The sequence below is a fragment of the Tessaracoccus aquimaris genome (assembly GCF_001997345.1).
GTDB classification, from domain to species: Bacteria; Actinomycetota; Actinomycetes; order Propionibacteriales; family Propionibacteriaceae; genus Arachnia; species Arachnia aquimaris.
The window spans coordinates 3,422,800-3,881,439 of the sequence record NZ_CP019606.1 but is presented as its reverse complement, the minus strand read 5'-3'; the positions used below and the strand labels follow the sequence as shown (position 1 = coordinate 3,881,439).

Genomic DNA, 458,640 nt, shown 5'->3' with positions numbered 1-458,640 from the left:
GGTCGTGGGCGAGGGCCTTGGTGGGCGCGAGGTACAGCGCCGTGTGCCGGGGCGCAGTCAGTCGGGTACGCGCCGAGTCGACGGTGAAACCGATCCGTCCGTGCTGCGCCGCGAGGATCGGCAACAGGTAGCCAAGCGTCTTGCCCGAACCGGTCGGGGTGCTGACGATGGCGTGCCTGCCCCTGAACAGATGCTCGGCGAACTCGACCTGGTGAGCCCACGCCCGCTCGACACCCGAGGCGACGATGGCCTCCGCGGCCTGAGTGGGCAGCCAGTCCGGCCAGTCGGCGACCACGGCGACGCTTGGCTCCCGCGTCGCCGTCGCCGCCACCTCCCGGCCGGACAGCACCCACTCGTAGTTCACGCACCAACTCTGCCAGGCCGCTCAGACAGCCAGATCTCAGCCGAAGAAGCCGCGCAGCAGCCCGGCGATGATGGGGACGACGCCGACCAGGATGAAGGCTGGAAGGAAGCACAGCATCAGAGGCATCACGGAGCGGACCCCCACCGTGCGGGCCGCCTTCACGGCCGCATCGCGTGACTCGCGGCGGGCGTCGTCGGCGTGGACGCGCAGCAATGCCGCGACCGGTGTGCCTGAGCGCTCGGCCCGGGCGACGTCGACGGCCACGCTCCCCCACACCGGATCGTGGCGCAGTTCCTCCCAAGCGTCCGGCCCCGCCCTCCCCAGCGCGAGGTGCGCCCCGACCTGGCGCAGCAGTACTCGGCTAGGCTCCGGCGACGCCTCCGCGACCGCAGCGACGGCCTGGGACATGGGCCGCCCGACGTCGAGGCAGACGGCCAGGAACTCGAGGGTCTCTGCGACCTGAGCGGCCGGGGCAGGACGGCTCGCCCTGGCGGGGAGCCGCCCGAGTAGCACGAACGCGGCGCCCCCGAACAGGACCGCAAGAGGGACGGCTGCGACGCCGGGCACCAGCACCAGGACCAGACACGCCAGCGCGATCGCGATCAGCCGTCGCCGTGGCACCCCGAGCGGGTCGCGACCCGGTGGCGCGCCCGCCGGCCGGGCCGGCGTGCGTAACCGTCCAAGTGCCGCGCCGGGACTCGACAGCAGCAGAGCCATCCCTAGCGCGGCCGTCAGCGCGGCCAGCGGGACCGCCCCGGTCACCTCTTCCTCCGCGGACGGGCCAGCGCATCGATCCAGAGCACCCCGGCGGCGGTCATGGAGACGCCGACCACGAGCAGCACCCTGCCCAACGGGTCCCCGGTGAGGAACCGCAGCGAGTTGACGCCGACCGCGAACCCCAGCCCGACTGCCAGGAAGGGCAGCGCCGCCATGATGTGCCCGCTCGCCCTTGCTGCGGCAAGTTCGGCCTCGATCAGGGCATCGAGTTGCTGCCTGCGGCGCAGGTCGTCGGCGACCCTCGCGAGGATCGCCGCCATCGGGGCACCCGTCCGCTCCGCGAGACGCCAAGCCGCCCCGATGGAACGCAGCGGCTCAAGCCCACGGCGCCCGGAGGCACGGTCGAGTTCGCCCGCGACGTCGCCGCCGAGTCGGACGGCCTGCGCCGCTTGGCCGAGCACGGGGCAGTCCTCGGCGGCGTCGAGCAGCGCCGCGGTCGGGATCTTCCCGACCGCCATCAACGAGGCGAGCACCCGTGCAGCCCTGGCACACTCCTTGGCGAGCCGAAGCTCGGCTCTGCGGGCCCGGTGTCCGCGCACGAGGATCGCGCAGGTGCCACCCGAGATGGCGGCGGCGAGGATCCACCAGAGGGCCCCGGGCGCGAGGAGGGCCACGACACCCACCAGGAGCGCCGCGGCGGGGAGGACCCGCCACGGGAGAGGCCGCCTGGCGCCCCGGGTGCGGCGACGCGCCACGAGCCGCGCGTGAGGCGGGGCCCCGATCAGGAGCAGCGCCGCGACGGCCGCAAGCATCGCGGCCGTCATGGCAGCCACTGCCTCAGTGCCGCACCGGCGGCGGTGAAGGTGACGGCGTGCTGGGTCATGGTCGCGGCGGGCACCACCCGGACCTGCCCATCCTGGGCGCGCTCCAGCACGCCGATCCGTTCGACCCTGCGCCGACCATCCGGGAAGCGCGCGACGTGAATCACGACCCTCAGCGCGGAGGCGACCTGCGCGTGGCAGGCCTCCCGCGTCATCCCTCCGAGCGCCGCCAGCGCCTCGACCCGGGCGACGACGTCCTCGATGGAGTTGGCGTGCACCGTGGCGCATCCTCCCTCATGGCCCGTGTTGAGGGCAGTCAGCAGGTCGGCGACCTCCGGGCCGCGCACCTCGCCGAGCACGAGCCGGTCGGGCCGCATCCTCAGGGCCTGCCGCACCAGCGTCGTCAGCGTGATCGCCCCGGCACCCTCTGCGTTGGGCGGCCTGCCCTCGAGCCGGACGCAGTGCGGATGGGCGGGGACCAGTTCACGGGCATCCTCGACGAGGACGATGCGTTCCCTCGCCGGGACGAGCGCGAGCAGCGCCGCAAGAAGCGTGGTCTTGCCCGAGCCGGTGCCCCCGGTGATCAGGAACGGTTCCCTGCGCGCCACGAGTGCCTCCAGCAGCAGTGCCCCGTCGGGAGGCAGCGACCCCGCGGCGACGAGATCGGCAAGCGAGAAGCTCCGCCGGGCAGGCACCCGCAACGAGAGGCAGGTGCCCGGCTCGGCGACCGGTGCCAGCACCGCGTGCAGCCGCACCCCGTTCGGGAGGCGCCCGTCGACGAACGGCGAGGCGTCGTCGAGGCGTCGCCCGGCCGCTGCTGCGAGCCGGATGGCAAGCCGCCGGACCTCCTCGTCGTCTGCGAAGGTAAGCGGGGCGCGCTCGAGGCCCGCGCCACGGTCGACGAAGACGTCGGACGGCCCGTTGACGACGACATCGGAGACGCCGGGCTCTGCGAGCAGTCCGTCGAGCGCCCCCGCCCCGACGCTGCCGCGGCGCAGTTCGGCGATCGCCTCACGAAGCAGCGCGTCGGTGATGACAAGGCCCTGTTCCCGGAGGGCGACGGCGGCGTCCGCTGGCGCGAAGGGCCGCCCGAGCGACGCGAGCCGGGCGCGCAGGTGGTCGTAGTCGGTCTCAGGCATCGAGCAGCCACCTGAGCAGCGCGGCGACATCGCGGCGGAAGCGCCGGGCAGGGCCGGGCAACGGAGGCAGGCCCATCTCGGCGAGCCGCGGAAGGGCCTTGTCGTGACCGATCTCGCCCGCGCATTCCAGGCCGAGTGTCCGCGACATCACCGCTGCGGGCACCCTCCGGCCCGGCCCGCTCCGCGCGACAAAGGCGCTCGGGCGCAGCTCGGGGTCGAGCATCTGCGCCGCCGCGACCGAGCGCACGTCGGCTCCGACCACCAGCAGCGTCTGGTCGACCCCGCGCGGCGCGCCGGACCGGCCGGAGTCGAGGACCGTCAGGTCCGTTGACGCGGCCAGGGCCGAGACGACGGCGTCGACCGCGTCGCCCGAAGGCGGCGGGCCGACCCCGCGGGCCTGCGCCAGGAGGGCCACGTCGGCAACCTGCGGAAGCAGGGGGCGCAGGTCGCCCAACTCGCCGCGTGCCAGCGCCAGGTCGGGCCAGCGCACCCCCTCCACCGTCTCGGCACCGAGCAGCAGGTCGAGGCCGCCGCTCGCCGGTGCCAGGTCGACGACCCCCGCCGAGGTGCCTGAGCGCGCGGCGAGCAGCGCGAGCGAGGCGGCGAGCGTGCTGACGCCGAGGCCGCCAGAGGCCCCGACGAGAGCGAGCACCCGCCCCCCACGCGTCGGGCCACGGGCGGAGCCTGCCAGCACGGCAGCCAGCCGTCCCGACTCGTCGGGCAGGGGAAGCACCGGGAGGCTCAACTCCGCCGAGCAGCGCGTCAACTCTGCGGCAGGCCCGCCCACGACGTACGCCTCGCCGGGGCCGACGGCGCCCCACCTGGAGGCCGCGTCGACCCCGAGCAGCCGCACGACGGCCGCGGGCCACGCCGCCCGCAGTTCGGCCGCGTCTGCCACGACGCGCAGTTCGATCTGCTGCGTCGCGGCGCTCACCTCGACCGCCTCGACCACCGACGGGTCCCTGGTGCACAGCAACACATGTGGTTCCATGCCCCGATGTTTCGCCGCATCTCCAGGGACCTTTCACCTCCCGCCACAGGCTGTGGATATCCCCGGGTCGCTGGCGCCAAGTTCCGGGCGACCCGGTTACCCTGGTTCGGACCCGTCGACCGCCGAAAGGACACCATGAGCCGAACCGCCATCCCCACAGAGGCCGTCGACTGGCTGTCCGTGTGGCGAGGTGTCCGCGGCCTGGTGCTCGCCGGGGACGTGTCCTGGCCGAAGCGGCTCGACCGGGCAGGCCACGCGGTCTTCGCCCTGAGTGACGACCCACGTGTCGTCGGCTCCCTGAACGCGATGCCCCGGATCACGGCGCTGCTCGCCCGCCCCGAGGCCATCCCGACCGACCCGTTCCAGTTCGAGGTCGTCTTCACGCATCAGAGGCTGCACCGACTGGACCTTGCCGAGGCGCTCCCCCAGATCGCCCGGGTGCTCCGCCCCGGTGGCTGCCTCAGCGCCTCGTACCTGATCCGGGACGACTCGGTGCCGTGGGTGCGCAGGCTCGCCGCCCTGCTGAGGCGATTCGATCCGATGGCCATGAAGGGCAACTACGGTCACGAGAGCCTCGCCCGGCTGCGCGAGAGCAAGTACTTTCCCGAGGTCGAGGAGCGCGCGTTCAGGGTCTGGCAGGACGTCAGCCACGCGGACCTGCTCAACCTGGTGCGGGCGCAACCGCTGGCATCAAACCTGGCACCCGACCAACTGGCGGGGCTGTTGTCCCAGGTCAGCGAGCTGTTCGACGGTGCGGTGCGACCCGGTGAGAGCCTGCGGCTGCCGTTCCAGATGGTCTGCTGCAGGGCATGGGTCAACCACGAGGAACTGACCGGCCCGGTCGTGCTTCCCGAGAGCGCCCTCGCCATCCCCTGTGACCCCAACTAGCCCCCACGGGTAGTGGCCGGACGCAGACCGCACTAGGCTGACACCTGCGGAAGGAGCCCCATGCCAATCGAGCCACGCCACCCACTGGTGGAGATCAAGGACGCCGTCGCCGACTTCGTCTCCAAGGAGTCCGAGCTGGCAGCAGCGGAACTCAAGCCGACGGCGAAGGCCGCGGGCCTGGGCGCCGGGTTCTTCGCCGGGGCCGCAGTGTTCCTCTTCCACGCGCTGTGGATGTTGGTGATCGTCGTGGCGCTTGCCGTCGGTCTGCTGCTGCACTCGATCACGCCGATCGGCCCATGGGGATCCTTCACCCTCGGCTTCGTGATCTCGGTGCTGTTCTCGGTGCTCGTCGCAGGAGTGCTGTTCACGCTCGGCAGGGGCAAGTTCTCCCAGGTGAAGAAGCCCGAGGCCACCATCAGCGAGGCGAAGGCGACCCTTGACGCGGTCGTCGACGCGATCGCGTCGCGCGGGAAGGGATCCGAGGTGGCCATCAAGCCCTCGAACCTGCCCCGCTTCCGCGACGCGGAAGAGGGCGACCTCCCCTGACCTGGCCGCCCGAGGTCGACGCCTCGGGTGCACTGGTGGCGCGCCAGCCGACCTGGCAGGCTAGCCCCATGACCAAATGGGAATACTTCGTCGCGCCGATCCTCTCGCACGTGGCACAGCAGCTGCTCAACAACTTCGGTTCGGACGGCTGGGAGCTGATCCAGCTCGCGCCCGGCCCGAACCCCGACACGCTCGTCGGCTACTTCAAGCGCCCGATCGCCCAGTGATGGCGTTCTCCGAGGCCCTTGAGCGGCTGGGGATCGTCCTGCCGCCCGTCGCGGCCCCCGTCGCCGCCTACGTCCCCGCGACCCGCACCGGCGATCAGATCTGGACCTCCGGGCAGCTCCCGATGGTCGACGGCGCCCTGACGGCGACCGGCAAGGTCGGCAGGGACGTCTCCCCGATGACGCCGCTGCGGCAGCCCGGGTCGCAGCGCTCAACGCGATCGCGGCGGTCGCCGACCTGGCGGGCGGGATCGACCGGATCCGACGCGTCGTCAAGGTCGTGGTGTTCGTCGCGAGCGACCCGGAGTTCACGGGCCAGCCCGCCGTCGCCAATGGCGCCTCGCTGCTGCTCGGTGAGATCTTCGGCGAGCAGGGGGTCCACGTGCGCAGCGCGGTGGGGGTCTCCGTCCTGCCGCTCGACGCGGCGGTCGAACTGGAACTGGTCGTCGAGGCCTGATGGACCAGCCGGAGGCGATCAACCAGGCGCTCGCGGCCGAGTACCCAGAAGCACGGGCCGAGCTCGACTTCACCTCGGCCTACGAGTTGCTGATCGCCACCATCTTGTCGGCGCAGTCGACCGACCGGCGCGTCAACGCCGTGACGGTCGACCTCTTCCGGCGCTACCCCGACGCGCGCGCCCTCGCGGAGGCCGAGGCCTCCGACGTCGAGGAGATCATCCAACCGGTCGGATTCTTCCGGAACAAGACCACCGCCATCATCGCCGCCGCGCGCCGCATCGTCGACGACTTCGACGGCGAGGTTCCTGGCACGCTCGACGAACTCGTCACGCTCCCCGGCGTGGGGCGCAAGACGGCGAACGTGGTGCTCGGCAACGCCTTCGGGGTGCCGGGCATCACACCCGACACGCACCTGATCCGGCTCTCGAACCGGTTCGGCTGGGTGGCGAGCACCAAACCCGACGACGTCGAGCGCGCCGTCGGCGACCTGTTCCCGCCGTCCGAGTGGGTGATGGTGTGCCACCGGGTCATCTGGCACGGTCGTCGCTGCTGCCACGCCCGCAACCCGGCATGCGGAGCATGCGTCGTCAACGACCTGTGCCCGAGCCGCGACCTCGGCGAGCAGGATCCCGTGAAGGCCGCCGCGCTCATTCGGGAGCCGCGCGCCTGACAGGTACGCTCGGTGGCGATGAGGACCATGTCGCTACTGGTGGCCGCCGCGGCAACGCTGTGGCTGGTCGCCTGTGCCCCGACCGTCCCGACCGGGATGCCCGCCAGTCCCCCCGTCCCCCAGCAGCGGCTCGAGGAACTGCGCGTCGGGTACGGGCTGCCCGACTGCCCCACGACCGATCCGGCCGCCGAACAGATCGACGGCGGGCTTCCAAGGACCGCGCTGCTGTGCCTCGGAAGCGACACCGTGGTGAACCTGGCGGGCCTTCCCCGCGAACCCATGATCATCAACCTGTGGGCACAGTGGTGCGCTCCGTGCAGGGAGGAGTCGCCCTACCTGCGCGCGGCGCTCGCCGACCTTGAGGGCGTCACCTTCCTCGGCATCAACTACGACGACGACAAGCCTGACTGGGCGCTCGAGTTCGCCGACCTGGTCGGTTGGCGCTACCCGCATGTGATGGATCAGACGAAGTCGCTGCAGGGACCGCTGAGGGTGCCTGGGCTGCCAACGACGATCTTCGTGACGGCGGACGGCAAGATCGCGGGTGTGCACCCGGGGGTGCTGGAGTCTGAGGAACAGTTGAAGGACCTCGCCCACGAGTACCTGGGGGTGACGCCGTGACGGATCCCACCTTCCAGCGGTTGGAGCGCGCGCTGGTGACCCCACCTCCGGTGCGCTCGATCGGGATGGACAGGACGCCGAAGGGGGAACGATCCGCGGCTGTGCTGATGCTGCTGACCGACGCCCCGGACCCGAGCCTCACGTTCGTCACGCGGGCAGAGACGCTGCGCAGGCACGCCGGCCAGATCGCGCTGCCGGGCGGCCGGGTCGATCCGGGGGACGTCGACAGGGCAGACACCGCGCTGCGGGAGGCCAACGAGGAGATCGGCCTCGACCGGGGCCAGGTGCGACTGCTCGGGGAACTGCCAGCGCTCTGGGTGCCCGCCTCGCGCTACGACGTGACCACCGTCATCGCCACCTGGGACGGCGGTCAGCACCTCCACGCCGTCGACCCCGCCGAGACCGGCGCGGTGCACGACTACCGGATCTCGCAACTCGCCTCCGCGGAGGTGCGGGTCACCGGCAAACATCCGAGCGGCTTCTCCGGCCCCGCCTTCATCCTGGGCGAGCAGTTCATCTGGGGCCTGACGGCGCACCTGGTCGACTGGGTGCTCGAGTTGGCAGGGTGGGACCGGCCGTGGGACGTCGGACGCGAGGTCGCCATCCCGGAGCGCTACATGCGCGACTGAGCCGCCTTGGCGACTCAGCTCAGCCGATGGCTCGGGAAGATCCTGATCGTCGCGTCGGACGAATCGCCGTAGTTGACCAGGACGTCGTGCCACGACTCGATGTCGGGCCGGGAACGAAGCAAGGCCCGACGTTCACGTTCGGTCATGCCACCCCAGACGCCCCACTCGATCTGGTTGTCCAGGGCCTCTGCGAGGCACTCGGATCGCACCGGGCAACCCATGCATACCGATCTAGCCCGTTTCTGGTCCTTACCCTCCGGGAAAAGTGCGTCTGCCAAATCTCGACACTTGGCCTGCAGCGTCCATTCGCTAGCTTCCGCAAGAGACATGTGCTGCCCTCCTTCGCGCAGTCCGTGTGCCACAGACGCTAGCGCATCCACCGCGCAACGCAACAGTGCCATTTTTCTCAACTTCCCCTGTCAAGGCCGAAACCAGGGTCTTGGGGCTCGTCACGTAAGATAGGCGCCATGAAGTCTGCCTCCCTCAGCCAGAAGGCTTACTCATTCCTCATGTTCCTGGCGGTCAGCGTGCTTGCCGGTCTACTCGTCTCGGGCTTGGCGGTTCCGTTCACCGCCCTGCTGGGTAGCGGAGCAAAGATGGCAGTGAGCGCGCTCGACGACATCCCCGCCGACCTCGAAACGCCCCCGCAGCATCAGCGCTCCGAGGTGTTCATGGCCGACGGGAAACTGCTCGCGACGTTCTTCGACGAGAACCGCGTCTACGTCCCGCTCAGCGAGATCTCGCCGAACATGCAGGACGCCCAGTTGGCGATCGAGGACCACCGCTTCTACGAGCACGGCGCGATCGACTTCCAGGGCTTCGGGCGCGCGTTCCTCAAGACCGTCGCAGGCGACACCCAGGGCGCGTCGACGCTGACGCAGCAGTACGTCAAGATGGTCCGCATCGAGATGGCCGTTGCCGCCAACGACGAGGTCGCCCGCCGCAAGGCCGATGAGGTGAGCATCGAGCGCAAGATCATCGAGGCCCGCTATGCGATGGCACTCGAGGAGCGTCTCACGAAGGATCAGATCCTCGAGCGGTACCTGAACATCGCCTACTACGGCGACGGTGCCTACGGCGTGCAGGCCGCCGCGAAGCACTACTTCAACGTCGACGCGAAGAATCTGACGCTCGGCCAGTCGGCGATGCTGGCGGGCCTGGTGCAGAACCCGGTCGCGCTGAACCCGACCAAGAATCTCGACAAGGCGATGGATCGCCGCGACGTCGTCCTGAACCAGATGGTCAAGTGGGGCATGTCCACCAAGGAGGACGTCGACGCGGCCAAGGCCGAGGTCACGTTCGACCCCGCGAAGGTGCAGCGCACGGCCAAGGGCTGCGTGTCGTCGCCGTACCCGTTCCTCTGCGACTACGTGAAGCGCACCCTCCTCTCCGACAAGATGCCGAGCATGGGCAAGGACGAGCAGGAGCGCACCAACTACCTCAACCGCGGCGGCCTCCAGATCCACACCCTGATCGACCCGGCCGCGCAGGCCTCCGCCGAGGCCGCGGTCGCCTCGATGGTCGCCCCGACCGACCCGGTGCTCGCCAACACAGTGCTGATCCAGCCGAGCACCGGCCTGATCGTGGCAATGGCGCAGTCGCGGCCCGTGATGGGCGACGACAAGGGCAAGGGCGAGAGCTACTACAACTACAACGTCGAGAAGGGCATGGGCGGCATCGAGGGCTTCCAGGCAGGCTCGACGTTCAAGCCGTTCATCCTCGCCTCCGCGCTCAGCCAGGGCATGACCCCTGACAAGACCTACGACGCGCCGGGCACCATGCAGTTCAAGGGCTCCACGTTCAAGAACTGCACCGGCCCGTTCAAGTTCAACCAGGACTGGACGCCCCAGAACCAGTTCAAGAAGGGCTACGGCGTCATCGACATGATGGCCGCCTCCCGGAACTCGGTGAACACCTACTTCATCCAGTTGGAGCGCGACACCGGCATCTGCGCTGGCATCGACATGGCCAAGAACGCGGGCGTGAAGCTCGCCGACGGCAAGGACCTCCGCACGATGCAGGACATCCCCTCGTTCGTGCTCGGCGTCGCGGATGTCACCCCGCTGTCGATGGCCGAGGCCTACGCGACGTTCGCCAACCGTGGCGTGCACTGCGACCCCATCATCCTGAAGTCCGTCACCGCGCGTGACGGCAAGGAGGTCGCGGTCCCGTCCGCCAACTGCAAGCAGACGATCCCCAAGGAAGTCGCCGACGGCGTCAACCACATCCTCAAGTCGGTGGCCCTGCAGGGCACCGGACGCCCCGCCGCGCTGCGCGACGGCCGCGACGAGGCGGGCAAGACCGGTACCACCAACAGCGCGGCCGCCGTGTGGTACGCCGGCTACACCCCCGAGATGGCGGGCGTCGCGATGATCGCGATCGACAAGACCAACGACTACTACAAGACGCACCGCAAGAGCGTCGACGGTGTCCGGGTCAAGGGCGGACGCCTCAACGGCTCCGGTGGCGGCGACGCGGGCAAGATCTGGCGCCCCGCCATGAAGTCGGCGCTCGAGGGGAAGCCGAAGACGAAGTTCACGGCCCCGTCGAAGAAGATCCTCGAGGGCGAGAGGGTGGCAGTGCCCTCGACTCGGGGCATGGGCATGGAGGAGGCACGCCGCACGCTGGAGGCCGCTGGCTTCTCGACGGCCAAGCGCTACGTCTACTCCGACTCGCGCGAGGGCGCCTACCTGGGCGTCGACGCGGGCAAGACGGCGAAGAAGTTCTCGACGATCTACCTGCGGATCTCGAAGGGCCCCAAGCCACAGCCAAAGCCGACTGCTCCACCGTCGACCCCCGCGACTCAGGCACCACCGGCGGCCCCGGCGACGATCGCCCCACCCGCGAACCCGAACCGTTGATGACCCATCCCATCGCGAGGGCCGTCACGGCCCTCGCGGCCTTCGGGGGTGCCTGCTTCGGTTGGGGGCTCATCGAGGCCCACCTGTACACCGTCCGCCGCGTCGAGGTCGAGGCGCTCGAGCCGGGTAGCGACCCCGTCAGGGTGCTGCACATCTCCGACCTCCACCTCAGCGCGCATCAGACACGCAAGCTCGACTTCGTCCGCGCCCTCACCCGGCTCAAGCCGGACCTGGTGATCAACACCGGCGACAACATCAGCTCGGCCGCTGCCATCGCGCCGCTGCTTGAGGCCATGTCTCCGCTGCGTGGAGTCCCGGGGGTGTTCGTGTTCGGCTCGAACGACTACCACGCCCCCGTCTTCAAGAGCCCGCTGCGTTACCTGATCCACGGCCGCTCCCACTCCGGCCGACCCAAGCCCGCCGACCTGCCATGGGAGAGTCTGCGCGACGGCTTCGCGGCCCTCGGCTGGGTCGACCTGACCGAGAGGCGCGCCACGCTTAACGTCGCGGGCACGCGGATCGCGTTCCGCGGCACCGACGACGCCCACCACGGCCGCGACGACTACTCACAGGTCGCGGGCCCTGCCGATCCCGACGCGGGCCTGAACGTCGGCGTAACGCACGCGCCGTACCTGAAACTGCTCGACGCCATGACCGGCGACGGCATGGACCTGATCTTCGCGGGCCACACGCACGGCGGCCAGGTCTGCGTCCCCGGCTACGGGGCCCTGATCACCAACTGCGACATCGACCCCGCCCGGGTCAAGGGCCTCTCGACGCACGACTCCGGCGGGCGGCGGTCGCACCTCCACGTCTCGGGCGGCCTCGGCACCTCCCCGTTCGCGCCGTACCGGTTCGCGAACCGTCCCGAGGTCACGCTGCTGACGCTGTGGCCGCGTCCCGCCTGAGGCCGAGTTCGCGAATCGGGTCACCGTCGGCTAATATTTCCGGTGGCCCACGGGCCATCGGGGTGTGGCGCAGCTTGGTAGCGCGCGTCGTTCGGGACGACGAGGCCGCAGGTTCAAATCCTGTCACCCCGACCAGATTCCACGGCGTAGGCCCGGCTCAACACGAGCCGGGCCTTCGCCGTCTGACATGGCCGTTTCCCCACAGTCCGCCGATGAGCCGACACATACTGGTCGGATGAACGAGACCCTGCACCGCGTCGAACCAGGAACGGATCCCGGGATCAGCCGGATCACGACCAAGGGCGGGTTCGAGTACCGCGGCCCAGATGGAGGGAAGGTCTCGGCGGCCGAGCTCGCCCGCATCAACGCCCTTGCGCTGCCTCCGGCCTGGACGAAGGTGTGGATCTGCGCCGACCCCCTCGGACACATCCAGGCCGTCGGCCTCGACGCCGATGGCCGGGAGCAGTACCGCTACCACGAGCGGTGGAAGGAGGACAGGGCCGAGCACAAGTTCGACAAGATGCTCCACCTCGCCGCGGCCCTCCCCGCCGCCCGGGGCAGGGCGACGCACGACCTGTCGAAGCCCGCCGAGCCCTCGCACCGGGTGCTGGCCGTCGCCTTCCGGTTCCTCGACGACGCCTCACCGCGGGTCGGATCGATCGAGTACCTGGAGCGCTACGGCAGCAGGGGCCTGACGACGCTCCAGCAGCGCGACGTCACCGTCGCGGGCCATCACGTCACCCTGCACTTCCCCGCCAAGTCGCACCAGCACGACGTGATGCACATGGTCGACGTCGACTTGGCCGAGGCCGTCGCGACGCTGCTCGACGGCGACCCGGAGGATCGCCTGTTGCGCTACCGCGCCTCCGGAGACCTCCACCACCTCGACCCGGCGGAGGTCAACGCCTACCTGCATGAGATCACTGGTGGCCCCTACACCGCCAAGGACTTCCGCACCCTCCGGGGAACCATCGCGGCGGCCGAGTCGCTTGCCCGAACGGGTCTCGTCGACGGCGAGACGGCCGCCCACCGCGCTGAGGTTGCCGCCGCGAAGGCCGCGTCCGATGCACTGCAGAACACGCCCGCCGTCGCCCGGTCCAGCTACATCGACCCACGCGTGTTCGACGCCTACCGCGCCGGACGGTTGCTGGACCTGGGCCGCTCCCCCGATGCGGCGCTGCGCGACCTGATCGTCGCCGAGGAGAAGCACTGATCCGCGCCCTCAGTCTCCCGAGGCCCGCTCCCACGGCTCTGGGCCGCCGTCGACCGTCACGAAGAGAGGATGCGGGGTGGGCGAGGCGTCAAGGCGCGGCAACCACTCTGGGGAACGGACCCGCAGCTTCGCCGCCAGGTGATCGCGTTCCAGGCGCAGTTGCCCAGTCGTCACTCTGATCGGCGCGGACTCGAGGGGGCCGTCGATGCGCGTCCGGTCGAAGCGGTAGCCCCGCGCGGTCGCCTCGTCGGCCAACTCCATGAGGTAGGCCCCGATCGCCGCCATCGGATCCTGGGCCTCCCGGAACCGGGTCAGTTGCGGATGGTGCCGGTAGCCGGCGGTGCGCCCGGCCAGCACGGCCTGGGCGAGCAGCGCCTCTCGCCAGCAGGCGATCAGCCCCTGGCGGTCAAGCAGGCTCGGGTGGAGCGACCACATCCTCACGGGCGGTCCTCAGAAGTCCTTGGCGTCGCCGTTCTCGTCGAGGCACCTCAGCCCCGGCGCGCCCGGGGGCACCTCGTTGGTGACGAACTCGGTGCAGGGGATGGCGTCCTCGAACTGGTTGATGTAGTGCCAGGCGCCCTCGTCGATGCCCCAGACGACCTGGCCGCCGCCGCAGTCGCTCTCCTCAGAGCCGAAGGCGAAGCCGTCCGGATGGATGGCCCTGATGACGACCTCGGAGGTGGTGCAGCCCGCGTCGTCCTCGACGCCGACCCTGGAGGCCAGGAACGTGCGGAAGCTCTCCGGCAGCGCTTCGGCCGCCTTGACCTGCTCGGTGGTGGTGACGGTGACGTCCACGGGGGTCCACGGGCCGCCGACCTTGGTCGGCTGTGCGACCGGGGGAAGCGTCGGGGTCGGCGTCTCGGCCAGCGGTTCCAGCTCGGTGGGCTCCGCCGTCGGGCTCGCGACGGGCGCAGGGTCGGGCGACGCGGGCGTCGAGGCGGGGCTCGACGCCGCCGGCGAGCTCGGCTGCTTGGTCGGCGCCTGCTCCGCGGTGCAGCCGCTGAGGGCGGCCGCCACGGAGACGACAACGGCTAGTTTCAGGGCGATACGCACAGTCGCGAGACTACCAGCGCGCGACACGCCAGCGATGTGGAGCCCAACGGCGGCTTCGGTAGTGTGACGATGGAGAGAACCGCTCAAAGACGACGCCGGTTCGAACGAGGAGACCGATGCTCACCGAATCCAAGACTCGCCGCCGGGAGCTTCCCAGCACCGGCACAGCTCCTACCGATCCCCGCCTGCTCGCCTGGCTCGATGAGGTCGTCGAGTTGTGCAAGCCCGCCGCGATCCACTACTGCGACGGCTCCGCCGAGGAGGCCGAGCGGCTCGCCGACGCGCTCGTGGCGTCGGGCACCCTGGTGCGGCTCAACGACGAACTGCTGCCCAACTCTCTGTACGCCCGCACCGACCCCGACGACGTCGCCCGCGTCGAGGACCAGACGTTCATCTGCTCGAACGACGAGCGCAACGCCGGGCCGACGAACAACTGGATGGACCCCGTCCAGATGAAGCGCATCATGCATGACCTGTACGACGGCTGCATGGCCGGCCGGACGATGTACGTGATGCCGTTCTGCATGGGGCACCTGGACGCGGCCGACCCCAAGTTCGGCGTCGAGGTCTCCGACTCGGCCTACGTGGTGCTGTCGATGCGGATCATGACGCGGATGGGGGCCGACGTGCTCGCCGCGCTCGAGACGTCCGGGGCCGGGTTCGTGCCGTGCCTGCACTCGGTCGGGATGCCGCTGGCCGAGGGTCAGAACGACGTCCCGTGGCCGTGCAACGAGACCAAGTACATCGTCCACTTCCCCGACGAGAAGATGGTGTGGTCCTACGGCTCGGGCTACGGCGGCAACTCCCTGCTCGGCAAGAAGTGCTACGCGCTGCGGATCGCCTCGGTGATGGCCCGCGACGAGGGCTGGCTCGCCGAGCACATGCTGATCCTGAAGCTCACCTCCCCGAGGGCCGCGTGTTCAACATCGCGGCGGCCTTCCCGTCCGCCTGCGGCAAGACCAACCTCGCGATGCTTGAGCCGACCATCCCCGGCTGGAGGGTCGAGACCCTTGGCGACGACATCGCCTGGCTGCGCTTCGGCGACGACGGACGGCTGTACGCGACCAACCCGGAGACGGGCTTCTTCGGGGTCGCCCCCGGCACCAGTTACGAGACCAATCCCAACGCGATGCGCTCGATCGAGGCGGGCAACTCGGTGTTCACCAACGTCGGCCTGACGCCGGAGGGCGCCGTCTGGTGGGAGGGCATGACGCCCGAGAAGCCGGAACTGCTGCGCGACTGGAAGGACCGCCCGTGGCACGGCGGGACTGGGCCAGAGGGGGGCCGACCGGAGGAGAAGGCGGCGCACCCCAACAGCCGCTTCTGCACCCCGATCGAGCAGTGCCCGATCCTCGCCGACGAGTACCACGACCCGACGGGGTCCCCCTCGACGCGATCATCTTCGGCGGACGACGCGAGAACACCGTCCCGCTCGTCACCCAGTCCCGGAACTGGCGCCACGGCGTCTTCATGGGCGCGACCTGTTCCTCGGAGTCGACGGCGGCCGCGAAGGGCGCGGTCGGCGTGCTGCGCCGCGACCCGATGGCGATGCTCCCCTTCATCGGCTACCACGTGGCCGACTACGTGCAGCACTGGATCGACGTCGGCGCCAGGACCGACGCGGACAAGCTCCCCCAGATCTTCTACGTCAACTGGTTCCGGCGCGACACGGACGGCCGCTTCATGTGGCCCGGCTTCGGCGAGAACTCCAGGGTGCTCAAGTGGATCGCGCAGCGCATCGCCGGCGACGTGACGGCGGTCGAGACCCCGATCGGCTACCTGCCCGCCGACGGAGGCCTCGACGTCGAAGGCCTCGACATCTCGGAGGCCGACCTGCACGGCGTCGTCGGCTACCAGGAGCACGAGTGGCGCGACGAGGTGCCACGCATCGGGCGCTGGTTCGACTCGTTCGGCTGGAGGCTGCCCCGCGAGATGGTGGACGAGTTGCTGCAACTCGAGACGGCCCTCGGCAGGGACACCAGTTCGTTCGGGCACTGAGCCGCCCTTAGGCTGGCCCCATGGATCGCTGGATGTGGGTGACCTGGCCGGCCGTCGGCGTCATCGTCGGGGGCCTGGTCAGCGGATGGCGGTTCAGCATCTGGTGGGTGCTGATCTTCCTGTGCTGCTGCCTGGTGGCGTGGTGGGTCAGCCCGTGGTCCCGTGGGAGGTCGAAGACGATGTCGGACGTGATGGCGCTGCCCGACGGCGACCGCAGGGTCATCGTCTACTGGCGGCCCGGTTGCCCCTACTGCGAACGGCTGCGCGCCGCATTGGGGCGCAGGGGCGATGATGCGCAGTGGGTAAACATCTGGCAGGATTCTGAGGCCGCAGACTTTGTCGCGAGCGTCAACGGCGGCAACGAGACGGTGCCGACGGTCGTGATCGACGGCGAGCCGCACACCAATCCTGATCCGCGCGTGGTTCTCGAGGCCCTCGCGCCCTAGCCCGAGGGGGGCCTGATGGCACCCACCCGCGAGATCGTGCGAGCCCGCTGGGGCGTCACGATCATGTTCTGGCTCAACGGGGTCGGCTTCGCGTCCCTGCTGCCCCGCTATCCCGAGATCAAGGCCTCGCTCGGCCTCGGCGACCTCGGCTGGGGACTTGTCGTCGGCCTCGGCCCGCTCGGCGGGCTCATCGCCGGGCTGTTCACCGCCCGGCTGATCCGCAGGTACTCCTCCGCCAGCGTCAACCTGGTCACGGCCCTGCTCGGCCTCGCGATGCTGAGCGTCTACGGAAACGCGACGATCTGGCCGGTGTTCGCGCTCGGCATCCTCGCGATGCCGGCTTCGACGCGATCAGCGACATCTCCATGAACGCCCACGGGCTGCGCGTCCAGAAGCTCTACGGCTCCTCGATCCTCAACGGCCTGCACGGCTGGTGGTCGGTCGGCGCCGTCTGCGGCGGCTTCCTGGGCGCGATCGCCGCTCAGGCCCGACTGCCGATCTGGATCCAGGCCGCGGCCGCCTTCGTGCTGTTCGGCGCGATGGCCATCTATGCGAAGACGCTGCTGCTGAAGGGCGCCGACGCTGAGCCCGCCGCCTCCGAGGTCGAGGTCTCCCGCGGCATCCCTCGCCGCTGGGTGCCGAGGCTCATCGCGCTGGGCCTGTTGGGCGCCTCGGTCGGGCTGATCGAGGACTCCGGCGCCTCCTGGGGAGCCGTCTACATGGATTCCATGTTCGAGGTGACCCCCTTCGTGGTCGGCATGGCCTTCGTGGCGCTCCAGGGCGCCCAGGTGATCGGCCGGTTCACAGGCGACGCGCTCACCGACCGGATCGGGCCCCGCCTCGCCGTCACCCAGGGCGTCATCATCGCGGGCCTCGGCATGGCCGTCGCGGTGGCGTTCCCGTCCACCGTCTCCACCCTGATCGGCTTCGCGTGCGCAGGCTGGGGCATCGCGACGGCGATCCCGATGGCGATGCACGCCGCGGACGAACTACCGGGGATGGCGCACGGCAACGGCCTGACCTTCGTCACCTGGCTGATGCGCGTCGGCTTCTTCGCAGGCCCGCCGCTGATCGGTCTTGTCGCCGACTCGGTGGGCATCCGTTGGGCACTGATCACCATCCCGGCCGCCGCCGTCGTCGCCCTCCTGCTGACCCCGGCGCTCACCCCGCCCAGGGCCACCGCACAGCGATGAGCGCGCTGCTGATCCGCGGGGGTCGGCTCGTCGGGTCGGGACGCCCGGCCGACGTCCGCGTCGGCGACGGGCGGATCGTCGAGGTCGGCCCCGACCTCGACGCCAGCGACGCGACCGTGCTCGACGCCGGTGAGGGCTGGCTGATCCCCGGACTGTGGGATGCCCACGTGCACTTCGGCCAGTGGGTGCGCTCGCGCGCGTGGCTGGACGTGTCCTCCGCCGATGACGCCGACGGTGTGCGTCGGCTGATCGCGGCGGCACCGCCGTCCCCCGGCCGGCCCCTGATCGGCTTCGGGCACCGCAGCGCCGGCTGGCCCCGGCAGGGCACCGTCGCCGATCTCGACGCCGTCAGCGGCGACCGACCGGTGTTCCTGATCTCCGGGGACGCACACAACGGGTGGCTGAACTCGGCGGCGCTGCGACTGGCCGGCCTGGCTCCCCGTGGCGGGCCGCTGCAGGAGGCCGAGTGGTTCCCCGTGCTAGCGGGCCTCGGCGCGCTGCCCGGGGTCGCACCCAGCCTTGCCGAGGAGGCCGCAGGCGCGCGGTTGCTTGCCTCGCGGGGGCTGGTCGGGATCGTGGACCTGGAGTTCAGCGACGCGCACGTCGACTGGCCGCGGCGGATCGCGGGTGGGCTCGACCTGCTGCGGGTGCGGGCAGGCTTCTACGAGCACCAACTCGACGAGGTCATCTCGTCGGGGCTCCGGACCGGCGCGCCACTGGAGGGCACCGGCCTGGCCACGATGGGGCCGCTGAAGGTGATCAGCGACGGCTCTCTGTCGACCAGGACCGCTTGGTGCTGCGAGCCCTACGTCGACTCCGAGTCTTCAGGTGCACCCAACCTCAGCTCGAAGCACCTGCGCAACCTGCTGAGCCGGGCTGCGGGCGCCGGTCTGGAGGTCGCGGTGCACGCGATCGGCGACCGCGCCAACACCGTCGCGCTCGACGCCTTCGAGGCGACGGGCGCCCACGGTTCGATCGAGCACGCTCAACTGCTGCGGGTGGAGGACGTGGCGCGCTTCGCCGCGCTGGGCGTGACGGCGAGCATCCAGCCGGCGCACCTGCTTGACGACCGCGACCTCACCGAGGCCATCTGGGGCGAGCGAGGTGGACGCAGTTTCCTGGCGCGCTCACTGCTCGACGCGGGCACGCGACTTGCGCTGGGATCGGACGCGCCCGTCTCACCCCCGGACCCCTGGCTGGCGATGGCCGCTGCGGTGCACCGCAGCGGGGACGCGCGGCCGGGCTGGCACCAGGACCAGGCGCTGACCGCCGCCGAGGCCCTGGCCGGGTCCACCGACGGAGGACGGCTCGCGCCCGGCGCGCGGGGCGACGTCGTCGTGCTGGAGTCGGACCCGTTGGCCGCGGGTCCGGCCGACGAGGTCGCCTCGCGGCTGCGGTCGATGCGCGTCCGTGCGACCGTGTGCGCCGGCCGCGTCACCTGGGTCGGCTGAGCCGGGACGACCGAGACGGCAGGGGACTTCCGGGCGCGGCGCGGGCGGGTCGTTGAGCATGTTTGGTAACTCGTTTCGGATCTGATCGTTCAAACCCGGCGTGTCGCGCAACGAGCCACCAAACATGCTCAAGTGCTCACCCAACCCAGCGGGCGACGGCACTCGACTAACCGGCGGGCTGGGCCTCCAGGACGACCGAGGCGGCCCGGGACTTGCGGGCGCGGGGAACGAGCAGCGCGAGCGCGGCTCCCGAGGCCGCGGCGATCGCGCCTGCAAGGAAGCAGATCTGGAACGCCGTCAGGCTCGGCACCGCGGCGCCGTCGACCGTGACGCTCTGCCCTGCCAGCACCGCCGCCATCACAGCCCCCGCGACGGTGGTGCCCATGGACCGCATCAGCGCGTTGACGCCGACCGACGAGCCGGCCTCGTCCTCGGGGACGTTGTCCATGATCAGAGTCGGCATCGCGGCGTAACCGATCGCCACACCCGCAGACGAGACGCAGGTGGCCAGCGTCAACTGCCACGGTGCGCCCATCAGGAACACCGCGAGCACGTAGCCGCCCGACAGCACCAGGGCGCCGATCGCGAGGGTTGCCCGGGCCCCGATGCCGCTCAGAAGGCGACTGGAGACGGGGGCGAAGAACAGCATCATCAGGCCGGCGGGCGCCATCCAGAGGCCTGCCTGCAGGATCGTCTGGCCGAGTCCGTGGCCGGTGCTGCCCGGCATCTCGAGCAACTGCGGCACCACGATGGCCTGGGCCATCATGCCGAAGCCGATCAGCAGCGCGGCCAGGTTCGTCATCAGGACCGGACGCTTGGCGGTGGTGCGCAGATCAACGAGAGGCGCCTCGTGGCGCAGTTCGTACCAGCCCCACAGCAGCGCGACGACGACGCCAAAGGCGAGCAACCCGAGCGTCTTGGGATCGGCCCAGCCCCACTCGCTGCCCTTCGACACGGCCACGAGCACCGAGACGAGCGCGACGCCCAACCCCAGGGCGCCCACCAGGTCGAGGCGCGCCGGGTGCGCGTCGTCGGGGTTGGGAAGCAGCACGAGCGACAGCACCGCGACGGCGGCAGCGAGGCCACCCGAGACCCAGAACAGCATGTTCCAGGAGGCCTCCTCTGCGATCCAGGCCGCGAGCGGGAGCCCAAGAGCCCCGCCGACGCCCATGGTCGCCGACACCGCCGCGACGGCTGTGTTGACCTTCCGCTCCGGCGCGACCTCCCGGACCATCGAGATCGCCACCGGGATGTAGCCCATCGACATTCCCTGCAGCACCCGGCCGACCAGCACCGGCGCCAGCGTCCCCGACAGCGCGCAGACCAGCGAGCCGAGCACCAGCAGCAGCGACGATGCGATCAGCACCGGCTTCTTGCCGACGATGTCGGCGAGGCGACCGGCGATCGGCATGGTCACGGCCGAAGCGAGCAGCGTGGCGGTCACCACCCACGAGGCGTTCGACGCGGTGGTGTCGAGCAGGTGCGGCAGTTCCCGCTGGATGGGGATCACGAGTGACTGCATGAGCGCCGCGGAGAGGCTGCCGAAGCAGAGCACGCCGACGATGATGATCGCCGGGACGCGGCGGGTCGGCTTGGCGGAAGTGGTGGTGGAGGGGGTGTCGTTGCGCATAAGACCTATCTATGTATGTACCCTACATATACGGTTGTATGCTACCTACATGCCCAGCAGTTCCGCAAACCAGGACGGGCGCAGCGACGCGCCCCGTGCCCCGAGCGCAGGCTCGCGGGACTCCTCGTCCGCTTCGACACGCAGCGTCGGACCATCTCCCACCGACTCAGGATGAACCCCGCCGAGGCCCGCCTCCTGTGGCTGCTGTCGGTCGACTCCCCCCGCACGCTGCGCGACGTCGGCGAGGCCCTCGAACTGGAGCAGTCGACCGTCAACCGGCAGGTCAACGCGTCGATCCGCTCCGGGCTGATCCAGCGCCACCGTGGTCCGGACGGCCGGGCCTTCCTCGTCGAGCCGACCCCGGAGGGCGCGGCGGCCTTCGACGCGGACATGCGCGACCTCCTCGGCGGCTACGGCGCGGCGCTGCGCGAACTGGGCGACAGGGCCGACGAGTTCCTCGACCTGCTCGACCGGTTCACGGCGGCCTACAACCGCGACAAGGGCTGACGCCCGCCACCTGCGCGGACCCGCTGACGAGGACACGTCCGGCACGATGTAATGGGACCATGACGAACTCGCTTCCTGCTCCCCGCACCCCCGACCCGATGGCCGCTCCCCCGCTGCGTTGGGGCGTGATCGGCCCCGGCGGCATCGCGGGAGCCTTCGCGGAGGCGCTGCACGCCAACACCCGCGGCCGCGTGGTCGCCGTCGGATCGCGCAGCAGCGAACGGGCGGGCGCCTTCGCGCAGCGCTTCGGGGCCGACCGCAGCTACGGCAGCTATGCCGAACTGGCCGCGGACGACCGGGTCGACGCCATCTACGTGGCCACCCCGCACAGCGAGCACCTGCGCGGCGCGCTGCTCGCCATCGAGGCGGGCAAGCCGGTGCTCGTCGAGAAGGCATTCACCCGCAACGCGGCGGAGGCCCGTGAACTCCTCGACGCTGCCGGCGCCGCAGGGGTCGCGGCCATGGAGGCGATGTGGACCCGCTTCCTGCCCTCGACCGACATCGTGCGGCAGGTGCTGGAGTCGGGGATGCTCGGCGAACTCGAGGCGGTGTTCGCCGACCATGGCCAGTGGTTCGCCGACGACGCCACCTTCCGCCTGTTCGACCCGGAGCAGGCGGGCGGCGCGATGCTCGACCTTGGCGTCTACCCCGTATCGTTCAGCCACTTCGTGCTCGGCCGACCCGGGCGCATCCAGGCAGCAGGAACCAAGGCCTTCACCGGTGTGGACAGGCAGATCTCGGGGCTGCTGAGCGACTACGAGTCCGCCCCGAACGCGCACGCCATGGTCAACACGACGCTTGCCGCCAAGACTCCGACCGTGGCGCTGATCTCCGGCTCGGAGGCGAGGGTCGAGATCCCGGGCGCGTTCTACGCGCCGCAGCAGGTCGCCGTCATCGCGCGTGACGGGTCGGTCGCGGAGTCCGCACCGCCCGCGATCGCTGGACACCTGGGCCTCTGCCACGAGGCCGCGCACTTTGCCACGATGATCGCCGAGGGCCGCACCGAGTCGGAACTGCTGCCCTGGTCGGAGACGCTCGCCGTGATGGAGACCATGGACGAGTTGCGCCGCCAGGTCGGGGCGGAACTGCCGGGCGAGAGCCTCTGAGGCTCAGATGCTGTCGGTGCCGAGGAACTGGTTCTCCAGTTCGTCGGCGATCGACGTGATCCTGAACATCGTCTCGATGATGTCGGTGCGGTCGACGTTGGCGAGCGGCATGGCGCTGACGACCACGACGTAGCCCTCCTCGACGATGATGCCCCCGACGACCTTGCGGCTGAGCGCCTCGGCGGCCGTCCACAGGTCGATCTCGCTGAGCTGGCCGATGGCCGACTTGAACTTCACCCAGTCGGCCTCCTCGTTGGAGGCGTGTTCGACCACCACGGCCTGCGAGCGCAGGCTGGGCAACTCGAACACGAGCTGGAGGTTGTTGTCGTCGAGGTCGGTGGCGTTCCACTCGCGGTGCACGAACGCCTTGAGCTCATCCCAGCTGGCCATGGCCCCTCCTCCCGCCCGCCCGGGCGACCCCCGGGCACGATTCCATCGTCTCAGGTGGGTCCGACTTCGTCCACGGCCCTGTCAGGCGCGTCGCGCCGACGCCCTCCTGACCAGCTTGACGACCTCCTCGTAGCCGAGCACCACAAGGCCCGCGCCGACCGCGACCGCCCAGTGCAGCAGGTCGAGCGACGCCGTCCCGAACGCCTGCTGCAGGGCAGGAACCTCGACGACGAGCACCTGTCCGACGATGACCCCCGCGAACGACAGCCACAGCCACTTGTTGGTGAACAGATGGCTGAAGGCGCTGGTGACGTCGGCGCGGCTGTTGATGGCGTTGAACAACTGCATGAACACCAGCGCGGTGAACACCGTCGTCCGGGCGACCGCGAACTCCTGCCCTGCCGGGGCGAGGTGCTCGAGGCCGCCGATCAGCCCGCCGGGAAGCGAAAGGTCGTAGATGACGAGGTTGACGATGCCCATCACGAGCCCGATGCCGATGATGCGCGACCACATGTGAGAGTCGATGATGCGGTCGTTGAAGCCGCGCGGCTTGCGGGCCATCACGTCGTCGATCTCTGGATCGACGCCCATCGCGAGGGCGGGCCCGGAGTCGGTGACCAGGTTGATCCACAGGATCTGGGTGGCGAGCAGCGGCACGACGGTTGCGCCGGGGTTACCGGGGTCGGCCAGCCCGATCACACCACCGAGCACCACGCCGAGGAAGACGGTGGCGACCTCGCCCATGTTGGAGCTGAGCAGGTATCGGATGAACTTCTTGATGTTGTCGTAGATGACGCGACCCTGGCGCACCGCGGCGACGATGGTGGAGTAGTTGTCGTCGCCGAGGATCATCTCGGCGGCCTCCTTGGTGACCTCCGTGCCCGTGATGCCCATCGCGATGCCGATGTCGGCCGACTTGAGCGCAGGTGCGTCGTTGACGCCGTCACCTGTCATCGAGACGATCTGCCGCTGCTCCTGCAGCGCGTCGACGATCCGCAGTTTGTGCTCGGGCGAGACGCGGGCGTACACCGAGACGGTACGCACCGTCTCGCGCCACCCCTCGTCGTCGAGCGCGTCCAACTCGCGGCCGGTCACCGCTCGGGGGTGGTCGTCGCCCTCGACGATGCCGAGGTCGGAGGCGATCTTGGCGGCGGTGACGGGGTGGTCGCCCGTGATCATGACGGTGCGGATGCCCGCACGGTGCGCGTCCTTGATCGCTGCGGTCGCCTCCTCGCGCGGCGGGTCGATGATGCCGACGAACCCGGCCCAGACCAGGTCATGCTCGGACTCCTCGTCGAAGCCTCCCTCGGCGTCGAGGTCCTCCGCCTCGCGCCACGCGACGCCCAGCGTCCGGTAGCCCTCCTCGCTCAGGTCGACGATCTGGCCGGAGATCTCCGCGCGTCGCTGATCGGTCAGGGCGTGCGCCTCTCCCCCGACCTGCTCCTCGACGCACCGCTCGAGCAGCACGTCCGGGGCGCCCTTGGTGAAGACGTGCGACATGCCGAGCTCAGGGTTGTGGCCAAGCACCGACATCAGCTTGCGCTCCGAGTCGAACGGGGCCTCGCCCACGCGCTGGTACTGCGCAAGCAGATCCCCGACGCCCTCGATCTTCCGCTCGGCCACCAGGAAGGCCGCCTCGGTCGGATCGCCCTGGATCTGCCACTGGCCGCCGACGTGTTCCAGTTGGGCGTTGTTGGCGAGCACGCCCGCGCCGATCACCCGGTGCACCTCCGCCATCACCTCTTCGCCCCTGCCGACCAGGCGGACCTCTCCGGTCGGCTCGTACCCGATGCCGGAGAGCCTGACCCGCCCCGAGGCTGTGACGATCTCCCGCAGCGTCATCTCGTTCTTGGTGAGGGTGCCCGTCTTGTCGGAGCAGATCACGCTGACCGCGCCGAGGGTCTCGACCGAATGCAGGTCCTTCATGACGGCGTTTCGGCCTGCGAGCATCCGCACACCGATGGCGAGCACGAGAGACAGGATCGCCGGGAGCCCTTCCGGGACGGCCGCGACCGCGAGCGAGACACCCATCAGCAGGATGTCGACGGCGTCGCCGACCGAGCGGACCCCGTTGATCAGCGCGACCGCCGCCATCACGACGACCGCGATGACGATGACGAGCAGGCCGAGGACCTTGGAGATCTTGGCGATCTCGAGTTCGAGGGGGGACTTGTCGCCCTTCGTCTGGTCGAGAAGGGTCGCGATGTGGCCCATCTCGGTGTCCATGCCGGTGCCCGTGACGACGGCGCGGCCGACGCCTCGGGCCACTGCGGTGCCCTTGTAGACCATGTTGAGGCGGTCACCCAGTTGCACCTGTGAGGTCAGCGCGGCCACGTCCTTGGTGACGGCCTCGGACTCGCCGGTCAGCGACGCCTCCTGGACGCGCAGCGACGAGGCGGTCAGCAGCCGCGCGTCGGCCCCGACGGCGTCGCCCTCGGACAGCACCAGGATGTCGCCCGGCACGATGCCCGCCGACTCGAGGTCGACCAGTTTGCCGTCGCGCAGCACCGTGGAGTGGGCGGCCGTCATGTCGGCGAGCGCCGCGACGGCGTCCTCCGCCTTGTTCTCCTGCACGAAGCCGATCACCGCGTTGGCGATCACGATCAGGGCGATGACGATGGCGTCGACGGGAACGCCCGCCGCGCCCTCAGCGGCCCAGGCGATCAGCGAGATGGCGATCGCCGCGAGCAGCAGGTAGACCAGCGGATCGGCGAACTGCTTCAGCATCCGCTTCCAGGCGGGCTCGGTGGCCCCGGCCGTCAACTGGTTCGGCCCGTAGCGCTCCAATCTGGCGGCCGCCTCGGCGGCCGTGAGGCCGATCTCGGGATCGACCTGCGCCTCCAGCGCGACCTGTTCGGCCGGGATCAGCGTCGGGTCGGCTTGTGTGACGGCCAGCGAGGCTGACTCGGCCATGTTTCCTACCTTGTGGCGTCGTCAGCAGGTCCTGCGCAACGCCGGTTGTCGGATGCGGATATAGTTTGATTGTACCAACCACATGCGATGCTGCAGAGGGGCGTAACGGAATGGACCGCGACGTCATCGAGATGACTGACAGGCTACGCGTGGTGTTCGCCGACATCACCCGTTTGGCGTCGAGAGGCCACCTGCAACGGACGCTGCACGGCCACGACGCGCGCCTCACCCCCACCGACGGCTGGCTGCTGCGCCACCTTGCCGCGGAGGGTCCGAGCCGGGTCTCGCAACTGGCCCACTGGCAGGCGGTCGACCGGTCGACCATGACGTCGCAGGTCGCGCGCCTTGAGCGGGCCGGCCTGGTCTCGCGGGCCGCCGACCCGCAGGACGGTCGCGTCGCGATCATCAGCGTGACCAGGGACGGAGTCCACGCCCTCGAGTCCGGCCTCGACGCCGCCCGCGCGCTGTTCGGCGACGTGCTGAGCGACTGGTCCCCAGCCGAACGCCGCGTCCTCGTCGAGTCCCTGGAGCGGTTGACTCTCGCCCTGGAGGACCGCCTCGACGACGACGTCAGCGCAGGAACAGCGCCTTCAGCCGGCGGGTCGCCAGCGTGACGCCGAGCAGGATCATCACGGCGAAGTAGGCAAGGTGGCCCCAGATGGAGGGCTGGATCAGGCCGGTGGTGAGTTGCCGGATCATGTCGACGGCGTGCCACAGGGGCAGCGCCTTGATGATCCACTGCACCGTCTCCGGGTACACCTCGATGGGGAAGAAGGTGGCAGAGAGCAGGAACATCGGCAGCATCACGAAGAAGACCAGGTCGAGGTGCTGGAAGCCCTTCATGAAGCTCGTCGCCGTCAGCCCGACCGCCGCGAAACCGAACGCGACGATCAGGGCGGCCGGGATCGCGAGGATCGCCGTCCAGGACAGGTTCAGGCCGAGCAGAGTCGTGACGACCATGAACGCCGACGCGTACAGCAGCCCCCGGAACAGCGCCATGATGATCTCGCCGAGCGCCACGTCCATCGGGCCGAGCGACGTCGACAGCATCTGGTCGTAGATCTTGCCGTAGCGCATCCGGAAGAAGACGTTGCTCGTCGAGTCGTACAGCGCACCATTCATGGCGGAGACGGCCATCAGCGCCGGCGCGATGTAGGCGGCGTAGTTCACCTCATGCCCGTAGAACTGCACCCCACCGATCAGGGCGCCGAGCCCGAGGCCCATCGAGAGCAGGTAGAACACCGGCTCGAAGAAGCCCGTCAGCACCACGAGGTAGTTGTTGCGGGCGACCACCTTGAGCCCCCGAGCCACGACGGAACGGGTGTTGCCGGCGTAGATGCCTCTGAGCGCCTTGGGCACGCGGGGCGACGGCGCCTGGATCGTGTCACTCAATCGTCCAACCTCCTCCGGAAGGTGCCCACCGACAGCCAGCAGCCCACGCAGGCAAGCGCGGCGAGGAACCCGAGGTGCACCGCCGTCATTGCCGGCCCGATCGGCGCCCCGTAGAGCGCCCCGCGGCCCAACTCCGAGGCGTGCCAGAGCGGCGAGATCCAGCCGATCGGCTGCAGGTATCCGGGCAGCGTCTCGAGCGGGAAGTAGGTGCCTGAGAACAGCGTCAGGGGGACGATCACGAAGCGGTCGATGAACGAGAGTTGGCCGCGGTCGTCCTTCTGCGTCGACACCCACGCCATCACCGCGAACCCGGCGGCGAGCGACAGGAGGGCACCAATCGGAATCAGCGCCAGCGCCCCGAGGGGGTTGCCGATCCGGAAGATCCAGAGCATCACGATGTAGAACCCCATCACGGGGATCACCCGGGCGAGCACCGAGACCTGGAAGCCGAGCGCCATCTGGGCCGGGCTGATGGGGGTGAGCCGCATCGCGGTGAAGGAGTTGGACCACTTGAAGCCGCCGAACACCCCGAAGGTGTTCTCCTGCGCCGAGGCCTGCATGGCCGTCGCCATCACCAGCGCGGGGGCGACGAACGTCAGGTAGTCCACGCCCTCGATGCCCTTCCCGCCGTCGACGAGGACCCCGAGGCCCGCGCCGAGCCCGAGCAGGTACAGGATCGGCGACCCGACGGCGATCAGCAGGATCGACGGGAGGAAGGCGCGCAGGATGCAGAGTCGGTACTCGACGACTGCCCACCAGCCGAGCAGGCGGACCCGTCCGGCGTCGGCTGCCTTTCCCGAGTCGACGACGCGCGTGGCGCTCATTCGATCAGGCTCCTGCCGGTGAGCCGCAGGAACACGTCCTCCAGGGAGGACCTTCGCACGAGCGAGGTGATCGGCGTCAGGCCCCGGTCGAGGACGGCCTGCAGCGCGTGCTCCCCGTTGTCGTCGTAGATGAGGACCCGGTCGGCGAGCACATCGATGCGGCTGCCGACCCCCTGGAGGTCCGCGGCGGCGGCGTCGTTGCGACCCGACCCGAAGCGCACCTCCACCACCTCGCGCGTCGAGTACTGGCGGATCAGGCTGGACGGGGACCCTTCGGCCACGATCCTGCCGTGGTCGACGACGACGAGCCGGTCGCACAGTTGCTCGGCCTCGTCCATGAAGTGGGTCGTGACCACGAGCGTCGTGCCCTCTTCCTTGAGCCGGAAGAGCTGGTCCCAGAGGATGTGCCTTGCCTGCGGGTCGAGCCCCGTTGTGGGTTCGTCGAGCAGCATGATGCGCGGGTTGTTGATAAGCCCTCGGGCGATGGTGAGCCGCCGCTTCATGCCCCCGGAGAGCCCGTCGACGCGGGCCGTGCGCTTCTCGCGGAGTTGGGCGAAGTCCAGCAGTTGCTCGGCCCGCTCCTTCACGTACGCCCGAGGCAGGGCGAAGTAACGACCGTAGACGATCAGGTTGTCGATGACCCGCAACTCCTCGTCGAGCAGGTCGCCCTGCGGAACGATGCCGAGTTGCGCGCGGATCTCCGGGCCGTGGTGCGCGGTGTCCATCCCCAGCACCGTCAGGCTTCCCGCGGTGGGGGTCGAGGTCGCGGCGATCATCCGCATCGTGGTCGACTTCCCGGCGCCGTTCGGCCCGAGGAAACCGAACGACTCGCCCCGCGGGATCTCGAAGTCGATCCCGTCGACCGCGACGACGTCGCCGTAGCGCTTCGTCAGGCCGCGGGCGGTGATCACAGGTTCTGGCACCCGAGTGACCCTACCGCCCGTGCCCGACAGTCATGGGTTCACTGCTGGCCGAGTTGGTTGACGTGCCAGAGCACACCGAACTGGTCGCGCACCATGCCGTAGACGTCGCCCCACATCTGCTTCTCGAAGGGGACAACCGGCTGGCCACCCTCGGAGAGCTTGGCGAAGAAGCCTGCGAGCCGGTCGTCGTCGCCGGAGATGGACACGGCGACGGTGTCGCCCTGGGTCTGGGGCATGCCCTCCATGGTGTCGCTAGCGAAGATGACCATGCCGTCGTCGGTGGTCAGGCTGGAGTGCATCACGCGGTCGGAGCCGGGGAACTCGGCACCGCCCTGCGCCTCGCCGAAGGTCATCACGGACAGGTCGCCGCCGAGGACCGACTGGTAGAACTCCATGGCCTGGCGGCAGGTGCCGTCGAGGGCGAGGTAAGGGTTGAGCAGGATGGACATGGATGTCACCTTTCGTCTGGGGCCGAACCGGCCCGCGGACGAAACTCTAGGACTCGCCGCCGACAAGCGGAAGAGAGGAAACCCTGGGGACGGCTTGGCGTTGAGCAGCAATCCGCGTTCGATTCGACCTTGAACGTTCAACACGCCCTGAAGCGCCGTCGATCAGTGAATGCTGCTCAACGCCAGACCGGTCCCACCGCGGACCGTCGGGCGGGCGCCGTCAGACGAGGGGGTCGGTGAACGCCTTCGCGAGCGCGATCATCCGGCCGCGGAACTCGTCCGAGGCGGGGGCGAACTCGGCGGCGTCGACGGCGTTGAGGACGAGCCGGAACAGCGTCCAGGCACCGACGCGTTCCAGGTCGAGGCCCGCCGTGTCGGCCACGATCTCGGCCCGCAACCGGACGTGGGTGCGGAGGCTCGCGGCGCGGGCGGCGGCGTCGGGCCGGTTCCAGACGATCGGTGCGACCGCGTACGCCCACTCCCCCGCGACCGGTTTCGGATCGATCGCGAGCCAGGGCTGCCGGTCTGCGGCCAGCACGTTCGAGTCGTGCAGGTCCTCGTGCACGAGGCGGTCGCCGGGGGTGACAAGCAGGTCGTCGAGCCAGCCTGCCGCCTGCTCACGCAGGCGCCTCGGGACCAGGTCGCACGGGGCGGAGAGCTTGCCGCGCCAGCGCTCGGCCCGCGCCGCCAGGCTGTCGAACTGGGGGGTGGCGGGACGGTCCAGTTGCACCATCAGCCGGCCGATCTCCTCGCTCGCCTCAAGGATGGAGGTCGTCGTCAGCGACCGGTCGTGCAGTCGCTCCAGCAGCATCGCGAAGTGGTGCGGCGCTGCTGCGACGAGTCGGACGGCGCCGTCGCCGGCCCAGAGGCGCAGCGCCAGGTGCTCCTCCGCTGCCTCGACGTGTGGCCACGTGAGCTTCAGGGCGAGCGGAGTGCCGTCGCCGTCGATGACGGGCACCACGATCGCGCACTCGCCGTGCCACGCGGCGCCGTCGGGGGTGAGGTCCCAGCGCGTCAGAGATGCGTCGATCAACGTGGGGAGACGCTGGAGCCAGTAGTCGCCGGAGATGCCGTATCTGGGGTCGGGGGCGCGCCCGGCGACCGTCGCGACGAACGACGGCGGGATCTGCACCATGGCGCTCAGCCGGCGGGCTCGAACATGGCCCTGCGGCCCTCGAAGGCGCGACCGAGCGTCACCTGGTCGGCGTACTCGAGGTCGCCGCCGACCGGCAGTCCGCTCGCGGGGCGGGTGACGCGCACGCCGAAGTCGCGCAGCATCCGGCTCAGGTAGGCGGCGGTCGCCTCGCCCTGCGTGTCTGGGTCGGTGGCCAGGATGACCTCCTGGACCTCGCCGTCTGCGAGTCGCTGGAACAGTTCGCGCGTGTGCAGGTCTGCGGGGCCACGGCCGTCGATCGGCGAGATGGAGCCGCCGAGCACGTGGTAGAGGCCACGGAACTCGTTGGTCCGCTCGATGGCCACCACGTCCTTCGACTCCTCGACGACGCACAACTGGGTGCGGTCGCGGCGCGGGTCGCGGCAGACGCGGCAGCGTTCCTCCTGGGAGATGTTGAAGCACACCTCGCAGAAGCGCGACGCCTCCTTGACCCGGCGAAGCGTGTCCGCGAGCGCGAAGACGTCCTCGTCGGGTGCGTCGAGGAGATAGAACGCGATCCGCTGCGCGCCGCGCGGCCCGATGCCGGGCAGGCGGCTCAGCTCGTCGATCAGGTCCTGGATCGGCCCTTCATACACGGGTGGGCCTGCCTCACATTCCCGGAATCTGGGGCATCTCGGGCATCGCGGCCGCCATCGCGGCGTCGGCCTGGGCCTTGGCGGAGCGGAAGGCGGCGATGATCAGCGCCGAGAGCGTCTCGGTGTCATCGGGGTCGCACGCGTCGGGCGAGATCGCGACCTGCAGGAGCTCGCCCTTGCCGTTCATCGTGACGGTGACGAGGTCGCCGCCCGCCGAGGCGGTGAACTCCTTCTCCGACAGCTCGCTCTGGGCGCGCTCCATGTCGTCCTGCAGCTTCTGCGCCTGCTGCATCAGCGCGTTGAGATCAAAGTCACCAAACATCTGTTTCTCCTGTTTCGTCTTGGCCCAGCATATGAGCGGCTCAGCGCTCGTCGGCCTCACGCACCGAGATGAGCTCGGCGGCGAAGGTGCTGCTGAGCAGTTCCTCTGCATTGTTGGTCGGGTCGAGCACCTCGTCGTCGTTGGACACCTCCGGCTCGGTGGACCGCGACGCTGGCTCCGGTGTGGCGGCCTGCTGGCGCGGCTCGGGCGGGCTCGGCTGGGCGACCGGCGCACCGGAGGGGCGCTGCTGCTGCACGGCCTCGGCCGGGGCGTCGCCCGAGACGATCGGGTTGACGCGCAACTCGACCCCGATCACCTCGATCAACGAGTCGACGAGCACGTCGATGCTGCCGCCCGAGCCGAAGTTCTCCTTCGGGCCGGGGCCGGAGAAGCCGAGCGTCAGGGCGCCGTCGGCGACGTCGATCACCTGGGCGTGCTGCGCGAGCAGCATGTGGGTGAAGCGGCGACGACGCTTGACCTCGTCCAGCACGTTGGGCCACACGCGCCTCAACTCGGCGGCGGTGAGGTGCCCCGACGGCGCGGCGGCCGGTGCGGGCCGGGCCTGCTCGGGCTTCGGCTCGGCCGGAGCCTGCCCCGGGGCGGTGCCTGCGGGGCGCTGCTGCGGAGCCTGGCCCGCGGGGCGCTGCTGCGGGGCTTCGCCAGCGGAGCGCTGCTGGGGGGCCTCACCGGCAGGGCGCTGCCGGGGCGACTCTGTGGGCGGCTGCTCGGGTGCAGGGCGCTGCTGCGGGGCCGCGCCCGAGGGGCGCTGGGTCTCGGCAGCCTCGGATGGACGCTGAGTGGGGGGCTCCGGCGCCGCCTGTTCCGCGGGGCGACGCGAGGGCTCCGGCTCGGCCGCGGGGCTGGCCTCCGCCTGCCTCGGCCGCGCGGGGCGCTCGGGGACGTCGGCCCACTGTTCGACGGGCGCGGGCGCCCCGTCGCCCATCATCCCGACGCGCCGCTCGAGGCGGTCCATTCGGGCGTGCAGACCTCGCTCGTTGGTGTCGGCGCCCGGCAGCAGCACCCGTGAGCACATCAGTTCGAGGTGCAGGCGGGGCGCCGTGGTGCCACGCATCTCCGTCAGGCCCGTCGCGATCACCTCGGCGGCGCGGGTCAGTTCGCCCGACCCCATCCCGGCGACCTGGGTCTGCAGGCGTTGGGCCTGGTCCGCGGCGACGTCGAGGATGCCGTTGGTGGCGGCCTCTGGGACGGCCGCGAGGATCACGAGGTCGCGGAGCCTGCGCAGCAGGTCCTCGGCGAACCGGCGCGGGTCCTGGCCGACCTCGATCACCTTGTCGATCGTGCGGAACACTCCCGCAGCGTCGCCGGCGGCGAAGGCGTCCATGATCTCGTCGAGCAGCGCGTCGGGGGTGTAGCCGAGCAGAGCGGCGGCCTGCGTGTAGCTGACGCCCTCATCGCCGGCGCCGCCGAGCAACTGGTCGAGCACGGACAACGAGTCGCGCACCGACCCGGCACCGGCCCTGACGACCAGCGGGATGGACGCGTGATCGACGGCGACGCCCTCGGTCTCGCAGATCTGGGTGAGATAGTCCCCGAGCACCTTCGGCGGCACCAGCCGGAAGGGGTAGTGGTGCGTGCGGGACCGGATGGTGCCGATCACCTTCTCCGGCTCGGTCGTCGCGAAGATGAACTTCGTGTGCGGCGGAGGCTCCTCCACCAACTTCAGCAGGGCGTTGAAGCCCTGCGGGGTCACCATGTGGGCCTCGTCGATGATGTAGATCTTGTAGCGGCTGGCGACCGGGGCGAAGTAGGCGCGCTCGCGCAGGTCGCGCGCATCGTCGACACCGCCGTGCGACGCGGCGTCGATCTCGATGACGTCGATGGAGCCGGGGCCGCCACGGGCCAGGTCGACGCAGGAGTTGCACTGGCCGCAGGGCGTGGCCGTCGGGCCCTGCTCGCAGTTGAGGCAGCGCGCAAGGATGCGGGCGGAGGTGGTCTTGCCGCAGCCGCGCGGACCGGAGAACAGGTACGCGTGGTTGACGCGGTTGTTGGTCAGCGCCCGCTGCAGCGGGACAGTGACGTGCTCCTGCCCGATGACGTCGGCGAAGGTGTCGGGGCGGTAGCGCCGGTACAGCGCGAGTGGGGCGTCCGGGGTCGAGGCTGCGCGAGGGGCGCGCGCCTGGGGGGTCGGGGCGACCAGGGCCGGCTCCCGCACCTCGGCAGGCACGGCCTCGGGCTCGGGATCGCTCGACTCGTCGTCGGCGAACAGGCCGGGACCGGTCTGTTCATCCGGCTCGGGTTCGGGTGCCGGATCGTCGAAAAGACCGGGGCCCTCCATCGGTTCGAAACCGGGAAGGTCGGCCGATCCGGTGCCCTCCTCGATCGGGCCGTACTCGTCCTCGTCGTACTCGTCGTCCACGCGTTTCACCCTAATTCAGCTCGCCGACACTTCGCGAGGAAAGAAAAAGGGCCCCTCGCGCACCCGGAAGAGCTCACTTACCCTTGCTGCCTTCCGACCCTGGGGGAGTTGGGCGAGATACCGCCGCGCGAGGAACCTGCACACACTCTAGCCCATCGTCCAAGGCCCGCGTCCACCTCAGATGGGGCGGGCAGTAGTGTCGTGCGCATGGTCAACGTCGTGGAACCCGTGCTCGCCGAGGTCTGGCGGGGGGACTATCTGGAGTCACAGCACCGCGGCTCGCTCGTGGTGCTCGGCGCCGACGGGGCGGTGCGCCTCAGCGTCGGAGACGTGACGTCCGCGACGCTGCCGCGATCCGCCGTCAAGCCGCTGCAGGCGATCGGAATGCTGCGCATCGGGCTCGATGTGGTCGGCGCCGAACTGGCGCTGGTGGGCGCCTCCCACTCCGGCGAGGACTTCCACCGCGCCGCCGCGGCGGCGATCCTGGCGGACTGCGGGCTCACCGTCGACGACCTCCAGAACACCGCGAGCCTGCCTGGCGACGAGGGCGCGTTGATCGACTGGGTGCGCGGAGGGCACGGCAGGGAGCCGCTTGCCCACAACTGCTCCGGCAAGCACGCGGGCATGCTGCGCACCTGCGTGCGGGCCGGCTGGTCCACTGACGACTACCTCTCCCCCACCCATCCGCTGCAGGTCGCGGCGCGTGCGGCGCTCGCCGAGTTCACCGGCGAACCGGTCGGCGACCCGGTCGCCGACGGATGCGGCGCCCCCGCATTCGCGACCACGCTGACTGGCCTTGCCCGAGCCTTCGGGCGGCTCGCGTCGGCCTCCGACGGCGAGGCGAGGCAGATCGCCGACGCCTTCCGCGCCTTCCCCGAGTACGTCTCCGGCACTCAGCGCGACGAGGTGGTCTTCCACCGCGAGGTCCCCGGCCTGGTCTGCAAGCTCGGCGCGGAGGGCGCGTTCGCGGTGGGCCTGGCGGACGGCACCGGCATCGCCGTCAAGATCGCCGACGGCAACCACCGCGGCAACATCCCGGTGCTCGTCGCGGTGCTCGAGGCGCTCGGCCACGGCACAGACCGGCTGCGGGATCTCGACCCCTACCCGGTGCTCGGCCACGGGGTGCCCGTCGGCCGCGTCCGCCTCGCCGAGACCATCGCCCCGGTCATCGCCGCCCTCTGAAGGCGCCAAAGCGACCCAGATTTGGGGCGAGGTTCACGCCTCCGGTAAGGTTCCCGACGGAGGATTCGCCTAGAGGCCTATGGCGCTCGCTTGGAAAGCGGGTTGGGTTCACGCCCTCACGAGTTCGAATCTCGTATCCTCCGCCACCAGATGGCCGTCCCACCGGGGCGGCCATTCGACGTTGTCCGGGGTGATCGGCCGTCGGAGGCGACCCGCGGCCCGCCTAGCATGTCCGGATGAGCGAACTGGCAGCCACCCCCGGCGTCATCCCCTATGTGGACTACCACGACGGCCCGCGCCGCCTCGTCACGATCGTCTGCGAACAGGGCGGCCTGATCAGCGGCAACTCACGTCCGGTGATCAGCATCGACGGAAGGGCCTACCAGGTGATGTACGGCCCGGTCACGTTCGAGGTGCCCGCCGACCGGAACGTGCACATCGGCGTCCATGTCACCGGGTCACAGACCCAGACCGGCCTCGCCTCGACGCTGCTCGAACCAGGCGGCAACGACGAGTCGTTCGGGCACAGGGTGCGGTCCATGTCGGTGCTCGGCGAGCTGACCCGGATGCCGCCGTACGCCTACTGAGGGGTCACAGCGACGGGGCGCCCGAGTCGGCCAGGAACGCAAGGATCGCGCGCACCCTTCGATTCTCCTCGCCGGGCGCGAGGCCAAGCTTCATGAAGATGTTCGACACGTGCTTGGCGACCGCGGCGCCCGAGAGGAAGAGAGTCTCGGCGATCTGGGCGTTCGACAGCCCCCTCGCCATCAACTCGAGCACCTCCAACTCGCGCTGGCTCAGCTCCCCCAGGCCCGACCTGCTGCTGCGCATCATGGCCCGTGCGACCTCCGGGTCGATCACCACGCCTCCCGCGAGCACCAACCGCAGCGACGAGACGAACTCGGCCACGTCGGCGATCCGGTCCTTCAGCAGGTAGCCGGTGCCGCCGTCGGCGGGCAGCGCGAACAGTTCCTGCGCGTACATCGGGGCGACGTACTGGCTGAGCACGAGCACCGCGACGCCCGCGTGCCTGCCCTTGATGGTCAGCGCGGCGCGAAGGCCGTCGTTGCTCATCCCGGGCGGCATCCGCACGTCGGTGATGACGGCGTCCGGGAGCGCGCCTTCTGCCTCGAGCGTTGCGAGCCGGTCGAGCAGCGCGTCCGCCCTCGCCTCCTGCGCGACCACCTCGAAGCCCTGCCGCTCGAGCAGCCCCACGAGGCCCTCGCGCAGCAGCGTCGAGTCGTCGGCGACGACGAGCCGCGCCGTCACAGCGCCACGCCCGACTCGCCGCGGAACAGCAGCAGCGGGATCGTCGCGGCGACCTGGGTCGGGCCGCCGTCCGGGCTGGAGATCGTCAGGCGACCGCCGAAGGCCGCCAGCCGTTCCCGCAGGCCGGAGAGTCCGTGACCGGGGACGATTCGGGCGCCCCCTGGGCCGGTGTCGACGACGGAGACGCGCAGGTCGTCGTCGGCGGCGAGCAGCACCGTGACCGACGCGCCGGGCGCATGCTTGATGGCGTTGGCGATGGCCTCGGTAGCGAAGAAGTAGCTGGCGGCCAGCACCCCCTCGGGCAATTCCGGCAGCGGGTTCGGGGCGACGATGCGGACCTGCGCCCCCGAGGACGCCGCCACGTCGTCGAGCGCTGCGGCAAGTCCCCGCTCCGTCAGGATCGTGGGGTGGATGCCGCGCACCGTCTCGCGGAGGGACTCCAACCCGGCGGCGAGCGACGCGCGCGCCTCGGCGAGGAGTTCGCGCAGCATGGGGTCGTCCTGGATCGCCGGGGCGAGTTGCACCTCGCCGAGCTTCATGGCCGCGGCGACAAGGTACTGCTGGGTGCCGTCGTGCAGGTCGCGTTCGATGCGCCGTCGCTCGACCTCGTACGCGTCCACGATGATGCGCCGGGAACGGGCTAGCTCCTCGACCTCCCGGGCGCGCTGCTCGCCCATCGGGTCGCCTGATCGTCGCCTCCTGAACACCACGCCCCGAAACTACCGGGCTGGTGAGAGTAGTGCCAGCACTACCCCGATACCATCGCCTGCACTGTGGCCGGGCCGACCGCGACGCTGTGCAATGGAGGCATGAACATGACACCGCTCTCCCCGACGAGCCCCTCGGCGTCGCCGACGCCGCTGCTTGCCACCTCCGACATCACCTTGCACTTCGGCCAGGTACGCGCCCTCGCCGGCGTGAGCGTCGGGATCGCCGCAGGCGAGACGGTCGCCATCATGGGCCCGTCCGGGTCCGGCAAGTCGACCCTGCTGCACTGCCTCTCCGGCGTGCTCGTTCCCGACGGGGGCAGCGTCAGTTTCGACGGGGAGGACCTGACCCAGTTGAGCGACAAGGCCCGCTCGCAACTGCGGCTGCGCCGCTTCGGGTTCGTGTTCCAGGACAACCAGTTGATCCCGGAACTCGTGGCGAGGGAGAACGTGGCCCTTCCGCTGCTGCTGACCGGCACCGGTCGCGGAAAGGCCTTGAAGGAGGCCGACTCGATGCTCGAGCGGATCGGGATCGCGGAACTGCGCGACCGCCGTCCGGGCGACATGTCGGGGGGCCAGGCGCAGCGGGTCGCGATCGCGCGCGCCCTGGTCGGCCGGCCGTCGGTCGTGTTCGCAGACGAGCCGAGCGGCGCCCTCGACCAGGCAACCGGCCACGAGGTGATGCAACTCCTGACGACCACCGTCACGATGGCCGGGGCGAGCCTGGTGCTTGTGACGCACGACCCGAACGTCGCACGGTGGTGCGGGCGGCTCATCGAGATCCGCGACGGCCTCGTGCACTCGGACCGCGTCCTCGCCGCGCAAGGCGGCCTCCAGTGAGCGCCGGTGCGACCGGCCTGACGTCGCTCAGCCTGCAACTGACGAGGGCGCGCTTCGTGACGCGGCAGGGCGAGTCCCTGCTGTACCTCGCCTCAACCCTTGCCTACGCCGTCTGCTCGTCCCTGGCGCTGACGGTGGCGGGCGGCACCTGGATGTTCTGGAACCGCTACCGGCAGCCGACGGGGCTCCTCGCGGACGTGCTGGCGGTCGACCCGTCCTTCACCAACGTCCTGATGTTCTACGTGATGCTGGCAATCATCGCCTGCGCGCTGCTCGTCCCCTCACTCTTCGGCTTGGCCGCCTCTGCGGCCGTGCTCGGCGCGCGCGGCCGCGAGCGGCGACTCTCAGCGCTGCGCCTGCTCGGCGTCTCGGCAGGCGACGTCACCCGGATGTCGCTGATCGACACCGCGATCCAGGCGGGCATCGGTTGTGTGGTCGGCACGATCGCGTACCTTGCCACGGTGCCGCTGTGGTCGAACATGCAGATGCAGTCGGTCCCGATCGGGGTGCAGGAGATGACGCTTCCGTGGTGGTTGCTTCTGTCGGTGCTCGCGGCGACGCTGCTGATCGGCCTCGGCGCCAGTTGGTGGGGGCTGCGTCAGGTGCGGATCTCGCCGCTCGGCGTCGCGCGTCGCGCCAACCGGCCTGCGCTACGTGCCTGGCGGGTGGTGGTGTTTGTGGGCGTCGTGATCGCCGCCATGATCGGCACCCAGATGCTGCAACTCGGAGGGCAGATCATCTTCTGGATCATCCTCGGCGCGATCCTGCTGACGGTGGTCTGGGGCCTCAACCTGGTCGCACCGTGGTTCCTGCAGTTGATCAGCAAACTGCTCGCCAAGTCGCCCTCGCCGTCGATGATCTGGGCCGCGCGCCGGATCGAGTCGAACCCCAAGACGACGTGGCAGATGGGCTCCGGCATCGCCCTGATGTCCTTCATCGGCGGCTACATCTCGATGATGCCGCTCAACTTTGCGCAACCCGGCGACGCGGAGGTCGTGACGTCGTTCGTCGAGGGGGCGGCGTGGGACTTCACGAAGGGCGCGCTCATCACGTTGGCCGTCGGCCTCGTCCTGACCGCAACCTCAGTGCTGATCACGCAGGCCTCCGCGGTGCTTGAGCGCGCCGAACAGGCCCGCGCCTTGGACAAGATGGGCGCGCCGCGGTCGTTCCTGACCAGGGCCACATGGCTCGAGACGCTCGGCCCCCTCGTGCTCGCCATGGTGCTGGGCTCCGGGCTGGGCATCGCGATGGCGACACCGATGGCCGAGTTCGCGGGATCGGTCGGCGCCCGCGCGTCGACCGGCACGCTGATCCTCGGGTCGGTGCTGATTGCCGGCCTGGCGCTCGTGACCGCCGCGCTCCTCGCGACCCGACCGCTGCAGCGCCAGGTGCTCGCGGTGCACGAGCGCCCCAACGACTGACGCTTCGAGGCGCCGTCGAGCCTCCTTCCCCGGGGTTCGGCGGCCCGTCCGGCGCGCCCCTGCCGTCACCTCGGGCCTGTCCCATGAGCCTGACGACCCGAGCGGACGTCGCAGGCTGGCGAGCGCCGCAGGCGGGCCACTGGGCGCGGCGTCGGCCACCTGCGCGCGCTCGATCCCGTGACACGACACGGCGGAACATCTTTTCGATCGGTTAGGCTTACCTAAATCAATCAACAGGAGACCGCATGCCCTCGCGACCTCGCCCCCTTCGCACAGCCACCGTCACGGCGACCGAGCGGCTCTCGCCGCAACTGGTCCGGCTGAGCTTCGACTGCCCCGACCTCGCAGGCTCGGATCTTGCGTTCACCGACCACTACGTGAAATTCCTGTTCCCTCCCGCCGGCGCCGACTACGCCTGGCCCTTCGATCCCGAGGCCATCCGCGACGCGACGCCCGAGCAGTCCCCGGTCACGCGGACCTACACGCTCCGCAGCCATGACGCGGCGACCGGGGCCATCGACGTCGACTTCGTGATCCACGGCGACGAGGGGCTCGCCGGACCGTGGGCGGCCCGCGCCGTCCCCGGCGACGAACTCGGCTTCTTCGGCCCCGGCGGCGCCTGGGGACCGAGCGAGGGCTATGACCACTTCGTGCTGGTGGGCGACGAGTCTGCGGCACCGGCCATCGCCGCCGCCGTCGAGGCCCTCCCTCTGGCATCGGGGCGAGCGTCTTCCTTGAGATCGCCGACGACGCCGCCCGGTTCCCGTTCCCCGAGCGCGCGGGCGTCGACGTGGTGTGGGTGCAGCGCGACGGCGCCCCCTACGGCTCGGCGCTGGCCGCGCGCGTCCGTGCGACCGAGGCACCAACGGGTCGGGTCGGCTGGTTCGTGCACGGGGTCGCCGAGATGATCAAGGACCTGCGCCGCTACCTGTTCGTCGACCTGTCCCTCCCGAGGGCGGACGTCTCCATCTCCGGCTACTGGCGCTCCGGGATGACGGAGGACGGCTGGCAGTCCTCGAAGCACGCCTTCGTCGCGGCGATGGACACCGAGGAGGTCGCGGCGGGCGCCGAGCCCGCCCCCGTCAAGGAGCAACGCAAGGCGTGATCCTCGTCGCAAGCCAGGAGCGCGACTTCGTCGAGTGGCACGGAGGGTGCCCCACCGCGCTGGTGTGGGCGCTCGACCTGGGCGACCCCGCGCTTGTTGCCCAGGTCGTCGCGGCGCGCGCCAGGCTCGGCGACGTGCTGCTGCCCCGCTACGAGCGACAACCGCACGTCACGATCGCCTACGCGGGGCTCGGGCCGCACGAGGGCGCGACCCCGGAGGGGCACCTGTACCCGCCGGAGTCACTGGTGCGCGACCTCGACCTCCTGCGCGGCTCGGGCATCGGGCCGCTGCGCGTCGAGGTCTCGGGCTGGGACACGTTCGCGATGGCCCCCTACCTGGGCGCGGACGTGCCCGGGGCTGCGGACCTGCGGGCGCTGCTGCTGGGCGGCGCCGAGGGCTACGTGCCGCACGTCACGCTCGGCTTCTACGCCGCCGGGGCCGACGCGGCGACCCTGCACGAGCGGATGTCGGGCTGGGACGCGCCGAGCCTCGGATACGACGTCGACTCGCTGACACTGTTCAGTTACGCGACCTCCGACATCGCTGGCCCGCTGGCGGTGGTCGGCCGGTTGAGCCTAGCCGACGGCACCTGGTCGCCCGCCAACTGACCTCGGAACCCCGGCCCGACTCGGGCCATCTGGCCTCGGTGCGGGGTCTGGGCTTGAGCATGTTTGGTTGCTCGTTTCCGATTTGATCGTGCAAGTGGCGTGCGAGCGGCAACGAGTCACCAAACATGCTCAAACTCCCACCCAGCACCCGCGCACCACCCGGAGGGGTCCGTCTCGCTCCGTGGTCGGTCGCCGGAAGGGTGGTCGAGACCCCGAACACTTGGCCCCATGACGACGCGGTCCGAACCCAGGTACACCCACGGGCATCACGAGTCGGTGCTCCGCTCCCACCGCTGGCGCACCGCCGAGAACTCGGCCGCCTACCTCCTCCCCCATTTGACGAGCGACACGCTCCTGCTCGACGTCGGCGCGGGGCCGGGCACCATCACCGCCGACTTCGCGGCCACCGTCGCCCAGGTGACGGCGACCGAGGTCGACGAGGACGCCTTGGCGCACACCCGGGCGACCATCACCGAACGCTGGGTCGGCAACGTCGACCTCGCGGTCGCCGACGTGCACGACCTCCACTTCGCCGACGACTCCTTCGACGTCTCGCACGCGCACCAGGTGCTCCAGCACGTCGCCGACCCCGTCAAGGCGCTGCGAGAACTGGCCCGCGTGACGCGACCCGACGGCCTGGTCGCCGTGCGCGACAGCGACTACTCCGGCTTCACGTGGTGGCCGCGTCTCCCCGGCCTCGACGACTGGATGGCGCTCTACCAGCGCTGCGCCCGGGCCAACGGCGGCGAGCCCGACGCAGGTCGGCGGCTGCTCGGCTGGGCACACGAGGCGGGCCTGGACGACGTCCTGGCCACCTCGTCGACGTGGTGCTACGCCACGCCTGAGGACCGCGCCTGGTGGGGCGGCATGTGGGCCGACCGGATCTTCGACTCCGCGATGGCTACGCAGGCCCTGGATGAGGGCATGGCGACGCGGGCCGACCTTGAGCGGATCAGCGAGGCTTGGCGGGAGTGGGCAGCGGCCGAAGACGGCTGGCTCTCGATCCTGCACGGCGAGATCCTGGCAAGGGTGCACTGAGCGCCCGCCGCTCGGGTCGCGGCGGCCCTCGACGGCGGCACTGTTGCGGACCCTTCGACACGGGCGCAGGCGCCCTGCTCAGGGAACGAACACGGGCGCAGGCGCCCTGCTCAGGGAACGAACACGGGCGCAGGCGCCCTGCTCAGGGAACGAACACGGGCGCAGGCACCCTGCTCAGGGAACGAACACGGGCGCAAGCGCCCTGCTCGGGGCACGCGCACGGTCGCGGACCCTTCGACACGGGCGCAGGCGCCCTGCTCAGGGAACGGCCACGGGGCAGGCGCCTGCTCAGGGACCCGCTCGACGCGGCGACTCACATGGACGCGAGCAGCGGCTGAAGCGATGAAACCGACAGCGCGGCGGCGACCAGGAATGCGGCCTGGCTGACCTCGATCAGCGAGCCGAAGGTGTCGCCCGTCCAGCCGCCGAGCCTGCGGCGCAGGTGGCGTGCCCACAGCCAGGCGACCACGGCCGCGACCGCCCCGGCCAGGGGAAAGGCGATCGTGCTGGCCAGGCCACCCGTGAGCCAGCCGAGCAACGCCACGACCACCGCGACCGCCGCCACGTTCACCAGAGCCGCGCCACGGCCGGTCACCCCGACGAACAGCGCTCCGAAGCCCCGCTCGCGCGCGCCGATCGTCGACACGCTCGCCACCATGACGGCGGCCCTCGAGACCATCACCGCGCACGCAAGCACAGCGGCCCCGGTCCAGTCCCAGGGGATCGTCAGGAGCGCGGCGAAGTCGGCGAGCAGCACGAACACCAGCGTCACGACCCCCATCGGGCCGATGTCGGAGCGGCGCATGATCTCGAGCGCCTCGGCCGCCGGCTTGCGCGACCCCAGTCCGTCGGCCGTGTCCGCCACGCCGTCCAGGTGCAGCGCGCCCGTCACGCCTGCGAGCAGCGCGAGCGCAGCGACGACCCCGACCAGCGGGGAGCCGAGCGCCCCGGCGCCGACGAGCAGCAACCCGGCCGCCCCGCCGAGCAGAAGTCCGAGCCACGGGAACGCCGCCATCGCGCGACGCGCGGCGCTCCGGTCGACCTCGAACGGCCTGACCGGGATGACGGTGAACAGCCCGATCGCCGTCAGCAGCGACCTCACGACAGCCTCTGGGGGATCCCGGCGGTGCAGAGCCACACCTCGTCGACGGCGGCCGCGACCCGCGCGTTGAGCCGCCCGAGTTCGTCGCGGTAGAGCCGCCCCGAGGCCGTCGCGGGCACCACGCCGGAGCCGACCTCGTTGCTGACGAGGATCACGTCGCGCCTGGTAGAGCCGACGGCGTCGACAAGCCCGGCGACCGCCGTCTCGACGGCGTCGCGCCAGCCCGGCGCGTCGTCCCAGGCCCCTGCCGACATCAGGATCCGGTCGAGCCAGACGGCAAGGCAGTCGATCAGCACCGGCGCCGGATCGTCGGAGGCAAGCACCGCGGGCAGGTCGACGGTCTCGGTGGTGCGCCACGACGCCGGGCGTCGGGCTCTGTGCAGCGCGACCCGCTCGACCCACTCGGGGTCGTCGGCCCGGGACTCGGAGGTCGCGACGTACTCCACGTCGGCCGCGCCGTCGAACTGCCGCTCGGCCCACGACGACTTGCCGGATCGCGCGCCGCCAAGCACCAACGCCGTCCCCGGCCCGTGGCTCATGGTGGTGACCGAGCCCCGCTCGGCCAGGGCGAGCAGCAGCGACCGTGCCGCCTCGTCGGCCGCATCGATCCGGACCATGAACTCCAGGGGGTGCTCCACGGGCTCAAACCTACCGATCTCCGGGCATCTCCTAGGATCGGGGCCATGCGCGACGTTGTTGATGACCTGATCTGGGACGAGGCCCCCGACCATGCCGAGGCGGTGGCCATCCTCGATGCCCCCGCACTGGTGCCCGATGCCCTGACGCTGACACCCGATGTGCGGGTCTTCTGCGACGACTGGCGCGACGCGGCGCAGGTCGATCCCGACCTGCTCGTCGAGCATCCCTCGGACCTCGCGGGCGTTGACCTCGCGCTCGCCCGGCTCCCGAAGTCGCTCGCGGCACTGGACGAGCAGGCGGCGTCGGTGCAGGGCGCCCCAGACGTCACATTCGTCGGCGGCGCGCGGGTCAAGCACATGAACCTGACCATGAACGAGGTGCTCGGCAAACACTTCGCCGCCGTCTCGGCATCGCTCGGCCGCTCCAAGTCGCGCGTGCTGCGCGCGTGGGGGCCGGAGTCGATGGAGACGGACTGGCCGAAGGTCCGCTTCCACGACGACCTCGGCTTCGCCGTCGCCGCCCACGGGGCCACCTTCGGCGGGATAAAGATCGACCCCGGCACCCGACTCCTGCTGACGGCACTCGACGGCAAGGGCCGGACCCCCGGTCTGGAGGCAGACGACGCCCTCGACTGGGGCTGCGGCAACGGGACCATCTCGATGTGGCTGGCCAGGCGAGGCGTCCGGGTCCAGGCGCGCGACGTGAGTTGGTCGGCCATCGCGGGCACCGGGATCGCGGCCGAGGTCAACAAGGTGAGCGTCGACGCGACCTGGGGAGCCGGGCTCGACGGCTACGCCGACGCGAGCGTCGACGCGATCGTCACCAATCCCCCGTTCCACCAAGGGGTCGCTAAGGACACCTCGGACACCCTCGAGATGTTTGACGAGGCGGCAAGGGTCCTGCGCCCCGGCGGCCAGTTGTGGTGCGTCTTCAACTCCCATCTGCCCTACCGCAAGGAGCTCAACGCACGGCTCGGACGGACCCAGGTCGCGGCCCAGGACCCGCACTTCACGGTCACCGTGACGACGCTGCGAGAGGTCTAAGGAAAGCTTCAGCGGCCTCACAGGAACCTCATAGGTTCACCGGGTGTTCTGGTTTCAACGCAAACGAGGAGACCTGAGATGAACGAGCAGTACCCGCATCCGTGGAGCCGTGAGGGCACAGACCCCCGCCAGAGCGAGCCGCAGCAGGCCCAGCCCCAGGGTGCCGAGAGCCCGGCGGGGATGCCCGCCCAGAACGCCACGTCGGCAGGCCAGGGCGCGCCGTCCGCCCCCGCCTGGCCGCAGCCCGCCACCGGGCAGGCGGGAGCCCAGACGTATCCCGCTGGCCCGCAGCAGTCGGCGACACCGCAGCAGCCACGGCCGACGCAGCCTGGCCCCTTCACGACCTGGAACGCCGGCCCCGCGACCGCCTTCGGCACCCCGCAGGCCGCGCAGGCAACCACCGTCGCCCCCAAGGCCACCAAGGCGAAGGGCCGCTCCCGCGTCGCGGGCGTCCTCGCGGTCGCGCTGCTCGCGGCGGGCGTCGGCGGCGGCGCGGGCTTCGCCGCGGCACAACTCGGCGGCCAGCCGTCCGGCTCGGCCTCGGGCGCGACGACCTCGACCACCTCGGGCCAGGACGGGGTGCAGACCACCGTCGTGCAGGGCGATCCCACCAACCCCGACTGGGCGACCGTCGCCGCGGCCGCATCGCGCGCCGTCGTGGCGATCGACGTCACCACGTCCGCCGGCGAGGCTCAGGGCTCCGGTGTCGTGATCGACGCGGCAGGCCACATCGTGACGAACAACCACGTCGTCTCCGGCGCCTCCAACGGCTCCGTCACCGTGCTGCTCGGCAACATCTCCTACAAGGCGACGCTCGTCGGCACCGACCCGTCGACCGATCTGGCCGTCATCAAGCTGACCGACCCGCCCAAGGACCTCAACGTCATGCAGTTCGGCGACTCCACAGCGCTGAAGGTCGGCGACCCCGTGATGGCCATCGGCAACCCGCTCGGGTTGGCCGACACGGTCACCACCGGCATCGTCTCCGCCCTCAACCGCCCCGTCACCACCTCTGCGGTCACCGAGCAGCAGCAGGCCGGGCCCCAGTTGACGCGTCAGACCTCGTCCGACGTCGTCGTCACCGCGGCCATCCAGACCAACGCGGCCATCAACCCGGGCAACTCGGGCGGCGCGCTGGTCGACACCTCCGGCAAGCTGATCGGCATCACCTCTTCCATCGCGTCGCTGTCCAGCGGCCAGGACCAGGCGGGCAACATCGGCATCGGCTTCGCGATCGGTTCGGACCAGGTCAAGTACGTGGCCGAGCAGCTCATCGCCACCGGCACCGCCCAGCATCCCCAGCTCGGCATCACCGCGGGCGACGTCCGCGACACCGGCCAGATGGGCGCGGTCGTCGGCCAGGTCGGCGACGGGTCACCCGCCGCCAAGGCGGGCCTGCGAACCGGCGACCTGGTCACCGCCGTCAACGGCGATCCAGTCTCGGGCAGCGAGTCGCTGGTCGCCCTGGTGCGCGCCGGCCGAGTCGGCGAGCCCATGACGCTGACTGTGGTGCGCGACGGCTCTGAGGAGAGCATCGAGGTCACCCCGATCGCCGCGGGCGCCTGAGTCACACCCGGGTGCGGCCCGTCTGGGCGACCCACAGATCTCAGTGTCGGACTGATCCACCCCGGCATTGATCCGGCGACCCGCCGCCGTCCACTTCTCCCGGACGGCGGCGGGTCGGCGTCTGCGGGCAACTAGCCTGTCCGCATGGACATCCGTGTGAGCTTCGCAGCAGCAGGCCCCATCCCCGAGTCGCTCGTGGCGATGGTGCCACCCACCGCAGAGGTGAGCGCCGAGGAGACCAACTACGGCCAGCGGATCACCCTTTTCACCTCGCACCCCGACCCGGACCTGCTCCGCACCGCGCTGCGTGCGGTCGCCGGCGACGTCGCGGTCGGCGTCATCACCGGGCCGCTGGTGCGGGAGAACGCCCGCCTCGTGCTGATGGACGTCGACTCGACGCTCACCACCACCGAGGCCATCGACCTGCTCGCCGAGCACGCGGGCGTCGGGCCGGTGGTCGCCGAGATCACCGAACGCGCGATGCGCGGCGAACTCGACTTCGGCCAGTCCCTCACGGAACGCGTCGGCACGCTGAAGGGCCTGCCAGCAGGCATCTTCGACGCGGTGGGCGCGGCCATGACGCTCTCCCCCGGCGCCGTCGAACTGATCGCGGCCGCCAAGGCTACGGGCGCGCTGGTCGGGGTCACCTCCGGTGGCTTCATCCAGCTCGTCGAGCCGCTCGCCACGAAGCTCGGCCTCGATTTCTGCAACGCCAACGAGTTGGAGACCGAACTGGTCGACGACACGGTGCAGCTCACCGGCCGCGTCGTCGGGCAGGTCGTCGACCGGGATCAGAAGGCGCGCGACCTGCTGCGGTTCGCGCACGATCACGGCGTAGACCCGGCCCTGACCGTCGCGATCGGCGACGGCGCCAACGACCTCGGCATGTTCGACGCGGCGGGGCTGTCGGTCGCCTACCGGGCCAAGCCCGTGACGGCAGCGGCCGCCGATGTCGCCGTCAACTTCCCGCGCCTTGACGCGGCGACGGCCTTCGCGTTCGCCTGATCAGTCCCGACCGGCCTCAGCGGCCGGCCTTCGACTCGACGATGCCAAACGCCTCCGGGTTGATGGCGGCACGCGGCACCACGCTGACCGCGGATCCGGTGTAGCGCAGCAGCAGCGCCGCCTCGCCGAGCGAGACCTCGCGGACCCTGGCCCAGGCCAGCGACTGCGGGGGCGCGTCGCCCAACCTCAGCACGATCTCCGTCTCGTTGATCACCGTGCCGAAGATCGTGCCGGGCGGAAGTTGCGCCCGCAGCCCCTTGGTCGCGACCGATCGGGTCGATCGCCAGGTCATCAGCGGAGTCAGGACGCCCCAGATGAGCAGCCCGGCCAGGGGAGGGAACACCGGGTTAAGGGGCTCTTCCCAATTGAGGGTGTAGGTAGGGGTTCCGGCGTGGCGGCTGGATAGAGGGGTCGAGGCCTCCCGAAGATGGAAGTTCCTAAGCTGTCCATCTGGAAGACCTCGACGTGTTCAACGCTACCTTCACCGCGCCTGATCTGACGACCTTCTGCCGCCTCGACGAGCTCGGGTTGGAGGTGACTGGCCAACACGTGACCGCGCGCCGGGCGGTGCTGGAGTGCCGCGTCACGGATGCTGATGACTGGTGCCACAACTGTGGCGGGCGCGGTTTGGTGCGTGACACGGTAATCCGAGGCCTGGCTCACGAGCCCTTCGGTTGGAGACCCACTGTGCTGCGGGTGCGGCTGCGCAGGTACCGGTGTGTCGAATGCGGTCATGTGTGGCGCCAGAGCATGGACCGGGCCGCTGAACCGAGGGCTCGGCTGTCGCGGCGTGGGGTGCGGTGGGCGCTCGAAGCTATCGTGTGTCAGCACCTCACCGTGGCGAGGGTCGCCGAAGGGCTGGCGGTGGCGTGGGACACCGCCAACGATGCGATCATCGCCGAGGGTCGTCGGGTGTTGATCGATGATCCGTCCCGGTTCGACCAGGTCACCGTGCTCGGGGTCGATGAGCATTGCTGGCGTCACACCCGTGCCGGGGACAAGTTCGTCACCGTGATCATCGACCTGACCCCGGTAGCGGCTGGGACTGGCCCGGCACGGCTGCTCGACATGGTCGAGGGCCGCTCGAAACAGGTGTTCAAACGCTGGCTCGCTGCCCGTCCAGCCGCCTGGCGGGCCGGCGTGGAAGTCGTGGCGATGGACGGGTTCACCGGCTTCAAAACCGCCGCCGCCGAGGAACTCCCCGACGCAGCTGCGGTGATGGACCCGTTCCACGTCGTGCGCCTGGCCGGGGAGGCTGTCGACAAATGCCGCCAACGCGTCCAACAAGCCACCATGGGGCATCGAGGCCGCCGCGGGGACCCGCTCTATCAAGCCCGCCGCACCCTACTCACCGGCGCCGATCTACTCACCGACAAACAAGTCACACGGCTCGAAGACCTGTTCGGCGACCAGAACCACGTCGAGGTCGAAGCCACGTGGGGCATCTACCAGCGCCTCGTCCAGGCCTACCGCTGCAAAGACCGCACACTCGGCCGCCACCTCATGGCCAGCGTGATCGATGCGATCGCCACCGGCGTCCCCGCTGAGCTGACTGAACTGGTCCGCCTGGGTCACACCCTGAAACGCCGCGCGATCGATGTGTTGAACTTCTTCGACCGGCCCGGCACCAGCAATGGTCCCACAGAAGCCCTCAACGGCCGCCTCGAACACCTCCGCGGCTCCGCTCTCGGGTTCCGCAACCTGACCCACTACATCGCCCGCTGCCTCCTCGAAGCCGGCGGATTCAGACCCCGCCTACACCCTCAAATCGGATGAGCCGGTTAAGGAACGAGGCGCCAGCGACGAGCCAGTAGTTGAGCAGGCCGATGCCCGCGGCAAGGACGATCCCGTTGATGATCAGCCAGTTGCGGCGCAGCATCAGGAACCTGAAGGCCTCGCGCCCCATCGCCGTGAGCATCTCCTCGGTGACCACGGCCTCCCCTTCGAGCCCGACCGGCCCCCGCTTGTCCCATGTCCCCACGTCAGGCCTCCTCCGACGCCCATCATTGTGGCGGGAGGCGGGTTCACCGCCGCTTCACGAACCGGGCGGCGGCGTCGGCCTAGAGGTCTCCCACGTTCCAGGCGACCAGGGCGGGCGACTCCTTCTCGTAGCCGAGGACGCTGACCCGGCCGGTGTAGAGCGGGAAGTGGGCGGCCTGCCAGACGGGCAGACCCAGCCACACCATCGCGAGCGAGCGCAGCGCGTGGCCGTGCCCGAACGCGAGCACCTTCGCCACCCCGGAGGTCCTTGCCCGCTCCACGACGCGCGTCAGGCGCTCCTCCACCTCTTCGACGTCCTCGCCGGGCGCGAAGTCGCCCTGGCGGTCGAGCCTGGGCGCGCCGTGCGTCCAGATCCGCCAGTCCGGGATCATCTCGCGGATCTGGACCGACGTCAGCCCCTCGCCCTTGCCGTAGGACCATTCGACCAGGTCGTCGTCGATGACCGGGTCGGGGAAGCCCGCCAGGCGGGCCGTCTCGGTCGCACGGAGCCGCGGGCTGGAGAGCACAAGACCGAAGTCGTGGCCGCTGAGCAGTTCGCCGACCTGGCGCGCGCCACTCTCCCCTGCTGGCAGCAGCGGCAGGTCGGTGACGGAGGTGTGCCTGCCTGCCTCGGACCATTCGGTGGCGCCGTGCCTGACCAGCCAGAGTTGCGTGCGTTCGTCGATGGGCATGTGGTCAATCTACGGCCGATGAGGACCTCCATCGGCTGTTTCGGCTGACCCCCTTGTCACGGGAGCACATAGGCCGTCCGACTGAAAGCCAGGGGCCTGTTTTTGAGCGTGCGCTTCCCGGTAGGGTGTGGCACAGCACCGTAATTCTTCAAGGAGGACAGATGTCAGGTCGCATCCGTAGCGAGGCGTTCAAGAGCAAGGTGATGTCGGCGCACGACGCGGCCGAGCTGGTCAAGAATGGCTGGAACATCGGCTTCTCGGGCTTCACCGGCTCGGGCTACCCCAAGGCTTTCCCGGAGGCGCTGGCGGCCGTGATCGATGCCGCGCACCACCAGGGTGAAGAGTTCAAGATCGGCGTGTGGACGGGTGCCTCGACGGCGCCCGAGCTTGATGGTGCACTTGCTCGCACCGGCGGCATCTCGTACCGCGCGCCGTACCAGTCCGATCCGGAGATGCGCACGGCCATCAACAACGGCACGTCGTACTACCAGGACATCCACCTCTCGCACATGGGCCCACAGGTCTCGCAGGGCTTCCTGGGCAAGCTGAACCTGGCCGTCATCGAGGCCACGGCCATCAACGAGGACGGCGACATCATCCCCTCGTCTTCGGTGGGCATGAACCGCACCTACCTCGAGCACGCCGACGCCATCATCATCGAGGTCAACTCGTGGCAGTCCGAGGGGCTGTACGGGATGCACGACATCTACGCCCCCGCCGGCTTCCTCCCGCCGAACCGCGTCCCGCTGCCCATCCAGCACCCCGGCGACCGCATCGGCGAGAAGGTCATGAAGGTCGACGTCGACAAGGTGATCGCGATCATCGAGACCGACTCCCCCGACCGGAACACGCCGTTCAAGCTGCTCGACGACGACTCCCGCGCCATCGCGAACAACCTGCTCGACTTCCTCGGCAACGAGGTGAAGCAGGGTCGCCTGCCGAAGAATCTCCTTCCGCTGCAGTCGGGCGTCGGCAACATCGCCAACGCGGTGCTGGCGGGCCTGCTCGAGGGGCCGTTCGAGAAGCTGACGTCCTACACCGAGGTGATCCAGGACGGCATGGTCGACCTGCTCGACTCCGGCAAGCTGACCGTGGCCTCCGCGACGGCATTCTCCCTCAGCCCGAAGGCCGCTGAGCGGATGAACGACAACGCTGCGCACTACTCCAAGAAGATCGTGCTCCGCCCGCAGGACGTCTCGAACCACCCCGAGGCGATCCGCCGGATGGGCGTCATCGCATGCAACGGCATGATCGAGGCCGACATCTACGGCAACGTGAACTCCACGCACGTGATGGGTTCGCGGATGCAGAACGGCATCGGCGGCTCGGGTGACTTCACCCGCAACGGCTGGATCTCCTCGTTCGTGACCCCCTCGACCGCCAAGGGCGGCGCGATCTCCTGCATCGTCCCGATGGTCAACCACGTCGACCACACCGAGCACGACGTCCAGGTCATCATCACGGAGCAGGGCCTCGCGGACCTGCGCGGCATGGCGCCGCGTCAGCGGGCCAAGCTGATCATCGACAACTGCGCGCACCCGGACTTCAAGGAGCCGCTGCGCGAGTACGTGAAGCTGGCCGAGAAGAAGGCCAACGGCATGCACACGCCGCACGACCTCGCCACCGCGCTCGGCTGGCACGTCCGCTTCCTCGAGACGGGCACCATGGTCCAGTGAGCCACGGCTGACGAGACGGGGTCCGCGCTTCGGCGCGGGCCCCGTTTCGCGTGTCCAGCGCTTGCCCCTACCTCGGGCGTGACCCACGGACGGCGACGCAATAGAGTGGGACGGCCCGGTCACGGGCCAGACCCACGAGAGGGGGCACCACCAGATGACGGTGATGATTTCGGCCGCCATGACGTTCCTGCTTGTCATGGACCCGCTCGGAAACGTGCCGCTGTTCCTGACGAGCCTGCGCAACACCAAGGTGGAGCGCCGTCAGTGGGTCATCCTGCGCGAGTGCCTCATCGCGCTGGTCATCATGGTGTCGTTCCTGTTCATGGGCCGGGCGCTGTTGAACCTGCTGCACATCGAGGAGGCGGCGCTCAAGGCCGCGGGCGGGGTCATCCTGCTGCTCATCGCGATCCGGATGGTGTTCCCCACCCCGGAGAAGAACCTGTCCGAGCCCGTCACGCACGACGAGCCGTTCATCGTCCCCCTCGCGGTGCCATACGTCGCTGGCCCGTCCCTGCTTGCGGTCATCGTGGTGTTCGTCAGCCAGGATCAGGGCAACTGGCCCTGGTACCTGGGCGGCCTGGTCATCTCCTGGCTGATCACGACGGTGACGCTGTACTTCTCCGGCTTCCTGCAGCGGGTCGTCGGCACCCGCGCCCTCGTCGCCGTCGAGCGGCTGATGGGCATGATCCTCGTGCTCCTTGCGGTCCAGATGATGTTCGACGGCACCAAGGCCTTCTTCGTCGGCTAGCCTGCGTCGACCTGCGCGCAGATCGCCTCCGCGATCGGTCGCGCCGACGTTGCCGCGGGCGACGGCGCGTTGACGACGTGGACCTGGCGCGGGGTCGACCGGAACATGAAGTCCTCGACCATCGAGCCGTCCTCGAGAACCGCCTGCGCCCGGATTCCCGCCTCGTGCGGCAGCAGGTCGGCGAGCCTCAGTTCGGGGCAGTACCGCCGGATCCTCGCAAGGTAGCCCGGCTTCACCGCTGAGTTCCACAGCTCGCCCAGACCGGTGCGCAGCAGCCCGGGGACCATGCGTCGGAAGCCTCGGAAGCGGATCAGTTCGGCGACGTCCGACCTGTCGAGCGACCACTTGGGGTAGCCCTCGCGGGCAAGCCCTAGCACCGCGTTCGGTCCGACGGTGATCCCGCCGTCGATCGTGGGCGTCAGGTGCACCCCAAGAAACGGCATGCCAGGCTCGGGCACCGGGTAGATCAGCGATGACACGAGACCGGATCTCGCCTCGGGAAGCCGGTAGTACTCGCCCCGGAAGGGGACCATCGCGAATCCGTCGCCGACCCCTGCAAGGCGCGCGACCCGGTCCGCCTGGATGCCAGCGCACGCGACGAGGCGCCTCGCCCTGATCGGTGCCCCTGTCGCCACCTCGACCGTGACGCCCCGGTCGTCCTCGCCGATCCCGACGACCTCGGCGCCGAGCCTGATCTCCCCTCCGGCAGCCCGGAAGAGTCGGGCCATCGCGTCGACGACGGCCGGATAGCTGACGATGCCCGACTCGGCGACCAGAAGGGCGGCCAGCCCGCGCACGTGGGGCTCGCGACGGCGCAGTTCGGCGACGTCCAACCGCTCCGGTCGCAGCCCGTTCGTGACGGCGCGGCGCTCCAGTGCGGCGAGCCTGCCGAGTTCGGTTGGCCGGGTCGCGACGATCAGCTTTCCCGGCACCCGGAAGTCGATGCCCTGCTGGGCGGCGAACCGCTTCGTCCAGGCCGCTCCTGCCCGGCAGAGCCGCGCCTTGAGGCTGCCGGGCTGGTAGTAGACGCCCGCGTGGATGACCCCGCTGTTGTGGCCGCTCTGCTGCCCCGCGAGCGCGCCCTTCTCGACGAGCGTCACGCTGACGCCTGGGTTCCGCTCCAGGTAGGTCATGGCGGTGGCCACGCCGACGATCCCGCCGCCGACCACGACGACGTCGGCATCGATCATTGACGGCCGGTCAGGAGGTCGACCAGGCGCTCGTCTGCGTCCCTCGGCCGGAATCCCGTCGCCTCGAGTCGATCAAGGCTGAGGGCGGAGTTCCGCGGCCGGTCGGCGACGACCCGCCCTTCGGCCCACTCCTCGGACGTGATGCTCTGCACGTCCCCAGGATCGCGTCCCGACAGTTCGAAGACCCGACGGGCGATGTCGGCCCACGATCGGGTCGGCCCCGCGTTCGTCACGTTGTAGACACCAGAGCCGGCCCCGCCGCTCAGCAGGTGCACGATCGCTGCGGCAAGGTCGTCCGCGAAACTCAGCCGCCCGAACTGGTCGTCGACGACTCTCGGCGACGCACCGCGGTCGGCCAGCGCGGCCATCGTCGCGACGAAGCTGCGCCCCGTCCCCACCAGCCAGGTCGTCCGGACGATCAGGTGCTCCGGCAGCGTCGCGACCAGCGCGTCGGAGGCCGCCTTCGAGGCCCCGTACGTGCTGAGCGGGCTGGCCGCCTCGTACTCGTCATGGACCGGCGCCGTCCCGTCGAACACGTAGTCCGACGAGACCTGCACGAACCGGATCCGATGCCTGCGTGCCTGGTCAACCAGCCTGGCGACCGCGTTGACGTTGACCGACCAGCAGGCCTTCGCCCCCTCCTGGGTCTCCGCGCCGTCGACTTCGGTGAAGGCGGCCGCGTTGATGATTGTGCCGACCTGGGACCAGTCGTAGGCCGCCACCGACTCGGCCGACGTGAGGTCGAGGCGCGTGCGGTCGGGGGCGACCGCGTCCGGGAGCAGCGCGACGAGTTCGCGTCCGAGTTGGCCGCTGCCACCGAGGATGACTGTCGCGCGTGGTGCCATCGGCGTGACGTCAGCCAGCGCGGGGTGCGCGCGGTCCGCGTCGGAGATCTCGGCCTCGGCAAGCGGGATGGGCCAGTCGATCGCGAGGCTCGGGTCGGCCAGGTTCACGTAGGTGTACAAGGCGAGCGCCTCGGCGCTCCAGTGTTCGTTGACGAGGTAGCTGTAGAGGGTTCCCTCCTCCAACGCCTGGTACCCGTTGGCCACGCCCCGCGGCACGAACACGGCACCCTCGGGCCCCATCTCCCGGGTCGCGACGGTGCCGAACCCAGGGCCGGGTCTGAGGTCGACCCAGACACCGAAGATCCGTCCAGCCGCCAGCGAGACCAACTTGTCCCACGGCTCGGCGTGCATCCCGCGGGTGGTCCCGGCGGCGGCGTTGAACGCGATGTTGTGCTGCACGGGGCCGAAGTCCGGCAGCCCGAGGGCCGTCATCTTCGCGCGCTGCCAGTTCTCCTTGAACCACCCGCGGGCGTCCTCCCGCACGGGAAGGTCGAGGAAGAGCAACCCGGGAATCCCGCTCTCGCGGGAGACCAGTTCCGACATCACTGTCCCGTCTTCGCGTATCGATTCTCGGTCGCGGCCTTCATGGGGCGCCACCACGCCTCGTTGGCGACGTACCAGTCGATCGCGGCCGCGAGCCCGGACGGGAAGTCGGGGTAGCGGGGCGCCCACCCGAGTTCCTCCCGCAACCGGCTGGCGTCGATGGCGTAGCGGAGGTCGTGTCCCGGGCGATCGGAGACCAGGTCGTAGGCCGAGGGTTCCTGCCCCATCAGGGTCAGGATCTGCTCGACGACGGCCCGGTTGCTCTGCTCGCCGTCTGCACCGATCAGGTAGGTCTCCCCGATGGTTCCTCGGTCGATGATCGCAAGCACGGCCTCGTTGTGGTCCTCGACGTGGATCCAGTCGCGGACGTTCGCTCCGGTTCCGTACAGCCGCGGCCGGACACCGTCGATCACGTTCGTGATCTGTCTGGGGATGAACTTCTCGACGTGCTGGTACGGCCCGTAGTTGTTGGAGCAGTTGCTGATCGTCGCACGGACCCCGAAGCTGCGCACCCAGGCCCTGACCAGCAGGTCGGAGCCCGCCTTCGTCGCCGAGTACGGGCTCGACGGGTTGTAGGGCGTGCGCTCCGTGAACTTCGCGGGGTCGTCGAGTTCCAGGTCGCCGTAGACCTCGTCTGTCGAGATGTGGTGATAGCGGTGGTCGTGCCTGCGGACCGCCTCGAGCAGTGTGTAGGTGCCGACCAGGTTGGTCTGCACGAACGGCGACGGGTCGTTGAGCGAGTTGTCGTTGTGGCTCTCGGCGGCGAAGTGCACCGTGACGTCGTGGGCCGCGACGAGCGCGTCGACAAGGCCCGCGTCGCACACCGAACCTTCGACGACGGTGCAGCGCTCGGCAGGCAGCCCGTCGAGCGATCCCCGGTTACCGGCGTACGTGAACGCGTCGAGCACCGTGACGTGGTGGGCCGCATCCTTGAGTGCGGTCCGGACAAAGTTGCTGCCGATGAAGCCGGCGCCCCCCGTGACCAAGAGCCTCATGCGTGGATTCTATTTGGCGGCCTGCCCCGCGGGGCGGTCCGTGCGAGAATCAGGGATGCGAGGCATCATTCTGGCCGGGGGCGCTGGAACCCGGTTGCATCCCATCACGTTGGGCACCAGCAAGCAGTTGGTGCCCGTCTACGACAAGCCCATGATCTACTACCCATTGGCGACGCTGATCTTCGCGGGGATCTCCGAGGTGCTCGTCATCAACACCCCGCACGAACAGCCCGACTTCCGGCGCCTGCTCGGCGACGGGTCGCAGTTCGGCATCTCCATCAGTTACGCAGTCCAACCCGAGCCGAACGGCCTGGCGATGGCCTTCGTGATCGGCGCCGAGTTCCTGGCGGGCGGCCCGGCCTGCCTGGTGCTGGGCGACAACATCTTCCACGGACCCGGCCTCGGCACCCAGTTGCAGGAGCACCGCGACCCGGACGGCGCCGTCATCTTCGGGTATCAGGTCGCCGACCCGAAGGCATACGGCGTGGTCGAACTGGACGAGAAGCGGCGCCCCGTCTCGATCGAGGAGAAGCCGGCGCAGCCGCGCTCCGACCTTGCGGTGCCCGGACTCTACTTCTACGGCGCCGACGTGGTGGAGGTGGCGAGAGGTCTCGAGCCATCGGCCCGCGGCGAGTACGAGATCACCGACGTCAACAGGCACTACCTGGAGACGGGTCGGCTGAGTGTCTCCATCCTGCCGCGCGGCACCGCGTGGCTCGACACGGGGACGTTCGACTCACTGAACGACGCCAACAACTTCGTCCGCGCCGTCCAGGCTCGGCAAGGCCTCCTCGTGGGCTCGCCTGAAGAGGCGGCCTGGCGGCTCGGCTTCCTCTCGGACGATGCCCTCGCGGCCCGCGCCGCAGAACTGTCGAAGTCGGGATACGGCCGCTACCTCTCCGCGCTGCTGACCCAGTAGGGCCGCGCGTGAGTCGCGCGTGACAGGCGCGCCTGCCTCGGCGCCGACTCGCGCGGCCTTCCGGAGACCCGCCATCTCCGGGAAAGGCCAAATGCTACGCTTGCTTGGTCAGACCAAATCACAACGGCAGTGAATGGGGCACAGAACCAATGTCGGTCACCACCTCGCGGGCTCTCCTCGACACCTCGAACCAGGCAGGCGTGCAGGCGCTGCGGGCCGCCCTCGGCGCCGACGCCGTCAGCACGCGCGAACTCGACCGGGTCGCGCTTGCCATCGACGCATCGCACTACATCAACACCCCCGATGCGATCATGCGCGCCGGGAACGCCGCCGACGTCGCCACCGCGATGACCGTCGCCCGCCAGGTCGGCTGGCCGCTGACGTTCCGCGCGGGCGGTTCGAGCCTCTCCGGGCAGGCCCTGTCGATGGGGCTGACCGTCGACGTGCGCCGTCACTTCCGCGACATCGAGGTCCTCGACGGCGGCGAGCGGGTCCGCGTGCAGCCGGGTGCCACCATCCGCCAGGTCAACGGGGCGCTTGTCACCTACAAGCGCAAACTCGGGCCCGACCCGGCGTCCGAGATCGCCTGCACCATCGGCGGCATGGTCGCCAACAACTCCTCCGGCATGACCTGCGGCACCGAGAAGAACACCTACCGCACCATCGAGTCGATGACCGTCGTGCTCCCGTCCGGAACCGTGATCGACACGGGCGCCGTCGACGCGGACGACGAACTGCGCCGCCGCGAGCCTGCCCTTGTCGAGGTGCTGGAGCGGGTCCGAGACGAACTGCGTCGCCCCGACGTCGCGGCCGACCTGCAGCGCCGCTACGCGATCAAGAACACCATGGGCTACGGCCTCAACTCGTTCCTCGACCACGACCGCCCCGTCAAGATCCTCGAGCACCTGATGATCGGCTCCGAGGGGACGCTCGGCTTCGTCGCCGAGGCGGTCTTCCGCACCGTCAAGGTGCCCGCCCGCACGGCAACAGGGCTGCTGCTGTTCGAATCCCTCGACGCCGCGACCACCGCCCTGCCGCACCTGGTCTACTCCGGCGCCGACGTCGTCGAACTGATCGACGCCGCGTCCATCCGGGCGATGGGCGACGACGCCCGCGACGTGCTGCCCGCCGGCTTCCAGGCCACCAACCAGGCCTCGCTGCTCGTCGAGTACCAGGCAGACGACGACGAGGGGATCGCCGAGCGGATCGCCACCGGCAACGCCACCTTCGCCGACCTCGGCGGCCTCGAGTCCAGCCCCGAGATGACCCAGGACGCCAAGCGGCGCGACCAGATGTGGGTGATGCGCAAGGGCCTCTACACCAAGGTCGCACGGAACCGCCCCAAGGGCACCGCGGCGCTGCTGGAGGACGTGGCCGTCCCCATGGAGTCGCTCGGAGAGGTGTGTGCCGACCTGCAGGTGCTCTTCGACCGGCACGACTACGCCGACGCCGTCATCTTCGGCCACGCAAAGGACGGCAACATCCACTTCCTCGTCACCGAGGACTTCGCGGGCCCCGAGTCAATGAAGCGCTACGAGGACTTCACGGAGGACATGGTCCAACTCGTGCTCGACAAGCAGGGCACGCTGAAGGCCGAGCACGGCACCGGCCGGATCATGGCGCCGTTCGTGCGCCGCCAGTACGGCGACGACCTGTACCAGGCGATGTGGGACGTCAAGCTGGCCTGCGACCCTGAGCAGATCCTCAACCCGGGATCCGTCCTAACGGAGGACCCGGAACTGCACCTGAAGAACATCAAGTCGACCTCGCCGGTGCGCGAGGTGATCGACGACTGCGTCGAGTGCGGCTACTGCGAGCCCGTCTGCCCCAGCCAGCACCTGACGACGACGCCGCGTCAGCGCATCGTCATCCAACGCGCGATCCAGGAGGCGTCGGCGACGGGCAACCAGGCGCTGGCGGACACGCTGTTCAAGCAGGAGACCTACGACGTCGTGCAGACCTGTGCGGTCGACGGGATGTGCTCAACTGCCTGCCCGGTGCAGATCAACACCGGCGACCTGATCCGCGACCTGCGCAAAGAGCGCCAGTCGGGCGCGCTGGACGCAGGCTGGGACGTCGCGGCTAAACACTGGGCGGGCGTCCTGAGGGTCGCCTCGACTGGCATGACGGTGGTCGACCACGTGCCCACTCCGCTGGTGCGCGGCGCGCTCGGGGTGGCGCGCGCGGTCGCGGGCACCGACGTCGTGCCGACGCTCTCGAAGGAACTGCCCGGCGGCGGGCCGATCCGCGACGCGGTCGCGGCCCACGACCCCGAGGCGATCTTCATGCCCGCCTGCGTCGGGTCGATGTTCGGCTCCGACCACGCCTGCGGCACCGGGGTCGCCGGGGCGGTCCGCGCGCTCGCCGCGGCCGCCGGGTTGCGGCTTCGGACCCCCGACGGCATCCGCGAACTGTGCTGCGGCACCCCGTGGAAGTCGAAGGGCCTCGCCAAGGGCTACCAGACGATGAGCGGGAAGCTCGCCTCCTGGGTGGTCGACGCGACCGACAACGGCAGGCTGCCGCTGGTGTGCGACAACGTCTCGTGCACCGAGGGCGTCGTCGTGGCGCTGAAGAACCAGGGCATCACGAACATCCCAGTGGTGGACGCGACGCAGTGGGTCGCCGAGCAGGTCGCCCCGAGGCTGCCCGCCGTCGAGAAGGCGCACCGGGCGGTGCTGCACCCGACGTGCTCGTCGACGCTGATGGGCGTCAACGACCACCTGACATTCCTGGCCGGGTTGGTCGCCGACGAGGTCGTCGTCCCGCAGGGCTGGCGCTGCTGCGCCTTCGCGGGCGACCGGGGCCTGCTGCACGAAGAGTTGACGGCGACCGCCACGCAGGACGAGGCGCGCCACGCCAAGGAACTCGACGCGGACCTGTACCTGTCGCTGAACCGCACCTGCGAGTTGGGCATGACCCGGGCAACGGGCAAGACCTACACGCACGTCCTGGAGGAACTCGCGGCCCGCGTCGCCGCCACCATCTAGCTACGTCGACCTCCTGGTCCGCAGTTCAACGACTCACGACTACTGCTCAAGCCGCCGCCACGCCGAGCGCGCCGCCTTGAGCAGTAGTCGTCACTCGTTTCCCATCTGAACGTTCAAAGTCGACCTGACCTGCGACGAGTAGCGAATGCTGCTCAACGCCCACCCCGCCCCGCGCCCAGACGCCGGAAGGTGCCACTTGCGCAACTTACCTTCGATACTTATTCTTAGTGCAAGACGAAGGTGCGAGGATGTACCGAGTCGCACAGCTTCACAGGCCTCATCCGCCACCCGACGCCCCGGCACCGACGCCGCAGCGCGGGACCCCTTTCGAGAGGAACACCCATGAAACCCCCACGTTGGCTGGCGCTGAGCGCCATCGCCCTGGTCAGCGTCCAGCTCGCTGCCTGCTCGCCGTCAGCGACCTCGACCCCCACCGACAAGCCCTCGACCCCCGCCACCGACGGCGGCGGCAGCAGCGAGCCCGCGAAGCCGGGCGGCAACCTGACCGTCTGGGTGATGGGCGACAGCTCCGCGCACTTCGACCAACTCGTCGACGGATTCGAGAAGGAGACCGGGGCGACCGTCGAGACCGTCGCGATCCCGTGGGACGCGGTCGACCAGAAGTTCACCACCGCGGTCGCCTCCGGTGACGGCCCCGACCTGATCCAGATCGGCCTGTCGAAGCTGCGCACCTACGCCGACAGCGGCGCCCTCATGACCCTCGACGAGGCGACGGTCGCCGATTACCCGAACCTCGCGGCGAGCAACTTCATCGACGGCGTCGCGGGCGACGCGACCGCCGTCGAGGGCAAGGTCGTCTCGATGCCGTGGGTCTCCGACACCCGCGTGCTCTTCTACCGCACCGACATCCTGGAGGCCGCTGGCATCAAGGAACCGCCTGCCACCTGGGATCAGCTCCGCGCCGACGCGAAGACCCTCGCGGCCCGCGGCGACGGCCAATACGGCTACTACATCCCGCAGTGGGACAGCGCCCTCCCCGTCGCCATGACGTGGAGCCAGGGCGGCGACATCGTCGCTGACGACGGCACCATCAACTTCGACACCCCGGCCTTCGCGAAGGCCGTCGACGTCTACACCGGCCTCTACGCAGACAAGTCGGTGCCCACCAACGGCGACTTCGACCAGACGCAGGGTTTCATCTCCGGAGCGGCCCCGATGCTCGTCTCCGGCCCCTACCTGGCGGCCTCCATCAAGGACGCCGCCCCTGAGCTCGACGGCAAGTGGAACGTCACCACCATCCCGGCGGGCACCCAGGCGACCTCGCTGCTGGCCGGCTCCAACCTGGGCGTCTGGGGAGGCACCGACAACAAGGACGGCGCGCTCGCGCTGCTGAACTATCTGTCGGCCCCCGAGACGCAGGTGCAGTGGTTCGAGATCGACGGCCAACTTCCGACCGCCAAGGGCGCCCTCGAGGACGCCAAGCTGACGGCCGACCCGCTGGTGGCCGTGTACTCCAAGCAGTTGCAGGACGCCCGGTTGCTTCCCCTGGTGCCGAACTGGGACGGAGAGACGGGCAAGGCGATGCTCGACTCGCTCAACGCCATCGTGCTGACCGGCGCCGACCGCGACTCGACGTTGAAGGCCCTCTTCGACGCGACCGCCGGGACCCCGGCCCGCTGACGGAGCCGCCCGGGCGCGGTCCCCGCCGCGCCCGGGCACACCACCAACCATGAAGCCTCGCCTCGTCCCGTACCTGTTCATCGGACCCGCCCTACTGCTGCTGGTGACGTTCGGGGTCCTCCCCATCGCCGTCGCCCTGATCGTCAGTTTCACCGACATGAACCTGGCGGGCCTCGGCGACTGGTCCCGCATCCAGTTCATCGGCACCGACAACTACACCAAGCTCTTCGCCGACAGGGCGTTCTGGGGAGCCCTCAGCAACACCGGCCTGTTCGCGGCGATCGGCGTGCCGAGCGTCGTGATCGCGTCGCTGCTGATCGCCATCGGCCTGAACCGCTCGCAGGGCCGCTTCTTCCGCGCGCTGCGCTCGTTCTACTTCGTGCCTGCCATCACAGCGATCGTGGCGATCTCGCTGGTGTGGGGCTACCTGTTCAACGCGCAGTTCGGCCTGTTCAACTACCTGCTTTCCCTTGTCCATCTCCCGCCGGTGGCGTGGCTGTCCGACCCGCTGATCGTGAAGTTCTCGGTCGTCTGGGTGGCGGTGTGGCGCGGCCTCGGCCTCAACGTCATCATCTTCCTCGCCGCGCTGCAGGGGGTCCCGAAGGAGTACCTGGAGGCGGCCGCCATCGACGGCGCGTCCGAGTGGCGGCGCATCGTGTCCATCGAGATCCCGCTGCTGCGGTTCGCGATCTTCTTCGTCACCATCACCACCGTCATCGCATGGCTGCAGTTCTTCGACGAGCCATTCGTGCTGACCAAGGGCGGCCCGCTTGGCGCGTCGACGTCGATCTCGCTGTTCCTGTACCAGAAGGGCTTCTCGGCGAGCCAGTTCGGCTACGCGAGCGCCGGGTCGGTGGTCCTGTTCGTCATCATCGCCGCGATCACCTTGTTCCAACTGCGCCTGAGGAGGGCAGATGCCGACTACTGAGCCAGGGAGGCGCCGCCGCCCACGCGCCTCGACGGTCATCGTCGGCGCGCTGCTGACCGTCGGCGCGCTCGTGACGGCGTTCCCGTTCCTGTGGATGCTGTTCGCGTCGGTGAAGCCGCGCGGCGAGTCCGTCGCGTACCCGCCGCACCTGATCCCAAGCGAGCCGACGTTCGAGTTCTTCGCGCAACTGTTCAACGAGTTGGACTTCGGCCGCTATCTGGTCAACACCCTCGCGATCGTGGCGATCTGCATGCTCGGGCTGCTGCTGATGGCGGCGGCAGGCTACGGCTTCGCCAAGTTCACCTTCCCCGGCCGCGACGCGCTGTTCTTCCTGGTGCTCGCGACCATGATGATCCCCGGCCAGGTGACGATGATCCCCAGTTTCCTGATCATCAACGGGCTCAACCTGACCAACACCCTGATCGGCATCTCGCTTCCGATGCTGGTCTCCGGCTTCGCCGTGTTCCTGTTCCGCCAGTTCATGGCCACCATCCCCACCGAGGTGCTGGAGGCTGCCCGGATGGACGGGGCGGGCGAGTGGCGGATCTTCTTCTCGATCGTGCTGCCCATGTCGGGCCCGATCCTCGCGGTGCAGGTCGTCCTGACGTTCATCGCGGGCTGGAACAGCTTCCTGTGGCCGCTGATCATCGCCAACGACCAGAAGCTCTACACCCTCTCGGTCGGCGTCTCGCTGCTGAACCAGCAGATCGCCACCAACCCGTCCCTGCAGATGGCCGCCTCCACGCTGATGGTGGTGCCCATCCTGATCGTCTTCGTGGTGTTCCAGCGCTACGTCGTCCAGGGCTTTACCCTCTCCGGATTGAAGTGAGGAAACCCATGTCAACGCTCCACCGCACCGGCGTCGTCCGCGCCGAAGGGACCAGCCTTGTCGATGACGACGGCCCGCTGCTGCTGCGCGGCGTCGGGCTCGGGAACTGGCTGCTCCCCGAGGGGTACATGTGGCGCTTCGGCGACGAGCAGTCCTCGCCTCGCCAGATCGAGGCGCGCATCAGCGCCCTGGTCGGGCCTGAGCGGGCGGCCGAGTTCTGGCGGCGGTTCCGCACCGACTTCGTCGCCGAGGCCGACTTCGCCCTCATCGCGGCGATGGGCTTCGACCACGTCCGCCTCCCCATCAACAGCAGGGTCGTGATCGACGACGACGGCGCGCTCCTCCCCGAAGGCCTGGCCCTGATCGACCGCGCGGTCGACACGGCCGAGCGGCACGGGCTGCGCACCCTTCTCGACCTGCACGGGGCCCCCGGCGGGCAGACGGGCACCAACATCGACGACTCCCCCAACGGCCGCCCTGAGCTGTTCACCTCGCCCCACTACCGGGCGTTGACGGCGCGCCTCTGGCGGGAACTTGCGGCCAGGTACCGCGACCGCGACTCGGTGCTCGGCTACGACCTGCTGAACGAGCCGCTGCCCAACCAGTGGCAGCACGACCTGGCCGACGAACTAGTCGAGGTCTACCGGGAGCTGACGGCGGCCGTCCGCGAGGTCGACGACCGGCACCTCATCATGTACGAGGGCTCCCACTGGGCCACCAACGTCGCCCCGCTGCGGCGCCGCTTCGACGACAACCAGGCGTTGCAGTTCCACCGCTACTGGTGCGCCCCCGACGAGACGAGCATCGGCGACTTCCTGGCCCTGCGCGACGAGGTCGGCTCCCCGATCTACATGGGAGAGGGCGGAGAGAACACCCCCGGCTGGCTCTACGCCGCGACCCGGCTCTACGAGCGTCACGACATCGGCTGGAACCTGTGGCCCTGGAAGAAGCTCGACACCGTCACCTCGCCGCTCTCGGTGCCCCGGCCCGACGGCTGGGAACTGATCGCCGACCCGGTCGCGCACCCCTCCCCCGATCCCGACGCGGCGTGGGCAGTGCTCGGCGCCTTCCTGGACGCCGTCCCTGCCGACCGCTGCGAGCGGCGCGACGACGTCGTCAACGCCGTGTTCGCGAGGCCTGGGGTGCGGCTGCCGTCGTGGGCCGGCCTGGTCGACGAGGCCCCGGCGTCGGGGCTGATCGGCGCGCAGGACAGCCTGTGGCATCACGCGCACGGCGAGCCGTACGGCCCTGACGAACAGCCCGCGCTGATGCTGCCCGCCGGGAACGAACTGACCTTCGACCTGACAGAGGCCCCCGCGTCCTGGGACGTCGAGGCCGACCGCGGCGTCGGCGTCGGCTTCGACGGGACCCACCTCCGCATCACCGCCGAGAGCGATACCGGGGTGGGGTGGGTAGCCACCGCATGACTTCCAGGTACCGTCACACCATGAGCACCGTGGACCCGCGAGCCGCGCAGACCACCGCGTCGGTGCGGCAGCGCAACCGCACCGTCGCGCTGCAGTACATCCTGCGGGAGCGTGAGACGACACGGGCCGCCCTCTCCCGCGCGACGGGCCTCTCCAGCGCCGCCTCGGCGAGCATCGTCACGGAACTGATCAGCGACGGACTCGTCGCGGAGGTGGGCGCGATGGCGTCGCGCGGAGGGCGCCCGATCGCCGTCATCGGCCCCCGCGCAGAGGGCGGCTACGCGATCGGCGCCGACATCGGTGAGCGCGGCGTCGCCGTCGAACTGTTCGACCTGACGCTCACCATGGTCGACCGGGAGTTCCGCGGCGGAGGCAAGGAGGAGACCCCGGAGCGGATCTGGGCCGACCTCCGCGAGGCCATCGACGCGCTCCGCGAACGCAACGCGTCGATCTGGGACCGGCTCGTCGGGATCGGGCTCGGCCTTCCCGGGGTCGTCGAGGCAGACGAGAACGGCGTCCAGACGCTCTACGCCCAGTCCCTCGGCTGGGCCCCGCAGCCGATCCCCTCCGACTACGAGGTGCCCGTCTTCGCCGAGAACGGCGCGAAGATGCAGGCGCGGGCCGAACTGTGGTTCGGCGCGGCCCGCGGCATCGACCACGCCGTGGTCGCACTGATGGGACGCGGCGTCGGGCTCGGCGTGATCGCCGACGGCGAGATCTACCACGGGGGCTTCTCCAGCGCCACGGAGTGGGGGCACACGAAGGTCGCCTTCGGCGGTCGGCCGTGCCGGTGCGGCGACCGCGGCTGCGTCGAGGCCTATGTCGGGGCCGACGCGCTGCTCGAGTCGTGGCGGGCCGTCGGCGGCAGGTTCACGGGAAGCGGTTGGCAGGCGATCGGGGCGCTGCTCGACGACGCCGTCGCGGGCGGAACCGCGGCAGGGGTACTGGACGAGGCCATCGAGGCGCTCGGCGCCGCGCTCGGCAGCATCGTCAACCTCACCAACCCGCGGAGGGTGGTAGTCGGCGGCTGGGTCGGGTTGCGGCTGATGGAACGCCACGCCGGGCCGATCACCGCCGCGGTGCGCCGCAACTGCCTGCACCGCTCCGGGGAGCAGTTCGACCTGGTCCCGGCCACCTTCGGCGGCGACACCGTCGCGCTCGGTTCGGCCCTGGTGCCCATCGAGGTCCTGATCGGCCCGCCCCGCTGATCCGCATGCCCTTGCGGGGCCGCGCCCGATCGGTCATGGTGGGGCCATGCGCATCGCCGTGGCCCAGATCTCCGCAACGACCGATCCCCTCGCCAACCTCGACCTCGTCGAGGACAACGTCGTGAGGGCCGCGGCCGAGGGCGCCGATCTGGTGGTGTTTCCCGAGGCGACGATGTGCTCGTTCGCGCGTCCCGCCGCCGAGGTCGCGGAGCCGTTCGACGGGCCGTGGGCGGAGTCGGTGCGCGGCATCGCGGCGCGACACGGGGTGAGCGTCGCCGTCGGCATGTTCACGACGGCCGACTCGGGCCGGGTCCGCAACACGCTCCTGGTGGCAGGGCCGACGGAGGCCCGCTACGACAAGATCCATCTCTACGACGCGCTCGGGTACCGGGAGTCGCGCACGATCGCTCCCGGCGAGGAGTTGGCCACCGTCGAGATCGCGGGGGTCACCGTCGGGCTGGCGATCTGCTACGACATCCGCTTCCCTGCGCAGTTCCAGTCCCTGGCAAGGGAGGGCGCGAGCGTCATCCTCGTGTCGGCCGCCTGGGCGCCGGGGCCGCACAAGATCCACCAGTGGCGATCGCTGGCGACCGCCCGCGGGATGGACTCGACGGCCTTCGTCGTCGCGGTCGATCAGTCGGCCTCAGGCGACCCGGAGGTGCGGGCGCTGCCCACCGGCGTCGGGCACTCGATCGTGGTCGACCCGACCGGCAAGGTGCTGCTCGAACTCGGCACGGCTGACGAGTTGGCGGTGATCGACATCGACCCGGCGGAGGCGGAGGCGGCCCGCGAGTCGCTGCCGATCCTCATCCCCTGAGCCGGCGGACACCCTCGTCGAGGACCTCGTCACGTTTGCAGAACGCGAACCGGGCGACGTCGCGCCACGGCTCCTCGTGGTCGACGAAGGCCGTGACGGGGATCGCCGCGACCCCCTTGGCCGCGGGCAGGTCGCGGCACCAGCGCGCCGCGTCCTCGCCGTCGACCCGGGCGCACACGAAGTAGGTGCCCTCGCTGCGGAATGGCGCCAGCCCGGCCTCTGACAGCGCGGTGGTCAGCAGGTCGCGCTTGCGGCGCAGGTCGTCCTGGAGGTCGGCGACCCAGGCCCGCTCGTGACGCAGCGCGTGGGCGACGGCGGGTTGGAAGGGTCCGCCGCCGACGAAGGTGAGGAACTGCTTTGCCGCGAGGACGCCGTCGAGGAGTGGTTGGCTTGCGAGCGCCCACCCGATCTTCCAGCCGGTCACGTTGAAGGTCTTACCCGCGCTGGAGACGGTGACGGTGCGGCCCGCCATGCCGGGGAGGCCGGCGATGGGGAGATGCGGCGCGTCGAAGGTCAGGCGCTCGTAGACCTCGTCGGCGAGCACGATCAGGTCCCGCTCCACCGCCAGTTCGGCGATCGCGCCCAACTCGTCTGGGCCGAAGACGTGCCCTGTCGGGTTGTGGGGCGAATTGACGACGATCATGGCCGTCCGGTCCGTGACGGCGGCGCGGAGGGCGTCGACGTCGAGCACGAACCCGGCCGCGTCGCGCACCAGCGGCACGCTCACCCGTGTCGCACCGGCCAGCGCGACGGCGGCGGCATAGGAGTCGTAGTAGGGCTCGATCAGGATGACCTCGCTGCCCGGCTCGACCAGGCCGAGCATGGTGGCCGCGATCGCCTCGGTCGCACCGACGGTGACGAGGGTCTCGCTGAGGGGGCAGTACTCGAGGCCGTAGTTGGTGGCCCTGTCCTCGCAGATGGCGGCGCGCAGGTCGGCGAACCCTCGGGCAGGCGGGTACTGGTTGTTCCCCGTGGCGATCTGCTCCCGGGCGACCTCCAGCATCGCGGCGGGGCCGTCCCAGTCGGGAAAGCCTTGGCCGAGGTTGACGGCGTCATGGGACCGCGCCAACTCGGTGATCTCGGCGAAGATCGTCGCGCCGAAGGGCTGGAGCCGCGTCACCGCGGCCGTCGGGGCTGGCGTCATGGGTGCGAGTCTGGCACGACCCGCCCGACCACCCGGGGTACGTCCATGGCGCCGGCTGGGTGGACGTTGAGCATGTTTGGTAACTCGTTGCGGAGTTGAACGTTCAAGAGCGACGAAATCGGAAACGAGCAACCAAACATGCTCAAGGAACCGCCCGGCACGCGCACCGACGACGCTCGGCACCCGAGCGGTCGCCTCTCGGGATGGAGCCCGCGCTAGGGGTTCGTTTCGTCCCTCGGCGGGCGCCCGGGGCGACGGATCGGGGCCGCCTTCACCCCGCGGCCCGACTTCTTCAGCGCGTCCCGAAGCAGCATCTCGATGTGGGCGTTGACGCTGCGCAGGTCGTCGGCGGCCCACTTGGCGAGCGCCTCGTGCACGGCAGGGTCGAGCCGCAGCAGGACGGACTTGCGGTCCCTCCCCTGCCGCGGCGCGTCCCCAGGTGACGCGGCGTCGTCCACGTCGCTCATCAGCCGTAAAGGGTCCCGGTGTTGATGACGGGGGTCGAGCGGGAATCGGAACACAGCACGACAAGCAGGTTAGACACCATCGCGGCCTTCCGCTCGTCATCCAACTGAACGACGTCGTCCTCCTCGAGGCGGGCGAGCGCCTGCTCGACCATCCCGACGGCGCCCTCGACGATCTTGCTGCGGGCCGCGAGCACGGCGGAGGCCTGCTGGCGCTGCAGCATCGCGTGGGCGATCTCGGGGGCGTAGGCGAGCGAGGAGATGCGGGTCTCGACGACCTCGAGTCCTGCGATCGCTATCCTGGCCGCGACCTCCTCCGACAACTCCCGCGAGACGGTGTCGGTCGAGCCGCGCAGGCTCTCCTCCCCGGCGTCGGCGAAGTCGTAAGGGTGCGACGACGCGACGTGGCGCAGCGCCGACTCGGCCTGCACGGTCACGAAGTTCTCGTATGCCTCGACGGCGAACACGGACTTGGCCGTGTCTGCGACCTGCCACACCACGATCGCCGCGATGTTGACGGGGTTGCCGTCGGCGTCGTTGACCTTCAGTTCGTTGGTCTCGAAGTTGCGGACCTTGACCGAGACCTTCTTCTTGGTGGTCAGCGGGACGGTGAGCAGCAGGCCCTGCTTGCGGATGGTGCCGAGGTAGCGACCGAAGAACTGGGTGACCTTCGTGTCGCCGGGCGAGACCACCGTCAGGGAACTGAGCATCACGTTGGCAACCACGAAGGCGACGATCCCGCCCGTGAGCAGCCACCCGTTCGGTGCGCCGCCCGCCTCCGCCTCCATCGCGAACACGACGACGGCCCAGACGCTGAACACCACCAGCGCCAAGGTGATCAGCAGCGCGAGGCCGCCCGACATCGACCACGCCTTGCGCTCCTCGATGTTGACGCGCGTGCCTGCGTGACCCACCGGTCGCCCGGCGGCGTCACCCCCGACCGAAGACTCGTCGACGGGAACCGGATTCTGGGTCATCACACCCTCCTAATCTGATATCTAATTGATATCAGATTACCAGAAGGGCGGTCCGGGGCGTGCGAGGCCCCGTCCATCACCGGGCGGCGCCGCCGCGACCGTTGTCAGTCGGTGGCGAGCGAGCGGATCTCGTCGCGCAACTGCCCCATCTGAGCGTCGAGCGAGGACGCGGAGTCTGCGACGTCCTTCAACCTCTCGCGCAGGTGATCTGGCACATTGCCCTCGTACTTGTACTTGATCTGATGCTCGATGCTCGCCCAGAAGTCCATCGCGATCGTGCGGATCTGCACCTCGACCGGCACCTGGATCGCCCTGTCGGACAGGAACACGGGCACCTCGACGATGAGGTGGAGGCTCTGGTAGCCGTTCGGCTTGGGCGTGGCGATGTAGTCCTTCTTGGCGACCAGCGTGATGTCGGGTTGCCGCACGAGCATGTCGGCGACCCGGTAGGCGTCCTCGACGAAGGTGCAGACCACCCGGATGCCCGCGATGTCGCGGATCTGCTCGCGGACGGCGTCGAAGTCGCGCCTGCACCCGAGCCGGGTCGCCTTCTCCAGCAGCGACTCGATCGACTTCAGCCGGGTCTTGACGTGCTCGATGGGCTTGTACTGGTGCGTCTGGTCGAACTCCTGGCGCAGGATGTTGATCTTGGTGGCGACCTCGTCCATGCCGCACGCGTACTCGAGGCGGAACCTGGCCAGGTCGGCCTGCATCTGCCTCAGCGCCGCCTGCGCCTCTACCGGATCGATCGAGTCGACATACTTGCCAAGCAGGGTGGAGACGTGTGCGTCTGAGTCGGCCATTCCCCCATTGTGCCGACCCGCATCAACCCGAGCCGTAGTGCTCGAGAGCGCGGGCTGCGGCGTCAACCACCTCGGCCCGCAGGTGCGCCGGTTCGATCAGCGTCAGCGCTGGGGCCGCCATGACGGCCATCGCGCAGATGACGTCGGCCTGACGGATGGGGAGGCTCCATCGCAGCCGCCCGTCCGGGTCGGCCCGCTCCTCGATCGCGGCGCCGGTCGCCAGTTGCATCGAGAGCAGTCGGCGCATCCTGCCTGCCTCGGCCGGGTCGACGGTGACGACGATCGGCGTGGGCGCCGTGGCCGTCTCGAGGTTGGCCCGGAGCCGGTCCCAGACCTCCTGCACCGGGCCGACGCTGCGCGGCCGCGCCGGGTCGCGCAACTGCTCGACGGCGGTGACTCGCGAGACGCGGTAGGTCCGCGGCCTGCCGCGGTGCTCCGCGACGAGGTACCAGCGGCCCGCGTTGTCGACCAGTCCGATCGGGTCGAGCGTGCGCAGCCGCGACTCGGAGGCCTCGGCCGAGCGGTATCCGATCCTGACCCGCCGTCCGTCGGCAAGCGCGCGGCGGAGGGCGGGCAGCGCAGGTACCTCCTCGCGTGCCCCGTACCAACTGCGCCGGTCGGCAAGCACCTGGTCGGCCATCGCCTCAGCACTGGAGACGGCGACCTTGGGAGCCGTCGCCGCGATCTTCGCCAGCGCCCCCGTCAGCTCCGCGCCGAGACCGAGGTCGGCCGCCGCCTCACGCCCCGCCCAGGCGAACAGCGCCTGCGCCTCCCCCGTCGTCAGACCCGAAGCCTCCGTGGTGAAGGAGTCGAGCAGCACGCAGCCCCCACCACGGCCCTGCTCTGTGTAAACGGGCACCCCCGCAGACGACAGCGCCTCCATGTCGCGCAGCACGGTGCGCACGCTCACGTCGAGCCGCTCGGCCAGCCACGCCGAGGTCGCGCGGCGGTGTCTCTGGAGCAACGTCAGCAGTCTGAGGAGTCGGTCGGCGCGCATGATCCAAATGTGCCCGAAAAACATGACAGAAGATGACATGTTTGACCGATTGACTTGTCCCATGCCGCCCATCGGGGCGGCCAGACAGAGGAGACCTGATGACCGGATTCGACCCCCGCCCGCCGCTTGCCAAGGCCCTCGACCAGATGGGAGATCTGATCGCGACCACCGACCCCTCGGACGCGGATCGTCCGACCCCCTGCGCGGACTACACCGTCGGCCAACTGATCGACCACGTCCAAGCGGTGGTGCGGCGCATCGGCGCTGTGCTCGCGGGCGAGCCGTTCTGGTCCGTGCCGCAGTCGATCCCGAGCCGCGACTGGCCCGCCGATTGGGCGGAGGGACGGCGTCTGACCGACGCGATCCTCGCCGACGACTCGTCCATGACCCGCGAGGTCGAGCTCCCGTGGGGCAAGGCCGACGGAGCCTCGGCGGCCGCGTCGTACATCGGTGAGTTGACAGTGCACGCCTGGGACCTCGCCGTCGCCACCGGTCGCGCCGAGGACCTCGACCCGACCCTCGCCGTCGCGACCTTGCCGGGCTATCAGGCGATGGTGCCCGCGGAGCGGCGCGGCGAAGGCATCCCGTTCGACCAGGTCGTCGAGACGGGGCCCGACGCGGGCCCCTACGAGAGGCTGGTCGCCTGGACCGGACGCGACCCGGGTTTCGCCGCCTGAGCGTCCCGCTTCGCAAGGGTGGGCAGCGCAGGGAGACGCGCATGCGGTAGACAAGGACCATGACCATCGATCTCGTCGCCCTCCGCCGTGAACTCCACCAGATCCCCGAGGTCGGGCTGCAGCTCCCGCAGACCCAGGCCCGGGTGCTGGAGGCGCTCGAGGGGCTGCCGCTGGAGATCACGCTCGGCACCAGCGTGACGTCGGTGGTCGGGGTGCTGCGCGGCGGCAGGCCGACCGAGGGCAAGCGGCCAGTGGTGCTGCTGCGCGAGGACATGGACGCGCTGCCTGTCGAGGAACTCACGGGCCTCGACTACGCGTCGACCAACGGCAACATGCACGCGTGCGGCCACGACCTGCACATGTCGATGCTGGTCGGCGCCGCGCACGAACTCTGCGCCCGACGCGAGGACCTGGCTGGCGACGTGATCTTCATGTTCCAGCCCGGCGAGGAGGGCGTCGACGGGGCGAGGTACATGCTCGAGGAAGGGCTACTCGACGTGGCGGGCTCGCGGCCCGACTGGGTCTACGCGATCCACGTGTGGTCGGCGCTCGACGCCTGCGGCACCTTCTCCACCAAGCCGGGCACCGTGATGGCCAGTTCCGACGTGGCGAAGGTCCGCGTCGTCGGCCGGGGCGGGCACGGCTCGACGCCCCAGCGCGCCGCCGACCCGATCCCGGCCATCGCCGAGATCACCACCGCCCTGCAGACGATGGTGACGCGCCGCTTCGACGTGCAGGACCCCGTGGTGGTCACCGTCGGGCTGCTACAGGGGGGCACCATCAACAACGTGATCCCGGAGGACGCACGGCTGGAGGCAACGCTGCGGACGTTCTCGCACGCGGCGCGCAACAAGCTGATCGAGACGATCCCCCAGGTGGTCGAGGGCATCGCCGCGGCGCACGGCGTCACGGGCGAGTTCTCGTTGCTTGAGCAGTATCCGGTGACGATCAACGACGAGGTCGAGTCGGACGTCGTGGCCGACACGGTCGCCGACCTGTTCGGCGCGGAGCGTCACGAGCGCTGGAGGCACCCGCTCGCCGGCGCAGAGGACTTCTCCCGGCTGCTCGAGGTCGCACCCGGCTGCTTCATTGGCCTGTCGGCCTGCCCGCCCGACCTGGACCCCGACACGGCCCCGTTCAACCACTCGGCGTACGCACGCTTCGACGACTCGGTCCTCGACGACGGCGCGCGCCTGCTCGCCGAGTTGGCGCTGCGCAAGCTGTCCTGAGCCGCGACGATCTCGTCAGCCGACGTCGGGCTCCCAGTCCCGCGGCGTGATGTCTGGCCGGTTGGCCCACTCCTGGCCGAGCAGCGGCGAGGAGATCAGCAGGTCCGCCGTGGCCGTGTTGCACGCCATCGGGACGTTCCAGACCGCCCCGATCCGCAGCAGCGCCTTCACGTCGGGATCGTGGGGCTGCGGCTCGAGGGGGTCCCAGAAGAAGATCAGCGTGTCGATCCGGCCCTCGGCGATCATGGCGCCGATCTGTTGGTCGCCGCCGACCGGGCCGGAGAGCAGCCGGGTGACGGGCAGCCCGAGTTCGTACTCGAGCATCGTTCCCGTCGTCCCGGTGGCGAACAGCCGGTGGGCGCTGAGGGTGCCGCGGTTGAAGGCCGCCCAGCTCAACAGCTCGGCCTTCTTGTTGTCGTGGGCCACGAGGGCGATGTTGTGCGCGATGGACGCCATGAGGTGCCTCCCGTCGGGAATGAGGCAATCGTAGGCCGACGATTCGCCCGCCCGGCGGCGGCCTGGCAATGAGAAGTCACCTGTTCTCGTCGCCGAGGTTGACGCCGACGCTGGGCGCGGGACTCATCGAACCCCAACTACTGCTCAACGCCTTGTCAGCAACACGAAGCGAGCCCGGCCCACGAAGGGACCGGGCTCGTGGCGCTCGGGGGGTCAGCCCTTGAGGCCGGAGCTTGCCAGGCCCTCGATGACGCGCTTCTGCATCGAGAAGAACAGCACGAAGATCGGGGCCATGGCCATCACCGAGGCCGCCATCATGACGGCGTAGTCGCTGGAGTACTGGCCTGCGAGGGTCGCGATGCCGACACTGATCGGCATGTTCTCCTCGCGGGTGGTCACGATCAGCGGCCACAGCAGGTCGTTCCAACTCCACAGCACCGTGACGATCGCCACCGCGAACAGGCTGGGCTTTGCGAGCGGGAGCATCACCCTCCAGAACGTCTGCCACGGGTTGCAGCCGTCGAGACGGGCCGCCTCCTCCAGCTCCTTGGGCATCGACATGAACGCCTGGCGCATCAGGAACGTCCCGAAGGCCGAGAACAGGCCGGGCAGGACGACGCCCGCGGCGGTCTCGAGCAGGCCGAATGACTTGACGATCTGGTACTGCGGGATCAGGTAGGCCTGACCGGGGATCATCAGGATCGCGAGCAGCATCCCGAACAGCAGGTTGCGGCCACGGAACTGCATCCTGGCGAAGGCGTAGCCGGCCAGCGCGCAGAAGACCAGTTGGCCGAGCGTCCTGGCGACCGTGATCAGCAGCGAGGTCCCGAACTGCTGCAGGAACGGCAGCTTCTGGAACACCTCGACGTAGTTCTCCCACCGGAAGGTCCCGGGGATGAACTGCGGGGGCACCGACTGGATCTCCGCGTTCGTCGACAGCGACATCAGCACCTGCCAGACGAACGGGAACAGCATCACCATGCCGCCGAGGATCAGCAGGATGTGCACTGGCAGGTAGCGCAGCTGGCCGCGCAGCACGGACCTCTTGCGGTCACTCATAGTGCACCCACTTCTTCTGGCCCCAGAACTGGATGGCCGTGGCGATCCCGACAAGCAGCACGATGAACATCGCGATGGCCGCGCCGCCGCCCTTGTTCTGCTGCACGAACGCCTCGTTATAGAACAGGTACACCAGCGAGCGGGACTGGTTGATGGCCGGGTTGCCCGGGCCGAGCATCGCGTACAGGCCGTCGAACAACTGGAAGCCGCCGATGGCCGTCATGATGGTCAGGAAGAAGATCGACGGGGTCAGCAGCGGGACGGTGACGGTGCGGAACTGCCGCCAGGCGCTCGCGCCGTCGAGAGAGGCCGCCTCGTACAACTCCGGGGAGATGCCCTTCAGCCCTGCAGACAAGATGATGACGTTGAAGCCGATCGACGACCAGATGCCGAAGAAGGCCACCGCGAGCATCGCGAACCCTGGGGTCGAGAGCCAGTAGGGCGGCTCGGCGATCCCGATCGCCTTCAGCCCCTGGTTCAGGATGCCGAAGTTGCCGTTGAAGAAGATCCGCCACACCTGCGCGATCGCCACCGGCATCGCGAGGTAGGGCATGAAGAACAGCACGCGGTAGATCGTGCGGCCCTTGAGGCCGGGCAGCTCGATCATCGCGGCGATCACCACCGACAACGGGACGCCCAGCAGCACCACCGCCGTGTAGAACAGCGTGTTGACGAGCGCGGACGGCAGGTCGGGCCGGTTCAGGAGGTCGACATAGTTGTCGACGCCCACGAACTTGGGATCGCCACCGAAGGCGTTGGTCGCCGTGAACGACGTCCACAGGTTGCTGATGATCGGGTAGTAGTAGAAGACCAGGACGCCGAGCAGCAGCGGGCCGATGAACAGCAGGGGCCATGCCCCCACCGACATCGGGCTGCGGCGGCGTTTCCCGGTGGGCGCAGCGCGCCCCGTTGTGGTGGTGGTCATTGGGCTCACTCCTTGGCCAGGAGGGCGTCCATCTGCTCAGCGAGCTTCTTGGCTGCCTCGTCCATCGCGACCTTGCCCGCGAAGGCGTCGGGCAGGATCTGGAGCTGCAGGTCCTCCCAGGCGGCCGTGTTCTTGGAGACCGGGTAGGGCACCGAGTAGTCGGCGGCGCCATTGGTGAACACGTCGAGCTGCCAGTCTGGCACCGACTCGATCCAGGCCTGCTGCGTGCCGTTGAATGCGGGGATCGCGGTGCCGTTCTTGGCCTCGGTCTCCGCCGCCTCCTTGGTGGTCATGGCCTTGACGAGCGCCTTCGCCGCGGCGAGGTTCTTGGACTTGGCCGAGGCGACGTAGGAGAGGCCGTGGATGACGGTGGCCTGCACCTCGTCCTTCGGCAGCGGCACCACGGTGTACTGCGAGGGGTCCGCAAGGTCCTCCATGAGGGACTGCACCATCCAGGAGCCCGCCCAGTAGATGCCTGCCTTGCCTGCGGCGAAGAGCTTCGGCGGCGTGGTGTCGGTCATCACCTGCAGCGAGGGCATCGAGCCGTCCGCGATCAGGTCGGCCCAGAACTTGAGGCCCTTGATCGACTTGGGGTCTGCGAAGCCGGACAGGTTGTCCTTGATGACGTAGCCGCCGGCCTGGAACATCGTGTTGTAGTAGCTGCCCTGGCCGTCGGCTGCACCGACGGTCGTGACGACGCCGTACGCGCCGGTCGCGGCGATCTTCTTGGCCGCGTCGTTGTGCTCCTCCCACGTCCAACCGTCGGTCGGCAGCGGGACGCCCGCCTGCTCGAACAGCGTCTTGTTCACGTAGCACGCGATGGTGTCGTAGTCCTTGGGGATGCCGTAGTGCTTGCCGTCGACGGTGTACAGGTCGACGAGCGCCTTCGGGTAGGAGTCCCAGGGGACGTCCTTGATGTCGTCGATGGGGGCGAGCATCTCGTTGGAGGCGTACAACTGGATGTTGGGGCCGTTCATCCAGAACACGTCGGGCAACTGGTCGCCCTCCGCCTGGGTGCGCAGCTTGGACCAGTAGTCCTTGTACGCGGCGATCGAGGTGGAGACCTTGATGTTGGGGTACTCCTTGTTGAAGGCCGCGATGTTGGCCTCCACCGTCGGGGTCTGGACCTTGTCCCAGTAGAAGAAGGTCAGTTCGGCGGTGGTGTCCTTGGTGATGTCACCCTGGGCTCCGCCGTTGGTGGTGTTTCCGGAGCAGGCGCTCAGGCTGACGGCGGCACCGGCCAGGCCGGTGATCGCGAGGAAGCTTCGTCGCTTCATGGTGAGGGACTCCTTAATTGAGGTTGGTGTTCACTGCTTGGTCTGGTTGTTGGTGTAGTACTCGACGAGATCGGCGGGCAGGCCCGGGATGTCGCGAGGGGCCGAGTCGGCGCGCAGCGACTCGGTTGCCTGGATGGCCGCCGCGACGGAGTACCAGGCGCCGAGCGGGGACGTGTCGGTGGGGGCGTCGTCGCGCACGAACCGGACGAACTCGCTGATGGTCAGCACGTCGGCGTCGTCGTGGCCTGCGCCGTCTCCGACGATCGGGAACTGCGCGTCGCCCTGCGGGTCGTAATTGCCGCGCTTGTTCCACAGCTTGATGACGCCGCCGTCGCCGTCGCCGAAGTTCTCGATCCGGCCCGCCGTGCCGATCACGGTGTAGTTGCGCCAGTAGTCCGGGGTGTAGTGGCACTGCTCGTAGGAGGCGTACACGCCGGACTCCATCCGCATCAGCATCATCGAGAGGTCCTCGACGTCGATGACGGGGCTCAGCCCGGTCTGGCTGAGCGGCGGCCAGTTGGCGCCCGGGTTGAACCAGTCGCTCATCAGTTCGCCGCTGCGGTCGCGGCGGTCCTCGACGTCCCCGTAGACGGTGAGCCCGCCCATCGCGGTGACGCGGACGGTGTGCGAGTCGGCGAGCCAGTGCATCACGTCGAGGTCGTGGGCGGCCTTCTGCAGCAGCAGGCCGTTGCCGTGTTCCTGCGTGGCGTGCCAGTCCTTGAAGTAGAAGTCGCCGCCGTGGCCGACGAAGTGGCGGCACCAGATGGCCTTGACCTCGCCGATCAGGCCGTCGCGGATGATGCGACGCATGCCGCGCACGACGTCCATGTGGCGCATGTTGTGCCCGACGTACAGCTTGGTACCGGTGCGGAACCCGGCCTCGAGGATCCGGGTGGCGTCGTCGAGGTGGATCGCGAGCGGCTTCTCGAGGTAGACGGGGATGCCCGCCTCGAGCAGTTCACATGCCACGTCGGCGTGGGTGTCGTCCGGGGAGGTGACCAGGACGGCGTCGACGCCGGTGGCGACGAGGTCGGCGACACTGGTGGTGACGGTGATGTCGTCGCGGCCGAGGCGGGCGACAACCCGCTTGGCGGCGTCGGGGTGGGGCTCACAGGCTGCGGTGATGACGCCGCCGAGTTCGGGGCGTTCGAAGTGCTTTGCGAGGCTCGATCGGGCTCCGACGCCGACGACGCCGATGCGCAGCGGGGGTGCCGAGATGATGGTCTGGGTCACTGGGAGGTGCTTGCCTTTCGTGATTGCCTCCTGCACCAGGTTCAGTGCGGTGGGGGCGATGGTGGTCTTGGTCGGACGGTCGAGGAGCCGCTCCTGCGCGTCCTTCAGCGCGAGCGACACGCTGCCGACGACGGCACCGCCCTGCCGCAGACGGGCGCCCTCGAAGGTCAGGGGCGTCGAGCTAGCGGCGCGCGACTGACGCAGGTGCGCGTTGATCTCGCCGATGGCGTCGGGAAGCTTCGTCATGGGCACCGAGATGACGATGACGCTCGGATCGAGCACGGCCGCAGCGGAGCCGATGATGTCTGCGGCGCGTGACAGGTGGCCCTCTTCGGGTCCCCGCTCCTCTGCGACGATGACGCCGATCTCGCCCGCGTTGAAGCCGCGGCCGCGATGGATCTGGCCGCCCATCACGAGCCCCGTCAGGACGCTGCGCGACAGCGCGACCAACAGCAGGTCGTCGTTGTCCTCGAGCTGCCCCTCGGAGCAGCGCAGCACGAACTCGCCGTAGGCCGACGCGTTGATGTCGTTCTCGATGCGCACGGGCAGCCCGAAGTGGTCGCCCAACTTCCCCCGAGCGGGAACCCGGCCCAGGAAGGGATCGAGGTGGAGTCCATCACGGTGCCCTCGGCGTCGACGGTGCCGGTGGTGGAGATGGTGAGGGCCCGCAGCGGGCCAAGGGCGGGGCCGTTTGCGGTGCTCTGGCGCTCGATGATCGACGACAGGGCCGCGAGCCTGTCCCCTGATTCCAGGGGGATGTCGCCGACCAGTTCGGTCGCCACGATCTCCCCGTCGACCCGCGCGACGGCGACGAGTGCGGTCTCGACGAGCAGGTCGATGCCGATCACGAAGCCGGCGTCGGTGGCGATCGACCAGGTGCTCGCCGGCCTCCCGGGGGCGTTGGACTCCTGATCCTGCGAGCGGATCAGGCCGTCCTCCTCGAGTGCCGCGAGCAGTGCCATGACGGTGGGACGCGACAGGCCGGTCTCCGCCACGATCTCGCGTGCCGTCGCCGCTCCTGAGCGGAGCTGTTCGAAGACCCGTGCCAGGTGGGCCGGTCGCGTCGCTGCTGACATCTTCACTCCCAATTGGTAATTAAGCAACGTGCTTAACTATTTCGAGGGTAAGTCGGATCTTCCTCCGAGTCAATGGGAACGCGAAAATCTGCGCACGCACGATGCGCGCACTGCCAGGCGGCAGTTCTGCCCCATCGAGCGGTGTACCGGGCCGCCCCGACGAGGCACAATGGCCCACATGCGTCCGATGCTCGCGACTCCGACCCCCACACCAGGCGTGCCGCCCGCCGGCGATGGCTGGGTCCATGAGGTGAAGTGGGACGGGGTCCGCGCGATCGCCGAGACCCGCGACGGCAGGCTGCACCTCTACAACCGCACCGAGGGCGAGATCACCCCCGCCTATCCGGAGATCGTGGCGGGCGCCGTCGGCCTTCCGGACGGGCTGATCCTCGACGGGGAGATCATCGCGATCGACCCGATCGCGGGCGTCCCGACGCTGCAGGGGATCGCCCCGCGGATCCACGTCCGCGATGAGGATCGCGCGGCGCGGATGGCGGCAGAGCGACCCGCAACCTTCATGGTCTTCGACCTGATGCGGCTCGACGACCACGACCTGACCCGGCAGCCGCTCACCGAGCGTCGCCACCTGCTGGAGCAACTCGACCTGGACCGTCCCGCCTGGCAGTTGTCCCAGACCTACGACGACCCCGACGTCATCTCCGCCTTCACCCGCGAGGCCGGGCTCGAGGGCGTGATGAGCAAGCGGCTGACGTCGCCCTACCAGCCGGGCGCCCGGAGCGTCGACTGGGTCAAGACGCCGCACCGCACCGAACTGGTCGCGGTGATCGGCGGGTGGGTGCCCGAGACGGGCGACGACCGCAAACTCGGCTCGGTGTGGGTCGGCCACGCCACCGACGAGGCCACCTTCGACGAGGCGCCGGTGCTCTACCCGCTCGGCCGGGTCGGCTCAGGGCTCAGCCACTCGGAACGCGACATGCTGCTGGCCGTGCTGCGCGACATCGAGCGGGACAAGGCGCCGTTCGACCCGTTCCCGACGGGCTCCGAGTTGAGGCGGACCAGGTGGGTCGAGCCGATGATCTGCGTGCAGATCCGCTACCTGTCGATCTCGAACTCCGGCCTGATGCGGCAACCGGTGCTGCGGGCGCTGCGTCCCGATGTCGCCCCCGTCGACGCGGCGACCGCTCCCCTGCTCACCCAGGACCATTAGGCTCGGCCCATGACGGCACCGATCCCCCCAGCCACGCCAGAGCCCGACGCGAAGGACTGGACCTGGTCGACGAGCCGACCATGCGCCGACTGCGGGTTCGACCCTGGGGCCGAGACGCCGGTGGCCTTCCCGGCGCGGATCGAGGATCTCGCCTCGCGCGTGGTGGTGGCTCTGGATCGGCCGGATGCCGCGGACCGTCCGGAGTCGACGATCTGGTCACCCATCGAGTACGCGCACCACCTGGCGGATGTGTGCGAGGTGATGGCGCGGCGCCTCGACGCGATGCTCGAGACCGACGGCGTGGCGTTCGAGTCGTGGGACGGCGACGCGGCGGCCGTGGAGGGTGAGTACTGGCGGGCCTCGGCGCACGTGACGTCGATCCTGCTGCGGGAGCGCGCAGAGGGTGCCGCCAACTCGTTCGCGGCGGTCGAACCGGACCAGTGGTCGCGGAGGGGGATCCGCTCCGACGGCGTCGAGTTCACGGCGGAGTCGCTCGGGCTGTACCTGCTGCACGAGTTGCAGCACCACGCGCACGACGTCGGAGCCTGATGACCGCGCTGATTGAGCCAGCCTCGGCGACGGAGTCGCCCGGCTGCGTCGCGCTGATTGAGCCAGCCCCGGCGACGGAGTCGCCCGGCTGCGTCGAAATCCACCGCACCCGACAACCCAAGTCGACCACAGGACCCAGAACCGGGCGCAGGAGGTTTCGACACCCCTGCTCGCTCCGCTCACAGGCGGCTCAACCAGCGGAGGGGCTGGCTCAATCAACAGGCCCGCAGCCGTGGCTGCGGGCCCTCGTTGACTTGGGATCAGGGGCGAGGGGTCTCGGCGACCTGGTAGTCGAAGTTGAACGTTCCGTCGGTGTTGACCTCCGTGAACGTCATCGTGATGTCGTACACGTCGGTGTCGCCCTCGGTGGTCAGCGAGCAGAGGAGCGTTCCACCGACCGCGACGTCGACCTTCTCATCCCCGCAGTCGATGATGGGGCGCACGCCGACCTGCTGCTCGAGCGCGTCGGCAGCGGAGGTCTCGATGCCTGCCGGGTCCGCCTCGACCGTCTCGCCGGTCACGGCCGCCGACTCGCTGTCGGTGGCGACCGGATCGGGCGAGGCGGCGTCGGTCGCCTCGGGGGTCGGGGAGGCGACGTTCGATTCCTCGGTGGATGCCGCGGTGGTGGGCGACGGAGACGGTGACTTGCCGACCGAGAAGTTGAATGAGCAACCGCTCAGGGCAAGCGCGACGGCTGGGACGACGGCGATCGTGGCGATGCGGGACATCTTCATGTCGGATTCTCCTTGGCTTGGGGTGGCCTGCCGACCCAGACTATGCCCGGTAGGGGTCAGCGCTTCGGCGGCTGAGGGCCTTGTCCGGGGCCATTGCCGCCCATCGATTCACCCTGCCCCGGCTCCGTCGAGGTGTCGACGGGGACGCTCAACGTCACCGTCAGGCCACCTGCGAGATCGCCAGTGACGGCCCCGAGCTGGTGGGCCCCTTCGTCGTCGCCGAAGACATTGTCGCTTGCCAGCGTGATGCCGGCCAGGTTGTCGGTCGAGTTGGCGTAGCCGTCGGTGGCGTAGACGTCCTGGCAGATGGCCTGCGGCAGCGCGACCTGGCTCGTTGCGATCTTGTTGTTCGCGTCGGTGATGCTCGCCTCGTCCGGATAGACCTCGAAATGGATGTGCGGCCACCGTCCCGAGTAGCACCCGGGGAAGATGCTGGTGAAGCGGACCTTGCCGTCGGCGTCGGCGATCTGGACGCCGCGCAGGTAGTTCTCCTGCGTCAGGCCGTCGGTGTACATCGAGTAGCCGCCGTCGCGGGTGCAGTGCCACACGTAGACGGCGGTGCCAGCAAACGGGGCGCCGCCGTTTGCGAGGTCGAGGATGGTCAACTCCAGCGTCATGGGGATGCCCTCGGCGGTGGTGGTGCTGGTGCCGAACGAGGAGCGGATGTCGGAGCGCACCACGCCCGACTGCTCGAGCACGTCGGCCCCGTTGGAGCCGTCGCCCGGGTAGGGCCCCGCGGTCTCCTCGGGGATCTCGGTGAGGTCGCCGATGGACGCGGAGGCGGTGGTCGACGGGGCCGCGCTCGGCGATGAGGTCGCGGCGTCGGTGGTGGTCGGCGCCGCGGCGGCACACGCGGAGAGCGTGATGGTGCCGACCCCGACCCCGAACAGTTGCAGCAGTCCGCGGCGCTTCAGCAGGGTGCCGAGGTCGAACTGGAGCCCCTGATCGACCACGAGGTCGTCGGGGTCGGTGAAGGGTCGCCCCTCGTAGGTCGGTCGCTCGATCATGTGCTTGTCCTTTCGTCGGTGCACTCAGCCTCGCGCCCGACTCTGTGCGTTCGCTGTGGCCCGACTGTGCCGTGGCAACGACCCTTGCCGTGCCTGGCGGGTGCCGTAGGCTGGCCCGGTGACCGACCAGAAGCAGATTCAGACTCTGCCGCCGCTCGAGGAGTTGAAGCCGAGCACTCCGCTCAGCCCTCGCACCGGCGAGCCGACGCGTCCGGTCGTGGCGTGGATCGGCGCGGGCGCCGCTTACCTGGCGGTGGCGTGCGTGATGGGCGTCTACGCGCTGCACTGGTGGCAGGCCGCGCACCCGGACAGCTACGCAGGCTCCGCGCGACTCATCCAGTGGGTCGCCCCCGACCCGGGCAAGTGGCTGTCGCTGACCCTTGAGGGGGTGCTGGCCGCGGCATCGGTGCTGGCGGCTGGGGCGGTCGGCGTCGCCGGCTTCCAGGCGTGGAACGGGTGGAAGTGGTCGCGGTGGGCCGGGCTGATCGGCCTGGTGCTGATGGGTGGCTACGCGGCGGTCACGTCGAACTGGGCGTTCGTCGCCGTCGGGCTCGCCCTCGTGACGGCGGTCGTCGCCTTCCTGCCGCCCATGCGGCGGTACTTCGAGCGTTGGTCAAAGGTGCGCGCCGAGCGCCCGGCCGGCTACCGGCGGCCCGCCTGGATCTTCTATGGCCGCCTGCCCCGCTTCCGCTGACTAGACTCCGCCTCATGGCCGGATCCAACCCCTTCCTCGACGGCGCCCTGAGGGTGCTGCGACAGGTCGCGAACCGCGCGCTGGAGCGTGCCACGCGACCCGAACCGAAGCGTCCGACGCGCCGTCGCACCACCACCCCCAAGCCCAAGCAGCCGGCCCGGCCGACCACGCCGGCGGCGCGCGGTGGCTCGTCAGGCTATCCGGGCGACTTCACGGGCAAGCCGAACATCGTCTACCAACCCCACGAGGACAAACGGGCCGACCCGGGCGAGATCGTGTGGACGTGGGTGCCGTACGAGGAGGACCACAGCGAGGGCAAGGATCGCCCGGTGCTGCTGATCGCGCACGACTCGACGTGGCTGCTCGGCCTGCAGGTCACCTCGCAGGACCACGACCGGGACCGCGACCAGGAGGCTCGGGCCGGGCGCTACTGGGTCGACATCGGCACCGGAGAGTGGGACGCGCAGCGCCGCCCAAGCGAGGCGCGGGTGAACCGGATCATCAGGATCGACCCCGACGGAGTCCGCAGGATCGGGGCGATCCTCGACGAGGAGATATTCCGGGCAGTGGCCCGCGAGGTGCGCCGCTACTACTGACCCGCACCGCTGATCCGCGCTACCGACCAGGAGCCGGGCCGAGCGACTCGGCCTCGAGCAGCAGCCTCTGCAGCGTCCGCGTGTACGGGACGGGGTGCGTGAGGTTCACCATGTGGGTGCCGTAACCGAGCACGACGAGGCGACCCCGAGCCGCCTGGCCGGCGAAGCGGCGTTCCTGGCCGCGGAACTGGTCGAGGTGTCCGTTGAGGAACGCGACGGGTGCGTCGATCCGTGCCGTGTCGGCGAGCAGGTCGAAGGTGGCGACCGCGGCGACCGCCCGTTCGACCGTCGCGAGGTCGGCCCGTCCCTTCCGGAGGAAATGCCGAGCCGCCCCCTCCCCCATCACGCGGCGCACCGCCGCCTCGCCTCCCCACCGGTCGACGAGGCCGATCACCTTCCCATAGGCGCGGGCGCTGCCCGGCCCTGGTTGCGTGGAGCATCCGGCCGCCACCACGGACGCGAGCGGGTGGCCCGTGCCCGCGGCGGCGTGCAGCGCGAGCATGCCCCCGAGCGAGCAGCCGACCAGGTGCGCGGGGCCGTCCGCCTGCGCGAGCGCGTCCTCGATGGTCCGCAGCGCCGCCTCTGCGGTGAACCTCTCCCCCGCGCGGTCGCCGTGTCCCGGCAGGTCGGGCGCGATGCAGCGCCACCTCTTCCCGAGCAGGGCGATCTGCGGATCCCACATGCTCGACGACGTGCGGAGACCATGGATGAACACGACTGGGCGGGTCACAGCACAACGATAGGCGGTTTCGCGGTGCGCGAACGTCGCCCGGACACCCCTCCCACAATTCGGCCAACCCGGTGCCGCCTGATTGAATTGACCCCGGCAGAACAGGAGCCGCCATGATCACAGTGCGTGACCTCTCGAAGGTCTACCGCCAGGGCAACCGCGAGGTGCGCGCCCTGGACGGGGTGTCCCTGACGGTGCCGGAGGGCTCGATCCACGGCATCATCGGGCACTCGGGCGCGGGCAAGTCGACCCTGGTGCGCTGCCTCACGATGCTCGACAAGCCGAGTTCGGGACAGGTCGAGATCAACGGCGTCGACCTGACCGCCGCCCGCTCGGACGCGCTGCGCAAGGCGCGGCGCCGGATCGGCCTGGTGTTCCAGCAGGCGAACCTGTTCGACTCGCGCACGATCGCCGACAACGTCGCCTACCCGCTCGAGATCATCGGCGCCCCCAAGGCCCGCACCCGCGAGAAGGTCACGGAACTGCTCGGCCTCGTCGGCCTCGCCGACGCGGGCGCCGCCTACCCGGCGCAACTCTCCGGCGGCATGCGGCAGCGCGTCGGCATCGCCCGGGCGCTGGCGACCGACCCCGACGTGCTGCTCTTCGACGAGCCCACCTCGGCGCTCGATCCCAAGACCACCGACGAGATCTTGGACCTGATCCAGTCGCTGCACTACCACGCGAACCTCGCCGTGCTCGTCATCACGCACGAGATGCACGTCGTCAAGCGGATCTGCGACTCGGTCTCGCTGCTCGAGGGCGGCCGGATTGTCGAGTCGGGCAGGCTCGTCGACGTCGTCAACCGCCTGGACGGCCGGCTCAGCCAGGCGCTGCTCGGCATCCCTCCACACGTCGACCTGCACGGCGTCGGCACCCTCGTCGACGTGCTGTCCTCCGGCCCGAAGGCGCTGCAACCCGTGGTCGCACACGTGTCGAAGGCCGTCGGCGCCGAGATCGCGATCCTCGCTGGAAGCGTCGAGCACCTGGCGGGCACCACCTTCTCGCACCTGCGCCTTGAGGTACCGGACGGGGTCGACCCGCAGTCGGTCATCGACGAGTTGAAGGCGCTCGGCGCCGACGCAGCCCTGACGAGTTCGCTTCAGCACGTGGAGGAGGTCGCATGATTCCCCTCGACGGCACCTGGTTCGCCAACCCGGCCATCCAGAACGCGATGCTGCCCGCCATCGGCGAGACGCTGCTGATGGTCGGCATCTCCTCGCTCGCGACGCTGCTGATCGGCCTGCCGCTCGGCGTCCTGCTCTACGTCACCCGCCCGGGCGCGATGAGCGCCAACCGGCCGGTGAACTTCGTGCTCTCGGCCATCATCGTCAACATCACCCGGTCCTTCCCGTACGCGATCCTGATGGTCGCGCTGATGCCGTTCACCGCCTGGCTGGTTGGCACCAAGATCGGCCCGGTCGCGGCGTCGCTCTCGCTTGCCATCGCGGCGATCCCGTTCTTCGCCCGGCTCGTGGAGACGGCGCTGCGCGAGGTGCACTCGGGCAAGCTCGACGCGGCGCAGGCGATGGGCTCGACGAAGTGGCAGTCGATCACCAAGGTGCTGCTCCCCGAGGCGATGCCCTCCCTCGTTGCGTCGTTCACGACCACCGTCGTCACGATCGTCGGGTACTCGGCGATGGCGGGCCTCGTCGGAGGTGGCGGCCTCGGCCGGCTGGCCTACAACTACGGCTTCCAGCGTTACCAGATTGACGTGATGATCATGACGGTGGTCCTGCTGATCGTCCTGGTGCAGATCATCCAGTGGACCGGCGACGCGATCTCCAAGGCGATCGACCACCGCTGACCCCCCCCAGATTTCCCGCCGAGGCGGGACGGCCACCCCGGCCAAACAGGCGGCCAACTTGTTGTTGGCCCAAAGCAAGGAGGAACCCTCATGCGAAAGATACTGACCGCAGTCGCTGCCTCGTTGGCAGCCGCAATGGCCCTGACCGCGTGCGGTTCGGGCAACGCCACCCCCGAAGGCACCACCTCGGCGCCCGCCGCGGGCGGCACCACCAAGCTGGTCGTCGGTGCGAGCCCCGTGCCGCACGCCAAGATCCTCGAGTTCGTCCGCGACAACCTTGCGAAGGACGCGGGCCTCGAGATCCAGATCAAGGAGTTCGACGACTACGTGCTGCCGAACGAGGCCCTTGCCAGCAAGGACCTCGACGCGAACTACTTCCAGCACCTTCCATACCTCGAGAACCAGATCGAGGAGAAGGGCTTCGAGTTCTCCCACGGCGAGGGCATCCACATCGAGCCATTCGCGCTGTTCTCGAACCAGTACCAGGCCGCGTCGGAGGTCCCCGAGGGAGGCCTGATCGCCATCACCAACGACCCGTCGAACCAGTACCGCGGCCTGAAGCTGCTCGAGGAGAACGGCCTGCTGAAGGACGTCACCCCCGAGACGACCGTGCTGACGCTGAGCGATGCGCAGAATCCGAAGAAGCTGAAGTTCGAGGAGACCCAGCCCGAGGTCGTCGTGCAGTTGCTCGACGATCCGAAGGTCGCCGCCGCGCTGATTAACGGCAACTTCATCCTGACCGCCGGCCTGAAGGCCGAGGACGCCATCGCGATCGAGAAGGTGGAGGGCAACCCCTACGCCAACATCCTGGTGTGGCGCACCGCGGACGACGGCAACGCCGCGATCAAGAAGCTCGACGAGCTGCTGCACTCGCAGGAGGTCAAGGACTTCATCAAGAAGGAATGGCCCTCCGGCGACGTGATCCCCGGCTGAACCGACTGATCCGAGAGGGCCGCTGCGCGACACGCGCGGCGGCCCTCTTGTCGTGCATCCGAAAGGGCGAATCCACGCACGCCCCCGCGGCCCTACGATCGCATCATCCGCACCGGCAGGCCAGGGGGAACCACCATGAGACTCGCCAGATTCTGCATCTCGATCGGCGCGACACTCGCGCTGCTGCTCGCCATGAGCCCGACGCCGACCGCCTCGGCCGACTACTCCATCAGCCGCGGTCCGAACACCTCGAACCGCGTGATCCTGACCTTCGACGACTGCCCGAAGTCGCTCTCCTCGTTCAAGTCGACCCTGAAGGCGTTCAAGAACCTGGGCGTGCGCGTCGCGCTGTTCCCGACGGGCGACTGCATCAAGGCCAAGCGCTTCGACGTGGGCTACGCCCTGTCGATGGGGCACTACGTGTTCAACCACTCCGTCAGCCACCCACAGTTGACGCGGCTGAGCTACTCCTCCGTCGTCAAGCAGTTGAAGGCGCCCGGGGTCGTGACGACCTATGGTCGCCCGCCGTACGGGGCGTACAACTCGACGGTGCGCCGCGCCTACACCGCCGTCGGCATGAAGATGTGGACCTGGACGGTCGACACCAACGACTGGAGGGGCAAGTCAACCTCGCAACTGGTCAGCTACGTGGTGCGCAACGCGCGCAAGGGCGACACCGTCCTGATGCACATGCAGTGGCACGGCTTCAACGCCACGGCCGTCTCCGGCATCAAGAAGGGCCTCGCCGCCAAGGGCATCGGGCTGTGCCGCGACACGGGGGCCGTCCCGGCCAAACCGTCCGGGATCAGTTGCTGAGGCACGACCCGCTCACGAATCGCCGTACGACCGTGGTCCACGGGCGCTGGCCGGTGGGCCCGAACTTGCCGCCCGGCCTGGTGGGCCGGGCGGAGCGTGAACGATGATGGGGCCATGCGCTCCTGGATGACGGCGGCCTGCGCGGCCGCGACGACGCTGACGCTCCTGTCGGGGTGCACGGCGGGCCCGAACCCCTCGCCGTCCCCGACTGTGGTGGCAAGCGAACACGAAGAGCCGGAGCCGCCTGCAGTGCCGGTGGAGACGGAGCCTGAGTCGACGCCGTCGCCCGCGCCCCAGCAGGGCGCCATCGCGCAGCCGGACGAGAAGATCGTGGCGTCGTTGGAGTGCGAGGACGTGTCCAAGGCGACGCACCGCAGTTACGAGAAGCGGTGGGGTCGCCCGGGGCTGTCGGAGGCAACCCAGGTGTTCGTCGGAGAGGGCATCGACCCGGGATCGCGGTGGTGGGTCGTCGTCGACTTCTCGGACGCTCCGACCCCGGAGTCGCCGGCGAAGGGCGCGGCCTACCTGACCAATGCCGAGGACGTGGACGGCGAGGCGCAGTGGCTGGTCGCTGGCAGCGCCGAGTCGGTGGACCCCCCGGGCTACGGGAAGTACTTCCCGAACGTGAAGTGGGACCTCGAGGGTCAGAGGCGGTTGGTCTCCGCCGTGGCGAAGGGCTACCAGTGCCTCGGCAAGGAGTACCCCGAGCCGGTCGCCGCGAACTGATGGCTCGGTCGCTGAGCTTGTCGAAGCGTCCGCAACCACCGCTCGCTGAGCCTGTCGAAGCGTCCGAAACCACCGCTCGCTGAGCCTGTCGAAGCGTCCGAAACCACCGCTCAGCCTCGGACCCCTCGACAAGCTCGGGGAACGACACCACCGCCCACTGAGCCTGTCGAAGCGTCCCCAACCACCGCTCGCTGAGCCTGTCGAAGCGTCCCCAACCACCGCTCGCTGAGCCTGTCGAAGCGTCCGAAACCACGCGCTCAGCCCTCGGACCCCTCGACAAGCTCGGGGAACGACACCACCACTCGCTGAGGCTTCGAGGCGTCCGCAACCACACGCTCAGCCCTCGGACCCCTCGACAAGCTCGGGGAACGGGAACAAGCTCGGGGAACGGGGGACAAGCTCGAGGAACGAGGAACAGGCCCGCGTAACGGGGTCGGCTCGCCCACGTGGATGGCGACCTTGCCAGGGCACGATCGGCGCGCCGGGCATAGGGTGAGGGTGTGAGCATCCCAGCAGTCCTGTTCGACCTCGACGGCACCCTCGCCGACACCGTCCCCCTGATCGCCGAGCACATCGCGACGACCGTCACGGTCTTCGGCGTCCCGACCGAGCCGATGGCGGTGGTCCCCTACATCGACAGGCCCCTCGAACTGACACTCTCGGAGCTGAGCGGATTCAGGGCCGACGATCCCCGGATCGCTGAGATGGTCACCACGTACCACGAGAGCTGGTACGGCGCGATCAACGAGCAGGGCCACGAACTGCTGCTCCCCGGCGTGCACCAGATGCTGCTCAGGCTCCGCGACGCGGGCCTCGCGATCGGCGTCGTGACCGCGAAGACGACGCCCGAGGCCGACCACCTGCTGGAGATCATCGGGATCCGCGGCGACGTCGACGTGCTTGTCGGCACCGAGATGGTCGACCGCGGCAAGCCAGCGCCAGACTCCGCGTGGATGGCGCTCGAACTGATGGGCGCCCAGGCCGGCGGCACCTGGTACGTCGGCGACGCCACCTCGGACATGGAGATGGCGCTCGCCGCGGGGATGCGGGCCATGGGCATCACCACGGGAGCCTCCTCGCGCGAGTCGCTCCTCGAGGCGGGCGCGGAGGCCGTGGTCGAGCGCGCCGAGGAGGTCGCCGACCTCGTCCTGGCCAGCCGCTGACCCGTTGGTTGAGCCAGCGGCCGCGACGCAGTCGCGCGCGCTGCGTCGAAACCCCCGGCACCCGGTGCAGCGACTCTCACCAACCCCCTCCCCGGTCCATCCCGAGACCCGCTGCACGTGCAAGAGGTTTCGACCGATGAAGTCCGCTGACGCGTCCTTCATGGCTCAACCAGCGTGCCTCGTTGGTTGAGCCAGCGGCCGCGACGCAGTCGCGCGCGCTGCGTCGGAACCCCTGGCACCCGGTGCAGCGACTCTCACCAAGCCCCTCCCCGGTCCATCCCGAGACCCGCTGGACGTGCAAGAGGTTTCGACCGATGAAGTCCGCTGACGCGTCCTTCATGGCTCAACCAGCGGACCCACCGCACGCGCACGAAGGTTTCGACCGATGAAGTCCGGTCCTTCATGGCTCAACCCGCGGTTGTTCACCCGCGCGACACCTGGACAGGGTATGTATTGCCCATGACCCAGAACATGCCGCTGCGCGAGTACATCGATCACCTCAAGGAAGAGGGGTACCGCGTCGAGGGCGCAGAGGGCGTCGACCCGGAACTGATCGCGCCGGACGGGTCGGCCATCGACACCTGGCAGGACGGCTACCCCTACGACTCGCTGATGGACCGCACAGACTACGAGCACGAGAAGTACCTCCTCCAGGTCGAGTTGCTGAAGTTCCAGTACTGGTCCCAGGACACCGGCGCCAAGCACGTCCTCGTCTTCGAAGGGCGCGACGCGGCCGGCAAGGGAAGCACCATCAAGCGGTTCAACGAGCACCTCAACCCGCGCGCGGCCCGCGTCGTCGCCCTCTCGGCACCGTCGAACACCGAGCGGGGCCAGTGGTACTTCCAGCGCTACGTCCAGCACCTGCCGACCGCCGGCGAGATGGTGCTGTTCGACCGGTCCTGGTACAACCGGGCGGGCGTCGAGAAGGTGATGGGGTTCTGCACCGACGAGGAGTACGAGACGTTCATGCTGCAGGCGCCGCAGTTCGAGCGGATGCTTGTCGAGTCGGGCATCAGCCTCACCAAGTTCTGGTTCTCGGTGACCCAGGACGAGCAGCGCACCCGCTTCGCGCTGCGGCAGTTGGACCCGGTGCGGCAGTGGAAGCTCTCCCCCATGGACCTGGAAAGCCTGGACCGCTGGGACGCCTACACCGAGGCGAAGGAGCAGATGCTGCTGCGCACAGACAAGAAGTACGCGCCGTGGACGACGGTGAAGTCGAACGACAAGAAGCGCGCACGGATCAACGCGATGCGCTCGTTCCTGTACCAGTTCGACTACGAGGGCCGCGACGACTCCGTCGTGTACGCGCCTGACCCGCTGATCGTGCGCCGCGCCAAGCACACCTCCGGCGACTAGCCGCCGATCCGGAAGCTCGCGAGGTCCGACCCGTCCAGGGAGAGGTAGGCCTCGCCCTCGGGCGTCGGCTCGGGGATCTGGAAGGTCAACTCTGCGGAGGCGTCGGCCGCGACCTCACCGGTGTCGGCCGTGACGATCGGATGGTCCCGATCCGTCCTCGACAGAACGTCGATCCGCGCCGTCCCCCGGATGGGCTTGTTGGGGCCGCCGCCCGTGTCGCTGCAGCCGTCCCAGAGGTTCGACACGGTCACGGTGACCGACTCGCCCGGGGCCACGACGTCGGGCAGCCCCGTCACCGTTGGGGCGGCACAGGAGGACGCGCCCGACGAGCAGCCGACGAGCAGGGCCAGGACGGCGCCTGCCGCGAGCCGGCCGAGAGTGTGCGTCATGCACGAAACATAGTCCCGCGTGGCCGGGTTCGGGCGGGAAGCGTCGGAGGTTTCGACCGATGCGGACCGCTCCGCGCTCCGCATGGCTCAACCAGCGCGCCGGGCGACCAGGGTGAAGCTCGCGGGCAGGCGGTCGGGACGGTCGCGGAGCCGGAACTCGCCGACCTCGTCCATCTCCATCATTCCCGGCACCGCGTCCCACGGGACGCTGTCGTGTTCGGCGAGCAGTTCAAGCGTGAGGCCCGCGTCGAGGACGGCCATCACGATCTCGGAAATGGCGTGGTTCCACTCGATGCTCGTGGGAGAGGCCACCGCCTCGGTGCCCGCATAGCTGACGGCGTCCTCCCAGACCATCGGCTCGTCGCGCTCCCAATACGGCAACTCGAGCGATGGCGTCAGCGAACCGACACCGGTCAGCCACTCCTGCTGGTCCGAGTCGGGCTGCACCTGCCCGACGGTCACGGGGAGCACCGAGTTCAGCACGGGATGCCCGTCACGCACGAACAGCCGACCGCCGGGCCGCAGCAGGTCGGCCGCGGTCTGCGCCCAGCGGCGGATGTCGGGGATCCAGCAGAGTGCGCCGATCCCGGTGTACACGAGGTCGAAGCGTTGCCTTCCGAGCGCCTCGACGGCGCCGTACACGTCCGATTCGACGTAGTCGATGTCCAGGCCGACGCGTTCCGCGATCCGGCGCGCGTAGCGCAGCGAGTTCGGCGAGAGGTCGAGCCCCGTCATCCTCGCGCCGAGGCGGGCGAGGCTCAACGTGTCGGTGCCAAGGTGGCACTGCAGGTGCACGCCGTCGAGGCCGTCGATGTCTCCGAGGCGCGGCCGGTCGAACGCGACGACCTGCGAGATCCAGCCTGGGTCGTCGATCTCGCGCAGGTCGTAGCCGCCCTCGCCCATGTGGACGTCGGCCCGCGAGTCCCAGTTGGCCCGGTTGACGTCGAGGTAGTCGCTCATCTCACCAACCTAGCGGCAGCAGCGCCTGCCGGCCTCCAGGTAAGGGGCTCAGGCGAGCCAGGTGGCGTAGAAGATCGCGAGGCCGGCAAGCACGCACAGGCCGCACAGGATCCACAGCCGGATCACCATGGCCGCCTCGCCCCACTTGTCGTCGAAGTGGTGATGGATGGGTGCGATCGGGAAGATCCGCTTGCCGGTGCCCGTCAGTCGCCGCGTCGCCTTGAAGTAGTACCGCTGAATCAGCACCGTCATGGTGTCGAGGACGAAGAGGCCGCCGATCACGGCGAGCAGGAGTTCGGTGCGCGACATGATCGCGAGCCCCGCAAGCGCCCCGCCGAGCGCGAGCGACCCGACGTCGCCCATGAAGATCTTCGCGGGCTTGGCGTTCCACCAGAGGAACCCGATGCAGGCGGCGGCGACCGTCGCGGAGAACACCGCAAGGTCGAGGGGGTCGCGCACCGGGTAGCACTGCTCGGCGATGACCGTCGGCCGCGGGGAGTTGCAGCGCTGGTTGCTCTGCCACACGCTCAGCAACGCGTATGCGCCGAAGACCATCGCGGCGCTCCCCGCCAGCAGGCCGTCCGCGCCGTCGACGATGTTGGTGGCGTTGGAGGTGGCGGTCACCATGAACCAGATGATCAGCAGCACCACCACGAGCGGGAGTTTGATGCCCCAGTCGTGGGTCGTGGAGAGGTACATCGACGCGGGTCGCACGCCCTGCGCGTCGGCGAAGAACTGGGTGGCGAGGATACCGAACCCGAGCGCGACCACGGCCTGCCCGATGATCTTGCCCTTGGGGCTGAGGCCGCGGTTGTCCTGTGTGAACACCTTGATGTAGTCGTCCAGGAAGCCGATCGCGGCACAGCCGACGAAGAGGAGCAGCGCGAGCCATGCGCTGGCGCTCGGCAGGTTGCCGGTGACGAGGGTGCCGGTGAGGTAGGAGACCACGGTCGCGACGACGATGACGACGCCGCCCATGGTCGGGGTGCCGCGCTTGACGTGGTGGGCGGTCGGGCCGTCGATGCGGGTGGGCTGCCCGAACCCGATCCGGCGGAACAGGCCGATGGCGAACCACGTCCCGAGCAGGGAGACGACGATGGCCAGCCCGCTGCTCACCAGCAGTGCCCTCATGGAATCGACCCTTCGGACGGACGTCGGTGCGGGCGCGGAGGTGCCCCACCGCTCGCCATTGTGGCGCACGCGCGCGAGGTACCCGGGATCGCCACGCTCCCTCGCCGGGTATCCCCCGCGAGGCGCGCTAGGTGGAGTCGGGCTCGGCGTGCGTCGTGACGATGTCGTTGGCGGCCGCCCAGGCGCCGATGTCCTCGCGCTGGATCGCGGTGGCCATCAGGTCGGGGAACAGGTCGGGCGTGCAGGCGAAGGACGGGACGCCGACCGAGCCGAGCGCGTTCGCGTGCTGCGGGTCGTAGGACGGCCTGCCCGAATCGGACAGCGCAAGCAGCGCGACCATCGTCGCCCCCGAGCCGACGATCGAGTTGGCGCGGCGCAGCATCTCCTCGGCGATCCCGCCCTCGTACAGGTCGCTGATCAACACCAGCACCGTGTCCGTCGGCTGGGTGATCAGGCCCTGGCAGTAGGCAAGCGCCCCGTTGATGTCGGTGCCTCCGCCCAACTGCACGCCGAACAGCACGTCGACGGGGTCGTCGATCTCATCGGTGAGGTCGACGACGGAGGTGTCGAACACCACAAGATGCGTCTTGACCGAGCGGAGCGAGGCGAGCACCGCACCGAACACCGCGGAGTAGACGACCGACTCCGCCATCGAGCCCGACTGGTCGATGCAGAGGATGATCTCGCGCTCCACCTGCGACTGTCGCCGGGCATTCCCGACGAGCCGCTCCGGGACGACGGTCTTGTGGTCGGGAAGGTAGTTCTTCAGGTTGGCCGCAATGGTGCGGTTCCAGTCGACGTCGCGGAACTTGGGCCGGTTGGTGCGCGACGATCGATCGATGGCGCCAGTGACGGCTTGGACGGTGCGCGACCGGAGCCGCTCCTCCAACTCGTTGGTGACCTGTCGAACGACGGCGCGCGCGGTCTCCTTGGAGTGCTCGGGGATCACGCCGCTCAACCCGATCAGGGTGCTCACGAGGTTGATGTCGGGCTGCACCGCGCGCATCATCTCGGGTTCCAGCAGGAGTTCGCGAAGGCCGAGGCGTTCCATGGCGTCGCCCTGCATGACCTGGACCACCGAGCTCGGGAAGTAGCTGCGGATGTCGCCGAGCCACCGGGCGACCTTTGGGCTCGAACTGCCGAGCCCGCCGCGCCGGTCGGCGTCGTACAGGTCGGTCAGCACCTTGTCGCGGACGGCGTCGTCCTCGCCCAACTGGACGGGCGCCCCGTCGAAGGTGACGCCGTCGGCCTCGTCGGAGCCGAGGATCAGCCGCCAGCGGGTCAGCCGCTCGGGTGTCCGGCCGACGGTGGTGTCCTCGCTCATGCCGCCTCCCATCCGAGCATCCGGGCGACCGCGCCGATGCCGGGGGCGGCGGCGGCCAGGTCCCAGTCGCCGCGCACGTCGTCCTCCCGCGCGCCCGTCGAGACCTGCTCGCCGATCATCTTGCGTTCCGGCTTGGCGAACTGGGTGAAGGTGCGCCTGAGGAGGGGAAGGAGGTCCTCGAACGCCTCGGTCGCTACCCCCGCGACCCACCCGTCGACCAGGGCGAGCAGGCCGGGGTCGTGGATCAGGATGATGGCGGAACCCGCGAGGAAGCCGTCGAGCCAACCGGCCGAGTCGACTGGGTCGAGCACGGGAGACAGCCAGGTGCCCATCCGCCTGCCGACCTCGTCGCGGTCGACGCGTTCCGCGTCGAGCAGCATCCGGGTGGCGCGGCCCGCGAGGCGCCCCGGCACCTGATCGCGGGCGGCGACGACGCCGAGCGCCGAATACCACTGCCCGAGGAGTGCGTCGTCCTCGATCAGCGTGAGGCCCGCGTGCGCCGCGTCGACGGCCTTGACGAGCGCCGCGGCCGATTCCTCGTCGATGCCGACGCCCGCCATCGGGAGGCCGACGCAGCCGCGGGCGACGATGGCGCGCAGCACCGTGTTGACCTCGGTGGTGTCGACGCCACGGACGGTGCCGTAGCGGGTCACCTGAGCGAGCGGTTCGACCGCGCCCAGCAGCCCTGCGACGTCGGTGTTGACGGCGGAGCGGTCGGCGAGCGTCTGGACGACGTCGTGTACCGGTAGCTCCGCGGTGAGGCATCTCGAGATGAGCTCGGACAGGTCCCTCAGCGAGGTCGCCTCGCGCGCGAGTTCCGCGGCTTTGGCGGAGGCGGCCGACGCGACGGTGGTGCCGAACAGGCTCGCCTCGACGACGGCGACTGCCAACTCGGGCACCCACTCGAGCTGCCACGACTCCTTGAAGGTGCCGGTGGTGCGACCGGCGTAGGTCGGCGACCCCCACCCGATGCCGAGGAGGACGAGCCGGTGCAGCAGGATCGACCTGGCCAGCCCGCCCGGGGTGCGGAGGTCGAGCGTCACCGTCTGCACAGCTGCGGTGGGCTTGAGCCTGGTGGCCCGCTGCGCCGCTGCCAGGTCGGCCGCCAGGGGCACCAGCGGGGCGCGCTCAGGCACGGCCCCGAGTTCCCTTCCCACCACCAGGTCGTCGTGCACGAGCCTCAGTGGGATCGGGTTGCCGTCGGCCAGAATGCTGAGCGCCGAGTCGTCAAGCTCCGAGAGCCCGGCGCTCGGACGCCCGCGCAGCGACGCGAGGGTGCTCGCCAACCTCGTGGCCTCCACGACGGAGGCCGTTGACGCGTCGATGCCTTGCTGACGCAGCGCCCTCGCCACCCGGATCAGCCAGCTCATCGCCACGTCGTGGTCGAAGCCGGCTGCCCAATGGTCGAAGAGGTGCCGGTACCAGCCCGGGGATGAGACGCCCGCGCCGTACCCCGACTCGTAGCTCAGCCGCGACGCCGTCCACGGCACCCAGGCCGCGGCGGCCTTGACCTTCGGCAGCCCCTTGAGGAGGCGGTTGTCCTTGGCGACCGGCGGGAAGGTGGCGGGGTCGAGCGCGGGCGCGTGCCACGCCCCGCACACCACCACGATGCGCTGGTGGCCGTCCTTGATGGCCTGCCGCAGCACCTTGCGCATAGCGGCCTCGCGCACGGCCGTCATGGCCTCGCCGACGGGGTCGCTCAGCGCGTCGATGTGGAGGGCGCCGCCGTCGAGGATCGGAGAGTCGGGGTCGGTCTCGTCGGCGCGAAGCTCGGCGATCGACTCGCGGATGGCGGCGAACCGGTCGAGCACCGAGTCGGTTCTCTGCTCGACGGCGTCCTCCCACCACCGCTCCGGGTCGTCGTACCCGGCGGCCGCGGCGAGCGCCGTGATGGGATCCGACGGCGCGCGCCGGGCCCGCTCATCTGCCCCGGCCTCGGCGCCGTTGGCGGGCGCGTCGGCCGCCTCGTCGACCTCCTCAGGCTGGTCTGCCCCCGGTGCCGTCGCCTCGGCGAGTCGCCGCTCGCGTTCCTCGGCGATGCCTTGGGCAATGGCGAGGGCGTTGACCGCCGGCAGGTCGAGGAAGCGCTGCTGTGAGCCGTTGCGCGCGGCCCATCGCATCGCGACCCACTCCGGGGAGAAGCTGGCCACCGGGTAGAAGCTGGAGAGCCTCGGGGACTCGGAGGCGTAGACGAGCGCCGCCACGGGCGGCACCATGTCGGGGTCGCCCGCGAGGTCGGTCAGCTCGTCCAGCTCTGGCGCGCCCTCGATGAGGACCAGGTCGGGGCGCAGCTCGTCGAGCGCCTCGGCGACCGAGCGTGCGGAGCCGGGGCCGTGGTGCCGGATCCCGAGGACGTGGACCTCCGACATGTCAGTTGGCGGTCTCGAGGTCGCGGCAGGCGCGGTACAGGTCGGCCCATTCGGGACGGTTCCGCACCACCGTCTCGAGGTACTCCTGCCAGATGACGGTGTCCTGGATGGGGTCCTTGACGACAGCGCCGACGAGGCCGGCCGCGACCTCCTCAGCGCCCACCCTGCCCTCACCGAAGTGGGTGGCGAGGCTGAGCCCGCTCGTCATCACCGAGATCGCCTCGGCGGTCGACAGGGTGGAGCTGGGCGACTTGATGGTGGTGCGCCCGTCCGCCGTCTGCCCGGAGCGCAGCTCGCGCATGACCGTGACGACCCGTCTGATCTCGGACAGCTCGGCCAGGTCGGCGGGGAGCTCGAGCGAGGCGCCGAGGGAGGCGACGCGGGTCTGCACGATCTCGATCTCCTGGTCGAGCGAGTCGGGAAGCGGCAGCACCACGGTGGTGAACCGGCGGCGCAGCGCCGAGGACAGGTCGTTGACGCCCTTGTCGCGGTTGTTGGCGGTGGCGATCAGGTTGAATCCGCGTCTGGCCTGCACCTCGGTGTCGAGCTCCGGGATGGGGAGCGTCTTCTCGGACAGGATCGTGATGAGCGAGTCCTGCACATCGGCGGGGATGCGGGTCAGTTCCTCGACGCGGACCAGGCCACCGTCGGCCATCGCCCGCATCACGGGGCCGGGCACGAGCGCCGCCTCCGACGGCCCCTCGGCGAGCAGCCGTGCGTAGTTCCAGCCGTAGCGGATCGCCTCCTCTGGCGTGCCTGCCGTGCCCTGCACGACCAGCGTCGAGTTCCCGCTGATGGCGGCCGCGAGATGCTCGGAGACCCACGACTTCGCGGTGCCTGGCACGCCGAGCAGGAGCAGGGCACGGTCGGTGGCGAGCGAGGCGATGGCGATCTCGATGAGGCGCCGGTTGCCGAGGTACTTGGCGCTGATCGCGGTGCCGTCCTTCAGCGTGCCGCCGAGCAGATAGGTCGACACGGCCCATGGCGACAGCTTCCACTGCGGTGGGCGCGGGCGGTCGTCGACGGCGGCCAGCGCGGCGAGCTCGTCGGCGTAGGCCTGCTCCGCGTGGGCGCGGAGAACCTGGTCGGTGCTGGTCGTGGTGCTCACTGTGCCTCCTCGGCTGACGCGAATGCGTCGCGGATGGTCTGGTTGAAGGTCTGGAACTGCATGATCGTCAGCAACTTGGCGCGCGCCTGCGCGAGCTTGTCCGGGTCCTTGACGGGCCGGGCTAGCAGTTCCCTCGCCTGCGCAAGGCTCTGGGGGCCGAGCCCGGCGATCAGGTGGGCGTCGAACGCGTAGAGGAAGTAGTCGCCGTCCTCCGCGCCGCCCAACCGCCTCACGATCGCCTCGGAGACCTCACGGGACCAGGGCTGCGGGGTCGCCTTGATCGCGCTGACGAAAAGGTGGGGGCTCTCGGAGGTCTTGGCCGAGTGCTCGAGCAGCCAGCCCTCGCGCTTGGCGGGCGACATGACGGCGACGACGCGCGGATTGGTCGTGGTCGGGGCGATCGCGTCGGCCCACTCGGCGTCGCCCGAGTTCGCGATGGCCTCGGAGAAATGGTGCGCGTCGGAGCTGTTCGAGTCGAACGCTTCGACGATGTCGCGCGGCTTCAGCCCGGAGGCCTTGACCCACACGTCGAGCGGGGCGGCCTCGATCATGGCGCCGAGCCACGCCGTCGGCTGGTTGGCGTCGGACGGGTCGGGCGCCGGGAGCCCGTCACGGGTGCCGGCCTCGTCGACTCCCTGGGGTAGCGCGAGCCGGATCCGGGTCGGCCGGAGCAGCTTCTTCTCGACGGTGATCAAAGGGGCGAGGCGCTCCCCCATCCGTGCCCTGAATCGGGATCCGCCGAGACCCGCCAGCATCGCGACGGCGACCTCGCGGACGGACTTCGCGCGGTCTTCGAGCGCCGACTCGAGCAGGTCCTCGTCGCCGAGCGAGAGGGTTGCCGCGAGCGTCTCCAAGTGCTCGGCGCGGGCCTTGGCGGGCAGCTTCGACCAGTGTGCGCTCAGCAACTCGCGGCCCCGGTCCGGGTCGGTCGCGCGGAGGCGGCGAAGTTGGATCGCGGCGGCGGGCGTGTCGAGGGTTGGCCACTCGCGGACCAGGTCGTCGATCTGCCCTGGCGCGACGGTGTCGCCGAGCGCCTCGTCGCTGTCTACCGTCACCTTGAGGAGCTTCGGGTCGAAGTTCGCCGCGAACCAGCGGCCTCGCTCGCCCCAACAGTCACTCAGCAACTGGCGCGCCTTGACCTTTGGCCGGGCGAACTCGAAGAGCTCGGGAAGGGCCTCCGGTCGCACGACGAGGTTGTGAGCTCCGCAGACCCGCAGCCAGGTGAGGATCAGCTCGTCGCGCAGTTCGCCCTTGAGCGGCGGTTGGCGCAGGATCAGCGAGAGCACCCGGGATGCCTCAGCCGGTGGATACGCGCGTGTCTCGGGTGGTGCCTGCGTCGTTGCCACGCACGCGACCGGGCGCGCCCCGGCGCGACTCATGACGTCGAACAGCGCAGCCTGATCGAGGAATGTCTCGCCGTCCTCTGGAGGCGTCCCGAACCCGCTTGGGGCGCCCGCGGAAGCCCGCCGACCCGTGCCGACGAGCGCGGCCGTGCGCAGCGCGCTCGCCCAGGCCACCACCTCCGACGGGTTCAGGTCGGTCATGAGGCGACCACCGCCCCAGCCGATGCGATGGCGAGGATCCGCAGTCGGGCGTCCTCGAGTTCCCCGAAGACGTCGAACGGGTGCCCACCGGTGATCGCCATCAGCAGGTGAATGTCGACGTCGTCGCCCAGGAGGACGCCCGTGCCGTCGGCGTCGAGGGCCGCGGGCGGGTCGGCCTGCAGCCTGATGTCGGTCAGGCTGACGGGATGGCGCGTGCGCCACGGGGCCACTGCAAGCGCGGCGGCGGCGTCCCCGATCGCCTGCGCGATGCTGACGCCATTGCCGATGCTCTCGGCTGGCGCGCCTGCCTCGGGCTGGTCCACGAACAGGACCCGCTGCGGCGCGTTACCCGGGTAGAACGCGAGGGTCGCCGTGAGTCGGGCACCCGAGAGTTGCGGCACCCCGAGTGCCTGACCGGGGCCCGCCGTCTCGAGCAGCAGCCCCATCTCGCCGTCGTCGGCCCTGAGCCAGGTGCGCTGCTGTTGCAGGGTGCCGGTGTCGCTGCGGTGCGCCCCCATCACCTGCCATACGGCGGTGCGCTTGCGGCCGGCGCGGACCTGCTCGGTGGGGGTAGGCAGCCCGAGGGTGGCGCGCAGGTCGGCCTGGTCGGCCTCCGAGAGGTGGTCCCGACGCGTCCACGCCCGCGTCAGCAAACGAAGCCTGCCCACCTGACGAAGCATGTGGTCGGCCCAGTCGTTGCGGCTGAGGGCCTGCTCGCCGAGGCTGCGGACCCGATCGGCGAGGCCAGGCAACTGCGCGTCTACGAGTCGGGCAGCGGCGCGGTCCCAGTAGGAGTACGGCTGGCTTCTGGCTGCGGCGAACCCGCCGCGGGCGAGGTCGGCAAGCCAGAGGGTGAAGTCGTCCACGCCGGCGTCCATCTTGGCGAGGCGCTCGGCGAGCCGCTTGGCCTGCGCCTCCGGGTCGACGGGGGCCTCTGCCTTCTTGGCCTTCGCCTCGGCCTTCTCGGTGCGCTGTTCGGCCCACTCCTTCGCGAAGTCGGCCATCGCCGCATCGTCGCCGACCACTCCGCGGGCCCAGAGCAGCAGGAGCGCGATGGCGTGCTTGCACGGGAACTTCCGGCTCGGGCAGGAGCAGCGGTAGGCGGGTGCGACCAGGTCGACGCTGGTCTGGTAGGGCGTCTTCCCCGACCCCTGACACTTGCCCCAGACGAGGGTCTCGTTGGCTCCGGTCTCCGACCACGGGCCAGGCACCGCCAGCTTCTTGCCTGCGGCGATCGAGCTCGCATCGGGCGCGGTCGCCAGCACCTGCTCCTCGCTCCAACGGCTCATGCGGCGGCTCCGTCAGAGATGGTGGTCTGGGTCGTCACGGCCCCATTCTGCCCAGTCAGAGGTGCACCGCGAGCAGGATCGCGAGTCTTTCCCGGGGGCGCCTCAGACTCTCGCGCGCCCGCTTCCCGGGCCCGTCGGCCCGGATTCGGCGACCCGGCTTGAGGTGGTGAAGTTCAGTACCCCGGCCCAGCCGGGGGCCCCAGTCGAGACGAGCGCGGTCGGCCTGGCGCTCGGCGCGCCGGTGCCGGGCGTCGGTGACCAGGGTCCAAGCCAGCAGCGCGTAGACGGGCACGATCGAGACCGGCCCTGCCCATGCCATGCCCTCGGGGTCGGGAATGTAGAGGGCGAGGTTGAGCACCGCGCACCAACAGAGGGCCGCGATCCACAGCACGAGGCGCAGGGGCGAGAACAGGACGGCGAACCGCCTCTTGATCGAGTGGCGGTAACTGGGCTCACTCACGGACGCCTCCCGGGCCATGCTCTGTCGAGGTCGCACAGACCTGGGCGACAACGCCACCATAGCGACCGTCACCCCTTGCCAGAGGTCAATGCGGCAAAGCAATCGGCCGAGCCGCGCGAGTGCGCGGGGCGCGGCCGACCGCGGGTTGAGCCGCGCCAAGCGCGCAGCGCCGCAACGACCGCCGACCGTGGGTTGAGCCGCGCCAAGGCGCGAAGCGCCGCAACGCCCGCCGACCGTGGGTTGAGCCGCGCCAAGGCGCGAAGCGCCGCAACGCCCGCCGACCGTGGGTTGAGCCGCGCCAAGGCGCGAAGCGCCGCAACGCGCGTCGAAACCAACCCGCACCGACAAGCACACCCGACCACAATCGGACCCCTCGACAAGCTCGGGGAACGGGGTACCTGCCAACCTCACCAGGTTTCGACCGATGCCAGCCGCTCCGCGCCTGTCATGGCTCAACCAGCACCCGACCACAATCGGACCCCTCGACAAGCTCGGGGAACGGGGGACCTGCCAACCTCACGAGGTTTCGACCGATGCCAACCGCTCCGCGCCTGCCATGGCTCAACCAGCATTCGTCACGGGTCTTCACCAATGCCGACCTGTCCGCGCCCGACATGGCTCAGCCAGCGACGAGCCGCTTCTGCATCGCCGCCTCGATCAGGATCGGACGGAAGCCCAAGGCCTCGTTGACGCCGAGCATGAAGCGGTTCTCCTCCGCATTCCACGTCACGACCGCCTTCGCGCCAGGGTCCGCGTCGCGCACCTGGAGCAGGTTGGCGGCCTTGACGAGCATCCCGAGCCGGTGGCCCCGATGCTCGGGAAGCACGATCGTGTCCCACTGGTCCACCAGCGCGTCAGGGTTGATCCTGTCGCGGAACAGTTCGCTCAGCGCGACGATCTCCCCGCTGTGCCGGTGCCTCACGACGGTGCGCCAGATCCGGTTGCGCGGCAGAAAACGGTCCTCGATCTCCCGCAACCGGGCGACGTCCCAGGTCGACTCGATGACGTCCATTCCGCCGCTCGGCGGGTCCGTGTCCATCCGCTCCTTCAGGACGACGAGCCCACCGATGATGTCGTCGTCGGCGACCCCCTCCCAGGCGATCAGTTCGTACTGGTCACCGGCCGCGGCCTCCGCCTCGGCGAGGGCCTCCTCCGGGGCGACGAGCGGTGCGGCGAAGTCGTAGCGGCTGACCCGTTCGATCTGCTCCATGGCGAAGCCGTTGTTGAGCGAGAACCGGATGCCCGAGAAGTTCGCCGGCGCCCGACCGATTCCCGTGGTCGGCACCGCGACCGGTTCGTCGCCCGCGATGGGAGCCATCACCCAGGAGGTGAGTCGCTTGAGTCCCGCCTCGGCGGCGAAGTCGTCGAGGCGGGCGAGCAGCGCCGTGCCGACCCCGCGGCCGCGGAAGCCCTCATCGACGAAGACGAGCACGTTGCCCATGTCAGGCGAGTCGCGCTCGTTGACGTAGAGGTTGGCGAACCCGATCACCGTGTCGCCGTCGAAGGCGAGGATCCGTCGGACCCTGTCGGTGGTGTTCGACTTGGCGAGCGACAGCGACGACTCGTCGTCGACGTCCCACTCGGCGGTGCCGATGAGTTCGTGGTTGTAGGCCCGGACGAGGTCGCCGCGCGCGACCCACACGGGGTCGTCCGCGCGCTCGGGCAGCGAGATTTCAGAGATGGTGATGGGCATGATGAGTTCCTGGAGAGTTTCTGGGCGTGCTTGGACGACGGGGTCACCACGATTGGGCGACGCGCGCTGAGGTCACAGGCGGTTGATCATCATGGCGGAAATGTTTCCACAGCACGCCGGGCTTGGCAAGGCCCCCCAGAGGGGAGCCCCAGCAGCCGGCGCGCAGCGTCTCCCGACCTCGCGCCGGTCGACCTCGGTGCGGCGCGGCCGGTCGCGGACGCCGACGACCATTGGCGGAGGCGTCGCGCGGGTGTATCTTTGGCACGATTTCGTGAGCTTGGAGAAGGAGGTGAGCCCCATGCCAGCAGCCCGCGCACTGGGCGCTCCCCGCGGTTCACGATTCCGCGGCTGACCGGCCGCATCCGGAGCGCCGACCCCACTCGAAAGGCGACTCCCATGAACCACGACTCAGCAGTACCAACGACACCCGACGGCAACTGGCCGCTGCCCTCAACCATCCCGCCCGTGCCACCGGGCGCCCCCGCTCGCCGCGCCCTCGTCCTCGGCGGCGGAGGCGCCGCGGGCAACGCGTGGGAGATCGGCCTGGTCGCAGGCCTCTTCGCGGGAGGCGTCGACCTGAGGACCGCGGACCTGATCGTCGGCACCTCCGCCGGCGCGACGGCGGCCGCACAACTGACGGGCGGCCCATCCCCCGCCGACCTCCACGCCGCGATCCTCGACGAGCACTGGCCCGTCCCGACCGGGCCGACGCCCGTTCCCCACGCGGCGGCTCAGACCTACCTCGACTGGTCCGACGCCATCATTGCCGCCTCCGCCGACGCGTCGGACATGCGTCGACGGCTTGGCGAGGCCTCCATCTCCCTGTCCGACGGCGACGCGGACGACCAGCGACGCTGGCGTGAGATCGTGGCCAGGCGGCTGCCCGCCACATCGTGGCCCCGTCAACGGGTGCTGATCACCGCGATCGATGCCGACACCGGCGAGCCCGTCGCCTTCGACGAGGAGAGCGGCGTCGACCTGGTGGATGCAGTGGCCGCGAGCACAAGCACCGGCTTCGGGATGACGGGGCCATACGTGATCGGCGGACGCCGCTTCCTGGACGGCGGATACCGGCGCAGCGAGAACGCCGACCTCGCCTCCGGCCACGAGGCGGTGATCGTGCTCGCCCCGTTCGGCGGGCGCAGCAGGATGCCTGCGGCCTGGCGGATGGACCTGGGAACCCAGAAGGCCGAACTGCTCGCCGAGGGCAGCGCGGTGCTGACCCTCGTCCCGCCGCCGGAGGTGCGCGACATCTTCGACGCGAACGCCGCCGATCCCGCGAACCGGAGACGCGCCGCCGAGGCCGGGTACGCCTCGGGTCTCCGCGACGCCCGCTCCGTCGAGGACGTGTGGGAGGTGCCCCGGTGAGCCGCTGAGCACGGGATGCTCAGGTCGGAGGAACGGTCACGTAGGGTTGTCCCGACATCCGCGACCCGACCGAGACGAGCACCGCATGGCCGAGCCCACCCCTCAGCAGGACCTAGACGTCGAGACCGACGTGACGCGTCCCGACTCCGTCGGGAGTTGGTTCGCGCGCCTCCTGAAGGGCATCGCCGTCGGCGTCGGTGCGATCCTGCCCGGCCTGTCCGGCGGCGTGCTTGCGGTCATCTTCAAGCTGTACGACCCGCTCATCCGATTCCTGGCGAACCTGCGGCGCAACTTCGTCAAGAACGTGCTGTTCTTCATCCCGGTCGGGATCGGCGTCGGCGCTGGCATCGTGCTGTTCTCCGTGGTGGTCGAGGCCGCGTTCGGCAGGTACGCGGCGCAGTTCATCTGCCTGTTCATCGGCTTCGTGATCGGCACCTTCCCGTCGCTGTTCAGGCAGGCGGGTAAGCACGGCAGGAGGACGCTCGACTGGGTCATCATGGGCATCGCGGCCGTCGCGATCTTCGCGTTGATGTACCTGGGCGGCGAGAGCACCTGGCTGGCCGTCGAGCCGAGCATCCCGGTCTGGTTCGGTTCCGGCGCGCTGATCGGCCTCGGCCTGATCGTTCCCGGCCTCAGCCCGTCGAACTTCCTGATCTACTTCGGGCTGTACGACAAGATGGCGACCGGCATCAAGAACTTCGACATGGGCGTGGTCATCCCGCTCGCGCTCGGCCTGATCGTGTGCGTGCTGCTGCTCGCGAAGGTCGCAGAGTGGGCATTCCGCAAGTACCACTCGCAGATGTACCACCTGATCCTCGGCATGGTCATCGGGTCCTCCGTCGCGATCTTCCCGACCGTCGTCTTCCCTGCCTTCAGCGAGGCGGGGTTGGCTGCGTCGGGGCTCTCCCTTGGGGGTGCTGTCGGGTTCGCCGTCGCGCTGTTGGTCGTCGGCACCGTGGCGTCGTTCCTGTTCAGCAGGGTGGAGGACCGCGTCTCCGACCAGCGCGACGCCCTCGACGCCGCCGCGAAGGAGTCGAAGGGCTGAGCGGGCGCGTCAGGCCGCCAGTGCCCGCGCGGCGGCCTTGGCGCGTTCGGCCGCCTCGACCAGTTCCTGGCGGGCAACGCTCTTGCCCTCATACTCGGAGGCCAGCCTGAGCGCCGTGGAGTCGGCGGCGGATCGCAACTTCTCGACGTCCTTCTCACCGTCCTGCACGGCCCGCTTCCCCGTCGACATCTGCGAGTAGCCCCAGAATCCGATCCCCAGCGAGACGAACAGCAGCACCACGAAGCCGGGCGCGAAGAACATCAGGACGATGCTGAGCGCGGCGAGCGCCCCGCCCGCGATCAGCGCCGGGCGACCGTTCCTGGTCCGCTCCACCTCGGCCTCCGCCTCCCTGCCGATCCGCCTGAACTCGGCCCGCATGGCGGCATCGTCGGCCCCCTCCCGCGTCACGGCGACCCGACCGCCCGACAGCATCGCCTGAGGCTCCTCGATCAGGGTCGGGTCTGCCTGCTCCACGACCCACGGGTCGAGCACCCGGGCGACCGGGCGCAACACCTCGCGGCGGTCCCGCCTGCTGAGCGTCTCGTCGACGAGCGTGTCGCGCAGGCAGTCGACGGTGGGCCGATCCATCGGCGCCGCGGGCTCGTCGCTGGGCGCCTCCTCGCGTGAGATCTCCCTGCGCAGCGCCTCCGCCCGGTCGAGCAGGTCGCGCTCACCCTGGTCGCCGTCGGCGATGACGGCACGGGCAAGTTCCGCCAGCCCCGCCTCGACGGCCTGCCTCGCCATCGCCGGGTCGTCCGCGCTCGACACCGAGGTGCGCGCGAACCCCTCCTCGTCACCAGTGGCGACCGGTTCGAGGGTCACCTGCCAGGCGTCGTCGCGCCCGTCGCCCTGGTCGGCGACCGCCTCAAGTTCGGCGGCATAGCGGTCGAGGACGGCCACACCGGACCCCTTGCTCCCCGCCAGGGTGCGCAGCCAGGCGACCCAGTCGTCGACGCCCGCCTCCTCGACGACCTTCGCCAACCGCGCCATCACGCGTGGCAGGGCCGCGGGGCCGAAGGCACCAGCGAGGACCAGGCGCCACAGACCCTGCTGGCTCGGGGTCCACGACGGGCCGTCGAGCAGTACGGCGACCGCCTGGCTCTGGTCGGAGGTGTCGCCGAGCAGTCGTCGCGCGACCGTCAGGAACAGCGCGGCGTCGCCTCCGCGTCCGGTCGCACGGGCGGCGAGGTCCGGGTCGACGGCCCCTCCGGGGTGCAGCGCGGCGATGGCGGGTGGCAGCCAGTAGCCGTCGATGTCGGGGCGCTGCTCGGGTCGGGTGCCGTCCCGCAGCAGGGCGAGGTCGGTCAGCGCGAAGCGGCGGGCCTGCTCGTTCATGGGGAACGCGGCGAGTAGTTGCCGGATCGAGTCGAGTTCGACGAAGGAGTAGAAGGACCTCGTCAGCGAGTCGAGTCGCTGCTCGACGTTGCCAGACAGGTTCTGGAGTTGCTCGCGCATCTTCGCGGCGTCGGAGCCCATCTGGCGCAGCATCACTGCCTGGTCGTTGATGGCGCTGCGGACGATCTCGCGCTGCGTGTACTCCGACGTGAACCAGGGGGCAGGCACGGCCTCGTAGCGATCGGTCATGGTCCTAAGTCTGGGGCATCGGCGTGCCACCAGGCTCAGGCGAGGAAGCTCCTGCCCAGGTCGAGCCACGGCACCAGACCGAGCAGCGTGAAGGTGATCCCCGCCGCGGCCATCACGGCCCGGGTGCGCGCCCCGACATCGAGGTCGACGTAGGCGCCGGCGAGCAGGCTCAGGCCAGCGAGGCCGAGCATCAGCCAGAAGCCGGAGGAGCCCACGACCATCAGCACGATGGTGACCCCCGCGATGAGCAGGAACGCGACCGAGCCGACCCGCCGAAGAGCCCACGGTTTGACTGGCATCGAGCCTCCTACTCCCCCCACCTACATTGCTGGTCCCCAGGCAGCCTAGCCCGAAAGGAGGGGGTGTGGGCGGTCGGTTTCGGACTCGATTTCGACGCCGGGAATCGCCCGTTGTCAGCGGCCAGTGAGCGTCAAACCCGCCCTTGAGGGTCCCGATCACAAGGGTCCATACGAGCGAAACTCGAAACCTTTTCGAAGCCTCATCGGATGCGGATGCCTCGCGGAGGTGTTGGGGATCTCCCGCCATCGGCGGGAAGAGGAAGTGGAGCGGGCGACGGGAATCGAACCCGCGTATCGAGCTTGGGAAGCTAGCGCTCTGCCATTGAGCTACGCCCGCGTAGGACACACAGGGTAGCAGGGTTGTGCGACCGTCCGCCTCCCCGGTCCGGCGGGCGCCCGAGGCCTTCCGACGTGAGTAGGCTTTCGCCATGGGCAGCGCGGAGGTCTCGATCACGCGCGACGACCGCGCCATCACGCGGCTCGCCATGTCTCATGACGCGTCCCATTTCCTGCTGACGCCGACCGAGGTCGTCACGCCCTCCACCGTCGAGGACGTCGCCCAGTTGATGCGCGAGGCCGTCCAGGCCCGCAAACCCATGACGTTCCGCGCGGGAGGCACCAGCCTCTGCGGGCAGGCCGTCAGCGACTCGACGCTCGTCGACACGCGGCGCAACTTCCGCGACCTCGAGGTGCTCGACGACGGGATGCGGGTGCGGGTCGGCCCCGGCGTCACGCTGGCGCGGGTCAACGCTCACCTTGCGCGGTACGGGCGCAGGCTCGGGCCCGACCCGACGAGCGCGCTCGCCTGCACAATCGGCGGCATCCTCGCCAACAACTCGAGCGGCATGCTCGCGGGCCTGAAGCAGAGCGCGTATCACACGCTCGACTCGATGGTGTTCGTGCTGCCGAGCGGCCGCGTCATCGACACCGCGGACCCGAGCGCCGACATCACGCTGCGACTTGAGGAGACCGAACTCTGCGGCGGCCTCATGATGCTGCGCAAGAGGCTGCGCGACAACTCGGACGCCGTCGCCGAGATCCGCCGCCTGTTCGCCATGAAGAACACCATGGGCTACGGCATCAACGCGCTGATCGACTTCCACCGGCCCGTCGACATCGTCTCGCATCTCCTGATCGGCAGCGAGGGCACGCTCGGGTTCATCGCGGAGGCGACGCTGCGCACCGTGCCGCTCGCCAGGCATTCCGCCGCCGCGCTCGCGCTGTTCCCCGATCTCACGTCCGCGGCCGCCGCGGCGCCACTACTGGTCGCGGAGGGCTTCGAGGCCGTCGAACTGATGGACGTGGCGTCGCTGCGGGTCGTCAGGCGGCAGCCGGGCGCGCCCGCCATGCTGCGCAACCGCGACCTGACCACAGAGGCCGCGCTGCTGATCGAACTCCACGAGACCGACGAGGAAGCCCTGCAGCGCCGCCTCGTCGCGGCGACCGGGATCCTCGCCACCCTCGACGTGATCGACTCGGTCGCGATGACCAGCGACGCCAAGCAGCGCAACGCGCTCGTCGAACTGCGCCGCGGCCTCTACGCGCTGGTGGCGGGCACCAGGGCGTCGGGCACCACCACGCTGCTGGAGGACATCGCGGTGCCGGTCGACCGGTTCGAGGAGATGTGCGTCGCGCTCGACGAGTTGTTCCGCAAGCACGGCTACGGGGTCCTCAACGTGCCGCTGTTCGGGCACGCCCGCGACGGAAACATCCACTTCCTGCTGAGCGAACGCTTCGACGAACCGGAAGGGCTGCTGCGGTTCCGCAAGTTCACCCGCGACCTGGTTCGGCAGGTGCTGCGCCGCGGAGGCGTCCTGAAGGCCGAGCACGGCACCGGGCGCGCGATGGCGCCGTTCGTGCGGGACCAGTACGGCGACGACCTCTTCCAGGTGATGCGCGCCATCAAGTTCCTGTTCGACCCGCGAGGGGTGCTGAACCCGGGCGTCATCATCTCCAACGACCCCGACGAACACCTGCTCAACCTCAAGCTGATGCCGCGCATCGAGCAGGAGGTCGACAACTGCATCGAGTGCGGCTTCTGCGAGGGCGGCTGCCCGTCGAGGGACCTCACCCTGACGCCGAGGCAGCGCATCGTGCTGCGCCGCGAGATCGCCGCCCGCCGCGACGACCACGACCTGCTCAAGCAGATCGCCGAGAGCTACGAATACGAGGCCGTCGAGACGTGCGCGGTGGACGGCATGTGCGCCGTCGCCTGTCCGCTCGGCATCGACACCGGAACGCTCGTCAGGCGGCAGCGCACGGAGGACGTCAGCTCGCTTGAGCAGGTGGCGTGGACGCAGGCGGCGCGCACCTGGGGTCTCGTCACGCGGATGGGCTCTGCGGCGTTGACGCTTGCCAAGTCGGCCGCCCCGCTCGCCGATCGGGCCACCGACCTCGGCCGCCGCCGCTTCGGCGACGACACCGTGCCCAGTTACGACCGGCGGTTGCCCCGGGGGGCGGGGATCCGACGCAAGCCGAGGCGACGCGACCGGCGCGACCGCGGCGTGGCCGCCTACTTCCCGTCGTGCCTGCAGACGATGTTCGGCACCTCGGGCGAGGGCGTCTTCGCGGCCTTCCGTGAGCTGTGCCTGCGGGCCGAGGTCCGCGTCACGATGCTGGACGCCGAGGACCTGTGCTGCGGAGCCCCGTGGCGGGCCAAGGGCGTCCAGGAGGGCTACGAGCTGATGCGACGCAAGGTGCACGCCCAGATCGTGATGCCCGACCAACTGCCGATCGTGATGGACGCGAGCAGTTGCACGCAGTCGCTCGCAGAGCTCGCCCGGCACTGGAAGATCCCGGTCCTCGACGTCGTCGAGTTCGTCGCAGACGAACTGCTCCCCCACCTCGAGCTCACCGCGCCCATCGAATCGATCGCCCTGCACCCGACGTGCTCGTCCACCAAGATCGGCATCAACGAGGACCTCATGGACATCGCCCGGTTCCTGAGCGACGACGTCACGGTGCCCGCGTCGTGGTCCTGCTGCGGCTTCGCGGGCGACCGCGGCCTGCTGCATCCCGAGCTGACGGCAAGTGCCACCGCCGAGATGGCCCGCGAGATCAACGAGCGCGAGTATGCCGCCTACGCGTCGGTGAACCGCACCTGCGAGATCGGCATGTCACGGGCGACGGGCCACGGGTACCGCCACATCGTCGAACTGCTCGAGGAGGCCACCCGGCCGCGGTGATCAGCCGGCGATGATGTCGGCCACCAACTGGGTGGCCCTGAGGTCGTCGGCCTCGGGCGAGAAGCCCATCCGCACCACGATCAGGTTCTTGCTAGGCACCACGAACATGCGCTGCCCGTCGTGGCCGTTGGCCCAGAACGCGTCGGCTGGGAGGCTGGGCTCGACAAGGGTGCCGTCGGGAAGGGCGTTGGCCCACCACGACGCCGCCATGCCGCGGGAGTCGGACTCGGCGACGTCCTCGACGGTGGTCGAGCGCTCCATCCACCCCTCTGGCAGGAGCCGCTCACCGTCGACGACGCCGTCGTTCAGCGCGAACTGCCCGATCCTGGCCCAGTCGCGCGGGGTCGCCCACAGGTAACTGCCGCACACCGGAGTTCCGATGGCGTCAGGTTCAAGAACGGCCGACCCCAGCCCGAGCGGCTCGAACAGTTCCTCGCGCGGCAGGTTCGGGCCCTTTCCCGCCTTGGCGTTCAGGACCGAGCAGAGCAGTGTCGTGCTGCCCGAGGAGTACTGCTGGAACGTCCCGGGCGCGTGGGCCGCGCTCTTCGACGCGACGTAGCCCGCCATGTCCGGTTCGTCGTAGAGCATCTGGGTGATCGGGGTGGCGAGGTCGTAGGTCTCGTCCCATTCGAGGCCGCTGGTCATCCGAAGGAGGTCGTCCACGGTGATCTTGGCCCGCTCGTCGGTCCATTCGGGGCGAAGGCCCGCGTCGTCGAGGGCGACCTTGCCCTGCTGGACGAGCCGCCCAGTCAGCAGGTTCGTCACGGACTTCGTCATGGACCAGCCGAGTTGGCGCGTGTCGGCCGAGAATCCGTCGGCGTAGCGCTCCCCCACGACGACACCGTCACGGAGCACCACCACGGCCCGGGTGCCTAGCTGATCGCGGGCGGCGTCGTCCAGGTCGGCGCCGAACGCGCGGTCGATGGCCTGTTCGATGGCCGGGTCTGCCTCGGTGGTCGGGAAGTCCTCGGCGGGCGCCACGTCGGCGGCCTCGGGGAACGTGGGACGGTCCTGGGCTACGGTGCAGCCGAAGCCGGGCGCGTACCAGGCGTTCTGGCCCGCGAGCACGCCCACCACCGAGACCCGCGACTGGCCCTCCCTGTCGTTCCAGGGGGTCAGGTACGGCACGAGCGGGTTGGGGGCAGGTCGTCCTGGGCGTCGGAGCGGTCGGCGACCTCGGTCACGGCACACAGATTGTGTGCCGCGTATCCCGTGCCGGTGCGCAGCAACGGGCGCAGATACCAGTAGCCCGCGACGCTGGCGAGCACCAGCACCCCCACGACGATGCTGAGGACGATCGGCCAGATCCGACGCTTGCGCTGCATGGCTGCACGCTACTCGACGGGGCAGCGGGGGTGGGGCTTCGACATCCATCCGGCCGCAGAAGCACGGCAGCGCGCCGCGATTCGACAGGGCGGGGCCAGGGTTTACCGCCGCCGCCAGGACCGATGAGGCCGCCTGCGGCCCGCCCTGGTCAGTCGCCCAGGCCGGTGCCGACCCCGCGAGCCGCGGTGATCCACGGATCGTCCAGCGGGACCGTCTTCAGGTTCCCGGCGACGTCACCCAACGGCACCGGGACCGCCCGGCCCGCCTGCGAGGCGACCATCACGCCGAACTCGCCCTGCGCCACCAGGTCCGCGCCCGCCGAGCCGAGCAGGGTGCCGAGCAGTCGGTCGTTGGCGTCGGGGGTGCCGCCGCGCTGCACGTAGCCGAGGATCGTGACGCGGGACTCGAGGCCCGTCGCGCCCTCCAACGCCGAGGCCAGCTTGAACGGGTTGTCGCGGTGCCCTGCCTCGACCGCCTCCTTGTGCTTGTTCGCCGCGGCCTTCGCCTCGGGCGTCGAGGCGCCCTTCACCAGCGCCGTCGCGGCCGCCAGGTCTGCGGTGTCCTGCTCGTTGCGCGCCCCCTCCGCCAGCGCGATCACCGAGAAGTTGCGGCCGATGCGGGCCCGCTCCGCCACGGACTCCGCGATCGACTCGACCGAGTACGGGATCTCCGGGATGAGGATGATGTCCGCGCCGCCCGCGATGCCCGATCCGAGCGCCAGCCAGCCCGCCTTGTGGCCCATGATCTCCACCACGATCACCCGGTGGTGCGAGTGCGCCGTCGAGTGGAGGCGGTCGATGGCCTCGGTCGCGATACCGAGCGCCGTCGAGAAGCCGAAACTGGTGTCGGTGAGGGCGATGTCGTTGTCGATGGTCTTGGGGAGGTGGATGACGTTCAGTCCCGCCTCCATCAACCGGTTGGCGTTCTTCGCGGTGCCGCCCCCGCCGATGCAGACGATGGCGTCGAGCTTGTTCTTCTCGTAGTTCTCGACGATGGTCGGCACCATGTCGCGGACCTCTCCGTCGACGACCATCTTGTGCGGCTTGTCCCGCGAGGTGCCGAGGATGGTGCCGCCGATGGTCAGGATCCCCGCGAGCGCCGAGCCGTCGAGCGGCTGCCACCTGTCCTCGACGAGGCCGCGGAGGCCGTCGCGGAACCCGAGGAGTTCCATCCCGTGGTGGCCGATGGCGGCCTTACCGAAGCCACGGATCGCGGCGTTGAGGCCGGGCGAATCGCCCCCGGCAGTGAGAATTCCGACACGCTTTCCCATGGGTTCCTCCTCGTCGAGTCCCCCCACACTATTGCGCGCCGCCCGTGGTTGAGGCCGTGTCCGCGAACCTCGACAAGGGACAACCCTGAGTCTCCCCGGAGCACCCCCGGAAATGCCCTCGCGCGGGGGTGCCGCGGGTGCGCGCGCGGCTTAGACTCCTGACATGTCCCCCGAAGCTCATCGCATCACAGCCCTCCGTTGCGCAGATCAGGACCGCGAACTCGTCGCGCAGGTCCTCAACAACGCCTACGCCGAGGGCAGGCTGACGTTCGACGAGCACGCCGAGCGCATCGCGCACGCCTACGAGGCGAAGACCTTCGGCGACCTGGACGTCCTGACCACCGACCTCGTCGCGCAGCGCCGCCCCCTGCCCACCGCCGTGCCTGGCCCCTCGCCCCAGCCCGTCGTCGAGCGGACCGCCGCCCACGTGGCGGTGCCGGGGCAGTTCACCGGCGGCAACGCCGTGTTGTCGACGTTCAAGCCGGGGCGGATCGACGTGGTCGCGCCCGAGGTGACGCTCAACGCCTGGCTCGGCGAGGTCCGCCTCGATCTGGTCGATTCCACGTTCGCGGCGCGCGACACCGTCATCAACATCGGCGGCCTGATGTGCGACGTGCGGATCCGCGTCCCGGAGGGCGTCGACGTGAACGTGTCCGGCACCTCGATGGTGATGGGCGACACGAAGGTCGAGGGGACCAGGCCCCGCCCGGACGGCATCCGCATCAACCTTGTCGGTACTGTGTTCATGGGCGAGGTGAAGGTGCTCGGCCCCGATACCAAGGCGAACAAGTACGAGAAGTTTGTGAAGTGACCCAGGACGATCTTTTTGCCCCACCCACGACCCACTGGCAGCGGCTGTCGCCCAACTACCTGAAGCTCAAACTGCTGCTGATCCCCCTGAACTGGGGTGTGCTGTTCGCCGCGGCGGGCGTGGCGGTGTACTTCCTGGCACCGCGCTGGGCGCTGTGGGTGCTGATCGGGGTGGCGGTCGTATGGATCGGTTGGCGGATGTGGCGCGCCCCTCGCGCGTTCCGCCGGTGGGGCTTCGCCGAGCGCGACGAGGACGTCTATGTCACGCGGGGCCTGTGGCACCGCTCGCTGCAGTGCGTCCCCTACGGCCGGATGCAGTTGGTCGAGGTGCAGTCGGGGCCCATCGAGCAGCGGTTCGGCCTGGCGAGCGTGCAGATGATCACGTCGTCGACGGCGGGCACCGTCACCATTCCGGGTCTGACGGCCTCCGACGCGGCCGCCCTGCGGGACCGGCTGATCGCGAGGGGCGAGCAGCAGCAGGCCGGGATCTGATGGACGACGCTCCCCTGGCGGTGCAGACGGAGGCCAAGGTCGTCGAGCGCCCGAGCCCCCTGACCGGGCTTGCCCGCTCCGGGATCGCGCTCGCCGCCGCAGCGGTGTTCTTCGCCCGTGACTTCGCCGAGTCGTCCGGTTCGTTCAGCCGCGGCCCCCTCATCGCGGGGGTCGTCGCCGCCGCGATCGCCCTGATCGGCGGCGTGAGCGGCATCATCACGTGGCGCACCACGACGTTCATCGCAGACGACGACGAGTTCCGGATCGAGCGCAACTTCATCTCCAAGTCGTCCACGCGCGTCGACTACACCAAGGTCCAGTCGATCGACATCAGCCAACCGTTGATCGCCCGGCTGCTCGGGCTCGCGAAGGTGCACATCGACGTCGGCGGTGCTGGCGGCGTCGGGCTGTCGTTCCTGACGAAGGCCAGGGCGGAGACGCTGCGCGAGCATCTGCTGCGGCGGATGCAGGCGGCCAAGACCGGCTCGGGTGGCGGCTCAGGTGAGCTGACCTCCCTCGAGGAGCCGACCGAGGCGGAGGCTGAGGAACTGGTGGTCGCGGTGCCGCCGCGCAACCTGATGCTCGGCACGCTTGTCTCGCTCGGGGCGCTCGCGTCGCTTGTCCTCGCGGCGGTGTTCGTGCTGGTGTCGATCTTCGCGACCGCCCCCGTCACGCTGGTCGCGGGCGTGATCGCCGTGGTCGGCTGGGTGTGGAGCCAGACGGGCAAGAACTGGGGCTTCCGGATGACGCGCCAGGGCGACACGCTCCGGGTCAGGCGCGGGCTGCTCAGCACCGTCACGCAGGGGCTCCGCCCCAAGCGGGTCCAGGCGGTGGCGATCCGGCAGGACCTGCTGCAGCGGCTGACGGGGCTGTACCAGGTGAGCGTCACGGTGCTCGGATACGGGGATCCGGGCAGCGACGACGACGCCTCGACCAACGCGATCGTGTTGCCCTACGGCACCTGGGACGAGGTGATGGCGGTCCTGCACGCGATCTGGCCGGGCGTCGACCTCAACGCCATCGAGCCGCACCCCCAGCCCGCGCGGGCCAGGTGGCTGACGCCGTTCACGTTCCGCACGCACACCTGGGGCGTCGGCGAGGACGTGGTGGTCGCCCAGCACGGGCTGTTGACGCAGATCCGCTCGATCGTCCCGCATCGCAGGATGCAGTCGGCGAGCATCGAGCAGGGACCGCTGCAGCGTCGTCTGAGGCTGGCGTCGATCTCGGTCCACACGACCGACGGCCCGGTGTCGCTGCGGCTGTACCACCTGGACGCCGACGTGGCGCGTCGGGTGTTCGAGGACCAGTTGGCAAGGGCGCGGCAGGCAAGGGCCGCCGTCGAGCGCTGAGCGCCCGGGCGCGAGAGGTTTCGACACGCCTGCTCGCTCCGCTCGCAGGCGGCTCAACCAGCGGATCGGCGGCTCAACCAGCGGATCGGCGGCTCAACCAACGGGCCCGCGGCTCAACCGGCGGTCAGACCGCGTGCTCCACGAGCGGGTCGGGGTGCTCGACCGAGTCCTTAGCGAACAGGGCCGCGCCGACGATGCCCGCGCGGTTGCGCATGGTGGCGGGGACGATCGGGGTGTTGAGTTCCAGCAGCGGGCCGAACTTGTCCCAGTCCTTCGAGACGCCACCGCCGACCACGAACAGGTCGGGAGAGAACAGCATCTCGACGTGGCTGTAGTACGGCTGCAGCCGCTCGGTCGCCCACTTCTTGTAGGACAGGTCTTCCTTGTCCTTGATCGAGGACGCGGCGCGCGACTCGGCGTCGTGGCCGTCGAGTTCGAGGTGGCCGAGTTCGGCGTTGGGGATCAGGACGCCGCGGTGGATGATGGCCGAGCCGATGCCGGTGCCGAGCGTGGTGAGGATGACGAGGCCGTCGTTGCCCTTTGCGGCGCCGAAGTGCACCTCTGCCAGGCCAGCGGCGTCGGCGTCGTTGACGAGCGAGATCTTCCGCCCGAGCTTCTCCTCGAAGAACTTGTCCGCGTTGACGCCGGCCCACTTCTGGTCGAGGTTCGCGATGAAGGTGACCACTCCGTGCACGACGGGCGCGGGGATCGTCAGGCCGACCGGCGCGTCGCCGATGACAGGCTCGAACGCCTCGATGATCTCCTTGACGACGGCCGCCACGTTGGCAGGGGTCGACTTCGCAGGCGTGGGGATGCGCAGTCGCTCGCCGACCAGTTCGCCGGTCTCCAGGTCGACCGGCGCACCCTTGATGCCGGATCCACCCACGTCGATGCCAAGGAAAATGCTCATGCGGGAAAGCGTAGCGTCCCGGGCCCGCGGGCCGGCATCGGCCCACGACCCCGACGTCACAGCAGTTCGACCAGGCCCTCGGGGAACAGCGGGCGTTCACCACCGCGCAGCGCGTCGATGGGCACCCACTCGACGGGGCTGCCCTCGTCGAGGATCGCAAGCGTCGCACCCAACGGCACCGCGTCGAGGTAGGCCGACGACACCAGGAACACGTGCGCGATCTCGTGGCCCGGGCGGGCGTCGTAGGTGAAGATGTTCTGGGTGACCGTCAGCAACTCAACCGAGTCGAGGTCGCAGCCGAGTTCCTCGCGGAACTCGCGCCGGAGGGCCTCCTCGGCCGTCTCCCCGAACTCGATGCCGCCGCCGATGGCGCGGTAGAACTCGATCCCCCGGGCCGGGTCGGAGCCGCGGAGCGCGAGGACGTGTCCCTCGCGCACCGGCAGCCCGACGGCGATGTTGCGGATCCGGCTCACATGCGTTCCGGCGCGTCGATCCCGAGCAGGCCGAGACCCTCCGCGAGGACCTCCTTGGTCGCGGCGCACAGCGCGAGGCGCGACGAGCGGACCTCACCCTCGGACTTGAGCACCGGGCACACCTCGTAGAAGGAGGCGAGCGTGCCCGCCAGTTCGTACAGGTAGCCGCACAACTTGTGGGGCTGCAGGTGCTGGGCCACGTCGTCGACCACGTCGCCGAAGCCGCTGAGCGTCAGGGCGAGTTGTTGCTCGACCGGTTCATCGAGGACGGTGACGGCGCCGTAGTGGATGCCCTCGGCCTCGGCCTTGCGCAGGATCTGACTGACGCGGGCGTGGGCGTACTGCAGGTACGGGCCGGTGTTGCCGGTGGTCTGGACCATCCGCTCGACGTCGAAGGTGTAGTCCTTCTGCAGGCCGTTGCTGAGGTCGGCGTACTTGATGGCGGCGAGCGCGATGTTGGGCGCCGCCTCCTCCTCTGCCGCGTCGAGCAGCGAGTCGAGCGTTGCGGCCTTGCCGTCGCGCGTCTTGAACGGGCGACCGTCGGGCCCGAGCACCATGCCGTAGCCGACGTGCTGGGCGACCACGTCGTCGGGCAGGAAGCCCGCCATCCGCGCCGCCGCGAACACCTGCGCGAAGTGCCCCGCCTGCCGGGCGTCGGTGACGTAGATGATCCGGTCGGCGTGCAGGTCCCGCACGCGGCGTCGGATCGCGGCGAGGTCAGTGGTGGCGTAGCCGAAGCCGCCGTCGGACTTGCGCACGATCAGCGGGGCCTCGAAGCCCTCGACGAAGATGCAGAGCGCGCCCTGGTCGACGACGGCGACGCCGGAGTCCTCGAGTTCCTTCACCAGCACCGGCAGGTCGTCGTTGTAGGTGCTCTCGCCCGCGAGGTCGTCGTCGGTGAGCAGCACGTTGAGCCGCTCGTAGGCGTGGTTGAAGGCGGGCTTGGAGATGTCGACGAGTTGGTGCCAGATCTCCAGGGACTGCTCGTCGCCGCCCTGGAAGGTTGCGACGCGGGCGCGGGCGCGCGTCGCGAACTCCTCGTCGTCGCGGAACCTGGCGGCGGCGCGCTTGTAGAGGGCGTCGGCGTCATCGAGGGTGAGTCGGGTCACGTCGAGCGACTCGTCGAGCACCTCCTCGATCAGCATGCCGAACTGGGTTCCCCAGTCCCCGATGTGGTTCTGCGGGATGACGGTGTTGCCGATCGCAGACAGCACGCGGTTGAAGCAGTCGCCGATGATCGTGGTGCGCAGGTGGCCGACGTGCATCTGCTTGGCGACGTTGGGGGCCGAGTAGTCGATGACGACGCGCTGCGGGTGCCGGGTGACGTTGACGCCGCCGTCGGGATCCTCGAGCAGGCTCGTGACCGCGCCCGCGAGCACGTCGGAACGCATCCGGAAGTTGATGAACCCGGGGCCCGCGATGTCGGGGGTCTCGCACAGGTCGTCGACGTCGAGGCGCTCGATGATGTCGGCCGCCACCTCGCGCGGCGGTCGTCCTTCCTGCTTCGCCAGGCGGAGGGCGACGTTGGACTGGAAGTGACCGAACTGCGGCTTGGTGGCCGGGCGCATCTCGGGGTCGACGCCGGTGACTGCCCGGAGGCGTGCGTCGAGGAGCGCGGGGAGCGATTGCATGTCCGCCATTGTCTCACCAGGGGCGAGATCGGCTCAATCGCGGCTCACGCCTGAGGGCTCGGGTGAGGCCTGCGGGACGCCGGGCGGACCGTGACGGTGGCGAGCACGATCCCGAGCGCAGCGAGGATGGCGGCCACCGCGAAGAACGGCCACGGGCTGAACATCTCGATGCATTCGGTGCCCGTGCTGTTCGACGTGCAGACCTCTCCCGGGCCTTGCCTGTTCAACCAGCCGACCCAGGCGAGCGGAAGGGCGATGCCGAGCAGGAGGCCACCGACGCCCCTGCCGCGGGTCAGGAGGATCGCAGCCACGAGCACGACGACGGTCAGGATCGCGACCATCCAGCCGATCGTCAGCATCGTGAGCACGGTGAGGCAGCCGAGCGCCCCGACCGCCACCCACAGCGCCACCGCAACGATGGACTTCATGCCCCGAACCTAGCGGGGCTTGGCTTGGCCTTGAGCATGTTTGGTTGTTCGTTTCGCGACACGCCGGGCGTCGTCGGCGTGTCGCGCAACGAGACACCAAACATGCTCAAGCTCAGGCGCGACGCTCGCGCCGCACGTAGGCCGCGAAGACCAGGCCGACGAGCAGGACGGCGACCGAGGCGACCGCGGTCACGCTCAGGGCGGCGCGGTGCCCGGAAACGTCTGCGACGGCGCCGCCCAGCAGGTTGCCGACGGAGGTGCCGAGCGTCACGGACGCCGACAGCAGCGTCATCGCGAGGCCAAGCCGCGCGATCGGGGTGCGCTGGCCCGCGGCCGCGAAGACCGTGACCATGATGGGGCCGATGGGCGCGCCGATCGCGAGCATCCCGATCACCATCTGCCACAGGCTGGTCGGCAGCACGAGCAGGGCGCTGACCGGGACGGCTACCGCCGCGCACAGCAACCACCGGAAGGCCGCGCCCCAGCGGGCGGGCCAGCGCGAGACGCTCAGCGCCCCGAGGCCGGAGGTGATGCCCATCGCGCCGTAGAGCAGCCCACCCGTGCCGGGGTGTCCGGTCTCGTCGGCGAACACCGTCATGGTCGTGGCAAGCGAGCCGAACACGGCGCCGATCGCGAGCATCCCAGCGACCCCGATGGCCATGAACCCGGGCGACATCCGCGCCGCCCCGACGCCCGCGCCGGACGCCTCGTGCCTGACCGGCACACCCGACCGGGAACTGCGGTCGAAGGCGAAGGCGGGGACGGCGATCATCGCGAGGACGGCGGCGATCACCAACGGCAGCGGGGCGCCCGCGGCGGCGGCGACGATGCCGACGAGCGCGGGGCCGAAGACGTAACCCATCTCGTCGATCGTCGACTCGTAGCCGAGCGCGAGGTCGATGGTCGCCCGGTCGTGCGGGCCGGTGAGGCGGCGGATCCACCGCACGCGCGTCATCGGCCCGACCTGCGGGACGACCATGCCCGCCAGCAGCGCGAACCCGATCAGCGGCGCGTCGAGGGTGACGGGGCCTCCGCCGCGCGGCGACCCGGCCCACAGCAGGCCCGCGAGCGCGGCGACGTAGGCGACGGTCGAGGCGAGCAGCACCGGGCGCTGCCCCCACCGGTCGGACGCGCCGCCCATGATGGGCGCGCCGAGGCCGACGCCGACCCCCGCGATGGCGGCGACCGCGCCGGGGGTGGTGAAGTCGGCGGCACCCGCCGCGACGTAGGTGAGCGCCCCGATCGTCAGCATCGACTGCGGCAACCGCGCCAGCGCTGAGATGACGACGTAGGGCCAGCCGACCAGCGAGATAAGCCGGGCGAACCCGGTGGGTTCAGCCGACGGCGGCGGGGTGGCGTGCGAAATGGAGGCGTTGGGAGACGTCATGTCCGGGGTCCTTCACGGGGTCGCCGGTACGGCGACTCGTGCGCGACGTCCCAGCCTCCCGCCGCGCGCTAACCCTGAATGACGCCGCAAGTCTATCCCGCGGCCCCTGCCCGGGCCGCATCGTCTCGCCTCCCCACGCCGGATCCACCCCGTCGGGTGAGGGCGCGGTGCTGGTCTGGCGTTGAGCAGCATTCGACGTTCGTTGCCGGAAGTGCCGCGTTTGCACGATCCAACCGGCGACGAGCACCGGAAACTGCTCAACGCGAAGGTGCCAGCGAACCGCCCCGCGGCACGGGTCTGGGTGCGCGGCACGAGCAGCACCCGGCCGGGCGACTTCACCCGGCCGGCCGACCCGACTCAGATGGCCTCGACGGCGGCGCGCTCGATCGCGAGCCCGGCGCGGTAGCGCTCCATGTACGTGTTGAAGCCCTCGACGTCTGCCGGGTTCGGCTCGGCCGTCTCGATCTCGGCGTCCGCGAAGACCTCGCCCTGCAGCCAGTCGGTCAGCGACGCGTCTCCCGCGTCGAGGAAGGCCGCGAGCAGCGCCATGCCCCAAGCCCCTCCCTCGCCCGCGACCTCGCCGACCGACACCGGGGTGTCCATGGCGGCGGCGAGGAAGCCCTGCGCGACCCCCTTCGTCTTGAAGAGGCCGCCGTGGGCGAACATCGAGTCCAGCTCGACGCCCTCATCGCGCAGCAGCACATCCATGCCGACACGCAGCGACGCGAGCGACGCGAACAGGTGCGTCCGCATGAAGTTGGCGAGCGTGAAGTCGCTGGACGGCGTCCGCACGAACAGCGGCCGCCCGGCCTCGAGGCCGGTGACGTGCTCGCCTGCGAGGTAGTTGTAGGCGAGCATGCCGCCGCCGTCGGGGCGGCCTCGAGCGCGCTGCGGTACAGCGTCTCGAACAGCTTCGTGGTGTCGAACTCGGCGCCGAGCGCCGTGCCGACCTCGCCGAACAGGCCGACCCACGCGCTCAGGTCCATGGTGCCGTTGATGCAGTGGGCCATCGCGACGAGGTCGCCCGCGGGCGTCGTGACGAGGTCGATCTCCTCGTGCAGCCCCTTGAGCGGGCCCTCGAGGACGACCATCGCGAACACCGAGGTGCCGGCGGAGACGTTGGCGGTGCGGCGGGCGACCGAGTTGGTCGCGACCATGCCGGTGCCCGCGTCACCCTCAGCAGGCGCGACGGGGATGCCCGGCTTGAGCGTGCCGGAGGGGTCGAGCAGCTTGGCACCCTCGTCAGTCAGCGAGCCCGCAGCGGTGCCAGCGCCGACGACCTCGGGAAGGATGTCGAGGAGCTTCCAGCCGAAGCCGCGGTCGGCGACCAGGTCGTCGAACTGTGCGACCATCCCGGTGTCGTAGTCGCCGGTGGCCACGTCGATCGGGAACATCCCGCTCGCGTCGCCGATGCCGAGCTTGCGCTCACCGGTCAGGCGCCAGTGGACGTAGGCGGCCAGGGTCGCGAGGTAGTCGACGTCGGCGACGTGCGCCTCGCCGCCCAGGATCGCCTGGTACAGGTGCGCAATGCTCCACCGCTGCGGGATGTTGTGCTGGAACAACTGGGTCAGCTCGGCCGCGGCCTCGCCGGTCATCGTGTTCTGGTACGTGCGGAACGGGACCAGGAGGTCGCCGTCTGCGTCGAAGGCGAGATAGCCGTGCATCAGCGCGGAGATGCCCATCGCCCCGACCGTCTCGAGGCGCACGCCGTGGCGTCGCTCGACGTCGGCGGCGAGGTCGGCGTAAGCGGCTTGGAGGCCGGACCAGACGTCGGCCAGGTCATAGGTCCAGACGTCGTCGACGAACTTCGCCCGCCACTCGTGGCCCCCGGTGGCCAGCGGCTGATGGTCGGGGCCGATCAGCACTGCCTTGATCCTGGTCGAGCCGAACTCGATCCCCAGGGCGGTGTGACCGTTCACAATTGCGTCGACGGCGGTGGGGTTGTGATCCACGGTGACCTCCATATCGGTGATACCCCATCATGGCCTGCCCGGTCCCGGTTGTACACGTCGGGGGCGCAATGAACGCTTCGGCCCGTCCGCCACGTAGTGCCTTCCACTGCTGGCTAACCTTGGCACCATGCGAATTTCCGTCATCGGATGCGGGTACCTCGGAGCGGTGCACGCCGCGAGCATGGCCCAACTCGGCCACGACGTCATCGGGCTGGACGTCGACGAGGCGAAGGTCGCCAAACTGGCGGTCGGCGTCGCGCCGTTCCACGAGCCCGGCTTCGACGACCTGTTGCGGCGCGGCGTGGAATCGGGCCGCCTGCGGTTCAGCGCCGACCCCGCCGAGATCCGCGACGCGGAGATCCACTTCGTGGCGGTCGGCACCCCGCAGATGAGCGGCAGGCTCGGCGCCGACATGAGCTACGTCGACCAGGCCGTCACCACGATCATCGAGCACGCCGACCCCGCCGACGGCGCCCGCCCGGCCCTCGTCGCGGGCAAGTCGACCGTCCCCGTCGGGACCGCCGAGGCCATCGCGCAGCGCCTCGCCTCCTCCGGGAAGCGGCTGCTTCTCGCCTGGAACCCCGAGTTCCTGCGCGAGGGCTTCGCGATCCAGGACACGCTGCACCCGGACCGGATCGTCTACGGGCTGCCTGACGACCGGGCAGACGGCGAACTCGCCAAGTCGATCCTCGACGAGTGCTACGCGGTGCCCCTCGCCGAGGACACGCCCCTGGTGGTCGCGAACTACCCGACGGCGGAACTGGTGAAGGTCGCGGCCAACTCGTTCCTGGCGACCAAGATCTCCTTCATCAACGCGATGGCCGAACTGTGCGACGTGACGGGCGGCGACGTGACGCGCCTCGCCGAGGCGATCGGCCACGACGACCGGATCGGCCGGAAGTTCCTGCAGGCGGGCATCGGGTTCGGCGGCGGTTGCCTCCCCAAGGACATCCGGGCGTTCATGGCCCGCGCCGGCGAGTTGGGGGTCGATCAGGCGCTGACCTTCCTGCGCGAGGTCGACACGATCAACCTGCGAAGGCGCGACCACGCCGTCCACCTCGCCGAGGAGGCCGTCGGCGGCCTCGAGGGCAAGAAGATCGCGGTGCTCGGGATCACCTTCAAGCCCGACACCGACGACATGCGCGACTCCCCCGCCCTCGACATCGCCGGAAAGCTCTGGGCGGCGGGCGCCGAGTTGGCCATCGTCGACCCGGCGGCGGCCGACAAACTGCGCGACCGCCGTCCTGACCTCAACGTGCCGGACACGCTGGAGGAGGCGCTGGAGGGAGCGCACGCCGTTATGGTCCTGACGCCCTGGCGGGAGTTCGTCGAACTCGACCCCGCTGCGGTGCTTCCGCTGGTCGCCGCGCCGAACGTGATCGACGGCCGCAACGTGCTCGACCCGCAGCGGTGGAACGACGCAGGGTGGAACTACTTCGGCATGGGCCGCGGCGTCCCCACCTGGTGACCCGCCGACCGCCCGGCGTTGACGCGTCAGGCGTTGAGCAGTTTCGGTGACTCGTTGCGGTTGCGAGCGCTAACACCAGCATCTGGTCTCAACGAACACCGAATGCTGCTCAACGCCTCAGCCGACCAGCGCCCGGTGGACGGGGACGACCGAGGCGGCAGCCCAGGCCTGCGGGCGGCACGACGCCGGGTAGGCGACCGGACGCGAGACCTCGTCGAGCCCCTGGCCACCGAAGAGTTCGGGGACGCGGGAGTCGTAGGCGTCGGCGGTGCGCACCAACTGGCGCGCCAGGTCGCGGGCGTGGTCCGTCAGGCCCGCCCTGAGCATCCCCTCGATCGCGACGGCGGTGTCGTGCACCCACACGCTGCCGCAGTGGTACGACAGCGGCCAGTAGCCGGCCTCGTCGTCTGCCATCGTGCGCAGCCCGAAGCCCGAAGCGAACCGCGGGCCGACGAGGAGGTCGGCCATGGCGCGCTCCTCCTCCGCGCTCAGCAGCGTGGTGCCGATCAGTTGGCCGATGTTGGAGGTCTTTGAGTCGACCGGGCGACCCTCACCGTCGAGCGCGATCGCCGGGAACGAGACGCCGTCGCGCTCGACCCAGAACGCGGCCCGGAAGCGTCGACGCATGCCCTCGGCCCACTCACGCCACGGCTCGGGGTCCCCGCCGAACGCCTCCAGGAGGTCCGCGCCGTTCTCGGCCGCGAGGCAGGCCTGCGCCTGCACCTCGGACAGCGCGATCGGGCCGACCGCGACGCTGCCGTCGTGGAAGCGCACCGAGTCGCCGGAGTCCTTCCAGCCCTGGTTCGCGAGGCCGTGCCCGGTGCCGTCGATGTACTTCAGGAAGCCCGACTCATCGGGGCAGCCGTGGTCTCGCAGCCAGCCGAGCGCGGCGTCGAGCGCCGGGAGCAGGCCGCGGACGGCGTCGTCGGAGAGGCCGGCGCGCCAGGCATCGTGGAGCAGGATGATCCACAGCCCGGTCGCGTCGATCGTGCCGTAGTAGATCGGCGGCAGCGAGATCTGCTCGCCGGGCATCTCGAGTTGGCCCGCACGGAGTTCGTGCAGGATCTTGCCCGGCTGCTCGGCGGTCTCCGGGTCGATCTCGGTGCCCTGTCGCGCCGCGAGCGTCAACAGCGTGGTGTGCGCGAGGTCCAGCGACAGCGGGAGGAGGAAGCGGGCGGTGATCAGCGAGTCGCGGCCAAACAGCGTGAAGAACCACGGGGCGCCCGCGGCGGTGAACGCCCCCTCGCCCGCATCGAGCAGCAGGGCCCGGCAGTCGGCGATCGCCTGCCTCGCCCACCGGTCGAGCGAGGCGTCGGCCGACGGCGCCAGGTCGGAGATCGCGGCGACGCCCGTCGTCACGACCGCCTCCGGGTCGCGCAGGTCGATCGCGACGGAGAGTTCGGCGGAGGCGTGCGGGTCGATCTCGAAGGCCGCCTCCGCGACGACGCGTCGGCCGTCGAGTCGCAGCGCGGCCCCGGTCGCCGCGATCCGCACCGTGCGGAGGCCGTCTGTCGCCGTCACGGCGCCCGCCTCCTCGGCGAACCGGACGGCTACGGGGACGGGCTGACCGGCCTTGATCGTCTGCAGTTCCACGAACTCGACCTCGAGGGCCAGTTCGACAGGCGCCTCGACCGCCACGTCCAATCCGTTGACGATCCGCACCGTCTCCTCGACGCGCCCCCGGAGACGACCCGACGGCGCTCCACGAGCACGCGCGGGTCGGGGGTGTCGTCGTCGATCCCGCGCGCCAGGCCGGTCACGCTCCACGTGCTGTCGCCCGCCGCGCAGCCCGCGACCTCGAGGGGTTCGCCCCCGACCCGGAGCGTGCCGCCGGAGATGAGCCGCCAGTCGGCCTGGTAGATGCCGTCGATGGGCTCCGATCCGAAGTCACCATCGTTTCCCGACCACACCTGGGTCGGGGCGCACACCACCACCGTGCGTTGGTTGAGGAAGGGCTGCCGTCCGGGCTTCTCTACGCGCATGATCTCGATTCCATCACAGGGGTTCACAAACTCGTGTGGGATACGCTAGCGTGCAACTTAGATCGATCCAAGACCCAGTTTTCTGAGCAAAGCTGTCCAGGAGAGAGTTTTTGGATCGATCTAAGGCAATGGGGCCGTCAACGAAAGGAGAACCCATGGCAGTGACACTTGCGCAGGTCGCGGCGCACGCCGGAGTGTCTCCTCAGACGGTCAGCAACGCCATCAGCAACCCGTCGATCGTCAAGTCGTCGACGCTCAGGCGGGTCGAGGCCTCCATCGCGACCCTCGGCTACACCCCCAACCTCCGCGCCCGGATGCTGCGCCAGCAGCGCACCGGAAGCATCGGGCTGCGGATCCGCCCGGTCGACGACAACGTGGCCGCCGTCCTCACGGACCGACTGCTGCACGAACTGAGCGCCCAGGCCGCCGAGGACAGCAAGCACGTCCTCCTGTTCACCGCCACCAGCGACGCCCAGGAGGTCGAGACCATCTCCCGGCTGAGGGCACAGGGCCTCGTCGACGAGTTCGTGCTCACCGACACCCACCCCGACGACGCACGCATCCCCGCCCTGACCGAGCAGGACGCCAGCTTCGTGTCCTTCGGGCGCCCGTGGGACGACAGGGACGCGACCCACTCGTGGGTCGACGTCGACGGCCGCGCGGGCGTCGCGCAGGCAACCGGCGCGCTCCTGGACCTCGGCTACCGCCGGATCGCCTTCCTCGGCTGGCCTCGGGGCTCAGCCACCGGCGATGACCGCCGCGCCGGCTGGGAGACCACCCTCAAGGAGCGGCTCGGGCTCTCCGACGCCGACCTAGAGTCGTGGACGTTCACCTCCGAGGAGCAGATCTCCGAGGCGATCGACGCAGGGCCCGCGGTCGTCGCGGCCGGCGCCGACGCGGTCGTCTGCGTCTCGGACTCGCTCGCGGTCGGCATGGTCGCCGCCGTCCGCACCGCAGGACTGGCGATCCCGATCGTCGGATTCGACAACACTCCCCTGGCCGCCTCGCTCGGCTTCTCAAGCGTCGACCAGGACCTCGGCCGCATCGCGCACGAGCTCCTCCGGGCGCTCACCACAACGCACGAGCCGGTCACCGCGCTCGTCACACCTCGCCTGGTCATCAGGCACGACCCGCGCTGGGGCTTCCCCACCGCGCCAACGGGGCCAGGCCCCAAGAAAGGAAACCTCTCATGAAGTTGCGGAAGATCGCGACCCTGGCCTTCGCCAGCCTGGTCGCCCTCAGCCTCGCCGCCTGTAACGGCGGCGGCGGGCAGGCCACCGGGGGCTCGACCCCGCCGGCTCCGACGCCCCCAAGCCCGAGTCCATGACGATGCTGATCGGCTCCTCGGGCGACTCCGAGACCAAGGCCGTGCAGGCCGCCGTCGACAAGTGGACCGAGACCTCCAAGGTCGCCGTCAAGGTGGTCGCGGCCTCCGACCTGAACCAGGAGCTCGCGCAGGGCTTCGCCGGTGGGTCCGAGCCCGACATCTTCTACATGAGCTGGGACCAGTTCCAGACCTACGCAAGCGACGACTACCTCGAGGCCTACGCCAAGAACCTGTCCAACGCCGACGCGTTCTACCCGGCGCTGAAGGAGACCTTCACCTTCAACGACGAGTTCGTCTGCGCGCCGAAGGACTTCTCGACGCTCGGCCTGGTCATCAACACCGACCTGTGGGCAAAGGCCGGCCTGACCGACGCCGACATCCCCACCACCTGGGAGCAGCTCCACACCGTCGCGACCAAGCTGAGCGCCGACGGCGCTGCCGGCCTGTCGATGGGCGCCGAGTACGCCCGCGTCGGCACCTTCATGACGCAGGCAGGCGGCGGCCTGATGGCCGACGGCAAGGTCGCGGCCAACTCCGACGCCAACGTCAAGGCGCTTGAGTTCGTGCAGTCGATGCTCAAGGACGGCTCGCTCAAGTGGCCGGCCGACCTGGGCGCTGGCTGGGGCGGCGAGGCCTTCGGCAACGCGAAGGCCGCGATGGTCATCGAGGGTCCCTGGATCGCCGGTGCGCTGAAGAACGACTTCCCCGACGTCAAGTACAAGGTCGTCGAGCTGCCCGCCGGCCCCTCCGGCAAGGGCACCTTCTCCTTCTCGAACTGCTGGGGCATCCCGCAGGGCAAGGACACGGCCCCCACCGCGCAGGAGCTCGTCGAGTTCCTGACCTCCGACGAGCAGCAGCTCGCCTTCTCCGATGCGTTCGGCGTCATCCCGTCGACCCAGTCTGCGGCCAAGACCTACGCGGAGAAGTTCCCGGAGAACGCGGCCTTCGTGGCGGGCGCCGAGTACGCGATCTCTCCGGTCGCCTTCAAGGGCGCCTCCGACGTGATCGGCGAGTTCAACAACTCGATCACGACGCTCGCCACCGGTGACGCGAAGTCGATCCTCGACACCGTCCAGACCCAGCTCGACTCCGCCTACCAGGCGGCCCAGGGCTAGTGTCCAGCACGACGACGGCTCCCGCGACGCGCAGGCGTCGCGGGGGCCTCAACAAGGGAGAGACCGGCGCAGGCTGGCTCTTCGTCTCGCCTGCGATTGTCATCGTCGGCGTGTTCCTGGTCGCGCCGATCCTGTTGGCCCTCTGGGTGTCGTTCACCAACTGGAACGGCCGGTTCTCGCCCATCAACAACCCGCGCGTCGACTTCGTGGGGATGGAGAACTACGCCAAGATCACCACCGAAGACGGCCTGATCCAACAATTGTTCGGTCGCTCCATCCGCAACAACGTGTACTACGTGCTGCTGGTGGTGCCGCTGCAGACGGCGCTCGCGCTGTTCCTCGCGATCCAGGTCAACCGCCGCATGCTGAAGGCCAAGAGCTTCTTCCGCACGGCCTTCTACTTCCCCTCCGTCACCTCGTCGATCGCCATCACGGGCGTGTTCATGTTCCTGTTCCAGGCGAGCGGCGTCGTCAACGCCGTCCTCGGCTGGTTCTCGATCCACGGCCCGAACTGGTTCGCCGATCCGTCGGGCGTGCTGCACAAGATCCTCGGCTGGTTCGGGCTCAGCTCCGCCCCGGCCGGCTGGGAGAAGCCCGGCTTCCTGGGCGTCTCGACCTGGGACTGGCTCGGCGGACCCTCGGTCGCCCAGTGCGTCCTGATCATCATGGCGGTCTTCACCACGTCCGGGACGTTCATGCTGCTGTTCCTCGCGGGCCTGCAGAACATCGGCTCCGAGGTCGGCGAGGCCGCCGTCATGGACGGCGCCACCGGGTGGAAGACGTTCTGGCACGTCACGCTCCCGATGCTCAAGCCGACCCTGTTCACCGTGCTGACGCTCGGCCTGATCGGCACCTGGCAGGTCTTCGACCAGGTGTACCTGACGCGCGGCACCCCGGCGGCGGCGACGCTGACCAGCCCCGCGTACCTGGCCTACGACCAGGCGTTCAGCAGCAACCGCCCCGGAGTCGCGGCGGCCATCGCGTTCGTGCTGTTCCTGATCATCATCGTCATGACGCTGCTTCAGCGCTTCGTGCTCGCCGACCGCGACCCGTCAGGCTACGGGCGCGACCGCAAGGCGAAGAAGAAGGCAAAGGGGGCGACCTCATGAGACAGAAGGTGACGGCAGGCCTGATCGCGACGTACGCCGTGCTCGTGGCGCTCGCGCTCGTCTACATCTATCCGTTCCTGATCGCGGTGATCGGCTCGTTCAAGACCGACTCGCAGGCCACCAACGACCCGATGTCGTTGATCCCCTCGCCGTTCACGGCGGCGGCCTACGAGCGGCTGTTCTTCGACACCGACCTGCCGCTGTGGGCCATGAACTCGGTGTTCATCGCGGTGGTCGTGACGGTGGCGCGGGTGTTCTTCGACTCCCTGGCCGGCTACGCGCTCTCGCGCCTGCAGTTCGCGGGTCGCTCGGTCGTGTTCAGCCTGTTCATCGCCGTGATGGCGGTCCCCTCGGTCGTGCTGATGGTGCCGCGCTTCCTGGTGATCAAGCAGTTGGGCATGTTCGACACCTACTTCGGCATGATCCTTCCGCTGCTCGTCGACGCGGCGGGCATCTTCATCATGAAGCAGTTCTTCGACTCTATCCCCGTGTCGATCGAGGAGGCGGCCCGCCTGGACGGTGCTGGCGTGTTCCGCCGGTTCTGGTCGGTGACGCTTCCGATGGCGACCCCCGCGCTCATCACGCTCACGATCCTGTCGTTCCAGGGGTCGTGGAACGAGTTCGCGCACTTCATCATCTCGAGGCAGAGCCCCGAACTGCACACCCTGACCACCGGCGTCGGCGCGCTGGTGTCGGGCCAGTTGGGCTCGGGCAACCAGTTCCCGCTGAAACTGGCGGCCGCCGTGCTGATGACCATCCCGGTCGCCGTGCTGTTCTTCATCTTCCAGCGGCGCATCATGTCGACCTCGGAGGGCGCGGAGAAGGGCTGATCCTCCCCGTTCGAGGGCCCCGTCCGGTTCGCCGGGCGGGGCCTTCGTCATCCGACGGGGGGCGATCCGACCTCAACGCCTCATCGCGCCGCGCAGGTGTCGACCGGTGAGGCTGGCGGGATCGGCGGCGACCTCGTCGGGGCGGCCGACCGCGACGATCCGGCCGCCCTCGTCGCCCGCACCAGGCCCGACGTCGATCACCCAGTCCGCGACCGCGATGGTGCGCAGGTCGTGGTCGGCCATCACGACGGAGTTGTCCGCGTCGACCAGACCCTGCAGGCGGCCCACCAGCAGGTCGATGTCGGCGGGGTGCAGGCCGTTGGTTGGCTCGTCGAGCAGGTACAGGCTGTGGCCGACCGGGGCGCGGTGCAGTTCGCGCACCAGTTTGATCCGCTGCGCCTCGCCTCCCGACAGCGTCGTCGCGCTCTGGCCGAGCGACAGGTAGCCCAGCCCGATCCCCGACAGCAGGTCGAGGATCCTGGCCGCCGTCGGCAGGTCGCTGAGGAACTCGAGCGCCTCGTCGACGCTCATCGCCAGCAGGTCGGCGACGCTGCGGCCGCCGTAGCGCACCTCCAGGGTCTCCGGGTTGTAGCGCGCTCCCCCGCACACGGGGCACGCGACGGTCTCGGTCGGCATGAACAGGAGTTCGATGCTCACCTCGCCGTCGCCCAGGCAGTGCGGACAGCGTCCCTGCGGCTGGTTGAACGAGAACCGGCCCGCCGTGTAGCCGCGCTCCCTCGCGAGCGGCTGAGCGGCGAACAGGCGCCGGACGACGGCGAACAGGCCCGTGTAGGTGGCCAGGTTGGAGCGCGACGTCCGTCCGATCGGCGACTGGTCGACCACGACCAACCGGTCGACCGCCCCCAGCCCGGACGCGGCCGCGTAGCTCACGCTGCCCGCTTCCAGGTCCCACACCGGCACCGACTCGGCGGGCTCGTCTCCCTCGTCGGCGTCCTCCTGGTGCAGCCGGTCGCGGACGGCGTCGCCGAGGGCCTGGAGCAGCGTCGACTTCCCGGCCCCGGAGACGCCGGTGATCGCCGTGAGGCAGCCGAGCGGGACCCGCGCGTCGACGCCCGCCATGTTGTGCCCGACGATGCCGTCGACGCTCACCCACCCGCTCGGCTCGCGGGGAAGTTCGGGCCCGGGCGCGGGCGGAGGATGGTCGCCCAGGTAGCGCGCGGTCGCCGAGGCGCCCACCCCAGCAACCCCTCGGAGCGCCCGTTGTAGACGATCTCGCCGCCGTAGCGCCCCGCGCCGGGGCCGAGGTCGACGATCCAGTCGGCCGCGCCGATCACCAGCGGGTTGTGCTCGACGACGAAGACGCTGTTGCCCTCGTCCCGGAGCCGGTGCAGAGCCCCGAGCAGCACCTCCGCGTCGGAGGGGTGCAGCCCGGCAGACGGCTCGTCCAGCACGTACAGCACGCCGAACAGGCCGCTGCGCAGTTGCGTCGCCAGGTGAAGTCGCTGCAGTTCGCCGCCCGACAGGCTGGAGGTCGGGCGGGCGGTGGCGAGGTAGCCGAGCCCCAGGTCGATCAGCGTGCGGAGCAGGTCGGTCAGCACCTCGATCAGCGCGTGCGCCGCCTGGAGCCGCTCTGCGGGCAGGGTGACGACGTCCGGGTGCGTCAGCGCGGCGGTCAGGAAGTCGCGCAGCCCCGTCATGGGAAGGGCGGTGGCGTAGGCGATGTCGCGGCCCGCGATCGTCACGGCGAGGGCCTCCGGGTTGAGGCGCTTTCCGTGGCACGACGGGCAGAGCCGCTCCGTCATGAACTCGCCCGCCTTGGCGCGCATCCGGGCCGACTGCGAGTCGTGGAAGGTGTGCTCGACCCACCGCTTCGGGCTCAGGTAGGTGCCCTTGTAGTGAAACTCCTCGACGTCGACCGTCGGCTGCTCGTCGGTCAGCAGCACCCAGTTCCTGGTCTCTGCGGGGAGAGAGCGGATCGGGGCGTCGATGTCGACGCCGAGGATCGCCAGGATCCTTCGGTAGTTCTGGCCGCCGAACGCACCGGGCCAGGCGGCGATGGCGCCGTCGCGGATGCTGAGGTCCGGGTCGCCGACCAGGAGGTCGACGTCGACCTGCAGCAGCCTGCCGAGGCCCGAGCAGGTGCGACAGGCGCCGACGGCGGTGTTGGGCGAGAAGCTGTCGGAGTCCAGCGGGGCCGCGTCGCGCGGGAAACTGCCGGCAAGGTCGGCTGGGCGGAAGCCGGGGGATAGTCGCCCGCCCGCGAGTAGAGCATCCGCAGCACGTTGGAGACGCGGCTGACGGTGCCGACGGTGGATCGCGCCGACCCGGCCCCGTGCTGCTGCCGGAGCGCGACCGCTGGGGGCAGCCCGCCGATCTGGCGGACCCGCGGCGTCGAGCCTTGGTCGATCAGCCTGCGTGCGTAGGGCGAGACCGACTCCAGGTAGCGCTGCCGCGACTGCGCATAGATCGTGCCGAACGCGAGCGACGACTTGCCGGAGCCCGAGATGCCGGTGAATGCCACGACGGTGTCGCGCGGGATGTCGAGGTCAAGGTCGCGCAGGTTGTGCTCGGTGGCGCCGCGCACCGAGATGTGGCCCTCCGTCGGGGCGCCGTCTGGTTCCATGCCGCCTCCTCAACCGCGCTGACCTGCATGGTAGCCAGGTCGCGGGTTGTCAGCGGAGGCCAGCGGCCTCCAGAAGGCTCGGGTCGAACGGGTCCTGCTGCGGTTGGCGGCGTGTGAGGATGTCCCACTCGGCCTTCAGGTTCGCCGCCCATTCGCGGCTGACGCCCTTCACCCAGTACTGCGGGAAGCGGGTCCGCATGGTCGTGTCCCCGACGCCGACCGCGTCGATGCCGACCGCCTCGCAGATCGCGATCGCCCGGCCGACGTGGTAGTCCTGCGTCAGGATCGTCATCTCCGTGACGCCGAACACGTCGCGCGCCCGCACGCACGAGTCGTAGGTGTCGAACCCCGCAGGGTCCTCGACGATCCTGTCCGCGGGGATGCCGCGGGCCTCCAGGTAGTCGCGCATCACGCCCGGCTCGTCGTTGGAGCGGGGCAGCCCGTCGCCGGTCACGAGGATCGCACGGATCTTCCCGCGCTCGAACAGGTCGACGGCGAGGTTCAGCCGCGCGGCGAGGAAGGCAGACGGGCGGCCCGGGTCAGCCTTGGCGCCGAGCACCATCCCGACGGGCCGTTCGGGCACGTCGTCGACCTGATGGGTGCGACCGGCCGACAGCACCGCGAGGTGGATCGCCGACGCGATCACCGGGACCACGCCGATAAGCGCGACGATCCCGGTGATCCGCAGCCAGCGCGGAAGGCGGCGCTTCCGCCGGTCAGCCACGCGTCTCGAGGTACCAGCTCACGAGCGACTGGGTCGAAGGATCCTGCTTGGCGAGCGCCTCCGCGTCGCCGAACACGGCTGGTGCGATCTCGAGCGCAAGCTTCTTGCCGAGCTCGACACCCCACTGGTCGAACGAGTCGATGCCCCAGACGATGCCCTGCACGAAGGTGATGTGCTCGTAGAGCGCGATGAGCTGGCCGACCACCGACGGCGTGAGCGCCTGCGCCATGATCGACGTGGTGGGCCGGTTGCCCGGGAAGACGCGGGCCGTGACGATGGCCTCGTCGGTGCCCTCGGCGCGGACCTCCTCGATGGTCTTGCCGAACGCGAGCGCGGCGGTCTGGGCGAAGAAGTTCGCAAGGAACAGCCCGTGGACGTCGGTGTCGCCGTCCTTGACGGGGTGCGCCGGGTTCGCGACGGCGATGAAGTCGGCCGGGATCAGGCGGGTGCCCTGGTGGATCAACTGGTAGAAGGCGTGCTGGCCGTTGGTGCCAGGCTCGCCCCAGAAGATCTCGCCGGTGTCGGTGGTGACGGGGCTGCCGTCCCATCGCACCGACTTGCCGTTGGACTCCATGGTGAGTTGCTGCAGGTAGGCCGGGAAACGGTGCAGGTACTGCGCGTAGGGCAGCACCGCATGGCTGTGCGCGTGGAAGAAGTTCACGTACCAGATGTTGAGCAGGCCCATCAGCAGCGGGACGTTGCTCTCGGGGTCCTGCGTGCGGAAGTGCGTGTCGACGGCGTGGAAGCCGGCGAGGAAGTCACGGAAGCCGTCAGGGCCGATGGCGATGGCGACGGGCAGCCCGACCGCCGAGTCGACCGAGTAGCGGCCGCCGACCCAGTCCCAGAAGCCGAAGGCGTTGACGGGGTCGATGCCGAAGTCGGCGACCTTGTCGAGCGCGGTGGAGACGGCGACGAAGTGCTTCGCGATGGCGTCCTTGCGGGCCTCGTCGGTGTCCTCGATCGCCCCGGTCTCGACGAGCTTGGCGAGCAGCCACTCGCGGGCCATCCGGGCGTTGGTGAGCGTCTCGAGCGTCGTGAAGGTCTTGGACGCGACGATGAACAGCGTGGTGGTCGGGTCGAGGTCGGCGACCTTCTCCGTCACGTCGCTCGGGTCGATGTTGGAGACGAAGCGGCAGGTGAGACCGTCCTGCTTGTAGGGGATCAGCGCCTCGTAGACCATCACTGGGCCGAGGTCGGAGCCGCCGATGCCGATGTTAACGACGGTGGAGATCGGCTTTCCTGTGACGCCCTTCCACTCGCCGGAGCGGACCTTGTCCGCGAAGGCGAACATCTTGTCCTGCACGGCGTGCACGTCGGCGACCACGTCCTGGCCGTCGACCACGAGGGTCGCGTCTGCGGGGAGGCGCAGCGCGGTGTGCAGCACCGAGCGGTTCTCGGTGACGTTGATCCGCTCGCCGGAGAACATCGCCTCGCGGCGCTCAGCGAGCCCGACCTGGTCCGCGAGTCGGAGCAGCGCGGCGATGATGTCCTCGTTGATGAGGTTCTTCGACAGGTCGACGTGCAGGTCCGCGACGTCGAAGGTCAGTTCCTCTGCCCTGTGCGGGTCGGCCTCGAACCAGCCGCGCAGGTCGGGGACGAGCGCATTCTTGAGGGTCTGCAGGTCCGACCACGCTTCGGTGGTCGTGGGATCAACCGGTGTCTTCATGCCCCAAGACTAGGGCTCGAAGCGGCGGCGCGCCCATGCAGCCTCGGCATCCGAAAGGTGATCCCTCAAGGGTGAGGCCGAGGGGGCCGCGGATCAGCCGACGCTGAGGTGCACGTGGTCGTAGTGGTTGGCGGTCGCGCTGCCGCGATCCGACATCGACCGCCAGCCATCGCCGGAGCGCTGCGTCGTCCAGATCTTCTGCTGGTAGATGACCTCGATGACGCCAAGCTCGGACGCGTTGGCACGGGCCCACTTGGCGATCTGCCAGCCGTAGTCGCCGGAGACCATGATGTCGATGGCGCGGCCGGAGCCGTGGTAGGAGCCCGCACCGGGGCGGTAGCCGCCGTAGCTGCTGACGCCGTCGAACTTGGCGCACACGGCGCGCAGCACCTTGGCGGTGCGCGAGGTCAGGTGCGACTCGAGGCTGCCTGCCTTGGGGCACGAGGCGCCGGAGGAGACGCCGCCGTCGGAGCCGGAGTCTGATCCGCCGTCCGAGGAGGACGAGGACTTGGTCGCCGTGGGGGTCGGCGCGGGCTGCTTCGAGGTGAGGAAGCTCTCCTTGACCCAGCCCGACTTCTTTGAGACGACGACCTGGCGCCATCCGTCGACCTCACGCTCGGTGATGGTGACCTTGTCGCCCTCCGAGAGCGTGGTGCGCGAGTCGAAGTCCTTGCCGGGGCCGGTGCGGACGTTGACGCTGTCGGTGGCGTAACGGGAGCCTGCCGAGTCGCCGAGGGAGGTGTAGTCGACGCTCGGCGAGGGTGACTTGGCGGGCGCGGCCTTCGCGGTCGGCGAGGCGGTGGGCGTGGGGGTCGCTGACGCGGTCGGGCTCGCGGACGCCGTGGGGCTCGGGGTGACGGTCGCGCTCGGGACGCTCGACGGCGTCACCGTCGGCGTGGGCGTTGGGGTGGGCGACTGCGTCGGCGTCAGGGCGGGGCGGGCGAGGTCACGGGAGACGCCGAGCGGCGCGGTGGCCGCGGAACCGGGATCGGTCTCGTCTGCCGTGGTCGGCGGGACGAACATCAGGCCGGCGGCGAGGCCGACGACCGAGAGGATGGCCAGGGGTGCCATGGCGAACCGCACGGCCCTGCCGCGCGTGATGCCTGGACGGGAACCGACCCCGCGGCGGGCGGATGTGACGGTGCCCAACTCGGCGACGGACGCCTCCGCGTTCTCGTCGCCCTGAGCTGCGCGTCGCGCTCCAGCCATTGAATGCCTCCCTGAGAAAATCTAAGGTGTTCTCAGGGTACGTGACCAAAGCGTGATTGCCAAACACTGGGAACACGCTAAGTGCCACCCCCTTCGCAATTGGCTTGCCAAGGGGTTAATCTCTGCCATCAGTAACGAAAGGCCAATTGCTCCTACCATGCACAGTCGCCCGCTGCGCCTCCTTCTCCTGGCGCTCACCGCAGCCCTGCTCGGCCTGCTCGCAAGCCCGGCAGCGGCCGACGACGCTCGCGTGGAGGTCAATGTCGCCGTCTCGGGCTCGAAGGTGACGGTCTACGGAACACTCTCCGCGGGTGATCAGCCACTCAAGAGGCAGGACGTGGTCGCCTACGTCGACGGCGTCGAGATCGGGCGAGACCAGACCCGCGGTAACGGCCAGTTCGCCGTCGAGGCCGAGCTGAACCTGTCGGGCGGCCAGCACACCGCGACCGTGCGGTACGACGGCAAGGGCGGGGTCTCAGGGACCCAGGGGGCCGTCAACTTCGACGCCCAGGGCTCGACGCAACCCAACCCCGAGCAGCCGACGCAGCCAGAGCAGCCAGCGCCCCAGGAACCGGCTCCCCCGCCTGTGGAGATGGCGCTGACGGGAAGCGTCCCCGAGGCGGCCACCAACGGCGAGATGATCGCCATCAGCGGCGCGCTGAAGGCCAACGGCGCCCCCGTCTCCGGCGCAGGCATCTCCGTGTCGGACGCCTCCGGCGACGTGGCGGACTCGTTCACCGTCACCGGCGACGACGGCGGCTTCCAGACGATGTACCTCGTGCCGGAGGACCAGGCAGAGGGCGACCTGAAACTGACGCTGAGCTTCGCCGCCTCCGGTTCGTTCCCCGCTGCCTCACACAGCCTCGCGCTGCCCATCACCCACATCGACGTGGAGGCGGACCAACCGCCCGCCGAGGAGGGCTCGGAGGGAGCAGGCAACGAGAACGCCGCACCCACCAGCCCCCAACCGACCTCCCCCTCCCCGCAGAGCGCCCCGGCCCCGCAGACCACCCAGGGGTCGAACACTCCGGCGACCGAGGAGCCCGAGGCCTCGCCGATGACGTGGTTCGTGGTGTCGCTGCTCGGGATCGCAGCGCTGGCCGTGGTCGCGCTGATCGTGATGGTCGCCCGCGCTGGCTTCGGTCGGCGCCGCCGCCGCTCGAGCGAGGGCGCCATCGACTTCCTGAACGACGAACTCGACGGCGCGTACTCCCCCTTCGCGGACGACGAGGTGCCGACGCAGTTCCTGGACGCCTCCGAGATGGCGGCCGATGACGCGGCGGAGCAGCCCCCCGTCGATCCCGCCGAGTCGACCCTCATCCACACCGCTCCGATCCACACGGCGCCGATCCAGACTGCGCCTGCCCACACGGAGTCGGCCGTCGAGCAGACGGCGCCCCTCGCCCCTCCCCTGGCGCCGGATGCCGCCGCGACGGCCGTGGTGGCGCCGGTCGCCCACGCCGCGTTCCGGCCGTCCGAGACGGCCACGGACGACCCCGATCTCGGCGAGGTCGTGGACAACCCCGACTTCGACGAGGACGTCGAGCCGCAACCGGTGGCCCCCCGCCGCGGGCTGCCCGCCGACTGAGCCGCGGGAACCCTTCGGCTACCCGGCCGACTCGAACTTCTTCTGCACCGCGATGAACGAACCGGCGCGGTCGCGCAACTGGTTCAGCGATCCCCCGAGAAGGCGTCCCCGAGCAGCGTCGCCTCGATGCAGGCAGCAGGCGCCCCTGCGCCCATCCATTCGCCCGCAGCGTAGGCCCCGATCCCGCCGAGCGGGATGACCCGGTCAGCGAGGCCGACCTCCTTGAGCCGCTGCCCCAGTGCGTGCCCCACGACGTCTGCGGGGAACAACAGCGCCCCGGTCGCCCTCGTGGCGAGCACGGCGCGCACCTCGGTCGGCGTCATGGCGGCTGCGTAGCAGGCAACGCCCCGCTCGACGAGCGCGTCGATGGTCGCGCCCTCGGGCACGTCGACGAGGGCGAACCGTGCCCCCGCCTCCGCGACCGCGACGGCCTGCTCGAGCGTCGAGAGGCGGCAGGCGCCGAAGGTCGCGCGGGCCTGGAAGATGCCGAAGACCTCGCCGAGGCCCGCCACGGACGCCGGGAGGGCGAAGCTGTGGAACCCCTCCTGGATCAAGGTCTCGACGACGCCCACGTAGTCATCCACCTCGGCCTCGGGGAGACAGACGATGAGGCCGCTTGGTGCAAAGTCGGAGGTCATGGGGACAATCTTGCCGCAGTCGGGCGCGTCGTCGACATCGGCGTCATTGCTTGAATGTTCACCTAGAATGTGTCCATGTTTGATTCGGCCTTCGGGCTGCCCCTGCACCCGCTGCTTGTGCACCTACCCGTGGTGCTGCTCCCCTTGGCCGCTGTGCTGATCCTCGGCCTCGTGGTGCGGCCCTCCTGGCGTCCCCGCTATGGCATTGCCGCTCTGGGCGTGCTGGTGCTCGGCGCGGGCGGCGCCGTCCTCGCGAAACTCTCGGGTGACGCCCTCGCGGCGCGCGTCGGCATCCCGGCGACGCACGAGAACTGGGGCACGACCCTGATGATCGTCTCGCTCGTCTACCTGGCGCTCGGCGGAGGCTGGCTGCTGTGGACGCGGCGTGCGGAGGTCGCCACGGGCGCCCAGAACCTGGCTGGCGTCGTCGTGGCGGCGCTGTCGGTCGCCGTGGTCGTGCTGACCGTCCTGACCGGGCATTCGGGCGCGACCGCCGTCTGGGGCGGCTCGGCCACCCCCACGTCGTCGGCGTCATCGCCCGCGCCGACGTCGGGGGCGGGGTCGCCGTCAGCGTCGCCGACCGGATCGGGTTCACCGTCAGCTTCGGCGTCGGCTTCGGCGTCGCAGGCCGGCTACTCGCTGGCCCAGGTCGCCGAGCACGCCACGCCGGCCGACTGCTGGGCCGCGATCGAGGGCAACGTCTACGACCTCACCTCATGGATCGACCAACACCCGGGCGGCGCCGACCGGATCATCGCGCTGTGTGGCACCGACGCGACGACCGCGTTCGAGCGCCAGCACGCCGGGCAGCCGAAGCCGAGCGAGGAACTGGCCAAGCACCTGCTCGGGCCGCTGCTCGGCTGAGGCCGCGTCAGGAGGCCGACTCGACCGCCGTGGCGAACCATCCCGTGATGGTGCTCGGGTGCGTGATCGCGGTGCCGACGACCACGGCCCATGCGCCGCGCCGGATCGCCTCGGCCGCCTGCTCGGGGGCGTGCACGCGCCCCTCCACGAACACGGGTAGCGACGCGAGCGCGACCAACTGATCGACGACCTCCCAGTCGGGCCCCTCCGTCTTGGGCCGCTCACCGGAGTACCCGGCGAGCGTGGTGCCGAGGATGTCGGCGCCTGCAGCCACGGCGGCCTCCGCGTCGCCGACCGAGCCGCAGTCGGCCATCACCAGCACCGCCGGATACGCGGCCTTGAGGCCCGCGATGGTCTCGGCGAGCGTGCGAGAGTCGGGCCGCTCGCGGCGGGTGCCGTCAAGGGCCACGATCTGGCATCCGGTGGCGGCCACCTCCATGGCGTCCTCGAGGGTCGGGGTGATGTAGACCTCCGAGGCGCCGACCTTGACCAGCCCGATGACGGGCACGTCGACGGCGGCGTTGATCGCCTCCAGGTCCGCCAGGCCCTTCGCGCGGATGGCCGCCGCGCCGCCCTGGACGGCCGCCTGGGCGACCTGGGCCATGGTTCGGGGGTCGAGCATGGGCTCTCCCGGGTACGCCTGGCAGGAGACGATCAGGCGTCCCTTGACCGCTTCCAACAGTTCACTCATGTGCTGCCTCTCGGGTGTCGAAGATGGTGCGCGCTGCGCCGAGGACGGCCGCGTCCTGGCCGAGCGCCGCGGGAAGGATGTCGAGGTGGGCGAGGGCATCGATCAGTTCGGCGCGGCAGGTCTCCAGGAGCGGCCCCCACCACACGTCCCCCGCAAGGGCGACGCCGCCGCCGACCACGACGCAGCCGGGGTCGAGGACGGTCGCGAGGCCGCAGATCGCCCGCGCCAGCGCCGTCGCCGAGGCGCGGACGACGGTCAGGGCAGGCGGGTCGCCCGCCTCGGCCAGCGCCACGATCTCGCGTCCGGAGGCCCGCTCCCCCGCGAGGCGTTCGTAGGCCCGCTCGATGGCGGGGCCCGCCGCGACGGCCTCGAGGTGCCCAGGCCTGCCGCAGGCGCAGCGCAACCCCTCCGCGCCGGGGACGGGCATGTGGCCGATCTCGCCCGCGACGTGGTGGGCGCCGGTGCGGAGCCGGGAGTCGACGATGACGGCGCCGCCGACCCCGGTGCCGACGGCGACCATCAGCATGGAGTCGCGGCCGCGGCCCGCGCCGAGCCAGAACTCGCCGAGCGCGTGCGCGTCGACGTCGTTGCGGACCTCGACGGGGAAGGCTCCGTGCTCCGGCAGTCGGGCCCGTAGGCCCGCGACCAGGTCGGTGCCGACCCAGCCCGCGAAGGTGTCGGTCGCCGAGATGATCGACCCGCGCGTGGCGTCGACCACCCCGGCCGTGCCGATGCCGACGCCCGCGACGTCGCCCCGCCACAGCCCGCGCACCAGCGTCGCCACGGTGTCGAGCACCGCCTCGGGGCCGACGGCCGACGGCGTGGGCGCGGTCAGCCGGGCCTCGATGGTCCCGTCGTCCGAGACGAGGGCCGCGGCCGTCTTGGTGCCGCCGAGGTCGACGCCGATGGCTGAGGTCATCCCTTGAGTCCCACCCCTTCGAGGATCGCGTCGATCTGCTCGACGTCGGCTCCGGTCAGCCCCTCGAGCGGGGAAGGCATCGCCGCGGAATCGATGATGCCGAGGCTCGCCATGGCCGCCTTGAATGCGCCGATCCCGCCCGCGTCGCCGGAGCGGCCCGCGGGCACGAAGACGATCTCGAAAAGTTCCGCGAGGCGGTCCTGCTCGGCCCTGGCGGCGGCCCAGTCGCCTGCCTGCGCGGCGTCCCACAGCCTGCGGTAGCCGACCGGGTCGACGTTGGCGAGGCCAGGCACTGCACCGTCGGCGCCGAGCAGCAGCATCCCGTCGACCATCACCTCATGGCCGGTCAGCAACTGCAAGGGGTGCCCTGCCTGGGCGTTGGCGGCCACCAGTCGGCGGAACGCCACGTCGTCGCCCGAGGAGTCCTTGACGCCGCGCAGCACCCCCTCGCGGCCCAGGTTGATCAGCAGGTCCCTGCCGAGCTTGGTGTGCACCCGGACGGGGACGTCGTAGGCGAACACTGGGATGTCGACCGACTCGGCGACGATGCGCAGGTGTCGCGCGATCTCGGCCTCGTCATTCAGCGCGTAGACGGGGGCCGAGACCACGACTGCGTCCGCCCCGAGGTCCTGGGCGCGGCGGGCGCTGGTCGACATCCGGCGGGCGGTGAAGTCGGGGGTGCCGACCTGGACGGGGACCCGCCCGGCGACCCGCTCCACGACGCGGGTGACGACGGCGTCGCGCTCGGCGTCGGTCAGGTAGGCGACCTGTCCGCACGATCCCAGGATGAACAGGCCGTGCATCCCGCCGTCGATCAGGTGGTCGACGACGCGGTCAAGGCCCTCAAGGTCGAGCGACCCGTCCGGTCGCATGGGCGTGACGACGGGGGGCACGATGCCTCTGAATTCGGTCATTTCTCAAAGCTCCAATCGGAAAATCTACAGAAGGGATGGCACGGCGCTCAGCAGCGTGCGCGTGTAGTCGTGCTGGGGGGCGGTGAAGACCTTCTCCGCTGGGCCGGTCTCGACGATCTTTCCAGCGAGCATCACGGCCATCCGGTCGGAGATGAACCGGACGGTGTTGATGTCGTGGCTGATGAACACGAGCCCGAGGCCCAACTGCTCCTTGAGGTCCATCAGGAGGTTGAGCACCTGGGCGCGCACGGACACGTCGAGCGCGGAGGTCGGCTCGTCGGCGATGATCACGTCTGGGTTGAGCGTCAGGGCACGCGCGATCGCGACGCGTTGGCGCTGTCCCCCGGAGATCTGCCGCGGCAACACGTCGAGCGCGGAGCGGGGTAGCCCGACGAGGTCGAGCAGTTCCTCGACGCGCGCCTCACGCTCGTCGCGAGTGCCGATGCCGTGCACCGCGAACGGGTCGAGCAGGGTGTCACGCACCAGCATCCGCGGGTTGAGCGCGGTCGCCGGGTCCTGAAAGACCACGGAGACCGACCGTCCGAGGCGGCGACGTCCGGCGGCGTTGAGCTTTGTCTCGACGCCCTGGTGCAGCACCCGTCCGCTCGTCACCGGCTGGAGGCCGACCATGACGCGGGCGAGGGTCGACTTGCCGCAGCCCGACTCACCGACGAGGCCGAGCGTCTCGCCCTTGCCGACGGAGAGGCTGACGCCGTTGACGGCGTGCACGCGGTCGCGCCTGAACAGCGTTCCCGTGCGGGCCTTGTGGACGACGTGGACGTCGTCGAGTTCGATCACGGCGGTCCTGCTCATCGGTCGTTCTCCTTCGCGAGCGCTGCCACCAATTCGTCGGTGCGCGCGTAGACGTGGTCGACGCCGTCGACCGGCCGCAGGGTCGGCTTCTCGGTCCGGCCGATCCCGGGGTGCGAGGAGCGCGGCGCGAACCGGTCGCCCGGCACGAACTCGCGCGGGGAGGGCACCACACCGGGAACCTGGTGCAGTCGCCCCTTGCCCTCCTCGATGGACAGCACGGCGCCGAGCAGGCCCCGCGTGTACTCGTGGACGGGGTTGGTGAGCAGTTCGCTCGTGGTGGCCTGTTCGACCACCTGCCCCGCGTACATCACGGTGATCCGGTGGGCGACCTTCGCGACGAGCGCCAGGTCGTGCGACACGAACACCATCGAGAAGCCGAGCTTCTCGCGCAGGTCGTTGAGCAGGTCGACGACCTGGGCCTGCACCGTCACGTCGAGGGCCGTGGTCGGCTCGTCGGCGATCACGAGGCGCGGGTTGCGGGTCAGCGCCATGGCGATCAGCACGCGCTGCCGCTGCCCGCCGGAGAGTTCGTGCGGGTACGACTTCAGGGTGCGCGCCGGGTCGAGGCCGACGAGTTCGAGCAGTTCCTCAGCGGAGCGCTGGCCGCCGCGCTTGGTGAGTTGCCTCATCTGGGCGCGGACCAGCATTGACGGGTTGAGGGAGCTGAGCGCGTCCTGGTAGATCATGCTCATCTCGTGCCCCCGGAGGGCGTTGCGTTCCTTCTCGCCCATGCCGAGAAGCTCGCGGCCCGCGAACGTGATCGACCCCTCGAAGCGGGCGGTCGGGGGAAGCAGCCCCATGATCGCCATCGCGGTGATCGACTTGCCGCAGCCCGACTCGCCGACCAGCCCCATGGTCGCGCCGGGGCGCACCGAGAAGGACACGTTGTCGACGATCTTGACGGTGCCGTGCGCCTCCGGGAAGGAGATCGACAGGTTCTCGACCTTGAGGAGCGGCTCGGCGTCCGGGTGCGGGAGCACCAGGCGGTCCTCGCGGGCCAACTCGGCGACCTCAAGGGCGGTGAGGCGCGAGTTGAGGGAGGCGGTCTGCGTCTCGTAGGAGGCGGCGATGCCCGCCGCCGCGCCGGCCTCGGCCTCCTCGTCGGCCTGGACGTTGACGCGCGCCTTGATCTTCGGCGAGGCGAGCGAGTCCGTGAGCCCCTCCGAGAGGACGTTGAGGCTCAGCGTCGTGATGAGGATAAACAGGCCCGGGAAGAAGGTGGCCCACCAGTGCCCCGAGAGCAGCAGGGCCTTGCCCTCGCTCAGCATGTTGCCCCAGGTGGGGGTGTTCACCGACGTGATGCCCGTCCCGATGAAGGACAGCGACGCCTCGAACACGATCGCGTCGGCGACGAGCACCGTAGCGAACACCATGATCGGCGCGAGGCAGTTGCGGGCCACGTGCCGGATCAGGATCCACGGGGTGCTGGCCCCCATCACCTTCGACGCGGAGACGTAGTCCTCGCCGAACTGCGCGAGCACGTTGGCGCGCACCACGCGGGTCAACTGCGGCACATACAGGAAGGCGATGGAGATGATCACCACCGGCAGAATCGGGAGCCGCGACGACAGCGCCGTCACCATGACGGCGGCCAGCGCGATGCCGGGGAAGCTCATGATGACGTCGAGGACGCGCATCAGGACCTCGGAGACGACCTTGTTGGCGGTCGCCGCGATCGAGCCGAGGATCGCGGCGACCACGAGCGCGAGCGCCGTGGCGGCGAGGCCGACGATCAGCGAGACCCGCGCGCCGTAGATGACCCTGGAGAACGTGTCGCGGCCGGTGTCGTCGGTGCCGAACCAGAACATCGAGTTGGGGGCGATGGCGTTGTCGGGGAGCAGTTGGGTCCCGATGCCCTCGATGTTGACCTCCTGCTGCACGACCATGTCGGGCGGCACGAGGCCTGCCGCGTTGGGCGAGTAGGGGGCGACGAAGTCGGCGCAGATCGCCACGAGGGCCATCAGCACCAGCACCCCGACGGCGATCTTTGAACCGATCGGCAGGCTGCGGATGCCCTGGAACCGCAGCCCGGCCTGCGAGAGCTTCTTGCGGGATTCGGAGGACAACATCAGATGCTCCTGATTCGCGGGTTGACGAGCACGTACAGGAGGTCGACGACCATGTTGATGACGATGAAGGCGATGGCGACCGTGATGGTGACGCCCTGCACAATGTTGATGTCGTTGCGGGTGATGCCCTGGAAGATCAACTGGCCCATGCCCTGGATGTTGAAGATCATCTCGATCACGACGGCGCCGCCCATCATGTAGCCGATGCGCAGGCCGAGCACCGTCAGCGGCGTGATGAGCGCGTTGCGCAGCACGTTCCGTGCGACGACCTCCGTGCGCGGCACGCCGGCGCCGATCGCGGTGCGGACGTAGTCGCGGTCCAGTTCCTCGACCATCGAGGTCCGAACCACGCGGGTCAGCGAGCCGCTGAGTGGGATGGCGCAGGCGAACGCGGGGAGGAAGATCTGCGTCGCCCACGCTCCCGGGTCGGCGCTGAACTTGACCCATTCTGTGACGACCGCGGGAAAGGTGTAGGTGCCGCCCGGGACGTTGCCGAACGCCTGGATCAGCAGCAGCGCAAGCCAGAACGACGGCGTCGCGAGGCTCGCGATGGAGAAGATCCGGATGACCTGGTCGGGCCACTTGTCTCGGTAGAGCGCGGCGACGACGCCGAGCACGAGCGCGAGGGCGACGCCCATCAGCAGACCGACGAGCGTGATCTGGAGGGTGACGGGGAAGTTCTTGGCGACCAACTGAGAGATCGGCACCCCGGTGAAGGACTCGCCGAGGTCGCCCTGGACGAGGCCCGCGAGGTAACGGCCGTAGCGCACGAACATCGGGTCGGACAGGCCGTGCGCATCGCGGTAGGCCTGGAGGGCGTCGGCCGAGGCGCTCTCGCCGAGGGCGAGTCGGGCCGGGTCGGCACTGGAGAACGACATCACGACGAACACCAGCAGCGTGACACCCAGCACCATGATCGGCAACGCGATGAGGCGTCGTCCGAGGAGGCGGAGGAGGTTTGACACTGAGGGCTCCTAACCAGAGGAGGTGTGGGCGATCAGCCCGGAATGGGCGTGCGGAAGGGGTGGCGTGAGCGTCACGCCACCCCTTCCGACGTCATGGTGCTGGAAGCGTCGTGTGCTACTTGGACGAGGCCACGTCGACGAACGAGAGCCCGGTCACCGCGATCGGCTTGAAGCCCTGGAGTGTCTTCGAGTCGAACGCCGTCGGGGCCTTGCGGTGGAAGATCGGGTACATCGGCACGGCCTCGCTGACCACGTCGTAGATCTCGAACCAGGACTTCTTCTGCTCGTCGCCCGTCGACTTGGAGGCGGTGTCGAGCAGTCCCTGCACCTTGGTGTAGGACTCCTGGCCCTTCCAGTGCATGCGCGAGTCGGTCCAGGTGTCGCCGGTGTACCACCAGCGAAGCAGCAGGTCGGCGTCGTCGCCGAACACCGACGGGTCACCGGGGGCGATGACCACGTCGAAGGCGTTCGGGTCGGAGTCGATGGTCGCGTACACGTCCGAGGACTTCTTCTCCTGGTAGTCGACCGTCAGGCCGACGGCCTCGAGCGACTCCTTGATCATCGGGCGGACGCTGGCGAACCAGCCGTGGTCGGAGGCGAGCACGCGGATCTTCTTCAGACCCGTCTCGGCGAGCAGCGCCTTCGCCTTGTCCGCGCCGCCCGGGTACTGGACCTTCGCGGCGTTGTAGGATGGGTGCTCCTTCTGGACGAAGCTCGTCGCGGGGGTCGCGAGGTCGGACATGCCGACCTTGCAGATCTTCTCGTAGTCGAGGGCGTACATGACCGCCTGGCGGTTGCGCACGTCGTCCATCGGCGCGAGGCCGCAGTTGAACATGGCGAACAGCAGCCCGAAGCCCTGCTCAGCGGCGACCGACTTGGTCTGGGACAGGGTCGCCAGGTTGGCGGCGGGGACCGAGTCGATGGCCTGCACCGTGTCGGAGCTGAGCGCGTTGGTCCTGGTCGAGTCGTCGGGGATGATCTGCCAGGTCATCGACTTCGCCTTGGCCGGATGCGGGCCGTTGTAGGCGTCGTTGCGCTCGAAGACCACCTGCTGCGAGCTTGCGCCGTTGTCGGTCATCTTCCAGGGGCCGCTGCCGACGGGGTTCAGGTCGAAGGCCTTCGCGTCCTTCTCGACGGCGGCCTTCGGGACGATCTTGACAACGGAGAGGCGCTCGGCGACCAGCGAGAAGGCGTACTTCAGCTTGACGGTGACCGTCGTGTCGTCCTTCTTGGTGACCGATTCCAGGAACGGGATGAAGGAGGCGAACAGGCTCTTGTTGGCCGGGTCGAGGACCCGCGCGAACGAGAAGGCGACGTCATCGGTGGTGACGGGCGAGCCGTCGTGGAACACGGCCTTGTCGCGCAGCGTCACCTCGTAGGTAGTGTCGTCGACCTGCTTGGGGAGGTCGGCGGCGAGCGCGGCGTAGACCTCGCGCGAGGCGGGGTTCAGCTCGGTGAGGCCCTCGAGGGTGTGCCAGTTGACGGCCTGCGTGAGGGCGGCGGTCGTGGTCATCGGGTCGTAGCCGTTGGTGCCGAGCTCGTAGGAGATCGCGGCGGTGATGGTGCCGTCGGCGCCCCCTGGGGCTGCCGATGCGGCGGGGCTGCCTGAGCCGGCAGTGGCGGGCGGGGTGCTGATCGGCGCCTGCTTGCCGCAGGCCGAAAGGGTCGCGGTGAACGCGGCGGCGGCTCCGAAGGCGCCCGCGTACCTGAACAGATCCCGTCGGGGCACCGGGGTGGGATTCATCATTGAGTCTCCTTGACACGAAAATCTCGGGGGTTATCAGACATCTGATATCCGAATACTCTGCCACAATAGGGTCATCAGTCAACACCAGGGAGTGAAAATGGCGAGAATTCGTGAACCCCTACGGCTGCGCCAGAGCATCGACGCCGTGAAGGAGTTGATCATCTCCCGTGGCCTCAAGCCGGGCGATCCCCTGCCGACGGAGGCCCAACTCGCGGAACTCCTGGACGTCTCGCGGGCCAACCTCCGGGAGGCCATTCGCACGCTGGCTACGCTCGACATCATCGAGGTGCGGCACGGGACCGGCATGTTCGTCGGCGAGATGTCCCTGCGTCCGCTGGTGGAGGGACTGACCTTCAAGGGCGTCGTGCTCCCCGGCCGCGACTTCGAGACGCTCCGCCACGTCGTCGAGGTGCGGTTGGCCCTCGATCTGGCGATCGCGCCCCAAGTCGTTGCGCATTTGACCGGGCAGGAGGCCAGCGAACTCAGCACGGTATGCCGGGAAATGGCCATCAAGGGTGAGCGAAAGGAGAACTTCGCGTCGGAGGACCGCGAGTTCCACCTGCAGATCGCGAGCCTGATCGGCAACGAGTTGTACCGGCAACTCGTGGCCGCCTTCTGGGATGTCTACACCTTGGTCGGCCCGAGGCTGGGGGTCCCGACGCCGCGCGACATGGACGACACCGTCCGCGCCCACCAGGACATGCTCGACGCTGCGCGCGCCGGGAACCTGGAGGCCTATCGCGAGGCAGTCGAGGCGCACTACGCTCCACTCCTGAGAGTGCTCGACTCGACCGCCCCCAGCGGCACCGACGCCCACTGACGAGAGGAACTCCCCCGTGGCACGCACCGACATGACCCTGGATGAGCTGCGCAACTACCGGCCCCAGGTGCTTGAGCCCGACGACTTCGACCAGTTCTGGGGCGACACGCTCACCGAGGCGCGCTCGCTGCCGAGCGACGTCAAAGCCGAGCGCGTCGACTCCCCCCTGACCTCGTTCGACATCTTCGACGTCACCTTCGCTGGCTTCGCGGGCGACCCCGTCAAGGCGTGGCTGACGCTGCCGAAGGGCGCGGAGGGGCCGCTTCCCGCGGTCGTCGAGTACATCGGCTACGGCGGCGGGCGCGACCTGCCTGGCGCGCAGTTGCACTGGGCAGCCGCGGGCTTCGCACACCTGTTCATGGACACCCGCGGCCAGGGTTCCAACTGGGGAACCGGCGGCGCGACCGGCGATCCGCACGGTTCAGGCCCGCAGACGCCCGGCTTCATGACCCGGGGCATCGAGGACCCGCAGACGTACTACTACCGACGCCTGATGACAGACGCCGTCCGGGCGACCGACGCGGTGCGCGAGTTGCCCGGGGTCGACCCGGAGCGGGTCGCCGTCAACGGCGGCAGCCAGGGCGGCGGGCTGGCGCTCGCCGTGGCGGGGCTCGTCCCCGAACTGGTTGGCGCGATGCCTGACGTGCCGTTTCTGTGCCACTACCGCCGCGCGGTCGACATCTGCGACCGAGACCCCTACGCGGAGATCACCCGCTACCTGTCGATCCACCGTGGCGCGGTCGAGACCGTCTTCTCGACGCTGAGCTACTTCGACGGCGTGAACTTCGCCAAGCGCGCCGAGGCTCCCGCGTTCTTCTCCGCGGCCCTGATGGACCAGGTCTGCCCGCCGTCGACGATCTTCGCGGCCTACCACTCCTACGCCGCCGAGAAGTCGATCGCCACCTACGACTTCAACGACCACGAGGGCGGCGCCTTCCAGCAGCGGCTTCGTCAGATCAGCTGGCTGAAGGACGTGCTGGCCCGCTGATCCGCCGCGCGCCGGCCCTCTCGGGTCGGCGCGCGCTCAGGCGCGGATCTCGAGCCTCGCCAGGGCCTCTTCGACGGCGCCCGGGGCGTGGGCGTGCAACCCACGCACGAGCGAGCGACCCTCTGACGTCAGTGCGAGGTCGTCTCCGCGGGGCGGGACGACCAGGCCAGCGCCGATCAGCCTGCGCACCGCCTCGTCGAGTTCGTCTGCGCCCAGCTGGATGCCGATCGCGAAGGCGGCCGAGCGGCGCACCGCGGCGAGCGGAAGGCTCGGGCGCAGCAGTCGGCCCGTGCCAGCAAGCGCGAGCAGCAGCGCCGCGTGCGCCGACGACCAGCCGTCCAGCCTGCTCGGCTCCGGGGTCAGTTCAAGGCCTGCCCGCTCCTCGACGAGGCGCCTCAGACGAAGGTCGAGGTCTGCCTCGCCGAGCAGTCGCTCCAGGTCGGCGCGACGCTCCGGGTCGTCCTGATAGGGCTCTCGGACGTAGGGGCTGCGCAGCACCGCCGCCTGGCCGACGAGGTCGGCGCCAAGGTGACCGAGGTCGGGATCGGACGCCGCGAGTAGGCCTGCCCGGACGCGGTCCCAGCCGTCGCGGCTTGCAAGGGCCCTCGCAAGTCGACCGCGGGTGGCCGCGTCCGCGCGTGCCCACGCCGGGGCGAGGTCGTCGTAACTCCATCCACCGGAGCGGCGCAGGGTCGCCACGGAGGTCGGGCCGAGCATCGGGTCGCGCAGCAGCCCCGCGAGCAGGGTGAAGGTGTCGGGGTCGAGGCGGCGGGACTCGAGCCCCCGCACCGCGGTCGCCGAGGTTCCGGGCTCGCGTTCGGAGATCAGCCCAAGGAGCGCCTCGCGGTCGAGTTCCGCGCCGACCTCCACCAGCCCGGTGAGCGCGCGCGGCGATTGGGAGGAGTCCCACCAGCGCCGGTACCACGCCGCGACGTCCACCCCGGCCGACGTCAGCCGGTGCTGCGCCGCGGCGCGCACCAGCCTCGACCGGTCGCCGAGCAGCGCGTCGATCCCCGAGCCGACGGGATCGGCGGTCAGCCAGACGCCCGCGGCCCGCACCCTGGCGTTGCCCGAGGCGACGAGCGGCTCGGCGTCGGCGGCCTTCGCCCGCCAGATGACGTGGCCCACGTAGATCGCGGCGACCGACGGGTCGGGCTCGGTGTCGAGCCGCTGCAGCACCTCCCCGAGCGGACGGCGTCCCTCCATCCACGAGCGAACGGCCCAGCGTCGGGTCTGTCTGTCGTCGCTCAGCCAGGCGAGCGTCCAGGGCTCGGCGTCGAGTTCGGAGACGATCGCCTCGCAGTAGCCGCGCAGGGCCTCGGCACCCAGCACCCGGTCGCGCAGCGCGATCAGCACGGGAAGCGACGCGGACGCGCGGGCCCGGTCGAGCCGCGAGCGTGCGACCCGGTCCGCCCGTTCACGCACCTGTCGGACATGGTCGGAGAGCAGCAGCGCGAGGATCCGGTCGGTGAGCGGCGACGCATCGGCAGACATCCGCACGACGGCGGCCTCGCGGCAGCGCCCGTCGCGCGAGAGTCCGAGCAGCCAGGACGCACCCATGCCGACCCCGTCGATCGTCGAGATGCCGTGGTAGCCGTTCCGCGCGGTCCACTGGGCGGCGACCAGTTCCGAGGGGCTCCAGGCGAGCATCGCGCGCCGGACGTCGTCGTCGGCCCCCGCCTCGGCGAGCTCGACGAGGCGCGCGAGCTGCCCGTCCATGCTCTTACCCATGCCCGCGAGCCTAGCCCCGCCCCAACCGACGCCCCGGAACGGCAACAAGGCCCCAGGATGTTCCTGGGGCCTTGTGGGTTGTGCGCGCGAGAGGAGTTGAACCTCCACGCCCTTGCGGGCACTGGCACCTGAAGCCAGCGCGTCTGCCATTCCGCCACGCGCGCAGTGGGCCTTGCGACCCGACGCCAAACATTAGCACCTGCCCAGCGCCGGGCACAAGACCTCCGTGCTCAGTCGAGCTGCGGGAACCGGAGGCTGAGCGCCTGGTTGATCTCGGCGACAACCTCCTCCGGCTTGCCCGTATTCAGCACCTCGACGCCGTCCTCAACCTCGGAGAGCGGCTCGAGGGTGGCCAACTGGGAGTCGAGCATTCCCGACTTCATGTAGTGGCCCTTCCGGGCGGCGAGCCGGTCCGCGTTGACGTCCTCTGGGAGCACCAGGTGCACGAAGAACACGTCGCCGTCGGCCTCGCGCAGCACGTCGCGGTAGCCCTCGCGCAGCGCGGAGCAGGCGACCACGGTCGAGCGACCCTCGTCTGCATGGCCGGTCATCCAGTCCCGCAGCGACCCCAACCATGGCCAGCGGTCGTCGTCGGTCAGGGGGTGACCCTCGGCCATCTTCGCCTTGTTGGCCTCCGAGTGGAAGTCGTCGCCCTCGGCCATCTCGAGGCCGAACCGCTGGGCGACGCCATGCCCGATGGTCGTCTTGCCGGTCCCTGCGACCCCCATCACCACCACGTGCACGGGTCGCGACATCACAGCAGCCCCGCCAGGAGGAAGATGCCAGCCGAGATCGCGAAACCGATGACGGCGATCGCCGTCTCCATCACCGTCCAGGTCTTCAGGGTGGTCGGGACGTCCATGCCCATCAGTCGGCCGACCAGCCAGAAGCCGGAGTCGTTGACGTGCGAGATGGCGACGGAGCCTGCGCCGGTGGCCAGCACAATGGCGGCCAACTGGAAGTCGTTGAGCCCGGCGGCGGCGACGGCGGGCGCCATCAGGCCTGCGGTGGTGACCAGGGCGACGGTCGCCGAGCCCTGAGCGACGCGGAGGATCACGGCCACCAGGAACACCGCCAGGACAAGCGGGATGCCGAGGTCGCCCATCAGGTCGGCGAGCGCGTCGCCGATCCCGGAGGCGCGCAGCACGCCGCCGAACATGCCACCCGCGCCGGTGACGAGAATCACGGAGCAGACGGGGCCGAGCGCGCTGTCGAGGGTCTTCTCGATGGCGGTGCCGTTCTTGCCACGGCGGGTGCCGAGCACAACGGAGGCGACCAACACCGAGATCAGCAGCGCTACGGGGGTCTCTCCGAGCATCCGCAGCACCTCGACCCAGGTCGCCTTCGGGTCGACGGCGCCGAGGCTGCCGGCCATGTTGAGGCCGGTGTTGAGGAAGATCAGCGCGACGGGGAGCAGCATCAGCGCGACGATGGTGCCAGCGCTGGGCGGGTTGGTCGGCTGGTCGTCGTCCTGGCGACCGCCGGAGAGCAGGTCGGGGACGGGAAGCTTCCACTTGTTGCCCATCCACATGCCGAGCAGGTAGCCGGCGAGGTACCAGGTGGGCAGCGCGACGATCAGGCCCGCGATCAGGACGTAGCCGACGTTGGCGCTGTAGAGGCCGGACGCGGAGATCGGCCCGGGGTGCGGCGGCAGGAAGACGTGCATCACGGAGAACGCGCCAGCGGCGGGAAGGCCGTAGAGCAGCACCGGCGCCTTCATGCGACGCGCGACGGCGAAGATGATCGGCAGCATCACCACAAGGCCGGCGTCGAAGAAGATCGGGAAGCCGAAGATCAGCGACGCGAAGCCGAGCGCGAAGGGTGCCCGCTTCTCACCGAAGAACCGGATCAGCGCGTCCGCGAGGGACTGCGCACCGCCCGATGTCTCGACGAGTCGGCCGAGCATCGCTCCGAGGCCGACGAGCAGGGCGACCGATCCGAGCGTCCCGCCGAAGCCTGTGATCATCGTCGGCACGATCTGCGCGAACGGCAGGCCGGTGGCGAGCGCGGTCGCCAGCGACACGATGATCAACACGAGGAAGGCGTGCATCTTGAACTTGATGACCAGGAACAGGATGAGCGCGATGGCGGCGGCCGCGATGCCGAGCAGCGGCCCCGCCGTGAGTGTCTGAGTCCAATCTTCCATAGAAGTACTCCCTTGTACCGGAAGCCGTCGTCGGCTTCTTCAATAGTCATACCATTACACATTGGTGTTATCAATGCAAGGGGCTAGGGCTGATTCGTCACCGATGGCGCCGTGGGCAGGCGCGGTGGGCGGGTCTGGCGTTGAGCAGCATTGCGGGTTCGTTGCGACCGCGAACGTTCACATCGGCGTTCTGAGGCATCGAACACGGACTACTGCTCAACGCCTGACCCTCCCCCAACCGTGCGGGCGGGGCCGCTGGCCAGTCGGTACCCTGAGCACATGCCAACGCCACGGATCGCGCCGCTGGCCGAGTCGGTCCTCGACCGGATCGGCGCCGAGATCGTCGACGGCACCATCGCCCCCGAGATGACGTTCACCCTCCAGGAACTCAGCGACCGCTTCGAGGTCTCCCGGACGGTGGCGCGCGAGACGATGCGCTCGCTCGAGGACCTCAACCTCGTCGAGGCGCGCCCGCGCATCGGCATCCGGGTGCTGCCGCGCGCCAGGTGGAACGTCTTCTCGCCGAAGGTCATCGCCTGGCAACTGAGTTCGACGGGGCACGACGCGCAACTGCGCACGCTCACCGAACTGCGCGCCGCCGTCGAACCCGCCGCCGCACGCCATGCCGCGGACCGGGCGACCCCGGAGCAGCGCGAACACCTCCTCGAGTTGGCCGCGACCCTGCGTCGCTACGGCGAGGCGGGCGAGGGCAACCTCCCCGGCTTCCTCGACGCCGACATCGAGTTCCACGCGCTGCTGCTGCACGCCTCCGGCAACGAGATGTTCGCGGCGCTCAGCGACGCCATCGGCGAGGTGCTGGTCGGCCGGACCCGGCTCGGCTACCAGCCCGCCTTCCCCGAGCGGGAGGCGCTGCACCGTCACGACGAACTGGCCCGCGCGATCGCCTCGGGCGACCGGGAGGCCGCGGAACTGCACTCCCGCGCGCTGGTCGTCGAGGTGCGGGAGGCGCTGTCGGGGCTGTGAAGCGGGTAGCGTGACCGGCATGCGGGTCGCCTTCATCTCACTGCACACCTCCCCTGCCGAGCGGGCGGGCACCGCCGACGCGGGCGGGATGAACGTCCTGATCCGCGCGCTGGCCGTCGCGCTGCAGGCCTCCGGCGCCGACGTCGAGTTCTTCACGCGCCGCTCCGACCTCGACCAGCCCGCCACGGTCACGCTCGACGACGGCCTGATCGTCCACCACATCGATGCAGGCCCCGCTCGCCCGCTGCCCAAGAGCGAGATCGACGCGCACATCGAGGAATTCCGCGCCAACCTCGGCTCGCTTGAGGGCTTCGACGTGGCGCACTCGCACCACTGGATGTCCGGCGTCGCCGCGCTCCCGCTCGCCAGGGCCGCCGGCATCCCCCACGTGATGACGTTCCACTCCGTCGCGGCGCACCCCAACTCGTCGCTGCGCGAGGGCGAGCCCGCTGAGTCCCCCGCGCGGCTCGCGGGCGAGGTCGTCTGCGCGACCCAGTCCGACCTGATCGTCGCCGTCTCGCGCCACGAGGCCGCGGTGGTGATCGGACGCTGCCAGGCCGACCCCGAGCGGGTCGTGGTGATCCAACCCGGCGTCGACACCGTGCTCTTCCATCCCGCCGAGCCCGACGAGGCGTGGACGCCCGCGCCCGACGTCGACCCCGGCTACCTGATGTTCGGCGCCCGCCTCCAGCCACTGAAGGCCCCCGACGTCGCCATCGAGGCCGTCGCGCTGCTGCCCGAGGATCTGCGACCCGACCTGGTCGTCGTCGGGGAGGCCTCCCCGGACTTCGCCGACTACGAGGACGAACTGCACCGTCTCGTCGCCGAGCGTGGCCTGACGGGGAGCGTCACCTTCCTGCCCGGCCAGGACCGCGCCGACTTCGCCCGGACGATGCGCCACGCGGCGATCGTGCTGGTGCCATCGCACTCCGAGACGTTCGGGCTGGTCGCGCTCGAGGCCTCCGCCTCCGGCGTCCCGGTGGTGGCGGCCGCCGCGGGCGGGCTGACCGAGGCCATCTGCAACACGCACACCGGGCTGCTGGTGCCCAGCCACGACCCGCAGGCGTGGGCCGACGTGATCGCCTCGCTGCTGCGCGACCCGCAGCGCCGTGCCGACCTCGGCGCGACCGGCAGGCAACGGGCCGAGGAGATGTCCTGGGCACGGGTCGCGGAGCGCACCCTCGCCGCCTACCGGCGCGCCGTCTCCGCCTGCTGCGTCCACAGGGTCGCCTTCCTGCACGCGCACCCCGACGACGAGACGCTCGCCTCCGGCGCGCTGATCGCACACCTGATCGACGAGGGCCTCGACGTGTCAGTCCTGACCGCGACCCGCGGCGAGATGGGCGGCGTCGTCCCAGGCCCGCTCACCCGGCTGGAGGGTACCCCCGAACTGCAGGAGCGCCGCGAGGCCGAACTCGCGGGGGCTCTGGCTGAGCTCGGGGTCCGCACCCACGGCTACCTCGGCAACCCTCCCGCCAGGGCCGGCGCCGAGCCGCGCCGCTACCTCGACTCCGGCATGCGCTGGATCAGGGAGGGGCTGGCGGGCCCTGGCGACCAGGCGGGCGAGCGTTCACTGACCCTCTCCGACCTTGCGGAGGAGACGGCCGACGCGGTCGCCTTCCTGCGCCGCACCGGGGCCGACCTGGTCGTCAGCTACGACGACGACGGCGGCTACGGACACCCCGACCACGTGCGGATGTATGAGGTCGCCAAGGCCGCCGCGGCCGAACTCGGGCTCCCGTTCGCTCGCCTGACGCCCGACCGCGAGCGGGCCGACCGGTGGTTCCACCTGGGCGGCTATCTGCCGCGCGTCGCGGAGGCGCTGCGCCACCACCGCACGCAACTCACCGTCCACGACGACGGCGCCACCATCACGCACTCGGGCGGCCAGAGCGAGCGGATCCTCACCTCCGTCGGCCTGATCGGCGAGGTCCCGCGGCTGCCGTGACCGGCCAGGTTCGGCTGCGACTGCGACAGGTATCGTGAAGGCCATGCGTCTCCTTCTCATCCGTCACGGCCAGACCGAGGCCAACGTCAACCGTCAGCTCGACACCGCATACCCCGGCCTTCCCCTCAACGAGCGTGGGCTCGGCCAGGCCGACGCGCTCGTCGAGGCGCTCTCGCACGAACCCATCGACGCCATGTACGCGTCCATCCTGACCCGCGCACAGCAGACCGCGGCACCCCTGGCGGCCGCGCGCGGCCTCGAGCCGGTCGTGATCGACGGCATCCAGGAGATCTCCGCTGGGGTCGAGGAGATGAGCACCGACTGGCGCAAGTACCTCGAGGTCCTGATGTCGTGGGCCCCTGACAACATGGACGTCGGGCTGGAGGACGGCGAGACGGCGCGTGAGTTCCTCGCCCGCTTCGACGCCGCCATCGCGGAGGTCGAGGAGAAGGGCCACGACCGCGTGGCGGTGGTGAGCCACGGGGCGGCGCTTCGGGTGTGGGCCATCACGCAGGACCCCGACCTCGGCATGGACAATGCCGCCCCCTTGGACAACACCCAGTGGATCGTGCTGAACGGCAGCACCGCCGACGGCTGGAAGATCGAGCGTTGGGGCGGCTACGTCGCCCCCACCGACGCCTGAGACGACGACCCGAGGCACCCCGGCAGGCGCCCCGGCGCGCGAGGCGCCGGAGCGGGCTGGCCGGCTCAGCTCCAGGGGCGCACCGAACGGTAGCGCTCGACGACCTCGGGATCCCTGCCGTCGGAGGGTAGCTCCGTGACGCTCAACTCCCAGGTCGGCGCCTCGGCCTGACCCGACGTCGCCCAGGCGGCCTGGCGGGCTGCGCCAAGGGCCACGTACTCGCCCGCCGCCGGCATGGCGACGGCGACCGGGAACAGGCGGGGTGCGACCGACTGGACCGCGGGCGAGGCGGCGGCGCCGCCCGTCAGCAGCACGCGGCCGACCTCTGCGCCGGTGGCGACCAGGCAGTCGAGCGCGTCGACAAGCGAGCAGACGATGCCCTCCACCGCCGAGCGCGCGAGGTTCTCGCGGGTCATCGAGGTGAGCGTCAAGCCGTGCAGGCTGCCGGTCGCGTCGGGCAGGTTGGGGGTTCGCTCCCCCTCCATGTAGGGCACGAAGACGAGGCCGTCGGCGCCCGGTTGGGCCGAGAGCGCCAGGTCGCTGAGTTCGCCGTGGTCGGCGCCGAGCGTGCGGGCCGTCGCGTCGAGCACCCGCGCGCCGTTGAGCGTGCAGGCCAGCGGCAGGTAGCGGCCGGTGGCGTCGGCGAAGCCGGAGACCAGCCCCGTCGGGTCGTGCGCTGGCACGTCGGAGACGCCGCACACCACGCCCGAGGTACCGATCGACACGACCATGTCGCCGGGCACGAGGCCCATGCCGAGCGCCGAGCCCGCGTTGTCGCCCATGCCCGCGCCGAGGTCGAACGCGGCACCCGCGAGATGACCGCGGCCGACGACCGCGCCGGGATCTGCGACGCGCGGCAGCACGATCTGCTCGGCGGCGGCCGGGTCGATCCGCAGCGCCGCGGCGAGGATGTCGCGGCGGTACTGGTTGGAGACGGGGTCGAAGTAGCCGGTGCCCGACGCGTCGGAGCGGTCGGTGACCAGGTCCTCGAGGCGGCCGGTGCCGAGCAACTTCCAGGTCAGGTAGTCGTGCGGCAGCGCGACGGCGGCGATCCGCGCCACGTTGTCGGGTTCGTGGTCGGCGACCCAGCGAAGCTTGGTGACGGTGTACGACGCGACGGGCACGGATCCCACGGCCTCGGCCCACCACTGCGCCCCGGCCGCGGCGTCGCCCTTGCCGAACTCGGCGATCAGGTCCTTGGCGGCGTCCGCGGAGCGGGTGTCGTTCCACAGCAGCGCGTCGCGGACGACCTCACCGTCGGCGTCCAGGCAGACCATGCCGTGCTGCTGGCCCGCGACCGCTCCTGCGACGACGTCGCTCAGGTCGACCTGCGCGGCCGCCTCCTGCACCGCGTCCCACCAGGCCGACGGCGCGACCTCCGTCCCCTCCGGGTGCGACGCGCGCCCCGACTGCAGGATCGCGCCGGTGTCGGCGTCGACGACGATCACCTTGCACGACTGGGTGGACGAGTCGATTCCCATCACCTTTGGCATTTGTGCCTCCTCGCAACTAATACGGATCGATCATATGCCACCAGGGTAGATTCCGGGGTTCCACTCATGGGGTGGGGCCGCGTCAACGCTTAGACTTGGGCCCATGAGCAAGTTGGGCATCTTTGTGAAGACCGCTGGCGGCGTGATCGCCACCAGCGTGGCGCTGCTGACGGCGTTGCGCGAGAACCCACAGATCGGTGAGGGGATCGACTCGGCGATCGACAAGCTGAAGTCGGCCACCAACTCTGAGAACCCGAAGCTGCGCTTCGACGCCAAGATCGGCGCGATCGAGGCCGCCGCGACCGCGGTCGAGGAGACCTTCCCGGATGCCATCGAACCCGAGGGCTGGCGCCGCCAGGCGAAGGCGCTGCGGATGCGTGGCGAGTTGGCCTGGAACGCCAACCGCGGCAAGACGAGGCGCAAGGCGATGAAGGCCCTCAACACCGAGACCGGCGAGGTGCTGGCCGGGGTCAACAACCGCCTGATCGAACTGCAGTCCGAACTCCCGAAGCGGTCGATCGACGCCGACTGACAGGCGAACGCTGGTTGAGCCGGGCAAAGGCGCGCAGCGCCGCAGCCCCGCCGACCGCGGGTTGAGCCGCGCTGAGGTACGAAGCGCGCGTCGAAACCAAGCCCCGGCTGCGAGCAGGCGTCACCCAATCGGACCCCTCGACAAGCTCGGGGAACGAGGTCCCTGCGCATGTCACGAGGGTTTCGACCGATGCCAGCCGCTCCGCGCCTGCCATGGCTCAACCAGCGAACCTCACGAGGGTTTCGACGCAGCACGCGCGCGACTTCGTCGCGGCGGCTGGCTCAACCAGCAAGGCTCAACCGGCGGCGGGGCGGTGCTCGATCAACTGGATCAGATTCCCGCAGGTGTCGTCGAGGACCGCGAAGAGCGCCGTGCCGATGTCGGTGGGCGGCTGCGTGAAGCGCACACCCAAGCCCTCGAGCCGGGCGTGCTCGGCGGCCAGGTCGTCGACGGCGAACTGCGCCAGCGGGATCCCGTCGGCCCGCAGCGCGTCGCGGTACGGCTTCACCGCCGGGTGACCGGCCGGCTCCAACAGCAACTCGGTGCCCTCTGGGTCCTGCGGCGACACGACGGTGAGCCAGAAGTCGTCCCCGACGGGAACGTCGTGGCGGACCTGGAAGCCGAGCACGTCGGTATAGAAGGCCTTCGCGGCCGCCTGGTCGTCGACGAAGACGCTCGTCATGGCGATTCTCATTGGTTCTCCTCTGCTTAGCTCCCGGTTCGGGTCGGCCCCTGGCCGACCACCCGACGGACGGCCGCGCCGACCGGGCCAACCCGTCTACGCTTCCAGGCTAATGATCCGCGCCGACAACCGGGCCCTTCGACCTGGATGACAACGCCGCCAGGCGCCGCACGAACCGGGCCGCAGCTCGCAGCGGCCCGTATGGATAGTCCACGTCGGAGGTCATCGACACGGTCGCAGGGGTGGGCGGCCCCGCGAACGCACGGGTCCACGCCTCGGTGCCGATCCCATGCCTGGGAACTGCCTGGCAGACTCGACAACGTGACCCAGCCAGCCCCCGCTCCCCTGATCCTGCGAGGCCAGCGGTTCGACGCGGCCCGCCCCGCCGTGATGGGCATCGTGAACCGGACACCCGACTCCTTCTACGCCCCCGCCAGGCACGTCGACGTCGACAGCGCCGTGGCGCGCGCCGCCGCGATGGTCGAGGAGGGCGTCAACATCGTCGACGTCGGCGGGGTCCGAGCGGGCCAGGAGGGCGACTGGGTCGACGAGGCGACCGAGATCGACCGCGTCCGCCCCGTCCTGCTGGCGCTGCGCGAGGCGCTGCCCGGCCTGCTCACCTCCCTCGACACCTGGCGCGCCGAGGTCGCGGACGCCTGCTCCGGGCTCGTCGACCTCGTCAACGACACGTGGCAGGGCGCCGACCCCGACCTGCTCGGAGTCGCGGCCCGCCAAGGCGTCGGCTACGTCGTCTCCCACACCGGCGGCCTCCCGCCGAGGACCGACCCCGTCGGGATCGACTACGGTCCCGACGGCGCGGTCGTCGAGGACGTGCTGCGGGTGCTCGGCGGCGGTGCCGCCCGCGCCGAGGCGGCCGGCCTCCCACGCGAACGGATCCTGATCGACCCGACGCTCGACTTCGGCAAGACGACGCTGAACTCGCTTGCGCTGGTGGCGCAGACCGGCCGGGTCGTGGCGCTCGGCTACCCCGTCCTGCAGGCCATCAGCCGCAAGGACTTCGTCGGCGAGACTCTCGACCTGCCCGCCGACGAGCGCCTCGAGGGCTCGCTCGCGGCCACCGCCGTCGCGGCCTGGCAGGGCGCCACCGTCTTCAGGGCCCACGACGTCCGGGCGACCCGACGCGTGCTCGACATGGTCGCAAGCATCCGCGGCGACCGACCCCCGGCCCGCTCCGATCGGGGTCGTTGAAAACCTCCGCTCCCTCGTGACGGGTGCCTTAGCACCAATCGTTGGTCCGACCTATTGCGCCCCACCCACTTTCGCCCCACCCCTCTGGTCTAGGGTTAATCCTGGGTCTACAACCCACGAGAAAGACGGGAAGCGATGAGCGATCAAGCCACCAGTGCGGCCGACATCAGCCTGGCCGCGGACTTCACCACCCCCTCCCAGCAGGACTGGGAGACGGAGGTTCTGAAGGTCCTCAACCGGCGTCGTCCGGAAGGCAAGGAACTGAACATCGATCAGGCGTACAAGCGCCTGACAAGCACCACTGTCGACGGCCTCACCATCAAGCCGCTGTACACGATGGAGGATGGCGCCGAGGAGCTCGGCTACCCGGGCGTCGCCCCCTTCGTGCGGGGCACCACGGTGCGGACCGGCGAGATGGACGCATGGGAGGTCGCCCAGCTCCAGGAGAACCCAGACGTCACGGAGTCTCGGCGCGACATCCTCAACGACCTTGAGCGCGGAGAGACAGCGGTCTTCCTGCGCATCGATCCGGACGCGATCGCCGTCGACGACATCCCCGCCGTGCTGCAGGGCGTGCTGCTCGACCTCGCGCCGGTCTACCTGACCAGCCGCACCGAGCAGCTCGCCGCGGCGGCCAAGCTCGCCGAGTACCTGCGCGAATCGGGGGCCGAGGCCTCGACGATCCGCGGCAACCTCGGCGTCGACCCGATCGGCGCCGCCGCGCTGGCGGGCACCCCTGCCGACCTGAGCGTGGTCGCCAAGGCAAACGACCTGGCGGCCGGCTTCCCCGGCGTCAGCCCGCTGGTCGTCGACTCGACCATCTACAACAGCGCCGGCGCAGGCGACGTGCACGAGCTTGCCTACGCCGTCGCGACGGGCGTCGAGTACGTCCGCGCGCTGGTCGACGCCGGTGTCAGCATCGACGACGCCTTCGGCTCGCTGATCTTCCGCGTCTCCACCACCACCGACCAGTTCGCCACCATCGCCCGGCTCCGCGCGCTGCGCGGCCTCTGGTCGCGCGTCGGCGAGGTGCTCGGGGTCACCGAGGCCAGGCGCGGCGCCGTCCAGCACGCGATCACCTCGCTGCGCGACATCTCCCGCGACGACGCCTACGTCAACATCCTGCGCGGCACGATCGCGTGCTTCGCGGCGTCCGCAGGCGGTGCCGAGGTCCAGACGGTGCTGCCGTTCGACACCATCGCAGGTCTCCCGACGGATATGTCGCGTCGCGTGGCCCGCAACACCCAGATCGTGCTCGCCGAGGAGTCCAACGTCGGTCGCGTCAACGACCCGGCGGGAGGCTCCTGGTTCGTCGAGTCGCTCACCCGTCAGCTCTCGGAGAAGGCATGGGCCGTCTTCCAGCAGCTCGACGCGGAGGGCTTCGCCGCCGCGCTTGCAGACGGCACCGTCGGGGCCCAGCTCGACGAGCTGAACGCGGCGCGCGCCGCTCAGCTCGCCACCCGCAAGATCCCGATCACGGGTGTGTCGATGTTCCCGAACTACACGGAGGCCAAGCTGCAGCGCGCCGCGCGTCCCGCGGCCCCCGAGCTCGGTGGGCTGACGGTCGTGCGCGACTCGCAGGTCTTCGAGGATCTGCGCGACCGCTCGGACGCCGCCCGTGCGGCGGGCAACGAGCCAAAGGTGCTTCTCGCGGCGCTCGGCGCCCGGCGCGACTTCGGAGGGCGCGAGGGCTTCACCTCGAACCTGTTCCAGGTCGGCGGCATCAACACCGTGCTCGCGGAGGGCGCCACGCCCGAGGACTACGTGCGGCAGATGAAGGAGCAGGGCGCGAAGATCGTCGTCCTGGTCTCCAGCGCGAAGGTGTACGCCGATCAGGGCGTCGCCGTCGCCAAGGCCCTGCGTGAGGCCGGCGCCGAGCAGGTGCTGGTCGCGGGCCAGATCAAGGAGCTCGGCGAGGGCGGCGAGGATGCGGTCGACGGCAACGTCTTCGACGGCATGAACGTCGTCGAACTGCTCTCCACCACCCTGAACACGTTGGGAGCCTGAGATGACCACCATCCCCCGTTTCACAGATATTGAGCTGGGCACCGAGGCCGTCGCGGCCGACGGCGCCGCCGAGTACGAGGCGCTGAAGGACACCGCCGGCCACACCGCCGGATGGCAGACCCCGGAACACATCCTGGTCCCGCCGCTGTACGGCGACGCCGACCTCAAGGGCCTCGACTTCCTCAACACCGCCCCCGGCATCCCGCCGTTCCTGCGTGGCCCCTACGCCACCATGTACGTCAACCAGCCGTGGACCGTGCGCCAGTACGCGGGCTTCTCCACCGCCGAGGAGTCCAACGCCTTCTACCGACGCAACCTCGCGGCCGGCCAGAAGGGCCTGTCGATCGCGTTCGACCTTGCGACCCACCGCGGCTACGACTCGGATCACCCGCGCGTCTCCGGTGACGTCGGCATGGCGGGCGTCGCCGTCGACTCGATCCTCGACATGCGTCAACTCTTCGACGGCATCCCGCTCGACCAGATGTCGGTGTCGATGACGATGAACGGCGCGGTGCTCCCGGTGCTCGCGCTGTACGTGGTGGCCGCCGAGGAACAGGGCGTCAAGCCCGAGCAGTTGGCCGGAACCATTCAGAACGACATTCTGAAGGAGTTCATGGTCCGCAACACCTACATCTACCCGCCGCTGCCGTCGATGAAGATCATCGCCGACATCTTCGCCTACACGTCGGCGAACATGCCGCGGTTCAACTCGATCTCGATCTCCGGCTACCACATGCAGGAGGCGGGCGCGACGGCCGATATCGAGATGGCCTACACGCTCGCGGACGGCGTCGAGTACATCCGCGCAGGCGAGTCGGTCGGCCTGAACGTCGACCAGTTCGCCCCGCGACTGTCGTTCTTCTGGGCGATCGGCATGAACTTCTACATGGAGGTCGCCAAGATGCGCGCCGCGCGTCTGCTGTGGGCACGCCTCGTGCGACAGTTCGGCCCCAAGAACCCGAAGTCGATGTCGCTGCGCACGCACTCGCAGACCTCTGGCTGGTCGCTGACGGCGCAGGACGTCTACAACAACGTGATCCGCACCGCCGTCGAGGCGATGGGCGCGACCCAGGGCCACACCCAGTCGCTGCACACCAACGCGCTGGACGAGGCGATCGCGCTGCCGACCGACTTCTCGGCGCGCATCGCCCGCAACACCCAGCTCTTCCTGCAGCAGGAGTCGGGCACCACCCGCACCGTCGACCCGTGGGCGGGCTCCGCGTACGTGGAGAAGCTGACCGATCAGCTCGCCCGCAAGGCGTGGGAGCGGATCCAGGAGGTCGAGCAGGCGGGCGGCATGGCGAAGGCCATCGAGGCAGGCATCCCGAAGATGCGCATCGAGGAGGCCGCGGCCCGCACCCAGGCCCGCATCGACTCCGGTCGTCAGCCTGTGATCGGCGTCAACAAGTACCGCCTCGAGAACGAGGACGAGCTTGAGGTGCTGAAGGTCGACAACAAGTCGGTGCGCGCTGCTCAGATCGCCAAGCTCGAGCGCCTCCGCGCCGAGCGCGACGAGGCCGTCACCCAGGAGATGCTGGAGCGGGTCTCGTGGGCGGCCGCCAACCCCGACCCGACCGACCCCGACCGCAACCTGCTGAAGGTCGCCATCGACGCGGCCCGCGCGAAGGCGTCGGTGGGCGAGATCTCGGACGCACTGGAGAAGGTGTACGGCCGCTACACGGCCAACATCCGTACCATCTCTGGTGTGTACAACAAGGAATCGGGCTCGTCGGAGACGATCGAGCAGGCCCGCAAGCTGGTCGAGGACTTCGAGACCAAGGAGGGGCGCCGCCCCCGCATCCTGATCGCGAAGATGGGCCAGGACGGCCACGACCGCGGCCAGAAGGTCATCGCCACCGCCTATGCCGACCTCGGCATGGACGTCGACGTCGGCCCGCTGTTCCAGACCCCCGAGGAGGTCGCCCGCCAGGCCGTCGAGTCCGACGTCCACGTGGTCGGCGTCTCCTCGCTCGCGGCAGGTCACCTGACGCTGGTGCCCGCGCTGCGTGAGGAACTGGACAAGCTCGGCCGCGACGACCTGATGATCGTGGTCGGCGGCGTGATCCCGAGCCAGGACTTCGAAGAGCTCCGCCAGTCCGGCGCCGACGCGATCTACCCGCCCGGCACGATCATCCCCGAGGCCGCCGTCGATCTGCTGACGAAGCTGATCGCTCAGCTCGACGACTGATCCTCATCCGCGACGTGGGGTCGGCACTTCGGTGTCGGCCCCACGTCGCGTTTTTTGGCGTCCCCGACGTGACCCCTGCGCTCGCTACCGTGTTCCCGAATCACCCCACGACGACAGGGACCCACCATGCGCAAGCCCGCCATCATTGCCGTCCTGGCCGCAGCCGGCCTCACCCTCAGCGCCTGCGGCGCGGGGGAACCCAAGTACGAGGGCGCGCCGCCCGCCGACTTCGCGAAGGCGACCTGCTCGGGCTGGACGTCCTGGCAGCAGGCCGACCACGACCTGCTCAACCTCCCAATGACCCTCAGCGGCACCGGGGCCGAGCAGAAGGCCCAGGTCGTCGCGGCCGTTGACGAGTACAAGTCCCTGCTGACCGCTGCCCGCGACCAGGTCAAGGCGCCCGCCGTCGAGGAGGGTGCGACCTACGCGGCGATGTTCACCGACTTCTACGACTCGCGCATCAAGCTGATCGACGAGCGGATGGCCGAGTTCGAGTCCTTCCCCGACACGCTTGAGTTGAACAACGATCAGGTGCAACTCGAGGCTCTTGACGTCGCAACGGACATTGGACAGAACGGCACCACGCCGGGAGGGCCGCCGCCGTTCACGTCGATCAAGGATCAGGACATCCTGAAGGCGTTCGACGCCGAGCCGTCCTGCAAGGACTGGATCACCGTCATCGGCTGATCGACCGCCCAAAGCACGCAACCGCACCGCCGTTCCAAGTGGAGCGGCGGTGCGGCCGTATCGGGACCCCTGTCGGAGGTTTGGGCCGGTTAGCCCGACTTGCGGCGGAACTCGCGCTTCTGCGCGGCCTTGCCCTGCGAGTGGCCCTCGCCGCGCTCCGCGTCGATGCCGTGCGACGACGAGAAGTGCTCGCGCTGCTTCTTGCGTTCGAGCGCCTGCCGCATCGCTTCCTTGGGGTCGAGTCGTTCTTCCTGCGGCTTCTCGGATTCAGACATGGACCCAACGCTACCGGCGATCGCGGTCGGCCGCTCAGGATGCCGCAGGAACAGGCGCTCCGGCCGTTCGGATCACGCAGGGTCGCCCTCCACCGGACCCTCGCTGTTCGGCTTCCACCCGAGCGCGGGCGCGACATGCTTGGCGAAGGACTCGAGCACGTGCAGGTTGTAGGCGACGCCGAGTTGGTTCGGGACCGTCAGCATGACCGTGTCGGCGGCCTGGACGGCGGAGTCGGCCTTGAGTTGTTCGATCAGCGCGTCCGGCTCGGCGGCGTAGGTCTTCCCGAAGGTGGACTGGAAGCCGTCGATGATGCCGACCTGGTCGGAGCCCTCGTCGCGGCCGTCGCCGAAGTAGCGGGCGTCGAGTTCGTTGACGATCGGGAAGATGCTGCGGCTGACGCTGACCCTCGGTCGCCCGGTGTGGCCCGCCTCGCGGTACGCCAGCCGGAACGCCTCGATCTGCTCGGCCTGCAACTCGTGGAAGGGCTGCCCGGTGGCCTCCGTCAGGAGCGTTGAACTCATCAGGTTCAGGCCCATCCGGCCGGTCCATTCGGCGGTGCTGCGCGTGCCGCTGCCCCACCAGATGTGCTCAGGCAGCGTCGGCGAGAGCGGCTCGATGCTCAGCCTGCTTCCCGCGGGCGTCTGGCGCGGGTCGCCGTCGACGACCTTCTCGCCGTTGATCGCCGACCAGAACAGGTCGAACTTGTCGCGGGCGAGGTCGGCGCCGCGGGGGTCGCTCGACCCGGTGTAGCCGAACGCCTCGTAGCCGCGCAGCGCGGTCTCCGGGCTCCCACGGCTGACGCCGAGCGCGACCCGACCGTCTGAGAGCAGGTCGAGCGCGCCCGCCTCCTCTGCGAGGTAGAGCGGGTTCTCGTAGCGCATGTCGATGACGCCGGTGCCGACCTCGATCCGGCTGGTCCTTGCGGCCATCGCCGACAGCAGCGGCATCGGCGACGCCGCCTGCCGCGCGAAGTGGTGGACGCGCACATAGGCGCCGTTGACGCCCAACTCGTCGGCACCGACGGCCAGGTCGACCGTCTGCTTGAGCATGTCTGCGGCGCCGCGCGTCTGCGACCCGGGCAGTGGCGAGTAGTGCCCGAAGGACAGGAATCCGAAAGCTCTCATGCCTGGTTCAACGACGCGGACTCGGGGAAGATTCCCGAACTAGTGGAATGTTCAACTTTTCTGTTCTGTGGCCCGACGCGGCGCCTCGGGAACCCGGTCGACACCACCAGGGCCAGCCAGCCGACGCATGCCCCGCCCAGGATGACGCTCCACCACGGGAACCCGGGGATCTCTGGGCGCTCCCCCGCCCTCTGCAGGTCGATCGCCGGGGTCGGCAGGATGCGCTCCCCTGTGACCAGATAGCGGTGGGTGTTGATGCCGAGCGGGGTGCAGGTGACGAGGGTCACGAGGTCCTGCCCGAACTGCGGGACCAGCGCCTGCGTCTCGTCCGGCTCGATGGTCTGCGTCTCGCGGACGCGGTAGGTCAGGACCGTCCCGAACGTCTCGATCGTGAACGTGTCGCCGACCTTGAGGTTCTGCAGGTCGTTGAAGAGCGTCGCGGACGGCAACCCGCGGTGGGCGGTCAGGACCGAGTGTTGCGACCCTCCGCCGACGGGAAAGGAGGTCCCCTGCAGGTGGCCGACGCCCTTCTCGAGCACGGCGTCCGTCGTCCCGTGGTAGATGGGGAGGTCCACCTGGATGGCGGGAATGCGCAGCCGCCCGATCATGCCGGCGCCGGCGTCGAGGATGGAGCCGTAGGCGACGGCGTCGCCCGGCCCGTCACCCTGGGGAATGTTGCTCCCGGGCGAGACCAGCGCGCCCGAGATCAACTGGTCGTTGAACTCCACGGCGCGCTTGATCTCGGCCGCAAGCCGCTCAGGAGGGCCGTCGTCCACGACCCCGTCGAGGGCCTCGATGACGCGGGACTGGTTGTACTGGGCGAACCACGAGGCCACGCTCGGGTAGCCCATCACGAGCAGGCCGAGCAGGGCGAGCGCCCCGATCCCCGCGTTCAGCCACGGCATCCGCCATCCGGGCCGACCGGCGGCGCGGCGTGGGCCATTCGTCGACATCGTGTCTCCCTCTACACGGCTCGACGCGGGGCAGGCACCAGGCCTGCCCCGCGACGGGTGATCCTCAGTTGGTCGCTGCCCGGCGACGCGCGACGACGCCACCGATCACGATGGCCGCGACGACGAGCAACGCGCCGCCGCCGCCGAACACGGCGGTGCCGACCCCACCGGTGAGGGGAAGGTTCGGGCCGCCCTGCTTCGTGTTGGGCACGTCGACCACGACCGGCGTCACTCCGCCGTTGTCGACCGTGACCTCGCGCCACACGGCGTCACCGGTCGGCAGCACGTAGCCAGCCGGCGCCTTGGTCTCCTTGATCCAGTACGTCTCGCTGAGATCGTCGTCCTTGCCGACCCACAGGCCGGTGAAGGTGATGAGGCCGTCCTCACCGGTGGTCGCCTCGGTGATCTTGGTGCCGTTCTTGGCGTCGTACAACTCGAAGACCGCACCCTGGAGCGCCTGCGACGCGTCCTTCTGGTTGAACTTGTGGATCTGGATGGAGCCGAAGTTCACCTTGGGGATGTTGGTCTTGACGGTGGTGTCGTTGGTGTTGACGAACGCCTCGTTGGTGATGGCGCCGGGGGCGACCACCTCCGCGACGGTGGTGGGGAGCGTCACGACGACGTCGGTGTCTGGCTCGAGGCGGCTGAGCGCCCCGGTCAGGGAGACGACGACCTTTGCGCCCTTGACCGCCTGCCCACCGGCGGGGGTGACGGTGTAGTCGGTGCCCGCGACCAGCGTCGCGCCCTTGTAGGTGACGACGATCGTGTCGGTGTCGACCTGCAGTCGGGGGTCGAGCTGATCGGTGATCTCAAAGGTGCGGTAGGTGTCGCCGCTCGCGATCTGGGCGACCGGCGCGGTGATCTTCCACTCAACGGTCGAGCCAAGCACAAGGGCCTTGCCGGGGTCGGCAACTTCCTTGGTCGGCGTCGTCTCGTTCAGCTTGTTCTTGGGGTAGACGTGGACGTCGTAGATCCACTTGCTGCTCACGTCGTCGGGGAAGGGAACCGACACGAAGAAGTCTGGGACCTTCGAGACGATCGGGTGCGGGCCGGAGTCGGTCTCGCGCACCAGGAAGAACCCCTTTGCGATGCCGGGGAGCGTCACGGAGCCGTCGGCCTGCGTCACAACGGTCTGCGGCGCGCCGAGCCCGAAGGGGCTGGTGAGGGGCGTGGCGGGGTTGAGGCCCTGGATCAGGGCCCAGTCCTCTGGCTTCGTCAGGTCGATTGGCGCACCGTTGTGGGTGACGGGGGTCACCGTGAACGTGACGCCCGCCAGCGGTGAGCCTGGCGCGGGGGCGAGCGCGTTACCGTCGCCGGCCTGGCCTCCGGTGGCGGTCGGGTCGCCCTCGTGCTTGTGGATGGTGAGGCTCGTCGGCGCCGTCGGGTCGATGTTGCCGGGGCCTGGGGCGGCGGTCGCGGTGAGCACACCGGCCGTGGCGAGCACAGTCGCTCCGAACCCGACGAGCAGCCGTCGCCAGGTGGTCCTGCTAGCAGACATTGCGGTTTCCTTCTCCTTGTGGCCCGTGGGCCGATGCTTCGATGGATGTGTGGTTCAGGGGGTGGGGCGAAGCCGACGACGGCCGTACCTGGTGGCCTGCATGGCCCCAGCCAGCAGCACGACGGCCGCGCCGATCAGGACGAGGTGGTCGCGCCCGAGGCCGCCGGTGAAGGGGAGCCGCGGCCCCGCGTACGGCGAGTTGCGGAAGGTTCCCAGGTCGACGCTCAACGCGGTGGCCGAGACGGTGAAGGGATGGGCCGTCGGGTCGACGATGTAGCCGGGCGGGGCCTTCGACTCGACGAGGGTGAACGCCCCCCAGCGCAGTCCCTCGACCGCGAACGCTCCCCCGCGGGGGTCTCGGTCGGCTCCGGTGCACTGGGTCGCGTCGGGCGCGATGCAGTCGGTGACCTCCGTGCCCGCCTCGTGCCCGGGGCCGGTCAGTCGCCAACTGGACCCAGACAGTGCGACCGTCCCGTCGGGGCCGCTCTTGTGCCACGTCGCCTTCGCGGGCGTCGGCGTGTTCGCCTGAGCGCCCTTGTCGATGACCTGCATGGCGCTCGTCGCATCGACCGTGAAGCTGAAGCCTGCGGACCCGATGTAGCCGGTGGGTGCCCGGGTCTCCGTGACGGTGTACCCGCCTGCCGCCAGGTCCTTGAGCAGGAAGCGTCCCGCCACCGGGTCCTGGTCGGGCCCGGTGCACGCGGCGACCGAGGCGGCGACGCAGTCCTCGACGGCCGTGCCTGGCGAAGGGCTGCCTGGCCCGACGATCGCCCAGGCCGAGCCGCCGATCAGCACACCTGTGGACGCGTCCACCTTGCTCCAGGCGACGCTTCCGAGCTTCTTGGTGGTGTTGGTCACCGTCACCGTCGGAGGCTGCGTCGCGGTCGCCGCGACGGCTGGGGAGAAGAGCGGGGCCCCGTCCCACTGGTAGGAGTGGTCGGCGGCGACCGGGAACGTCGGACGGGTCTCCGTCAGTTCGCCGCAGGACGCGCCGAGGGGGATCTTGTGCGCGAGCGTCGACGTCCACGTCCCGCCGGCCGGAATCGGCCCCCAGGCCCCGGTCACGACCTCAGTGCCCAGGGTGCACTTCCAGGTGCCCGAGTAGGTCGCGGCGGGGTCCGCCGTGCTGCCCGCGGCGAGCCGCTTGGTGACGGCGAAGTTCCCGTAGACGCGCTCGACGTCGTTGGTCACCGTCGCGACGCCGACCATCCCTGCCGTCGTGATCCGCACGGCCGCTGCCGGCTCGGCCCAGTATGCGTTGAACTCCGCGAGCGACCCGACGCTCTCCTCGAGGGACGTGACGCCGTCGGCGGTGTCCCAACCCCAAGTGGACTTGTACACCACCTTGACGCACAGCGCCGACACCGGCGTCGCGAGCGTGATGCCCTGGTCCGCGGTGCGCAGGGCGTAGTCCCCCGAGAGGGTGCCGGAGGCGACCGGCGTCGCGCCGTAGGTCGCCGTCGCGCAATTGCCGTTGGCCGGGTTCGCCGTGAAGACGTCGTAGTCCTTCGGGCGGCCGGAGCCGCTGTCCTGCCGAGGGGTGAGCCGGATGCGGCCGAGATTGACCGGCGTCGCGCCCAGCTTCACGATGACGTGGTGCGGCGGTGGGAGCTTGGTCGGCGACCACTCCGTGTGCCAATAGGTGTTCGGATTGCCGTCCAGCACGAGCGCGCCCGGGCCGTTTGGCAGTTCCCTCGTGTCCTCTGCGCTGCTGACCGCAGCGACGGACATCTGGCTCTGGGGGATGGCGTTGAAGTACCACCCGGCTGGCGCGTAGGTGGGCGCCTTCCAGGCGTACGACGAGTTCGGCAACCCTGCGGTGGGCGCGTCCTCGAGGACCCGGCAGACCACACCCACCGGGGTCTGATCGTAGGCGGGCCCCGACGTCGAGACGATGGTTGCCTTACCTGCGCCTGTCCGCCTCCAGGTCCCGGCCGAGACCGTCAGTCCGTCCGGGCTGGTGCAGGCGTACTTTCCTGTGAAGACCGTGGTCGCGGCGCCCGCGGGGACCGCCGCCGTCAGCGCCTTCTCGATCGACAGCGTGCCCATCGGCTTTGCGGTGTTGGTGAAGGTGCATTCGACGACGGAGCTCGACGATGGGATCGTGACGGTCCCGTCGAGCGAGGCAGCGACCGTGGAGCCCGTCTTACGATCCACGCAGGCGAGGCTGCGCGTGTAGGCGTCGAGGGTTCCGGGCGATCCGGGGGTCATTGCCTCGGCGACCCGGTACTTCACCCCTCCGATCACGGGGAGCGGGCCCGCCTGGCCGCCCTGCACCCCGAGCGTCGTTCCGCTGGTGACGCCGGTGCTGGCCTCGGTGCCGTTGCGGAAGATGTTGAGCTCGAACTGGTCGTTGGGGTAGTTGCGGCTCTTGATGTCCTTCTTGACACTCAGGGTCGGCGGCACGTTGCAACTGGCGAGGGTCACCGCTGGAGGCGGGCGAAGCGCCTCCGACCGCCGCGTCGCCGCCGACCTTCTCCCACGTCGCAGGGTGGTACTGGCGCGCGATGGTCTGCGTGCCCAGGTAGATGCCGCCGGTCGAGTTGAACGCGATCCCGTTGACGCCGACGAAGCCGGTCAGCTTCTGGGTGAACGACTGCGACGTCGGCATCTGCCGGTCGCCGCCGTTGGTCACCGCCGCGAGGACGGCCGCCGTGACGGAGAAGAGGGTCGTCGTGCCGTCCGCGGTGCTGCTGCGCAGGATGAAGAGGTTGCCTGCTGCGTCGAAGGCGATGTCGCCGTTGAAGCTGCCCGACATTCCCAACTCGACCCATCCGACGCGGGACGTGACGCCCGTCTCGGGCACGAACTTGTCGATGTAGAAGCGGCTCCCGACGTAGCCACCGAAGTAGTAGGCCTGGTCGGACGGGTTGACGTCACCCGCGATGAAGTACGCGCCGGCCGATGAGGAGAAGGTGTTGGTGGTGGGGTGCCAGTTGAGTCCGTCGAAGTACCACATCGTGACCGAGGTCGAGTTCGCGCTCTGCTCGTAGGCGTAGACGCGCCCACCGCCCGCGCCGATCCCCAGCCCGTTGAACCGGGTAACACCCGGCGCCTTGTTTCCGACGTTCGTGACGCTGGTTCCGGAGACGACCTTCAACTGTCCGTCGTTTGTCAGGGCGTAGTACGTGTCCGGTGCGCACGTGAGCCCTGCCCTGTCCGGGCCGACGAACTCGTTCGCATAGAAGTCCCCCGCATCGACGTTGCCGTAGACGTCGCCACTCGCCCCCAACTCAGCACCTTCGGGTCTGTCGACTTCCAGGTCTGGGTTCGGCCATTCCAGGTCCAGGAGCTAGGCGCGGTGGGGGTGATCGTGACGCGTGAGAGGAACGAAGGGCGGCTGAATGCGTCGAACACCAGTTGGTACTCGCCAGGGTCGGGGTCCTTGTCCGCGGTGGCGGAACAGTCGCCGACGCAGTCGGCAACCTGCCGCGTGCCCTGCTGGTCGCTGAACGCGACGGTGTAGGTGCCGCCGCCTGTCAAGGCGTTGCTCGCGGAGTTCCGGGTCTCCCAGTACAGGTACGTGTTCGAGAGGGAGACGTTCTCTGGCCCCGTCCGGCCATACTCCACCGGCGTTGCCGCCGGGTGGGGGTACAGAGCGGTCGCGGCGCTCAAGCCGAGGAGGACGCAGAGCAGCCCGGCGACGACCGCGCGGACACCCCTTCCCGATACCTCGATCGACCTCGAATGTGCTCGACGCGACACGTAACCCTCCAGCCCCCAACACCCAGACGGGCGTTCTCCTACGGGGCGTAGTCAAACCCAGGAAGGGGAGCCTTCTCAAGTGCCGTGACCGACGGCGAAACACCTCGTCGGAGCCCCGTTCACCCGCTCTGGCTTGCGTCGACAGCCAGCAGGCCGGACCCACTGCTAGATACCCAAAAGTGCTAGCCACACCGGAGTGGAGGACGGAGGTGGACTACCCGGGCGTGTCGGAACTCGTCATCACACGCCCCGGCGCGGTCTCCCCGTTGGGCGCGGATCGGGACCGGAGTATTCACCCGCAACTTCACCCATCACTTCACCCGAGTCGCTCGCCACCCCATCGCCCCAGCCGGACGGGCTCGACCTCGACCCGCACCCCCGCCTCGTCGCGAGGGACCCCTGGGACATGCGAAGAGGCCGGCCCCCGAAGGGACCGGCCTCTTGTCTAGATCAGGCTGTGATCAATTCACTTGCCGAGCGAGGTGCCCGCCGAGCGGAGCTGCTGGCAGGCCTCGACGATGCGCGCGGCCATGCCGGCCTCGGCCGCCTTGCCCCATGCGCGGGGGTCGTAAGCCTTCTTGTTGCCCACTTCGCCGTCAATCTTCAGGACGCCGTCGTAGTTCTTGAACATGAAGTCCGCCACGGGACGCGTGAACGCGTACTGGGTGTCGGTGTCGATGTTCATCTTGATGACGCCGAAGTCGACCGCGTCCGAGATCTCCTGGGCGGTCGAGCCCGAGCCACCGTGGAACACGAGGTCGAACGGCGACTCCTTGCCGTACTTCTGGCCGACGGCCTCCTGGATCTCCTTGAGGACCTCGGGGCGCAGCTTGACGGCACCCGGCTTGTACACGCCGTGCACGTTGCCGAAGGTCAGGGCCGTGATGTAGCGACCCTTCTCGCCGAGGCCGAGAACCTCGATGGTGCGCAGGCCGTCCTCGACGGTGGTGTACAGCTTGTCGTTGATCTCGGCCTTGACGCCGTCCTCTTCGCCGCCGACGACGCCGACCTCGATCTCGAGGATGATGTTGGCCTTCGAGGTGCGCGCGAGCAGCTCGTCAGCGATCTGCAGGTTCTCCTCCATGGGAACGGCGGAGCCGTCCCACATGTGCGACTGGAACAGGGGCAGCTCGCCGCGGGCGACGCGCTCCTCCGAGATGGCAAGCAGCGGACGGACGAAGCTGTCCAGCTTGTCCTTGGGGCAGTGGTCGGTGTGCAGCGCGACGTTGATCGGGTAGTTCTTCGCGACCTCCTGAGCGAACGCGGCGAACGCTGCGGCGCCTGCAACCTTGTCCTTGACGGTGGGGCCGGAGAAGTACTCGGCGCCGCCGGTCGAGACCTGCAGGATGCCGTCCGAGCCAGCCTCGGTGAAGCCCTGGAGCGCGGCATTGAGGGTCTGCGAGGAGGAGACGTTGATGGCCGGGTAGGCGAACTTGCCTGCCTTGGCGCGATCGATCATCTCCGCATAGACCTCGGGAGTTGCGACTGGCATGAAAGCCCCTTTTCTCGATGAGTCGGTTCGCTCCTAGCCTATCGCGTCCGGTCCTCCCGCGACACGGCGGGGGGTGGCTCGCGGACACCGAACGAGGGCGTCAGAAGACATTGTCGAGGGCCTCGGTATCGAGGCGGACCCGGCCGAGGGAATACGCCTGCGCCGCCGAGTCGATGACTGCTGGGGTCGCGTCGAGGAAGCTCACCGGCACCCGGGCGATCTCCTCGCCGCGGGCCTCGACGCTGAGCACCGGCCCCGCGCCGAAGTTGCGGCCCGCGAGCCGGAAGCGGGTGATCTCTGCCCAGTCGACCTTGACGGGGGTCGCCGGGTTCGGGAAGACGAACTCGATCCCCTGCGGGTCGAGGTAGAAGGCATCGCCCTCGGGGATGAGGCCGAGGTCGCGCTTGGCGCGACGCAGCGCGTCGACCGTGACGAGGAACCAGAAGGCGGTCGACAGCACCCACAGCACCACGATGGTGACCGTCCATCCGGCCGACCAGGTCTTGCCGAACAGAAGGATGAAGACGATCAGGAGGACGAGCGAGATCACGGAGGTGATGAGGCGCATCCGCAGCGCGCCACGCTGTCGGGTGACGCGGGCGGCCGTCGGAAGCGGCGTGAGACCGGCGACGAATCGCGATGGCTGCATGCGCGTCACTCTAGCGGTCGGGAAGTGCGGGGCGCGGGTCTGCGTGCTGCAGGCTCCAGTGGTACATCGCGATCGCGGCGGCGGCGCCCGCGTTCATGGAGCGGGTCGAGCCCTTCTGGGTGATCGCGACGAGGCGCTCGCAGCCTGCGACCATCGCGTCCGTCAGGCCGGGGCCCTCCGAGCCGAAGATCAGACAGCAGTCGGCAGGTAGGGCGTTGTCCTCCAACGCGACCGAGCCCTCCAGGTTGTCGACGCCGACCGCTGCGATGCCGCGCTCCGCGAGGTAGCCGAGCAGCGAGGCCTCGTCCTCGTGGTGATGGACGTGCAGGTAGCGGTCGGTGACCATCGCGCCGCGCCTGTTCCACCTTCGCCTACCGACGATGTGCACGGCGGCGACGTTGAAGGCGTTGGCGGTGCGGACCATCGACCCGATGTTGAAGTCGTGCTCCCAGTTCTGGATCGCGACATGCAGCCGGGAGCGCGTGGTGTCGAGGTCCTCGACGATCGCCTCTAGGCGCCAGTAGCGGTAGCGGTCGACCACGTTGCGGCGGTCCCCGTCGCGCAGCAGGTCCGGGTCGAGACGGTCATCTTCCGGCCACGGCAGCGGATGCGGTCCGACGCCGACCGTCGGCGCGGTGGGGTCGATCGTCGCGTCGCTCATGTACCGAGCGTGCCCGACGTACCCAGGTCGCGCCAACTCGAAGCCCCGGACGCGAAACGACCCCGGCGCCAAGGCCGGGGTCGTCTGAGATGTCGCGGATCAGGCCTGCTGGATGGCCGAGATCTCGAGCTCGAGGGTGACCTTGTCCGAGACGAGGAAGCCGCCGGTCTCGAGCGCGGCGTTCCAGGTCAGCCCGAACTCGGAGCGCAGGATCTGCGTCGAGCCCTCGAAGCCGACGCGGATGTTGCCGAAGGGGTCCTTGGCGGAACCTTCGAACTCGAGCGGGAAGGTGACGGCCTTGGTGACGTCCTTGATGGTCAGGTCGCCGGTGACGTTGACGACGTTGCCCGCGATCGAGAAGGCGGTGCCGACGAAGGTCATGTGGGGGAACTGCTCGGCGTCGAAGAAGTCGGCCGAACGCAGGTGCGCGTCACGGTCGGCGCTGCGGGTGTCGACCGAGCCGGTGTTGATCGTGACCTCGAGCTTGGTGTTCTCGGGGTAGGCGCCGTCGACGACGGCCTGGCCCTCGAACTCCTGGAAGGAGCCGCGGACCTTGGTCACCATCGCGTGGCGGGTGACGAAGGAGAAGGTGGTGTGGGCCGGATCGAGGACGTAGGTGCCCTTGAGCTCATTGAGGTTCATTGGAGGTGCCTTTCAAACGCTGGTGACTCAACGGTAACAAATACTGATTGACATTTCAACTACTAGTTGACGAGGGGTCTAGATTTGCTCCGTGAACCTGCTTCAACTGGCCCCGCTCCTGCTGCCCGCCTGGCTCGATCCGGAGTTCCTGATCAACGCGATGGGCAACTGGGCGCTGTGGGGCTGCGCCTTCATCATCTTCGCCGAGTGCGGCCTCTTCTCGATCCTGCCGGGCGACTCGCTGCTCTTCACGATCGGTATGTTCTCCGCCATCGGCAGCGTGCACCTTGTTGAGTCACCGTTCGGCACGCTCGCCCTGGCCTGCCTCGTCCTGACGGTTGCCGCGATCGCGGGCAACGTCGCAGGCTACTGGCTCGGGCGAGTGATCGGCCCTCCCCTGTTCAAGCCCCGCGAAGGGCTGATGGGCAAGCTCTTCAACCAGAAGTACGTCGATCGCACCAGCGCCTTCTTCGACCACTACGGCTCGCGGGCCCTGATCCTCGCCCGTTTCGTGCCGATCGTGCGCACCTTCGTGACGCTTGTCGCCGGCGTCGCACACATGCGTTTCCGCACCTTCATCACGTACTCGGCCATCGGTGGGGTCCTCTGGGCGGTCGGGGTCTCGGTGCTCGGCTACTTCCTGGGCAGCGTCTCCCTGATCCGGGACAACATCGACCTCGCGCTTGTGCTGATCGTGCTGGTCTCGCTGATCCCGATGGGCGTCGAGTACCTGCTGCACAAGCGTCGCTCCAAGCGCGGCGGCGCCGCCGCCTGAGCCTCGGCTCCTGGCACGCAGAAGGCCCCCGGGACTCTGGTCGAGTCCCGGGGGCCTTGTGTTGCGGCTCAGTTCTGGAACGGTGGCCGATCCGCGTTCTGCTGCTCCGGCTGGTACTGCTGCTGCTGCGGCGCCTGCACCGGGTTGTTCACCTGCTGGGGCGCGATCTGCTGCTGGCCGGTGTCGGCCGGGCGCTGCGAGATCTCGCCGAAGTTGACGTCGGGCGCCTGGCGGGCGATCGGGTCGTTGAGCTCGAAGTAGGTGGCCTTCTCGAACTTGGCGAAGTTGGCGATGATGTTGCTCGGCACGGACTCGACCTTGGTGTTGTACTCGCGCACGTTGGCGTTGTAGAAGCGCCGCGCCGCCGCGATCCGGTCCTCGGTGTCGGTCAGCTCCCGCTGCAGTTCTACGAAGTTCGTGTTCGACTTCAGCTCGGGGTAGGCCTCGACGGTGACCAGCAGGTTGGTGACCGCCTGCGAGAGCTGGGCCTCGATCTCGGATCGCTGGTCGCTCGGCTGGCCGCCGCTCTGCCCGGCGAGCGCACGCGCCTGGTTGCGAAGCGAGGTGATCTGCTCGAGCGTGTTGCGCTCGTGCGCCGCGTAGCCGCGCACGGTCTCGACCAGGTTGGGGATCAGCTCGTAGCGGCGGTTCAGCTCGACGTCGATCTGGCGCCACGATTCCTGAATCGTGTTGCGGCTACGCACGAAGCCGTTGTAGGCGCTCACGCCCCACCCGACGACTGCGAGCGCGATCACGAGCAGGATGATGAGGATGATCACGACTGTGGTCACGTTGCTCTCCTAACGTTTGGCAATCACGGTAGCGGACCACCGGAGCGTTGTGCGGATTAGTGGATCAGAGTCCGAGATCGGAAAGGCCGACGGCGTAGCGGTACTCCAGGCCCTCGGCGCCGACGACCTCCGCGGCGCCCGTGCCACGGTCGACGACCACCGCCACCGCGACGACCTCACCGCCCGCCTCCCGCACAGCCTGGACGGCCGTCAGGGCCGATCCGCCGGTCGTGGAGGTGTCCTCGACGACGAGCACGCGACGCCCTGCGACCTCGGTTCCCTCGATCCGGCGCTGCATGCCGTGCGCCTTGGACTCCTTGCGCACCACGAACGCGTCGAGCCGTCCGCCGGCGGCCGCCTTGGCGTGCAGCATCGCGGTGGCGACGGGGTCGGCGCCGAGCGTGAGCCCGCCGACGGCGTCGAAGTCGAGGTCGGCGACCAGGTCGTTCATGACCCGCCCGACGATCGGCGAGGCGACGCCATCGAGGGTGACGCGCCGCATGTCGACGTAGTAGTCGGCCTCCTTGCCCGAGGCGAGGGTGACCTTGCCGTGCACGACGGCGAGGGTGGAGATCTGTTCGATCAGGTCGGTGCGGTCGCTCATCTGTTCTCCGTCTTGGTGAGGGTGCCGAAGCCGACGGCACGGTCGGGGGTGTCGATCACGTCCTCGGCCGTGGTCAACGTCAGGAAGGCCTGCGTGGCGACGACGTCGCTCTGTCCAGGCACGGGGTCGAGCACCCAACTGGCGTCCTCGGGGACCGTCAGGTCGCCCGGCGCCGAGGTGAGCGTGTAGGTGAAGATCGCGTGCTCGGTCTCGATGATGACCTCGTCGCCCTTTTCGAGTTCGAAGATCCGCTTGAACGGCTCGCCGTTGGTGACGCGGTAGCCGGCGAGCGCAAAGTTGCCGACCTGCCCGGGAAGGGCGGTCCCGGGGTACCAGCCGACGCCGCGACCGAGGTCCTGCGCCTCGACGCCGGCGATGATGGGCCGCTCGAGGCCGAGCTTGGGGATCCGCAGCAGCCAGGCGGCCTGATGCGCGGCAGGTTGGTCGATGACGATGGGTTCCCCCTCCGCGGGAGCCGGGGTCGGCGAGTCGGCCCACCGCTGGCGGAGTTCCGCGACGGCCTGCCCGGTCGCCCGGTCGGCGAGCACGTTGGTGCCCAGATACTGCCATCCGAGGAAGCCTGCGCCTGCGACGATCGCCACGAGCACGACGATCAGCAGCACGAGGAGCGGGGACCGTCCCGTCTTGGCTGGCATCGCCCGCTTGGCATTCACGGGGCCCATTGTTGCAGGTCGGCCCCAGCTCACCAGCCGCGACCGAGCGGGCCCGGCGAGGGTTCGGCGGCCTCGTCGCGCAGCGCAACGGCGCCGCCCGGCCAGTCGCGCGCCTCGCGTCCCGTGATCCAGCGGTACCCGATCGTCAGCTTGGCCGACTCCCGCTCGATGCCCGCGGAGTCGGGTCGCACGTCGCTGGCCACGAGCACCAGGTTGCCGAACCGCTTGCCCTTGGCGACCACGGGTTCCATCCCGATCAGGAGGTTGCGCCACCGCTCCGCGAGGCCCCCGGCGAGGTGCTTCGACCACGCGAAGGGCGACCGATCCGTGACGTTGAAGACGGCGACCGCCCCGCCCCTGCAGATTCGCCGCACCTCGTCGAGCGCCTCCTCCGTGGCGAGTTCGCCCGGCACCTGGGCACCGTCGAAGGCGTCGACGATCACGACGTCGGCCCACTGGTCCGGCATGGCGGATAGCCCCGTCCTGCCGTCGACGTCGCGCACCTTGATGCCCGAGCGCGGCGGCAGCGGGATCTTGCGGCGGACCTCCTCCGTCAGCAACGTGTCCGGCTCGCAGACGACCTGAGCGGTGCCGGGCCTGCGCCACGCGACCCAGCGCGGCAGCGACATGCCAGCTCCCCCGATGTGAACCACGCGCAATCGCTGCGCCGCGGGCGTGTTCAACACGGTGTGGTCGAGCACCATCGCGATGTGCTGGACGTACTCGAAGGCGAGGAAGTCCGGGCGATCCGGGTCGACCCAGGACTGGGACGTCGGCCCGAACCGCACCCAGAAGGCGCCGGGGTGGTCCCGGTCGGGGAACAGTCGCTCGCTCATCCGAACGAGCCTAGCGGCCCCGTCGGCGGGCCGGGCGGGCGAAGAGGTCGGCCGGGAGCGACGGCGGGCTAGGCTGACGCCGTCATGAGCCTCACCCGTCGCATCCTCTCCCTTGCCGTGCCCGCCTTCGCGGCGCTGCTCGCGCATCCGCTGATGCTGCTGGCCGACACCTGGATCGTCGGGCGACTCGGGACGGTGGAACTCGCGGGGCTGAGCATCGGCAGCGGCCTGCTGCTGACGGTGGTCGGACTGTCGATCTTCCTGGCATACGGATCGACGGCGGTCGTGGCCCGGTTCGTCGGGGCGGGCGACGCGCGCCGCGGCCTCGAGATGGGCGTCCAGGCGATGTGGGTCGCCGCGGCCCTTGGCGCGCTGCTGGCGATGGCCATGTGGCCGCTCGCGCCGTGGCTGTCGACCGCGCTGGGCGCCGGGCCAGACGTGCTGCCCTTCGCCGTCGACTACCTGCGCTGGTCGCTGCCTGGCCTGCCGGGCATGTTGGTGATGCTCGGCGCGACCGGAACCTTCCGGGGACTCTCCGACGCCACCACGCCGCTGGTGATGTCGATCGGCGTCGCCGCGCTCAACCTGCTGCTGAACCTGGTCTTCGTCTTCGGCCTCGGCATGGGCATCGCAGGCGCGGCACTCGGCACGGCGATCGCCGAGACGGTGCTCGGCGCGACGGCCGCGTCGATCGTCACCGTCAAGGCCCGACGCCGCGGCGCGCGCCTCGCGCCGGCGTGGGCAGACATGCTGCACAGCCTGAGCGTCGGCTTCCCGCTGTGGGTCCGCACCCTGCTGCTGCGGGCCGCGCTGCTGCTGACCACCTACGTGGCCGCGGCCCAGGGGGCGGCGGCGCTCGCCGCCCACCACATCACCATGAACGTGTGGAACCTGCTCGCCTACGCGCTCGACGCGCTCGCGATCGCCGGGCAGACCATCATCGCGACGGCCCTGGGAGCGGGCGACCGGGACGAGGCACGGGTCTTCACCACGAAGATGATCCGCTGGTCGATCGGCGCGGGCGTGCTGCTCGGGCTCGCGGCCATCGCGCTGCGCGGGCCGATCGCGGCGGCCTTCAGCACCGACGCCGACGTGCGCCGCATCGTCGGGTACCTGCTGCTGGTGGCGGGCGGGACGCTCGGCCTGGCTGGCTACGTCTACCTGCTCGACGGCGTCCTGATCGGCGCGGGGGACGGCCCCTATCTCGCGAAGGCGGGCGCGATCAACCTCGCTGTGTACGCGCCCCTTGCGCTGATCGGCCTGACGCTCCCCCATGGCCTGCCAGCGCTTCTGTGGCTCTGGGGCGCCTTCACGCTCGGCTTCATGGGAGCCAGGGCCGTGACGCTAGGCCTCCGCGCCCACGGGGACCGCTGGCTCTCCTGAGCCGACGCGCCGGGAGCGGGGCGCGTTGCCCGCAAGCGCCACCGCGCAGGCAAGCGCCGCGAGCACGACTCCACTGACGACGGTGCGCACCAGGTTCCAGACCTGCCATCTGCCCGAGTAGCTCGACCAGACCTCCGCAGGGTCGTCGACCTCGACGGTGGCGAGCCAGTCGTTGAGCGGCAGGTTGAACGAGTTGGTCAGCAGCACGACGCCCAGCACGTAGACGACCGCCGCCACGCCAGCGACGATGGCCGCGCGCCGCCGCCCCGACCACAGCAGCAGCGCCCCCCACACGAGCGCGACCACCGGGGTCAGGAAGAAGCCAGCGAAGAAGACGGGGTTGCGCACCGACTCGTTCATCGCGTTCATGGCGTCGATCGCCGCCTGCGGGGCCAACGTGTCCAACCCCCACAGCGTGGAGCACACCCACGCGTAGAAGAATCCGAAGGCCGCACCCGCGAAGACCACCGGGACGACCCCAATCGCTTGCCATCTGTTCATGACCACTCCTTAATTGAACGTCTTGGTTTAATTAAATAATCGTACCTTGGAGTACAGTTAGTCAAGTGATGGCACGAGGACGACCCAGGGCCGACGAGGTCGGCGCCCGCAGAGAGGCGATGCTCGACGCGGCGCTCGAACTGCTGATCGCCGACGGCCCAGATGAGCTGACCGTGTCGGGCGTCGCCGAGCGGGCCGGCGCGTCGAAGGCGACGGTCTACACCTGGTTCGGCGGCCTGGAAGGCCTCGTGTCCGCCGTCGTCGAACGGGAGGCGGATGCCTCCGCCGAGGCGGTCAAGGCCGCGCTGGGCGGGCGGTCCACGGTGCGCGACACCTTGGAGGCCTACTGCCGCGGGCTGCTCGGCCTGTTGACCGGCCCCCGGTCGGTCGCGATGAACAGGGCCGCGATGACGTCGGCAGAACTCGCCCGCGTGCTGCTCGCCGGCGGCAGGCACCGGGTCGGCCCACTGGTGGAGGACTACCTCGCCGGGGCGGCCGCCGACGGCGAACTGCGCATCGACGACATCGGCAACGCCTACCGCCTGCTGTACGGGCTCACCGTCCGGGACGCCCAGATCCGCGTGCTGCTCGGCGAGCCCGCTCCCGACGCCGACCAGATCCGGGCGACCGCCGCCGAGGCGGTAGACGTCTTTCTGGGTGTGTACGCGCTGCGCTGACCAGCGGGTAACGTCGTGGCATGAGAGCACGAACCGTCGTCGCCCTACTCGCCTCCACCGCCCTCGCCGCTGCCTGTTCCGGCCCCCAGGAGCAACCGAGCGCCCCGGCGACGACCACCACGCCCGAGGCCACGACCGCCGCCCCTTCCGGCGCAGCATCCCCGACACCCTCGTCGCCCGCTCCGAGCCCCACGCCGACGGGACACACCTTCGAGGTCGTGGAACACGAGGCCTTCGACGAACCCTGGGCGATGGTCGCGCTCCCCGGCACCGACCTGCTCGCCATCACGGAGAAGGGCGGCGCCCTGAAGTTGCGCGGCCCGGAGGGCGTCCGTGAGGTCAGCGGTGTGCCGGAGGTCACCGTCACCACACAGGGCGGCTTCGGCGACATCATCGCCGGCCCGACCTTCGAGAGCGACGGCGCGGTGTACCTCAGTTGGGTCGAGGGCTCTGGCGGCTCGAGCGGGGCTGTGGTCGCGAAGGCGCGCCTTGACGTCGACGCCGCCACCCTCAGCGACATCACGAAGATCTGGGAGCAGACTCCCAAGATCGACGGCGGCGGGCACTACTCGCACCGGCTCGCCATCCATGACGACCACCTCTACCTCAGCTCAGGCGATCGTCAGCAGTTCTCCCCGGCGCAGGAGTTCGACTCGAATCTCGGCAAGATCCTGCGCCTGACGCTCGACGGGCAGCCCGCGCCGGGCAACCCCTTCCAGGAGGACATCCCGGTCTCCCAGCAGTTCTGGACCATCGGCCACCGCAACCCGCTCGGCCTCGCCTTCGACGCCGACGGCCGGCTCTGGTCGAGCGAGATGGGCCCCAAGGGCGGCGACGAGGTCAACCTCATCAAGCCAGGCCTCAACTACGGCTGGCCCGAGGCCTCCAACGGCTCCAACTACGACGGCTCGGACATTCCCGACCACGCGCCAGGCGACGGCTTCGAGGCGCCGAAGGTGTCCTGGAACCCGAGCATCTCCCCCGGCTCCCTGATGATCTACCAGGGCGATGCGTTCCCCGCCTGGCGCGGCGACGCGTTCATCGGTGCGCTCTCCGGCGAGGCGCTGATCCGGATCGATCTCGACGGCGAGGCGGCGACGCTGGCCGACACGTGGCCGATGGGTGCGCGGATCCGAGAGGTGGAGCAGGGGCCCGACGGCGGCATCTGGCTGCTGCAGGATGGCGCGGGCGGGAAGTTGCTCGAACTGCGCGGCGCCTGACGTCGGCCGGGATGCCCCCCAAATCCATCCCGACCGACGCATGGGCCGGCCCAGGCCGACCCACGCGCCCCAGCCAGCCGGCCGGTGTACTCGAGCCTCGCTATGGATCAACCAGGTCTTAGTACACCCCCACGGTAGGCACCGACCGCCCCAACATCCAGCCGTACGGTGTACGAGTCCGTACGGGTAACGACCAATAGGTGACCGCGTGCCGTACGGAATCGGCATGGGTGGTTAGCTGCTTGCATGCAGTCACCTGGCTCACGCGAGGAATTGGTCGCGCTGCTAGCCAAGGCGCGGAAGGCACGCGGCATCTCCATCCGCCACGCGTCGACCCTTGTGGCGCTCCCGGCCTCGACCGTACAGGGATGGTTCGAGGGCAAGCATCTGCCGACGCACGCGCTCACGCCGAAGTTCCTGGAACTGCTCGGCCACCTGGGTCTGACAGCGGACGACGACGCCGAGGATCGCTGGCTCGGCACCATCGCGGCGCTGCGGACGATGCGCACGATCGCCGAGACGCCGTACGCCGGGCTTGGTCCGTACACCCCCGAGCAGGCGGGCCTGTATTTCGGTCGAGAGCAGTCGCTGCGCAAGCTCGTCGAGGCCTGCCTCCGGCCGACGCAGGACGACGCGGCGCGCGTCGTCTTCCTGCTCGGGGAGTCCGGGTCGGGCAAGACCTCGCTGCTCGCGGCAGGGCTGATCGGCCGCGAGACGGCGCCGGGCGGCGCCCTGCACCACCTCAAGCCGATGCGGATCGGCCCGGGCGACATCGCGACCATGAAGGTCCCGACGACCCCGACCCTCCTGGTGGTCGACCAGTTCGAGGACCTCGACCGGCTCGACACCGCGGGGCAGCGCGAGGCGGTGGCACGCCTCAGCACGCTGCCCCCCAGCGTGGTGTGCGTGATCGGGCTACGCGCAGACGCGATCGGCCTTGCGATGCGCGACGAGTGGCTCTCCCGCGACCTGAGCAGCCCCGTCGTGCTCGGCCCCGTCTCCCAGGAGTGCTACGTCCGGATCATCGAACAGCCGTCGCTCAGACATGGGCGAAGCGTCTCCCCCGAACTGACACAACTGCTGCTCCGCGACATCAAGGCGTACGGCGAGCCGGCCGCAGGGGTCGTGCTTCCGCTGCTGTCGAGCGTGCTTCGCCGCTGCTGGGAGACCTCCTCGGGCGGGTCGCTGACGCCAGCGGACTACTTCACGACCGGCGGCCTCTGGTCGGCGCTCAACCGCGAGGCCGACTCGATCTACGAGTCGTTCACGCCCGCACAGCAGGAGACGGCCCGACGCCTGCTCCTCTCGCTCCTCAACGTCGACGGCACGGCTGCGCTGCGTCGGCGGATCCCCGTCGCGGCGCTCACCCCCGAGATGGCCTCCGTCGCGGAGCCCTTCGTCGCCTCCCGCATCCTGCTGCGCATCGACGACCAACTGGAGGTGTCCCACGACGCGCTGCTGCTGCACTGGCGCCGCCTGGCGGAGTGGGTCGAGGGCGCGCAGGCGACCCTGCTGCTCGGGCGCCGCATCCACCTCGCCGCGCAACTCTGGGACGAGGGCGGCCGCACCAAGGACGCCCTGATGCCAGCGGAGGCACAACTGTGGCAGGCGTGGGCCGACTCCGACGAGGCGACGGTGCTCTCGCGCGCCGAGCACGACTTCATCGACGCCAGTTGCGCGGAGGGGGAGGCTGCCCTCGTCGAGCAGCGCCACACCATCTCGCGGATCCGCAGGCGCCAGAACATCGCCCTTGTCGCGGGAGGGTTGGCGGTGGCGATGGCGGTCGCCGCGATCTTCGCCTCCTTTCGCTCTGAGGACTACCGGCAGCAGGGCGAGGCGACCACCCGGGCCGCCCAGTCCCGCCAGATCGCCCTGATCAGCGACGAGGTGCGCTCGACGTCTGCGAACCTCGCGGGCCAGTTGAGCGTCGCGGCATACGCGCTCGACGACAACGTCCAGACCCGCTCGAGCGTGCTCACCTCTGCCGCCTCTGGCGTCCCGACCCGGGCGACCGGCCCGACCGGCAACACCATGGTCGCGGTCAGCGCGGACGCCCGGCTCATCGTGCGGGCCGACAGCGAGGGCGTGCTCAGCATCTGGCGCGACGGCACCCTGACCGCGCCCCCGGCCACCGTGCACAGCGACGGGGAGCAACTGTTCGCGCTCTCGCTACGCCAGAGCGGAGGAAGGGACCAGGTGATCCTCGGCGGGCAGCGGACCGCCTCGGTGTGGGACGTCACCGACAAGCCGCGCGAACTGGCCGAGTTCGGCGCCGACACCGTCGGCTACAGCGCCGCCTGGCAGGGCGACGTGGCGCTGGTCGGGACGCTGGACGGTTCCGTCCGCCGCGTCGACCTGTCGGCCCCGGAGTCGCCCAAGCGGCTCCCCGACCTCACCATCGGTGCGGAGACCGCCGTGACCGGCCTGGCGGCCAACGACCGCTTCGTCCTGGCTGGTGGTCGCCGCGACCGGATCGAGGTGTTCGACCGCTCGGGCGCCGCGCAGGAACCGCTGGCCTTCTCCGGAACCGTGCTCGGCATCTCCGCGTCGCCCGACGGCGAGCAGTTCCTGGCAGGCTCAACTGTGCGGGAGGCGACGCTCTGGGACGGCGCGACGTTGGGGCGACTGCTGAGCATCCCCACATCCTCGGTGGTGAACTCGGTCGCACACCTGGGCGACTCGCTGCTGGTGGCCGGGGCCTTCGGCACGGTCGAGGAGTACGACACGACGGGGCACCTGCTCGGCATCTTCCCCGGTCGAAGCACCGTCACGAGCGTCAGCGGCAGCGGCGCCAGCGTCGTGGCCGGTTCGAGCGAGGGGGAGACGAGCCAATGGAGCCGCCCCGACCTGGGCGCCATCCTCACCTCTCCCGAGGGCGTCATCCACTACGACGTCATCCGCAGCGACGCGGGGCTGCTCATCGGCACCGACCGCGGCGCCGTGATGATGACGGACACGCCGCGCGGCTGGGAGCCCCTGCCGATCGACCCGCCCCCGGCCGGCTCCGCCTACAACGCCTACTACGCCATCGACGCCGCTGGAGGCACCCTCGTCAACCAGACCGACGCGGGCGAACTCGTCACGCTGACGCTGCGCGACGGCGCCTACCGGGTGACCGGCACCCAGCCGCTGCCGACCGGCCTGGTCGACATCCAGCTCTCTCCCGACGGGAACCTGTTGGTGGTCGGGTACCGCGGCCAGGCGGGCTACCGGCTGTACCGGACAGGCGAGCATGGCTGGTCGGAGGTCGAGCGCCTTGACGGGTGGCCCAGTTCGTCCGCGTTCAACGCCGACAGCACCCTGTTCGCATGCATGACCCGCGACGGGAAGGGGTTCAACCTCTGGCAGGTCGACGGGGACACGCCGCGGCTTGTCTCCACGAGCGCCTCCGACCGCCACACCGTGCCGATCAGCTTCAACTTCGCCCCCGACGGCGACCTGGCGATCGGCGACGACGCAGGCATCGTGGCCATCTACGACCTGACAGATCCCGCGACCCCGCGCATGACGGCCCAACTGGGCGACGCCAGGTCCTCGCTCTCCCAGTTGCAGTTCTCCGAGGACGGCGACCAGCTCCTCGCGGCGTCGAGGGCTGGCGACCTGTGGGTCTGGCGGCACGCCGCCAAGCGCTGGGCGCTCGACCTGATGCTGCGCCCGGGCGGCGACATGGTCACGGGCGTCGACACGTTCGCGGGCAAGTTCGTGATGTCGCTGGACGACGGTCGCACCGTCGCCTGGGAGGACGACCCGGTCGTCGCTCGCGGCCAACTGTGCGCGGGCTTCGGCGCCCCGCTGTCGGAGGACGAATGGGCGCGGCTCGTGCCGGGGGTCGCCTACATCGACGGCTGCAACCCCGGCTGACCACGGCCTCTTGGCTCGTCAATGGGTCGAAACGCCCCCACGGCGCTGGCCGGCGCGGTAGTTTCCCGAGGAGAACGGGAGGTTCACCGATGGCCTATGAGATCGCGATCTTCGACGCCGCCGCCGCACCACGGGTCGACGACGACGAGTTCCTGGCGTGGTACTCCGCGCAGTTGACCCCGGACGACGACCCCGACATCGGGACCGTCGGCATGCGGATCTGGTTCTCCGACTTTTCGCAGGACTTTCCCGCCACGAACGGTCCATACGCCGACGCGAAGGACGGGACGACGCGCTACGAGTTCGGCAGGACCATGACGCGCGCCTTCTGCCCCGACGGCGACGCCAAGAAGGCGGCCGCCGACGCCCGCGCGATCGCGGGTAAGAACGCGGTCGGGTACTTCAACCCCAACCCGGGCGACCTGCGGCTGTTCTTCCCTTAGGAGCCCAGTTCGCGGTTCATGGCACGCACGGTCATGGTGGCCGTGTACAGGTCCGCCCCCGTGAGTTGGCGGTAGCGCCTGATCGCGGCGACCTCCCCTGCGCTCTGTAGCGCGAGGATCACCTCGTCGCGCTCCGAGTAGGTCAGCGGCCGGGGAGGCGCGGCGGGGGCCTGCGTCACCTGGCGCCGCTGGTGCAGGCTCGGCCAGATCACCCACAGCCAGATGGCCATCGCAGGCACGAGAAACCACAGCCGCCCGCTCGCCCCACCGGCGATGACGAGCGCGGGGATGATCATCCACCACTGCGCGAACCACGGGCGGACCGCCTCTGCCTGTTGCACGTCCTGGCTCGGCTCGCCCCACGTGGCGGGCGTCGAGGTCGGCGTCGTGTAGCCCGCGTCGAGCCCGTAGGGATCGCCGTAGCCGCCCTCGTACGGGGACGGCGCGCTGCCAGGCAGGTCGTAGAACAGGGCGCTCAGCTCGGAGGCCGTCCTCGCCTCCAGGGCCTTGCCCATCCGGTCGTTGAACTCGTCGGTGCTGAGCCGGCCGGCGGCGTGATGGTTCTGCAGTTCCGTGACCGCCGCTTCGCGCTCCGAGTCACCAATGCGTATGTTGTCGTCGCCAACCATTGCTCAAGCGTACCCGCAAGGGGTCCGGACGCGATGGGCAAGGGCCCGCGGCGAGTGCCGCGGGCCCTTGGTGCGGGTGTCCTAGACGAGTTCGATGCCGTCGCCGACCTTGTCGAAGTGGACGACCTGGCCCTCCTCGATTTCGCCCGCCAGCAGCGCGCGCGCCAACTGGTCCTCGATGGTGCTCTGCACCAGGCGTCGCAACGGCCGTGCGCCGTAGACCGGGTCGAATCCGACCTCCGCGAGCCAGTGCCGTGCTGCGTCGGTCACCTCGAGGGTGATGCGCCGCTCGGCAAGCCGCTTGTTGAGCTTCGCGATCTGGATCTCGACGATCCTGCCCAGGTCCTCCGGCGACAGCGGCTCGAACAGCACGATGTCGTCGAGGCGGTTCAGGAACTCCGGACGGAACGCCTGCCGGACGACGCCCATCACCGAGTTCTTCTTGTTCTCGGGGTCGAGCAGCGGGTCGGCCATGAACTGACTGCCCAGGTTCGAGGTCAGGATCAGCAGCGTGTTGCGGAAGTCGACCGTGCGGCCCTGACCGTCGGTCAGGCGGCCGTCGTCGAGGACCTGGAGCAGGATGTTGAACAGGTCCGGGTGCGCCTTCTCCACCTCGTCGAGCAGGATCACCGAGTAGGGGCGGCGACGCACGGCCTCCGTGAGTTGGCCGCCCTCCTCGTAGCCGACATAGCCGGGAGGGGCGCCGACCAGCCGGGCCACCGAGTGCTTCTCGGAGTACTCCGACATGTCGATGCGCACCAGAGCGGTCTCATCGTCGAACAGGAAGTCGGCGAGCGACTTGGCCAGCTCCGTCTTGCCGACGCCGGTCGGGCCGAGGAACAGGAACGAGCCGATGGGCCGGTTCGGGTCCGAGATGCCTGCCCTGGAGCGGCGGACGGCGTCCGAGACGGCCTTGACGGCCTCTCGCTGCCCGATCAGGCGCGAGCCGATCCGCTGCTCCATGTCGAGCAGCTTCTCCGACTCGCCCTGGAGCAGCCTGCCGACAGGCACGCCGGTCCACGCCGAGACCACCTCTGCGATGTCGCTTGCGCCGACCTCCTCGGAGACCATCGACGGCACGTTGTCTGTCTCCTCAGCGTCGGCGATCTCCTTCTCGACCTTCGGGATGTCGCCGTACAGGATGGTCGAGGCGCGCGTCAGGTCTCCCTCACGCTGGGCCTTGTCGGCCTCGACGCGCAACTCGTCCATCTTCTTCTTCAGGTCGCCGACCTTGTTCAGCGTCGACTTCTCCGACTCCCAGCTCGCCTCCATGCCGCGCAGCTTCTCCTCGGAGTCGGCGAGCTCGGCCCTCAGGTGCTCGAGGCGCTCCTTGGACGCGGCGTCGGTCTCCTTCTCGAGGGCGAACTTCTCCATCGTCATCCGGTCGACCTCGCGACGCAGCATGTCGATGTCCTCCGGGGAGGAGTCGATCTCCATCCGCAGCCGCGACGCCGCCTCGTCGACAAGGTCGATGGCCTTGTCGGGGAGCTGCCTGTTGGTGATGTAGCGGTTCGACAGCGAGGCGGCCGCGACGAGGGCCGAGTCGGTGATCCGCACCTTGTGGTGCGCCTCGTACCGCTCCCGCAGCCCGCGAAGGATGGCGACGGTGTCCTCGACGGTGGGCTCGCCTACGTAGACCTGCTGGAAGCGGCGCTCAAGCGCGGGATCCTTCTCGATCCGCTCGCGGTACTCGTCGAGCGTGGTCGCGCCGATCATCCGCAGCTCACCGCGGGCGAGCATCGGCTTGAGCATGTTGCCCGCATCCATCGCGCCCTCGCCGGAGGCACCCGCCCCGACCACCGTGTGCAGTTCGTCGATGAAGGTGACGATCTGCCCGTCGGACTCCTTGATCTCGTTGAGGACGGCCTTGAGGCGCTCCTCGAACTCGCCGCGGTACTTGGCGCCCGCGACCATCGACGCGAGGTCGAGGGAGACGAGGCGGCGGTTCTTCAGCGAGTCGGGCACGTCACCCGCGACGAGGCGCTGCGCGAGCCCCTCTACGACCGCCGTCTTGCCGACGCCTGGCTCGCCGATCAGCACCGGGTTGTTCTTGGTGCGCCGGGCGAGCACCTGCACGACCCGACGGATCTCCGAGTCGCGGCCGATGACGGGGTCGAGCTTGCCTTCACGGGCACGCTCGGTCATGTCGACGGAGTACTTCTCCAGCACCGACTCGCCGCCCTCCGACTCGGCGGAGGTGACGCGCTTGCCCCCGCGCGAGGCCTCGAAGGCCTTCGTCAGCTCTTCGGGGGTGGCGTTGGCCTTGTCGAGGATGGTCTTGGCGGCCGAGGGGATCATGGCCAGCGCGATGAGCAGGTGTTCGGTGGCGACGAAGCTGTCGCCCATCTCGTCCGCGAGGGTCTCCGCCTGGGCGAGGACGCGCGCCAGCGGCCCGCTGATGGCGGGCTGGCTGACCGAACTGCCGGAGGTCGATGGGAGCTTGTCGATGGCCTGGACGGCCGCGTTGTCGACCACCGCAGGGTCGGCACCGACCGCCTTGAGCAGCGCGCCGACGGTGTTGTCAGGGGTCAGCAGCAGCCCGTGCAGCAGGTGCTCGGGTTCGGTGTTGGGGTTGCCCTTCGTGAGGGCCTGGCGTACCGCCGCCGTGACGGCGTCGCGCGACTTGGTCGTTAGCCTTTCGGTGTTCATGTCTCTGGTGCTCTCCTGATGAGATCTGATTTTCAAAGTTGAGTCTACGACACTCAACGTTGAGAACCGACAGTGTATTCCCCTCAACGGTAGGCCCAGACGCTCCGACAAGGGCGGCTTCCATCAGGTCGCTACTGCCCCACCATTGCGGCAACGACGCGGGGCTCCGGCTGTCCGAGGGCACGCAGCGTCGGCAGATAGGTCGCCGCCACGAGCACGAGGGTGGTGCCGAGCACGGCGACCAGCCAGGCCGACACCGGCACCGACAGCGCTGGCGTATAGCCCGCCTGGCTGAACGACAGCGCGAGATAGCCAGCCATCACCGCATACGCGAGCAGCCCGAGCATCGTGGAGGTAACGGTCAGGATCAGGGCCTCCAGCACGGCCATCCGCTGCCGCTGGCCGGGGGTCGCGCCCGTGATGCCGAGCAGCGCCAGTTCGGCGTCACGCCGCTTGCTCATCATGAAGACATTGCCGACGGCGCCCGCCAGCGCGATCGCAAGCGCCGGGCCGACGAGGCTGAGCACCGCGCCGAGGTTCGCCTTGTCGAGCGTCACGACGCCCCCGGGGAACTCGTTGATCAGCGACGTGGCGTAGATGGTCGGGAAGATCGACAGCAGCCCGAACATCAGGCCGACGGTGAAGATGACGGGCACCGCCGAGCGCGCGAACTGCGCCCCGCGCGCGGCAAGGTTCAGCCTGGTCAGCGTCCAGGCGGGGTCCGGGATGGGCAGGATCCGCGTCCACGCCTGCGTCAGCGGCCCGATCAGCAGCGGTGCGAGCAACGAGACCACCACCACAAACACCATCAGCGCGACGATGGACAGTTGCAGCAGCGTGCTGACCGTCTCGCTGGTGCGCGCCGACGCGATGGGGCCGATCGCGGCGAACAGGCCGATCAGAAGCAACCCGCCGAGGATCGCGAAGACCCAGCGCACGGGACGCATCCGGAACTCGGTGCCCCCGCTTGCCTGCCGGAGCGCCTCGACGGGGGTAACGGCCGCGGCCCGCCGCGCCTGCGAGTAGCCGCCGATCAGGGCGACCGCCACCACGCCCAGGTTGGCCAGCAGCATCTGGCCAAGGGCGTAGACGGGTGCCGGCTTTGCGATCTCGAGCCCGGACTCGACGCCCGTGGTGAGGAAGCCGAGGTACGGGTCAAGGGTGACGAGCGCGATCACATCGGCGATCACGGCGCAGGCGAGCGAGACCGCGGCCAGTTGCACCAGGACCGAGGCGATCACCTGCCGCGGCGAGGCCCCCGCGAGGGCTAGCCGGGCGAGGGCACCCCTGCGCGAGTCGACCACCATCCTGGCTCCGCCGGAAATCACCACCAGGGCGACGATGGCGGAGAAGACGTAGTTGGTGATGGGTGCCGCCGTGAACTCGGCGCTGTCGTTGAGGGCCAGTTGGCCGGAACCGACGGCCGCCCACCCGGAGGCGAGCACGAGGGAACTGTTGGCAAACGACAGGTTCGTCACGATGAACGTCAGGCTGACACCGAGCCAGGCGGGCCAGGAGTCGCGCAGTTCGGCCAGGTACACGCGCCACACGGCTCAGTCCTCCGTCTGGCTGAGGTCGGCGAGCACCGCAGAGACCTCTTCGATTGTCGCTCCCGTCAGTTCGCCCGCGAGTCTGCCGTCGCGCAGGAACAGCACCCGGTCGCAGGCCGCCGCGACCGACGGGTCGTGCGTCACGATCAGTCCGCAACTGTCGCTCTGGTGCGCGATCTGGACCAGTTCCTGCAGCACCACGTCGCCGGTGCGTGAGTCGAGGGCGCCGGTCGGCTCGTCGGCGAAGAGCACCTGGGGGCGCTGCGCGAGGACTCGCGCGAGGGCGACGCGCTGCTGCTCGCCTCCCGACATCGACGGCGGGCGGGCGTCCATCCGGTCGGCGAGGCCGACGGTGGTCAACGTCTGGTCGATCAGCGCGGTGGGCGCCTTTGCCTTGTTCAGCGTGTAGGGCAGCGCCACGTTCTGGCGGGCCGTCAGCGTCGGGATCAGGTTGTAGGACTGGAACACGAAGCCGACCGACGTGCGGCGCATCCGCGCCAGGTCGGCTCGCGATAGCGGCCCGAGTTCCTTGCCCGCCAACGAGACGGCGCCCGAGGTCGGCTCCTCGAGCCCGGCCAGGCAATACAACAGCGTCGACTTGCCGGACCCGGACGGGCCCATCACCGCCACCAGTTCGCCCTCCTCGACCGCGAGGGATACCCCGTGCAGGATCTCGAGGGTGTCGTCGCCGACCTGGTAGGCCTTGTGGACGGCGTCGGCTGTGATCCGCGGGCGACCCGTTGGGCTACCCAGGTTCCCGGCGGCTGGTGCTTCTTTGCGTTGCAGTTCGTCGAGTTCTCTAGGCATTGGGTCTCCAGGGTCTATCGGGCGGGCTGCCCGGACGGTCGGTGGGGATCGACGAGGCGGAGCTGGATCGCCTTGACGAGGATCTGGGTGCGCGAGGTGACGCCGAGCTTCTCGCCGACGTGCGCCAGGTACTGCTTGACTGAGCCCTCGGACAGGTGCATGTTGCGCGCGATCTGCCGGTTGGTGAGGCCGTGCGTCAGCCATTCGAGCAGTTCCTTCTCGCGCGGGGTGAGCGAGATCTCGGGCTGCGCCGGGAGTTGGTCGGCGACGATGGTGTCCACCAGTTGGCGGCGCACCGTCGAGGAAAGCGGCATGTCGCCGCGCAGCGCCTGCTGGATGCCCGCGAGGAGCTGTTCGGGGCGGGAGTCCTTCAACAGGTAGCCCGCTGCGCCCGCCCGCAGCGCGGCAACGATGTAGTTGCGGGTGCCGAACGTGGTGAGCGCAAGCACGCACGCGTCCGGCTGCTTCTCGCAGATCTCCCGCGTCGCCTGCACGCCGTTCATCGGGGCCATCTGGAGGTCCATCAGCACGATGTCGGGCAGGAACCGGCCAAACATGGTGACGCCCTCACCGCCCTCCTTCGCCTCCGCGACGACCTGATACCCCGGATCGGCACTCAACAAGGCCCGGAACGCGCTGCGCACCAGCGACTCATCGTCGACGATGAGCACGCGAACGGGCGTTGGGATGGGCATCTGTTCATTCTTTGTCACGGTCCTGACCCTTCCAAGTTCACTTCCGGCCAACGGAAGGCCAGATGACACACCCCCAGGGGTGGTGCGACTGCAGTCAGGGCAACACTCTAAGGTGGGCGCAGCGGCTGCGGAGAGAGGGGGACACCGTGGCGATCCAGGGCACCTCTGGCGTTGTCGGGTGGATCATTCCCCTCGTCAAGGTCACCATCGTGTCCCTGCTCGTGCTCGGCGGCGGGATCTCGTTCCCGTTCTTCGCGTCCGACATGGAGTCGCTGCTGTCGACGCTCGAGACGCTCTCGGCGGTCCTGTGCCTCTGGTGGCCGGGCCTCGGGGCGCTGATCTCGGTCCCGTTGCTGGTGGTGGCCCCCCACTACGCCCACTTCGGCCTCGGCCTGGTGGCGATGGGCTTCACGGCCGTGATGGCCGCCATCCGGTGGCGCCCGCGCGGCGTGGTCGCGTTGGCCGCGATCCACCTGAGCTTCGTGCTCTACGACAGCGTGATCGTCAAGCTGCCGATCCGCACCATGGCCGTGGTCGCCGCGTTGGCGCTCTGCTATGCCGTGGGGCTCTGGATCCGCACCTGGCTCGGCAACCAGGCCCTCGGCGAGAACCAGATCGAGGCGCTGAGCAGGCGCACCGCCCTGGCGCGCGAGGAGGAACGCACGGCGCTAGCGGGCGAACTCGCCTCGCTGCTGGTGCGCAACCTGAACGACACCACGCGCGCGCTGGAGCGCGCAGGCCGCGACCCCGACCCCGAGAACGCCCGCCACATCCTCAGCCGGGTCGGAGACGAGTCCCGCTCAGCCCTTGCCCGGCTGCGACTGCTGGTGACGACTCTGCGTGCCCCCGCCAACGCCGCCGACGCCGTGAGCCTGGCCGCAGCCATCGAGTGGTTCGAGGACGAACTGGTCTCGCACGGCTTCGAGGTGGAGATCGAGGGGTCGGACGGCATCGGCTCGCGCGATGTCGCCTCGGTGGTGTCGGGCTTCCTGCGGATGGGCGCGGAGGCCATCGTCGCGTCCGCTCCCCCGGGTGCCGTGTGCACCCTCGAGGTCGACACCGGAGCGCCCCTCACGCTGTGCCTGACCTGTGCCGGCCTGTCCCCGACGATCTGCACCGCGCGGGTCGCGTCGAGGAGCAGGCCTCCGCCGCCGGCGGCGCCCTCGAGATCACCGATCTCCAAGGCATGACCGCCCGCTTGACGCTCGGAGCCACCGTCCAAGCGCCGAGGCGACGGCACCCGCTCGCCTCGCTCGGGCAGGACCAGCAGGTGCTCGGTGTGCTGAGCGCCGCCGGCGCGGTGCTCGCACTCCTGGTGCTCGGCTTCAGCCTGTTCAACGGCCTCGACTGGACCGGCGACCTGCAGTGGTTGGTGGTGTGCGTCGGCATCCTGGTAGCCGTCTGGCGGCCGTGGCTCGGTGCGCTGATCCTGCTGGTCGAGGTGGTCCTGTCCTCCCTGATGCCGGGCGAGACGCTCTGGGCGTTCACGCAGCCGACGATCGCCGCCTCTGCACTGACCGTCATCGTGGTGTCGAGGCTGCCGCTGACGCTTCCGCTGGTCGCCATCGGCTGGATGGTCCTGGTCGAGACAACGACCTGGCCGTCGCAACTGAGGCTCATCGACACCGTCCCGCTGGCGCTGCCGTCGGTGCTCGGCGGGATCGGCGTCTACTTCTTCCGCACCGTGCGACTGCGCCAACTCGAAGAGGTGTCCCGGCTCGCCCGGGAGCGCGACGAGGCGCGGATGGAGGAGCGCCGCCAACTCGCCTCCGAACTGCACGACATCGTCGCGCACCAACTGTCGCTGATCGCGATGCACCTGACCCCGAGCGCCATGGAGCCCGAACGGATCTCCTCGACGGTTGCGCACCTGAGCCGCACCACCGAGAGCGCCCGCAACGACCTGTCGACGCTCGTCCACTCGCTGCGCTCCGGACAGTCGAGCGACGCGGGCGCCATGACGATCACCGCCACCACGCACGCCGTCACGGCGACGCTCGAGGATGCAGGGCACCCGGTGCGCCTCGTGGTCAACCCGGAGATCGACCGGCTCGACGCCACCAGCCAGAAGACCCTCGCGCGGATCGTGCGGGAGGCGGCGACCAACGCGATGCGCTACTCCCCGAAGGGCTCACCCGTCGACATCACGCTTGGCGTCGACGACGCGGGCGCGCACGTACAGGTGATCAACCAGCTTCCGGCGCAGGCGCGCGTCGACCCGAACTCGACCGGAAGCGGGCTGCTCGGCCTGCGGGAACGCGTCGAGCTGACCAACGGGTCGTTCGCGGCAGGCGAGGTCGACGCGCACTGGGTCGTGGAGGCGGACGTCCCGACAAGCGACGTCACGCTCTCCACCTGACCTGTGGCACCCTGACCCCATGGCGAAACGCGAACGGCCCGAGGTCCCGGACCAGCTCGCGGACCGGGTGCGAGCCGTGATGGCGACGCTGCCCGAGACCCGCGAGGAGGACGCCTGGGTCGGCGTCAGGTGGCGGGTCGGGTCGTCGACGGTCGCACACCTGTTCGGAGGCGAGGATCAGCAGTTCCGGATCGTGCTGCGCGGGCAGAGCGCCGACGTCGTCGCCTTCGAGCACCTGGGCCATCCCTACTTCCGCGCGGGGTGGGGCTCCGATGTGATCGGCCTGATCCTCGACGCGGACACCGACTGGGTCGAGGTCGCCGAACTGCTCACCGAGTCCTACTGCATCCAGGCCCCCGCCCGTCTCGTCGGGCAACTGGACCTTCCCGACAACGACGACTGAACCGCGTCGCTCACCGTCACTGCACCCCGGGGCCGCCAAGTCGCGCTGGCGTGCAAGTATTGATCCTATGTTGGCCCTTGCGAAGACGCGACCCGGCCCTGGGCTGGAACTGATCGACGTCCCGACCCCGACCCCCTCGCCGACGGAGGTGCTGATCCGCGTCAGCCGCACCGGCATCTGCGGCACCGACCTGCACATCGCGACGTGGGACGGCTGGGCCGAGAAGACAGTCACCACCCCGCGCATCATCGGCCACGAGTTCTGCGGGCACATCGTCGAACTCGGTTCCTCCGTCACGGGCCTGGAGGTCGGCCAGTTCGTCTCCGGCGAGGGACACTACGTGTGCGGCAGGTGCCGCGCGTGCCTGGCGGGCAGACGGCACCTGTGCCGCAACACCCGCGGAATCGGGTACCACGTCGACGGCGCCTTCGCCGAGTACTTCGCGATGCCCGCCGCCAACGTCTGGGTGCACCCGCAGGACGCCGACCCGGACGTCGCCGCCATCTTCGACCCGTTCGGCAACGCGGTGCACGCCGCGCTGCAGTTCCCGGCCCTCGCCGAGGACGTGCTGGTCAGCGGCGCCGGCCCGATCGGGATCATGGCCGCCCTTGTCGCCAAGTTCCAGGGCGCCCGCAACGTCGTCATCACCGACCTGAGCGACGAGCGCCTCGAACTGGCCCGCTCGCTCGGCCTGACCTCCACCGTCAACGTCGGTCGCGAGTCGCTCTCCGACGTCTACGACCGGTTCTCGATGCGGGAGGGCTTCGACATCGGCCTGGAGATGTCGGGCTCCGGGGTCGCGTTGACGACCATGATCAACAACATGACCCACGGCGGCAGGATCGCCCTGCTCGGCACCCCGACCCGGGAACTGACCGTCGACTTCTCCACCATCATCTTCAACATGTTGACCATCCAGGGCGTCACGGGCCGCCAGATCTTCGAGACCTGGTACGCGATGAGCTCGCTGCTGCGCTCCGGCCTCGACATCTCGGGCGTCATCACGCACCGCTTCCCGGCACGAGAGTTCGAGCAGGCGTTCGCCGTGGCGGGCGACGGGCGCTCCGGCAAGGTCATCATGACCTGGGACTGACACAGCAGGCATCCACCGACACCACCAGAGGAGCAGGCATGGACATCATCGAGCAGATCAACGGCGAACTGGCCCAACTGCGCAGCGACGGCCTCTACAAGGAGGAGGCGCCGCTGACCACGGCCCAGTCGACCCACGTGGGGACGCTCGGGGGTGAGGTCATCAACCTGTGCGCCAACAACTATCTGGGCCTCGCCGACTCACCTGTGCTGATCGAGGCGGCCAAGGACGCCCTCGACAGGTGGGGCTTCGGGATGGCGTCGGTCCGCTTCATCTGCGGCACGCAGACCCAGCACAAGGAACTCGAGTCGGCGCTCACCTCGTTCCTGCGGCTCGGCGCCGACGGCTTCGACACCATCTTGTACTCGTCGTGCTTCGACGCCAACGGCGGCCTGTTCGAGACGCTGCTCGGGGCCGAGGACGCGATCATCTCCGACGAGCTGAACCACGCCTCCATCATCGACGGCGTCCGGCTGTCGAAGGCGCAGCGCTACCGCTACCACAACCGCGACCTCGACGACCTTCGCCGCCAACTGGAGGCGGCCGCCGGGGCGCGGCACCGGCTGATCGCCACCGACGGCGTGTTCTCGATGGACGGCTACGTCGCGCCGCTCGACGAGATCTGCGCGATCGCCGACGAGTACGACGCCCTCGTGATGGTCGACGACTCGCACGCGGTCGGCTTCATGGGGGCGACGGGCGCAGGGACCCCCGAGCTGTTCGGGGTCACCGACCGCGTCGACATCCTGACGGGAACCCTCGGCAAGGCCCTCGGCGGCGCGTCGGGCGGCTTCACGTGCGCTCGGGCCCCGATGGTGGAACTGCTGCGCCAGCGTTCCCGCCCGTACCTGTTCAGCAACTCGCTCGCCCCGTCCATCACGGCGGCGTCGATGGCGGTGCTCGACCTGATCGGCTCGCACCCCGAACTGCTGGACCGGCTGCGCGAGAACACGGCCTACTTCCGGCGTCGGATCGTCGAGGAGGGCTTCGAGGTGCCCAAGTCGGATCACCCGATCGTGCCCGTGATGCTCGGCGACGCGGTGCTCGCGGCCAAGATGGCCGACGCGATCCTGGCCCGTGGCGTCTACGTCCGTGCGTTCAGCTACCCGGTGGTGCCGAAGGGGAAGGCGCGGATCCGCACCCAGTTGTCCGCGACGATGACCCGCGACGACCTGGACACGGCGATCGCCGCCTTCGTGGCCGCCCGCGACGAGGTCTCCGCCTGAGGAGACGCCGCCGCCTCGAGGGCGCTCAGCCGCGGCGCACGCTCACCACGGTGGCGCGCTCGTCCGGCATGGCGTAGGTGAACGCCGGGTCGTCGTCCCCCCAGCTCACGAAGGCGATGTCGGGATAGGCCTCGATCAGCCAGGACTCGGCCCGCTCGACAGGCTTGGAGTCGATCACGATCTCCTCGATGGTGTCGGTGTCGACCCCCACCAGCGCCAGCGGCCCGATGGGCTGCTCAAGGACGTGTGCGTACAGCATGTCGTCGCGGCAGGTGTAGTAGCCCCACTCAGGCTTGGCGATCCCCGCGCGCCCGGCGCCGTAGATGCTGTCGCCGTTGGTGCGCAGCCACTGGCCGACGTCCTCCAGGATGCGCAGTTCGACGCCGGAGATCCGGCCGTCGCGGTCGGGGCCGATGTTGAGGAGCAGGTTGCCGCCCTTGCTGACGACCTCGATCAGCTTGCGGATGATGGTCTGGCTCGACTTGAACGCGTGGTCGCCGCGGAACCATCCCCAGTGGTTGTTGAACGTCATGCAGGCCTCCCACGGGATCGGCGAGCCCGCCTGGTCGAGGATCCCCTCGGCCGGGATCAGTTGCTCGGGTGAGACGAAGTCGCCCGCCCACGGCTTCGGCTCCGGCTCGGCGATCGAGCCGAAGCTGCCGCCGTTTGCCTCGAGCCGGTTGTTGATCAGGATGTCTGGCTGCAGCTCACGGATCATCTCGACGAGTTCGCGCGCCCGCCACTTCTCGCCCGACATGTCGTCATAGGAGAAGTCGAACCACACCAGGTCGAGCGAGCCGTAGTTGCTCATCACCTCGCGGACCTGGGCGTGCAGGAACTCCAGGTAGCGGTCCCAGTCGTGCTCGGCGTCGCGGTAGGCCTCGTCGTGGCGGTGCGGGTGGTTGAGGTCGCCGTGGGCGGGGTAGTCGGGGTGCGACCAGTCGATCAGCGAGAAGTAGACGCCGACCTTGATGCCGCGGGCGCGGAAGGCCGCCAGGAACTCGGCGAGCAGGTCGCGCCCGAAGCCGTTGCTCATCACGCCGGAGATGGCGTGCCGGCTGTCGAACAGGCAGAACCCGTCGTGATGCTTCACGGTCAGCACCGCGTAGCGCATCCCCGCCTTCTCCGCGGCGTCCGCCCAGCGCTCTGCGTCGAAGCCGTGGGGCTGGAACCCGTCGATGAACGGCTGGTACGCCTCCCTCGGCAACTCCTCGTGCGAGCGCTGCCACTCCCCTCGTCCGGCCACCGAGTACGGGCCCCAGTGGATGAACATGCCGAAGCGGTCCTGCTGGAACCACCGCGAGCGGGCAAAGCGATCAGACATGAAACTCTCTTCTGTGTGTGGAGGGCTGGGGGTCAGCCCTTTACTGACCCGGCGACCATGCCGGAGATGATGTAGCGCTGCGCGAACAGGTACACCACAAGCACCGGGATGATCGTGATGACGAGGTTGGCCGAGACGAGCGAGTAGTCGTAGGTGTAGAGGCTCTGGAAGTTGTAGACGGTCATCGGCATGGTCCACATCGACGACGACGAGGTGAGGAACAAGACGTTCTGGAACTCGTTCCATGCGTAGGTGAACAGCAGCACCAGCGCGGTGAAGGTGACCGGCTTCATCAGCGGGAAGATCACCCGGAAGAAGATCCGTAGCTGCCCGGCGCCGTCGATCATCGCCGCCTCGTCGAGGCTGGTGGGGATCTGCCGCACGAAGCTGGTGAAGATCAGCACCATGAACGGGATCTGGGTGGCGACGTCGGAGAGGATCAGGCCCGCGTGGGTGTTGTAGAGGCCGAACCACTGCAGCACCCGGATCGCGGGCACGAAGGAGAACGGGGCGATCATGCCAGCGAGCAGGAAGGCGTAGACGCCGCGGGTGACGATGCTGGTGCGCCTGGCGATCACGTACCCGGCCAAGGCGCAGATCGTGATGGTGACGGCCGTCACCCCCACCGTGATGATGGCGCTGTTGACGAGGCCGGTGGCCACCGACGGCTCCCGGATGACCGTCAGGTAGTTGTCGAACCGCCAGGCCGCCGGCAGCGCGAAGTCGAAGGACGCGGCCTCCGCCGAGGACTTGACCGAGTTGAGCAGGACGAGCGCCATCGGGACCAGGAAGATCGCCGCGACGGCCACCCCGACGATCAGCGTGACGATGTTCGAGGTGATGCGTTGACGCCTCACGACTGGTTCCCTTCGACCCGACGGGTCACCCGGCTGATGCCAAGGGCGATCACGGTGATGACGGCGAACTGCACGAAGCCGACCGCCGACGCGTATCCGAGGTTGGTGGTGCCGAGCGCCCGCGCGATGAACGTCGTCATCACCTCGGTCGACCTGCCCGGGCCCCCGCCTGTTGTTGCGTAGATGATCTCGAAGGACTTCAGGCCGGAGATCGTGGTCAGCAGGGCGGCCAGCCCCACCGTCGGCATGACGATCGGCAGCGACACCTGGGTCGCCTGCCGCCACCTGCTTGCGCCGTCGATCTTCGCCGACTCGATCAGCTCCTCGGGAACCCCCTGAAGCGCTGCGAGCACCAGCACGACGGTCCAGCCGACGCCCATCCAGATGTCGATGGCAGACACCGACCACAGGGCCAACTCGAAGCTCCCGAGCCAGTCCCGGGCGAGGACGCCGAGCCCGACGCCGCGCAGCACGTCGTTGAGGAGACCGTCGCCCGCCAGGATGAAGCGGAACACGATGCCGACGACGATCGTCGAGAACATGATCGGCATGTACACCAGCGCGCGCAGCGCGTTGCGGCCGACGAAGGCCCGGTTCAGGAAGAACGCGAGGACCACGCCGATCCCGGTCTTGCCGATCGTGGTGCTGGCCGCGTAGATGACCTGGTTGCCGAGCGCGCCGAGGAAGGCGGGCCCGTTCCTGATCAGCAGCCGGAAGTTGTCGAGGCCGATGAAGTCCTGCCGCGACGCCACCGTCGACGCGTTGGTGAAGCTCAGCCACATGCCGAGCAGGGCGGGCAGCACGAAGAACGCGCCGAAGATGGCCGTCGCCGGGGCGAGGAACCAGTAGGGGTACGCCCTCGCCATGGCCGGTCCCCTGGAGCGTCTCCGTGCTGCCCGCTCACTCATGGCTCAGAACCCCTCGCGGCCGGCGGTCGCGCCAGCGTTGGCCCATGCGGTGTCGACCTGCTGGACGAAGCCCGCGGCGTCGATGCGGCCGGCCAGGAGTTCCTGGTAGGCGGCGATCAGGTCGGCCTCGGGGGTCGGGAAGGTCGTCGCGGTGTCGAACGCAAGCCCGACGTGGCCGTCGGTGACGTAGGCGTTGATGTCGGCGATCACGGGCTCGTCGCCCTTGAGCGTGACGTCGGTGAAGGCGGGGACGCCGGGAGACAGTTCGAGGTTCTTCTCGACCTGCGCGGGCTCGCCGAGGAAGACGAGAAGGTCCTTCGCCTGCGCCGCGACCTTGCTCTTGGCGGCGATGTGCATCATCTGCGGGGTCGACAGCGCGATGGTGTTCTTGCCCGTCTCGGTCGGCAGCGCGAGGAAGCCGACGTTGGCGTCGGGGTTCTGCTTGCGGATCTCGCCGAGCACCCAGGAGCCGTTGATGATGGCGCCGGTCTCGCCGGTGGCGACGGCCTTGATGACGCCCTCGTAGCTGGCGGTCAGCGCGTCGTCGTTGAGAAGGCCGGACTTCGCCCATCCTTCCAGCGCCTCGTACTGCTGCGTGACGCCCGGGATGGCCGCCCAGGTGGTGGCGTTCGAGGCGAGCTTGGCCGCGACCTCAGGGTCGTCGCCGAGCAGGTTTGCGTTGACCGAGTTGCGGTGCTGCAGCAGCGTCCAGCCCTCGGCTCCGGACAGCGAAAGAGGGGCCTTGCCCGTCGCGTCGATCTTGGTGAGCGCGTCGGTCAGTTCGGCGAGCGTGGTGGGCAGTTGCGTGACGCCCGCCGCCTCGAAGACGTCCTTGTTGTAGAAGAGGCCGAACGAGCTCAGCGCGTCGGCGCCGGGGTAGGAGTAGATCTTGCCGTCGCCGGAGCGCATCGACTCGAGGACGCTCTCTGCCATCCGCGAGGCGAACAGGGACTCGTCCGCGGCGAGCATGATCGCGGCCTTGTCCTCGACGGAGTCCTGGCCTGCGAAGACGTCGATGCCCTCGCCGCCCTGGAGCCGGGCGCGGACGGTCGAGTCGTACTGCTCGTCGGGGATGGCCTGCAGTTCGACGGTGTTGCCGGTCTTGGCCTCCCACGCGTCGATGTTGGTGGTCAGCGCGCCGAGCTTGGTCCAACTGCTCGGCACGACGTACACGACGGTCGAGCCGGAGCCGTTCTCGGCGGGCGGGGTGTCGGAGCCGCAGGCGCTCAGCAGCAGGGCGCCGACGCTGGCGAGCCCGATGGCGGCGCGGAAGAATCGTCTGTGATTCATGGGGTTTCCTTTCCAGGGATTCTGGGGTGTTGTCCGGACGCGGGCGCGTTCGGGACACGGATGGACGGTGTCGTCCTCCGCTGGAGGTGGTGGGTGCGGCGAGGTGTTTCGCCGGTCGGGCGCGGAGCGCCGTGGCCGCCCCGGCTGTTCCGGGGGCCTTGAGAGAGGCGTCGCCTCTGCGGTGTCGCTAGGTCGGCTGAGCCGTCACCGGTTCGCTATCTGGTGTCCTTTCCCGAGATTCGAGTGCCTCACTGGGCGCGCCTGGCGTCCAGGAGCCGGAAGGCCGCGTGACCCTCGCCGAAGATGCGTGCCGACAGGTGCTCGAGCGCGACCATCGTGACGCCGAGCGCCGGGGCGGCGGCGCCGAGTCGCGCGCGTTCGATCCGGGTGCCCGCAGGGGTCAGGACCGCATGGGCCGTGGCTCGTTCCACCAGCGAGCAGACCAGTTCGCTCTCGACGGCCTCGCCGTAGAGCAGCAGAGTCTCGGGGTCGATGGCGACGACCAGGTGGGCCAGTTGCTCTCCCGCTGCGGCGGCGAACTGTTCCAGGAGGGCCAGTTCGGCGGGGTCGCCGTCCTCCGCTGCCGCGACGCTTGCCCGAAACTCCGGCATCGACGGCCAGCGCTCGCGGAAGTCGTCGCGGTGCGTCGAGCGGAGCCGGTACAGGTCGCCCGCCGCGCCGTGCCGTCCGCGCTGCAGGGCGCCGTCGGTCAGTATCCCTGAGGCCACCTGGTGCCAGACCAGCGCCAGCACCATGTCGGCGGGGGCGCCGCCGAGCCGGTTCTCCGCGAGGGCAGCGGCGTTCAGGTCGTTCTCGAGGGCGACGGGGACGCCGAAGACGCCCTCGAGCGCCTCGCGGACGTTGACGCCGTTCCACTCGGGGAAGACCATCGACAGCGTCATCAGCCCGTCGCCGTCCGGACGCCCGGGGATCGCGGCCCCGACAGCGCGGAGGTCGCCGAGTTCGCCGTTGCGGCCGAGCAGGTCGGCCACCTGGGCGCGGAGCCTCTCGAGGCGCCGCGCGATGGGGAGGGTGTGGTCCTCGGGGAAGTCTGCCCGGTCGACGACGGCGCCGTTGAGGTTGGCCACCACGATCCGGTTCGTGTGGCGCCCCAGGTCGACGCCGACGACCGCGCCGGAGTCGTCGCGCACCGCGTACCTGGAGGCCGGGCGACCGGTGCTCTGGCCGCGCTTCTGGAGGGGCGCCTCCTCGCGCACCAGGCCGAGCGCGATCAGGTCGGGGATCCGCTTCGAGACGGCAGGGCGGGAGAGGCCGACGGCCGCCGCGAGGTCGGCGACGGTGCTTGCGCCGGCGTCGCGGAGGTGCTCGAAGCAACGCGCGACGTTGTCCAGGCGCATGGCGCCGAGGAGTTCGGCGTGCGCCTTCTGGTCAGTCATCTCGTTCCTCCTCGACGGTGGGGCGGTCTGCACCCAAGTCAAGGCCATCGCCCTTGTATTTGTCAACTCTGTTTCGGAATTGAATTTTGTCAGTGCCCAGGGCGGCGGGAACGCGCGACTGCCCCGCGCCTTCCGGCGCGGGGCAGCCTGCTGCTGAGCCTCAGGAGGCGTCGGCGAAGCGCTTTGCTGAGCGCTCCTTCGCCTTGGCGGCCTCGACCTCCCTGTCCTTGGCCGGGGCGGTGGTGACCAGGTCCTCGAGCAGGTGGGCCGTGATGTGGGCGATCTCCTCGACGGCGCGGTTGAAGACCTCCTCGTTGGCCTTGCTCGGCTTGGTGGCACCCGCCACCTTGCGGACATATTGCAGCGCCGCGGCGCGCACCTCGTCTGAGGTGGCGGGCGGCTCGAAGTTGTTCAACGGACGAATGTTGCGGCACATGCCGCCAAGCCTACGCAGCGATCCGGCCCAGTCCAGGGCTTCGCTAGAGCTCGTCGGGATCGGGGCGACCCTGTTCGACGCCCACCACGTCCGGTAGGTCCATCAGTTGCGCCATCACGTCACGCAACTGCGGGCCGCCCTGGAAGCGCATCTCGGCGAGGATCACGGTGGCGCCCTCCTCGTCGTGCTTCTGCTTGGTGTTGAGCAGCGTGGTGCGGCATCCCATCGCGGTGGCCTCCTCCAGGATGGTGCGCAACGCGCCGCGCCCGTCGGTGTAGGTCACCACCACCGAGGCGCGGTCGCCCTTCTGCGGCAGCAGCCGGGCAAGGGGCGGGATGGCGAGCGCCGCGATGAAGTGCAGGACGGTGGCGAGCACCGCGAGGGGGATCAGTCCGGAGCCGCAGGCCATGCCGATCGCCGCCGCGAGCCAGATCGACGCCGCCGTCGTCAGGCCGCGCACCACGTCACGGTTGACGAAGATCAGGCCGGCGCCCAGGAAGCCGATGCCGCTGACGATCTGGGCCGCGATGCGCGACGGGTCGCGCGTCACGTGGTACTCGGCGAGGTACACGAACCCCTCCACCGAGATCAGCGTGAAGACGCAGCTTCCCAGGCCGACGAGGGCATGCGTCTTGATGCCCGCCGACTTGTGCTGGAACTGCCGCTCCATCCCGATGATGGCGCACAGCACGAACGCCAGCGAGGCGAGCAGCACCTGGACCGGAACCTGGTTCCAGTCGAAGAGCCCACCGTCGCCCACCTATGCCTCCTGTGTCCCCGCGAGCCTGATCGGCTCGCTCGCGATCGAATTGGACCAACTAAACCACGCGCGCGCCCGGCGCGTCACCGCGGGTCCTCGCGCGGCGGACGGCACCAGTTCACCTCCGCGGCGGTCAGCCTGTCGAGGTGGCGCCCCAGGCCTGCGACGCTGCCCGTCCCAGCCGGGTCGCCCGCCCACAACTGCTGCGCGACCGACGCGCCGCGCGGCCACAGGTTGTACTCGGCGCGGGCCCAGGTGGGGATGTACTCGGTCCACAACTGGAACTGCCCGCCGAGCAGGGTGCCGGGGCCCTCGACCTCGCGTAGCACCTGGGTCAGTTCCGCGACGCGCGCCTGGCCGGTGGGGCCGTTGATGGCGAGCGGTTGCTCGGGGCCCTCGTACTGGCTGTAGTCGAAGTAGGTGAACTCCACGGGGGCGGCGATCACATCGTGCCCCGCCGCGGACGCGCGGGCGACGGCCTCGCGGTTGCGCCAGGCCATCACCACGGTGCCGTCGGGGGCGCCGCCGTCGAGGACCTCGTCCCAGGCGATCACCGTGCGGCCTGCCGAGGTGACGTGTTCGCACATCTCGCGCTCGAACCAGGCCTGGGCGGAGGCCGCATCGGTCGCGCCGATCCGGGCCATGGTCTCGACCGAGGCCGGGTCCGCGAACCACTCGCTGCCGGGGCATTCGTCGCCGCCGATGTGGATGGGCGAGCCGGGGAACAGGTCCATGGCCGCGTCGAGGGCGTCCCTGCAGAACTGCAGCGAGGCCTCGTCGAGGCGCAGCACGTGCTCCGAGATGGCGAACGAGGTGCGCGGGTGCTGCACGTGGTCGCAGGCGCCGAACTCGGGGTAGGCGGCCACCACGGCCTCCATGTGCCCCGGCATGTCGATCTCGGGGACCACCATGATGCCGAGCCGGTCGGCTGCCGCGACGAGGCGCCGCAGGTCGTCCTCTGTGTAGGACCCGCCGTGCGGGCGACCGTCGTGCTCGAGGATGTCGCCGGGCAGCGTGTGGTGGCCGGCGAGGGTGCCAGGCCGCCACGCCGCGACCTCTGCGAGCCTCGGGTACTTGGCGACGGGCAGCCGCCAGCCCTGGTCGTCGGTCAGGTGCAGATGCAGCACGTTGAGCTTGTGCATGGCCATCACGTCGAGGTGGCGCAGCAGCGCCTCGACCGGGAAGAAGTGCCGCACCACGTCGATGTGCGAGCCGCGCCAACCGTAGGTGGGGGCGTCGAGGATCTCGACGTGCGGCACGCGCAGGTCGCCCGGCTGCATCGGGCCGGGGCCGTGCACCTGGACGGGGAGCAGTTGCAGCAGCGTCTGCACCGCCCAGCCCGCTCCCCGGTCGTCGGATGAGGCGATCCGGACGCCCTCGCCGTCGACGGTGAGACGGTAGGCCTCTGCGCCGAGCGTCTCGTCGCGGATGAACTCGACGCCTGGGCCCTCGCCGTCAGCGTCGATCCCCAGGCCCGCCGCGATGTTCAGGCGCTCCGAGAGCACCTGCGCCGCTGGCCCGCCTCCCCTGACCGGGAGCGGGTTGGGAAGCGGGAACTCGCCGTCGTTCCAGTCCACCTGGGTCGGGGTCGGCAACAGCCTCATCGCTACTTCCTCACGTTCTCGGGCGCCTCGTCGACCGGCACGCCGACGAAACTCCCAGCCTACGCAGTCGCCGTGACGGGCGCCTTCACTGCCATGGCACGGGCCGAAATGGACGCTCCGGATGAGCACATCGCCGCGGCCGCGCGCGGGCACCGCCCTGCTACGCTGGACGGCGCCGGGGTGCCCTACTGGAGGGCTGAGATCACACCCGCAATACCTGATCTAGGTCGTGCTAGCGAAGGGAGCCCTGTGAACCAGGTCACCGCCGTCCTCAACGAAGTCCGCGCCAGCAGCCCGCTGGTCCACTGCATCACCAACACCGTCGTCCCGGAGATCACCGCGAACGTGCTGCTCGCCGTCGGCGCCGCACCCGCGATGATCGACCTGCCGGAGGAGGCCGAGATCTTCGCCGGGGTCGCGTCCGCGCTGCTCATCAACCTCGGCAACGGCTCGAGCGAGCAGCACCGGGCAATGCCGCTGGCCGCCGCCTCCGCCGTCGCGCACGACCGGCCGTGGGTGCTCGACCCCGTCGCCGTCGGGGCGCTGCCCGTCCGGACGAGACTGGCGCGTGAACTCCTCGAACAGACGCCGGCCGCGGTGCGCGGCAACCCCTCGGAGATCCTCGGCCTCGCGGGAGAGTCGGCAGGCGGCCGCGGCGTCGACTCCACCGACGCCGTCGAGGACGCGCTCGCCACCGCCCGCGGCCTCGCGTCCCGCGTCGGCACCGTGGTCGCCGTCTCCGGCCCCGTCGACCTGATCGTCTCCGCGGATCGCACCACCCGCGTCACCGGCGGCAGCGACCTGATGCCGCTGGTGATCGGCACCGGTTGCTCGCTCGGTGCGACCGTCGCGGCCTGCCTCGGCGCGGCCCTCCCCGCCGGGCTGGGCCGCCACGACGCCGTGGTCGCGGCGCACGCGCTGTTCGCGGCGGCGGGCACCGTCGCGGCCCGCCAGGCGAGCGCGCCTGGGTCGTTCCGGACGGCGTGGATCGACGCGCTGTACCGGCTGACGCCCGACGAGGTGGTCGGCCTCGTCACGATCAGGGACGCCTGATGAGGGCCCGCGACGGCGTCGCACGGGCCGTCGACTGGCGCCTCTACTACGTCACGGACACCGCCCTGAGCGGCGGCCCAGACAGGGTCGCCCCGATCGTCGAGCAGGCCGTGCTCGGCGGCGCCGGGGTCGTCCAGGTGCGCGACAAGCACCTCGACGACGACGCGTTCGCCGAGTTGACGCGCTCCGTCATGCTCGCCGTCGAGCGCGCCTTCGACGCCACCGGACGGCGGGCGGCCATCTTCGTCAACGACCGGCTGAGCGTCGCAGAGCGGTTCGGGCTGCACCTCCACCAGGGCCAGTCCGACGGCGACATCCGGGCCACCCGCGACCTGCTCGGCGAGGACTCCCTGATCGGGCTGTCGATCTCGACCGTCACCCAACTGCTCACCGAACTGGCCGACCCGACCGCGGACGTGCTCGGCCTGTCCCCCATCTGGGCGACCCCCACCAAGACCGACACCGACGCCGCCCTCGGCCTCGACGGCGCCCGCGGCCTGATCGCGCTCAACGGCGGCCACTGCCCCACCGTCGGGATCGGCGGCATCAACGCATCAAACGCCCGCGACGTGATCGACACGGGCGTCGACGGCATCTGCGTCGTCTCCGCCATCGCGACAGCGCCCGACCCCCGGGCCGCCGCCGCGGAACTACTGTCCATCTGGAGCACCCGATGAATCCCCGAATCGTCTTGTCCATCGCCGGATCCGACCCGAGCGGCGGGGCGGGCATCCAGGCCGACCTCAAGACCTTCGCCGCGCTCGGCGTCTACGGCACCGCGGCCCTTGCCGGCCTGACGGTGCAGAACACGCAGGGCGTGCGCGCCGCGTTCCCCGTCGACCCGTCGCTCGTCTGCGAACAGGTCGAGGCCGTCATCGACGACCTCCCGGTCGCCGCGACAAAGCTCGGGATGCTCTCCAACGCCGAGGTCGTCAAGGCCGTCGCCTCACTGATCGAGGAACGCCGCGCCGACTTCGGCGTCGTGGTGCTCGACCCTGTGATGGTCGCCACCTCCGGCGACAAACTGCTGCAGGACGAGGCGATCCACACCATGCGCACCCGACTGCTCCCGCTCGCCGACGTGATCACCCCCAACCTGCCGGAGGCGGGGGTGCTGCTCGACGTGGCCCCAGCCGTCGACACCGACGCTCAGACGGCGCAGGCGCTCGCACTGCGCGACCTCGGGGCCCGCGCCGTCCTCGTCAAGGGCGGCCACCTCGACGCGGACGAACTGACAGACGTGTACGCCAACGCCGAGGGCCTGGCGCTGCTCAGCGGCCCGCGGATCCGCACCCGCAACACGCACGGCACCGGATGCACGCTCAGCTCGGCGATCGCCGCCCAGGCAGCGCTGAACGGCGAGACCATCGCCTCCGGCGTCTCGCTCGCCACCATCGAGCAGGCCCGCGACTACCTGCAGCGCGCCATCCAGGCGGGCGCCGACTGGACTCTGAGCCGCACCCCCGGAACCGGCCACGGACCCGTCGACCACCTGGTCGGCCCGCACGACAGGGGGGTCGCGCTGTGACCTGGACCACGAGGGCCTTCAGCTCACGGGTGTGGGACGAGACCGTGGGCCTGCGCCGCGAGATCGACGCGCTTCCCCTGCTCACCGAACTCGCAGACGGGACGCTTGAGCCGCGCCGATTCGCCGAGTACCTCGCGCAGGACGACTTCTACCTGCGGGGCTACGCGCGGGCCCTTGCGCTGCTCGCCAGCAGGGCGCCCACCGCGGAGTCGGCGGCCTTCTGGGCGGCCGGGGCCAGCGGCGCGGTCGCCGCCGAGGTGGAGATGCACGCCGCCCTGCTCGGCGACGACCGGCTAGCCGGCCTCCCCCGCCCCGCGGCGGCGTCGCCGACGACCCGCGCGTACGTCTCGATGCTGCAGGCAAGCGTCGCCTACGAGTCATATGCCGTCGGGGTCGCCGCGGTGCTGCCCTGCTACTGGGTCTACGCCGACGTCGGCCAGCGCCTCGCCGCGACCGGCGCGCTTGTCGAAGGCCACCCCTACCGCGCCTGGGTCGCCGCCTACGACGACCCGGTCTTCCGGGAGTCGGCCGTCACCGCCATCACCCTGATGGACGAGGCGGCGGAGGCTGCAGACGATGCGACACGCGCGGCGATGGCGGAGGCATTCGCCGCAGCCACCTGGTACGAGGGTCGGTTCTGGGCGCGCTCCTACGAGCTGGAGGCCTGGCCAACCATCGATTGACCCGCGCGACGGCGCGCCGGAGAGCACCGCTATCCGGGGTCGGTGTGGACCAAATTAGATCGTGCCAATTACCCTGGGACCATGCCTGAGATTGAGCAGACCGAGAACACGCTCTCGGTTGATGAAAATACCGGCGCGCGCGCCTACGGAACGACCTCGACGCCGACCCACCCGTTGGCGACCGCACCGGTCGGGATGCCATCGCACTCCGTCGACGGATTCGTGCGTGAGTTCCTCCACGAACTGAACACGAACCAGGGCGTGATGCTGTCGCGCTCCAGCGCCAATGACCAGTACCTCGCACTCGCCAGCACGGTGAAGAACTACCTGATGGCGCGTTGGCTCGAGACGGGCCGCAAGACCCGCGATGCCAAGACCAAGACCGTCGGCTACCTGTCCGCCGAGTACCTGCTCGGCCGCCAGTTGGACAACGCGCTGCTCGCCACCGACCTGAACGAGATCGCGACGAAGGGCCTCGCCCTGTGCGGCCTCGACCTCGCGACGCTGCGCGAGCAGGAGGTCGAGCCCGGCCTCGGCAACGGTGGCCTCGGTCGCCTCGCCGCCTGCTTCATCGACTCGCTCGCCACCATGGACGTGCCGTGCATCGGCTACGGCATCCGCTACGAGTACGGCATCTTCCGGCAGACCTTCGTCGAGGGCCGCCAGGTCGAGCAGCCCGACACGTGGCTCGCGCTCGGCGCCCCGTGGGAGTTCCCGCACCCCGAGGCCTCCGTGCAGGTGAACTTCGGCGGCCACACCGAGAAGTACGTCGGCGCGGACGGCCGCGAGCGGACCCGCTGGGTGCCCGCATGGAACGTCCTCGGCGTCCCCTACAACTACATGGTCCCCGGCTACCTCAACGGCCGCGTCAACACGCTGCGCCTGTGGTCAGCCCAGGCGACCAAGGCGTTCGACCTGCAGATCTTCAACTCGGGCGACTACGCGCAGGCCGTGCGCGCCCAGACCTTCGCCGAGAACATCTCGAAGGTGCTGTACCCCGAGGACTCGACGCCCCAGGGCAAGGAACTGCGCCTGCAGCAGCAGTACTTCTTCGTGGCGTGCTCGCTGCGCGACTTCATCGACCAGGAACTCGAAGAGGACTTCGACCTGCACAACCTGGCCGACCGGATCACCTACCAGCTCAACGACACGCACCCCGTCATCGCGGTGCCCGAGCTGATGCGCCTCCTGATCGACGAGCACGACTTCTCGTGGGACGAGGCGTGGGAGGTCACCTCCAAGTGCTTCGACTACACCTGTCACACCCTCCTGCCGGAGGCGCTCGAGGTGTGGCCGACCGAGCTGCTCGGCCGCCTGCTGCCGCGCCACATGGAGATCATCTACCAGATCAACGAGCAGTTCCTCGCCGAGGTGCGCGAGGCGTTCCCCGGTGACGAGATCCGCGCCCGCCGGATGTCGATGATCGCCGAGTTCCCCGAGCGCGGCGTGCGGATGGCCTACCTGTCCACCGTCGCCTCGAGCAAGGTCAACGGCGTCGCCGAACTGCATTCGCAGTTGCTGCGCGACAAGGTGCTGCCCGACTTCTCCGAGATGTGGCCCGAGAAGTTCACGAACGTGACCAACGGCGTGACGCCGCGACGCTTCGTGAAGCTCTCGAACCCGAAGCTCTCGAACCTGATCACCGACGCGATCGGCCCCGGCTGGGTCACCGACCTCGAGCGCCTCAAGGAGCTCGAGCCCTACGCGGACGTGCCGGAGTTCAAGGTGGCGTTCCGCGAGGTCAAGGCGGCCAACAAGGCGCGCCTCACCGCCCTGCTGAAGCAGCGCGACGGCATCGACCTTCCCGACGGGCACCTGCTCGACGTGATGGTCAAGCGCCTGCACGAGTACAAGCGCCAGTCGCTGAAGCTGCTGCACATCGTCTCGCTGTACGAGCAGGTGCTCTCCGGCAAGATCGCCGCGGCCGACGTCACGCCGCGGACCGTCGTGTTCGGCGCGAAGGCCGCCCCCGGCTACAAGATGGCCAAGGACACCATTCACCTGATCAACATGGTGGCGGCCAAGGTCAACTCCGCCCCCGAGATCGAGGGGCGCCTGAAGATCGCCTTCCCGGCGAACTACAACGTCACCCTCGCGGAGAAGCTGATCCCGGCCGCCGACCTGTCGGAGCAGATCTCGCTCGCGGGCATGGAGGCCTCCGGCACCGGCAACATGAAGTTCGCCCTCAACGGCGCGCTCACCATCGGCACGGACGACGGCGCCAACGTCGAGATCCGCCGCCTGGTGGGCGACAAGCACTTCTTCCTGTTCGGCATGAACGAGCCGCAGGTCGCCGAGCTCGGCGCGAAGGGTTACAACCCGGGCGACTACTACGAGTCGAACCAGCAGTTGAAGGCGACCCTCGACCTGATCCTGTCGGGGCACTTCTCCGACGGCGATCCGCACCTGTTCGACGCGGTCGTCTACAACCTGCTCAACCAGGACCGCTTCATGGCGCTTGCCGACTTCGACTCCTACGTCGAGGCCCAGGGCAAGGTCGAGGAGCGCTACGCCGACGAGGAGGCGTGGACCCGTTCCGCGATCCTCAACGTCGCGCGGAGCGGCTACTTCAGCTCGGACCGCTCGATGCGCGACTACCTGCAGCGCATCTGGCACACCTCGCCGATGATCTGATCCGAACCGGACCGCGAACGGGCCGCCACCTCAGTGAGGTGGCGGCCCGTTCTGCGTGTCCCGCTCAGTGCTTCAGGATCAGCGCCTGGAAGCCGAACGGTGCGACCGTCACGTCGAAGGTGCCCTGGTCGTCGTCACTGTGGCGACCACGGGGACGCACGACGGCGACCTCCTCCGAGGTGCCGAGATCGACGACGCCCGCCCCGACCGGCAGGTGGGCCGAACTGATCGCCGTGCTCGCCTCGCGCTGCGAGAAGTTGAACACGCTGACCTGCACCGCGCCGATGGCGAGCCTGTTGATGAGCACCAGGATCCCGGTGTCGTCGGGCTCCGGGATCTCCAGCAGCGTTCCTGTCGCGATGCCGTGCGCGTCGCGCAGGTGCAGCATCGAGCCGAGCCTGCTTGCGAAGGAGTCCGGGTCGTCCAACTGTTCAGACAGCGGCCCGTACAGCGTCCGCGCCCGGGGAAGGCCCGAGGCCGAGCGGTTGGCCTCCGGGTTGTGGCCCATCAGGTCGAACGCGCCCCGCTCGATCCACCGGGTGTCGCCGGTGGAGACGAGGTCGGCGACGTCGTCCCTGTCGACGGGCAGCGCCCCGACGAGGTCCCAGCCGGACAGCGCGAACACGCCGGGCTGCAGCGCGTTGTATGCGGCGAGCAGCAGGTGCGCGTCGCGGATCCGCTCGACGTCGGCGTCCGTGATGGTGGTCAGGTCGCTGATGCCGAGGCTCGCGGTGATCACCGAGGCCGTGGTCGAGGCGATGCCGTTCTGGGTGAAGACGGCGTTGTACGGCGCGGCGGGGCCGGTGATGTGGCGGCGCAGGTCGTCGCGGATCTTCTCCGCCAGGTCGGCCCCCGTGTACTCGACGCCGCCCAGCAGGTAGGTGTCGGCGCGGTGCGTGGTGCCGAAGTGGACCAGTTCGTAGGTCAGCTCGTCGTGGTTCTGCAGCGCGTGCACCAGCGAGGCCTGGTCGATGCCGATCTCGCGCCCCTCCCGCAGCGTCAGCCGCAGGAACTCCGCGTCGCCCATCACCAGGGCGTGCTGGTAGGCGGGGCGGGTCACGAAGTCGTAGGAGAGGTCGGGCCCCGCGGCCGAGGTCGCCCGGATCGCGTCCATCGACAGGTTCAGTTCCTGGAACGTGAAGCCGCCGACCTTGCGCACCATGGAGCCGATCAACTGGTTCGCGGCCACCGACAGGGGGTGCCCCTCGGACCAGGCGACGCCACCCTCGTCGTCCTCGCTCGCGCGCTCCACACCGAGGAAGCCGTTGGCGTCGAGCCGCAGGCCGCCCGCGCCCAGGTCGGTGAGCGCGTGCAGCGCGTCGCCCATCACCAGGCGCATGCCTGCGAAGGTCGGGTCGAGCCAGTTGATGGAGGGCTGGCCGTCCTTGAAGTAGTGCAGGTAGACCCAGCGGTGCGGCTCGCCGTCGGTGTCGAGCACCTCGCCCGTCGCCGACCAGTTGGTCTCCTTGACGCCAGGCTCGTAGAAGATCACCCGCTGCAGTTCGCCGATGATGAAGCCCTCGTCCTTGAGCCTGCGCTCGTCCTCCGCGCTCAGGTTGGCCGAGTCCTTGCCCGGGGGCACGTCCGGGAGCAGGTGCCAGGCCTCCCGCGGGATGTCGACCATGTGGTAGATGCCGGGGTAGTCGCGGTAGTTCATCTCCGCGAGCCGGAAGTCGGCCCCCTTGCCCGTGTGGGCGGGCACCAGGTCGTCGATGATGGTGGCGCCGCGGGCCGCCGCCGCGCCCTGCATGGTGCGGTAGTCGTCCTCGCTGCCGAAGGTCGGGTCGATCGTCATGGAGATGCGGTCGAAGTGCCCGTCGATCGACGGGGTGCGCGTCCACCCGGACACGCCGCCCGCGAGCTTGACGGGGCCGGTGTGGATCGCCCGGATGCCGATCCGCGCGAACGCGTCCCACAGGTCGTCGCCGCCGAGCGCCGCGAGGAACGTCTCCCCCTCGCCCGTGATCTGCGACAGGGGGTAGGCGGTGAACCAGACCGACGCGGTGTCGACGGCGCCGCGGGGGTGCGGGCTCGCGTAGGCGCGGCCCCACATCTCGGGCTGGCCGGACAACTGCCGGGCGAGCGTCTTGGCGTCTCCGAGCATCGAGTGGTTGACGAGCCATTCGACGTAGGCCTTGTTGGTGCCTACGGGCTCGAAGGGCGTGGCCAGGGTGCCGGTGAACGAGCGGTGCCGCCGCGCGCGGGGCGGAGGCTCCGCGGGCGGGCCGGATAGAACGCCTCGTCGAAGTTGATCTCGTGTTCGACGGCGTCCGCGACGGCCGGGTGGGCCTCCGCGACGCCGGGCGCCGGAATGGGAATCGTGTCGGTGTGAGGCTCGTGCTCGTCGATCTCGCTCAATGCAGGTCCTTCCTCGGCGGGAGCATCCAGCCTATTGCCTCCCCCACGTCGTTGCGCGGCGCGGCGAGGGCCGACGTCGATGGACGCGTCGGCTAGAGCGTGACGAGGTACCGGTCGGCGACCGCGATCGAGACCCGCTGGCCCCAACTGAGGATCAGCCGGTCGTCCTCGATGCCGTCGCCGAAGGCGATCAGCGAGTCGGACTCGACCACGAGGCTCAGCTCCTCGCCGGGCGCGAGCAGGCCGGCCGTCAGGCTCACTCCCGTGTTCGGGGAGGGCCACGCCTCGCGCACGAACCAGGCCAGCCCCTCCTCGGACGGGGCGGGAAGCGGCAACTGGGGGGCCGCGACCCGCTGGATCGAGGCGCACCAGCCCGTCGCGCCGGTCCCGGTGCCGACGATCAGCCCGGAGGACGACTGCCGTTCGCCCTCCCCTGCCACCTCGAGGCGGTAGCGCGCCGACTGGTGCGTCGGCTGCCCCACGAAGATCTCGTTGAGCGCCGTCAACTCCTGGCCGTCGTCGGTGCGGACGCTGACCATGGCGCGCCGCGTCACGGGCGCCTTGCCGCGGCCTGCGAGCAGCGCCGCGACCTCGGAGGCGCGGTGCGGGACCAGGATGCCCGCGTAGCCGCCGGGGTTGACGCCGATCACTGGCTGGCCGTTCAGGTACTTGGCGACGTTGGCGACGAGTCCGTCCTGGCCGACCACCACGACGATGTCCTCCGGCCCGAACACGAACCGCGACACGTCGGAGCGTTCGACCTCCGCGCGGCGCCAGTCCGCGGGGATCGCCGCGGCCACCGTCGCCCTCGCCGCCGCGAGGGCCGCGTGCTGGGCGTCGACGTCGTCGAGGCTGCGGCCGCGCGTCGTCAGGAAGAATGCGGCCTGCCCCCTGGTGCCGTGCCTGGCCAGTAGCTCGTCGTACTCGGTCGCCCGGTGCACCACGACGACCCGTGGGCTGGTCATTCCGCCTCATCCCCCGCGCCGCCGGTGCCGCCGGTGAGCTTGCCGAGCAGTCCGGTCAGCAGGTCGGGCGTGAGCACCAACTGCTCGACGCTCGGCAGGTTGGCCGCCAACTCGCGCAGCGCGAGCGCAAGCATCACGTCGCGGCCAGCGTCGCGGTAGGCGTCCAGCTTGGCCGCCTCGGCGTCGGCCTCGGCCTGGCCGAGCAGCCGGGTCGCGTCGGCCCTTGTCTCCGAGAGGGTCGCGGCCCTGCTGGCCTCCGCCTTGACGCGCACGGCGTCGGCCTGCGCGGCGTCCTCCGCCTCGCGCCGCGAGTTGGCGCCCTTCTGGGCGATCAACTGCTCCTGCCGCTTGGCGAGCGAGATCTGGTTGGCCAGTTCGTTCTCGCCGATCGCGGCCTCCCGCTCGACGGCGAGGGCGCGCCGCTCGAAGGTGGCCTTGTCCGCGTCCTGCTGGACGCGCTCCCGGGCCGGGGTCTGCAGCGCGCGCTCGACGTCCGCGTCCGGACGCAGCATCGCGAGCCGCGTCCCGACGACCTCGACGCCGATCGCGGCGAGCCGCGGGTCGGAGTGCATCAGGAAGTTTGCCTCCTCCGCCAGTTGGACGATGTCGCGGGTCAGCAGTTCGCCGAGCGTCATCCCGGTCAGCGCGCTGGTGACTGCGGCCGTGGCCGCGCTGTGGATCATCGCGCCGACCGTCTCAAGCGGCGCCTCCCTCCAGGTGCCGGAGCCCAGGTCGATCGAGAAGTCGACGCGGGCCGCCGCCTGCACCGGGTCGGCGAAGCGGTAGGTGACGGTGACGGGGGCCGCGACCTCCTGCAGGTCGGAGGTGCGCACGCGGATCAGCGTCTCGAGTTCGCGGTCGTCGACGGGGATCTCGCTGATCGCCGCCGTCAGCGGCCGGAACCAGAACGAGGCGCCGACGCCTGCCGACCTTGCCCTCCCGTCGGAGAGGAACTCGATGTGGCTCGTCGCGGTGCCGCGCAGGTGCCGGATGAACGGGAAGCGGGTGATGGTTGCCATGATGTCCTCCTTGCCGTGTTTATCGTGATACTGACGATAAACCAGGAGAGGGTTTAATGTCAACTCGACGATAAGGAGACGGACATGGCAACGTCCCGCGTCACAGCGACGATAAGGTCGGTACGCTTGTTGCATGCAGGAGTTCTTCGTCACCGTCGACCTGGTCGTCCTCACGATCCGCGAGGGGCGGCTCGAGGTGCTCGTCGTCGAGCGCAAGTACCCGCCGTTCGAGGGGTCGTGGGCGCTGCCCGGAGGCTACGTCGGGCCGGAAGAGGACCTCCGCGACGCCGCCTACCGCGAGCTCTCCGAGGAGACCTCGATCGGGGCTGGCGTGTACCTCGAGCAGCTCGGCAGCTACGGAGCCCCCTGGCGCGACCCGCGCGGCAGGACCGTCACCATCGCCTGGCTCGCCCTGGTGCCCGGCATGGCGGAGCCCACCGCAGGCACCGACGCCTCGGACGCGGCGTGGCGGAGCGTCGCCGACTTCGAGTCGGGCGCCCTGCCGCTTGCCTTCGACCACGGCGAGATCCTGACCGACGGCATCGAGCGGGCGCGCGCAAAGCTCGAATACTCCCCGCTCGCGGCCGCCTTCTGCCCGCCGGAGTTCACCGTCGGCCAACTGCGGGCCATCTACGAGGCCGTCTGGGGCACCGAACTGGACCCGCGCAACTTCCACCGCAAGGTGACCCGCTCCCCCGGCTTCCTGGAGCCGACCGGCCGCACCAGCAATGTCGACGGCGGCAGGCCGGCGCAGTTGTTCACGCGCGGCACCCTCGACGTACTCAATCCGCCCATCACCCGTGCGGGACAGCTCTAGCCGCGACTAGGGTGTCGTCATGGTGACGTCAGTCCAGTTGTACTCCGTCCGCGAGGCCCTCGCCTCCGACCTGCCAGGCACGCTGCGAAGATTGGCCGACCTCGGCTTCGAGCGCGTCGAACCGTTCGCGCTGGTCGACCTGGCCGACGCGCTCGCCCCGGCGCTTGCCGAGACGGGCCTGCTCGCCCCGACCACGCACGCGTCGCTGATCAACGGCGACGCCGCGGCGGTCTTCGACGCGGCGGAGCGGCTCGGCGTGTCGACGGTGATCGACCCGATGGTCCCCGAGGATCGCTGGGCGGACGCCGACGCCATCACCGAGACGGCCGTCGCGCTGAACCGGCTCGCGCAGGACGCCGCCGACCGCGGGATGCGGGTCGGCTACCACAACCACTGGTGGGAGCTGCAGCACCAGATCGAGGGCGTCTCCGCGCTCGAACACCTCGCAGGCCTGCTCGACCCGCGCGTGGTGCTGGAGGTCGACACCTACTGGGCCGCGACCGGCGGCGCCGACGTGCCCGCCCTGCTCGGCAGCCTCGGCGAGCGGGTGGTCGCCCTGCACATCAAGGACGGCCCGCTGACCCTCGACCCGCTGGCGCAGGTGCCCGCGGGCCAGGGAGCCATGGACATCCCCGCCGCGCTCGCGGCCGCCCCGTCGGCCGAGTTCGAGGTCATCGAGTTCGACGCCTACGCCGGCGACATCTTCGAGGGCCTGGCCGCCTCGCTCGCCTACCTGCGCGACCTCGGGTCGGCCGGGTGAGCGCCGGGCCGGTCGGCATCGGCGTCATCGGCGCGGGCAACATCAGCGAGCAGTACCTCGGCAACCTGACGACCTTCCCCGACCTGCGGGTGCTCGCGGTCGGCGACCTGTTCCCCGACGCCGCCCGGGCCCGCGCCGAGCAGTTCGGCATCCCTGCACACGGGACTCCGGATGCGGTGCTTGCCCATCCCGAGGTCGAGATCGTCGTCAACCTGACGATCCCCGCGGCGCACGCCGACGTGGACCTGGCAGCGATCGCGGCGGGCAGGCACGTCTGGAGCGAGAAGCCGCTCACCCTCGACATCACGGAGGGCCGCGCGGTCCTGGAGCGCGCGGCGGCCGCCGGGGTGCGGATCGGCTGCGCCCCCGACACCTTCCTTGGGGCCGGCCTGCAGAGCGCCCGACGTGCCATCGAACGCGGCGACATCGGCGCGCCACTGACCGCGCTCACGCTGTTCCAGGTGCCAGGCCCGGAGTCGTGGCACCCGAACCCCGCCTTCCTGTACCAGCGCGGCGCAGGCCCGCTGTTCGACATGGGCCCCTACTACCTGACCACGCTGGTGGAGACCTTCGGCAGCATCGCGCGCGTCGCGGCCGTCGGCTCCCGGGCCGTCGACGAGCGCACGGTCGGGCAGGGGCCGCTCGCGGGCGACCGGTTCGCGGTGGAGGTGCCGACGCACGTCAGCCTGCTCGCCCAGTTCGAGGGCGGCGGGTCCGCCACCGCCATCCTGAGCTTCGAGGCGCAGCGCCCGCGGGCCGGGTTCGTGGAGATCACCGGCCTTGACGGGGTGCTGCGACTGCCCGATCCGAACCGCTTCGACGGCGACCTGCGCCTCTTCCGTGCGGGCGACGAGGACTGGCAGTCCCTCCCCTCCACCGGGCCGGCGAACGGGCGCGGCATGGGGGTCCTCGACATGGCCCGCTCGATCCGGGCGGGCGTCGCGCACCGCGCAAGCGGCGAACTGGCCCTGCACGTGCTCGAGGTGATGGCCGCCGTCGACGAGTCCGCGCGCACCGGCGAGTTCGTGACGCTCACCTCGCGGGCGCCGCGCACCGACCCGCTCCCGGAGGACTGGGCGCCGACCGCCTCGACCCTGTAGCAGACACGTTACGGCCCGGCATCTCGCGAGATGCCGGGCCGCTAGTGGTCGTGTCAGCGGGTGGTCACCACTGGGTGCGATCGTCGCGCTGCTCGGAGGATTCCTCAACGTGGTCCGAGACGTTCTCGGCAGCCTCGTCCGCGCGGTCCGCGGCGTCGTCTGCCGCCGCCTCCACGTCGTCGGCCGCGCGGTGAGCCGCGTCACCGACCTTGTCGGCAGCCCGCTGAGCCGCGTCGCCCGCCTTGTCGGCCAGGTCGGACGCCTTGGCGGCGGCCTGGTCGGCGAACTGGGCCGCCTTCTGTGCGGCGTCGTCGGCGGCGACCTTCGAGGACGCGCGGCCGCGCTCGGCGAGGTCGCGGATGGTGCGGCCGATGTCCTCGACCAACTTGTCGACCTGCTCGCCGAAGCGCGACGCGACGTGCTTCGCCTCGGGCTCGCCGTCGAAGTCGGGGTGGTCGACCAGGTACTGCTGCTTCTGCTCGGAGTAGAACTCCTTCAGCCTGTCGCTCACCACGCCGACGAGGCCGATGGTCGCGTAGGCGGCGTCCGAGGCGGCCTTTGCGAGGTTCTCGCCGAACTGGTTCACGTCGCTCGCCGCCTTGTCGACCTGGTCGTGGGCCTCGTCCGCGGCGTCCTCGACGATCTCCTCCGCGTCGATGACCGGCTGCTCCTGGGCGACCTGGTCCTCGGTCACCGCATCGACGTGGATGGGCTCGTCGTCAAAGTTGTGCTGCTCGTGCGTGTTGTCGCTCATGTCACTCCTCGTGCATGTGGGGTACTTCCAGTGTGCCCCTTCGACCGGCTGCCCACAGCCGGACGAGACCCTTGCCTTTCCCTGGTCGCCCCCTGAGCGCTGACCAGGGGCCAAGCTGGTAAGGATCAGAAGCCGAGGCTGGCGGCGACGCTGCGGATGTGCTCGGCGCTGTTCTGCAGGCCGACCAGTTCCTGCGCGGAGACGGGCAGTTCCAGGGCCTTGACGACGCCGGAACGGCCGACGATCTGGGGCACGGACATGCACACATCGGAGATGCCGTGCCAGTCGTGCAGCATCGAACTGACGGGCAGGATGGAGTGCTCGTTGCGCAGCACGGCCTGAATGATGCGGGTGCCCGCCAGGCCGATGGCGTAGTTGGTGGCCCCCTTGCCCTCGATCACCTCGTAGGCGGCGCCGACCACCCGCTCGGTGATCTCACTGCGGCGCGCGAGGCTGAGCTGCCCGGTCTGCTCCTCCCACTGGCTGAGCGGGACGCCGCCGATGGTCGAGGTCGACCACAGCGGGATCTCCGAGTCGCCGTGCTCGCCGCAGATGTAGGCGTGCACGTTGCTCATGGCGATGTCGCATTCCTGGGCCACCAGGTAGCGCAGCCGCGACGAGTCGAGCACCGTGCCGGAGCCGAAGACGCGCCCGTCGGGCAGTTCGGAGATCTTGACGACGGCCTGCGTGACGACGTCGACGGGGTTGGTGACGAGGATGAACACCGCCTCCGGGGACTGCTCCACCAGGCCGGGGACGATCTTCTTCATGAGATCGACCGTCTTCTCGGCGAGATCCATCCGGGTCTCCCCCGGCTTCTGCTTCGCCCCTGCGGCGATCACGACGATGTCGGAGGCCTCCGTCACGGCCACATCCGAGGAGCCGTCGATGCGGGCGGGCGGAAGGAACTGGCTGCCGTGCGCGAGGTCGAGCGCCTCCGCGTGCACCTTCTTCTCGTTGATGTCCATCAGCGCCACCTCGGAGGCGGCACCGCGGATCAGGGCGGCGTAGGCCAGCGAGGTGCCCACCGCTCCGGCTCCGACGATCGACAACTTCGTTCCGGTCCGCTTCCGCACAGTTGGCTCCTCTCAAGGTCTGTAGACGCGATCCTACTTGGCCGGGAGGCGTACCGATTCGCGGACCCCGGCACGTCAGCGCCAGGGCAGCGAAGAGGCCCGGGACCGTGGTCCCGGGCCTCTCGTTTGGCCTCTCAGAGGTCCGTCGTGGCCGTCAGCGCCCTTGGCGCCGCAGGACGGAACCGGCCGGTGTAGACCGAGCCGGAGGCCTCCGCGGTGAAGACCCGCGACGTGGCCTCCTCGGCCTGCAGCCTGCGCACCAGGTCCGCAAGTCGCTCGACCTGCCCGTGCAGCGAGTCCACTTCTGACTCGAGGGCGAGGATCCTGCGGATGCCCTCGAGGTTGATGCCCTGCTGGGAGAGGTTCTGGACGTGGCGCAGCTTGGCGACGTCGCGCAGCGAGTAGCGCCGCCCCCGCCCGCGTGCCCGTTGGGGCACCACGAGGCCGAGACGGTCGTAGCCGCGCAGCGTCTGGGCGTGCATGTCGGCCAGCGACGCGGCCACCGACACGGGGAACACTGCTGCCTCCGGGTCGAATGGTTGCAGATGCTGACTCATCGCGATCACCCGTCGAACAACGCCTCACGCGGGTTCGCCTGGTGCGCCTTCTCCGCGTACTCCAGGAGCGCGGCCTTCGCATCCTCGCTCAAGTCGTCGGGAACCTCGATCTTGATGGTGACCAGCAGGTCGCCCATCGAGGCGTCGGACTTGCGCACACCCTTGCCGCGAACGCGCATGGTGCGTCCATTGGGGGTGGAGGCCGGGATCCGAAGCTTGACCTTGCGGCCCTGCAGAGTCGGAATCTCGATCTCGGCACCCAATGATGCCTCGGTGAAGGTGACGGGCACCTCCAGCGTCAGGTTGTTGCCGCTACGGCCGAACAGCTTGTGTGGCGTGACGTGCACGAGCACGTACAGGTCACCCGCCGCTCCGCCGTTCTCGCCCGCAGCGCCCTTGCCCTTGAGCCGGATGCGCTGCCCGTCCTGCACACCCGCGGGGATGCGGACCTGCATGGTCTTGGACGACTTGCCGCGCCCGGAACCGTCACACGTGGGGCACGCTTCCTCGACGATCAGGCCACGGCCGAGGCATTCGACGCACGGCTCAGACATCTGGAAGACGCCGCCTGCCTGCGTGGTCTGCATGCCGGAGCCCTCACAGGAGGGACACACGCGCGGCAGGGTTCCCGCCTTCGCGCCGGTGCCACGGCACGAGGGGCATGGCTCGTCGGAGATGGTGCGCAACGAGATGGTCGCGCCCTCCGCCGACTGCTCGAAGCTGATGGTCGCCTCGCCCTCGACGTCTGCCCCACGACGGGGGCCGCGCTGAGTGGCGCGCCTCGTCGTGGTGGGGTTGCCCTGGTTGAACAGCCCCCCGAACAGGTCGCCGAACGATCCCGCCCCGCCGCCTCCGGAGTTGGAGGCGGCGTTGCGGAACAGGTCCTCGAATCCGGCGTTGCCGCCGGCGCCGGGCTGGCCGCCGCGGTTGAACCGGAAGCCGCCGCCGAACAGGCTGCGGGCCTCGTCGTATTCCTTGCGCTTGTCCGCGTCGCTCAAGACGGCGTTGGCCTCGGAGGCCTCCTTGAAGCGCGCCTCAGCCTTCTTGTCTCCCGGGTTCTGGTCCGGGTGGTTCTCGCGGGCGATCTTCCGGAAGGCCTTCTTGATCTCCTCGGGCGTCGCGCTCTTGGAGACGCCGAGAATCTTGTAGTAGTCCTTTTCGAGCCAGTCCTTCGTACTCACTCTCGCTCATCTCCTTTCTGGAAAACGACTGGTCAGGGGTTGGCCACGGCCACGCGGGCGGGGCGGATCACGCGGCCCTTGAGCTCGTAGCCCTGCTGCATGACCTGGGAGACGGTGGTCACGTCGACCGGGTGGTCCAGCGGGATCGCCATCAGCGCCTCGTGCTTGACGGGGTCGAACGCGTCGCCGACCGCGCCGAACGCGACGAGGCCGTGCTTGTTCGTCACCTTGTCCAACTCGTCGGCGACCATCTTGAAGCCGCCGTCGATGTCGTCGTGCTGCTTGGCGAGCGTGATGGCGTCGAGCACGGGCATGAAGTCGGTCAACACGTGCTCGATCCCCGCCTGACGGGACAGGTCACGGTCACGGTCGACGCGCTTCTTGTAGTTCACATATTCCGCCTGGAGGCGCTGCAGGTCCGCGGTGCGCTCGGCGACCAGTGTCTCGAGCTCTGCCGATCGATCGGCCACCGGCGAATCCTGCTCAACGCCCTCGGGCGAGGGCGTCGAATCGACGCCCTCACCCGTGGTTTCGCGGTCCGCATCCTGATGCGAATCGGTCACTTGTCGTCATCCTTTTCCTCGTCGACGATCTCAGCGTCGACGACATCGTCCTCACCCGGGCCTGCCTCGGAGCCGGAGTCGGCGCTGTCGCCCTCGGGGCGGCGGACTCCTGCTGCTTGGCCTGCGCGGCGGCGTAGATCGCCTGGCCCATGGAGGCGGCCTTGGTGTTGAGGTCGTCGATCGCAGCCTTGACCGCGTCGTTGTCCTCGCCCTTCAGGGCCTCCTTGAGCTTGTCGGTCGCCTCGACCACTGGGGCCTTGACGTCCTCGCCGATCGTATCCGCGTGCTCGCTCAGCAGCTTCTCGGTGCGGAACACCAGGGCGTCGCCCTCGTTGCGCATGTCGACAGCCTCGCGGCGCTGCTTGTCCTCCTCGGCGTGAGCCTCGGCCTCCTTGACCATGCGGTCGATGTCGTCCTTGCCGAGGGCCGAGCCGCCGGTGACGGTCATCGACTGCTCCTTGCCCGTGGCAAGGTCCTTGGCCGCGACGTGCACGATGCCGTTGGCGTCGATGTCGAAGGTGACCTCGACCTGCGGGACGGAGCGCGGGGCGGGCAGGATGCCGGTCAGCTCGAAGTTGCCGAGCGACTTGTTGTCGCGGGCGAACTCGCGCTCACCCTGGTAGACCTGGATCATCACGGAGGGCTGGTTATCCTCGGCCGTGGTGAACACCTCGGACCGCTTGGTCGGGATCGTGGTGTTGCGCTCGATGATCTTGGTCATCACGCCACCCTTGGTCTCGATGCCGAGGCTGAGCGGGGTGACGTCGAGGAGCAGCACGTCCTTGACCTCGCCCTTGAGCACGCCGGCCTGGAGCGAGGCGCCGAGTGCGACGACCTCATCGGGGTTGACGCCCTTGCTCGGCTCCTTGCCGCCGGTCAGCTCCTTGACGAGCTCGGCGACGGCGGGCATGCGGGTCGAGCCACCGACGAGCAGGACCGTGTCGATCTTGTCGACCGAGGTCTTGGCGTCGGAGATGACGGCGTTGAACGGGGCGCGGCAACGGTCGAGCAGCGGCTGGGTCATGCGCTGGAACTCGGCGCGCGTCAGCTTCTCGTCCAGGTGCAGCGGGCCCTCCGCGGAGGCGGTGATGTAGGGCAGGTTGATCGTGGTCTCCGAGGCGGAGCTCAGCTCGATCTTGGCGCGCTCGGCGGCCTCCTGGAGGCGCTGGCGGGCCATCTTGTCCTTGGAGAGGTCGATGCCGTTCTTGTTCTTGAACTGCGTCACGAGCCAGTCGACGACAACTGCGTCCCAGTCGTCGCCACCGAGGCGGTTGTCGCCCTTGGTGGCCTTGACCTCGAACACGCCGTCTGCGATGTCGAGCAGCGAGACGTCGAAGGTGCCGCCGCCGAGGTCGAAGACCAGGACCGTCTGCTCCTTGTCGCCCTTGTCGAGGCCGTAGGCCAGCGCGGCCGCGGTGGGCTCGTTGATGATGCGGTCGACCGTCAGGCCGGCGATCTCGCCCGCCTCCTTGGTCGCCTGACGCTCGGCGTCGCCGAAGTAGGCCGGGACGGTGATGACGGCATTGGTGACCGACTCACCGAGGTAGGCCTCGGCGTCGCGCTTCAGCTTCTGCAGCACGAATGCCGAGATCTGCTGCGGGTGGTATTCCTTGCCGTCGATGTCGACCTTCCAGTCGGTGCCCATGTGGCGCTTGACGGAACGGATGGTGCGATCGACGTTGGTGACCGCCTGGCGCTTGGCGACCTCGCCGACGAGGACCTCGCCGGACGGGGTGAACGCCACGACCGAAGGCGTCGTCCGCGAGCCTTCGGCGTTGGGGATGACGGTGGGTTCGCCGCCCTCGAGGACGGCGACGACCGAGTTGGTGGTGCCGAGGTCAATGCCTACTGCACGAGCCATGTGGATTCCTCCTGGAGTCAATGTCTGTTAAGTGTCTGATGATCCCTTGAGCGGGGTTGACTCAAGTTAACCATATGAGTCGACCAGGCTCAAGTTCCAAGTTGAGCCAAGGAGGCTCAACTTCCGTTCAGTACAACGGGCTGAGCCTTGGATTATTCCCAGGGCGAAAGTTCTGGACTTCGTCTGCCCGGCGCCGCGCTCCTGTCAGGATCGCCTCATGGGCCTAGACATCTATGTTGGATCGTTGACCAGGTACTTCGCAGGAGATTGGCAGACTGTTGCCGCCCAGGCCGCCGCGGCGGAGGGAATCGAGTTCACCACCGTCCGCCCTGGCGAGGTCCCGGTTGCCGATACCCCCGAGGCGATCTGGGAGCGGGTCGCCCAGTGGCAGGCGGCCATGGGCGCCGCCCTCGGCTTCGACGGCCTGTGGGCCGACGACCCCGACGCGCCATACGCGACGGACCAGCCGCACTGGCTCGGCTACGGCGCGCTGCTGGTGCTGGCGGCCCAGATCGAACACCCCGACCTCGCCGACGAGGCCGACTCCCCCCAGGACTTCGCCGCCTCACGCGCCTTCGAGGCCGCCAAGCAGGGCGGCAGCGAACTGTTCCCCAGCCTGATCGGCGGGGCGGAGTGGTGGCTGCCCATCGACGGCATTGCCGCGACCTTCACCGGCACCTCGGTCGACGGCGCCACCATCGGGATGGGCACGCTCGACCTGCTCGCCGCGGAACTCGGGATGCTCCGGGAGCGACTTGGCGTGGACGGGACGGCGCTGACGCAGGCGCTGCTGACCGGCGGCCCGCTCGAGGAGCCGGGGCTCAACGGCGACCGCGTCACCTATCTGCGCGAGTGGGGCGTGTTCGGGCTGGCCGTGTTCCTCGAACTGACGACCCAGGCGCGGCGGATGAGCCTGCCACTGCTCCTCGACTACTAGCCGACTACTAGCCAGCCCGGTAGGAACGCAGCCCGAAGACGTTGCCGTCGGCGTCGGCGAGCACCGCGACGGTGGTGCCGCCGCCGACCTCTGTGGCGTCCTGCACCACGGCCGCGCCGGCAGCGACGAGGTCCTGCACGCCCTGCGCGGCGTCGGGGACATCGAGGTAGGCGACCGGGCCGGTGGGATGGTTCGCCATCGCCTTCGGCGCGAGCCCGAACTCGCAGCCGTCGACGTGGTACCCGACGTAGTACGGCTGGTCGGTGTGGGGCTCAGCGCCGAGGGCAGCGGTGTAGATCCGCTTGGCCGACTCGAGGTCGCTGACGGGCACCACGATGGTCTGGAAGGCTGGCATGAGGACTCCTCGCTCTGAGCGGCGTCAACCGGCGCCTGCACGGCAAGTCTGGCACGGCGACCCCACCTGCGACAGCCCTCGATGCACGCGACGGGGCCCTGGCCGACAGTGTCGACCAGGGCCCCGAAGGTGAGGTGTCAGTTACCGGTGTGCGGAAGGCCGATGCCGCTGCCGGGCTTCACGACCTTGACGCGCACGAAGTCCGAGCGGCCGCTGTCATCGCCCGTGGCGTACAGCGCGTAGCCGCCTGGAGCCCACGCCGGGACGACGAAGGTGGTCGAGAAGGTGCCGTCCTCGCCGACGATCGCCGTGGCGACGACCTTGCCCGGATCCTCGGAGCCGTACAGGGCGAAGGTCAGCGTGACCTTCTCGCCGGGAAGGTAGCCCTTGCCGGTCACCGTGTGCTTGGCGCCCGCAACGGTGGAGCCGTTGTAGTCGGGGATCGCGATGGAGACCTTCACGGCGGCCGAGCACTCGTTGGCCGCGGAGGCGGGGTACTCGAAGTTCTCGATGTGGTCGAGCATGCCGTCGCTGGTGGTCAGGACGAAGTCGACGCCTGCGGCCTGCGTGCCCGCGGGGCGGGTGATGGTCCAGACGCTGTCTCGGGTGCCGCCTTCCTTCCAGGTGAAGGAGTTGATCACGTCGCCGTCATCCCAGACCTGCAGCGTGAAGTCGGACAGGCCGGTGGTCTTGGTGCTGATGGTGACCTTGCAGCCGTCACGCACCGCCTTGAGGAACTCTCCGGTGACGGCGACGTCGGCCAGGTCGGGCTCGCCGGTGACGGTCAGGCTCGGGTAGGCGAACTCGGCGCCGTACCCGTCACAGGTCGCCGTGATGGTGCCCGCGCCCTCGACGGCGGTCAGCGATGCGGACCAGGTGCCGTCGGCGGCGGGCTTCGCGGTGGAGATCTTGCCCTGGTAGTCGATCAGGACGGTGGCAGCCTTGTCGCCGTCGGCGAGGCACCCCTCTCCGCTGACGGTGAAGGCCTGCCCGACGGTGGGCGTCGGGTCGCTCGCCTTCATCATGGGCGCCGTGTCCGCCTGGGCGAACGGCGCAATGGCCAGGCTCAGAACGGCTCCCAGGCCGACCGCGAGCGTGCGCTTCACAAACTTCATACTTCCCCCGTACATGGCGATCTACTAGGCCCTTTGCCGGGCCCGCTCGCAGTCAACCACATCCGACTAGGCAAAACGCCGGTAAATGGAAATTTCTGGGGAAAACAGGCCGTTCGTCAAGGTTCCCGGCACCCGAGGAGGCCCGCCTCGCGTAGCGCGTCGTCACCGTCGGCGACGACCGCCAGGTCACCGACCGCGGTCACCGGTAAGGGGACGGGGCGGTCGACGGCGCCCGCCAGGGCGACCAGGTCGGGGATGTTCATCGCCTCGTCGGTCGACACGTCGGCCGCGGCCGACCACGCGGCGCGCGCCTGCGTCACGGGCGTGGCCGCGAGCAGCCCGGCCGTGACGTCGCGCAGGATCTGCCCGGTCCACGCAGTTCGCCGACGGGCCCCCTCCTCCGCGCTGAGGGTGACCCACTCGCCGTCGACCAACTCCCTGGGACTGCGCGAGCGGGCAAGGGCGAGCGCCGTGAGGCCGTCGACGCGTTGGGTCCCGGCGGGCAGGTCGAGCAGCGCTCCCTTGTCCTGGAGCGCGTGCGGAAGGGTGACGGTGATGCCGCCGAGCGCGTCGACGATGTCGACCAGCGCCGTGACCCGGACGACGACGACGTGGGTGACGCCGACGTCCAGGCTGCGGCACAGGGCCCGGGCCGTCGCGTCGGGCCCCTTGAGCAGCGAGAGGGCGAGGCGCTCGGGGTTGCCGTCGTCGTCGCTGACGATCAGGTCGCGTGGGAGGGAGACGGTTGCGCTGCTCCCGTCCGGGCGGACGCGCACCAGGACCGCCATGTCGGCGCGGTCACCCTTGTCCTCAGGGTCGCCCAACTTCTTCGCGAGCACCGGCGACAGGCCCTCCCTGGAGTCGCTGCCCAGGATCAGGTAGGTGACCCCGTCAGATGGCGGAGGAAGGCTCGCGTCGAACCTGCCGATCCGGGCGGCGAGGGCGAGCGCGGTAACCAGGGCCAGCGTGAGCGCAAGCGCGAGGGCGAAGCACAGCAGCGCGCCCACGCGCCTGCCCCAGCCGACCCTTCGAAACATGACCACCTCCGCGCATGTCGCGCTGACAACGGCAGCATCATGTCACAGGTGGGTGCGGCGGCTCGCCCGGTTCGGCGTCGCCCGCGTGCGGACGGAACCTGGGCGCCAACTTCACCTGGTGCCCGCCCCACCAGAGGAACCCCTGGAGGATCAGCGTCCCGTTGAAACCGTCGCCCTGGGCCTCGGGTTCGACCTGGTTGCCTGCCATGAACGCGACGCACCTGTCGACGACCCGCACGCCAGGCGGGACAAGCACGTCGCTGCCCGCCATCACGGCGTGCAGGCGCAGCACGACGGTTCGACCGGGACCCATCGCCTCGCTCAGGTCGTAACTGTTGCCGCCCCACCAGGCGAAGTTGCGCACCTCGGCCGTACCCGCCGTGACAAGCACGTCGCGGGCCGACATCACCGTCAGCGTCATGCCGCCCCTCGGACGGCGCGCGTCCAGCATCGGGCGTTGGGCGACGGGGTGCTCGGTCGACAGCATCAACTCGCGGCTGACGGGCAGGTCGGCGACGAGCGCGGGCAGTTCGTCGATGTAGCAGACCTGCAGGGCCTGCTCCTCGCGCTGACGCAGGTCGTTCAGGTCGAGGCGTCCCGCTCCGTAAGCCTGTCGCAAGGCGTTCAGGATCTGGTCGCGTTCCGCGTCACTGGCGCGCAGACGATGCTCGTCCATGCGCCCAACCCTATCCGTGTTTCCGGTGCCGCGGACTGGCCGTGAGGGGTCGGTTGCGCGCCACGCCGCGCTCAGGCACCGGCGGGTCCCTGCCCCAACTTCACCTCGTTCCCAGCCCACCACAGGAAACCCTCCAGGACAAGGGTTCCGTTCGATCCGTCGCCCTGCGCGTCCCGCTGCACCTCGTTGCCCGCCATGATCGCAAGGCTCCGGTCGACGACGCGCACGCCGGGCGGGACGGTGATGGTGCTGCCGCCCATCACCGCGTGGAGTGTGAGCGTGACGATCCGTCCCGGCCCCATCGCGCCTGTCAGGTCGAAGTTGTTGCCTCCCCACCAGGCGAAGTTGCGCATCTCCCTGGTGCCGGACTCGACCGTGATGTCGCGCCCCGACATCACGGATATCGTGAACCCGCCGTCCGCTGGCGCCGTCTCGGCCACGCCGCGCGGCCTCGGGGCGACCTGGCGTTCATCACCGAGCACCAGCGAGCGGCCCTCAGGCAGGTCGCCAACCAGCACCGGCAGTTCGTCCACGAACTGGCCCCGCAGCGCCTTGTCCTGCCGCTCGCGCATCTCGTTGAGGTCGAGGCGTCCGGACTCGTAGGCCCGTTGCAGCACCGTGAGGACCTCGTCGCGTTCCGCGTCGCTTGCGCGCATCCGACGTTCAGGGACCTGTGATCCGTCCATGCCCCAACCCTAGACGCGACCGGTGCCCGTTTGCGGTGAGTCCGCTCAGTCGTGCGGCGCGGTCATCTGCCGGGGGGTGCACTGATTCGCCAGTTCCTTCCCGGACAGTTCGGGGAATGTCGCGGCGCACCATGCGTCGACGTCGGCGGCGGATGTGAAGCCGCCCGGGTCGGCCACTGTGTGCCACAGGTCTCGGCCCTGTTTGCCCCAGTCCTCGCGCCGCAGCATCAGCAGGGGGGTATCAGGCAGCCTCGCCTGAAGATGCTGATGCTCTGCCAGGATGTCCGCGAGGTAGAACACGTGCGTGCCGTTGGCGGCCGTCTGCATGGGGTCGGAGATGCCCGGGCGCTTGGCGGACAGTTCCGCCACCCATCTGTCGTCGTGAACGAGGCCCGCGGTGGACTCGAGACGGAGCCGTTCGAGCTCATCCTCGGCGGCGAGTTGCTCGGGCCCTCCCCCGCCTGCGACGTCGATGACGATCTGCCCGTTCTCCGAGGTGAGCCAGAAGCGCGCCTCAGAGGAACCGGTCTTGCCTGCCTTGTCGACGGTGTTGACCCGGCAGTCGAGCGACCCGCTCGGCTCGTACACGCACCCGCTGACAGAGGCGGACGACAGGCTGGGCCAGTAGGTGTAGTAGGACTCCCTGTCCTCGACCTGCTGCCTGCGGGTGCTGAGCAGGCGCCAACCATCGGCGGGGTCTGCGACGACTCGTCGCAGGTAGTCGTTCATGAACGAGACGGCGCCGTCGGTGGTGAGCGTCTCGATCGTGGCAGGCCCCTCCGTTGACGGGGGATCGACCCGCGCCGGCTCATCCGGTGCCGGGCTGGGGGTGAGCGTGACGAACACGGTCTCCTGCTGCGTCGGCTCGACGGTGGTGGGCTCAGGATCGGGCGACACGGTCATCTGGACGCTCGGCTGGGGAGCGACAACCTCAGGCACCGCGGCCGTCGACCCCTGGCCCGTGAGCACCAGCGTCGCGACCACCGCGCCGACCGCCACGACGGCGCACAGGCCGACGATCACGGCGGCGCGGACTCGACGCCTCGGCCGCCCACCTTCGCCTGGCTGCTCGGGGGCGGCGTCCAGTCCTGGCCCATCAGATACGGATCGGGGGCCTGGCCCTGGGCCGGCTGGGCGGAGAGTTCCGAGTACGGGTTCAGCGTCGGATTGTCGGCGAGGCTCAGGCATGAGGAACACACCTCGCCGCCGCAAGGTCTTCCGCATGTCCGACACGTCATCTCTGCCCCCTGCCGCAGATGATGGCACATGCCGAACGGCCGACGGCGCCCGGGGACGACATCCTGGCTACTGGGCCATGCGGTCCTCGATGACGGCGCGGACGGCGGCCGCGGTGCCGGGCACGTCGATGACGTGCCGTGGAAGCTCCTCGATGCCCTCGAAGCGCGCCGGGGTGGGCGGCACGACGCCGATGGCCTCGACGATGGTCTCGGCGAACTTGATGGGTAGGGCCGTCTCGAGCACGATCACGGGGCCGGGGACCGCAAGCGTCCGGGCGACGTGCACCCCGTCGGCCGTGTGCGGGTCGATGACGACGCCGTCGGCCTCGAAGACGCGGCGGATCTCGGCGAGCCGGTCGGCGTGGCTCGAACTGCCAGACACGAACCCGAACCGCTCGCACTGGCCCTGGAACTCGGGGGTCTGTCCGAGGTCGAAGGACCTCCCATCGACCAACTGGGCGCCGAACAGTTCGGCGGTGCGCTCCGGGTCGCGGCCGAGCAGGTCGAAGACGAAGCGCTCGAAGTTGGAGGCCTTCGAGATGTCCATCGACGGCGAACTGGTGGCAAGCGTCTCCGCTGCGCCCCTGATCCGGTACCCGCCGGTGCGGAAGAACTCCTCCAGCACGTTGTTCTCGTTGGTGGCCAGGATCAGGCGGTCGATGGGCAGCCCCATCTCGCGGGCGATGTGGCCCGAGACGATGTTGCCGAAGTTGCCCGACGGCACCGCGAAGGAGACGGGCTCACCGTCGGAGACCCGCAGCCAGGCGGCGAAGTAGTAGACGATCTGGGCGAGCAGCCGGGCGAAGTTGATGGAGTTGACCGCCCCGATCCGGTGCCTCGCCTTGAAGTCGGCGTCGGCGTTGATCTCCTTGACGATGTCCTGGCAGTCGTCGAAGACGCCCTCGACGGCGATGTTGACGATGCCCGGGTCGTCGAGGCTGAACATCTGCGCCTGCTGGAAGGGCGTCATCCTGCCCTGCGGGGACAGCATGAACACCCTCACGGCGGGCTTGCCGCGCAGCGCGTACTCGGCGGCAGAGCCCGTGTCTCCGCTCGTCGCGCCCAGGATGGTGATGCTCTCCCCGCGACGCTCCAGTTCGTACTCGAACAGTTCACCGAGCAGTTGCATCGCCATGTCCTTAAACGCGGCGGATGGCCCGTTGCTGAGGTGCGCGAGCCACAGCCCATCGGACAGGTGGGTGACGGGCACGATGGCGGGGTCGAGGAACTTGGCGGGCGAATAGGCCCGCTCGAGGATGCCGCGCAGGTCGGCCTCGGGGATGTCGTCGACGAACAGTCGCACGATCTCGAACGCCAGGGCCGCGTAGCCGTCCGACAGGAGGATCTCGCGCCACCCGGCGAGCGTCCCGGCGTCGACCTGCGGGTAGGACTCGGGCAGGTACAGCCCTCCGTCGGCGGAGAGCCCCTCGAGGAGGATGTCGCTGAAGGGCTTGCCTGGCGCGGCGGAGCGGGTCGAGACGTAGCGCATGGCAGGCAGTGTATCTGCGGCCGGCGGCGCTGCCCTGGCTCGTTCCGGCGCCGTCAGCCCTTGATGTCGCGGCGCTCGAACAGGAAGGCGGCCAGCGCGAACAGCGCGAGGATCACGACCAGGTGGAACACCAACCCGTCGGCCCGGGTGATGGTGACATCGGTCACCTGGTTGTATCTCTCGACGACGTGCTCGCCGAGGATCACGGCGTTGCCGTTGCGCATCGGCATCATGTGCAGCGCCGCCTTGCTCAACGGGGTGAAACTGGCGTCGTCGACCAGCCCCGTGACGACCAGGATGACGACCGCAGCGGCCATCGCCAACGGGGTGCTGGGGATGATGAAGGTCACCAGCGCGGCGATTACGCCGATCAGGAACCCGTAGATGGCCCCGCCGACCATCACGTTGAGCAGCCCGGGCGCCGCCCCGATCGAGTCGCTTCCGTTGACGGACAGGTAGCCGATGATCGTGACGGAGGTCGCCGTCACGAGGCCGACCAGCATCAGCACCGCGCCGAGCACGCCGCAGGCGAGGGCGCGTGCCGACAGCACCACGATCCGGCGGGGCGTGAAGGTGAGTTGCGTCGACATCGCGCCCGAGGAGAAGTCGGCGCCGACGTAGGTCACCACGATCATGAACGCGAGGAACGCGAGCACGATGGCGCTCGCCCCGATCCCTTCCTGCACGACCCGTTCGAAGCTCCACCACCCCTGCATCTGCGCGAGGGTGCAGTCGGCGCACTCGTTGAACAGTTGGACGCGCACCAGTTCCGCCTTCGCGAGTGTCACCTCTGCGGCTGTCGGTTCGCGGATGCTGCCCATCCACTGCGACGGGAGCACGAGGCCCGCGAGCATCACGAGGATGAGGCTCCCCCACGCCCTGCGGCGGTAGCGCAGCCGGGACAACTCGCTGCGCATCAGGTTGGCGAACATCAGGACGCCCACCGCCTGCGGCTCTGGCTGGCGCCGAGGTCGACGTCCGAGGTGAGGTGGAGGAACACCTGCTCGAGGCTGACGCGTCGGGTGGTGAGTTCCTGAGGCCACAGGTTGGCCATGCCGAGGGTCTCCGCGATGACGGCCGCGTCGGGCAGGTGCCCGCTCCGGCCGGAGACCCGCAACCCCGTCTCGTCGACGTCGACCCGCCAGCCAGCGGCGCGGAGCAGGTCGGTCGCCTCGAGCGCCCGTTCGATCCTGACCCGCACGTGGGGGGCACCGTCGCTGAGGAAGTCCTGCATGCTGCCCTCCGCGACCACCTTCCCTCCGGCGATGATCGACACCGAGTCGGCGATCTGCTCGATCTCGGAGAGGATGTGGGAGGAGACGAGCACCGTGCGACCCGAGTCGGCGAGGCCGCGCATGGTGGTGCGGATGTCGTGGATGCCCACTGGGTCGAGCCCGTTGGTCGGCTCGTCGAAGATCAGCACGGACGGGCGCTTCAACAGGGTCGCGGCGATCGCGAGGCGCTGCTTCATGCCGAGCGAGTACTGCGTGAAGTGGCGGTCGGCGTCGGCGGCGAGCCCGACCTCGAGCAGCACCTCGCTGACGCGGCGCGCCGGCGCCCCGATCGAGTCGGCGAGAACGTTGAGGTTGTGCCTTCCACTCATCCGCGGGGAGAACTTGGGCGACTCGACGATGGCGCCCACCTCGTCGATGACCCTTGTCAGGCCCTTGGGGACCGTCTGGCCGAGGATCTTCGCCTCGCCGCCGTTGGCGCGGACGAGGCCTAGCAGGATGCGGATGGAGGTGGTCTTGCCCGACCCGTTCGGGCCGAGGAGTCCGTGCACGCCGCCGCGGGGGACGTGGAGGTTCAGGCCGTTGAGCACGGTGCGCCCCGAGTACCGCTTGACGAGGCCGTTGGCCTGGATCGCCCAGTCGTTGGTTCGCTGGTGCCATGGGACGCTGGACATGTCGGCGAACCTAGTCTCACGCTGAGGCTCGGACATCACACCGCGGTCTTCAAGGGGTCGGCCCGGGGGTCACTGCTCGGGAGCGGGTCGAAGCCGCGCCGCGCCCACCACCGCCAGGCGAGCGCGAGTGGCACCGCCACGATCAGCATCGACACGTACGACGGCAGGATGTCCTGCAGGCTCGGCAGCAGCGCGAATGCGATCACGAGCACCAGCCACACCCGGTTCCAGGAGGCGGGCGCCCGCACGAACACGTACAGCGGGATGACCCACGTCAGGTACCAGGGCTGCAACGCAGGGCCGAAGACGGTGAACGCGACCAGAACGGCGATGGCGAACAGCCATGGGCGGCCGATGGCTGCGCCACGCGGGCCGGCCTTCACCCACGCGAAGCACACGGCGGCCACGATCAGCAGCGTGGAGACGGCGTTGACAAGGGAGTTGGCGACGGGGAACGTGAAGACGTGGTTGTAGCGCAGGAAGGACGCGACCCATGACAGTGGCGCGTTGCTTGTCGCCTCCACGGGGCTGCCCGCCGTCGGGTTGCGCCACCCGAGGCCCCACGAAAGGGACGAGACGAGGAAGGTGGCGACGGTGATGGCGCCCGGCACGACCGCGACCAGCGCGAGCCTGGCCCACCCCCGGTAGCGCTCCTCGCCGACCCAGTGTCGGCGTACCGCCCAGCCGACGGCGACGACGCCGAGCCCGAACAGCGCGGCCGACTGCTTCACTCCCATCGCGAGGCCAAGCAGCACGCCTGAGACGATCAGGCCGCGCCACCCCCGCCAGCCGAGGTCGGTCACGGCGAGGAAGGCGGCGATTCCGAGCGCCACCATCAGGGCGTCGTTGTGCACGCCGCCGATCCACTGGATGAGCATGATCGGGTTCAGCAGGCCCGCCCACAGCGCCAGCCGTGGGTCGATGCCGAAGCGGCGAGCGAGCCTCGGCAGCACGAACGCGAGGATCAGCAGGGCGAGAACGCTGGGGAGTCGTAGCCCGACCAGCGTCCAGTACAGGTCGCCGCCGGTGACCCGGGCGACGAGGCCGAACAGGTCGAGCGACAGCGACGGGTAGACGCTGGTCGTCTTGAACCAGTGCACGCCGACCAGCAACCCGGGCGGGCCCGCGTCGCCGAGCGGCGTCAGATAGGGGTCGATGCCGCGAGCGACCTGCCACCCCGTCGCCGCGTAGGCGTAGGCGTCGCGCGAGTGCATGGGCAGCGCGAACATCATCGGGAGGCTCCAGAGCGCCGCCGTCAGCAGCGGGCGCTTCCAGCGCGGCCCGAGTTGCCACCAGGCGAGCAGCACGACGAGCGTTGCGGGCAGCGTGATGAACGGGCGCCACCAACTGGCCCGCACCTCGAGGAAGCCGTGCAGGTCGAGCGTCAACCCGCCGACCAGCATGACGACGCCGAACAGGCCCACGAGCACCCACAGCCAGGGGCGCGCGGGGTCGCCGACGCGGTCGGTCCTCAGCCACGCAGGCACGCTCACCGGCACCCCGCCTCTCAGTTCGTCGGTGTGCCTATCTTGCCGTCCGCGGACGAGAACCGGGGAATCCGGACCGCGGGGTTACGCTTGAAACATGGGATTCGACACCTGTCATCGAGGCCTCGCATGAGCCGCCAACGCGTGGTGATCATCGGCTCCGGCTTCGGCGGCCTGTTCGCCGCGAAGGCCCTCAAGCACGCCGATGTCGACGTCACGCTGATCGCGAAGACCACCACCCACCTCTTCCAGCCGCTGCTCTACCAGGTGGCCACCGGCGTGCTGTCGGAGGGCGAGATCGCTCCGGCGACCCGAGAGATCCTGCGCCGCCAGCCCAACGCCCAGGTGCTGCTCGGCCTCGTCGACGACATCGACCTGACCAACCGGGTCGTGAAGTGGCGCTTCCACAACAACTACCACGAGACCCCCTACGACTCGCTGATCGTGGCCGCGGGCGCCGGACAGTCGTACTTCGGCAACGACCACTTCGCGACCTTCGCCCCCGGCATGAAGTCGATCGACGACGCCCTCGAGTTGCGGGCCAGGATCCTGAAGTCGTTCGAGATCGCCGAGTTCACCACCGACCCGGTCGAGCGGGCTCGCCTCCTGACCTTCGTCGTGGTCGGCGCCGGGCCGACCGGCGTCGAGATGGCGGGCCAGATCCGGGAATTGGCGACCTCGACGCTCGCCCACGAGTTCCGTTCGATCGACCCGACCGCGGCGCGAGTCGTCCTGATCGACGGCGCGCCCCAGGTGCTGCCCCCGTTCGGCGAGTCGCTGGGCCGGAAGACGGAGAAGGTGCTGGAGCGCCTCGGCGTCGAGGTGCTGCTCGACTCGATCGTGACGGAGGTCGACGAGGAGGGCATCACGGTGCGCGCCAAGGACGGCACGACCCAGCGCATCGAGGCGGTCTGCAAGGTGTGGGCGGCAGGCGTCAAGGGCAGCGAACTTGGCGAGGTCCTCGCCGAGCAGAGCGGCGCGACCCTCGACCGGTCGAACCGGGTCGTGGTGGAGCCCGATCTGACGCTGCCTGGCCATCCGGAGGTGTTCGTGATCGGCGACATGGCCGCGGTCGACGACGTCCCCGGGGTCGCGCAGGGCGCCATTCAGGAGGCCAGGTACGCCGCGAAGACCATCAAGGCGCGGCTCGCGCACACCGACCCGCCTGGCCCCTTCGCCTACCGGGACAAGGGCTCGATGGCGACCATCTCGAAGTTCTCCGCCGTCGCCAAGATCGGCAAGATCCAGTTGACCGGGGTCGTCGCATGGTTCGCGTGGCTGTTCCTCCACCTGCTCTACATCGCAGGCTTCAAGCAACGCATCACCACGCTGCTCAGTTGGGCGCTCACCTTCGTCACCAACGGACGCTCGCAGCGGGTGGTGACGAACCAGCAGTTGGTCGGAAGATTGGCGCTTGAACGCCTTGGCTCCGGTGTGTCGGGCAAACTAATGCAAGGCGAGGACGTCGAGCCGAAGCAGTAGAGCCCGAGGAGGCAGCAGGGTGGACGCATTCCTGAAGGTGGTCCGCGACATCGCGCTGCTCGTGGCACGCATCGTCGCGGGCGTGGTGCTCGTGGCGCACGGCTGGCAGCGCTGGCAGATCATCGGACTCGACAAGCAGGAGGCGCTGCTCCAGGCTGCGGGCCTTCCAGCGCCCTACGGTCTGGCGGTCGCGACCGTGATCTTCGAGATCATCGGAGGAACCCTGCTGGTCTTCGGCCTCGCCACTCCGCTGATCGGCCTCGGCATGGTCGTGATGAACGTCGCGATCATCCTGACGGTGAAGTCCGGCGCCGCGTTCTATCTCATCGACGGCGGCTGGGAGTACAACGCGATCCTCGCGGCGCTCGGCCTTCTGCTGCTGGCCTTCGGCTCCGGACGCGCCGGCCTCGACGCCCTGTTCATCAGGCCGTCGCACGACTCGGGGACGCTCATCGAGGACGACCCGCGCCTCATCAAGGACGAGTCCTGAGCTCACAGCCCTCCCACAGCTAACCCATAGCCTTTCCTGGCCCCCGGGTGCGAAAGTAGGTCATGGCCATCACCGAACCCCTCAGTCGACCCGACGGGACCCCCATCCGGATCCTCACCGTCGACGACGAGCCGAGCCTCATCGAACTGCTGTCGATGGCGATGCGCTACGAGGGCTGGGACGTGCACACCGCCGCCTCCGGCGGCGAGGCCGTGCGCGTGGCGCGCGAGACGCACCCCGACGCCCTTGTCCTCGACATGATGCTTCCGGACTTCGACGGCATGGAGGTGATGCGCCGGATCCGCACCGAGCAGCCCGACGTGCCCGTGATCTTCCTGACCGCGAAGGACGGCGTCACCGACAGGATCGCCGGCCTCACCGCGGGTGGCGACGACTACGTCACCAAGCCCTTCTCGCTGGAGGAGGTCATCGCCCGGCTGCGCGGCCTGCTGCGGCGCTCGGGAGCCACCACCGTGCGCCCCGACACCCAGATCGTGGTCGGCGACCTGATCCTCGACGAGGACTCGCACGAGGTCACCCGCGCCGGCGAGCAGGTGCACCTGACAGCCACCGAGTTCGAACTGCTGCGCTTCCTGATGCGCAACCCGAAGCGGGTGCTGTCGAAGGCGCAGATCCTGGACCGGGTGTGGAACTACGACTTCGGCGGCCAGGCCAACGTCGTCGAGTTGTACATCTCGTACCTGCGCAAGAAGATCGACGCCAACCGCGAGCCGATGATCCACACGATGCGCGGCGCCGGATACGTGCTCCGCCCGGCGGGGTCATGAGCACAGGCGACCGCAAGGGCTCGCTCGCCTCTCAGGTCCAGCCAAAGATCGTCCTGACCGTCGCCGTGATGGCGCTCCTGATCTGCCTCGGCACCGTGCTGTCGGCCCGCTTCGTGCTGTACGGGCAGCTCGACCGCGACCTGATGCTGGTCCAGCAGCGCCAAGGCCGAGGCGGCGGGGGCGGCCCTGACGACGCGCTGGCAAGCGTGAACTCGCCCGGCAACCCGCCTGGCACCGTGATCGTCGCCCAGGTCGAGGGCCGCATCGTCGGCAGCATCCTCAAGGAGCGCGGGGTCGACTCCCCGCAACTGACCAAGCAGGACGTCATCGACATCTACAACGTCGACCCCGATGGGCAGACCCACAGCGTCGGGCTGCAGAACCTCGGCAAGTACCGGGTGCAGGCGTTCCAGTCGCCGTTCGGGAAGGTGGCCTTCGGGCTGCCGACCAGCAACATCGACCGTTCGCTGCTATGGCTGACCACGTTCGCGGCGGGGGTGTCGCTCATTGCGCTCGCGGCGACCGCGTTCGTCACGCGCGAGGTGCTGCACCGGGCGACCCGCAAGCTGGTGCAGTTGACCGTCACGGCGGACGATGTGAGCCGCCTCGAACTGGAACGCGGCGCCGTCGAGGTGCCACGGGTCGAGGTCAGCGACCTGCCGGAGAACAACGAGGTGACTCGGCTCGGGTCGGCCTTCAACCACATGCTCGCCAACGTGGAGAACGCGCTCACCTCCCGCGAGGCCTCCGAGACGAAGCTCCGCCGGTTCGTGGCCGACGCGTCGCACGAACTGCGCAACCCGCTCGCCGCGATCCGCGGATACGCCGAACTCGCGCAGCGGGCGCCCGGCCACGACGACGCGCAGTTCGCCATGGGGCGCATCGAGTCGGAGTCGACGCGGATGTCGAAGCTCGTCAACGACCTGTTGCTGTTGGCGCGGCTCGACTCGGACGCCAAGGTCGCACCGGTGCCGGTCGACGCCGTCGAGGTGCTTGTCAATGCCGTCTCCGACGCGCAGGCGGCCAGCGGGGACCACCGCTGGCTGCTTGACGTGCCGAACTCGGAGGTCACCGTTCTCGCCGACCCGGACCAACTGCATCAGGTGATGGTCAACCTGCTCTCCAACGCGCGCACCCACACGCCCCCCGGCACGTCGGTGCAGGCAGGGGTGCACGTCGACGACGGACGCGCCGTCATCGAGGTCTCCGACGACGGTCCAGGCATCGCGCCCGAGACCCTCCCCCGGGTGTTCGAGCGGTTCACCAAGGCCGACGCGGCACGGGCGCACACCTCGGCCCAGTCGACGGGCCTCGGCCTGGCGATCGTCAAGGCGATGGTCGAGAGTTGGGGCGGTACAGCGGAGGTGGCCTCGCGGCCGGGCCTGACCACGTTCCGGGTGCTGCTGCCGCTCGACGGGCAGGTGGCCGTTGCGACCCGTTCTCCCGCCTCCGGGCACGCGTGAGCGCCGCTACGATGCAGTGGTAACCAGGAAAGGACCACCATGGAGATCACGCGCTCGGCGCTCGCCCAGATGATCGATCACACCCTCCTCAAGACCGACGCCACGCACGAACAGGTGTCGAAGCTGATCGAAGAGGCCCGCGAGCTCGGCACCTACTCGGTGTGCGTGTCGCCGTCGATGCTTCCCATCACCGACGATCTCGGTGACGTGAAGGTCGCAACGGTGTGCGGCTTCCCGTCCGGCAACCACACCGCAGCGGCCAAGGCCTTCGAGGCTGCCGAGTCGTCGCGCCTCGGCGCGGACGAGGTCGACATGGTGATCAACATCGGCCTCCTGAAGGAGGGTCGCGCGGACCTCGTCGAGGAGGAGATCCGGGCGGTCCGCGAGGCGACCACCGGCCTGCTGAAGGTCATCATCGAGTCTGCAGCCCTGACCGACGACGAGATCGTCGCGGCGTGCAAGGCCTCGGAGGCCGCAGGCGCCGACTTCGTCAAGACCTCGACCGGCTTCCACCCCGCGGGCGGCGCGAGCGTGCACGCGGTCGAACTGATGAACGAGACGGTCGGCGGCCGGCTCGGCATCAAGGCAAGCGGAGGCATCCGCGACTACGCGACCGCCAACGCGATGGTCGAGGCCGGCGCGACGCGCCTCGGCCTCTCGGGCAGCGGCTCCGTCCTCGACGGCGCAGACGGCGACGAATCAGCAGTGGACGACGGCGACTACTGAGCCGCTGCTGGTTGAGCCGCGCCAAGGCGCGAAGCGGCGCAGCTCGCGTCGAAACCCACTCTCACCCACGCAGAGACTCGACCCCAGACCCCGGGCATCTCACGAGGTTTCGACCGATGTCGACCGCTCCGCGCCCGACATGGCTCAACCAGCACACCCGACCACAATCGGACCCCTCGACGAGCTCGGGGAACGGGCTCCCTGCGAACCGCACGAGGTTTCGACCGATGTCGACCGCTCCGCGCCCGACATGGCTCAACCAGCGGGCGTCACGGCTCCAGGGGTGCTCGCGCCCTGAACTCGGGTGAGAGTTCTGCCGCCCCAGCCTGACGGCCCTTGCGCGCCAGCGCGGGCAGGTCCTCAAACCGTCCCTCGATCAAGGCGATCCGCTTCTCGCGACCCCAGCCCTGCACCTGCTTCTCCAGGTAGTAGGCCTCATCGACGCGTTCGAGCTCCATCGCCCAGACCAGAGTCACGGGTCTCCTGCGTCGCGTGTAGGCGGCGCCCTTGCCTTCGTGGTGCTGCGTCAACCGCTGCGCGAGGTCGCGCGTCGATCCCACGTAGAACGATCCGTCGGAGCACTGGAGTATGTAGACACATGGCATACCCCTCTCTTCGCCGACCTCCTCGCGGCTTGCCATACCGGTAGGTGGTTGGGGACGACCCCGGAGATGTCACGAGGTTTCGACCGATGTCGACCGCTCCGCGCCCGACATGGCTCAACCAGCGGGCCTCGCCGACGGCGACAGACTGCGTGCGACCGCTCCGCGCCCGACATGGCTCAACCAGCGGGCCTCGCGACGTCGCGATCGATGTCTCCCGCTCCGCGCTCGACATGGCTCAACCAACGGCGCTGCCGCTAGGCTGCCGTCATGCTGTTGAGCGACCGCGACATCCTTGCCCATGTCTCCGCCGGCGAGATCGGTCTCGACCCCTGGGAGCCGGGGATGGTGCAGCCGTCGAGCGTCGACGTGCGGCTCGACAAGTTCTTCCGCGTCTTCGAGAACCACAAGTACCCGTCGATCGACCCGTCGATCGAGCAGCCGGAGCTGACCAGGATGATCGAGGTCGACGCCGAGGAGGCGTTCGTGCTGCACCCCGGCGAGTTCGTGCTCGGTTCCACCTATGAGAAGGTCTCGCTCGGCCCCTCCGTCGCGGCGCGCCTCGAGGGCAAGTCCTCCCTTGGCCGCCTCGGGCTGCTCACGCACTCGACCGCGGGTTTCATCGACCCCGGGTTCTCGGGCCACGTCACGCTCGAACTGTCGAACATGGCGACCCTTCCCGTGAAGCTGTGGCCGGGCATGAAGATCGGCCAGATGTGCTTCTTCCAGTTGAGCTCCCCGGCGGAGCATCCGTACGGCTCCTCGCAGTACGGCTCCCGCTACCAGGGGCAGCGCGGGCCGACGCCGTCGCGCTCACACCTGAACTTCCACCGCACCCAGATCTGAGTCAGATCGCGGGGCGCCTCAGCACCGTGAACCAGCGGTTGCCGTAGGACACCTGCTGGCCCTCGCGGACGCGGACCTGCGTGCCGGGCGGGCACGGCTCCAACTCTCCACCGCTCGCGACCAGCGCGGTCCCGTTGGTGGAGCCACGGTCGACGACGTAGACGCCACGCGGGTCGGTGCCGATCAGTACGTGGGTGCGCGAGATCATCCGGCCGTCGCCTGACGCGGGCACCAGGTGCACCTCTTCCGGGTCCTCCTGGCCCTTGTGCGGGTTGCGGCCGAGTAGCACGATCACGCTCAGTTCGACCTCGCGGCCGTCGTCGAGGCGGACGTACCAGCCCTCGTCGCCTTCCCGCTGCCCGGCCGGGGGAGCTTCGCGATGCGGGTGCCCTCATCGTCGTCGACCTCGCCGAAGTCGCGCGGTCGGACCCGCACCTTGCGGGACGGCTCGATGACGGAGGAGGCGGACGGGATCGGGATCCAGTTCTGCTGCGGGCGCGTCGGGGACACCAGAGGCTGCTGCTCGGGCTCCGGGGCGCTCCACTGCTGCGGCATCGGGGCGCCCGGGGCCGACGACTGTGGGGCGGGCTGCCATTCGGCGGGCGGCTGCTGAGCCGGCTGACCCCACTGCTGCTGGCCAGTCTGGGGGCCCTGCTGCTGGGGTCCCTGCTGCTGGGGAGCCTGCTGAGGTGCGGGCGACCAACCGCCACCCGACGGCGGCTGCCACGGCGCCTGGGACCCCGAGGGCTGTCCCATCGGCTGCTGAGGCTGCTGCGCCTGCCACTGCTGCTGGGGGCCTGCTGCGGTTGCAGCGGCTCGGACTGGACGCCGGGCAGCCAGTCGGGGGCCGCAGCCTGCTGCTCGCCGCCCCACTGCGTCGACGTCCCAGCCTGCGGGCTGAACGTGCTTGCCAGATGCGGCGGGAGGCCGACGGTGCTGGTGGCGGCGGGCTTGCGGGTCTGCGCCGTCGACTTCGCCTCGGTGTGCTTCGGCTCAACCATCACCGACCCGCCGACCATGTCGTGCCACCCCTGGCGGCGCTCATGGATGACGAGGAAGATCAGCAGCGCGATGCCACCGACGCCGGTGCCCATCAGCGCCCCGAAGACGAGTTGACGCAGGAAGAAGCGCCACCAGCCGATCGGCTCACCGTCCTTCAGGGAGACCAACCGCAGGCCCATCATGCGGGCGCCGATGCCCGCGCCGCGCGTCGCGTAGGCCCACCACTGGTACAGCGCATAGCCGGCGGTCAACACAGCCGCGCCGATGATGATGATGAGCCCGGTGGCCGCGGAGGAGACGGTGCCGCGGAACAGCAGGAAGGCGACGACGTAGACGAGCACGATCGGCAGGGCGTCGATCAGCGCGGCAAGGAACCGTTTGCCCAGGCCGGCGACGACCACGCCACGCGGAATCAGTCGACTCACGTGCTTCCTCCTCCAGAGGTTCAGGTACAGCGGCCCAGCCTACCGCCGAGTGGTTCGCAGGAGCGCCTCAGTTCGCCGTCACTGCTGCCCCTCGTAGCCGATCAGCCAGTGCAGCCCGAACCGGTCGATCACCTGCCCGTCCGAGGCACCCCACGGCTTCGGCCCGAGCGGGTCGACCACGGTCCCGCCGTCGGCGAGCGCGTCGAACCAGCGGTGCAGGACCTCCGGCTCGGCCGTGCCGAGGAGGGCGAGCATCAGCCCATGCATCGAGACGCCCGGCTGCCCGGGCGCCGCGTCGGAGCCGCCGATTCGCACCGGGCCGTCGACCTCGCCGTGCGCGATCGCCTCGGGCGGGCCGTCGGTGCGGTTGAACTCGGCGAGCGTGTACATCTCCGCCCGGCCTCCGAACACCGACGCGTAGAACGTCAGCGCCTCCCTCGCGTTGCCCGGGAAGGTGACGTACGGCTGCGGCGCTGTCATGGGACCACCCTAACCAGGCCCGGTCCTCAACGAATCCGTCGGAAGGATTTGGTCGACAGGTGCGACACGACCCAGCGCAGCCAGTTCACGGAGCGCCGCATGCCCCGCTTCACCGGGGACGTGGCTGCCCAGTAGTCCTTCGCGCGGCCCTCGCTCGGCTCCCCGGGCGCGAAGACGAGCCAGTCGGCCTCCTTCGCAAGGGAGATCGGGTCGCTGGCGTCGCGCAGGTTGCGGAAGTCCTCCTTGAAGGCCTCCGCCTGCTCGGAGCGGGTCGCAGACACCGAGGGCGACCTGCCGACGTCGCGGGCCCTGTCGACCAGTTCGGACCACGCCCCCGCGATCCGGTTCGCGACGACGGGATCGTTCCTGCGGCGCGACCTGCGTCTGGCCTTGAGGCCGACGATCAGCACGATCGGCAACACGATGGTCAGCAGCGGGATGCCGGTCAGCAGCGCCACCGCCCCCACCCGCGCCCAGTCAATCTGGTTCTGGTCCTCGGGTGCGTCGCCCGTCGCGATCGGCACCTGGTCGTCCGGCGGGGGCACCTCAGGGCGCAACGGCGGCGGGGGCGGGTTCTCGACGAAGGGCTGCTGCTCCGGCGGCTTGTGCTCCTCGTCCTTGGGGAGGATCCGATCCTCGGGCGGAGTCGGGTCGAACGTCACCCAGCCAAGGTCGTCGAGCAACACCTCCGTCCACGCGCCGACCTGGGCGCCGGAGATGGTCTGGGTGCCGCCGACGCGGTAGCCGTAGATGACGCGGGCGGGCATGCCGAGTTCGCGTGCCATCAGCGCCATCGCGACGGCGTACTGCTCGTGGTCGCCGACCAGGTTCTGCGACTCGAACAAGGTGATGAGCCTTCGCTCCGAGTGGCCGGGCAGCGACTCGGCCTCGTCGGCCTGCCCGTGGCTGAAGTAGCCCTCCCGAAGCGCCGCCTCGAGTTTGAGGGCGGCCGAGCCCGCGGTCGCCTCGTCACCCGCGATGGCCTGCGCCCGGCTGAGCACGATCTCGGGCACGTTGCTGCTCGCGGGCAGCGAGTACGTGCCCGCGTGCGCCGCGGCGATCTTGGCGTCGTCAGGCCGTTCGGGGATCACGGCCTGCAGCGAGTAACTGTCGCCGCCCTGCAGGACGGCGGTGTCGATGCCAGTGCCGGACGAGCGGTTGTAGAAGAAGTTCTCCCCGAGCGCGATGCGGCGCGACCCGTGGAACTCGATGCTCGTGGTGCGCCCGATGGTGGGGGTCCACGCCGACCGGTAGTCCTTGAGCGTGACGGTGGCGTCGACCGGGGTGCCGTCCGTGTCGTCGGCGATCCACTGGCCGACGCGGGTGAAGGTGGTGGCATCGACGGCGCTGTCATCCAGGGAGGACACGTCGTAGCTCAGCCCGTCGTAGCGGTCGAGGGTCGCGACCCGCAGGATCTCGTCCTTCTGCGCGCCGACCACCGTCATCAGGGTGTCCTCGCGGTGCTCCGTGATGTTGGCGCGGTAGGCCTGCAGCGGCGAGGAATACTGCTGCAGGTCGATGGGCGGCTCGATGGCGGCGCGGATCGTGTCACGCTGTGCGGCGCCAGCGATCAGCGGCACCAGCGTCGCCGCGAGCAGCCCGGCGACCGCGAGCGTCGCGGCAGCGAGCAGGGCCCGCAGCGGGCGGAACCTGCCCGTGGCGCTCGACAGCGAGCCGCGCACCAGGAAGCGCCGGTACGTCGTCCAGATCAGCACGACAAGGAAGAACCCGACGCCGACCACGACGGGCCGGAACGCGACCTGCGAGCCGACGAGCACGCCGATCAGGTAGCCGACGGCGGGCGGGATCCAGGCGAGCATCGGAAGCCGGGAGCGCAGCGAGACCAGCATGCCCGTCAGCCCTGCGACCAGCCCGATCAGGCCAGGCACGGTGAGCAGGTTGAAGGTCTCGCCGATCGGCGGGTCGAGCGTCAGCATGTCCCGCCACGCCGTCACGGGACCGACAAGCAGCCCGAAGAGCGTGCGGGGCGTCGGCACCACGGCGGCGACCGTCGACGACGGCATCGCGAGGAGTCCGCCGAACAGGAACCAGGCGAGCAGCGCGAGCGCGGCCGTGACGGCGACGCCGAACCTGCGCAGCGTCGAGAGCACCGCGAGGCCGATGCCGACCGCCCCGAATCCGAGCACGGTCACGAACAGCCAGCCGGTGCCGTAGACGGGGAAGAACGCGAGCGCGGTCAGGGCCAGCAGCGCGAGCAGCGCCGCTGCGTCGACGCCGAGCCAGAGCGCCTTCCCCTTGGGCGTGGTGGTCGCGAAGGAGCTGTTGTCGACCGCGGACACCCCACGCCTCGCCCCGCTCATTCCATCGCCTTTCGCATCGCCCGGGGCAGGTCCTCCAACCGGCCGAGCTGCACCGCGGTGACGTTGCCCGCCGACCGGACCCGCAGCTCGGCGCCTGACGCGATCCGGACCCCGACGACCCGCGCGTCGACGTCGAAGCGCCCGCACGCCTGCCGCAGGGTCGCGAGGCTGGTGCTCGAGCCGGTCACGACGAACACCACCGACGAGTTCGGGGCGCGTCGGATGGTGGAGTGCACCAGGTCGGCGATCCCGCCGCGGGTGGTGAGCTGGACGAGCGACAGCTCGTCGAGGGTGCGGCCGGGCGTGACGGCGACCAGGGTCTCGCGGGAGGTGAGCAGCGCGAGCGGGGACTCGGAGTAGAGGGTCTGGAGCGCGACGGAGCCGGCGGCGGAGACGCCGAGCTCGAACTCCTCCTCGTCGAGATAGGCGGAGCGGCCGGTGTCGAGGCAGACGGCGACCCGCGACATCCGCGACTCCTCGAACTGGCGCACCATCAGTCGCCCGGTGCGGGCGGTCGAGCGCCAGTGGACGTGGCGGCGGTCGTCGCCCGCGACGTAGGGGCGGAGCGCGTGGAAGTTCATGTCGGAGGACGACAGGTGCGAGCTGGCGTGCCCCTCCAGGTCGTGCACGAAGCCGGTCTGCCTGCCGGGCAGCGACACCGTGACGGGGTGGACGTAGAGTTCGAGTTCCTCGGTCCAGCGGGTCTCGCGGCCGGTCAGCGCGAACGGGTCGCCCTGCACCGAGCGGGCGGGGCCGACGGTGATCAGGCCACGGCGCGACGTCGGGATCCGGAACTCCTCGCTTGTGATCTCGCCCGCGCGCAGGCTGGGCAGCGAGAAGCTTGCGTTGTTCTCCCCGACGGGGAGGTCGAGCCGGGCGCCCCAGTTGCGTCGGGTCGCGGCGTTGCGCACGTGCAGCAGGCCGGCTGCCCGCTCCCCGACGACGACCGAGCGGCCCGTCAGTTGGATCCAGGCCTCGAGCTTCGGCTTGCCGATCGTGAACAGCACGCACAGCGCCAGCGTCGCGACGGCAAGGATGCCGACGACGCTGAACTCGAGCCAGCCGAACACGAGGCCGAGAGCGAGGCTCGCGGCGCCGCCGAGCAGCGCGATCCAACCTGCGGTGCGGATTCCCGTCACGTCGCACAGGCGGGCGTACGCGCTCCGGAGGCCCTGGGTCGTCGGCGGATCGACGGCTTCCGGGGCCTCCCAGCGTGGCTCGACGGCGGTGGACATCAAGCGGGCTGGCGCTCGGTCGGCGGAGGAACGGAGCCGACGACCTCGGCCATCACGTCGACGGCCTGCACGCCGTTGAACTCGGCCTCGGGGTCGAGGATCAGGCGGTGCGCAAGGCAGGCGATGGCGAGCATCTTGATGTCGTCAGGGACGACGAAGTGGCGGCCGAGCGAGGCGGCCCACACGCGCGAGGCACGGACCAGGGCAAGCGCGCCGCGGATCGACACGCCGAGCCGGACGTCGTCGAGCGTGCGGGTCGCGGCGGTGAGCCGGGCGATGTAGTCGAAGACCGACGACTCGATGTGCACCGAGGCGGCCAACTGGCTCATCTCGGCGACCTGGGAGGTGGAGATGACGGCGGGCAGCGCCGTCGAGCGCGGCCGGCTTCCGCCCGTCGCGAGGATCCGCATGGTGGCCTCGTGATCGGGGTAGCCGAGGGTGGTCTTCATCAGGAAGCGGTCCAACTGCGCCTCGGGCAGCCGGTAGGTGCCCGCCTGCTCGATGGGGTTCTGGGTCGCGATCACCATGAACGGCTGGCCGACGTTGTAGGACTGGCCGTCGACGGTGACGCGGGACTCCTCCATCACCTCGAGCAGCGCCGACTGTGTCTTCGGGGAGGCGCGGTTGATCTCGTCCGCCAGCACGATCGAGGCGAAGATCGGGCCCTGGTGGAACTCGAACTCGCCGGTCTTCTGGTCGTAGATCGTCACGCCCGTCACGTCGGAGGGGAGCAGGTCGGGGGTGAACTGGATGCGCGAGTTGGTGCCCTGCACCGACTGCGCGATGGCGCGCGCGAGCGTCGTCTTTCCGGTGCCGGGGTAGTCCTCGAGGAGCAGATGCCCCTCGGCGAGCATGCACGTCACGGCGAGCCGGATGGCCTCCGGCTTGCCCATGATGACGCGCTCGACGTTGCCCACCACATTGGCGAAGTTCTCCGCGAACCACCGGGCTTGTTCTGGATTCATTGCTGTCTTGGTTCCTCGTGTCAGGCGTTGAAGGTCTTGGCGACCCCGTTGATGTTGCAGGAGATCTTCGCGGAGGTGGCCGGCTCGGTCGTCGGGCCCTCCGGGGCGGGGGTGGGGATCGGGACGGTGGCGCCGTCGGCGAAGGCGACGACGCCGTTGGCGGCGGGCGCCTCCCTCCCGGCGGTTCCCCCGTTGGGGCCCTTGAACTCGATCACGCAGGAGCCGGACTGCGCGTAGGGGAACCGGAAGTTCAGCACGCCAGCGTTGCTCATGGCCGGCTTCGTGACCGGCTCGAGGGTCACGGCGTAGTTGCCGCTTCCGCTGTCGCCGTACTTCCAGTAGATCTTCGTCTCGCCGCCCGCGTCGACGGTCAACGGCAGGTTCTTGCTGTAGCTGTTGCACTTGCTGCCGGTCGTGGTGCAGAACGAGTAGCCGCCGAACTCCCACCCCGCGTTGGTGAGGATGGAGTCGTCGAAGTCGAGGTGGACCTCGTCCGGCAAGCGGAGGCTCCTGCTGACGATCTTCGGCGCCGGGGGCTTGGCCGACTTCGGCATCACGTCGGCCTTCGCCTCCGAGGAGGTCAGGCCGTCGAGTTGGATCCTGAAGCGAACCGAGTACTTCTCACCGTTGGTGAGCCCGCTGATCGACCCGTTGAACGAGTTCCACGGGCCGCCGCTGACGGAGGACTCGAAGGTGGCCGGCGTGCCGGAGACGTTGTGTTCGAGCTTGAAGCTTGCCGAGCCGTCGCCGGGGGTCGCCGTCACCTTGGTGATCCGCGGCTGCGGGTAGGCGATCTGGTAGTCGCCGGTCGATCCGACGGTCCCCGTCTCCGGGCCGCGGTTGACGGCCTGGATGGTGAACTTGGTCGGCTCGAGGCCGACCCCGCCGACCCGCACGGTGTGGCTGGGGGCGCCGGTCGCGGTGACCTCGACGGGGCTGGCGTTGCCCTTGCCCGACTTGGTGACGGGGATCACGATGTACTTCTTCACGGAGTCGCCACGCGCGTCGACCCCACCGGTGGTGAAGGTGACCTCGAAGGCCCCGCCGATGTCGTCGTTGATGGGCTTGGCGACCGGGGCGGTGTCGCCCGTCGGCGTGCCGGACGGGTACTCCGGCTCCGAGGCCTCTGACGGGTTGGACGCCTTTCCGCTCTCGTTCCGGGCGACCACGGTGAACTGGTACACCGTGCCGTTGGCGAGGCCCTTCCAGGTGTAGCTGCGCGCCCGCGGGTCGTTGAGGGTGACGGTCTCGCTCTTGCCGCCTCCGGTGCGGATCAGGTCATACTGCGTGATGGGGCTGCCGCCGTTGGGCGAGGAGTACAGCCGGTCGTGGCGCCAGGAGACGGTCAGCTCGCTGTCCGCGTAGCTGACGGTGGGCTTCGACGGCGGGTCGGGCACCGCGTCGGGCGTGAACGCGGCCGAGAGGCCCGACTCCTCAGAGTCGCCCACCTCGTTGGTCTCGTGCACCGAGATCTGCCAGGCGACGCCGTTCTTCAGCCCGGAGACGGTGCAGGTGTTGGCCGCGCACGGCGCCGACCTGCTCGCCTGGCCCGCGGCGTGTGCCGTCGCGACCGCGCCGAGGATCTTGGAGCCTCCGTCGCCGGTCGAGCGGTACTGGACGCTGACCTGGCCGTCGAGGATCTCCCCCGGGTTGGACGCGAACGGCGTCGACGGGGTGCCCGGCTTGTCGCGCACCTCCGCGACGATCTGGCCGGTGACCTGGCGGTTCGGGTCGCCGGTGGCGTCGTTGACGGTGTAGTTGGCGGTGAACGGGCCGTGCCTGCCCTTCTCGAGCGAGACCTTCACCACGCCCTTGCCCTGGTCGACGCTGACGCTGCCGCCGGAACCGGTGGCGCGGGCGTCGACGAGGGTCAGGGTCTTGTCGCCGAGCAGGTGCGAGGTGTCGTTGTCGAGGGGTCGCACCTCGTAGGTGCCGCCTGCGACGGCAAGGGGGATCACGTCCTCCTTGACGGTCACCGTCGGTCGGACCGACGCGGTCACCTCGATCCGGATCATGAAGTCGCGCTCGCCCTCGCGGCCGTCCATCACGGTGCCACGGAGTTCCTTGTAGCTGCCCGGCTTCGCCTTCTCCGGCGCGCTGGCGGTCAACGTGTTTGCGCTGTAGGACCACTCGACCATGGCGTCGCCGCCGGCCTCCTGCGGTTGGCCCTTGATGACCATCGAGTTGGGATCGCCGTCGGGGTCGCGGAACAGGCTCAACAGGTTCAGGCTGCGCTTCTCCTCGCCCGCGCCCACTTCGAGGCGGGGGTTGCGGACCTGCAACTCGGGTGGCTGGTTGACGTCCTCCTTGGACCCGTCGCCGTCCGCGGAGCCGCCCGTGGTGGCAGGCTTGACCTGGACGGGAAGCGAGACGACCGCCGTCTTGCCCGTCTTGTCGTTGGGGTTGGCGACCTTGTCCTGGACCTCGAACACCAGCGACGCAGGGCCGGAGAACTTCGGGTCGGCCACGTACTGGATCTTCGACTCGCCGACCGGGACCACCTCGGCGTTGGGGGCCCAGATGTGGTCGGCCGTGGTGAGGCGCACCTGGCGGGACTTGGTGCCTGCTACCAGTTCGTTGATGTCGTAGATGGACGGCTGACCCGCGGTCGGCTCGAGGGGCACGTCCGGGTTCTTGGCCGCCGGGATGAGGTTGTTGGTGCCTGGCACCGTGACGACGCCGTTGGCGCGCTTGCCGTCGCCGTCGATCAGCACGTAGCGGACCTGCTGCAGTTCCTCGCGCACCGGGATCGTCAGCAGCTTGCCCGCCTCGTCGACGCGGGCGCCGTCCTCGTCGTCCTTCGGCGGGTCGGCGACCTCGACGCGCAGGTCCTCCTTCGGCCCGTCCGGGTCGTAGTCGTTGGCCAACGGGTCGACCTTCACGAACCGGTTCTCCAGCAGGCTCGACAGGGGCACCGAGTCGTCGCGGGCGACCGGGGCGAGGTTGGGGGCGTCCTCGTCGACCTCGACGAGCAACTGGCCGTAGGACTGCTCGCCGCGGCTGTCCTGCACGGAGTAGGCGCCCGCATAGGTGCCCGGCTCCTCCGGCGCCGTGAATCGGATCTCGCGGTCGTCGACGATCTCGGCCTTGATCCCTGCGTCCATCTCGATGGGCGCCCCGGGGGTGTAGCCGATCGCGTCACCGTCGGCGTCGAAGTCGTTGTCGATCGCGGAGATCTGGACGGGTCGGCCGGGCCGCACCGTGATGGAGTCGCGCATCGCGACGGGCTTGGAGTTGTCCTTGCTGAGCGGCGCGACGCCGACCCGGACCTCGCCGATGCCCCGCTCGCCGTGCGCGTCGACGACCTCGTAGCTGAACGTGTCGGTGCCGCGGGCTCCCTCGAAGGCCTCGTAGGCGAGGTACTCCTCGCCGACGCTCGTGACGCGGCCGAGCAGCGGGCCGGTCGCGAGCCCGACGAGCCGGACGGCGTCGCCGTTGGCGTCGATGCCGCTGAGCGGGATCGGGATTCGGGTCTCGGTGCCCGCGAGCACGCGCTCGACGACAGGGGTGGGCGCGGGCGCGACGTTGGTGGCGTCCTCCGGGACCACCTCGACGGAGATGGTGCTCGGCGCGAGCGAGCCGCGCGAGTCGACCGCCGAATAGCCGATGGTGCTGACACCCGCGGGGGTGCCTGCGGGAACGCTGATCCTGACGCGGTCCTCGTCGATCCAGGCGCGGTCCTTGAACGGGTTGTCGCTCAGCTCGCCGAGGTGCAGGTCGAGCCCGACCGGGGACGTGTCATTGACGAGCGGGTTGACGCTCGCGGTGCTGCCAGCCCTGATCCGGATCTGGTCGGGCACCGGGATGGGCGTCGCCGAGCCGGTGTCGGTCGGCACGACCGTGATCTTGCCCTCGACCGGGTTCTGGCCGTTGGAGATCCAGTACGTGAACGTGACGGGCTTGCTGAGGTCGTGCTTGGCGCGGATCGTCATCCGGTGCCTGCGCTCCATGACGACCTCGAGCGAGTCGGGCGCATCGTAGGTCTGCACGACGAGCACGTCGCCGTTCGGGTCGGTGTCGTTGAGGAGCGGGTCGAGCACCACGGTGCCGCCGAGCGGCAGCAGCGCCACGTCCTGCGCCGCCACCGGGAGCCCGGTGACGCGGTCGCCGCGAACGTCGATGCGGACGACACCGGTGGCGGTCTGCCCGTCGACGACGGTGTAGGTGGCGTAGTAGGTGCCTGCCTTCTGCGCGGTGAACGTGAAGGTCTTCTCCCGGTAGTTGGCGTCCAACTTGCAGTCGGCGCAGTCGTCGGGCGCGGTGACCTCGGAGAGGGTGGGTCGCGTCACCTGGTCGTTGGCGAGCGGTTCGACCTGCACCGCCGAGCCGACCTTGGTCGTCACATAGTCGCCGTACGCGATGGGGGCGACGGGGTCCTCGGTCACGTTGAGGATCAGCTCGTCGGTTGTCTCCGCCACGGAGTCCGACACCGTGATGTTGACCTTCTTCGGCCCGGTCGACTTGCCGACGTCGATGAACTCGATGCTGCCGTCGGGCGTGAACGTCAGGATGTCCTCGGAGCCCTGCTCGAGCCAGGCGTTCTTCAGCATCAGCGGGTCGCCGTCGGGATCGCGCCAGTCGAGCAGCACTCGCTTGGTGAGCTTGGAGCCGGAGGTGACGTCGACCGGCTTGTGCCCTCCCGGCCGCTCCGACTTGCGCGGCGCGCTGTTGCCGTTGGGCGCCGTGATGTCGGCAGGCATCACCCGGACGACCGCCGTCGCGGTGTCGGTGCCCTTTCGTCCGTCGCTGATCGTGTACTCGAAGGTGAACTGGTCGACCTTCACGTCGGGCGAGATGGAGATCTGGAGGCCCGCCCCGTCGCGCACCGGCTGCAGCGTCGCGCCGTCGAGCTTGGTGGAGGTGGTGATCGTCAGCACGTCGCCGTCGGGATCGGTGTCGTTGTCGAGGATGTTGAGAACCGTCGAGGTGCCGGCCCGCGCTCCGAGGGTGTCGTCGTTGGCGATCGGCCTGCGGTTGTCCTTGCTGCGGTCGGGGGCGACGTCGATCTCGGTGCCCTCCTGGTTGGTCTCGTCGTCCTCCTGCTTCGGCATCACCATGTCCCAGTCCTCGGGGCGGATGATGAACATGTCCTTGTCGACCATCCAGACGGTGCCGTTGGCCTGGTCGTTGAGGGTGACGACGCCCCGGTTGGCCTGGAAGGTGAGCATGTCGCCGTCGGAGGTGATCTCCAAGATGTCCGCGCGCTGCGCCTCCTGCCCGACGCACTTGCGCACGAACACTCCCCTGTCGCCACCGACGCCCGCGCCGTAGACGCAGTCGCCGACCTGGATCGGGGTGACGGGGTTGAGGTCGATGCGCGAGGAGAGCGACACCTGGCCGTCTGTGGTGACGGCGTTGAGGCCCGCGACGTTGGCGTAGATCGCCTTGATGCCGTCGTCGCCCTTGAGCGCGCTCGGGGCGGGGGCCATCAGCTTTGCGCCCTCAGCCTCGGAGACGGGGAACGCCTGGCTTGCGCCCTCGACCCAGATCCGCGACGACGAGTGGTCGAGCACGACCGCCCTGTCTCCGACCGCAGAGATGCTGACGATGGCGTCAGGTTCGAGCGTGAACGGCAGCGCGACGGTGGCGGTGCCGTCCTCGGTGGCGCGCACAAGGGCCGACTTCTCCAGGTCGAGCCCGATCACGTCGCCGTCGGTGGTGAGGGTCGCGAGCCCGCCGTCGCCGACCTCTAGCTGCGGCTTCGACTTCTCGAAGTCGAGGCTGAGCATCTCGTCGACGCCGCCCGACCAGATCGCGCCTGACTCGGCGCCGACCACGAGCAGCCGGTCGCCGACCAGTTGGACCCGCGCGTTGGCGGGGAGTTGGGTGGTGGCGCCGGTGATGTTGCGGGCGGCGTCGTAGGGAACAAGCGATGAGGACTGCGGAAGGAAGAGCAGCACCTGGTCGCCCGACTGGAGCACCTCGGTGCGCGGGTCGCCGATGGGCGCCGCGTTCGAGAGTTGCTTGATCTGTGAGTTGAGTGCGCCGACGAGTTCCGTGTCCCGCTTGATCGCGTACACGTTGCCCTCATCGAGGCGCACATCGGCCTCGACCAGCCCCGGGCTGAGGTACGCGGCGACGCCGAGCGCCACCGCGAGCAGGCCGATCAGCAGCCCCTGCCACGACCGGCGCAAGAACCGGCCGAGCAGGCGCAACGGCCGCGCTGTCGTCTTCTCCCCCGACACTCATCCCCTCCTGACGTGTCTTGCTCAGCCGCGGGGCGGCTCGATCCGCAGGGACACGCCATCGCCCAGGTCGAGCACGGTACCGAGCTCCACCTGGACCGAGGCCCCATCCCGCAGAGTGAAGGGCGCCTCGCCCTGTGGCAGGACCGTTGTCCCGTTGGTCGAGTGCAGGTCGGTGACGTGCACGTTCCAGTCCCGCGTCGTGACGAGCAGGTGGTTGCGCGAGATGTCGCTGCTCGGGCTGGCGACCCGCAGCAGGTAGGACCCCGACGGGCCCTTCCCCGCGTCAGGGGCGCGGCCGATCACGACGCCGTCGATGACGTCGACGAAGTCGCCGTGGTTGGTGTGGACGCCCGCGAGCAGGGGTCGACGGATCAGGCGCGGATTGGACGAGTCGACCGGCGCCTGGCAGATGCGGCACGCACGGGAGCCGGGCGCGTTGGCGTGGCCGTTGGTGCACGGGACGGCGAGCACCTGCGGATCCTGACGCGGCTCGTTCTGCGGGGCAGGCTTGTGGGTCGCGGCGAGGCCCGTCGAGAAGATGGTGCCGCCCGCGTCGTCGTCGACCTCCCCGAGGGTCGGGGGAACCACAACGGGCGCGGGGCGCTGGGGCGCGAGGCCGACGGGGCACCGACCGGCGGCGCGACCGGCACCTCGGGGCCACCGGGGGCACCCCCGGCACCTCCGGCGCGATGGGCGCGGCGATGAGGCCGCCCGGGTCGGTGGAGTCGTTCATGCCGACCTCGTCGCCGAGGCCGGGGAACTCCGGGGCGTCCTCGTGCCGGGGCTCGACGGGGCTCTCCTGCTCGGCGGCGGGCTCGGCGGGCTCGGCCGGCTCGTCGATCGCGGCGAGCAGCGACGGGTCGCTCAGGGCGTCGGTGTCGGTCGGGTGGTCCAGGTCGAAGCCGCCCTCGGGCTGCTCCTCGGCAGCGAGTTCCGGCTCGGCCGCCCGCTCGGGCTCCACGATCGGCTCCTGCTCGACCGGCGGGTCCACTGGCTGCTCCGCCTCGACGTCGGGCTCGGGCGCCTGCTCTGCCTCAGCCTCCGGTGCCTCCGGGGCCTCCACATCGGCGACCTCGGCGGCGTCAGCAACGAAGGGTGCCGCCTCGACGGCGGCTGGCGCGACCCGCTGCCTGGGGCGGACCCCGAGCACCGGCATCTTGGGGAGCACGCCCAACTGCTCGTAACTGGGGAACCGGACGAGGGCCTCGGGGTCGGTGGTCAGGTAGACGGCGGAGACGGAGGCGGCCCCCACCACCATGGGCAGTTGGAGGACCTCGTCGTCGTCGACGGGCTCCAGGTCGATGCGCAGGTGACGCTCCCCGCCGAGGCTCGCCTCGTTCCAGGTGACGGTGCCGTTGCCTTCCAGCGCGACCTCGCCGCTGTCGGTGTCGATCACGCGGACCCGGCCACGGGTGAGGCCGTGCAGGCCGTTGCTGTCCCAGAAGAACGCGCCGAAGTCGGGCATCGCGTCGAGCCCGACCTCGCCTGCCAGCTTCAGCAGCCCGTCGACCGACTGCGCCGACACGATGTCGGTCCAGAGGTCGTTGATCAGCTTGGAGGCCCGCGCGGGGCGGGCAGCATGACGACGAGCATCGTCGGGCCAGCGAGCACCAGCCAGTTACCCGGGGTGTACGTGACTCTCCAGGCTGCCATGGGTAGCGTCATCTGGTCCTCCTCAGAGTGGGCACTATGGGCAAGGTTACGAGGTGCCCGGCTCGTTTCCTAGCCGTCGCGGTGTTGGACGGACGCGGCCATCCGCCGCACGGCCTCCGCGATGATGTCACGGGAGGTGGCCAGGTTGACCCGGACGAAGGACGTTGCCCGGGGCGCGAACTCGGCTCCGAAGTTGAACCGGACCCGCCCGACCCGATGGAAATGCTCGCCGGGATTCGCCAACCCGAGGGGCGCGCAGTCGAGCCACGCGAGGTAGGTGCCGTCGGAGGGTACGTAGGACAGTTGCGGCAGGTGCTCGGCGAGTTGCTCCGCGAAGAACACCTTGTTCGCGGCGATCTCGTCGGCCGCCTCCGCCAACCATCCGCGACCGCCCGTGAGGGCGGCCGAGTGCGCGAGCACCCCGAAGTAGGAGGCCCCGTCGGAGACCATCGGCCGCAGCCGGGAGCGGATCCCGACATCGCCGATGATCAGGCCGGCCTTCAGCGCGGCCAGGTTGAACGACTTGGACGCTGAGGTGACCACGACGGCGTTGTCGGCGCCCGCCACGTCGAGGTAGGGCACGTGCGCCGCACCCGCGAGCGGGGCGTGGATCTCGTCGGAGATGACGGCCACGTCGTGACGGTCGGCCAGTTCGGCGATCCGCTCCAGTTCCTCGCGGGTGTGGACGGTGCCGACGGGGTTGTGCGGCGAGCACAGCAGGTAGGCGGCGGGCCGGTCGCGATGGAACGCGATCTCCAGGGCGTTGAGGTCGAGCCGTCCGTCGCGCATCGGGACCTCGACGATGCGTCGGTCGTGCGCGACGCCGCGGAAGGGCGGATAGATGGGCGGGTTGATGACGACGCCGTCGCCCGGCTCGGAGACCGCCTCCAGCGCGTCGCGCATGCCGGTGACGACGTCGGTGGCGAGCGTCGCGTCGGACGGGTCGAGCTCCCAGCCCCACTGCCAGCGGGCGTAGTCGGCCATCGCCTCCTGGTAGGTGGGAAGCTCCGGGTAGCCGGTGTCCCCGAGCCGCAGCGCCTCCTCGAGCCGGTCGCGGACGGCGGGCGCCAGGCGGGCGTCCATCTCGGCCACGAACAGGGGAAGCACGTCAGGTTCGAAGCGGCGCCACTTGATGCTGCCGCGCTCGCGCAACTCGGACAGGGGCACGTCGAAGATGGCCATGGCGCCATCTTGGCACCTGCGAGGGAGTTGCGGTCAGCGGCCCATCAGCGTGACGAGCTTGTGCAGGAATGCGAGGTAGTCGTCGACAACATCGGGCCCGATCGGCCGCTCGGTGATGACGGCGGCCACGTCGCGCTCGAACCACAGTTGCGCGAACTTGGGCACGAAGGGCTCGGCCATCAGCTTCCACACCGCGGGGGTCAGCGCGGCCCGCGCGCTGTCGGGGTGGTCGGAGGTGACGCGCCACCGCGAGTCGAACTCGGGGTCGCCGACCTCGATGTCTCCGCTGCCGATCAGCTCCGTGAGCAGCGCGTTGTCAAGGGTGATGCGGACGGGTTCCATGTCCATGTCCGGCTTGCGGATGCACAGCACCTGCCGGATCCGCGCCTCTGGACCCGTTCCGCTGACGGTGCGCCACCCGAAACAGGGCAGCTCGCCGAACTTGCCCGCGAAGGCATCGATGTGGCGACCTCCGGGCAGCGGGCCGCGGTGGAAGCGCTCGGCGATCTCGCGGCCGTTGGGGTAGTGAAGCCAGCCGCGACGCGCGGCCCACCCTGCCCATTCGCTCCGGGTCGCCGAGGAGGCGGCGGGCACGGGCCGCGCGGGTCGGGGCGCGGGAAGCGCGTAGGCGGGGATCGTGCGGGGGGCCGCCGCGGGAGGACCGACGGGCCGGATCGGCAGCGCCGGGGTCATCGGCCGGGGGCGGGGGTCTGCCGGATGGCGTTGAGGACTCGGGTCGGCATGGTGTCGACCAGCCGCCGCAGCAGATGCAGGTAGCGTTCGACGGCGGTGGCGGAGACCTCTCCGCGGGCGCCGAGCAGGATCGCGTCACGCTCCAGCCAGATCTTGGAGAAGTCGGGCTGGATGTCGATCAGCACCTCCTGCATGGCGGTGCCGACCAGGTCCTTCGCGAAGCGCGAACTACGGGCGGTGACGCTCCAGTGCAGGTCGAAGAGGTCGTCGATGGGCACGGCGGGGTCGACGCCAGCGAGGCCCGACTCCATGAACGTCAGCGGGGGGAACGCGATGCCGGGCAGGCGCACGGCCACGACGTAGATCGACCCGGCGGCGTCGGTGCCGGGCGCGGCCTGAAAGCCGAGCACCGGAAGCTTCCCGAGCGTTCCCGACCAGCCGGAGAGCACCTCCCTGTCGCCCCCGTCGAACAGGTCACCGCCGCGGAAGATGCCGCGCATGGCGGGCCATGGCGCGAAATAGCGCATGTTGCGTTCGCTGGCCCAACCCTCGATCTCGCCGCTTGACACCTTGTGCCGACACCTCCTCGTCGAACCCCCATCGTGCCAGCACCGTGGTCCGGCGACCAGCGTCTCAGGTCGCACATTTCGCTACGGACGTAGCCCCACAGGTTGAGCGGCACCCGTGCCCTGACGCATAATGAGGGCGTCATCGCGCGGCGTTGAAGGGGCCATCACCCCCGAGCTGCAGGAAGAACGGCGGGCGACCGCTCACTAGAACCTGCGGCGGTGACGCAAGGAAGTGGGGCGGTCATCCGCCCAAGGAGGGTGGTACCGCGGGCCCAGGCTCGTCCCTTCAGTTGAGAAACTGGACGAAGGACCGCAGATGACCACCTCCCCCGGCTACCAGGCCGTGCCCGCTCAGGTCGACTTTCCCGCGATGGAACACGACATCCTGAGGCTGTGGGCCGAGCGCGAGACGTTCGATGAGACCCTGCGGCAGAGCGCAGGCGGCAAGCCCTGGACGTTCTACGAGGGCCCTCCCACCGCCAACGGCATGCCCGGCACCCACCACATCGAGGCCCGCGTCTTCAAGGACCTCTTCCCGCGCTACAAGACGATGCGCGGCTTCCACGTCGAACGTAAGGCCGGCTGGGACTGCCACGGCCTTCCCGTCGAGCTCGCCGTCGAGAAGGAACTCGGCTTCTCCGGCAAGGCCGACATCGAGGCGTACGGCGTCGAGGCGTTCAACGCGAAGTGCCGCGAGTCGGTGCTTCGCCACGTCGACGCGTTCACCGAGCTGACCGAGCGGATGGGCTACTGGGTCAACCTGGAGGACGCCTACGTCACCATGGACCCCGAATACGTCGAGTCGCTGTGGTGGGCGCTCAAGCAGATCCACGACAAGGGCCTCCTGGAGGAGGACTACCGCGTCGCCCCGTACTGCCCCGCTGCGGCACCGCGCTGTCGGATCACGAACTGGCGCAGGGCTACGAGGAGGTCGTCGACCCGTCGATCTACGTGCGCTTCCCGCTCACCTCCGGCCCGCTCGCGGGCGAGGTGGACCTGCTGGTGTGGACGACCACGCCGTGGACGCTCGTGTCGAACACCGCGGTCGCCGTGCACCCGGACGTCACCTACCGGGTCGCGACCCACCCGGAGCAGAGGTCGCTGCTGATCGCAGAGCCGCTCGCCGAGAAGGTGCTCGGCGAGGAGTGGACGCTGACCGACTCCTTCCGGGGCTCCGACCTCGAGCGGTGGACGTACCAGCGCCCGTTCGGGCTGGTCGAGTTCCCCTCCCCCGCTCATTTCGTGGTGCTCGCCGACTACGTCACCACCGAGGACGGCTCGGGCCTCGTGCACCAGGCCCCCGCGTTCGGCGAGGACGACATGGCCGTGTGCCGCGCCTACGGGCTGCCGTTCGTCAACCCCGTCCGCAAGGACGGCACGTTCGAGGAGGACCTCGACCTGGTCGGCGGGATGTTCTTCAAGGTCGCCGACGCCACCCTGGTCGCCGACCTGAGCGAGCGCGGGATCCTGTTCCGCCGCGTCGACTACACCCACACCTACCCGCACTGCTGGCGGTGCCACACCCCGCTGCTCTACTACGCCATGCCGTCCTGGTACATCCGCACCACGCAGATCAAGGACAAGATGCTCGCCGAGAACGAGGCCACCAGTTGGCACCCGGACTCGATCAAGCACGGCCGCTACGGCGACTGGCTCAACAACAACATCGACTGGGCCCTGTCGCGCACCCGCTACTGGGGCACCCCGCTGCCGATCTGGCGCTGCGAGGACGACCACCAGGTCGCCGTCGGGTCGCGCGCTGAGCTGAGCGCGCTGACCGGGACCGACCAGAGCCGGCTCGACCCGCACCGCCCGTTCGTCGACGAGGTCACCTTCGACTGCCCGACCTGCGGCAAGGAGTCGCGCCGCGTCCCCGAGGTGATCGACGCGTGGTTCGACTCCGGCTCGATGCCGTTCGCGCAGTGGGGATACCCGCACGAGCCGGGATCGACCGAGCTGTTCGCGGAGCGCTACCCGGCCGACTTCATCTGCGAGGCCATCGACCAGACCCGCGGCTGGTTCTATTCGCTGATGGCGGTCGGCACGCTCGTCTTCGACGAGTCGAGCTACCGCAACGTCGTGTGCCTCGGCCACATCCTCGCCGACGACGGCCGCAAGATGAGCAAGCACCTCGGCAACGTGCTGGAGCCGATCCCGCTGATGGATCAGCACGGTGCCGACGCGGTGCGCTGGTTCATGGCGTGCTCGGGCTCGCCCTGGTCGGCCAGACGGGTCGGCCATCAGGCGATCGGCGAGACGGTCCGCAAGGTGCTGATCACCTACTGGAACACCGTCGCCTTCCAGTCGCTGTACGCGCGCGCCGCGAACTGGGCGCCGACCGGCGAGGCTCCGCCCGTCGCCGAGCGCCACGTGCTCGACCGCTGGCTGACGTCCGCCACGCAGCAGTTGATCGTCGAGGTGAGCGAGGCGCTCGACAACTACGACACGCAGCGCTACGGGCAGGCCCTCTCGTCCTTCATCGACGCGCTGTCGAACTGGCACGTGCGTCGCTCCCGCCGCCGCTTCTGGGCGGGCGACGAGGGCGCGCTGTGGACGCTGCACGAGACCCTCGACACGCTCACCCGCCTGCTGGCGCCGATCATGCCGTTCGTCACGGAGCGCGTGTGGCAGGACCTGTTCTACGCGTCGAACCCTGAGGGCCCGAGCTCGGTGCACCTGGCGTCCTGGCCGGTCGCCGACGAGTCGCTGATCATCGAGTCGCTCTCCGAAGCGATGGAGTTGACCCGCCGCACCGTCGAGCTCGGTCGCGCGGCCCGTGCAGAGTCGAAGGTGAAAGTGCGTCAGGCGCTCAGCCGGATGCTGGTGCCGTCGGCGATCTTCGAGAAGCTGTCGCCCGAACTGCAGGACGAGATCAAGGCGGAGCTGAACGTCGAGTCGATCGAGTCGTTCGCCTCCGCTGGCGATGTCGTCGACCACTCGGCCAAGGGCAACTTCCGCAACCTTGGCAAGCGGTTCGCGCAACGCACCCCCCTGATCGCCAAGGCGATCGCGGAGCTCGACGCCGCCTCGCTCGCCGCGCAACTGCGCGACGCGGGCAAGGCGTTCCTGGAGTTTGAGGGCGAACAGCTCGAGATCGGCCCGGACGACGTCATCGTCACCGAGCGTCCCCGCGAGGGCTGGTCGGTCGTCAACGAGCAGGGCGAGACGGTCGCGCTGGACCTGGAGCTGACCCCCGAGTTGATCCTCCAGGGCCAGGCGCGTGAGGTGATCCGCTTCATCCAGGAGGCCCGCAAGCGCGCTGGCCTGCAGGTCTCGGACCGGATCCGGATCGTGCTCGAGGCGGGCCCCGAGCTGGCCGCGGCCATCGCCGCGCACCGCGACCTGATCGCGGGCGAGGTGCTGGCCGTCGAGCTGATCCAGGACGAGGTCGACGCGGCGACCGACGAGGACGAGGAACTGGACCTGAGGCTGCGCCTGGTCAAGGCCTGACGGTCGCCCGTTCCCCGAGTCTCGTCGAGGGGTCCCACGAGCGCGCCGCGAGACGCCCATCGGCGTGTCGCGGCGCGACCCGTTCCACTGTGAAAGCCCTTGTCGTCACACTCGACGACCGGGGCAACGCGGCATCGTCTGCAGACTTTGCCGTCCCGGAAAAGACCAACAAAATCGGGCTTCACAGCGCCCACTCCACCTTGCCGCGCGCCAATACAGTTGTTGCCGTCTCACAGCGCAAGGAGCGGCACCGTGGCTGCAGCCTCGGATTCACGAAACCGCCTGGCGACGGTCGGCCTGGCCGCCCTCGCCACGGCCACCGTCGCGGTGTCCTGGCTGGCGCTGTCGCAGTTCAGAGGGGTCGCCGCACCTGCGGATTCCCCGGCTCCTTCGGTCGCGCCCACGAGCACGACACCGAGCCCCACGGCCATCCCCGTCGACCCGATTCCGAGCCCTTCACGGAAGCCCTCGCCTCAACCCACGGCATCCGCGCCTGCCCCGCAGCCCGGCTCGCTCGCGGCCTTCGCGGCGGCGTTCGCCGCTGACGGCGCCGCGGTGACGATCTTCGGCGACGGGTCTGGCAACGAGGAGAGCGAGTGGGTGCATCGCTGGGCCACGGAGCACCTGGCCAAGCGGCACGCCGTGTCCTACGCCGCCTGGAACGCGAAGACGTCGACCTTCCCCGACCCCGCTCCCCTGTCGAACGAGGGCGCGAGCCTGACCGTGTGGAACGCCAGCATGCGCAGCCCCGTCCTGAGCCGCGAACCGGGTCGGGTCGCCAGGGCCTGGCAACGCAGCGACGCCGTCCTTCTCAGCTACGGCCACCGCAAGCATGCGGGCGAGATCGAGTCGGCCCTTGACGCCATCCTCGAGGCGGTCCGGGGCCAGGCAGCCGACGTGCCGGTCGCGGTCGTCCTGCAGAACCCGGACCCTTCGGCCAGCGCCGACCAGCAGAAGGCCACGGTCGCCGCGGTCGCCGGCTGGGCCAAGGCGCATGCGCTGCCGACGATCGACGTCTACTCGGCGTTCCCAACCCGTCAACGCGACCGCGACAAACTCGTCGAGGAGGACGGAAGCCCGAACGACGAGGGGTCGCGACTGTTCGCCTCCGCCATCGCAGAGGCCCTTGCCGGGTGAGACCTAGCGCAGCGCCGCGGCGATCCTGTCGATGGCGCCGCTGATCAGCGCATACGAGGCGCGGTACTCGCGCCCACCGCGGCGGTACGGGTCGGGCACGTCGTCATCGGAGATCACCTTCCCCGAGGACCGCTGCCTTCCCGCGGCGGCGACGAACTCGAGGAACCGGACCCGCGGGGTGATCCCCAGGAGCCGCGGCACTTCTCCGCTTGCGGCGATCCTCGCCAGTTCAAGCAGCGTGAAGGTCCGGCGCACCGCGGCGGGCACCAGGGCCACCGTCCTGGCGCGATGCTCGCGCGTCATGGTGAGGATGAGGTCCGCCCGGATGATGTCCTCGGCGACGAGTTGGCGCGCCGCGAACGCCGACGTGGCGTGCCCCGACTCGCGCAGCAGTTTCGCCATGGGCGGTTCGATGGGGTTGCCGACCATGGCCGCGGTCCCGGCGCTCGTCACCGTCGCTCCAGCACCAAGCTCTGCATGCAGCAGCATCTGGGCCGCGGGCGAGCGGCAGATGTTGCCGGTACAGACCGCCAGGACCCGGTAGGCCTCGACGCTCACGCAGCCACCTCTGCCCGCGCTCGGCGCTTCTTGGACTTGCGATCACCCTTCTTCGGCGCCGCCCTCGGGTGGTCGCTGTAGTAGGAGTGCCGATATCCGTAGGCCTCACCCTCGCTGCGCTTAACCCTGTTGAAGACGAGCCCCAGAACCCTTGCCTCGACGCGCTCAAGAACCTCAAGCGAGGCCGTCAACTCGGGCCGCCTCACGATCCCACTGCCCACGACGACAAGCACACCGGCGGTCTCTCCCGCCAGGACGGCGGCGTCAGTGACCGGCAGCAACGGCGGCGAGTCGATGATCACGGTGTCGTAGAGCTTTGACGCGTCCTCGAGGAGCGCCCTCATGCGCGTATGACCAAGCAACTCGGCGGGGTTAGGCGGCACGCGACCGGCGGTGAGCACGTCCAGCGGCGTGCGACCGTACGGCTGCACCACATCCCCGAGTCGCGCATCGCCGATCAACACAGTAGTCAGCCCGACGGCGCCCTCCAACTGGAGTTGCGCGGCCACCCGCGGCCGCCTGAGGTCCGCGTCGATGAGCAGCACCTTCTCCCCGGCAGCGGCAAGGGTCGCGGCAAGGTTGATGGCCGTGCTGGTCTTCCCCTCCCCAGGAACGCTGGACGTGACGACGATGGACCGCCCGCCCTTGTCGAGTGCCAGGAACTGCAGGTTGGTCCGCATGCTCCGGTACGCCTCCGCCCGCAACCCGTGCGGGTCGGAGTTGAGGACGAGCACGTCCCCGCTCTCGTCGAGCGGGATCGCACCGAGGATCGCCTGGTCGCTCACCTGCTCGATGTCGCGCCGAGAGCGCACCACCGTGTTGAGAACGTCCCGAAGCAGTGCCTGCCCCGCGCCAAGCAGGAGGCCGACCAGGCCACCGATCGCAAGATTCTGGAGGGGCTTGGGACTGGTCGGGGCCGTCGGCACCAGCGGTTGACGAATGACGGTCGCCACAACGGGCTTCTGCCCGTCGGCCCCAGGCGGCGACAACTCGTCTACCGCGACAATGAGCCGTTCAGTGATCGCGTGAGCGATTCGAGCCGCCTCCTCCGGCGAGTCGGCGGTCACAGCAAGGTCCATGGTCGCGGTCTGAGCCGGAATGGTGACCGCCACGCGTCGCGCCAGTTGTTCGGGCGTCACGGAGAGTTGAAGGTCCTCAATGACGGGAGTGAGTACAAAGCCGCTCTTCGCCACCTTGGCGAACGACTGGACCTGGTTCGCGGCATAGTTCGACCCCGCCTGCAACTCCCCGACCGTTCCTGCAGAACGAATCGACAGGAACAGCGACGCCGACGAGGTATACGGGCTCTTCGGACCTGAGCGTGGGGTGAGCGGGGATCGGATGGCGGGCGTGTCGGCGGGGTGAAGGGGGTCGAGGCCCTCAAGAATCGGGGTTACCACACCACCTGATCTTCAAGGACCTCGACGATGCCCGATCCTACTTCCTGCTGCCGTGCCGCGGGCGGCTACTGCCAGCGCTGTGATCTTCTGGTCGGGTTGCCGGGGCTGCATGTGGTTGGCGTCGCCCGCGACGAGGCGGGGCTCAGGATTGAGGTCGAGTCCAGCGCCGACCAGGTGATGGGTTGCCCCGCCTGCGGGGTGATCGCGCATGCGCATGGCCGGCAGCGGGTCGAGTTGATCGACGCGCCGTGTTTCACGGCGCCGGTGAGGTTGTGGTGGCGGAAACGACGCTGGCTGTGTCCCGAACCGTCGTGTCCGGTGACCTCGTTCATGGAACAAGACCCCGACGTGGCGCGACCCAGAGCGCTGCTCACCAGACGCGCGACGTCGTGGGCGATCGGGCAGATGCGGCGGGAGAACGCCTCTGTTCAGGGTCTGGCTCGGCAGCTCGGCTGCACCTGGAAGACGCTGTGGCGGGCCGTCAAGCCGGTCCTTGAGACTGCCGCCGACGACGAGACCCGGTTCGCCGGTGTCACCTCGCTGGGCGTCGACGAACACATCTGGCATCACGTCTCCACCAAGCCCGTCGAGCTCGGCGGCCGCGGCCCGAAGGAGTTCACCGGCATGGTCGATCTGACACGTGACAAGGACGGACGAGTCCGAGCCCGGCTCCTGGATCTGGTCCCGGGCCGCTCCGGCGAGATCTACACGTCGTGGCTGCGTGACCGCGGCGACGTGTTCCGCAAGGGTGTTGAGATCGCCACGCTGGACCCGTTCCACGGTTACAAGAATGCGATCGACGACCAGTTGGAGGACGCCGTCGCGGTGCTCGACGCGTTCCACGTCGTCAAGCTCGCCACGGCTGCCGTTGATGAGGTCCGCCGCCGGGTCCAGCAAGACATCCACGGCCACCGCGGCCGCAGAGATGATCCGCTGTATCGGATCCGCAACGTCCTGCGTGCCGGGAAGGAGCATCTCACCGACCGGCAGAAGACCCGGCTCGAGGCGGCGTTCACCGTCGAGGACCGTCACGTCGAAGTCGAGGTCGCCTGGCACTGCGCCCAGCACCTGCGTTCGGTCTATCACCAGTCGAGTCCTGCTGACGGGCGTCGGGTAGCGGAGAAGGTCCTCGCCTCGTTCCCGACGTGTCCGATCCCGGAGATCGCCCGCCTGGGCCGCACCCTCAACCGATGGAGAGACGCGTTCCTGGGCTACTTCACCACCGGCGGCGCCAACAACGGCGGCACCGAAGCGATCAATGGCTTGATCGAACTCGCCCGCCGCGTCGCCAGAGGGTTCCGTAACCCCGACAACTACCGCCTCAGAATGCTCCTCATCGGCGGCGGTCTACGCCTCTGACCCCACGCTCAAGTCCGAAGAGCCGGTATACGTCGGAATGGTCAGCATCATCAGCACTGCACTCGCAAACACTGCAGACAACACAATGCCAAGGACACTTCGCCAATACTTGCGCAGGACCCGAAGATAGTCCGAGAGTTCCATGCCCAACTTTCTGTTCAGTTGGGGTTACTCTACAAAGCCTCTTGTCGGCGGAATCACCACCCCCAGAACAGTGACGCGGCGTGCACCAGGACGCCCTCCCGAGTCGCCAAGCGCAACAAATGCCCTTGTGAATACAGTTCGTTACCCTTTAGGGTGACCTCCCCCAGAGCGCCCGCAGAGCGTCGATATTGTCAACCCTGAACCGACGCAGAGTTCGGTCCAATGTCACACACTGAGGTGAATGCGTGAACGGCCGAATCTACCTATCGTCCCCGGACATAACACTTCTAGAGGAAGAGGCCCTTGTCCGCGCCATTCGCACAGGCTGGATTGCGCCTGTCGGGCCGGAGGTGGACGCCTTCGAGGCGGAATTGGCGGAGTACACGGGACGACGTCACGCCGTTGCCCTGTCTTCCGGCACGGCCGCCCTCCACCTGGCGCTGCTGTCAGTCGGGGTTGGGCGCGGCGACCTCGTGCTCTGTTCGAGCATGACCTTCGCCGCGACGGCCAACGCCATCGTGTACACGGGCGCCGAGCCGGTGTTCATTGACGCCGACGAGTCGGGCAACATGAACCCTCTGCTGCTGCAGGAGGCCCTCACTGTCCTCGGCCAGGAGGGCAGGTCGGTCAAAGCGGTGGTGCCGGTCGACCTGCTGGGCAAGGTCGCGGATCACGAGCGCATCGCGGCAATCGCCGACGCTCATGGAGTCCCGGTCATCGCAGACGCCGCCGAATCCCTGGGAGCGACGCGAAACGGCCGATCCTCCGGCGCCTTTGGTCATGCTGCCGCGGTCTCCTTCAACGGGAACAAGATCATGACCACATCAGGCGGCGGCGCCCTGCTGACCGATGACGAGGCCGTAGCGAAGCGGGCACGCTACCTGGCCACGCAAGCCCGACAGCCCGTCGTGCATTACGAGCACACTGACGTTGGCTACAACTACCGCATGTCCAACATCCTGGCCGCCCTGGGGCGCGCGCAACTTGCACGCCTCGACGACATGATCGAGCGCCGCCGCTCGCACCGCCGGACGTACAGCGCCTTGTTCCGGGGCATTCCTGGCATTCAGATGTTCGGCGAACCGCGGGGCTCGCTGGTGGGGACACCCAGGACAACTTCTGGCTCACATCCATCCTTGTCGATCCTTCGCTCGCAGGCTTCACCGCCGCAGACCTTCGCGCGCACCTCGATGACGCAGGAATTGAATCCCGCCCGCTCTGGAAGCCAATGCACCTACAGCCAGTGTTCGCGACGCGACGCTCTTTCACTGATGGGACGAGCGAGCGACTCTTCCTCACGGGACTCTCCCTGCCCAGCGGCTCAGTGCTGACCGCAGCACAGATTGAGCGCGTGGGCACCAACTTGTCCACATTCCTGAGTCGGGTACCGGAGCCATGCCATGACTAAGCGGCGGTATGACATGGTCAAACGAATCGTGGATATCGTCACGAGCGCGGTAGGCATAGTCGCCACCGCCCCACTCCAAGCATTGACCGCGCTAGTGGTCCTCATGAACTTCGGCCGACCGGTTCTCTTCCGACAGGACCGCCCGGGCAAAGACGGGCGCATATTCAGACTCACAAAGTTCCGCACTATGAGGGAACCCACCGCGTCTCTGGTCACAGACGAACAACGTCTGACACGTTGCGGACGCCTTCTCAGATCCACGAGTCTCGACGAGCTACCCACGCTCTGGAACGTGCTGAAGGGCGACATGAGCCTGGTTGGCCCCCGGCCCCTTCTCGAGAAGTATCTCTCTCGCTACACGCCCGAACAGGCTAGACGACACGAGGTACGGCCGGGCATCACAGGGCTCGCACAGACTCGAGGGCGCAATGCCCTGCCGTGGGAGACGAAGCTCCGTCTCGACGTGGAGTACGTGGAGCGGCGAAGTATGAGCCTTGACCTCTGCATTCTTCTTGCCACTGTGGCGACGGTGACACGACGACAAGGAATCGGCAATGGCCCGCTTCCAACCATGGTCGAGTTTCACGGCACCCACCCCGGAGACCCCCGCGATGCCTGAGAAGGTCGTCGTCGTCGGAGCGTCGGGATTCGGCAGAGAAACGCTGGACACACTCGAAGCAATGCTTAGGGCTGGCCGGGGGCCTGAAGTGGTAGGTGTGGTGGATGATGCACCGTCAGTGGACAACCTGGCTAGATTGGCTGCGCGCGACACCCGCTACCTCGGCACAGTGAACGACTGGATCGCTGCAGATTCGGACAAGTCCTTCGTGCTGGCCATCGGATCACCCGACATCCGACACAGATTGGCTGAACAACTGGAGTCCGCGGGCATGCGCGCCTTCACGGCCATTCACCCATCCGCGACGATTGGCAGAAACTCTCGAATAGCCGAGGGCACCGTTGTGAGCGCGCGAGCCGTTATATGGCTCATCCGATTTGAGGGTGTAGGCGGGGTCTGAATCCGCCGGCTTCGAGGAGGCAGCGGGCGATGTAGTGGGTCAGGTTGCGGAACCCGAGAGCGGAGCCGCGGAGGTGTTCGAGGCGGCCGTTGAGGGCTTCTGTGGGACCATTGCTGGTGCCGGGCCGGTCGAAGAAGTTCAACACATCGATCGCGCGGCGTTTCAGGGTGTGACCCAGGCGGACCAGTTCAGTCAGCTCAGCGGGGACGCCGGTGGCGATCGCATCGATCACGCTGGCCATGAGGTGGCGGCCGAGTGTGCGGTCTTTGCAGCGGTAGGCCTGGACGAGGCGCTGGTAGATGCCCCACGTGGCTTCGACCTCGACGTGGTTCTGGTCGCCGAACAGGTCTTCGAGCCGTGTGACTTGTTTGTCGGTGAGTAGATCGGCGCCGGTGAGTAGGGTGCGGCGGGCTTGATAGAGCGGGTCCCCGCGGCGGCCTCGATGCCCCATGGTGGCTTGTTGGACGCGTTGGCGGCATTTGTCGACAGCCTCCCCGGCCAGGCGCACGACGTGGAACGGGTCCATCACCGCAGCTGCGTCGGGGAGTTCCTCGGCGGCGGCGGTTTTGAAGCCGGTGAACCCGTCCATCGCCACGACTTCCACGCCGGCCCGCCAGGCGGCTGGACGGGCAGCGAGCCAGCGTTTGAACACCTGTTTCGAGCGGCCCTCGACCATGTCGAGCAGCCGTGCCGGGCCAGTCCCAGCCGCTACCGGGGTCAGGTCGATGATCACGGTGACGAACTTGTCCCCGGCACGGGTGTGACGCCAGCAATGCTCATCGACCCCGAGCACGGTGACCTGGTCGAACCGGGACGGATCATCGATCAACACCCGACGACCCTCGGCGATGATCGCATCGTTGGCGGTGTCCCACGCCACCGCCAGCCCTTCGGCGACCCTCGCCACGGTGAGGTGCTGACACACGATAGCTTCGAGCGCCCACCGCACCCCACGCCGCGACAGCCGAGCCCTCGGTTCAGCGGCCCGGTCCATGCTCTGGCGCCACACATGACCGCATTCGACACACCGGTACCTGCGCAGCCGCACCCGCAGCACAGTGGGTCTCCAACCGAAGGGCTCGTGAGCCAGGCCTCGGATTACCGTGTCACGCACCAAACCGCGCCCGCCACAGTTGTGGCACCAGTCATCAGCATCCGTGACGCGGCACTCCAGCACCGCCCGGCGCGCGGTCACGTGTTGGCCAGTCACCTCCAACCCGAGCTCGTCGAGGCGGCAGAAGGTCGTCAGATCAGGCGCGGTGAAGGTAGCGTTGAACACGTCGAGGTCTTCCAGATGGACAGCTTAGGAACTTCCATCTTCGGGAGGCCTCGACCCCTCTATCCAGCCGCCACGCCGGAACCCCTACCTACACCCTCAATTGGGAAGAGCCAGGTAAGGCTCTCGGCATGTCGTGGTCCGAAGTACGGCATCACGACGCTAGCCAACGACCCGCCGATGACGTTTGTCGTACTGGTCAGGCGGGATCCCGAGCCGAGAAGACCAGCCTGGTAGTCATCCGTGAGCGACCCGAGGATGGCTACGTCGGCCTGCTGGAGTGGTCCAGTCAGAGATGCTATCCCGAAGCGGCCGGATCGAGACCAGAGCAACTCGGGAGTCTTGGCGGCAAAGAAGAGCCAGCGTCGAGTACTCCAAGGTCTCTCAATCGCCAATGCGGCAGCGGTGTAGCACCAGTACGATACGAGGTAGCCGATTGGAAGTGACAGCCAAGAAACCGTTTGCGACAGCTTCGCGCATCCGACCCACACAACGATCACCAGCTTTTCCCCCACTGCAAGCGCCGCGATCTGGGAGAATCGACGATCGCAGGACATCCGAACGCTCACGCCGCCTCTAATAAACCGGCTTCCGGCCAAGAGCAATACGATGCAAGAAAGCGGAGAGCGAATTGCGGCCAGACCGCCAATGCATAAGACGGCCCCGCCGATGACGAATCGTCTGGTCACAAATGTCGCATAAAGGTGTCCGCGCAGTTGTTGGCTGACCACCCTCGAAATACGTCGTGTTTGGTATCCAACCGAGCCGAGGCTCAAGACCAAACCGATTGACGGGCCCATTCCAATCACAGAGGCGACTGGCGCCCACTCTGACGGAGACAGTTGCCTGATCGTCAGAAGGATAGCGAGAGCGCCGAGTGCTGCCGCCGCCGAGTTTCCGACCAGCGAGACGCCAAATGACTTCCGGAACGATCGTTCAGACCTAGCCTTCATTGTGAAATAGCCTCAGAGAAGGTCGATTGGGCCGTGGCGTAAAATGTGCCCCGCAAAGTGTGAATAGTTTCACGATTTGGGAGATTGCATACACAATGATGAAGCCTGAAAGTGTGAAGACAGGACCCGAGAAGCAACTCTGCGATACTATCGCGACGAGTCCTGCCTGCAATCCAACGTTCAGGGTGTCGTAGGTTGAGAACGTGCGACTCTTCAGCGACCCTAGGGCCATCCCCCAAAAGGCTGATATGATTATCACTCCGACCAATCCAAAGTTGATGTACGCCTCGGTGTAGAAGTCAGGCGGGGCTGTGTAGCCAGTGCTTGTGCCTGTTACGGCCCGGAAGAACTCCACGGGAAAGCTCTCCCCTGGACCAGGGGCGTACGCTCGCAAGGAGTCGAGGTATGACCGCCCCAGTAACTCTCCAGCGCCGAAGGGCTTGAACTGATAACTGGCGATTGGTATCGCGCTCTGCTCAAGAAAGATGCGCCCCAGAAGGTTCTGCCAAGCGTCGGTGAACGCATCAAGCCACGAGGAGGCCTGAGAACGAGTCCGAGACTGAAGAACGCTCACTGAGATACCCAGTATCAGGACGCCAATGCCAACCTGGAAGAAGCGTTTTGGTCGCACCTCGATGCCGGAGAGGGACATCGCAGCGATGACTGCTACCGCCAGGTAGATCATGGGCCATCTCTGCCCCGCGAGCAGCAGGGTCACCGTTGCGAACGCCAGGACCGCCAGGCTGGTCTTCGAGAACCCGGAGCGCGCCATCTGTGCGGCAGCGTATGCCGCCACGATGGGAGCACCGAGGTTACGGGCGAGTTGCAGGACACCCTGAAACGGAATGTAGACCCCCTTCGCTGAGGCGTACGCATCCCGACTTAGCCTCGAGGCCTGGAGTTGACCGAGTCCATCAAGTCCTTGATCTGCGACTGCTGCGAGCCCGTCGAACAGGGGAACGTACCCCAAGAGCGCAAAATAGAGCCAAGCCGGAACTAATACTAGGCCCGCGACAACAACCAGTCGGGCCCGATCAGGTTCCTTGACCTCGCTACGTTCGGGTCGGACCAGCCGTGGCGCGCGATGCGGGAGAGAGCTACGTAGTAGCGCGCCGCTAATAAAACTCAGTAGGCCCAGGGAAACAACCAAAAGCCCATCTGCTGTCCATGCAACTCCGGCGCCCTTGGCTGTGCAGTGGGTGAGGAGGAACCCAAAGTTGACAAATACGAGGCTGGAGGCAATAAACCACAGTGGTGAGTCGCCCAGGCCGTGCTTCCGCACCTTGGAAAAGAGGAAGATAAGTGCGAGTAACACGACAGTGAAACCGAACGCAGTGATCATTTGTCAGTCTCTGGATAGATTGCGTAATGTGCTCTGTGTCCACCAGTCACCCATCGCTGCGTCCAGAATTGGATACAGTTCAATGCCGTCAATGTGACCGAATGGCGAGATCTCACCTAGCCAGAGCTGTTGGCCGTCCCAATAAAAGTCCACGCGGGTGTACGCCAAGTCGAAGTGTATCTGGGAAGCGGCGTCGATGAGGGCTTCACGCACATGGTTCTCTGGCCTGAGGTCTTGCCCTGAGTCGTTCCGGCCAAAGAGAAGAGTCCAATCGGCATCGAAATGCTGCACTGTAAAGGTGTGGGCGGTGCGACCTGAGTACACGCTGAACATGCGAGGTTTGCCACGGAATGTGTGGACCTTGTAGTCAATAGGACGACCATGAAAGCCTATCCGATCTTCGAGGATAAACACTTCTGGAAGCGTGTGTAGCGCCCGTGGGGCCAATCGCCTAAAGAGTTTCTGCGTACGATGCGATTCGCGCATGAGCCGACGCAGGTCCCCCTGCGTCACACTGCCTCCCGCGTCATTCAGGAGCGCTATTCCGCCGCCAAGTTGGTCCGGCTTCAGAACCCAGGGGTCAGTGGATTGCGCGAGCGACGGGAGCCTCTCAATGAGTTGCTCAGGTGATCCAGTCCACTGAGTTCTTGGAATGCGTGCGCGCAGTCTTGGGTAAGTTTTCAGAACCACTTCTTTTGCGCGTTGCTTCGAGGAAAGGCTGGTCAAGATCGGGTCTGTGTCATATAGCGAGCGAAAGAGTAGCCGTTCGGAATGCAGCCGCGGGTTGGTCAAGTCTGGACGACGCCTATGCTTTCGGAAATAATCAGTGGTTAGGCGGTGTCGAAATGGTAGCGTCGATAATGCTTCCTGGTAGACGCGTCGGCTCAAAGTCTGGAGGGTCATATATCACCGCACTCCCGAAGGGGGATCGCCTTCGGTTCTCGTTGGTCATTCTTGTCACTCACTCTATATCCGTTTCTCTGGGTGGTATCTCAGATGCGTCGGCGTGCCACGCTGAAGCGCGTCCCGTCTCTGCTTGCGGGATTGTGGTGCCTGTTTCAACGCCCTCCCTGCTCTGCTCGACAAGATTGCGAAGAAGTGATTCGTGAAGACTCCAAATTGTCTGTTGGGAGTAGTCGCGTTCGGCACGGAGACGGGCGGCGCAACCCAGGGTCCTGACGAGTTCTCGGTCGGCGGCGAGTCGGGTGATGGCGTCGGCGAGGGCACCAGGGGAACCGACCTCAAAGAGCAAACCGGTCACTTCGTGGCTCACCGCGTCCGAACAGCCCGTCGCATCGCTGACGATCGCCGGTACGCACATGGCGGCCGCCTCGAGGACGACGTTCGGAAAGCCCTCCCGCCGGCTCGGGAGGACTAGGACATCCATGGCCCTGTAGTAGGGACGAGGATCCGAGGCGTGACCAGTGAAATGCACTAGCTGCTTCTCAACCTGGCTCTGGCCATGGATAGGAGACGGGCCGTCATCTCCCCCGACGATGATGGCGCGAACGTCAGTTCCGGATCGGCGGCAAATAGTCAGCGCAGCGAGGAGCGTGTCAAGGCCCTTATCTGGAGCCAGCCTGCCGACGAATCCGATCACAAGGCCACGCGCGTTCGCCACAAACGCTGTGGTGTCGCTATCTAGGGGTGATGTGTTAGCCCGTCGGGAGAAGTGGTCGAGGTCAACGCCGTGCGACGACCCCGCGCCGAGTATTCGGACTGGTGTTCTTCCTGTGAGCTGTGCGTCTCTCAGGCTTCGTGCGAGGCTTTGACTGTTGGGTACGACGATCGTGGACAGGGCTGCCGTGGCTCGCTCGAGCATGCTGAGGCACCGTCGCTCAACGCCTTTTGTCGTCTCAAGACGAAGCCCCCACTGTTCGTACACTCGTACGGGTACTCGGCAAACGAAAGAGGCGATCGCGGTGAGGAGACTTGCCTTTGGTGTCGCGTACACAATCGCATTTGGCCGGAGAGTTCGGAGACGGACAAAGAGTCGTCCAAGGGATGCGAGATCCGACAAGGCCTCCGGATTTCGAGCCATTGGTACGGCAATCACCTCCACACCTTGACTGTCCGCGAGGTGGTCAAGTCCGGCGCCGGGGGAGCAGATTAGTGTCACCCGCCAACCCGCTTCTCGATAGTAGTTCAGGTATCCCTGCAGAAAGGAGGTCGCAGTTTGGGCCGTTGTGACGACAATGCAGAGATGCCGAGAAGGGTCTGGAGCGCCTTTGGTGTGGGCAGGCTGCGCTGCTGTGTTCTGATGTGGAGGGGGCGATTCCCTAGTGGGAAGGGATAGGCATCCTCCATTTACGTCGTCCGGCGTTGGGCCTAGAAAGTCGTGTGAAGCTACCATCGCCCCGGCACTCCTTTGACGACAACATGGTCGGGACAATTCGTTGTGAGTACTGTTCCAGCTCCAAGCACAACGTGCTCTCCGACCTCTATTCCCTGTAGGACAGTCGCCGCTGCTCCAACGAGGGAGAATGAGTGAAGTTCCACAGCTCCCGAGATTGTCGCTCCCGGATTCACTGAGACGAAATCGTGCGCGATGACGTCATGGCCTATGATTGCGCCTGGATTGATATGGACGTGGCGTCCAAGTTGGACGTTAGTAGATATAACGGGCTCATCCGATTTGAGGGTGTAGGCGGGGTCTGAATCCGCCGGCTTCGAGGAGGCAGCGGGCGATGTAGTGGGTCAGGTTGCGGAACCCGAGAGCGGAGCCGCGGAGGTGTTCGAGGCGGCCGTTGAGGGCTTCTGTGGGACCATTGCTGGTGCCGGGCCGGTCGAAGAAGTTCAACACATCGATCGCGCGGCGTTTCAGGGTGTGACCCAGGCGGACCAGTTCAGTCAGCTCAGCGGGGACGCCGGTGGCGATCGCATCGATCACGCTGGCCATGAGGTGGCGGCCGAGTGTGCGGTCTTTGCAGCGGTAGGCCTGGACGAGGCGCTGGTAGATGCCCCACGTGGCTTCGACCTCGACGTGGTTCTGGTCGCCGAACAGGTCTTCGAGCCGTGTGACTTGTTTGTCGGTGAGTAGATCGGCGCCGGTGAGTAGGGTGCGGCGGGCTTGATAGAGCGGGTCCCCGCGGCGGCCTCGATGCCCCATGGTGGCTTGTTGGACGCGTTGGCGGCATTTGTCGACAGCCTCCCCGGCCAGGCGCACGACGTGGAACGGGTCCATCACCGCAGCTGCGTCGGGGAGTTCCTCGGCGGCGGCGGTTTTGAAGCCGGTGAACCCGTCCATCGCCACGACTTCCACGCCGGCCCGCCAGGCGGCTGGACGGGCAGCGAGCCAGCGTTTGAACACCTGTTTCGAGCGGCCCTCGACCATGTCGAGCAGCCGTGCCGGGCCAGTCCCAGCCGCTACCGGGGTCAGGTCGATGATCACGGTGACGAACTTGTCCCCGGCACGGGTGTGACGCCAGCAATGCTCATCGACCCCGAGCACGGTGACCTGGTCGAACCGGGACGGATCATCGATCAACACCCGACGACCCTCGGCGATGATCGCATCGTTGGCGGTGTCCCACGCCACCGCCAGCCCTTCGGCGACCCTCGCCACGGTGAGGTGCTGACACACGATAGCTTCGAGCGCCCACCGCACCCCACGCCGCGACAGCCGAGCCCTCGGTTCAGCGGCCCGGTCCATGCTCTGGCGCCACACATGACCGCATTCGACACACCGGTACCTGCGCAGCCGCACCCGCAGCACAGTGGGTCTCCAACCGAAGGGCTCGTGAGCCAGGCCTCGGATTACCGTGTCACGCACCAAACCGCGCCCGCCACAGTTGTGGCACCAGTCATCAGCATCCGTGACGCGGCACTCCAGCACCGCCCGGCGCGCGGTCACGTGTTGGCCAGTCACCTCCAACCCGAGCTCGTCGAGGCGGCAGAAGGTCGTCAGATCAGGCGCGGTGAAGGTAGCGTTGAACACGTCGAGGTCTTCCAGATGGACAGCTTAGGAACTTCCATCTTCGGGAGGCCTCGACCCCTCTATCCAGCCGCCACGCCGGAACCCCTACCTACACCCTCAATTGGGAAGAGCCGCTTAATGATCAGCGAATCCACCGGGAGCCATGACGTGAAAGGGTATGCAGCCCTCAAATCTGCACTGTTACCCTGAATCAAGAGGATACTTCTCCCCCCTTTGAGTCGGTGGCATGCCAATGGAAGCAGTGCGAAGGGGTGCCAACGAACAATGAAGATTCCATCTCTGCTGGAAGCTAGTATCGAGCGCCACATGACCGAACTCAGTCGGCGAAACCTTCCAGCCCACCCTTCCTTCTGGTCGCCCGAGACGGAAATGACTTCATTGACGACTATGGCCTGATCCTCTAGTCGTCGCAGAGTTCCACGGAGATGCTGACCAGCGGCAGTCCCTTCATCTGAACCCTCAAACCAAACGATCCGAATGTCGCGCATTCTGTGACCTAACTTCTGCGTGGATTTCTAGCTAACTTGACAGTCAGGCTTACGGCCCGTACTGCTCGGAGACTTGTCCTTGCCTGTCAGTTTGAGCGCGGGATGGAGTACGCTTCGGCCCGGTCGCGGCTGGGCGAGCATACCCTCGAACGCTGCTTCGCTGGGCCAAGTGGCTGAGATGCTCAGGGGGCCAAAGGCTCAACCCGCACGCTACTCACCAGCGGATGCGGACTCGAGGCCCTGTGCTCGTTAACGCTAAAGAGGACCTCGTCGAGCTTCTCTCCCTCACGCAGGCCGGTGAAGGTGATCGCGATGTCCTTACCTGACTCGGCAATCAGCCGCTGGGCCACGTCGATCATCCGTACCGGTTCGCCCATGTCGAGGACCATCACCTCGCCTGGGCGGCCGAGAGCGCCAGCTTGAAGGACCAACTCGCAGGCCTCCGGGATAGTCATGAAATAGCGCGTCACGTCCGGGTCAGTGACCGTGACCGGGCCACCGCGCTCAATCTGCGCCTTGAACGTGTGCAGGACGGAGCCGCGTGATCCAAGCACGTTGCCGAACCTGACCGACACGTACGCCAGGTCGTACTGCTCGGCATACCACCCGGTCAGCCGCTCGGCGATCCGCTTTGAGCCGCCCAACACGCTCGAAGCGTCGGCCGCCTTGTCTGTGGAGATGTTGACCAGGTTCCTGACCCCTGACTCATGGGCGCAACGGAGCACATTAGCCGTGCCGAGCACGTTCGTCTTCCACGCCTCTGCCGGATACTGCTGCAACATCGGGAGGTGCTTCAGCGCGGCTGCATGGAATACGACGTCGGGGCGGTGCTTCTCGAAGACCGCGCGGAGGGCTTCCTCATCTCGGATACTGCAGAGCACCATGTCGTCGCTATCGAGAAGGCCAATACCGTAGAGCCGCAACTGGACGGCGTGCAATGCGGACTCGTCCCGGTCGAGCAGGACGAGCTTGCTGGGGCGAAGCTCATTGACCTGGTGCGCCAACTCGGAACCTATTGACCCGCCTGCTCCGGTTACCAGGACCGTCCTGCCAGTGACGTAGCCCGCGATGCTGGAAAGATCGGTGGAGATGGGACGTCGCCCGAGCAGGTCGGCCACGTTGAACTCGCGCAGGCTTTCGAGCGAGACCTTTCCGCCGATCATCTCCCGCACAGGCGGGACCACTATGAGTTTGACGCCAGTGTCTTCGCAGGCGGTCGACAGTGTTCCGATGAAGCTTGGTGTCACGCCTCCGATCGCGAGGACCACCGCGGAAGCCTGCAGTCGCTGAGCCTGCTCAGCTAGCGAGGCGCCCGTGCCGACGACGCGGTGACCCTCAATCCTGAGGAAGCGGCGAGTCGGGTCGTCATCAAGGATCCCGACAATGCTGTAGGGAGAGTTGTTCGAGCGAGCAACGAGGTGAGCCACCTGATGGCCGAGGTCTCCGGCCCCATACAGGAGCACCCGCTGACCGGTGCGCTTCGCGTCCCCGTGGAGATTCATCCGCGACATCCGGACGAGCCCGCGGCCAGCACTCATGATCAGGAGCGCGAGGCATGGAACGGCCAGGATGACGCTGCGCGGAAATCCGGGATCTACAAGCCAGAAGACAGCACCGGTCACAGCGCCGACGACCAACACGAGGCTCGTGAGCCAGAAGGCCTCCGAGAAACTGCCGATGCGACTACGCCCGAGGTATATCTGGCAGGCGAGCCCGATCACCATCTGCAACGCCGACGCCACGAGAATGTAGCTGACGACACTGAACCATTGAAGGCTTCCCAGGCCCCAGTCGAAACGGAATAGGGCGAAGGTCAGAAGTGCGAGAACCCAGGCGACGATGTCCCATGCGACGACGACAGAACGACGGACCCAGGCGGGTGACGTGTGTAGTGAATGGACGATGTCTGGCCATTCTCCGCTTGAACTCAGGGATCCCACAGAACCAAATGGTAAGACCGACATTCGGCTCATTCATGCGCTGGGTCAGTTAATCGCATCACCCGTTGTCACATCATTCATCCCCTCGATGTGACGCGAACGCTGGACACTTATCTGACTGGGCCTACGTCCGCCATTCCTCAATCGGACTTGACAAGGCATTAGCCGCAAACACTGCAGTCTTTGCTGCGATTCAGCTGGGATCGAGCCGCCAAATGCGGTCTCTTGAGGTGTACGAGTCATGCGTCAACTCTCGGCCGCCGGCACGCTGCTCGTGGTTGATCAGTAGCCCCACAGCTTGCGGCAAGCCGTCGACAGTACGCTGAGCACATGGGGTCTATGGATCAATCAGCTAGCGCCGACGAGACGGACGAGAACGTCCAGCCGAGGGAGAAGCGGCGCAACCGACGATTGCTGTTCACCGTGCTTGGCGTCATGCTGGCGGTTGTGCTCGCGGCCGTCGGGATCGTCGGCTACTACGCCAAGTCAGCCGTCGACGCGCTGGACAACATCCAGCGCGACCCGTCGATGATGCCGACCGGGCCGAGGCCCACGCCTGTCGCGCCGGGTCCAAAGGGCACCCCGATGAACATCGTTCTGATGGGCTCCGACCATCGCGGCGGCGAGCGGGGCCGCTCCGACGTCCTGCAGGTGATGCACATCTCCGCAGACCGCAGCCAGGTGTTCCTGATGAGCATCCCGCGCGACACCTGGGTCCCCGTTGAGGGGCACGGCGACGCCAAGATCAACGCGGCCTACTCGTGGGGCGGGTCCGCGCTGGCGATCCAGACCGTGGAGCAGTTGCTCCAGGTCCCGATGGACCACTCGGCGATCATCGACTTCGAGGGCTTCGTCAACGTCATCGACGCGCTCGGCGGCATCACGGTGTACAACCAGGAGGCCTCCTCGAGCGACGGTTTCGACTTCCCGCAGGGCGACATCACGCTGACCGGCGAGCAGGCGCTGCGCTTCGTCCGGGAGCGCAAGAACCTCTCCGACGGCGACTTCGGTCGGGCCACACGGCAGCGGGAGATGATCAAGGCCGTACTCAGCAAGCTCACCTCCACCGGGGTTGTCACCGATCCCGGCAAGTTCCGCGACGCCATCACCAAGCTGGGCGGCAACTTCACCGTCGACCCCGACCTCACCAACGACGCGATCATGTCGCTCGGGTGGTCGATGCGCGACTTCAAGCCGTCGAACATCGGCTCGTTCCAGTTCCCCACCGCCGGCTTCGGCACCTCGTCGGACGGCCAGTCGATCGTGCTCGTCGACAGGGTCGGCCTGGACGACCTCCGCAAGGCGCTCCGCAGCGACGACATGCTCGAGTACTACAAGACGCACCAGTGAGTGCCCGCGAAGTCGCGGCCGGTTACCTGAGGCCCTCGACGGTGGCGTCCTTGCGGTAGATGCCGGCCTGTCGCAGGCATGCCTCCAGGACGCGCATCACCTCGAGCGTGTCGCTGAGCGGCATCGTCGGGGACTCGGTGGCGCCCTCGGAGATCCGTTTGGTCGCCTCCGCGAACTCGTGGCTGTAGCCGCGCCCGCTGGGGGAGCCTCGATGACGCGGGGAAGCACACCAGGGCGGTGGATCGTGATCACCGACGGGTGGTGGAAGCGCGGCTCGATCTCGATCCAACCCTTGGTGCCGACCACGAGCATCCGGCCAGGGCCGGGACCGTCGAACCCGCACGTCAGCGACGACAGGCCGTGCGCCGTGTGCGCGAGCGTGATGGCGGCGGCCTTCTCGACGCCGTTGGAGAATAGTCGCGTCATGCAGTCGATGCTCTTGACGTCACCGAGGAACATCTGGGCGAGGTTCACCAGGTAGACGCCGAGGTCGAGGATCGCCCCGCCGCCCAGTTCGGGCTCGAACAGGCGGTTGCCCGCCTCGAACTCGCGGTAGGCGTACAGGTCGCCCTGCACCGCTACGACGTGACCGATGCGCCCCCAGGCGACCACCTCTCGCGCCGCCGCGACCACGGGCAGGAACCTGGTCCACAGCGCCTCCATCGCGAACACGCCCTTGACTCTTGCCGCGTCGACGACCTGCTGCGCCCCGGCGAGTGTGGCGGTGAACGCCTTCTCTACAAGCACGTGCTTGCCGTTGGCGATCGCGGCGAGCGCGACGTCGCGGTGCTGGGGATGCGGGGTGGCGATGTAGACGGCGTCGACCTCGGGCGACTCGAGCAGGTCGCGGTAGGACCCGAAGGCCTTGGGGATGCCCTGCTGAAGCGCGAAGGCGTCGGCCTTCTCCTGGTTGCGGGACGCGATGGCCACGAGTTCAGCGCCGGGGACGAACTGGAAGTCGCCCGCGACCGAACCCGCGATGGAACCTGCTCCGACAATTCCCCAGCGAACCCCGTTCATGGTGTCGAGCCTATCGGGATCCGCACCCATTCGAGCCGGGTTCAGGCGACCCAGGCGGCCGATGTCTGCAGCACAGGGGGTGCCGCCGCTGGTGGCTCGCAGGGTTCGGCGGAGGGCAGAGTTCTCCCCCTGATGCGGTGGCGGCGGTGTTGCCTTCGGCGCCGGCTGGGGTCGATCTGCCTGGGCGGAATGAAGGTGGGCAGACCCGAGCCCGGGTCCAGTTCGACCTGCCACTGGTGGTCGGCCGGCTTCTGCGGATCGGGTTCGATCAGCCGGTGGTGGTAGGCGCACACCAGTACGCCGTTCGAGAGGGATGTGCTTCCGCCCTGCCACCAGGGGGTGATGTGATGCGCATCGCACGCGGCGGGCACCGCGTCGCAGCCGGGGAACGAACAGCCTTGGTCGCGCAGCGTCAGCGCGGCTCGCAGCGAGCCGGTGAACAGCCGACTGGTGCGACCCACGTCGAGAGGCTCCGAGCGGGCACCAAGCACCACGGGGATGATGTTCGCGTCGCATGCGAGGTGGCGGGCGTCGGCGGCCGAGAGCCGTTCCCCGCTGGCGATCGAGCCGACGGCCCCGCGGCCGGTCAGGAGGGTGTCGTAATCGAGGGTGATGACGGCGTGCGGCCGGTCGGCTCCGCGCAGCGGCAGCCTTTCCGCGGACGCGGCGACGGAGCAGAGCCTGACCAGCGCATCGGCGCGGCGGGCTCCGCGGCTGGGGACCTCGCCGGTGTGCTGGTAGGACGCGGACGACGGCATCAGCGACTCGAGTTGCGCCAGGAGCACCTCGCCGTCGGCGAGCGGAAGTTGACCGCGGATCAGCATCGAGCCGTGGTGGTCGGGAACCACGGCCAGCAACCGGGAGGCGCGGGCGACGCGCGCCTCGCGGGCAAGTCGTTCCGCCTCGAGCGCCTCTGCGTGCGCAGGGTCGGTGAGTTCCGCCATCCGGGTGGCGAGCTTGAGCAGGTCGTCGGGGTCGAAGTGTGCGGCGTAGGCGACCATCTCGGCTTGGCGGAGGTCGTGATCCGCACCGCTCAGGACGGCGGGTGCCCGCTTGAGGCCGGCGACGATGGCGCGCGCCTGGGCCTCGCTGACCCGGCCTGAGCACCAGGCCTCGGCGACGATCTCGAAGCGCTCGGTGAGCTCGGTGGCCATGCGGACATCGGAGTGCGCCCTCCTGCGGGTGACGCGGTTGGTGGCGTGGAGTTGATCGGTGACGTTGGTGCCGGGCTCGGCCGCGGACACCGCGGCGTCGAGCAGGACCATCCTTGCCCCGCTCAGTTGGTCGGCCGCGACGTCTATCCGGGTGACCAGCGCGACGGCGTCGGCGGCGGTGAGGTGGCTCGTCGAGAGCGTGCGCAGCAACTCGCGGGCGGCGTCGAGGTGCCGCTCCAGCTCGTCTACTGCTTCGTGCCTCATACCTACATTATTCGCCTCGCCACTGACAGTTTCGCCCGTCCACAGGCCGTTGGCAAGGTATTTCTTTGAGATTTCCTCGCCAGATTGGGGTGTCTGTGGTCCGCGTCTTGACGCTCTGCATCACGGAGTTCCGCTTGGGTCGCGGACCTTCGACGAGCTCAGGGAACCAACCACCAGACCACCCGGGTTACGGGACCCTTCGACCAGCTCAGGGAACGATCCGTTCGTCGAGCCTGTCGAGACGTCCGAAACCACCAGACCCGCTTCGGTTCCGGACCCTTCGACAAGCTCAGGGAACGAACCACCAGACCCCCTTCGGTTACGGACCCTTCGACGAGCCCAGGGAACGAACCACCAGACCCGCTTCGGTTACGGACCCTTCGACAAGCTCAGGGAACGACCCGATCGTCGAGCCTGTCGAGACGTCCGAAACCCAGCAGACCCGCTTCACTTACGGACCCTTCGACAAGCTCAGGGAACGACCCGCCAGACCCGCTCCGGTAACGGACCCTTCGACAAGCTCAGGGAACGACCCACCAGACCCCCTTCGGTAACGGACCCTTCGACAAGCTCAGGGAACGACCCACCAGACCCGCTCCGGTAACGACCCTTCGACAAGCTCAGGGAACGACCCACCAGACCCCCTTCGGTAACGGACCCTTCGACAAGCTCAGGGAACGACCCACCAGACCCGCTCCGGTCACGGACCCTTCGACAAGCTCAGGGAACGAACCACCAGACCCGCTCCGGTAACGGACCCTTCGACAAGCTCAGGGAACGACCCACCAGACCCGCTCCGGTCACGGACCCTTCGACAAGCTCAGGGAACGAACCACCAGACCCGCTTCGGTTACGGACCCTTCGACAAGCTCAGGGAACGAACCGATCGTCGAGCCTGTCGAGACGTCCGAAACCACCAGACCCGCTTCGGTTACGGACCCTTCGACGAGCTCAGGGAACGACCCACCAGACCCGACCGGGTTACGGACCCTTCGACAAGCTCAGGGAACGGCCCACCGACCAACTCAGGCAGCGACGCAACCCCGGAGCCGGTTGGCCTCGTCTACCGTGCAGAGACAAGGGGAACGCCGATGGCCAGGACGGACGACGAGTTTGACGCCTTCGTGCGCGCCTCGTTCGGCCGGCTGACCCGAACCGGCTATCTCATCTGCGGCGACTGGCACAAGGCCGAGGACGCGGCCCAAGCCGCTCTGCTGAGGCTCCACCCGCGCTGGAACCGGGTGGCCCAGAAGGAGGCTTACGCGAGGCGCGCTCTCGTGACCATCCTCATTGACGAGTCCCGCCGACCCTGGCGGCGCGAGGCCCCGCAGGACGACATCCGCGACACCACCGTCGCAGACGAGGCCGGAACCGTCGATGAGCGGGTCCACCTCGCCGGGGCACTCGCGGAACTCACCCCGCGCCGGAGGGCCTGCGTCGTGCTCAGGTTCTATCTCGACGCCTCCGTTGCCGACACCGCGGCGGCCCTCGGCTGCTCGGAGGGCAACGTCAAGCGCATGACTTCGGAGGCGCTCCACGCCCTCCGGCACATCCTCACCCCGACAGGAGCCAGCCATGGACGACCCTGAGACCGACGCCCTGCGATCCCTCATGCGGCGTGCTGCGGACGACCGCAGCATCACCGCCCCGAACCTGCTGCCGCTCGCCGCGAAGGCCCGGACGCGACGGCGCATCGGCGGCGTCGCCCTCGTGACCGCCCTCACCGTCGGCGGCGTGGCCTTCGGAGCCGGCTCCATGCGTCCGGCCACCATGGTCGCCTCCCCCGCCCCGGCGACGCCCGCGCCCACCCAGGAGACCTCCCCGTCCGAGGCGACCAATCGGTTGACGCCCGAGGCGGTGACGCAGCGCTGCCGACCGCAACTCGACGCCTACGACGGAAAGCCCGGCTACGAGACTCCCCCAGGGGAATCGATCGCGTGGGCGATCGCGCACTCAGACCAGCGCTACTCCACGGGCGACCCGGTGCTCTTCGTCGACCCCGCAGGACGGTCAAGCGAGCGGCTCTGCATCGTGCCGGAGCCCGGCGACACGACGTCGGCGATCCCCGACCCCGCGCCGAGCATCGCCGACCCGCAACGCCTGGCCGCGCTCTGCTCCCAGCAGTTGCGCCGATACGACGGCGCTCCGTTCGAGGAGGGCGCCGGCCGTTCCTACGACTTCAGAACGCCCGACCTCAGGGCGGCGACGCTGGTCAACGCGGCGGAGAAGGACGGCATCGTCACGGCCCTCCTCCTCCTCGAGGAGACCTACTACGCCTGCGACGTCTCGGGACTCCGCCCCTACGGCATGGCGCAGGCGGCCACGGAGAGCCCCACGCTGCGGCCCGGCGACGAGTTCTGGGGCATCTCGGCGAGCTATTTCCTGCCAGGAGGCGGCAAGGTCGACGACCCGAGCATCAAGCCGTATGAGGTCGGGTCAGGGCTCGTCCCCGTCGAGGGCGCGACGAGCATGCGGGTCGACGGCCAGTACACCGTCGACATCGTTGACGGCACCTACTCCTTCGTCGTGACGAGGCAGCCCAAGTCCTCCGGGCGACTGGTCGTCGAGTACCTCGACGCGCGGGGCGACGTCCTGTTCACGTCCGACTCGGAGGGCGGAAGGCCCTACGTCATCCCTTGACGGTCAGGGCCGCTGTGCAAGGACGAAGACCCGGTCCCTGTCCTCGCCGAGGTCGACGTAGGCCTCGATCTCGACCAGCCCCGCCGCGGCAACGGCGGCCCGCACCTGCGCCGGGTCGTGGCTGACCCAGGGCGTCGTGACGTCGTGGCCGAGCCACTGCGCCGTCGTCGACACCTCGGCCCCGCCGTGCACCGCGATCGCCAGCACGCCCTCCTCGTCGAGCAGGTTCGCCAGGTAGCCGATCTGTGCGACCAACTCGGTCGGCGTGTAGTGGATCAGCGAGTACCAGGCGGTGATGGCGCCCCACCCCGAGGCCGCGGGAGGGCGCAGGAGGCGGCGTTGGTCGGCCACCTCGAAGCTGATCTCGGGATGCTCGCGCCGAGCCACGTCCACCATCTCGGGCGACAGGTCGAAGCCCGTGACGTCTCCCCCGGCCCGAGCCAGGTAGGCGGTGATGTTGCCGGGACCCGAGCCGACGTCGGCGATGGGGCGCTCGTAGGCGAGGTCGACGACCCTGTCGAGCAGCCAGCGTTCGATCGGTCGCTCGTCCAGCCAGGTGCCGTACTGCTCGGCGTAGTCCTCGGCGACGGCGGCGTAGGTCGCACGGATCTGGTTGTCGCGCTCCCCCGGGCCGTCGGCGAGGATCTGCTCCCGGTCGACCTCCGCTACCGGTCCGGGGACGGTCGGCGGCTCGCCGAGCAGGTGTGCCCATCGCGCGTCCTGCTGCCCCGGTCGTCGGGGCAGTTCGACCACCAGTGGTGCCTCCCGCCCGGCCATCCTCGTGAGGCACGCCTCGACGGCGCCGCGGTCGGCGAACGTGTGCATCCGGTCGGTGCGCGTCCTCAACTCGCCCGGTGCCTGCGGGCCACGCAGCAGCAGGACGGTCAGCACTGCGCGCTCGTCGTCGGCCAACCCGAGCACCTCTGCGGCGACCTGCGCGTACTTGATGGTCCGGCGACCGTGGTCGGCCCAGGTGGAACCGGCAAGGCCGTGGTCCTTCAGCCCGCGCATCGCGTCCTGGATGGTGCGGTCGTCGTAGTCGACCACCGGCTCACGACTGCTCGACTGGTTACATGCCGTCTTCAGCGCGTTCATGGTGAGCGGATAACTGGCCGGGACCGTCACCTCCTTCTCGAGGAGGCACCCGAGCACCCGTTGTTCTTCGGCGGTCAGTTTCGGCAGCGTCGACACAGTGCAGACGCTACACCGCCGCGTCGCCGAGGCAGCCGATGATCAGCGACGCCAAGGGAGGCGCTCCGCACGCTCCCGCGAGAGTCCCGACCAGCCTCGCAAGGCACTGCGCGGTGGGACCCCGTTGGACGGAGTCGGCGGCCAACGACCGGACGAACTAGACTCGTCAAGGTTTCCCCAGGAGGTTGTTGATGGGTCGCATCGTTCAGAAGTTCGGCGGATCGTCGGTTGCGGACGCGGATTCGATCAAGCGCGTGGCGCGCAGGATCGCCCGGTCGCGGGCCGACGGGCATGACGTCATCATCGTCATCTCCGCGATGGGCGACACCACCGACGACCTGATGGACCTGGCGCTCAAGGTGTCGCCACGGCCGAAGTCCCGCGAACTGGACATGCTGCTGACCACCGGAGAACGCCAGTCGGCCGCGCTGCTCGCCATGGCGCTCGCCGACCTCGGAGTCGACGCCGTCTCCTACACCGGCTCGCAGGCCGGCGTGATCACCACCCCGATCCACGGCAACGCCCGCATCATCGACATCACCCCGGCCGCGTCGAGAAGGCCCTCTCGGAGGGCAACGTCGCGATCGTGGCCGGCTTCCAGGGCGTCGCGCAGACGACGAAGGACGTCACGACGCTCGGCCGCGGCGCCTCCGACACCACCGCCGTCGCGCTCGCCGCGGCGCTTGGCGCCGACTACTGCGAGATCTACTCCGATGTCGACGGCGTCTACACCGCCGACCCGCGCATCGTGCCGTCCGCCCGCCACATCCGCGAGATCGGCTACGAGGACATGATGGAGATGGCCGCCTCGGGCGCCAAGATCCTCCACCTGCGGTGCGTCGAGTACGCCCGCCGCGAGGGCGTGCCGGTGCACGTGCGCTCCTCTTTCAGCGACCAGCAGGGCACCTGGGTCAAGAACCAGGACGAGATCACGAAGGACGACACCATGGAAGAAGCCATCATCACGGGCGTCGCGCACGATCGCGGCGAGGCCAAGATCACCGTCACGGGCGTTCCAGACAAGGTCGGCGAGGCGGCCCGCATCTTCCGGGCGATCGCCGACGAGGAACTCAACATCGACATGATCGTCCAGAACGTGTCGCGCCTCAGCGACACCAAGACCGACATCTCCTTCACGCTCCCGATGGCAGACGGTGCCCGCGCGATCGGCGCCCTCGAGGCCATCCAGACCGAGTTGGGCTTCGATGAACTGCTCTACGACGACCAGGTCGGCAAGATCTCCGTCGTCGGCGTCGGCATGCGCTCGCACCCTGGCGTCTCCGCCACGTTCTTCGACGCGCTGGCGAAGGCAGACGTGAACCTGCAGATGATCTCCACCTCGGAGATCCGGATCTCGGTGATCGTCGGCGCCGATGACGTCGACCGTGCAGTGCGCGCCGCCCACACCGCGTTCGGCCTCGACGCCGAGCGGGAGGCCACCGTCTACGCGGGAACCGGTCGCTGACCTGACGACCTGGGTGTGACGGCGTCGCACCCCACGCTGCCGTAGGGTGGGCTCGTCTGCTGAGGAGCCCCATGCCACCGTTGAGTCGCCGAACCCTGCTGTCGGTGCTTGCCGTCGCGCCGTTGGCCGCCTGCACCCGCGAGCCTCAGCCGCCGCAGACGTCCGCCTCGCCGACCCCCACCCCGTCCAGTTGGCCGCTGCGTCCGGGCGACAAGACCATCGTCGACGCCGTCATCTTCGACGGAGCGTTCGGGGCGGACTACGTGACGTTGGCCGCCGAGGTGCTGCACGCGACCTACCCGTCTGTAACGGCGGACGTCAGCGTCGTCAGCAACGTCTCGGAGGCCCTCACCCCCCGCTTCGCCGAGGGCGCCACCCCTCCCGACCTGATCGACAACTCCGGCGCGGACCAACTCGCGGTGGCGGAGATGGTGGAGGCCTTCCTCACCCTCGACGACGTCATCGACGCGAAGAACGCCGACGGCGATGTGATCAAGGACACGCTGTTCGCCAACGCCCTGACGCCGGGCATCGTCAACGACAAGCTCATCGCGCTGCACTACGCCCTCTCCGTCTACGGGCTCTGGTACTCCGGATCTCGGTTCGCCGCGGAGGGCTGGGCCGTCCCCGCTACCTGGGACGACATGCTGGTGCTCGGCGACGAGGCCCGCACGCTCGACACCTTCCTGTTCGTCTGGGGCGACGAGGTCGCGCACTACTACCAGGAGTTGGCCATCAGTTCGGCCATCAAGGAGGGCGGCGACAAGGTCCGGATCGCGCTGGACAACCTGGAGCCGGACGGCTGGGCACAGCCCGCCGTCCTCGGGGCACTCACCCAACTCGAGTCGTGCGTCAAGGAGGGCTTCGTGCTGCACGGCGGCAGCTTCCTCGACGCCCAGGCCGAATGGTCGAAGAACAAGCGCGCCCTGCTGTACCCGTCGGGTTCCTGGATCGCGAAGGAGATGGCGTCCGAGACCGCCGAGGGCTTCGAGATGATGGCGGCACCCGTCCCGACGCAGACATCGTCGCCCACCTTCCCGGCGACCGCGATCCACTCGACCCCGACCGAGGCGTTCCTCGTGCCTGCGAAGGCCGCCAACCCGGAGGGAGGCAAGGCGCTGTTGCGCGCACTGCTGGCCCCCGAGGTGGCACAGGAGTTCACCCGCACGAACCTGCTGCCGACGGTGGTGCGCAACTCGATCCCCACCGACCTGCAGTCGTCGGCGCTGACGTCGCAGACCCGCCTGCTCGCCGACGCAGGGGAGCATGTCTTCTCGTGGCGGTTCGCCGACTATTACGGCCTCGCCCCGGAGCAGGGGAAGCTGTGGAGCCAATTCCTGTCGGCCCAGTTGACGGCCCAGTCGCTCGCGGAGCAGTTGCAGGCGATCAGCGACCGGGTCCGCAACGACCCGAGCATCGAGCGGTTCACCGCGTCCTGAGGCGGGCGCTACTTCATCCGCGCCCAGTCGTTGGGCATGGTCTCCGCCAGTACCTGGAACGAGCCTCCTGCCCTCGCGCAGATCAGGCCCTCGCCCTCGTTGACCGGCACCCCGGTGACGGCGGTGATGTTGCCAGGGTGGCCGATCAGGACGGCGACCTCGCCCCACGGGACGCTGCTCGCGAGGCGCTTCGCTGCGTGCGCCGTGACCTGGTCCTCACGTCCCTCGGCGTCGCTCAGGTCGCCAAGCAGGTCGTCGACGGTCGCCTCCGACCCGGCGAACGCGACGTCGGCCGTCTCGCGGCAGTACGGAGCGGGAGAGGTCGTGACGGTGACCTCTACGTCGAGCGCCGCGAAGGCCTCGCCCACCTCGGTCGCCACCTGGCGGCCAAGGTCGGACAGCGCGTCACCGATCACGCCGGGGTGCGCCAGATAGAGGCTGACGCCGCCGGTGCGCAGGATGTCCATCACGGCCGATAGCGGCCTGCTGTAGTCCGTCTCGGGCGCGCCGCTGGCGGGCACCGGTCGGGAAGAGGAGGGCGTCTCGCCGTCGCGCGCGCAGCCCGCCAAGGCGATCAGCGCGAGCGTGCCGAACGCCCTCCGACGCATCATCTGCTCCGGCGGCCCGTTCCGAAGATGCCGCGGATGATCTCGCGCCCCGCAGTGCGGACCAGGTCCTTGAAGACCGTGGACTTGGTCACCTGCTGCACGAGAGACGGGTTCTCCCGCTCGTACTTTCGGCGAGCCGCCTCGTCGGCGCGGGCCTCGCGCTCGATCCGGGCGCGCTCCTTCTCCGCCTCGCGCTGCTGGCGCTGAAACTCCTTCTCCTGGCGCTCGACCTCGGCCTGAGCGGCCTTCATCTGCTCGGCGCGGGCCTTCTCGGCCTGCTCCGCCTCAGCCTGCCGAGCGCCCTCCTCGAGGCGCTTGGTGAGCAGTTCGTAGGCCGACTCCCGGTCGATCGCCTCGCCGTACTTAGCCTTGAGCGGCGACGCATCGACGATGGCCTGCACCTGGGGCTCGGGAGTGGCGCCCATCTGAGACGTAGGTGCCCAGATCTTGGTCCACGCGACAGGCGTCGGGGCGCCCTTCTCGCTCATCACCGTGACGATCGCCTCGCCGATACCCAACTGCTGCAGGAGTTGCTCGAGGTCGTAGGCGGAGTTGGGGTAGGTCGCGACGGTGGCCTTGAGCGCCTTCGCGTCGTTGGGGTGTGGGCCCGCAACTGGTGCTGAACGCGGGAGCCGAGTTGGGCGAGGACGTCGTCGGGGACGTCCTTGGGGGTCTGCGTCACGAAGAAGACGCCGATGCCCTTGGAGCGGATCAGCCGAACGGTCTGCGTGATCGCGTCGAGGAAGGCCTTCGAGGCGCCGTTGAACAGCAGGTGGGCCTCATCGAAGAAGAACACCAGCTTGGGCTTGTCGATGTCGCCGACCTCGGGGAGGTCCGCGTACATGTCGGCGAGCAGCCACATCAGGAAGGTGGAGAACAGCGCCGGACGGGACGCGAGCTTGGGAAGCTCGAGCAGCGAGACGACGCCGCGGCCGTCGGGGGCGACCCGCAGCAGTTCGGACGGGTCGAACTCGGGCTCGCCGAAGAACACGTCGGCCCCCTGGTCGGCGATCGTCACGAGCGAGCGGAGGATCACGCCAGCGGTGGCGGTGCTGACGCCGCCGATGCCCTTCAGCTCGGCCTTCCCGTCGTCGGAGGTGAGGTACTTGAGCAGCTCGACCAGGTCCTTGAGGTCGAGCAGCGCGAGGCCGTTCTTGTCCGCGTAGTGGAACACCAGCCCGAGCGATGACTCCTGCACCTGGTTCAGGCCGAGCACCTTGGACAGCAGGATCGGCCCGAATGCGGACACGGTCGCCCGGACGGGGATGCCGACGCCCTCGCCGCCGAGGGCGTAGAACTCCGTCGGGAATGCCGCGGCCTCCCACGGCTGCCCCTGCGCCTGCGTGCGGGCCAGCAGCTTCTCGCTCGGCTGCGGCGCCGTCGCCATGCCGCTCAGGTCGCCCTTGATGTCGGCGGCAAAGACCGGGACCCCTGCGCTGCTGAGCGCCTCTGCCATCACCTGGAGCGTGACGGTCTTGCCGGTTCCCGTGGCACCGGCGACCAGGCCGTGGCGGTTGAACATGCTCAGCGGGATGCGGATCGGCACGTCGGTGACGGGGGTGCCGCCGTCGATCAGGACCCCCAGCGTCGCGGAGTCGACGTCGAAGGTGTAGCCGGCGCGGATCTGCTCGATATCGGGTGCATCGTTCACGGGCCTACCTTCCCATATCGGGCGAGGGCCGCGCCCACGAACCGGCCTACTCCTCGGGCCGAGGGGCAGGCATGGAACCGTTGCGGGTACTCTGGCCAGGTGATCTTCAAGCGAGTAGGCGATTCCCGCCCATACCCGGACCACGGCTATACCCAGAAGCAGTGGATCGCCATCCCGCCGCACCAGGTGCGCCTGGATGAACTCGTCACGACGAAGCGCACCCTCGATCTGGAGGCCCTGCTGGAGGAGGATTCGACCTTCTACGGCGACCTGTTCGCCCATGTGGTCTCGTATCGGGGCGAGCTCTACCTGGAGGACGGCCTCCACCGCGCACTCCGCGCCGCGCTGCAACAGCGCCAGACAATGCACGCCCGCGTGCTTGAGTTGAACTAAGGTACTCACCACACCGACGTGGTCCGACCAGCGAAGGCAGAGACAAGCGTGCGAATCTTCAGGCTCATTGCGACACCCGTGATCCTCCTGGGGTTGCTTGGGCTGCTCGCCTGGGGAGCGTTCTGGGGCTGGAACTCGCTGACCGCTCCGCTCCCGTCGCCGTCGCCCACCCCATGCGTCACGCAGTCCGCAGACAGCGTCACCGTCTCCCAGGTGAGCGTGCGGATCTTCAACGGAGGGTTCACTTCTGGCCAGGCCAGCCGCGTTCAGTCGCACCTCCAGAGTGCCGGTTTCAACGTGGTGCGAACCGGCAACACCGAGGAACGCATCAAGGTCCTGACCATCCGCACCAGCAAGTCCCAGTACGCCCAGGTCCGGCTGGTGGCCTCCCAGTTCGTCGAGCCGAAGATCGAGTACGACGACCGCGTGGACGGCACGGTGGACATCCTGCTCGCCACAGACAAGCCGGTCTACAACGACAAGCCCCTGAACCAGGTCAGCTCCGTGGAGGGTCAGATCTGCATCGTCCCGAGCAAGACCCCGACGCCGGTCCCGACCCCGACGCCGAGCCCGAAGCCCTGAGCCTCACACCGGTGACCGTCAGCGCGGTCGGAGCACGGTCAACGCGCGCCTCTTGACCCTCACCGTGAGGCGATCGGCCGACTCTCCCACCTCACCGTCCCGGGCGACCCTGCGCGGCCCGTCCAACAGTTCGATGTCGAGGTGCGACGCGGAGGTGACGCGGTAGTACCGGCTCCCCGCCAGCCGTCCCGCCACCAGCGAGAAGATCGCGCCCCACCGCTTGATGCCGCTCGGCACATCCAGCAGTCGCAGGTCGACGATGCCGTCGTCGAGTTGGGAGCGCATCGACGGCGCGAAGCCCTGCGGCTCGTACTGGCCGTTGCCGAGGAAGAGAAGGTTGACCTCGAGTTCTGAGCCGTCGACCCTGATCCGCATCGACTCGCGCTTCCTCAGCACTCGGAGCGAGGCGAGGACGGCGGCCGCCGGTTTGCCGATCCGGCGCTGGTACTTCTCGCGGATCCGGACGAAATCGGTGTAGGCGCCGACGCTCGCCGTGTTCACGAAGAGCCCGTCGTTGACGTACGCCACGTCGACCCGGTTGGCGCTTCCCTCCCGGATCGCCCGGATCGCCGCACGGAGCGGGAACTGGCCGAGGTCCTTGGCGAAGTGGTTGAAGGTGCCTGCAGGCAGCACCGCGAGCGGCAGGTCCCTCTCCAGCGCGACGGCGGCAGCCGTGCGGACGGTGCCGTCGCCGCCCGCGACCGCCATGATCTCCGCGCCGTCGGACTCGCGGCGCATCACGTCCAGCCACTCCTCGCCCTTGCGTAGCTCGACGATCCGGGTGGCTGGCAGCCTGCGCCGGACCACCCTCAGGACGCGCTCCCCCTTGCCGCTGTTCGACTCGGGATTGACGAACAGGACGACGCCTGCGCCGTCAGGACGGGCACCCAGGTCGACCTGGCCCAGGCCGGTGCGGTCGACGATCGGGTCCTCCGGGACGGGCACCACCTTGGACCCCCACGCGGCGATGGAACCGCCGAGCAGGAAGCCCGCGAGCACGTCGGACGGGTAGTGAGCTCCGGTGGCGACCCGCGAGATCCCGACCGCTCCCGCGAGGGTGCTGAGCGGAACCCCGAGGCTCGGCCACTCAGAGGAGGCGCCCGCGGCGAAGGCTGCGGCAGATGCGGCGTGCCCGCTCGGGAACGACGAAGAGGTCGGTCGACGCCGCCCGTTGCGTCCGAACGGGAGCAGCGATCGGTCGGGGCGTTCGCGATGGATCGTGCGCTTGAAGACCTGGTTGGCAAGCAGGCTGCTGACGCCGAGCGTCGCCATGCCGCGCAACGCCGCCCTGCGTCCCTTTGCGCCGCCGGTCAGCGCCAGGAGGCCGGCGACGCCCCACCAGAGCACGCCGTGGTCGGCGATGTTGGTGAGCTTCGGCATGAAGGAGTCCAGCATCGGCCCGCGCGAGGAGGCGATGGCGTCGTAGACGGCATCGTCGACCTGGTCGAGTTCGGTGATCGTGGCCCGCCAGGTGTCCTTGGCCGTGCGCTTCCTCACCATGGTGTCTCCCGTCGTCTGCAGACAACGCTACCGCCGGGTGGGAAGGTTAGGGCCGTCGTCAGGATCGCGGCGGAGCCACCGACTCCCCGCTGGCCCGCATGCACGGAAGCAGGATCTGCGGCAGGGGCAGCTCAGGATCGTTGATCCGATCGATGACGGCGTCGACGCCCAGCCTGCTGAGTTCGCGCGCGGGCGAGACGGTGTGCGTCAGGACCGGATCCGTGAATGCGGCCATCATCGACGTGGTTCCGACCGAGATGATCGACATGTCCTCCGGCACCCGCACCCCCGCGGCGGCGAGCCCGAGGACGATGCCAGGGGCGGCATGTTCGTTCATCACCACCAGTGCCGTCACGTCCGGGTGATCGGCGAGGAGCCGGGACACGAGGTGTCGCCCGTCCCACGGCGTCTCGGGGCAGCGCAGGAGCACCGGTGATCCGCCGACGGACCTCATGGTGTCGATGTAGGCGTTGCGCGCGCGCACCGCCCCGGCGAAGACGCTTGCCTCCGGATCATCTCCCAGCACGAAGTCGACGTAGGCGATCCGACGGTGCCCCAGTCCGAGCAGGTCCTTCATCGTTCCGACGATGGAGGCATCGAAGTCGACGTCGACCCACGCCATCCCCGTGGGGTCGAGCGTCCGACCGATCAGGGAGAACGGAAGCCCGCTCTCCCGGAGTGCTGGAACGCGGGCGTCGTGCAACTCGACCTCCATCAGCACCGCTCCCGCGACGAGCCGCGACGCGATCAGCGACTGGACGCTGCTTGCCTGGTTGTCGAAGGGCCATAGGACCAGCTTGTAGCCGCGTTGCAGCGCACGTTCGGCCGCGCGGGTGATGAACTCCATCCCCGTCCCGCTCAGGTTGCGCTCCAGCGCGGGCGACAGCAGCGCCAGGATGTCTGTGCGACCCCTCGCAAGGGCGCTCGCCGCGTGGTTGCGGGCGTAGCCAAGTTCCCGCATGGCGGCCTCGACCTTGGCCTGCGTCTGCGGTGAGACCCGCTTGGTTCCGTTCACAACGAACGAGACGGTGGCGATCGACACACCGGCGTGCTCCGCGACCTCCTGCATCGTCGCCATCTTGTGTCACTTCCCTGCTCTCGAGGTTGATCAGGTGGATTGTCCCATTTTTCGGGGAAGGGGGTTGACTTTGTCTCTTGGCGAACCAATACTGCTGACTACAGAGTTAAGCGCTTAACTCTATCGCCTCTTCATGACCGTCAAAGCTGACGGATCCCACGAACACGCACATCGCGCCGATCACAAGGAGACTTCGCCATGCCCAAAACACGACACCTCGTCACGGCCGGCCTCGCAGCAACCATGTCACTCACCCTCGTCGCCTGCGGCGGAGGGGGCAGTAACCAGTCCTCGGGCGACTCGTCGACCCTCTCCGTCCTCGACTACTACAACAACGAGCCCGACAAGGGGTTCATCCAGAAGGCCCTCGACGCCTGTGCAACGAAGATCGGTGTCACCGTCAAGCGCGAGACGGTGCCGGGAGCCGACCTCATCCAGGGCGTCCTGCAGCGGGCGTCGTCCAAGACGCTGCCCGACGTCCTCATGCTCGACAACCCCGACGTGCAGGAGATCGCCAAGACGGGCGGCCTCACGCCGCTCAGCGACTACGGGGTCGACACGTCAGGGTTCGCCGAGGGCATCCTCCAGGCCGCGACCTACGAGGGCGAGGTCTACGGCCTCGCTCCCACCGTCAACACGATCGGTCTGTTCTACAACGTCGACATGCTGGAGGAGGCTGGCGTGACGCCGCCCAAGACGTGGGATGAACTGAAGACGGTCGCCGCGAAGCTCAAGCAGGGCGATCGGTACGGCATCGCGTTCTCGGCCATCGCGACCTACGAGGGCTCGTGGCAGTTCCTGCCCTTCATGTGGACCAACGGAGGCGACGAGACCGATCTCACCTCCCCCGAGGTCGCCCAGGCCCTTGAGCTCTGGGTCGACCTCGTGAAGTCGGGCTCGGCGTCCTCCAGCGTGATCAACTGGAGCCAGGCCGACGTCAACGACCAGTTCATCGCGGGAAAGACGGCCATGATGATCAACGGCCCGTGGCAGATCCCGGCCCTCGACGAGTCGGGGATCAAGTACGACTCGGTGCTCGTCCCAGTCCGCGAGGCGGGCCAGACCCCGGTCGCCCCGCTCGGCGGCGAGGTGTGGACCGTCCCCGCCACCGGCAACAAGGACAAGCAGAAGAAGGCGGCCGAGCTGGTCAGCTGCCTCTCGGAGAAGGACAACGAACTCCAGTTGGCCAAGGAGCGCTTCACCGTGCCGACGCGCACCGACCTGCTCGACACCTACGTCCAGGACGTGCCGAGCATGAAGACCTTCGCCGACCAGGTCGTCAGCGCACGCTCCCGGACCGGAAAGCTCGGCACCGAATGGCCCGCCGCAGCCACCGTCATCTACAACGCCATCCAACTGGGCATCACCGGCAAGGCGACCCCGCAGGAGGCGTTCGCCCAGGCCGAGGCGAAGTAGGCGGGTCGCCGCTCGGAGATCACCATGACTTCCGCAACGATTGTGCCCTCCTCTCGCCGCCACAAGCGGCGCGAGGAGCTGGCAAAGGCCCTGTTCCTCGCCCCTGCGGCCATCTTCATCGCCCTGTACTTCGGCTACCCCATCGTCAAGAACGTGGTGATGAGCTTCCAGGAGTACAACACCCGCACGTTCTTCACCGGAGAGGCGCCGTGGGTCGCGTTGGACAACTACGCGACGGTGGTGAAGAGCCAGTTGTTCTGGCCCGCCATGCGCAACACCGCCCTCTTCACCCTCGGATCCATCGTCGGGCAGTTCATCATCGGCATGGGACTGGCGCTGTTCTTCCAGCGCCGGTTCCCGCTCAGCGGGTTCCTAAGGGCGATGCTGCTGCTGCCGTGGCTCCTCCCGCTGATCGTCGGCAGCGCGAGTTGGCGCTCGATCCTCGACCAGGACGGCGGGGTGCTCAACACGGTGCTCCGCGCGTTCGGGCTCGACGGCGTCCCCTGGCTGACCAGCCCGGACGTTGCCCTGATCGCTGTCATCCTGGTCAACATCTGGGTCGGCGTGCCGTTCAACGTCACGCTGCTGTACGGCGGCCTCCAGGAGATCCCGACGGAACTCTACGAGGCGGGCTCACTGGACGGCGCGACGGGCTGGAAGGCGTTCTGGCACATCACCGTTCCGAACCTGCGGCCCGTGATCTCGGTCGTCCTCGTGCTGGGCGTCGTCTACACGCTGAAGGTCCTCGACATCATCCTCGGCCTGACCGACGGCGGGCCGGCCAATGCGACCCAGACGATCGCGGTGCGCTCGTATCAGACGTCGTTCATCGACTTCGACTTCGGGATCGGCGCTGCCTACAGCAACATCCTGATCGTCATCTCGCTTGTCTTCGCCGCCATCTATCTGCGCACCAACCGCAAAGCCGTCGACGAGTAGGAGGCCGCCATGACATCAACACCCACCGAACCGGTCGCTGTCCAGCCAAGGCTCAAGCCGCGCCGTCTGGTCGATCTAGCCATCGGCCTGATCCTCGTCGGGATCATGCTGTTTCCCGTCTACTGGATGATCAACGCGTCGCTCCAGCCCTCGGGCAACACCCTCAACGCCGACTTCTTCCCCACGAACCCGAGCTTCGCGGGGTATGAGAAGGCCATCAACGACCAGGGCCGCAACCTGGTGACCAGCCTGATCGTCTCCGCGGGGGTCGTCGTGCTGAGTCTCGCCATCGCCGCTCCGGCGGCCTACGCGCTCGCTCAGTTCAGGTATCGCTGGGCAAACGCGGCGCTGCTGGTCATCCTCATCACCCAGATGATCCCCGGCATCGTGATCGCCAACGCGCTCTATGCCGCATACAACGACCTTGGCCTGCTCAACACTCTGATCGGGCTGATCCTGGCAGACTCGACCATGGCCGTCCCCTTCGCGATCCTCATCCTTAGGGCCTTCATGATCAACATCCAGCCCGCGATCATCGAGGCCGCGCGGGTTGACGGGGCGGGCCACCTGCGCGCGTTCTTCTCCATCGTCCTTCCGGTCTCGAAGAACTCCCTCATCACGGCGGGCCTGTTCGCCTTCCTCTTCGCATGGAGCGACTTCCTGTTCGCCCTGACGCTGACGACCACCGGCGGAATCCGGCCGGTGACGCTCGGCATCTACCAGTACCTCGGCACGCAGGTGTCCAACTGGAGCGCGACGATGGCGACCGCCGTCCTCTCCTCCATCCCCGCCATCGTCCTGCTGGTCGTCGCGCAGCGCTACATCGCGGCGGGCGCCATGGGCGGGGCCGTCAAGTGACAAGAACCACGCACAACAACCACAGAAAGGTCGACGAATGACCACCGAAACCGCCTCCGCCCCCATCCGAGTGATCGTCTGGGGCGAGAACCGTCACGAGCAGGTCGAGGAGAAGGTCCGCGCGATCTATCCGACCGGGATGCACACCACCATCAAGGAGGGCATCGAGGAGTACCTCGGTGACGGCGCCTCAGTCTCGACGGTGACGCTCGACGACCCCGAGCACGGCCTGACAGAGGAGGTGCTTGCGCAGACCGACGTCCTCGTCTGGTGGGGCCACGCCGCGCACGGCGATGTCAGCGACGAGGTCGTCGAGCGGGTGCACAGGCACGTCCTGGAAGGGATGGGCCTATTGGTGCTGCACTCGGGTCACTGGTCGAAGATCTTCGGGAAGCTGATGGGCACCACCTGCACGCTGCGGTGGCGATCCAAGGACGACAGGGAGATCGTCTGGACGGTCGATCCGACCCACCCGATCGCCCAGGGGGTTCCCCACCCGTTCATCATCCCGGCGCAGGAGATGTACGGCGAGTACTTCGACGTGCCGATCCCGGACGAGTTGGTCTTCCTCTCCACCTTCACCGGCGGCGAGGTGTTCCGCAGCGGCATGACCTACCGGCGTGGGTTCGGCCGGATCTTCTACTTCAGCCCGGGCGACCAGGACTACCCCGTCTACCACCAGGCTGAGGTGCGCCGCATCATCGCCAACGGCGTCCGCTGGGCCCGGACCCTGCGTCCCGAGCGGGAGATCCCGGTGCTGCTCCGATACGAGGAAGAGGACTTCTACAACGGGCGCGGCTACGAGGGGCGATGAGCAATTGAACGCGCCACAGGACCGGCCGCTCCGGATCGTGCAGGTCGGGGCGGGAGCGATGGGCCGCGCATGGGTCGGTGCACTGAGACGAAGCCCCGACACCGAACTGGTGGGCCTCGTCGACCTCGACCCTGAGGTCGCCGCCTCGCTGCTGCGCGACGAGGGCATGGGCGATGTTCGCCACGGAGCCGACCTGGGCGCGCTGCTGGAGGAACTGCGCCCAGATGCCGTCGTCAACGTCACCGTCCCGAACGCCCACCTCCCCGTGAACGTGCAGGCGCTCACGGCCGGGGTGCCCGTGCTCTGCGAGAAGCCCGCCGCCCCCGATGTCGCCTCCGCCCTTCGCCAGGCGGCAGCGGCGCAGGCCTACGATCAACTCCTGATGATCAGCCAGTCGCGGCGCTACTTCGACGGCTTCGAGGCCCTGATGGGTTCCAGGACCTCGCTTGGCGAGGTGGGCAGCCTGAGCATCGAGTTCTTCAAGGCCCCCACTTCGGCGGGTTCCGCGAAGAGATGGCCCACGTGCTGCTCGTCGACATGGCGGTCCACCAGTTCGACGCGGCCCGAATGCTGCTCGGTCGTGAGCCGGTCGCCGTCTACGCCGAGGAGTACAACCCCGCGTGGAGTTGGTTCGCGGCTGACGCGAACGCGTCCGCCATCTTCGAGTTCGAGGGAGGCGTCCGGTTCACCTACGCCGGGTCCTGGTGCAGCCCGGGACTGGAGACGTCCTGGAACGGCACATGGCGCCTGAGCGGAAGCGAAGGCACCGCGACCTGGGACGGCGATTCGGCCGTTGCCATCGATGTCGGCGACGGGCCGCAGACGATCGACCTCATTTCAGCGCCGGAGCAGATCGACGGCTCACTCGCGGAGTTCGTCGCGGCCCTGCGCTCAGGTGAACCGCCGAGCACGGACGCCAGATCCAATGTGAGGAGTCTCGCCATGGTCGAGGCGGCCGTCCTGTCGTCCGAGACCCGGGAGCGGGTCACGATCGCCGACCTTCTCGCGCAGGGGCTCGAGTCGGCGACTGCCCAGGAGACCGACCCTGCGACGCTCAGGGTCCTGTCGACGTGGCGGGACAACGGCGGTTAGGCCCCGACGGGCGCTAGACGTAAACGAACCCCCGGTGTCGCTACCGGGGGTTCGTTCATCTCGCGGCGGTGATGGAGGGATTTGAACCCCCGGTAGGTTTCCCTACTCTCGCTTTCGAGGCGAGCACTTTCGGCCGCTCAGTCACATCACCGAGAGCGATTTTACCGAGTCGTGTCCGGTTTGACCAATTCGCCCCGAGCGCGGTTATGGGCCCAGACGGGGCGCGACTAGAGTGGGCCGGTGCGCGACTTTGTGGCCCTGATGAAGATTCCCGGTCTCGCTCTCGTCATTGGGACCCAGCTCGCCGCGCGCTTCCCCGCAGGCATGTACTCGCTCGGCCTCCTGATGCACGTGGAGCACAGCCAGGGAAACTACACCGCTGCCGGAATCGTGCTCGCCGCCTTCTCGATCGGCATGGCCATCGCCGGCCCCATCGTGTCGCGTCAACTCAGCCGGTTCGGGACGACACGGGTGCTTCTGTTCACGTTGACCATCTCGTCGCTGTCGTTCGCCCTGCTTGCGGCTCTCCCCCTGCCCTTGGCGGGCCTCGCGGCGCTGGCTGCCTTGGGCGGGGCCGCGATGCCGCCCGTCATCCCTGCCGTCCGCACCCTGTACCCGATCCTGGCGCCCCAGCGGATGCTCACCGCCCTGTTCAACCTGGACGCGGCCCTGCAGGAGCTGATCTGGGTGTTCGGGCCGGTGCTGATCACCCTGCTCGTCGCGGCCTTCGGGACGTCGACGGCCCTCTTGGTGGTCGTCGGCATTCAGGTCGCGGGAGGCCTGCTGTTCGCGCTCGCCCCGCGGGTGCGTCGACTCAACATCCCCGTGGCCACCCGCAAGCTCGGCAGGGTGCTGCAGAACCCGTCGGTCGTGCTGATGATGTTCGCCTCGATGCTCATGATCGGCTCGTTCGCCTCCATCGAGGCCGCGGTGGTCGCCACGTTCGGCGAGGGCTCCATCAACGCGGGCCTCGTGCTTGCCATCTCGTCGATCGGGTCGCTGCTCGGCGGACTGCTTGCCGGGAACCGCCAGCTCACCCGCTGGTCGTTGACTCTCCGACTGCTCGTCGTCGTCAGCGGCTTCGCGGTCGCGACGGCCACGTCGGGCTTCATCGGGCTGGCGATCGCCCTCTTCGTGGCCGGGCTCGGCATCGCCCCGGCCCTGGCCGCCGTGTCGTCCGTGATCGCCCGGGCCGTCGACTTCTCCGACACCGCGGAGGCCTTCGGCTGGATCGGCACCGGGCAACTCCTCGGCACCTCGATCGGCTCAGCGCTGGCCGGCATCGCGATCGACGCCCGCGGCGGCCACGGGGGCATCCTGGTGAGCGTCACGATCTGCGCGCTCGCGGTCATCGTGTCCGCCGTGTTCCGCAAGGCACAGCCCGACATGCGTCTGCCGATCGAGGACGACCTGTAAGCCAACCGGATAGGTTGGCCGGGATGAGAGGCGGGATGACGATGGACGACGGTTCGGGCGCGCAGTGCTGCGCGGGCGGCGTCCCGCGCACCTCACCGGCGGAGCCTCGCACGCCCATGGCGGCCACCGGTCGCGCAGAGCACCACCCCGCAGAGGTGCTCGTGGCGGCCGGGCAGTTCGCGATGGGCGACTCGTCGGGGGACGCCAACCCCGGCGACGCCGAACTGCCGATCCGCCGAGTCGACGTGGCGGCCTTCGGCATCGACTCCACCTCCGTCACCAACGCCGCCTTCGCCGAGTTCGTCGCGGCCACCGGCTACGTGACGGACGCCGAGGACCTCGGCATCTCCCCCGTCTTCCACCTGGCCGTCCGGGCCGACGATCGCGACGTGCTCGGAGCGGCGTCCGGCACGCCGTGGTGGGCCGTCGTGCGCGGCGCCGACTGGCGTCACCCGGCCGGTCCGCTGTCATCGTTGGACGGCCTCGACGACCACCCCGTCGTCCAGGTCACCTGGCGTGACGCCACCGCCTACGCCGCCTGGTGCGGCCGCAGGCTACCGTCCGAGGCCGAATGGGAGTACGCCTCGCGGGGCGGCCTCGACGGCGCCAAGTACCCGTGGGGCGATGCTGAGGTCGACGAGGGCGGCTGGCGGGCCAACATCTGGCAGGGCCGCTTCCCCACCGTCAACACCTGCGAGGACGGCTACCTCACCACCGCCCCGGTGCACACCTTCGCGCCCAACGGCTACGGGCTGTGGCAGAGCGTCGGCAACGTGTGGGAGTGGTGCCACGACACGTGGCTTCCCGACGCCGATCAGGCCGACCCGGAGGCGCTGCGGGTGATGCGCGGCGGCAGTTACCTCTGCCACATCTCGTACTGCAACCGGTACCGCAACTCGGCGCGCACGTCGACCACCGCCGACTCGGCCTCCGGCAACGTAGGCTTCCGGACCGTCCGCTCCCTCGCCCCCTGACGGTTCAGCGGACCGCCTCGTCCACGATCCCGGCGAACCGCAGGTCGTCCAAGCGCGGGAGCCCCTCCCAGTCGCCTTGGTTGCCGAGCGCGAACGCCGCCACCGCATTGGCGCGCGCGAGCCGCTCCGCCGGGGCCAGATCGATCAAGAGCCCTGACAGGTAGCCGGCGGCGAACGCGTCGCCTGCCCCGACCGGGTCGACGATGGATGACGCCACGCTCGGCGCCTCGACGGGCGCCGCGCCGTCGATGATGCAGGACGCTCCCGCCGGGCCGCGCTTGACGATCACCTGGCTCGGGCCGAGGCGGCTCAGCGCCTCGCCGTCGGCCGCGGAGCCGAGGACCAGCGCCAACTCGTCCTCCGACCCGAACAGGACGTCCGCTCTCCGGGCAAGCGGGCCGAGGACGGCCGCCGCGTCGTCGGGCCCCCAGAGTGACGAGCGGTAGTTGAGGTCCAGGCTGACGAGCACGCCACGTTCCCGCGCCGCGGTGACGGCGCGCTCAACCACCCGCGCCGCAGACTCCCCCAGCGCGCAGGTCACGCCCGACACGTGCAGGATCCGAGGCCGTAACTCCACCACCGACGCGACGTCCTCGTCGGTCAGCGCTGAGCCGGCCGACCCGGTGCGCAGGTAACTGACCCGCCGCACCCCGGCCAGCGGCGCGTCGAGCACGACCACCGCGCCGGGACGGTCCGGGTCGATGCGGAGCCGGGAACAGTCAACGCCCTCCCCCGCCAGGCCGCGGCGGACGGCCAGCGAGAGCGCGTCCGCTCCGGTCGCACCGACGAGGGCGGCGCGATGTCCCAGCCGGGTGAGGCCGACGGCGACGTTGCTCTCCGCGCCCACGAACGAGAACGCGGCGGCGGTGCCGACCCGCAGCGGGCCGTCCATCCGGAACGAGGCGAGCACCTCGCCGAGCGTCACGACGTCGATCATGTCGGGCCCGTCGGCGTCCAGTCAGCCAGGTTGGATCCGAGTCCGACGGCGAGCGCGCCCGCGGCGAGCCAGTCGCCGGCAGTGTCCGCTCCGATGCCTCCGACCGCGACGACGTCGACGCCGGGGAACGGCCCGGCCAGGGCCCCGAGATAGCCGACCCCGAGGGCCGCGGCGGGGAACAGTTTGACGATCCCCAGCCCGAACTCCAGCGCGCGGCCGACGTCGGTGGGGCTGAACACCCCGGGCAGCACCTCGGCACCCAGGCCGAGGATGGCTCGGAGGTCGGTGGGGATCGACGGCGTGACGAGGAAGTCGGCCCCCGCCTCCAGCGCGCGCTCCGCGATGGCCGCGTCCAGCACCGTGCCGACGCCGAGCCTGCGGTCCGGGAAGCGCTCGCGGAGTCGTCTGATGGCCGCGTCCCATCCCAGGGTGGTGGCCGACACCTCGATCACGGAGAGGCCCTTCGTCAGGGCGAGCGACGCCGACGCGACCGCGGCGTCCTCGCTCGCCTCGCGCACGATCCCCAGGACGCGCTGCCGCAGCAGCGCCTCACGCAGGGGGGACTCTCGACTCGTCATGGCCGCCTCCGGGTTCGAGCGACTCCGTGCTCCACCAAGGACACTAAGGTCGCGCGGCGGCCGGCAGCAGACCCCGATGGGCGAGGCCCGTCGGGGTGAGGTCAGCGCCGGGCGCGGAAGAAGGCGTCGAGCAGCGCCGAGCACTCGGCGGTAAGGACGCCGGGGGTCACCGTCGGGCGGTGGTTGAGCCGCGGGTCGCGCACGACGTCCCACAGCGACGCGACCGCGCCCGCCTTCTCGTCAAACGCGCCGAAGACGAGGTGCTCGATCCGGGATGCCACGATCGCCCCCGCGCACATGGTGCATGGCTCGAGGGTGACGACCAGGGTGCAGCCGCTAAGGCGCCACTCCCCGAGTGCCTCCGCGGCGCGCCTGATCGCGACGACCTCGGCGTGCGCCGTCGGGTCGCCGTGCAGTTCACGCTCGTTCCCCGCGGCTGAGATGACGGTCCCGTCCGGGCCGAGGATGACCGCCCCGATGGGGACGTCCCCGTGGCGTGCGGCAGCCTCGGCCTCGCCGAGGGCGAGCCGCATCGGGTCGTGCCAGCGGGTGCCCAACGTCAGTCGTCGAAGGCCTCGGCGGCCCGCTCGAACTCGTCTGCGACCTTCAGCCGCTCGGCGATCCGGTGCAGCAGTTCGTCGGAGTCCTCGTCGTAGTCGGTGGTGATCGCCTCGAGTTCGAAGGCCCGGATGCCGCTTGCCGCGTACATCTCCAGGTCGCCGAGCGGGGTCGGCTCGTCGTCATCGTCGGGGAGTTCGACGCCGAGGTAGTCGACAACATCGCGGGCGATGGGCCAGTCGTTGGCGGCGGTCACGTCGGAGAGCAGCACCTCGACGGTGCGGCCCCGGACGCGGCAGATCACGAAGAACTCGCCGTTGATCGACACCCACCCGTCGGCGCCTGAGTCGCCGGGCAGTCGGGTGAGCTGGCGGATCAGTTCCTCGAGGTCGTTGGCCAGGTCGAAGTCCATGGGGACGGCGGTCGGCTTGCCGTCCTCGCGGTAGAGCGCGACGACCAGGTCGACGTCGTCCTCAGACGCGTCCTCCAAGTCGTCATCGTCGTCGTAGTCGTCGTCGGCGGCGTCCGCGTCGTCCTTCAGATCGAACGGCTCCGCGTCGTCATCGAACACGTCCACGGCTGGCTCCTTCCACCCGACAATTCCAGTGAGGCTCCATCCTTGCACGACACCCCCGAAGACACACCTCCCACCCCCCAACCATTCGCGCACTTGCCCGGATGTGGGAAGGTTGGCTCGTGGAAGTACGCGTCGTTCAGCACCCCCTCGTCGATCACAAGCTCACGCTGCTGCGCAGCAAGAGCACACCGCAGCCGGTTTTCCGGAAGCTCGTCGACGAACTCGTCACTCTGCTCGCCTACGAGGCGACCTTCGGCGTCCGCGTCAACGACGTGGAGATCGAGACCCCCATCGCCACGACCAACGGCACCCGCCTGGCGCAGCCGGCACCTCTCGTGGTGCCGATCCTGCGCGCGGGGCTCGGCATGCTCGACGGCATGCTGCGGCTCGTCCCGACGGCCGAGGTCGGCTTCCTGGGCATGATCCGGGACGAGGAGACCCTGCAGCCGATGACCTACGCGGAGCGGCTCCCCAACGACCTGTCGGGTCGCCAGTGCTACGTGCTCGATCCGATGCTCGCCACCGGCGGCTCGCTCGGGGTGCCGTCCAGTTCCTGGTCGACCGGGGTGCCGACGACATCACCTGCATCTGCCTGCTCGCCGCCCCTGAGGGCATCGAGAAGTTGCAGGGGCTGCTCTCGGACCTTCAGGTGCCCTGCTCGCTGGTGGTCGCGGCCGTCGATGAGCGACTCGACGAGAACGGCTACATCGTGCCCGGCCTCGGCGACGCGGGCGACCGCCTCTACGGGCTGGCCGAGTAGCGCCTCACCGCGCCGCGTCCCACCAGTCGAGGACGCGCATCGCGTGGAACGTCACCCACTTCGACGGCTCGCCGCCCTCGACGTCGACCTCGAACCACACGTCTCCCGGGTGTCTGCGCGCCTGCAGCCACGTTCCGTCTGGCTGCCGATCGGCACGCAACACCTCGACGGCGTCCGCCAACCGCGGGTCCGGGTCGAGATCGTCGTGCAGCGACGCGGCCCGGAAGTAGTCGAGCGCCGTCAGCGCGTTGTAGAAGGCGCGGAACGGGTAGGCGAACTTGTCGACCCACGGGGCGATCAGTTCCCCGTCGGAGAGCCGCCACAGCAGCCGTCGCTCCAGCAGGTACTCCTGACCACGGAGCCGTGAGGCCCGCAGTGTCTCGTCGCCGGTGCGCTGCTCGTAGTCGAGCATCCCCTTCAACGAGTTGAGCGTCGACTGGACAGAGGATCGCGTCGACCCGTCGACCCATTCGCAGTTCCAGCCGCCGTCGTCCATCTGGTGTGCCGGGAACCAGTCGCGCAGCGCGGTGACGTCTGCGCCGAGCCATGCGCCGTTGGCCAGCGTGAACGCGTTGATGCACGCGTCGACCTCGCCTCCCCAGTAGGGAAGGTCGTCGTACTCCCACAGGCTGTTGGCGTCGAGCAGTTCTGCGGTTCCCTTGAGATGCTCGGCGTCGACGCCGTACTCGCGCAGCGTGTTCAGCGACCAGGTGGTCGCCGTCCACGGCTGCCCCTCCTCGTCGTTACCGAAGCCGAACCCGGCGGGGAAGAACGCGCCGCCAGCCCACTGCCCGTCCTCATCCTGCAGCGCGAGCAGTCGCGCACCGAAGCCCTCGGTCGCGACCCGGTCGCGCGTCGACTGCCATCGTTGCTGGTCAGCAGCGAGCAGGTCGCGTTCGACCTGCCAGGCGAGTGCGGGGTCGGAGTCGAGCAGCCAGGCGTGGATGTCGTTCATGACAACAGCCTAAACACGGGGGCCGACAGTCGGAGCCCATCGGGCGATCAGATAGCGTGGGCGTGTGGCGAAGTCGACCGGGTGGGTGCCCCAGCAGCACGGAGCGTGGGCCATGATCGTGGTCCCGTACCTTGCCGGGCTTGCCATGGCGTACCGCGTCCGACCCCTCGACCTCGGCGACCTGTTCCTCGGCCTCACCTGGCTGATCGGATACTTCGCATTCAACGCCGCGACGTTGACGCTCAAGTCCCCAGCGAAGCGACGCTCCCGCTACTACCCTCCGCTGATCTCCTACGCGGCGGGCGCGGCAGTGTTCGGGATCGCGACGCTGGTGGTGAAGGGCTGGCCGCTGCTGTGGTGGGTGCCGCCGTACGCGGTGGTGCTCGGCACCTCGCTGTGGCTGGCGGCAAGTAAGCGGGAGCGCAGCCTCGCCTCGGGCGCCCTCACCGTGGTGGCGTCGTGCGGCTTGATGGGCGTGCTGAGGCTGTGGCCGGGCGCGCCCGCGCTGACCGCGACGGAGGCCTCCGTGATGGTCGCGGTGACGCTGTACTTCGTGGGGACGGTGATGCACGTCAAGGCCCTGATCCGGGAACGCAACGACCCCGCCTCGGCGGCCAGGTCCGTCGGCTACCACGCGGTGCTCGCCGCGGCGACGATCGTCGCGGTGGTGCTGGGCTGGCTCGGCTGGCCGTGGATCGTGTGGGCGCTCGCCCTGGTCGCCCGGGCGTGGTGGATGCCACGCGCCAAGCGAACCCCCGCCCAGATCGGCATCCTGGAGATCGTCATGTCGGCAGCGCTGCTCGCCCTCGCGCTGACCGCCTGAGCACAGGAGTCGGACCGACCGCCCTTCGGGTGGGGCGAGATAGCGCCTGGATAACGATGCTTGCGAACCGGCTCGCATGGAGCATCGTGCGTGGTAGTTTCCGTTTATGGTCGATGGTGACACAAAATCGACGCTGCTCGAGATGAGCGGCATCGTGAAGCACTTCCCGGGGGCGAAGGCCCTTGACGGCGTGGATCTGGAGGTCCGCTCCGGAGAGGTGCACTGCCTGCTCGGCCAGAACGGCGCGGGCAAGTCCACGCTCATCAAGGTGCTCTCCGGTGCGCACCAACCCGACGCGGGCACCATCGCCCTCGAGGGTGTGGAGGTGCGGATCGCCAGCCCCGTCAAGGCGCTCGGCCTCGGCATCGCCACCATGTACCAGGAACTCGACGTCGTCGACGGACTCACCGTGGCCGAGAACGTCTTCCTCGGCCACGAACTCTCCACCGTCGGCTTCTCCAAGCGCCGCGAGGCCATCGTCCGGACCCGTGAGATCCTCGCGCTGCTCGGCCACCCCGAGATCCGCCCGACCCGCGAGGTCGGCACGCTGTCCGCCGCGGGCCGCCAGATCGTCTCGATGGCCCGCGCCCTGTCGCACAAGGCCAAGATCATCGTGATGGACGAGCCCTCAGCAGTCCTCGACTCCGAGGAGGTCGACAACCTGTTCCGCGTGGTCGCCGCGCTGAAGGACCAGGGCGTCGCGATCGTCTACATCTCCCACCGGCTCGACGAGATCCGCAGGATCGGCGACCGGATCACCGTCCTCAAGGACGGCAGGACCGTCGGCCGGAACCTGCCCGTCGAGTCGACCCCGTCGATCGAGGTCATCCGTCTGATGACCGGACGCAACGTCGAGCACGCCATCCCGCGCCGCGAGACGGTCCCCGACGAGGGCGCCCCGCTACTGAGCGTCGAGGGCCTGGGGCTGCGCGGCGTCTTCGAGGACGTCTCGTTCGACGTGCGGCCGGGCGAGATCGTCGGCCTGGCGGGCCTCGTCGGCTCGGGCCGGTCCGAGATCCTCGAGACGATCTACGGGGCACGCAAGGCGACGAGCGGCACGGTCCGGGTCGAGGGGCGGCCGGTTCGGCCGGGCTCGGTGCCCGCGGTCGTGCGATCGGACGTCGGCCTGTGCCCCGAGGAACGCAAGAGCCAGGGGCTGATCCTCGACGAGGCCATCTTCCGAAACATCACCCTGTCGACGTTCCAACGCTTCGCGCGACTCGGCCTGCTCAACGAACCTGCCGAGCGCCGAGCGAGCGAGGAGCAGGCAAAGACGCTGGACCTGCGCCCCGTCAACGTCCGACGCAGGGCGCGCACCCTCTCCGGAGGCAACCAGCAGAAGCTGATCCTCGCCCGCTGGCTGGAGCACGGCTGCCGCGTGCTGCTGCTCGACGAGCCGACCCGCGGCGTCGACGTCGGCGCCCGCACCGAGATCTACCAACTCATCAACCGACTGGCCGACGCGGGCACGGCCATCGTCGTGGTCTCAAGCGAACTGCCCGAGGTCATCGGCCTGTCCGACCGACTGCTCGTCATCGCAGACGGCAAGGTCGTCGCGGAGAAGCCCGCGACCGAACTCACCGAAGAGGACATCCTCGACCTCGTCATGGAAGGAAGTGCGGCATGAGCGACGCCCCGTCGGCGGCCGAGGCCAACCAGGCCTCAGCCCCTCCCCGCGCCAGACAACCCCTCACGTCGGGCTCCTGGTTCCGCAACATCGGCCTCGTTGTGGCGCTCGTCCTGCTGATCATCGTCGGCATCGCCACCTCCGGCGAGCGGTTCGCCAACATCGACAACGTGCTGACCATCCTCCGCCTCGCCTCCGCGATGGGAGTGCTGGCGATCGGCATGACCTTCGTGATCACCACCGGCGGCATCGACCTGTCAGTCGGGGCCGTGCTGGGGCTGGCGACCATCTGGTCGACCACCGTCGCGACGCAGCAGATGGCCGAGACGTCCACCTGGCTGATCATCCCCTTCACCGCCATGATGGTGGGCCTCGGCTGCGGCGTCGTCAACGGCATCCTGGTCGCATACGGGCGCATCGTGGCCTTCATCGCGACCCTCGCCATGATGGTGTCGGCGCGCGGCGTCGCGGAGATCATCTCCAACAGGCAGACCCAGATCGTCGACGTCGCCGACTTCAAGACGGTGATGCGTGGCTCCTTCCTTGGCGTGCCGAACCTGGTCTGGATCTTCCTGGTGGTCGCCGTCATCGGCTGGTTCCTGCTCAACCGCACGACGTTCGGTCGACGCACCATCGCGGTAGGCGGCAACCCCGAGGCGGCGCGCCTGGCGGGCATCAACGTCAAGCGTCACCTCGTCTACGTCTACTCGCTGTGCGGCCTGACCGCGGGCATCGCCGCGTTCATGATGGTCGGCCGCACCAACTCCGGGTCCTCGACCACCGGCTACCTCTACGAACTCGACGCCATCGCGGCGGTCGTCGTCGGCGGAACGCTGCTGGCAGGCGGCCGCGGCACCATCGTCGGCACCACCCTCGGGGTCCTGCTCTTCACCACCCTCACCAACGTGTTCGTGCAGAACAACATGTCCATCTCCGCCCAGGCGATCGCCAAGGGCGCCATCATCGTCGCCGCCGTGCTTCTGCAACAGCGGTTCGCGGCGCGCGAGAAGACCGCCTAGCCGCCCGGCCAGGCGACCAACCCGACGGACCCGTTCAAAGGAGAATCGATGTCCACGAAGTCAAAGATGCCTCGCATCACCCTTGCCTTGCTGAGCGCCGCGGCGCTCGGCATCGGGCTGACGGCCTGCACCTCGAACGAGAAGCCCGCCGAACAGACGCCCGCCCCCAACCAGACCAACGCGCCCGCCGAGAACGCCACCGGCAACCCGAACGACGCCGAGGGTGAGAAGGTCGTCATCGGCTTCTCCGCACCCGCAGCCGACCACGGCTGGATGGGCGCCATCACCAAGGCGGCCGTCGCCGAGGCGAAGGCGCATCCCGACATCGAACTGAAGCTCGCAGAGGGCACCAACGACGTGTCGCTGCAGATCTCCCAGATCGAGGGCTTCATCAACGACAAGGTCGACGCGATCGTGCTGCTGCCCTTCGACGGCGACGCGCTGACGGAGATCTCACTCGAGGCCATGAAGGCGGGCATCCCCGTCTCAACGTCGACCGCGAGTTCTCCAGCCCCTTCGCGGCGCGCAGCACCATCCTGGGCGACAACTACGGCATGGGCGTCAGCGCGGGCACCTACATCTGCGAGCAGCTCGACGGCAAGAAGGACGCCATCGTCGCCGAGATCGCGGGCATCGACAACCTGCCGCTGACGCAGGACCGCTCCAAGGGCTTCGCCGACGCGCTCGGCGACTGCGGGCTGAAGGTCTCGAACCGGGTCGCCGCAGACTTCACCGTCGCGGGCGGCGAGTCCGCCACGGCGAACCTGCTGCAGTCGGCGCCGAAGATCGACGCCATCTGGAACCATGACGACGACCAGGGCGTCGGCGTTCTCGCGGCCATCGACGCCGCCGGGCGCAACGAGTTCTTCATGGTCGGCGGCGCAGGCTCCAAGAACGTGATGCAGCACATCAAGGACGGCGACACCGTCCTGCGCGCCACCGTCATCTACCCGTCCACGCAGGCAGCCGACGGCATCCGTCTCGCCCGCCTCGTGGCGCAGAACAAGTCCATGGGCGACCTCGTGTCCCACACGGTGCCGCGCAAGGTCCAGCTCTACGCGCCCACCGTCACCAAGGACAACGTCGACGAGTACATCGGCGACGCGTTCGAGTCCTGATCCATCGACCCGCCGGGCCGACCTCACCAAGGTCGGCCCGGCACACCACCCGAACCCCACCATCTGAACCACAACTCCAGGAGAAGACCCAGACATGACGCAGGAACTCGGCGTGGCGATGATCGGCTACGCGTTCATGGGAGCCGCCCATTCGCAAGCGTGGCGCGTCGCGCCCCACTTCTTCGACCTTCCGGTCACCCCCGTGATGCGGGTCGTCGCAGGCCGCAACAAGGACGGCGTCGAGGCCGCCGCTGCGAAGCTCGGCTGGGAGGAGGCGAGCACCGACTGGCGCTCCCTGCTCGAGCGCGACGACATCGGCCTGTTCGACATCTGCACACCGGGTGATTCGCACAAGGAGATCGCCCTCGCCGCGCTGGCTGCGGGCAAGCACGTGCTGTGCGAGAAGCCGCTGGCCAACTCCGTCGAGGAGGCGGAGGTGATGACGGCGGCGGCCACGAAGGCGTTCGAGGAGCACGGCACGCTCGCGATGGTCGGCTTCACGTACCGACGGCTGCCCGCGATGCAACTGGCGCGGAAGCTGATCGCCGACGGACGCATCGGCGAGATCCGCCACGTCCGGGCCCAGTACCTGCAGGACTGGATCTCCGACCCGATGGCCCCGCTGTCGTGGCGGCTCGACAAGGAGAAGGCGGGCTCCGGCGCGCTCGGCGACATCGGCGCCCACATCGTCGACCTCACGCAGTTCATCACCGGCCAGCAGATCACCGAGGTGTCGGGATCGCTCAAGACGTTCGTCACCGAACGCCCGAAGCCCGCCAGCTTCTCGGGACTCTCCGGCGAGGCGAGTGACGAGATGGGTCCCGTCACCGTCGACGACGCCGCGACCTTCCTCGCGAACCTGTCGGGCGGCGCGATCGGCGTCTACGAGGCGACCCGCTTCGCCTACGGCCGCAAGAACGCCATCCGCATCGAGATCAACGGCTCGCTCGGATCGCTCGCCTACGACTTCGAGGACATGAACGTCCTGCACTTCTTCGACGCGACCGAGCCGGCGGAGACCGCAGGCTTCCGTCGGATCGTCGTGACCGAACCGGAGCACGCCTACATCTCGCACTGGTGGCCGGCAGGCCACGGCCTCGGCTACGAGCACGCGTTCTCGCACCAGGTCGTCGACCTGATGGACGCCATCGCAGCAGGCAAGGAGCCGTCGCCAACGTTCGCGGACGGCCTACAGGTCCAGCGCGTGCTCGACGCCGTCGAACGCAGTTCCGAGTCCCGTTCCTGGACCTCGGTCTGATCCCCCAAATCCAAGCAACAGAAGGAGCCAAAGATGCCTCGACCCATCACCTTGTTCACCGGCCAGTGGGCTGATCTCCCGTTCGAGGAGGTGGCCAAGCTCGCCGGCGACTGGGGTTACGACGGTCTCGAGATCGCGTGCTGGGGCGACCACCTCGACCCGTGGCGCTGGGAGGACGACGACTACATCGCGGGCAAGAAGGAGGTGCTAGAACGCAACGGACTGCAGGTGTTCACGATCTCGAACCACCTCAAGGGCCAGGCGGTCTGCGACGATCCGATCGATCAGCGGCACCGCGACATGCTTCCCGACGTCGTCTGGGGCGACGGTGATCCCGAGGGCGTGCGGCAGCGCGCCGCCGAGGAGATGAAGCACACCGCGCGGCTCGCCGCGAAGCTTGGCGCGAAGACCGTGACGGGCTTCACGGGGTCGTCGATCTGGAAGTACGTCGCGATGTTCCCGCCAGCATCGCAGGAACTGGTTGACGCGGGCTACCAGGACTTCGCGGACCGTTGGAACCCGATCCTCGACGTCTTCGACGAGGTCGGCGTCCGGTTCGCGCACGAGGTGCACCCGTCCGAGATCGCCTACGACTACTGGACCACCGTCCGGGCGCTCGAGGCGATCGGCAACCGTGAGGCGTTCGGCCTGAACTGGGACCCGAGCCACATGGTGTGGCAGGACCTCGATCCGGTCGGCTTCCTGTGGGACTTCAAGGACAAGATCTACCACGTGCACTGCAAGGACACGAAGAAGCGGATGAACAACGGCCGCAACGGCCGACTATCGTCGCACCTGGCGTGGGCCGACCCGCGCCGCGGCTGGGACTTCATCTCGACCGGCCACGGCGACGTGCCGTGGGAGGACGCGTTCCGGATGCTCAACGCGATCGGCTACGACGGTCCGCTGTCGGTCGAGTGGGAGGACGCAGGCATGGATCGCCTCGTCGGCGCCCCCGAGGCGTTGGGCTTCGTCAGAAGCTTCGCGTTCGACCCGCCGGAGGCGGCCTTCGACGCGGCGTTCTCGACGAAGGAGTAGCAAGGTCTTTTGGCGACGCGCGCCGGGGCCTTGCGCCTCGGCGCGCGTCGCGTCGCTGGTTGAGCCGGGCAAAGGCGCGAAGCGCCGCAGCCCGCGTCGAAACCTCGGATCACCGCGCCAGTGCTGCCCGCAGCAGGTCGCCGTACTGGGCGGCCTCGCCCTCCGCGTACTTCACGCGCGGCCAGAAGAAGCCGCGTAGGCCGTCCTTCTTCCGCCGGGGCACGACGTGTACGTGCAGGTGCGGCACCGACTGGCTGACGACGGTGTTGACAGCCGTGAAGCTGCCGTCGGCCTCAAGGGCCGTGACCATCGCGTCGGCCACCTGCTGCACCCTGAGGAATAGCGGCCCGATCAGCTCGGCCGGGGCGTCGGTGAGCGTCTCAACGTGCGCGACCGGGGCGAGCAGCACGTGTCCCTTGAACACGGGCCGATGGTCGAGGAAGGCGATCACCGTGTCGTCGCGGAACACCACCTCCGCGTCGAGCCGCCCCGCCACGATGTCGCAGATGATGTCGGTCATGTCGCGTCCCGGTCAGTAGTAGTAGGGAAACTGCGACCAGTCTGGCTTGCGCTTCTCCAGGAACGAGTCGCGACCCTCGACGGCCTCGTCGGTCATGTAGGCAAGGCGGGTGGTCTCGCCCGCGAAGATCTGCTGGCCGACCAGGCCGTCGTCGATCGCGTTGAACGCGTACTTCAGCATCCGCTGAGCGGTCGGGGACTTGCCGCAGATCTTGGCGGCCCACTCGAGGCCGACGTCCTCCAGGCGCTCGTGATCGATGACCCGGTTGACCATGCCCATCCGGTGCGCGTCCTCGGCGTCGTGGACGTCGCCGAGGAAGAAGATCTCCCGGGCGAACTTCTGCCCCACCTGGCGCGCCAGGTAAGCCGATCCGTAGCCCGCGTCAAAGGAGCCGACGTCGGCATCGGTCTGCTTGAACTTGGCGTGCTCGCGCGAGGCGAGGGTGAGGTCGGCGACGACGTGCAGCGAGTGGCCGCCGCCCGCGGCCCAGCCGTTGACCAGCGCGATCACGACCTTCGGCATGAAGCGGATCAGGCGCTGTACCTCGAGGATGTGGAGCCGACCGAGCTTGGCGGCGTCGACCGACTCGGACGTCTCACCCTCGGCGTACTGGTACCCGGCACGGCCGCGGATGCGCTGGTCGCCGCCGGAGCAGAACGCCCAGCCACCGTCCTTCTCAGAGGGTCCGTTGCCGGTGAGCAGCACGCAGCCGATGTCGGAGGACGTGCGGGCGTGCTCCAGGGCGGTGTACAACTCGTCGACGGTGTGCGGGCGGAAGGCGTTGCGCACCTCAGGCCGGTCGAACGCGATGCGGACCGCAGGCACGTCGTTGGCCCGGTGGTAGGTGATGTCGGTGAAGTCGAAGCCTTCGACCGGGGTCCAGAGTTCGGGTCGGAACGGGTTGCTGGTCATGTGGGCGAGCCTATCGCCCGGGCGTCAGTAGTAGCCGGGGTGGCGGACGGCCTCGCCGACCCGGTCGGGGAAGTCCGTGATCAGCGCGTCGACGCCGAGGCCCGCGAGGTGCACGGCCTCCTCGTCCTTGTTGACCGTCCAGGTCGCGATCTTGACCCCGGCCTCGTGCGCCAGCCACACATAGTTGGGCTGCTGCAGTGCGAAGTGGTCGGGGTTGATCCAGCCGGCGCCGAACCAGTTGGCGTACTTCCACGGGTCATACAGCCCGTCGCTGAGCAGCAGCGCCAGGTGTTCGGGGCCGACCGAGCCGCGGAGGTTGGCGAGCGAGAAGTGGTTGAAGGACGAGTAGATGACCCGCTCGGCCATCCCCATCTCCGTGACGACGCGCAGCACGTCGTTCTCCAGGCCCGGGTAGAGCACCACGTTGTTCTTCAACTCGATGTTCAGCGTGGCACCCGTCGGGCGGAGCAGTTCGAGGGCCTCGTGCAGCGTCGGGATCTTGACGTTGCGACGCCCAGCGAAGCCATTGGTGAAGTCGCAGCGACGCAACTCCTCCATCGTCAGGTGCTCGACGCGGCCGACGCCGTTGGAGGTGCGATTGATGGTCTCGTCGTGGATGAGCACCAGGTGTCCGTCGGCCGAGCGCTGCACGTCGACCTCGATGCCGTCCGCGCCCATCTCGAGGGCGACCTGAAGTGCGGGGAGGGTGTTCTCCGGTGCGTAGGCGCAGGCGCCCCGGTGGGCCCAGATAGCTGTCACACCCCCATCCTTCCACGACTACCCCGTCGGCGCATCGGCCCTGGTCGGGGGCACCCGGACCCCCCATTTTGCCGATCGCCGCGCACCTGCGTATAGTTGGTGACTGCCCAAGCGCTCGTGGCTCAACGGATAGAGCATCTGACTACGGATCAGAAGGTTGGGGGTTCGAATCCCTCCGAGCGCGCCAAGCATCACAGCAGGTCAAAGCCCTGTTGAACTGAATCAGGGGTTCCCGTCCGGGAGCCCCTTTTTTGCGCCCTCACCATGGTTCCGACCGGTCAGATCGACTTGACGGGGGTCGCCGCGGGCGGCGCGGAGGACGTCGCTAGCATCTCGCCATGAATGAACACGCCCCGTTCTCGGGGAGTGGGGAGCACGACGGCGTGCGCCCCCGTTCGGGCTCGTTGAGCCCGTACATCCTGATCGTCACTGCCTTGGTCTCGGCGTTCGCCGCCGCCCTGGCGATGTACCTCGTAATGCGCCCCGGCAACTCCGACGACGCCGAGCCCTCGCACATCCCGTCACCGCACGCGCCGACGCCATCGACTTCCAGCGTGTCGTCTCCGACGCCCGACCCGACCCCGACCGAAGCGGCGAAGCCGACACCGCCTTCCACGCCGACGCCAACGGCCCAGTCGGCACCCCCTTCCCCCACCGTCGAGTCCCCCACCCAGAATCCTGCTTGGCCGGTCCTGGACGACGGGTGGACGATTCTCGATGCTGTCGTTCACAAGCCATCGGACCTGGACTCGCTTGACGAAGTACCTCAGGGCTTCAAGGCAATTACCGCAGAGTTCCTGACCGAGGACGACGAATGCCGCCCTACCGTCTGGATCACGGCTGTGCACCGCACTGGGTGGATTGCGGGGGCTGAAGGCTACGAGGACTGCGGCGGCGGCGCAGACGTGATCTGGGCCGACAGGGGAGGGACCTGGGAGAGCGTCTTCGTTCTTCAGGACTACCCGAGCTGCCGCGACCTCTCCCTTGCGGGCGTGCCGGAGAACTCGGGAGTCATCGAGTGCTGGGATCAAGACCGCGAGTGGAACTGGTAGCGGTCGCTCACGTGAATCCTTGAGCATGTTTGGTAACTCGTTCCCGGTTCGAACGTTCAAACCCGCTCCAAGCACCAACGAACAACCAAACATGCTCAACGCCAGACCAGCACCGCACCCGGCGACCACCCCGGAGTTGCCGCGAATCCTGACCTGGGATCACCATCTCCGACCGCGAACCCCTGCCCAGTCGGACCCTCCTCTTGCGACACTGATGCGGTGAGCCTCACCGATCCCGCCCCATCGCGAGGGGACCGCGCCCAACGCCCGGCCCCGGCACCGTCGTCTTCGGCATCCTCCTCCTCGCCGTTGCCGGCTTCGGCCTCGGCTACGCGATGACCTACCTCGTTCAGGAGAGGCGCGGTCTGACACCGCCGGAAATCATCGCGTGCATGGTGATCGGGCTACTCGCCCTGATCGTCGGCAACGGGTTCTGGTGGAGCCGCGTGATCCGACGGCGGGAGATGGGCCTGGGCTACGCCGCGGCGTCGACGTTCCTGCCCGCGGCGCTCGGCGTCTGGCTCTCGTCCACCGCGTACCCGGCCGCGCCCACAACCCCGATCGTCCTCGGCCTCGCAGGTTTCGGCCTGCTGATGCTGCTCGCGGGGTTCGCCGGGGCGTCGGCCCGTAGGCGGCGGGAACGCGTCGAGAAGGTGATGATGGAGACCGGGTTCGAGACCCTTGCCACCGTCAGCAACCGCGGCTTCGACTCCATCGAGGGCCCGACCTTGGCGATGGTGACCTTCACCTACCGCGACCACCTCGGAACGCAGCGATGGGTGCAGAAGCCCATGCGGGTCACCCCTCGCGACGCCATCGAGGAGGGTCACGCCACACGGCTGTGGTTCGACCCCTCCCGCCCGAAGACGCAAGCAGGATCGTCGTCGAACTGGCCAGGGAGAAGTCGGTCCGCTCCTGAGCCGACGCGGCCACGACGTGCCGAATCCCTGAGCGCGTCGAGCCACCCGGAGAACGTTCGGCGACACCTGGCTGAACATTCGGTGCCGGCCGGCCGAGGACCTTTCCACGCGGCGCCGCCCACCGGGACACTGGAGGCGTGAGCCTCACCGATCCAAGCCCTGTCGACCAGGCTGAGGCGCCTCCGCCAGGCATCGGTTCGGTGGTGACAGCGATCCTGCTGCTCGCCGTCGGCGGCTTCGGCTGCGGCTACGGGTGGGGAGGCATCGGCCTCTTGGACGGAGTGCGCGACCCGTCCGTCCTGGTCCAGGCAAGCGTCGCGGTCGGGATGATCGCCTGGTTCCTCGGCAACTTCGTCTGGCTCGGCCGCATCATCAGGCGGCGCGACATGGGCCTCGGGATCGGCGCCGCCGCGTTCCTGATGGCCGGCGCGACGGGCCTCTGGGCGATCGAGAGGACCGCGCCGGGCAACGCCGTTCTCCTGACGCTCGCCGCCGTCTCGGCCGGCCTCGGCGCGCTGTGCGCGGTGGGCGGCATCGTCGGTGCCCGGGCGCGCGAGCGGGCGCAACGCGTCGGGGACCACATCGTCAGGCACGGGTTCGAGACGACGGCGGTCGTCAGCAACCGCGGCTACGAGTCTCTGGAAGGGACGACGATCACGGTGGTCACCTTCACCTTCCGCGACCACCACGGCACCCAGCGCTGGGTGCAGAAGCCGCTCCGACAGGGTCCACGCTCCGCCGTCCAGGAGGGCCAGGAGACCCGGCTCTGGTTCGACCCCGAGCGCCCGCACGACCCGGCCCGGATCGTCGTCGACCTGGCCCGCGACCGCTCCACCACGTCCTGACCGGCACCTACACTTCCTGCATGTCCGGGTTCCAGATCAGACGCGCCGCCGACCATGAACTTGAGCGGGTCGTGAGGCTGCGCTGGCTCTGGACCCGCGAGCGCGGCCAGGACGCGGGCGACGAGCAGCGCCACATGCGCGCGGCGGCCGCCTGGGCGCGTGAGCATCGCGAGACCCACCTACCGCACATCGCCGTCGACACCGACGACACCGTCATCGGGATGGCATGGCTGGCGCTCACGCCGCGGGTCGCGACCACCACCAGCCTGACCCGCGTCTCAGGCGACCTGCAGTCGTGTTACGTGCTCCCCCACTGGCGTGGGAAGGGCGTCGGAGGCGCGCTGGTGCGGTCGGTACTCGACACCGCCCGCGCCGTCGGGCTGAGCACGTCACGGTGCACGCCACCGACGACGGCGCCCAGCTCTACGCTCGCAACGGGTTCGTCGAGCACCCACTTCTGCTCTGGTCCGACCTGAAGGGATGACCCGCAGCGGGTGGCATGACCCGCGGCGGGCCACGGAGACCCTCCAGGGCTCGCACGGCCGGGCGAGGCTCCCGTAACCTTCCCGCATGGGGGGCACCACGATGACCGTATCCATCTCGCAGGCCTATTCCGGCGACGTGCACGAGTGCGCACTACTCCTCAGCCGGGCGCTCGGCGAGGACGACGTGCTGAAGGCGATCATCCGCGGCGAGAACCGCATCTCGCGCCTCATCGAGTTCTACTCGGCCCTGCTGCGCTCCGGGCCGCTCCAACACGGCACGGTCGACATCGCGCGCGTCGACGGCGGTGCCATCGCGGGGGTCGCCATCTGGAAGGCGCCGCACCCACCCGAGAGCCACCCCATCCAGCGCTTCCGCGAGGCGATGGCCGTCGGTTGGCGACACCTGGCCGACGTCAGGGCGCTCGACCACGAGTTCGACGCGCACCGTCCCGAGGAGCCTCACTGGTACCTCACCGATATCGCCGTCGCCCCCGGCCATCAGGGGCTCGGCATCGGATCGGCCCTGCTGAGCGACAGGCTCACCAAGATCGACGCGGGCAGGTCGCCGGCCTACCTGGAGGCGACCACCGAGGCGAGCCGCAGGCTGTACGAGCGCCACGGCTTCCGCTTCGTCGACACCATCAACCCCGCCGGGCCTTCGGCGTTCGCGATGCTGCGCCAGGCGAGCGCGCTGTCCCCCGAGCCGCTGGTTGACGAGGAGCGATGAGTCCACCCGCCGATGCGATGGTTACCATGGTCGCGTTCACCAGGGAGGACCCATGCGACCAGGCGCCAGCCTCTCGCACGTCAGCCAGTACAACGAGAACGCCGTCATCCACGCGCTCCGAGTGCTCGGCCCGACGAGCCAGACCGACATTGCCGCACAGACCGGCCTGTCGATCCCAGCTGTCTCCTCCATCGTCCGCAACCTCCGGCACCTCGGTTACCTGACCGAACTGCGCACCGAGTCCGTCGGCCGCGGCCGCCCCCGTGTCATCGTCGACCTGGAACCGACGGCCAACTACGCCGTCGGCCTGCATATCGACCCCGCCATCATGTCGGCGGTCGTGCTCGACCTACGCGGCCAGGTGGTGCTCGACGGCACCAGCGAGTCCATCGACCCCAACGACCCGAGCAGTTCGCTGGACGAGGCGGCCAACCTCATCAACCAACTGGTCGACGCTTCCGGCATCGACCGGACGAGACTGCTGGGCGCCTGCGCTGCGGTGCCCGGTCCCCTCGACGACCGCACGGGGTCCATCACCGACACCGTCTGGCTGCCCGGCTGGGCGGGCATCGCGATCGGCGAGGCGCTCACCCGCAGGCTCGGCACCACCGTCCCCGTCGTCAAGGACACCTTCGCCGCGGTCACCGGTGAGGCGTGGGTGCGTGGCGGGTCGATGATCGACTCGACCGTGGTGTTCGTCTACCTCGGCACCGGCACCGGCCTGGGGCTGTCGCTCAACGGCGAACCCGTGCGCGGCGCCTCCGGCAACGCGGGCGAGATCGGCCGGATGCTCGTCTCGCTCGGCCGCGAGGAACTGCGCGGCATGGACAACGACCCGTTCATCCTCGTGCAGGAAGCCCACGAACAGGGCATCCTCGCCTCGCCTCCCCCGACGCGCTGGGAGCTTCGCCAACTCGAGGAACAGTTCCGCGAACTGTGCCGACTCGCCCTCGACGGCAACACGCCCGCCGAGGCGATCCTGCGCAACGCGGGCAGGCGCATCGCCGAGATGGTGGTCATGACTGCGGAGGTCTTCGACGCCGACACGGTCGTCTACGGCGGCCCCAACTGGGTCCATGTCCGGCCCTTCTACGAGGACGCTGCGATCGCGGCGCTCGCCCGCCCCTCGGCACGCGGCCCGCACCCCGTCGAGGTGCTGTCAACGGCAATGGGCACCGAGGTCGGTGCCATCGGTGCCGCCTGCGCGGTGCTGGACGCGAGGTTCGTGCCTCGGCTTCCTAGCCGTCGCTGAACGCTTGTTCTTACAAAGATAACGATTTGATCACAGTCTCGTAACGACTTGACACCTAATTTTTCTTTAGCGCAGAATAATGTTTGTTGCGACGTTGCACCAACGAACTCAGCGGAGAGAAATGATCACCATCGCCAACGCACCCGTCTCGTACGGAGTCTTCGGACTGTCCAGGCCTGACCTGGTCGCCCTCCCCACCGGGGACGAACTGCTCGCGCTCGTCAGCGAGGCCGGCTACGACGGCGTCGACCTGGGCGCGCACGGCCTGTTCGGCACCGGCGAGGCGCTGATCGGGAACCTGAACCGCCACGGCCTCGGCCTGGCTGGCGGCTGGGTCGACTACCCGTTCACCGGCTCCGACGCCGAGTTCGACGCTGCCTTCAAGGCGGCGCTGCCCGTCCTCGACGACTTCGCGCTGGTCGCCGCGCAGCAGCAGGGCCACGGCCCGCTGCCCACCATCGCCGACGCAGGCGACGCCGCCCGCAAGGCGCGGCCAGGGGGAGCCCCCGAACTCCAACTCTCGGGCGCGGCCTGGGACCTGTTCGTCGCCCGCCTGGAGCGCGTAGCCGCGCACGTCCGATCCCTCGGCCTCGAGCCCACCTTCCACCACCACGCGGTGACCTACATCGAGACCCCCGCCGAGATCGACGCCTTCCTGCGCGACACCACCATGGACCTCACCTTCGACACCGGCCACCTGCTGCTCGGCGGCGGCGACCCGGCCACCGACTTCAGGCGCTGGGCAGAGCGGATCAACCACCTGCACCTCAAGGACGTCAACCTCACCGTCCTCGAGCAGGCGAAGGGCTCCGACGACCCGGTGCGCGATGTCTGGGAGAAGCGCGTCTTCGTGGCGCTCGGCGAGGGCGACCTCGATCTGGACGGCATCGTCGGCGACATCACCGACAGCGGCTTCGACGGCTGGCTGGTCGTCGAGCAGGACGTGGTGCTGATGCAGCAGGCGGACGTGGACCGCGCAGTCGCCGACCAGATCGCCAACCGCGAGACCATCCGGCGGTGGTTCGCGTGACCCGCCTCGCCGTCGTAGGGCTCGGGGCATCTCCCAGTCCGTGCACCTTCCCGTCATCCAGCGCAACCGCGCCGACGTCGACCTGGTGGCCCTCGTCGAACTGTCCCGCGCGCGGCTCGACACCATCGCCGAGCGGCACGGCGTGCCTGCCGACGGCCGGTTCACCAGTCTCGACGACCTCGTCGCGGCCATCGACAGGGGCGACCTCGCCGTCGACGCGGCCATCATCGCCACCGGAGGCGGCCACACCGACGAGGCGCTCGCCCTGGTGCGCGCGGGGGTCAAGGTGCTCGTCGAGAAGCCGCTCGGCTGGAGCGGGCACGACCTGGACACTCTGGAGGAGGGCCTCGCCGAGATCGGCCGCTCCCCGAGGAATGGCTGCGGATCGGCTACATGAAGGAACACGACCCTGCGGTCGCCGCGGCCAAGACACTGCTGGCAGACGTCACACCCCGCGAGGTGCGCGTCGAGGTGCTGCACCCGGCCGACGGCGCGCAACTGCAGTTCGCGCACCTCGAGGCCGCCTCCGACGACGTCGACGCGGCCACCCTCGCGGCGCTCACCGGCCGCTCGCAGCGCTCGATCGATGAGTCCGTCCCCACCGGCGACGACACTCTGCGCAAGCTCTGGACCAATGTGCTGCTCGGCTCGATCGTGCACGACATCGCGCTGACACGGCACCTCGGCCTCGGCCTCGCGGACGTCATCCACGCCCGCAGGGTCGGCGACGAGTTCCCCGGATCGGTCTTCGCGGCAGGCACCACCGGGAACGGGGTGGCCTGGAACCTCGGCTGGCACTTCATCGCCGACTACCCCGAGTACCGCGAGACGATCACCGTCCACCACGACAAGGGGACGATCGAGCTTCGCTTCGCCACCCCCTACGTCCTCAATGCCCCGACCGTGCTGCGGGTCAGCACGGGCGACGACCAGTTGATCAGCCAGGTCTCCGAGCAGACCTGGCCCCAGGAAGAGGCCTTCGAGCGTGAGCTCCGAAGCCTCCTCACCTTGGCCAGCGGCGGGACACCGGACGGATCGAGCATCCGCGCCGCCCGCCAGGACCTGGCCAGCGCGCAGGCCTTGTGGAGGGCCTGCGCGACCTCCGCCGGAATCGATGCCGAGACCGGCTCTGCGGCCACACACGCCTAACCCAGGCGGAAGTGGCCCAGGAACACACCTGAAAGGAATCCGATGAAGTCGATCATCGCCAAGGCGACCAAGACCGTCGCACTCATTGGCGCCGTCGCGCTCTCCGTGACGGCCTGTTCGCCATCGTCCGGGGCGAGTCCCCCGCCGCGGACGGCGGCAAGAAGACCCTGTCGATCATGGTCAACGCCATCGCTGGCGGCAAGAACGCGGCTGAGGCCGAATGGATCGAGTCGTACGTCATCCCCAAGTTCGTCGAGGCACAGAAGGCCAAGGGCGTCGAGGTCGACGTCAAGTTCGAGCCCCAGGGCGTCGACGACGAGGACTACAAGACCAAGATCGCCCTGGACCTCAGCTCCAAGAAGGGCGCCGACGTGCTCGGCATCGACGGCATCTGGACGGGCGAGTTCGCCCAGGCCGGCTACATCAAGCCGCTGAACCAGGTGGCGAAGGACGCCGACAGCTGGGACGGCTGGGAGCAGATGACCGACGCCGTGCAGCAGGCGCTGTCCTTCGACGGCGAGCGCTACGGCGTCCCGCAGGGCTCCGACGGCCGCGTCATCTACTACAACAAGACGCTGTTCGAGAAGGCCGGCCTGCCGACCGACTGGCAGCCCACCTCCTGGGACGAGATCCTCGAGGCCGGCCGCGCGCTGAAGAAGGTCGACGGCGTCACGCCGATCCAGCTCAACGCTGGCACCGCGATGGGTGAGGCCACCAGCATGCAGGGCTACCTGCCGATGCTGATGGGCACCAACCAGAAGCTGTGGGCCGACGGCAAGTGGTACGGCGACACGCAGGGCATGCGCGACGTGCTCGGCCTGTACAAGACCATCTACATCGACGAGGGCCTCGGCGACCCGATCCTCCAGCAGGAGGCCTCCGGCCGCGACACCTCGTTCGCCGAGTTCGCCGCAGGCAAGATCGGCATCCTGTTCGAGGGCGACTACTTCTGGCGCTCCGTGATCAACCCCGCTGAGGGCGTCGGCACCGCGCCGATGGCCGACCGCGACACCGTCGTCGGCTACGCCAAGATCCCCGCCATGAAGCCCGGCTCCGGCATCAACGGCCAGGACTTCGTCTCGATGTCCGGCGGCACCGGCCGCGTGCTGAACCCGAACTCCAAGAACCCCGACCTCGCGTGGGAGCTCCTGGCGTTCATGAACTCGCCCGAGGCCTTCGAGGCTCGCGCGGCTGGCACCCTGTCGATCTCGCCCCGCAAGGACGTCAACGACAAGCTGCTCGCCTCCGACAAGATGCTGACCTTCGTCAACACCGAGGTCCTCCCGATCACGGCATACCGTCCAGGCCTTGCCGAGTACCCCGAGGTCTCCGCGAAGCTGCAGCAGGCGACCCTCGACGTCGTCTCCGGCACCTCCCCCGAAGACGCCGCCAAGTCCTTCGCCGACGCGCTCCCGAGCATCGTGGGTGGCGAAGACAACATCGCTCAGGGCTGATCACCCGTGAGCACCTCCACCGCACCGGCGTCGGGAACCAGGCGTTCCCGGCGTCGGGCGGAGGACGTGGCCGGCCTGGGCACGAAGCGCGCGCTCGTCTTCGTGACCCCGGCCCTCCTCGTCATCGCCTTGTTCCTGCTCTTCCCCGCGCTCTGGACGATCTACCTCGGGATGACCAACTTCCGGTTGACCGGCCTCGCCGCCGCGAACACCGAGTTCGTCGGCCTCGACAACTACGCCCAGGCCCTCGGCGACAAGAGCTTCTGGAACTCGCTCTGGCTGACCGTGATCTTCGTCGGATTCTCCGGCGTCCTCGGCCAGACGCTGCTCGGCTTCACGCTTGCCTGGTCCACCCGCCGCATCGTCGGTTGGGCCCGCACGCTGCTGGAGTCCGTCGTCCTCGCCGCCTGGGTCATCCCCGGCTCAGTGCACGCGTTCCTCTGGATCGCGCTGCTCGACCGCCGCGGCGGCACCCTCAACGCCCTGCTCGGCACCGACGGCAAGGCGTGGCTCATCGAACACCCGATGACCATCATCGTCATCTTCAACATCTGGGTAGGCACCGCCTTCTCGATGCAACTGTTCTCCTCCGCGCTGTCGGCGGTCCCGCCGTCGCAGATGGAGAGCGCCCGGATGGCAGGCGCCTCGGGATGGGAGCAGTTGCGTGACGTCGTGCTGCCCAACATCCGCGGCCACGTGCTGACCAACACCCTGATGATCACCCTGTGGACGTTCAACACGTTCACGCCCTACCTGCTCACGGCGGGCGGCCCCAATGGCAAGACCGAGATCCTGTCGGTCTACATCTACAAGACGGCGATCCCGGGTGGCCAGCTCGGCTTCGGCGCCGCCCTGTCGATGATCATGCTGCTGATCAACCTGGGCATCGCCCTGCTGTACATGCGCATCGGAAGGAGCAAGAAGTGAGCACGAACCCTCCGAGCTTCGGCCGCCAACTGCGCAAGGTGCTCGGCCGCACCCTCTTCATCGTCCTGCTTGTCGTGATCGGCATCTTCTTCGCGCTGCCGATGGCCTGGCTCGTGGTCGCCCCGTTCGACGCGAACCCGACGATGGCCGTCAAGTGGCCCGAGTGGACGCTCGGCAACTTCCAGCGCCTCGCCGAGAACCCCTACGCGCTCGGCTCCATCGGCAACTCGCTGATCATCGCGATCGGCACCATGCTGATCACGGTGCTCCTCGCGACGATAGCCAGCTACGCGCTGTCCCGCGTCCGGATCCCCGGCCGCGACGGGCTGCTCTACGGCATGCTGCTGCTCAGCTCCATCGTGACCGGCACCGCGGCCATGGTGCCGACGTTCCAGTTGATGAACGCCATCAACCTCATCAACACCCACACGGGCGTCATGCTGGTGCTGGCGGGCGGCCTGCTCCCGACCGTCGTGTTCATCCTGAAGGACTTCATGGACTCGGTCCCGAAGTCCTATGAGGAGTCGGCAAGGCTCTACGGCGCGAAGCCGTACCAGATCCTGAGCCACGTCGTGGTGCCCGTCGCGCGGCCCGGCATCGCCTTCGTGGCGATCTGGACCATCGTGCAGGTGTGGGGCAACTTCCTGGTGCCCTTCCTGCTGCTTCGCGACCCGACCACGCAGCCTGCCGCGGTCATGATGTACACGTTCTACACGGAGTCCGGCCAAGCCGACCTGCGACTGATCTCCGCGTTCTCGCTGATCTTCGCGCTACCCGTCATCCTCATCTACTTCTTCGTCAACCGTAAGTTCGGATTCCGCTTCTACGGAGGTATCAAGTCATGACCTCGACCATCACGACCACTGCGCTCGTCAAGCAATACCCCAACGGGGTGCGCGGCGTCGACGGTGTCGACATCGAGATCGGGGAGGGTGAGTTCTTCGCGCTGCTCGGCCCCTCCGGCTGCGGCAAGACCACCCTGCTGCGTTCCATCGCCGGCCTCGAGACCATCACCGAGGGCACGCTGCAGATCGGCGGTGAGGAGATGACCCACCGCGAACCGGGCGAGCGTGGCGTCGCCATGGTGTTCCAGGACTACGCCCTGTTCCCACACATGGACGTCTCGGACAACATCGCCTACCCGCTGCGGATCCGCAAGGTCGCCAAGGATGAGCGCAAGGCCATCGCGGCGGACACCGCGGGCAAACTCTCGCTCGAGCACCTGCTCGAGCGCCGCCCCGGCCAGCTCTCCGGCGGTCAGCAGCAGCGCGTTGCGCTCGCCCGTGCCATCGCAACGCGCCCCCAGGTGCTGCTGCTCGACGAGCCGCTGTCCAACCTGGATGCGCGGCTTCGCCTCGAGGCCCGCTCGTTCCTGAAGGAACTGCAGCGCGAACTGGGCGTCACCTCGGTGTTCGTGACCCACGACCAGTCGGAGGCGCTCGCGCTCGCCGACCGGATGGCGGTCATGAAGGAGGGCAAGATCCAGCAGATCGGAACGCCCCGCGAGGTGTTCCACGCGCCGGCCAACACCTTCGTCGCCTCGTTCATCGGGTCGCACCCCATGAACCTCCTCGACGGTGTGGTGGAGAACGGAAGGGTCCGGGTGCTCGGCACCCAACTCGACGTCCAGCCCGACACCGCCCCGCAACTGCGCGAGGGCCAGAAGGTCGTCGTCGGGGCACGCCCCGAGTACATCTCCTGGTCGCCGACGCCGGTCGACGGCGCGGTCGAGGCCGAGGTCAGCACGATCGAGAACCTCGGCGCGTCCGCCCTGCTGACCGCCCGGGTGGGAGACGACCGCCTGCAGGCAGTCGTCGATGAGGAGCCACTGCCCGAGCCAGGACAGCGTGCCTGGTTCTCGATCCCCGTCTCCAAGACGATGGTCTTCGACACCGAGTCCGGCCTGCGAATCGGCGGCGACGAACTGTGAGTACCCCCACCACGATGTGGATCGTCCCTCACACCCACTGGGACCGTGAATGGTACGAACCCCACGACGTCTTCCGGGCCCGCCTCGTCGCAATGCTCGACGGCCTGCTGTCCCTGCTCGAGCGTGAACCCGGCTACAAGTTCACGCTCGACGGGCAGAGCGCCGCCATCGACGACTACCTGGAGATCCGTCCTGAGGAGGCCGACCGGGTGCGCGCGGCCGTCGCTCGCGGGCAGCTCGCCCTCGGCCCGTTCCAGATCCTGCTCGACGAGTTCTGCTGCGACGGCGAGGCCATCGTCCGCAACCTCGAACACGGGATCGCCTCGGCCCGTCGGCTCGGCCGCGAGATGCGCGTCGGCTACCTGCCCGACATGTTCGGCCACGCGGCCCAGACCCCGCAGATCCTGCGCGGCTTCGGCATCGCCGACGCGTCGCTCTGGCGCGGTGTCCCCGCATCCGTCGACAAGCACGCCTTCTCGTGGGAGGGCCTGGACGGCAGCGCCGTGCGGGTCGAGTACCTGTGGGACGGCTACGGCAGCGCGCTGAAGCTGTTCGAGCCCCTCGAGAAGCTCCCGGAGTTGATCGACGCCTACCTCGACGAGAACGCGTCCTGGTTCGACGGTGAGGCCGTCGCAGGCTGGTACGGCACCGATCACATGGCGCCACGGGCCGACCTGGTGCAGATCCTGCGCGGCTACGGGGGCGACGTCGAACTGAGGATCGGCACCGTCGACGAGGTGATCGCCTCGCGGGACCACTCCCCCGAGGCCCTCGCCAAGCTTCCGGTGGTGCGCGGCGAACTGCGCTCGCACGCCCGCGGCAACCTGCTGCCCGGCATCTTCTCCATCCGCACCAACCTCAAGGCCGCGATGGCCGCCGCCGAGCGGGGCATGGCCACGGCCGAACGCCTCGACGCATGGGTCGGCGGGGTGTCCCGGACCGCCTTCTTCGAGCGCGGCTGGGGCCTCATCGTCGAATCGACGGCGCACGACTCGGTGACGGGCTGCGGCGTCGACTCCACCGCTGACGAGGTCGAGTCGCGGCTCCGGGTCGCGGCCCAGACCGCCGACGGCGTCATCGACATCACCGCCCCGGGGCTGGCCAGCCACGCCCCGGTCGGCTCGGTCGCGGCGTTCAACCAGAGCGGCTTCCCGCGCCAGGTGCAGGCCGAACTGGTCGTCGAGGGCGCCCCGTCGTCCCCGTCCGTCCAGCTCCTCGAAGAACTGCCGACCGTGATCGGCGACGAGACCATCGCGTCGCGGGACCTGCCGAAGGTGGTGCGCCGGATCCACGGCCAGGAACTGTTCGGCAAGCACATCCGCTCCTGGTCCTGGGAGGGCGACGACCTGGAGTTTGTGGTGGCCGACATCACCGACGGCGACTTCGACCTCGCCGATTTCGTGGCGGTGCTCAACGACAAGATGTCCTCCTCCGACGAGGACCACCCGTTCCGCGTCGTGACCCGGGTTCCGGCGACCAGCCGGGTGCTGGTCGCCCGGCCCGCTGCGGGCATGTCCGCCGTCGCGCTGGGCCCCGACTCCGCGGTCGCGCCCAAGGCGCCCGTCGTGGTCTCGGCAGGCCGGCTGTCCAACGGCCTCGTCGAGGCCGTCGTCGCAGAGGCGGGCACCGTCACCGTCACGGATCTGCGCACCGGGGTCACGCTCCCCGACGCGCTCCGACTCGTCGACGACGGCGACCGCGGCGACTCGTACAACTACGGCCCGGTCGACGGCCCCGTCGACGCGCCCGCTTCGGTCGAGATCACCGTCGCGGAGGAAGGGCCGCTGCGCGGACGGATCGTCATCCGGCGCACCTACCCGCTGCCCGTGGAGGTCGACGCGTCCGACCGGTCGCGCCGCTCCGCGGTGACCCGCGAGCAGGTCGTCGACACGCTCGTCGAGCTGCGCGCGGGCGAGCCGTTCCTGCGCGTCACCGTCTCGCTCACCAACCAGGTCGGCGACCACCGGCTGCGCGTCATGGTGCCGACGCTGCGACAGGGCGTCACCGAGTCGGCGTCGGCCGGCCAGTACGGGCTGACGGTGCGCGGCCGCACCGCGGAGGGAGGCTGGGGCGAGTTCCCGCTGCCGACCTTCCCAGCGACCCGGTTCGTCACCGCGGGTGAGGTCGGCGTCCTCGTCGACAAGCTCGTCGAGTACGAGGTGGTCGACGGTGAGGGCACCGACGACATCGCTCTGACGGTGCTGCGCAGCGTCGGGATGATGAGCGTCAACGTGCACCCGCTGCGCGACGAGCCTGCAGGCTCGCAGTTCCCCGTCCCCGGTGCGCAATACCTGGGTAGGCACGTGGAGTGCTCGTTCGCGATCGACCTCGATCCCGATCGCCTGGTCGAGCACAGCGACGTCTTCCGCTTGGATCCGGTGACCGTTCCGGGCCGCGGCGGAGAGCCGACCGAGCCGGCGGTGGCGTTCGAGACGACCGGTCAGGTCGCGCTCGAGTCGCTGCGCCGGGTCCGCGGGGGCGTCGAGGCACGGCTGGTCAACTACTCCCCGGTCGCCCGGCCGCTGGCCGTCGCCGCCGAGGGCACCTGGGTCGTCACCGACCTGACGGGCGCGGTCGTCTCGGGTCCGGTCGACCTGGCAACGCTCGAGGTCGGCGCGGGGCAGATCGTCACGCTACGGAGGGAGTCCTGATGCGACACACCGAGTCGCGCCACGTCACGCTCGCGGACCAGGCTGCCGACCGCTACCCACGGTTCGGGTTCGACCTGCCCGAGGGCGTGACCAGCTTCGAGGTGACGCTCGAGGTCGAGGGAGGCCCGGACGCCAGGATCGACCTCGGCTGCGAGGGCCCGAAGGCCTGGCGAGGTTGGTCGGGCGGCGCCAGGCGCACGTTCGTGGTCGCGGAGGACGACGCGACCCCCGGCTATCTGCCCGGCGACGTCGTCCCCGGTCGTTGGGACGTCATCCTCGGCCTGCACACGCTGCCCGCGGCCGGGGCTGACGTGACGGTCACCGTCGAGATGCCTGCGATCAACCGGCCCGATCACGGGCCCGTCGAGGAACCGGTGCGCAGGGAGGCCCGCGGCAGCGACCGCGACCTGCCAGCGCCCGCCGGCATGCGGTGGTACGCGGGCGACACCCACGCGCACACGCTGCACTCCGACGGGGCGCTCAGCCTCTGGGAGTTGGCAAACGAAGGGGTGCGCTCCGGCCTGGACTTCCTGTGCGTCACCGACCACAACACCACCAGCCACCACGCGCACCTCGGGCCGGTCGGAAACCGTCACGGCATCACGCTGGTGCCCGGCCAGGAGGTGACCACCGCACGGGGGCACTCCAACGCGTTCGGCGACATCGGGTTCGTCGACTTCCGACTCCCCGCCCAGGAGTGGGCCGACGTGGTCGCGGAGCGGGGCGGGCTGATGTCGATCAACCACCCCGTCTCGGGCGACTGCTCGTGGCTGCACGAGATGCAACGCGAGCCAGGCGGCGTCGAGTTGTACCACTCGACCTGGTACGAGGAGCCGATCTCCACATCGGCGCTCGCCTGGTTCCGCCGCTGGCGGCGCGACGTCGTCCTGCTCGGCGGCGGCGACTTCCACAAGCGGGACTCGCCGCTCAGGCCCGGCATGCCGACGACCTGGGTTGCGGCCGAGGAGGACAGCGACGAGGCGATCCTGGACGCGATGCGCGCAGGTCGCACCACCGTCACGGCTGGCGCGCACTTCGTCAGCCCCGACGAGGCGCGACCCTCGCTCGACACCGCGCCGATCCTGATCCGACAGGGTGGCGACCTGCTGGCCCTCGCGGCGAAGGACCTGATCCTGGTCTCCGGATCGGGTCGCCGTCTCGTGCTCGACTCCGACGCCCAGAGCGTCGCGGCACCCCTCGAGGACGGGCCCTACCGTCTCGAGGACTCGCAACGAGCGGTCCTGGCCCTGTCGGCCTGACCCTCACAAGCCGCCGCCGGCGGTTGGGGGCACAAACCACCTCCGGCGGCCTGCTAGAAGAGGCGGCGCCCCGCGTTCATCCCGCGGGGCGCCGTTGTTCGTTCGGCCGGATGTCGAAGCCGGGCCGTCGTGTCGCATTCCTGCTAGAAATGGGCCGCTTCCTGGTGGAGACTAGGGGCATGTTCACCGATCGGGACGCCTGCGAGAGGGCCATCCAGGCCAAGGACGCCAGGTTCGACGGGCGCTTCTACACCGGCGTCCTGACGACCGGCATCTACTGCCGACCCTCCTGCCCGGCGCGCACGCCGCAGCCCCGCAACGTCCAGTTCTTCCCGACCGCCGCGGCGGCGCAGCAGGCCGGGTTCCGGGCGTGCAAGCGGTGCCTGCCGGGCGCGACCCCCGGCTCTCCCGACTGGGACGTGCGGGGCGACGCACTCGCCAGGGCTGTGCGCCTCATCGACGACGGCGTGGTCGACCGCGAGGGGGTGCCTGGGCTGGCGGCGCACCTCGGCTACTCGACGAGGCAGGTGCAGCGACTGCTCGCCGACGGAGCCGGGGCCGGCCCGCTCGCGCTGGCCCGGGCCCGCCGCGCGCAGACGGCAAGGACCCTGCTTGAGGCGACTGAACTGTCCCACGCCGACATCGCCTTCGCCGCGGGCTTCGCGAGCGTGCGGTCCTTCAACGCCACCATGCTGGAGGTCTACGACACCACCCCCAGAGAACTGCGGAACCGTTCCACGAGGAGACGCGGCACCGACCTGGGAGGGCTGACGTTCGTCGACCTCGACCTGGCCGTCCGCCAGCCGTTCTGCCCGTGCAACGTGTTCGGGCACCTGATCGCCACCGCGATCGACGGCGTCGAGTCCTTCGCCGACGGCGTCTATCACCGGACGCTCCGGCTCCCGGTCGGCTACGGCGTCGCCTCCCTCGCGCCCACGTCGTCCGGGGTCAGCGCCAGGATCGGGCTGACGGATCTCGCGCAGCTACCGACGGCGGTCGCGCGGATCCGGCGACTCCTCGACCTGGACGCCGACCCGGTCGCCGTCGACGCATTCCTTTCAGAGGATCCCCACTTCGCGCCGCTCGTGGCCGCGCATCGGGGAAGGCGCATCCCGCGCGGGGTCGACGGCGACGAGATGGCGTTTCGGATCCTGCTCGGCCAGCAGGTCTCGACCGCGGCGGCGCGCACGCACGGCGCCCGCCTGGTGCAGGCCGTCGGCGACCCCGTCGAGACGCCCGTGCCCGGCCTGACACACCTTTTCCCCACCCCGCAGCGGGTCCTCAAGGCGCCCCCCGAGGCGATGGCCTTCCCACAGTCGCGGCGCGACACGATCGCACGGGTCGCCACGGCGCTCGCCGACGGCTCGCTCGACCTCGGCGTCGGGGCCGACCGCGACGCCGCCCGCTCCGGGCTGCTCGCGCTGAAGGGGGTCGGGCCGTGGACCGTGGAGATGATCGCCATGCGCGGCCTCGGAGACCCGGACGCGTTCCCCGCGAGCGACCTCGGGCTGATCCGCGCCGCGGCCGAACTCGGCCTCGAGAATCTCGCGGGTCACTCCCAGGCGTGGCGGCCCTGGCGGTCGTACGCCACCCAGCACCTGTGGGCGATGACCCCGCATGCCGTCAACTCGATCCCCGGTCACCCGGGCTGCTCCCAGGAGGAAGCATGAGCTATCGCACCATCTCGTCGCCGATCGGCGAACTGACCGTCGTCGAACGCGACGGCGCCCTCGTCGGGCTGTACATGACCGACCACAAGCCCGCGCCTCGGTCCGAGACCTTCGGCGAGCGCGAGGACGACACGTTGCCCCAACTCGACGCCCAGCTCGTCGAGTACTTCGCGGGCGAGCGGACGTCCTTCGACCTACCCCTTGCCCCGACGGGCAGCGACTTCCAGCAGAGGGTGTGGGCCGCGCTGCGGACGATCCCCTATGGCGACACGTGGAGCTACGGGCGGCTCGCGGAGGCGATCGGACAGCCGGGCGCCGCCCGCGCGGTCGGCCTTGCCAATGGTCGCAACCCGATCAGCATCGTGGTCCCGTGCCACCGGGTGGTCGGCTCATCGGGGAAACTCACCGGCTATGCAGGCGGCGTCGAGCGCAAGGCGTTCCTGCTCGATCTGGAACGCGGCAGCGCAGAGCAGCCGGCGCTCGTGGTTCAGCGGTAGAGCCCGAGCCAGTGGAGCAGGGCTTACCTGCCGCCCCGAGGGAGCTCGGACAGCCGGCGCAGGGCCGCAAGCGCCTCGTCGGCTCGGTCGGAGGGAACCAGCGCGTGGTCGTGGTAGTAGCCGGCGAGCATGTTGCACGGGACGCCTGCGTCGGCGAGCGTTCGGGAGACGGCGGCCGTGAGGCCGACCGCCTCCAGCGAGGAGTGCACCTCGAGCGTCAGCCACGCGTAGCTGCCCTCGTACTCGAGGCCCTCGCGATCGGCGACCGCGCGTTCGAGGATCAGCGTGACGGCCTCCCGCTCGACGATCCGGGCCTCCGCGTCGATGGGGCGAGAGGTCGTCACGTAGACGAACTCCCCCGGGCGTCGGGTCGGACGCAGGTCGCTCAGGAGGGTGTCGAGATCGGTCTGGCCAGCCATGGCGGCATCCTATCCACCCGCAAACGCGCAACGCCCCGAACGAATCCGGGGCGTTGTCACGACTGGCGGAGGTGGCGGGATTTGAACCCGCGATGGGGTTGAAGCCCCAAACCCGCTTAGCAGGCGGGCGCCATAGACCGTACTAGGCGACACCTCCAGTGCCGGTCCAGACTAGCCGAGCGGGCTACGCGTCAGCAAACGGGTCGGGTTACTCTGGAGCGCAGGAGGTTACATGAACGACGCCGGAAGACCACGCCGCGCCCTTGAGCCGGACGACGTGCCAGATAGCCCCGTCGACCCGTCTCGCGCCGCTGAGGACGTCGACCGCACCGTCATCCGCAACGAACCGTTCAGCTTCCCCGAGGACACCTTCCGAGCGCCGAGCGGATCGGGCGCGCCCAAGCCCCAGCCGTCGGCACGCACCACCGCCCCGACGGATTCATGGTTCCGCCCCGCGGCGCCGAGCCAACCCGGCGCCTCCGACGACTCCGCACCCGACGACTCCACCCCGCGCGAGGCCGTGGCCACCGCGACGACCACCGCCCCCGGGGCAGCGGCACGCGCCGCAGAACCCGACGCCGATGACGGGCACTCCCGTAGGCACCTGCGCAGTTCGCTGCTGCTTACTGTCGCGTCCGCCGTGCTGCCAGGATCCGGGTTGCTGGGGGCCCCGCAACGCGGCCTGAAGATCCTCGGTGGCGTCACCGCGCTCGCGAGCGTCGCCGCCGCCGCGTTCGTCGGCTACTTTGCGCTCACCGACCTGCCGCGCGTGGCGCGGGTGGCGGGCAACGAGGGCTTCCTGAACCGGGCGACCTGGGCGCTGGTCCTGGTCGCCGCCGTATGGGTGGGGCTCATCGCTCTGACCCAGATCGCCACCCGGCCCGAGGGGCTGCGCCGGGGCAGGCGAATCCTCGGCGCCGTCGTCGTCACCGCTCTCGCGTTCGGGGTCGCCGCGCCGACCGCCGTGGCGGCCAGGTACTCGCGCGACACGTCCCTCGCGCTGGACGCGATCCTGAAGAACAAGGACGACATCAAGTCCAACAGCAAGCCGACCATCGGCACCGGGGCCGACCCGTGGGCCGACCAGGCACGCGTCAACATCCTCCTCCTCGGCGGTGACGGCGACGCGGCCCGCGCCGCGCAGGTCGCCAAGTACTCGATCCGGACCGACACCATCATGGTCGCCTCCATCGACACCAAGACCGGCGACACCACGCTCATCCAGATCCCGCGCAACGTGCAGTACACGCCGTTCCCGAAGGGCTCCGAGATGGCTGCCGCCTTCCCCGACGGCTTCCGCGGCGACGGCGATCCGGGCGAGTGGTACATCAACACCATCTGGCAGCACGTCGAACTCGACTACCCCGACCTGATGGCTGGCAGCACCTACCGCGGTGCGGACGCCCTCAAGCAGGGCGTCGAGGGCGTCACCGGTCTGGAGATCAACCAGTTCGTGCTCCTCAACATCGACGGCCTTTCTGCACTGATCGACGCGATGGGCGGCGTCACCGTCAACATCAACGAGAAACTCGCGATCGGCGGCGACACCGCAAAGAACGTGAAGCCGAAGAGCTACCTCGAGCCCGGCCCCGACCAGCACCTCAACGGCTACAACGCCATGTGGTACGCCCGCAGCCGCTACAACACCAACGACTACAACCGGATGGCGCGACAGTCGTGCCTGATCGACGCGATCGTCGACCAGGCCAACCCGCAGACACTGCTGACGAACTTCGAGCCGATCATCAAGGCCTCAGCCGACATGCTCGCCACCGACATCACCGACGACCAGTTGGGCGCCTACATCGACCTCGCGTTCCGGGTGAAGGACAAGGGCACCATCAAGCGCCTGGTGTTCTCCAACGGCAAGAACGGGTACAGCTACAACGATCCGGACTTCGCGAAGATGCGCGCGGTGGTGACCGATGCCATCGCGACGGCTCCCACGGCCAAGCCGACCACCGCGAAGCCCAAGCCGACGTCCACCGGCGAGGCTCCCGCGAGCCCGACCGCCAAGGCGACCACCGAGGCCTCGGAGGGCGGCACCCCTTCCTCGCCCAAGTCGACCAAGCCGAGCGAATCCCCCGAGGGCGTCCAGGACGTCGGCGATGCCTGCGCCTGGCAGGGTGAGGGCTGATCGTTCCCGCCCCATCGCGCCGGCCGCTCGCGACGCCCGGATAAGCTTGCGCCCGGAGGCGCGAATGAATGACGAGGCGATGCCCAACGGGGGCCGGGACGCTGCGGATCCGCGGCTTGACGCCGACGGTTCCGAACCGACCGTCGTGCGCAAGGGTGCCTTCGACCCGGAAGGCGCGACCGAACGGTCGCGGGAGTGGGGTGACCTTCCCACCGCCTCAGCGCAGATGCCCAAGCCCGCAAGGTCACGAGATTCCGGCCGTGATTGGCCGCTGCTGCGTCGCTCCCTGCTGCTGACAGTTGCGTCGACGGTGCTGCCCGGATCAGGGCTGCTGGGGGCACGCGTGCCGCGCCTCAGGCTGCTCGGCCTGATCACCTCCGTCGTCAGCCTCGTGGCTATTCTCTGGCTCGGCATCTGGGCCCTGACGGACCTCCCGTCGCTCGCGCGGTTCGCCCAGGCCGAGGCGACCCTCTCGTCAGCCCGATTCGTGCTTGGTGCGATCACCGTCGCCTGGGTGATGCTGATCGCGCTCACCCAGATCGCCACCCGCCCACCGCGGGTCGACGGCAACAAGCGGGCGGTCGGAGCCGTCCTCGTCGCCGCCCTCGCCTTCGGCGTCGCCGCCCCAACGGCAGTCGCGGCGCAGTACTCGCGCGACGCCGATCGCCTGCTCGACACCGTCCTGCCGCAGGCGTCCGAGATCAAGGCAAGCAGCCGTGAGACCATCGCCAGCAACGCGCCCGACCCGTGGGCGGGAACGCCGCGGGTCAACGTCCTGCTGCTGGGCGCCGACGGGAACGCCGACCGTGCGGAGCGGATCAAGCAGTTCGGGGTGCGGACCGACACGATCATGGTCGCCTCGATCGACACCAGGACCGGCAACACGACCCTGATCCAGATTCCCCGCAACCTGCCAAGGACGCCCTTCCCGGAGGGCTCCGTGATGGCGGAGACGTTCCCCGACGGGTTCCGAGGCGAGGGCGACCCGGGCAACTGGTACGTCAACGGAATCTGGGAGAAGACCGAGGAGGGCGGCGACTACGAGGACCTTTTCGCAGGCAGCACCTTCCCAGGTGCCGAGGCGCTCAAGGAGGGCGTGCAGGGCATCACGGGCCTCGAGATCTCCCGCTTCGTGATGCTGGACATCGACGGCCTGCAGGCACTGATCGACGCGATGGGCGGGGTGACCATCAACGTCAACCGGGACCTCCCGATCGGCGGGAGCCGTGACGCGGGCATCCGGCCGCACGGGACGGTCGAGCGCGGCGAGGCGCGCAAGCTCGACGGCTACAACGCCATGTGGTACGCCCGCAGCCGCTACGACTCCTCCGACTACGACCGGATGGCGCGACAGTCGTGCCTCGTCGACGCCATCATCGACCAGGCCAATCCCGAGACTCTGCTCACCTCGTTCGAGCCGATCGCCGCGGCCTCCGCGCAGATCCTGACCACCGACGTCACGCGCGACGAGTTCGGCGCCTTCATCGACCTGGCCTTCCGGGTCAAGGACAAGGGCAAGGTCACCCGCCTGGTGTTCGCGCCGGGCAAGAACGGCTACTCGCCCAACCGCCCCGACTTCGACGAGATGCACGCCGCTGTGCAGACGGCGATCGCCGAGCCTGCTGCGCCGACCGCGAAGCCGACCACCAACGCCCCGACCTCGACGCCGGTCGTTCCCCGCCCGAGCCCGACGGTGCAGGATGGTCAGGAGGAGTCGCCGTCGCCGACCGAGCCTGGGTCGACCCCGACGCGCGACGAGCAACTGCTGCAGGACGGGAGCCAGAACGTGGGCGACGCCTGCGCCTGGCAGGGTGACTGACCTCCACTGGCGGCGAGGGTGGGATTCGAACCCACGGAGAGTTGCCCCTCGGCCGCTTTCAAGGCGGCTGCACTAGTCCACTATGCGACCTCGCCAGTGCTGCACCATGCTAGCGCGTGCGGCATCCGGCCGCCGGACCCGGACAGGTAGGCTCAGCCCATGGCCGAGACGACCTACCTGATCCAGTCCCGCCCCCCGGTGCGGGCCTTCGTCATCGCGGCGCTGTGCGCCCTGGTCGGGGCAGGCCTGCTGGTGCTGGCCGTCTCGCAGGGCTGGCACCTCGCCGTCACGATCGTCGGGGCGATCCTGCTCGCCTGCGGGGTCCTGCTCGCCGCCGTCGCGGTCGCCGCGATGCGCAGGCTCCGTGTCTACCTCACCATGGACGAGGACGGCTACAGCCTCGTCGGCCACGGCCAGGAACACGTCGGCGACTGGCTCGACGTCAACCAGGTCACCCGCTCCGGCGAGGGAGGGCACGTGATCATCTACCACGGCCCCGAGCGGCGGACCCACCTCTACTTCTCCACCACGGATCCCGACCAGATCGACGCCGTCCTGGACGACCTCCGCGACCGCCTGAAGGCCTCGCGTCGCCGACCAGCCTGACGCCGCCCGGTAGCCTGGGCCGGTGCCACCCAAGTCTCCGCTCCCGCCGCGTCACGGCCTGCAGGCCGCGTGGGTGCGCACCCCGGACCGCGACCCCGACGTTCCGCTCCCCTGGCCGACGATGCGGGACTGGCTCGTCCACAAACTGGCGCCCTCCCCCGAGGACGTCGACGCACTGCTCGCAGAGGGTGCCTTCGTCGACGGGGACGGTCGGCCCTGGCGCGGCGACGAGATTTACCGGCCGCACACCTTCGTCTGGTTTCACCGCAGCCTGCGCGACGAGGCGGAGGTGCCGGGGGACCTGCTGGTGATCCACCGCGACGAGCGCGTAGTGATCCTCGACAAGCCCCATTTCCTGTCCACCATCCCGCGCGGCAGGCACGTAGTCCAGAGCGCCGTCGTCAAGGCAAGGCAGATGCTCGGCCTGCCGGAACTCTCGGCCGCCCATCGCCTCGACAGGGGCACCGCAGGCATCCTGCTGATGACCACCGAGAAGCGGTGGCGCGCGCCCTACCACGAACTGTTCTCGCGCCGCACCGCGCGGAAGACCTACCGGGCCATCGCCTCGTTCGACCCCGCGCTGACGTTCCCGCTGCGCGTCGAGTCGCACCTGGTCAAGCGGGTCGGGACGATGCAGGCCGACACCCTCGACGCGCCGCCCAACGCGTTCACCGACGTCGACCTGCTGGAGGTGCGTGGCGACCACGCGCTGTACGACGTGCGGCCGCTGACCGGGAAGACGCACCAGATCAGGGCGCACTTCCAGCAGTTGGGCATCCCATTGGTGGGCGATCCGCTCTACCCGCGGGTGCTCGACACGGCCATCGACGACTTCTCGACGCCGCTTCGCCTGCTGGCCTACGGCCTGGAGTTCGACGACCCGGTCGACGGGACGCCGCGATCGTTCACCTCCGGCAGGTCGCTCGACTGGCTCTGAGCCGGAACGCGCCGCCCCAGGCGGATCGCCGGGGCCACAGGACTCGAACCTGCCGTCCCTCTGCGGCTGCCCGCCCCCAGCGAGGTGCCGACCGCCACACTAGGGTGGAACCATGCGAGCAGTGATCGTCGATGAGCCAGGTGATGAGAGCGTCCTGAGGATCGGTGAGGTCGAGACCCCGACGCCCGGCGTGGGAGAGATCCTGGTGCGGACGGTGGGAAGCGGCGTCAACCGTGCCGACGTTCTGCAGCGCCAGGGGCACTACCCGCCTCCCCCGGGCGTGACCGCCACCATCGGCCTTGAGGCTTCCGGCATCGTCGCGGCGGTCGGGGAGGGCGTGACCCGCTGGCGGGTCGGCGACGAGGTCGTGGCGCTGCTCGCGGGCGGCGGATACGCCGAGTTCTTCGTCGTGAAGGAGGGTCAGGCGATCGCGCCTCCCCGGGCGTGGACCTGGTCTCGGCCGCGGGCGTCCTCGAGGTCGCCGCGACCGTGTTGTCGAACGTGCGGGTCGGCAGGCTCCGGGCGGGTCAGGTGTTCCTGGTGCACGGCGGCGCAGGCGGCATCGGCACCTTTGCGACGCAGTACGCGAAGGCCCTCGGCGCGATCGTGGCCGCCACCGCAGGCAGCGAACGCAACCTGGAGCACTGCCGCGAGTTCGGCGCCGACTTCGCCTTCGACTATCACGGCGACTGGGTCGACGCGCTGCGCGAGGCCACCGGTGGGGCGGACATGATCCTCGACATCATCGGCGCCAAATACCTCGAACTGAACGTCAAGGCCTTGAAGAAGGGCGGTCACCTCGTCGTGATCGGCCTGCAGGGCGGCATCAAGGGCACCCTCAACCTGGGGTTGTTGCTCAACAAGGGTGCGACTGTCGCGGCGACGTCGCTGCGGTTCCGCCCCGACGAGGAGAAGGCCGCGATCTGCCAGGCGGTCGAGCAAGAGATCTGGCCGATGCTGGCCGACGGCCGCATCAAGCCGTCCCCCGAGACGCGCATCCCCTTCGACGACGTGCGCGCCGCCCACCAGCAACTGGTCTCGGGGACCAACATCGGCAAGATCGTCCTGGTCCACTGACGCGAAAGCGCCCCACCCCGAACGGGGCGAGGCGCATTCCGGTCCGCTCAGCCGAGGCCGATCACCGCGATCTCCACGCCAGGGAAGTTGGCGGGGTCGAGGCTGCGGCGACCGTCGACGATTGTCGTCACCCCAGGAAGGTCCGACGCGGCCAGCGCGCGGTACTCGGCGTGATCGGTCTGCAGGATCGCCAGATCGGCCTCCTCACCGAAGTGGTACGGGGCCCAGCCGAATCGCGCGATCTCCTCGTCCGAATACATCGGATCGTTGACGGCGACCTCGGCCCCCCGCGCACGCAACTCCGCCACCACGGGGAACACGCCCGAGAAGGCGGTCTCCTTGACGCCGCCGCGGTAGGCGGCGCCCAGCACCGCGACGCGCTTGCCTGCCAGGTCGCCGACGACCCGCGCCGCCATGTCGACCGCATACGCGGGCATCCCTGCGTTAGCTCGGCGCGCCGTCTCGACGACGGTGGCGTCGGGGTCGGTCCAGAGATAGAGGCGGGGATAGATGGGGATGCAGTGTCCGCCGACGGCGATGCCCGGGCGGTGGATGTGGCTGTACGGCTGCGAGTTGGAGGCCTCGATGACCTGGTAGACGTCGATGCCGGACTTGCCCGCGAACTTCGCGAACTCGTTGGCCAACCCGATGTTCACGTCACGGTACGTCGTCTCGGCGAGCTTGGCCATCTCGGCCGCCTCCGCGGAACCCAGGTCCCACACGCCGTTTCCGCGTTGCAGGTCGGGACGCTCGTCGAAACTGAGGACTGCCTCGTAGAACGCGCGAGCCCGCTCGGCGCCCGCCTCGGAGAGCCCACCGATCAGTTTCGGGTACTTCCGCAGATCCTCGAACACGCGCCCCGTGAGGACCCGTTCCGGGGAGAAGACCAGGTGGAAGTCCTGGCCCTCGGTGAGGCCGGACCCCTCTTCGAGCATCGGCTTCCAACGGTTGCGGGTCGTGCCGACGGGCAGCGTGGTCTCGTAGCTGACGAGAGTCCCGGGCTTGAGCCCGGCTGCGATGTTGCGGGTCGCCTCGTCCATCCATCCGAAGTCGGGAACGCCCTCCTCGTTGACGAAGAGCGGCACGACCACGACGACCGCGTCCGACTCCGCGACCGCCGCGGAGGTGTCGGTGGTGGCGCGGAGTCGACCGCTCGGGACGAGCTCGCTCAGCTTCTCCTGAAGGTGGGCTTCGCCTGGGAACGGCTCCTTGGCGGCGTTGACCAGGTCAACGACCGCCTGGTTGACATCGGCCCCGATGACCTCGTGGCCGGAGTCTGCGAACTGTACGGCCAACGGCAGACCAATCTTGCCGAGAGCAACGACGGCGATCTTCACGTGTCTCCTCCTCGTGGTGCTCCATGCACCCTGTTTCAGCTTACTCAGGGGTCAGGCGGTTTCCGCGCTGCTCGCGACGGCCTCCACGACCCACATCATCTAGAACACAACAAAGAAGCGGTGTGTGCGAGTAGACACCCACACACACCGCCTCCTGTCATCGTCAGTCTCAGCTGACCCGGATGAACTCGTTGGTCTTCGCCGAGGCGATCATGGCCTCGCAGACCTCCACGACCCGTGCCCCCTGCTCGAGGGTGACGATGTCGGTCTCTTTGCCGAGCACCGCGTCGCGGAAGTTCTCGTGCTCCACGCGCAGGGGCTCCGGCTTGGCGATCGCGAACTTCGTCACGTCACCTTCGGTGACGCCCTGGAACTGGGCCAGGTCGTCCCACACGTGCAGGCTCTGCCCGTTGGCGTAGAACGTCAGGTCCGCCGTCAGGGTGTCTGCGACGAACATGCCCTTCTCGCCGGTGACGATGGTCAACCGCTCCTTGGTGGGGGTGAGCCAGTTGACGAGGTGGTTGCTCATCAGCGACCCGCTCAGGGTGCAGGTCGCCGAGACCATGTCCTCGTGCTCGCGTCCGGACTTGTACATGGTCCGTGCGCCGACCCACTCGTACTGGCGCTGCGTCACCCAAGCCGTCAGATCGATGTCGTGGCTCGCCAGGTCCTTCACGACGCCCACATCGGCGATGCGGTTGGGGAAGGGACCCTGCCTGCGGGTGGAGATCTGGTAGAGGTCGCCGAGGTCGCCGGCCTCCAGCCGCGACCGCAGGCTCTGCAGTGCGGGGTTGTAGCGCTCGATGTGGCCGACCGCTCCGATCACGCCCGCCTCGTCGAAGGCCTTGGCGAGTGCTCGGGCGGCCTCGGTCGTCTTAGCCAGCGGCTTCTCGATCAGGGCGTTGACGCCCGCAGCGGCCAGCTTGAGCCCCGCCTCCTCGTGGAACTCGGTGGGCAGCGCGACCACCGCGTAGTCGATCCCCGCCTCGATCAGGGCCTCGACGTTGGGGAGCACGTCCAAGGAGCCGGCAACGCCATGGGGATCGCCCATCGCGTCTGCCACCGCCACCAGGTCGACACCGTCGATGGCGCGCAGGTTCCGGGCGTGGTGGCGCCCCATCATGCCGAGGCCGATCAGGCCGGCGCGCAGGTTCGCCATCACGCACCAGCCTTCGCGAGGGCGTTGACGGCCGCGACGATGCGCTCCAGGTCGCCCTGGGACAGCGACGGGTGCACCGGAAGCGACAGGCACTCGAGCGCCGCCTGCTCCGTGTTTGCCAGGTGAATATCGCGCTGGAACGGCTTCAGGCGATGGTTGGGCACGGGGTAGAACATGCCGGATCCGACGTTGTACTCGTCCTTGAGCGCCTTGGCGAGGCCGTCACGGTCCTCGGAGACTCGAACCGTGTACTGGTGGTACACGTGGACGGCGCCGTCGGCGACGTGCGGGACGGTGACGCCCTCGAGGTTCGCCGACAGGAACGCGGCGTTGTCCTGACGCTGCTTGGTCCAGCCGTCGACCTTGGTCAGTTGCACCCGGCCGATGGCTGCGTGGATGTCGGTCATGCGGTTGTTCAGGCCGACGACCTCGTTGTGGTACTGCTGCAGCATGCCCTGGTTGCGGTAGAGGCGCAGGTTGCGCTCCACCTCGTTATCGGCCGCCGAAACCATGCCCCCTCACCGGAGGTCATGTTCTTGGTCGGGTAGAGCGAGAACATCGCGAAGGTGCCGAAAGCGCCGACGGGGGTGCCGTTGAGCGATGCGCCATGGGCCTGCGCCGCGTCTTCGAAGACCTTGAGGCCGTGCTTGTCAGCGACGGCCTGAAGCTCGGCCATCTTCGCGGGGTGGCCGTAGAGGTGGACGGGCATGATCGCGACGGTCTTGTCGGTGATGGCCGCCTCGACGGAGGCCGGGTCGAGCGTGAAATCATCCAGCGCGATGTCGGCGAAGACCGGCGTGGCGCCGGTCAGCGCGACAGAGTTGGCGGTCGCGGCGAACGTGAAGCTGGGGACGATGACCTCGTCGCCCGCCTTGACGCCGCTCGACAGCAGGCCCAGGTGCAGACCGGAGGTGCCGGAGTTCACGGCGACGCATGCGCGTCCGAGCCCGAAGTGCTCCGAGAATTCCGTCTCGAACGCCGCGACCTCTGGCCCCTGAGCGATCATGCCGGAACGCAGCACACGGTCGACCGCCTCCCGCTCCTCGTCACCGATGATCGGCTTGGCCGGGGGGATGAAGGTATCTGTCATTTCGCTTCCTCGATGAGTGTGAGGGTCTCTCCCTCTTGCATGAACTTGTCGCCGGTGTGGGGATCCACGTAGGTGTTGTCACCCGTCTGCTCGAGCGGGAAGCCGGATCGCCCAACCCACTTGATGCGCTTGGCCGGGACTCCCGCCACGAGCGCGAAGTCGGGGACGTCCTTCGTCACGACCGAGCCGGCCGCCACGGTGGCCCACCGACCGACGGTGACCGGGGCGACACACACGGCACGCGCTCCGATGGCGCACCCTTCGCGCAACGTCACCCCCACAGGCTCCCAGTCGTGCGCGCTCTTGCTTGTCCCGTCGGGGTTGATGGCCCGAGGAAAGGTGTCGTTGGTCAGGACGACGGCCGGCCCGATGAAGACGCCGTTCTCCAGGTAGGCCGGCTCGTAGACCAGCGCGTAGTTCTGGATCTTGCAGTTGTCACCGATGTGCACGCCCGAACCGATGTAGGCGCCACGCCCCACGATGACGTTCTCGCCGATCTCCGCGCCCCCGCGCACTTGCGCGAGATGCCAGATCGACGAACCATCTCCGATAGTGACGCCGTCGTCGAGATCTGCCGACGGGAGGATCCTTGGCTCAGCCATGTAAACAACTTTCCGTAGCGCGGTCGCCGCAAGTCTAATACTCGACTGACCGTCGCCGGGTACGGGGCGATCTTGACCTGTAGTCACAGCCCTTTAGGGTGCATCCGCCGGCACCGCGCGGCGCTGGCGGAACCGACGGCGCGTGTAGCATGCCGGATATGAACTTCCTGCCCTTCGCGCGGCCAGACATCGGCGAAGAAGAAATCACTGCGGTGACGGAGACCCTTCGAAGTGGTTGGCTGACGACAGGCCCGGTGACGGCCGCCTTCGAGAAGGAGTTCGCCGAGCGGATCGGCGGCGACGTGCACGCAGTGGCCGTCAACTCCGCCACGGCCGGGCTGCACCTCTCGTTCGAGGCCATCGGCATCACGCCGGGCGACGAGGTGCTGGTGCCGACGTGGACGTTCACGTCGACGGCGGAGGCCGTGCGCTACCTGGGCGGCGAACCCATCCTGGTCGACGTCCACCCCGACACGCTGGCGATCGACTTCGCCGACGCCGAGCGCAAGATCACCGATCGCACCGTCGCGGTCGCGCCGGTCCACTACGCCGGCCTCCCCGTCCCCAACTCCGAACTGGCCGCCTTCGCCGGGGCGCACGGATTGAAGGTCGTCGAGGACGCCGCGCACGCGTTCCCGACGTTGAACGAGGGGCTCCTGGTCGGCGCGAGCCAGAGCGAGACGACCGTCTTCTCCTTCTACGCCACCAAGACGATGACCACGGGCGAGGGCGGGATGGTCTTCACCCACGACGCAGACCTCGCCGCGCGGATGCGCACCATGCGCCTGCACGGCATCGACCGGGACGTCTTCGGCCGCTACACCTCAACCAAACCCGCCTGGCATTACGACGTGGTCGCCCCCGGGTACAAGTACAACCTGACGGACATGGCCGCGGCGATCGGCAGGGTCCAACTCCGCCGCACCGACCAGATGGTCGCCAGGCGCCGTGAGATCGCGGCCCGCTACGACGAGGCCTTCGCCGACCTGCCGCTGACGCTGCCGCCCCACGCCCCTGAGGGTTCGACCCATGCGTGGCACCTGTACTGCGTGAAGCTCGACGAGAACGCCCCGGTGAACCGGGACCGGTTCATCGAACTGATGGCAGAGAACCAGGTCGGCACCAGCGTTCACTTCATCCCGCTGCACATCCAGCCCTACTGGCGCGACACCTACCGACTGACGCCGGAACAGTTCCCGGTGGCGACGGCCGAGTTCGCGAAGGCCTGCAGCCTTCCGATCTTCTCCGCCATGACCGACGACGACGTCGATCAGGTCATCGACGCGACCCGTCGCATCCTGGGCTGAGCATGCTGAAGAGGGCTTTCGACGTTCTCGCCTCCGTGCTGGGGCTGCTCGCGCTGTCGCCTGTGTTCGTGGCCGTCTCGCTCGCCGTCTGGTTGCAGGACCGTGGGCCCGTCTTCTTCCGGCAGGAGCGGGTGGGTCGCAACGGCGAGATGTTCAAGATCCACAAGTTCCGGTCTATGCGGGTCTCGAATGCTGGCTCGCTCGTGACGAGCGCCCACGACGACCGGATCACCCCCGTCGGCCGCTTCCTGCGCGCTTCCAAGCTCGACGAGTTGCCGCAACTGATCGACGTCCTCGAAGGCACCATGTCCATCGTCGGCCCACGGCCCGAGGTCCAGCGCTATGTCGACCTATGGGAGCCGGGAGCCAGGAATGAGATCCTGAGCGTCCGCCCAGGCATCAGCGACCCGGCCGCCATCGCCTACCGCAACGAGCAGGAGGAACTCGCCGAGTCCTCCGATCCGGAACGCCACTACGTCGAGGTCATCCTTCCCCGGAAGGTCGCGATGTACCGCGAGTACGTCCGTCACCAAAGCTTCATCGGCGACCTGCGGCTGATCTTCCAGACTCTTGCCGCCGTCGTGAAAGGCTGACCATGCCACGCATGGCCGAACACGCCATCGATGTCACTGCATCAGGAGGATGACCATGCCGATTCAACAGACGCGCACGCTCGCGACCCGCATCGGGCTGGCGCTGTGGGACTCGCTGAGCTGGGTGCTGGCGGCCCTGGCGCTCGTCGTGGCCCGCTACAGCTTCACGCTGCGCAGCGCCGAGGCGATGTTCGTGCTCCAGTACGCCGTCGTCGCGATCGTGCTGCAACTGCTCGTCGGTTACCTCGTCAAGCTCTACCGCGGCCGCTACTCGGTGGCCAGCTTCGAGGAGGCGGTCCTGCTCGCCGGGGTGACCCTCGGAGTCGGCGTCGTGCTGCTGATCGGGTCGATCCTGTTCGCTCCGGTCGGCTATCCGAGGGTCGTGACCTACGCGGTGCCGCTGGCGGCGCTGGCGCTGATGGCGGCGGGTCGATCCGTGTTCAGGGCGATCAGTGCAGGGGTCCGCAGGGGGCAGGCGCAGGATCAGACCCCGGTGCTCGTCTACGGCGCAGGCAACGCCGGTCAGCAACTCGCACGGCTCCTCTCCAACGATCCCGACGCCCCGTATGAGATCGTCGGCTTCATCGACGACGACACCACCAAGCGCCACCTCCACATCTCGGGACGCAGGGTGCTCGGAGGGCGTGAGCACCTTGTCGCGGCGGCCAACGACAAGGGCGTCAACACGCTGATCGTCGCGCTCCCCACCGCATCGCGCACCCTGATGCGGGAGATCTCCGCCCTGTCCGACGAGGCAGGGCTGACGACGCTGGTGATGCCCCCGACCAAGGATCTGGTCGCCGGGCGCGTGCAACTGTCGAACCTGCACCAACTCGACGTGACCGACCTCCTGGGGCGCGCTCAGATCCAGACCAACCTGGGCGAGATCGCCGACTACCTCTCCGGCCAGGTGGTGCTCGTCACCGGCGCGGGCGGCTCCATCGGGTCCGAACTGGCCCGCCAGGTCTACCGCTTCGGGCCCAAGGAACTGGTCATGCTCGACCGGGACGAGTCCGGTCTGCACGGCACCCAGTTGACGATCTTCAACCAGGGACTGCTCGACACCCCCAACATGGTGCTCTGCGACATTCGCGACGCCGAGGCGCTCGACGCCGTGTTCGACACGCATCGCCCCACTGTCGTGTTCCACGCGGCAGCCCTCAAGCACCTCCCGATGCTCGAGCAGTACCCGCTCGAGGGTTGGAAGACCAACACGCTCGGCACCTTGAACGTGTTGCGCGCGGCGGAGAAGTACGGCGTGAAGCGCTTCGTCAACATCTCGACGGACAAGGCCGCAGATGCGACGAGCGTGCTGGGCAAGACGAAGCGGCTCGCGGAGGAACTGACCGCGTTCTTCGCCTTGAAGACCGGCGACACCTACCTGTCGGTCCGGTTCGGCAACGTCCTCGGCTCGCGAGGCTCCATGCTGCACACGTTCACCCGCCAGATCGAGGCCGGTGGCCCACTCACCGTCACACACCCGGACATCACCCGCTACTTCATGACCATCCCAGAGGCGTGCGAGCTGACGATCCAAGCGGGCGCCATCGGCAAGCCGTCTGACGTCCTGGTCCTCGACATGGGCGAACCGGTGCGCATCCTCGACGTGGCGCGGGGCCTCATCGCCCGCTCCGGCAAGGACGTCAAGATCATCTTCACCGGGCTGCGTCCTAACGAAAAGATGCACGAGGTGCTGTTCTCTGAGGACGAGGACAGGTCGCCCACCAGTCACGAACTCATCAGCAGGGTCCAGGTCCCGCCGCTCGACCCGGACCTGCTGGCAACCGTCGACGGCGCCGACCCGGAGTCGATGGCGAAGCTCACCCACCAGGACAACGCCACCGAGGCCGGCCTCCGCTCGCTTGCCGAGGCCGCCGCTGGCCTGGACGACATCACGCTCGAACGCCCGGAGGAGTGAGATGAGGATCGCCTACATCGATCACTACGCGGGATCTCCCAGCGTCGGGATGGAGTACCGTCCGCACGCGATGGCCACCGAATGGGCAAAGCTCGGGGTCGACACGACGATCATCGCCGGCACCTACAGCCACCTGCGCAAGCAGAACTTCGAGGACGCCGAGCCGGGCCGACCCTACGACGTCGACGGTGTCGAGTTCCGGTTCCTGCGCAACCGCAGGTACGAGGGCAACGGGCTCAGCAGGGTGCTGAGCATGGCCGACTTCGTCGGCGGCGGCATCCGCGCCTCCGCCTCGATGGCGAAGACGCTGAAGCCCGATGCGGTGATCGCCTCATCGACGTACCCCTTCGACACCTGGTTCGCGCAGCGGCTCGCCAAGGCGTCGGGCGCTCGGTTGGTGCACGAGATCCACGACCTGTGGCCGCTGACGCCCATCGAACTGGGCGGGCACAGCGCGAGGCATCCGCTGATGTGGTCGATGGGCGTCGCGGAGAAGTCCGCGTATCGCAACAGCGATGCGGTGGTGTCGATCCTCCCCAACACCGAGCCCCACGTGCGCTCGCTTGGCATCTCCACGCCCGTCATCCCCATCCCCAACGGGATCGACGAGGACGGCGAGCGACTCGCCGCGCCGGGGGCGCTCGTCGACCTGATCGGCGACCTGCATGCCAGGGGACGCCGCGTGATCGGTTATGCGGGCGGCCTCACGACGTCAAACGCCATGGACGACTTCGTGGCCGCGATGGCGCTGCTGCGCCACGAGCCCATCACGGCCGTGCTGATCGGTGACGGACTGCATCGCGCGGACCTGGAGTCCCAGGCGAGGTCGCTCGGCGCCGACGTGGTCTTCTTCGGCACGATACCGAAGGCTCAGGTCCACGAATCGCTGTCGCTGTGCGACGCGCTCTACATCGGGTCGAAGCGCAGCCCCCTGTACGAGTTCGGGGTGTCGGCGAACAAGATCTTCGACTACCTCCTGACCGGTGTGCCCATCGTCAACGCCTTTGCCTCGCAGCACTCCCCGCTGGTGGAGTCCGGCTGCACCATCGCGGCCGCGGCCGAGGATCCAGCGAGCATCGCTCAGGCGATCCGGACGGCGGTCGCGGTCCCCGCCGCCGAGCGCGGGCGCATCGCCGCCGCCTCGGTGGCGTGGGTTCGGGAGAAGCACTCACTGCCTCGCCTCGCCGCCGAGTTCCTGGACGTGTTGAAGGGCTGACGACCCATCAGACGGCGAGTGCCCGCACCTCGTGAGGTGCGGGCACTCGCCGTTCATGGGGTGGTCACTTGTAGACGATCACCTTGTCGCCGACCCGAGCCAGGTCGAACAGTTTGGCGACCTTCACCTTGTCGCGCACGTTCACACAGCCGTGCGAGGACCCGTTGTAGCCACGTGCCGCGAAGTCCGCGGAGTAGTGGACTGCCTGCCCTCCGGAGAAGAACAGGGCGTAGGGCATCGGCGTGTGGTACAGGCTGGAGACGTGGTTGCGGGACTTCCAGTTGACCTGGAACGAACCCTCCCGGGTCGGGGTCAGCTCCGAGCCGAAGCGCACGTCCATGGTCATCTGGATCTGGCCATTGACGACCCACGCAAGCTTGCGCTGTGTCTTGGAGATGCAGATTGCCCGCCCGGTGGTGCAGCGCTTGTCGAGCCGGAAGGTCGACTTGGGAGCGACCTTGACGGTCACGGCTCGGGTGCCCCACGATCCGGTGCCGTTGGTGCCGGGGGTGTGCCCGCCAGTGGCGGTGAACTGGAAGGTCGCGGCGCTGCCGATCGGAACGGTGATGCGGTAGCGACCGTCGGTGCCGACGGTACCGCGCTGTGAGAACGGCTTCCATGCCCCAGACGTGCGCCACCACACGACCACGGGAGCACCGGGATTGCCGGTGCCGGAGAACACATACGTCGAGCCCACGACCGCGCCGCCAGTGCCGAAGCCGACGTTGAAGCTCGGCGTCACAGGGTTGTAGGTGCGCAGGGAGACGGCGCGGGTCCCCCACGAGGCCGTGCCGTCGGTGCCCGGCTTGTGACCGCCGGTCGCGGTGAACTGGAACGATCCGGCGCTGGTGATCGGGATGGAGATCGAGTACTTGCCGGTCGAAGCGATGGTGCCACGCGTGGAGAACGCGTTCCAACCGCCGGTCGACTTCCACCACACCACGACGGGTGCGCCAGGGGTGCCGGTGCCGGAGAAGACGTAACTGGCGCCCACGACGGGGCCGGCCTTGCCGGTGTAGGCGGTGTTGAACGTCGGGGTCGCCGCGTTGTAGATCCGCACCGACACGGCGCGGGTCCCCCACGAACCGGTGCCGTCGGTGCCGGGCTGGTGGCCGCCGGTCGCGGTGAACTTGAACGATCCGGCGCTGCCCGCCCGGACGACCACCTTGTAGGTGCCGTCCGCGGCGATGGCGCTACCGGTGGCGAACTTGCGCCAGTTGGATCCGCCGTCCACGTCCCACCAGATCACCACGGGCGCTCCCGGGGTGCCGGTGCCCGAGAAGACATACGACGATCCGACGACAGGGCCGGCCTTGCCGGTCCACGCCAGATTGAACGTCGCGGCGACCTTCGGAGCGGCGACCAGCGTCGGAGTGGAACCGTTCGTCGTCAGCGGTGTGAGCGTCCGAGGCTTCACCAGGGGCTTCGTCGTCACGTTCGGGTCCGCGCTGGAGGGCGCGCTGCTGGCGGAGGGGGTCGGCTCGGTTGGAGCGATCGTGATGGGCGCCGGGGTGTTGGCCTCGGCATCGGTGTTGGCGCTGGGAGGCACGCCCTCGTCTGCATGAGCCAGGCCCATGCTTCCCATCAGAACCAAACTCAGGGCAAGTGCGCCTACCCGCGTCGTGCGCGTGACCCACCTGCCTCCGAATGCTTGTCCGCTCGACTTCTCGAACACTGTTGGACCCCCTGAAACTCGTTGCCGCGATCAATATACTTGACGAGGCCGTCCATCACCATGCCGACGGAGGGAGCGAGAAACGCCATGCCAACCGCGCCTTTGAGGCGGATGTTCGACTGGTTGCAGATCGACCGGACTCCGTACCGCGCAACCGTCGCGTGGCTCATCGTCCTCGCCGGCGCGGCCCTGCATTTCGTAGGCCTGGAGGATCGTCCTGGCCTCGGAGGCTACCCCGCCTGGCCGATGATCGGCTGGCTCTTCACCGCGCTGCTGGTCCTGTCCGTTCCCGCAGTCCGGGCCTGGACCGGGCTGTCGCGCCCCGCTCAGGTGGCACTCGTCGGGGCGGCGGGCCTTGCCCTGGTCTCGCTGATCAGTTCACTGCTCGGTCCACTGCCGGTGGTGGTCACGTCTCAGGAGTGGCCGGTGCCCCGGGGGTTGCTGGTCGCTCCCATGGCGGCCGCGGTCGTTGCGATGCTCGCCGCCATCTTCGGCGCACTCCTGGTACCGCCGGGCATTCGCCAGAGGGTGCTCTCGGCGCTGGCTTGGGCGACCGCCGTCGCGGGCGCCTTGGCCTGGGTGCGGCAGGTCCTCACGCACCACACTCTCCGGGCTGCGACGGCCATGGGCGGGTCGGCCGTCATCCACGTGGTCTTCCTCGTGGCGGGCGGGGTGTTCCTCGATCGTTGGCGCACCACCCGACATTGGAGCGACCTGGTGGGCTTCGCCTGGTGCATGGTGCTGCTGATCGGCACCGGTTCGCGCGCCGGGGTGGTGTGCCTGATGCTCTTCGTGGTGTTGAGCCTTGGCAGCGCCCTCTGGCGGCACGAGGGTCGACGGGTCTGGCTGTTCGTCGCCGCCGGCGCCCTCGCCGTGGTGGCCGCATTGGCGGCCTTCGTACCGTCGCTGGCCCGCCTCTTCAACTTCTCCGACGAGAAGCGATCCGTCAACGCGGCGACTGCCTGGACCGCATGGCTGCAGTCGCCCCTGACCGGCGTGGGGTCGGGACGGCTGTGGCCGAGCGCTGCCTTCGACACCGGGCTGGTGCCCGTACCCGGCGCGGGCCTTCACCCGACGCCGTGGGGTGACGCACTCCTGAGCCCGCATTCGACGGTGCTGTTCGCCCTCGCCGAACTGGGGGCGGTGGGTCTTCTGACGCTCGGCCTGGTCACGGGTGGCATGGTCTGGGCGTGGGTTCGCCGACCACGCCACCGCGCGGCGACCATCACCGCGCTGGTGGCCACCCTCCCCGCGCACCTGTTCGACACGTACCTGGTTCGGAACCTGACCGTCAGCTTCTTCCTGATCTTCATCTTCGTGCTCACCCAGGTCGGCACGACGGACAAGGAGTCACCAGCATGAGCCTCGCCATTCACCTCTACCCCTCCCCCATGGACAACGCGTCCAGGTTGCTGCGGATCGCCCATTCGCTCACCGAAGGGATCGACGGCCTCGACGTGCGCCTGGTCGGCCTCCAGGTGGATGAAAGGGAGGGGCTTGAGCAGGTCGCTGCCCGCATCCAGATCGACAGGCTCGGAACGACGGCGCCGAAGAGGGAGACGCTCCTCGGCAGGGTCTCGAAGGTCGGGGGTTGGTACCGCCGGGTCTACCAGGAGTACCGCAGGCAGCCGTTGAGCGTCGTGAGCGCCCACACGGTCTGGACCCTTCCGCTCGCCTTCGCACTTGCTCGCACGACGGGCGCGCCGGTCGTCTACAACCCGCACGAGTTGGAGACCCGTACGCCGACCATGGTGGGCGCCAAGCGCAGGGTCGCCGAACTCATCGAGCGGCGCTACATCGGCCGCTGCGCCTTCGTCACGACCGTCAACGAGCAGATCACCCACTGGTACGACGAGACGTACCCGAAGATCGCCACGCCGGTCACCCTGTACAACTACCCCTCCGCGGCTCAGGCGACGCCAACCGACGTCGACCTGCGCACCGACCTCGCGCTCTCCGACGACGAGGTGCTCTTCGTGCACACCGGCAACATCACGGGCGGCCGCAACATCGAATTGATCGTCGCGGCCTTCGAGGCGGCCGCCTCGGCCCACGTGGTCTTCGTCGGTGCGGGGGACCTGCTCCCCGTTGTCGAGGCCGCCGCGGCCCGGTCCCGCTTCGTGCACCGCCGGCCGCCGGTGCCGCCGGGCGAGGTCGTCTCGCTCGTGCGACAGGCCGACCTTGCGCTGGCGCTCATCGAGACGGGCGCGCTCTCCTACGCCTGGTCGTCGCCCAACAAGCTCTTCGAGGCGCTCGCCGCGGGCGTGCCGCCGGTCAGTTCCGATCTGCCCGAGGCGCGCCGCAGGCTCGGTGCGCTCGCCGAGCAGATCGTCCTCGAGTCACCGTCGACGCAACTGCCGACGCTGCTCGACGGCATTGATCGGGGCGAGGCCGCGGCGCTCGCGGCGGACCTTGCACCGCTGCCCTCCTGGGAAGAGGGTGCCACCGAGTTCGTGTCACGCTACCGCGACCTGCTCAACGACCGGCGGGGCTGACGCCTCTCGCCTCCGCCCGCCGCAATCGCCTGAGGCTCCGCATCCGAAGCGGCAGCGCAGGCAGCGGGGCGCGCACAACCGCTGGCAGCATCGTCGCCCGCTCGTCGAGGAACCTCTGGACGAAGACCAGCAGGCTGGCGGCGTACAGCCAGACAATCGGCGAGTCGAAGAACACGCTGTTGGCAAAGGACACCACGGGGAAGGTGAACGCGGCCATCGCTAGCGCCTGACCCCAGACGGCGTGACGGCCAACGGCGAACCTTCGCCAGAAGCTCGGCGCCATCTTGATGAACAGCGCGATGAACAGTGCCGCCATGCAGGCCGACACCACGGATCCGTAGTCACTCATCAGTTCGACGACGCCGCTGTGCGGGTTGTTCGCGCCGCCGGTCTCCAGCGGTGCCTCACCGCTGAGGATGACGCGCTCGAAGCCTCCCGGTCCGACCCCGACGCCCCCTGTCGAGCCGAACATCCACAGCCCGTTGAGGTAAAGGTTGATGCGGGTGAAGCCGGAGCCCTTGAGATACGTCGCAAGAGCGGCCTGCGAGCCTGGAAGCACAGCGAAGACCGCGACCCCGAGCACGACGACGGCCCCACCGATGGCCAGGATCCGCCTGCGCGCCAGATCTGAGCGCAGGGCGCGCAGCACGTACCAGGCGGCCACCAGCAGCGTGACCGCTTGGATGATCCGGCTTCCCGTGAAGTGGATCAGGAACGGGTTCGCCAGCGCCATCACGACGAGGACCCACCGTCGCCTCCCGCGCTCGAGTTCCGCGCCCATGAGCAGCACCAGCATCGAGGCGCCAAGGAAGAGGGCGAACAGGTTCGGGTTGACGAAGAAGGAGGCAGCGTCCTTGGACGCCAGCCGGATGTACGGGCTCGAACTCTCCAGATAGTTCGGCATCCGCTGGCCGGTCAGGATCTCGCGTAGCCCCGGCAGGACGGCGATGACCCAGGCGAAGGCCCAGCCCCACACAAGCACGCGAACGTCCCGCGGTTGGCGCGCGACCAGGAGGAACGACACGAGCGTCGCGATCCCCAGTACCACCGAAAGCAACGGCCGGATGGCGTCGTTCTCGCCCATCCCCAACAGCCCAGGCACCAGCCACACGGTCCCGAGCGCCACGGAGATGCTGGCGGCGATGCCCCACCTGCCGAGCATGGTCAGGGCGACCAGGAGCAGGACCCCTGCGAGGGGCCGCGACACGGCAAGCCCACCGATGGTGATGACCGATCCGAGCGCCGATGCGAGCGGCATCAGGAACAGCAGGACCGCCGCGATGGGCTGAAGCGGCGCCCTCATCTGACGGTGCCTTCGCCGAGTACCGAGCCCACGAACCGGCGGTAGTTCGACGCGGCGTCGTAGGCGGAAGCGACGGCGCCCGCCGCTCGCTGCCGCATCTCGGCGGACTTGAACGCCATCCGTTGCCGGATCAGCACCTCGGCGAGATCCGGCACGGCCCAGTTGGCGTCCAGGAGCAACTCGGGCAGCACCAACTCCGCGGTGCCGCCGACGGGAGGCGCGACCGCAGGAATCCCGCGGGCCATCGCCTCCATGATGGAGACTGGAACGCCCTCGCTCGCGCTCACATTGCAGAAGACGTCCACCTCCTCGACGGCGTACCTGGCCATCAGGTCGGCGTTTCCGACCTGGCCCAGGAACTCGACGTCAAGGTTCGGATGGGCCGCCGAGAGTCTCTCTGCCGCTGCCTGGATCTCGGGCCTCAGCGGACCGTCCCCGGCGTGCCTCCAGCGGATCTGGACGTCCGGCAGGCGTTCGGCGACCAACCCGAGCGCCTCGGCGAGGCGCTCCACCTGCTTGACGGGGATCAGCGAACTGACCGACATCACGCTGAGCGCGTCCGGCCCTGCTGGCGGGGTCGGCGGGGCGTCGACGGCCACGCCCAGGCGCGAGACCACCAACTGGTCGGCGGAGAACCCGTAGTGGTCCTCGGCGTAGCTCCTGCCGTTGTCCGAGATCGTGTAGAGGGTGTCGATGTCCTTGACGAACTGGCGCACCAGGGCGGTGTACTGCGCCGGGCGCTCCTCCTCGTACAGCTCAATGCGGTGGGCCCGACTCACGACGCGACGGACGGTCCCCTCCCGCTTTGCGAGGCACGCGGCGAAGGTTCCGACCGACATCCAGTACGTGTACACGAGGTCGATGGGGCCGTCGCCACGATCGGCCAGTTTCCTGAGCGCCCGCAACTCGGTCAGGACGCGCGTAACCGACAACAGTGCGTGCTTGACCCGGTAGGGGGAGAGCGCGCGGGTGCGCGTCAGGTAGGTCAGTTCCCGCCAGAACACCGGGGAGACGGCGGCACGCATCGTGAACCACGCCTGGGAGTGACGCGAGTGCCAGACGCGGACGAGATCGTCCGACACGGCGACGTCCGCTGGCACGCTGCGGCGTGCTGTGACGCCTGCCGCGTTCTCGGGGAGCAGGACGACGTCAGCGTCGGCTCCGGCCCAGTGGCCGATCTCCGACTCGATGAACTGCTCACCCTTGCCGTAGGGAAAACCTGAGGTGATCCACACGAGTGTCCTTCTGGCCACCACACACCTCCGCCCGTCCGCTGCCGCCGAGTCTACACAGCGGGTTCCGCGCGGCACGGGACGCGGAGTTGGCCACGTGGTGGCGGCTATGCTGTGCGAGGAATACGAGGAGTTGATTGCATGACCATCGCGTCTCTGCTGCGAACTGCCAAGCGTCACATCGGCGTCGCCCTTCTCGTGGCGATAGTGACCGGCCTTCTCGGAGGGCTGTTCGTCTCTCTGACCAGCAAGTCGACCACGCAGGCATCGGCCACCGTCACCCTGGTGCCGACGTCCACGATGCCGACGGATGTCAACGCCCAGCAGAACATGAGCCAGTTGGTCTCCTCGGCGATCGAACTGTTCAGCACCCCCCGCGTGCAGGTCCCGGCAAGCGAGTCCGTCTCGCCGACCATCCCCCTCATCGACCTTCAGCGGCGGCTGGTGGTCAAGTCGGGCAGCCAGTCGCTCATCGCCCTGGTGACCTTCTCCGATGAAGACCCCGCCCGGGCCGAGCAGGTCCTCAAGGCCTCCATCGACGCCTTCCAGAAGGAACTGGCAGGGGCGCCGTTCCAGGGTGACGTGATGTCCATCGACATGGGGACGGTCACCTACGACACCCAGACCGAGGAGGGTCCCGGGCTCCTGATGGCGATCGCGTCCGGGATCGCCGTCGGCGTTCTGCTCGGCCTCACCTACCTCGTGGTGCGGATCCTCCTCGATTCGCGGATCTGGGTCGCGGCCGATATCGCCGACCTGACCGACGACTCGGTGATCGCCGTCATCGACGGCTCGAACCGTGCCGAGGCCGCGCGACTGCTGGCGCACGACGTCGACTACCTCGCCCCCGGGCATGGACCGCGGACCATCGGCTTCGGAGGCCTCACGACCGCGGGTCCTGCGGCCGGGATCGCACGGGCCGTCGCGGACGAACTCGCGGTCAGTCACCGCACCACGCTCGTGGACCTCGACCTGAGTGGCCGTCCACTCGGAGACGCGAACCCCGGAGCCGCCGACGTGATCAGCCAGCGGGTCGGCCTCGCGGCCGCCCTCAACGGCACCGACGACGGGGTACGTCTCCTGAGCGCCGGGGGCCCCGTCCCCAACCCGGTTGAACTGGCAGGCAACGACGGGGTCGGTTCGCTGTTGCAGGAGGTCGGGCAGGGCTCGGACTGGGCGCTGGTCACCGTCGCCCCGCTCCTGGCTTCGGGCGCGGGTTCACTGGTTGCGCGTCGCCTGGACGCGTTCGTGCTCGTGGTGGAGGCAGGTGCCGCGACGAGGCCTCAACTGCGCGAGGCGCTCGCCATCATCGAGTCCGGGTCAGTGCCCCTCGCCGGGATCGCCCTTGTCGCCGCCTCCTGAGCGCCGGGAGCGCAGCAGGCCGATGACGCGGCGGCCGAAGACGGCCAGCCACGCCAGCGCAAAGCCCGCCGCCACAAGGGAGTCGATCAGGTAGTCGACGGGTGAAAGGTGCCGCCATACCGACGCCGCGATGATGACCGCAACGCCGATCAGGATCTGGATCGACAGCCCGAACCAGCGCTGCGAGTTCATCCGCCACGCCACGCAGAACAGGGACACGGCGGTCAATGCAGCCCCGATTCCGTAGCCGACGGCAACGCCGAGGACGCCGAGCGGGGGCACCAGGACGACCCATCCGATGATGGCTGCGACGAGGCCCGCCTGTGAGAGCAGCATCGAGTACCACATGTTGCGGTGTGGGCCGCTTGTCACGGACGCCACCGACGGCGCGGCCAAGTTGTTTAGCAGGAGCGCGAGACAAAACACCGGCATCAGGTGCGCGGCGCCCTCGAACCTGGTGCCCCAGACGAGCGCCATCACGGGCCGCGATGCGATCGCCAGCGCGCCGAAGATGGGGACCAGGATGGCCATGAACGCCCTGGTGACGGCGTCGGTCTGTTTCCTGATCCGGTCCCGGTCTCCCGAGCCCTGGGCCTCCGCCATCGCGGGGAACAGCACCATGATCAGTGCGCTGGTGATCAGCGAGAGAGGCGTCACCAACTGCAGCGCCGGCGCGTACTCGCCTGCCGCCGCCTCGCCGAGCGAGCGGGCGATGAGCTGTGAGATCTGCAGCATCCCGGCGCTTGCGAGCGAGCCGAGGGAGGAGAAGGTGATGAACTTGTCGATCTCCGAGCGCAGCTCGCGGTCCGGCCGACCAGATCCGGACCACGGCCAGCACAGCAACGAGTAGATGCCGAGTGAGACCGAGAGCGGAAGGCTCAGGGCGATGCTCCGCACGCCGAGCAGCAGCAACAGAACCGTGAAGCCGATGCCGAAGCCGCTGGCGACCAGGTCGACCCGGGCGCTGCGCGCGACGTGTCCCGATCCGAAGTGCACGCCCCGGGCGAAGGAGGAACTTGCGACGGTGATGAGGATGGCGCTGACACACAGGCCCTCCCACCATGCCCCCCCGTACAGCAGCACCCAGATGGGCGGCGCCAGGACGGCGAGCGCGCCCGTGACCTGAAGCACCCGCCGGGAGAGGTGTGCCGCTACCGCGCGCACCTCGTCCGGGTCCTGCTTCCCGCGGGCTCTCGCGATGAACTTCGATGCTCCGCCCTGAGCGCTGGAGGGCCACAGCGTGTTCAGCGTGAAGGCCAGCGCAGTTGCACTTGCCACGCCACCCAGCGCCAGTTGGCCTGCGATCCGGCCGATCAGCCAGTTGGAGATGAACCGTGATCCGCCCTGCAACCCGACGCTGAGCATGGAGAACAGCGCCTTGCGGGCGGGGGGCACCTGTTCGGGGTGCTCCAGGTCCACTGAACGCAACTTCACTCGGCGGCCTTCCTGAATGCCCTCTGCGGGCTCGCGTCTCTAGTGTCCATCCGATGCCCGGCCGAGGAACCGGGCGATCCGTTCGGCGGAGACGCGGCCATCATGCCACCGTCGCACGAAGTCCACGTTTCGCGCGGCACGGGAACGGGCCTCATCGCGTTCGTCGAGGATGGCGAGGATCCGCTCCTCGAAGTCGTCTGGTGTGGCTGATTCGATTTCCGGCACCTCCGGCGCGACGGTGGCATCGAGGTTGCACAGGTTCCCCACGACCACCCGACCAGCGGCCATGGCCTCGATGGCCGCGACGCCGTAGGACCCGAACAGCAGTTGATCCACGACGATGTCGGCGTCGCGCACCATCTCGCGCATCCGCTCATGCGGCACGCCTGAGGGTGCGATGTAGTTGATCAGCCCCCTGCGCTGCAGCGACTCGAGGACGGGCGCGACGTAACGGGTTCCCTTGATGGGAGGGGTCCGCTGGCTCGGGACGAAGAGCACCGTCGGCACCTCACGCTCGAGCGGGGGCCTTGGGTTGGCCCACGGTTCGGGGTCGAGGCACACGGGCACCCAGGTGGCGGTCGGCAGGTCGTGGAGCATGTCGGGGGTGCTGACGAACAGCGGCAGCCCCGACGAGAGGGCCAACTCCCGGTTCGCCGCCGTGACTCGCCGACGGGTGCCGAGCCAGTCGTCATCGCCCTCGCGGAAGTAGGAGAACGGGTTGCGGTCCATGTGCTCGTCCGGGTCCCTGACGTCTGTGCCGTGCGCCATCAGGCCAACTGTCGCGACCAGACGAGTCGCGCTGATCGTCTTTGTGAGCGCGTCGCCGTACAGGACCGGGCGGTAGCCGTCGAGCAGCACGTGGGAGTAGGGGGCCAGGAACCTGCCCGTGCGCCATCGCCTGGCTATCGGAAGGTAGTAGGACGGCGCGGACAGCCGCCGATGGATGTCGAACTGGAAACCCTGCCGCGGGCGGGTCACGGTAAAGGATTCCGCCTCAACCCCCAGGTGTCTGGTGACGGCGGAGGCCCAGGCGAAGGCCTGCCCGGCGTAGTTGGCCGGCCCGATGCCGAGCCTGATCGCCTGCGTGGCCCCCGTCACCTCAGAAGTGCCTTCACGGTGTCAACCAGCAACGGCGCCTGAGACTCGAAGTTGTGGTCGGCCTCGACGAACCTCCGACCGTTGGCCGCGAGTTGGGCCCGTCGTGCTGGGTCCTTGAGCAGCGCCACGACCTGGTCGGCTGACGAGTCGAGGTCCTCCGAGTCGATGAAGGCGGCGCAGTCCGAGGGCCCGAACTCTTTGACCCAGAAAGGGAAGTTGCTCGCCACCACGGGGACCCCCGCCGCCTGGTACTCGAAGAGCTTGGTGGGCAGCGACGTCAGGTAGTTGGGGAGAGGTTCCAGGAGGATCAGCCCCAGCTCGGCCGTCGCGATCAGCGCGGGAATCTCGCGCGGTGGCAGCAGCCCGACGTGCGTCACGACCTCGCCGTCGAAGCGCCGGGCGACGTCGGCGAGTTCGGGTCGGATGGGGCCTGCGAGGATCAGGTGCGCCTCGGGAACCCGCTCCCGCACCCGTTCCACGAGATCGATCATGAAGGAGAGTTTGCGCTGCTCGGTGAGGTCGCCCGTGTAGACGAGCCTCCCGGGCACCGGCGCGGGCGGCTCCGTGAAGTCGCTGAGCCACGGATAGTTGTGAACGACCGTCACCTTCGCGGTCCGGAACCCGGTCGCCACGTCCTCGGTGGCCGCGACGACGGCGTCGGCTCGGCGGTCGGCCAGACGCGTGAGCGCCCTGGCATAGAACTTTGCGATGGCCCGACGCCAGCCGCTGAGGTACTGCTTGTGCTCGACCTGCCGCACGACATCCTCGTGCGCGTCGTAGATCAGCTTCGCGTGGTGCGTCCTGGCCCACACAAGGGCCAAGGGGATCAGTTCCGGGTCGTGGATGTGCACCACCCGCGGACGCAGCCTGGAGAGGGCCCGCCAGGCGCTCACCTGGGTCAGCGAGAGGCGCTGCGCTCTGTTTCGGGGCGCCCTCAGGGCGTGCAACGGCACAGGGGTGAGTTCGTCGTGTTCTGCCCGAATGACAAGGGTCAAGTCATACCCGGCCTCGATGAGTGCGCGGCATTCCTTGTTGTGGATGCGGTTGTCACGGGTGCGGTGCACCGTGCTCAACTGAACGACGCCTCTGGTCACGGCCCCAGACTAGCTCGTGATGGCTCGCAACCAGGCAGTAGCATGTTGGCCGTGGCTAAGGTACTAACTTCACTTCCGGTCGGCGAGCGCGTCGGCATCGCCTTTTCTGGGGGCCTCGATACGTCTGTGGCTGTGGCCTGGATGCGCGAGGCGGGTGCGGTGCCGTGCACCTACACCGCCGACATCGGCCAGTACGACGAGCCGGACATCGAGTCCGTGCCGGGGCGCGCCCTCGAGTACGGCGCCGAGCTGTCCCGGCTGGTCGACTGCCGACCCCAGCTTGTCGAGGAGGGCCTGTCCGCGCTGGCGTGCGGCGCCTTCCACATCCGCTCTGCCGGCAAGGCGTACTTCAACACCACCCCCATCGGGCGCGCGGTCACCGGCACCATGCTGGTGCGCGCCATGGCCGCCGACGACGTCTTCATCTGGGGCGACGGCTCGACCTACAAGGGCAACGACATTGAGCGGTTCTACCGCTACGGCCTGATGGCCAACCCCCAGTTGCGCATCTACAAGCCCTGGCTGGACGAGGACTTCGTCCGCGAGCTGGGCGGCCGCGATGAGATGAGCCAGTGGCTCACCGAGCGCAAGCTGCCCTACCGCGACTCGAAGGAGAAGGCGTACTCCACCGACGCGAACATCTGGGGCGCGACGCACGAGGCCAAGACCCTGGAGGACCTGAACGTCTCCTTGGAGACGGTCGAGCCGATCATGGGCGTCAAGTACTGGGACTCCTCCGTCGACATCGACGCCGAGGATGTCTCGATCCGCTTCGAGCTGGGTCGCCCCGTCGCGATCAACGGCACTCGCTTCGATGACCCGGTCGCCCTGGTGATGGAGGCCAACGCAATCGGCGGCCGCCACGGCCTCGGCATGAGCGACCAGATCGAGAACCGCATCATCGAGGCCAAGTCGCGCGGCATCTACGAGGCGCCCGGCATGGCGCTGCTGTGGATCGCCTACGAGCGGCTGCTCTCCGCGATCCACAACGAGGACACGCTCGCGAACTACCGCTCTGAGGGCCTGCGCCTCGGTCGGCTGCTGTACGAGGGCCGCTGGTTGGACCCGCAGTCGCTGATGCTGCGCGAGTCGATCACCCGCTGGGTCGCCTCCGCCGTCACCGGCGACGTCGACGTGCGGCTGCGTCGCGGCGACGACTACACCATCCTCGACACCCGCGGCCCCCACCTCAGCTACCAGCCGCACAAGCTGTCGATGGAGCGCGTTGAGGATGCCGCGTTCGGCCCGACGGACCGGATCGGACAGCTCACGATGCGCAACCTCGACATCGCCGACTCGCGCGAGAAGCTGGAGCTGTACGCCCAGCAGGGGTCGCTGCTGAGTGGCCACCAGGAGCTGATCGGCAGCCTCGAGGCGGGCGGCGCGGGCGCGATCGCCGAACTCGGGGCGACCGGACCGTCCGAGGTCGACGTCGCCGTCGAACGCTCCGCGATGGACACCGGAACCGACTGACCACGGCCGACGCCACGGAAGAGCCCGCGACCTGACCGGTCGCGGGCTCTTTGCCTCGCTTGACGGTTGGCTCCCGGTGGCGTCGTGCCCGGGCGTCAAAGACCCAAAATCAGTCCCTTGGGGTGAAGGTACTCAGATCAGCGTTGTCTACTGAGTATGCCGAAGGCACCTGAGTCATCGTCGATGAATGCCCTTGTCATGCAGCATTACCCCAGAACGTTGTCAGGATTGGTGAGCACAGGTACTCAATTCCGGTTTCACCTTGTACCCAGAGAAGTCGGGTAGGTCGCCCCACGTTTCTGGCCCCTAGTCAGCCGGTTTTCACGCCACCCTAGTAGGGACGAAGCTCACCAAGGGCTTCGAGGGAAGAGGCAGACAAGATGACCACCGCAGCTACCACCGCATGTGTTACCTACTCGAACGTCTTCCTGCACCCGCTGCTGGACGACGGTGCCGCTCCCTCCTCGCGGGGTGAGCGCCGCGAACAGCAGATGCTGCGTTCCCAGGCCGAGAAGATGTGCGCCGGCTGCCCGATGCTCGCCCAGTGCCTCAGCGACGCCGTCACCAAGTTCGACGTCGCGGGCTATGTGGGAGGCACCACGAAGCGCCAGCGCCAGGAGATCCGTGGCCGCCTCGGCGTCCAGGTCGACCCGGAGGACTTCGACACCTTCGCCGGTGTGAACTCCGGTCGCCAGTTCGACCGCTACGAGATCCACCGCATCCGCACGGCCAACCCTGACCAGCCGCTCAGCGTCATCGCCGCGAAGGTGGGCTGCTCCGTCTCCACCGTCAAGCGTCACCTGCGTCGCATCGAGGAGGAGAACGGCGTGGTCCGCCCCCGCGTGAAGACCACCCCTTCGCCCGCCCTCGTGCTCGCCGTCGCGGAAGAGGTCAAGGGAGGCGCCCGCAGGGTCGCCGCTGCCTGATCCGACAAGCCGAAACGAGGCCGTCCCCATCGCGGGGCGGCCTCGCTGCATACCCCGGCGCGACCCACTAGGCTGGACCGACCGTCGCTCACGACGACGACCGACGACAGGAGGGCCTGTGAGGCGCGTCATCACGTACGGGACCTTCGATCTGTTCCATGAGGGCCACCGACGGCTCCTGGAGCGTGCCCGTGCTCTCGGCGACTACCTGATCGTCGGGGTGACGTCCTCGTCCTACGACAACGGCCGCGGCAAACTCAACGTCCGTGAGTCGCTCGTGGAGCGCATCCGCAACGTGGCCGACTCGGGTCTGGCCGACGAGGTCACCGTCGAAGAGTATGAGGGCCAGAAGATCCACGACATCCAGCGCTTGGACGTCGACGTGTTCGCGATCGGGTCGGACTGGATCGGTCAGTTCGACTATCTGGGCGACTACTGCGAGGTCGTCTACCTGGAGCGCACCAAGGGGGTCTCCAGCACCGGTCTCCGCGAGGCGGGCGGCGTGATCCGGATGGGTGTCGTTGGAGCCGGGCGCATCGCGCGACGCTTCGTCAGCGAGGCCAGGTTCGTGTCCGGCGTCAGCGTCGAAGCGGTGTGGACCCGCCGCCCGGAGAAGGCCCGCCATTTCGCGGACGAGTTCGAACTGCAGTGGGCCAACGAGAGCTACTCCGACCTCCTGACCCACGTCGACGCCGTCTACATCGCCACCCCCCACGAGACGCACGTGGACCTGACGCGCCAAGCCCTCGAGGCAGGCGTGCACGTGCTGTGCGAGAAGCCCATCGCGCTGCGCGTCGACGATCTTGAGAATCTGTACGCCTTGGCCGACGAACGCCGACTCGTCCTGCTTGAGGCCTTGAAGACGGCCTTCTCCCCCGGATTTCAGCGGATGGTCGCGATCGCCCGCGGCGGCAGCATCGGGACGATCAGGTCGGTAGACGCCACCTTCACCAAGCTCGTCCGCTCCGGACGCGAACTGGAGACCTCCGACGCCGGCGCCCTGTCGGAGTTGGCCTCCTACCCGTTCCTCGCGATCGTCAAACTGCTCGGCACCTCCCCGGCTGCCGTGACCACCCGCGCGATCACCACCGACGGTGTCGACACCTTCGCGCGCGTCAACGTCGACTATCCGCAGGCGATCGCCTCCGCGACCGTCGGCCTGGGCGTCAAGGCAGAGGGCGACCTGGTGGTGGCGGGCACTCAGGGATACGTCTACGTGCCAGCCCCGTGGTGGCTCACCGAGTACTTCGAGACCAGGTTCGAGGACCCGCGCGACAACCGGAAGTTCTTCTACAAGTTCGACGGGGACGGCCTGCGCTACGAACTCGCGGAGTTCATCTCGATGATCCGCGACGAGACCTCCGAGTCTTTCCGACTGCTGCGTGAGGAGTCATTGGCGATCGCGGCACTGATGGAACGGTCGCGGAGCGAGTTCACGTCGTTCGGAGGCTGAGCCGTGCTCACCTCGGCGGTCGCCGTTGGGCTGCACCGCGTCGAGCGACTCGGCCAGGCCGCCGCCGAACGCATCGGCCACGCATGGACACGTCGGCGCGACCGCTGGCACGCGACCGACACCACGTTCTGGGTGCAGTACCGCGGATCGAGCGTGCTCGCCGATCTCTGGGAGTCCGCATCCCTGGCGATGGACGCCACCCTCGCCGACTGCGTCTCAGCCTTGGGCGCCATCGCCCACCAGGTCACCCGTGAGGGCTGGGAACTGCCGACCATCCGGATCGCTGCAGAAGACTGGGACGCGGCCCTCGACGCAATCGGCCGCCTCGGCCGACCGTTGTATCTGGCCCGCCTCGACGACGACGCCCCGGTCGCGCAACGCCCCATCGCCAGTTGGCGCGCACACGGCCTGACATCGCCGGTGCGCGCGTACCGCGTGTGGGGCGAGGACGGGCGCTTCATCGCCGGCCCCGATGTCGGCGTCACCCTGACGACGGGGGCCGCGCCGGAGCCGACGTTCGCGGATGAGGACATCGACATCGTCTTCACCTGGGTGGACGGCGCGGACCCGGCCTGGAGGGCCCGGCGCTCCCTCCGGCGAGGCGATGAGGTGGGGTTGCACCCGACTGCGGTCAACGACGCACGCTACGACCAGATCGACGAACTTCGCTACGCGCTGCGCGCCGTCGAGCGCTTCGCTCCCTGGCGCCGCCGGGTGTTCCTGGTTACCGACGGGCAGCGCCCGGCGTGGCTCCCCTCGGAGTTCCCGCACGTCGAGGTGGTGCGACACGACGAGATCTTCCCCGACCCCGCCTCCCTGCCGACCTTCAACTCGCACGCCATCGAGTCGCGCCTGCACCACATCGCCGGCCTAGCGGAGCGATGGCTGTACCTCAACGACGACGTGTTCCTGGCGCGCTACGCCGCACCGTCGATGTTCTACGACGAGGCGGGTCGGATGAGCGTCTTCCGATCGGCCGAGGGAGTCGGGAACGGCCCCGCGGACTTCGACGACGCCCCGGTCGCGGCGGCGACCAAGAACACCGGGCAGATGATGCGTCGTCTCGGTCACCCCGGGGTTGCCGTGACAAAGCTGAAGCATGTCCCTCACCCCCAGTTGCGAAGCCTGTCGGCGGAACTGGAAGCGGCCCTTCCGCTGGAGTTCGGCGTCACCGCCAACTCCCCCTTCAGGCACCCTGACGACCTGTCTGTGGCCTCCTCGCTCGCACCCCACCTGGCAATCGCGACAGGACGCGGGGCGGAGGCGAGGGTGGCGCACTTCTACGCAGACGTGGCCTCCCCCGAGTTGCGGTGGCGGCTGCCACGGCTGCTCGAGTGGCGTGACTGCGACGTGATCTGCCTCAACTCCACAGATCTCCCCCCACAGTCAGCTGTCAATCACTGGCTGGCGAGCCTCTAGCTACTCGAGCCAACGCCCCCACTCTCGGTGCCTCTGATAGTATGCCAGCGCCCACACGGAACCTAGGAAGTTGTCTTAATGTCGCAGATCACGGACCAATCTCCAGACGCGACGACTCCCACGTTTACGATTGTCATCCCCGCGTATAACGCCGACCGATGGCTGCGCGAGGCAGTGGACTCCGTTCTGTACCAGACCATCGGCCAAGAAGACATCCAACTAATTCTTGTGAATGACGGCTCCACGGATAGAACCGCAGCCATCATCGATGAGTACGCCGGCTCCGACCCAAATGTCGTCCTCGCAATTCATCAACCCAACGGCGGCGTGAGTGCCGCAATGAACGTTGGCATTGAACACGCGGCAGGCGAGTACATTGGATTCCTCGGCGCAGACGACTATTTGTCAACAAGGACTCTCGAACTCGTCGCGGACTTCTATGAAGAGCACGGCTCTGAAGTTGACCTTGTGTCGATCCCACTGGAGATGTTCGGCACAAAGAAGGGCCCTCATCCTGGAAATGGGGAACGCTTCGACTCGACTCGCGTCATCGACTGCACGAGTGAATGGAATAAGGTTCATATCGCTGGCGGCGGCGCATTCATCCGTCGTGCAGCGCTGGACGAGTACGGCATCAGGTTCGATCCCGAACTCTTCATCGGCGAGGATCTCGTATTCAACACACGCGTGATCATGCGGAGGCTACGGTACGGAGTAGTCGCAGACGCCCGCTACTACAACCGCCGTCATCCCACTGGCGTCTCATTGGTCACCAGCGCAAGCCTGACTTCCGGCTTCTACGATCACATCGTTGAGCATATGCATTTCGCGCTGGTGGACGAAGCCCTCGGGCTCTACGGCCAGGTCCCCCTTTACGTTCAGTCGGCGATTTGCTATGACCTCCGGGGTCGCGTCAAGGATCAAGGCGCCGCCAAACAGGAGACGGCGCTGATTGATTCCTACCGGAAACGGATCTCAGATCTACTAGCTCACATTGCTCCAGAAGTCATCCTTGACATGAATCTCTGGCGCGAAGAGAAGGCGTTCCTGCTCAGCCTCAAGTCAGGGGACGATGCTCTCCAGACGATGCCGCGCAGGGGTGCCACCTTCTTGGCCAATGGTGAGCCCTTTTACTCTTTTGGTACTCGACCTTCTGGGGTCAACAGACCAGTTGAATGCAGGATGCATTTCTTCGAGGTGGACGGAGACCAGCTCACGATCACGGGCCACTTCACCGGTCTCCCCTTCACCAGCGCCCGACCCGCCTTCGTCGTGAACGGGGTCTTGCACGAGACGCAGGATGGACCCAACCCGGTCCCACAGAGACAGTCCATGGGACGTCCTGTTCCGCCGCCAGGCTTCAGCTTCTCCTTCACGACCGCAATTGAGAACAATCAGACAATTGAACCAGTAATCATCCTCGCCGCGGACGAGGACAACGGGGAGCTCGTCTGTAAGGTGCCTTGGCTCCCTGGCCCATTCACTTGGTTTTGCGGAGGATCCGGCACGCGGTTCTATCGCCATGACACGGATTGGGAGTTCTTCGGGGTCTCCCGAACCGCATTGCGCATCAAGAGGCCGGGCGCACTTGGCACCATCAAGCGTGAACTGGCGTTCTTCACAAAGGCCAAGCTGAAGGGTGCGCCGTGGAGCGCGCTCCGCCTGCGGGCTTACGGGTTGACCCATCGCCGGATCCGTCGGCTACTCGGTTCCAGACCGACTTGGCTAATCCAGGACAGAAAGCTTGAAGCCGGCGACAACGGTGAGGCCCTCTTTCGGTATGCGAACGCATCGAGGCAGGACGGTCCCAGGGTGGCACTCTCCCTGAGCAGAGACTCTGCCGCCTACGGTGATCTGCGTCGGGTTGGCCCCATCGTCGAGCCTGATTCAGACCAGTTCGCTCGAGCCTACGTGCGTTCCTCTTGGATGGCATCGTCAGCTGGTGACGCATTGGTTATCAATCCTCTGCCGAAGATCATGCGCATCATCAATGATCTTCGCCCTCGCCGTTTTGCTTTTCTGCAGCATGGGGTTACCTTGCACGACGTAAGCGGCTGGCTAAATCGTATCGACAAGGGTTTCGAACTGTTCGTGACCTCCGCTGAGGCCGAGCGAGAAGCAATTGCTACGCCCTCATACGGATATACGGACGAACATGTTTGTCTGACAGGAATGCCACGGTTCGACCGACTGGTCAGCAACCCGGCAGGGGTCATCGTCGTGGCGCCGACTTGGCGTAAGTGGCTGGCTTCCCCGATCGACACCAAGACGCTCCGCCGAAAGCCGTTCCCTGCCTTCAATCAAAGCCTCTACTTCAGGTTTTGGGATACCCTAATTCATCACAGACGCGTGACGGAAGCACTCCAGGAGTCTGGCATGCGCATCGCTCTGGCGTTGCACCCATGTCACGAAGCCGAGGCGTCTGCATTCGCCGAGACAGACACAGTGACGGTTCTGGACTACCCGCATGACTACTCCAACCTATTTGAGATCGGCAACGTGCTTGTCACAGACTACTCGAGCGTCGCGTTCGACTTCGGCTACCTACGGAAACCTGTTCTATATGCCCAACCGGACGCCGAGCAGTACCTTGGTGGCGCACACACGGGACGAGAGAGCTACTTCTCTTACGAGCGTGACGGGTTCGGCCCAATTGCCTCTAGTCTTGGGGAAGCCGTGGATGCCCTCGTCGCCCTGATTGAGTCGAAGGGAGAACTGCCCGAGCTTTACCGCAGTCGTGCCGACGAGTTCTTCGCCTTTGACGACCGTGGCTCATCGCAGCGAGTATACGACTCGATGCTTGAGCGGTTTTCTGACTAGGGCCCTGGAGCGACTGCCGACGAGTGGTCGCACTTGGCTATTCCGGCACCTCAAAACTTGAGGGAACTGGAAAGTAGCCGTCAAGGAAGTGCTGCACAAGATCCTCGGGGACGGGCCGACCGCCGGTGGGCGCGTCATTCAAACAGAACACATCCCGATTACGCAGCGCCAGGATACTGCTGAGACGCGATGAGTGCGTCTCATCCATCAAATTGATGTACGAGTATTTAAGTTGCCCCGGCACGGCGCGACCGGTGATCTGAGCGTAGTAGTGGTGCAGTTGGTCCGCCGCAATATCGTCGTGATGCCGAAACGGGTGACTCCACGTCGATTGGTAGTGCTCGCGAAACCGAGACTCCATTTGATAATGAAGAGACCTGATCTGAGGGTGCGGCGTGTGTTTAATGGCCCGGGAAACAGTCACGCCGAATGCATCCTGCAGAATCGATCTGATATTCCGAGAAATGTTGAAGTGAGGCTCCTCCTCCACACGCGCCTCGCCGAAGCGACGGCGGTTGTTGGCCGGAGATACGAGCGCAATGCCTGAGCCTAGAAAGAACTGCGCAGGTTCGACCCAACGCCCAAGAAACACATCGTCGTTGAAGTATATGTAATGCTCTGAGAGGCCTTCGATGTGGTGCAAATTCGAGATGATGCTATTCGAGTTGAAGCTTGGCAACATGGTCGAGTCGAGAAAGATGTCCTGATGGTCGACCACCTTGAGACGAGGATTGCTGCGGTCCAACCACGGGGGGCCTGACGGTCTGTCACAAGGAACACGTTTCGGACCCAGGGGGCAAAGTAGTCCAGCGACCGAAGCGAATACTTTAACTCGTCTCGGCTCGTGAATCGCGACTCAGTTACGGCCTCTTCGTGGAATGGCACTCCTAACTGGTTGGCCTGCGCCGCGAGGCGGCGTCGTCGCCAGGCAGGGTCAGCCCCATCCACCCATGTGTAGACGACGTCGATGGGAAAGTCCACGTCATCCACCATCGTGCGAGCGACTGGCCCTGGGACGGGCACTGTCCGGCCATGCAACTGTTCCAGGACAGGCTCGAACTCGTCTATGCCGATCATCATGGAAGCCCGGTTCTCCCTCGGGCCGACCATGTAGGTGCTTCCCGTGTGACGCTGTCGTTCCCAAAGCTCGATTTGGCATCCGTACTCGTCGAAGGTGACCCAGGCGCCGTCGCCCCTCTTCTCCGGTCTGTAGACGCTCAGCACTCCTCCGCTGGCCAGTCCCCCGATGGGGTGGCCGCTCGAGGCGATGGGCCTACCGGTACCTCGTCGCCGAGGATCGGCTACCCAGTACCCCTTCCCTCCCAAGGCCTGGAACGCGCGTTCCAGTTTGGGCCAATCCTCCATGCTGACGCCCAGCTTGGTCATGGGCTCCGACGCGACGCCGAGGCTCCAGTGATCAATCTGTTGACCCTCGAGCGCCTCGCGAACATCGTCGAATGTGAGAATCTTCGTTTCGACGGGCAGTCGAGTTGACGATATAGCCCGGGCGGACGTAGTCCGGCCGAGCCGGGTCCTGTTCCAGCCAAGTGCCCGTGCGCCGGCGTAGGTCTGCCGCAGTAGTTGCCGGACATCCGCGGGAACCCTGCTGTAGGCCCCGCGGAGCCGCCGAAGCAGCAGCGGTGGGATTCTCACCATCATCTGGACTCAGTCTCCTTCTGCTACACCAGCGGAGGACGGCCGTGCAAGGTCATCGTCACGATGGTGGACCAACGCAGTTTCCTGGGGCGCGTGGGACCGTCCCAGGGCTTGTCGGTCCAACCGTCCATCCAGCCGTTCCACCACACCTGGTCCTCGTGTTCAGGCAGGTTCCGGATCATGTGGCGAAGCGTCCACACCAGGACGTAGGCCCACGAGAAGGGCCAGTGGAGGCATCTCCTCGCCAGCCAGACGCGGTTCCGGGCGTTCATGTAGTGAAATTCCTTGTGTCGACCGGTGTGGACGACGGGATGCGCCACGTGCAGGTCGGCCTGGTACTCGACGCGTCTCCCGGTGTCCCACACGCGCCAGGCAAGCTCGATTCCCTCGTGGGCGTAGTAGAACTCCGACGGCCAACCACCGGTCGCGTCGAACGTCTCGCGGGGCAGCGCGATCGCGGTCTCGAGCACGGAGAAGACCTCGCTGCTTCGGCCGGGTCTGCCCTTTCTCAGGCGGGGAATCCAGCGGGTCGGCTCGTCGCCCCTGCGGTCAGGATCGATGATGCGAGGCTGCACCATGCCGAGTGTCGCATCGGCCTCCATCCTGGCCGCCACGTCGGCGAGGAAGGTGACCGACGGAAGCCACGAGTCGTCGTCGAGGAAGAAGATGAAGTCGCCTGCCACGAGTTGCGCGCCCACGTTGCGTCCGGCAGGGATGCCGATGTTCTCGCCGATTCCATGGACCCGGACGCGGTGCGGCGTCTCGACGGTGCGGTCGCTGTTGACCACCACAACGACGTCCATCTCCACGCCGGTCTGGCTCATCAGCGAGTCAAGGGCGCGGCCGAGTTCCCGTGGTCGATTTCCCATCGTCAACACCACCACGCCGTATCTCACGGACTTGGTGGGGCCGCTCACTGTGCCTCCAGCCTGGACGACTTCCAGATGGCGATGAAGTGCCCCAGGCTGACGATCCAGATCAGCACGGCGAGCGTCAGCACATACCAGGGCCACACGGCCGGGACCGCGAGCGCGACGAGCGCCACCAGGAGGCTCACCAGCGTCAGTTCGATGGAGTGGAACATCCGGTGCAGCGGGAGGAATCCGGCGACGGCGCGCAACCTCGCCATGATCGAACGGGACGCGATCCTGCTTGCGGCGGCGTGATCCGGCAACTGGCCCAGGCCCGAGTTGGCGCGCGCGAGGGTCACCATCATGTTGAGCGACTTGTTGAACCAGATGCCCGCCATCAGAAGCGCGCCGAGGAACGCGAACCACCAGTCGAAGGTGCCCTCCGAGACATGCAGCGCCGTTGCGACGCCGAGGAAGAGCCCGATCGACCCTTCGGCGACGTAGTGCCCGACCTGGTCGAGGAAGACGCCCCGCGGGCTCATGGTCTGCCGCCAGCGGGCCACCTCACCGTCGCAACAGTCCAGATACATCTGCAGTTGCGCCAGCACGGCCGCGACGACCGGGCCCCACAGCCCGGGGAGCAGGAGCGCAGGGCCGGCGAGGCCGCCGGCCAGAATCATCAGGGCGGTGACGCCGTTTGCGCTGACGCGGGTGCGCACCAGAAGCCAGGTCAGGTAGATGGAGAGGCGTCGCATGTAGAGCGTGCCCGTCCAGTGTTCGGCCGCGCGGGCCATCACCCAGTCGGGTTGGACCACGGCCCGCAACTCGCCCAGGGTTGGGGCAGCGGCGCGGGGCTCTGCGCTCATTGCCGCGACGCCTCATAGGTGGTGACGACCTCGTCAGTCGGTCCGTCCATCTGGAGTACGCCCTTGTTGATCCACAGGGTCCGGTCACACGTGTCCCTGATCGAGGACATCGAGTGGGACACAAGGAAGATCGTTCCGGCCTCGCCAGCCAGTTCGCGGATGCGCGCCTCGGAGCGCTTCCGGAAGCCCTTGTCGCCGACCGCGAGCGCCTCGTCGATGATCAGGATGTCGTGGCTGCGGGCTGCGGCGATGGAGAACTTCAGGCGGGCCTGCATGCCGGAGGAGTACGTCCGCATCGGCAGGTCGAGCGAGTCACCCAGTTCCGCGAACTCGGCGATGTCCTCGCGCAGGTCGTCGACCTCGTCGCGCGTGAACCCCATCGCTAGCCCTCCCAGGATGATGTTGCGGGATCCAGACAGGTTGGGAAGCAGCGCCGCCCCCACTCCCAGCAGGTTCGGGCGGGAGCGCGCATACACGGCACCACCGGACGGAGGCGTCAGGCCCGTGAGCGCCCGCATCAGGGTCGACTTGCCGGAACCGTTGGAGCCGACGACGCCGATGGTCTCGTTCTCGTACGCGGTGAAGGACACGCCCTTGAGCGCGTGCACCTCCCTGACGCCGCGTGTCATGTTCAGTAGGCCGCTGCGTGCGCCACCTGCCGCCTTACCCGAGGCGAACACGCGGTACTTGACGTGCAGGTCGTCGACGACCACGACCGGCACTCGGGGATCCTCCACCGTCTGCACCTCACTCACGTCCGTACCGCTCCTCTGCTCTCCAGAAGAAGACGGCACCGCCGAGGAAGACCACGAGCGCCCCGACGGTCAACACCGCCCAGTAATACGAGGGGTAGTTTGAGCCGCCGATCAGGTGATGGCGTGCGATCTCGAGCACCTGGTAGAGCGGGTAGAAGTCGAAGATCCGCAGCACGACGGGATGGTTTGCCAGGATCTTGTCGACGGCGAACAGCACGCCCGACGTGTAGAACAGGATCCGACTGATGAACGGCAGCAGTTGCGTCAGGTCCGAGACGTGCACGGTGAGCCGCGCAGTGATCATCGCGACGCCCGCGTTGAAGAGCGTGAACAGCACCACGAGGGGGATCATGAGCAGCCAGTCCCACCGGGGGAAGTGCCCGAAGATCATCAGGATGGGGATCAGCACCGCCAGCATGATGAGGAACTGCAGGAAGCGCTCTACGGTCGCCGCAAGGGGCAGCGTCATCCGTGGAAAGGCGAGTGACTGGACGAGGCTCCGGTTCCCGCTGATGGCCTTCGAGCCGTCATTGAAACAGCCCTGGAAGAACTCGAAGAGGAACACCCCGACGACCACGTAGGCGGGATAGTCCGGCGGCCGGTTGCCCCCCTGTAGAACACCGAAGATGAGACCGTAGATACCCGCGTTGAGAATCGGCCGCAGCACGACCCAGGCCATGCCGAGCCGGTTGCCCTCCAACGCTGCGCGCATCCGGAAGCGCGCCATCGTCACGATGAACTCGCGGCGACGCCAGACCTCCGCCAGATACGTATGGAACGCCGGCCGTGCCCCGACTCGGGGAAGGCCGAACTCCTCTACCTGGGAGGGCAACGTCACTTCCGGGGACCCTTTCGCGAGCGGACGGACAACCTGCGCAGTTTAGCGACGCTCGGCAAGGCGCTCATCGCTCAAGGCACGCGTCGCGGCCTTCGCATCGAGCCATGTTACCGCCGACCGTGCGGTCAGCCGGCACGGGCAGACCGAAGGCGTGTCGACTTTTCGTCGCTCAGGAGGCGACCGACGCCTCCCTGCCGAACCAGCGGTCCAACTCGTCGACGGTGCCGAGCGCGTCGAAGCGACCGGTCACCGCGTCCGCCGCTGCCTTGACCTCGTCGGGAGCGTCCCCGATCGCGACCCCGCGGCCCGCCCACTCCAGCATCTCGATGTCGTTGCGACCGTCGCCGAGCGCGAGCACATCGGCGCGGTCGATCCCGAGCGCGTCGCAGACGATCTGCAGGCCGTGGGCCTTGTCAACGCCCTGCGGCGCGATGTCGAGCCAGGCGGACCAGCCGATGAAGTAGGCGACCTCGTGTAGCCCCAACTGGGCGACCAGCTCCGAGAACTTCTCCTCCGTCGACTCCGGGTCGCGGATGATGACGCGCGAGACGGGCCGGGCGGCCAACTCGTCGATCGACTCGATGGCGACGTCGCCCAACAGTTCGCCGGGCGGGAACTCGCGGCTGACGCGCCAGTCGAGCCCGTCCTGGACGGCGATCCGCGCGTTGGGCGCGATCTCGGCGACCCGACGCACCACGGGCGCCGGGTCGAAGCGCGTTTCGTGGTGCACCTCGAACGGCGGGTAGGTGACCACCATCGCCCCGTTCGACGAAACGGCCCAGCCGGGAGGCAGGCCCAACTCGTCGAAGATCGTCTTCGTGGCGAGCCAGGATCGGCCGGTCGACAGCACCACGGGCACACCCTCGTCGACGACGCGGCGCACGGCGGCGCGCACCTCCGGGGGCATGACGCCGAAGCCGTCGACCAGCGTCCCGTCAATATCGAGGGCAACCAGACGGGGCGTGAAATCCATCGAGTCGTGGACCTTTCGTTTCGGGCGTCTCAGGAGCGTGGCCAACCAGCGCAGCACGTCAGGCGACCGGCTCCAAGGCCTCACGGCCTCCGAGGAACGGGCGCAGCGCCTCGGGCACCCTGACGGTGCCGTCGGCCTGCTGGTGGTTCTCCAACAACATGATGATGATGCGGGTCATGGCGCACAGCGTGCCGTTGAGCGTCGCGACCGGGCGCACCCCGTCCTCGAAGCGGCCGCGGATGTTGAGGCGGCGCGCCTGGAACTCGGTGCAGTTCGACGTGGACGTCACCTCGCGGTAGCGGTTCTGGGTCGGCAGCCAGGCGTAGCAGTCGTACTTGCGGGCGGCGCTCAGCCCCAGGTCGCCCGAGGCGACGTCGAGCACCTCGAACGGCAACTCGAGGGCCTGCAGGAAGTCCTTCTCGTAACCGAGCAGCTTCTCGTGCCAGGCCTCCGCGTCGGCGGGGTCGCAGTAGACGAACATCTCGACCTTGTCGAACCAGTGCACGCGGAAGATGCCCTTGGTGTCCTTGCCGTAGGAGCCCGCCTCGCGGCGGAAGCACGGCGAGTAGGCGACGTACTGGCGCGGCAGGTCGGCGCCGGGCAGGATCTCGTCGGAGTGATAGGCGGCGAGCGCCACCTCGGAGGTGCCGACCAGGTACAGGTCGTCGGCCTCCAGGTGGTAGACGTCCTGAGCCGCCTGCCCGAGGAAGCCGGTGCCCTCCATCGCCGACGGCTTCACAAGCGCCGGCGGGATCATGGGGGTGAATCCCCACTCGGTCGCCTTGTTCATGGCGAAGTTCAGCAGGGCGATCTCGAGCTGGGCACCGATCCCGGTCAGCACGTAGAACCGCGACCCGGAAATCTTGGTGCCGCGCTCCATGTCGATGGCGCCCAGCGCCTCACCGATCTCCAGGTGGTCCTTCGGCTCGAAGCCCTCGGCCGCGAAGTCGCGCGGCTCGCCGACCTTCTCCAGCACGAGGCCCTCGTCCTCGCCACCCTCGGGGACACCGTCGATGACGAGGTTGCCGAGCTGGGCCATCAGCTCGTCGAAGCGGGACTCGGCCTCGGTGGTCGCGGCGGCCGACTCCTTGACGTCGGCGGCGAGCTGCTTGGTGGCCGCGAGCAGCGCTGCCTTCTCCTCGCCTTGCGCCTTGGCGACCTGCTTGCCGAGCGACTTCTGCTCGGCGCGCTGCGTCTCGGAGGCGAGGATGGCGGCCCGGCGGGCCTCGTCGGCGGCGATCAACTGGTCGACGAGCTCGACCGAGGCACCGCGGGCGGCCTGGGAGCGTCGGACACGATCGGGGTCGACGCGCAACCACTTCGGATCAATCATGGTGCCAACCTTACTCACCGGGAGTGGTTCGGCCCGCATGCCTGGCGCGCCCGCCAGACCGCGCACCGGGAGGCTCCGACGGCGCGGGCTATGGTGGCCGAATGCGACGCACCCGGCAACCGATCCCAGGAGAGATCTGGGTGCTGGTGTCGGCGGCACTGCTGATCGCGCTCGGCTACGGCCTCGTCGCGCCGATCCTTCCCCAGTTCGCGCGATCCTTCGACGTCGGCGTCATCCTCGCCTCCGCGATCGTGACGGTGTTTGCGCTGGTCAGGCTGCTGTTTGCCCCGGCTGGCGGCGCGTTGGTCGCCAAGTTCGGCGAGCGCCGCATCTACATGGGCGGCCTGATCATCGTGGCGGTCTCCAGCGCGGCGTGCGGCTTCGCCCCCGACTACTGGAGCCTCCTGATCTTCCGCGGCCTCGGCGGCATCGGGTCGGTGATGTTCACCGTCTCGTCGATGGGCCTGCTGGTGCGACTGTCGCCTCCGGCGCAGCGCGGGCACACGTCGTCGCTGTACGGCACCGCGTTCCTGCTCGGCAACATCCTCGGCCCGATCCTCGGCTCGCTGCTCCAGGGCTTCGGCATGCGCGTCCCGTTCTTCATCTACGCGGCCACGGTCGGCGTCGCGGTGCTCGTCGTGGCGATCTTCCTGCGCGGCGGCGCAGGGGCATCCCCGCCGACGATGTCATCCAGGAGCGGATGACGCTGTCGGAGGCCCTCGGCCTGCCCTACTACCGGGCGCTGCTGCTGACCGGCTTCGCGCACGGCTGGTCCAACTTCGGCGTCCGGATCGCGCTGCTGCCGCTGATGGCCGCGTCGATCCCGGCGATCGGGGACGCGGCAGCGGGCATCGCGCTGACGCTGTTCGCGCTCGGCAACGCCGTCACCCAACAAGCGACCGGCCGACTCATCGACAGGCGCGGGCGAAGACCGTTCCTGGTGCTCGGGCTTGCGATCTCTGCCGCTGCGACCATCCCGTTCGGCTGGCTGCAGACGCTGCCCTGGTTCCTGTTCCTCGCGGCCGTCGCAGGCGCGGGCGCAGCGTTCATCGCGCCCGCCTCCCAGGCGCTGCTGGCCGACCTGATCGGTTCGAACCGCAACGGCGGCCAGGCGCTCTCCACCTACTCGATGGCCACCGACCTCGGCTCGATCGCCGGTACCCTGCTGGCGGGAGTCATCGCTCAGTTGGTCGGGTTCGGCTGGGCGTTCACCGTGACCGGCATCGTCCTCGCCGCCGCGATGGTGCCCTGGTTCTTCGTGAAGAGGCGCACGGGCTGAGATGCTTGACCATGTTTGATCAACGGTTCACCACCTGGGCGCTGGCCGACTTCGGGCCTTCCCCGGACCCGACGTCCACCGATTGGACGGTGCGCGTCAACGCTTCCCTGCCCGAGGATCGGCGGATCCGGACCCTCGAGGTCGACGGCGGACCCCGACTGATCGCGGTGACCCCCGCCGTCGCCGCGAAGGCGGGCATCCTCGACGGCCAGTCGCTGGACGACGCCGCCTGGTCGGGTGCGCTGGCCCGCTCCGGTGAGGCGCTCGCCGGGGCGGACAACCTGTTCACCTATCGGCTCGGCCACGTCCCCGATGGGTCGGCAGACACCGACGTCCGCGCCCTCACCGCAGCCGACGCCGACGCGTTCGCGGCGTTCCAGGCGACGTGCGCCGATGCCGAGCGCGAGGAGGCCGACGTCGAACTCGACCATTGGGCCATCTACGGGGTCGTGCTCGACGGCGAGATCGTCGCCGCTGCGAGCGCCTACCCCTTCGCCGATTCCCCGGTCGCCGACATCGGCGTGATCACCTCGCCCCCACACCGCGGCGCGGGCCATGCGGCCGCCGTCGTGCGCGTCCTCAGCGGACACATCCTGGACCGCGGCCTGCTGCCGCTCTACCGCTGCCAACTCGAGAACCACGCATCCGCGGCGACGGCGCGCTCCGCGGGCCTGACCCGCTTCGGCCAACGCGACAGCGTCGCCTGAGGCCCGGATGAGGCGAAGCATCCCTGCCGTGAGCGTCGCCGTCCTTGGGGTGGCGGTGGTCGCTTGGGCGCTCTGGATACCGACCGGCCTCGACGCGCTGTGGCCGTGGCCCCCGCCGACTGCAGGCGCGCTCACCGGTCGCCTCACCGTCGTGTGGGCCAACGTCCTGCAACCGGTAACGGCCTACCTGACCATGATCGGCATCGTGGTGGCGCTTTTCCGCTGCCGCTGGCGCGACCTGGCCGGCTCGGTGCTGCTTGCCCTCGCGATGACCGTGTCGATCGTCACCGTGCTGAAGTCTCTGGTCGCCCGGATGCGGCCCGAGACGCCGTGGCTCGGCGGGCTGCACGCGGACGCCTCGTTCCCGTCAGGGCACGCCGCGGCGGGCACGGCGCTGGCCATCGCCGTCGTGCAGGTGACATGGGCGTTGACCCGACGGCTGCGCCCGACCCTGGTCGCGGCCGTGATCTCCGCGGTGGTGGCCGCGGCGGTGTGCATCGGTCGACTCGTGCTGGCGGTGCACCACGTCAGCGACGTGCTGGGCGGGGCGCTGATCGCCTGCTTCTCCGCGGCGCTGGCGGCGGTGCTCACCGGCGCGTGGCGGGTCACCGTCCCGACCCGGCGGCCGCGGACGATCCGCGTCATCTGGCACCCGAACCGCGTCAGGGGGCGGGTGGGTCTTGAGCGCTACCTCGCCAGGGAGGCGGCCCGGCGCGGCTGCCCTCCCCCGGTCTGGTTGGTGACCGAGGACGACGAGCACACCGTCGCGCAGGCGCGCGTCGCGTCGGAGGAGGGCGCCGACCTGGTCCTGGTGCTCGGCGGTGACGGCACCATCCGCCAGGTGCTCGCGACGCTCGGGCTACGGGCGTCGGTCGGCATCGTCGCCGCGGGCAGCGGCAACCTGCTCGCCAAGAACCTGGGCATCCCGCTCGACGCCGGGCGCGCCATGGAACTGGCCCTCGACGGTGAGGGGTCGCCGCTCGACCTGCTCCGGGTCGCGGTCGACGCGGACCCGGAGCGCCTCGCGGCGGTGATGGTCGGGGCCGGGGCCGACGCGGCGGTGGTGGCCGACACCACCGAGCGAGGCAAGCGCGTCGCGGGGCCGTTCGCCTACCTTGCCGCGGGGCTGCGCCACGTCCGGGCGACCCCGACGCCCGCGCGGGTCACCGTCGACGGGTCGGTGATCGCCAGCGACGTCTCGCTCGTCTCGGTCGGCAACGTCGGATCGCTGCATCCGGGTGTCGCGCTGCTGCCCGCTGCCGACCCGTCAGACGGCCGCCTCGACGTCCTCGTGGCGTCGCCGCGCGGCTCGGGGGACGTGTTCGCGATGATGGTCGGAGTGCTGCTTGGTCGCCCGGGCCTGCGCAGGGTCGAACGGTTGGAGGGCACGCGGGTCGCGATGTCGTTCGGTCGGCCGGTCCCCTTCCAGATCGACGGGGACGTCATCGGGAGCGTGACCGAGGTCGCCGTCGAGGTGCTCCCGGGAGCCGCGTTGCTGGTTCGCCGGTCGGCTACCTGAGCTAGTCGTCCGCTCCCTGAGCCTGTCGAAGGGTCCGCAACCACACGCCTTTCGGACGTCTCGACAAGCTCGACGAACGACCCTCCCAGGCCCACAGCGTCAGTCCCGAACTGCTGTCGGCTCCCAGCGCACGTCACGAGGATTTCGACACAGCAGCGGGCGACTGCGTCTCCGCGGCTGGCTCAATCGGCGGTCAGGGGCGGCGCGACAGGCTGGCGACCCAGGCGGCGGCCGCGTCGAACTCGCCGTCGCTGAAACCGACGGCGATGTCCGGGCGACGCTGGTTCGCCCGCGGATACGAGCCGAGGAAGAAGACCTGCGGGCAGACCCGGTGCAGCCCTTCAAGGGTCTCGGCGACCCGCTTGTCGTGCAGGTGTCCCTCGCAGTCGATCGAGAAGCAGTACGACCCGAGCGTGGTCTTTGTCGGGCGCGATTCGATGCGGCTGAGGTTCACGCCCCGCACCGCGAACTGCTCCAGGATCTCGAGCAGCGCGCCCGCGTGGTCCTGGCGCATGTAGGCGACGAGCGTCGTCTTGTCCGCGCCGGTCCGCGGCGGGACGCTGCCCGCCCGTCCGACCTCGACGAAGCGCGTGACGGCGCCCGCGTTGTCCTCGATCTGGTAGGCCAACTCGCGCAGTCCGTACATCTCTCCCGCGACCCGGGCGCAGACCGCCGCGTCGTAGCGCGAGTCCGGGCGGGCGACCTCGGCCGCGGCTCCCGCGGTGGAGCCAGCCTCGGTGACGCCCGCGTCCGGGAGGTTCGTCGCGAGCCAGTCCCGGCACTGCGCGGCGGCGTGCCCGTGCGTCAGCACCTCGCGGACGTCGGCCAGTTCGGTGCCCTCCCTGGCGTAGATGCCGAACTCGACGGGGATCACGATCTCGCCCTGGATGGCGAGCGGCGCGCCCGCGATCAGTTCGTCGAGCGTCGCGGAGACCCCGCCCTCCACGGAGTTCTCGATCGGGACGACGGCGCGGGTGACGTCGCCCTGGCGCACCGCGTCAAGCGCCTCGCGGACGCTCGCGAACGCGACGGCCTCCTCCTCCGTGACGGTGCGGAGGGCCTGATGCGTGAACGTCCCAGCGGGACCGAAGTATCCGAGCACGGCCCTAGTCTCCCCCAAGGGCCAGCGACGGCCAACAGTCTTAGGTTCTTGGCCCGCGCGCGCACTACCCTGGCGGGCGTGAAGCGATGGAGGATGCGTCTGGCCTCGGCGGCCACGGCCGCCGCCATCGTGTGCGCCGCCGGGATCGCACCGGCCCGCGCCGAGAGCGCGCCGCACCTGGTCGAGCAGAACTGCGTCACCTACGAGCCGACCCCCACGAGCCAACTGGTCAATGCGTGGCAGTTGCACCGCCTCAACATGGACACCGTGTGGCGGATGGCGACGGGGAAGGGCGTCAAGATCGCTGTGATCGACACGGGCGTCTCAACGCTCGGGTCGACCTACTTCAGCCAGGGCGAGGACCGCGTCGTCAGCTTCGACATGATCCCGCCCGAGGAGAACCCCGACGGCGACCCGAGCATCGACTGCAAGCACGGCACCGTGGTCACCTCCATCCTGGCCGCCGGACGCCGCCCCGACGGCGGCCCGATCGCCAGCGCCACGAACTTCGCAGGCATCGCCCCGGAGTCCACCGTCTACGCCTACCGCACGCTGAAGGCGTCGCAGACTGAGACCGAGGAGGGCCAACCGAAGGACGAGGAGGACCTGACGTACACCATCGCGGCGGTGCGGCAGGCGATCGAGGACGACGTCGACATCATCAACCTGTCGATGGTCACGTTCGAGGACCCCAAGCTCGGCGAGTTCGAGGCCGTGATCGAGGACGCGATCTCCAAGGGCATCGTCGTGGTCGCCGCGGCGGGCAACCAGACGCAGGGCAGGACCGACCTTCCCTACCCGGCGGCCTTCGACGGCGTGATCAGCGTCGGCATCTCCAACCAGGAGGACGCCGGCGACCCCGCCACCCACATCAGCCGCGTGATCACCGTCGGCGCCCCCGGCAAGAACCTGGTCGCGCTGTGGCCCTCACGCGAGACGGGCAACCCGAAGGTCGAGGACCAGGCCTACGTGACGAACGCGACCGGCACCTCGTTCGCGGCGCCTGTCGTCTCGGGCGTGGTCGCCCTGATGCTGCAGTACGAGCGCGACGTGCACGGAGTCGAACTCACGCCTGCCGAGGTGAAGGCGCGACTGGTCGCGACCGCCGACCGGTCCGGCGTCCGTGCCCCCGATCCGTTCATCGGCTTCGGCATCGTCAACCCGCTCCGAGCCCTGACCAACACGACGGCGGGAACGGCGGTTGAGGCAAGCGCCGAGCCGAGCGAGCAGCCGCGGATGCCGGTCGACACCCCGAGGCGCACCCCCCTGATCTCCATGGTCGGCCTCGGCGTCGGGATCGGCGCGGTCGTTGCGGTGCTGCTCGGGTTGGTCGCGGCCGTCGCGATCCCCGCCGCGCGCCGACGCCGCTGACGCACCGCGCAGACGCCGACAAGCGCGTCGAGTGCGTCAGTGGGCCTGGGGCGGCAGTTCGGCCGTCTGGATCAGGCCCTTGAACGCGCGCGTGATCAACGTGCCGCGGCCGGGAGGCATCGGCGAGCCCTTGACGTCGCCGTACAGGTTGCCCTCCTCCTTGTTGCCGCTCATCACGAGCGCCGGGTTGACGGCGTCCTTCATCCGGCTGATCAGCGGGTCCCCGAAGATGGCGCGGCTCGCGCCGCCGAAGGCCCGCGTCATGATGATGTGCAGGCCGATGTCGCCAGCCTGGTTGATCAGGTCGGAGAACACCGCCATCGGGTTGCCCGACGGGGTCGCGACCAGTTCGTAGTCGTCGACGATCACGAAGACCTCCGAGCCCGTCCACCAGGACCGGTCGCGCAACTGCTGCTGCGTGACGTCCGGCCCAGGGAGCCGAGCGCGCACCGCCTCCGCCGTCTGCTGCAGCATCGGGCCCGCGGCGGAGGCCGACGGGTAGTAGCCGATCAGGTGCTCCGTCTCGACCTCCCCGAGCAGCGAGCGCCGGTAGTCGACGATGATGATCTTGGCTTCCTTCGGCGTGAACCGGGTGGTGATGCCCTTGAGGAAGCCCCGCAGCAGGTTCGATTTGCCGCACTCGGGGCCGCCGACCGCCACGAAGTGCGGCTCGTTCATGGTCTCGAGGTAGACCGGCGCGAGTTCGAGTTCGTCGACGGCGTACGGGATCCGCTTGTCCGCGGAGGGGCCGATCGCCGGCAGCGTCGAGAACGCCAGGTTCTCCGGAAGCAGGCGCACCTCGGCTGCCCGCGGACCCTTCCACGCCGAGTTGACTGCCGCGATGAACTCCCGCTGGCCTGCGCCGACGTCGGCGGCCTCCTCGACGCCGTCGATGCGCGGCAGGCCGATCATGGTGTGCATGCCGCCCGACATGATGCCGCGGCCTGGCCGGGCGACGGGGATGATCGCCTGGATCTTGCGGTCGATCTCCGAGTCGAACGGGTCGCCCAGCTTCAGCTCGATCCGCGACTGGAGTGTGTCCTTCGTTGCCGCCCTGATCTCGGACCACTTGGCTGCGGCGACCCAGACGTGGATGCCGAAGCCGAGGCCGCCGTTGGCCAGCGCCTGGATCTGCGGCTCGAGCGACTCGAACTCGGTCTTGAGCGTCGCCCAGCCGTCGATGACGAGGAACACGTCGGTCGGGAACCGGTCGGCGGGCACGCTGCCGTCGCGGCGGCCCTGCCGGTAGGTGGTCATCGAGTCGACCCCGAGCTCGGCGAACTGCACCTCACGGCTCGACCGGAGGGAGGTGATCTCGGCGACCGTGCGACGCACCCGGTCGACGTCGAGCCGACCGGTCACGGAGCCGACGTGCGCGAGGTTGCGCATCGACGTGAGCGCGCCGCCGCCGAAGTCGAGGCAGTAGAAGCCGACCTCCTGCGGGGTGTGTGTGAGCGCCATGCCCGCGATGCCCGCCCGCAGCGCCATCGACTTGCCCGCCTGCGGGCTTCCGACGACGCCCAGGTTGCCGCCCGATCCGTCGAAGCGGATCCACCACGGATCGCGGCGCTGCTGCCTCGGCCGGTCGATCAGGCCGAACGGGGCCGCGAGCACGCCGCGGAACGCCGGGTCGGCCGCCTGTAGCCCTCGGCCTTCGACCTCCGCGAGGCCGCCGAGCAACTGGTCCATGGTGGGCGGCTCGTCCAGCGGCGGCAGCCACACCTTGTGCGACGGCCATCCATGCCCCTTGAGGCGGCCGACCGCGATGCTCAGCAGCGTCTCCTCCTCGTCGTCCTTGTCCTCTTCGACGACGGGCTCGAGTTCGGCGCTGCGCGTCGGCTGCACCGGGGTCGCGCCGACCTCGGGCGCGGGCGGCACGACCGGGACGACGTAGTCGGCGGTGAACTCGACCACCGGAGGGGTCCAGCCCTTCGACTCGACGACCACCTCGTCGATGGGGCGATCCTCGGGTGCCGCGGGGGCGGCCGACCCGTGCCACGGCCCGGAGACGTAGGCGGCCTTGAACCTGGTCATGCCGGTCGTGTCGAACTTCAGGTAGCCGTTGCCGGGAGGGGTCGGCAGTTCGTACGCGTCGGGGACGCCGATGACGGTGCGCGACTCGGCAGGCGAGAACGTGCGCAGCGCGATCCGGTACGACAGGAACGTGTCCAGGCCGCGCAACTTGTTCTCCTCGAGGCGCTGCGAGGCGAGCAGTTGGTGGACGGCGATCGAGCGGCCGACGCGGCCGATCTGCACGAACAGGTCGATGAACTCGGGTCGCGCCGACAGCAGTTCGGAGAACTCGTCGACGACGATGAACAGGCTGGGCATCGGCGGGATGTCGGCGCCGGCCTGCCGGGCGTTCTCGTAGTCCTCGCGGTTCTTGAAGTTGCCTGCCTCGCGCAGCACCTCCATCCGTCGGTCGAGCTCGCCGCCGATGGCGTCGGCCATCCTGTCGACCAGCGACAGCTCGCCCTCAAGGTTGGTGATGACCGCCGACACATGCGGCAGGTGCTCGAGGCCGAGGAAGGTGGCGCCGCCCTTGAAGTCGACGAGGATGAAGTTGAGCTGCTCGGTGGAATGCGTCATGGCGAGGCCGAGCACGAGCGTGCGCAGGAACTCCGACTTGCCGGAGCCGGTGGCGCCGATGCAGATGCCGTGCGGACCCATGCCGCCCTGCGCGGACTCCTTGATGTCGAGCTCGACGGGGCTACCGTCCTCCGCGGTGCCGAACGGGATGCGCAGGTGCTGGCGCAGCGGGCGGGGCCGCCACGCGACGCGCGGGTCGAGCGTCAGCGGATCTCCGACGCCAAGCATCGCGGGGAAATCCTTCGGCGGCTCGAAGACGACCTCGGCCGGCCCGTCCTCGTCCCCGCCGGCGGCAAGCTCGGGCATCCGGTAAGGGGCCATGGCGCGCGCCAGCATCTCGCAGTACACCACCGGCACCTGGTCCGGGCGACCGAACGGCGTCTTGGCGTGCGGGGTCCGGTTGGTGCGACGGTGCAGCACGACGCTGTCCGCGGTCACCTCGAAGACGGCGACGCCCGGCTCGAGGGTTCTTGGGAGCTCCTTGCGGCCGGTCACCTCGATGGTGACGGCTCGGGTGGTGGGCGTGACGAACTGCTGAGAGTTGACGCCCTCGACGCCGTCGGAGACGACGACGGTCAGCGACGGCGGGTTGGTCGCGGCCTGCGCGGAGGTGCCGAGCTGAGACAGCTCACCTGCGCCGGTGGCGAACATCCGGACGGGCCCGACGCCGTCGGCCTCGGTGGGGTGCTGCAGGTGCGGCAGCCACTTGACCCACTGCCAATCGGCCTGGTTGGCCTTGCTTGCGGCCACCATCAGCGACACGTCGGTCGGCGCGTGCCAGGTGACCAGTTGGGCGACCATCGCGTAGGCGACCTTGCGGCAGGCCTCCTCGTCCCCGACGAGCGAGATGGCGCGGAAGCCGCGCAGGTCGACGGCCAGCGGCACCGACTGGATGACGCGGTGGGTGCGGATGAAGCGCCGCAGCGCACCGGTGGTCAGCGGCTCCAGGTCCTCGATGGGCTGCGACTCGGGAGGGGTGATCCGCTTGGCGGACTGCTGGCGGCCGACCGACAGCCGCACGGAGCCGAACTCCTCGGCGTCGGTGCGCCGCTCCCACATCCGCATGCCGCCGACGACGGTCCACAGGCTGTCCGGCGCGGGGTGCCGGTAGGCGACGCTTCCGCGCTGCTCGTCGGCGGTCTTGGCGAAGTTGCGGCGGGTCTGGGCGAGGTAGCGGAAGTAGTCGCGACGGTTCGCGTCGAGCTGCGACGACTGGTCGTCGTTCTGCCTGCCGACCTGGGAGAGCATCATGCCCATCATCGACACGGCATACAGGCCGCCGACGATGCTGCCCATCAGGCCGCGGCCGCCGCCAGCGAACATGATGCCCATCGCGAGCCCGCCCGCGACCATCGGCAGCATCCGGAGCAGATTTCCGAACGGCTTCGACGCGGCGGGGGGCGGAATCTCGGGCGGAGACTCGAGCAGCAGGTCGCCCCGTGGCATCGCCGGGGGCGTGACCCTCTTCGGCCGATGGAACGTGATCAGACCCATTGGCTGGTATCCCTCCGCTGTTGTGCTCGGGGCCTAACTTAACCGACGACCCGTCCGACTCCGCCCGTTGTTGCTGGGCCGGTGCTCGCTGCGGGGGTTAGGGTACTCAGCGTGAGTATCGCGCCCGAAGAGGACCTGTCACGGGTCACGATCATCTCGAGCAGCCGCCGCGTCGACCTCGCGCTCCCCGGAGCGGTCACGCTGAGCGAGCTGATGCCGAGCATCGTGCGCTTCTCCGGTCTCGAGTCCAACACCCCGACCGACGCGGTGCACGCCTGGGTGCTGCAGCGCTTCGGCTCCGACCCGTTCGACCTGTACACCCCCGTCAACAAGCTGAACCTGCGCGACGGTGAGACGTTGCACCTGCGTCAACGCGAGAACGCGATCCCCGACGCGGCCTTCGACGACGTCGTCGATGCGGTCGCAGGGGCTACCAACTCGCGGCCCTCGTGGGCGGCCCGGAACTCGCGTCGCCTCGGCCTGATCCTGATGATGACGGTGCTGATCGGGCTTCCGCTGCTGATCATCCTCGCCCAGCCACACGTCGACGCGGCCCAGGCGCGGATGGACCCGTCGCTTCGGCTCCCGCTCGCGATCGCGGTCGCCGTGACGGCATTCCTGAGCTTCGCCTCGGCCATCGGTTCGGTCGCCCTGGCGCGCGCCGCGCACGAGAAGCCGACCGCCACCTGCCTTGCGTGGGCAAGCGCTGCGCTCGCAGGCATCGCGGGCTGGTTCGCGGCGGAGCCCGTCTCGGAGGCGGTGCCGCTGTCGGTGCGACTGGTGCTGTCCGCGGCCGGGGTGCTTGTCGCAAGCGCCGCCTGTGCGCTGGCGGCCCGGGTCAGCGCGCTCGCGCTGCTCGCCGTCGCCCTGACGGCGCTGTTCACGCTCATCGCGGCCAGTTCGATGATCGTGGTGCCCGGCCACAACGTCGACGTCGCCGCGGTCACGCTCGCCGTGATGGCCTTCCTGACGTCGTTCCTCCCGACGCTGAGCTACCGGATCGCCGGGGTCGCGCTCCCGAACCTGCCCGTCACGACCGAGGCCATGCTCGCGGACGAGACACCCGTGCAGTCCGACATCGTCAGCCGGGCGCTCTTCGCCGACCGGTTGCTCGGCTCGATGCTCGCCGCCACCTCCGCCGTCGCGGTGCTCGCGGCGGCGCTGACGCTGACGCAGGGATCGCTGTGGTCGGCGCTGCTGGTGCTGAGCGTCGGCCTCGCGTTCCTGCTGCGGGCCAGGGCCTTCGTCGGCCTGACGCAGCGCCTCGCCCTGCTGCTCGGCGGGATCGCCTGCGTCGCGATGGCAGCGGTCGCGGGCGCGATCGTGGCGTCCTCGTCGCTGCTTGGCAGCGCGCTGCTGTTCGCAGGCTCCCTGGTGGCGGCCTACATCTTCGCGCACTACTCGGCGTCGACCTACGCCAAGGTGCTCTCGCCCACCTGGGGCCGCTGGGGCGACATCTTCGAGTGGCTTGCCATCATCGGCATCGTGCCCTCGCTGCTCGGCGTGCTCGACCTGTACTCGTACTTCGGCAACCTGCTCTGAGCCGGGCCGCCCGGCCGGTCAGCCGCCGAACAGGAGGCGGTGCTCGGTGGGCGAGGGGGCGACCTGGACGCGCGTCATGCGCCGCACGCTCGCCATCACGACCTCGGTCTCGTCGAGGTCCGTGACCGCCTTCACCTGGCCGCTCGACAGCGCGTAGGCGCGCCGAAGATGCTCGGCCCCACGACCGGAGAGCGGCGCGATCAGTGCGACCTCCGCGGCTCGCAGGTCGCTGACTGCGCGGCCCTCGTCCGGATTCCCGAGCGTGACGTGCGACTGCCAGGCGCCGAGCCGGTCGGACGCCGAGACGGCCCCCATCCCGTCGATGACGAGGCTGGGGCGGTACGGCCTTCCCTGCCCGGGCAGGTTCTCCGGCCCGCGGAGCAGATCGATGGTGCCTCCGCAGGCGCGGACGGTGTCGGCCAGGGAGAGCCACTTGCGGTGGTCCTCGATGATCACCGAGAGGTGCGCGCCCAGGCACATCGCCCGGAACGCGAGCAGCCAGGTGACGTACTCGGGCGTGGACATGAAGATCCGGGTCGGCTGGAGCCGGAACAGGCGGAGCGTGACGGGGCCGGCCTGCCCGATGCCGACGACGAGCCCGGAGGGGCCGGTGCGCACCTCGCTCGTGTCGGTGTCGGAGCCGGGGGCGAGCGCCTGGAACGTGATCTCGCTCACTGGTCGATCTGCCTTCCGAGCGGGATGGTCGCCAGCAGTCCAGGCACCTGGTTTCCGCCGAGCGGGCCGATCCGCAGGTCGCGCGGAACGGCGGCGAGCACGAACTCGTCCGCCGTCACGGCCTGCTCGGGGTTGGGGCTGACGAGTCGCATCGCACCCCTGGGCGGCTCACCAGGCGCGACCGTCAGCGACGTGACGCAGAACATGGCGGGGGTCTGAGTCGCGACGTCCAGCAGCCCCTGGTAGAGGGCGCTGGGGGCCTCGCCGAAGCCGTGCAGGCCGCGCGTGCGGTGGGTCAGGGAGTCGCAGGTCCACTGCTCCCAGCCCTCGCTGCTGCGTTCTCCGTCGTAGACGTCGGCGGCGCCGGTGGTGAGGGCCAGCACGTCGGCGATGCCGATCGGGTCGAGCGGTTCGGTCGGCATGCCGTGCCGCTTGAGGGTGGCTTGGGCGCGGTGCAGGCCGAAGCGCAGCGTCGCGAACACGCCGACCTGGCCGGAGCCGCGGCGGTCGACCGCCTCCAGGCACAGCCTCGGGTCGAGGCGCAGCGCGATCCAGGTGCGCCGGATGGCGGGCGGGGTGGCGTTGCCCGCTACCTCGCGGTAGGCCTGGATGGCGGGCGAGGTCGCTGGCAGCATCGCCGCGGCGGGGCCGGGGACGGTGTACGTGACGACCTGGATGCCCGCGAAGACGACGTCGTCCTGGCGGGTCAGGGAGCCGAGGATCGCGAGGTCGAGCTTGGCGCCACGGTCGGTGAACAGGGAGTTGTCGCTGGTGACCTCGAGCAGCCCGCACCACGAGTCGCCGTCGGCGACGACGCCGATCTCGCCGTCGTGGGCGTCCTTGATCTGCGTCAGTTCGAGCTTCGGCACCCACTGGGCGAGCGGCACGAGGCCGGGAGCCACGTCGGGCCGCTGCACGCGGTGCCTGGCCCGCGCCCGGAAGCGGCGGCGGATCCGCAGGGTCGCGCCGAGGGTGCGGCCGTTGACCGGGACCGTGAGCAGGATGGCGACAAGCAGCAGGGCCGCAGCGACCCCGATCGACCACGGCTGCCGCAGCAGCACGAGGGGGACGATCACCACGAGGACGACCTGCCATGCGACGACCATCCCGATGTATCGGGTCGACCTCGTCCGCCGTTGCAGCGTCGAACGTGGGGGCGGGGTCTTGCGCAGCATGGGTCCTCCTTCCGGCCGCCGCCTACTCTATGGCCTGTGCTGCGCACTGCCGGGCCTCTGAACTCCTTCGTGGCACCGTCACCGGGATAAGGTTGCCGACGACCGCGCTGCACCGACACCCGACGGAGGACTGCCATGGCGACCCGCAAGGACCTCCTGAAGGCGCAGTCCTTCACGTCGAGGCGGATGATCGCCGCCTTCGTCGACCGTGACCCGGACGACCCGACTCCCCCGCTGCGCCGCGTCGGCACCGCGACCTTCGTCTCTGTGCTGCTCGGTGTGGTGCTTCTTGCGGGCACGACCCTGCTTGGCCTGTTGGGCGGCGGCACCGCGAACGACTCCTGGAAGAACGAGCAGGACGTCATCTTGTCCGACCCGCAGTCGGGCGCGCTGTTCGTCTACACCGAGGACAAGCTGTACCCGATGGCCGACGTCGCGTCGGCGCGGCTGCTCGCTGCCGGGGCCGACCCGAAGGGGCAGCCGCGGGTCATCGAGGTCAAGACCGAGGCGCTGCGCGGGCAGGTTCAGCAGGGCACCATGGGCATCCCAGGGTCGCCGCGGCAGTTGCCGTCGTCGAAGGACCTCGCCAACTACCCCATCCGGCTGTGCTCGGTGCCCCTCAACGGGCACGACCAGCCGTACCTGACGCTCGAGTTTGGCTCATCGACGCCCGCGCGCGACGACATCGCCGTCGTCGCCCGGCACTCCAACGGCACCGACTACCTCGTCTACGGCGGCCAGACGCACCAGTTGTACGCGAGGCCAGGCCAGCAGTCGAGCCTGATCGGCAATCTTCCGGTAATCACCCCTGGCGATGGGTGGATCGCCTCGCTGCCGGGCGGCGTCCCCATCAACCCCCGCCCCGTCGAGGGCTACGGGTCGGCGGGAAGCGAGAACATGTCGGTCGGCAAGATGGCCTACGTCGACGACGGGGACCGCGACCGCTACTACATCCAACTCACCGGCGGCCTGTCGCGCATCTCGTACCTGGAGATGAAGGCGATTCAGCAGGAGTACGGCGACACAGCCGAGCCCACCAAGCTCGACGACGTGCAGGTGACCAGGCGACTGAACGCCGACATCCCCACGTTCACCCAGGACGGCATCCCGCTCGACCAGCCGACGCCGCCCGCGTCGTTCTCGTCGGAGAAGGTCCAGGTGTGCGCCACGTTCCAGAAGGACGCGCCGGGTCGGATCGCGCTCGACATCGGCGGCGAGACCAACGACATCCCCTCCAACGCGCCCGCCCCCCTCGGCCGCTACATCGACCGGGTGATGCTGCCCGCCCTGAGCGGGGCGCTGCTGAGCAACGCAGACGCGGACGAGGCACCCGGCTCTGCGACGCTGCTGCTCGACGGTAAGGCGTACTTCATCCCGACCATGAAGGATCGCACCGCGCTCGGCTACGGCGACGTGACCCCGATGCCCGTCCCCGGGGGGCTCGTGAACCTGTTGCCTCCGGGTCTCTCGGAGGGAAGCAAGCTCTCCCGCGACATGATCGTGCCGATCAGGTAAGTAGGGGCCGCGTGGCTTGCCCGGGCCGACTAGGTATTGCTACTTGTTTACGCCGGAGGCCGTCGGAACTGACCCTGACGACGCATAGTGTCTTGCTCGACAGCAAGCAGCCTGAGTTGACCTCGAAGTTGCTACCACTGAGTCCTCCCGGGCTCAACGTCGAAGGGAATGAACCATGGCGGAGAAGTCCGTTGACCGCGCTGCAATGCAGAAGGCCACGCAGCAGATCGAGACCAAGCACCAGCAGATCCACCAGCTGCAGACTCGCCTCCAGGGCCAGATGACCGACCTCGCGTCGCGCTGGCACGGCAACGCATCGACCGCGTTCCAGCAGGGCTACCAGCAGTTCGACACCGAGTTCGAGAAGGTGAAGCAGGGCCTGGACAAGATCCACACGTCCCTGGTCGAGACGCTCCGCGAGTACGGCTCGCGTGAGGAAGAGAACCAGGCCACCGCTAACCAGATCGCCGGCCTCATCGGCTGATCCAATCAACAAGATTCGATAGGAGATACCAATGAGCGATTCCACGCAGTATTCCGTTGCCGGCCTTCAGGAAGGCATCGGCAACCTGTCGGCTGCCCACAAGGAGCTGACCAGCCTTCTCGAGGACCTGAAGGGCGAGCTTTCGACCTCGCTCGGCGCCTGGGAAGACAACGCCCGTAACGCCTACGTCGAGGTTCAGCGTTCCTGGGACGCGTCGGCCGCCAAGCAGCAGGACATCGTGCAGCGCATGCCGGTGCTCCTCGGCAACATCGCCGACGGCTACAACTCGACCGAGTCCCGCAACGCGGGCATCTGGGCCTGAGTTACTGACGCACACGAGTGGGGTCCGGCCGAGCCGGGCCCCACTTTTGCGTCCCCTCGTGGTGGGCGTTCGGGTCTGGCGTTGAGCAGTAGTGCGGGTTCGATGGCCGATTCGACGTGTGCCCTCGGCGTGTCGGCCATCGACCAGTGACTACTGCTCAACGCCTAACCCAGCCAGCGGCGTGATCGCCACGCGCTGAGCCGATCCGTCGAGGGTCAGCCGCGGGCAAGCGTCCTGGCGCGGGCGAAGCAGAAGATGCCGTAGAGCATCAGCCCGACGCCGACGAGGACCAGCAGGACGGCGCCGAACGGCAGCCCGACCAGCGACTTCAGCGCCTCGTCGATGCCTCCCGCCTCGTCGGGGTTGCGTCGCAGCACCGCGACGATGAACAGCACTCCGACGATGCCGATCGCGACACCCTTGGCGACGTAGCCGACGGTTCCGATCCGGGCGAACACCTTCCTGGCGCTGCCCTTCAGGTCGATCTCCTCCATGAACGTCTGCCGGATGCCGCCGACGATCATGCCGATGCCGACGGCGAGGACGGTCGCCCCGACCAGGAACAGCAACACCGCTCCCCACGTCGAGCCGAGCAGGGTCGCGCTCAGCCCCTGGCTGCTCTCATCCGAGTCGGAGGAGCCACCCAGCGCGTACGTGAGAGCGACGAACCCGACCGCCGCGTGCCCGATGCCCTTTGCCGCCTCCTTGGCGGCCTTCTTGGCGTCGCTGCGTGCCTCGGCGACGGCGACCAGCACGCAGTAGAGCGCCAAGGCGAAGAGCGCGACCGCCCCGACCCACAGCGCAACGGCGCCGAGCGGGGTCGACCGGATGGCCTGCATCGCACCGGAGTTGTCCGCCGAGCCTCCCGCACCCGCGGCCACACCGATGGCGATGCCACCGATCAGCAGGTGCACGATGCCGTTGACGACGTGACCAGCCGACGCCAGCCGCGCCACCACCGGGTTCTCCTTGAGCCGCTCGGCCTTTCCCTCCACGTCTCGAATCTCTGCCATGGCACCCATGCTAGGAAATCGCGGCGCCCTCCGCTCCAGTCAGCCGACGTCGATGGCCTCGTCATCGGCGATCAGGCTGACCGAGGCGCGCTCAAGGTCGACGCGCACGTCGCACCATCGCTGCCCGGAGGTGCACCGGTAGGTCAGCGCCTCATTGGACTTCGACGTGACCTCGACGGTCGCCGTCGACAGCCATGGGTGCCTGCGCCGGAAGCCGATCAGGTTCTGGTACTCCCGGTGGATGCCCTCACCGAGCGGGCTGAGGTCGGCGGGAGAGTCGGGCAGCGCGGGCCGCACCTCGTCGTCGCCCGCGAACTGCTCGCGCTTGGTGCCGGTGAAGCCCTGTTCGTCGCCGTAGTAGACGCTCGGGGCGCCGGGCAGCGACATCAGTATCGCCGCGGCCACCGGCGCGAGCCGGGGGCCCACGAGCGTCGCGATGCGCGTCACGTCGTGGTTGCCGACGAAGGTCTGCGGGATGAAGTGGCTGCAGAACTCGGCGTGCCTGTCGATGGCGTGGGCGAGTTCCCAGAGGTTGGTGTCCTTGAGCGCGGACCAGATCGCCTTCCACAGTTCGTACTGCGTCAGCGTCGTCAGCGTCGACTCCTCGATGAAGCCGACGTAGTCGCCGTGGATCACCTCGCCGATGAAGATGACGTCGGGGAACTCCGCGCGCACCCTTGCCGCCACGTCGCGCCAGAACGCGGTCGGCACGGCGTAGGCGACGTCGAGCCGCCAGCCTGAGATGCCCCGGCGCAGCCAGTGGCACATCACGTCGACGGTGAGGTCGGCGACGGCCGGGTTGGAGTGGTCGAGTTCGACCAGGTCGCCGTGGCCCTCCCAGGCCCGCGGCTCGTCGCCGTCCCAGGCGATCAGGTCGGGGCGCTCCGTGACGAACGGGTGCGAGCGGGAGACGTGGTTGAACACGCCGTCGAGGACGACGTTGAGGCCTCGCGCCTTGCACTCGCCGATCAGGTGGTCGAGGTCGGAGTCGTCGCCGAGTCGCGGGTCGACGCGGTAGTGGTCGAGGGTGTCGTAGCCGTGGCTGACCGACGCGAAGATCGGGTTGAGGAGGAGGCCGTTACAGCCGAGTTCGACCACATAGTCCAGCCACGGCTCCAGGCGCCTCAGCCGGTGCGACGGCTCGCCGACCTCCCCGCGGATGGGCGCCCCGACGGCGCCGAGCGGGTAGACCTGCCACCAGATGTCGTGCTCAAGCATGCGTCGAGCCTAGCCGTCGGCGACGCTTGTCCCTCGTCGTGGCCGGTCTGTCGTGGGCGGGTTGGCCCCGCCGCTGAGCAGTATCGACGACTCGCCTCGGATGTGAACGTTCAACGCGTGCGCCGCGGGCATCGAACACGAAATGCTGCTCAACGCCCGCACCAACCGCAGGGCCCGGGGATCGGACGGGACATGTACATGGCGGACGTGGCGCGGGTTGGCGTCGGCTGGCTACTTCAGGAGCTTCGACATCCGGCGGTCGGCGAGCGGCTTGCCGCCGGTCTGGCAGCCGGGGCAGTACTGCAGCGACGAGTCGGCGAACGACACCTCGGCGATGGTGCTGCCGCACACGTCGCACGCCTCCCCCGCCCGCCCGTGCACGCGCATCCCTGAGCGCTGGGCGTCCTTCAGCTTGTCGAGCGGCACGCCCGACGTCGACGCCATCGCCTGGCCGAGCACCTCGCGCAGCCGGGCGAACAGGTCGGCGACCCCCGCGTCGTCGAGGCTGTCTGCCGGCTTGAACGGGCTCAGCCGCGCGGCGTGCAGGATCTCGTCTGAGTAGGCGTTACCGATCCCCGCGAGCCGCTTCTGGTCGCGGAGCACGCCCTTCAACTGCGAGCGTCCCGCCGCCTTGAGCACCTTCGCGAAGTCCTCGACGGTGAAGTCTGCGGCCATCGGATCGGGTCCGAGCGCCGCGATGCCCGGCACCTCTGACGGATCGGCTACCACGTAGATCGCGAGGTGCTTCTGGGTGCCTGCCTCCGTGAGGCTGAACCCGGAGTCGTCGTCGAGCACGATTCTCATCGCGAGCCCCGACTTGCCCGGTCGGGCGGGAACCTTGGGTGCGACCTCGTGCCAGGTCACCCAGCCCGCGCGGGCCAGGTGGAAGATGAGGTGGACGCCCTGCGCGTCGATGTCGATGAACTTGCCGTGCCTGGTGACGCCGTCGATCTCGAGCCCGGCGAGCGCGTCGAGGGGGATCTGGAAGGTCTTCAGCGCCGAGAACGACACCAGGTGTCCCGACGCGATGGTCGCGCCGCGCAGTCGCTCGTCGAGGTTCTCGGCGAGGGCGGCCACCTCAGGCATCTCTGGCATGGGTCCTCCTGCGCGTCACGCTACACCGCGCCCATGCCCGGCACGGGGCTTCATCCGAGTCGTCCGGCGAGCGAGTGCCGGTCGCGCATTCCCCGCCAGGCGCTCAGCACCTCCGCTCCCGACATCGGCGGCCGTTCGATCCACGGCCGGGTGGGCAGGCCGGACACCACAGAGAGTCGCCGCAGGTACTGCTCGCGGGGCACCTCGTACGCGCCGAGGCTCCCCAGGTGCTCCGTCAACCACTGCACGTCGAGGAGGGTGACGCCCGACGCGTCGAGTTCAAGGACGAGGCGCAGCAGGGCGGCCTTTGACGCGTCGCGCCCGAGGTCGGGGTCGTGGAACATCGACTCGCCGGCGAAGAGGCCTCCGACCTGCACTCCGTAGAGCCCTCCGACCAGGTCGCCGTCGACGTTCCACACCTCGACGCTGTGCGCCCAGCCGGTGTCGGCGAGCCGCCGGTAGGCGGACGCGATGCGCGCGTCGATCCAGGATCCCTCGCGTGTCGGGTCGGCGCAGCGGGTCAGCACGTCGTCGAAGGCGGTATCGGTGGTCGTGGTGTAGCGCTTGACGGTCTTGCCGAGTGAACGGGTGACCCGCAGGCCGTGCACCGGGAGCAGGCCGCGCTGCATGGGCGACCACCAGCCCATCTCGCGCGAGTTCAGCGGCATCGGGAAGACGCCGCACCGGTAGGCCTCGAGCGCGATGACGGCGTCGAACTCATCGGAGTAGCCGATGAGGTCGCGCAGCGGCCAGTCCTGTGACCGCCCGAACGTCGTGCCGAGCATTCTCCCAGTGTGGCAGCGGAACCCGTCGCACAGCCGGTGACCGGCCGCGCGGGGGGCTCTCGACCCGGATTCCACCCGGACCGCACCCTGAGCACCCTGGTTCTGCTTGACACCGTGTGACAACCTTGGAGTCGAGGAAAGGGGCGCGGATGGATACGCAGAATCAGGCGGTTGCGCTCACCGAGGGCATCACGGCCAACGTGTTCCACGAAATTCTTGAGCTGGCGATCGAGGGAAAGGGCAAGCTGCCCGGCGCGAAGCACGCCGCCAAGTCGCTGCTCGTGCAGCGCAACGACGCCGAACTCGCCATCTCCCGGATGGTCACGACCCACATCGCGATGGCCAGCGGCCAGGGCTTCGCGACGAACTGGGGCGGCTTCTTCGTCTCGCTCGTCACCATCCCCGCCAACATGGCGGCGGCCTCGTTCCTCCAGGCGCGGCTGGTCTCCGGCATCGCGCACCTTCGCGGCTATGAGCTCAGCGACCCACGGGTCCGCACCGCCATCCTGATGGTGATGCTCGGCCCCTCCGGCAATGCCGAGCTGATCTCCAAGGGGGTGCTGCCGTCCTCCCCGATGGTGGTGGCGACCGCCCCCGTGTTCGACGCCCGCCTCGACCGTCAGGTCTCCAAGGCCCTGCTCGACCGTTCCCTCAACCAGATGACGGGCAAGCGGTTCGGCGTGTGGCTCGGCAAGCGCATCCCGTTCGTCGGCGGTGGCGTCGGTGCGGCGGTGGATGGCTGGTCAACCCGCTCGATCGCCCTGCACGCCATGGAGGAGTTCCCGAGCCGCAGGCCCAAGCTGACCCGCACCGTCGTCGAGACCGGCTAGACGCTGACCGGAGGGTCGTGCGCCCGGTTTCGGGGCGCGCACTCGTCGATCGGAGTGGGCCGAGCCCTCGTCAGTAGAGGCGGGGCACCCGCTCCGTGATCAGGCAGGTCACCTCGTAGGTGATGGTGCCCATCACGGTCGCCAACTCCTCGACGCCGATCCGCTGATCTCCGCTGCTGCCCATCAGGACGACCTCGTCGCCGACCCGCACGCCGGTCGGCTCGGGGCCGAGGTCGATCATCGTCTGGTCCATGCAGACGCGGCCCGCGACGGGGTAGGAGCGGCCGTCGATCAGCATCCGGCCGCGCGAGGAGAACTGTCGCGAGTACCCGTCCCCGTAGCCGACGGCCACCGTCGCGATCCAGGTGTCGCGCTGCGCGACCCAACTGCGGCCGTAGCCGACCGTCTCCCCGGCGAGGATCGGCTTGATGAAGTTGACGCGGCTGGTCCACCGTCCGACGTCGCGGAGGTCGGCCGGACGGGCGCCCACCACGTCGGGGTACGACCCGTACAGCATGATTCCCGGGCGGACGAGGTTGCTGCGGCCGAGGTCGTGGCCAAGCACCGCCCCCGAGTTCGCGGCGTGCACCAGGTCGACGGGGCCATGCTCGGCCTCGACGGCGTCCACCGTCGCGTGGAAGCGCTGCAGTTGGGCTGTGGTGAAGTCGTCACCCTCGTCGATGTCGCTGATCGGCAGGTGCGTGAAGATGCCTTCGAGTCGCAGGTTCGGGGCGGCATCGATCCGGCGCGCGAGGGCGGCCGCCTCGTCGGGCTCGGCGCCGACGCGGCGCATCCCGGTGTCGACCTTGAGGTGCACGTCGATCATGCGGCCTGCTGCCGCGGCTGCGGCCTGCGCCTGGTCGATCGAGGCGAGGTCGCCGACGCTGAGGGTGATGTCCGCGGCGATCGCCGCGGCGAGCTCCTCGGGGAGCGTCGGGGAGAACTTGAGCATCGGCAGGGTGATCCCCGCGGCCCGCAGCTGTTGCCCTTCGGCCACGATCGCGATGCCCAACCATTCGGCGCTTCGTCGCTCCTGGATGCTCCGGGCCACGGGGACCAGGCCGTGGCCGTAGGCGTTTGCCTTGACGGGGGCGAGCACCTGTCGCCCGCCCGAGAGCTCGCGGGCGACCTGCAGGTTGTGGTGCAGTGCGTCGAGGTCGACATGGAACCGGGTGAGCATGGCTCCAAGTTTGGACCGCCGCGTCCAGGAATGTGAAAACGCTCTACGAGCCTGAGCTGTGAACGTGGCAGACTTTGGGCCATGTCGAACCAACAGTGGAACAGCGGCCAGGGCTCGAACGAGTGGGCGCCGCAGCAGGGCAATGAGTGGGGCGCCCAGCAGGGTGGCCAGCAGGATTGGAACCAGCAGGGCACTAACCAGGAGTGGGGACAGGCTCAGCCGCAGGGCTCCGCGCAGGAGTGGAACCAGCAGGCGAGCGCACAGGAACCTCAGGCGCCGGCCAGCGGCCAGGAGTGGGGCCAGCAGGGCACCGACTGGAACCAGCAGGGCACCACCGACTGGGGTCAGCAGGCTCAGGCCTCCGCGCAGGAATGGAACCAGCAGGGCGCCGGCCAGCAGGGCGCGAGCCAGGACTGGAACCAGGCCCAGCCGCAGGGCTCCGCACAGGACCTCAACCAGGCTCAGCCGCAGGCCTCCGCGCAGGACTGGAATCAGCAGGGCGCCAACCAGGACTGGAACCAGCAGCAGGCTCAGGCCTCCGCCGGCGGTGACTGGCAGGGTCAGCAGCAGGACTGGAACCAACAGCAGCAGCCGCAGGCCTCCGCCCAGGACTGGAACCAGCAGCAGGCGCAGGCCTCCGCCGGTGGCGACTGGCAGCAGGCTGCCCCCGCCCAGGACTGGAATCAGCAGCAGGGCGGCCAGCAGGACTGGAACCAGCAGCAGAACTGGCAGGGCAACCAGCAGGGCGGCTTCCTGCCTCAGCAGCAGCAGGGCTTCCATGGGCAGCCCGCCGCGGCGAAGCCCAGCCCCTTCGACTTCAGCTTCAAGCAACTGTCGCTGCCGAGCGCCGCTGGCATGATCTTCATGATCGGCGTGATCGCGCTGGGTGCCGAGTGGCTGTTCTCCTTCATCGCGCTGCTGGTCGACGGCAACACGATGGGCTTCGAGGGCGGCGACGCCTCCGTCATGGGCATCATCTCCGCCCTGATCGGCGGCCTGGCTGCGGTCGTGTTCAAGATCCTCGTGCTGCGCGTGCTGATCGAGATCGGCATCGCCGGCGCGAAGCTCCTCAAGAAGTCCGAGGAGCCCAAGGACGAGGCGTAACCACATTTCGCCCGACAGGGGGCGCCCAGACTCCGGTCTGGGCGCCCTTTGGCTTTCCCTGCCCGAGGATCGCGATCGGCTACCCGAAGTCCCGGCACCGGGGCCAGAGGTTTCGACCGATGAAGCGACGCTCCGCGCCACTTCATGGCTCAACCAGCGGGGCAGGCCGCCGTCGTGGCTAGCGCGGGCGCCGCGACCCAGGCTCGCCATCACCGTCTTCGCCGTGAAGACCGTCAGCCGCCAGCGATAGCCACGACGAGCGGCGCCCTCGCGGAGAAGGTACGGCCGCAAACCCCACGGTCGCCCACCGCGCAGCACCGCAGACCAAACGCCAGCGAGAGCCGGACCGCCTGAGACGAACCCGACCCAGGGGGCGACCCGGCGGGCGCGGCGGGGCCGTGCAACGACCCGCGACCACGACACCCACACCAAGCGAAACGCGACGACCCGGACGGGCACGGACAGGAGACCGGGCGGCCTCACAACCCGACCCCCGCAAACCCGACAGACGAAGAAAAGAAGCGCCAACAACAGCCGCCCGGACACCTGGCCGCGACCGTCCCCCGCAGTCGGAGGGGCTAAGAAGCGGCTCACGGGAAGGCAGACAGCCGATCGGACCCCTCGACAAGCTCGGGGAACGGCCGACCGCACTCCCGAACGCAGGCCCAGCGACAAACAGGGGCGCAAACAAGGGGGCGACCGGTCGCCCGAAGGGGAGCCGGTCCCAGCACCGGGCGCCAGAGGTTTCGACCGATGAAGCGACGCTCCACGCCGCTTCATGGCTCAACCAGCGGGCATCCGGCCGCCGCAGTGAGACGGAGCGCCCCCTTCCCTCGCTCGGCGGACCGCAGTCCGACCCTGGAACACACCAACAGCAGTAGGCCGCCGACGAGGCCCGCGCCGAGCGGCGCCCGCGCGGAGAAGGTACGGCCGCAAACCCCACGGTCGCCCACCGCGCAGCACCGCAGACCCAACGACAGCGCAAACCGGACCGTCTGAGACGAACCCGAGCCAGGGGGCGACCCGGCGGGCGCGGCGGGGCCGTGCAACGACCCGCGACCACGACACCCACCCCAAGCCAACCGCGACGACCCGGACGGGCACGGACAGGAGACCGGGCGGCCTCACAACCCGACCCCCGCAAACCGAAAGACGAGAAGAGACGCGCCCACAACAGCCGCCCGGACACCTGGCCGGGACCGGCCGCCGCAGTCGGAGGGGCTAAGAAGCGGCGCAGCGGAAAGGCAGACAGCCGATCGGACCCCTCGACAAGCTCGGGGAACGGCGCATCCCAGTCCCGGTGACAGACAGGAGCCAGGCTCAACCCGGCGTTCGACTACGCGAACGGGCACCCTCCCAGCACCGGATGCCAGAGGTTTCGACCGCCGCTCCGCGCCTCTTCATGGCTCACCCAGCGGCTTCCGGCCGCCGGCGAGAGCCGCGACGAGCGGCACCCGCGCGAAGAAGATACGGCCGCGAACCCCACGGTCGCCCACCGCGCAGCACCACAGACCCAACCACAGCGCAAGCCGGACCGCCTGAGACGAACCCGACCCAGGGGGCGACCCGGCGGGCGCGGCGGGGCCGTGCAACGACCCGCGACCACGACACCCACACCAAGCCAAACGCGACGACCCGGACGGGCACGGACAGGAGACCGGGCGGCCTCACAACCGGATCACTGCCAAACCGACGCACGAAGAAAGAGAAGCGCCCACAACAGCCGCCCGGACACCTGGCCGGGACCGTCCGCCGCAGTCGGAGGGGCTAAGAACCGGCTCACGGGAAAGGCAGACAGCCGATCGGACATCTCGACAAGCTCGGGGAACGGGGAACCGCAGACCCCACAAGACGCAAGTCCAGCGTCACAGTCTGACCCCTCGACAAGCTCGGGGAACGGCGCATCGCAGTCCCGGCGACAGGCAGGAGACAGGCTCCATCCCGGCGTTCGATTACCCGTACGGGCACCGTCCCAGCACCGGGTGGCGGGGGTTTCGACCGATGAAGCGACGCTCCGCGCCTCTTCATGGCTCAACCAGCGCGGGGACCCCTCGACATGCTTGGGGAACGATCCGAGCCAGGACGCCCGATGAGCTCAGGGAACGCCCTCGACCGCGCCGGGACCGGACCCAGCGCGACCCGAGTATCCGTGAAGCGGGTCAGTACAGCAGGGCCATGGCGGGCTCCGCCAGAATCGATGCCACGTCGTGCAGGAACCTCGACCCCTGCTCACCATCGATGATCCGGTGATCGAACGCCACCGCGAGCGTCGTCACGGACCTCGGCTCGACCCGTTCGGCCGCCCCCTCGCCGACCACCCACGGCCTGCGCTGGATCGCGCCCATGCAGAAGATCGCCGACTCATCCCCGTTGATGATCGGGGTGCCCGCGTCGATCCCGAACACGCCGACGTTGGTGACGGTGAACGTCCCGTGTGCGTAGTCCCCCGGCTGAAGCTTCCCCTCGCGGGAGACCTGCACCAACCGGTTGATCGACTGGCACAACTCCAGCAGGCTCAGGCGTTGGGCCGCCTTGATGTTGGGGACCATCAGCCCGCGTGGCGTCGCCGCGGCGATGCCGAGGTTCACGTCGCGGTAGTAGACGATCTCCTGGCGCTCCTCGTCCCACGACGTGTTCAGGTCGGGGTTCCGGCCAAGCGCGAGACAGATGGCCTTCGCGTAGATCAGCAGCGGCGACACCCGCAGGCCGGAGAACTCGCGGCGCTCCTTGAGCCGCTCGACGAACTCCATGGTTCCCGTCACGTCGACGGTGGTCCATTCGGTCACGTGGACGTGCGTGTTGACGGAGCGCACCATGTTCTCGGCGGTCAACTTCCGGACGCCCTTGATCGGCACCCGTCGCTCGGCGCGACCCTCGAACGGGTCGAACCCTCCGAGTCCCTCGGTCGGGCCGAAGCCGCCCCCGAAGTTCGAACCGCTGAACGAGGTGCCCGCGTAGCTCGCCGGTTCCTCGCGCGGGCCGGCGTCGAAGGTGGGGCCGGACTGGAAGGACGCGTTGTCGTTGATGATGCGACCCTCGCGCGGCTGCTCGTCGAGGAAGCGGAATGCGGCCGCCGCCTCGACGTCCCTGCGCGTGATGGTGCCGTCGGGGCCCGTGCCGACGACGTCGGCGAGGTCGACACCCAGGTCCTTTGCGTACTTGCGCACCGGGGGCTTCGCCTTCGCGGCCCCGGCGTCCGAGGCGAGCACCAGTTGCGACTCGGCGGGCGCCCGGCCGGGCGTCGGAAGCGGGTCGCCCTCGGCCTCGGCCGTGACGGCGGTGGCGGGGTGCACCTCGTCGGTGCGGCGCCCCGGCTCGTGGGGTTCGTAGGCGGCCGACAGGGCCTCCGACGCCCCGGCGCGCTCCTCGGTTCCCCGCCCTCGGCGCCTGCGCCTCGACGGTGCCGACTCGCTGGCGCCGTAGCCGACCAGGTTCGGGCCGGCCTCGTCGGCGTCGGCCTCGTCGTCCTGGATCTCGACGATGGGGGTGCCGACCTCAACGGTGGTTCCCTCGGCGACCAGCAACCCCGTCACGGTGCCCGCGAAGGGCGACGGTAGTTCGACGAGCGACTTCGCGGTCTCGATCTCGACGAGCACGTCGTTGACCTCGATGCTCTGCCCGACGGTCACCCGCCATGCGACGATCTCGGCCTCGAGCAGCCCTTCACCGGGATCCGGCAGCATGAATTGGCGCAGCATGGGGGGCTCCTTCAGTAGGCCAGCGACTGGTCGACGACGTCGAGGATGCGGTCGACGGAGGGCAGGTACTCCTCCTCGACCCGTGCGGGCGGGTAGGGCATGTCATAGCCCGCCACCCGCATCACCGGGGATTCCATCACGTAGAAGAGGTCCTCGTGCAGCCTCGCGGCGATCTCGGACCCGATTCCGAGCGTCCGGGGCGCCTCGTGGACGACGACGGCCCGCTTGGTGCGACGCACGGAGGAGATCAGCGTCACCCAGTCGATGGGGCTGATGGTGCGCAGGTCGACGACCTCGAGCGAGGTGCCCTCCTCTTCGGCGACGGCGGCGGCGTCGAGGCAGGTCTTGACCATGGGGCCGTAGCAGATCAGTGTCGCGTCGGTGCCGTACCTGGCGATCGCCGCCTGGTGCATCGGCTGCGGCTTGGCGCTGAAGTTGACGGTGCCCTTGACGTGGTAGCGGCGCTTCGGTTCCATGAAGACGACCGGGTCGTTGGACTGGATGGCCTGCTGGATCATCCAGTACGCGTCGTTGGCGTTCGACGGGGAGACGACCTTGAGGCCGGGCGTGTGGGCGAAGTAGCCCTCCGGCGACTCCGAGTGATGCTCGACGGCGCCGATGCCTCCGCCGAATGGGATGCGGATCACCATCGGCATGGGTGTGCGGCCACCCGTGCGCATGTTCATCTTGGCGACCTGGGTGACGATCTGGGCGAAGCCGGGGAACACGAACCCGTCGAACTGGATCTCCACGACGGGCCGATAGCCGCGCATCGCGAGGCCGACCGCGGTTCCGATGATGCCCGACTCGGCAAGCGGGGAGTCGACAACGCGGTTCTCACCGAACTCGGCCTGCAGCCCTTCCGTGATCCGGAAGACCCCACCGAGCTTGCCGATGTCCTCGCCCGCGAGCAGCACCTTCGGATCGGCCTGGAGCGCGCGGCGCAGGCCGCGGTTGAGGGCCTTTGCCATCGTCAACGACTCGTTCATGCGTCCTCCCCTGCCGCGTACTCGGCGTACTCGCGGCGCTGGGCCTCGAGCGCGACGGTCGGCTCGGCGTAGACCGTCTCGAACAGCCGGTCCATGGTGGTGTCCTTCAACTGGGGGATGGTCGCACGGACCTCAGCCCCGAGCACCTTCGCGTCCTCCTCGACCTTGGCGAGCCACTCGTCGTCGATGGCTCCCTCCTTCTCCAGGTACCGGGTGAGCCGCAGGATCGGGTCGCGGCCGCGCCATTCCTCGTCGTCGGAGGATTCGCGGTACTTGGTGGGGTCGTCGGAGGTGGTGTGGGCGCCCATCCGGTAGGTGAACGCCTCGATGAATGCCGGGCCCTCACCGTTCCTGGCCCGTTCGAGCGCCCAGTCGCTGACGGCCTTGACGGCGAGCACGTCGTTGCCGTCGACCTGGATGCCCGGGAAGCCGAAGCCCTTGGCACGCTCGAACAGCGGGATGCGCGACTGGAGCGCGATCGGTTCGGAGATGGCCCACTGGTTGTTCTGGCAGAAGAACACCACGGGCGCGTTGTACGAGGCGGCGAACACGTAGGCCTCGTTGACGTCACCCTGGCTGGCGGCGCCGTCTCCGTGGTAGACGATGACGGCGGCGTTGTCGTCGGGGTTCTCGTTGCCCACGGCGCCGTCGAGTTGCAGCCCCATGGCGTAGCCGGTGGCGTGCAGGGCCTGGCAGCCGATCACGATCTGGTAGTTCTTGAACGTCTCGAGGCGCTCCCAGTCGCCGCCGTCACAGCCGCGGAACATCGAGAGCAGGTTGGAGTACGGGAGGCCGAGCACCATCGCGACGGCGTGCTCGCGGTAGGACGGAAACACGACGTCAGGGGTGCGCAGCGCGCGCGCCGAGCCGACCTGGGCCGCCTCCTGACCGATCAGGGGCGTCCAGAGCCCCAACTCGCCGTGGCGTTGCAGCGCCGTCGCCTCGGCGTCGAAGCGGCGGGCGAGGATCATGTCGCGCAGGTAGCCGACCAGATCCTCCGTGCTGCCAGTGAACTCGAAATCCTCGTTGTGGACGCGCTCACCATCCGGAGTGAGCAACTGCACCATGTCGTGGCTCTGACCGCGCACGCGGACCCCTTTCGACAACCTACGAAACCGTAACTTACGCCAGCGTAGCTTACGGTTCCTGAGGAAACCTGACCTCGATTCACACAATCATCGCCCCCCATCTTGTAGGGAACCGACAACCAGTGAAGTTTCCTCGCGCCACTGTGCGGCGAATCTCAGGTGATTCTCAGATGACCATCAGGTGAATTCACCCGTTTCGCGATGCCGATGACCCTCGTTGCTTAGAGTGTGGAAACCATGTCCATCGGCGGGCTGGTAGCCCGCCCTCGTGCATTCCTACGAACCAGCTTTGGGAGAAAGATGATCACGATGACCAAGCGGACCACGGCGACCTTCGCCGCGTCCGCCCTGGTGGCGAGCGGCCTGACGTTCGCGTCGTTTGCCCCGACCGCTACGGCGGACGTCAAGGAGTGTGTCGCCGCTGACGACACGATCACGGTGTTCGGCTTCAACGACTTCCACGGCCGCGTCTTCAACGACCTGGCCAAGCTCGACGATCCGTCTGGCTACCTGGCGGGCCGCCTGTTCACGCCCGTCGAGCAGGCGCGCGCCGCCCAGGGCGAGGATCACGTGCTGCTCCTCTCCTCCGGCGACAACATCGGCGCCTCGACGTTCGTGTCGATGATGGCCGACGACAATCCGACCCTCGACATCATGAACGCCGCGGGTCTCGAGGCCTCCACCGTCGGCAACCACGAGTTCGACAAGGGCTGGAGCGATCTGGCCGGGCACGTCGCGGGCAAGGCCACCGGGTTCTCCTACCTGGGCGCCAACGTGTACACCAAGGGCACCACCACCGTGCCTGCGCCCCTGAAGTCCTACGACATCATCACCAAGGCGGGCGTCGACATCGCGATCGTCGGCGCGGTCACCGGCGACGTGCCATCGCTCGTGTCGCCCGGCGGCATCACGGACCTGACCTTCGGCGACCCCGTCGAGGCCGTCAACCGCGTCACAGCAGAACTCCTCGACGGCGACCCCGCCAACGGCGAGGCCGACATCGTGCTCGCGTCCTTCCATGAGGGAGCCGCGAACAGCAAGCTCACCGCCGCGGAGAATGCCGCCTCGTCAACCGCGTTCGACGACATCTACCGCAAGGTCGACAAGCGCGTCTCCGCGATCTTCAACGGCCACACGCACCAGTTGTACAGCTGGGACGACGTCAACGGCCGGCCGCTCCTGCAGGCAAAGTCCTACGCGGACAACCTCGCCCAGTTGGATCTGGAGGTCGACACCACCGCCAAGGCGCTCTGCAGCGCGACAGGCTCGACCATCAAGGCCGCGGCGGCCTCCGACGAGTCGTTCCCCCGGATCAAGCAGATCAACGAGATCGCCGCGGCGGCCTACACGGTCGCCATGGAGAAGGGCCAGCGGGTCATCGGTGACGCGACCGAGGCCATCTCGACGCCGCTTGAGGGCAACGCCGACACCCGCTTCGTCGAGTCGCCGATGAGCAACATGGTCGCCCAGATGTTCAAGGAGACCCTCGGCGCCGACGACGACACCTTCATCGGCGTGCAGAACCCCGGCGGCACCCGCGATAGCTTCGACAAGGGAGACATCACCTTCCGTGAGGCCGCCCTGACGCTGCCGTTCGCGAACTCGCTGTTCACGACCCAGATCACCGGAGCGCAGTTCAAGACGGTGCTGGAGCAGCAGTGGCAGCGCGACCCGGAGGGCCAGGTGCCCTCGCGACCGTTCCTGGCGCTTGGACTCTCCGACAACGTGAGCTACACCTACGACGAGTCGCTGCCGGAGGGCTCCAGGATCACGTCGATCATGCTCAACGGGCAGCCGATCGATCCCGCGGGCACCTACACCATCGGCTCCGGATCCTTCCTGATCTCCGGCGGCGACAACTTCGTCGAGTTGGCCAAGGGCAAGAACACCGCGGACACGGGTCGCACGGACCTGGAGACGTGGGTCGCGTGGGTCGAGGACAACAGCCCACACAGCCCGGACTACACGATGCGTGGCGTCTCGACGAAGGCACCTGCTGGCCCGCTGGTCGTCGGCGGCCCTGCGCTCACGTTCACCTTCGGCCAGGCGCTGAAGGACGGCGTGGCCCCGCAGACGCTCGACATGCTGCTCGCCCCGGAGGGCGCGAAGGTCTCGCCGCAACTGTTCAACTCGACGATCGAGGCCTACCTCGGGTCGACGCTGATCGGCACCGGCAAGGTCACCGACGGTGCGGGAACGGTATCCGTCCAGCTTCCCGCCGGGTTCGCCCTGCCCGCGTCGAAGGCACGTGTCGCGAGCGAGACGCAGATGCTGCGCTTCGTGGTCAAGGAGTCCGGCACCGAGATCTGGTGGCCGATGAAGGTCCAGGACAAGGCGCCGACGCCGACCCCGACGCCTAAGCCCCCGACGAAGCCCGGACCGCCGTCGACCGGCGTCTGAGTTCCAAGGGCGCCAACGGCGTCTGAGCCCGAAAGCGGGAGGGGCGGGGCCGTTTGGCCCCGCCCCTCTTCGCGTTCCGTGCCCTCGTCGCGTGAGCGCGTCGGGCGCTCCTCGGGTCAGGAGATGAGCATGTTTGGTAACTCGTTTCCGATCTGAACGTTCAAACCCTGGGCGTGCGGCAACGAGCAACCAAACATGCTCAAGTGAAGACCCAACCCCGGGCCCGAGCGAATCAGCCGGCGAGGGTGGCGACCAGGACCGCCTTGATGGTGTGCATCCGGTTCTCGGCCTGGTCGAAGACGATGCTCGCGTCCGACTCGAAGACGTCGTCCGTCACCTCGACGCCCTCGATGCCGAACTGCTCCTTGAGGTCGCGGCCGACCGAGGTCTCCAGGTCGTGGAACGCCGGGAGGCAGTGCATGAACTTCACCTGCGGGTTGCCGGTTGCGGCGAGCAGTTCCGCGTTGACCTGGTACGGGCGCAGCAGTTCGATTCGTTCCGCCCACACCTCCTTCGGCTCACCGAGCGAGACCCACACGTCGGTGTAGACGAAGTCGACGCCCCGGACACCCTCGGCGACGTCGTCGGTGACGGTGATCCGCGCGCCGGTCTCCGCGGCGATCCTGCGCGCCTGCGCCACGACCTCTTCCGCGTTGTGCTGCGAGGCGGGCGCGACCATCCGCACATCCATGCCCATCAGCGCCCCAGAGATCAGCAGGGAGTTGCCGACGTTGTTGCGGGCGTCCCCCAGGAACGCGAAGGCGATCTCGTTCAACGGCTTGTCGCAGTGCTCGAGCATCGTCAACTGGTCGGCGAGCATCTGCGTCGGGTGCCAGTCGTCGGTCAGCCCGTTGTAGACCGGCACCCCGGCACTGGCCGCGAGCGTCTCGACGATGTCCTGGCCGGTGCCGCGGTACTCGATGCCGTCGTACCAGCGGCCGAGCACCCGGGCCGTGTCGGCGGCCGATTCCTTGTGTCCGATCTGCGACCCGGAGGGATCCAGGTAGGTCGTGGTGCCGCCCTGGTCCGCCATCGCGACCTCGAAGGCGCACCTGGTCCGCGTCGACGTCTTCTCGAACAGCAGCGCGACCTGCTTGCCGACGAGGCGCCGATCCTCACGACCCTCGCGTCGCTGCGCCTTCAACTCGGCCGACAGGTCGAGCAGCGAGCGCCACTCGTCGGGGGTGAAGTCGAGTTCCTTGAGGAAACTGCGGCCGTGCAGGTTCATCGTCGCGCCTTTCGGTGGGAGGCCCCCAGAATAGTGGGAGCCGCTCGGCGGCCTGGTCGCACCGTCCAGGGAGCAGGTTCAGTCGGCGACCGCGTCCAGGATGCCCGGCATCGCTGCCTCGATGTCGGCCAGCGTCTCCTCGAAGCCCGCCTGGTCGCCGTACCAGGGGTCGATCAGCGCCTCCCCCTTCGGCTTGGCCGGGTCGAAGTCGTTGAGCAACGCGACGTTTGCCCCCGGCGCCATCGCGAGCAACCGGTCGACCTGGAACGGCTCGACGGCGACCACCAGGTCCGCCTCGAGCAGGTCGGCGGGCTGAACCTTCCTCGCACGGTGCCCGTCTGCGTCGTATCCGTGCGACCTGAGCGTCTTCACCGCCCGCCGGTCGACGGGGCTGCCCGACTCCTCCGACGAGATGCCGAAGCTCTCGACGGTGACGTCCAGGCCGCGCTCCCGGACCTCGCGACGCGCCACCCGCTCCGCCATCGGCGAGCGGCAGATGTTGCCCCAACAGACGAAAACGAGCTTGCTCATGGCGCCAGCCTATCGACGCCACGCGGAAGCGCCTGGTGACAATCGGCATCAGAGTCCAGACCCAGGTAGGATCCAGGCAAACAGAGGAAGGTGACAGGGTAGAGCCATGCAGATCCTGGTGGTAGATGACGATCAAGCCGTCCGCGATTCCCTTGCGCGTTCCCTGACCTATTCCGGTGACGAGGTGCAGACAGCCGCCGACGGGGTCGAGGCCTTGGCGAAGCTTGTCAGCTACACGCCGGACGCGATCATCATGGACGTCATGATGCCGAGGCTCGACGGCCTCGAGACGACCCGGATGCTGCGCGACGGCGGCAACGACACCCCGATCCTGATCCTGACCGCCCGCGACGCCGTCGGCGACCGCGTGGACGGCCTCGACGCGGGCGCGGACGACTACATGGTCAAGCCCTTCGCCCTTGACGAGTTGCTCGCCCGGCTGCGCGCTCTCACCCGGCGTTCGAAGCCGACGCCCGAGGCCGAGTCAAAGGTGCTCAACTTCCAGGACGTCACGCTGGACACGCAGCACCGTGAGGTGACCCGCGGCGGCCAGCACATCTCCTTGACCCGGACCGAGTTCGCGCTGCTGCAGGTGTTCATGGAGAACCCGCGCCGCGTGATGGAGCGCAACACGCTCCTCAACGAGGTGTGGGGCTTTGAGTTCCCGACGACGGCGAACTCGCTCGAGGTCTACATCGGCTACCTCCGACGCAAGACCGAGGCCGGAGGACGGCCGCGGCTGATCCACACAGTGCGTGGCATCGGCTACGTCCTGCGTGAAACTCCCCCGTGATCTCCAGCTGGTGGATCCGGATCCGACGCGCCATCGGCCGCCTCGTCAGCGGGCAGTCACTCCAATGGCGACTCGCGCTCCTGACCGGCGCCAGCGTCGCGATCTCGGTGTTACTCGTCGGTGCGACCACCTTCACCGTCACCCGCTGGTCCCTCCTCGACCAGTTGGACCGTGAGCTGGTCCAGGTCGCCCAGAACGCGACGGCCTCCGTCGCCGCCGACTACGCGGACATGGGCAGGCTGTCGGCCGGCCTGCTCGTCGCGTCGAACGGGCTGCTCGCCGTCGTGGGCGCCGACGCGTCCGTCGCCCAGATGCCCGGGCAGTCACGCGACATCGCGCCCACCCCGACCGAGGTGAGCATCGCGCGCCTGCAGTTCGGATCGTCGGCGCGCACGCTCGACGCCGACGGCGTCACCTACCGTGTGGTCGCCGTCCCGATGCGGATCGACAGCTCGACGCCCGTGGCCGTGATGTTCGCGCGACCGATGAGCGGCCTCGAGACCACGCTCGGCACCCTGTGGGTGGTGCTGCTGATCGCCGGCGGCCTCGGCGTCGCGACCGCCACGCTCGCCGCCCTGTGGACCGGCCGGGCGGTCCTGGCCCCAGTGCGGCGCCTGTCGCAGGCCGTGAAGTCCGTCACGCAGACCGACGAGCTGAACCCGATCCGCATCTACGGCCGCGACGACCTCGGCGAGCTCACCCAGTCGTTCAACACCATGCTCCGCTCGCTCGCGCAGTCGCGGGAGCAGCAGCGCCAGCTCATCGCCGACGCGGGCCACGAACTACGCACGCCCCTCACGTCGATGCGCACCAACATCGAACTGCTGGTCGCCGATGACACCTCCGGCATGCTCCCCGAGGGCGCCCGAACCGAGGTGCTCGGGGACGTCGCGGCGCAACTCGGCGAGTTCTCCGCCCTGGTCGGCGACCTCGTCGCGTTGACGCGCGACGACCACCTGCAGCGACCCCACGAACTGGTCGACCTGGCCGACATCACGGTCGCCGCCGTCGAGCGGGCCCGCCGCCGCGGCCCCGGCATCGAGTTCGACATGTCGCTGGAGACGACCCCGATCATGGGCGACCCGTCCACGCTGGAACGCGCCATCACGAACCTGCTCGACAACGCGGTGAAGTTCTCCCCGTCGGACGGCGTCATCCGCGTCCACCTCGAGGAGGGCGAGCTGACGATCATCGATCAGGGTCCGGGCATCGAGGAGGACGACCTCCCCCTGGTGTTCGACCGCTTCTACCGCTCCGACAAGGCGCGCAACACGCCCGGCACGGGCCTCGGGTTGGCGATCGTCGCCCACACGGCCGAGGTGCACGGCGGCTCCGTCAAGGCGGGCAATCAGCCGGGCGCCGGCGCGAAGTTCACGCTGCGCCTCCCGATCCTCGAGGCCCCGCTGGAGGCCTTCGAGTAACGCGCCCGCCGGCCGCCTGCGGTCCTACGGCCGCTTTGACGCCCTGGTGAGTGGCCCGCCTACCGGGTGGCCTCCTCGACGCCGTCCGGACCCCACGGCAGACCGAAGGGGGCGGTGAGGGCTGCGACTCCTGCCGTCGGGGTCCGTGGGCGGCGCCGGGCGGCAGTTTCACCCGTTAGGTCCTGCCCCCGGGGGTGGTGTGCCACGCGAGGCGGCCCCACCACAATGGTCCTCAACCCGGCCGGAGCGAGCCCTGACAGCAGGCTCGACGCCATCTCGGAGATGCGCACCAGTCGCTCTGGTCCGAGCTACTCGAAAGTGTGACCTTGGCCGCCAGCGCACCGCCCGTCCCGATCATCATCGACACCGACATGGCGATGGGTGTGCCAGGCTCGGACGTCGGGGACGGCTTCGCGCTCGCGCTTGCGCTCGCCGACCCGGACATTCACGTCAGGGCCGTCACCTGCGTCAACGGCAATGCCGACGTCGACAGCGTCGTCCTGCTGACCAAGGAGATCCTCGACCGACTGCGGCACCGGCACGTCCCTGTCTACCGTGGGGCAAGCACTCCGCTGTGCGCGGTGCGGCGCCGGAAGTCCTCCGCGACCGTCGCCCAGCAGTTCGGCCACCACACGGCCGACGCGGGTCCCGCCGCCGCGAGGATCGCCGAACTGGTGGCGGAGCACCCCGGCGAGATCACCATCGTCGCGATCGGGCCGCTGACCAATGTCGCGACGGCGATCGACATCAACCCCGACCTGCCTGCGCTGGTGCGCGAGATCGTGATCGTCGGCGGGCAGGCCTCCGACTCGGACGGGGACCCGCCTGAGCTGAACTTCGCCACCGACCCAGCCGCCGCCGACGCCGTGCTCGGCAGCGGTGCGCCGATCCGGGTGCTCGGTCACGGCGTCACGGCACGGGGGCGGGTGCGGCGCGACGAGGCGGCCGTGATGTCAATCGGCGGCAACAGCTTCGAACGGTTCGCGGGCAGGCACACCATGGCGTGGATCGACCATCTGGGGAGCGTCTCTGGAGGGGCGCGGCCCAGCACGACCTGCGCGCTGCACGACCCGCTCGCGGTCGCCATCCTGACCCGTCCGGGCCTGGTCGGCTGGGAGCCTGCCCGCGTCACGGCGACGGACGCCTCCCCGCTGAACGGCGAGGTCGACCTGGCGCCCAACGCCCTGCTCGCGCGCGACCTCGACGCGCCGGGATACCTCGCGCACCTGTTCGCGGCGATCGGGAAGCTGGACGCCAAGGACTGACGCTCGGCTCAGTCGTCGAGCGTTGCCTGGGCGGTGGCCGTGTCGACGCGGACCTCGACGGTGTCGCCTCCCTCGCGGATGTTGACCTCGTAGACGAGCGCATCGTCGTCCCAGTCGAGCTTCCACTCGCTGACGGTGCCCGCCTTGAGGGTCTGCGCCACCTTCATGGCGGCCGCGGGGTTCATCACGGTCAGGTCGATGGCCTTCTCGGTGCCGTCCTCCGAGTCGGTGTCCTTCTTCAGCACGGCGCCGGAGGTGGCGTCGAGATCGAACTCGTGGTCGGTGCCGCCGTCCTGGATCTCGACCTTGTAGACCCAGGCCTTGTGAAACGCCGAGTACTCCAGTTCGAGGTTGTGCACCGTCCCGGGGGCCTCGGCCGTTGCGGCCTCGACCGCCTTCTCCGCGGAGATGAACTCGGTGGCCGTCGCAAGGTCCGCATCCTCCGCGGGACCGGATGCCATGTTGTTGGGCGCCTCGCTCGTCTGGGCGGGCTGCGTCGGCTCGGCGGACGCGCCGGGGCTGGCCGGGGCGGTGGGCTGGGCTTGCGTGGGGGCGATCGGCGGCTGCGGGCTCGGGGTGCCGGAGTCGGCACCGGAGCATCCCGTGAGCAGGAGCGCGAGGCCCGCAAGGGGAGCACCGATGGTCGTGGCGACGTTCTTCATGGTTTCCTCCTTCTTCAACCGTCTCATGACGAGGGCCTCTGCTCAAGCGGTCACCGGAATCGACGGAGGGCTCCGCGTCGGGATGCTCTGGCGTTGAGCAGCATTCGGGGTTCGATGCTGGTCGCGCAGCGTCTGGACGCTGGCCGCGCGCAACGAGTCCCAAATACTGCTCAACGCCCTACCGTCACCGGGCCGCGACGGGCGCCCCCTGTCCCGTGCTCGGCAGGCCGGGTGAGGGGCGCGTCGACGGCGAGGCCGACCCGCTCGCGGTGCTCGTCGGGCCGGTCGTGGCCGACGGCGAGGGCGACGCGGGCGCCGTGGCCGACGGCGAGGGTGTCGGGGGCTGCGAGGCGGACGGCGAGGCCGACGGCGACGCCGAACTCGATGCGGTGGGCGAGGGAGAGGCGGACGGCCCGGTCGCGATCCTGGTCAGGAACACGTCCCCGGCCCCGGCGTTGGTGAACCCGGTGGGCGCGCCGAACGTGAGCCCGGTCGCCCAGACCCCCTTCGCGCCTGCGGCGGCGCTCAGGTTGGTCTCGTCCCACTCGTCCGACCCGTCGCGCTCCCGCGAACCGAACTGGCTGACGGCGGACACATCGCCATCGGTGGAGATCGCGAAGCCGACGACGTCGACCCCGCCCTGCGAGGTGCCCATCGCGCCGTAGGTGGCGGCCAGCGCGTAGGCCCCGCCGTCCGGCGTCGCGACGATGGCGGCCCCTCGGTCGTCGGTCGAGGTGCCGAGTTGCGTCACCCAGGCGGGCGTCAGGGCGGCTGCCCGGGCGCGCGGGTTTGGCGCGATCGACGCGACGAAGATGTCGTTGTCGCCGAGGTTGGCCTCGCCGAGCGTGCCCTTGGTGTGGCCGATCGCCAGCACCTGACCGTCGCTCAGCACCGTGACTCCGCTGACCTGCTCGTTGACCTCCGTCGCGACCGGGGCGATCCAGCCGCGCACCCCGTCGGGGCCGTACCCCGCGACCCAACCGTCGCCCGAGCCCTTGCCCGGCGCGTCCGGGAGGCCGTCGGTGGCGATGCCACCGAGCACCAGGGAGCCGTCGGGGCCGGTGGCGGCCGTCATGGCCTTGTCCTCGCCCGCGCCGCCGAACTGGTCGACCCACAGCACCTGGCCGGTGCGCGAGACCCGCGCCGCGACGATGTCCTTGTCGCCTGCCGAAGGCTGGTCCCCGACGCGCCCCGAGGTGTATCCCGCGAGGTAGATGCCGCCTGCGCCGTCTGAGGCGACGCCATAGGCGCGGTCCGCGGCGCCCGGATCGCCGACCTGAGCCGACGCGACCTGCTTGCCCTCGGCGTCGAGCACGGCCATGAACATGTCGTCGTTTGCCCGCTCCTCCCCGGTTGCCCAGGTGCCCCGGGTGTAGCCGCCGATCAGCACCTCGCCGTCCTCACCCTCGACGACGCCGTAGGCGCGGTCGTTGGCGGCGGTGCCGAGCGTGGTCTGCCACAGCGTCTTGCCCGAGGCGTCGCGGCGGAGCACGACGACGTCCATGCCGCCGAGCGGCGTATGGCCGGACAGGTCGCCCGCGACGTTGAGCACGACCGTGGTCGACCCGTCGGCGTGCTCGACGACGCCGCCTGCCCGGTCGTCTCCGCTGGTGCCGAACGCCTCAGCCTCCCAGCCTGCGACGGGCTCGGTGCGCAACCGCGAGGCCACGTCGACGATGCCCTCACGGAAGCCGGGCTGCCACACGTCCCAGTCGTGGCCGCCGTTCATGATCCGCAGTTCCGCGGTGATGCCCGGCACCCGACGCGCTGAGTTGTAGAGCTTGGCCGACTCGAAGTCGATGTCGTTGTGGGCCTCGGCCGGGTCGGGGTTGGGCCACTCGTCGTCGCCGACGGCGATGAACAGGTGCACAGGCAGGCCCGCGTCGAAGCCCTCGAACGTCGTTGGGTAGTTCAGTTCCTCGTAGCGGGCCGCGTCGAACAGGCTCGCGCCGACGCCGTAGCCGCCGTACTCGCGGGCCGAGGAGTCGGCGGGCGGTTGCGGGGTGTAGACGGCCGGGCTGAGCACGATGGCCGCCGAGAAGTCCTGCTGGTGGGCCGTCGCGAAACGGAGCGCTCCGGAGCCGCCCATCGAGTAGCCGCCGACGGCGCGGGCCTCCCGGTCGGCGACGGTGCGGTAGGTCGCGTCGATGTGCGCGACGAGGTCCTTCGACAGCGCCGTCTCGACGGCGACGCCCGGCCCACCGGCGGCGGTGCCCGTGTAGAGCGAGTCGGTGTACCAGGAACCGCGGTTGTTCCACGGCGCGTCGGGCATCACGGCGATGATCGGCTGCATGTCGCCCGCGCCGATCAGTTCGTCCAGGTCGGCCGCGACGCGAGGCCAGGCGGCGGAGGTGTCGCCGCGCCCGTGCATCAGGTAGACGACGGGGTAGCGGTCGGTGGCCGCGTCGTACCCCGGCGGGAGGTAGACGTTGTAGTCGACGGCGCCTGCGGCGGTCCCGTCGACGCGACCCGCGACGACCTGGCCGTGCGGGTCGCCCTGTTGGGTCGTGACGAGGACGGCGGCCCCAGCGGCGGTCAGGGCCGCGACGAGGGCGCCCGCCAGGGTCGCCCTCAAGGTGCGTGCTTGCATATCGGTGAGCCTCTCGGTTCGGGGCGGGCGACGATGCCCGGTTCTGCGTGACCAGGTCGCGCGCGGCCTGGCCGGGTCGCGCCTAGTCGGTGGCCAGGGCGATCGTGCGGCGGGCCGACTCGACCATGGCGAGGTCGAGGAAGGTGCCGTCTGCGAGTTGGAGGGCGCCGACGCCTGCGGCGACGGAACCCTCGATGCGGTCGAGGACGGTGCGCGCGCGGGCGACCTCCTCGGCTGTTGGGCGGAAGGAGTCGCGGATCGTCGCGATCTGCTTGGGGTGGATGGCGCTGCGGCCGAGGAAGCCCCGCGCCCTGCCGTCGCGGCAGGAGGCTGCGAGGCCCTCGAGGTCGGTGACGTGCGTGAAGGCCGACATCAACGGCGAGGACAGCCCGGCCGCGCGGGCCGCGTTGACGATCCGGCCGCGCACCCAGTCGAGCCCGTCCGCGGTGACGCCCAGGTCGGCCTTGAGGTCGGCCTCGCCGAGGCCGAGGGACGCGACCTGCGGGCAGGAGGCGAGGTCGAAGGCCCGCTCGACGCCGAGCGGCGACTCGATGAGCAGGTGCAGGTCGCGGCCGGGAAGCCTGCGCGCGAGCGCCTCGACGTCCTCGACACGTTCGGCCTTGGGGATCCGGGCTCCGACCCACGTCGGAAGGGCGGCGAGCGCCTCGACGTCCGCGTCGTGCCAGGGCGTCCCGACGGCGTTGATGCGCACCTGGACGACGGGCAGGGCTGCGGTGGCTGGGGCTGGCAGTCTCGCTGGCTGAGCCTGTCGAAGCCTCCGCGCATCGGCGTCGGTCTCGGACCCCTCGACAAGCTCGGGGAACGGGCGCAGGCCAGCCTGCTCGGCGACCGACCCCGTTGGCTGAGCCTGTCGAAGCCTCCGCTCGCCAGTCCCGGTGGTGGTTTCGGACCCCTCGACAAGCTCGGGGAACGGGCGCAGGCCAGCCTGCTCGGCGACCGACCCCGTTGGCTGAGCCTGTCGAAGCCTCCGCTCGCCAGTCCCGGTGGTGGTCTCGGACCCCTCGACAAGCTCGGGGAACGGTGGTCCGGCCTCGCTGTTCGTCTCGGTGTCGGGCCCCTCTACGAGCTCGGGGAACGGGCGCAGGCCAGCCTGCTCGGCGGCCGATCCCGTTGGCTGAGCCTGTCGAAGCCTCCGCTCGCCAGTCCCGGTGGTGGTCTCGGACCCCTCGACAAGCTCGGGGAACGGTGGTCCGGCCTCGCTGTTCGTCTGGATCTCGGACCCCTCGACAAGCTCGGGGAACGGACGCAGGCCCGCCTGCTCGGGGAACGGGCGCAGGCCCGCCTGTTCGGCGGCCGATCCCGTTGGCTGAGCCTGTCGAAGCCTCCGCGCATCGGCGTCGGTCTCGGACCCCTCGACAAGCTCGGGGAACGGGCGCAGGCCAGCCTGCTCGGCCACCGACCCCGTTGGCTGAGCCTGTCGAAGCCTCCGCTCGCCAGTCCCGGTGGTGGTCTCGGACCCCTCGCCAAGCTCGGGGAACGGTGCCCCGGCCTCGCTGTTCGTCTCGGACCCCTCGACAAGCTCGGGGAACGGTGGCCCGGCCTCGGTGTCGGACCCCTCGACAAGCTCGGGGAACGGAAGCGCGGGGAACGCCGAGCGGACGAGGTCGGGCAGCGTGGCGAGCACGCCGCGGGCGGCGTCCTTGGCCGAGGGGGCGACCGCGTCCTCCAGGTCGACGATGATGCCGTCGGCACCGCTGGCCAGGGCATTGCCGATCCGGTCGGGCCGATCGGCGGGCACGTACAGGAGCACCACCACAGGCTTGCTCATACCGCCCCCTCCTCGCGGAGGCGGGCGACCGCGTCGGCGTCGAGGCCGAGGTCGGCGAGCACCGCGTCGGTGTCCCGGCCGTGGGTGCGACCGGTGTGCGCGATGACTCCCTCGTGCCGCGACAGCCTGAACAGCGGGCCCTGCATCAGCATCGGGCCCAACTCGGGGTCGTCGATCTCGTGGATGGTGCCGAGCGCCCGGAACTGGGGGTCCTCGACGATGTCGTGGGCGTCGTAGATCGGGGCGACCGCCGCCTGCGCCTCCTCGAAGGCCGCGATCACCTCGGCGCGGGTCCGCTCGGTGATCCAGCCGCCGACGGCGTCGTCGAGTTCGTCGGCGTGCAGCGCGCGGTCGGCGCCGCTCGCGAACCACGGCTCGTCGATCAGTTCGGGGCGCCCGACCAGGCGCATCACGCGCTCCGCGATCGACTGCGCCGACGTCGACACCGCCACCCACGACCCGTCGGCCGTGCGGTACGTGTTGCGTGGCGCATTGTTGACCGACCTGTTGCCGGTGCGGGGTTGGACGGTGCCGAGTTGGTCCCAGCGGGTGATCTGCGGGCCGAGCATCGCGAGGATCGGTTCGATGATGGCCGTGTCGACCACCTGGCCCTCACCGGTCGCCTCGCGGGCGTGCAGCGCGACCATGATCGCGTAGGCGGTCGACAGCGACGCGATGCCGTCGGCAAGGCCGAACGGTGGGAGCGTCGGCGGGCCGTCCGGCGCCCCCGTGGTAGCGGCGAACCCGCTCATCGCCTCGGCGAGGGTGCCGAACCCGGCGCGGGCCTTCATGGGGCCGAACTGTCCGAAGCCGGTGACGCGGGCGAGCACCAGGCGCGGGTTGGCCGCGAGCAGCACGTCGGGGCCGAGCCCCCAGCGTTCGAGGGTCCCGGGGCGGAAGTTCTCGATCACGACGTCGGCGGTCTCGACCAACCGCAGGAACACGTCGCGCCCTCCGTCGCTGCTGAGGTTGACGGTGATCGCGCGCTTGTTGCGGCCGAGCGTCTTCCACCACAGGTTGACGCCATCGCGCGAGACGCCGTGCGAGCGGGACGGATCGGGCCGGTCGGGGTGCTCGACCTTGATCACGTCAGCGCCCATGTCTCCCAGGTGCATCGCGGCCATCGGGCCGGCGAACAGCGTCGACGCGTCGATGACGCGCAGCCTGTGGAGCGCGCCGCGCGAGGGGTCGGTGCCGGTGCTCATCGCGCCTGCCTTCCGTCGAACGCGATCCGGAACCCGACGGTGGCGCCGCGGTCGAGGCCGAGGCCGGGGATCAGGTACTTCACGGCGTAGTCGGGCGCGTGCAGGCCGCCCTCGACGTACCAGTCGGAGCCCTCGGCGCGGTAGCGGCTGCCTCCCTTGAGCATCACGAAGCGGGTGCGGCCGTCGCTGTGCTCGGACTCGGTCCAGTTCCACACCTCCGGGGCGCCCCGTCGGAAGGCCGGGCTCTGGGCGGCGAGTTGCCACTCGTCCTCGGTGGGCAGTCGCCCGCCGGCCCATTCGCAGTAGGCGCGGGCGTCGTCGAGGCCGATGAAGGTGACGGGCTGGTCGGCCTGCTCCGGCGTCGGCGCGCCGTCGACCCAGTGCGCCAGCAGGCGGTGCCCGTCGCCGGGGCGCCACCCGGTGTCGGCGAGGAAGGCGGCGAACTGGGCGTTGGTCACCTCGGTCGGGGCGACCGCCACCGGCGCGACGAGGTGCGCCTCCCGCTGCAGCGTGCGGGCGTCGTGCAGGCGCGGCACGAGGGGCTTCCACTCGTCGACGTATGGCGCGCCCTGGTACATGCCCGTCTCGCGGGCCCGGTGCCGCACCGTCAGGACATGGTCGCCGGAGGGCACCACGATCGAGCCTGCGGGCGGCACCCCGAAGCGGGGCCGCGGCACGACCCGGCGGGCGAGGCGGTGCGGGAAGGACGCGTCGGACTCGACGGGCTGCGACGCCAGGTCGGCGGCGACGGCCTCGGCCCAGGCGGGCACTGCCGCGTCGGCGGCGACGGTGAGCGCGGCGGCGACCCCGCGGGCGGGCACGAGCACCGCGCCTCCGGTGGGCCGCAGCCCGGGGCGGCTACCGGCCTGGCCCGGGTTGGGCGTCAGCGCAAGAGCATCGGGTGGCAGCGCGGGGCCGTGGTAGTCGGTCGCGGCGCGGTTGACGAGCGTCCACAGCGTGACGGGCCCGAGCGTCCACGCGGAGGCGTAGACGCCTGCCGCCTCCGCGGCGGGGTCGAGGTCGGCCAGGGGTGTCCACACGCCCTCGAGGAGGAACTCGGAGGCGGCGCGCTGCACCGTCAGCATCCGCTTCATGGTCGCGGCGTCGCGCCGGTTCCAGCCGACCCAGACGCCGAAGACGACCTCCCACACCATCATGCCGACGCCGTTGAGCCAGGCCGACTGGAGTTCCTCGGAGTGGTCGCGGTGCCAGCGGCGGATGTGGTGCTGCATGTGGCGGCGCTCGAACCAGTGCGCCCGAAGCACGCCGGGCACGGGTGAGTCGGCGAAGAACTGCGCCCACGACGTCGAGTGGTCGGCGATCCGCTCGACGGGAAGCTTCGACTCGCCCTCCAGCACGATCCCAGGGCGGGCCGCCTCGAGCCGGGCGACCAGTTCGGGCTCGGCCTTCTTCAGGGTGTCGAGGAAGACGCCGTCGGCGCCGAGGTCGCGCACCAGGGCGGCGAGTTCGGTGAGGTCGTCGTCGCCGCGGCGTGTCCCGGTGTCCCAGGGGTTGTAGTCGACGAAGACACGCACGCCGAGGTCGTGCAGGCGCTGCACCAACTCGGCGATGCCTGAGACGTCGCGGTAGTAGTCCCACTGGTTGCGGTCGTCGAGGCCGATGATCGGGTAGGCATGCCAGAGCACGACGGCGTCGAGGCCACCGAAGCGTGCGCGGGCGTCGTCGAGAAAGCGCTCGGGGGTGAAGCGGCGCTCCTCGAAGGAGTAGAAGAGTTCGTCCCACAGCCACACCTGGGCGACCGTGAAGCAGGTCGCCGCCCACGCCGCCTCCGGCCGGTCGTAGGCCGCCGCGTCGAAGGCAAGCCTGGCCCTTGCGTCCGCGCGCCAGCGGGCGAGGCTTTCGCGCCACTGCCGACGCTCGGCCACGTCGGTCGGCCCGACGAAGATCTTCCCCTCGTCGAGGGCGACCAACTGCTCGTCGTCCAGTTCGCCGGTGGGCACCTCCATCGGCTTGTCGATGGGGCGAGGTACCAACGGGTCGAATGCGTACATGTGTCCTTCTCCTCGGCCGCCTGTCGGCGGTGTGTGGTGGAGCCCGGCCGCTCCCCCTCGGCCGGGCCCCGGTCTTCAGGCGCGCGCCAGGGCGAGGGTGCGCGCGGCGAGTGCGGCGATCGGCTGTTCGCCGCCTGGCATCGACGTGGCGATGCGGCCCTTGATCGGCTCGACCCATTGGGCACCCATGCCATCGACGCCGTTGAGGGCCCCGACGACCGCGCCGACGGTTGCACCTGCCGAGTCGGTGTCCCATCCAGCGGTGACGGCGAGCGCAATGCTCTGCCCGAAGTCTCCCCTGCCCGCGGCGAGCGCGTAGGCGATCACGGCGGCGTTGTTGAGGACGTGCACCCAATGCAGGTCGCCCAGCTCGGCGTGGATCCGGTCGAGCGCGGCGCGGATGCCCGGCTCGGTGAGGTCGGTCTCCGCAGCGGCGGACCTGCCGAGCGCGATCGCGTCGGCGAGCCTGCTGCAGGGCGGCACGACGGTGGAGGCCAGGTCGAGGACCTCGTCGACGTCGGTGGCGACCATCGACGCTGCGCCGAGAGCCGCGGCCCACATGGCGCCATAGACGCCGTTGCGGGTGTGGCTGAGCCGGGCGTCGCGCCAGGCGAGTTCGGCCGCGGCGAGCACGTCGCCCGGGTTGATCCAGCCGAACACGTCGGTGCGGATCAGGGCGCCGATCCACTCGCGGAACGGGTTCTGGTGCGCGGCGGTCTCGGGCACTGGACGCGCCTCGAGGATGTTGCGCAGCGCGATCCGCTCGGCGGTGAACACGCGGCCGGCAGGTAGGTTCTCCAGCCACAGTTGGGCGACGTCGTCGGTGCCGAAACCGCGGCCGTGGCGCTCGAGCAGCGCAAGGGCGAGGATCGGGTAGTTGAGGTCGTCGTCCTCGGGCATGCCGTCGATGTTCTCCTCGAGCGACGTGGGCCGGGAGCGCTTGTTCCAGGGCCAGCGCGCCGCGACGTCGTCGGGGAGGCCGACCTCGGTGAACCACCGCGAGATGGGCCAGCGTCCGGTCGCCCGGGCGATCTCCTCGATGCCCTCACGAGGGATCTTCTCGACGGGCTTGCCGAGCAGGCAGCCCGCGGCGCGGCCCGTCCAGGCGCCAAGCAGGCGCGCCTCGAGGTCCTCACCCGCGGGGACGACGGCGGCGGCGGGAAGCAGCGCGACGATGTCGGCCCACTCCTCCGGCTGCGCCGGGTCGGGGGTGGCGGGCAGCGCGTCGAGGTCGGCGAGGAGTCGCCGCGCCAGGTCGCGCAGTTCAGGCGTTGCGGGGTTCGGCCCGGCGCCGCTCACGGCGGGGACCGGGTCGCCGCCAGCCGCGATCCAGGCGTCCCGGACGGCGTCGATGGCCTTCCTGTCTGCCGCGGCCGCGACGAACTCGTGCGCGAGGAGGTCTTCAGGCTGGGCCCAGGTGAGCCTCATCCCTTCGCCTCCCCGATGCCCTTCAGGAGGGCCAACTTGGCGGTGGCTGCCGCGCGGTCGTCCTCGGCGATGGCCCGGGCGGCGCGGCCCATCAGTTCGCCCGTGCCGCGCAGGTCGAACCGGCTTGCCTTCTCAATGTCGTCGATCCACTCGGCAGGCACGCTGTCGGCCCCACCGAGGCCCGCGGCGACGGCGCCCGCCATCACGGCGATGGAGTCGGCGTCGCGGCCGTAGTTGACGGAGCCGAGCACGGACTCGCGGAAGTCGCCCTGGTAGCCGAGCAGCATGCCGACGGCGACGGGGAGTTCCTCGATCGACTTGGTGCGCGATGGGCGCCTCGCGTCCATCGACATGTTGCGGTACTCGGGGCCGACCGAGTCGAACGGGGCGACCGCCTCCCGGATCACGCGGCCGAGTGCGCGGCGCTCGTCGTCGGTGCTCGGGCGTGCAACGCCCGCGACGGCGTCGCGGACGGCCTCGAGCGCGGCGCGGGTGCCGTCGTGCGACACGCGGATGGCGTGGTCGACGACGCCCGCGACGGTGGCGCCGGGCGCGACGGACGCGGCGACCATCGCGGCGAACACGCCCGCGGCCTCGCGCCCGTAGCTGGACTGGTGGGCCCCTGTGATGTCGATCGCCTCGGCGTAGGCGGCGTCCGGGTCGCCAGCGTTGGCCAGCCCGACGGGGGCCATGTACATGGTGGCCCCGCAGTTGACGACGTTGCCGACGCCCGCCTCGCGGGGGTCGACGTGGCCGTAGTGCAGGCGCGCGACGAGCCACTTCTCGGCGAGGAAGACGCGTTGCAGGATCAGCGCCTCCGCCTCGAACTCGGGGATCCAGCGCGGCTCGCCGATCATCAGCGGGACGAGGTCCTTGGCCACGTCGTAGGCGTCCAGGTGGCGGCGGCGCTTGGCGTAGACCTCGACCAGGAGCCTTGTCATGAGGGTGTCGTCGGTGATGTGGCCGTCGCCCTTGTGGTACGGGGCGATGGGGCGGGCGGTGCGCCAGTTCTCGAACCAGGGCTCGACGATGCCCGCGACCCGGCCCCCGTGCCGCTCCTCGATCTGCTCGGGCGTCCAGCCCTCGATCGCTCCGCCAAGGGCATCGCCCACGGCGGCTCCTGTGATGACGGCGACGCAACGGTCCTGCAGCCAGCTCACAACGTGCTCCTCTTGCATGAAGGTGGTTCGGGGCGGTCGCCCGAGGGCGACCGCCCCATGGTGGGTTAGCGGTTGACCTGGTCCCAACCATCGGTCAGCGCCTTCTGGAGACCTGCCTTGTCGATCTCGTTTGCCAGGTAGCGCTGGAAGGCGGGCGTCGCGACGGTGTCCTTCCACTGCGCGTACGCGTCGGCGAACAGGTACGGCGCATCCGTCATGTGCGAGCCGGACTTCAGGATGTTGTCCCAGCCGGTCTCACCCTCCATCTCCTTGGCGAGGGCCTCCTGGGCCGAGGTGGTGGCGGGGATCAGCGCGTCTGCCTTGTTGACCGCCGCCAGGTTCTCCGTGTTGGTGAAGTACTCGATGAACTGCACCGACTCCTTGACGTGCTCGGAGTCGACGTTGACGGAGAGGGTCTGCGGGTTGGCGGCCTGGTTGGCGCCCGCGGTGCCCTCGAGCGGCGGAAGAACGGTCCACTCGAAGCCCTCAGGTGCGTCCTTGGCGATGTTGGCCGCCTGGTACGAGCCCTGGATCGTCATGGCGATCTTGCCATCGTAGAAGTAGGGAAGCGTCTTGCCGCCGGACTGGGTCAGGGTGACGGGCAGCAGGGACTTGTCGGTGTAGGCCATCTCGTGGACGAGTTCGGGGATCGCCAGTTCGTTGTCGCCGACGTTGATCTTGGCGTCCGTCCCGGTTCCCTCGAAGAAGGTGCCGTCGAAGCCGGGGCCCATCGCCATGAAGGCGGCGGTCGGCGAGGCGAGGCCCCAGCCGATGCCGGAGACCCCGTTGGCGGTGGCCTTCTTGGACATCTCGCGCAACTGGTCCCACGTCATGGTCTCGCCGGTGGGGACCTCGACGCCCGCATCCTTCAGCAACTTGGTGTTGGCGAAGACCATGTAGGACTGCAGTTCGGTCGGGTAGGCGACGATCTGGTCGTCGACGGTGACCGACTTGAGGATGCCCTCGGGGATGTCCTTCTTCCGCTCCTCCGACATGTGCTCGCCCAGGTCGGCCAGGTAGCCGTCACGCGCGAAGGGCACGATGCTGGCGGCCTCGTAGTGGATGATGTCGGGGGCCGCGCCGCCGTTGAACTGCGCGATCAGCTTGTCGTAGATGCCGTCCCAACCCGCCGGGACGATCTCGACCTGGATGTTGGGGTTGTCGGTGTTCCACTTGTCGACGATCTGCTTGGTCACCTCGATGGTGGCCGGCTGGTCGGAGAGGGACTGGAACTTCAGGTCGACCTTCTCCGCAGGCTGGGCGTCGCTGGTCGCACCTGCGTCGGTCGGCTTGGCGGACGGCTCGTCGGCCGCGCCGCCACAGGCCGTCAAGGCCAGGGCCAGGGCCGCGAAGCCCGCGGCAAGGGTTGCGCCTCTTCTCATCATGATGGGGACCTTCCTAGTCGTTAAGTGATGGTGAGTGTTCGGGTTTGAGGGGTGGGGTCAGCCCTTGACCGCGCCTGCCATCAGGCCGCGGGTGAGCTTTCGTTGCATGATCGAGAAGAAGACGATGCTGGGGATCGCCGCGAGCACCGAGCCGGCCGCGAGCGGGCCGAGCGCGACCTTGCCCTCGCCGCCGATGAACATCTTCAGCGTGATTGGCAGGGTGTAGTTCTCCGGCGACTGCAGCAGGACGAGTGCGAAGAAGAACTCGTTCCAACTCGACACGAAGGAGAACATCGCGGTCGCGACGATGCCCGGAACCAGGAGCGGGAAGATGATCCGGGCGAGCACCTGCAGGCGACCCGCTCCGTCGACGGAGCCCGCCTCCTCCAGGTCGACGGGGATGCCCGCGACGTAGCCCTGCAGCATCCACAGCGCGAACGGGAGCGTGTAGGTGGTGTGCACCAGCGTCAGGCCGATGAGGCTGTCGGTCAGGTTGAGCGTCCGCAGGATCAGGAACAGCGGGAGGATGATCAGGATGACGGGGAAGACCTGACTGACCAGGATCCAGCCGACGCCGACGGCGCGGATCTTGCCCTTGATCCTGGCGAGCACGTAGGCGGCGGGGATCGAGATCAGGATGACGAGCAGCGTCGATCCGAGCGCCACGGCAAGCGAGTTGAACGCCGAGGAGACCAGGCCCTGACGCTCGAGCGCCAGCGGGTAGTTGTCGAACGTGAAGTTGCGCGGGATCAGGCTGATCGACAGCGAGTTGAGCTCGGCGGACGACTTGAACGAGGCCGAGATCAGCCACAACAGCGGGAACCCGAGGAAGACGATGTAGGCGAGCAGCGCAAGGTACTGCGCGGGGCGGGTGAGGCGTCGCATCACTTGACCTTCCTTCCGTCATCGTCCTGGCGGAACTGGGCCCACAGGTACACGGCGAGCAGCGCGACGACCACGACGACGAGCACGACGCCCATCGCGGCGGCGTAGCCGATGTTGCGGTTCTTGAACGCCTCCAGGTAGGTGAACAGCATCGGCAGCATGGTCTTGCCGCCGGGGCCGCCCTCGGTGAGGACGTAGACCAGCGAGAACGAGTTGAAGTTCCAGATGAAGTTCAGGCTGGTGATGGAGGTCACGATCGGTCGCAGGCTGGGCCAGGTGACCGACCGGAAGCGCTGCCAAGCGTTGGCGCCGTCGACGGAGGCGGCCTCGTTGAGTTCATCCGGGATCTGCTGCAGCCCGGCGAGCAGCGTGACGGTGGTCTGCGGCATGCCGACCCAGACGCCCACCAGCACGACCGCGGGCAGCGCCGTCGAGAAGTTCGCGAGCCAGTTCGTCTCGCCCGAGAGCCCGAACGCGCCGAGCACGCCGTTGAGGGGCCCGTTCGGGGCGTAGATCATCTGCCACATGATCGCAACCACCACGGGCGGCATCGCCCAGGGGATCAGCGCGAGCACGCGGGTCAGGCCCTGGAACTTCAGATCGGAGTTGAGCAGCAGCGCCAGGCCGAGCGCGAAGAGCAACTGCAGCAGCGTCACGGAGACCGCCCACACCATGCCGATGCGGAACGACTGCCAGAACATCGCGTTGCTGAACAGGTCGATGAAGTTGTCGACGCCGACGAACTCGTACTTGGGCCTGCGGACGAGGCGGGCGTCGGTGAAGGCGAGGGCGATGCCCATCACCAGCGGGGCGACGCTCAGGACGAGGATGGGGATCAGGGAAGGCAGGACGAGCACGGCGGCTTCACGGCGACGGGACTTCTCGAGTCCCGACACCCTTCTGCGCCTGCTCGTCACCGTGGCGGTAGTCAACGGGTGCTCCTCACACTCGACTCCCGGACCATCAGCTCGGGGCCGATGGTCGAGAGTTGGGGGGCTTGTTGCGATTCGGAGAGCCGGGCCAGCATCAGCTCGGCCGCGACCCGGCCACGTTCGGCCGTCCCGAGGGAGACGCTGGTGAGGCTCGGCAGGACGGCGCGCCCGATCTCGGTGTCGTCCATGCCCGTGACGGCGAGGTCATCGGGGACGCTCAGGCCCCGCTCCCGCGCTGCGCGCAGCACGCCGATCGCAAGCAGGTCGTTGGCGGCGACGATGGCGTCGACGGGGCCGTCGATCCGGTCGAGGAGGTGGTGCGCCGCGCGGACCCCCGCCGAGACGGTGAAGTCGTCCGCCACCTCGGTGCCGAGGCTCTCGCCCGCGAAGGACGGGTCGCTGACGGCGGCGTCGAAGCCGCGCTGCCGATGCTCGCCGGGGGTGGTGTCGGTGGGGCCGTTGAGGAAGGCGATGCGGCGCCTCCCCTGCTGGGTGAGGTGCGCCACGGCGATCCCGATGCCCATCGCCGAGTCGGTGGAGACGGAGTCGATGCCGTGGTCGAGCAGGGACCGGCCGATGGCGACGATCGGCACCTCCGCGGAGCGCACCAACTCGACGAACTCGTCGTTGACGCGCAGCGGGGAGATGATGACGCCGTCCACGTGCCCGTCGTCGAGGGCCCGCAACACCGAGATCGCCGAGTCGGCCTGGTCGCCCATGCTTGAGACGACCGTGCGGTAGCCGTGCGGGGCGAGCACCGCGTGGATGGCCGTCATCATCTCGACGTAGACGGGGTTGCCGATGTCCGCGACGGCGAACTCGATCTGGAACGTCCGCTTCATCCGCAGGGAGCGGCCCGCGGCGTTGGGCCGGTAGCCGAGTTCGTCGGCGGCCGTCTGCACCTTCTCTATCATCGCCGGGCTCGCGCCGGAGCCGTGCAGCGCGCGCGACGTGGAGGCGAGCGAGACTCCTGCGAGCCTCGCCACTTCATGTAGTGTCGCGCGGTTGGACATGTCGGCCTCTTCGTCGATCTGTTGGAAACGTTTCCAAGAGTGGTCCGCGATGACCTTTGGAATCGTTTCCAGGTGGGTTGGGGTAGACAATTCCAGTCAACCCGGCCCTTGTCAAGGGGTTGAGCGAACTGCGCGGGGTCGGCAGGGGCCGCGCGCCGAGGTCGCCCGGCCGTTACCCCTGTGCCCCGCCGACCAGCAGCGACACCAGGATCGCCACGATCACGGTGTTGAAGACGAAGGCGAGCAGGGCGTGGCCGGTCAGGGCGCGACGCATGTAGGTTCGGGCGGTCGAGACGTCGGTCGTGCCGAACGTGGCCTGGACCGCGAAGGCGAGGTAGAGATAGTCGGAGAAGCTGCGCGCATGGTGGTCGGGGAAGATCAGCGCGGTGCGGAGCCGATCGAGTCGCGCGTAGTAGGCGGCGTAGGTGATGGCGACGTCGAGCCAGGACGCGATGACCATGACGATCGTGACCGCAAGCACGACGGGTGGAACCTCCAGGTCGGGGACCGTCAACACGAACAGCACCGCGAACATGGCGACCAGGGCGATCGACACCGACCAGACCGGTCCGTCTGCGCCCACCAGGAACGTCGTGAGGCGGCTCTTGTGCGGCGAGACCGACTCACACATGGCCGAGTTGAGCTCATCCCCGCGCAGTCCGCGGAACGTGAAGTAGGTGGCGACGCCGTGGCAGAGGGAGAACGTCGTCGCCATCAGGCAGAGGACGAGGATGAGTCTCGGCCCCGCGCCCAAGCCGATGGCTTGCGCCAGCAGCAGGCCCCCCGCTACCCCGAGCACGACGCCAGAGCCGGAGGAGAGCAGGGCGCGCACCGTCTCGGAGCGCGGCCAGAACCGCCGTTCGGGGGCAGCGGTGGCTTCCATGCGTCCCGACCCTACGTCGTGGGCCGGTTCACCGAGGACCTGAATGTCGCCTAACCAGCCCGAACCTCGTCCGCCAGGTCGGCTCAGGCTGGGGCCGTGATGGTGATGTCTGCTCCCAGGTCGAAGAAGGTCTGCGTCAAGGTTGAGGACTGGTCCGCCACGGTCAGGGTCCCTTGGGCACCGACCGGCGAGCGCATCGTTCGTCGAGCCTGTCGAGACGTCCGAACACCCAGCGAGACCCGGACCCTTCGACATGAGGCGCGACTACGTCGGCCACCCTGCTCAGGGAACGGCTGCCCCGTTCGTCGAGCCTGTCCGATCGTTCGTCGAGCCTGTCGAGACGTCCGAACACCGAGCGAGACTCGGACCCTTCGACACGAGGCGCGACTACGTCGGCCACCCTGCTCAGGGAACGGCCACTGTTCGTCGAGCCTGTCCGATCGTTCGTCGAGCCTGTCGAGACGTCCGAACACCCAGCGAGACTCGGACCCTTCGACACGAGGCGCGACTACGTCGGCCACCCGCTCAGGCACCGACCGAACGCCGTTCAGTGCGACCGGAAGGCCTCGGCCAGCCACCAACTCCCACCGTCGGAGGCGATCTTGGCGTCGATCACCAGCGGACGGGCCTCGCCCGACGGGCGCTCGACGCAGGCCCTGACGGCCTCCGTCATCGCGGCGAGATCGCCGACCGACCGGACCGTGATGCCATCGGCCCCGAAGCCGCGGGCGACGGCCGCCAGGTCGGTGTCGGGGAAGGCGACCGCGTCGTCCGAGGAGCGGAAGTGGTGCACCTCGGCCGAGTAACTGGCGTCGTGGTAGACGAGGACCACCAGCGGGAGGCGGAGCCGCACCGCCGTCTCCAGGTCGGCGATCGCCATGTGGAAGCCGCCGTCTCCGGTGCCGAGCACCGGGATGCGGTCGGGCCGGGCGACCGCGGCGCCGATCGCGGTGGCCAACCCCAGCCCGATCGACTGGAACGCCTGCGTGAAGCAGAAGCCTGCGACATCGGGCACGTCGAGGAACTGGCTGGGGTAGCCCATGAAGTTGCCGCTGTCGACGGCGACCACCCGCTCGGCGGGCAGGGCATCGTCGAGCGCGATCGTGACGGTGCGGGGGTCGATCCGGCCGTCCTCGTCGAGCGGCGTGAAGCCGACGTCGCGCCACCGCCCCTCCCCGGAGATCCTGGCGAGCACCTCCTCGGTGCGGTAGCCGACCCTCGACCCGGGCAGCAGCGCCGCGACGTCGTCGGCCACGAGCGCGCTGTCGCCGACCACGCCGAGGTCGACAGGGCGGTGGGCCCCGATGGCGAGCGGGTCGAGGTCGACCTGGGCGAGCCTCGCCTCCGGCCCGAGCAGGCGCCCGTGGCGCGTGGTCCAGTTGTTGAGCGCGCAGCCGAAGCCGACCACCACGTCCGCGTCGGCGATCAGTTCTGCGGCGAGGGGGGTGGCGAAGCCGCCGGAGTTGCCGAGGTCGGCGCCGTCGTGCTGCGGGGGGCGGCCGTCCGCGTCGCCACGGAAGAGGCCCTTGACGACGGCGCTTGTCGCCAGCAGCGCCCCGCACGAGCGAGCCAGCCGGGAGATGGCGGCGCCTGCCTCGCGGGCTCCCCGTCCCGCGATCAGCACGGGTCTCTCTGCGCTGGCCAGCAGGTCGGCCAGCGCCTGGGCGCTGGCCGGATCGGGCCTGGTGGCGCGCGGGTCGTCGCGATGGCCGCCATCCCCGAGGGACCCCATGGTCGGTGAAGGGGTGGGGAGTTCGAGGAGGTCGATGGGGACGCTGAGGACGACGGTGCGCCGATCCCGGACGGCGGTCGTCCAGGCCCGCTCGGTGTCGGCGGCGGCGGTGGAGGGCGAGTAGACGCGCTCCGCGACGGCGCCCAGCGCGCGGGCGGCGGCGTCCTGGTCGATGCGGAAGTTGTTGAACCGGGCGGCGGGGGGCGCGTCGGCGGTCAGCACGATCAGTGGGGTGCGGGACTTGGCCGCCTCCGTCACGCCCGTCAGAGCGTTGGTGAAGCCGCAGCCCTGGTGCGTGGTGACGACCGCCACCCGTCCAGCGGTGCGGGAGTAGGCGTCCGCCATGCTCGCCGCGCCGCCCTCGTGTCGGGCCGCGGTGTAGGGCATGCCGGAGTCGCGCATGGCGCGCACCATGGCGAAGTTGCCGGAGCCGACGACCCCGAAGACGTGCCCCACGCCCAGCTTGGCGAGGGTGGTTCCGACGACCTCGGCGACGTTCACCGCTCGACGAGCGCGAGGACGCGCGTCGGCGACCCGGTGCCGTTCACGATGGGCAGCGGAGCCACGACGATGGTCGCGCCGGTCAGCGGGAGGCTCTCGAGGTTCCGCAGCGACGTGAGGCCATAGGTGTCCGCGCCGAGCAGGAAGTGATGGGCCGGGAACGGCGGTTCGAAGCCGCCCGCCTGGCCCGAGTCGATGCCGACGGTCTCGACGCCGTACCCGACGACCCGGGGGTTGTCAGCGAGCCACTTGGCGCCTTCGGGCGTGATGCCGGGTGTATGGGGGCCGTTGTCGTCGGCGTTGAGGAAGCTCTCCTTGCTGCCGGAGCGGGCGGCCCATCCGGTGCGGAACAGCACCCAGCAGCCGTCGGGCAGTTCGCCGTGCTCGGCGATCCAGGCCTCGAAGTCGGCCGGCGTGAGCGCAAGGTCGGCGTCTGCCGCGACCTCGGCGGTCTTGTCGATCACGATGACGGGGCCGACGAGCCGGGCCGGGTCGATCCGGTCGACCGAGACGCCGTCACGGCCGGTGATCCAGTGCGTCGGCGCGTCGAGGTGGGTGCCCGCGTGCTCGCCGAGCGACAGGTCGTTCCAGGCCCAGGCGGGGCCGGCGTCGTCGAAGTTCGACACGGGCGAGGTGGAAAGGGCCTTGGTGTTGGCGAACGGGGCTGGCAGTTCGAGGATCACGGTGTCGGGTCCGAGCGGGCTGGTGAGGTCGACGACCTCCACGGACCCGTCTGCGAGGGCTGCGACAAGTGGGGCAAGGATGGACATCGGTGACTCCTTAGGCGTCGATGCCCGGATTCTGACACAGCGTGGGCCGACCGGCCGCGCGGTCCACCGACCGCCTCCTGCCTCTGGCGCACCCTTGTCCCGGTGGCCTCACGGACGGCTAGCATTGCCGGCACCGCGGGGCTGAACGACCAGTCCCCGCCCGCATGAGAGGCTCCCCCTGTGGCCTTACCAGAGAGCTTGCGGCTGTTCGTCTCCGAGCCGACCGCGACCAACGCAGCCGCACTGCGCTCCGACATCCGCAGTGTTCCGGGGTTCGATCCCGCGGCCAGTTGGGTGCAGGTCGTCGACCCGCTGATCGAGGCCGGCCGACACCAGGAGGCGCTCGACGCGATCACCGCGACGCTGCCCGCCTCCCTGATGAGCCCGGTGATGCACCTGCTCGCGTCCCACTGCTTCCGCGCGCTCGGCCGGGACGAGGAGGCGCGCTTCGAGGCAACCCTCACGGAGGCGGCCATCCGGCTCATCACGGCATTCGGCGACGGCGACGAGGACTCGCCCTGGCCCGTGCTTCGCGTCGGCGACGAGTACGACGCACTGGTGGCGCTCGGGCTCCGGTCCACCAGACAGAGCGTCTACGAGCGCGGCGAGCGCACGTTCGACGTGCACGAAACGGCAAACGATCGGGAGGTGTGGTTTGAACTGGTCGGATGAGGCGCAAGGGACGGCCCTTGATGAGCGCGTGATCGCCCGCGCGGTGCCCGGAGAACTCGTGTCGGTGTCGGTGGCACCCGAACTCTTCACGCGCGAACGCAGCAGCGAGGTCCTTGACGCGATCGTCGCGGCGGTCAACGCCGCCTTGACGGACGCGAACGCGGCCGCGTTGCGCCACCTGGCCGACTTCGGCCACGAGAACACCGCAGAGACCATCGCCGAACTCGAGGCCCGTGCCAGAGCCCTGCTGGAGGAGAGATGACAGACGTCAAGTTCACGCCGTCCACCTGGGACGCGCAGGCCGGTGTGGTCGACGCCCAGGCCGCGGCCTTCACGACGGCGGCCACCTCGGCGACCACCGCCACGCAGGCCAGCACCGGCACCCCGTCGATGCCGCCCTCTCGGGGGTCATCGGCCCACTCGTCACCGCCGGTGCGAGGAAGGCAGCAGACTGTGCCACGGCGCTCAAGGCCGAGGCGGTCAAGATGCGCACCTGCGCCGCGCAGTACCGGGCGGTCGAGGCGAAGGCGACGGCCGACATCGAGGCCTTCCTCAAGGGCTGGGACGGTAACTGGTGAGCTGGGTATACGGCGCCACCGGGGTGCACCCTCCGACGACCCCGAGCGGGACGCTCAGCGGACACAGCGGCACCTGGCGGTCGGTCGCGTCGAGCGCTGAGGACGCCATGACGAAGGTCACCCTCGCCGTCTGGGACACGATGGAGACCAACCACGGGCCGGCCATCGATGCCTTCTCCGCGTTCATGCGGGGCCCCTCAAGCGGCGCAGGTCTGCTCAACGAGTTCCACGGCGGCGCCACGGCGTTCAGCCGCGCGCACGAGCAGGCGGCGACGGCGGTGTCCAGTTGTGTCGCGACCATGCAACTGACGGCAACAGCCACCGAGTTGTACGTGAAGGCGGTCTCGGTGCTGCCCAACGGCGCGGCGTTGAAGGCAGCCCAGTTGCTCCGCGCGAGGTCCTCGCTGCAGTCGGCGGAGCGGCGGGCCATCGCCGCGATCGTCGCCGCCTACAGGGGCGTCGACTTCGGCACCGGCCAGTCGAGCGGACCCGACGACCGCGGCCGTTTCGATGAGCAGGTCGGCGACATGTGGAGTGCCCTCTCCGACGCCGACCGCGCCAAGATCGTCCAGCAGATGGCCGACGACCTGGCCCGTGAGTACGGCATGGATGTGCCGGTCAATGTGAAGATCGGCGACCTGACCAGGCCGGACGGCAGTGTGCCCAACGGCTACTGGGATCAGAACACGAAACCCCCGACCCTCGCCCTGCACGAGCCAGCACTGAGCGATCCGCGACTGCTGCACACCGTCGCCCACGAGATCCGGCACGGCTACCAGAACCACCTCGTCGCAGACAAGAACTACAAGCCCGGCTGGATCGAGCAGATGATGATCGACGCGGGCGTCAAGAAGCACCCCTTCGACGAGCACAACGTGCCGCGCGAGGTGGTCGAGCGGTGGGAGAAGAACCTCGCCCCCGGTGGATACGTCGGGGATCCGTGGGACAGGTACGCCGCTCAGCCGGTCGAACGCGATGCGCGGGCGTCCGGTCGCGAGTTCCTCAACGCGTTGTCCGAGGAGAAGTTGCGTGAGTACGCGAAGAAGGCTGGGGTCACCATCCCATGATCCCGAGGCGCCTGGTCCTGGTCGCCACCGGCGCCCTCGGGCTCGGTGGCTGCGCGCTGACCGCTCCGGATAAGCCGTCCGGGCCCCCCTCGACGGCGGGGCAGGGCTGCCTCGCCGGGCTTCCTACCGGACGCACCGTCGCGCCGGACGTCCCGGAGGGTCAGGTCCGGGTGGCAGGCAGCCTCGCGGTCTCGCCGGACGACCGCTTCGCGGCCTCGCTTAGCCCGTTCGGAGGCAGGGCAGCCTTGACGGTGTGGGACACCTCCGACGGACGGATCGTCCAGCGCATCGAGGGTGCGTGGGGCGCGAACCTGTCCTTCGCCGGCCAGGAGACGCTGGTCTTCTCGTCGGGTGGCGCCGTCGGCATCGTCGGGGTGGATGGGACCAACCCGCGCCATCTGGTCACCGGGCATTCCGCGGCGACGGTCGCTGGCATGCCTGACGTCAGCATCGCTGGCCTTGCCGCCAGGGATGGCGTCGTCGTGAGCATCGGGGCCGATCAGACGGCCCGCTGGATGCGGCTGGACTCGTGCACCGTCGAGGATCCGATCGCGCTTGAGGGGACGCCGACGTCGGTCGCGCTGGTCGGCGCCGACACCGCCCTGGTCAGCGGCTGGCCAGGTGGCGTGGTGGAGGTGCAGCGGTCGGGGCAGTCGAGGCGGGTCCTGGACGACGACGCCTACCTGGTGGTCTCCGGCATCGGTGACGCATTCCGGGCGGCGGTGCTGAAGAAGTCGGGCAATCGGATCGTCGTGCTCACGTCGTCCGGGGAGAACGTCCGGGAGATCAGGACGTCGCGGCGCGCCACCTCGGTGGCCCTCGACGCCGAGTCGCGCCTGGCCTACGTCGACCTCGACCACCCCGGTTTCTTCATCTCGGCCCCCGGGGCCGACGAGGGCGTCCTCGTCGAGTCGGCTGAGGGGACGGGCGCCGTCGCGTTCACCGGAGGGTCGGTGCTGAGTTGCTCCCTGACCACGGGAATCGAGCGGTGGAGCCTGGACGGCGTCGCGCTCGGCCGGTTCGAGACCCCGTGACGGACGGTTGACCCGCCCCGTGATCCGGGCGCGCCATGCCCATTCGTTGCGGGTCACAGAGAGACAGTCAGCCCTTCGACCCGCTCAGGACCGTCGAACCGACACGCCCAGACCGCCAGGGCTCAGTGCCCAACGTCAGTTCTTGCGGCCCCACTTGAGGTAGACAAGCGGCAGGATGCCGAGCGAGTTGACCAGCGCGAGGCCGCCGACCCACAGTTCCTTCGGTCCGTTCACGTCCTCCTGGTCGCGCCGGGCGATGTCCATCAGCGCGTAAGCGCGCAGGCCCGCGTCGGCGAGTCCTCCGACGCCGAGCAGGACTTTCGCAGGCTTCGGCAGGTTCTCAAGCTTCTTGGATGTGCTCATCGTTGTGCCTCCTGATCCCCAGAGTAACCCCACCGGGCGGAGCGCCTCCCGGTGGCCGGTGCTAGCTTCGAGGCATGTCCGATCCGGCCGACATTCCGCTGTTCGAGTACGACCCGAACCCGTCCGCCCTCATCGAGCCGACGGCGCTCATCTCGCCTCGCGACGACATGCCGAGGGCCTGCGTGCTGACCTGGTTCCGGGACGCGGCAGAGCGCGCGGTCGCCGACACCTTCGGGCGCCGGATCCTGCAACTGCAGTGGGAGGACGGCCCGCGTCCCGTCTACGAGATCGAGCACGAGGGCCGACCCGTCGCGCTCGCCCCGATGCCCGTCGGCGGGGCTCCGTCCGCGGCCGCCCTCGAGGAACTGATCGCGCTCGGGTGCCGCTCGTTCGCGGCGTGCGGCGGGGCGGGTGTGTTGCGGCCCCTGCCGGTCGGCGGCCTGGTGCTCGTCACCTCCGCGCTGCGTGACGAGGGCGCGTCGCATCACTACCTGCCGCCGTCGCGGGTCGTCGACTCGGACGTGCACGCTGTCACGGTGCTTCGAGACACGCTCACCGACCTGGGCGTGCCCTTCTCGGAGGGTCGCACCTGGACCACGGATGGCATCTACCGCGAGACGCCCGAGCGGATCCGGCGGCGAACCGAGGAGGGTTGCGTCACCGTCGAGATGGAGGCCGCGTCGGTGGCCGCCGTGGCCCGGTTCCGCGGCGTGCGTCTCGCCCAGGTGCTGTACGGGGGCGATGACCTGACGGGTGAGGTGTGGGACGAGCGGTCGTGGCAGTCGCGCCACGACGTGCGCGACCGGCTGATCCGGATCGCGGCGACGGCGGCGCTGCGCCTCGAACTGCCCTGAAATCCGGATCGGGCGCGCCGGTTGGTGGCAGGATCGCCGCCATGGGAACGATCGACGACTACCTCGCCACGCTCGACCCCGCGGACGCGGCGATCATCGCCCGCGCCTACGAGGTGGCCCGGCTGACGGTGCCGGAGGCCGAGCAGGGCACCGGCTACGGGATGCCAGCGCTCACGTACAAGGGAAAGGGCCTCTTGTCGGTGATGCGCACCCGTCAGCACTTCGGCGTCTACCCGTTCAGCGGCAAGGTGGTCTCCGCCGCCGAGGACCTGCTGGAGGGCGTCGACCACTCCAAGGGCACCATCCGGTTCCAGGCCACCTCGCCGCTCTCCGACGAGGTGGTCGAGCGGCTCGTGACGCTGCGTCGGGCCGAGCTCGACTGAGGATGGCGCTCCCCCGACAGGTCAGCGACGACGAACGCCGAGCCCGGCTCGGCATCAGACAGGCGCTGGCGCCCTCCCATCGCGCGGCCGACGCCGTCGCCGCGTCCCGGGCAACCGTCGCGCTGCACAGCACCGAGCCCGCCAGCGTCTTCCTCTCCGCCCTCTCGCGCACCGACGACCTCGCCGCCGAAGACATGGTCGCGGCGTTCGACCGGGGCGACCTGGTGCGCCAGGTGTCGATGCGTCGAACACTGTTCGGCCTGCCGCGCGACCTGCTGCCCGCAGCCCTCGGAAGCATCTGCACCCGAATGGCATCGCGGGCGCGCAACGAACTGATCAAGGGTGCCGCAGCCGCGGGCAAGACGGACCCGGAGCGGTGGGTCGAGCGGGCCGTCGACGCCGTCGAGGCCGCGCTGGAGTCGTCGGCGCCCTTGACCGCGGCCGAGATCCGGGAGCGGGTGCCCGCCGCCGACGGCCGCTACCCGCAGGGCGCCGGGACGAAGTGGGCCTCGATGGTGCAATTGGCACCAAGGGTGGTGCTGCTGGCCGCCATGCAGGGTCGCGTCGTGCGCTGCGGCGAACATCCCGACTGGCGGATCAGCCGCCCGACGTGGACGACCATGCGGCGACGACTCGGCGAGGTCGCCCCGCTCGATGAGCGGTCGGGCTACGCGGAACTGGTGCGCCGGTGGCTCGCGCAGCACGGGCCAGGGACCGTCGAGGACGTCGCGTGGTGGCTGGGCGCGACCAAGGGCGCCGTCCGGACGGCGTTGAGCGACGTGGATGCCGTCGAGGTTCGGCTGGCCTCCGGCGCGACCGGGTGGCTGCTGCGCGACGACGCCGGACCGGTGGACGATCCTGGGCCGTGGGTCGCGCTGCTCCCGGTGCTCGACCCGGCGATCATGGGCTGGCGCGACAGGGACTTCCTGCTGGGGCGGCACGCTCCGCTGCTGTTCGACTCGGTCGGCAACGCGGGCACCACGGCGTGGGTGGACGGTCGGGTCGTCGGGGTGTGGGTGCAGGACGACACGGGGCGCGTCGAGGTTCGACTGCTGGAGCAGGTCCCGACGTCCGCGCGCGATGCGCTGGAGGACGAGGCGGCGCGGCTGACCGGCTGGCTCGAGGGTCGACGGGTGTTCCCGGTTTACCCGTCGCCCGCGATGCGTCAGGCCCGGTAGCGGCGGAACGCGGGGAACGCGAGCGCGACGACCGCGAGCCCGACCAACACCAGCAGGCCGCCGCCACCGGACGCCCACGCGGGTCCGACGACCTCCGACGCGGCGCCGTGCAGCACGTCGGCGACCCGCGGCCCTCCCGCGACCACGACGATGAACACGCCCTGGAGCCTGCCGCGCACGTCGTCGTCGGCGGCGCTGAGCAGGATCGTCTGGCGGAACGAGGCCGAGATCATGTCGGCCGCCCCGCCGACCACCAGCATGCCGAGCGCGGCGCCGAGCATCAGCCGGCTTGCCAGCGGGGCGAACCCTACGAACAGCCCGAACAGTGCCATCGCCGCTCCCCAGGCGGAGATGGCAAGCAGCACGGCGATCCCCTGCCGTCGGACGTGGGAGACCCAGCCGCTGAACACGCCGCCGAGCACCGCACCGGCGGGCATCGCGGCGAACAGCAGCGCGAACTCGAGCCCTCCCTCCTCCGGACCGCCGAAGGCGATGTGGGCGATCTCGGGGTACAGCGCCCTGGACATGCCGAAGATCATGGCGATCAGGTCGACCAGGAAGCTGAGCAGCAGGACCTTGTGGCCCGCGAGGTAGCGCAGGCCGTCGATGACCGAGCGCAGCCCCGGCGATCCCGAGCGCGACTCGACTGGCAGCGGGGGAAGGCGGTAGACGGCGTACAGCGTCGCGAGCAGGGTGACGGTGTCGATCAGGTAGAGCCAGGAGTAGCCGAGCACCGGGATCAGCGCGCCGCCGACGAGCGGCCCGGCGATCGCACCGGCCGACATCACCGTCATGTTGAGGGCGTTGGCGGCGGGCAGTTGTTGCAGCGGGATCAGCTTGGGCAGGATCGCGACCCGGGTCGGCTGATTGACGGCGAAGAAGGCCTGCTGCAGCGAGAAGAGGCCGAGCAGCAGCCACACGTTGTTCAAGCCCAGGAACGCCTGGAGCCAGAACAGGCCGGAGGTGACCACCAGGCCGATGGTGGTGATCTCGAGGAGGCGTCGGCGGTCGACGTGGTCGGCGAGGGCTCCGCCCCAGAGCCCGAACACGATGAGGGGGACGAGCCCGAAGATGCCCGTCAGGCCGACCATGCCGGAGGATTCGGTGATGGCGTAGATCTGGGCGGGGACGGCGACAACCGTCAGTTGGGCGCCGATCACGGTGACGATGTTGGCGACCCAGAGGCGCCGGAAGTGCGCCTCCCTGAGCGGCCGGACGTCCGCGAACAGGCCGCGTAGCCGGTCGGCGAGGCTCACCGCACTGTCACTTGGACGATCACGCTCGCCAGGCTACTCGCGCTGAAGGCCCGCTCGGAACCCGTCCGCGGGAGGTGTGCAGGTTCCGCATCCGCGCCGGGATGGCGCTCGACCGGGACCCGATCGTTGTCGATGCCGACCGGGGGCCGCCGCCCAGTTCCCGGGCCGGTGAACTGATGCCTGGACCTGGGAGCTGGTCTCTGAGTTCGGGTCGCTTCCCTGAGCCGGGCCGCCGTTCCCTGGTCCGTCCGCCACTACCGAGTGAGGCCGAGCGTCCTGAGTTGCCGCCACTGCAGCACCGCCCATGGGCTGATCAGGAACGGGGCGTCGTCGACGATCCGGTCGAGAGCCTCGGTGCCGACCCAGTCGAAGGCGGCGACCTCGTCGGCGCGCGGGCTGGGCGCGAGGTCGGCGTCGAGCAGCCAGACGGGGCAGATCTCGTTCTCGACGACGCCGGAGTCGTCGACGGCGCGGTACCGGAACTCGGGCAGGGCCAACCGCAGGGCGGAGGCGTCGACGTCGATGCCCAGTTCGGCGCGCCCGTGCCGGACGATCGCGTCGGTCGGATCCTCGCCGAGGTCGGGGTGGCCGCAGAACGCGTTGGTCCAGACGCCTGGCCAGGTGAGCTTGGTGATGGCCCGGCGCGACATCAGCCAGAGCCCGTCGGAGTTGCGGACGTGGCACGAGAAGGCGCGGTGCAGCGGGGTCGCGTCGGTGTGGACGCTCAGCTTCGGCGCGGTGCCGAGGACGTTGTTGTCGTCGTCGACGAGGATCACGTTGAGCCCGACGGCGGCGTCGTCGGTGGGCGAGCTGAGGTCGTGCGGCGCGGTCATAGGCCGGACCATACATACCCGGTCCCGTAAGGACGAACCGGCGCTCTCCCGGCTCGCTCCCGAGGCAGGGCCCCGCACCGTTCCAGGAGCAGGGCACCACATCGTTCCCCGAGCAGGCACCGCATCGTTCCCCGAGCAGGGCACCGCATCGTTCCCCGAGCAGGGCGCCTGCGCCCGTGTCGAGGGGTCCGCAACCAACACCGTCAGAGAGAAGCCAGACGGCGACAACGGAGTCGGAGGCTCCGGTACCGATCACTGAGCAGGGCCAAGCATCGTTCCCCGAGCAGGGCGCCTGCGCCCGTGTCGAGGGGTCCGACACCAACACCGTCACAGAGAAGCCAGACGGCGACAACGGAGTCGGAGGCTCCGGTACCGATCACTGAGCAGGGCCAAGCATCGTTCCCCGAGCAGGGCGCCTGCGCCCGTGTCGAGGGGTCCATCACAGAAGAGCCAGACGGCGACCACAGAATCGGAGGCTTCGACAAGCTCAGCCAACGACCGCCACACCGCTCCCCGAGCAGGGCGCCAGCGCCCGTGTCGAGAGCTCCGGCACCACAAACCGTCCAACGCTGGCGTAGCCAGATCTGTGACCACAGAATCGGAGGCTTCGACAAGCTCAGCCAACGACCGACCCACCGCTCCCCGAGCAGGGCGCCTGCGCCCGTGTCGAGAGGTCCGAAACCCACGCCGTCGACGACCACGGCCGGCAGACGCGTCCTCTACGTCGAAGGCCTCGACCCGGTCAGGGAACGGGCTTCACAGCCGACGACCAGACCGCCGTCCACGCGGTGGGGGCACGCGTGAGGATCAGTAGCCCTCGTCGTCGGCCTCCGCGACGTCGCCAGCCTCGAGTTCGGCGTCGGCGTACTCGTCGTCCTCGCTGTAGGAGTAGTCGAACGTCGCGTTCGGGTCGGGCTCCTCCTGCGCGAGGTACTCGTCGATCGTCTCCCCCTCACCGGTGTCGTTGCGCGCCTCGTGCGGGCGCAATGCCGCGTCGGTGGGCAGGTTCGGGTCGTCGGGAACCCAGAAGGCCGGATCGGCACCGTCGTCGATGAGTTCGTCGCTGCCGAGGTCCTCGGCCGTGACGATGCCGTAGGGGTGGCTCTCCTCGGCGATCTGCTCGGCGTCAAGTGACTCCAGGCCGTCGGGGTTTCCGTCCTCGAGGTCGAAGTCCAGCGCATCCTTGTCTTCGCTCATGGGTCAACACTGCACGCCCATCCGGCTTCGGACAAGACCTGATTCTGGGCTGAGGCCGAAACGCGGTGGGCAGGAGCCAGGGCGCGCGGGGAGCCAAGCCGGACAGGTGCCGCTCGGGTGGACGGCTGGGCGCGGCGCGGGCGGCTCGTTGAGCATGTTTGGTAACTCGTTTCGGATCCTGATCGTTCAAACCCGGCGTGTCGCGCAACGAGCAACCAAACATGCTCAAGTCCGCACCCCAGCCCACGCGCGGCTGACGGGAGGGCCGCCTAGCGGCCCAACTGGTCGCGGCGCAGGTACAGGTCGCGCAGAAGCGCGATCTCGGCGCCGTGGTGGAGGACCTCGCGGTGGATGTGGATCACCATCGCCGCCATCGAGTCGCTCTCGAAGCCCGGCTCGCGGCAGTTGAGGCGCAGATCCTCGTCCGTCAGCGACTCGACGCCAGCGCGCCACCTCGCGTGCCCCGCGTCGAGGTCGGCCAGGGCCTCGGCGGCGCTGAGCGGGTACGAGTATTCGTGGTGGTTCATCGCTGGCCCGCCGAAGTAGCGGGCGTTCCGCTCGCCGAACACCCCGGCGATGATGTGTCCCATCCGCCACGCGATCGTGGTGACCGGCTCCGGATCGGGGACGGGGATCTCGAACTCGATCACGCCCGGCCCGAGGCCGAGTACCCCGTCGCGGCCCTCGTCGATGCCGCGCACCGTCCACGCGTCGGGCACCGGCCGCCAGAAGTACTCGTCGTCACTCAGGCCGTCGAGGCGTGGACGCAACTGGTTGTCCCAGTGCCAGACGAGCTGGTTCAGCAGGTCGTCGCGCCACACGGTGCTCACGCTTCCGCCCCGATCGTGAGGCGCAGCACCTGCGCGTTGGGCAGCCGTCCGAGGTCGGCGCCGTCGACCAACAGCTTCGAGCCGCGCACGCCTCCGCCGATCACGACGGGGCCTGCGCTGGCGACCGCCTCGTCGACGAGGATCGGCCAGTCCGCGGGCAGCCCGACCGGGGTGATGCCGCCCTGGGTCATGCCGGTGAGTTCCTCGGCGGTCGCCTGGTCGGCGAACGACAGTTTGCGCATCCCGAGCGCCTTGCGGACGGTCTTGTTGACGTCGGCCCTGTCGGTGGCGAGCACCATGACGGCGGCGTGGACGCTGTCCTCGCCGCGGCGCCCGAACACGACGACGCAGTTGGCCGACGCCTCCGGGGCGACGTCATAGGCCTCGCAGAACGCGGCAGTGTCGGCAAGCGTCGCGTCGATCGCGGCGACCCGCGCGCCTGGCACCGTCTCGGCCGCCGCGGCGACCGGAGCCGCCACCAGTTCGGGGCGCGCCGTCAGCGGTTGCCAGTCCAGATTTCCTTCAGCTGATGCCATGCAGATCAGGCTACAGCTAGCCTTGCGGCGTGCCCGGCTCAGTGGCCGAGGCCCTGTCCATCGTCGTGTTGGTCGGGGTCCTGGCGTTCGCGATCGCGAGGCCTCGCGGCCTCCCCGAGGCGGTTGCCGCCGCCCCGGCCGCGCTCGCGCTCTGCCTCTTCGGCATCGTGGGGTGGTCGACGGCGTGGGAGCACGTCGTCGCGATGGCCCCGACCGTCGCGTTCCTGGCCGGCGTCCTGATGCTGAGTTGGCTGTGTGAGGCGGAGGGCATGTTCGCCGCCGCCGGGCAGTGGATGGCGCGCAGGGCCAGGGGCCGACCCGTGGTGCTGCTGGGCCTGGTGTTCGTCGTCGCGTCGCTGACGACCGCGGTGCTTAGCCTCGACGCGACCGTGGTGCTGCTGACCCCGGTGATCTTCGTGACCACGTCGAGGGCAGGGGTGCGACCGCGCCCGCAGGTCTACGCCGCGGCGCACCTGTCCAACTCGGCGTCGCTGTTGCTGCCCGTGTCGAACCTGACGAACCTGCTGGCGCTCGGCGCGTCCGGGGTGAGCTTCCTGACGTTCGCGGGGCTGATGGCGGGTCCGTGGCTGGTGGCGATCGCGGTCGAGTACGTCGTGTTCCGCTTCTTTTTCGCCTCCGACCTGAGCGTGCGCGGGGTGCCGCGCGAGGTCGTCGACGACGCGAGGATGCCGCGGTTCGCGCTGATCGTGCTCTGCCTGACGCTTGTCGGGTTCGCTGTCAGTTCGCCTCTGGGCATCGAGCCGTTCTGGGCGGCGTTCGCCGGAGTGCTCGCCATCGCGGTCAAGCGGCTGATCCGACGCCAGGCGGCGCCCGGTCCTCTGGCGCTCGGCCTCGTCAAGGCCGCCAACCCCTGGTTCCTGCTGTTCGTGCTCGGCCTCGCGGTCGTGGTGCAGGCCGTCGTCGCGCACGGGATGGCCGACGCGCTGCGGTCGTTCCTGCCGACCGGTTCCGATCTGCCCAGCCTGCTGCTCCTGGTGCTGATCGCCGCGGTGCTGGCGAACCTGGTCAACAACCTGCCTGCGGTACTGGTGCTGCTGCCCTTGGTGGCCCACGGAGGGCCGCTGCCGGTGCTGACGGTGCTGATCGGCGTCAACATCGGCCCGAACCTGACCTACGTCGGGTCGCTGGCGACGCTGCTGTGGCGGCGGATCGTCGCCGACCACGACCACGAGTCCGGCCTTGGCGAGTTCACCCGACTTGGGGCCCTGACTGTGCCGATCAGCCTGGTGGCGTGCACCATAGCCTTGTGGGCCGCGGCCCACGTGATGGGAGTGTGACGATGAAGGTCCTGGTCTGGGTGGAGCCGGCGACTTGGCCTGCCGTGATCGACGCAGCGAGGGCGCTCAGCCACGAACAGATCACGCTCGTCGCCGTCGACGATCCGGGCGAGCATCCCCTACCCGAACTGTTCGGACGGGGAAGGGGCGCGCCACCGGAGGTCGCGTCGATCGCGGCGGCGGAGGCCGAAGCACTGCTCGCGCAGGCGTCGGAGGCCCTCGGCGTCGACTGTGCGACCCGGGTGCTGCGCGGCAGGACGGAGCGGGTCATCACCGAGGCCGCCGAGGACGTCGGACTGTTGGTACTGGCCCGAGACGGCGACCGGTCGCGACTCGGCCCGCACAGCCTCGGCAGGCACACGCGATTCGTGATCGACCACGCGCCGTGCCGGGTGCTGCTGATCTGGCCTGAGAATCCGCCCGCGTTGGCGACGCTGCCACCGCCACCCCCGCCACGCTGAATTGGCCTGGCCCGGTCAGCCGCGTTCGAGCAGCGCCGTGGCCGTCGGCTCGTCAGTGACGAGCGCGTCGATGAGGTGCCCCGCGATCGCGCCGCGGATCGCGTCGACCTTCTCGACGCCTCCGGCCACGCCGACGACGTTGCTGAGCCTGCGCAGTTCGTCGAGGCCCAGCCCGATGCGCCGACGCGACCAACTCGTCTCGACGACCCGGCCCTCAAGGTCGTACCACTCCCCCAACATGTCACCCACGGCGCCGCGCGCCGCGAACTCGGCGACCTCGTCGTCGGTCGTGACGCCGAACGACACGGCCGAGCCTCCCGCGGTCGCCGCGCCCATGCCGGTGAGGGTGACGACGGCGGAGCGGGCGAGGTCGAGCACGTCGCGCACCGCGTCCTCACCCCGGATGGCCTCCGCGACGGACTCGCTGGAGACAAGCAGCGGGGCAGGAAGGGTCCGGAGCCGTTGCAGCACATGGGGGCTGCGCGTCAGGACCTCGTCGATGGCGCTGAGTTCGCCCGCGGTCGCGACGAACTGGACGCCGTCGAGGGACTCCTCGGACAGCATGGAAAGCGACCTGGCGACCGAGTCGCCCCAACTGACGCCGACGACCGCCCCCGGATGCAGGTGACGGCGGACGAACGCGGCCAGCGCCGCCGCCACCCGCTCGTTGGTGCGTTCACGCGAGAGCCGACCCTGCGCGGTGGGCACCACGATCGCATCCCGCAGCCCGAACCCCTCCCGCAGTCGGGTGGCCAGTTGCATCGCGGAGAGGTACTGCGCGTCCAACTCGATCCGGACGATCCCCTGGGACCGGGCGGCCTCGAGGAGGCGACCGACGGTCTGGCGCGACACGAACAGCCGGGTCGCGATCTGGGCCTGCGTCAGGCCGTCCTCGTAGTACAGCCAGGCGGCGCGGACGACCAGGTCGATGTCGTTCGGGGCCGGGTTGAGCACCATCGGGGCGTCCTCCTCTGCGCGGGTGTGTCGTGAGCATATGCCCAGTTGTCTTCCGTGCCCTGTCCGGGCGGCGGGCCGACGCCTAGATTGGTGTCACAGCAACGACAGAGAGGCCTGCAGTGAGCCAGATTCCTGCCAAGCAGCACGCGATCCAGATCGTCGGCGTCGACGAGATCGTGGTCAACGACTCCAAGCCCGTGGACGAGGTGGGGCCGCATCAGATGCTGCTCCAGGTCGAGGCCTGCGGCATCTGCTTCAGCGACACCAAACTCCTCCACGCCTTCGACTCGCACCCCCGCAAGGCCGAGGTCGTCGAGGGCATCGCCGCCGAGGCGCTCGCCGAGATCCCCGGCTACAAGCCAGGCGCACTCGCCACCGTCCCCGGCCACGAACCGGTCGGACGGATCGTGCAGGTCGGCGACCAGGTGACGCACTTCAAGGAGGGCGACCGCGTCCTCGTGCAGGCCGACTGGAAGCACCTGCGCACCCCCAAGTCGAACGGCGCGTTCGGCTACAACTTCGAGGGCGCGCTGCAGGAGTACGTCGTCATCGACGAGCGCTGCGTCATCTCGCCCTCCGGCGAGGAGTTCCTGATCCACGTCACCGACGGCCCCTCCGCCGCGGCCGTCGGCCTCATCGAGCCGTGGGCGACCGTCGAGGGCTCCTACGCCTGGGCCGAGCGCAACCACGTGCTCGACGATGGCGACCTGCTGGTGGTCTCCGACGGCGAGACGCCCGGCCTGAAGGACCTGACGGCCGGGCACGTCCCCGGCGAGATCGTCACGATCGCCCCCGCCGACGTCGACGCGCTCGTCGGCCAGAGCTTCGACGACATCGTCTACTACGGCGCAGACGCCGAGGTCATCGAGAAGCTTGCCGCGCTGCTCGGCACCCGTTCCGTGATGTGCGTCGTGCTCGGTGGATCGACGATCGACCGCAAGGTCGCGCTCGACATCGGCCGCGTGCACTACGACTTCATCCGCTTCGTCGGCACCACAGGCGACGACCCCGCCGAGGGCTACGCCTGGATCCCCGCCAACGGCGACCTGCGCGACGGCGACAACATCGCCATCATGGGCGCGGCAGGGCCGATGGGCCTGATGCACACCATGCGCGCCGTCACCTCCGGCGTTCCTGGCATCCGCGTCACCGGGACCGACCTGAACGACGACCGCCTCGAGCACCTCGCCGCGACCGTCGACCCGGTCGCCGAGGAGCGTGGCGTCTCCGTCACCTACATCAACACCGGCACCACGGCGCTTGAGCCCGGCTACACGCACATCTCGTGCATGGTCCCGGTGCCAGCGGTCGTGTCGCAGGCGGTCGACCTGGCGGGCGACGGCGCGATCCTCAACGCGTTCGCGGGCATCCCCGCGGGCACGCTCGGCGAGTTCGACCTGCAGGGCATCATCGAGCGTCACGTCTTCATGCTCGGCACCTCCGGCTCCGACGTGTCGGACATGCGCACGGTGCTGCGCAAGATCGAGGAGGGGATCATCGACACCCACATCTCCCTCGACGCCGTCACCGGCATGGCCGGCTTCCGCGACGCGATCGACTCGGTGATCAACCGCACCTCCGGCGGCAAGATCATGGTCTACCCGATGCTCCACGACCTGCCGCTGACCCGGCTCGTCGACATGGGCGACAAGCTTCCCCACGTCGCCGCCAAGCTGAGCGACGGCATCTGGACCAAGGAGGCCGAGGAGGCCCTGCTCGCGGGCGAGTGACCTCAGCCATACCAACGGCGGCCGGGCGGCATTTCGCCCGGCCGTCGTGTCGTGTTCAGGCGGGGCGACGCCTCACGACGAGCCAAGCCGCGACCATCAGGAGCACGAACTCGACGGCGCTCAGGGTCAACAGGCCGGCGCCCGTGAGGCCGTCGGGGGCGGCGAGCAGGTTGACGCTGGAGAGCGGCAGGGCGTGCCCGAACACCGCTGGCCACACGCTGCTGAACCGGACCACCAAGGCGTTAAGGAACATGCCGAGCGCGAACAGCCCGACCGTGCTGGCGACCCCCTGCTGCCAGGGCAGTTGACCCTGAAGGACGAGGACCGCGTGCACCGGGATATGGAACGCAACCCAGACGGCAGAGACCATGGCGCTGGCGCGCCAGAACCCGTGCGCCGCGAGCAACTGCTGCAGGAAGCCTCGCCAGCCGACCTCCTCACCGAAGGTGCTGAGCGTGATCACCAGCAGCGTGACAAGCAGCGACGGCGCGGCCGCAAGCAGCACCGACCCGTCCTGGAACGGCGCGAGACCGAGCAGCGAGCCAACGAGCGCCGTGACCACGTAGACGGCGAGCAGGCCGAACACGCCCACCCCGACGCCAGCGAAGAAGCGGCGCGCCCCACCGGGTCGGAGCGACCACCACCGGGAGACACTCCCGTCAAGGGGCACGAGTCGCATCACGAGCAGCGAGACGAGCGCCGGGATCCACCGTCCGAGGATCACCACCCACGCAGGCAGTTGGACCCCGAGGGCGAGGAAGGCCAGGGACACGACGGTGATCGCGCCGAGGACGATCAGGACGTAGAGACGCGCGGCCTTCGCATAATTTGTACGGTGCACAATTACAGAGGCTAGCATTGCGGTGTGGCAACGAAGAAGCGCGGACCGCGCGGCGACATCTCGACCGAACTGCTGCTCGACGCCGCGGAGGCCGTGCTGTCGGCGTTGGGTCGGGTCGGCCTGAGCCTCCGCTCGATCGGCAGGCAGGCCGGGGTCGCACCCAACGCGATCTACACCTACTTCGCCGACCTCGACGATCTGACGATGGCACTGGCGGACCGCTTCCTGGCCACGCTCGACCTCCCACTCCTCGACGACGACCCGCCCGAGCAGGCGCTGCGCGCATTCGTGACGGCGACGCTGACCCGGTTCGACTCCGCCCCTGGGCACGTCGCACTGCTCGCGTCCAGCAGGGTCGCGGGGCCGGGCGCGATGGGCCTGAACGAGGCGCTGCTCCGGTTCTTCGGGCGCGCCGGGTTGGATGACGACGACGCCGTGGCCGCGACCGAGTTCGTCACCGAGTGGGTGCACGGCACGGCGGCCTTGTCGTCCTCCGAGGCGGCCACTCCGGCGTTCAACCGGTCCCTGTCCCGTCTCGACCCGACCGCCTGGCCCCTCACGGCGTCGATGCTCTCGCGCCCGAGCCCGGCTCGAAGCGTCGACCTGCTCCTGCGCGCCGTCCTCCCCGCGACTCGACAACCCCTGCCGGACTAAGGACTTGAGCATGTTCGGTTGCTCGTTGCTCGAAAGGTCACATTTGATCGTGCCAACCGGCAACGAGTCACCAAACATGCTCGAACGCGACCGTCCTGGCGCCAGCACAGGCGGCTACTCAGCCACTCGGGACACGGGGCGGTCCAGGCATGCTGCCGGACCGGTCGTTGAGCATGTTCGGTTGCTCGTTGCTCAAACGGTCACGTTTGATCGTGCCAAACCAAAACGACTCACCAGACATGCTCAAACTCAGCCGCTCGGGACGAGGGGAAGTTCGACCTCCGCGTGCCGAGCGCCGGGCGCGTGGACCCGTGGCGCGTTGACCCGCGTCGTCCCACCGACGAGGGTCAGTGACCGCGCAACTTGTCGATCGCTCGACGCTCCCGCTTCGTCGGGCGCCCAGCACCCCTGTCGCGGATCGCCACGCGGCCCACCATCTCGGGGATCGGCGCCGGCTTCTCGGGGGTCCTGTCGATGTAGGCGGCCTGCGCGAGCGGCGCGCTGACCCGCTTCTCCAGGCTGGGATCGACGACCTCGATCAGCCTCTCGTCCTGCTCCTTGCGGACGCGCACCTTCTGCCCCGCGACGACGGGCTGGGCCGCCTTGGCGAGGTTGTCGTTGACGCGGACGTGGCCGCCGCGCACCGCGGCTGTGGCCATCGAGCGGGTCTTGTACATCCGCACGGCCCAGAGCCAGGAATCGAGTCGCGCCATTGGCCCAGCTTAGGCGAGGGGTTAGCGTTGGGCGCGTGGCACACCACGGAGAACACCTCACCACCGGATCGTTGCGCGAGCAGATGGAGGCCCTCCTCGACCAGCATCGCGCGATGCTCACCGCCTCGCTGGCCGGGCTCACCGAGGAGGAGGCACGCAGGAGTCTGGTGCCGTCGCTGACGACGCTTCTCGGGTTGGTCAAGCACGCGACCTTCGTGGAGAGGGTCTGGTTCGACGAGGCGGTCACCGGGCACAGTCGCGTCGAGATCGGCATCCCTACCACCGTCGACGAGTCCTTCACGCTGACGCCCGACGACACGATCGCGTCGATCACCGCGGCCCACCTCGACGCGTGCGCGGCGTCCCGCGCCGCCGTCGCTCACCTCGGCCTGGACGACAAGGTCTCCGGCAACCGACGCGGCCCGCTGCCGCTGAGCTGGATCTACCTGCACGTCCTTCGCGAGTTGGCCCAGCACTGCGGCCACGCCGACATCCTCCGCGAGCAGGTGCTCGCGTCGCGCTGAGCGCGGGTCCGGCGTTGAGCAGCATTCGGCGTTCGAGGCCCGAGGCACACACGTTGAACGTGCCAATCGGCAACCACTTGCGATTACTGCTCAACGCCTGAGCCGCACACCGCGCAGCCAGCACCACAGACAGCCGACGGCGACGGCGACGGCGGGGCTCGCCGACCCGCGCCGCACCGTTCGACGGGGACCGGTAGCGTGGCGGACAACGTCTACCGGAGGGAACGCCATGGGGCGCAAGGCCATCGTCACGGGTCACAGCAGGGGCCTCGGGGTCGGGATCGTCGCCGAACTCGAGCGGCGCGACTACACGGTGCTCGGCATCTCGCGCAGCGCCGGCGAGGCCCTCGATCTGTCGGATCCCGGAGCGGTGACGGCGTGGCTGGCGGGAGACACGCTTCGCGACTTCCTCGCGGACGCCGAGGAGATCGTCCTGGTCAACAACGCCGGCCTGCTCGGCCCAGCGACCCTGGCCGGGGAGCAGGACGCAGCCGCCACCATCGCGGCGGTCAACGTCAACGTGACGGCACCGATCCTGCTCACCAACGCCGTCCTCAACCAGCGCCCGGCCGACGTTCCGGTCCGCGTGGCGCACATCTCGAGCGGCGCGGGACGTCGGCCGCTGGAGGGCTGGAGCGTCTACTGCGCGACGAAGGCGGCCGTCGATCACCACGCCACCACCGTCGCGGCGGAGGGCCAGCCGGGGGTACGGATCGCCGCGATCGCGCCTGGCGTGGTCGATACCGGCATGCAGGCGGAGATCCGCGGCTCCGAGGGCTTCCCAGGTCGCGCCGATTTCGTCGCGCTGCAGGAGGAGGGCCAACTCGCCGACGCGTCCGAGGCAGGCGCCGCCGTGGTCGACCTGCTCCTGGCCGACGACTACGGCACCGAGGTGCTGACCCGCATCTGAGCCGCCGTCACCCACTCCCGCCGACGACCGCGTCGACCCGGCGAGACTCGAGTTGCGATCGCCCGACGCTCAGCAAGCCGGAACCAGTTCATCTTCCGAGACAGAAAGGGCCGGTCGAGCGCTCCGGGCGGCGCCGTGAGGGTCGGGCAGCGAGCACGTTGCGTCCCTGGCGAACCGATCGACCCAGGTCAGCGCTCGCGCCGAGGATGCGGGACGGAAAGTGCTCAACACCAGGCCCGTGCCCGCGTCCCGGACGACTCGCTCGGCCGACGCGTCGAGCCTCGAAACAGCCACCCGAGCACCGCCTCAGCCGTCCGGCGATGCCCATCGGCGCCCCCGCGGACGCCGGTCCGCTCCCTTGCGGGCAACGTCTGCACGCGATGCCGGCCGACTCGCCTGGGCGTCGATTTCGGGCGGAACCCGACGGCTCCATAGAGGCTAAACCGGGCTACTGTTGAATACGGCAAAGGAGAACGGACATGTCTCGGATCGCACCGCTGAACAGCTTCGGACGCTCGGACATTGCCACCGCTGGAGGCAAGGCCGCCAACCTCGGCGAGTTGATCCGCGCCGGCTTCCCCGTACCCGATGGCTTCGTGATCACGACCGCCGCATACGAGGAGTACCTCGGCACCCACGACCTCCGATCCGAACTCGCCTGCGCCCGGAGCGGCGAGCAGGCGCGCTCCCTGTTCGACCGGCCCATCCCCGAAGATCTGGCCGACGCGGTCCGGGTCGCCTACCACGATCTGGGCGGCGGCCCCGTCGCGGTGCGATCCTCCGCCACCGCCGAGGATCTCGAGGACGCGTCGTTCGCAGGGCAGCAGGACACCTTCCTCAACATTGAGGGACCCGAGGCCCTTCTCGACGCGGTGCGTCGATGCTGGGCATCCCTGTGGACCGACCGCGCCATCGCCTACCGGTCGCGCGCAGGGGTGCGCGACGCGAGCCTCGCGGTCGTGGTTCAACGCCTGGTCGACGCCGACGCAGCCGGAGTCATGTTCACGGCCAACCCCGCCAACGGACGGCGCAGGGAGACGGCCATCGACGCCTCCTTCGGGCTGGGCGAGGCGGTCGTCGGAGGCGAGGTGACGCCCGACGAGATGGTCGTTGCGGAGGCACTCGTCAGGTCGAGGACGACCGCCGACAAGGCCGTGCGTACAGTGAGGACAGCATCAGGCACGGCGACCGAGCCGATCCCCCATGGGCAGCGTCGCGCCCCCGTTCTGACCGACGCGCAGGCCGTCGCGCTCGCGGAACTCGGCAGGAGCATCGAGCACCACTTCGGCGCCCCGCAGGACATCGAGTGGACGCTCACCGATAACGGTTTCCAGATCGTCCAGGCACGCCCCGTCACTGCGCTGCCTGACGAGATCGGACCTGTGCCGACCGAATGGCCGCTCGAGCGCAGCGACGGCATGTACATCCGCGCCTCGATCGTCGAGCAACTGCCAGACCCTCTGTCGCCCCTGTTCGCGGATCTGATCCGCCCCTCGGTGGCCGCGTCGCTGCGCACCGTGCTCCAGCGCTACTTCAAGGTCGGCGTCCTGGAGCCCGATGACATGGACTTTCCCACCGTCAACGGTTTCGCCTACTACTTCTACTCCAACGCCGGAATGTGGCGGCTCATGAAGGCCTCCCCGACCGCGATGCCGGTGGTTTTCACCTCCGGAAGCGATCTCAACGGCGTGACGATGTGGCGCAACGTCGGGCTGCCCGCGTACCGGGAGGTCGTCGATCGTTGGCGCGATGTCGACCCAGCGACCCTCACGTCGGCACGGCTCCTTGAAGGCGCCTCGGAACTGGTCTCCGCAGGCGCCGAGTACTACACCTTCGTGCAGGCCCTCATTCCGCAGTCGGCAACCGCGGAGATCGCCTTCACCAAGCTGTACGAGGCCATTGTTCGCCACCCGGGACGACCGCCCGCGCTGACCTTCCTGCTGGGCGGCGAATCTGAGCCGATCCGCGCCGAACGCTCGATCTACAGCATCGCGCAGTGGTGCCGCCGCTACCCCGATGTCGCCTCGGCCCTCGCCGCGGAGCACGCGATTCCCGCCAGCCGACGCCCGCACTTCGAGGCGCTACTTCAGGAGCACCTGGACCGCTTCGGCCACCTCACCTACAACCTCGACATCATGCAACCGGTCGCCGCCGACGACCCGTCAGCCATCATGGTGGCGCTGCGCTACGCCGTCTCCGGACAGGCGACCGACCCCGACGAGCGGCTGGCCAGGCTGCGCGCCGACCGGGAGTCGGCCACCGCATGGCTCTGGGATCACGTCGGGCGGGTGCGGCGCGCGTCGCTCGAATCGATGCTCGCGAGGGCCCAGGAACTCGGACCGCTGCGCGAGGACGCGCTCGCCGACGTCGGCCTCGGCTGGCCAGGTGTTCGCCGGATGCTGCGCGAACTCGGTCGCCGATTCACGGAGGCGGGCTTCATCGACGCCCCCGACGATGTGTTCTGGCTCACCGCCGACGAGGCCAGAGGAGCCTCGGAGGCCCTGGACATGGGTCGAGGGGTCGGTCCCTCGGCGCGCGCGGCGGTCACCGGTCGCCGGGTCCAGTGGCGCGGCCGCAGGCAGGTCGCGACGCCGCCCGGATGGCTCCCGGCGGGCGGCCTGTTCCACCGGATGTTCCGACGTTTCATGCCGAGCAACGAGTCGCCCCAGGACGGCGACACGCTCAAGGGTCTGGGCGCCAGCGGCGGTACCGCCCGCGGCCCGGCGCGTCTGCTGCGAGGCCCTGAGGACTTCTCGACGATGCGCCCCGGCGACGTGCTGGTCGCCCCGATCACGACGCCCGCCTACACGCCGTTCTTCGCGATGGCGTCGGCTGTCGTCACCGACGTGGGTGGCCCGCTGTCGCACAGTTCGATCGTCGCGAGGGAGTACGGCATCCCGGCGGTGCTCGGCACGGGATCGGCGACGGCAAGGATCCACACCGGAGACGAGTTGACGGTCGACGGCGACCGAGGGGTCGTGCTGCTGCCGACCGGCGGTTGAGCCATGAAAGCGCTGGTTGAGCCATGAAGCGGCGCGTAGCGTCGCTTCATCGGTCGAAACCGACCCGAACCAGCGCAGAGACCCAGCCACCGGTCACGAAGCGCACCTCACCAGCACAGACCCCTGCGGCAGGTCCGCAGAACGTCACGGGATTTCGACGCAGCAGCAGGCGACTTCGTCGCCGCGGCTGGCTCAATCAGCAAGCCCGCCGGTTGAGCCATGAAAGCGCTGGTTGAGCCATGAAGCGGCGCGTAGCGTCGCTTCATCGGTCGAAACCAACCCGCGCCGGCCCGGAAACCTGGCCACCACACCGAGCGTGCCCTGCCTCACTCGGGTCCGCACAGACGTCACGACGATTTCGACGCAGCAGCAGGCGACTGCGTCGCCGCGGCTGGCTCAATCAGCGGGTCCATCGCCGCGCAGGCTCAATCAGCAAGCCCGCTGGTTGAGCCAAGAAGGACGCGTCAGCGGACTTCTTCGGTCGAAACCTCCCGCACGGACCCGGAGCGCTGCGCTCGATCAGCGC

At 69.2% G+C, this 458,640-nt stretch carries 403 protein-coding genes, 8 tRNA genes, 1 other RNA gene, 19 pseudogenes and 1 riboswitch (2 of these 432 cut by a window edge); of the genes and pseudogenes, 200 read left to right on the top strand and 231 right to left on the bottom strand.

Annotation, left to right across the window (positions count from 1 at the left end; translation table 11 throughout):
* The 5 genes in view from BW730_RS17665 to ssd are tightly spaced (at most 36 nt apart) and all read right to left on the bottom strand, a layout consistent with a single transcriptional unit that may run on beyond the window.
* On the bottom strand, positions 1-364 hold the start of the coding sequence (locus BW730_RS17665) for a DEAD/DEAH box helicase (protein WP_077687418.1). The gene continues 1,883 nt to the left of window position 1, outside the view; only the first 364 of its 2,247 coding nucleotides appear in the window; its start codon is at positions 362-364; its stop codon lies off the left edge, out of view.
* A 36-nt stretch (positions 365-400) separates the two neighbouring features.
* Positions 401-1,126 (bottom strand): type II secretion system F family protein, encoded by a 726-nt coding sequence (locus BW730_RS17660; RefSeq protein WP_077687417.1) that lies wholly within the window; start codon positions 1,124-1,126, stop codon positions 401-403.
* A complete protein-coding gene (locus tag BW730_RS17655; protein ID WP_077687416.1) occupies positions 1,123-1,905 on the bottom strand; it encodes a type II secretion system F family protein in 783 nt (260 codons plus the stop codon). Before BW730_RS17655 ends, BW730_RS17660 begins: the two co-directional genes overlap by 4 nt.
* A complete protein-coding gene (locus tag BW730_RS17650) occupies positions 1,902-3,041 on the bottom strand; it encodes a TadA family conjugal transfer-associated ATPase (protein WP_077687415.1) in 1,140 nt (379 codons plus the stop codon). Before BW730_RS17650 ends, BW730_RS17655 begins: the two co-directional genes overlap by 4 nt.
* Positions 3,034-4,032 carry a septum site-determining protein Ssd gene (ssd, locus tag BW730_RS17645; RefSeq protein ID WP_077687414.1) on the bottom strand — a complete coding sequence of 333 codons (999 nt, stop codon included), beginning with the start codon at positions 4,030-4,032 and terminating at the stop codon, positions 3,034-3,036. Before ssd ends, BW730_RS17650 begins: the two co-directional genes overlap by 8 nt.
* Positions 4,033-4,167: 135 nt before the next feature.
* Between ssd and BW730_RS17640 the strand changes: the two genes are divergently transcribed.
* From BW730_RS17640 to BW730_RS17615, 7 genes and pseudogenes are all read left to right on the top strand, one after another.
* Positions 4,168-4,920, top strand: a complete 753-nt coding sequence (locus BW730_RS17640) for a class I SAM-dependent methyltransferase (RefSeq protein WP_077687413.1) — start codon at positions 4,168-4,170, stop codon at positions 4,918-4,920.
* 60 nt (positions 4,921-4,980) lie between these two features.
* Positions 4,981-5,466 carry a phage holin family protein gene (locus BW730_RS17635; protein WP_077687412.1) on the top strand — a complete coding sequence of 162 codons (486 nt, stop codon included), beginning with the start codon at positions 4,981-4,983 and terminating at the stop codon, positions 5,464-5,466.
* 68 nt (positions 5,467-5,534) lie between these two features.
* Positions 5,535-5,693: a DUF4177 domain-containing protein gene (locus BW730_RS18805; protein ID WP_193432347.1), complete on the top strand. Its 159-nt coding sequence runs from the start codon at positions 5,535-5,537 to the stop codon at positions 5,691-5,693.
* Positions 5,693-6,147: pseudogene (locus tag BW730_RS17630) on the top strand (RidA family protein). The gene BW730_RS18805 and the pseudogene BW730_RS17630 overlap by 1 nt, the downstream one beginning before the upstream one ends.
* The gene (nth, locus tag BW730_RS17625) at positions 6,147-6,818 is read left to right on the top strand and encodes an endonuclease III (RefSeq protein WP_077687411.1); all 672 of its coding nucleotides are present in this window, start codon (positions 6,147-6,149) and stop codon (positions 6,816-6,818) included. Before BW730_RS17630 ends, nth begins: the two are co-directional and overlap by 1 nt.
* A gap of 18 nt (positions 6,819-6,836) precedes the next feature.
* The gene (locus tag BW730_RS17620) at positions 6,837-7,439 is read left to right on the top strand and encodes a TlpA family protein disulfide reductase (RefSeq protein WP_226996897.1); all 603 of its coding nucleotides are present in this window, start codon (positions 6,837-6,839) and stop codon (positions 7,437-7,439) included.
* A 104-nt stretch (positions 7,440-7,543) separates the two neighbouring features.
* Positions 7,544-8,068, top strand: a complete 525-nt coding sequence (locus BW730_RS17615; RefSeq protein ID WP_418082055.1) for an NUDIX hydrolase — start codon at positions 7,544-7,546, stop codon at positions 8,066-8,068.
* A 14-nt stretch (positions 8,069-8,082) separates the two neighbouring features.
* On the opposite strand, the gene BW730_RS17610 is transcribed toward BW730_RS17615, so the two are convergent.
* Entirely contained in the window at positions 8,083-8,397 is a 315-nt protein-coding gene (locus BW730_RS17610) for a WhiB family transcriptional regulator (protein ID WP_077687409.1), read from the bottom strand.
* Between the two features lie 138 nt (positions 8,398-8,535).
* On the opposite strand from BW730_RS17610, the gene BW730_RS17605 reads away from it, so the two are divergent.
* The 4 genes from BW730_RS17605 (at position 8,536) to BW730_RS17590 (ending at position 13,050) form a co-directional block, all read left to right on the top strand.
* Entirely contained in the window at positions 8,536-10,929 is a 2,394-nt protein-coding gene (locus tag BW730_RS17605; RefSeq protein WP_226996895.1) for a transglycosylase domain-containing protein, read from the top strand.
* Positions 10,929-11,837 (top strand): metallophosphoesterase, encoded by a 909-nt coding sequence (locus BW730_RS17600; RefSeq protein ID WP_077687407.1) that lies wholly within the window; start codon positions 10,929-10,931, stop codon positions 11,835-11,837. Before BW730_RS17605 ends, BW730_RS17600 begins: the two co-directional genes overlap by 1 nt.
* Before the next feature lie 58 nt (positions 11,838-11,895).
* Positions 11,896-11,972, top strand: a tRNA-Pro gene (locus BW730_RS17595).
* Positions 11,973-12,072: 100 nt separating this feature from the next.
* Positions 12,073-13,050: a DNA topoisomerase IB gene (locus tag BW730_RS17590; RefSeq protein WP_158522725.1), complete on the top strand. Its 978-nt coding sequence runs from the start codon at positions 12,073-12,075 to the stop codon at positions 13,048-13,050.
* 9 nt (positions 13,051-13,059) lie between these two features.
* Here BW730_RS17590 and BW730_RS17585 read toward each other — a convergent pair whose 3' ends face one another.
* Positions 13,060-13,485, bottom strand: coding sequence for a pyrimidine dimer DNA glycosylase/endonuclease V (locus BW730_RS17585; protein WP_226997248.1), 426 nt, complete (start codon positions 13,483-13,485; stop codon positions 13,060-13,062).
* Between the two features lie 15 nt (positions 13,486-13,500).
* Positions 13,501-14,103 carry a hypothetical protein gene (locus BW730_RS18710; RefSeq protein WP_158522724.1) on the bottom strand — a complete coding sequence of 201 codons (603 nt, stop codon included), beginning with the start codon at positions 14,101-14,103 and terminating at the stop codon, positions 13,501-13,503.
* A 116-nt stretch (positions 14,104-14,219) separates the two neighbouring features.
* Here BW730_RS18710 and BW730_RS19670 point away from each other — a divergent pair.
* The 6 genes and pseudogenes from BW730_RS19670 to BW730_RS17560 all read left to right on the top strand — a co-directional run.
* Positions 14,220-14,900, top strand: a pseudogene (locus BW730_RS19670) (phosphoenolpyruvate carboxykinase (GTP)); the annotation flags it as partial.
* Positions 14,822-16,101 (top strand): annotated as a pseudogene (locus tag BW730_RS20445) (phosphoenolpyruvate carboxykinase (GTP)). The pseudogenes BW730_RS19670 and BW730_RS20445, both read left to right, overlap by 79 nt.
* Before the next feature lie 20 nt (positions 16,102-16,121).
* Positions 16,122-16,547 carry a glutaredoxin family protein gene (locus tag BW730_RS18350; protein ID WP_145952957.1) on the top strand — a complete coding sequence of 142 codons (426 nt, stop codon included), beginning with the start codon at positions 16,122-16,124 and terminating at the stop codon, positions 16,545-16,547.
* 15 nt (positions 16,548-16,562) lie between these two features.
* Positions 16,563-16,916: an MFS transporter gene (locus BW730_RS19660; RefSeq protein WP_226996894.1), complete on the top strand. Its 354-nt coding sequence runs from the start codon at positions 16,563-16,565 to the stop codon at positions 16,914-16,916.
* Positions 16,913-17,740, top strand: coding sequence for an MFS transporter (locus tag BW730_RS17565; protein ID WP_226996893.1), 828 nt, complete (start codon positions 16,913-16,915; stop codon positions 17,738-17,740). The genes BW730_RS19660 and BW730_RS17565 overlap by 4 nt, the downstream gene beginning before the upstream one ends.
* Positions 17,737-19,191, top strand: a complete 1,455-nt coding sequence (locus BW730_RS17560) for an amidohydrolase (protein ID WP_077687403.1) — start codon at positions 17,737-17,739, stop codon at positions 19,189-19,191. The genes BW730_RS17565 and BW730_RS17560 overlap by 4 nt, the downstream gene beginning before the upstream one ends.
* Before the next feature lie 166 nt (positions 19,192-19,357).
* Here the strand turns inward: BW730_RS17560 and BW730_RS17555 are convergent, their stop codons facing one another.
* Complete coding sequence (locus BW730_RS17555) at positions 19,358-20,821, bottom strand: MFS transporter (RefSeq protein ID WP_077687402.1); 1,464 nt, start codon at positions 20,819-20,821, stop codon at positions 19,358-19,360.
* Between the two features lie 171 nt (positions 20,822-20,992).
* Here BW730_RS17555 and BW730_RS17550 point away from each other — a divergent pair, with 171 nt between their 5' ends.
* On the top strand, positions 20,993-21,328 hold the full coding sequence (locus tag BW730_RS17550) for a MarR family winged helix-turn-helix transcriptional regulator (RefSeq protein WP_145952956.1): 336 nt from the start codon (positions 20,993-20,995) through the stop codon (positions 21,326-21,328).
* Between the two features lie 59 nt (positions 21,329-21,387).
* Entirely contained in the window at positions 21,388-22,434 is a 1,047-nt protein-coding gene (locus BW730_RS17545; protein WP_077687400.1) for a Gfo/Idh/MocA family protein, read from the top strand.
* Positions 22,435-22,437: 3 nt separating this feature from the next.
* Here the strand turns inward: BW730_RS17545 and BW730_RS17540 are convergent, their stop codons facing one another.
* Both BW730_RS17540 and BW730_RS17535 read right to left on the bottom strand, forming a co-directional pair.
* Positions 22,438-22,824, bottom strand: coding sequence for a hypothetical protein (locus BW730_RS17540; protein ID WP_077687399.1), 387 nt, complete (start codon positions 22,822-22,824; stop codon positions 22,438-22,440).
* An 81-nt stretch (positions 22,825-22,905) separates the two neighbouring features.
* Positions 22,906-25,737, bottom strand: coding sequence for a cation-translocating P-type ATPase (locus BW730_RS17535; protein WP_077687398.1), 2,832 nt, complete (start codon positions 25,735-25,737; stop codon positions 22,906-22,908).
* Between the two features lie 110 nt (positions 25,738-25,847).
* Here BW730_RS17535 and BW730_RS17530 point away from each other — a divergent pair, with 110 nt between their 5' ends.
* Positions 25,848-26,351: a MarR family winged helix-turn-helix transcriptional regulator gene (locus BW730_RS17530; protein ID WP_077687397.1), complete on the top strand. Its 504-nt coding sequence runs from the start codon at positions 25,848-25,850 to the stop codon at positions 26,349-26,351.
* Here BW730_RS17530 and BW730_RS17525 read toward each other — a convergent pair.
* The 9 genes from BW730_RS17525 to ffs all read right to left on the bottom strand — a co-directional run bounded on the left by BW730_RS17525 (position 26,308) and on the right by ffs (position 33,913).
* Complete coding sequence (locus tag BW730_RS17525; protein ID WP_226996892.1) at positions 26,308-27,129, bottom strand: ABC transporter permease; 822 nt, start codon at positions 27,127-27,129, stop codon at positions 26,308-26,310. The genes BW730_RS17530 and BW730_RS17525 overlap by 44 nt on opposite strands.
* A complete protein-coding gene (locus tag BW730_RS17520; protein WP_077687396.1) occupies positions 27,126-27,953 on the bottom strand; it encodes an ABC transporter permease in 828 nt (275 codons plus the stop codon). The genes BW730_RS17525 and BW730_RS17520 overlap by 4 nt, the downstream gene beginning before the upstream one ends.
* On the bottom strand, positions 27,950-28,876 hold the full coding sequence (locus BW730_RS17515; protein WP_077687395.1) for an ABC transporter ATP-binding protein: 927 nt from the start codon (positions 28,874-28,876) through the stop codon (positions 27,950-27,952). The genes BW730_RS17520 and BW730_RS17515 overlap by 4 nt, the downstream gene beginning before the upstream one ends.
* A gap of 38 nt (positions 28,877-28,914) precedes the next feature.
* A complete protein-coding gene (locus BW730_RS17510) occupies positions 28,915-29,325 on the bottom strand; it encodes a VOC family protein (protein WP_077687394.1) in 411 nt (136 codons plus the stop codon).
* 220 nt (positions 29,326-29,545) lie between these two features.
* On the bottom strand, positions 29,546-30,460 hold the full coding sequence (locus BW730_RS17505) for an aminoglycoside phosphotransferase family protein (protein WP_077687393.1): 915 nt from the start codon (positions 30,458-30,460) through the stop codon (positions 29,546-29,548).
* A 5-nt stretch (positions 30,461-30,465) separates the two neighbouring features.
* Positions 30,466-31,074, bottom strand: coding sequence for a recombination mediator RecR (gene recR, locus BW730_RS17500; RefSeq protein ID WP_077687392.1), 609 nt, complete (start codon positions 31,072-31,074; stop codon positions 30,466-30,468).
* Positions 31,075-31,087: 13 nt separating this feature from the next.
* Positions 31,088-31,396 carry a YbaB/EbfC family nucleoid-associated protein gene (locus BW730_RS17495; protein ID WP_077687391.1) on the bottom strand — a complete coding sequence of 103 codons (309 nt, stop codon included), beginning with the start codon at positions 31,394-31,396 and terminating at the stop codon, positions 31,088-31,090.
* 40 nt (positions 31,397-31,436) lie between these two features.
* Positions 31,437-33,692: a DNA polymerase III subunit gamma and tau gene (locus BW730_RS17490; protein ID WP_077687718.1), complete on the bottom strand. Its 2,256-nt coding sequence runs from the start codon at positions 33,690-33,692 to the stop codon at positions 31,437-31,439.
* A gap of 124 nt (positions 33,693-33,816) precedes the next feature.
* Positions 33,817-33,913: signal recognition particle sRNA small type (ffs, locus tag BW730_RS17485), an RNA gene on the bottom strand.
* Positions 33,914-33,980: 67 nt separating this feature from the next.
* Here ffs and BW730_RS17480 point away from each other — a divergent pair.
* The 3 genes from BW730_RS17480 (at position 33,981) to BW730_RS17470 (ending at position 35,542) form a co-directional block, all read left to right on the top strand.
* Positions 33,981-34,955, top strand: coding sequence for an asparaginase (locus BW730_RS17480; RefSeq protein WP_077687390.1), 975 nt, complete (start codon positions 33,981-33,983; stop codon positions 34,953-34,955).
* A gap of 58 nt (positions 34,956-35,013) precedes the next feature.
* A tRNA-Ser gene (locus BW730_RS17475) sits at positions 35,014-35,101 on the top strand.
* Between the two features lie 90 nt (positions 35,102-35,191).
* Positions 35,192-35,542, top strand: coding sequence for a hypothetical protein (locus BW730_RS17470; protein ID WP_077687389.1), 351 nt, complete (start codon positions 35,192-35,194; stop codon positions 35,540-35,542).
* Positions 35,543-35,546: 4 nt separating this feature from the next.
* Here BW730_RS17470 and BW730_RS17465 read toward each other — a convergent pair whose 3' ends face one another.
* Entirely contained in the window at positions 35,547-36,224 is a 678-nt protein-coding gene (locus BW730_RS17465) for a response regulator transcription factor (protein ID WP_077687388.1), read from the bottom strand.
* On the bottom strand, positions 36,221-36,934 hold the full coding sequence (locus BW730_RS17460) for a sensor histidine kinase (protein WP_226996891.1): 714 nt from the start codon (positions 36,932-36,934) through the stop codon (positions 36,221-36,223). Before BW730_RS17460 ends, BW730_RS17465 begins: the two co-directional genes overlap by 4 nt.
* A 105-nt stretch (positions 36,935-37,039) precedes the next feature.
* Between BW730_RS17460 and BW730_RS17455 the strand changes: the two genes are divergently transcribed.
* From BW730_RS17455 to BW730_RS17435, 6 genes and pseudogenes are all read left to right on the top strand, one after another.
* A complete protein-coding gene (locus BW730_RS17455) occupies positions 37,040-37,771 on the top strand; it encodes an ABC transporter ATP-binding protein (RefSeq protein WP_077687717.1) in 732 nt (243 codons plus the stop codon).
* Positions 37,768-39,192 carry an FtsX-like permease family protein gene (locus BW730_RS17450; RefSeq protein WP_077687386.1) on the top strand — a complete coding sequence of 475 codons (1,425 nt, stop codon included), beginning with the start codon at positions 37,768-37,770 and terminating at the stop codon, positions 39,190-39,192. The genes BW730_RS17455 and BW730_RS17450 overlap by 4 nt, the downstream gene beginning before the upstream one ends.
* A 245-nt stretch (positions 39,193-39,437) precedes the next feature.
* Positions 39,438-39,755: pseudogene (locus tag BW730_RS19655) on the top strand (siderophore-interacting protein); the annotation flags it as partial.
* A 152-nt stretch (positions 39,756-39,907) separates the two neighbouring features.
* A complete protein-coding gene (locus tag BW730_RS19650; RefSeq protein WP_226997247.1) occupies positions 39,908-40,297 on the top strand; it encodes a siderophore-interacting protein in 390 nt (129 codons plus the stop codon).
* Positions 40,294-40,905 carry a 2'-5' RNA ligase family protein gene (locus BW730_RS17440; RefSeq protein WP_158522723.1) on the top strand — a complete coding sequence of 204 codons (612 nt, stop codon included), beginning with the start codon at positions 40,294-40,296 and terminating at the stop codon, positions 40,903-40,905. Before BW730_RS19650 ends, BW730_RS17440 begins: the two co-directional genes overlap by 4 nt.
* Positions 40,906-41,133: 228 nt before the next feature.
* Positions 41,134-41,943, top strand: a complete 810-nt coding sequence (locus tag BW730_RS17435; RefSeq protein ID WP_077687384.1) for a class I SAM-dependent methyltransferase — start codon at positions 41,134-41,136, stop codon at positions 41,941-41,943.
* Positions 41,944-42,256: 313 nt separating this feature from the next.
* Here the strand turns inward: BW730_RS17435 and cobS are convergent, their stop codons facing one another.
* Together cobS and cobU are read right to left on the bottom strand one after the other, a co-directional pair.
* Entirely contained in the window at positions 42,257-43,045 is a 789-nt protein-coding gene (gene cobS, locus BW730_RS17430) for an adenosylcobinamide-GDP ribazoletransferase (RefSeq protein WP_158522722.1), read from the bottom strand.
* Positions 43,042-43,683, bottom strand: coding sequence for a bifunctional adenosylcobinamide kinase/adenosylcobinamide-phosphate guanylyltransferase (gene cobU / locus BW730_RS17425; RefSeq protein ID WP_226996889.1), 642 nt, complete (start codon positions 43,681-43,683; stop codon positions 43,042-43,044). The genes cobS and cobU overlap by 4 nt, the downstream gene beginning before the upstream one ends.
* Positions 43,684-43,728: 45 nt before the next feature.
* On the opposite strand from cobU, the gene BW730_RS17420 reads away from it, so the two are divergent.
* The 3 genes from BW730_RS17420 to serB all read left to right on the top strand — a co-directional run bounded on the left by BW730_RS17420 (position 43,729) and on the right by serB (position 47,298).
* The gene (locus BW730_RS17420; RefSeq protein ID WP_077687382.1) at positions 43,729-44,727 is read left to right on the top strand and encodes a class I SAM-dependent methyltransferase; all 999 of its coding nucleotides are present in this window, start codon (positions 43,729-43,731) and stop codon (positions 44,725-44,727) included.
* Positions 44,728-44,805: 78 nt separating this feature from the next.
* Positions 44,806-46,293: a S1C family serine protease gene (locus BW730_RS17415; RefSeq protein WP_145952954.1), complete on the top strand. Its 1,488-nt coding sequence runs from the start codon at positions 44,806-44,808 to the stop codon at positions 46,291-46,293.
* Positions 46,294-46,437: 144 nt separating this feature from the next.
* Complete coding sequence (gene serB, locus BW730_RS17410) at positions 46,438-47,298, top strand: phosphoserine phosphatase SerB (protein ID WP_226996888.1); 861 nt, start codon at positions 46,438-46,440, stop codon at positions 47,296-47,298.
* A gap of 16 nt (positions 47,299-47,314) precedes the next feature.
* Here the strand turns inward: serB and BW730_RS17405 are convergent, their stop codons facing one another.
* Complete coding sequence (locus BW730_RS17405) at positions 47,315-47,641, bottom strand: hypothetical protein (RefSeq protein ID WP_077687381.1); 327 nt, start codon at positions 47,639-47,641, stop codon at positions 47,315-47,317.
* Between the two features lie 122 nt (positions 47,642-47,763).
* Between BW730_RS17405 and BW730_RS17400 the strand changes: the two genes are divergently transcribed.
* The gene (locus BW730_RS17400; RefSeq protein WP_145952651.1) at positions 47,764-49,074 is read left to right on the top strand and encodes an ISL3 family transposase; all 1,311 of its coding nucleotides are present in this window, start codon (positions 47,764-47,766) and stop codon (positions 49,072-49,074) included.
* Here BW730_RS17400 and BW730_RS17395 read toward each other — a convergent pair.
* Together BW730_RS17395 and BW730_RS17390 are read right to left on the bottom strand one after the other, a co-directional pair.
* Positions 49,043-49,279 carry a hypothetical protein gene (locus BW730_RS17395; protein WP_077687380.1) on the bottom strand — a complete coding sequence of 79 codons (237 nt, stop codon included), beginning with the start codon at positions 49,277-49,279 and terminating at the stop codon, positions 49,043-49,045. The two genes, BW730_RS17400 and BW730_RS17395, sit on opposite strands and share 32 nt — an antisense overlap.
* A gap of 79 nt (positions 49,280-49,358) precedes the next feature.
* Complete coding sequence (locus BW730_RS17390; protein ID WP_077687379.1) at positions 49,359-49,970, bottom strand: histidine phosphatase family protein; 612 nt, start codon at positions 49,968-49,970, stop codon at positions 49,359-49,361.
* Between the two features lie 161 nt (positions 49,971-50,131).
* On the opposite strand from BW730_RS17390, the gene BW730_RS17385 reads away from it, so the two are divergent.
* Both BW730_RS17385 and BW730_RS17380 read left to right on the top strand, forming a co-directional pair.
* On the top strand, positions 50,132-51,646 hold the full coding sequence (locus tag BW730_RS17385; protein ID WP_077687378.1) for an acetyl-CoA hydrolase/transferase family protein: 1,515 nt from the start codon (positions 50,132-50,134) through the stop codon (positions 51,644-51,646).
* Between the two features lie 154 nt (positions 51,647-51,800).
* Positions 51,801-52,394, top strand: a complete 594-nt coding sequence (locus BW730_RS17380) for a MarC family protein (RefSeq protein WP_077687377.1) — start codon at positions 51,801-51,803, stop codon at positions 52,392-52,394.
* On the opposite strand, the gene lhgO is transcribed toward BW730_RS17380, so the two are convergent.
* The 3 genes from lhgO to rfbB are packed head-to-tail and all read right to left on the bottom strand — an operon-like array spanning position 52,391 to position 55,967.
* Positions 52,391-53,584, bottom strand: coding sequence for an L-2-hydroxyglutarate oxidase (lhgO, locus tag BW730_RS17375; RefSeq protein ID WP_077687376.1), 1,194 nt, complete (start codon positions 53,582-53,584; stop codon positions 52,391-52,393). The two genes, BW730_RS17380 and lhgO, sit on opposite strands and share 4 nt — an antisense overlap.
* Positions 53,581-54,972: a sugar nucleotide-binding protein gene (locus tag BW730_RS17370; RefSeq protein WP_077687375.1), complete on the bottom strand. Its 1,392-nt coding sequence runs from the start codon at positions 54,970-54,972 to the stop codon at positions 53,581-53,583. Before BW730_RS17370 ends, lhgO begins: the two co-directional genes overlap by 4 nt.
* Entirely contained in the window at positions 54,972-55,967 is a 996-nt protein-coding gene (gene rfbB, locus BW730_RS17365; RefSeq protein WP_077687374.1) for a dTDP-glucose 4,6-dehydratase, read from the bottom strand. Before rfbB ends, BW730_RS17370 begins: the two co-directional genes overlap by 1 nt.
* A gap of 55 nt (positions 55,968-56,022) precedes the next feature.
* On the opposite strand from rfbB, the gene rfbA reads away from it, so the two are divergent.
* From rfbA to BW730_RS17325, 8 genes are all read left to right on the top strand, one after another.
* The gene (rfbA, locus tag BW730_RS17360; protein WP_077687373.1) at positions 56,023-56,886 is read left to right on the top strand and encodes a glucose-1-phosphate thymidylyltransferase RfbA; all 864 of its coding nucleotides are present in this window, start codon (positions 56,023-56,025) and stop codon (positions 56,884-56,886) included.
* Positions 56,887-57,035: 149 nt separating this feature from the next.
* Positions 57,036-59,873, top strand: a complete 2,838-nt coding sequence (locus BW730_RS17355) for an FAD-binding and (Fe-S)-binding domain-containing protein (RefSeq protein WP_077687372.1) — start codon at positions 57,036-57,038, stop codon at positions 59,871-59,873.
* A 342-nt stretch (positions 59,874-60,215) separates the two neighbouring features.
* Entirely contained in the window at positions 60,216-61,514 is a 1,299-nt protein-coding gene (locus BW730_RS17350; RefSeq protein ID WP_077687371.1) for an extracellular solute-binding protein, read from the top strand.
* A 49-nt stretch (positions 61,515-61,563) separates the two neighbouring features.
* Positions 61,564-62,442, top strand: a complete 879-nt coding sequence (locus tag BW730_RS17345; RefSeq protein WP_077687370.1) for a carbohydrate ABC transporter permease — start codon at positions 61,564-61,566, stop codon at positions 62,440-62,442.
* Complete coding sequence (locus BW730_RS17340) at positions 62,429-63,271, top strand: carbohydrate ABC transporter permease (protein WP_077687369.1); 843 nt, start codon at positions 62,429-62,431, stop codon at positions 63,269-63,271. Before BW730_RS17345 ends, BW730_RS17340 begins: the two co-directional genes overlap by 14 nt.
* Positions 63,272-63,279: 8 nt before the next feature.
* On the top strand, positions 63,280-64,698 hold the full coding sequence (locus BW730_RS17335) for a glycoside hydrolase family 5 protein (RefSeq protein WP_077687368.1): 1,419 nt from the start codon (positions 63,280-63,282) through the stop codon (positions 64,696-64,698).
* 20 nt (positions 64,699-64,718) lie between these two features.
* Positions 64,719-65,906 carry an ROK family protein gene (locus tag BW730_RS17330; RefSeq protein ID WP_226996887.1) on the top strand — a complete coding sequence of 396 codons (1,188 nt, stop codon included), beginning with the start codon at positions 64,719-64,721 and terminating at the stop codon, positions 65,904-65,906.
* A gap of 46 nt (positions 65,907-65,952) precedes the next feature.
* On the top strand, positions 65,953-66,723 hold the full coding sequence (locus tag BW730_RS17325) for a carbon-nitrogen hydrolase family protein (RefSeq protein ID WP_077687366.1): 771 nt from the start codon (positions 65,953-65,955) through the stop codon (positions 66,721-66,723).
* Here BW730_RS17325 and BW730_RS17320 read toward each other — a convergent pair.
* From BW730_RS17320 to BW730_RS17300, 5 genes are all read right to left on the bottom strand, one after another.
* Positions 66,713-67,867 (bottom strand): pyridoxal phosphate-dependent aminotransferase, encoded by a 1,155-nt coding sequence (locus tag BW730_RS17320; protein ID WP_077687365.1) that lies wholly within the window; start codon positions 67,865-67,867, stop codon positions 66,713-66,715. The two genes, BW730_RS17325 and BW730_RS17320, sit on opposite strands and share 11 nt — an antisense overlap.
* Before the next feature lie 215 nt (positions 67,868-68,082).
* Positions 68,083-68,334, bottom strand: a complete 252-nt coding sequence (locus BW730_RS17315) for a type II toxin-antitoxin system antitoxin (protein WP_077687364.1) — start codon at positions 68,332-68,334, stop codon at positions 68,083-68,085.
* Complete coding sequence (locus tag BW730_RS17310) at positions 68,334-69,308, bottom strand: SPFH domain-containing protein (RefSeq protein WP_077687363.1); 975 nt, start codon at positions 69,306-69,308, stop codon at positions 68,334-68,336. The genes BW730_RS17315 and BW730_RS17310 overlap by 1 nt, the downstream gene beginning before the upstream one ends.
* 104 nt (positions 69,309-69,412) lie before the next feature.
* Positions 69,413-70,111, bottom strand: coding sequence for a GTP pyrophosphokinase (locus tag BW730_RS17305; protein WP_077687362.1), 699 nt, complete (start codon positions 70,109-70,111; stop codon positions 69,413-69,415).
* A 22-nt stretch (positions 70,112-70,133) separates the two neighbouring features.
* Positions 70,134-71,075 carry a helix-turn-helix transcriptional regulator gene (locus tag BW730_RS17300; RefSeq protein WP_158522720.1) on the bottom strand — a complete coding sequence of 314 codons (942 nt, stop codon included), beginning with the start codon at positions 71,073-71,075 and terminating at the stop codon, positions 70,134-70,136.
* A gap of 131 nt (positions 71,076-71,206) precedes the next feature.
* Between BW730_RS17300 and BW730_RS17295 the strand changes: the two genes are divergently transcribed.
* Together BW730_RS17295 and BW730_RS17290 are read left to right on the top strand one after the other, a co-directional pair.
* A complete protein-coding gene (locus BW730_RS17295; RefSeq protein ID WP_077687360.1) occupies positions 71,207-71,785 on the top strand; it encodes a TIGR03086 family metal-binding protein in 579 nt (192 codons plus the stop codon).
* Positions 71,786-71,844: 59 nt separating this feature from the next.
* Positions 71,845-73,014, top strand: coding sequence for a M20 metallopeptidase family protein (locus tag BW730_RS17290; protein WP_077687359.1), 1,170 nt, complete (start codon positions 71,845-71,847; stop codon positions 73,012-73,014).
* 15 nt (positions 73,015-73,029) lie between these two features.
* Here the strand turns inward: BW730_RS17290 and BW730_RS17285 are convergent, their stop codons facing one another.
* From BW730_RS17285 to BW730_RS17265, 5 genes and pseudogenes are all read right to left on the bottom strand, one after another.
* Complete coding sequence (locus tag BW730_RS17285; RefSeq protein WP_077687358.1) at positions 73,030-73,470, bottom strand: methylglyoxal synthase; 441 nt, start codon at positions 73,468-73,470, stop codon at positions 73,030-73,032.
* 213 nt (positions 73,471-73,683) lie between these two features.
* Positions 73,684-74,529: a carbohydrate ABC transporter permease gene (locus BW730_RS17280; protein WP_077687357.1), complete on the bottom strand. Its 846-nt coding sequence runs from the start codon at positions 74,527-74,529 to the stop codon at positions 73,684-73,686.
* The gene (locus BW730_RS17275; RefSeq protein WP_077687356.1) at positions 74,522-75,454 is read right to left on the bottom strand and encodes a carbohydrate ABC transporter permease; all 933 of its coding nucleotides are present in this window, start codon (positions 75,452-75,454) and stop codon (positions 74,522-74,524) included. The genes BW730_RS17280 and BW730_RS17275 overlap by 8 nt, the downstream gene beginning before the upstream one ends.
* Before the next feature lie 5 nt (positions 75,455-75,459).
* The gene (locus tag BW730_RS17270; RefSeq protein ID WP_077687355.1) at positions 75,460-76,731 is read right to left on the bottom strand and encodes an extracellular solute-binding protein; all 1,272 of its coding nucleotides are present in this window, start codon (positions 76,729-76,731) and stop codon (positions 75,460-75,462) included.
* A gap of 30 nt (positions 76,732-76,761) precedes the next feature.
* Positions 76,762-79,040 (bottom strand): annotated as a pseudogene (locus tag BW730_RS17265) (ROK family protein).
* Between the two features lie 178 nt (positions 79,041-79,218).
* Between BW730_RS17265 and BW730_RS17260 the strand changes: the two are divergent.
* Positions 79,219-80,208: an ATP-dependent DNA ligase gene (locus tag BW730_RS17260; RefSeq protein ID WP_158522719.1), complete on the top strand. Its 990-nt coding sequence runs from the start codon at positions 79,219-79,221 to the stop codon at positions 80,206-80,208.
* A 9-nt stretch (positions 80,209-80,217) separates the two neighbouring features.
* A complete protein-coding gene (locus BW730_RS17255) occupies positions 80,218-80,757 on the top strand; it encodes a DinB family protein (protein ID WP_077687353.1) in 540 nt (179 codons plus the stop codon).
* A 260-nt stretch (positions 80,758-81,017) separates the two neighbouring features.
* On the opposite strand, the gene BW730_RS17250 is transcribed toward BW730_RS17255, so the two are convergent.
* Positions 81,018-81,491: a hypothetical protein gene (locus BW730_RS17250; RefSeq protein WP_077687352.1), complete on the bottom strand. Its 474-nt coding sequence runs from the start codon at positions 81,489-81,491 to the stop codon at positions 81,018-81,020.
* 56 nt (positions 81,492-81,547) lie between these two features.
* Positions 81,548-82,498 carry an intradiol ring-cleavage dioxygenase gene (locus tag BW730_RS17245; protein WP_077687351.1) on the bottom strand — a complete coding sequence of 317 codons (951 nt, stop codon included), beginning with the start codon at positions 82,496-82,498 and terminating at the stop codon, positions 81,548-81,550.
* 118 nt (positions 82,499-82,616) lie between these two features.
* Here BW730_RS17245 and BW730_RS17240 point away from each other — a divergent pair, with 118 nt between their 5' ends.
* On the top strand, positions 82,617-83,192 hold the full coding sequence (locus BW730_RS17240; protein ID WP_077687350.1) for a hypothetical protein: 576 nt from the start codon (positions 82,617-82,619) through the stop codon (positions 83,190-83,192).
* Positions 83,193-83,206: 14 nt separating this feature from the next.
* Positions 83,207-83,788, top strand: a complete 582-nt coding sequence (locus BW730_RS17235) for a type II toxin-antitoxin system PemK/MazF family toxin (protein WP_077687349.1) — start codon at positions 83,207-83,209, stop codon at positions 83,786-83,788.
* Positions 83,789-83,807: 19 nt separating this feature from the next.
* Here the strand turns inward: BW730_RS17235 and BW730_RS17230 are convergent, their stop codons facing one another.
* Positions 83,808-84,518: an alpha/beta fold hydrolase gene (locus BW730_RS17230; protein WP_077687348.1), complete on the bottom strand. Its 711-nt coding sequence runs from the start codon at positions 84,516-84,518 to the stop codon at positions 83,808-83,810.
* 113 nt (positions 84,519-84,631) lie between these two features.
* Here BW730_RS17230 and BW730_RS17225 point away from each other — a divergent pair, with 113 nt between their 5' ends.
* The 7 genes from BW730_RS17225 (at position 84,632) to ppk2 (ending at position 91,316) form a co-directional block, all read left to right on the top strand.
* Positions 84,632-85,642 carry a methionine ABC transporter ATP-binding protein gene (locus BW730_RS17225; protein ID WP_077687347.1) on the top strand — a complete coding sequence of 337 codons (1,011 nt, stop codon included), beginning with the start codon at positions 84,632-84,634 and terminating at the stop codon, positions 85,640-85,642.
* Positions 85,639-86,322 (top strand): methionine ABC transporter permease, encoded by a 684-nt coding sequence (locus tag BW730_RS17220; RefSeq protein ID WP_077687346.1) that lies wholly within the window; start codon positions 85,639-85,641, stop codon positions 86,320-86,322. The genes BW730_RS17225 and BW730_RS17220 overlap by 4 nt, the downstream gene beginning before the upstream one ends.
* Positions 86,323-86,412: 90 nt before the next feature.
* The gene (locus tag BW730_RS17215; protein ID WP_077687345.1) at positions 86,413-87,255 is read left to right on the top strand and encodes a MetQ/NlpA family ABC transporter substrate-binding protein; all 843 of its coding nucleotides are present in this window, start codon (positions 86,413-86,415) and stop codon (positions 87,253-87,255) included.
* 135 nt (positions 87,256-87,390) lie between these two features.
* Positions 87,391-88,071 carry a polysaccharide deacetylase family protein gene (locus tag BW730_RS17210; RefSeq protein WP_077687344.1) on the top strand — a complete coding sequence of 227 codons (681 nt, stop codon included), beginning with the start codon at positions 87,391-87,393 and terminating at the stop codon, positions 88,069-88,071.
* 114 nt (positions 88,072-88,185) lie between these two features.
* Positions 88,186-88,797 (top strand): hypothetical protein, encoded by a 612-nt coding sequence (locus BW730_RS17205; protein ID WP_077687343.1) that lies wholly within the window; start codon positions 88,186-88,188, stop codon positions 88,795-88,797.
* A 500-nt stretch (positions 88,798-89,297) separates the two neighbouring features.
* Positions 89,298-89,960: an HAD family hydrolase gene (locus BW730_RS17200; protein WP_077687342.1), complete on the top strand. Its 663-nt coding sequence runs from the start codon at positions 89,298-89,300 to the stop codon at positions 89,958-89,960.
* Between the two features lie 459 nt (positions 89,961-90,419).
* Entirely contained in the window at positions 90,420-91,316 is an 897-nt protein-coding gene (gene ppk2 / locus BW730_RS17195; RefSeq protein ID WP_077687341.1) for a polyphosphate kinase 2, read from the top strand.
* On the opposite strand, the gene BW730_RS17190 is transcribed toward ppk2, so the two are convergent.
* The 10 genes from BW730_RS17190 to BW730_RS17145 all read right to left on the bottom strand — a co-directional run bounded on the left by BW730_RS17190 (position 91,313) and on the right by BW730_RS17145 (position 103,583).
* Entirely contained in the window at positions 91,313-91,705 is a 393-nt protein-coding gene (locus tag BW730_RS17190) for a hypothetical protein (RefSeq protein ID WP_077687340.1), read from the bottom strand. The genes ppk2 and BW730_RS17190 overlap by 4 nt on opposite strands.
* An 87-nt stretch (positions 91,706-91,792) precedes the next feature.
* On the bottom strand, positions 91,793-92,665 hold the full coding sequence (locus tag BW730_RS17185; protein ID WP_077687339.1) for a class I SAM-dependent methyltransferase: 873 nt from the start codon (positions 92,663-92,665) through the stop codon (positions 91,793-91,795).
* Between the two features lie 48 nt (positions 92,666-92,713).
* Positions 92,714-93,796: a phospho-N-acetylmuramoyl-pentapeptide-transferase gene (gene mraY / locus BW730_RS17180; protein ID WP_077687338.1), complete on the bottom strand. Its 1,083-nt coding sequence runs from the start codon at positions 93,794-93,796 to the stop codon at positions 92,714-92,716.
* 127 nt (positions 93,797-93,923) lie between these two features.
* A complete protein-coding gene (locus BW730_RS17175; RefSeq protein ID WP_077687337.1) occupies positions 93,924-95,120 on the bottom strand; it encodes a VWA domain-containing protein in 1,197 nt (398 codons plus the stop codon).
* Complete coding sequence (locus tag BW730_RS17170; RefSeq protein ID WP_077687336.1) at positions 95,117-97,489, bottom strand: DUF5682 family protein; 2,373 nt, start codon at positions 97,487-97,489, stop codon at positions 95,117-95,119. The genes BW730_RS17175 and BW730_RS17170 overlap by 4 nt, the downstream gene beginning before the upstream one ends.
* 1 nt (position 97,490) lies before the next feature.
* The gene (locus BW730_RS17165) at positions 97,491-98,597 is read right to left on the bottom strand and encodes an ATP-binding protein (protein ID WP_077687335.1); all 1,107 of its coding nucleotides are present in this window, start codon (positions 98,595-98,597) and stop codon (positions 97,491-97,493) included.
* Entirely contained in the window at positions 98,594-100,141 is a 1,548-nt protein-coding gene (locus BW730_RS17160) for a DUF5691 domain-containing protein (RefSeq protein ID WP_077687334.1), read from the bottom strand. Before BW730_RS17160 ends, BW730_RS17165 begins: the two co-directional genes overlap by 4 nt.
* Entirely contained in the window at positions 100,138-101,430 is a 1,293-nt protein-coding gene (locus tag BW730_RS17155; protein ID WP_077687333.1) for an SWIM zinc finger family protein, read from the bottom strand. Before BW730_RS17155 ends, BW730_RS17160 begins: the two co-directional genes overlap by 4 nt.
* A gap of 55 nt (positions 101,431-101,485) precedes the next feature.
* Positions 101,486-101,890 carry a hypothetical protein gene (locus tag BW730_RS17150; protein ID WP_145952952.1) on the bottom strand — a complete coding sequence of 135 codons (405 nt, stop codon included), beginning with the start codon at positions 101,888-101,890 and terminating at the stop codon, positions 101,486-101,488.
* Between the two features lie 619 nt (positions 101,891-102,509).
* The gene (locus BW730_RS17145) at positions 102,510-103,583 is read right to left on the bottom strand and encodes a GNAT family N-acetyltransferase (RefSeq protein ID WP_077687331.1); all 1,074 of its coding nucleotides are present in this window, start codon (positions 103,581-103,583) and stop codon (positions 102,510-102,512) included.
* 396 nt (positions 103,584-103,979) lie between these two features.
* On the opposite strand from BW730_RS17145, the gene BW730_RS17140 reads away from it, so the two are divergent.
* Together BW730_RS17140 and BW730_RS17135 are read left to right on the top strand one after the other, a co-directional pair.
* The gene (locus tag BW730_RS17140) at positions 103,980-104,951 is read left to right on the top strand and encodes a patatin-like phospholipase family protein (protein ID WP_145952951.1); all 972 of its coding nucleotides are present in this window, start codon (positions 103,980-103,982) and stop codon (positions 104,949-104,951) included.
* Between the two features lie 85 nt (positions 104,952-105,036).
* A complete protein-coding gene (locus BW730_RS17135; protein ID WP_077687330.1) occupies positions 105,037-105,996 on the top strand; it encodes a DUF368 domain-containing protein in 960 nt (319 codons plus the stop codon).
* 9 nt (positions 105,997-106,005) lie between these two features.
* On the opposite strand, the gene BW730_RS17130 is transcribed toward BW730_RS17135, so the two are convergent.
* The 3 genes from BW730_RS17130 to BW730_RS17120 all read right to left on the bottom strand — a co-directional run bounded on the left by BW730_RS17130 (position 106,006) and on the right by BW730_RS17120 (position 108,216).
* Entirely contained in the window at positions 106,006-107,580 is a 1,575-nt protein-coding gene (locus BW730_RS17130) for a hypothetical protein (RefSeq protein WP_077687329.1), read from the bottom strand.
* A gap of 35 nt (positions 107,581-107,615) precedes the next feature.
* Complete coding sequence (locus tag BW730_RS17125) at positions 107,616-107,879, bottom strand: hypothetical protein (RefSeq protein ID WP_077687328.1); 264 nt, start codon at positions 107,877-107,879, stop codon at positions 107,616-107,618.
* Between the two features lie 263 nt (positions 107,880-108,142).
* Positions 108,143-108,216 (bottom strand) — tRNA-Gly (locus tag BW730_RS17120).
* Positions 108,217-108,307: 91 nt separating this feature from the next.
* Between BW730_RS17120 and BW730_RS17115 the strand changes: the two genes are divergently transcribed.
* On the top strand, positions 108,308-111,064 hold the full coding sequence (locus BW730_RS17115; protein ID WP_077687327.1) for an FAD-binding and (Fe-S)-binding domain-containing protein: 2,757 nt from the start codon (positions 108,308-108,310) through the stop codon (positions 111,062-111,064).
* Here the strand turns inward: BW730_RS17115 and BW730_RS17110 are convergent, their stop codons facing one another.
* The 3 genes from BW730_RS17110 to BW730_RS17105 form a co-directional block, all read right to left on the bottom strand.
* Positions 111,065-112,192, bottom strand: coding sequence for a serine hydrolase domain-containing protein (locus BW730_RS17110; RefSeq protein ID WP_226996884.1), 1,128 nt, complete (start codon positions 112,190-112,192; stop codon positions 111,065-111,067).
* A complete protein-coding gene (locus BW730_RS19640) occupies positions 112,180-112,389 on the bottom strand; it encodes a hypothetical protein (protein ID WP_226996883.1) in 210 nt (69 codons plus the stop codon). The genes BW730_RS17110 and BW730_RS19640 overlap by 13 nt, the downstream gene beginning before the upstream one ends.
* Before the next feature lie 149 nt (positions 112,390-112,538).
* Positions 112,539-113,660 carry a 6-phosphofructokinase gene (locus BW730_RS17105; RefSeq protein WP_077687326.1) on the bottom strand — a complete coding sequence of 374 codons (1,122 nt, stop codon included), beginning with the start codon at positions 113,658-113,660 and terminating at the stop codon, positions 112,539-112,541.
* A 163-nt stretch (positions 113,661-113,823) separates the two neighbouring features.
* Between BW730_RS17105 and BW730_RS17100 the strand changes: the two genes are divergently transcribed.
* Genes BW730_RS17100 through BW730_RS17090 form a run of 3 tightly spaced genes read left to right on the top strand, consistent with a single transcriptional unit; the run spans position 113,824 to position 116,311 of the window.
* Positions 113,824-114,471 (top strand): DUF1707 SHOCT-like domain-containing protein, encoded by a 648-nt coding sequence (locus tag BW730_RS17100; protein WP_077687325.1) that lies wholly within the window; start codon positions 113,824-113,826, stop codon positions 114,469-114,471.
* Positions 114,468-114,962: a PH domain-containing protein gene (locus tag BW730_RS17095; RefSeq protein WP_077687324.1), complete on the top strand. Its 495-nt coding sequence runs from the start codon at positions 114,468-114,470 to the stop codon at positions 114,960-114,962. Before BW730_RS17100 ends, BW730_RS17095 begins: the two co-directional genes overlap by 4 nt.
* On the top strand, positions 114,962-116,311 hold the full coding sequence (locus BW730_RS17090) for a PH domain-containing protein (protein WP_077687323.1): 1,350 nt from the start codon (positions 114,962-114,964) through the stop codon (positions 116,309-116,311). The genes BW730_RS17095 and BW730_RS17090 overlap by 1 nt, the downstream gene beginning before the upstream one ends.
* Before the next feature lie 124 nt (positions 116,312-116,435).
* Here the strand turns inward: BW730_RS17090 and ppgK are convergent, their stop codons facing one another.
* From ppgK to BW730_RS20540, 7 genes and pseudogenes are all read right to left on the bottom strand, one after another.
* Complete coding sequence (ppgK, locus tag BW730_RS17085; RefSeq protein ID WP_077687322.1) at positions 116,436-117,221, bottom strand: polyphosphate--glucose phosphotransferase; 786 nt, start codon at positions 117,219-117,221, stop codon at positions 116,436-116,438.
* Positions 117,222-117,277: 56 nt separating this feature from the next.
* Entirely contained in the window at positions 117,278-117,694 is a 417-nt protein-coding gene (locus BW730_RS17080) for an NUDIX hydrolase (RefSeq protein ID WP_145952950.1), read from the bottom strand.
* Complete coding sequence (gene argS / locus BW730_RS17075; RefSeq protein ID WP_077687712.1) at positions 117,691-119,325, bottom strand: arginine--tRNA ligase; 1,635 nt, start codon at positions 119,323-119,325, stop codon at positions 117,691-117,693. The genes BW730_RS17080 and argS overlap by 4 nt, the downstream gene beginning before the upstream one ends.
* A 44-nt stretch (positions 119,326-119,369) precedes the next feature.
* Complete coding sequence (locus tag BW730_RS17070; protein ID WP_077687320.1) at positions 119,370-119,753, bottom strand: hypothetical protein; 384 nt, start codon at positions 119,751-119,753, stop codon at positions 119,370-119,372.
* A 112-nt stretch (positions 119,754-119,865) separates the two neighbouring features.
* Positions 119,866-121,140, bottom strand: a complete 1,275-nt coding sequence (locus BW730_RS17065; RefSeq protein WP_077687319.1) for an MFS transporter — start codon at positions 121,138-121,140, stop codon at positions 119,866-119,868.
* A 357-nt stretch (positions 121,141-121,497) separates the two neighbouring features.
* The gene (locus BW730_RS19850) at positions 121,498-121,689 is read right to left on the bottom strand and encodes a hypothetical protein (RefSeq protein WP_237267973.1); all 192 of its coding nucleotides are present in this window, start codon (positions 121,687-121,689) and stop codon (positions 121,498-121,500) included.
* A gap of 39 nt (positions 121,690-121,728) precedes the next feature.
* A pseudogene (locus BW730_RS20540) lies at positions 121,729-121,998 on the bottom strand (FGGY-family carbohydrate kinase); the annotation flags it as partial.
* 143 nt (positions 121,999-122,141) lie between these two features.
* Between BW730_RS20540 and BW730_RS20535 the strand changes: the two are divergent.
* Together BW730_RS20535 and BW730_RS17055 are read left to right on the top strand one after the other, a co-directional pair.
* On the top strand, positions 122,142-123,164 hold the full coding sequence (locus tag BW730_RS20535) for a hypothetical protein (RefSeq protein ID WP_226996881.1): 1,023 nt from the start codon (positions 122,142-122,144) through the stop codon (positions 123,162-123,164).
* A gap of 55 nt (positions 123,165-123,219) precedes the next feature.
* Entirely contained in the window at positions 123,220-124,560 is a 1,341-nt protein-coding gene (locus tag BW730_RS17055) for a UDP-glucose dehydrogenase family protein (protein ID WP_077687318.1), read from the top strand.
* Between the two features lie 117 nt (positions 124,561-124,677).
* Here the strand turns inward: BW730_RS17055 and BW730_RS17050 are convergent, their stop codons facing one another.
* Positions 124,678-126,198 (bottom strand): amylo-alpha-1,6-glucosidase, encoded by a 1,521-nt coding sequence (locus tag BW730_RS17050; protein ID WP_226996880.1) that lies wholly within the window; start codon positions 126,196-126,198, stop codon positions 124,678-124,680.
* A complete protein-coding gene (locus tag BW730_RS19625) occupies positions 126,111-126,542 on the bottom strand; it encodes a glycogen debranching N-terminal domain-containing protein (RefSeq protein WP_226996879.1) in 432 nt (143 codons plus the stop codon). The genes BW730_RS17050 and BW730_RS19625 overlap by 88 nt, the downstream gene beginning before the upstream one ends.
* A gap of 155 nt (positions 126,543-126,697) precedes the next feature.
* Here BW730_RS19625 and BW730_RS17045 point away from each other — a divergent pair, with 155 nt between their 5' ends.
* Genes BW730_RS17045 through BW730_RS17030 form a run of 5 tightly spaced genes read left to right on the top strand, consistent with a single transcriptional unit; the run spans position 126,698 to position 130,923 of the window.
* Positions 126,698-127,735 carry a LacI family DNA-binding transcriptional regulator gene (locus BW730_RS17045; RefSeq protein WP_158522718.1) on the top strand — a complete coding sequence of 346 codons (1,038 nt, stop codon included), beginning with the start codon at positions 126,698-126,700 and terminating at the stop codon, positions 127,733-127,735.
* Entirely contained in the window at positions 127,732-127,869 is a 138-nt protein-coding gene (locus BW730_RS19620) for a hypothetical protein (protein ID WP_226996878.1), read from the top strand. The genes BW730_RS17045 and BW730_RS19620 overlap by 4 nt, the downstream gene beginning before the upstream one ends.
* On the top strand, positions 127,866-128,984 hold the full coding sequence (locus BW730_RS17040) for a sugar ABC transporter substrate-binding protein (RefSeq protein WP_226996877.1): 1,119 nt from the start codon (positions 127,866-127,868) through the stop codon (positions 128,982-128,984). The genes BW730_RS19620 and BW730_RS17040 overlap by 4 nt, the downstream gene beginning before the upstream one ends.
* Complete coding sequence (locus BW730_RS17035; RefSeq protein WP_077687315.1) at positions 128,984-130,093, top strand: carbohydrate ABC transporter permease; 1,110 nt, start codon at positions 128,984-128,986, stop codon at positions 130,091-130,093. The genes BW730_RS17040 and BW730_RS17035 overlap by 1 nt, the downstream gene beginning before the upstream one ends.
* A complete protein-coding gene (locus tag BW730_RS17030) occupies positions 130,090-130,923 on the top strand; it encodes a carbohydrate ABC transporter permease (RefSeq protein ID WP_077687314.1) in 834 nt (277 codons plus the stop codon). The genes BW730_RS17035 and BW730_RS17030 overlap by 4 nt, the downstream gene beginning before the upstream one ends.
* Before the next feature lie 72 nt (positions 130,924-130,995).
* On the opposite strand, the gene BW730_RS19615 is transcribed toward BW730_RS17030, so the two are convergent.
* The 5 genes from BW730_RS19615 to BW730_RS17010 form a co-directional block, all read right to left on the bottom strand.
* Positions 130,996-132,033 carry an excinuclease ABC subunit UvrA gene (locus BW730_RS19615; RefSeq protein ID WP_226996876.1) on the bottom strand — a complete coding sequence of 346 codons (1,038 nt, stop codon included), beginning with the start codon at positions 132,031-132,033 and terminating at the stop codon, positions 130,996-130,998.
* Entirely contained in the window at positions 132,030-132,941 is a 912-nt protein-coding gene (locus tag BW730_RS19610) for an excinuclease ABC subunit UvrA (protein ID WP_237268060.1), read from the bottom strand. Before BW730_RS19610 ends, BW730_RS19615 begins: the two co-directional genes overlap by 4 nt.
* A gap of 615 nt (positions 132,942-133,556) precedes the next feature.
* Positions 133,557-134,231, bottom strand: coding sequence for a SanA/YdcF family protein (locus BW730_RS17020; RefSeq protein ID WP_226996875.1), 675 nt, complete (start codon positions 134,229-134,231; stop codon positions 133,557-133,559).
* On the bottom strand, positions 134,224-135,897 hold the full coding sequence (gene pgi, locus BW730_RS17015) for a glucose-6-phosphate isomerase (protein ID WP_077687313.1): 1,674 nt from the start codon (positions 135,895-135,897) through the stop codon (positions 134,224-134,226). The genes BW730_RS17020 and pgi overlap by 8 nt, the downstream gene beginning before the upstream one ends.
* A gap of 93 nt (positions 135,898-135,990) precedes the next feature.
* Positions 135,991-137,106, bottom strand: coding sequence for an SH3 domain-containing protein (locus tag BW730_RS17010; protein WP_077687312.1), 1,116 nt, complete (start codon positions 137,104-137,106; stop codon positions 135,991-135,993).
* Positions 137,107-137,263: 157 nt separating this feature from the next.
* Here BW730_RS17010 and BW730_RS17005 point away from each other — a divergent pair, with 157 nt between their 5' ends.
* Positions 137,264-138,694, top strand: coding sequence for a hypothetical protein (locus BW730_RS17005; RefSeq protein ID WP_077687311.1), 1,431 nt, complete (start codon positions 137,264-137,266; stop codon positions 138,692-138,694).
* 83 nt (positions 138,695-138,777) lie between these two features.
* Here BW730_RS17005 and BW730_RS17000 read toward each other — a convergent pair whose 3' ends face one another.
* Entirely contained in the window at positions 138,778-139,332 is a 555-nt protein-coding gene (locus BW730_RS17000; protein ID WP_077687310.1) for a beta/alpha barrel domain-containing protein, read from the bottom strand.
* Between the two features lie 75 nt (positions 139,333-139,407).
* Here BW730_RS17000 and BW730_RS16995 point away from each other — a divergent pair, with 75 nt between their 5' ends.
* Entirely contained in the window at positions 139,408-140,196 is a 789-nt protein-coding gene (locus tag BW730_RS16995) for a cytochrome b5 domain-containing protein (protein ID WP_077687309.1), read from the top strand.
* A 7-nt stretch (positions 140,197-140,203) separates the two neighbouring features.
* Here the strand turns inward: BW730_RS16995 and BW730_RS16990 are convergent, their stop codons facing one another.
* The 7 genes from BW730_RS16990 to BW730_RS16960 form a co-directional block, all read right to left on the bottom strand.
* Entirely contained in the window at positions 140,204-140,887 is a 684-nt protein-coding gene (locus tag BW730_RS16990) for an N-acetylmannosamine-6-phosphate 2-epimerase (protein WP_077687308.1), read from the bottom strand.
* The gene (locus BW730_RS16985; protein WP_077687307.1) at positions 140,880-141,806 is read right to left on the bottom strand and encodes an ROK family protein; all 927 of its coding nucleotides are present in this window, start codon (positions 141,804-141,806) and stop codon (positions 140,880-140,882) included. The genes BW730_RS16990 and BW730_RS16985 overlap by 8 nt, the downstream gene beginning before the upstream one ends.
* On the bottom strand, positions 141,803-142,720 hold the full coding sequence (locus tag BW730_RS16980) for a dihydrodipicolinate synthase family protein (protein ID WP_077687306.1): 918 nt from the start codon (positions 142,718-142,720) through the stop codon (positions 141,803-141,805). The genes BW730_RS16985 and BW730_RS16980 overlap by 4 nt, the downstream gene beginning before the upstream one ends.
* Positions 142,721-142,744: 24 nt before the next feature.
* Complete coding sequence (locus tag BW730_RS16975; RefSeq protein WP_077687305.1) at positions 142,745-143,533, bottom strand: ATP-binding cassette domain-containing protein; 789 nt, start codon at positions 143,531-143,533, stop codon at positions 142,745-142,747.
* Positions 143,530-145,602 carry a dipeptide/oligopeptide/nickel ABC transporter permease/ATP-binding protein gene (locus BW730_RS16970; RefSeq protein WP_077687304.1) on the bottom strand — a complete coding sequence of 691 codons (2,073 nt, stop codon included), beginning with the start codon at positions 145,600-145,602 and terminating at the stop codon, positions 143,530-143,532. Before BW730_RS16970 ends, BW730_RS16975 begins: the two co-directional genes overlap by 4 nt.
* A complete protein-coding gene (locus BW730_RS16965) occupies positions 145,602-146,567 on the bottom strand; it encodes an ABC transporter permease (RefSeq protein ID WP_077687303.1) in 966 nt (321 codons plus the stop codon). The genes BW730_RS16970 and BW730_RS16965 overlap by 1 nt, the downstream gene beginning before the upstream one ends.
* Positions 146,568-146,682: 115 nt before the next feature.
* Complete coding sequence (locus BW730_RS16960; protein ID WP_077687302.1) at positions 146,683-148,314, bottom strand: ABC transporter substrate-binding protein; 1,632 nt, start codon at positions 148,312-148,314, stop codon at positions 146,683-146,685.
* A gap of 97 nt (positions 148,315-148,411) precedes the next feature.
* On the opposite strand from BW730_RS16960, the gene BW730_RS16955 reads away from it, so the two are divergent.
* Complete coding sequence (locus BW730_RS16955; RefSeq protein WP_077687301.1) at positions 148,412-149,134, top strand: FadR/GntR family transcriptional regulator; 723 nt, start codon at positions 148,412-148,414, stop codon at positions 149,132-149,134.
* Between the two features lie 16 nt (positions 149,135-149,150).
* Positions 149,151-150,122 (top strand): acetylxylan esterase, encoded by a 972-nt coding sequence (locus BW730_RS16950; RefSeq protein WP_077687300.1) that lies wholly within the window; start codon positions 149,151-149,153, stop codon positions 150,120-150,122.
* Positions 150,123-150,158: 36 nt separating this feature from the next.
* Here BW730_RS16950 and BW730_RS16945 read toward each other — a convergent pair whose 3' ends face one another.
* From BW730_RS16945 to BW730_RS16930, 4 genes are all read right to left on the bottom strand, one after another.
* Positions 150,159-151,853: a hypothetical protein gene (locus BW730_RS16945; protein WP_145952948.1), complete on the bottom strand. Its 1,695-nt coding sequence runs from the start codon at positions 151,851-151,853 to the stop codon at positions 150,159-150,161.
* A gap of 81 nt (positions 151,854-151,934) precedes the next feature.
* Positions 151,935-152,017, bottom strand: a tRNA-Leu gene (locus BW730_RS16940).
* Positions 152,018-152,083: 66 nt separating this feature from the next.
* Positions 152,084-152,608: a gluconokinase gene (locus BW730_RS16935; RefSeq protein ID WP_077687298.1), complete on the bottom strand. Its 525-nt coding sequence runs from the start codon at positions 152,606-152,608 to the stop codon at positions 152,084-152,086.
* Positions 152,608-153,999 carry a GntP family permease gene (locus BW730_RS16930; protein ID WP_077687297.1) on the bottom strand — a complete coding sequence of 464 codons (1,392 nt, stop codon included), beginning with the start codon at positions 153,997-153,999 and terminating at the stop codon, positions 152,608-152,610. The genes BW730_RS16935 and BW730_RS16930 overlap by 1 nt, the downstream gene beginning before the upstream one ends.
* A gap of 279 nt (positions 154,000-154,278) precedes the next feature.
* On the opposite strand from BW730_RS16930, the gene BW730_RS16925 reads away from it, so the two are divergent.
* From BW730_RS16925 to BW730_RS16915, 3 genes are read left to right on the top strand one after another with little or no spacing between them, the layout of a single operon-like run.
* Complete coding sequence (locus tag BW730_RS16925; RefSeq protein ID WP_077687296.1) at positions 154,279-154,983, top strand: FadR/GntR family transcriptional regulator; 705 nt, start codon at positions 154,279-154,281, stop codon at positions 154,981-154,983.
* A gap of 19 nt (positions 154,984-155,002) precedes the next feature.
* A complete protein-coding gene (locus tag BW730_RS16920; protein ID WP_077687710.1) occupies positions 155,003-156,931 on the top strand; it encodes a glycosyltransferase in 1,929 nt (642 codons plus the stop codon).
* Positions 156,932-156,974: 43 nt separating this feature from the next.
* Complete coding sequence (locus tag BW730_RS16915) at positions 156,975-157,574, top strand: histidine phosphatase family protein (RefSeq protein ID WP_077687295.1); 600 nt, start codon at positions 156,975-156,977, stop codon at positions 157,572-157,574.
* Between the two features lie 65 nt (positions 157,575-157,639).
* Here the strand turns inward: BW730_RS16915 and xylB are convergent, their stop codons facing one another.
* Positions 157,640-159,067 (bottom strand): xylulokinase, encoded by a 1,428-nt coding sequence (gene xylB, locus BW730_RS16910; RefSeq protein ID WP_077687294.1) that lies wholly within the window; start codon positions 159,065-159,067, stop codon positions 157,640-157,642.
* Positions 159,068-159,170: 103 nt separating this feature from the next.
* Between xylB and BW730_RS16905 the strand changes: the two genes are divergently transcribed.
* A complete protein-coding gene (locus BW730_RS16905) occupies positions 159,171-159,599 on the top strand; it encodes a hypothetical protein (protein WP_077687293.1) in 429 nt (142 codons plus the stop codon).
* A gap of 295 nt (positions 159,600-159,894) precedes the next feature.
* On the opposite strand, the gene BW730_RS16900 is transcribed toward BW730_RS16905, so the two are convergent.
* Positions 159,895-160,293, bottom strand: coding sequence for a VOC family protein (locus BW730_RS16900; protein ID WP_077687292.1), 399 nt, complete (start codon positions 160,291-160,293; stop codon positions 159,895-159,897).
* Between the two features lie 309 nt (positions 160,294-160,602).
* Here BW730_RS16900 and folP point away from each other — a divergent pair, with 309 nt between their 5' ends.
* The 4 genes from folP (at position 160,603) to BW730_RS16880 (ending at position 166,372) form a co-directional block, all read left to right on the top strand.
* Positions 160,603-161,490: a dihydropteroate synthase gene (folP, locus tag BW730_RS16895; protein ID WP_226996874.1), complete on the top strand. Its 888-nt coding sequence runs from the start codon at positions 160,603-160,605 to the stop codon at positions 161,488-161,490.
* A gap of 135 nt (positions 161,491-161,625) precedes the next feature.
* Positions 161,626-163,497, top strand: a complete 1,872-nt coding sequence (mutA, locus tag BW730_RS16890; protein ID WP_077687290.1) for a methylmalonyl-CoA mutase small subunit — start codon at positions 161,626-161,628, stop codon at positions 163,495-163,497.
* A gap of 1 nt (position 163,498) precedes the next feature.
* Positions 163,499-165,685, top strand: coding sequence for a methylmalonyl-CoA mutase (gene scpA, locus BW730_RS16885; RefSeq protein ID WP_077687289.1), 2,187 nt, complete (start codon positions 163,499-163,501; stop codon positions 165,683-165,685).
* 126 nt (positions 165,686-165,811) lie between these two features.
* Positions 165,812-166,372, top strand: a complete 561-nt coding sequence (locus BW730_RS16880) for a hypothetical protein (RefSeq protein WP_077687288.1) — start codon at positions 165,812-165,814, stop codon at positions 166,370-166,372.
* 89 nt (positions 166,373-166,461) lie between these two features.
* On the opposite strand, the gene BW730_RS18345 is transcribed toward BW730_RS16880, so the two are convergent.
* From BW730_RS18345 to BW730_RS16830, 9 genes are all read right to left on the bottom strand, one after another.
* Entirely contained in the window at positions 166,462-166,647 is a 186-nt protein-coding gene (locus tag BW730_RS18345; RefSeq protein WP_145952947.1) for a DUF5302 domain-containing protein, read from the bottom strand.
* 72 nt (positions 166,648-166,719) lie between these two features.
* A complete protein-coding gene (locus BW730_RS16875) occupies positions 166,720-167,772 on the bottom strand; it encodes an LLM class flavin-dependent oxidoreductase (protein ID WP_077687287.1) in 1,053 nt (350 codons plus the stop codon).
* The gene (locus tag BW730_RS16870) at positions 167,769-168,725 is read right to left on the bottom strand and encodes a class C sortase (RefSeq protein WP_226996873.1); all 957 of its coding nucleotides are present in this window, start codon (positions 168,723-168,725) and stop codon (positions 167,769-167,771) included. The genes BW730_RS16875 and BW730_RS16870 overlap by 4 nt, the downstream gene beginning before the upstream one ends.
* A 64-nt stretch (positions 168,726-168,789) precedes the next feature.
* Positions 168,790-170,223, bottom strand: coding sequence for a SpaH/EbpB family LPXTG-anchored major pilin (locus BW730_RS16865; protein WP_077687285.1), 1,434 nt, complete (start codon positions 170,221-170,223; stop codon positions 168,790-168,792).
* A gap of 54 nt (positions 170,224-170,277) precedes the next feature.
* Entirely contained in the window at positions 170,278-172,629 is a 2,352-nt protein-coding gene (locus BW730_RS16860; RefSeq protein WP_145952946.1) for a SpaA isopeptide-forming pilin-related protein, read from the bottom strand.
* Positions 172,630-174,394: 1,765 nt separating this feature from the next.
* Positions 174,395-175,420 carry a class II fructose-bisphosphate aldolase gene (gene fbaA, locus BW730_RS16845; RefSeq protein ID WP_077687281.1) on the bottom strand — a complete coding sequence of 342 codons (1,026 nt, stop codon included), beginning with the start codon at positions 175,418-175,420 and terminating at the stop codon, positions 174,395-174,397.
* A gap of 100 nt (positions 175,421-175,520) precedes the next feature.
* Positions 175,521-176,069 carry a hypothetical protein gene (locus BW730_RS16840; RefSeq protein ID WP_145952945.1) on the bottom strand — a complete coding sequence of 183 codons (549 nt, stop codon included), beginning with the start codon at positions 176,067-176,069 and terminating at the stop codon, positions 175,521-175,523.
* 10 nt (positions 176,070-176,079) lie between these two features.
* Positions 176,080-176,730, bottom strand: a complete 651-nt coding sequence (locus tag BW730_RS16835) for a TrmH family RNA methyltransferase (protein ID WP_077687279.1) — start codon at positions 176,728-176,730, stop codon at positions 176,080-176,082.
* A 99-nt stretch (positions 176,731-176,829) separates the two neighbouring features.
* Positions 176,830-177,372 (bottom strand): YceI family protein, encoded by a 543-nt coding sequence (locus BW730_RS16830; RefSeq protein WP_077687278.1) that lies wholly within the window; start codon positions 177,370-177,372, stop codon positions 176,830-176,832.
* Between the two features lie 91 nt (positions 177,373-177,463).
* On the opposite strand from BW730_RS16830, the gene BW730_RS16825 reads away from it, so the two are divergent.
* On the top strand, positions 177,464-178,147 hold the full coding sequence (locus tag BW730_RS16825; RefSeq protein ID WP_226996872.1) for a DedA family protein: 684 nt from the start codon (positions 177,464-177,466) through the stop codon (positions 178,145-178,147).
* Positions 178,148-178,215: 68 nt separating this feature from the next.
* Here the strand turns inward: BW730_RS16825 and BW730_RS16820 are convergent, their stop codons facing one another.
* The 4 genes from BW730_RS16820 to BW730_RS16805 all read right to left on the bottom strand — a co-directional run bounded on the left by BW730_RS16820 (position 178,216) and on the right by BW730_RS16805 (position 181,052).
* Entirely contained in the window at positions 178,216-178,938 is a 723-nt protein-coding gene (locus BW730_RS16820; RefSeq protein ID WP_077687277.1) for a LemA family protein, read from the bottom strand.
* A 64-nt stretch (positions 178,939-179,002) separates the two neighbouring features.
* A complete protein-coding gene (gene pyrE / locus BW730_RS16815) occupies positions 179,003-179,542 on the bottom strand; it encodes an orotate phosphoribosyltransferase (protein WP_077687276.1) in 540 nt (179 codons plus the stop codon).
* On the bottom strand, positions 179,539-180,216 hold the full coding sequence (locus BW730_RS16810; RefSeq protein ID WP_158522717.1) for a class E sortase: 678 nt from the start codon (positions 180,214-180,216) through the stop codon (positions 179,539-179,541). The genes pyrE and BW730_RS16810 overlap by 4 nt, the downstream gene beginning before the upstream one ends.
* Positions 180,217-180,245: 29 nt before the next feature.
* Complete coding sequence (locus BW730_RS16805) at positions 180,246-181,052, bottom strand: spermidine synthase (RefSeq protein ID WP_077687274.1); 807 nt, start codon at positions 181,050-181,052, stop codon at positions 180,246-180,248.
* 84 nt (positions 181,053-181,136) lie between these two features.
* On the opposite strand from BW730_RS16805, the gene BW730_RS16800 reads away from it, so the two are divergent.
* On the top strand, positions 181,137-182,435 hold the full coding sequence (locus tag BW730_RS16800; protein ID WP_077687273.1) for an MATE family efflux transporter: 1,299 nt from the start codon (positions 181,137-181,139) through the stop codon (positions 182,433-182,435).
* Here the strand turns inward: BW730_RS16800 and BW730_RS16795 are convergent.
* Positions 182,397-182,936, bottom strand: coding sequence for an anthrone oxygenase family protein (locus BW730_RS16795; protein WP_077687272.1), 540 nt, complete (start codon positions 182,934-182,936; stop codon positions 182,397-182,399). The two genes, BW730_RS16800 and BW730_RS16795, sit on opposite strands and share 39 nt — an antisense overlap.
* 68 nt (positions 182,937-183,004) lie before the next feature.
* Between BW730_RS16795 and BW730_RS16790 the strand changes: the two genes are divergently transcribed.
* The 4 genes from BW730_RS16790 to BW730_RS16775 all read left to right on the top strand — a co-directional run bounded on the left by BW730_RS16790 (position 183,005) and on the right by BW730_RS16775 (position 189,137).
* Positions 183,005-183,613: a TetR/AcrR family transcriptional regulator gene (locus BW730_RS16790; protein WP_077687271.1), complete on the top strand. Its 609-nt coding sequence runs from the start codon at positions 183,005-183,007 to the stop codon at positions 183,611-183,613.
* Positions 183,614-183,633: 20 nt separating this feature from the next.
* A complete protein-coding gene (locus BW730_RS16785; protein WP_077687270.1) occupies positions 183,634-184,833 on the top strand; it encodes a PQQ-dependent sugar dehydrogenase in 1,200 nt (399 codons plus the stop codon).
* Between the two features lie 246 nt (positions 184,834-185,079).
* Positions 185,080-188,694 (top strand): nSTAND1 domain-containing NTPase, encoded by a 3,615-nt coding sequence (locus tag BW730_RS16780; protein WP_145952944.1) that lies wholly within the window; start codon positions 185,080-185,082, stop codon positions 188,692-188,694.
* 89 nt (positions 188,695-188,783) lie between these two features.
* Positions 188,784-189,137: a hypothetical protein gene (locus BW730_RS16775; protein ID WP_077687268.1), complete on the top strand. Its 354-nt coding sequence runs from the start codon at positions 188,784-188,786 to the stop codon at positions 189,135-189,137.
* On the opposite strand, the gene BW730_RS16770 is transcribed toward BW730_RS16775, so the two are convergent.
* From BW730_RS16770 to BW730_RS16750, 5 genes are all read right to left on the bottom strand, one after another.
* Complete coding sequence (locus BW730_RS16770; protein ID WP_077687267.1) at positions 189,134-189,766, bottom strand: DUF1707 SHOCT-like domain-containing protein; 633 nt, start codon at positions 189,764-189,766, stop codon at positions 189,134-189,136. The two genes, BW730_RS16775 and BW730_RS16770, sit on opposite strands and share 4 nt — an antisense overlap.
* An 81-nt stretch (positions 189,767-189,847) precedes the next feature.
* A complete protein-coding gene (gene clpB, locus BW730_RS16765; RefSeq protein ID WP_077687266.1) occupies positions 189,848-192,415 on the bottom strand; it encodes an ATP-dependent chaperone ClpB in 2,568 nt (855 codons plus the stop codon).
* Between the two features lie 131 nt (positions 192,416-192,546).
* Positions 192,547-193,965, bottom strand: coding sequence for an FtsX-like permease family protein (locus BW730_RS16760; RefSeq protein WP_077687265.1), 1,419 nt, complete (start codon positions 193,963-193,965; stop codon positions 192,547-192,549).
* Positions 193,966-193,968: 3 nt separating this feature from the next.
* The gene (locus BW730_RS16755) at positions 193,969-194,772 is read right to left on the bottom strand and encodes an ABC transporter ATP-binding protein (protein WP_077687264.1); all 804 of its coding nucleotides are present in this window, start codon (positions 194,770-194,772) and stop codon (positions 193,969-193,971) included.
* 14 nt (positions 194,773-194,786) lie between these two features.
* On the bottom strand, positions 194,787-195,467 hold the full coding sequence (locus tag BW730_RS16750; RefSeq protein ID WP_077687263.1) for a response regulator: 681 nt from the start codon (positions 195,465-195,467) through the stop codon (positions 194,787-194,789).
* 146 nt (positions 195,468-195,613) lie between these two features.
* Between BW730_RS16750 and BW730_RS18340 the strand changes: the two genes are divergently transcribed.
* The 5 genes from BW730_RS18340 (at position 195,614) to BW730_RS16730 (ending at position 200,548) form a co-directional block, all read left to right on the top strand.
* Entirely contained in the window at positions 195,614-196,657 is a 1,044-nt protein-coding gene (locus BW730_RS18340; protein ID WP_145952943.1) for a sensor histidine kinase, read from the top strand.
* Positions 196,546-197,826, top strand: coding sequence for a sensor histidine kinase (locus tag BW730_RS18335; protein WP_158522716.1), 1,281 nt, complete (start codon positions 196,546-196,548; stop codon positions 197,824-197,826). The genes BW730_RS18340 and BW730_RS18335 overlap by 112 nt, the downstream gene beginning before the upstream one ends.
* Positions 197,827-197,845: 19 nt before the next feature.
* Positions 197,846-198,229 (top strand): MmcQ/YjbR family DNA-binding protein, encoded by a 384-nt coding sequence (locus BW730_RS16740; protein ID WP_077687262.1) that lies wholly within the window; start codon positions 197,846-197,848, stop codon positions 198,227-198,229.
* Between the two features lie 67 nt (positions 198,230-198,296).
* The gene (gene tdh, locus BW730_RS16735; RefSeq protein ID WP_077687261.1) at positions 198,297-199,322 is read left to right on the top strand and encodes an L-threonine 3-dehydrogenase; all 1,026 of its coding nucleotides are present in this window, start codon (positions 198,297-198,299) and stop codon (positions 199,320-199,322) included.
* A gap of 38 nt (positions 199,323-199,360) precedes the next feature.
* Entirely contained in the window at positions 199,361-200,548 is a 1,188-nt protein-coding gene (locus BW730_RS16730) for a glycine C-acetyltransferase (RefSeq protein ID WP_418082022.1), read from the top strand.
* A gap of 25 nt (positions 200,549-200,573) precedes the next feature.
* Here BW730_RS16730 and BW730_RS16725 read toward each other — a convergent pair whose 3' ends face one another.
* From BW730_RS16725 to BW730_RS16690, 8 genes are all read right to left on the bottom strand, one after another.
* Positions 200,574-201,872: an alpha-L-fucosidase gene (locus BW730_RS16725; protein ID WP_077687260.1), complete on the bottom strand. Its 1,299-nt coding sequence runs from the start codon at positions 201,870-201,872 to the stop codon at positions 200,574-200,576.
* Between the two features lie 32 nt (positions 201,873-201,904).
* On the bottom strand, positions 201,905-202,729 hold the full coding sequence (locus tag BW730_RS16720; protein ID WP_077687259.1) for a carbohydrate ABC transporter permease: 825 nt from the start codon (positions 202,727-202,729) through the stop codon (positions 201,905-201,907).
* Positions 202,726-203,595 (bottom strand): carbohydrate ABC transporter permease, encoded by an 870-nt coding sequence (locus BW730_RS16715; RefSeq protein ID WP_158522715.1) that lies wholly within the window; start codon positions 203,593-203,595, stop codon positions 202,726-202,728. Before BW730_RS16715 ends, BW730_RS16720 begins: the two co-directional genes overlap by 4 nt.
* A 45-nt stretch (positions 203,596-203,640) precedes the next feature.
* A complete protein-coding gene (locus BW730_RS16710; protein ID WP_077687257.1) occupies positions 203,641-204,927 on the bottom strand; it encodes an ABC transporter substrate-binding protein in 1,287 nt (428 codons plus the stop codon).
* Positions 204,928-205,175: 248 nt separating this feature from the next.
* On the bottom strand, positions 205,176-206,324 hold the full coding sequence (locus tag BW730_RS16705) for an ROK family transcriptional regulator (RefSeq protein WP_158522714.1): 1,149 nt from the start codon (positions 206,322-206,324) through the stop codon (positions 205,176-205,178).
* Between the two features lie 160 nt (positions 206,325-206,484).
* Positions 206,485-206,760 carry a DUF2277 domain-containing protein gene (locus BW730_RS16700; RefSeq protein ID WP_077687255.1) on the bottom strand — a complete coding sequence of 92 codons (276 nt, stop codon included), beginning with the start codon at positions 206,758-206,760 and terminating at the stop codon, positions 206,485-206,487.
* 43 nt (positions 206,761-206,803) lie between these two features.
* Positions 206,804-207,520 (bottom strand): MgtC/SapB family protein, encoded by a 717-nt coding sequence (locus tag BW730_RS16695; RefSeq protein ID WP_226996871.1) that lies wholly within the window; start codon positions 207,518-207,520, stop codon positions 206,804-206,806.
* Between the two features lie 83 nt (positions 207,521-207,603).
* The gene (locus BW730_RS16690; RefSeq protein ID WP_077687254.1) at positions 207,604-209,124 is read right to left on the bottom strand and encodes a beta-N-acetylhexosaminidase; all 1,521 of its coding nucleotides are present in this window, start codon (positions 209,122-209,124) and stop codon (positions 207,604-207,606) included.
* Positions 209,125-209,290: 166 nt separating this feature from the next.
* Positions 209,291-209,385: riboswitch (TPP riboswitch) on the top strand.
* Here BW730_RS16690 and thiM point away from each other — a divergent pair.
* The 5 genes from thiM (at position 209,374) to BW730_RS16665 (ending at position 215,022) form a co-directional block, all read left to right on the top strand.
* A complete protein-coding gene (thiM, locus tag BW730_RS16685; RefSeq protein ID WP_077687253.1) occupies positions 209,374-210,177 on the top strand; it encodes a hydroxyethylthiazole kinase in 804 nt (267 codons plus the stop codon). It overlaps the preceding riboswitch by 12 nt.
* Positions 210,177-210,854 carry a thiamine phosphate synthase gene (gene thiE, locus BW730_RS16680; RefSeq protein WP_077687252.1) on the top strand — a complete coding sequence of 226 codons (678 nt, stop codon included), beginning with the start codon at positions 210,177-210,179 and terminating at the stop codon, positions 210,852-210,854. Before thiM ends, thiE begins: the two co-directional genes overlap by 1 nt.
* On the top strand, positions 210,851-211,705 hold the full coding sequence (gene thiD, locus BW730_RS16675; protein WP_077687251.1) for a bifunctional hydroxymethylpyrimidine kinase/phosphomethylpyrimidine kinase: 855 nt from the start codon (positions 210,851-210,853) through the stop codon (positions 211,703-211,705). Before thiE ends, thiD begins: the two co-directional genes overlap by 4 nt.
* Entirely contained in the window at positions 211,702-212,388 is a 687-nt protein-coding gene (locus tag BW730_RS16670; RefSeq protein WP_077687250.1) for a TenA family protein, read from the top strand. Before thiD ends, BW730_RS16670 begins: the two co-directional genes overlap by 4 nt.
* 81 nt (positions 212,389-212,469) lie before the next feature.
* Positions 212,470-215,022, top strand: coding sequence for a glycogen/starch/alpha-glucan phosphorylase (locus BW730_RS16665; protein ID WP_077687249.1), 2,553 nt, complete (start codon positions 212,470-212,472; stop codon positions 215,020-215,022).
* Positions 215,023-215,086: 64 nt separating this feature from the next.
* Here the strand turns inward: BW730_RS16665 and treS are convergent, their stop codons facing one another.
* From treS to BW730_RS16650, 4 genes are all read right to left on the bottom strand, one after another.
* On the bottom strand, positions 215,087-217,126 hold the full coding sequence (treS, locus tag BW730_RS16660) for a maltose alpha-D-glucosyltransferase (RefSeq protein ID WP_237267971.1): 2,040 nt from the start codon (positions 217,124-217,126) through the stop codon (positions 215,087-215,089).
* A gap of 41 nt (positions 217,127-217,167) precedes the next feature.
* Positions 217,168-217,380: a hypothetical protein gene (locus BW730_RS19600; RefSeq protein WP_226996870.1), complete on the bottom strand. Its 213-nt coding sequence runs from the start codon at positions 217,378-217,380 to the stop codon at positions 217,168-217,170.
* 92 nt (positions 217,381-217,472) lie between these two features.
* Complete coding sequence (locus tag BW730_RS16655; RefSeq protein WP_077687248.1) at positions 217,473-218,345, bottom strand: NAD(+)/NADH kinase; 873 nt, start codon at positions 218,343-218,345, stop codon at positions 217,473-217,475.
* Entirely contained in the window at positions 218,342-219,364 is a 1,023-nt protein-coding gene (locus BW730_RS16650; RefSeq protein WP_077687247.1) for an SPFH domain-containing protein, read from the bottom strand. The genes BW730_RS16655 and BW730_RS16650 overlap by 4 nt, the downstream gene beginning before the upstream one ends.
* Before the next feature lie 133 nt (positions 219,365-219,497).
* On the opposite strand from BW730_RS16650, the gene BW730_RS16645 reads away from it, so the two are divergent.
* The 3 genes from BW730_RS16645 to BW730_RS16635 are packed head-to-tail and all read left to right on the top strand — an operon-like array spanning position 219,498 to position 222,041.
* Positions 219,498-220,181, top strand: a complete 684-nt coding sequence (locus BW730_RS16645; protein ID WP_077687246.1) for an NUDIX hydrolase — start codon at positions 219,498-219,500, stop codon at positions 220,179-220,181.
* Positions 220,182-220,200: 19 nt separating this feature from the next.
* Positions 220,201-220,941 carry a sugar phosphate isomerase/epimerase family protein gene (locus BW730_RS16640; protein ID WP_077687245.1) on the top strand — a complete coding sequence of 247 codons (741 nt, stop codon included), beginning with the start codon at positions 220,201-220,203 and terminating at the stop codon, positions 220,939-220,941.
* Entirely contained in the window at positions 220,938-222,041 is a 1,104-nt protein-coding gene (locus BW730_RS16635) for a Gfo/Idh/MocA family protein (RefSeq protein WP_077687244.1), read from the top strand. The genes BW730_RS16640 and BW730_RS16635 overlap by 4 nt, the downstream gene beginning before the upstream one ends.
* A gap of 64 nt (positions 222,042-222,105) precedes the next feature.
* Here the strand turns inward: BW730_RS16635 and BW730_RS16630 are convergent, their stop codons facing one another.
* The 6 genes and pseudogenes from BW730_RS16630 to dnaK form a co-directional block, all read right to left on the bottom strand.
* Positions 222,106-222,795, bottom strand: a complete 690-nt coding sequence (locus BW730_RS16630; RefSeq protein ID WP_077687243.1) for a hypothetical protein — start codon at positions 222,793-222,795, stop codon at positions 222,106-222,108.
* Positions 222,796-222,920: 125 nt separating this feature from the next.
* Positions 222,921-223,871 (bottom strand): L-lactate dehydrogenase, encoded by a 951-nt coding sequence (locus BW730_RS16625; RefSeq protein WP_077687242.1) that lies wholly within the window; start codon positions 223,869-223,871, stop codon positions 222,921-222,923.
* A 134-nt stretch (positions 223,872-224,005) separates the two neighbouring features.
* The gene (locus BW730_RS16620; protein ID WP_077687706.1) at positions 224,006-224,428 is read right to left on the bottom strand and encodes a heat shock protein transcriptional repressor HspR; all 423 of its coding nucleotides are present in this window, start codon (positions 224,426-224,428) and stop codon (positions 224,006-224,008) included.
* A gap of 5 nt (positions 224,429-224,433) precedes the next feature.
* A complete protein-coding gene (dnaJ, locus tag BW730_RS16615; protein WP_077687241.1) occupies positions 224,434-225,609 on the bottom strand; it encodes a molecular chaperone DnaJ in 1,176 nt (391 codons plus the stop codon).
* 32 nt (positions 225,610-225,641) lie between these two features.
* A complete protein-coding gene (locus BW730_RS16610) occupies positions 225,642-226,172 on the bottom strand; it encodes a nucleotide exchange factor GrpE (RefSeq protein WP_077687240.1) in 531 nt (176 codons plus the stop codon).
* Positions 226,169-228,033: pseudogene (gene dnaK, locus BW730_RS16605) on the bottom strand (molecular chaperone DnaK). Before dnaK ends, BW730_RS16610 begins: the two are co-directional and overlap by 4 nt.
* A gap of 217 nt (positions 228,034-228,250) precedes the next feature.
* On the opposite strand from dnaK, the gene BW730_RS16600 reads away from it, so the two are divergent.
* On the top strand, positions 228,251-228,970 hold the full coding sequence (locus BW730_RS16600; protein WP_077687239.1) for a hypothetical protein: 720 nt from the start codon (positions 228,251-228,253) through the stop codon (positions 228,968-228,970).
* Between the two features lie 7 nt (positions 228,971-228,977).
* On the opposite strand, the gene BW730_RS16595 is transcribed toward BW730_RS16600, so the two are convergent.
* The 11 genes from BW730_RS16595 to mptB all read right to left on the bottom strand — a co-directional run bounded on the left by BW730_RS16595 (position 228,978) and on the right by mptB (position 238,965).
* Positions 228,978-229,325 (bottom strand): VOC family protein, encoded by a 348-nt coding sequence (locus tag BW730_RS16595; protein ID WP_077687238.1) that lies wholly within the window; start codon positions 229,323-229,325, stop codon positions 228,978-228,980.
* 137 nt (positions 229,326-229,462) lie between these two features.
* Complete coding sequence (locus BW730_RS16590) at positions 229,463-230,440, bottom strand: hypothetical protein (RefSeq protein WP_077687237.1); 978 nt, start codon at positions 230,438-230,440, stop codon at positions 229,463-229,465.
* Positions 230,441-230,556: 116 nt separating this feature from the next.
* Positions 230,557-231,477: an LCP family protein gene (locus tag BW730_RS16585; RefSeq protein WP_145952941.1), complete on the bottom strand. Its 921-nt coding sequence runs from the start codon at positions 231,475-231,477 to the stop codon at positions 230,557-230,559.
* A gap of 37 nt (positions 231,478-231,514) precedes the next feature.
* Entirely contained in the window at positions 231,515-232,153 is a 639-nt protein-coding gene (locus BW730_RS16580; protein WP_077687235.1) for a DUF1707 SHOCT-like domain-containing protein, read from the bottom strand.
* Between the two features lie 71 nt (positions 232,154-232,224).
* Positions 232,225-232,839, bottom strand: coding sequence for a DUF1707 SHOCT-like domain-containing protein (locus tag BW730_RS16575; protein WP_077687234.1), 615 nt, complete (start codon positions 232,837-232,839; stop codon positions 232,225-232,227).
* 45 nt (positions 232,840-232,884) lie between these two features.
* Positions 232,885-233,862: a hypothetical protein gene (locus tag BW730_RS16570; protein ID WP_077687233.1), complete on the bottom strand. Its 978-nt coding sequence runs from the start codon at positions 233,860-233,862 to the stop codon at positions 232,885-232,887.
* Positions 233,859-234,038 (bottom strand): hypothetical protein, encoded by a 180-nt coding sequence (locus BW730_RS16565; RefSeq protein ID WP_077687232.1) that lies wholly within the window; start codon positions 234,036-234,038, stop codon positions 233,859-233,861. Before BW730_RS16565 ends, BW730_RS16570 begins: the two co-directional genes overlap by 4 nt.
* A gap of 106 nt (positions 234,039-234,144) precedes the next feature.
* Positions 234,145-235,566 (bottom strand): threonine synthase, encoded by a 1,422-nt coding sequence (gene thrC / locus BW730_RS16560; RefSeq protein ID WP_077687231.1) that lies wholly within the window; start codon positions 235,564-235,566, stop codon positions 234,145-234,147.
* A 53-nt stretch (positions 235,567-235,619) separates the two neighbouring features.
* The gene (locus tag BW730_RS16555) at positions 235,620-236,498 is read right to left on the bottom strand and encodes an ABC transporter permease subunit (protein ID WP_145952940.1); all 879 of its coding nucleotides are present in this window, start codon (positions 236,496-236,498) and stop codon (positions 235,620-235,622) included.
* Positions 236,498-237,472, bottom strand: coding sequence for an ATP-binding cassette domain-containing protein (locus BW730_RS16550; protein ID WP_145952939.1), 975 nt, complete (start codon positions 237,470-237,472; stop codon positions 236,498-236,500). The genes BW730_RS16555 and BW730_RS16550 overlap by 1 nt, the downstream gene beginning before the upstream one ends.
* A gap of 35 nt (positions 237,473-237,507) precedes the next feature.
* Complete coding sequence (mptB, locus tag BW730_RS16545) at positions 237,508-238,965, bottom strand: polyprenol phosphomannose-dependent alpha 1,6 mannosyltransferase MptB (protein WP_145952938.1); 1,458 nt, start codon at positions 238,963-238,965, stop codon at positions 237,508-237,510.
* A 123-nt stretch (positions 238,966-239,088) separates the two neighbouring features.
* On the opposite strand from mptB, the gene BW730_RS16540 reads away from it, so the two are divergent.
* From BW730_RS16540 to deoC, 5 genes are all read left to right on the top strand, one after another.
* Positions 239,089-240,441, top strand: a complete 1,353-nt coding sequence (locus tag BW730_RS16540; protein WP_077687228.1) for an NAD(P)/FAD-dependent oxidoreductase — start codon at positions 239,089-239,091, stop codon at positions 240,439-240,441.
* Positions 240,442-240,460: 19 nt separating this feature from the next.
* Entirely contained in the window at positions 240,461-240,931 is a 471-nt protein-coding gene (locus tag BW730_RS16535; protein WP_077687227.1) for a DoxX family protein, read from the top strand.
* Positions 240,932-240,993: 62 nt separating this feature from the next.
* Positions 240,994-241,719, top strand: coding sequence for a response regulator transcription factor (locus BW730_RS16530; protein WP_077687226.1), 726 nt, complete (start codon positions 240,994-240,996; stop codon positions 241,717-241,719).
* Entirely contained in the window at positions 241,716-243,182 is a 1,467-nt protein-coding gene (locus tag BW730_RS16525) for a sensor histidine kinase (RefSeq protein WP_077687225.1), read from the top strand. The genes BW730_RS16530 and BW730_RS16525 overlap by 4 nt, the downstream gene beginning before the upstream one ends.
* Positions 243,183-243,221: 39 nt before the next feature.
* Positions 243,222-243,908 (top strand): deoxyribose-phosphate aldolase, encoded by a 687-nt coding sequence (deoC, locus tag BW730_RS16520; protein ID WP_077687224.1) that lies wholly within the window; start codon positions 243,222-243,224, stop codon positions 243,906-243,908.
* Between the two features lie 269 nt (positions 243,909-244,177).
* On the opposite strand, the gene BW730_RS16515 is transcribed toward deoC, so the two are convergent.
* Entirely contained in the window at positions 244,178-244,513 is a 336-nt protein-coding gene (locus BW730_RS16515) for a GIY-YIG nuclease family protein (protein ID WP_077687223.1), read from the bottom strand.
* A 267-nt stretch (positions 244,514-244,780) separates the two neighbouring features.
* On the opposite strand from BW730_RS16515, the gene dcd reads away from it, so the two are divergent.
* Positions 244,781-245,356, top strand: coding sequence for a dCTP deaminase (dcd, locus tag BW730_RS16510; protein WP_077687222.1), 576 nt, complete (start codon positions 244,781-244,783; stop codon positions 245,354-245,356).
* Between the two features lies 1 nt (position 245,357).
* Here dcd and BW730_RS16505 read toward each other — a convergent pair whose 3' ends face one another.
* The 13 genes and pseudogenes from BW730_RS16505 to BW730_RS16445 all read right to left on the bottom strand — a co-directional run bounded on the left by BW730_RS16505 (position 245,358) and on the right by BW730_RS16445 (position 262,027).
* A complete protein-coding gene (locus BW730_RS16505) occupies positions 245,358-245,651 on the bottom strand; it encodes an FHA domain-containing protein (protein WP_158522713.1) in 294 nt (97 codons plus the stop codon).
* Positions 245,652-245,653: 2 nt separating this feature from the next.
* The gene (locus tag BW730_RS18330) at positions 245,654-246,112 is read right to left on the bottom strand and encodes a hypothetical protein (RefSeq protein ID WP_145952937.1); all 459 of its coding nucleotides are present in this window, start codon (positions 246,110-246,112) and stop codon (positions 245,654-245,656) included.
* A 314-nt stretch (positions 246,113-246,426) separates the two neighbouring features.
* Positions 246,427-246,699, bottom strand: a pseudogene (locus tag BW730_RS20440) (RDD family protein); the annotation flags it as partial.
* A gap of 162 nt (positions 246,700-246,861) precedes the next feature.
* The gene (locus BW730_RS16490) at positions 246,862-247,263 is read right to left on the bottom strand and encodes a VOC family protein (RefSeq protein WP_077687219.1); all 402 of its coding nucleotides are present in this window, start codon (positions 247,261-247,263) and stop codon (positions 246,862-246,864) included.
* A 26-nt stretch (positions 247,264-247,289) separates the two neighbouring features.
* Complete coding sequence (locus BW730_RS16485; RefSeq protein WP_145952936.1) at positions 247,290-249,584, bottom strand: transglutaminase-like domain-containing protein; 2,295 nt, start codon at positions 249,582-249,584, stop codon at positions 247,290-247,292.
* Positions 249,581-250,819 carry a DUF58 domain-containing protein gene (locus tag BW730_RS16480; RefSeq protein ID WP_145952935.1) on the bottom strand — a complete coding sequence of 413 codons (1,239 nt, stop codon included), beginning with the start codon at positions 250,817-250,819 and terminating at the stop codon, positions 249,581-249,583. Before BW730_RS16480 ends, BW730_RS16485 begins: the two co-directional genes overlap by 4 nt.
* Positions 250,819-251,784 (bottom strand): AAA family ATPase, encoded by a 966-nt coding sequence (locus BW730_RS16475; protein WP_077687216.1) that lies wholly within the window; start codon positions 251,782-251,784, stop codon positions 250,819-250,821. The genes BW730_RS16480 and BW730_RS16475 overlap by 1 nt, the downstream gene beginning before the upstream one ends.
* Positions 251,785-251,804: 20 nt before the next feature.
* Positions 251,805-257,969 carry an Ig-like domain-containing protein gene (locus BW730_RS16470; protein ID WP_145952934.1) on the bottom strand — a complete coding sequence of 2,055 codons (6,165 nt, stop codon included), beginning with the start codon at positions 257,967-257,969 and terminating at the stop codon, positions 251,805-251,807.
* Positions 257,970-257,993: 24 nt separating this feature from the next.
* Entirely contained in the window at positions 257,994-258,275 is a 282-nt protein-coding gene (locus BW730_RS18705) for an FHA domain-containing protein (RefSeq protein ID WP_158522712.1), read from the bottom strand.
* Positions 258,256-259,497, bottom strand: coding sequence for a hypothetical protein (locus BW730_RS18700; RefSeq protein ID WP_158522711.1), 1,242 nt, complete (start codon positions 259,495-259,497; stop codon positions 258,256-258,258). The genes BW730_RS18705 and BW730_RS18700 overlap by 20 nt, the downstream gene beginning before the upstream one ends.
* Positions 259,498-259,694: 197 nt before the next feature.
* Positions 259,695-260,807: a MalY/PatB family protein gene (locus BW730_RS16455; protein WP_077687212.1), complete on the bottom strand. Its 1,113-nt coding sequence runs from the start codon at positions 260,805-260,807 to the stop codon at positions 259,695-259,697.
* A gap of 33 nt (positions 260,808-260,840) precedes the next feature.
* The gene (locus BW730_RS16450; RefSeq protein ID WP_077687211.1) at positions 260,841-261,500 is read right to left on the bottom strand and encodes a hypothetical protein; all 660 of its coding nucleotides are present in this window, start codon (positions 261,498-261,500) and stop codon (positions 260,841-260,843) included.
* Entirely contained in the window at positions 261,497-262,027 is a 531-nt protein-coding gene (locus BW730_RS16445) for a hypothetical protein (RefSeq protein WP_145952933.1), read from the bottom strand. The genes BW730_RS16450 and BW730_RS16445 overlap by 4 nt, the downstream gene beginning before the upstream one ends.
* Before the next feature lie 358 nt (positions 262,028-262,385).
* Between BW730_RS16445 and ileS the strand changes: the two are divergent.
* Positions 262,386-265,519 (top strand): annotated as a pseudogene (gene ileS, locus BW730_RS16440) (isoleucine--tRNA ligase).
* 252 nt (positions 265,520-265,771) lie between these two features.
* Entirely contained in the window at positions 265,772-266,656 is an 885-nt protein-coding gene (locus tag BW730_RS16435; RefSeq protein WP_077687209.1) for an SGNH/GDSL hydrolase family protein, read from the top strand.
* 3 nt (positions 266,657-266,659) lie between these two features.
* Here the strand turns inward: BW730_RS16435 and BW730_RS16430 are convergent, their stop codons facing one another.
* Together BW730_RS16430 and BW730_RS16425 are read right to left on the bottom strand one after the other, a co-directional pair.
* A complete protein-coding gene (locus BW730_RS16430; RefSeq protein WP_077687208.1) occupies positions 266,660-267,214 on the bottom strand; it encodes an arsenate reductase/protein-tyrosine-phosphatase family protein in 555 nt (184 codons plus the stop codon).
* The gene (locus BW730_RS16425; RefSeq protein WP_145952932.1) at positions 267,211-268,614 is read right to left on the bottom strand and encodes a tyrosine-protein kinase domain-containing protein; all 1,404 of its coding nucleotides are present in this window, start codon (positions 268,612-268,614) and stop codon (positions 267,211-267,213) included. The genes BW730_RS16430 and BW730_RS16425 overlap by 4 nt, the downstream gene beginning before the upstream one ends.
* Positions 268,615-268,641: 27 nt before the next feature.
* Here BW730_RS16425 and BW730_RS16420 point away from each other — a divergent pair, with 27 nt between their 5' ends.
* The 4 genes and pseudogenes from BW730_RS16420 to BW730_RS18325 all read left to right on the top strand — a co-directional run bounded on the left by BW730_RS16420 (position 268,642) and on the right by BW730_RS18325 (position 272,544).
* The gene (locus tag BW730_RS16420; protein ID WP_145952758.1) at positions 268,642-269,973 is read left to right on the top strand and encodes an ISL3 family transposase; all 1,332 of its coding nucleotides are present in this window, start codon (positions 268,642-268,644) and stop codon (positions 269,971-269,973) included.
* A gap of 389 nt (positions 269,974-270,362) precedes the next feature.
* Positions 270,363-271,525: pseudogene (locus BW730_RS16415) on the top strand (DegT/DnrJ/EryC1/StrS family aminotransferase).
* Between the two features lie 28 nt (positions 271,526-271,553).
* Positions 271,554-272,144, top strand: coding sequence for a sugar transferase (locus BW730_RS16410; protein WP_269466649.1), 591 nt, complete (start codon positions 271,554-271,556; stop codon positions 272,142-272,144).
* The gene (locus tag BW730_RS18325; protein WP_145952931.1) at positions 272,137-272,544 is read left to right on the top strand and encodes a PglD-related sugar-binding protein; all 408 of its coding nucleotides are present in this window, start codon (positions 272,137-272,139) and stop codon (positions 272,542-272,544) included. Before BW730_RS16410 ends, BW730_RS18325 begins: the two co-directional genes overlap by 8 nt.
* Here the strand turns inward: BW730_RS18325 and BW730_RS16405 are convergent.
* From BW730_RS16405 to BW730_RS16375, 6 genes are all read right to left on the bottom strand, one after another.
* Entirely contained in the window at positions 272,513-273,823 is a 1,311-nt protein-coding gene (locus BW730_RS16405; RefSeq protein WP_145952651.1) for an ISL3 family transposase, read from the bottom strand. The genes BW730_RS18325 and BW730_RS16405 overlap by 32 nt on opposite strands.
* A 939-nt stretch (positions 273,824-274,762) precedes the next feature.
* Positions 274,763-276,115: an O-antigen polymerase gene (locus tag BW730_RS18320; protein ID WP_145952930.1), complete on the bottom strand. Its 1,353-nt coding sequence runs from the start codon at positions 276,113-276,115 to the stop codon at positions 274,763-274,765.
* Positions 276,116-276,118: 3 nt separating this feature from the next.
* A complete protein-coding gene (locus tag BW730_RS20435) occupies positions 276,119-276,529 on the bottom strand; it encodes an ATP-grasp fold amidoligase family protein (protein WP_418082021.1) in 411 nt (136 codons plus the stop codon).
* A 547-nt stretch (positions 276,530-277,076) separates the two neighbouring features.
* Positions 277,077-278,468 (bottom strand): glycosyltransferase family 4 protein, encoded by a 1,392-nt coding sequence (locus BW730_RS16390; protein WP_077687203.1) that lies wholly within the window; start codon positions 278,466-278,468, stop codon positions 277,077-277,079.
* A gap of 273 nt (positions 278,469-278,741) precedes the next feature.
* Complete coding sequence (locus tag BW730_RS16380; protein WP_145952651.1) at positions 278,742-280,052, bottom strand: ISL3 family transposase; 1,311 nt, start codon at positions 280,050-280,052, stop codon at positions 278,742-278,744.
* Positions 280,053-280,722: 670 nt separating this feature from the next.
* Positions 280,723-282,480, bottom strand: coding sequence for a polysaccharide biosynthesis protein (locus BW730_RS16375; protein ID WP_226996869.1), 1,758 nt, complete (start codon positions 282,478-282,480; stop codon positions 280,723-280,725).
* A gap of 339 nt (positions 282,481-282,819) precedes the next feature.
* On the opposite strand from BW730_RS16375, the gene BW730_RS16370 reads away from it, so the two are divergent.
* Positions 282,820-283,830, top strand: a complete 1,011-nt coding sequence (locus BW730_RS16370; RefSeq protein WP_158522707.1) for an LCP family protein — start codon at positions 282,820-282,822, stop codon at positions 283,828-283,830.
* A gap of 96 nt (positions 283,831-283,926) precedes the next feature.
* Here the strand turns inward: BW730_RS16370 and BW730_RS16365 are convergent, their stop codons facing one another.
* Positions 283,927-284,850, bottom strand: a complete 924-nt coding sequence (locus BW730_RS16365; protein WP_226996868.1) for a Gfo/Idh/MocA family protein — start codon at positions 284,848-284,850, stop codon at positions 283,927-283,929.
* 41 nt (positions 284,851-284,891) lie between these two features.
* Positions 284,892-286,268, bottom strand: coding sequence for an HNH endonuclease signature motif containing protein (locus tag BW730_RS16360; RefSeq protein ID WP_077687199.1), 1,377 nt, complete (start codon positions 286,266-286,268; stop codon positions 284,892-284,894).
* A 1,091-nt stretch (positions 286,269-287,359) separates the two neighbouring features.
* On the opposite strand from BW730_RS16360, the gene BW730_RS16355 reads away from it, so the two are divergent.
* The gene (locus BW730_RS16355; protein ID WP_077687198.1) at positions 287,360-287,857 is read left to right on the top strand and encodes a SigE family RNA polymerase sigma factor; all 498 of its coding nucleotides are present in this window, start codon (positions 287,360-287,362) and stop codon (positions 287,855-287,857) included.
* The gene (locus BW730_RS16350; RefSeq protein WP_077687197.1) at positions 287,844-288,908 is read left to right on the top strand and encodes a hypothetical protein; all 1,065 of its coding nucleotides are present in this window, start codon (positions 287,844-287,846) and stop codon (positions 288,906-288,908) included. The genes BW730_RS16355 and BW730_RS16350 overlap by 14 nt, the downstream gene beginning before the upstream one ends.
* A 3-nt stretch (positions 288,909-288,911) precedes the next feature.
* Here BW730_RS16350 and BW730_RS16345 read toward each other — a convergent pair whose 3' ends face one another.
* Positions 288,912-290,099, bottom strand: a complete 1,188-nt coding sequence (locus tag BW730_RS16345; protein WP_077687196.1) for a DUF480 domain-containing protein — start codon at positions 290,097-290,099, stop codon at positions 288,912-288,914.
* A gap of 191 nt (positions 290,100-290,290) precedes the next feature.
* On the opposite strand from BW730_RS16345, the pseudogene BW730_RS16340 reads away from it, so the two are divergent.
* Positions 290,291-291,564: pseudogene (locus BW730_RS16340) on the top strand (aspartate kinase).
* A 71-nt stretch (positions 291,565-291,635) separates the two neighbouring features.
* Entirely contained in the window at positions 291,636-293,003 is a 1,368-nt protein-coding gene (ngcE, locus tag BW730_RS16335; RefSeq protein ID WP_077687195.1) for an N-acetylglucosamine/diacetylchitobiose ABC transporter substrate-binding protein, read from the top strand.
* A gap of 8 nt (positions 293,004-293,011) precedes the next feature.
* On the opposite strand, the gene BW730_RS16330 is transcribed toward ngcE, so the two are convergent.
* Positions 293,012-293,614, bottom strand: a complete 603-nt coding sequence (locus BW730_RS16330) for a histidine phosphatase family protein (protein WP_077687194.1) — start codon at positions 293,612-293,614, stop codon at positions 293,012-293,014.
* Positions 293,611-295,133, bottom strand: a pseudogene (locus BW730_RS16325) (helicase HerA-like domain-containing protein). The gene BW730_RS16330 and the pseudogene BW730_RS16325 overlap by 4 nt, the downstream one beginning before the upstream one ends.
* 228 nt (positions 295,134-295,361) lie before the next feature.
* On the opposite strand from BW730_RS16325, the gene BW730_RS16320 reads away from it, so the two are divergent.
* Both BW730_RS16320 and BW730_RS16315 read left to right on the top strand, forming a co-directional pair.
* Positions 295,362-295,655: a type II toxin-antitoxin system VapB family antitoxin gene (locus tag BW730_RS16320; RefSeq protein WP_077687193.1), complete on the top strand. Its 294-nt coding sequence runs from the start codon at positions 295,362-295,364 to the stop codon at positions 295,653-295,655.
* A 48-nt stretch (positions 295,656-295,703) separates the two neighbouring features.
* Positions 295,704-296,237: a LytR C-terminal domain-containing protein gene (locus tag BW730_RS16315; protein ID WP_158522706.1), complete on the top strand. Its 534-nt coding sequence runs from the start codon at positions 295,704-295,706 to the stop codon at positions 296,235-296,237.
* Between the two features lie 18 nt (positions 296,238-296,255).
* On the opposite strand, the gene BW730_RS16310 is transcribed toward BW730_RS16315, so the two are convergent.
* On the bottom strand, positions 296,256-297,737 hold the full coding sequence (locus BW730_RS16310) for a bifunctional phosphatase PAP2/diacylglycerol kinase family protein (RefSeq protein ID WP_077687191.1): 1,482 nt from the start codon (positions 297,735-297,737) through the stop codon (positions 296,256-296,258).
* A gap of 58 nt (positions 297,738-297,795) precedes the next feature.
* Entirely contained in the window at positions 297,796-298,815 is a 1,020-nt protein-coding gene (locus tag BW730_RS16305; RefSeq protein WP_077687190.1) for a LacI family DNA-binding transcriptional regulator, read from the bottom strand.
* 198 nt (positions 298,816-299,013) lie between these two features.
* On the opposite strand from BW730_RS16305, the gene BW730_RS16300 reads away from it, so the two are divergent.
* The 6 genes and pseudogenes from BW730_RS16300 (at position 299,014) to BW730_RS19585 (ending at position 303,934) form a co-directional block, all read left to right on the top strand.
* On the top strand, positions 299,014-300,231 hold the full coding sequence (locus BW730_RS16300) for a sugar ABC transporter substrate-binding protein (RefSeq protein ID WP_077687189.1): 1,218 nt from the start codon (positions 299,014-299,016) through the stop codon (positions 300,229-300,231).
* 24 nt (positions 300,232-300,255) lie between these two features.
* Positions 300,256-301,170 carry a carbohydrate ABC transporter permease gene (locus BW730_RS16295; RefSeq protein ID WP_077687188.1) on the top strand — a complete coding sequence of 305 codons (915 nt, stop codon included), beginning with the start codon at positions 300,256-300,258 and terminating at the stop codon, positions 301,168-301,170.
* 9 nt (positions 301,171-301,179) lie between these two features.
* Positions 301,180-302,028 carry a carbohydrate ABC transporter permease gene (locus BW730_RS16290; protein ID WP_077687187.1) on the top strand — a complete coding sequence of 283 codons (849 nt, stop codon included), beginning with the start codon at positions 301,180-301,182 and terminating at the stop codon, positions 302,026-302,028.
* Between the two features lie 37 nt (positions 302,029-302,065).
* Positions 302,066-302,842: a ThuA domain-containing protein gene (locus tag BW730_RS16285; RefSeq protein ID WP_077687186.1), complete on the top strand. Its 777-nt coding sequence runs from the start codon at positions 302,066-302,068 to the stop codon at positions 302,840-302,842.
* Positions 302,843-302,900: 58 nt separating this feature from the next.
* Positions 302,901-303,170, top strand: a pseudogene (locus BW730_RS20430) (Gfo/Idh/MocA family protein); the annotation flags it as partial.
* A 194-nt stretch (positions 303,171-303,364) separates the two neighbouring features.
* The gene (locus tag BW730_RS19585; RefSeq protein ID WP_226996867.1) at positions 303,365-303,934 is read left to right on the top strand and encodes a Gfo/Idh/MocA family protein; all 570 of its coding nucleotides are present in this window, start codon (positions 303,365-303,367) and stop codon (positions 303,932-303,934) included.
* A gap of 66 nt (positions 303,935-304,000) precedes the next feature.
* On the opposite strand, the gene BW730_RS16275 is transcribed toward BW730_RS19585, so the two are convergent.
* Positions 304,001-304,085: transfer RNA gene (locus tag BW730_RS16275), tRNA-Ser, on the bottom strand.
* A gap of 89 nt (positions 304,086-304,174) precedes the next feature.
* Here BW730_RS16275 and BW730_RS16270 point away from each other — a divergent pair.
* Complete coding sequence (locus BW730_RS16270) at positions 304,175-305,350, top strand: MFS transporter (protein ID WP_145952928.1); 1,176 nt, start codon at positions 304,175-304,177, stop codon at positions 305,348-305,350.
* Between the two features lie 41 nt (positions 305,351-305,391).
* Positions 305,392-306,324 carry a formylglycine-generating enzyme family protein gene (locus BW730_RS16265; RefSeq protein WP_226996866.1) on the top strand — a complete coding sequence of 311 codons (933 nt, stop codon included), beginning with the start codon at positions 305,392-305,394 and terminating at the stop codon, positions 306,322-306,324.
* A 4-nt stretch (positions 306,325-306,328) separates the two neighbouring features.
* On the opposite strand, the gene BW730_RS16260 is transcribed toward BW730_RS16265, so the two are convergent.
* The 4 genes from BW730_RS16260 to BW730_RS16245 all read right to left on the bottom strand — a co-directional run bounded on the left by BW730_RS16260 (position 306,329) and on the right by BW730_RS16245 (position 308,974).
* On the bottom strand, positions 306,329-307,261 hold the full coding sequence (locus tag BW730_RS16260) for a sugar kinase (protein WP_077687184.1): 933 nt from the start codon (positions 307,259-307,261) through the stop codon (positions 306,329-306,331).
* Positions 307,258-307,839: a bifunctional 4-hydroxy-2-oxoglutarate aldolase/2-dehydro-3-deoxy-phosphogluconate aldolase gene (locus BW730_RS16255; protein ID WP_077687183.1), complete on the bottom strand. Its 582-nt coding sequence runs from the start codon at positions 307,837-307,839 to the stop codon at positions 307,258-307,260. The genes BW730_RS16260 and BW730_RS16255 overlap by 4 nt, the downstream gene beginning before the upstream one ends.
* A gap of 101 nt (positions 307,840-307,940) precedes the next feature.
* Complete coding sequence (tadA, locus tag BW730_RS16250) at positions 307,941-308,372, bottom strand: tRNA adenosine(34) deaminase TadA (RefSeq protein WP_077687703.1); 432 nt, start codon at positions 308,370-308,372, stop codon at positions 307,941-307,943.
* Positions 308,373-308,398: 26 nt separating this feature from the next.
* On the bottom strand, positions 308,399-308,974 hold the full coding sequence (locus BW730_RS16245; protein WP_077687182.1) for a tRNA adenosine deaminase-associated protein: 576 nt from the start codon (positions 308,972-308,974) through the stop codon (positions 308,399-308,401).
* Between the two features lie 101 nt (positions 308,975-309,075).
* Between BW730_RS16245 and upp the strand changes: the two are divergent.
* Positions 309,076-309,734, top strand: a pseudogene (gene upp / locus BW730_RS16240) (uracil phosphoribosyltransferase).
* A gap of 4 nt (positions 309,735-309,738) precedes the next feature.
* Here the strand turns inward: upp and BW730_RS16235 are convergent.
* Positions 309,739-310,689 carry a squalene cyclase gene (locus BW730_RS16235; protein ID WP_077687181.1) on the bottom strand — a complete coding sequence of 317 codons (951 nt, stop codon included), beginning with the start codon at positions 310,687-310,689 and terminating at the stop codon, positions 309,739-309,741.
* 64 nt (positions 310,690-310,753) lie between these two features.
* Here BW730_RS16235 and BW730_RS16230 point away from each other — a divergent pair, with 64 nt between their 5' ends.
* The 7 genes and pseudogenes from BW730_RS16230 (at position 310,754) to BW730_RS16205 (ending at position 317,572) form a co-directional block, all read left to right on the top strand.
* Positions 310,754-311,512, top strand: a complete 759-nt coding sequence (locus BW730_RS16230) for a YwiC-like family protein (RefSeq protein WP_077687180.1) — start codon at positions 310,754-310,756, stop codon at positions 311,510-311,512.
* A 106-nt stretch (positions 311,513-311,618) separates the two neighbouring features.
* Positions 311,619-313,139, top strand: coding sequence for a sugar ABC transporter ATP-binding protein (locus BW730_RS16225; RefSeq protein ID WP_226996865.1), 1,521 nt, complete (start codon positions 311,619-311,621; stop codon positions 313,137-313,139).
* Positions 313,136-314,158, top strand: coding sequence for an ABC transporter permease (locus BW730_RS16220; RefSeq protein WP_077687179.1), 1,023 nt, complete (start codon positions 313,136-313,138; stop codon positions 314,156-314,158). The genes BW730_RS16225 and BW730_RS16220 overlap by 4 nt, the downstream gene beginning before the upstream one ends.
* A 48-nt stretch (positions 314,159-314,206) precedes the next feature.
* Positions 314,207-314,602: pseudogene (locus BW730_RS20190) on the top strand (substrate-binding domain-containing protein); the annotation flags it as partial.
* Between the two features lie 65 nt (positions 314,603-314,667).
* Positions 314,668-315,276, top strand: a pseudogene (locus BW730_RS16215) (substrate-binding domain-containing protein); the annotation flags it as partial.
* A 94-nt stretch (positions 315,277-315,370) separates the two neighbouring features.
* Positions 315,371-316,534 (top strand): Gfo/Idh/MocA family protein, encoded by a 1,164-nt coding sequence (locus BW730_RS16210; protein WP_077687178.1) that lies wholly within the window; start codon positions 315,371-315,373, stop codon positions 316,532-316,534.
* A gap of 33 nt (positions 316,535-316,567) precedes the next feature.
* A complete protein-coding gene (locus BW730_RS16205) occupies positions 316,568-317,572 on the top strand; it encodes a sugar phosphate isomerase/epimerase family protein (protein ID WP_077687177.1) in 1,005 nt (334 codons plus the stop codon).
* Between the two features lie 109 nt (positions 317,573-317,681).
* Here the strand turns inward: BW730_RS16205 and BW730_RS16200 are convergent, their stop codons facing one another.
* From BW730_RS16200 to BW730_RS16190, 3 genes are read right to left on the bottom strand one after another with little or no spacing between them, the layout of a single operon-like run.
* The gene (locus tag BW730_RS16200) at positions 317,682-318,092 is read right to left on the bottom strand and encodes an HIT family protein (protein ID WP_077687176.1); all 411 of its coding nucleotides are present in this window, start codon (positions 318,090-318,092) and stop codon (positions 317,682-317,684) included.
* 12 nt (positions 318,093-318,104) lie between these two features.
* Positions 318,105-319,004: a 1,4-dihydroxy-2-naphthoyl-CoA synthase gene (locus BW730_RS16195; RefSeq protein ID WP_077687175.1), complete on the bottom strand. Its 900-nt coding sequence runs from the start codon at positions 319,002-319,004 to the stop codon at positions 318,105-318,107.
* Between the two features lie 24 nt (positions 319,005-319,028).
* Positions 319,029-319,763, bottom strand: coding sequence for a glycerophosphodiester phosphodiesterase (locus tag BW730_RS16190; protein ID WP_077687174.1), 735 nt, complete (start codon positions 319,761-319,763; stop codon positions 319,029-319,031).
* 111 nt (positions 319,764-319,874) lie between these two features.
* Here BW730_RS16190 and BW730_RS16185 point away from each other — a divergent pair.
* From BW730_RS16185 to BW730_RS16100, 18 genes are all read left to right on the top strand, one after another.
* A tRNA-Arg gene (locus BW730_RS16185) sits at positions 319,875-319,950 on the top strand.
* Between the two features lie 151 nt (positions 319,951-320,101).
* Positions 320,102-320,815 (top strand): hypothetical protein, encoded by a 714-nt coding sequence (locus BW730_RS16180; RefSeq protein ID WP_077687173.1) that lies wholly within the window; start codon positions 320,102-320,104, stop codon positions 320,813-320,815.
* Between the two features lie 335 nt (positions 320,816-321,150).
* Complete coding sequence (locus BW730_RS16175) at positions 321,151-321,876, top strand: hypothetical protein (protein WP_145952927.1); 726 nt, start codon at positions 321,151-321,153, stop codon at positions 321,874-321,876.
* On the top strand, positions 321,873-322,580 hold the full coding sequence (locus BW730_RS16170; protein WP_077687171.1) for a hypothetical protein: 708 nt from the start codon (positions 321,873-321,875) through the stop codon (positions 322,578-322,580). The genes BW730_RS16175 and BW730_RS16170 overlap by 4 nt, the downstream gene beginning before the upstream one ends.
* Positions 322,581-322,600: 20 nt before the next feature.
* A complete protein-coding gene (locus BW730_RS16165; RefSeq protein ID WP_077687170.1) occupies positions 322,601-323,056 on the top strand; it encodes a GNAT family N-acetyltransferase in 456 nt (151 codons plus the stop codon).
* Between the two features lie 94 nt (positions 323,057-323,150).
* On the top strand, positions 323,151-323,792 hold the full coding sequence (locus tag BW730_RS16160; protein ID WP_077687169.1) for a GNAT family N-acetyltransferase: 642 nt from the start codon (positions 323,151-323,153) through the stop codon (positions 323,790-323,792).
* Positions 323,793-323,844: 52 nt separating this feature from the next.
* Entirely contained in the window at positions 323,845-325,044 is a 1,200-nt protein-coding gene (locus BW730_RS16155) for an ROK family transcriptional regulator (protein ID WP_077687168.1), read from the top strand.
* Positions 325,045-325,165: 121 nt separating this feature from the next.
* Positions 325,166-326,074, top strand: coding sequence for a sugar phosphate isomerase/epimerase family protein (locus tag BW730_RS16150; RefSeq protein WP_158522704.1), 909 nt, complete (start codon positions 325,166-325,168; stop codon positions 326,072-326,074).
* 40 nt (positions 326,075-326,114) lie between these two features.
* Entirely contained in the window at positions 326,115-326,471 is a 357-nt protein-coding gene (locus tag BW730_RS16145) for a Gfo/Idh/MocA family oxidoreductase (protein ID WP_158522703.1), read from the top strand.
* Positions 326,468-327,223 carry a hypothetical protein gene (locus BW730_RS16140; protein ID WP_077687165.1) on the top strand — a complete coding sequence of 252 codons (756 nt, stop codon included), beginning with the start codon at positions 326,468-326,470 and terminating at the stop codon, positions 327,221-327,223. The genes BW730_RS16145 and BW730_RS16140 overlap by 4 nt, the downstream gene beginning before the upstream one ends.
* A 176-nt stretch (positions 327,224-327,399) precedes the next feature.
* Positions 327,400-328,677, top strand: a complete 1,278-nt coding sequence (locus BW730_RS16135) for an extracellular solute-binding protein (protein ID WP_077687164.1) — start codon at positions 327,400-327,402, stop codon at positions 328,675-328,677.
* Positions 328,678-328,683: 6 nt separating this feature from the next.
* Positions 328,684-329,604 (top strand): carbohydrate ABC transporter permease, encoded by a 921-nt coding sequence (locus BW730_RS16130; protein WP_077687163.1) that lies wholly within the window; start codon positions 328,684-328,686, stop codon positions 329,602-329,604.
* Positions 329,601-330,449: a carbohydrate ABC transporter permease gene (locus BW730_RS16125; RefSeq protein ID WP_226996864.1), complete on the top strand. Its 849-nt coding sequence runs from the start codon at positions 329,601-329,603 to the stop codon at positions 330,447-330,449. Before BW730_RS16130 ends, BW730_RS16125 begins: the two co-directional genes overlap by 4 nt.
* Positions 330,446-331,534, top strand: coding sequence for an ABC transporter ATP-binding protein (locus BW730_RS16120; RefSeq protein WP_077687162.1), 1,089 nt, complete (start codon positions 330,446-330,448; stop codon positions 331,532-331,534). Before BW730_RS16125 ends, BW730_RS16120 begins: the two co-directional genes overlap by 4 nt.
* A 14-nt stretch (positions 331,535-331,548) precedes the next feature.
* A complete protein-coding gene (locus BW730_RS16115) occupies positions 331,549-334,185 on the top strand; it encodes a glycoside hydrolase family 38 N-terminal domain-containing protein (protein WP_077687161.1) in 2,637 nt (878 codons plus the stop codon).
* Positions 334,185-335,444 (top strand): CehA/McbA family metallohydrolase, encoded by a 1,260-nt coding sequence (locus BW730_RS16110; protein ID WP_077687160.1) that lies wholly within the window; start codon positions 334,185-334,187, stop codon positions 335,442-335,444. The genes BW730_RS16115 and BW730_RS16110 overlap by 1 nt, the downstream gene beginning before the upstream one ends.
* Positions 335,445-335,623: 179 nt before the next feature.
* A complete protein-coding gene (locus tag BW730_RS16105; RefSeq protein ID WP_077687159.1) occupies positions 335,624-337,114 on the top strand; it encodes a DNA-3-methyladenine glycosylase 2 family protein in 1,491 nt (496 codons plus the stop codon).
* Positions 337,111-337,611 carry a methylated-DNA--[protein]-cysteine S-methyltransferase gene (locus BW730_RS16100; RefSeq protein WP_077687158.1) on the top strand — a complete coding sequence of 167 codons (501 nt, stop codon included), beginning with the start codon at positions 337,111-337,113 and terminating at the stop codon, positions 337,609-337,611. Before BW730_RS16105 ends, BW730_RS16100 begins: the two co-directional genes overlap by 4 nt.
* A 23-nt stretch (positions 337,612-337,634) precedes the next feature.
* Here the strand turns inward: BW730_RS16100 and BW730_RS16095 are convergent, their stop codons facing one another.
* Both BW730_RS16095 and BW730_RS16090 read right to left on the bottom strand, forming a co-directional pair.
* Positions 337,635-338,030: an ACT domain-containing protein gene (locus BW730_RS16095; protein WP_077687157.1), complete on the bottom strand. Its 396-nt coding sequence runs from the start codon at positions 338,028-338,030 to the stop codon at positions 337,635-337,637.
* Positions 338,031-338,093: 63 nt separating this feature from the next.
* Positions 338,094-338,187, bottom strand: a tRNA-Ser gene (locus tag BW730_RS16090).
* A 75-nt stretch (positions 338,188-338,262) separates the two neighbouring features.
* Here BW730_RS16090 and BW730_RS16085 point away from each other — a divergent pair.
* Entirely contained in the window at positions 338,263-340,167 is a 1,905-nt protein-coding gene (locus tag BW730_RS16085; protein ID WP_077687156.1) for an LCP family protein, read from the top strand.
* Between the two features lie 64 nt (positions 340,168-340,231).
* Positions 340,232-341,986: an LCP family glycopolymer transferase gene (locus BW730_RS16080; RefSeq protein WP_158522702.1), complete on the top strand. Its 1,755-nt coding sequence runs from the start codon at positions 340,232-340,234 to the stop codon at positions 341,984-341,986.
* 7 nt (positions 341,987-341,993) lie between these two features.
* Here the strand turns inward: BW730_RS16080 and BW730_RS16075 are convergent.
* Positions 341,994-342,081, bottom strand: a tRNA-Ser gene (locus tag BW730_RS16075).
* Positions 342,082-342,145: 64 nt separating this feature from the next.
* Here BW730_RS16075 and BW730_RS16070 point away from each other — a divergent pair.
* From BW730_RS16070 to BW730_RS16060, 3 genes and pseudogenes are all read left to right on the top strand, one after another.
* Positions 342,146-342,592: a hypothetical protein gene (locus tag BW730_RS16070; protein ID WP_077687154.1), complete on the top strand. Its 447-nt coding sequence runs from the start codon at positions 342,146-342,148 to the stop codon at positions 342,590-342,592.
* Between the two features lie 121 nt (positions 342,593-342,713).
* The gene (locus BW730_RS16065; RefSeq protein WP_226997240.1) at positions 342,714-343,529 is read left to right on the top strand and encodes a pseudouridine synthase; all 816 of its coding nucleotides are present in this window, start codon (positions 342,714-342,716) and stop codon (positions 343,527-343,529) included.
* A gap of 112 nt (positions 343,530-343,641) precedes the next feature.
* Positions 343,642-344,606: pseudogene (locus BW730_RS16060) on the top strand (NAD(P)H-quinone oxidoreductase).
* 47 nt (positions 344,607-344,653) lie between these two features.
* Here the strand turns inward: BW730_RS16060 and BW730_RS16055 are convergent.
* The 4 genes and pseudogenes from BW730_RS16055 to BW730_RS16040 form a co-directional block, all read right to left on the bottom strand.
* Positions 344,654-345,943 (bottom strand): nucleotide sugar dehydrogenase, encoded by a 1,290-nt coding sequence (locus BW730_RS16055; protein ID WP_077687152.1) that lies wholly within the window; start codon positions 345,941-345,943, stop codon positions 344,654-344,656.
* Between the two features lie 169 nt (positions 345,944-346,112).
* Positions 346,113-347,102: a Gfo/Idh/MocA family protein gene (locus tag BW730_RS16050; RefSeq protein ID WP_077687151.1), complete on the bottom strand. Its 990-nt coding sequence runs from the start codon at positions 347,100-347,102 to the stop codon at positions 346,113-346,115.
* Positions 347,102-348,192: pseudogene (locus BW730_RS16045) on the bottom strand (DegT/DnrJ/EryC1/StrS family aminotransferase). Before BW730_RS16045 ends, BW730_RS16050 begins: the two are co-directional and overlap by 1 nt.
* Positions 348,189-348,794: an acyltransferase gene (locus BW730_RS16040; RefSeq protein WP_077687150.1), complete on the bottom strand. Its 606-nt coding sequence runs from the start codon at positions 348,792-348,794 to the stop codon at positions 348,189-348,191. Before BW730_RS16040 ends, BW730_RS16045 begins: the two are co-directional and overlap by 4 nt.
* 158 nt (positions 348,795-348,952) lie before the next feature.
* Here BW730_RS16040 and BW730_RS16035 point away from each other — a divergent pair, with 158 nt between their 5' ends.
* From BW730_RS16035 to BW730_RS16020, 4 genes are read left to right on the top strand one after another with little or no spacing between them, the layout of a single operon-like run.
* On the top strand, positions 348,953-350,101 hold the full coding sequence (locus BW730_RS16035) for a DegT/DnrJ/EryC1/StrS family aminotransferase (RefSeq protein WP_077687149.1): 1,149 nt from the start codon (positions 348,953-348,955) through the stop codon (positions 350,099-350,101).
* 2 nt (positions 350,102-350,103) lie between these two features.
* Positions 350,104-350,694 carry a sugar transferase gene (locus tag BW730_RS16030; protein ID WP_077687148.1) on the top strand — a complete coding sequence of 197 codons (591 nt, stop codon included), beginning with the start codon at positions 350,104-350,106 and terminating at the stop codon, positions 350,692-350,694.
* Positions 350,695-350,749: 55 nt separating this feature from the next.
* Positions 350,750-352,612 carry a polysaccharide biosynthesis protein gene (locus tag BW730_RS16025; protein ID WP_077687700.1) on the top strand — a complete coding sequence of 621 codons (1,863 nt, stop codon included), beginning with the start codon at positions 350,750-350,752 and terminating at the stop codon, positions 352,610-352,612.
* A gap of 1 nt (position 352,613) precedes the next feature.
* A complete protein-coding gene (locus BW730_RS16020) occupies positions 352,614-353,828 on the top strand; it encodes a glycosyltransferase family 4 protein (protein ID WP_077687147.1) in 1,215 nt (404 codons plus the stop codon).
* Between the two features lie 64 nt (positions 353,829-353,892).
* Here BW730_RS16020 and BW730_RS16015 read toward each other — a convergent pair whose 3' ends face one another.
* Complete coding sequence (locus tag BW730_RS16015; protein WP_077687699.1) at positions 353,893-355,404, bottom strand: L,D-transpeptidase; 1,512 nt, start codon at positions 355,402-355,404, stop codon at positions 353,893-353,895.
* Positions 355,405-355,590: 186 nt separating this feature from the next.
* On the opposite strand from BW730_RS16015, the gene BW730_RS16010 reads away from it, so the two are divergent.
* Together BW730_RS16010 and BW730_RS16005 are read left to right on the top strand one after the other, a co-directional pair.
* On the top strand, positions 355,591-356,865 hold the full coding sequence (locus tag BW730_RS16010) for an O-antigen ligase family protein (protein ID WP_158522701.1): 1,275 nt from the start codon (positions 355,591-355,593) through the stop codon (positions 356,863-356,865).
* Positions 356,862-357,998 carry a glycosyltransferase gene (locus tag BW730_RS16005; protein WP_077687145.1) on the top strand — a complete coding sequence of 379 codons (1,137 nt, stop codon included), beginning with the start codon at positions 356,862-356,864 and terminating at the stop codon, positions 357,996-357,998. Before BW730_RS16010 ends, BW730_RS16005 begins: the two co-directional genes overlap by 4 nt.
* Here the strand turns inward: BW730_RS16005 and BW730_RS16000 are convergent.
* Both BW730_RS16000 and BW730_RS15995 read right to left on the bottom strand, forming a co-directional pair.
* On the bottom strand, positions 357,979-359,301 hold the full coding sequence (locus tag BW730_RS16000) for an O-antigen ligase family protein (RefSeq protein WP_077687144.1): 1,323 nt from the start codon (positions 359,299-359,301) through the stop codon (positions 357,979-357,981). The two genes, BW730_RS16005 and BW730_RS16000, sit on opposite strands and share 20 nt — an antisense overlap.
* On the bottom strand, positions 359,298-360,536 hold the full coding sequence (locus BW730_RS15995) for a glycosyltransferase (protein ID WP_077687143.1): 1,239 nt from the start codon (positions 360,534-360,536) through the stop codon (positions 359,298-359,300). The genes BW730_RS16000 and BW730_RS15995 overlap by 4 nt, the downstream gene beginning before the upstream one ends.
* Before the next feature lie 138 nt (positions 360,537-360,674).
* Here BW730_RS15995 and BW730_RS15990 point away from each other — a divergent pair, with 138 nt between their 5' ends.
* Positions 360,675-361,895 (top strand): hypothetical protein, encoded by a 1,221-nt coding sequence (locus tag BW730_RS15990; RefSeq protein WP_077687142.1) that lies wholly within the window; start codon positions 360,675-360,677, stop codon positions 361,893-361,895.
* Here the strand turns inward: BW730_RS15990 and BW730_RS15985 are convergent.
* Genes BW730_RS15985 through BW730_RS15975 form a run of 3 tightly spaced genes read right to left on the bottom strand, consistent with a single transcriptional unit; the run spans position 361,854 to position 365,521 of the window.
* Positions 361,854-363,329 (bottom strand): lipopolysaccharide biosynthesis protein, encoded by a 1,476-nt coding sequence (locus tag BW730_RS15985; protein ID WP_145952926.1) that lies wholly within the window; start codon positions 363,327-363,329, stop codon positions 361,854-361,856. The two genes, BW730_RS15990 and BW730_RS15985, sit on opposite strands and share 42 nt — an antisense overlap.
* A gap of 39 nt (positions 363,330-363,368) precedes the next feature.
* Positions 363,369-364,427: a glycosyltransferase gene (locus tag BW730_RS15980; RefSeq protein ID WP_077687140.1), complete on the bottom strand. Its 1,059-nt coding sequence runs from the start codon at positions 364,425-364,427 to the stop codon at positions 363,369-363,371.
* Positions 364,424-365,521: a glycosyltransferase family 4 protein gene (locus BW730_RS15975; RefSeq protein ID WP_077687139.1), complete on the bottom strand. Its 1,098-nt coding sequence runs from the start codon at positions 365,519-365,521 to the stop codon at positions 364,424-364,426. The genes BW730_RS15980 and BW730_RS15975 overlap by 4 nt, the downstream gene beginning before the upstream one ends.
* A 42-nt stretch (positions 365,522-365,563) precedes the next feature.
* Between BW730_RS15975 and argG the strand changes: the two genes are divergently transcribed.
* From argG to BW730_RS15950, 5 genes are all read left to right on the top strand, one after another.
* Positions 365,564-366,994: an argininosuccinate synthase gene (gene argG, locus BW730_RS15970; RefSeq protein ID WP_077687138.1), complete on the top strand. Its 1,431-nt coding sequence runs from the start codon at positions 365,564-365,566 to the stop codon at positions 366,992-366,994.
* A gap of 380 nt (positions 366,995-367,374) precedes the next feature.
* On the top strand, positions 367,375-367,920 hold the full coding sequence (locus BW730_RS15965) for a WhiB family transcriptional regulator (protein WP_077687137.1): 546 nt from the start codon (positions 367,375-367,377) through the stop codon (positions 367,918-367,920).
* 118 nt (positions 367,921-368,038) lie between these two features.
* A complete protein-coding gene (locus BW730_RS15960) occupies positions 368,039-369,373 on the top strand; it encodes a Gfo/Idh/MocA family oxidoreductase (RefSeq protein ID WP_077687136.1) in 1,335 nt (444 codons plus the stop codon).
* 3 nt (positions 369,374-369,376) lie between these two features.
* On the top strand, positions 369,377-370,792 hold the full coding sequence (locus BW730_RS15955) for a Stealth CR1 domain-containing protein (protein WP_077687135.1): 1,416 nt from the start codon (positions 369,377-369,379) through the stop codon (positions 370,790-370,792).
* Between the two features lie 78 nt (positions 370,793-370,870).
* Positions 370,871-373,612, top strand: coding sequence for a bifunctional glycosyltransferase/CDP-glycerol:glycerophosphate glycerophosphotransferase (locus tag BW730_RS15950; protein ID WP_077687134.1), 2,742 nt, complete (start codon positions 370,871-370,873; stop codon positions 373,610-373,612).
* A gap of 40 nt (positions 373,613-373,652) precedes the next feature.
* On the opposite strand, the pseudogene BW730_RS19575 reads toward BW730_RS15950, so the two are convergent.
* The 7 genes and pseudogenes from BW730_RS19575 to serS form a co-directional block, all read right to left on the bottom strand.
* Positions 373,653-374,564: pseudogene (locus tag BW730_RS19575) on the bottom strand (hypothetical protein); the annotation flags it as partial.
* A 727-nt stretch (positions 374,565-375,291) separates the two neighbouring features.
* A complete protein-coding gene (locus BW730_RS15935) occupies positions 375,292-376,185 on the bottom strand; it encodes a glycosyltransferase family 2 protein (RefSeq protein WP_226996862.1) in 894 nt (297 codons plus the stop codon).
* Positions 376,182-376,985 (bottom strand): CDP-alcohol phosphatidyltransferase family protein, encoded by an 804-nt coding sequence (locus tag BW730_RS15930; RefSeq protein WP_077687132.1) that lies wholly within the window; start codon positions 376,983-376,985, stop codon positions 376,182-376,184. Before BW730_RS15930 ends, BW730_RS15935 begins: the two co-directional genes overlap by 4 nt.
* Positions 376,982-377,740, bottom strand: a complete 759-nt coding sequence (locus BW730_RS15925; protein ID WP_226996861.1) for an ABC transporter ATP-binding protein — start codon at positions 377,738-377,740, stop codon at positions 376,982-376,984. The genes BW730_RS15930 and BW730_RS15925 overlap by 4 nt, the downstream gene beginning before the upstream one ends.
* Positions 377,733-378,578 (bottom strand): ABC transporter permease, encoded by an 846-nt coding sequence (locus tag BW730_RS15920; protein ID WP_077687131.1) that lies wholly within the window; start codon positions 378,576-378,578, stop codon positions 377,733-377,735. Before BW730_RS15920 ends, BW730_RS15925 begins: the two co-directional genes overlap by 8 nt.
* Positions 378,579-378,747: 169 nt before the next feature.
* Complete coding sequence (locus BW730_RS15915; RefSeq protein WP_077687695.1) at positions 378,748-379,551, bottom strand: HAD family hydrolase; 804 nt, start codon at positions 379,549-379,551, stop codon at positions 378,748-378,750.
* 58 nt (positions 379,552-379,609) lie between these two features.
* Positions 379,610-380,884 carry a serine--tRNA ligase gene (gene serS / locus BW730_RS15910; protein WP_077687130.1) on the bottom strand — a complete coding sequence of 425 codons (1,275 nt, stop codon included), beginning with the start codon at positions 380,882-380,884 and terminating at the stop codon, positions 379,610-379,612.
* Between the two features lie 101 nt (positions 380,885-380,985).
* Here serS and BW730_RS19570 point away from each other — a divergent pair, with 101 nt between their 5' ends.
* Genes BW730_RS19570 through BW730_RS15895 form a run of 4 tightly spaced genes read left to right on the top strand, consistent with a single transcriptional unit; the run spans position 380,986 to position 384,389 of the window.
* Positions 380,986-381,588 carry an MFS transporter gene (locus BW730_RS19570; RefSeq protein ID WP_226996860.1) on the top strand — a complete coding sequence of 201 codons (603 nt, stop codon included), beginning with the start codon at positions 380,986-380,988 and terminating at the stop codon, positions 381,586-381,588.
* A complete protein-coding gene (locus tag BW730_RS19565; RefSeq protein WP_226996859.1) occupies positions 381,585-382,163 on the top strand; it encodes an MFS transporter in 579 nt (192 codons plus the stop codon). The genes BW730_RS19570 and BW730_RS19565 overlap by 4 nt, the downstream gene beginning before the upstream one ends.
* Positions 382,164-382,174: 11 nt before the next feature.
* Positions 382,175-382,870 (top strand): GNAT family N-acetyltransferase, encoded by a 696-nt coding sequence (locus BW730_RS15900; protein ID WP_077687129.1) that lies wholly within the window; start codon positions 382,175-382,177, stop codon positions 382,868-382,870.
* Between the two features lie 28 nt (positions 382,871-382,898).
* Positions 382,899-384,389, top strand: coding sequence for a bifunctional phosphatase PAP2/diacylglycerol kinase family protein (locus BW730_RS15895; RefSeq protein ID WP_158522700.1), 1,491 nt, complete (start codon positions 382,899-382,901; stop codon positions 384,387-384,389).
* A 193-nt stretch (positions 384,390-384,582) separates the two neighbouring features.
* On the opposite strand, the gene pheA is transcribed toward BW730_RS15895, so the two are convergent.
* Positions 384,583-385,491, bottom strand: a complete 909-nt coding sequence (pheA, locus tag BW730_RS15890; protein ID WP_077687694.1) for a prephenate dehydratase — start codon at positions 385,489-385,491, stop codon at positions 384,583-384,585.
* 78 nt (positions 385,492-385,569) lie between these two features.
* On the opposite strand from pheA, the gene BW730_RS15885 reads away from it, so the two are divergent.
* Positions 385,570-386,862 carry a S8 family serine peptidase gene (locus BW730_RS15885; RefSeq protein ID WP_158522699.1) on the top strand — a complete coding sequence of 431 codons (1,293 nt, stop codon included), beginning with the start codon at positions 385,570-385,572 and terminating at the stop codon, positions 386,860-386,862.
* Positions 386,863-386,898: 36 nt separating this feature from the next.
* Here the strand turns inward: BW730_RS15885 and eccCa are convergent, their stop codons facing one another.
* A complete protein-coding gene (eccCa, locus tag BW730_RS15880) occupies positions 386,899-390,945 on the bottom strand; it encodes a type VII secretion protein EccCa (protein ID WP_077687126.1) in 4,047 nt (1,348 codons plus the stop codon).
* 111 nt (positions 390,946-391,056) lie between these two features.
* Here eccCa and eccD point away from each other — a divergent pair, with 111 nt between their 5' ends.
* Positions 391,057-392,487, top strand: a complete 1,431-nt coding sequence (eccD, locus tag BW730_RS15875; protein ID WP_158522698.1) for a type VII secretion integral membrane protein EccD — start codon at positions 391,057-391,059, stop codon at positions 392,485-392,487.
* Between the two features lie 18 nt (positions 392,488-392,505).
* On the opposite strand, the gene BW730_RS15870 is transcribed toward eccD, so the two are convergent.
* On the bottom strand, positions 392,506-393,162 hold the full coding sequence (locus tag BW730_RS15870) for a hypothetical protein (protein WP_077687124.1): 657 nt from the start codon (positions 393,160-393,162) through the stop codon (positions 392,506-392,508).
* The gene (eccE, locus tag BW730_RS15865) at positions 393,159-394,337 is read right to left on the bottom strand and encodes a type VII secretion protein EccE (protein WP_077687123.1); all 1,179 of its coding nucleotides are present in this window, start codon (positions 394,335-394,337) and stop codon (positions 393,159-393,161) included. Before eccE ends, BW730_RS15870 begins: the two co-directional genes overlap by 4 nt.
* Positions 394,338-394,472: 135 nt before the next feature.
* On the opposite strand from eccE, the gene BW730_RS15860 reads away from it, so the two are divergent.
* The 3 genes from BW730_RS15860 (at position 394,473) to BW730_RS15850 (ending at position 396,658) form a co-directional block, all read left to right on the top strand.
* Positions 394,473-395,852: a type VII secretion protein EccB gene (locus BW730_RS15860; protein WP_077687122.1), complete on the top strand. Its 1,380-nt coding sequence runs from the start codon at positions 394,473-394,475 to the stop codon at positions 395,850-395,852.
* Between the two features lie 175 nt (positions 395,853-396,027).
* Complete coding sequence (locus BW730_RS15855) at positions 396,028-396,336, top strand: WXG100 family type VII secretion target (RefSeq protein ID WP_077687121.1); 309 nt, start codon at positions 396,028-396,030, stop codon at positions 396,334-396,336.
* A gap of 31 nt (positions 396,337-396,367) precedes the next feature.
* On the top strand, positions 396,368-396,658 hold the full coding sequence (locus BW730_RS15850) for a WXG100 family type VII secretion target (RefSeq protein ID WP_077687120.1): 291 nt from the start codon (positions 396,368-396,370) through the stop codon (positions 396,656-396,658).
* A gap of 215 nt (positions 396,659-396,873) precedes the next feature.
* On the opposite strand, the gene BW730_RS15845 is transcribed toward BW730_RS15850, so the two are convergent.
* The 4 genes from BW730_RS15845 to aat all read right to left on the bottom strand — a co-directional run bounded on the left by BW730_RS15845 (position 396,874) and on the right by aat (position 400,769).
* Entirely contained in the window at positions 396,874-397,671 is a 798-nt protein-coding gene (locus BW730_RS15845; protein WP_077687119.1) for a DUF1206 domain-containing protein, read from the bottom strand.
* A gap of 39 nt (positions 397,672-397,710) precedes the next feature.
* Complete coding sequence (locus BW730_RS15840; protein WP_077687118.1) at positions 397,711-398,889, bottom strand: alpha-amylase family protein; 1,179 nt, start codon at positions 398,887-398,889, stop codon at positions 397,711-397,713.
* A gap of 231 nt (positions 398,890-399,120) precedes the next feature.
* Positions 399,121-399,984 carry an Fpg/Nei family DNA glycosylase gene (locus BW730_RS15835; RefSeq protein ID WP_077687117.1) on the bottom strand — a complete coding sequence of 288 codons (864 nt, stop codon included), beginning with the start codon at positions 399,982-399,984 and terminating at the stop codon, positions 399,121-399,123.
* A gap of 50 nt (positions 399,985-400,034) precedes the next feature.
* Positions 400,035-400,769, bottom strand: a complete 735-nt coding sequence (aat, locus tag BW730_RS15830) for a leucyl/phenylalanyl-tRNA--protein transferase (protein ID WP_077687116.1) — start codon at positions 400,767-400,769, stop codon at positions 400,035-400,037.
* A gap of 149 nt (positions 400,770-400,918) precedes the next feature.
* Here aat and BW730_RS15825 point away from each other — a divergent pair, with 149 nt between their 5' ends.
* Entirely contained in the window at positions 400,919-401,599 is a 681-nt protein-coding gene (locus BW730_RS15825; RefSeq protein WP_077687115.1) for an EcsC family protein, read from the top strand.
* A gap of 70 nt (positions 401,600-401,669) precedes the next feature.
* Here the strand turns inward: BW730_RS15825 and alr are convergent, their stop codons facing one another.
* Complete coding sequence (gene alr / locus BW730_RS15820; protein ID WP_077687114.1) at positions 401,670-402,779, bottom strand: alanine racemase; 1,110 nt, start codon at positions 402,777-402,779, stop codon at positions 401,670-401,672.
* A gap of 81 nt (positions 402,780-402,860) precedes the next feature.
* Between alr and BW730_RS15815 the strand changes: the two genes are divergently transcribed.
* Positions 402,861-403,883 (top strand): mediator complex subunit 15 domain-containing protein, encoded by a 1,023-nt coding sequence (locus tag BW730_RS15815; protein ID WP_077687113.1) that lies wholly within the window; start codon positions 402,861-402,863, stop codon positions 403,881-403,883.
* Positions 403,884-406,042: 2,159 nt separating this feature from the next.
* On the opposite strand, the gene BW730_RS15810 is transcribed toward BW730_RS15815, so the two are convergent.
* The 3 genes from BW730_RS15810 to pdhA are packed head-to-tail and all read right to left on the bottom strand — an operon-like array spanning position 406,043 to position 409,658.
* A complete protein-coding gene (locus tag BW730_RS15810) occupies positions 406,043-407,581 on the bottom strand; it encodes a dihydrolipoamide acetyltransferase family protein (protein WP_077687112.1) in 1,539 nt (512 codons plus the stop codon).
* A gap of 11 nt (positions 407,582-407,592) precedes the next feature.
* Positions 407,593-408,570 (bottom strand): alpha-ketoacid dehydrogenase subunit beta, encoded by a 978-nt coding sequence (locus BW730_RS15805; protein WP_077687111.1) that lies wholly within the window; start codon positions 408,568-408,570, stop codon positions 407,593-407,595.
* Complete coding sequence (pdhA, locus tag BW730_RS15800) at positions 408,567-409,658, bottom strand: pyruvate dehydrogenase (acetyl-transferring) E1 component subunit alpha (protein WP_226996858.1); 1,092 nt, start codon at positions 409,656-409,658, stop codon at positions 408,567-408,569. Before pdhA ends, BW730_RS15805 begins: the two co-directional genes overlap by 4 nt.
* A 309-nt stretch (positions 409,659-409,967) precedes the next feature.
* On the opposite strand from pdhA, the gene BW730_RS15795 reads away from it, so the two are divergent.
* Positions 409,968-412,058, top strand: a complete 2,091-nt coding sequence (locus tag BW730_RS15795; protein ID WP_158522697.1) for a bifunctional metallophosphatase/5'-nucleotidase — start codon at positions 409,968-409,970, stop codon at positions 412,056-412,058.
* Between the two features lie 232 nt (positions 412,059-412,290).
* Here BW730_RS15795 and argF read toward each other — a convergent pair whose 3' ends face one another.
* Together argF and BW730_RS15785 are read right to left on the bottom strand one after the other, a co-directional pair.
* The gene (argF, locus tag BW730_RS15790; RefSeq protein ID WP_077687108.1) at positions 412,291-413,286 is read right to left on the bottom strand and encodes an ornithine carbamoyltransferase; all 996 of its coding nucleotides are present in this window, start codon (positions 413,284-413,286) and stop codon (positions 412,291-412,293) included.
* A 78-nt stretch (positions 413,287-413,364) separates the two neighbouring features.
* On the bottom strand, positions 413,365-413,817 hold the full coding sequence (locus tag BW730_RS15785) for a low molecular weight protein-tyrosine-phosphatase (protein ID WP_077687107.1): 453 nt from the start codon (positions 413,815-413,817) through the stop codon (positions 413,365-413,367).
* A 106-nt stretch (positions 413,818-413,923) separates the two neighbouring features.
* Between BW730_RS15785 and BW730_RS15780 the strand changes: the two genes are divergently transcribed.
* From BW730_RS15780 to BW730_RS15770, 3 genes are all read left to right on the top strand, one after another.
* On the top strand, positions 413,924-414,610 hold the full coding sequence (locus tag BW730_RS15780) for a response regulator transcription factor (protein WP_077687106.1): 687 nt from the start codon (positions 413,924-413,926) through the stop codon (positions 414,608-414,610).
* Positions 414,611-414,642: 32 nt separating this feature from the next.
* Positions 414,643-416,031 carry a sensor histidine kinase gene (locus BW730_RS15775; RefSeq protein ID WP_145953005.1) on the top strand — a complete coding sequence of 463 codons (1,389 nt, stop codon included), beginning with the start codon at positions 414,643-414,645 and terminating at the stop codon, positions 416,029-416,031.
* Positions 416,032-416,357: 326 nt separating this feature from the next.
* On the top strand, positions 416,358-417,296 hold the full coding sequence (locus BW730_RS15770) for a nucleoside hydrolase (protein WP_145952923.1): 939 nt from the start codon (positions 416,358-416,360) through the stop codon (positions 417,294-417,296).
* A gap of 8 nt (positions 417,297-417,304) precedes the next feature.
* Here BW730_RS15770 and BW730_RS15765 read toward each other — a convergent pair whose 3' ends face one another.
* The 14 genes from BW730_RS15765 to BW730_RS15700 form a co-directional block, all read right to left on the bottom strand.
* The gene (locus BW730_RS15765) at positions 417,305-417,958 is read right to left on the bottom strand and encodes a PepSY domain-containing protein (protein ID WP_158522696.1); all 654 of its coding nucleotides are present in this window, start codon (positions 417,956-417,958) and stop codon (positions 417,305-417,307) included.
* A 184-nt stretch (positions 417,959-418,142) separates the two neighbouring features.
* Positions 418,143-420,548 (bottom strand): alpha/beta hydrolase-fold protein, encoded by a 2,406-nt coding sequence (locus BW730_RS15760; RefSeq protein WP_077687102.1) that lies wholly within the window; start codon positions 420,546-420,548, stop codon positions 418,143-418,145.
* A gap of 82 nt (positions 420,549-420,630) precedes the next feature.
* A complete protein-coding gene (locus BW730_RS19560) occupies positions 420,631-422,337 on the bottom strand; it encodes an HpcH/HpaI aldolase/citrate lyase family protein (RefSeq protein ID WP_077687101.1) in 1,707 nt (568 codons plus the stop codon).
* Entirely contained in the window at positions 422,334-423,542 is a 1,209-nt protein-coding gene (locus BW730_RS15750; protein WP_077687100.1) for a CaiB/BaiF CoA transferase family protein, read from the bottom strand. The genes BW730_RS19560 and BW730_RS15750 overlap by 4 nt, the downstream gene beginning before the upstream one ends.
* On the bottom strand, positions 423,539-425,554 hold the full coding sequence (locus tag BW730_RS15745; protein ID WP_077687099.1) for an SUMF1/EgtB/PvdO family nonheme iron enzyme: 2,016 nt from the start codon (positions 425,552-425,554) through the stop codon (positions 423,539-423,541). Before BW730_RS15745 ends, BW730_RS15750 begins: the two co-directional genes overlap by 4 nt.
* Positions 425,555-425,629: 75 nt before the next feature.
* Positions 425,630-426,982 carry an ADP-ribosylglycohydrolase family protein gene (locus BW730_RS15740; protein WP_077687098.1) on the bottom strand — a complete coding sequence of 451 codons (1,353 nt, stop codon included), beginning with the start codon at positions 426,980-426,982 and terminating at the stop codon, positions 425,630-425,632.
* Positions 426,979-428,142 (bottom strand): ADP-ribosylglycohydrolase family protein, encoded by a 1,164-nt coding sequence (locus BW730_RS15735; RefSeq protein ID WP_226996857.1) that lies wholly within the window; start codon positions 428,140-428,142, stop codon positions 426,979-426,981. Before BW730_RS15735 ends, BW730_RS15740 begins: the two co-directional genes overlap by 4 nt.
* Before the next feature lie 65 nt (positions 428,143-428,207).
* Entirely contained in the window at positions 428,208-429,527 is a 1,320-nt protein-coding gene (locus BW730_RS15730) for an ABC transporter substrate-binding protein (RefSeq protein WP_077687096.1), read from the bottom strand.
* Positions 429,528-429,584: 57 nt separating this feature from the next.
* Entirely contained in the window at positions 429,585-430,412 is an 828-nt protein-coding gene (locus tag BW730_RS15725) for a carbohydrate ABC transporter permease (protein ID WP_077687693.1), read from the bottom strand.
* Positions 430,412-431,344, bottom strand: coding sequence for a carbohydrate ABC transporter permease (locus tag BW730_RS15720; RefSeq protein WP_077687095.1), 933 nt, complete (start codon positions 431,342-431,344; stop codon positions 430,412-430,414). Before BW730_RS15720 ends, BW730_RS15725 begins: the two co-directional genes overlap by 1 nt.
* Complete coding sequence (locus tag BW730_RS15715; RefSeq protein ID WP_237267969.1) at positions 431,341-432,330, bottom strand: LacI family DNA-binding transcriptional regulator; 990 nt, start codon at positions 432,328-432,330, stop codon at positions 431,341-431,343. The genes BW730_RS15720 and BW730_RS15715 overlap by 4 nt, the downstream gene beginning before the upstream one ends.
* Positions 432,331-432,529: 199 nt before the next feature.
* Positions 432,530-433,240 (bottom strand): DUF1345 domain-containing protein, encoded by a 711-nt coding sequence (locus tag BW730_RS15710; protein WP_158522695.1) that lies wholly within the window; start codon positions 433,238-433,240, stop codon positions 432,530-432,532.
* A gap of 547 nt (positions 433,241-433,787) precedes the next feature.
* Positions 433,788-435,473, bottom strand: coding sequence for a thiamine pyrophosphate-binding protein (locus tag BW730_RS15705; RefSeq protein ID WP_077687092.1), 1,686 nt, complete (start codon positions 435,471-435,473; stop codon positions 433,788-433,790).
* Positions 435,470-436,243 (bottom strand): cyclase family protein, encoded by a 774-nt coding sequence (locus BW730_RS15700; protein ID WP_077687091.1) that lies wholly within the window; start codon positions 436,241-436,243, stop codon positions 435,470-435,472. The genes BW730_RS15705 and BW730_RS15700 overlap by 4 nt, the downstream gene beginning before the upstream one ends.
* Before the next feature lie 180 nt (positions 436,244-436,423).
* On the opposite strand from BW730_RS15700, the gene BW730_RS15695 reads away from it, so the two are divergent.
* The 4 genes from BW730_RS15695 (at position 436,424) to BW730_RS15680 (ending at position 439,594) form a co-directional block, all read left to right on the top strand.
* Positions 436,424-436,915 (top strand): DUF4919 domain-containing protein, encoded by a 492-nt coding sequence (locus BW730_RS15695; protein ID WP_145952922.1) that lies wholly within the window; start codon positions 436,424-436,426, stop codon positions 436,913-436,915.
* 28 nt (positions 436,916-436,943) lie between these two features.
* Complete coding sequence (locus tag BW730_RS15690; RefSeq protein WP_077687089.1) at positions 436,944-437,177, top strand: hypothetical protein; 234 nt, start codon at positions 436,944-436,946, stop codon at positions 437,175-437,177.
* 312 nt (positions 437,178-437,489) lie between these two features.
* Entirely contained in the window at positions 437,490-438,560 is a 1,071-nt protein-coding gene (locus tag BW730_RS15685; RefSeq protein ID WP_145952921.1) for a hypothetical protein, read from the top strand.
* Entirely contained in the window at positions 438,557-439,594 is a 1,038-nt protein-coding gene (locus BW730_RS15680; RefSeq protein ID WP_077687087.1) for a WD40 repeat domain-containing protein, read from the top strand. The genes BW730_RS15685 and BW730_RS15680 overlap by 4 nt, the downstream gene beginning before the upstream one ends.
* A 135-nt stretch (positions 439,595-439,729) precedes the next feature.
* Here the strand turns inward: BW730_RS15680 and BW730_RS15675 are convergent, their stop codons facing one another.
* Entirely contained in the window at positions 439,730-439,957 is a 228-nt protein-coding gene (locus BW730_RS15675) for a hypothetical protein (protein ID WP_077687086.1), read from the bottom strand.
* 74 nt (positions 439,958-440,031) lie between these two features.
* Here BW730_RS15675 and BW730_RS15670 point away from each other — a divergent pair, with 74 nt between their 5' ends.
* The 3 genes from BW730_RS15670 to BW730_RS15660 are packed head-to-tail and all read left to right on the top strand — an operon-like array spanning position 440,032 to position 442,372.
* Entirely contained in the window at positions 440,032-440,811 is a 780-nt protein-coding gene (locus BW730_RS15670) for a nucleoside phosphorylase (RefSeq protein ID WP_077687085.1), read from the top strand.
* 41 nt (positions 440,812-440,852) lie between these two features.
* Positions 440,853-441,194: an iron chaperone gene (locus BW730_RS15665; RefSeq protein WP_077687084.1), complete on the top strand. Its 342-nt coding sequence runs from the start codon at positions 440,853-440,855 to the stop codon at positions 441,192-441,194.
* Between the two features lie 2 nt (positions 441,195-441,196).
* Complete coding sequence (locus BW730_RS15660; protein WP_077687083.1) at positions 441,197-442,372, top strand: winged helix DNA-binding domain-containing protein; 1,176 nt, start codon at positions 441,197-441,199, stop codon at positions 442,370-442,372.
* Here BW730_RS15660 and BW730_RS15655 read toward each other — a convergent pair.
* The 5 genes from BW730_RS15655 to BW730_RS15635 form a co-directional block, all read right to left on the bottom strand.
* Positions 442,360-443,628: an MFS transporter gene (locus BW730_RS15655; RefSeq protein WP_077687082.1), complete on the bottom strand. Its 1,269-nt coding sequence runs from the start codon at positions 443,626-443,628 to the stop codon at positions 442,360-442,362. The two genes, BW730_RS15660 and BW730_RS15655, sit on opposite strands and share 13 nt — an antisense overlap.
* A 254-nt stretch (positions 443,629-443,882) precedes the next feature.
* The gene (gene idi / locus BW730_RS15650) at positions 443,883-444,461 is read right to left on the bottom strand and encodes an isopentenyl-diphosphate Delta-isomerase (protein ID WP_077687081.1); all 579 of its coding nucleotides are present in this window, start codon (positions 444,459-444,461) and stop codon (positions 443,883-443,885) included.
* Positions 444,462-445,268: 807 nt separating this feature from the next.
* The gene (locus tag BW730_RS15645) at positions 445,269-445,658 is read right to left on the bottom strand and encodes a hypothetical protein (RefSeq protein ID WP_077687080.1); all 390 of its coding nucleotides are present in this window, start codon (positions 445,656-445,658) and stop codon (positions 445,269-445,271) included.
* Positions 445,659-445,927: 269 nt separating this feature from the next.
* Positions 445,928-446,488 carry a DinB family protein gene (locus BW730_RS15640; protein ID WP_226996856.1) on the bottom strand — a complete coding sequence of 187 codons (561 nt, stop codon included), beginning with the start codon at positions 446,486-446,488 and terminating at the stop codon, positions 445,928-445,930.
* Positions 446,485-447,024: a YbaK/EbsC family protein gene (locus tag BW730_RS15635; RefSeq protein ID WP_077687079.1), complete on the bottom strand. Its 540-nt coding sequence runs from the start codon at positions 447,022-447,024 to the stop codon at positions 446,485-446,487. The genes BW730_RS15640 and BW730_RS15635 overlap by 4 nt, the downstream gene beginning before the upstream one ends.
* A 29-nt stretch (positions 447,025-447,053) precedes the next feature.
* Here BW730_RS15635 and BW730_RS15630 point away from each other — a divergent pair, with 29 nt between their 5' ends.
* Together BW730_RS15630 and BW730_RS15625 are read left to right on the top strand one after the other, a co-directional pair.
* A complete protein-coding gene (locus BW730_RS15630; RefSeq protein WP_077687078.1) occupies positions 447,054-448,322 on the top strand; it encodes an SLC13 family permease in 1,269 nt (422 codons plus the stop codon).
* A gap of 2 nt (positions 448,323-448,324) precedes the next feature.
* The gene (locus tag BW730_RS15625) at positions 448,325-448,783 is read left to right on the top strand and encodes a universal stress protein (protein ID WP_077687077.1); all 459 of its coding nucleotides are present in this window, start codon (positions 448,325-448,327) and stop codon (positions 448,781-448,783) included.
* A gap of 15 nt (positions 448,784-448,798) precedes the next feature.
* Here the strand turns inward: BW730_RS15625 and BW730_RS15620 are convergent, their stop codons facing one another.
* Complete coding sequence (locus tag BW730_RS15620; RefSeq protein WP_077687076.1) at positions 448,799-449,740, bottom strand: sugar-binding transcriptional regulator; 942 nt, start codon at positions 449,738-449,740, stop codon at positions 448,799-448,801.
* A gap of 119 nt (positions 449,741-449,859) precedes the next feature.
* Between BW730_RS15620 and BW730_RS15615 the strand changes: the two genes are divergently transcribed.
* Positions 449,860-451,470 carry an alcohol dehydrogenase catalytic domain-containing protein gene (locus BW730_RS15615; protein WP_077687075.1) on the top strand — a complete coding sequence of 537 codons (1,611 nt, stop codon included), beginning with the start codon at positions 449,860-449,862 and terminating at the stop codon, positions 451,468-451,470.
* Positions 451,471-451,525: 55 nt separating this feature from the next.
* Here BW730_RS15615 and BW730_RS15610 read toward each other — a convergent pair whose 3' ends face one another.
* Positions 451,526-452,311: a CPBP family intramembrane glutamic endopeptidase gene (locus tag BW730_RS15610; RefSeq protein WP_158522694.1), complete on the bottom strand. Its 786-nt coding sequence runs from the start codon at positions 452,309-452,311 to the stop codon at positions 451,526-451,528.
* A gap of 24 nt (positions 452,312-452,335) precedes the next feature.
* On the opposite strand from BW730_RS15610, the gene BW730_RS15605 reads away from it, so the two are divergent.
* Positions 452,336-452,965 (top strand): TetR/AcrR family transcriptional regulator, encoded by a 630-nt coding sequence (locus tag BW730_RS15605; RefSeq protein WP_077687073.1) that lies wholly within the window; start codon positions 452,336-452,338, stop codon positions 452,963-452,965.
* A gap of 347 nt (positions 452,966-453,312) precedes the next feature.
* Here the strand turns inward: BW730_RS15605 and BW730_RS15600 are convergent, their stop codons facing one another.
* Complete coding sequence (locus tag BW730_RS15600) at positions 453,313-453,678, bottom strand: RNA-binding S4 domain-containing protein (protein WP_077687072.1); 366 nt, start codon at positions 453,676-453,678, stop codon at positions 453,313-453,315.
* Positions 453,679-453,713: 35 nt separating this feature from the next.
* Here BW730_RS15600 and BW730_RS15595 point away from each other — a divergent pair, with 35 nt between their 5' ends.
* From BW730_RS15595 to BW730_RS15585, 3 genes are all read left to right on the top strand, one after another.
* Positions 453,714-454,202 (top strand): DinB family protein, encoded by a 489-nt coding sequence (locus BW730_RS15595; RefSeq protein ID WP_226996855.1) that lies wholly within the window; start codon positions 453,714-453,716, stop codon positions 454,200-454,202.
* A 229-nt stretch (positions 454,203-454,431) separates the two neighbouring features.
* A complete protein-coding gene (locus BW730_RS15590; protein WP_077687071.1) occupies positions 454,432-455,112 on the top strand; it encodes an SDR family NAD(P)-dependent oxidoreductase in 681 nt (226 codons plus the stop codon).
* Between the two features lie 479 nt (positions 455,113-455,591).
* Positions 455,592-458,114 carry a PEP/pyruvate-binding domain-containing protein gene (locus tag BW730_RS15585; protein WP_077687070.1) on the top strand — a complete coding sequence of 841 codons (2,523 nt, stop codon included), beginning with the start codon at positions 455,592-455,594 and terminating at the stop codon, positions 458,112-458,114.
* Positions 458,115-458,633: 519 nt separating this feature from the next.
* On the opposite strand, the gene BW730_RS15580 is transcribed toward BW730_RS15585, so the two are convergent.
* Positions 458,634-458,640: the end of a DNA alkylation repair protein gene (locus BW730_RS15580; protein ID WP_077687069.1), read on the bottom strand. 674 nt of this gene lie beyond the right edge of the window; only the last 7 of its 681 coding nucleotides appear in the window; its start codon lies beyond the right edge, outside the window; the stop codon is at positions 458,634-458,636.

Coding starts and splice junctions, on each gene's coding strand:
- BW730_RS17655 (WP_077687416.1), bottom strand. CDS start 1,905: ATGACGGCCGCGATGCTTGCGGCCGTCGCGGCGCTGCTCCTGATCGGG.
- BW730_RS17650 (WP_077687415.1), bottom strand. CDS start 3,041: ATGCCTGAGACCGACTACGACCACCTGCGCGCCCGGCTCGCGTCGCTC.
- ssd (WP_077687414.1), bottom strand. CDS start 4,032: ATGGAACCACATGTGTTGCTGTGCACCAGGGACCCGTCGGTGGTCGAG.
- BW730_RS17640 (WP_077687413.1), top strand. CDS start 4,168: ATGAGCCGAACCGCCATCCCCACAGAGGCCGTCGACTGGCTGTCCGTG.
- BW730_RS17635 (WP_077687412.1), top strand. CDS start 4,981: ATGCCAATCGAGCCACGCCACCCACTGGTGGAGATCAAGGACGCCGTC.
- BW730_RS18805 (WP_193432347.1), top strand. CDS start 5,535: ATGACCAAATGGGAATACTTCGTCGCGCCGATCCTCTCGCACGTGGCA.
- nth (WP_077687411.1), top strand. CDS start 6,147: ATGGACCAGCCGGAGGCGATCAACCAGGCGCTCGCGGCCGAGTACCCA.
- BW730_RS17620 (WP_226996897.1), top strand. CDS start 6,837: ATGAGGACCATGTCGCTACTGGTGGCCGCCGCGGCAACGCTGTGGCTG.
- BW730_RS17610 (WP_077687409.1), bottom strand. CDS start 8,397: ATGTCTCTTGCGGAAGCTAGCGAATGGACGCTGCAGGCCAAGTGTCGA.
- BW730_RS17605 (WP_226996895.1), top strand. CDS start 8,536: ATGAAGTCTGCCTCCCTCAGCCAGAAGGCTTACTCATTCCTCATGTTC.
- BW730_RS17600 (WP_077687407.1), top strand. CDS start 10,929: ATGACCCATCCCATCGCGAGGGCCGTCACGGCCCTCGCGGCCTTCGGG.
- BW730_RS17590 (WP_158522725.1), top strand. CDS start 12,073: ATGAACGAGACCCTGCACCGCGTCGAACCAGGAACGGATCCCGGGATC.
- BW730_RS17585 (WP_226997248.1), bottom strand. CDS start 13,485: ATGTGGTCGCTCCACCCGAGCCTGCTTGACCGCCAGGGGCTGATCGCC.
- BW730_RS18350 (WP_145952957.1), top strand. CDS start 16,122: ATGGATCGCTGGATGTGGGTGACCTGGCCGGCCGTCGGCGTCATCGTC.
- BW730_RS19660 (WP_226996894.1), top strand. CDS start 16,563: ATGGCACCCACCCGCGAGATCGTGCGAGCCCGCTGGGGCGTCACGATC.
- BW730_RS17565 (WP_226996893.1), top strand. CDS start 16,913: ATGAACGCCCACGGGCTGCGCGTCCAGAAGCTCTACGGCTCCTCGATC.
- BW730_RS17560 (WP_077687403.1), top strand. CDS start 17,737: ATGAGCGCGCTGCTGATCCGCGGGGGTCGGCTCGTCGGGTCGGGACGC.
- BW730_RS17555 (WP_077687402.1), bottom strand. CDS start 20,821: ATGCGCAACGACACCCCCTCCACCACCACTTCCGCCAAGCCGACCCGC.
- BW730_RS17550 (WP_145952956.1), top strand. CDS start 20,993: ATGAACCCCGCCGAGGCCCGCCTCCTGTGGCTGCTGTCGGTCGACTCC.
- BW730_RS17545 (WP_077687400.1), top strand. CDS start 21,388: ATGACGAACTCGCTTCCTGCTCCCCGCACCCCCGACCCGATGGCCGCT.
- BW730_RS17540 (WP_077687399.1), bottom strand. CDS start 22,824: ATGGCCAGCTGGGATGAGCTCAAGGCGTTCGTGCACCGCGAGTGGAAC.
- BW730_RS17535 (WP_077687398.1), bottom strand. CDS start 25,737: ATGGCCGAGTCAGCCTCGCTGGCCGTCACACAAGCCGACCCGACGCTG.
- BW730_RS17530 (WP_077687397.1), top strand. CDS start 25,848: ATGGACCGCGACGTCATCGAGATGACTGACAGGCTACGCGTGGTGTTC.
- BW730_RS17520 (WP_077687396.1), bottom strand. CDS start 27,953: ATGAGCGCCACGCGCGTCGTCGACTCGGGAAAGGCAGCCGACGCCGGA.
- BW730_RS17510 (WP_077687394.1), bottom strand. CDS start 29,325: ATGTCCATCCTGCTCAACCCTTACCTCGCCCTCGACGGCACCTGCCGC.
- BW730_RS17505 (WP_077687393.1), bottom strand. CDS start 30,460: ATGGTGCAGATCCCGCCGTCGTTCGTCGCGACGGTCGCCGGGCGCGCC.
- BW730_RS17495 (WP_077687391.1), bottom strand. CDS start 31,396: ATGTTTGGTGACTTTGATCTCAACGCGCTGATGCAGCAGGCGCAGAAG.
- BW730_RS17490 (WP_077687718.1), bottom strand. CDS start 33,692: ATGGAGGGCCCCGGTCTTTTCGACGATCCGGCACCCGAACCCGAGCCG.
- BW730_RS17480 (WP_077687390.1), top strand. CDS start 33,981: ATGGTCAACGTCGTGGAACCCGTGCTCGCCGAGGTCTGGCGGGGGGAC.
- BW730_RS17470 (WP_077687389.1), top strand. CDS start 35,192: ATGAGCGAACTGGCAGCCACCCCCGGCGTCATCCCCTATGTGGACTAC.
- BW730_RS17455 (WP_077687717.1), top strand. CDS start 37,040: ATGACACCGCTCTCCCCGACGAGCCCCTCGGCGTCGCCGACGCCGCTG.
- BW730_RS17435 (WP_077687384.1), top strand. CDS start 41,134: ATGACGACGCGGTCCGAACCCAGGTACACCCACGGGCATCACGAGTCG.
- BW730_RS17420 (WP_077687382.1), top strand. CDS start 43,729: ATGCGCGACGTTGTTGATGACCTGATCTGGGACGAGGCCCCCGACCAT.
- BW730_RS17415 (WP_145952954.1), top strand. CDS start 44,806: ATGAACGAGCAGTACCCGCATCCGTGGAGCCGTGAGGGCACAGACCCC.
- serB (WP_226996888.1), top strand. CDS start 46,438: ATGGACATCCGTGTGAGCTTCGCAGCAGCAGGCCCCATCCCCGAGTCG.
- BW730_RS17390 (WP_077687379.1), bottom strand. CDS start 49,970: ATGCCCATCGACGAACGCACGCAACTCTGGCTGGTCAGGCACGGCGCC.
- BW730_RS17385 (WP_077687378.1), top strand. CDS start 50,132: ATGTCAGGTCGCATCCGTAGCGAGGCGTTCAAGAGCAAGGTGATGTCG.
- BW730_RS17380 (WP_077687377.1), top strand. CDS start 51,801: ATGACGGTGATGATTTCGGCCGCCATGACGTTCCTGCTTGTCATGGAC.
- lhgO (WP_077687376.1), bottom strand. CDS start 53,584: ATGATCGATGCCGACGTCGTCGTGGTCGGCGGCGGGATCGTCGGCGTG.
- BW730_RS17370 (WP_077687375.1), bottom strand. CDS start 54,972: ATGTCGGAACTGGTCTCCCGCGAGAGCGGGATTCCCGGGTTGCTCTTC.
- rfbB (WP_077687374.1), bottom strand. CDS start 55,967: ATGAGGCTCTTGGTCACGGGGGGCGCCGGCTTCATCGGCAGCAACTTT.
- rfbA (WP_077687373.1), top strand. CDS start 56,023: ATGCGAGGCATCATTCTGGCCGGGGGCGCTGGAACCCGGTTGCATCCC.
- BW730_RS17355 (WP_077687372.1), top strand. CDS start 57,036: ATGTCGGTCACCACCTCGCGGGCTCTCCTCGACACCTCGAACCAGGCA.
- BW730_RS17350 (WP_077687371.1), top strand. CDS start 60,216: ATGAAACCCCCACGTTGGCTGGCGCTGAGCGCCATCGCCCTGGTCAGC.
- BW730_RS17345 (WP_077687370.1), top strand. CDS start 61,564: ATGAAGCCTCGCCTCGTCCCGTACCTGTTCATCGGACCCGCCCTACTG.
- BW730_RS17340 (WP_077687369.1), top strand. CDS start 62,429: ATGCCGACTACTGAGCCAGGGAGGCGCCGCCGCCCACGCGCCTCGACG.
- BW730_RS17335 (WP_077687368.1), top strand. CDS start 63,280: ATGTCAACGCTCCACCGCACCGGCGTCGTCCGCGCCGAAGGGACCAGC.
- BW730_RS17330 (WP_226996887.1), top strand. CDS start 64,719: ATGAGCACCGTGGACCCGCGAGCCGCGCAGACCACCGCGTCGGTGCGG.
- BW730_RS17325 (WP_077687366.1), top strand. CDS start 65,953: ATGCGCATCGCCGTGGCCCAGATCTCCGCAACGACCGATCCCCTCGCC.
- BW730_RS17320 (WP_077687365.1), bottom strand. CDS start 67,867: ATGACGCCAGCCCCGACGGCCGCGGTGACGCGGCTCCAGCCCTTCGGC.
- BW730_RS17315 (WP_077687364.1), bottom strand. CDS start 68,334: ATGAGCGACGTGGACGACGCCGCGTCACCTGGGGACGCGCCGCGGCAG.
- BW730_RS17310 (WP_077687363.1), bottom strand. CDS start 69,308: ATGACCCAGAATCCGGTTCCCGTCGACGAGTCTTCGGTCGGGGGTGAC.
- BW730_RS17305 (WP_077687362.1), bottom strand. CDS start 70,111: ATGGCCGACTCAGACGCACACGTCTCCACCCTGCTTGGCAAGTATGTC.
- BW730_RS17295 (WP_077687360.1), top strand. CDS start 71,207: ATGACCGGATTCGACCCCCGCCCGCCGCTTGCCAAGGCCCTCGACCAG.
- BW730_RS17290 (WP_077687359.1), top strand. CDS start 71,845: ATGACCATCGATCTCGTCGCCCTCCGCCGTGAACTCCACCAGATCCCC.
- BW730_RS17285 (WP_077687358.1), bottom strand. CDS start 73,470: ATGGCGTCCATCGCGCACAACATCGCCCTCGTGGCCCACGACAACAAG.
- BW730_RS17280 (WP_077687357.1), bottom strand. CDS start 74,529: ATGAGTGACCGCAAGAGGTCCGTGCTGCGCGGCCAGCTGCGCTACCTG.
- BW730_RS17275 (WP_077687356.1), bottom strand. CDS start 75,454: ATGACCACCACCACAACGGGGCGCGCTGCGCCCACCGGGAAACGCCGC.
- BW730_RS17270 (WP_077687355.1), bottom strand. CDS start 76,731: ATGAAGCGACGAAGCTTCCTCGCGATCACCGGCCTGGCCGGTGCCGCC.
- BW730_RS17260 (WP_158522719.1), top strand. CDS start 79,219: ATGCGTCCGATGCTCGCGACTCCGACCCCCACACCAGGCGTGCCGCCC.
- BW730_RS17255 (WP_077687353.1), top strand. CDS start 80,218: ATGACGGCACCGATCCCCCCAGCCACGCCAGAGCCCGACGCGAAGGAC.
- BW730_RS17250 (WP_077687352.1), bottom strand. CDS start 81,491: ATGAAGATGTCCCGCATCGCCACGATCGCCGTCGTCCCAGCCGTCGCG.
- BW730_RS17245 (WP_077687351.1), bottom strand. CDS start 82,498: ATGATCGAGCGACCGACCTACGAGGGGCGACCCTTCACCGACCCCGAC.
- BW730_RS17235 (WP_077687349.1), top strand. CDS start 83,207: ATGGCCGGATCCAACCCCTTCCTCGACGGCGCCCTGAGGGTGCTGCGA.
- BW730_RS17225 (WP_077687347.1), top strand. CDS start 84,632: ATGATCACAGTGCGTGACCTCTCGAAGGTCTACCGCCAGGGCAACCGC.
- BW730_RS17220 (WP_077687346.1), top strand. CDS start 85,639: ATGATTCCCCTCGACGGCACCTGGTTCGCCAACCCGGCCATCCAGAAC.
- BW730_RS17215 (WP_077687345.1), top strand. CDS start 86,413: ATGCGAAAGATACTGACCGCAGTCGCTGCCTCGTTGGCAGCCGCAATG.
- BW730_RS17210 (WP_077687344.1), top strand. CDS start 87,391: ATGAGACTCGCCAGATTCTGCATCTCGATCGGCGCGACACTCGCGCTG.
- BW730_RS17205 (WP_077687343.1), top strand. CDS start 88,186: ATGCGCTCCTGGATGACGGCGGCCTGCGCGGCCGCGACGACGCTGACG.
- ppk2 (WP_077687341.1), top strand. CDS start 90,420: ATGACCCAGAACATGCCGCTGCGCGAGTACATCGATCACCTCAAGGAA.
- BW730_RS17190 (WP_077687340.1), bottom strand. CDS start 91,705: ATGACGCACACTCTCGGCCGGCTCGCGGCAGGCGCCGTCCTGGCCCTG.
- BW730_RS17185 (WP_077687339.1), bottom strand. CDS start 92,665: ATGAGCGACTACCTCGACGTCAACCGGGCCAACTGGGACTCGCGGGCC.
- mraY (WP_077687338.1), bottom strand. CDS start 93,796: ATGAGGGCACTGCTGGTGAGCAGCGGGCTGGCCATCGTCGTCTCCCTG.
- BW730_RS17175 (WP_077687337.1), bottom strand. CDS start 95,120: ATGAGCGAGGACACCACCGTCGGCCGGACACCCGAGCGGCTGACCCGC.
- BW730_RS17170 (WP_077687336.1), bottom strand. CDS start 97,489: ATGTCGGAGGTCCACGTCCTCGGGATCCGGCACCACGGCCCCGGCTCC.
- BW730_RS17160 (WP_077687334.1), bottom strand. CDS start 100,141: ATGACCGACCTGAACCCGTCGGAGGTGGTGGCCTGGGCGAGCGCGCTG.
- BW730_RS17155 (WP_077687333.1), bottom strand. CDS start 101,430: ATGAGCCGTTGGAGCGAGGAGCAGGTGCTGGCGACCGCGCCCGATGCG.
- BW730_RS17145 (WP_077687331.1), bottom strand. CDS start 103,583: ATGCCCATCACCATCTCTGAAATCTCGCTGCCCGAGCGCGCGGACGAC.
- BW730_RS17140 (WP_145952951.1), top strand. CDS start 103,980: ATGAACCACGACTCAGCAGTACCAACGACACCCGACGGCAACTGGCCG.
- BW730_RS17135 (WP_077687330.1), top strand. CDS start 105,037: ATGGCCGAGCCCACCCCTCAGCAGGACCTAGACGTCGAGACCGACGTG.
- BW730_RS17130 (WP_077687329.1), bottom strand. CDS start 107,580: ATGACCGATCGCTACGAGGCCGTGCCTGCCCCCTGGTTCACGTCGGAG.
- BW730_RS17125 (WP_077687328.1), bottom strand. CDS start 107,879: ATGCCAGTCAAACCGTGGGCTCTTCGGCGGGTCGGCTCGGTCGCGTTC.
- BW730_RS17115 (WP_077687327.1), top strand. CDS start 108,308: ATGGGCAGCGCGGAGGTCTCGATCACGCGCGACGACCGCGCCATCACG.
- BW730_RS19640 (WP_226996883.1), bottom strand. CDS start 112,389: ATGCAGCGCAAGCGTCGGATCTGGCCGATCGTCCTCAGCATCGTCGTG.
- BW730_RS17105 (WP_077687326.1), bottom strand. CDS start 113,660: ATGGGAAAGCGTGTCGGAATTCTCACTGCCGGGGGCGATTCGCCCGGC.
- BW730_RS17100 (WP_077687325.1), top strand. CDS start 113,824: ATGTCCCCCGAAGCTCATCGCATCACAGCCCTCCGTTGCGCAGATCAG.
- BW730_RS17090 (WP_077687323.1), top strand. CDS start 114,962: ATGGACGACGCTCCCCTGGCGGTGCAGACGGAGGCCAAGGTCGTCGAG.
- ppgK (WP_077687322.1), bottom strand. CDS start 117,221: ATGAGCATTTTCCTTGGCATCGACGTGGGTGGATCCGGCATCAAGGGT.
- argS (WP_077687712.1), bottom strand. CDS start 119,325: ATGCAATCGCTCCCCGCGCTCCTCGACGCACGCCTCCGGGCAGTCACC.
- BW730_RS17070 (WP_077687320.1), bottom strand. CDS start 119,753: ATGAAGTCCATCGTTGCGGTGGCGCTGTGGGTGGCGGTCGGGGCGCTC.
- BW730_RS17065 (WP_077687319.1), bottom strand. CDS start 121,140: ATGACGTCTCCCAACGCCTCCATTTCGCACGCCACCCCGCCGCCGTCG.
- BW730_RS19850 (WP_237267973.1), bottom strand. CDS start 121,689: ATGGCGCTGCTCGCGGCCTTCCTCGACGCGGGAGACGCGTCGCTGACC.
- BW730_RS17055 (WP_077687318.1), top strand. CDS start 123,220: ATGCGAATTTCCGTCATCGGATGCGGGTACCTCGGAGCGGTGCACGCC.
- BW730_RS19625 (WP_226996879.1), bottom strand. CDS start 126,542: ATGCGCGTAGAGAAGCCCGGACGGCAGCCCTTCCTCAACCAACGCACG.
- BW730_RS17045 (WP_158522718.1), top strand. CDS start 126,698: ATGGCAGTGACACTTGCGCAGGTCGCGGCGCACGCCGGAGTGTCTCCT.
- BW730_RS19620 (WP_226996878.1), top strand. CDS start 127,732: ATGAAGTTGCGGAAGATCGCGACCCTGGCCTTCGCCAGCCTGGTCGCC.
- BW730_RS17040 (WP_226996877.1), top strand. CDS start 127,866: ATGACGATGCTGATCGGCTCCTCGGGCGACTCCGAGACCAAGGCCGTG.
- BW730_RS17030 (WP_077687314.1), top strand. CDS start 130,090: ATGAGACAGAAGGTGACGGCAGGCCTGATCGCGACGTACGCCGTGCTC.
- pgi (WP_077687313.1), bottom strand. CDS start 135,897: ATGAAGACACCGGTTGATCCCACGACCACCGAAGCGTGGTCGGACCTG.
- BW730_RS17010 (WP_077687312.1), bottom strand. CDS start 137,106: ATGGCTGGAGCGCGACGCGCAGCTCAGGGCGACGAGAACGCGGAGGCG.
- BW730_RS17005 (WP_077687311.1), top strand. CDS start 137,264: ATGCACAGTCGCCCGCTGCGCCTCCTTCTCCTGGCGCTCACCGCAGCC.
- BW730_RS17000 (WP_077687310.1), bottom strand. CDS start 139,332: ATGACCTCCGACTTTGCACCAAGCGGCCTCATCGTCTGTCTCCCCGAG.
- BW730_RS16995 (WP_077687309.1), top strand. CDS start 139,408: ATGTTTGATTCGGCCTTCGGGCTGCCCCTGCACCCGCTGCTTGTGCAC.
- BW730_RS16990 (WP_077687308.1), bottom strand. CDS start 140,887: ATGAGTGAACTGTTGGAAGCGGTCAAGGGACGCCTGATCGTCTCCTGC.
- BW730_RS16985 (WP_077687307.1), bottom strand. CDS start 141,806: ATGACCTCAGCCATCGGCGTCGACCTCGGCGGCACCAAGACGGCCGCG.
- BW730_RS16980 (WP_077687306.1), bottom strand. CDS start 142,720: ATGACCGAATTCAGAGGCATCGTGCCCCCCGTCGTCACGCCCATGCGA.
- BW730_RS16975 (WP_077687305.1), bottom strand. CDS start 143,533: ATGAGCAGGACCGCCGTGATCGAACTCGACGACGTCCACGTCGTCCAC.
- BW730_RS16970 (WP_077687304.1), bottom strand. CDS start 145,602: ATGTTGTCCTCCGAATCCCGCAAGAAGCTCTCGCAGGCCGGGCTGCGG.
- BW730_RS16960 (WP_077687302.1), bottom strand. CDS start 148,314: ATGATGAATCCCACCCCGGTGCCCCGACGGGATCTGTTCAGGTACGCG.
- BW730_RS16955 (WP_077687301.1), top strand. CDS start 148,412: ATGGCGAGAATTCGTGAACCCCTACGGCTGCGCCAGAGCATCGACGCC.
- BW730_RS16945 (WP_145952948.1), bottom strand. CDS start 151,853: ATGGGTAAGAGCATGGACGGGCAGCTCGCGCGCCTCGTCGAGCTCGCC.
- BW730_RS16935 (WP_077687298.1), bottom strand. CDS start 152,608: ATGTCGCGACCCGTGCACGTGGTGGTGATGGGGGTCGCAGGGACCGGC.
- BW730_RS16930 (WP_077687297.1), bottom strand. CDS start 153,999: ATGGAAGATTGGACTCAGACACTCACGGCGGGGCCGCTGCTCGGCATC.
- BW730_RS16925 (WP_077687296.1), top strand. CDS start 154,279: ATGCCAACGCCACGGATCGCGCCGCTGGCCGAGTCGGTCCTCGACCGG.
- BW730_RS16920 (WP_077687710.1), top strand. CDS start 155,003: ATGCGGGTCGCCTTCATCTCACTGCACACCTCCCCTGCCGAGCGGGCG.
- BW730_RS16915 (WP_077687295.1), top strand. CDS start 156,975: ATGCGTCTCCTTCTCATCCGTCACGGCCAGACCGAGGCCAACGTCAAC.
- xylB (WP_077687294.1), bottom strand. CDS start 159,067: ATGCCAAAGGTGATGGGAATCGACTCGTCCACCCAGTCGTGCAAGGTG.
- BW730_RS16905 (WP_077687293.1), top strand. CDS start 159,171: ATGAGCAAGTTGGGCATCTTTGTGAAGACCGCTGGCGGCGTGATCGCC.
- BW730_RS16900 (WP_077687292.1), bottom strand. CDS start 160,293: ATGAGAATCGCCATGACGAGCGTCTTCGTCGACGACCAGGCGGCCGCG.
- mutA (WP_077687290.1), top strand. CDS start 161,626: ATGAGCGATCAAGCCACCAGTGCGGCCGACATCAGCCTGGCCGCGGAC.
- scpA (WP_077687289.1), top strand. CDS start 163,499: ATGACCACCATCCCCCGTTTCACAGATATTGAGCTGGGCACCGAGGCC.
- BW730_RS16880 (WP_077687288.1), top strand. CDS start 165,812: ATGCGCAAGCCCGCCATCATTGCCGTCCTGGCCGCAGCCGGCCTCACC.
- BW730_RS18345 (WP_145952947.1), bottom strand. CDS start 166,647: ATGTCTGAATCCGAGAAGCCGCAGGAAGAACGACTCGACCCCAAGGAA.
- BW730_RS16875 (WP_077687287.1), bottom strand. CDS start 167,772: ATGAGAGCTTTCGGATTCCTGTCCTTCGGGCACTACTCGCCACTGCCC.
- BW730_RS16870 (WP_226996873.1), bottom strand. CDS start 168,725: ATGTCGACGAATGGCCCACGCCGCGCCGCCGGTCGGCCCGGATGGCGG.
- BW730_RS16865 (WP_077687285.1), bottom strand. CDS start 170,223: ATGTCTGCTAGCAGGACCACCTGGCGACGGCTGCTCGTCGGGTTCGGA.
- fbaA (WP_077687281.1), bottom strand. CDS start 175,420: ATGCCAGTCGCAACTCCCGAGGTCTATGCGGAGATGATCGATCGCGCC.
- BW730_RS16840 (WP_145952945.1), bottom strand. CDS start 176,069: ATGCAGCCATCGCGATTCGTCGCCGGTCTCACGCCGCTTCCGACGGCC.
- BW730_RS16835 (WP_077687279.1), bottom strand. CDS start 176,730: ATGAGCGACGCGACGATCGACCCCACCGCGCCGACGGTCGGCGTCGGA.
- BW730_RS16830 (WP_077687278.1), bottom strand. CDS start 177,372: ATGAACCTCAATGAGCTCAAGGGCACCTACGTCCTCGATCCGGCCCAC.
- pyrE (WP_077687276.1), bottom strand. CDS start 179,542: ATGAGCGACCGCACCGACCTGATCGAACAGATCTCCACCCTCGCCGTC.
- BW730_RS16805 (WP_077687274.1), bottom strand. CDS start 181,052: ATGAGCGAGCGACTGTTCCCCGACCGGGACCACCCCGGCGCCTTCTGG.
- BW730_RS16800 (WP_077687273.1), top strand. CDS start 181,137: ATGAGCCTCACCCGTCGCATCCTCTCCCTTGCCGTGCCCGCCTTCGCG.
- BW730_RS16795 (WP_077687272.1), bottom strand. CDS start 182,936: ATGAACAGATGGCAAGCGATTGGGGTCGTCCCGGTGGTCTTCGCGGGT.
- BW730_RS16790 (WP_077687271.1), top strand. CDS start 183,005: ATGGCACGAGGACGACCCAGGGCCGACGAGGTCGGCGCCCGCAGAGAG.
- BW730_RS16785 (WP_077687270.1), top strand. CDS start 183,634: ATGAGAGCACGAACCGTCGTCGCCCTACTCGCCTCCACCGCCCTCGCC.
- BW730_RS16780 (WP_145952944.1), top strand. CDS start 185,080: ATGCAGTCACCTGGCTCACGCGAGGAATTGGTCGCGCTGCTAGCCAAG.
- BW730_RS16775 (WP_077687268.1), top strand. CDS start 188,784: ATGGCCTATGAGATCGCGATCTTCGACGCCGCCGCCGCACCACGGGTC.
- BW730_RS16770 (WP_077687267.1), bottom strand. CDS start 189,766: ATGGTTGGCGACGACAACATACGCATTGGTGACTCGGAGCGCGAAGCG.
- clpB (WP_077687266.1), bottom strand. CDS start 192,415: ATGAACACCGAAAGGCTAACGACCAAGTCGCGCGACGCCGTCACGGCG.
- BW730_RS16755 (WP_077687264.1), bottom strand. CDS start 194,772: ATGCCTAGAGAACTCGACGAACTGCAACGCAAAGAAGCACCAGCCGCC.
- BW730_RS16750 (WP_077687263.1), bottom strand. CDS start 195,467: ATGCCCATCCCAACGCCCGTTCGCGTGCTCATCGTCGACGATGAGTCG.
- BW730_RS16740 (WP_077687262.1), top strand. CDS start 197,846: ATGGCGAAACGCGAACGGCCCGAGGTCCCGGACCAGCTCGCGGACCGG.
- tdh (WP_077687261.1), top strand. CDS start 198,297: ATGTTGGCCCTTGCGAAGACGCGACCCGGCCCTGGGCTGGAACTGATC.
- BW730_RS16730 (WP_418082022.1), top strand. CDS start 199,361: ATGGACATCATCGAGCAGATCAACGGCGAACTGGCCCAACTGCGCAGC.
- BW730_RS16725 (WP_077687260.1), bottom strand. CDS start 201,872: ATGTCTGATCGCTTTGCCCGCTCGCGGTGGTTCCAGCAGGACCGCTTC.
- BW730_RS16715 (WP_158522715.1), bottom strand. CDS start 203,595: ATGGCGAGGGCGTACCCCTACTGGTTCCTCGCCCCGGCGACGGCCATC.
- BW730_RS16710 (WP_077687257.1), bottom strand. CDS start 204,927: ATGAATCACAGACGATTCTTCCGCGCCGCCATCGGGCTCGCCAGCGTC.
- BW730_RS16705 (WP_158522714.1), bottom strand. CDS start 206,324: ATGACTGACCAGAAGGCGCACGCCGAACTCCTCGGCGCCATGCGCCTG.
- BW730_RS16700 (WP_077687255.1), bottom strand. CDS start 206,760: ATGTGCCGCAACATTCGTCCGTTGAACAACTTCGAGCCGCCCGCCACC.
- BW730_RS16690 (WP_077687254.1), bottom strand. CDS start 209,124: ATGAGGCTGTTGCCGACCCCGACCCAGGTGGACTGGAACGACGGCGAG.
- thiE (WP_077687252.1), top strand. CDS start 210,177: ATGAGGGCCCGCGACGGCGTCGCACGGGCCGTCGACTGGCGCCTCTAC.
- thiD (WP_077687251.1), top strand. CDS start 210,851: ATGAATCCCCGAATCGTCTTGTCCATCGCCGGATCCGACCCGAGCGGC.
- BW730_RS16665 (WP_077687249.1), top strand. CDS start 212,470: ATGCCTGAGATTGAGCAGACCGAGAACACGCTCTCGGTTGATGAAAAT.
- treS (WP_237267971.1), bottom strand. CDS start 217,126: ATGCTCGGAGACGCCAAGACGCTCGCCCGGCAGTTGTCCGGCCAGCCC.
- BW730_RS16655 (WP_077687248.1), bottom strand. CDS start 218,345: ATGACCAGCCCACGGGTCGTCGTGGTGCACCGGGCGACCGAGTACGAC.
- BW730_RS16650 (WP_077687247.1), bottom strand. CDS start 219,364: ATGGCAACCATCACCCGCTTCCCGTTCATCCGGCACCTGCGCGGCACC.
- BW730_RS16645 (WP_077687246.1), top strand. CDS start 219,498: ATGCAGGAGTTCTTCGTCACCGTCGACCTGGTCGTCCTCACGATCCGC.
- BW730_RS16640 (WP_077687245.1), top strand. CDS start 220,201: ATGGTGACGTCAGTCCAGTTGTACTCCGTCCGCGAGGCCCTCGCCTCC.
- BW730_RS16630 (WP_077687243.1), bottom strand. CDS start 222,795: ATGAGCGACAACACGCACGAGCAGCACAACTTTGACGACGAGCCCATC.
- BW730_RS16620 (WP_077687706.1), bottom strand. CDS start 224,428: ATGAGTCAGCATCTGCAACCATTCGACCCGGAGGCAGCAGTGTTCCCC.
- BW730_RS16600 (WP_077687239.1), top strand. CDS start 228,251: ATGGGCCTAGACATCTATGTTGGATCGTTGACCAGGTACTTCGCAGGA.
- BW730_RS16595 (WP_077687238.1), bottom strand. CDS start 229,325: ATGCCAGCCTTCCAGACCATCGTGGTGCCCGTCAGCGACCTCGAGTCG.
- BW730_RS16590 (WP_077687237.1), bottom strand. CDS start 230,440: ATGAAGTTTGTGAAGCGCACGCTCGCGGTCGGCCTGGGAGCCGTTCTG.
- BW730_RS16585 (WP_145952941.1), bottom strand. CDS start 231,477: ATGTTTCGAAGGGTCGGCTGGGGCAGGCGCGTGGGCGCGCTGCTGTGC.
- BW730_RS16580 (WP_077687235.1), bottom strand. CDS start 232,153: ATGGACGAGCATCGTCTGCGCGCCAGTGACGCGGAACGCGACCAGATC.
- BW730_RS16575 (WP_077687234.1), bottom strand. CDS start 232,839: ATGGACGGATCACAGGTCCCTGAACGTCGGATGCGCGCAAGCGACGCG.
- thrC (WP_077687231.1), bottom strand. CDS start 235,566: ATGCGCTACGTCTCGACCCGCTCCGCCGCGCCAGGCAAGCCCTTCAGC.
- BW730_RS16555 (WP_145952940.1), bottom strand. CDS start 236,498: ATGTTCGCCAACCTGATGCGCAGCGAGTTGTCCCGGCTGCGCTACCGC.
- BW730_RS16550 (WP_145952939.1), bottom strand. CDS start 237,472: ATGTCCAGCGTCCCATGGCACCAGCGAACCAACGACTGGGCGATCCAG.
- BW730_RS16540 (WP_077687228.1), top strand. CDS start 239,089: ATGAGCCGCCAACGCGTGGTGATCATCGGCTCCGGCTTCGGCGGCCTG.
- BW730_RS16530 (WP_077687226.1), top strand. CDS start 240,994: ATGGCCATCACCGAACCCCTCAGTCGACCCGACGGGACCCCCATCCGG.
- BW730_RS16525 (WP_077687225.1), top strand. CDS start 241,716: ATGAGCACAGGCGACCGCAAGGGCTCGCTCGCCTCTCAGGTCCAGCCA.
- deoC (WP_077687224.1), top strand. CDS start 243,222: ATGGAGATCACGCGCTCGGCGCTCGCCCAGATGATCGATCACACCCTC.
- BW730_RS16515 (WP_077687223.1), bottom strand. CDS start 244,513: ATGCCATGTGTCTACATACTCCAGTGCTCCGACGGATCGTTCTACGTG.
- dcd (WP_077687222.1), top strand. CDS start 244,781: ATGCTGTTGAGCGACCGCGACATCCTTGCCCATGTCTCCGCCGGCGAG.
- BW730_RS18330 (WP_145952937.1), bottom strand. CDS start 246,112: ATGGGACAGCCCTCGGGGTCCCAGGCGCCGTGGCAGCCGCCGTCGGGT.
- BW730_RS16490 (WP_077687219.1), bottom strand. CDS start 247,263: ATGACAGCGCCGCAGCCGTACGTCACCTTCCCGGGCAACGCGAGGGAG.
- BW730_RS16485 (WP_145952936.1), bottom strand. CDS start 249,584: ATGAGCGGGGCGAGGCGTGGGGTGTCCGCGGTCGACAACAGCTCCTTC.
- BW730_RS16480 (WP_145952935.1), bottom strand. CDS start 250,819: ATGTCCACCGCCGTCGAGCCACGCTGGGAGGCCCCGGAAGCCGTCGAT.
- BW730_RS16475 (WP_077687216.1), bottom strand. CDS start 251,784: ATGAATCCAGAACAAGCCCGGTGGTTCGCGGAGAACTTCGCCAATGTG.
- BW730_RS16455 (WP_077687212.1), bottom strand. CDS start 260,807: ATGGCCATCTTCGACGTGCCCCTGTCCGAGTTGCGCGAGCGCGGCAGC.
- BW730_RS16450 (WP_077687211.1), bottom strand. CDS start 261,500: ATGACCCCGGCGCTGCCGATCCGGCCCGTCGGTCCTCCCGCGGCGGCC.
- BW730_RS16445 (WP_145952933.1), bottom strand. CDS start 262,027: ATGCGCTATTTCGCGCCATGGCCCGCCATGCGCGGCATCTTCCGCGGC.
- BW730_RS16420 (WP_145952758.1), top strand. CDS start 268,642: ATGCCCGATCCTACTTCCTGCTGCCGTGCCGCGGGCGGCTACTGCCAG.
- BW730_RS18325 (WP_145952931.1), top strand. CDS start 272,137: ATGCCTGAGAAGGTCGTCGTCGTCGGAGCGTCGGGATTCGGCAGAGAA.
- BW730_RS18320 (WP_145952930.1), bottom strand. CDS start 276,115: ATGATCACTGCGTTCGGTTTCACTGTCGTGTTACTCGCACTTATCTTC.
- BW730_RS16390 (WP_077687203.1), bottom strand. CDS start 278,468: ATGGTAGCTTCACACGACTTTCTAGGCCCAACGCCGGACGACGTAAAT.
- BW730_RS16370 (WP_158522707.1), top strand. CDS start 282,820: ATGGATCAATCAGCTAGCGCCGACGAGACGGACGAGAACGTCCAGCCG.
- BW730_RS16365 (WP_226996868.1), bottom strand. CDS start 284,850: ATGAACGGGGTTCGCTGGGGAATTGTCGGAGCAGGTTCCATCGCGGGT.
- BW730_RS16360 (WP_077687199.1), bottom strand. CDS start 286,268: ATGAGGCACGAAGCAGTAGACGAGCTGGAGCGGCACCTCGACGCCGCC.
- BW730_RS16355 (WP_077687198.1), top strand. CDS start 287,360: ATGGCCAGGACGGACGACGAGTTTGACGCCTTCGTGCGCGCCTCGTTC.
- BW730_RS16350 (WP_077687197.1), top strand. CDS start 287,844: ATGGACGACCCTGAGACCGACGCCCTGCGATCCCTCATGCGGCGTGCT.
- ngcE (WP_077687195.1), top strand. CDS start 291,636: ATGCCACCGTTGAGTCGCCGAACCCTGCTGTCGGTGCTTGCCGTCGCG.
- BW730_RS16330 (WP_077687194.1), bottom strand. CDS start 293,614: ATGATGCGTCGGAGGGCGTTCGGCACGCTCGCGCTGATCGCCTTGGCG.
- BW730_RS16310 (WP_077687191.1), bottom strand. CDS start 297,737: ATGGTGAGGAAGCGCACGGCCAAGGACACCTGGCGGGCCACGATCACC.
- BW730_RS16305 (WP_077687190.1), bottom strand. CDS start 298,815: ATGGCGACGATGCAGGAGGTCGCGGAGCACGCCGGTGTGTCGATCGCC.
- BW730_RS16300 (WP_077687189.1), top strand. CDS start 299,014: ATGCCCAAAACACGACACCTCGTCACGGCCGGCCTCGCAGCAACCATG.
- BW730_RS16295 (WP_077687188.1), top strand. CDS start 300,256: ATGACTTCCGCAACGATTGTGCCCTCCTCTCGCCGCCACAAGCGGCGC.
- BW730_RS16290 (WP_077687187.1), top strand. CDS start 301,180: ATGACATCAACACCCACCGAACCGGTCGCTGTCCAGCCAAGGCTCAAG.
- BW730_RS16285 (WP_077687186.1), top strand. CDS start 302,066: ATGACCACCGAAACCGCCTCCGCCCCCATCCGAGTGATCGTCTGGGGC.
- BW730_RS16265 (WP_226996866.1), top strand. CDS start 305,392: ATGGACGACGGTTCGGGCGCGCAGTGCTGCGCGGGCGGCGTCCCGCGC.
- BW730_RS16260 (WP_077687184.1), bottom strand. CDS start 307,261: ATGATCGACGTCGTGACGCTCGGCGAGGTGCTCGCCTCGTTCCGGATG.
- BW730_RS16255 (WP_077687183.1), bottom strand. CDS start 307,839: ATGACGAGTCGAGAGTCCCCCCTGCGTGAGGCGCTGCTGCGGCAGCGC.
- tadA (WP_077687703.1), bottom strand. CDS start 308,372: ATGCGGCTCGCCCTCGGCGAGGCCGAGGCTGCCGCACGCCACGGGGAC.
- BW730_RS16235 (WP_077687181.1), bottom strand. CDS start 310,689: ATGAACGACATCCACGCCTGGCTGCTCGACTCCGACCCCGCACTCGCC.
- BW730_RS16225 (WP_226996865.1), top strand. CDS start 311,619: ATGGTCGATGGTGACACAAAATCGACGCTGCTCGAGATGAGCGGCATC.
- BW730_RS16220 (WP_077687179.1), top strand. CDS start 313,136: ATGAGCGACGCCCCGTCGGCGGCCGAGGCCAACCAGGCCTCAGCCCCT.
- BW730_RS16210 (WP_077687178.1), top strand. CDS start 315,371: ATGACGCAGGAACTCGGCGTGGCGATGATCGGCTACGCGTTCATGGGA.
- BW730_RS16205 (WP_077687177.1), top strand. CDS start 316,568: ATGCCTCGACCCATCACCTTGTTCACCGGCCAGTGGGCTGATCTCCCG.
- BW730_RS16200 (WP_077687176.1), bottom strand. CDS start 318,092: ATGACCGACATCATCTGCGACATCGTGGCGGGGCGGCTCGACGCGGAG.
- BW730_RS16195 (WP_077687175.1), bottom strand. CDS start 319,004: ATGACCAGCAACCCGTTCCGACCCGAACTCTGGACCCCGGTCGAAGGC.
- BW730_RS16180 (WP_077687173.1), top strand. CDS start 320,102: ATGAATGAACACGCCCCGTTCTCGGGGAGTGGGGAGCACGACGGCGTG.
- BW730_RS16175 (WP_145952927.1), top strand. CDS start 321,151: ATGACCTACCTCGTTCAGGAGAGGCGCGGTCTGACACCGCCGGAAATC.
- BW730_RS16165 (WP_077687170.1), top strand. CDS start 322,601: ATGTCCGGGTTCCAGATCAGACGCGCCGCCGACCATGAACTTGAGCGG.
- BW730_RS16160 (WP_077687169.1), top strand. CDS start 323,151: ATGGGGGGCACCACGATGACCGTATCCATCTCGCAGGCCTATTCCGGC.
- BW730_RS16155 (WP_077687168.1), top strand. CDS start 323,845: ATGCGACCAGGCGCCAGCCTCTCGCACGTCAGCCAGTACAACGAGAAC.
- BW730_RS16150 (WP_158522704.1), top strand. CDS start 325,166: ATGATCACCATCGCCAACGCACCCGTCTCGTACGGAGTCTTCGGACTG.
- BW730_RS16140 (WP_077687165.1), top strand. CDS start 326,468: ATGAAGGAACACGACCCTGCGGTCGCCGCGGCCAAGACACTGCTGGCA.
- BW730_RS16135 (WP_077687164.1), top strand. CDS start 327,400: ATGGTCAACGCCATCGCTGGCGGCAAGAACGCGGCTGAGGCCGAATGG.
- BW730_RS16120 (WP_077687162.1), top strand. CDS start 330,446: ATGACCTCGACCATCACGACCACTGCGCTCGTCAAGCAATACCCCAAC.
- BW730_RS16115 (WP_077687161.1), top strand. CDS start 331,549: ATGTGGATCGTCCCTCACACCCACTGGGACCGTGAATGGTACGAACCC.
- BW730_RS16110 (WP_077687160.1), top strand. CDS start 334,185: ATGCGACACACCGAGTCGCGCCACGTCACGCTCGCGGACCAGGCTGCC.
- BW730_RS16105 (WP_077687159.1), top strand. CDS start 335,624: ATGTTCACCGATCGGGACGCCTGCGAGAGGGCCATCCAGGCCAAGGAC.
- BW730_RS16100 (WP_077687158.1), top strand. CDS start 337,111: ATGAGCTATCGCACCATCTCGTCGCCGATCGGCGAACTGACCGTCGTC.
- BW730_RS16095 (WP_077687157.1), bottom strand. CDS start 338,030: ATGGCTGGCCAGACCGATCTCGACACCCTCCTGAGCGACCTGCGTCCG.
- BW730_RS16085 (WP_077687156.1), top strand. CDS start 338,263: ATGAACGACGCCGGAAGACCACGCCGCGCCCTTGAGCCGGACGACGTG.
- BW730_RS16080 (WP_158522702.1), top strand. CDS start 340,232: ATGAATGACGAGGCGATGCCCAACGGGGGCCGGGACGCTGCGGATCCG.
- BW730_RS16070 (WP_077687154.1), top strand. CDS start 342,146: ATGGCCGAGACGACCTACCTGATCCAGTCCCGCCCCCCGGTGCGGGCC.
- BW730_RS16065 (WP_226997240.1), top strand. CDS start 342,714: ATGCGGGACTGGCTCGTCCACAAACTGGCGCCCTCCCCCGAGGACGTC.
- BW730_RS16050 (WP_077687151.1), bottom strand. CDS start 347,102: ATGGCGAACCTGCGCGCCGGCCTGATCGGCCTCGGCATGATGGGGCGC.
- BW730_RS16040 (WP_077687150.1), bottom strand. CDS start 348,794: ATGGCTGAGCCAAGGATCCTCCCGTCGGCAGATCTCGACGACGGCGTC.
- BW730_RS16035 (WP_077687149.1), top strand. CDS start 348,953: ATGAACTTCCTGCCCTTCGCGCGGCCAGACATCGGCGAAGAAGAAATC.
- BW730_RS16030 (WP_077687148.1), top strand. CDS start 350,104: ATGCTGAAGAGGGCTTTCGACGTTCTCGCCTCCGTGCTGGGGCTGCTC.
- BW730_RS16025 (WP_077687700.1), top strand. CDS start 350,750: ATGCCGATTCAACAGACGCGCACGCTCGCGACCCGCATCGGGCTGGCG.
- BW730_RS16020 (WP_077687147.1), top strand. CDS start 352,614: ATGAGGATCGCCTACATCGATCACTACGCGGGATCTCCCAGCGTCGGG.
- BW730_RS16015 (WP_077687699.1), bottom strand. CDS start 355,404: ATGGGCCTGGCTCATGCAGACGAGGGCGTGCCTCCCAGCGCCAACACC.
- BW730_RS16010 (WP_158522701.1), top strand. CDS start 355,591: ATGCCAACCGCGCCTTTGAGGCGGATGTTCGACTGGTTGCAGATCGAC.
- BW730_RS16005 (WP_077687145.1), top strand. CDS start 356,862: ATGAGCCTCGCCATTCACCTCTACCCCTCCCCCATGGACAACGCGTCC.
- BW730_RS16000 (WP_077687144.1), bottom strand. CDS start 359,301: ATGAGGGCGCCGCTTCAGCCCATCGCGGCGGTCCTGCTGTTCCTGATG.
- BW730_RS15990 (WP_077687142.1), top strand. CDS start 360,675: ATGACCATCGCGTCTCTGCTGCGAACTGCCAAGCGTCACATCGGCGTC.
- argG (WP_077687138.1), top strand. CDS start 365,564: ATGTTGGCCGTGGCTAAGGTACTAACTTCACTTCCGGTCGGCGAGCGC.
- BW730_RS15965 (WP_077687137.1), top strand. CDS start 367,375: ATGACCACCGCAGCTACCACCGCATGTGTTACCTACTCGAACGTCTTC.
- BW730_RS15950 (WP_077687134.1), top strand. CDS start 370,871: ATGTCGCAGATCACGGACCAATCTCCAGACGCGACGACTCCCACGTTT.
- BW730_RS15930 (WP_077687132.1), bottom strand. CDS start 376,985: ATGAGCGCAGAGCCCCGCGCCGCTGCCCCAACCCTGGGCGAGTTGCGG.
- BW730_RS15915 (WP_077687695.1), bottom strand. CDS start 379,551: ATGGATTTCACGCCCCGTCTGGTTGCCCTCGATATTGACGGGACGCTG.
- serS (WP_077687130.1), bottom strand. CDS start 380,884: ATGATTGATCCGAAGTGGTTGCGCGTCGACCCCGATCGTGTCCGACGC.
- BW730_RS19570 (WP_226996860.1), top strand. CDS start 380,986: ATGCGACGCACCCGGCAACCGATCCCAGGAGAGATCTGGGTGCTGGTG.
- BW730_RS19565 (WP_226996859.1), top strand. CDS start 381,585: ATGACGCTGTCGGAGGCCCTCGGCCTGCCCTACTACCGGGCGCTGCTG.
- BW730_RS15900 (WP_077687129.1), top strand. CDS start 382,175: ATGTTTGATCAACGGTTCACCACCTGGGCGCTGGCCGACTTCGGGCCT.
- eccCa (WP_077687126.1), bottom strand. CDS start 390,945: ATGGGTCTGATCACGTTCCATCGGCCGAAGAGGGTCACGCCCCCGGCG.
- eccE (WP_077687123.1), bottom strand. CDS start 394,337: ATGCTGCGCAAGACCCCGCCCCCACGTTCGACGCTGCAACGGCGGACG.
- BW730_RS15860 (WP_077687122.1), top strand. CDS start 394,473: ATGGCGACCCGCAAGGACCTCCTGAAGGCGCAGTCCTTCACGTCGAGG.
- BW730_RS15855 (WP_077687121.1), top strand. CDS start 396,028: ATGGCGGAGAAGTCCGTTGACCGCGCTGCAATGCAGAAGGCCACGCAG.
- BW730_RS15850 (WP_077687120.1), top strand. CDS start 396,368: ATGAGCGATTCCACGCAGTATTCCGTTGCCGGCCTTCAGGAAGGCATC.
- BW730_RS15845 (WP_077687119.1), bottom strand. CDS start 397,671: ATGGCAGAGATTCGAGACGTGGAGGGAAAGGCCGAGCGGCTCAAGGAG.
- BW730_RS15840 (WP_077687118.1), bottom strand. CDS start 398,889: ATGCTTGAGCACGACATCTGGTGGCAGGTCTACCCGCTCGGCGCCGTC.
- BW730_RS15835 (WP_077687117.1), bottom strand. CDS start 399,984: ATGCCAGAGATGCCTGAGGTGGCCGCCCTCGCCGAGAACCTCGACGAG.
- aat (WP_077687116.1), bottom strand. CDS start 400,769: ATGCTCGGCACGACGTTCGGGCGGTCACAGGACTGGCCGCTGCGCGAC.
- BW730_RS15825 (WP_077687115.1), top strand. CDS start 400,919: ATGGATACGCAGAATCAGGCGGTTGCGCTCACCGAGGGCATCACGGCC.
- alr (WP_077687114.1), bottom strand. CDS start 402,779: ATGCTCACCCGGTTCCATGTCGACCTCGACGCACTGCACCACAACCTG.
- BW730_RS15815 (WP_077687113.1), top strand. CDS start 402,861: ATGTCGAACCAACAGTGGAACAGCGGCCAGGGCTCGAACGAGTGGGCG.
- BW730_RS15810 (WP_077687112.1), bottom strand. CDS start 407,581: ATGCTGCGCCAATTCATGCTGCCGGATCCCGGTGAAGGGCTGCTCGAG.
- BW730_RS15805 (WP_077687111.1), bottom strand. CDS start 408,570: ATGAACGAGTCGTTGACGATGGCAAAGGCCCTCAACCGCGGCCTGCGC.
- BW730_RS15795 (WP_158522697.1), top strand. CDS start 409,968: ATGACCAAGCGGACCACGGCGACCTTCGCCGCGTCCGCCCTGGTGGCG.
- argF (WP_077687108.1), bottom strand. CDS start 413,286: ATGAACCTGCACGGCCGCAGTTTCCTCAAGGAACTCGACTTCACCCCC.
- BW730_RS15785 (WP_077687107.1), bottom strand. CDS start 413,817: ATGAGCAAGCTCGTTTTCGTCTGTTGGGGCAACATCTGCCGCTCGCCG.
- BW730_RS15780 (WP_077687106.1), top strand. CDS start 413,924: ATGCAGATCCTGGTGGTAGATGACGATCAAGCCGTCCGCGATTCCCTT.
- BW730_RS15765 (WP_158522696.1), bottom strand. CDS start 417,958: ATGAAGAACGTCGCCACGACCATCGGTGCTCCCCTTGCGGGCCTCGCG.
- BW730_RS15760 (WP_077687102.1), bottom strand. CDS start 420,548: ATGCAAGCACGCACCTTGAGGGCGACCCTGGCGGGCGCCCTCGTCGCG.
- BW730_RS19560 (WP_077687101.1), bottom strand. CDS start 422,337: ATGAGCAAGCCTGTGGTGGTGCTCCTGTACGTGCCCGCCGATCGGCCC.
- BW730_RS15750 (WP_077687100.1), bottom strand. CDS start 423,542: ATGAGCACCGGCACCGACCCCTCGCGCGGCGCGCTCCACAGGCTGCGC.
- BW730_RS15745 (WP_077687099.1), bottom strand. CDS start 425,554: ATGTACGCATTCGACCCGTTGGTACCTCGCCCCATCGACAAGCCGATG.
- BW730_RS15740 (WP_077687098.1), bottom strand. CDS start 426,982: ATGAGGCTCACCTGGGCCCAGCCTGAAGACCTCCTCGCGCACGAGTTC.
- BW730_RS15730 (WP_077687096.1), bottom strand. CDS start 429,527: ATGATGAGAAGAGGCGCAACCCTTGCCGCGGGCTTCGCGGCCCTGGCC.
- BW730_RS15725 (WP_077687693.1), bottom strand. CDS start 430,412: ATGCGACGCCTCACCCGCCCCGCGCAGTACCTTGCGCTGCTCGCCTAC.
- BW730_RS15710 (WP_158522695.1), bottom strand. CDS start 433,240: ATGGAAGCCACCGCTGCCCCCGAACGGCGGTTCTGGCCGCGCTCCGAG.
- BW730_RS15700 (WP_077687091.1), bottom strand. CDS start 436,243: ATGTCCATCCTTGCCCCACTTGTCGCAGCCCTCGCAGACGGGTCCGTG.
- BW730_RS15680 (WP_077687087.1), top strand. CDS start 438,557: ATGATCCCGAGGCGCCTGGTCCTGGTCGCCACCGGCGCCCTCGGGCTC.
- BW730_RS15675 (WP_077687086.1), bottom strand. CDS start 439,957: ATGAGCACATCCAAGAAGCTTGAGAACCTGCCGAAGCCTGCGAAAGTC.
- BW730_RS15670 (WP_077687085.1), top strand. CDS start 440,032: ATGTCCGATCCGGCCGACATTCCGCTGTTCGAGTACGACCCGAACCCG.
- BW730_RS15665 (WP_077687084.1), top strand. CDS start 440,853: ATGGGAACGATCGACGACTACCTCGCCACGCTCGACCCCGCGGACGCG.
- BW730_RS15660 (WP_077687083.1), top strand. CDS start 441,197: ATGGCGCTCCCCCGACAGGTCAGCGACGACGAACGCCGAGCCCGGCTC.
- idi (WP_077687081.1), bottom strand. CDS start 444,461: ATGACCGCGCCGCACGACCTCAGCTCGCCCACCGACGACGCCGCCGTC.
- BW730_RS15645 (WP_077687080.1), bottom strand. CDS start 445,658: ATGAGCGAAGACAAGGATGCGCTGGACTTCGACCTCGAGGACGGAAAC.
- BW730_RS15635 (WP_077687079.1), bottom strand. CDS start 447,024: ATGGCATCAGCTGAAGGAAATCTGGACTGGCAACCGCTGACGGCGCGC.
- BW730_RS15625 (WP_077687077.1), top strand. CDS start 448,325: ATGAAGGTCCTGGTCTGGGTGGAGCCGGCGACTTGGCCTGCCGTGATC.
- BW730_RS15620 (WP_077687076.1), bottom strand. CDS start 449,740: ATGGTGCTCAACCCGGCCCCGAACGACATCGACCTGGTCGTCCGCGCC.
- BW730_RS15600 (WP_077687072.1), bottom strand. CDS start 453,678: ATGGCGCGACTCGATTCCTGGCTCTGGGCCGTGCGGATGTACAAGACC.
- BW730_RS15590 (WP_077687071.1), top strand. CDS start 454,432: ATGGGGCGCAAGGCCATCGTCACGGGTCACAGCAGGGGCCTCGGGGTC.
- BW730_RS15585 (WP_077687070.1), top strand. CDS start 455,592: ATGTCTCGGATCGCACCGCTGAACAGCTTCGGACGCTCGGACATTGCC.